Here is a 459,218-nt window from a genome sequence, read left to right on the forward strand (position 1 = left end):
GCTTTTGTGCCCAAAGCCTCTTCAAGCGCAGTAATGTAATCCATCAATTCAACAGGGGAGCTGTTGCCGATGTTGTAAACGCGATACGGCGCAGAGCTGGTGGCGGGTGAACCGGTCTCAACGCTCCAGTTTGCGTCAGCCTGTGGAATCACGTCCTGCAGGCGGATAATGGCTTCGGCGATGTCATCGATGTATGTGAAGTCACGCTTCATCTTGCCGTAGTTATACACGTCGATGCTTTTACCTTCGATCATCGCTTTCGTAAACTTGAACAGCGCCATGTCCGGGCGTCCCCAAGGGCCATACACGGTAAAGAAGCGCAGCCCAGTCGTTGGCAGGTTATACAGATGCGAATAGGTGTGCGACATCAGCTCATTGGCTTTTTTGGTCGCCGCGTACAAAGATACCGGGTGATCCACGGAGTCATCAGTGGAGAAGGGCATCTTGCGGTTCAAGCCGTACACAGAGCTGGAAGACGCATACAGCAGATGCTGAACGTTATTGTGGCGGCAGCCTTCCAGCACGTTAAGATGACCGACCAGGTTCGCCTCCGCATAGGCATGCGGATTGTCCAGCGAATAGCGAACGCCAGCCTGCGCGGCCAGATGGATCACGCGCTCAAACTTCTCGTTGGCGAATAACGCAGCAATGCCTTCGCGATCGGCCAAATCAATCTTATTGAAAGTGAAATTGTCGGATTTGAGCAGGTCCAGCCTTGCCAGCTTAAGGTTGACGTCATAGTAGTCATTCAGATTATCAATACCGATAACCTGATGCCCGGCATCAAGCAGTCGCTTGCTAACATGTGCGCCGATAAAGCCTGCTGCACCCGTAACCAAAAATTTCATATTGTTCCTCTTAACGCTCCGTTCCTGTTGATGCTCCACGGCATCAGAATGTGGCTATGATAGCGCGTCGCATCTAAGTTACATAACCCATCTTTCCGATATAACTCATCGGATTCTTATAGAAAAATCCGTAGCAACAGATACACTATGTGAACATGATTATTTTTGCCCTTTTGATCTGTTAGGGATTGTATGACACAAAACAACAATAACCTGGTCACGCGCAGTAATGACCCGGAGCAAATTGATTTACTTGATTTAGTGCTGCAACTGTGGCGTGGGAAGTGGGTAATTGGAACGTTTGTTGCTGTCTTTATCGTACTTGCTGGCGTTTATATTACTGTTGCAAAAGAAAAGTGGACCTCGTCCGCAATCATTGCCCAGCCTGATGCGGCGCAGATTGCCACATACGCTAACGCATTGAATATCCTCTATGGTGGTTCTGCACCTTCAATGCTAGACATTCAGTCACGTGCCATTGGTCGTTTCAATTCCTCATTTTCAGCATTAGCCGAGGCGCTTGAAAACCAGGATATCCCAGAAAAGCTAACCATTGACTCTACTGTTAAAGGGCAAGCTTTTCCATTAACCGTCAGTTATGTGGCCGAATCCGCAGAAGCCGCACAAAAGCAGCTTGCACAGTACATCCAGCAGGTCGACGAGCAAACCGCAAAAGAGCTGACGCTTGACCTCAGAGACAACATCAAACAACAGATCACAACCCTGAACGACTCCCTGGAAAACCAGGAGAAAGTGTCTCAGGAGCAGAAAGATCTGCGCATCAAGCAGATCACCGAGGCGCTGAAGAACGCCGAAGCGGCAAAAATTACTACGCCGCAGATCCAACAAACGCAGGACGTGACCCAGGAAACGATGTTCCTGCTGGGTAGCGAAGCCCTGAAATCGATGATTGATAATGAAGCCTCGCGTCCGCTGGTCTTCTCAGGGGCTTATTATCAGACCAAGCAGAACTTGCTGGATATCCAGAACCTGGACGTAAATCCAGAGACTATCCACGTATATCGTTACGTGATGAAGCCGAATCTGCCTATCCGTCGCGATAGCCCGAAAAAAGCCATCACACTGATTCTTGCCGTACTGCTGGGCGGGATTATCGGTTCTGGTGTGGTGCTGGGCCGCAATGCGCTGCGCAACTACAAGCCAAAAGCCTGATTGGCAGACAAAAAAAGACCGGGTTTCCCCGGTCTTTTTTTATTTATGCCGCTTACGTAAATTCTCTATCACCGCCGTTAAATCCAGCTCCTGATCCTGCAGCAGCACCAGCAGGTGATACATCAGATCCGACGCCTCGTTAGTTAGCTCGTCCCGGTCATTCACCGTGGCTGCCAGCGCGGTTTCAACGCCTTCTTCACCAACTTTTTGCGCGATACGCTTGGTCCCGCTCGCGTACAGCTTTGCGGTATACGAACTTTCAGGGTCAGCCGTTTTACGCTCGGCCAGAAGTTGCTCAAGCTGGTAAAGGAACAGCCACTGGTGGCTCGCATCACCAAAGCAGCTGCTGGTGCCTTTATGGCAGGTTGGGCCAATCGGGTTGGCCAGCACCAGCAGAGTGTCGTTATCGCAGTCCGGCGTAATGCTCACCACGTTCAGGAAATGACCCGACGTTTCACCTTTGGTCCACAGACGCTGCTTGGTGCGTGAGAAAAAGGTCACCTTACCGCTGTCGAGGGTTTTTGCCAGTGCGTCCTGGTTCATGTAACCCAGCATCAGCACTTCGCCCGAAACGGCATGTTGTACAACCACCGGCAATAATCCGTCCGTTTTTTCCCAGTCCAGCTGCGCCTGTTGTTGCTCTGTTAACATACCCTGATCTCCACGCCCTGGCCTGCCAGGTACGTTTTTAACTCGCCAATATTGATAATCTGTTTATGGAATACGGAGGCCGCCAGCGCGCCGTCGACGTTGGCAACGCGGAAGGCATCGAGGAAGTGTTCCATGGTGCCCGCGCCGCCGGAGGCGATCAGCGGCACGTTGCACACCGCGCGCACTTTCTTCAGCTGCTCCAGGTCGTAACCGTTACGCACGCCGTCCTGGTTCATCATGTTCAGGACGATTTCGCCCGCACCGCGTTTCTGTACTTCCTGCACCCAGTCCAGCGTCTCCCATTGGGTCACGCGGGTACGGTTCTCGTCGCCGGTGTACTGATTGACGTGGTACTTGCCGGTGGCATCGTCAAACCAGGTGTCGATACCGACCACAATACACTGCACGCCAAAGCGATCGGCCAGGCGAGTGATGAGTTCCGGGTCCGCCAGCGCGGGGGAGTTAATCGAAATCTTGTCGGCACCAAAAGAGAGAATTTTTGCTGCGTCTTCGGCCGATTTAATCCCGCCCGCCACGCAGAATGGAATATCAATCACTTCTGCTACGCGCGCCACCCAGCTTTTATCCACGACGCGTCCGTCGCTGGACGCGGTGATATCGTAAAAGACCAGTTCGTCTGCGCCTTCCTCGGCATAGCGTTTGGCCAGCGGGACGATGTCGCCAATGATCTCATGGTTGCGGAACTGCACGCCTTTCACCACCTGGCCGTCGCGTACGTCCAGGCAAGGGATTATCCGTTTTGCCAGCATTGAATCGCCTCCGTCACAGTAAATTTTTCTTCCAGTAAGGCTCGGCCCACAATCACACCCTGCACGCCGGTACCGCGCAGCGCGGCGATATCGGCTAAATCACCTATTCCGCCGGAGGACTGAAAGGCCACCTGCGGATAACGCGCGCAGACTTCTTCATAAAGCGAGACGTTAGAGCCAGCCAGCGTCCCGTCGCGGGAGATATCCGTGCACAGCACGTGCTTCAGGCCAACGGGCAGATACATTTCCACCAGCGCCTCCAGCGTCACGCCGGAGTTTTCCTGCCAGCCGCTAACGGCAACCTGCTTGTTACCCTGTTCATCAATGCGAACGTCCAGCGCCAGCACCAGCGCATCGGCGCCGAAGCGGCGGAACCAGCCCTTTACCGTATCAGGATCTTTCACGGCGGTAGAGCCGACCACCACGCGCGCCACGCCCGCGTCCAGCAGGGCGGCAACATCGTCTTCCGTACGCACGCCGCCGCCAACCTGCACAGGAACATCCACGCCGGCAACCAGCTTTTTGAGCAGAGGGATCTGGCGTTTCGCCGGATCTTTCGCGCCGGTCAGGTCGACCAGGTGCAGCACCTCCGCGCCCTGCGCGGCGTAGTCCTGCAGGCGCGGCAGCGGGTCATTGCCGTAGTCGCGCTGCTGGGCGTAATCGCCCTGGTGGAGACGAACAACCGTGCCGTCGATTAAGTCTAAAGCGGGAATAATCATCACATCTCCAGGTAGTTTTTCAGCAACTGCGCGCCTGCCGCGCCAGAGCGTTCCGGGTGAAACTGCACGCCGTAAAAGTTATCTTTCTGTACCGCGGCGGTGAAGGCCTCGCCGTAATTGCACTGGGCAATGGTGTTTGCGTTCACCGGCATGGCGTAGCTATGCACGAAGTAAAAATACGCGCCGTCTTCGATCCCGCGAAACAGCCTGTCTCCCGCTTTGGCGTAAACGCGGTTCCAGCCCATGTGTGGCAGCGGCAGGCCGTGGTCGGTCATTTTTGGCACGTCTTCGTCAATAATCCCCAGCAGGTCAACGCCGTTGTTCTCTTCGCTGCGACGACCGAGAATCTGCATCCCTAAGCAAATCCCCAGTACCGGTTGCGTACAGGCTTTGATCAGTTCAACCAGTTCACGCTCGTGAATTTGATCCATTGCGGCCTGTGCGGTACCCACGCCCGGCAGGAAGAGTTTGTCCGCACGCAAGACCACGTCCGGATCGCGGCTCACCGTCGGCTCATAGCCGTGGCGGGCAATGGCCGATTTCACGGAGTTCAGGTTGGCGCATCCGGTATCCAGAATCACCACGTTCATTACAACACTCCTTTCGATGAGGGGAGAGCGTCACCTTCCACACGAATTGCCTGACGCAGGGTGCGGCCAAAGGCTTTGAACAGGCTTTCCACGCGGTGGTGGTCGTTCTTACCTTTAGTTTTCAGGTGCAGCGTCAGGCCCATGGTGTAGGAAAGCGAACGGAAGAAGTGCTCCACCATTTCGGTGCTGAGATCGCCCACGCGCTGGTAGGTAAAGTCGGCTTTATATTCCAGATGCGGGCGCCCGGAGATATCCATCGCGCAGCGCGCCAGGCATTCGTCCATCGGCAGGACAAAGCCAAAGCGGTTGATGCCGCGCTTGTCGCCCAGCGCCAGCTTCAGCGCTTCGCCCAGCGCCAGGCCGGTATCTTCGACGGTGTGGTGATCGTCAATGTAAAGATCGCCTTTGACCGCGATTTCCATGCGGAAGCCGCCGTGGGTGGCGATTTGATCCAGCATGTGGTCGAAGAACCCCACGCCGGTGTGGATCTTGCTGCTGCCTTCACGGTCCAGCCAGACCTTAACGTCGATTTGCGTCTCTTTGGTATTACGCTCAACGTGCGAGTAGCGGTCGCGCAGGGTCAGTTGCTCGCCAATCTTCGTCCAGTTGAGGTCGTCACGGTTATAGCGCAGCCCGGCGATGCCCATGTTTTCGGCGAGCGTGATGTCGGTCATCCGGTCTCCGATCACATAGCTGTTGGCTTTATCTAACGCTTCTTCAGCCAGATAGCGCTCAACCAGCTTCACTTTGGGCTTACGGCAATCGCACTCGTCTGCTGGCAGGTGCGGACAGATCAGCACTTCATCAAACGCCACACCCTGTGAGGTGAGCACCTGCATCATCAGGTTGTGCGGGCCATCAAAATCCACCTGCGGGAAGCTGTCAGTGCCCAGTCCGTCCTGGTTGGTGATCATCACCAGCTTAAAGCCCGCCTTCTGCAGCTTGAGCAGTACCGGGATGACGTCGGGTTCAAAAGCCAGTTTGTCGAAACGATCGACCTGAAAATCGGTAGGTGGCTCCGAAATGATAGTGCCGTCGCGATCGATAAAGAGATACTTCTGACTCATACTTTCTCCGCTTTCAGGGCGTCAATAACGCGCTGGCTCTCTGCACGGGTGCCCACGGTAATACGCAGGCAGCCGCTTAAGGATGGTTGTTTATTTTGGTCTCGTAAGATAATGCCCTGATCCCATAAAGATTTAAACACAGCGCTGGAGGCGGTAAAGCGCACCAGGATGTAGTTGGTTTCAGAGTCGAACACGTGCTCTACGCAAGGAATCGCCTTCAGGGCGGTGACCAAATACTGACGTTCCTCGAGGATCTGCGCCACGCGCTCGCGCATCGCGTTGATGCCCTGCGGTGCCAGCGCCTGCGCAGCAATGTCGGCCACCGGCGTTGAAAGCGGATAGGGTGCGATCACCTTCAGCAGCAGGTCGATGACGTCTTTATTGGCCAGGGTAAACCCGCAGCGCAGTCCGGCCAGGGCGAACGCTTTCGACAGCGTACGCAACACCACCAGGTGAGGATACTCTTCGATCCAGCCTGCCAGCGTGGCCTGCGGGCAAAACTCAATATAGGCTTCGTCGGCCACTACCAGCGCCTTGCCGCGCGTCATTTCCAGCAGCGTGCGGATATCCTGCGGATTAACGATCTGCCCGGTCGGGTTGTTCGGGCTGCAGACAAACACAACTTTTACGCCGTCGAGATTATCGGCAATACCCTGCAGATCCAGCTGCCAGTCTTCCAGCGCAAGCACGTTGCGGCAGGCCACGCCAAAGGTTTCAGCACTGACGCTGTACATCCCGTAGGTGGGTTGACAGTACATCACGGCATCTTTACCCGGCTCGCAGAAGGCGCGGATCAGCAGCTCGATGCCTTCATCTGCGCCACGGCTGACCAGCACCTGCTCAGGTTTAACGCCCGCGTACTGCGCATAGTTTTCGATCACCGCTTTGGGCTGACACTCGGGATAGCGGTTCAGCGTTTGCTGCGACAGCTCAAACTGCACCGCCGTGGGGAATTCGTTGGCGTTCAGCCAGACGTCACCGTTACCGCCCAGACGGCGAGCAGACTGATATGGCGTCAGTCGACGGACATTTTCGCGGGCTAATTCTTCAATGCTCATGCTTGCTCCTTCAGGGCGGCAACGCGCAGCGTCACGGCGTTTTTGTGGGCAGTCAGGCGTTCTGCGGCGGCCAGTATCTCTATGGTGGATGCCAGTGCGGCAAATCCTTCGCGGGACAGTTCCTGCACGGTCATGCGTTTTTGAAAATCGGCCAGGCCGAGGCTGGAGCAGGTTGAGGTATATCCGTACGTCGGCAGCACGTGGTTGGTACCGGAGGCGTAATCGCCCGCAGATTCCGGTGACCAGTCACCCAGGAAAACCGACCCCGCGCTGGTGATGCTGTCGACCAGGTCGCGTGCATTACGGGTCTGAATAATCAGGTGCTCGGGGCCATACTGATTAGAAATGGCGATGCACTGGTCAAGATCGCGCGCCACAATCAGGCGGCTGGCGGATAACGCCTGGCGTGCCGTTTCTGCGCGAGGCAGGTCGGCAAGCTGACGCTCCACGGCTTCGCCCACGCGTTTCGCCATATCGGCGTCGGGGGTCAGCAAAATCACCTGTGAATCGGGGCCGTGTTCCGCCTGAGATAACAGGTCGGACGCCACGAAGTCCGGCGTTGCGCCGCTGTCGGCAATCACTAGCACTTCAGACGGGCCGGCAGGCATGTCAATGGCCGCGCCGTCCAGACGCTGGCTGACCTGGCGCTTGGCTTCGGTCACCCAGGCATTGCCCGGGCCAAAAATTTTGTCGACCTTAGGAATGGACTGCGTGCCAAAGGCCAGAGCGGAAATCGCCTGCGCGCCGCCCACGTTAAATACCTCCTGCACGCCGCAGAGTTTTGCCGCATACAGAATTTCATCGGCAATCGGCGGCGGGGAGCAAAGCACCACTTTCTGACAGCCGGCGATGCGCGCCGGGGTCGCCAGCATTAATACGGTGGAGAACAGCGGGGCGGAACCGCCGGGAATATAGAGCCCCACTGACGCGACAGGGCGCGTGACCTGCTGACAGCGCACGCCGGGCAGGGTTTCTACATCCACGGTCTGCAGTTTTTGCGCCGTGTGGAAGGTATCGATGTTCTTCACCGCGACGGCCATCGCCTGTTTAATCTCATCACCGAGACGGCTTTCCGCCTCGGCAATTTCCTGCTCGGTAACCCTTAGCGCGCCGACCTCGGTTTTATCGAACTTCGCGCTGTACTCGCGCAGCGCGTCGTCTCCGCGGGCTTTTACGTTATCGAGGATCTCGGCGACCGTGCGGGTGATGCTCTCAGAGGCTGAGATCGCCGGGCGCGTCAGCAGCGCGCGTTGCTGCTGCTCGTTGTAACTGTTCCAGTCGATGATTGTGTTAAAACTCATGGTCGTTACTCCATCATCTTCTCAATTGGCAGCACCAGGATGGAGCTTGCACCCAACGCCTTCAGTTTTTCCATGGTTTCCCAGAACAGGGTTTCGCTGCTGACCATGTGCATCGCCACACGCTGCTGATCGCCTGCCAGCGGTAGAATAGTCGGGCGCTCGGCGCCTGGCAGCAGAGCGATAACTTCATCCAGACGCTCCGTTGGCGCGTGCATCATGATGTATTTGGATTCACGTGCCTGAATGACGCCCTGAATACGGGTCAGCAATCTGTCAATCAGCTGTTGCTTAGCATCGGCCATCTCGCCATCGCGCTGGATAAGACAGGCTTTGGAGCGGTAAATGACTTCCACTTCGCGCAGGCCGTTGGCTTCCAGCGTCGCGCCGGTTGAGACGAGGTCACAGATGGCATCGGCCAGACCCGCTCGCGGGGCAACTTCAACAGAACCGTTCAGCAGGCAGGATTTGAACTGCACGCCTTTCTGATCCAGGTAACGCTTTAACAGGTGAGGGTAGGAGGTCGCGATACGTTTACCGTTCAGGGCTGCCGGGCCATCCCAGGCTTCATCGGCAGGCGTGGCCAGCGACAGACGGCAGCCGCCGAAATCCAGACGACGCAGCGTAAAGTAGCGCGGGTCTTCACCCTGGGCACGGCGAGTCAGCAGCTCTTCTTCCAGTACGTTTTCGCCAATGATGCCGAGGTCGACAACGCCATCCATTACCAGGCCGGGGATATCGTCATCACGTACGCGCAGAATGTCGATGGGCATATTTTCAGCCAGAGCAATCAGGCGCTGGGTGTGCAGGTTGATTTTGATCCCGCAGCGGGCCAGCAGTTCGCGTGAATCGTCACTCAAACGGCCTGATTTCTGAATAGCTATGCGTAAACGTGAGTTATCTAACATTCTTTATTCCTCGTTAACCTGTTTTAACCTGTCTGAATACGATCCAAAAAAAAGCCCCCGGAAGATGATCTTCCGGGGGCTTTCTCTTGCGTTCTCGCACCACTGGAAGATCCAAACGTCTTCCAGCACACATCGCCTGAAAGACTAGTCAGGATGATGGTGATGATGGTGGTTTTTAAATGGAACGCGTGTCATATGAATTCTCTTTGAATGCTTATGCATTTGATGTCTTTTAACCTAAACCACTTGTACGCCTGAAAGCAAGGGCTTTTTATGATCATTAATTCATTTCATATTGATGCTATGAATTGTGTGTTCCGCAGTGCTGGCGTAGCCTTAGTATAAACGTGTTAATGCATGGAGAATTTGCATGAAAAAGGTCGCGATTGTCGGTTTAGGATGGCTGGGAATGCCGCTGGCGATGTCATTAGCCGCGAAAGGCTGGCAGGTGACCGGGAGCAAAACCACGTCGGATGGGGTAGAGGCCGCACGCATGTGTGGAATCGAAGGCGTTGAACTGCGCCTTGAGCCTGAGCTGGTGTGTGACGCAGATGACCTGGACGCATTAATGGACGTTGATGCGCTGGTGATTACGTTACCTGCGCGCCGCAGTGGACCGGGAGACGCCTTCTACCTGCAGGCGATGCAGGAAATTGTCGATAGCGCGCTGGCGCATCATATCCCACGCATCATTTTCACCAGTTCTACCTCGGTTTATGGCGACGCAGAGGGGACGGTGAAGGAGAGCAGCGAGCGTCGGCCGGTGACCGCCAGCGGTCGCGTGCTGAAAGAATTGGAAGACTGGCTGCATCATCTGCCGGGTACCCAGGTGGACATTTTGCGCCTGGCGGGACTGGTGGGGCCGGGCAGACACCCAGGACGCTTCTTCGCCGGGAAATCTGCCCCGGACGGGCAGCATGGCGTGAATCTGGTTCATCTTGAAGATGTTATTGGCGCGATTGAACTACTCTTACAGGCTCCAAAAGGCGGGCACATCTATAATATATGTGCGCCTTCACATCCTGCGCGCAGTACGTTCTACCCGCTGATGGCTCGTCAACTGGGTCTTGCGCCGCCCGTGTTCGGCGATGCAAAAGGTGAAGGGAAAGGCAAAATTGTTGATGGCAACCGTATTTGTCATGAACTGGGATTTGAGTATCAGTATCCCGACCCGCTGGTGATGCCCATGGAATAACGCCATCAGCGAAGACAATCGCGCACCGCGAGGGGGCGAACATGAAACCGCTGCTGGATGTACTTATTATTCTGGATGCGCTGGAAAAAGAGGGGAGCTTTGCGGCAGCGTCAGCAAAGCTCTATAAAACCCCCTCTGCGCTGAGCTACACCGTTCATAAGCTCGAAAGCGATCTCAATATCCAGATCCTCGACCGCTCCGGCCACCGAGCGCGTTTTACCCGTACGGGGCAAATGCTGCTGGAAAAAGGGCGCGAAGTGCTTCACTCCGTTCGCGAGCTGGAAAAACAGGCCATTAAGCTTCATCAGGGCTGGGAAAACCAGCTGGTGATAGGCGTTGACGATACCTTTCCCTTTTCACTCCTCGCGCCGCTGATTGAGGCGTTTTATCAGCATCACAGCGTGACCCGTCTGGTCTTCATCAATGGTGTGCTGGGGGGATCCTGGGATGCCTTAACGCAGGGGCGAGCGGATATCATCGTCGGTGCGCTGCGTGAGCCGCCCCAGCTGAGTGAATTTGGCTTTGCCCGGCTTGGCGTTCTGGAGCAGGTATTTGCCGTCGCCCCCCATCATCCGCTGGCGAACGAGCCGGAGCCGATTAATCGGCGGACGTTAAGGGGTTATCGTGCGATTGTCGTGGGCGATAGCTCCCTTCCCGAGTGCGCGGTCTCTTCGCAACTGCTTGATGAGCAAGAGGCGATCACCGTTTTCGACTTCAAAACCAAGCTGGAGCTACAAATCAGTGGGTTGGGCTGCGGCTATGTTCCTCGCTATCTGGCGCAACGCTTTCTAGATAGCGGCGCGCTTGTTGAAAAACAGGTTCTTGCGCAAAATGGCAATGAGTCGGTTTGGGTGGGCTGGAATGAACAAACCGCCGGGCTTGCCAGCGCCTGGTGGCGAGACGAAATTTTAGCAAATAGTGCTATCGCCGCCGTCTATACTCAGGAGGATGCCGAGAAATCAACCTGTTAGTAAATTTAATTTATTCTCGGGTTTCTCAATCTATTGCCTTTTGTATCTGGAATAGGGCAAAATGCCGCCGCTGCAAACAAATGAATAATCGACGATATAAAAGGCGTCGGTTATTTTTTTTTGCATGTACGAAACGAAACTAAAAAACCAAGAGGCCGGGCTTCGTACCGGATAGATATTTACTAAAATCCGACAGTTGTTGTCGCTGAGGAATACAGAAATGGGGCAATTTTTCGCTTACGTGGCGGTTTTCACCTTCAAGGAGAAAATTCATGTCGCATAACGCAACTCCAAACACCTCTCGCGTGGAATTACGTAAAACGCTTACGTTGATTCCGGTTGTTATGATGGGCCTTGCCTATATGCAACCGATGACGCTGTTCGATACATTCGGTATCGTATCAGGCCTTACGGACGGTCATGTTGCAACGGCGTACGCCTTTGCGCTGGTCGCTATTCTCTTTACAGCGCTGAGCTACGGTAAACTGGTTCGCCGTTTCCCGTCTGCAGGCTCTGCATACACCTATGCTCAGAAATCCATTAGCCCGGCGGTTGGCTTTATGGTGGGCTGGTCATCTCTGCTGGACTACCTGTTCATGCCGATGATCAACATTCTGCTGGCAAAAATTTACTTCGAAGCGCTGGTGCCTTCCGTACCGTCGTGGATCTTTGTTGTCGCGCTGGTGGCCTTTATGACCATCTCTAACCTGCGCAGCATTAAGACCGTGGCTAACTTCAACACCCTGATTGTTATTCTGCAGATGGGTATTGTTGCGGTTATCGTTGGCCTGATCATTTATGGCGTTTCTCATGGTGAAGGCGCTGGTACGCTCACCAGCACACGTCCGTTCTGGTCTGAAGGTGCGCATGTCGTGCCGATGATTACCGGTGCGACTATCCTGTGCTTCTCGTTCCTGGGCTTTGACGGTATCTCTTCTCTGTCAGAAGAGACCAAAGACGCTGAGCGCGTTATCCCGAAAGCGATTTTCCTGACTGCGCTGATCGGCGGCCTGATCTTTATCGGTGCATCTTATTTCCTGCAGCTGTACTTCCCGGACATCTCGCGCTTTAAAGATCCGGATGCGTCACAGCCTGAAATCATGCTGTACGTAGCAGGGAAAACCTTCCAGTGGGGCGTGCTGATCTTCTCCAGCGTGACCGTTCTGGCATCCGGTATGGCAGCGCACGCAGGTGTTTCTCGCCTGATGTACGTCATGGGCCGTGACGGTGTGTTCCCCACCCGCTTCTTCGGCTACGTGCATCCAAAATGGCGCACCCCGGCGTGGAACGTACTGCTGGTTGGCCTGATTGCGCTGCTGGCGATTAAATTCGACCTGGTGACCGCGACGGCGCTGATTAACTTTGGTGCGCTGGTGGCATTTACCTTCGTTAACCTCTCCGTGATCTCTCAGTTCTGGATCCGTGAGAAGCGCAACAAGACGCTGAAAGACCACTTCAACTACCTGGTGCTCCCGGTGTGTGGTGCGCTGACCGTCGGTGCGCTGTGGATTAACCTGGAAGAGAGCTCAATGGTTCTGGGTCTGATCTGGGGTGCTATCGGTCTGATTTACCTGGCCTGCGTGACCAAGAGCTTCCGCAACCCGGTTCCTCAGTACGAAGACGTCGCGTAAGCGCAACGCCTCAGGGCAAAAAAAACCGGAGATTTTCATCTCCGGTTTTTTTATATCTTCATTTCAGACTATCTCTTGCGCGTACTGGAACAGCGCTTTCAATAGCGTCTGCTTTTCTGCATCACCTTCATACTGGTTGTACAGCGACTCCAGCTCCTGAGCATAGCCGTGCAGGAATTCCGGCGTAAAGACGTTGCGACGATGCTGCAGCCAGCGTTCCTGCTCCGCTTCATCCAGCGTGCCGGGATAGTTGCGCGCGCGGTAATTAAACATCAGTTTTTCAATGCGCTTATCCGCAAAGGTGATATCCAGCGCCGGTAAGTTACGCGGGTCGGTTTGCAAAACGATATTCATGGCCGCGCGGTCGGCATCGCTAAAGAAGCCGTTATAGAGCTGCGCGTCGATGTTGTCAGAGGGCACAAAAGGCTCTGCCTCAGCGAAGATAGCCACCACTTTTTCACGCACCTGTGGATTGTCGCGCAGCACCTTGAGGTTATCCAGGCAGTGCTGACGGTTGATGCCGAGGCGGTCAGCATCTTCCGGACGCAGCGTGTTGGCCTGCGCAAGCACCGGACATTTGTTGATGTGCACCAGTTTGACAGGCACAGCAGGCAGATCGCCCAGTTCATTTTTCGGGGTATACAGCCGTTCACGTAACGTATCGCTGTCGAGTTCCAGCAGCGGTGCAATATCCCCAGCCAAATCGACCATGATGACCGCATTGCGGTTGTCAGGATGCCAGGCAAGCGGGGCGACCCAGCTGGTATTGCCGCGCCACGCCCCGAACATACCGGAAATATGCACCAGCGGTTTCATCTGCGGCACATCAATCAGGGTAGTGAGTTTCTGCTTGCTGCGGTGGCTCAGGAGATACTCAAACAGCCGCGGCTGAGCGGTTTTCACCAGCTTTGCCATTGCGATGGTAGCGTAGACGTCCGCCATCGCGTCGTGGGCATTGCTGTGCTCAATCCCGTTGGCGCGCGTCAGGTGTTCCAGCCTGAAGCTGGTCAGCCCTTCATCATTTTCAGGCCAGTTGATTCCTTCAGGGCGCAGGGCATAGCAGGCTCGCATAATGTCGAGCAAATCCCAGCGCGAGTTGCGGTTCTGCCAGCTCCAGGCGTAGGGATCGTAGAAGTTGCGGTAAAAAATATTGCGCGTGACTTCATCATCAAAACGGATGTTGTTGTAACCCACCACGCAGGTATTCGGGACGGTAAATAGCGCGTGGATACGTTGGGCAAACTCTGCTTCGTTAACCCCTTTTTCCCGCGCTTCCTGCGGCGTGATCCCGGTGACCATCACCGCGCCTGGCTGCGGCAGGTAATCATCGGCAGGTTTACAGTAAAAGACCTCTGGCTCGCCAATAATGTTGAATTCGTCGTCGGTACGGATGGCGGCAAACTGCGCCGGCCTGTCCAGCGCCGGATGAGTGCCAAAGGTTTCATAATCGTGGAACAAAAAAGTCGGGCGCGCGGCAGAGTCAGACACCAGTAATACCATCCTGTTTAACATTGACGCCGCTATGGTAAACCATCGTGATGGTCAGACCGAACAAAAAGCGCTTTTAGACATGAAATTTGCGCACCCCCTTCAGAGAAAAATATGCGGTCTGTCACATTTTTTTGCAATTAAGGCAGGTAACGACATCAGAACTCCCGTAAAAAGGTCAACGATTTTTAATGACCTGAGGATATACCGTTGAAACGCCGTCTGTTTATTGCTGTTTCTTTACTCGCTTCGAGTATCTCATCTGCGCTGGCTGCCAATCCGCTGGATTTTTCTCCGCAGCCGCCGGCTATTCAGGCCGGATCCTGGGTGCTGATGGATTACACTACTGGTCAGATCTTAACGGCGGGCAACGAACATCAACAACGTAATCCGGCAAGCCTTACTAAGCTGATGACGGGCTACGTCGTCGACCGCGCCATCGATAGCCATCGTATTACGCCGGATGACATCGTGACCGTTGGCCGCGATGCCTGGGCAAAGGGGAATCCGGTTTTTGACGGCTCATCGCTGATGTTCCTGAAAGAGGGCGACCGCGTATCGGTACGCGACCTGAGCCGCGGCCTGATTGTTGACTCCGGCAACGACGCCTGCGTGGCGCTGGCGGATCACGTAGCCGGGGGGCAGCCGCAGTTCGTCAATATGATGAACGACTATGTGCAAAAGCTGAATCTGCGCGAAACCCACTTTGAAACCGTACACGGACTGGATGCGCCGGGGCAGCACAGTTCTGCCTACGATCTTGCCGTGCTCTCCCGAGCCATAATTCACGGTGAACCTGAGTTCTATCATATGTATAGCGAAAAAAGCCTCACCTGGAACGGGATCACCCAGCAAAACCGTAACGGCCTGCTGTGGGATAAAACCATGAACGTGGATGGCCTGAAAACGGGACACACCTCTGGCGCAGGTTTTAACCTGATTGCTTCCGCAGTGGATGGTCAGCGCCGTTTAATCGCGGTAGTGATGGGGGCGGACAGTCCGAAAGGGCGCGAGGATCAGGCGCGCAAACTGCTGCACTGGGGGCAACAGAATTTCGATACTGTGCAGATCCTGCATAACGGTAAGAAAGTGGGAACAGAGCGTATCTGGTACGGCGACAAAGAGCAGATCGCGCTCGGCACCGATCAGGATTTCTGGCTGGCCTTACCGAAGGCTGAAGTGCCTAACATAAAGGCGAAGTACGTGCTGGATAAAAAAGAGCTCGAAGCGCCCATTGCGGCCCATCAGCGCGTCGGGGAGATTCAATTGTACGACCGCGACAAGGTGGTAGCGCACTGGCCGCTGGTGACGCTAGAAAGCGTTGATAAGGGGGGCCTTTTCTCCCGTCTGGGTGATTACCTGCATCATCATATTTAATCTTTGCGAGCAGACTGGCGGGGTTGCGAGTCTGCTCACATAATAAACACGTGTCCTTTGTCGATAATAGTCATTCTGCTTTATAGTGTATATATATACAGTAATAAACGGAGGCAGCATGGACTACAGCATCAAGCAGCAACAGAAACGTAAGATCGCTGGCTTTCACCTGGTCGGGCCGTGGGAAAAAACGGTCAAGCAGGGGTTTGAACAGCTGGTTATGTGGGTCGATGGCCGTCACATTGAGCCGCTGGAGTGGGTGGCGGTGTACTACGACAACCCGGATGAAGTGCCGGCAGAAAAATTACGCTGTGATACGGCCGTTACGGTGCCGGACGATTTCATCGTCCCTGACAACAGCGAAGGGGTAATGATGACGGAAATCGCCGCGGGGGATTATGCCGTCGCAACCGCGCGCGTTGAAAATTATGACTTCGCCACCCCGTGGTATCAGTTCTTTAACTCCCTCCTCGAAGACAACAAATATCAGATCGCCCCAAAACCGTGCTTCGAGCGTTATCTCAATGATGGCAACGCGGACGGCTACTGGGACATTGAGATGTATGTTGCGGTTGAGCACAAAGCGGGTTAGTCCTGGAAAAAACAGGGTTTTTCAGCCGGGTGTGATCCTCCCGGCTGAAAACACAGTACAATTGTGATTTGCCGCGTAGCTGGAGAGCGGGTGTGCGTCCCGACAAATCATTAACCCCATTTGAAATTCGGTTATATAAACATTATCGCGTGGTACATGGGTGCCGCATCGCGCTAGCGTTCGTTTTGACGTTCGTGCTGGTTCGTCTATTTGATGTGCCGGAAGGGACGTGGCCACTGATCACGCTGGTGGTCATCATGGGGCCTATCTCATTTTGGGGTAATGTGGTCCCGCGCGCCTTTGAGCGCATTGGCGGCACCGTGTTGGGCTCCGCGCTGGGGCTCATTGCCCTGAAGCTGGAGCTGATTTCGTTCCCTGTCATGCTGCTGTGGTGTGCTGCGGCTATGTATCTGTGTGGGTGGCTGGCGTTAGGCAAACGGCCCTATCAGGCACTGCTGATCGGCATCACCCTCTCCGTGGTGGTCGGCGCACCTGCCGGTGACATGACCACGGCCTTGTGGCGAAGCGGTGACGTCATTCTCGGCTCGCTTCTGGCGATGCTCTTCACGGGCATCTGGCCGCAGCGCGCTTTCCTGCACTGGCGTATTCAGATGGCAAATTACGTCACCGCGTTTAACCGCGTTTACCAGGCCGGATTTTCACCTAATCTGGTTGAGCGTCCACGTCTGGAAAAGCATCTGCAGAAAATCCTCAATGACGTAGTCAAAATGCGCGGGCTGATCGCGCCTGCCAGTAAAGAGACGCATATCCAGAAATCGATTTTTGAAGCCATTCAGACGGTAAGCCGCAATCTGGTCTGCATGCTTGAACTGCAAATCAACGCGCACTGGGCGTCGCGTCCCAGCCACCTGCTAATGCTCAACGCCCACACGCTGAAAGAGACCCAGCAAATGACGCAGCAAACGCTGCTTACCATCGCCCACGCGCTGTATGAAGGGAACCCGCAGCCGATACTGGCCAACAGCGAGCGTCTGACGGAAATCGTTGCTGAGCTCAAACAGCTGATGAATGAGCAGCAGGGGGGGAATGTGGCGGAAACCCCGATTCATGGCTATGTATGGTTGAGCATGGAGCTGGCGCGACAGCTTGAGCTGCTGTCGCATCTTATTTGCCGCGCGCTGCGCAAATAAAAAGCGTATGTGACCCCTGCTGCTTCGATTCAGCAGCAATTAGGGTTATGATAGTTTTAAACGATATACTCATTGTCATTCGCAGCCGCTGTCTGTTAAAACGGTTGCTTTAACGAATCCGAATCTCACATTATCAGGGGTATAAAAATGGAAACTACCAAGCCTTCGTTCCAGGATGTTCTGGAGTTCGTCCGCCTGTTCCGCCGCAAAAACAAGCTGCAGCGCGAAATCCAGGACGTGGAGAAGAAGATCCGTGACAACCAAAAACGTGTTCTGCTGCTGGATAACCTGAGCGACTACATCAAGCCAGGCATGAGCGTTGAAGCTATTCAGGGCATTATCGCCAGCATGAAGACTGACTATGAAGACCGCGTTGATGACTACATCATCAAAAACGCCGAGCTGTCTAAAGAGCGTCGCGATATCTCTAAAAAGCTGAAAGTGATGGGCGAAATCAAAACCGCCGAAGCAAAAAGCGAGTAATCGCAGCTGATTGCGAAAAAAGCTCTCTGGTGACAGAGAGCTTTTTTTATAGGCTGGGTAACCAAGCGCAGAAAAGCAAAAAGCCTGCTATAAAAGCAGGCTTTTTAAATTTGGCTCCTCTGACTGGACTCGAACCAGTGACATACGGATTAACAGTCCGCCGTTCTACCGACTGAACTACAGAGGAATCGGTGTGGAGGCATATGTTAGCGGCGAAAAAACTTTTGTCAAACCTGATCTTAGGCAAACGCGACTGATTGCCGATTCTGTCGACAGTTTGTTGTAAATCCAAACATATTTTTATGGAAAATACTTTGCAGGATATGCATTTCTACCTCATCATTTGAAATGGAGTTTCAACTTTTCTCGCTAAGGTCCATTTTGAACGTCACTGCCCCCCTGCGCCAGGCGATCATGCGCACGCCATGGTACGCAAAACGTAAAAGCTATCGTGTTCTGTTCTGGCGTGAAATCACCCCCCTTGCCGTGCCTATCTTCCTCGAGAATACCTGCGTCCTGCTGATGGGGGTCTTAAGCACCTTTCTGGTGAGCTGGTTGGGTAAAGAAGCCATGGCCGGGGTAGGGCTGGCGGACAGTTTCAACATGGTGGTGATGTCATTCTTTGCGGCCATTGACCTTGGGACGACGGTCGTCGTTGCCTTCAGTCTGGGTAAGCTGGATCCAAAGCGAGCCCGCGAGGCGGCGCGTCAGTCGCTGACGATCATGACCATTTTTTCGATCGTTCTGGCGGCAGTGATCCACTATTACGGCAAAGAGATTATCGACATCGTCGCAGGCGAGGCGACAAACGAGGTCAAAGGCCTGGCGCTGACCTATCTGGAGATGACGGTCCTGAGTTATCCCGCAGCAGCCATTGCCTTAATCGGTAGCGGCGCACTGCGCGGTGCGGGCAACACGAAAATTCCGCTGCTGATTAACGGCGGGATGAATATCCTGAACATTATCATCAGCAGCATCCTGATTTACGGCGTTTTTTCCTGGGATGGAATGGGGTTTGTCGGTGCGGGGCTGGGGCTGACTATCTCTCGCTATATCGGCGCGGCGGCGATCGTTGGCGTGTTGATGACCGGGATCACTCCGTCGCTGCGCCTGACGCTGAAAAGTTATTTCCGGCCCTTGAATTTTGCCATTATCTGGGAAGTGATGGGGATTGGTATTCCGGCCAGCATCGAATCGGTGCTGTTCAACGGCGGCAAGCTGCTCACGCAGATGTTTGTAGCCGGTATGGGCACTGACGTCATCGCGGGTAACTTTATTGCCTTCTCTATCGCGTCGCTGATTAACCTGCCGGGCAACGCGCTCGGTTCAGCGTCGACCATCATTACCGGTAAACGGCTCGGGAAAGGGCAAATAGGGCAGGCGGAACGTCAGCTGCGCCATGTTTTTTGGCTCTCGACCATTGGCCTGACGATGATAGCCTGGGGCACGGCACCTTTTGCCGGGCTGATGGCCTCGTTCTATACCCCTGAGCACGATGTAAAAGAGGTGGTTAAGATCCTGATTTGGCTGAACGCGCTGTTTATGCCGATTTGGGCTGCTTCGTGGGTATTGCCTGCCGGGCTGAAAGGGGCGCGTGATGCGCGCTTTGCGATGTGGGTATCGATGCTCGGCATGTGGGGGTGCCGCGTGGTGGCAGGCTACACGCTCGGGATCGTGCTCGGCATGGGCGTCGTGGGCGTCTGGCTAGGGATGTTCCTTGACTGGGCCGTGCGCGGCGCACTGTTCTACTGGCGTATGGTCAGTGGACGCTGGTTGTGGAAATATCCGCGGAAAAATGCCTGACAAATGCGCGAAATGGAGAATAAATCGGCAAACGGTCGAAATTCTGCATTCTGCCTTTGACATCAACGGGGAGCATCGATAATATGCGCCCCGTTCACACGATTCCTCTGTAGTTCAGTCGGTAGAACGGCGGACTGTTAATCCGTATGTCACTGGTTCGAGTCCAGTCAGAGGAGCCAAATTTAAAAAGCCTGCTTTTATAGCAGGCTTTTTGCTTTTCTACACAAGGTAAAAGCAAAACGGCAACCAAGTTGCCGTTTTAGTGTTTTCACCCTCTTCCATGGAAGAGGGATGGGGTGAGGGCACCAGACCGCGCGATGTTACACACAAATCGGCGCGGTCGCTTCTTCCAGCCACTGACGCGCATCGCTATTCACCCGCGGTGACAAGGCCTCACGTACCTGCTGGTGATACGCATCCAGCCACTGTTTTTCCTGCTCGTTTAACAGATGCAGTTCGACCTGACTCAAATCGATCGGGATTAACGTCAGCGAGGCAAACGTGCAGAACCCAGGGCGACTTTCGACTATTTCAACCTGATTCTCGATACGAATGCCGTGGCTGTCACCAAGATAGTATCCCGGCTCGATGGTCATGATATTGCCTGCCACCAGCGGCCATGGATTCACCTTCTTTGCGATGCGATGCGGGTTCTCGTGGATCAGCAGCTGATGCCCCACGCCGTGTCCGGTACCGTGATCGTAATCCAGCCCCATTTCCCACAGGGGACGGCGCGCGAACGCATCCAGCTGGTGTCCCTGAGTCCCGGACGGGAACTGCAGCGTGATCAGCGACAGAAAGCCTCTGAGCACGGCGGTATAGTGTAAACGCTGTTGCGCGTCGACCTTGCCCCACGCCAGCGTGCGCGTGGCGTCCGTGGTGCCATTATGATACTGGCCGCCGGAATCATTCAGATAAAAATGATCGTGCCCAATAGGCTTATTGCTGGCTTCACTTGAGTGATAGTGACACATCGCCGCATTGCTGGACGAGGCGGAGATCGTCTCAAAGCTCGGCTCAATAAAACCCGGCTGCTGTTCGCGAAAAGCAAGCTGCTTTGCCTGCACCTCAAGTTCCATCAAGGGATTTCCCGCCGCCTCACGCAGAGGCACTTCGCGGCTCAGCCAGGCGAGAAAATTGACCCATGCCGCGCCGTCCTGGTGGTGACACTCGCGATAACCCGCCAGCTCTACCGAATTCTTATTGGCTTTCATCAGGGTGATAGGGTCGGTTTGCCAAACAATCTCCCCCTGCGGCTCAATGGCAAAGCGCAGCGCTACGGGGGCGGAATCAGCATCGACCAGCACGCGCTTGCCCTGAGAAAGCGCTTTGCAGCGGGCGATAAACGCCTCCTGCGGCGCAAGGGTGAATGCGTTGCGCACGGCATCCGGTAATTCAACCAGCTTGCTGTCGTTAACAAACCATTCGACGCTACCGTCGCGTTTCAGAAGGGCAAAAGAGAGCGGGACCGGGCTGGTGGGGATGTCAGAACCCCGCACGTTCAGCAGCCAGGCGATATTATCCGGCAGCGTCACGGCCAGGACATCGGCATTTTTCTCCGCCAGCACGGCAGCGACGCGTCGACGCTTATCGGTGCTGCTCTCACCGCTTATTTCAACCGGCATTTCTCGGATCAATCCGGCGGGCGGTGCAGGGCGATCGCTCCAGATCGTATCAAACGGAGACCGATCAAGCGGCACCAGCTCGCACGGCGTCGCGGACAGCTGCATAAAGTCTGCGTTAGTCATCAGTAGCGCTTCAAAGCCGATGCGCGTGCCCGCCTCGACGTTTTTCGCCAGCCATTCCGCCAGCGGCTCGTTGTGCAGATGGTGGATCGCGATCTCATCCATATTGACCTGCACGCGGGCCTGAACCTGATAGCGCCCGTCGACGAAGAGCAGCGCTTTGTCTTTCAGCACCAGGGCCAGACCTGCAGACCCGTCGAAGCCCGTCAGCCAGGCCAGCTTTTCGTCGTAGGGCGCACAGTACTCGCTCTGCCAGGCATCGGCGCGCGGGACGATCATCCCGTCGAGATGATGGGCGTCCAGCCACTGGCGCAGGGCAGCTAACGGTGATGTGGTGTGCATGGTTCTTCCTTTTTATTATTAGCGGAATGGCGGCTCGTTAAAGGTACGCAGCTTGCGGGAATGCAGCTTGTCGCCCTCTGCCCGCAGTAAATCGATGGCGCGTATACCGATCTGCAGATGTTCGGAAATCGCCCCTTCGTAGAATCGGTTGGCCTGTCCAGGAAGCTTAATTTCCCCATGCAGGGGTTTATCGGATACGCACAGCAGCGTGCCGTACGGGACGCGGAAGCGATAACCCTGCGCCGCAATAGTGGCGCTTTCCATATCGATGGCCACCGCGCGGCTCAGGTTAAAACGCAGCGCCGAGGCGGAGTAGCGCAACTCCCAGTTACGATCGTCAGTGGTGACGACCGTGCCGGTACGCAGGCGCTGCTTAACCTCTTCGCCCGGCATGCCGCTCACCGCTTTGGTGGCGTCGTACAGCGCGCGCTGGACCTCGGCAATGCTTGGGATGGGAATATCCGGAGGAAGCACGGCGTCCAGCACGTGGTCATCACGCAGATACGCATGCGCCAGCACGTAGTCGCCAATGAGCTGGCTTTCACGCAGGCCGCCGCAGTGGCCAATCATCAGCCAGACGTCCGGGCGCAGCACCGCCAGGTGGTCGCAGATAGTTTTGGCGTTTGACGGGCCAACGCCAATGTTAATCAGCGTAATCCCCTGGCCGTCGGCGGTGACAAGGTGCCAGGCCGGCATCTGATGCTTCTTCCACGCCAGGTCGGAGATGGCCTGCTCCGGGGCTTCTGTTTCCGCGGTGATCCAGATCCCGCCCGCGCAGGAGAGGGCAACGTACGGGCTGTCAGGATCGAGAATCTGGCTACAGCCCCAGCTGACAAACTCGTCTACATAGCGGGTGTAGTTAGTGAACAGCACGAACGGCTGGAAATGTTCGGCTGGCGTGCCGGTGTAGTGGCGAAGGCGGGCCAGCGAGAAATCCACGCGGCGCGCGTCAAAGTGTGACAGAGGGGAAAATTCCGCCGGATGGTAGATCCCATCCGCCGTCTCATCGCCTATCTGCGAAAGCTCGGTGGTAGGGAAGTGACGCGTCAGCCCGGCGCTCATGGAACGGTCGAGCGTTAACGCCGACCCGTCAATCACGTACGGATACGGGATTTCATGGAGGGAAGGTTCAACCGAAATATGCGCGCCGTAGTCCTGGTAGAGCAGCGTAAGCTGTTCTTCGAGGTAAGGTCGGAACAGCGACGGGCGGGTCACGGTCGTGCTGTAACAGCCGGAGTGGGTGAAACGTGCATAGGCGCGGGTTTTCGGCGTGTTGCTGGCGCTGCCGTCCCAGGTGACAGAGAGTGACGGATAAACAAAAAGGCCCTGACTTCTGGCCTTCTCATCGGGAAGCTTCCCTGTTTCAATGTATTCGCTAATGGCGCTGCGCAGCGCGTTGACGGACTGTTCATACAGCGCGTCGAGTTTTTCCAGCGCCTGAGCCGGGGTCAGGCTGGAGCCCTTATTATTCATGTCTGTCTCCTTGTTCCACAGGTGTCCGAGTACTCGATAGTATGTCACTCGCCTGTGAAACAAAAGTGAGGAGATCAGCCGTGAGGGGTCTCTTTCATAAAGAGCGCCGTCGCCGCCGACAGCAGGCAGCCAGCGAGCAAATAGATCGCCACGCTGTGCCAGTTTCCGCCAGAGAAGGTCACCAGCGCGGCGGCAATAAACGGCGTAAACCCGCCGCCGACCACGCTGGCCACCTGATACCCCACGCCCGCCCCGCTGTAGCGATAGCTGGCGCCGAACAGTTCGGTAAACATGGGCTGCTGCACGCACACCACCATGTCATGGGCGATGTTGGCGAGCATGATCGCAAAGAACACAATCCAGAAGAGGGACTGCGCTTCGAGGGCCATAAAGAACGGCCAGGCGCTGAGCGTACCAATCAGTGCCCCGGTGATGTAAACGCGACGGCGACCAAAGCGGTCTGCCAGCCACGCAAAGCAAGGGATGGTCAGACAGCTGATCCCGCCCACCAGTAGGCCAATATTCAGGAATAGCTCACGCGGTAAACCGAGATTTTGCGTTGAATAGTTCAGCGCAAAGGCGGTCACGATATACATCGTCAGCAGTTCGCACAGGCGCAGGGCAATGATTTTCAGAAAAGCGCCAGGGTGCTGCGCCAGCGCTTCCATCACCGGCAGCCGTTTTTTGGCGACCGGTTTTTCCTGCTGTTGCCGTTCAAATTCAGCCGACTCTTCCATGCCGTTGCGGATCCACAGCGCGGCGATGACCAGCACAATGCTAAAGATGAACGGAATACGCCATCCCCAGCTCAGGAACTGCGCGTCGGTCGTCAGCTGGCTGATCAGCGATACCAGGCCAGTAGAGAGCAAAAGGCCAACGCCGTAGCCCACCTGTACGCCGCTGCTGTAAAACGCCTTCTTGTTTTTCGGCGCGCTCTCGACCGACAACAGCGCCGCGCCACCCCACTCACCGCCTACGGCAAAGCCCTGAATTGCGCGTAGCGTCACCAGCAATACCGGTGCCCACCAGCCAATGGTGGCAAACGACGGCAAAATGCCGATAAGCGCAGTGGCGATCCCCATCATCCAGACGGTGAGCATCAGCATGCGTTTGCGGCCAAGTCGGTCGCCGAAGTGGCCGAAAATTACCCCGCCGAGCGGGCGAAACAGAAAGCCGACGCCAAACGTGGCAAACGCGGCAAGGGTGCCCATCGCCGGGCTTATCTGCGGGAAGAATTCACGGTTAAAGACCAGCGCGGCGGTAATGCCATAGAGCAGAAAGTCATACCAGTCGACGACGGCACCCGCGAAGCTGCCAAGAGCGGCACGGCGGGCACGATTGAGCGAAGGTGTCTCCTCGTTGGGACGATCGGAGATGAGGGTGGTGTCCATAGTTGTCCTGTCTGTACTGATTTTTAATTATTGGTATAAGAAAAGGTCACTCACATAACTCCCGTCATATAAACGGAACGTATGAGACTACCGCGGCAGGACGCGCGTGAAAACGATTTTATGTTTCCCGAAGGTGCTGAATAAATAATTTTCATCTTCTCCCTACCAACATTAATTTGTTCGTTTGGCTCCGGTTAGTGCTGAATGGTTTACAGTAATAGTGACGCTGCGTGACTTAAGCTGAGGGAATAACTATGCAACGCACCTTTCCGGCACTCTGTTTTATCCTGTTTTTATTTGCTTCGCCGCTTCGGGCTGAACCTACCGTCTATGGCGAACAGCGCATTAGCCGCTGGTGGGATTCCCTGACTGACGATATTTCCCAGACCTGGGAACAGCCAGATCGTTACGATCTCTATCTGCCGTTTTTAAGCTGGCATGCCCGCTTTATGTATGACAAAGAAAAAACGGACAACTATAACGAAATGCCGTGGGGCGGCGGGCTTGGCGTATCGCGCTATAACGAAGAGGGCAACTGGAGCGCGCTTTTCGCCATGATGTTCAAAGACTCGCACAACGAATGGCAGCCCGCGATGGGCTATGGCTGGGAGAAGGGCTGGTATCTGGATAATGCCAAAGATTTCCGTCTGGGCCTGGGCGCGGCGGCCGGCATCACGGCGCGCGACGACTTTGCTAACTATGTGCCGCTGCCGTTTATCTTCCCGCTGTTCTCTGCCGGATATAAGCGCGTCACCGTTCAGTTCACTTATATTCCAGGAACCTACAACAACGGTAACGTGCTCTTTGCCTGGCTGCGCTTAGGCTTTTAAAGGGTAATCACCTTTTTGGCCACCGCATTAGAGAGGACCAGCAGAGAGAACAACACCGAGGTGATGAACGTGAGCACGATCAGCGCCAGCTTCGTGCCGAGGGACGTCACCGGTATCAGCGCCGTCAGCAGATGAAACACCGAGTAATGCATAATATAGACGCCGGTCATCGTTTTGCTGACGGCGGCCAAAATGGCCTCTTTGAATTCGGCGTTGCGGCGAAAGCGCACGCCATTCGCCGCAATCACCAGCACAATAATCAGGATATAGATCTGCGAGCCGGTAAGAATAAAGGCGTTTCTGTCCGCCTTGAATAAGGCGAAAAAGAAGTGACGCTCGTAAAACCAGGTGAAGAGATAGATAAACGGGATGGCGACAACGGCCGTCCTGACCACATTTTTGCGGCTTATCCACTCCGCGACGATCGGGTCGCAGAAGAGCTGCCCAGTCAGATAAAACAATAGCCACGTCCACAACCGGTACTGCGGCGAAAGCGAAAGCACGTGCGTATCTGGGTAAAGCGCAGACAGCAGATCGTAGCCGTACGAAAAGATCAGCAGCACGGCAATCACGCCGCAGAATAGTGCGAGCCGCTGGCTTAGCCATTCCACAACCGGATGGAAGGTATAAATCACGATAAACGAGAACACAAACCAGGGTTGAATGAGATACCCGCGCTGGTATGGTTCCCAAAGGTAATAGAGGGTTATCCAGAACAGAAAGATGGTGATCAGGCTTTTAATTTTCCCCAGCTGCCAGCGAGCGCCGTGGCGGGACTGTCCATCGAGATAGCCAGACACCACAAAGAACAGCGGCGTGGCGATGGTCGAAATAAAGGTTAAAAACCCCAGGATCCAGTGATAGTCATAATCATAATGATCCCAGGTGTTGTAGAGGGTGAAAAAGGTTACCGCCGTCATACAGCCCAGCGTCTTAATAATATTTAGCCCTGTCGCATTCATTGTTGTTCAGCTTTGTCCTTACGATGGAAGCACGCATAAATCACGGGAAGTACCAGCAGCGTCAGGATTGTAGCAAACCCAAGTCCAAACATAATCACAACAGCCATGCTCTGGAAGAAAACGTCCAGCAGAAGGGGGGCCAGCCCCAGGACGGTGGTGAAGGCGGTAAGCAGGATAGGGCGCAGGCGCGAGGTGGCCGCGTAGAGTATTGCCTCATGCTGGTTTTTCTGCGTTTTTTGCTGTTCAATTTCTTCCACCAGCACAATGCCGTTGCGGATCAGCATCCCGCTCAGGCTTAACAGACCAATCAGCGCCATAAAGCCGAAGGGGATGCCGGTGATTAAAAAGCCTGGCGTGACGCCGATCAGCGCCAGCGGCACGGTCAGCCAGATGGCGACGGCATTCTTCACCGAACTGAACATCAAAACGGTAATGACGAACATCACCAGGTAGCCTATCGGCAGCGTGGTGAAGACCCCTTGCTGCGCCTCGCTGGAGTTTTCCGCATCACCTCCCCATTCAATGCTGTAGCCATGGGGCAGCGTGAGGGCGTCAATTTGCGGCTTCACGCGGGTAACAATATCACCGGAGGTCTGCTGGCTCAGCGGGTCAGGATCGGTCTGAACGGTCAGCACGCGCGAGCGGTCGCGGCGCAGAATTAACGGATCTTCCCATTCCAGCGCGAAACTGCTCACCACGTTGCTCAGCGGAATGTATTGCTGCCGGTTCTGGCTCCAGACCAGCACGTTGTTAAGGTGGTTAGCATCCAGACGTTCACTTTCCGGCGGGCGCACAACCACGGGCAGCAGGTCGCTCCCTTCGCGATAAAGCCCCGCGCGGCTGCCGGAGAAATTCATCTCCAGCGCGTTATCAACATCCTGTTTATCCACGCCGAGCTCACGGCCCAGCGCGGCGACATATTGCGGCCTGATCACCTTGCTGCGGTTTTGCCAGTCATTTCTGACGCTGCCCGTTGCCGGATCGCGGGTGAGGATATCGTCCACCTGGCTGGCAATCAGGCGCAGCCGGTCGGGCTCCGGCCCCTTAATGCGGACCTCGATCGCGCTGTCGCCGGAGGGGCCAAACATCACGCGCTTGGTGCTGGCGTTAACCTGCGGGTAGTTCCGCGCGATGTACTCATCAACATGGCGGGTGAGGGCAGAGATATTGCGCTGATCGTCCATCCTCACCATGATTTGCGCATAGTTGCTGTACTGGCGCTGCCCGCTGTAGGTCAAAATAAACCGCATACTCCCCTGGCCAATGGTCGAGACGGTGGTTTCCACCCCCGGCTGGCCGTTAATCGTTTTCTCGATATCGCTGGTCATCTGCTCGGTCCATTTGATATCGGTTCCGTAAGGCAGCCACAGATCGACAAAGAATATTGGCGTGTTGGATGACGGGAAGAAGTTTTGCCGCACGGATCCAAACCCCCAGACGGCGGCGGCGAGCAGGGCCGCCATGACGATGAGCGTCGGGGCTTTGTGCCGCAACAGCGCGTTCAGCAGGCTCTGATAGACCCGATAAATGCGTTTATCGTAGGGATCCGCATCGTCCGTTTTCTCGGGCGCAGAATCGTTTTTAAACAGCCACCACTTAATCAGCACCGGCGTGATGGTGAGCGCTGAAAACCAGCTCAGCATCAGCGAAATCAACAGCACCTGGAACAGCGATTTACAGTATTCACCGGTGGAGTCCTGCGACAGCCCAATCGGCGCAAACGCCAGAATGGCGATAACCGTCGCCCCCAGCAGCGGCAGCGCCGAACGCCGAATGATGTAATTGACGGCGGTCAGCAGCGGCGAGCCCTGCTGTCGGGCCACCAATACCCCTTCGACAATCACGATGGCGTTATCCACCAGCATGCTGAGCGCGATAATCAGCGCCCCGAGCGAGATGCGCTGCAGCTCAATGCCCCAGAGATACATGATAAGCAACGTGCCCAGCACGTTCAGCGCCAGGGAGAAGGCGATGATGATGCCGCTGCGTACGCCCATGAAGATCAGCAGCACGCCGATAACAATCGCCAGCGCCATCAGGAAGTTAATGATAAAGCCGTTAACCGAGTGGCCGACCTCTGCAGCCTGATCGTAGAACAGGTCGATATGGATGCCCGCCGGCTTCTCCGCCGACATCTGCTGCAGCTTCGCCTCCAGCGCATGCCCCACGTCGATGACGTTCACGCCAGGAATAAACGAGACGCCCATGGTAACGGCCTTTCTGCCGTTGGCATGGTAGATGCTGGCCGGTGATTCATTCAGCCCGCGCGACAGGGTGGCGATGTCGCGCAGGCGCGTCGCCGCCCCGGTGCCTGACGGGGTGATAATCAGATCGGCCAACTCATCGATATTCTCAAATTCACCCGTTGGGTGCAGGCGGATGGACTCGGTGCCGGACGTAATTTCCCCCGCGCTGGAGACCACGTTCAGCCTGCTCAGCAGGGCGGAAAGGTGGTTCAGCGTAATGCCGCGGGCGGCCATTTTGGTGAGCGAAATATCGATGTTGATCTGTTGGGTAATGGCGCCACCGATGGCGACCTTTCCGACGCCGGGAACGAGGATCAGCTCGCGACGCAGCTGCTCGGCATAACGGACCAGCTCAGGATTGCTAAATTCATCTCCGGAAATGGCAAAGAAAAAGCCGAACACATCACCAAAATCATCATTCACAAAAGGCGTCACCACGCCCGGCGGAAACTGACGAGACGCATCCCCCACGCGGCGGCGCAGCTCATCCCAAATTTGGGGCAGTTCATTCGAGTGATAGCGCGAGGCGATATTGACGGTGATTTGCGACAGGCCGTTGGAGGAGATAGAGCTTACGTTATCGAGGTAAGGTAGTTGCTGAAGGGCATTTTCCAGCGGCAGCGTCACCTCTTCCTCCACCTGCTGAGCCGATGCGCCGGGATAATGGGTAATCACCACCGCGGTTTTGATGGTGAAGGCCGGATCTTCCAGCCTGCCAATATTCAACAGGGCAAAAATCCCCCCAAGGCCAAGCAGCAGGATGGTCAGCCAGACGCGAATGGGGTTATTGATAAACTGGCGAGAGATATCCATTAGAGTCCCCGTTCACGCGTCCAGATGCGAACCGGCTGGTTAGCATGAAGCTCCCCAACGCCTGCGGCCACCACGCGTTCACCGGCGGTCAGCCCTTGGGTAATCACCACCCCTTCGGTGCTCACTTGACCCACGGTGACCTTGCGGTCCTCCAGGTGCAGCGCGTCGCCTTTACCCGCTACCACCCAGACGTGAGGCTCATTGCGTGGGCGATTATCCGGATTGAAAACGGCTTCTACCGGTACCACCAGCGCCTGGCTGCCCGTACCTGCCGGAAGATTGGTTAAGTTGATGGTGACGGTGCCGCTCACGCCGCCGACAGCAGGGAAATCGTCCGGCCGCGGCATGGTTAAAATGACCTGCCAGGTCAGCGTATTGCTGTCGCTGCTGCCGGAATGTTCTTTATAGACGGCGGTGAATTCGCGGTCCGGGAAGGCGTTAATCCTGACGACGGGGCGATACTGGGCGTTGCGGATATCCAGCGTTTTAAACAGATTTTCAGGGATGCTGAATACCACGTCGAGCAGGTCTGTGCGGGTCAGGGTCGCAATGGGCTGGCCGGGAGACACCACCTGATGGTTACGCACGTGTACGCTTGCCGCGGTGCCGCTAAAGGGGGCGACGAGCGTCATCTGGTTTAACTCCTCACGGGCGATCTGCAGCGCCGCATTCGCCGAGTCGCGATTGGCGCGCTGGACGTCCATCTCGGCTTTAGAAATAGCCTGACGTCCCGCCAGCGTCTGGAAACGATCGAACTGCCGTTGAGCAAGCGTCGCGGCCGTCTGCCTGTCATTCACGCGCTGCTGTGCTTCGCGGGCGTTCAGCCTGGCAAGCTGTTGCCCCTGTTTGATGACCGCGCCCTGGCGTATGTCGAGGGCTTCGATTTGTCCCGCGCGTTTGAAGGAGAGATCGGTGGCGTCGCCCGATTCTATTCGCGCGGGAAAGACGCGCTGCTGGGCATTGCCGGGGGCAACCACCTCCGCCACTTTTACCATGCGCGGCAGCGGGGCGGCTTGCTCGGGTTTAGGGTCGCACGCCGTCAGCGAGAGAATAACGAAAGGCAGAAGAGAGACGTAGCGGTTCACTGTATTCCCCTGATAAAAAACTGTTTTAGTTATTCCCTCACAAACGCCGGGGCAACACTATTATGCTAGCGCGGAGACGACCATATAGGTAAATAGACCAATCGCCGTGCTGGCGATAATGGCAAGCGCAATAAATAAGCCAAGGCGCATCAAGCTTAATCCGTACATGCATTCCTCCATGAGTTGGGTACCTGACTATGAGCATAGTCGGTGAAAAAATAAATGTTAAATAACCATTATTAGTGGTGAGTGAGACGGCAGCCAAAAACGCCCGTACAGAAGGCTTCTGCATGAAATAACATCATGATAATTAAAAAAATTAACGATGATGGGTTAATCCTGATATTCCTGTGCTACGTTTAATATCATTCATCTCTTTTTCCCGTAACTGGCATTGAAGCGAAATCCCCCGCGTTTGATGCGTTCTCTTCTGGTTCACTCACTATTGTATTGGTTATAAAAAGGATGCTCGATATGTATAAAAAAATTTTGGTACCGGTGGATGTCTACGAGACAGGCCTGGCAGACAAAGCGTTGCAGCATGCGCAGTTTCTGGCAAAAAGTGCGTCGGCGGAGATTCACTTGCTGCACGTCATGCCAGCGTTTTCTGCCGAACTGACGCGCGGCTTTATTTCAGATGCGCGAAAGATGGATGAATATATGATTAATAATTCAAAAGAAAAACTCGCCGCGCTGGTCAAAAAACTGAATCTGCCGCAGGAGCATGTTCATATTCATGTTCGCAGCGGTAACATCCGCGATGAAGTCATTAAGCTGGCAGATGAGCTAGGCGCCGGGGCGATTATTGTGGGGTCGCGAAACCCGAATATTCAAACGCATCTATTAGGGTCTGAAGCAGCGAGTATCGTGCGTTACGCCCACGTACCTGTTTTCGTTATTCGTTAATGGCATGAAAGCTAGGTGATTTCTGAGAAAAGAATCTGAGGAAGGCACGATGAAAACAGAAAAGCCTGACCGTCCGTATTATCAACAAACGGTTGACGAAACGCTGGCAAATATTCACTCTACGCCGGACGGACTGAGCAGTACAGAGGCAGCCGCCAGGCTCCAGCAATATGGCGAGAACGCCTTACCCCAAAAACCGGGCAAGCCTGCCTGGCTTCGCTTTTTGGCCCACTTTAATGATGTGCTGATTTACGTTCTGCTGGCGGCCGCGCTGCTGAAGCTGATCATGGGTCACTGGGTGGATATGTTTGTGATCCTTGGGGTCGCTATCGTAAACGCCCTCATTGGTCACGTGCAGGAAAGCAATGCTGAAAAATCGCTGCAAAGCATCCGCAATATGCTCTCCAGCGAAGCTGTGGTCATCAGACAGGGCACGCATGAAACGGTACCAACGACGGCGCTGGTGCCCGGGGATATCGTGGTTATCCGCGCCGGGGACCGTATTCCAGCCGACCTGCGCGTCATCGAGGCGCACAATCTTCGCGTGGAGGAGGCCATCCTGACCGGTGAATCGACCGTCGTCGAGAAAAACACCGACGCGTTGAGCGGGGAGCTGCCGTTAGGCGATCGGTATAACCTGCTCTACTCCGGGACTACGGTCAGCTCCGGCGGCGGGAAAGGGCTGGTGGTCGCAACCGGGGGCGATACGGAGCTTGGCCACATCAATCAGATGATGTCGGACATTGAGAAGCACCGCACGCCGTTAATGGTGCAAATGGATAAGCTCGGCAAGGCCATTTTTATCACCATTCTGGTAATGATGGTGGCGCTGTTTGTCTTCAGCCTGATATTCCGTGATATGCCCGTTTCAGAGCTGGTGCTGTCACTCATCAGCCTTGCGGTGGCGGCGGTGCCGGAAGGGTTACCGGCCATTATCTCCATCATCCTCTCGCTGGGCGTACAGGCCATGGCCCGTCGCAAGGCCATTATCCGTAAGCTGCCCACCGTTGAAACGCTGGGTGCGATGACGGTGATCTGCTCGGATAAAACCGGCACCCTGACGATGAATGAAATGACGGTGAAAGCGGTGATTACCGCCGACACCACCTACCGCGTGGAGGGTGACAGCTACGAGCCGGTGGGCAACATTCATCCGGTAGACGATCTAACGCCCGTCACCGTGACCCAGGGCTCCTTACTGGAGCGCTATCTGCGCACGGTTGACCTCTGTAATGACAGCCAACTGATTAAGGACGATCAGGGACTCTGGAAAATTACCGGTGGGCCGACCGAAGGGGCGCTGAAGGTGCTGGCAGCAAAAGTCACGCTGCCGGCGATCGAAACCGAAATGCGCAGCAAAATACCCTTCGATTCTCAATATAAATACATGTCTACGCTGTATCGCCTGGGTGACGAAGAGGTCATTTTAATTACCGGCGCGCCGGACGTCCTGTTCCGCCTCTGTCAGTTCCAGCAGACGGACGCTGGGCTACAGCCGTTCAATCTTTCCTACTGGGAAGGGAAGATTGAAGAGTATGCCCGCGAGGGGCTGCGCATGGTGGCGGCGGCCTGGAAACCGGCTGCCAGCGGGCAACGCGAGCTGGATCATTCGGACTTGCAGGATGGCGTTATTTTGCTGGGGGTTGCCGGCATGATGGATCCTCCGCGCCCGGAAGCCATCACCGCCATTGCCGACTGTCTGCAGGCCGGTATTCGCGTGAAGATGATCACCGGCGACCACCCGCAAACGGCGATGAGTATTGGCCAGATGCTGGGTATTGGCAATGCGGCCAGCGCCATCACCGGACGCGAGCTGGAGGCAATGGACGACCATCAGCTGAGCGAAGCCGCGCAAAAATACGACATCTTTGCGCGCACCAGCCCGGAGGATAAATTCCGCCTGGTGCAGGCGCTGCAAAGCAAGCAGGAAGTGGTGGGGATGACCGGGGATGGCGTGAACGATGCTCCGGCGCTCAAACGGGCAGACGTCGGGATCGCCATGGGGATTAAAGGCACCGAGGTGACCAAAGAAGCTGCCGATATGGTGTTAACCGACGACAACTTCGCCACCATTGCCAGGGCGGTTCACGAGGGGCGTCGCGTTTATGACAACCTGAAAAAAACCATTCTGTTTATTATTCCCAGCAACATTGCTCAGGCGTTGCTGATCATCATTGCGCTGTTGGCGGGCAACCTTATCCCATTGACGCCGGTGCTGATCCTGTGGATGAACATGGCAACATCGGCGACGCTTTCCTTTGGTCTGGCGTTTGAAGCGGGCGAGAAGGACATCATGAGCCGGCCACCGCGCAAGTCGAATCTGCACGTGATGGACGGTTTTGCCATTTGGCGCGTGGCGTTTGTCGGCCTGATGATTGCCATCAGCGCCTTTGTGCTGGAAGCCTGGCTACAGCCGCGCGGCTACTCGCCGGAATTTATCCGTACCGTTCTGCTGCAAACCCTGGTGACCGCACAGTGGTTCTATATGCTGAACTGCCGCGTGTCGGATGGCTTCTCCCTGAGCAAAGGCCTGCTGGCTAACAAAGGGATCTGGATCGTTACCGGCGTGCTGCTGGCGCTGCAGCTGCTCATTATCTACGCGCCGTTTATGCAGGTACTTTTTGGCACCGAAGCGCTTCCGTTCCGCTACTGGGTCATCACCTTCCTGATTGGTTTCGTGATGTTCCTGATTGTCGAAGTGGAAAAACCGCTAACCCGCAGATGGCGTAAAACCGCAGCGTAATAGCGTAAACTGAAAAAGCCTGCTTAACTGCAGGCTTTCTCTTTTGCCAGAGCACAGGAAATTATGATTCGACTTGCCTCGTTCGTCCTTACGCTGTGTGCCGTTGTTCCCGGTGCGTTAGCCGTGACCTATCCTTTGCCTCCCGAAGGCAGTCGTCTGGTGGGCGCGCCGATCGCCATTACCGTGCCGGAGGGGAACACCTTGCCGCTTGAAGCCTTTGCTGCGCAGCACGGGCAGGGGTTAAGCAATATGCTGGAAGCCAATCCGGGCGTCGATCCGTTTTTGCCGAAAGCCGGTACGCAGCTTGTCGTTCCGCAGCACATTATTCTCCCGCCAACGGTACGCGAGGGCATCGTCGTGAACGTGGCGGAAATGCGTCTCTACTACTATCCGCCAGGCAGCAATACCGTCGAGGTGTTGCCGATTGGGATTGGTCAGGCAGGGCGCGAAACGCCGCGCAACTGGGTCACTGCCGTTGAACGCAAGCAGGAAGGACCAACCTGGTCACCGACGCCAAACACGCGTCGCGAGTACGCCAAAGAGGGAAAAACGCTGCCCGCCTTTGTGCCTGCCGGGCCGGATAACCCCATGGGCCTGTATGCGATTTACATTGGCAGGCTGTATGCCATTCACGGCACCAACTCTAACTTCGGCATCGGGCTGCGCGTAAGCCAGGGCTGCATTCGCCTGCGTAATAACGATATCAAGTATCTGTTCGATAACGTGTCGGTGGGTACGCGCGTCCAGCTCATCGATCAGCCTGTTAAAACGACGACCGAGCCGGACGGCAGCCGTTGGGTAGAAATTCACGAGCCGCTGTCGCGCAACCGCGCGGAGTTTGAATCAACGAAGAAAGTGCCGCTGCCGATTACGCCAGCCTTACGGGCGCAGCTTGTGAGCGAAGGTGCCGAGCACGAGCTGAAGCGACGCTCCGGGATGCCGGTTAAGATAGGGATTTGACGTGAGGTTAGGCCGTGTAAGGTTTGGTAGCCCCGGCGATTAAACAAACGCAGAAAAGCAAAAAGCCTGCTATAAAAGCAGGCTTTTTAAATTTGGCTCCTCTGACTGGACTCGAACCAGTGACATACGGATTAACAGTCCGCCGTTCTACCGACTGAACTACAGAGGAATCGTGTGAACGGGGCGCATATTATCGACCTCAGCCCTGCTTGTCAAAGGGTGGATTCACGCCTTTCGATCGTTTGCTGACAAAATCAGCAAAGTGGCGATTTTGGCAACGTAATGCACCGTTATGGTGCGGTTATACCCCTTATGGGGCAGATCATAAACTGCTGTTTCGGTAATAAAACGGCCGTCCATGATTAGCTTTCCTTATTTTCAGTCGCTTAGCGAACAAATCAGACCTCTACGAAAAACTGGCACTCATATTGCAAAACCTCTTTCAACAACAATGACAGCCAGTTTTGGCACAGCATTTCGAACAGGGGGCAAAATGAACTTAAGACGACTGAAATACTTCGTTAAAATCGTCGATATCGGCAGCCTGACTCAAGCGGCAGAAGTGCTGCATATCGCTCAGCCCGCGCTGAGCCAGCAGGTGGCTACTCTGGAAGGCGAGATGGATCAACAGCTGCTGATCCGCACCAAACGAGGCGTCACGCCAACCGAAGCAGGCAAAATCTTGTATACCCACGCACGAACCATCCTGCGTCAGTGCGAACAGGCGCAGCTGGCGGTAAATAACGTGGGTCAGACGCTAAGCGGACACGTCTCCATTGGCCTTGCGCCGGGAACCGCAGCATCCTCTATCACCATGCCGCTGCTGCAGGCGGTGCGTGCCGAGCTGCCGGAAGTGCTGGTTTATCTGCACGAGAACAGCGGTTCCGTTCTGAATGACAAACTGCTTAGCGGCCAGCTGGATATGGCGGTACTTTATGACCGCTCCCCGGTTGCCGGGATCACCAGCCAGCCTCTGCTGAAAGAAGATCTCTATCTTGTTGGCACCCGCGATTGCCCGGGGCAGAGCGTCGATCTTACTGCCGTCGCTGAGATGAATCTCTTCCTGCCGCGTGACTACAGCGCCGTGCGGGTGCGCGTGGATGAAGCGTTCTCGCTGCGCCGCCTGACGGCAAAAATCATTGGCGAAATTGATTCCATCTCCACGCTGACGGCGGCCATTGCCAGCGGGATGGGCGTCACCGTGCTGCCTGAATCCGCCGCGCGCGCATTGTGCAGCGCCGCAAATGGCTGGATGGCTCGCATCACTACCCCGTCGATGAGCTTACCGCTGTCGCTGAATATGTCGGCACGCGGATCGCTGTCGCCGCAGGCCCAGGCGGTGAAAGAGATTTTAATGTCACTGGTGAGCAAACCGTCGCTGGAAAACCGCGAGCTGCAGCTCGTGAGCTGATATTCCATAAAAGCATAAGATGCTGGTTTTTATTATTTGTTCTGCAGCCCGGCTGACTCTAACAATAGAGCCATGTCAGATGCGCCGGAGTGAATCGTGAATTTCCAGCAACTTAAAATTATCCGTGAGGCGGCCAGGCGGGACTACAACCTGACCGAAGTCGCCAATATGCTTTATACCTCCCAGTCGGGCGTCAGCCGCCATATTCGCGAGCTGGAAGAAGAACTTGGTATTGAGATTTTCATTCGTCGCGGCAAGCGTTTGCTGGGCATGACGGAGCCGGGCAAAGCGTTGCTGACCATCGCGGAGCGGATCCTCAACGAGGCCAGCAACGTTCGTCGCCTGGCGGATCTCTTTACCAACGACGCGTCCGGCGTACTAACCATCGCCACCACCCATACTCAGGCACGCTACAGCCTGCCGCCCGTAATCAAAGCCTTCCGCGAGCTGTTCCCGGATGTGCGTCTGGAGCTCATTCAGGGCACGCCGCAGGAAATTGAAGTGCTGCTGCAAAACGGTGGAGCAGATATTGGTATCGCCAGCGAACGTCTGAGCAACGACCCGCTGCTGGTGGCCTTCCCGTGGTTCCGCTGGTATCACAGCTTATTACTTCCCGTCGATCATCCGCTGAATCAGGTTTCCCCTCTGACGCTGGAAGACATCGTCAAATGGCCGCTGATTACCTACCGCCAGGGCATAACCGGACGCTCGCGCATTGATGAGGCGTTTAACCGCAAAGGGCTGACGCCGGATGTGGTGCTGAGCGCGCAGGACTCCGATGTGATCAAAACCTATGTCGAATTAGGATTGGGCATAGGCCTGGTGGCGGAACAGTCCAGCGGCGAGCGCGAAGTGGGCGATCTGGTGCGTCTCGATACCCGTCACCTCTTTGATGCCAACACCGTGTGGCTGGGTCTCAAGCGGGGTCAACTGCAGCGTAATTACGTGTGGCGGTTTATTGAGCTCTGCAACGCCGGCCTGTCCGTTGATGAGATTAAACGCCAGGTGATGGAGCCGGAAGAAGTGGCGATTGATTATCAGATTTAAGTGCTGGCAGGCCCGGGGCACTGTGTTAACCGGGCCTGCCATTTAATTGAAAGGATATTTTTTAAAGGCCGCCTGCGCTTCGAATAAGTCTGCAATCGCCTGAATCTTTCTGAAATCCGCCGCGTTGACAACCTGTGGGATCATCGACTGAATAAAGGTCCAGACCACCGTACTGGTGACGGCAACCTGATCGGGAAAGTCGGACACCGGCCGCGCCTCCAGTAACGCATTCCATTCCTTGCAGGCCGCCAGTAACTGGATTGTAATGCGTTCGATCCATGAACCGTGCTGCTTTTCCGCCGGGCGCAGGTTGTGTTCATACACATTTTGTACGGTTTTCTCCGCGGCTGCGAGGATAAAGCCCAGCGTCTGGAGATCGTTTGCCAGCGCCCCCGGCGCTGCGGGCAGTAGTCTCCGTTCAGGGGCTGCCTGGGCCTCAAAATAATTCAGTATCAGCGACGAGTCCATCAGGCGGATTTCATTATCCAGTATTAACGTTGGCGCTTTGACCACAGGGTTTATCCGGGAAAATGCCTCAAATGTGCTAAAGACTGACAGCGGCTGGCTTTCAAACTCAACGCCATACAGCTCAAGGCTAATCGCCACGCGCCGTACATAAGGTGAATCCATCATGCCAATAAGCTTAATCATCATTCCCGTTTCCTGTCTCTTTGAAGTGATACGCTATTGAAGATACTGAACAGACATTACGATACATTCGTCAAAGCGAATATCGTTAATATCTTACCGCCAGGGTTAGTATTACTGACATATCGTCAGGCCACCGTTTTTTAAGATTGCGTCCGAGTCAGGGAGTTCTTGATGTCTGATTTTCCACCTATCGCCAGTCTGCGTAGTTTTGAAGCCGTGGCTCGCCTGGGCAGCGTAACGCTAGCGGCGAACGAGCTCCATGTCACCCATTCCGCCATCAGCCAGCAGATTAAGTTGCTGGAGGAGAGGGTGGGGGTGACGTTGTTTATCCGCCAGGGTCGAGGGGTCCAGATCAACGAAGAAGGGCGGCTTTACGCCTTACAGGTACGCGAGGCGCTGAACCATATCGCGAATGCCACCCGTCTGGTTCAGGTGAAACCCAGGGCGCAGGCGCTGACGCTGGCTATGGTGCCCTCTTTTGGATGTCACTGGTTATTGCCGCGTCTGGAACGGTTTCGGGCGATATATCCTCATATCACACTGCGGATCCTGGGCAGCCTGAACATCACCAGTCTGAAGCAGGAAGGAATAGATATCGCGATACGGATGGGGAGGGGAAATTGGGAAGAGTGCGAAAGCCATTACCTTTTTTCCGATGAGCTGATTGTGGTGGCTGCACCCTCCTATAACGGCGGTGAGTTACCCGCTACCCCGGCAGCGATCGCAAAGAGCCATATTATCTTTTCTATGGAGTCGTGGAAAACGTGGTGTGTAAATGCTGGGCTTGAGAGAGAAATCGTGCCTGGAGGGTTATGTATTAACGACTCCAATATCATCCTTGAGGCGGTCCGGCTCGGTAAAGGTATCGCGCTGGAGCGCCGTTCTCTGGTTCAGGATGCCATCACCCGGGGCGAACTGGTCCAGCTTACCCCTATCACTGCGCCGTATCCCTGGCCCTACTGGCTGGTGACATCTCAGTTAACGGAGGCGAAGCCGGAGGTGGCGCTCTTTGTCGAGTGGCTGGATGAGGAAGTGACGCGCTGGGCATCAGGCAGCCAACCGTCGCGGTAAGGGAAACGCCCGGCCGCGATGTAAAGCTCTCCTCGTTCAAACGTTACGTTGAGGTTGTGAAGGCAAATTGCGGCTCGACGTTGAGCTGCCGGATGGTTCGCACTATGAGTTTGTGCTGTAGGACACAAAAGCAAAAAGCCTGCTTAGTTTCCTGAGCAGGCTTCTTAAATATGGCTCCTCTGACTGGACTCGAACCAGTGACATACGGATTAACAGTCCGCCGTTCTACCGACTGAACTACAGAGGAATCGTGTGAACGGGGCGAATATTATCGACCCGCGTACGCCTTGTCAAAGGGGGAAATTAAACTTTTTGATCGTTTGCTGAAATTGTCAGCAAAGCGCTGATTTTCTAACGCGTTTGCTGTGAAATCATACAGATAAATGCGCCGCCCACGGTCGGGCGGCGCGCAGGATCAGAACAGTACCGAGTAGTTCAGACCAAAGGTACGGCCGCGGCCTTTGTAGGTGTAAAGGCCCGGAGCACCATAGGTTGGGCTATAGAGCCCTGGCGCACGCTGCCCCCAGGTAGTGGTGTAGTCTTTGTCGAGCAGGTTTTCCACGCTGAAGCTCACTTTACCCACCGGCAGGGCGTAGCTGCCCAGGAAATCGATCGTGTTATAGCCATCGATCTTCTTACCGTCGGCATCGGAAACGTCAAAGGTTTGTGTACTCTGCATGCGCAGGGTCCAGTCGCCCGGCGCCCAGTTTACCCATGCGCTGGTTTTTGACGGGCTGGCGCTGTCTACCGTCAGCTTCTCCCATTTACCGTTTTCGCGGGTCTCAGACTTAATGACGTTAAAGTTCGCCCCGGTGCTCCAGTCGCTGTCGGTGAAGAAATAGTCCACCTGACCTTCCACCCCATAGATGCGACGTTTATCGTCTTCCAGGTTGATGGTCATATCCGTTTTGTTAATGGTGATGGTTTTATCCGAGAGCGAATAGTACGCCGCAACCTGCGTGCGCAGGTTATCGCCGGTGTAACGCCAGCCCAGCTCGTAAGCGTTAACCTTAATGCCGTCCAGCGTTGAGTCGTTAACGTTCACGCTGTTCAGCAGACGGTAGTGTCCATCAACAAGCTGGTAGCTGCCGGAACCGTAGTATTTCGCCAGATCCGGAATTTCGAAGCCCTGCGAGAAGTTAAACCACAGCTGCTGCTGTTCGGTCAGGTGGCCAAGGATCCCGGCGTTAAACAGGAAGTTGTTGTAATCGGTTTTACCGCCCGGCACCGCGTCTGCCGAAGTCGCTTTGCCCGTGGCGATGGCCTGCTGCTGGGCGTAACCGACAAAGTCATCCACCTTGTTTTCAGTGTACTGATAGCGCACGCCGCCGCTCAGCGTGATGGCGTCAATGTCGTAACTTGCCTGCAGGAACGGGGCGAGGTTGGTGATGCTGTAACCCGGGTATCGGCCCACGTTGTAGGCGTTGTCCAGCTCCATGCCGCCACTCGCGGCCGCTTTGCTCAGGTCGAAGAACTGCTGGTTGGCGTCGAAGGTTTCATGGTCGGCGTCCACACCCCAGGTCAGCGTCAAATCATCCATTGGCTTGCTGTTCAGCGTCAGCTTGCCGCCATAAAAATCGGTTTTCTGCTGGGAAGCGCCAATGCTGGTCACCGCGCCTTTACTCAGCGTCGGGAACGGGTAGTAGGTCAGGCTCTCATCGCGATAGTAAATCTGCGCGACCAGGTCCTGTCCCCAGAAGTCGGTATTGGAGTACTGCAGGTTAATTAAATGACGCTCTGTTCCTGGGATACGGTCAGAGTCCAGGTTGCCTTTGTTGTACGCTTTGGCATCGCCCGTTACCGCCGAGAAGTTCTCGCCGAGGAACAGGCCGTGCTTGCCGTCGGACTCGCTCTTGTAGTACTGCGCGGTCAGCTGCAGCTGCTGATGCTCGTCAATGTTGATGGTGCCGGTTCCCATCACATCCAGACGGTTGGAATATTGCAGGCCGGTCTGGGTGTTATCAATAATCACCTCGTCGCCGTTGCCGTCATACCAGCCGCCGTAGCGTTGATAAGAGACAGACAGGCGTCCGGACGCGTTATCGTTTCCGCCGCTTACCGCCGCTGCAACGTTCTCATCGTGGTCGTTGTGGCTGTTGAATCCGCTTTTTGCCCCCGTCTGGAACTCCACCTCAGTGTCCGGCTGGCCTTTTTTGGTGACGATGTTCACTAGCCCGCCAGTACTGCCGCCGCCGTAAAGCGAGGTCGCGCCGGAGATCACTTCAATACGGTCAATGTTGAACGGATCGATAGAGTCGAGCTGGCGGCTGTCGCTGCGGGAAGAGTTCAGACGCACGCCGTCCACCATCACCATCATCGAACGGCCGCGCAGATTCATACCGTAGTTGGTGCGACCCTGGCTGCTGACGTCCATGCCCGGGATCAGCTGCGCCAGCACGTCTTTGATCTCTTTTCCACCCTGAACCTGCTGCTCAATTTCAGCACGCTCAATAACCCAGGTGGTCTGCGCCATCTCCGCCACGCTGCGGTGTGCGCGGCTGGCCGAGACCACGATATCTTCTTCCTTTTGTTCTTCCGCCCACGCAGAGGTTGACAGCATGGCAAGCAAGCACGGATTTAAAACCCAAAGATGAGAACGTTTCATTGTTATGTTGATCCTGAATGTGTGTGTCAGTACTCAATGGTCTTTGCTAATGATTTAAAAACCTGGCTGCTATCCGGGCTGGTGGAGCTACGCCAGTGGATAACGCCGGGGGTGGTAGCCAGCTCAAACGGCGTATCATTGTGAGCGCGATTAAGAATTCGCGCTGCACGCCAGGCCATCAGGCTGAGCTGGGGTTCAGCGATACCGAGACGGTGCATCCCGGCATTCACGGCAAACAGGTGGTTACTCTGCGGGCCGTCCCATTCGAGGGTGAAATCGTTGTTGATGCAGAAGGCTTCGTCCGCGTCCAGATGCAGGCGGTCAGACAGCGGAGCCAGGAACGCAGGCTGCACGGTGCGGTAGCCGGTGGCGAAAATGACCACGTCGGACTCCAGCTGCTCGCGGCCCCCGTCAAGATGATGCTGTATGGTCAGGCGCTGGCCTTTTTCCTGTCGCGTCAGTGCCGTGACCGAACGGGACGGCAGAAGGTGCGCCCAGGGCGTTTCGCGCAGCACTTCAAAGCGGTGATACATGGCGCGATAAATCGCCAGCAGCGATTCCGTGGTGATGCCATCCGACGTCATTTTCTGCTCGTGAAGCATCTTTTGACGGGCATCCTCATTAAGGGTCGAGAAGCTGTCCACGTACTCAGGCGTGAAGTACTCGTTGGCAAACGCGGCTTCATCCAGCGCATTGTAGTTATTGCGGCGTGACACCCAGTTCAGGCTGAGCGGTTGGCCCCATTCGCCACGGAAGATATTCAAAAAGAGATCGGCCCCGCTCTGGCCGCCGCCAACAACGGTGACGCGTTTGCCGGTCAGGTCTGGGGTGCGCAGCATCATCTCGCTGGCATGGAAGCTGCTGTCATCCTGGGTGGTCACGCACTCGGGCAGATTGATCTGCTTGCCGATCCCTACACAGACGTGGCGCGCCAGGAAGCGCTCGCGCTGCGTCACCACCTCAAACAGGCCTTGATTCTCATCAAAACTGACCTGCTGCACCTGCTGGCTAAATGACAGGTTGGTGAGATTGCTCGCCGCCCAGCACAGGTAATCGGCAAACTCTTCCCGCGAGACGGTGCGCTGCTCGGTGGTCAGAAAGCGATAGAACTTTTTACGCTGCACCAGATAGTTCAGAAAGCTGTGGCGGTTGGTGGGCTCCACGGCGCTGACCAGATCTTTCAGGAAGCTGGTCTGCATGTGGCAGTCCGGCACCATCATTCCCGGATGCCAGGAAAAGTGCGGTTTGCGCTCAAGGAACAGCGAGCTAAAGCCGTCCAGCCCTTCTGCCAGGGCAGCAATGCTGAGGTTAAATGGGCCTATACCAATGCCGATGAAATCATAGGTTTTCATTGCGCTGACTCCTGGGAGACCAGAAAAAGAGGGTTATTAAGATCGGCGACGTAGTTCGGCAGCATGCGGCTGCCGCCGTCGTGCTCGGAGAAGGTCAGTTTGACCGGGTTGAGGATCACGCGAATTATTTGTGGCTTAAACAGGTCAAACATCGCGAAGCGTTCCGCCAGATCGGGGTGCGCGGCCATATAGCGGCGTAACACCTGCGCCAGGATCTGGTAGAAACGCGTTTCGCTGACGCCGCTTTGCAGGGTGAGACGCGAGATAAAACGCAGCACCGTGACAAAGTTGCCGGTTTGCAGGTCGTGAATAATGTAATCCGCGCTCAGGCGCGCCGTGACGGCCTTCACCTGCTCCGGCAGGCTCTGCGCCTGCGGGAAATCCTCATCCACCAGGCGCATGTCGCCCTGGAAATCTTTCAGCAGGATGCGCTGCGGGACGTAATCCTTCATCACCAGCGTGACGTTCTGGCCGTGGGCAATCAGCGCCACGCCGTAGCGGCACAGCAGGTGATAGAAGGGAATTACCGCCGCATCAAAGAGTGTTGCCAGCCAGGCCTCAGGGGTTAACCCCGAGTGGCCGATCCACGCGTCAATCAGCGGACGTCCCGCGTTGTCGGTTTCCATCAGCGCAGCCATTAGCACGGCCTGTTCGCCCTCCTGCAGGTAACAGGACGGGTTTTCCCGCCAGATCACGCCGAGCATTTCCTGGTAGCGGTAGGGCGCTTTTGGCAGCGCGGCGTAACCCGCGTGCGAAAGATACCCGGCCGCCGGTTCGCCAAGCACCTGCGCGCCGTAGCGAATCAGCGTGGCATCGTTCGCGAACTGCTGCTGCAGCCAGCGCGAGGCCAGCGGCCCGGCGGCAATGTACTTGCCTGGAATGCCGCGATAACAGGAGGTGTTGTAAATCGTCAGCGGCAGCTTGATGTCAAACGGCGCGCGGCGGCTGGCATTGGTGAGCGTGCGCAGAGACTGCTGGGCCAGATACTCATCGCCAAATTCGCCCAGCTCCACCATGTCGCCGCGCGCAAGCTGCGCCAGAAAATGAACGGCAATTTTTTGCTGCCATTGCCACGGGTGTAGCGGGACGGGCAGCCAGGCGTCGTTGAGACCCAGCGCCTGCCAGCGGGCGTCAAAGCGGGCGCGCTCGGCGCTGTCCATGGCGCTGCCTAGCAGGGCGTTGATATCGCAATCGACGTCGCTGTTCCATACCAGATGCTCACGCTGCACGGCAACCCAGTGCAGACGAAAACGTCCGCGGTATTCCGGCGCGTACTGGCGCAGCGCGTCCAGCCCCCAGCCGCGGCGGCCCTTGTTAAAAATAAACTTAGGGTGTCCGCTCATCAGGCACTGCAGTTCGTCGGGGTCAAGATGGATCAGCGCGTCGGCATCCAGCGCTTCACGCGCCTGTAAAAGCTGAATATCGCCCCGCAGCGTGGCGTAGAGATCTTCCATATGCTCAGCCGTTTGCGCGTCGCTCATCTCCAGCACCGTCGCCAGCTGCAGCAGCGCGCTTTCGGCTTCCACGGCAGCCCCGCTGACGGTGGTCAGGCTGTCAGGATCGATATGCAGCCAGCCCCAGATCCCGCGCGTGGCGCGAAACGTCCAGGACTCATCACCCATAGTGATACGCCAGCCGTCTGGCGAAAGCGACTCGGCGCTCAGGGTACGTTCGTATTCCAGCTCGGCGAGGATCTTCGCGACCATCTCGCGGTTCACTTTTTGCCAGAGCGCGTTCACAGTCCCACCTCGCTGAAGAAGCGGTGACGTTCGCTCATGATGAGGCGCGAGCGTTTGTGCGGGAAATCGAACTCTTTCAGCGTGTCAAAACCCGCAGCGGAAAGGTGACGGAACAGGCGCTGATTGTCGAAGCGTGGCTCGGCGACAATGCGCGTCGTACGCGGTTCATCCAGCCACAGGTAGTGGCTCAGGCCGCGCAGCCAGCTGCGGATATACTGCGCGCCGCGCCAGTTTTCTTCGCCCACCAGCATGTGCAGCCCGCGGTCGAACGGCTGCCAGCGATAGTGGCGGCCAATGCGATCCTCCGGGGCCCAGTAAATTTCAAAATAGCCGAACGGCTCGTCGTCGAAGCAGCCAATCAGCGGATAGCAATAGGTCGAATCGAGCTGGCGGCGCAGGTAGTTTTCCTGCTCGGCCTGCGGACCCGCCATCTCCCAGAAGGCGTTGACGCGCGGGGTGTTCATCCAGCGGGTAAAACGCTCCCCATCCTGTTCTACGTCTGCCACGCGGAAACTCAGCGTGCGCTTAATTTGCGGGTCGTACCGGCGATAGGCTTCGCCCTGCGGACGGTGAGGGCGCAGCGGGAAATAAAGCTGACGGCTTTCATCAAACTGCATGCCGCCGCTGGCCTGCTGACGCTTGCCCCGCAGCCACAGCGGGAGCTGCCAGAAGGTGTCGCGCGCCAGATAATCCCCGCAGGCCAGAGCAAACAACGCTTGTGCCTGCGGCTCATCCTGCCAGGCCGCCCAAGGGAGCGTCACGCCGGCGAGCGCGGGAGCGGCGACAAACAGCTGATCCAGCGCCTCGACCAGCCACCCGTCCGGGATATCTTTCAGGCGTTCAAGCACCGCGCTGCCGTCGAGACCTAACGTTAGCGGCAGCGCCATCTCCGTTGCGGTGCAGCGAAAGCCGTAGCCAGAATGGACGATATTCGCGATTGCCATCACGCCTTCTCCTTGTAAAACGGGTTGGTAAAGTCGAAATAGATCACGGCCGGATCGGCGATAGTGTTCTCATTGCGATCGTGCAGGTAGCAGAAGAAGTTGCCTTTGCAGTTCCAGGTTGGGCTGTCCAACACGTAGTCGAGACAGCGGGTTTGCGTTGCCGTCTGGCGCAGTCCGGCCAGCGCGTCGCGCACGCGCGACATCAGATGTTCTTCGCTGTCGAAACCTGCGGCAGCGAGCGCGGCGGTCACCGCGAGGGTGGAGTTCAGCAGCAGATAGTAAGGGAAGTAGCGCAGCAGCTGGCTTTCCCCGAAGCGGTTCTCCACCTCGCTTTCGCCCGCTTCCTGCAGCCACGCATCGGCCCCTTCGGTCCACGCGCTGCCCTGGCAGTCACGGTAGATAAGCCCGACGGGGAAATCCTGCTGCATTTCAACGAGGATATTTTGCTGATGCGCCAGCAGAACCAGACCGTAGTCTGCCTCGGCGCTGAAAAGAGGCAGTAAAACGCGCTCGCAATAGGCGTCCAGCCAGCAGCGGGCAGCCTGAGCAAGCGGTAGCTCCAGACGCTGGCTCAGGCGACGAACCGCCGCCGCCAGCAGGCTATCCCCGCCGTCCGGCGCGGCCTGCGTCAGGCTCACCAGCACGTTGGTCTGGGTGTCGGGTGTGTCAAACAGCAGGTTGACGCGAAGGGCCATCAGGCTCTCGTCCTGAATCGCACCGCTGTCATCACGTAGGCCCGCCCAGCCATCTTCCTGCATCACGCGCATGGTGGGATAGCGCGCCTGTAGTTTCTGCCAGCGCGCGGTTTTTGCCAGCCGCGCCAGACGCATGCCGCGTTTGACCTCCTTCACCGACAGCGTGCGCACGGAGTTCGTCAGGCGCACGCTCAGGGAAAACTTCACCATGTCGCTGTTGGTTTCGCTGTACAGCGAGCGGGAGGAGCTGGTGGGAAGCCACTGCGCGCCCGCTTCGCCCAGATCCTGCAGGGCACCGTTTTCCACCAGACGCTGGCACCAGGGCTGGGTCAGCAGGTATTCCGCCTGCCAGGGATGCATCGGCAGCAGCCAGCGGGTGTCGGTGAAGTGGCCGAGCAGCTCGGGCGCGCTCTGGGCCGCGAAACGCAGCAGGCGTTCACGCAGGGAGACGTTCAAACTCTCCCCGGCAATCTGTTCACGCTCAACGGCGAACCAGCGCAGCGGGAAGCGGGAGGCAAAGTCGGGCAAATATCGACGCGCTTCCGCTTCATTAAAGGGTTCATGCGATTTTGGCGCTGGATGAAACGCATGGCCGACCAGCAGCGCCTGTTCCGCGTCGGCAAACGTCAGCCGCTTGTCGCGCAGGTTTGCCCAGCTGTGGCGCAAGTCGATGGCCTGCCAGGTGTGGGCATGGCTTTCGAGTACGCGCTGCGTGAAGCGAGCCAGCGTATCGGCATCCAGCGTGCCTTTCACTGTGGGTTTTTTGAGAATTAACTCGACCAGCTGAGGGAATGTGACAGTGTCACCGCTGTCGTTGTCGGACTGGATCAGCGTCGCCGGAAAACAATACTGATGGTGCTGAGTCGGTGAAAAGTAATGAACGGGAACCCGGATGGCCTGGGTAGATGAGAGAGGGATATGAATCTGCGATAACTCATCAGCAGCAGTAGCGGGATGGTAGCGCCAGTCCTTCGTTTCGCGCAGCAGCGCGTTTAAAAAACACTGGGCCGCAACGTCTGTACCGGCGGAGCGGGGCAGAGTACGCATAGATGAACCTCATTCCATGACTGATAATAATTCTCGTTATGATATTCATTCTGTTTACAGTCGCAACTATTTTTGCAATATTTGTTTTCATAAACTTCATAATTTCCACACATTTAATGACATTACTTTTACATTCTTATGCGCGCCTGTACTGAACCTCTGACGGAAAACGTCGTTCCAAAAGCGAACTGGCCCCTGGCGCTGAGCGCCGGTTTATTGGGGATTGGGCAAAACGGCTTGCTGGTGATGTTGCCTCAGCTGGTCACGTTGACCGGGCTCTCGCTTTCTGTCTGGGCCGGGCTATTAATGTTCGGCTCGATGCTTTTCTTACCTGCTTCCCCCTGGTGGGGACGCCAAAGCGAACGCCATGGCTGTAAGGCCGTGATGCTGGCGTCGTTAAGCGGTTATCTGGTCAGCTTCTGCGTGATGGCGCTGGTCGTCTGGACAATGAGCAACGGTGTGCTGAATGCCGTCTGGGGCATGGCGGGACTGGTCCTTTCACGCACGCTGTACGGCCTGACCGTGTCGGGGCTGGTGCCTGCGGCACAAACGTGGGCGATTCAACGTGCGGGTCTGGATAAGCGAATGGCCGCGCTGGCGACGATAAGCTCGGGCCTCAGCTGCGGCCGCCTGCTGGGGCCGCCTCTGGCAGCGCTGATGCTCAGCGTTAACCCCGTGGCGCCGCTCTGGCTGATGGCAATGGCGCCGTTTATCGCGTTACTGCTGGTGCTGCGTGAGGTCGCCGATCCGCCGCTGCCGCCTGTGGCCCATCAGGCTACCCGTCTCCAGGCATCGATGCTGCCGTATCTGTTACTGGCGCTGCTGCTGGCGGCACTGGTGAGCTTAATGCAGCTCGGCCTGTCGCCGCATCTTTACCCGCTGCTGGAGGGGAATGCCGTGCAAGTTAGCCATCATGTTGCGCTGCTGCTCAGCCTTGCCGCACTGGCCACGCTCGCTGCCCAGTTTTTGGTGGTTCGTCCGCAGCATTTTAGCCCAAGGGTATTACTGTGCATGGCGGCGGTGCTGATGGCGGCGGGGCTTGGGCTGATGTGTATCGCGGATGTGGCGCTGTTCTACGTGGGGATTGTCATTACCTCGCTGGGCGCTGCGATGGCAACGCCGGGGTATCAGCTGTTGCTGAACGATCGGCTGACAACGGGCAAAGGGGCGGGGGTTATCGCCACCAGCCATACGTTAGGATATGGCGTAAGCGCGCTGTTGGTGCCTGTGGTGACCCGCTTTTACGGTGAACAGCTTTTGATGAATACGGCCTGGGGAATGGCCCTGCTGTTTTTAGCGATAAGCCTGTGGGTACGGTCAGCCGACCGTACCCCTTAATGGACCTGTCGGGCTGAATTGCCTGCGGAATCTTCGTTTTGCCGCAGGCGCAGCAGCGGGTCTTGCTGGTAGAACTGGCAAAAACGCTGCCACAGCGCGGGAAAACGCGGGGCAAAAAGCTCAGGAGCGCTGAAGAAATATTCTGACAGCACTGCGAAGCACTCGGCAGGATCGGTTGCCGCATAAGCGTCAATGCTGGCCGCGCTTTCGCCCACCAGGTCGATCTCATCCTGGATGTTATCCATCGCCGCATGCAGGTCGTGCTCCCATCCTGCCACTTCACGAAGCGGGATCAGGGGAACACCGCTGGCGCGATCGCCGTTGCGGGTGTCGAGCTTATGCGCGACCTCATGAATAATCAGGTTGAATCCGGATGCATCAAACGAGTCCTGGATATCGAGCCAGTTAAGAATAATAGGGCCTTGCTGCCAGCTTTGCCCGGACTGAACCATGCGCTGGTTGTGTACCAGGCCGATATCATCTTCCCACTCGTCATCGACGATAAACGGTGCCGGGTAAATCAGCACTTCATGGAAGCCATCCAGCCACTCGATACCGAGTTCCAGAACCGGTAAGCAGAACAGCAGGGCGATGCGCGTATTTTTGAGAGGATCCAGTTCAAAACCCTGAAGCGGAACCAGGCGCTTTTGCTGTAAAAAACGCTCCGCCAGGGGGATCAGTTTTGACTGTTCGTCCGGTGCGAGGTTAGCCAGAACAGGTATCGCCAGTGCCTCATCCCACGGCAATGCCGCGCTTTGACCAGCTTCGTTTGATTTCCAGGGCCACTTAATCATCGCTGTGCTCGCAAACTCGTCACGTGAACAAAATTGAAAGGTCAGGTTCCGTTAACATGCCAAATAACCCGGTATGAAGGCAACAACAAATGTCGAGAAGTCGGAATGGCAGGAGGGGCCGACCTCTCTCAGCCACTATTCAAACACTTATCCTCATTCTTTTCAGTGACAAAAATCCCATTGAGCACAAAAGAGGATCAGGCAGCGGTCTTCATGGCCTTGTTCAACATCAGACTACCCAGGCGCTGCGGCGTCAATCGAGTACGCCACCTCAATTGAGGGTTCACGCTTTGTTTGGCACACCGTCAGGCCCATTGCCGTAATCAACAAAATAACAGTTCTCATGATTACCCTTGTGAGAGTAAGGGGGGCAATATTTTACGCGATGCGTCTCGGTTCCAAATGTGTAATAAACGAATATAACTGAATATCGGTAATGTTTTTATCCAGCTAATGATGTTGTTATTTATTTTCGATAATTACGCTCAATAATAAACGCTTATTGTCCAATGATGCGTATGGTTTGAAATAAGAAATGTTGCTACCGTTTAATTGTCAGTGCGGGCATATCTTGCTGATACTCTTATTTTTAAATGCACACCCCTGAATATCCAGTGTCTCACACATATATGGAGCGTTTATGTTGTTAAAGAAAACTGCGTTTGTTGTTATCCCTATGATGTTCTCCTCCCTCGCCTGGGCCGATGCCGGCTCCCAATGCTGTCCTTTCAGTGATGAAAGTCTGAAAGAAGATATTCGTCCTCTTGAAGGCTCCCTGGATAAAATTCTCCAGCTGGAAGGGGTTTCTTATACCTGGAAAGAGAATAAAAGCCAGGATGTCGGATTAATCGCCCAGAATGTTGAAAAGGTATACCCGGAACTGGTCAAAACGGAGGGGGGGAAAAAGCAGGTCGATTATCAAAAGCTGGTTGCCCCGCTGATTGAGGCCGTACGTGAACAGCAAAATGAAATTAAGGCATTAAAGGCTGATGTTGCACAGTGTGCATTGAAAAATAAGTAATTAACTCGCGAGCCCGTCGTAAACATGACGGGCTCAGGCAGACAGTTAGCGACGTTTAATCTTCCCGAGTGCGTCGATGAGCTGCGCCTTCTCAAGCGATGATATCTGCTTATCATTCAGCAAGCGGGACAGCGTGCGGTCCTGCTCTTCACCAAATCCGCCACCGGTCATGATTTGACGGCTAATCAGGTTCAGGATGGTGTTATCCAGGTCAATAATTTGCGCTCTTACCTCTGCCAGAGGGCGGGGCTGCCACCCTTTTTCAGGCTGCAAACGCCAGCTATCAAGATAGCGATACTGGATGTTTTTACTGACAGCCATCTGTGTCTGCACAAACGCATCAATACTCTGCGGATCCAGCATGACGTCGCGGGCGGCGTCCTGCGCTTTCAGAAGAACATTCTTTTCTCTGGGTAGATCCTCAATCGGAAGGTGGTTTGCAGCCTTATAGCCTGCCACATCCTTCATCACCTCGAATCGCGTGTTTAATGCCTCTGCCAGCTCAGGAAGGGTTGCGGCGTTCACGGAGGCGGCCAGAGATGAACCACACATTAAAATTGATGAAACCACAACAGCGAAATAGCGCACGGTTATTCTCCCGACAATATGAGTTGGAGATCTATTATGGCAGCATGTTTATGACAGGCAATCGTTTATAGCGTTAATAAACGAGCGTATTTGTAAGCATTTCAGAGGTTCGGGCAGTAAATAAAAAATTCTGATAAATAAAGTCACTATATCGCCATATCAACAGAATGAACTTTTGATAGCATGAGAAGGCATAATTTATGTCACACCCAATTACCTTCTACTTCTCAATAAGAAGGTCACGCAATGTGGCCTTCTTTACTGCACCGATTGCGCAGAGGATCCTATGAACACTAAAACACGTGACGGTATAAAGGCCTATACCCCCCTCTCACTGAAACTCTATGACTGGTGGGTTCTTCGCGTTTCCAACCGCTATGCCTGGAAATGCGCTACCGAGCGACATCTTATTCCCCATTTCAGAAATAACATGAAAAATAACCACCTCGATGTGGGTGTCGGAACCGGATATTACCTGACATATACGCCAGATTCCTGCACTATTTCGCTGCTCGATTTGAATATCTCAAGTCTTGAGGCGGCGAATGCACGCGTGGGCAGAAACAGGGTTAAGGCGTCCATATTGCATGACGTATTCGAACCCTATCCATCAAATCTTCAAGAGCAATTTGACTCCGTGTCGATGTTTTATCTTCTCCACTGCCTGCCCGGCGAAATGAGCGATAAAGCTGAGGTGATTGCCCACGCCAGTTCGGCGTTAACGAAAGAAGGGTGTTTATTTGGCGCGACCATTCTGGGTGACGAGGCGGGTCACAATGTGTTCGGGCGAAAACTGATGAAAATTTATAATAAGAAAGGCATCTTTTCTAACCGAACCGACAGCGCAGAGGCGTTAGCCTCTCTTCTCTCCCGTTATTTTCATCATGTGGAGATCGTCGTTGAAGGGCGGGTGGCTCTTTTTAGGGCTGAACGTAAAAAAGAGATGATGTTGGCTGAATAATTTCAGCTGATTGTCTTTTCACCGATGAATAAACAGAGAGGAACACCTCTTTGTTTATTCCTAATGAAAAAGGCAATTGATGAAATCGTTATATCACTACTCTTATCTACGCCGGGCGATCCTTGTTGCACTCCTTGCCACGACCGGCACAACCACTGCTGCCACCCTCATCGATAAAGACACGCTGATTGATGGCAACTCCCCTGACAATGAAGACTATCAGGTTGAAAATGGTGCGACGCTCACAGCAAAGGGGGCGGTTGCCGGTCAAGTGACCATTTCTGACGGACACTTAGCCATGAACGGTGGTCAAATTAATCGCTACCTGATGCTTGATGCTGGCAGTACGGCAACCATAGACAATGCTATCGTGAATTTAGCCGCTCTGATGGGTGATACCCAGCTCCGTAATACGACGATCGAAACACAGCTTATTGTGAATGAGGCCCGGCTTGTCGCGATGCAAATCCGTGCGCAGCAGCTTGTGGCGTATGACGGTGAGGTCGCTGTAGAGAATGGCGTTATTGCCAATGACGACAAAATGTACAGCGGGGCAGTTGATTTTTATGGTACTAACGGCACGTTTATCGGTAGCACCATTAAGGGGTATAAGTCCGGTATACATCTGAACGGAACGAACACCGTTGGTCTTGATGAGTCCAGCGTCTGGGCGGTAAAAGGCCCTGCTTTCATGGTCAGCAGTGGAACTCAACATATTCAGCTGAGAAATGGCAGCACCGCCGGTTCTGAAACGGGCGAGCTTCTGACCGCCAAATATGACAGCGATGTCTCACTGTCACTCAACGCCAGCCAGGCCGCAGGCACCATCCGTGCGGAAGACAACGCCGTGGTTGACGTCGCGCTTGGCAACGGTAGCCACCTTTCCGGGGCGATGATTAACGTCAATTCCCTGTCGCTGGATAACTCCTCCCTCTATGAAATGACGGCGAATTCCGATATCAAGGCGCTCTCTATGGCGGGCGGAACGGTGAAGTTTGCCGCGGGGGAGGAATACGGCACGCTGACGCTCGGCACGCTCTCCGGCAACGGCCATTTTATGATGAATGCCGATGTGCTGACCGGTCAGGGCGATCTGCTGGATATCTCCGACAGTGCCACCGGGAAACACACCCTGCACGTGGCCGCCAGCGGTCGTGAAGCGACAAGCAGCGATACCCTGACGCTGGTGCGTACCGCGGCTGGAGACGCAGAATTTACGCTGAACGGCGGTCGCCTGGATGTCGGCGCCTGGCAGCAAACGCTTGTGCGTAACGGTAATTGCTGGGAGCTGGTTCAGGCGGGCTCAACCTCTGCCTCGACCGATGCGATGCTCTCTATGGCTTCCGCCCCGCAGTTTATCCACGAAAATGAACTTAACGTCCTGCGCTCGCGTCTTGACGACACCCGCGCCCAGCCGCAGTCCGGCATGTGGGGTAGCGTGCTGCACGGCCGCAGTGATGTCGAGGGTGGCTGGGGTTCTGCATACCGCCTGGAACAAAACGGCATGATGCTGGGCGGCGACAAGGTGACCTCCGTTGCCGCAGGCGATCTGACCACGGGCGCCTGGCTGAGCCAGTCAACCGGCCAGGTTAAGCATGCCCGCGGTGGCCAGAGTCGGGTCACCAGCTACGGCGGCGGTCTGTATGCCACGTTAAACTCCGCTAACGGTTGGTACACCCGCGGATCCGCACAGATTAACCATTTTGACAACACGCTGAGTGCCCGCATGAGCGATGGCGGCACAGCGCGTGCAAACTGGAACAGCTGGGGATACGGACTGGGTCTGGAAGCGGGCCGTCATATCGCCCTCAGCGATGCCACGCGTCTGACGCCGTTTGCGGGTCTCGACGGCTGGATGACCCCGTCTGAGTACGTCAAACTGAACAACGGGATGACTGCAGAAACGGGTGACGGACGTTCGCTGCAGGCGCAAGCGGGTCTGCGGGTGACCACCGGTCTCGAGGCTGGTGAGATGCAGGTCATGCCTTATGCGACGGCGGCGCTGAGCCAGGGGCTGGTGAAAAATGGCAGCACGCGAATTAACGAGACCTATGACTTTACCAATGATTTCACCGGCACGGGCGGTAAGTTCACGGGCGGTATCAGCGTGATGATTACGCCATCAACCCAGGTCTGGCTGGATGCGAGCTACGCGAAAAGCGAGCACGTTGAGTCGCCGGTCGTGGGGAATGTGGGGCTGCGCGTCGATTTCTAAGAAGAGCAGCGTGCTTTACCGGCAAACCGGTAAAGCACGCGCTTAACGTGGATTGCGATAACTCACCGTGATCTGATTACTCAGCACCGTCAGCGGCACGTTGAGGCGACCTCCCGCCACGGAATAGTACTCGAAACGAAACGGCCCTGCTGCGGACATCCCCGCAGGCAGAGGCTGCTCTCCGGCAACGCCGGGTAACGTCAGGCAGCGTGTGGCGCTGCACAGGCGAATGCGAAACCCGACGGGGGTCAGACCGTCCATATGAATTTTCCAGTGTACATGCGATGCAACAGCGCTGGCCGACAGGGAAGAGGGGCTGTGTACCGGTTTGCTTTTCACGACCATCTGACCATGGGTCATCACACCGCCAAAGCTCTCACCGCTCCACGATCCGTCCGCCGCCCGCGCCAGCGGCGAAACCAGCACCAGCCCCAGCATTAATCGCCTCATCCTTTGCCCCCAATCAGATACGTCATCCGCACATTGCGCTGGGTGTTAATCTCCTGGCTGGAAAGCACTGCCAGCTGCGGGAAGATGCGGCGCAGGTAGCGCGAGAGCATCTGGCGCAGGGCCGGATTCACCAACAGCACCGGCGGTGCGCCTAATCCTTCCTGGTGCAGCAGCGCTTGTTCGGTCTGCTTCATCAGGTTTTCGGCAATGCCCGGCTCAATGGCGCTTCCGCTCTGGGTCGCCTGGATCAGCAGCTGCTCCAGCGAAAGATCCAGGCCAATCAGCTGAATGTCGTCCTCGCCCGGGAACCACTGCTGGGTAATCGCCCGGGAAAGCCGCGCCCGCACGCGGGTGGTCAGCTCATCGGCATCGCTCTGGGCGGTGGCAAACTCCGCCAGCGTATCGATAATGGTGCGCATATCGCGAATCGGTACGCGCTCGGCAAGCAGGTTCTGCAGCACTTTGTGCAGCGTGGTCAGGCTGATGACCGCCGGGATCAAATCTTCCACCAGTTTCGGCGAGTTTTTGGTGATCTGGTCGAGCAGCTGCTGCGCCTCCTGACGGCCAAACAGCTCCTCGGTATGGGTGGCGATCAGATGGTTGAGGTGCGTTGCCACCACTGAACTCGGGTCAACTACCGTGTAGCCCAGCGTCTGCGCCAGTTCGCGGTGAACCTCGTCAATCCACAGGGCCGGTAGACCAAAGGTGGGTTCGGTGCACGGCGTGCCGGGAACCTCGCCCTCGGCGCAGCCAGGGTTGATCGCCATCCAGCGATCCGGCTGAACTTCACCAGAACCAATGTTGACCCCTTTAAGCAGGATGCGATAGTGCGTTGGCGCCAGATCCAGGTTGTCACGAATATGCACGGCGGGGGGGAGGAAGCCCATCTGTTGGGCGAATTTCTTGCGAATGCCGCGCACGCGGGTCAACAGCTGGCCCTGCTGCTCGTGATCCACCATCGGGATCAGTCGATAACCCACTTCCAGACCCAGCGTATCTTCCATTTGCACGTCAGACCAGGTGGCTTCGTTGACCTGCGCCACGTCAGCGTCCGCCGCATCGGCATCTGACATTGTACCCGGGGATTTTTTCGCTTCACCTTCGCGGCCGCGCAGCCACCAGGCGACACCCAGCAGCGCGGCGGTAAACAGCAGGAACACAAAGTTAGGCATACCGGGGATCAGCCCCAGCAGGCCAATCACGCCCGCCGCCAGCACAATCACGCGCGGAGAGGTGAACAGCTGGCCCACCATCTGCTCGCCCACGTCCTGATCGTTGGCGACGCGGGTCACCACCACACCAGCGGCGGTGGAGATCACCAGCCCCGGGATCTGCGCCACCAGACCATCACCGATGGTCAGCAGGGTATAGGTTTCACCGGCCACGCCCACGGACATGTCATGCTGCATTACGCCGATCACCAGACCACCAATAATATTGATGGCCATAATCAGCAGCCCGGCGATGGCATCGCCGCGCACAAACTTACTTGCACCGTCCATCGAGCCGTAGAAATCCGCTTCCTGCGTCACCTCTTTACGGCGGCGTTTGGCTTCCTCTTCACCGATCAGTCCGGCATTGAGATCGGCGTCAATCGCCATCTGCTTGCCCGGCATCCCGTCGAGAGAAAAGCGCGCACCCACTTCCGCAATACGTCCGGCACCCTTGGTGATCACCATAAAGTTAATGATGATCAGAATGATGAACACGATGATACCGATGGCGAAATTGCCGCCCACCAGGAAGTGACCGAAGGCTTCTACCACCTGGCCTGCCGCATCGGAGCCGGTATGGCCGTGCATCAGGATCACACGCGTTGAGGCGACGTTAAGCGCCAGACGCAGCAGGGTGGAGAACAGCAGCACCGTCGGGAACGCCGAAAACTCCAGCGTGTTCTGGGTAAACATGGCGACCAGCAGGATCATGATCGACAGCACGATATTGAAGGTAAACAGCAGGTCCAGCACGAAGGTCGGCAGCGGCAGGATCATCATCGCCAGGATGGTCATGATCAGTACCGGCCCGGCCAGCACCTGCCACTGGGTTTCCTTCATGTTGGGTAATCGTAATTTGGTGGCGATATTGGCCATCACTTTCTACTCTCTTGTGCAAAATCCATCCCCGTCGGAACGGGAAGATCTTTAGGTGTCAGCGGACGTAAGCCATAGCCTTTACGCCAGCGCTTAAGGCCATAAACCCAGGCCAGCACTTCCGCCACCGCGCTGTACAGCTCGGCGGGAACCGGTGTGCCGGGTTCGCAATGGCGATACAGGGCGCGCGCCAGCGGCGGCGCCTCAAGCATAGGGACCCGGTTCTCTTCGGCCAGTTCGCGGATGCGCAAGGCAATCAGCCCGCTACCGCTGGCAACCACCATCGGCGCGCCCATGGCACCTTCCTGATACTTCAGGGCGACCGAATAGTGGGTCGGGTTATTCACCACCACGTCAGCGGTGGGGACATCGGTCATCATTCGCTGTTGCGCCATCTGACGCTGCAGCTGGCGAATCTTGCTTTTGATCAGCGGGTCGCCTTCCTGATTTTTGAATTCGTCTTTGATTTCCTTCAGGCTCATGCGCAGCTTCTTGAAGTTGCTCCAGAGCTGGTAAACCACGTCGAACACCACCATCGGGATCAGCGATAAAATAATGACCAGCATGCAGCCCATCAGCAGGGCGCTGATATCGCCCAGCGCCATGCGCAGCGGTTCATACATCAGGCTGATAAATTTCCCTTTGTTGAACCACAAAAACAGCCCGCCGCCGATGGCTGCAAGCGTCACCTTCAGAATGCTCTTCACCATCTCCGACACCATCTGCGCGGAAAAAAGACGCTTGATGCCGCTGATCGGGTTGAGCTTTTTGACGTTAAATTTGAGGGCCTTGGCGCTCATATTCAGGCCGCCAATCAGCGACGGCGTGGCGACAGCGGTCAAAAACAGCCCGCCCACGAACGGCAGCAGGGCCAGAAAGGCGATCCCCAGCAGCGATGCGGCGTGATGCAGCATCTGCTGCGGGTCGCTGACTAACAGCCGGTCAAACGTTAAGCCGTTATGCAGCAGGTGCTGCAGCTGTTTTGCCAGCCAGCCGCCCGCCACCAGCAGCAACCCCCAGCCTGCCAGCAGCATGAGTACGCTCGTCAGCTCGCGCGATCGGGGAACCTGTCCCTCTTCGCGCGCTTTTTGCTTTCGGTGGGGTGTGGGGTCTTCTGTTTTTTCGCTGTCGTTTTGTTCTGACATGACATTCGCCCGGCGGGATTAGAAGCCGAGTGACTCCAGCAGATCGTCCACCTGCTCCTGAGACGCCACAATGCCCTCGGCGCGGGTATCGATCTGCGGACCGTTCTTTAGATGCGCATCACCGGCGGCGGCGCTGGCGTCGCGTTCGTTCATGTTTTCCACCAGCACGCTGATAAGCTCTTTCTCAACGGTCTCAATCACGTGCATCAGGCTTTGCAGCACCTGACCGGTGAGATCCTGGAAATCCTGCGCCATCATGATTTCGGTCAGCTGACGGTTGGTCTGCTGGGTCTTCTCCGGCACGTCGTGCAGGAAGGCGCGGGTCGCTTTGACCAGCTCGCGGGCATCATCCAGCGGCTGCGGGTTTTCAAACCAGGCGTCCCAGCGGGCGCTCAGCGCGGTAGCGTTATCGCTCAGCCCTTCCTGCAGGGGACGCGCCACTTCCACGCTGGTCAGCGCGCGATCGGCGGCCTGCGACGTCTTGCCGACCACATAGTTGAGGCGGTCGCGAGTGTTCGGAAAGGCATCTGCGACTTCCATAATCGCCTGTTCCAGACCGAGGTTCGCCATGCTGTCGCGCAGCAGACGGGTCAGCTGTCCGATGCGAACAAAAATCTCTGTGGCGTTATCCGCCTGCATATTTAACGGGGAGTTCATAAGGGTTACCCGAGTTTTTCAAAGATTTTGCCGAGCTTTTCTTCCAGCGTGGCAGCGGTAAACGGCTTAACGATGTAGCCATTGGCGCCCGCCTGTGCGGCCGCGATGATGTTCTCTTTCTTCGCTTCCGCGGTCACCATCAGGACCGGTAGCTTTGACATCGCCGCATCGCTGCGGATGGTTTTCAGCAGCTCCAGCCCGTCGATATTGGGCATGTTCCAGTCGCTGACGACGAAATCGAATTTGTCAGCGCGCAGCTTGTTGAGCGCGTCCTGACCGTCTTCGGCCTCGTCAATGTGCTTGTAGCCCAGATCCTGCAGCAGGTTTCGTACGATGCGTCGCATGGTGGCAAAGTCGTCAACCACCAGAAAACGCAAATTTTTATCCGACATGGGGGGTATCTCCTGAACGTCGTGAGTCGGTCTTGGAAAGGTTATGTTTATGGAAACTGTCCAGTAAGCACTGGCTGATATCGTCGAGGTCGACGACCTTCTTCGCTGCGCCCAGCGCAATCGCCTCACGCGGCATGCCGAATACCACGCAGGTGGCTTCGCTCTGTGCAAGGGTAAAGGCGCCGGTCTGGCGCAAGTGCAGCAGGCCGCGCGCGCCGTCCGCGCCCATGCCGGTCAGCAGGGCGGCGCTGGCGTGTTTGCTGGCCTGACGCGCCACGGAGTCAAACAGCACATCCACCGACGGACGATGACGATTCACCGGCTGGGCATCGCTGAGCCTGACCCGGTAGCCGTTGTCCTGGCAGATGACCTCCATGTGGCGATCGCCCGGCGCAATCAGCGCGGTGCCCGGTAAAACCGGTTCACCATCCTGTGCTTCGCGCACCGCAATCTGGCACAGCGAGTCGAGTCGCTGGGCGAAAGAGTGGGTGAAACCGGCTGGCATATGTTGGGCGATGACAATGCCCGGCGTACTGACAGGAAGCGTCATCAACACCCGGCGCAGCGCCTCTGTGCCACCCGTGGACGAACCGATGGCGATAATGCTCTGTTGACGCACGGGTATACCGGCGAGGATCGGTCTGGCGTCGGCGCTATGCTGTGCCAGCTTCGCGCGAGCCGCGATGCGGATCTTGTCCACCACCAGCTGGCTCCAGCTGTCGATATTCTCCGCGCCGCGGTGCTCCGGCTTGGGCAGAAAATCCACCGCACCGTGCTCCAGCGCGGTCATAGTGGCTTTCGACCCCCGGGTGGTCAGGGAGGAGACCATAATCACCGGCATCGGGCGCAGGCGCATCAGGCGGGAGAGAAACTCCAGCCCGTCCATCCGCGGCATGTCGATATCCAGCGTCAGCACGTCCGGGTTAAGCTGCTTAATCAGCTCCCGTGCGATAAACGCGTCCGGCGCCGTGCCGACCATTTCCATATCAGGCTGCTGATTGACCACCGCGCTGAGCATGTTACGCATCAGGGCGGAATCATCGACCGCCAGCACACGAATTGCCTTCACCGTGTGGCCTCCGTCAGTTCATACACCGACTGCCCCCGCAGGCGCAGCGGAATATGTGGATAGTTAAAGTGTTCCGAATGACCCACAAACAGCAGGCCACCCGGCTTAAGCAGACGCGCAAAGCGCTGCAGCAGACGCTGCTGCGTCGGCGCGTCGAAATAAATCATCACGTTGCGGCAGAAAATGGCGTCGAACGGCCCGGGAACGGACCACTTTTCATCGAGTAAATTAAGCTGCTGGTAGTGAATGGCCGACAGCAGTTCCCGCCGGGCTTTCACCCATTCGCTGTTGTCGCCCGCCCCGCGCAGAAAGTAGTGGCGCTTTTGCGCCAGCGTCAGCGCGTCCAGGTCGCTCAGTCGGTAGACGCCCGCTTCGGCCTTAGCCAGCACCTCAGTGTCGATATCCGACGCCCAGAGGCGCGGCCCGGCCACCGACGCGCCAAGCTGTTCGTTCAGCGTCATGGCGATAGAGCAGGGCTCTTCCCCCGTTGAGGCGGCGGTACACCAGACGCGATAGCCGCTAGCGCGCTGGCGCGCATGTTCCGCGAGGATCGGGAAGTGATACGCCTCGCGGAAAAAGGAGGTCAGGTTGGTGGTCAGCGCGTTGATAAAGTTCTGCCATTCCGGGTGCTCTGAGTGCGACTCAAGAAGGCCGATATACTCGCTGAACGTGGCCAGCCCCAGCGTGCGCACGCGACGAGAGAGACGATTAAAAATCATCTCTCGCTTTTGCGCGTTGACGACAATGCCGGCGCGCTTATAGATTAATTTCCCGACACGCTGTAATTCGCTGTCAGTCAGAGAAAGCGTATTCAGGGATAAGCGTGCAGGCGTGCTGTTAATTTCACTCATAGAAGGGGGCAGACCTTAAACCGGGGTATTCATTATTTCCTGGTACGCGCCAATCATCTTATTTCGCGCCTGCATACCAAAGCTAAATGAAATAGAGGATTTCTGCATCGCCAGCATCACGTCATTCAGGGCAATATCGTGACTTCCAGACATCCATTGCTGTGTTTTGCTCTTTGCCTCAACCTGGGTTTTATTTATTTCGTTAATGCTGTTAAATAAAACGTCAGAAAAGGCGGGGGCGTCACCGCGCGAGGTGTGGCGCTGGTTAGACGGGCCGCTGACCTGCTGCGCCTGGGTTTGTATTTGATCGAGTACGCCACGCATTAATGTCGCTGACATTTTTCAATTCCTGATTAATGGGATAAAAGCCACTGTTTATTGCACATCTTTTAAACGTCGACAGCTTAACACGTCTTTAAAAACCTCAGAAAATCCAATAAGCCGACAGAACTTTGAGCTTATTTATCCTTAAAAAAAACGCCTTTCAGACGATAATGCCCGCCTGAAAAATTCTTATATTTTTGAAATCGTCGACATCACTCTCGCGAATTTCGTGAGCTGACGCGCATCGCTGATGCGTGCTATTTCATACAGGAATACGGCATGAGTGCCACACTAAATGAGTTAACCAACAATCCGGCAGAGCGAATTAAATCGATGCTGTCCTCACTTCGCGGCAGCCCGAAGCTTTTGCTGGTGATTTGCGGCGCTGCGGCGCTATCCGTCATCATCGCGCTAATGTTCTGGGCAAAGGAGCCGGATTACCGGGTGCTGTTCAGTAATATCAGTGATGAAGAAGGCGGCGCCATCGTGGCGCAGCTGTCTCAGCTCAACGTCCCTTACCGTATTGATACGCCGGGCGGCGCGATCATGGTGCCGGGCTCGCAGGTGCATGAGGTGCGCATGAAGCTGGCCCAGCAGGGGCTGCCGAAGGGCGGCTCGGTGGGCTTTGAACTGCTCGATCGGGAGAAGTTTGGCGTCAGCCAGTTCACCGAGCAGGTGAACTACCAGCGCGCACTCGAAGGCGAGCTGGCGCGCACCATTGAAAATCTCGGCCCGATCCAAAGCGCGCGCGTGCATCTGGCCACGCCGAAACCGTCGATGTTTGTTCGCGAACAGAAGAAACCGACCGCGTCCGTCACCGTTAACCTGCTGCAGGGCCGCACCCTGGATGACAGCCAGGTGGTGGCCATCACTCATCTTATCTCCAGCGCGGTGACCGGGCTGGCGGCAGAGAGCGTGACCATTGTCGATCAGCGCGGCAACCTGCTCACCCAGAGCGGGATGCGCGGCCTGCAGACGGCGCACCTGAAATACACCAATGAAATCGAGAGCGACTACCAGCAGCGCATCCAGCGCATTCTCGCCCCGCTGGTGGGGGACGAAAACATCCGCGCTCAGGTCACCGCGCAGATGGATTTCACCGAGCAGGAGCAGACCCTGGAGCAGTACCAGCCGAACAGCGACCCTGAAAAAATGGCGATCCGCAGCCGTCAGTCAAGTCTGGCCGAGCAGGGTAATCGCCGTGGCGCGGGCGGCGTGCCGGGTGCGTTGAGCAACACGCCACCGGCACCGGCCACCGCGCCGCTGACCCAGCCGCTCAATACCCCAGCGGATGACAAAAAAGAGAAAACCACCGGCAGCAGCGCCAGCCGTGAGACGGCGCAGCCGTATAACAACCGCAGTGATGAGACCACCAACTTTGAGGTGGATCGCACCCTGACCCACACCAAATCCAATGCCGGACGCATCCAGCGCCTGTCGGTCGCGGTGGTGATCAACCACCTGCCGCAGGGGGAAGAGGGCAAACCGGGGCCGATTAGCGAGGCCGAGCTGACCCGCATTAACGCGCTGGTCAAAGAGGCGATTGGCTACAACGCCAGCCGTGGTGACAGCGTCAACATCCTCAACTCCGCCTTTAACGGCGTAGTGGAAGAACCGATTCCGCCGTTCTGGGAGCAGGATCGTTTCTACGCGCTGTTAATGGCTATCGCCCGCTATCTGGTCATCGCCATTATCGCCTGGGTGATGTGGCGCAAGCTGGTGCAGCCCGCCTGGATCCGCCATCAGGAGACCACTATCCGTCGTCTGGAGATGGAAAAAGAGGCGCGCGAAGAACAAATTGCTGCGAAAAAACGTGCAGCGGAGAAAAACAACCGCGACCGTGCGCAACAGCGAGTGGATACGGAACTCAATGGTCAACAGCTGCGTGAGCTGGCAGAGCAGGAGCCGCGCGTTATCGCCCTGGTGATCCGCCAGTGGATGAGTAAGGAGCCGAAATAATGAATGCCTCAGATAAAAGCGCCATCGTCATGCTGACGCTGGGAGATGTCCTGGCGGCGGAGGTGTTCAAGCACCTCAACGCCCACGAGGTGAAGCAGATCAGTGCCTCAATGGTCAACATGGCGGGCTTTACTCACGACCAGATGGCAATGGTGCTGGAGGAGTTTAAGAAAGACTCCAGCGAATACGCGGCGCTCAGCCTCAATACCAACGACTACCTGCGCAGCGTGCTGGTCAAGGCGCTGGGTGAAGAGCGTGCTTCCTCGCTGCTGGAAGATCTGCTGGATACCCATCAGGGCACCAACGGCATCGAAACGCTCAACTTTATGGAGCCACAGTCGGTCTTCGATCTTATCCGTGAGGAGCATCCGCAGATCATCGCCACCATCCTGGTCCACCTTAAGCGTAACCAGGCGGCGGATGTGCTGGGCAAATTCGACGATCGCGAACGTAACGACATTATGCTGCGTATCGCCACTTTCGGCGGCGTACAGCCTGCCGCGCTGCAGGAGCTGACGGAAGTGCTGAACAACCTGCTGCACGGTCAGAACCTCAAGCGCAGCAAGATGGGCGGCGTCCGTCCGGCAGCCGAGATCCTCAACCTGATGAAATCGCACCAGGAAGAGGCGGCCATCGAGGCGGTACGCGAGTTCGACGGCGAGCTGGCGCAGAAGATCATCGACGAGATGTTCCTGTTCGAAAACCTGGTGGAAGTGGAAGACAGAAGCATCCAGCGTCTGCTGCAGGAGATCGAGAGCGAGACGCTGATCATCGCGCTGAAAGGGGCCGACGAGCCGCTGCGCATGAAGTTCTTCCGCAACATGTCCCGTCGTCAGGCGGAGCTGATGACCGACGATCTGGCCTCCCGTGGCCCGGTGCGTCTGTCGCAGGTCGAAGCCGAGCAGAAAAACATTCTCAACGTGGTGCGTCGCCTGGCCGAGGCCGGCGAGATCCTGATTGGAGGCAGCGACGATGCCTACGTTTGATGATAACAACGCCCGCGAGTGGCGGAGCTGGCAACCTGAAAATCTGCTGGGTGAACCGCTGGACACCCCGCTGCCCACGCTGGACAACACCCAGTCTGAGACTCAACTGAAAGCTGAACTGGCGCGTCTGCGCAAGCAGGCGGAACAGCAGGGGTTTGCCCAGGGGCAACAGCAGGGCCAGGAAGAGGGCCGCAAACAGGGCTATGAGGCGGGGCTGAAAGAGGGTCGCGACGCCGGTTTTGCCCAGGGCCTCGAGCAGGCGCGCGTTGAACAACAGGCATTGTTGCGCGAGGCCGAGCTGTGGGTCAGCAACTTTAAGCTGGCGCTGGAAAACCTCGAAGGGCTGATCCCGGCCCGTCTGGTGCAGTTGTCCCTGACGGCGGTGCAGCAGCTCTACGGCACCTCCCGCATCGCAGATAACCATGCTCTGGTGACGCAGATCCGCAGCCTGATGCAGCAGGATGCCCTGCTGCACGGCACCATCCAGCTGTATGTCAGCCCGGACGCGTTTGACGTCGTGCAGGCGGCGCTGGGCGAGACGCTTGCCGCGATGGGCTGGGAGCTGCATCGCGACACCAGCCTGGCCGCCGGGGGCTGCCGGGTGGTCTCCCCGGATGTGGAGGTGGACGCCAGCATGGAAACCCGCTGGCAGGCGCTCTGCCAGCTGGCGCGCGAGGAGCTCTCGCAATGAGCCAGCAGCTAAAAACGTGGCTCTCGGCCCTCGACCGGGTGGAAGAGAAACTCACTCAGGTGCCCGATTTTCGCCAGTACGGCAAGCTGACGCGCGCCACCGGTCTGGTGATGGAAGCCGTGGGGCTGAAGCTGCCGATCGGCGCGCTGTGTATCGTTGAGCGCCAGACGGAACAGGGGATTATCCCGGTTGAGAGCGAAGTGGTGGGCTTTAACGGCCAGACGCTGTTCCTGATGCCGCTGGAACACGTCGACGGCATTCTGCCGGGGGCGCGTATTTATGCCCTGCAACGCGACAGCCACGCCGGTAAACAGCTGCCCGTTGGCCCGCACCTGCTGGGCCGGGTGCTGGATGCGCAGGGCCGTCCGCTGGATGGCCGCCCCGCGCCGGGGAAACCGGCGGCAGGGCTGTTTACTCCAACGCTTAATCCGCTGCACCGCGACCCGATCAAAAACGTTCTCGACGTTGGCGTGCGCGCCATCAACGGCCTGCTGACGGTAGGGCGCGGGCAGCGTATGGGCCTGTTCGCCGGTTCCGGCGTCGGCAAAAGCGTGCTGCTCGGCATGATGGCCCGTTTTACCACCGCTGACGTCATCGTGGTGGGGCTGATTGGCGAGCGTGGCCGCGAGGTGAAAGATTTTATCGAGAATATCCTCGGCGAACAGGGGCTGGCGCGGGCGGTGGTGGTTGCCGCCCCGGCTGACGTTTCGCCGATTTTGCGTATGCAGGGGGCCGTTTACGCGACGCGCATCGCGGAAGATTTTCGCGAGCGCGGCCTCAACGTGCTGCTGATCATGGACTCCCTGACGCGTTACGCCATGGCGCAGCGTGAAGTGGCGCTTGCCATTGGCGAACCGCCCGCGACCAAAGGCTATCCGCCGTCGGTCTTTGCCCGCCTGCCCGCGCTGGTCGAACGCACCGGTAACGGCGTAAAAGGGGGCGGTTCAATCACCGCGTTTTATACCGTGCTCACCGAAGGGGACGATCAGCAGGATCCGATTGCCGACTCCGCGCGAGCGATCCTCGACGGCCATATCGTGCTGTCGCGTCGTCTTGCCGAGGCGGGGCACTATCCGGCTATCGATATTGAAGCCTCGATCAGCCGCGCCATGACCGAGCTTATCCCGCATGCCCAGTACCGCAAGGTACAACGTTTTAAACAGCTGCTTTCCGCGTATCAGCGCAACCGCGATCTGGTCAGCGTGGGCGCGTACGTCAAAGGCAGCGACGCGATGCTGGATCAGGCTATCGACACATACCCGTCGCTGGAGGCGTTCCTCCACCAGGCGATCCACGAGCGCAGCGGCTATGACGACGCCGTTCGCGCCCTGTCCGGGCTCTTCCCGGATATCAAGGACTAATCCGGAGGCGCGATGAATGTGAAAAACCCCATGACGCTGCTGCGCGATATGGCGCAAGAGACGCTGACGGAAACCACCCGCGCGCTGGGCGGTGCGCAGCAGCAGCTCCAGCAGGCAATGACTCAGCACGAACAGCTGCAGCACTACGAGCAGGAGTACCAGCAGTCCCTGCGTCAGGGGATGATGGGCGGCGGCATGTCGGTGGCGGATCTGGTCAATCACCAGTCGTTTATTTTGTCGCTGAAGCAGGTCGTGAAGCAGCAGGAAGGCCACGTTAACGCCTGCGAAAAGGCGGTAGACCAGGTGAAGCAGAACTGGGTGCAGAACAAGCAGCGCCTGAACGCGTTTGAAACCCTGATCGAACGCCGGACGACGGCGCAGGCGCTGGTTGAAAGCCGACATGAACAAAAGCTGATGGATGAATTTGCTCAGCGCGCCGGACAAAAGAGAGAAAGGCTATGAACATTGATATTGCCGCCCTGTTACTGGGCAGCGGAGCGCAGGGCAAACCGAAGGCCGGGTTGCTCTCAGACGAAGGCTTCAGCCTGGCGCTGGATGACAAGCTGGCTGAACTGGCGCAGCTTTTCCCGGGGCTTGACCCCCAGGCGCTGGCTGCACTGCCGGAAGCCGCGCTGGCGGGGGCGGGCTTGCCCGCGGATTTATTGCCTGAACAGCTGACCGGAGACGTACCCGCAGCGGAGGCTAACGATATGCTGCTGACGGCAACGCCGGGGCTGGCAGAGGCCCTGAAAGGGGGGGCACTCACCGACGGTGAGGGTGAGGAGAGCCCGCAGTGGCAGCTGCAGCAGCTGGTGACCCGCAGCGTCACGGGGTCAGAGCCGGTTAAGCCTGCGAATGGCGTAGTGGGCGGCAAAACCCCTGTGCAGGAGGGCAAAACCGTTTCTCCCCTGATGGCCGCCGCCGATAACACGCCTGCGGCAAATACCGCCCCGCTGATGGCGCAGCCCGCAGTACCGGTGAGTAGTGAGGCGATAGTCACGGCAGAGATGTCCGCGACCTCATCGGTGAGCGCCGTGGCGCTGTCGGCCGCCGTGCGCGCCAGCGTGGCGCATGCACCGCAGCAGGTTGTCACCGTCAACCATCCGCCGGAAACGCCGGAGTGGAAGCAGTCGGTCAGCCAGCATATCGCCCTCTTTAGCCGTAACGGGCTGCACAGCGCGGAGATCCGCCTGCATCCGGAAGAGCTGGGGTCGCTGCAGATCTCCCTGCGCATGCAGCAGGATCAGGCGCAGATCCATATCGTCAGCGAACATGCCCACATTCGTCACGCCATGGAGCAGGCCATGCCGCAGCTGCGCGCCGCGATGGCGGAATCAGGTATTCAGCTCGGCCAGGCGAACGTAAGCGCGGAAGGGCAGCCGTTCGCCGCCGGTGAGCAGGGCCAGAACGCATCGGGGGATGAGCACGGCGCACAGGAAGGGGAAGAGCCGTTGGTTGAAGAGGAGATCGTGCCGACTTTATTAACCACCACTCCCGGAAATATATACGGAATTAATACCTTTGCCTGAAGGAGTGAATTAGCTTCAGGAATGAAATTTTATCGCCTGATTATCAGGATGATTATATGGACTACAATGTCCGCCATATTGACCCGAGGGTAGTACGCTGCCCTCTCTTATTTATCAGGTGTACGTTCAATGAGTAATAAAAATAAAAAGGTCGCCAGCGGCGGAGGTTCTCGCTCGCTTCTGATGACGTTCATGTTTTTGACTGCCGTTGCGGCGTGCGGCGTTTCCGGCTACCTGTTCTGGGAAATGAAATTCGCAAAACCGGCGCAGGAAGCGGTTGAAGGCGATGCGAGCGCAGCACCTGCGCCCGTGCAAGTCGAGCCGCTATACGCCTCGATGAATACCTTTACCGTGAGCCTGAAGCCGACGGCGAACGAATCGGATCGGGTATTGTACCTGGGGTTGTCTATTCGCCTGGCTGAACAGCAATCGCTGGCCGTACTGGAAAAATATTTGCCGGAATATCGCAGCCGCTTATTTATGTTACTCACCCATCAGACGTATGAAGATTTAGCCACCGATGAGGGCAAACGCCGCCTGATTACCAATATTCAGAATGAGCTGGATAAACCGCTGGCGTTTAACCAGTCCATTCGCGTCACTGACGTCCTTATTAACGAATTTATTCTGCGGTAATTATTATGGCTGACAGCTTTTTATCTCAGGATGAGATCGACCGGTTGCTCAACGCGGATGCGGACAGCAGCAGCGATCTGCATAACACCCGGCCCGATGCAGGGATAAAACCCTACGATCCGCATACCCAGCGCCGGGTCATTCGCGAGCGTCTGCATTCGCTGGAAATTATTAACGAACGCTTTGCCCGTCAGTTCCGTATGGGGCTGTTTAACCTGCTGCGCCGTAGCCCGGACATTACGGCGGGGAACATTAAGATCCAGCCGTATCACGAGTTTGCCCGCAACCTGCCGGTGCCGACAAACCTGAACCTGCTGCACCTTAACCCGCTGCGCGGTACGTCGCTGATGGCGTTCTCGCCGGGGCTGGTGTTTATGGCCGTGGATAACCTGTTCGGCGGCGACGGTCGTTTCCCGACCAAGGCCGACGGTCGCGAGTTTACGCCCACCGAGCAGCGCGTGATCCACCGCATGCTGTCGATGGCGCGTGAGGCGTACGAATTTGCCTGGAGTTCTATCTATAAAATCAAAACGGAGTACATCCGCTCTGAAATCCAGGTGAAGTTTACCAACATCACCTCGTCGCCAAACGATGTGGTGGTCACCACGCCGTTTTCGGTGGAGATCGGTTCGCACCGCGGGGAGTTCAACATCTGTATTCCCTTCAGCACCATCGAACCGCTGCGCGAGCTGCTGAGTAACCCGCCAATGGACAACTCCCGTCAGGAAGATACCCAGTGGCGCGGCCTGCTGGCAAGCCAGATGCGGGAAACGGAGCTGGAGCTTGCGGCACGTTTCGCGGATATCGGCACCCGGCTCTCAAGCGTCATGCAGATGAAAAAAGGCGACATTATCGCGCTGGATAAGCAGGAGTTTATCGAAGCCAGCGTGGGTGGTGTGCCGGTCTTCACGGCCAAATACGGTGCCGTGAACAATCAATATGCCCTGAAGGTCGAGCAGATGATTCAGCCTTCATTACTTTCATTAAACAAGGAGTAATTTCCCCATGAGCGATATGAACACCTCATCGGGTTCTGACGATCAGTCCATCGATAATCTTTGGGGTGATGCCATGACCGAACAGCACGCGGCGGGAATTACCGACACCATGGCTGCACCACAATTTTCTGACGAGATGAACCTGATCCTGGATATCCCGGTAAAAATGACCGTGGAGCTGGGACGCACAAAAATGACCATCAAAGAGCTGCTGCGCTTGAGCCAGGGCTCGGTGGTGTCGCTGGACGGTCTGGCGGGTGAACCGCTGGATATCCTGATCAACGGTTACCTGATTGCGCAGGGCGAAGTCGTGGTGGTATCCGATAAATTCGGCATCCGCATTACGGATATCATCACCCCGTCTGAGCGCATGCATCGCCTGAGCCGCTGATGAACGCCACTAACTCCCTCCCGGCCACCGGCTCGGTGCTGATGACGGTCAGCGGCGCGCTGGCCCTGATTATTCTGCTGATGGTGGTGATGGCCTGGGCCGCCCGCCGCAGCGGGCTGGCGCGTCGGCTCAACGACGCCCAGGGCAACATGTCCGTGGTCGCAACCCAGTCGCTCGGGCCGCGCGAGCGTCTAGTACTGGTTGACGTGGGCGAGCAGCGTCTGGTGCTGGGCGTCACCGCCTCGCAGATTACCTGCCTCGCCACGCAGGCGCGCCCGGAAAATGCCCCGCAGACCTCCGCGCCCGCGGCGACCTTTCCGCTGATGCTGGAAAAGCTGCGTCAGAAATACCGTCCGGGAGGTGAGCAGTGAACCGTCGTCTGCTGTTGGCGCTCGGCCTGATGCTGCCCGCCGCCGGTGCGCTGGCGGCCAACGGTGACATCACCCTCGGCCAGCCTTCCGGAGAAGGCGGCTGGACGCTGCCGGTACAAACCCTGCTGCTGTTGAGCGGCTTTACCTTTATCCCCGCCGTGCTGCTGATGATGACCGGGTTTACCCGCATCATCATTGTGCTGGGGCTGATGCGTAACGCGCTGGGCACGCCTACCGCGCCGCCAAACCAGGTGCTGGTGGGGCTGTCGCTATTTTTGACCTTTTTTGTCATGTCTCCGGTGTTCAGCCAGATCTACGAAAAAGCCTGGCAGCCGCTGCAGGAAAACAAAATCACCATGGAGGTGGCGCTCACCGAAGGGGTGAAACCGCTGCGTGCGTTCATGCTTGACCAGACGCGCGAAAGCGATCTGGCGATGTTCGCCCGTATCGCGAAGACGCCGGATATCGCCTCGCCGGAAGAGGTGCCGCTCAGCATTCTGGTGCCGGCATTCATCACCAGCGAGCTGAAAACCGCGTTCCAGATTGGCTTCACTATCTTTATCCCGTTCCTGATTATCGATCTGGTGGTCGCCAGCATTCTGATGGCGCTGGGGATGATGATGGTTCCGCCGACCACCATTGCGCTGCCGTTCAAGCTGATGCTGTTTGTGCTGGTGGATGGCTGGCAGCTGCTGGTGGGATCGCTGGCGCAGAGCTTTTACAGTTAGGAGAGACCCATGACCCCTGAAAGCGTTATGGTGATTGGCATGCAGGCGATTAAAGTGGGGCTGATGGTATCCGGCCCGCTGCTGGTGGTCGCGCTGGTCACCGGTCTTATCATCAGTATTTTGCAGGCTGCCACCCAGGTCAACGAAATGACCATGACCTTCATCCCGAAAATCCTGATGATTGTCGGCGTCGCGGTGGCGCTTGGCCCGTGGATGATGAAAATCTTTATTGAATACACCCGCGCGGTGTTCGCCAGCATTCCCTACGTGATCGGCTGATGGCCTTTGGAATTCCTCTCGACCAGCTCTACGGGCTGGTCAGCCACTATTTTTTCAATATGGTGCGCATTGCCGCGCTGCTGCACGTTGCCCCTGTATTTGGCGAGAAGGCCGTCAACACCCGGCTGCGTGCCTGCCTGGCGCTGCTGACGGCGATCCTGATCGGCGGCACGCTGCCCGAAACGCAGGTGGGGCTTTACTCCTGGGAAGGGGTCTGGGTGCTGGCCAAACAGGTGATTATCGGTGCGGCGATGGGGCTGACGCTGCAATTGCTGTTTGCCGCCGTGCGCATGGCCGGTGAGATCATCGGTATGCAGATGGGGCTGTCGTTCGCCACCTTCTTTGACCCCGGTGCCGGGAACAGCCCGGTGATCTCGCGTTTTCTCAACCTGCTGGTGACGCTGCTGTTCCTCGCCTTTAACGGCCATCTCTGGCTGCTGGCCGTGCTGGCGGACACCTTCCAGACGCTGCCGGTTGACGCCACGCCGCTGCATACGGGAGGGTTTATGTACCTGGTCACCCATGCGGGGATTATCTTCAGCCAGGGGCTGATGCTGGGGCTGCCGATTATTGCCCTGCTGCTGTGCATCAACTTTATCCTCGGGCTGTTAAACCGCCTGACACCGCAGCTCTCCATCTTCGTGATTGGCTTCCCGCTGACGCTGACCTTCGGCATGCTGGCGCTGTTCCTGATTGCCGAAACGCTGGCCCCGTTCTTTGAGCACCTGATGGCCACCGGGTTTGACCTGCTTGCCGGGCTGATTCAGGCGCTGGTGTAACCGTCAGTTCATGCAGGCAATACGGGCGACGGTTTCCGTGCCGGTGGCCAGTACTTTGTCGTCCAGCAGGTAGACGGTGCTGGTGCCCACTTCCCCCGGTTTGATTTGCGGGAAGATATAGTCGGTCACATCTTGATCCGTGGTCTGGCCGCCGAGCTTGCGGTGCTGGCTGGTGACGGTCAGATGGATCCGCTTGCCCGACACATCCACATCGTAGCGCACTTCACGGTTGACGGGCTTGGGCAGCCCGTCGCGCTTGCCATCTTTGAAGTGGCTGATGCTGCCGATATAGGTGGTATGCCCCTTGAACAAGCCGTCACGGTAAGAGCGATAAATGCCGCGTGCCAGCGTCGCGTTGTTGTCGTCCTCAATCACGTAGTAGGACGTGGGCGCGATGCACTGCGAGGCGTACGCGGAGGTTTTAAACCCGTACAGCGCCATACCGCCCAGCCCGGCAACCATCCCGCCCAGAAACAGCAGGGTGAGCGGGGATTTAATAAAGGCGAAAATAGAACGATTCGCAGTCATTCCCTGAATCCTTAAAGGGTTGTTGGCAGGCAATAAGCCCCTGAAACTGGCTCATTTTTTCCGAGCCGGTGGTGACGTAAAGTACCGCTGCTGGCGTTTCTTTGGGACGCCTGTCCAGCACGTGACGGGTATAGGTTTGCAGCGTGGACTCAATCAGAGCATTTTGTGACTGCTTATCTTGCTGAACCATCACCTGGGTGCCGGGCGGCACGCCGGGGCCGTTCCAGCGCACAAAGTGGACCGGCTGTGGGCTAAAGTCGATCACGCCGCGTGCCAGGAGCGCCAGTACCAGCCCCACCAGCAGACCGCTGGAAAGGGCAACCAGCTTCTGCTTTAGCCCGGCACGCGGTCGGGGTGGGGCGCTCGCCACGGAAGGTGCCGCTACAGGCGGCGAAACAGGGGGCGTATCCTCCGGCGGTCCAACAGCGGGCAAGGGCTCACTGCTTGTCTCCCGCACCAGCAGACGATAGCCGCTGCGCGTCACGGCGATAAGCGTGATGGCTTCCTGCTGGTCCAGTTGAGCAAACGCGCGGCGCAGCTTGGTAATCATGACCCGGACGCTGTTGTCGGTGACTTCCACCCCGGCGCTACGCCAGCCGATCTCCATCAGCTGTTCCTGGGAAAGAACCTCTCCCTGCGCCTCTGCCAGCGCGGTGAGGCACAGGCACGCGCTTTGGGGAAGGGTAACGGTCTCTTGCGTATCCGTCCGGGCAAGTTCTCGGGTCTGCAAATCCAGCGTTAGTGACGTTCCAATCGCGATATGGTTTAGCATAGTTATTTGATTCTTCTGGTGTAATGGGCATCGCTTCTGGCTATTGTAATTAATAGTAATGAATGCATGTTATTGCTAGCCGGAGGCCAGAGCGACATGCTTTTTATGTCTTACGTCATATTTTTGCAACCACTTCGTAATAACAGCCTTAACGCGATTAAGGTTATTAATTGGAGTGTTATTAACCGTATTAAAAGTGGTGCTTAAAGAGGTTTGGCTTTAATCATATTAAAACCAAATACTTGCAATTTTGACGGTGCAAACGGGCCATCTGCAGCATTGATAATGAGACGCTGTTATTATTTTGAATTAACTATTTTTAATCTGTTTATTTTTATTAATTATGCATGGGGTGGGGGTGGGAGCGGTTGATAACGAGGTCAGCGAATTTATACTGAGTAAAGACAGGTTATTGAATTTATTATACCCGTCATACTTCAAGTTGCATGTGCGTTGGCTGCAGTCGTTCACCCCAGTCACTTACTTATGTAAGCTCCTGGGGATTCACTTCTTTGCCGCCTTCCTGCAACTCGAATTATTTAGGGTATACACAGCATTAATTTTCTTTACAAGGATGACTGATGTTTTCTCTGAAGCGTTTTATGCAAACGTCCGATCTGCCCGCCATGTTTCCCGTATTGATCTGCCGTCTGGTGGTGGGGGTATTTTTCTTTACCGCGGGGTTTAATAAATTATTCGTTCCCGAAAACCAGCTGCTGATGGTGGATACCCTGCACGACGCGGGGATCCCGTTCCCGGCCGTGATGGCGGTGGTGGTCGCATTCCTGGAATGCAGCATGGGGCTGCTGTTGACCCTGGGGTTATTCAGTCGCTTTAGCGCGCTGATACTGATGATTATCAGCACCGTGGCGCTGGTCACCATGGGTATTTACACCATTCCGCGCGGACTGAATCTGATTGCATGGATGAGCTGGCTCTTTTATCTGCCCGAGACGCTCTATATGGTGCTGTGCCTGTTTCCTGTCACCTGGGGCGGCACGCTGTGCAGCCTCGACGGCTGGCTGGTTAAGCGCTGGGACAACGTGCGCAAGATTGTTTTTATTGAGCGTTAACAGAAGTGCGCGGTTATCAACGGTTTGAAGAGCATATTTCCTGACGCCTGCATAATAAAATAGCCCTGTAGAGGCAGCGTCGTGCTGCCGTTAAAAGAACAGGCGCTGATGTCATGGTTTTTATTGTCATACTGGTCGTTATTTTTATTACTCTGGTTATTCTTGTGCAGGCTGGCGTCATGCCGTGGTTTATTCGCACCGAGGGGCAGCGTCTGCGCACGCAGGTTGATGCCCTGGCAACCCAATTACGTGAGCAACTCGACAGGGTTGAAGCGCAGCAGCGCTCAATGACCGAAAGTGTGGTCACCCTGAAAAGCTTTGCGCTGGATAAAAGTGCCCCCGGTGATACCGATATCGCCGAAGAGACGGGTACCAGCCGTCAATTCTTCAATTCACTGGTCAAAGAGATCGGCGAGCGCCTTGGCGGGCGCGCCTGGATGGTGGATGACACCGGGCGCATCATCGGCGATGCCGCCGGTGCGCCGACGGTGCAATCTCTCAACGACGCCAGCCTGCCGATGGCGGTACCGCTGCGCGCGCTGCTGGCAGAGTCCGGGGAAGGGATGCGCCATACCCGCTTTCGCAGCGCCAGCGGCGAGCACTCGCTGGTGGTGACGCCGATCGCTGAGACGCCGTGGCTGCTGGCCATTGATGTGCCCACCCGCCGGATGGGCGAACGCCCCGGCATCCTCCTGCATAAGCCGTGGCCGCTGGCCGCCTTGCTGCTGGTCTCCACCCTGACGCTGCTGCGCAGCCTCAACCTGCACCTTTCACGCCTCAATGAAGAGCTGCCGTCGCAGCTGAAAACCGAGCTGGGCGCACCTTTGCCGCCGCTGATGCAGGAGATTGGCGAGCTGGTGAGCGTGATCGCGTGGGCTGCCAGCACCATTGCTGAGGAAAATGAGCGTCTGCTGCGGGTACCTGAAGCGAACGGTAATCTCCTCGCCATGCTGAGCGAAAGCACCGCGGGCGTGGTTCAGGCGATGAACGGCCTGCACGATGCCGCGCTGCAGATTGCCGACAGCAGCGGCACGCTGGTGCAGCTGGCCAGCCGCGCCTACAGCTATTCGCTGCATAACGAAGAGGGGATTTTTGCCGTGGAGTCGCGCAATCTGGCGAGCCGCTGTGCGCGCTCCTCAAAAGAGCTTCGCGCGCTGATTGACGACGCGATGATGCAGGCGCAAAACGGCGCACCGTCGGTGACGCAGAATAACAGCGTGCTGATTGAAGAGGTGTATACGGTGGCGAATACGTTACTTCAGCGGGTGAAGGGGTAACCGGGTGACGATGCCTGGAGGCCTAATGAAAGTCTGATAGCGACGACAGGCATTGTTTGCTTAACTGGATCAGGACGTTACAAAAAGGACTCTGATATGAAATATGGGTTAATGCTTTTAGCTGTATCGACACTCGCCGCCTGCCAGTCACCGTCCACCCCGCAGAAAACGGATCGCGTTACGCTTACGCAGTGCAATGATTACACCGTTACTCTGCTGCCAGCCAGCGCCCCCAACCGGCAGGCCCAAATCTGGGTGAATGACAAACAGTTTGTCAGTGAAGAGCGCCGGGAAATTCCACGCAATGAATATATGCCCTTTCACACCTATCTATACGGCTCGGATACGCCTTCAGTAGAAGCGAAGCCTTACAACATCGCGGCGCTGACGGCCGCACCCGAAGGCGTCACGCTGCTGCGCTATCTCGACAGCACGGAAGTGAGCAGGGAGAAATGCGATATTACGGAAGAGGCGTTAAAAGCGGTGCTGCACGATAAGTCAACGCCTTATTAAGCGTCGGTTACCCTGAACAGGGGACAAAAGCGTCCCCTTTTCGAACCTGTATTAAATTTCATTTTCAACGCAAATCACCGATGAATACTCTGACAACGTTTAATTTCAGAGTGTACCCTTATGTTTAAATCCACGCAAAGTAGAGTGGTATTGCTGGTTTCTGCTTTCTTTTTATTGCTTATTTTAACCACCCTTTGGGTGGTCACGCGTTTCGTTGCACCGCAGCTGCTAAAAGCAGAGTATCAGCGCGTGCATTATCAGATTGGCGAGGAGGCGGCAGCCATTACGCAGCAAATGTCGCGGGTACAGGCGCAGCAGCGCAGCCTGACGGAAACCGTGCCTCTGCTTAACAGCCCTGACATTGACAGCCTGCTTCCGGCGTTCATCAACCAGAACGGTGACCTCAACCTGTTTGGCGGCGGCGTATGGCCATTGCCGGGCATGCGTGAGCCGGGGGTGGATAAACACAGCACCTTTTATGCCCGGGACCGCAAGGGCATGCTGCGCCCGAACACTACCTGGAATGCCCCTGATGCGCCAGCGTACTGGCAGGAATCATGGTTCAAGGCCGGGACGCGCGCGCAAAAAGGGCAATGCGTCTGGGCTGAAGCCTATATCGATGCCGCCAGTGCGCAGCCGAGGACCAACTGTGCCATGCCGATTTACCGCAACGGCCAGCTATGGGGCGTGGCGACGCTTGATGTAACCCTGGGCTTCTTTAATCAGCTGGCGCGCAAAATGGCGAAACCCATTGAGGGCGGGGTACTGATTGTTGAGGCCAACGGTAAAATCATTGGCTACAGCCGTGCCTCAGCAGAGACTCCCCCGCTTAAAAACATCAGTGCGCTACCCGGACATGAAATCGCGCTGTTGCAGGAGATGCTGACCGAGGCAAAGGATACGCCACTTGAGCGGACCTATCGCGCAGAAGACGGTGAACACACCATCTTCCTCTATCCCATTAAAGGCAGCCCGTGGTTTGTGGCAACCGATACCAAAAGCAGCCTGCTGAGTAAACAGACCCGCGACATCCTGACCCGTCTGGGTCTGGTTCAGATCCCGCTGTTGCTGCTTCTGGGGGTGGTGCTTGTTCTGACCATCCGCGCCGTAATGCGCAATCTCGATATCGTCAGCCAACGTCTTGCTATGCTCTCTGCGGGCGGAGCCGATTTGACCCGTCGCCTTCCTGAGAACAGCAGTCAGGAGCTGAACGCCATCGCCCGAAATGTGAACGCCTTTATGAGCTATCTGCAGGGGCTGTTGCAGCAGGTTGGGGCGAGCACCCGCACCATTGCGTCGGCCTCTCATCAGATTGCCGAGGGCAACGTGTCGCTTTCGTCACGCACTGAAGAGCAATCCGCCTCGCTGACCCAGACCGCGGCCTCAATGGAAGAGATTGCGGGCATTGTGGCGAATAACGCGGACAACGCGGAAAACGCCGACAGTCTGGCGACCGAAGCCGCGGCGGTGGCGCAGCGCGGGGCAGGGCTGATGAATTCGGCGGTGGATAAAATGCGCCATATTGAGTCCTCCTCCCTGCGCGTCGCCGAGATCGTCGGGGTGATCGACGGGATTGCCTACCAGACCAACATTCTGGCGCTGAACGCGGCGGTGGAAGCGGCGCGAGCAGGTGAGCAGGGGCGCGGGTTTGCCGTGGTGGCGACGGAAGTGCGCAACCTGGCGCTGCGGACGTCCAGCTCGGCGAAAGAGATCCGTGGGCTGATCAACGACGCGGTGGTCGGCGTGCAGGACGGCAGCCGTCTGGTGCAGGATGCCGGGAAGACCATGAACACGCTGGTGGATTCCGTCAGTAAAGTCTCTGGCCTGATGGAGCAGGTTAAAACCGCCAGCCGGGAACAGAGCGTCGGTATCACGCAGGTGAACGTGGCGGTGTGCCAGCTTGAAGGGGCGACCCAGCAGAATGCGTCGCTGGTGGCGGAAGTGTCGTCGGCAGCCAAAGCGATGGAAGAGCAGGCGCAAGAGCTGGAAAGTGTCGTGAACCGGTTTAAAGTGTGAGCATGTCACCTGGGGTGAGGGCATCAGGCCGCCGTGCAGCCTAATCGCCCGGTGGCGCTTCGCTTACCGGGCCTACGGGCTGGGTGTTCTCCCTCTCCCTTTGGGAGAGGGCTAGGGTGAGGGGGAACAGACGGCCGTGAGCGTGGCAGAGCGGCTCCATCGCCACCATCCCGGCGTAAATCTGGAAGACGCCTCGCAATCACACAAGTAACCCGATGTAATTCAGGGTTTACCCTGTTGTTTGTTTTTATCCCATCGTAAAGTGCCCGCGTTTCGGCAATATCCGCAACCGGGCGTGAGAACCTGAAAATACAAGACAATCCCGGAGCAACCTTTTGGTTTGTTCACTTGTTTTTCGGTTCTCATCTCCCTGGAGGCTTTTCTATGACTATTCTGTCCACTCTCTCTGACGCATCCCACGCGAGCTTTACCGAACAGCTTATCGCCTTACCCTTCCGGCCTCTGCCGATCTTTTTGACGTGGCCGAACTCTGCGCCGCATTTGCCGGCATGCTGGTGGAAACCGATGAGGTGAGCGAGCGCAATGCACTCTGCGGGCGCTTGCTGCATGCCGGACTGCTGGCAGGACACGCTTACGCCGGCTACCTATGCGCAAGCCCTGACACAGGCGATACTGGGAAATACCCTGCCGCAGGGCGTGAACCGCGCGCTGGCGGAGTTTGTGAAGGAGCCTTACCTGCCGTCTTAAAACCCTTGCCGGGTGGCGGCTTCGCCTGACCCGGCCTACGTTTCGCTGCGCTGCCGGGCAATGTTTATTGTGCACAAAACAAAAAAGCCCTCCGACAGGGAGGGCAAACCGCGCGTGAGGCACGCGCGTAATAATATTGAGGTGGTAAAGCAGATTAACGCAGCAGGGACAGTACGTTCTGCGGAACCTGGTTGGCCTGGGCCAGTACGGACACACCTGCCTGCTGCAGGATGTTCGCGCGGCTCATGGCAGACACTTCCACGGAGAAGTCAGCGTCCTGAATACGGGAGCGCGCTTCGGTGGTGTTGATGATGTTGGTGTTAAGGTTCGCAACGATGGAGCTGAAGCGGTTCTGGACGGCACCGAGGTCGGCACGGAAATCTGCCACGGTAGTCAGGGCATCATCCAGTCGCTCCAGCAGATCTTCAGAAGCGAGACGGCTGGATTCTTTAGCAATTTGATCAGCATCAGCATTTCGAGCATCGTCAACACTGCCCGTAGTCACTGACCCATCAGCTTCCAGTTCGAATACTTTGACTTCGCCCGCTTTGTTGATGGCATAGAAAGTATTTGGATCAGCGCCTTCAACAGAGAACATGCGCATGCCGGAGGTTGCAATGTCCTCACCAAACACGTCAGTTGAAATGGCTTCCAGCATGTCCTTATCAAGAGTAATGGCAGCGCCATTTGAATTAATAGTATCACCGGCTTTAACGCGCGTGGCGGTACCCAGCTTCGTCGGACCATTCAGCAGCATGTCGGTATCAGCGGCATTTAGCACGTCACCTGCAGTAATGGCATCTTTTACAATTTCCTTATTCGGGGCAGTGCCAGTAACCTGGAAGGTAATATCGACTTCCTGCGCCTCGCCGGTCACGCTGTTTGCCACAAAGAAACGCGTCAGACCTGTATCTTTGTCTTCGTATGAAAGGACCTGTTTATCCCCAACATCACCGGTCACTCCTGTCGCCTTAGTGATCATCTCAGTACGATCAGCGGCGATCAATTTATAATTCTTAGAAGCAACATCTGGATCATTAACGCCGATTTTATCGGCACTAAATTCAGTATTATCCGGTGCGTCGGTTCCCTTACCTTCAAACTGGCTCGCTGCTGTAATACCTGCGCCATTCACCGTAATACCAATACCTGCGAAGTCGGCCATGAACTCGTCCAGGCCCAGGGTTTCCATGTCCAGCTTGCTCAGTTTGATGTCGATGGTGTCTGCGTCTTTATCACCGATCTGAATGGTGATTTTCTCTTTCGAACCGTCAAAGACTTTCACGCCGTTGAAGTTGGTGGTTTCGGCTACACGACCAATCTCTTCCAGACGGGTGCCGATCTCTTTCTTGATGGAGTCGAGGTCGCTGGCAGAGTTGGTGCCGTTTTTCGCCTGTACGGTCAGCTCACGGATACGCTGCATGTTTTCGGTCACTTCTTCCAGCGCGCCTTCGGTGGTCTGCGCGAGGGAGATACCGTCGTTGGCGTTACGTGCCGCCTGCGTCATACCACGGATAGAGGAGGTGAAGCGGTTGGAAATTGCCAGACCTGCCGCATCGTCCTTCGCGCTGTTAATACGCATACCGGAAGAGAGACGCTGAATAGCGGTGCCCAGCTGAGTCTGAGATTTGTTCAGGTTGTTCTGCGCCATCAGGCTCAGCGCGTTGGTATTAATGACCTGTGCCATTGTTATTTCCTTCTAAGTAATAACGGTAATATGAAATATGCGTTCGTTGTTGCGCATACTTCTTTCATCGGGGGGAATAAAAAAGACTGAATTATTTTTTCAGGTTTTTTATTAATGGTGAGAAATGGCTTCATGTTTGGCGCTAATTATTTAAATGGATAAAGCTAATGGCATAATAAGCGGGCAAAACTGTTTTTATCGGCAGGTCACATTGTTGCGCTGATAATGAAAAATTAAACTTCCTTCTCTATTACCCGATGGAAAGAGTGTGAGCTATTTCATTTCTGGAGGAACATTATTATGGCTGCAACAAACTTTTTAGGCGTTGGCTCCGGGCTGCCGTTTGACCAATGGCTGGCGGACGAACGCAAGGGCATTACCCAAAAGCTGAACCCGTACCTGCAAAAGCAGTCGAGCTATAAAGGGCAAATCTCCGCATGGGGGTCGATCTCCAGTTCGCTGAGCACCCTGAAAGACAATCTTGGCAAGCTGGAAGACGAAGGGTTTAATGGTGTCAGCGTCAGTGAGAACAAAACGTTCAAGGCGACGGCGGGGAAAGGCGCGATCCCGAACAGCTACTCTGTTGCGGTTAAACAGCTGGCGAAAGCGCATCAGCTTGCGGTAGAAAATAGTACGCGCGATAAACCCATCGGTAACAGCGCTGCGAAAGTGACCATCACCCTGAAAGAGGGTGAAAAACCGCTGGAGGTAAATTTAGCGAAAGATGAAACCTCCCTCGATCAAATTGCTAAAAAGATCAACGAGCAGAAAGGCGATGTGGTTGCGGAAGTGATGACCATTGAGGACGGTAAGCATAAGCTGGTGCTGACCTCGAAAAAAACCGGTGATGCCGGGGAAATGACAATCAAAGTCACAGGTAATGCGGCACTGGAAAGTAAGATGACCGCTGCTATGGCTACGCCAGAAACGGAGCCGAAAAATGCCATCATTTTACTTAACGGCAAGGAAGTCACGCGCAGTTCTAACACCATCAGCGATTTAATCACCGGCGTAACGCTGGAGCTGCGTGAAGTCTCAGAAATCGATGACAAAGACCCGGCGAAACCGATATACAAAGAAGAATCCCTCACCATCACCGAAGATACCTCAAAGGTGAAAACGCTGATTGAAGAGTTCGTGAAGAACTACAACAGCTACCTCACCACCGTTGCCGGCGCGACCAAATATACTGCACCCGATCGCAACAGCAACTCTGAAGCCCTGCCTCAGCCCGACCCGTCTAACGGCGCGCTGTTTACCGACGGCTCGCTGCGCCGTCTGACCAGCCAGCTTAAAGCCACCGTCACCGGCAGCTACCCGGAAGTAAACGAGGTGCTGCAGTCGCTCGGCAGCCTCGGTATTACCGTAACGTTTGACGGCAAAACTGGGGACGATCGTACCGGCACGCTGGGAACCCTCACCATCGACAATAAAAAGCTCGATGCCGCCCTGAAGGACAACGTGAAAGAGGTTGAGGCGCTGTTCCTCGGTAAAGGGGGCAAAGAAGGGATTAAAGACCGCATGGAAGGGATCTTTAACACCTATCTTGGCGATAAAGACTCGATCGATAACAAAGAGGGAACCATTGAAAACACGCTGGAATCCCTGCGCGACCAGGAAAAACGCGTCGCGAAGCAGATCACCGCGATGGAAACACGCATTGAAGAGGCCATGCTGCGCAGGGAAAAAGAGTACCAGCGCGTGGATAAGGCGATGAGTGATATGGCCAGCATCAGTAACCGACTGCAGCAATCGCTGCTGGAACTGTCAAAAAGCATGTAGTCCGTATCACTTCATTTCTAAAACTTACATACCCGGGCGGCAGATCGCCCGGCAGGATTTAACGATGTACACCAAAACGGGCAACAGTGCCTACACCGCTGTCTCTCTGGACAGCCAGATAAACGGCGCCACGCCGCACCAGCTGATTGTGCTGCTGTATGACGGGGCGATTAACGCCATGAAGCGCGCGGATATCTACTTTCAGTCCGGCAATATCGCCCGCCGAGGCGAGATGATCTCCCGCGCCATCAATATTATCGACAACGGCCTGCGCGCCGGGCTGGATCACGAGAAGGGCGGGAAAATCGCTGAAGAGCTGGAGAGCCTGTACGAGTATATTTCGCGCGCGCTGCTGGAGGCGAATCTCAACAAATCCGGCGACAAGCTGCCGCATCTGATCGCATTGATGACTGGGATGCTGGAAACCTGGCAGGCCATCGCGCCCCAGCACAAGCAGGTGAAACATGGATAAGAACGTGATGGCGCTGATTGAAGAGTTGTTCATCAGCAACGCGAAGCTGCGACAGCAGGCCGGGGCCGGCGAATGGGATGTGTTTCTTGACGAGTCCGTGGCCTATACCATGGGGATGAGAACGCTGTGCGACATCGATTTAACCCAGCTGGCCCGGCACAATAAAACGCTGGTAAGCGACCAGTTGGCGCAGCTGCTGAAGCACGATGCCATTCTGACCCGCGCCATTCAGGGGCGTTTGACCACCATCAGCACTGAACTCTCCGCCATGCGCAAAACCAGCAGCGTGGCAAAAGCCTATACGGCGGTTTAATTCCCCCCCTCCCTGATTGCCGGGTGGCGCTTCGCTTACCCGGCCTACGAAACGACGAAACCCGTAGGCCCGTGCAAGCGCAGCGCCGCCGGGCAAAAAAAAGCCCGCCGAAGCGAGCAAAGAGGACAACGCAGACAGGAAAAGTCAGATGCTGATGTTGTATTTGCGCCCCGAGGGCAGCTGGCTGGATTCCCCGGCCGGGCCGTACAGCGCGTTGGCGTGGCCAACGTGGTCAATCGCCTTCTGGATGTGCTGATTTTTCTTCATATGGCTTTGCAGCAGCGATTCCACTTTTTGGTTCAGCGCTTTGGTGCTGCGCACTTTCTCATGCACCAGCTGCCAGCTGGCGAACAGCTTGCCGAGCCCCGGGTAGGGGGCTTCGGTGCCGGAGGTCTGCTCCTGCTGGCGGCGCATGTCGTCGTAATACTGAAGGGTCGACAGCAGCTGGTTTTTGTTATCCGCCAGCACCTGCAGCGACACCGGGTTGATTTGCGTGCGGTTGAGCTGGTTGACCTCTTCAATCATGATCGCCTCCAGCTCATCCAGCGACGTTTTCATCTGCGCGAGTATCGGGTAAAGCTTGTCCATAACGGTCCTGCTCTCGGTTAAAACTGAAACATGTCCTGCACCATGGCCTGAGCGATTTTCTCAGGCTCGATGCGCAGGGTACCGGCCGACAGCGCGGCGCGAAGCTCGGCGACGCGCGCGTGGTCTACGTCGCGGCTGTCGTCGGTCTGGATCTTTTTCGTCAGCTCGCTCAGGGTGACGTTGGTTTTGTCGCTCTTTGGTGAACGTTTTGCCGTAGCGTCATGTTCCTGAGGCTGCGTGCGGGCACGCAGATCCTGAGTCGGGGCGATTTTGGCAATCGGCGCGGTATTCTGGCTGCTGTTAATGCTCATGGGTGTCCTCGCAAATCAATTTATGTACTCAATACTTCTTTCATCGGTGATTCACAAAAAACCTAAAATTTATTGTTGGGAAATAATCATCACCTGTCCGTCAGCCCCTACTTTTCCACTCACGGTGCGCCCGCCCGCGGTTTTCACCTTCAGCACGTCGTCCACCGCCGCATTGTTCAGCGCCTTGCCCTGGCTGCGAATACGAAAGCCGGAACCGGCGGTGACGAGGTCAACCGTCTGCCCGGCGCGCAGCCGCCACTGCTGGCGCAGCTGATTTTCCAGAAGCGGTTTCCCGGCGTCGACGGCGCGCGTCAGACGCTGGCCGATAATCTCGTCAGCGTTAAAAATTAAGCCGCCAGGCTGGTGGTCGAGGTTGCCGGTCACTGGCTCGATGTCGCTGCGCTGGACAATCGCGCCGCCGGGCAGGCTCTGGCTGGCAACCCACCAGGTGCCTTCGGCGCTGATGCGTACCGGCAGGAAATGACGACGCGCGCCGCACTGTGCCAGCACGGTACGTTTGCCGGTCAGGCGGCTGTCGCGCCCCACCAGGCTCAGCTCCGGGTTATCGCATACGGCGGCCAGCTGTGCCGGAGTAGCAAGCAGGGTTGCGGTGCGCACAATTTCGCTGCCGCTCTCGGGCTGTTTAATCAGAGCGTCCAGCTTGAGCATCAGGCGCTGCTTCGCCGTCTGGGCAGACGGTACGCTGGCTGCGGCGGTGGCAGAACAGAGCAAGACGGCCACCGCCGTGCTGAATAATCGGAACTTCATCTTATTGCCTTAATATATAAAACGTGGCTAAATTATATACGCAGAGACAGGGGTTTTATTGCCTTAAATAATGACACTTGTGACGCCATTTAAATTCTTCGATGTTTTAACACTCCCCTCATTATTTCTATTTCCCTAAATAGGCTTATTTCTGTCGGGTCTTCGCAGTGTGATATTTCACAAGCGCTGACTACACTATCGCAGTTTAAATAATGCGAGACAGGAGTCCTGTTGTCATGAATAAACTCGATGACGCCTTTCGCTTTCAACAGCAAGCGTTAGGTTTGCTGTCGCGCCGTCAGGATATTCTGGCGTCGAATATTGCGAATGCCGACACACCTGGCTACCAGGCGCGAGATATAGATTTTACTCAGCAGTTAAAAAATGCCATGGAAAATAACAGCATGGCGAAATCGCCCGTATCACTGTCATTAACGTCAAATAAGCATATTGAAGGTAAAGCGATGCCGTTTGACGACAGTCAGTTGCTGTATCGCATACCGGATCAACCGAGTGCTGATGGCAATACCGTGGATATGGATCGTGAGCGCGTCAATTTTGCGGACAACGCCGTGAAATATCAGTCAGGACTGACGTTCCTGGGCGCGGATATTAAGAAAATGATGACAGTGCTCAGTCAGGGGTAATAAGCGATGTCGCTCTTTAGCGTATTTGATATTTCGGGCTCGGCGATGGCCGCCCAGTCGCGACGCCTTAACGTCAGCGCCAGCAATATGGCCAACGCCGACAGCGTGGCGGGGCCGGACGGCCAGCCGTACCGCGCCCGTCAGGTGGTGTTTTCCGTTGATGCGTCTGCCGGTCAGGAGATTGGCGGCGTGCAGGTCAGCGACGTGGTGGAGAGCAGCGCGCCGGATCGCCTGGTCTATGAGCCGGGTAACCCCATGGCCGATGAACAGGGTTACGTGCGCATGCCCAACGTCAACGTGATGAACGAGATGGTGAACACCATTTCAGCCTCGCGCAGCTACCAGGCCAACGTGGAAGTGATGAACTCCGCCAAAAGTCTGATGCTGAAAACATTAACTCTTGGTCAGTAAGGGCGCATATGGCGGTTTCTTCAATTAACAACAACAGCGGCACGGGCGGCACGGGCACCGGCAGCAGCGCGGCGGATCTGTCGAACCAGTTTATGACGCTGCTGGTGGCGCAGATGAAAAATCAGGATCCCACCAACCCAATGGACAACAACCAGCTCACCTCCCAGCTGGCGCAGTTCAACATGGCGGCGGGCGTTGAGAAGCTCAACAGCTCTGTGGCGGGCGTTCAGGCAATGATGATTCAGCTCGGCAGCATGAGCGCCTCCTCCTGGGTGGGACGCAGCGTGCTGATTGAAGGGGAGGCAAAAGTCTCCTTCGGCGAGCCAGAAGGGATTGGTATCCATCAGGTGGGTGCCGATCGTCCGGGCGGTTCGGACGACTTCCACTTCGTCCTGGTGGGTGACGCCGAGACGGTGACCGTCACGCTGCACGATGGCGATCAGGCGTACACCGCAGAGCTGAAGAACGTGAAGTCCGGCATGAACAAATACAACCTCGACGACCTGGAAAACTTCAAGCCAGAGCCGGGGCCGTCTCGCGATCGCGAGTACACGCTCTCCTTTGAGGCCAGCAATCCTGAAGGGGAAAACCCGGAAGTGATAGGCCTGGTTCAGGATCAGGTGCAGGGCGTCACGATGGATCCGAGCGGGCCGATTCTGCATCTGCTCAATAACGATCCGATCGGCATGAACAAAGTGTTTGTCATTCAAAAATAGTCACTACTTACTTCTGGAAATTAATTATGGGTTTTTCACAAGGTCTTAGCGGCCTCAGTGCCGCAGCAAAAGCGCTGGACGTGGTGGGTAACAACATCGCCAACTCCCAGACCGTGGGGTTTAAAGCAGGCTCCGTTTCGTTTGCCGATATCTTTGCCGGTTCAATGGGGATGGGGGTGCAGGTGGCAGGCGTGAGCCAGAATTTTGGCCAGGGTGGCCCAGCGACGGGCGGTTCAGCCCTGGATATGATGATCTCAGGCAATGGCTTTTTCCGTATGGTCGACGAGGCGGGTAGTGTGTTCTATGGCCGTAACGGCCAGTTTGAGCAGAACGAAAACGGCTTTATCGTCAACAAAACAAACGGCATGTTTTTAACCGGTTATCAGGCGACGGATGGGGTGATTAACCCTGGCGCCCAGGTGGGGCCGATTCGTATTCCGAAAGACGATATGCCAGCGGCAGCGTCTGAGAACGGAACGCTGAAAGGCAACCTGAAATCAGATGAAAAACTCATCACCGCTGCTTTCAACAAGGATGATGACAAGACTTATAACTACACCAGCGAAATTCAGGCGACCGACAGCCTGGGAAATAAGCACGCTATCAAAGTCTATTTTGTCCATACGGCAGAAGGAAAATGGAAAGCCTATGCCGAGGATTCCACCTCTCCTGATGGTATGGTCAACATTGACCTGAATTTTGACACCAGCGGCAATATCGTGGGTGCGGCGGAAATGACCGTCAAAGGCAAAGCCTATAACGGCTCGGCAGCACTGGAGCTTAAGCTGGATCTGAAGGGACTCACCCAGAATGCCGGGGATATGCAGGTAATTGTTGACCAGATCGATGGTCAGGCACCGGGTAAATTTAACAACTATCAGGTGAGCGATACCGGCGAAGTGATCGCCATCTACAGCAACGGCAAGCGTCAGACCGTGGCGCAGGTGGTGCTGGCAGACTTTGCCAACGCGGGCGGTCTGGAGCAGCAGGGTAACAACCTGTGGGCAGAGACCGTGCAGTCCGGTCAGCCATTCCTCGGCACTTCCGGCATGGGCAGCTTCGGCAGCATCGAAGGCGGCATGCTGGAATCTTCCAACGTCAACCTGGGTGACGAGATGGTCAATATGATCGTCTATCAGCGCAACTACCAGTCCAACTCACAAACCATCAAAACCCAGTCTGAAGTGCTGCAGACGCTGGTTAACCTGCGTTAAGGCTGAGTGATGGATCGCGCAATCTATACCGCCATGAGTGCCGCTAACGCGGCGCTCAACCGCCAGGCGGTCACCTCAAACAATCTGGCGAACAGCTCCACCGCGGGCTTTCGTGCCCAGCTGGCGGCCTTCCGCTCGGTACCCATTGAAGGGGAAAGCCTGCGCACCCGTGCGCTGGTGGCGGAGACTACTCCGTTTCACGACACCACCATGGGGCCGATTACCCATACCGGCCGCAGCCTGGATGTGGCATTGCCGCAGAACGGCTGGCTGGCGGTAGCGATGGACGACGGCAGCGAAGGCTACACCCGTAACGGCGCCATTGAAGTGGATCAGGACGGGGCGCTCAGCGTCAACGGCCGTCCGCTGATGGGCGACGGCGGACCGCTGGAAGTGCCGCCGCAGTCGCACGTCACCATCGGCAGCGACGGTACCGTCTCGGCGCTCGGCATGGGCGATGACCCGACGGCGCTGGTGCCGGTTGGCCGCCTGAAGATGGTCAACGCAGAGATGAACGGCATGGTTCACGGCGACGACGGTCTGTTTCGCACCGCGGGCGGCGAGATGCTGGCGCAGGACGAAACCCTGCGCCTGACGCCGGAGGCCATCGAGGGCAGCAACGTCAGCCCGGTACAGGCGATGACGCAGATGATCGCCAACTCCCGCGGCTTCGACATGAACATGAAGGTGATCCGCACCGCCGACGAGAATGCCCAGAAGGCCAACCAGCTATTAAGCGTGAGCTAAGGCCGCGCAAGGAGTCATTATGATTCGTTCTTTATGGATCGCAAAAACAGGGCTGGAAGCACAGCAGCTCAATATGGACGTTATCTCCAACAACCTGGCGAACGTCAACACCAACGGCTTTAAGCGCCAGCGCGCCGTGTTTCAGGATCTGCTCTATCAGAACATGCGCCAGCCTGGCGCGCAGTCGACCGAGCAGAATACCCTGCCGAGCGGCCTGCAGCTGGGTACCGGCGTGCGTCCGGTGGCGACGCAGCGCGTTCACACCCAAGGCGGAATGAACCCGACCGGTGATGAATACGACGTGGCTATCGAAGGGGAAGGGTTCTTCCAGGTGCAGATGCCGGACGGCAGCACCGCCTACACCCGTGACGGCCACTTCTCGAAAAGCCCGGACGGGCAGCTGGTGAATGCCGAAGGCTACCCGATCCAGCCGGGGATCGTTATTCCGCAGGATGCTACCAAACTGAACATTGGCAGCGACGGCATTGTCAGCGTGAAGGTACCGGGCCAGGCGGAAGAGCAGCAGATTGGCCAGCTGACGCTGACGACCTTCGTCAACAACGCGGGTCTCGAAAGCATCGGCGGCAACCTCTACAAAGAGACGCATTCCTCCGGCGCGCCGAACGAGCTGAACCCGGGCATGGAGAGCGCGGGCACGCTGAAGCAGAGCTACGTGGAAATATCCAACGTCAACGTGGCGGAAGAGCTGGTGACCATGATTCAGGTGCAGCGCGCCTACGAAATCAACAGTAAGGCGGTTTCGGCATCTGACCAGATGCTGCAGCGTCTTTCCCAGCTGTAATCCTCTCTGGCCGCGCGTGCGGCCAGACATTTTATCGACACTGACATGAAAATACTTTCTATGCACATTCCGGCGGCCGCGCTGCTGGCAAGCACGCTGCTGCTCGGCGGCTGCGCGCACATTATGCAAAAGCCTCTTGTTGAAGGTCCGACAACGGCAACACCATTACCGATGGCACCGGCAGCGACCGGCGGCTCACTGTTTCAGGCAGGGCAGGGGATGAACTACGGCTATCAGCCGATGTTCGAAGACCGCCGCCCGCGTAACGTGGGCGACACGCTGACGATCCTGCTGCAGGAGAACGTGAGCGCCAGCAAAAGTTCCTCCGCCAGTGCCAACCGTAATGGATCGGCCGGTATGGGGCTGATTGCAGTACCGACCAAACTCAACAGCTGGCTGGGCGATGGCAAAGCGGATTTCGAAGCCGAAGGCAAAAACGATTTCGCAGGCAAGGGCGGCGCGGCGGCGCGTAATACCTTTACCGGCACCATCACCGTGACCGTGAAAGAACTGCTGCCCAACGGCAACCTCGGCGTGGTGGGTGAGAAGCAGATCGCCATCAACCAGGGTACCGAATTCATCCGCTTCTCCGGGGTGGTGAACCCGCGCACCATCAGCGGCAGCAATACCGTGCCGTCCACCCAGGTGGCGGATGCGCGCATTGAGTACGTCGGCAACGGCTACATCAACGAAGCGCAGAACATGGGCTGGCTGCAACGCCTGTTCCTGAACCTCTCTCCTTTCTGATATGACCATGAAAAAAGAATCTATCCTGTTTTTTCTCAGCATCCTGCTCTACGGCATGACGCTGGCGGTACCTAAAGTGGTACACGCGGAACGTATCCGCGATCTGGCGATGGTGCAGGGCGTGCGTTCCAACTCCCTGATGGGCTATGGCCTGATTGTCGGTCTTGACGGTACCGGCGACCAGACCATGCAGGCGCCGTTCACCGGTCAGAGCCTGAACAACATGCTCTCGCAGCTGGGGATCACCGTTCCGGCGGGCACCAATATGCAGCTGAAAAACATCGCGGCGGTGATGGTCACCGCCGAGCTGCCGCCGTTTGCCCGTCCGGGCGACAAGCTGGACATCGTGGTCTCCTCGGTGGGCAACGCCAAAAGCCTGCGCGGCGGCACGCTGCTGATGACCCCGTTGAAAGGGGCGGATAACCAGATCTACGCCATCGCCCAGGGCAACATTTTGATCTCCGGCGCAGGCGCGCAGGCGGGCGGTAGCCGCGTGCAGGTCAACCAGCTTAACGGTGGGCGCATCAGCAATGGTGCTACCGTCGAGCGGGAAGTGCCGAACGATTTCGCCACCCAGAACATTGTGCGCCTGCAATTGAACGAAAGTGATTTCTCGCTGGCGCAGCAGGTCAGCGACGCCATTAACCAGCGCTACAGCGGTGGGGCGGCGATACCGGAAGATGCCCGCACCGTGCGCCTTTTCGCGCCGCCGGACGGTCCGTCCCGCGTACGCTTCCTCGCCAACATTCAGGATATCCCGGTGAAGGTTAACGTCCAGGACGCGAAGGTGATTGTGAACTCGCGTACCGGCTCGGTGGTGATTAACCGCCACGTCTCGCTCGATTCCTGTGCCGTGGCGCACGGCTCGCTGACGGTGGAGGTGATGCAGAACAATATCATCAGCCAGCCCGATACGCCGTTTGGCGGCGGGGAGACGGTGGTGGTGCCGCAGACCGATATCTCGGTGCGCGACAGCGGCGGTTCGCTGCAGCACGTGCGCAGCAGTACCGATCTGAACGCGGTGATCCGCGCCCTCAACAGCCTGGGCGCTACGCCAAACGAGCTGATGTCGGTCCTGCAGGCGATGAAAAACGCCGGCTGTCTGCGGGCGAAGCTGGAGGTGAACTGATGAACGCCTTCGACAAGCTCGATCGGCCCGCCTTTGATGTCCGTTCGCTGGATACCTTAAAACGGGAGGCCGGGCGGCAAACGCCCGGCGCACTGAAAGCAGCGGCGAAGCAGATGGAGGGCATCTTCGTGCAGATGATGATGAAGAGCATGCGCGATGCCACCTTTAAAGACGATCTGATGAACAGCCAGTCGTCTGAGATGTACACCGCGATGCACGATCAGCAGGTCGCACAAAATATTGCCGGGAGTGGTCAGCTCGGCTTTGCCGATCTTATCGTCCGCCAGCTGGGTGGTGAGAGTGAGCAGTCTGCCGCAACCGTGAGCGCGCCGGGACGCGACTTTATGCGTCCGGGGCTTTCTTCGGCTCCCGCCACCGGCCCGCTGCGCCTGCCTGCACCGGTGTCGTTCGCTAAACCGGCGGAAGGGGCGCATCCATTCATTTCCCGACTGCTGCGCCCGGCCCAGGCGGCCGCGCAGCAGAGCGGGCTGCATCCGCACCTGATCCTCGCCCAGGCGGCGCTGGAGTCCGGCTGGGGCAAGCGTGAAATCCCGGCGGCGGACGGCAGCCCGAGCCACAACCTGTTTGGCATCAAGGCCACCGGCGACTGGCGCGGCAAAACTACCGAGATCACCACCACGGAATACATCAACGGCGTGAAGCAGAAGGTGAAAGCCGCCTTCCGCGTGTACGACTCGTATGAACACGCGCTGGCGGATTACGCGAAGCTGCTGACCAAAAATCCGCGCTATCGCGGGGTCGTGCAATCAGATTCGCCAGAGCAGGGGGCGAAGGCGCTGCAGGCGGGCGGCTATGCGACCGATCCGGCCTACGCCAAAAAGCTCATTACCATTATTCAGAAGGTGAAAGGCGATATTCAGCAGGGCGTGAACGCCTATAAAAACGATATCGACAAACTTTTCTGACAAAGAAGTTTTAGAGAATTTTTAAATCACCGATGAAATAAACAGAGCCATGAACATTCTGGCCCGGAGGTGAACGCCGGGCCCGCAATCAGGGAATATCCAGAGCGTATGAATAACCTTTTTAATTTAGCCAGAAACGGCATCAGCGTGGCGCAGGCCGCGATCCGGGTGACGGGCGATAACCTGACGAACGGGATGTCCGCCAACTACAGCCGTCGTAGCCTGATTATCGGTGAGCTAGGCGGCATGTCGACCGGGCAGGGCTTTTTTGGTTACGGTGCCCGTGCCAGCGGCGTGGAACGTGCCTACGATGCGTTTGCCAACACCCAGCTACGCGATTCGCTGTCCAGCTACGCCTCGTTTACCGGAAGAATGGAACAGCTGGCGGATATCGACAACATGCTGGCCGATGAGGCGGACAACGTCTCCGTTTCGCTGGGCAAGCTGTTTAAGGACATGGCGACGCTGAGCGGCGATCCGGCCGATGGCCCGGCGCGCGCGGCGGTATTTACCTCCCTCGACGTGCTGGCAAACCGCTATAACGCCAGCGCCAAACGCTTGTCCGGGCTTGAGAAGAGCACCAACAGCCAGATTGAGCGCAGCACCAAAGAGATCAACAGCTTCACCGAACAGCTGGCCCAGGTGAATAAGCAGCTGGAGCGTCTGCAGGGAAATGGCGCGCCGCCTGCCGATCTGCTCGACCAGCGCGACGCCCTGCTGGAAGGGCTGAGCGAGCATCTGGGGATTACCGTGACCGAAGACCATACGTCGGGTCGCGTGAGCGTCACGCTGTCCGATGGACGCCCGCTGGTCTCTGAAGGCACGGCGTACAAGCTGCAAACCTCGCCGTCCGATGCCGATCCCGGCAAGGTGATTGTCTCCTACGTGGATGCGAACGGCAAAGCGTCACCGCTGGATGAAAACGCCATCACCAAGGGACGTCTGGGCGGGCTGTTCAAATTCCGCAACGAAGACCTCACCGTCGCCCGTCAGGATCTGGATCAGATTGCCTTTATGATGGCGCACCGGATGAACGAGCAGAACCGCGCAGGTTTTACGCCGGACGGGACGGCGGGTGACGATCTCTTCTCTTTGCCGGATATCAAAGCCATTGCAAACGCCAAAAACAAGGGCGGCGACGTGCTGGATCAGATCACAGTGACCAGTTTCAAAGATGTGAAGTCAGAAAATTATGACATCAGCTTTGATGGTACAGACTGGATTATCACCGGCGCTGATGGACGTAACGTTACCCCCGACCCTGCTGCACTGCCAGGCGCGCTGAAGTTTGATGGGATTGAAATTACCCTGCCAGCGCCGTCGACGGCCCAGGCCGGAGACAAATTCACCCTTAACCCGATGGCGGGCGCAGCCGAAGGCATCAGCCGCAAGATAACCAGTGCGCAGGACTTCGCGGCGTCTGACAACGACGCGGACGGCCCGGGAAATAACAAAAACCTCGAAGAGATGCTGAAAATTCAGGATGAGGCGCTGATTGGCAACGATACGCTCAGCGCGGCCTATGCCAGCCTGGCGGGGAAAATTGGTGAAAGCGCCCGCGAGGTCAGATCCTACGCCACCAGCGCTGAAAATGATTTGCGAACCAAATATGACACCAAGCAGGCGATCTCCGGGGTGAATATGGACGAGGAATATATCAACCTCGATATGTTCCGACAGTATTACAACGGCAACGCGCAGCTGCTGAAAACCGCAACCGCGATGTTTGATGCCCTGCTGGCCATCCGATAAGGAAAAGATGATGCGATTAAGTACGCTTTACATGTACAAGCAAAGTTCGGAGTCGATGACAAAGCGCATGAGCCAAAGTAACGACGCTTATCTGCGGATGTCAGCGGGCAAAACGTTACTCAAAGCCTCAGACGACCCAACCGCCGCGACCGACGCGGTAAAACACCAGGACGCGCTGGCGAAGCTGGAGCTCTACAGCAACGTGCGATCCCGTGCACGCAGCGGACTGGAGTTTCAGGACCATATTCTGAACGGTGTCGGTAACCTGATGACCACCACCCTGAAGGAAAAAATCGTTGCCGCAGGGTCTGACACTTACTCCGATGAGGACCGTAAGGCACTGGGGAAGGAGATAGAAGGTATTCGCGAGAACATGCTGGATTTAGCCAACAGCCGTGACGCATCCGGTCGCTATATTTTCAGCGGGTTTAATACCGATACGCCCGCGTTTGATGAAGACGGGACGTATCAGGGGGGAGATGAGGCGCGTAAACAAACCGTGGCTGACGGCACTGAGATGCAAACCAGCCATCTCGGTGATGCTGTTTTTGGTGATATTTTTGTGCTTCTCGAAGATGCCGTTACGGAATTAAGCCGTGACCCCATTGATTACGACGATTTGAAAGCCGCGCTGAGTGCAGCCAGCCAGGGTATTGATGCCGGGATCGATCGACTGGGCAAAGTCCAGGCCGAACTGGGGACCAACATGCAGCAGCTTGATGCCCTGGATCTCACCGGTGATGTGATGATTAACGACACCATTGTCAAAGTGCAGGATGCCATTGGCGCAGATACCAGCATGCTGGTCACGCTGGTGTCGGAATCGCAGATGTCAGAGCTGGCGTTTAACGCCTCGATGTACGTCTACAAAAACATGCAGAAAATGACTCTGTTTAATATGTGAAGCATTAAACCGCTTAATTAACCTTTCTTCAGGCGCTACCGCGTACGGTTAAGCCGTGCGCGGCAAGTGAGAAACTATGTTAACGAAACTCAAAATTTACAGTGCAGTCAGCCTTATTATTGGCCTGTTTGCCATTATGGTATTCGGCGTTACGGCGTATTCCGTCTATAACGCCATGGGCAATAACAGTAATTTTAAACGTATTGTTGTCGCCTCTGAAAATAACGATCAGATGCGCGATGCGGCTTATAACATCAGTGCGGTGATGGCCAATACCAACGGTTTGATGCTGCAGTCGGCGCTGGGTAACCCGGTGTCGGAGAATGTGGCCAAACATACGCAGAACGTCGTGCGTATGGCCCGTCGTAATATGGATGCGTTTATGGCGTCGCCGTTTAACACGCCAGAAGAACGTCGTCTGGCTGCTGAAGTGAACGCGGCATTTAACGCGGTCTATAAAGTGGCCGAAGTGAAGCTGGGCTATTTGCGCAACCCTGCAGGCTATTCCGGTTCACTGGAACAGGATATGGAACTGCGCACCACGCTGCGTAATAAAGTGGAGCAGTACAGCGACGCCAGTACCCGTCTCAGTGAAACCTATATCAGCGAGTCCGAACGTGACTACAAGATGATGATGGGCGTCGGCGTATTCGTGGTGTTGCTGGCGATTGTGATGCTGTTAGTTGTTCGCTACTGGCTGCGTAATACCCTGGTGCGCCGAATGGAAACGGCGGTGGAAACCCTGCGTCGCGTGGCCGCGGGCGATCTCAGCCAGGCGATTGAGAGCGGTAGCCAGAATGAAATCGGCAATATGCTGACCGAACTGGAGACCATGCGTACCTCCCTGACCAGCACCATTCTGGGGATCCGCGACAGCGTGCAGCGCATTCACACCAACGCCCAGGAAATTGCCCACGGCAATAACGATCTCTCTTCCCGTACCGAAGAGCAGGCGGCGGCGCTGCAGGAGACGGCGGCCAGCATGGAGCAGATTAAAACCACCGTGCGTCAGAATGCTGACAACGCCCATGCGGCGCGTGAACTGGCGGAAAGCGCCAGCACCAATGCCCATAACGGCGGGGAAGTGATGCAGAGCCTGGAGCAGATCATGGCCCAGATCACCACCAGCTCGCGCCAGATTGCCGACATCAACGGCGTGATCGACAGCATTGCCAATCAGACCAACATCCTGGCCCTGAACGCGGCGGTGGAAGCGGCACGTGCGGGTGAGCAGGGACGTGGCTTTGCGGTCGTTGCCGAAGAAGTGCGGAACCTGGCAAAACGCAGCGCTGATGCAGCCAAAGAGATCAACCAGCTGATCAATACCAGCGTGAGCAATATTGACATCGGTTCGCGTCAGGTCGGACAGGCCAGCACCGTGATGCAGGAGATTGTGACCTCGGTTTCGCAGGTGACGCAGATCATGGGCGAAATCACCTCGGCATCGGACGAGCAGAGCGCGGGCATCAACCAGATTTCGCAGGCAGTAAATGAAATGGATCTGGTGACCCAGCAGAATGCGGCGATGGTTGAAGAGGCGGCCATGGCAGCGGGGGATCTGGAAGCCCAGTCCGATGCGCTGGAAAAACTGGTGGCGCAATTCAGGCTGAGTCACGAGAGCCGCGTGACGAATGTGGCCGTGGAGTCGAATAAGCCGCAGCGTCAAAAAGAGCCAGACCTGGCCCAGTGGGAAACCTTTTAATCATATTAATTGCCGTCATTAATTACGCTGTTTTGCAACATAGCGAATTAATTAAAGCGAAGTAACAGAATGCGCATTTTTATAAAGGCTTATTGCACTATTTGAATGCGCCATTTCACCGGATAATTCTCGAAGAGAATAGCGGGTGGAATGCAATCGTGGATGGTATTTATACGGCCGAAGGGCTGGAAGATAAATCGGTAGTCTGGTCTAAGTATCATTATCTGGTGCGGCAGGAAGCATTGCGTTTACATAAGCGGCTTCCTGCCAGCGTCGAGCTGGATGATTTAATTCAGGCAGGCTCAATAGGTTTTTTAAGCGCAGTCGAAAGTTTTGACCCGAAAAAAGGGGTGACGCTCACCGCGTGGATCACCCAGCGGGTGAAATGGGCATTATTAGATGAGCTGAGAGAAAGTGACTGGGTTCCGCGTCGGGTACGAACCCATACGCGGGAAATTGTCGCACTTATTCAGCAAATTGAGCAGGAAAAAGGCGGAGAAGCCACCGAAGCTGAAGTTGCGGAGCGCATGGGCGTCTCGCTGCAGGAATTTCAGCAGATGCTGACGGATAATAACTCCAGCCAGATGTACTCGGTTGATGAACTGCAGGAAAATTATGCCGACAGCTGGGAAACGAGTGATGACGAGAATGAACAGCTTAATCCGCTGAATGATTCCATCAGGAAGAATTTGATGGAACGGATCGCCGAGCATATTCAGTTCATACCCGAACGAGAGCAGGTGCTGTTACAGCTCTATTACCTTCAGGATTTGAATATGAAAGAGATTGGGCTGATATTGGGGATTACGGAAACGCGCGTGAGTCAGTTACACAGCCTGGCGGTTAAGAGGTTAAGAAGTCGTATGGAGTCGGCATATTAATAATTACAGCTTATTAACATTTAAAGAGTAATACGGGTGGCAGAGCAGGATTAATCATTAAAATCAAGGTTTAATAACGTTTAACAATGCTTTATTAACTTTTTAAATCAACGAGTTAACATCAATTTGATGATTTAGGGAAATTTCTGTCGCTTGTTCGGAAAATGCTTAGTGTTTATGATTTTGCCAGTTTTGTGATGCAGCCTCCTTTGGCATTGATATGATATTTTGGCATTTACTGAGGAAGATTGACTTACCTTAGTGAATATCAATACCAAAAGACTCTCTGCATCAGTTCGGAAACGTTATCTATCTAAACTGACAAGCCAGTTGTTGGCTGAATAACATTGGGAGTTTTCACCTGTGTCCAATTTCGACGAGTACCTGCAAAATATTCACGATATTAACCTGTCCTATCTTCTGCTGGCACAGCAGCTGATCCGTCAGGATAAATTTGCGGCGGGTTTTCGCCTTGGATTGTCTGAAGGAACAATTGACAACCTTAAAGAGCTTTCGTTACCACAATTAATGAAGTTGTCCACCACCAATCAGCTTATTTGTCGCCTGCGTGTTGATGATGAAGTGGTAATTGAAAATCTGACTAAAGATTCGCGCATTGAAGCGCTGCAGCAGATCCACACCGGCATTATTTTGTCGACCAATCTTCTTAACGCCTTAAGCGAAGAAGAAGCCATGACCGCTGAGGAGGCATAATAATGTGTGGTGAAAAAAGTCTGCTGCAGGAAATTGATGAAGTGAATATCGCCATGGGATTAATTTCTCTGGGCGCGAGAATGCAGGTACTGGAATCGGAAACGTCGCTAAGCCGCCGTCGTCTGCTTCGGTTATATAAAGAATTACGCGGCTGTCCGCCGCCAAAAGGCATGCTGCCGTTTTCAGAAGACTGGTTTATGTCGTGGGAGCAGAATATTCACTCGTCCATGTTCTACAACATTTTCCTGTATTTGAAAAAGACCGAGCAGGGGCGTTCCATTGAAATGCTGATGAAGACCTATCGCCTTTATCTGGAGCAGTGCAGTTCTTGTGCGGATGATAAGCCGGTTCTTGGGCTGACGCGTGCCTGGACATTATTACGTTTTATCGACTGCGGCATTATTTCGCGTAAAGCCTGCAGCGTCTGCGGCGGCGGTTTTATCGTCACCACGGAATTCATTAAAAACCCATTTACCTGCAGCTTGTGCAGTCCACCGTCGCGTGCGCTTAAAAAATCCCAGGTGAGCAATACCGGGCTTCTGGGCTCGTTCGCCGCGCCGGAAATCCTGACGGCCTGATCCCTGCGACAGCTGTGCGCAAGATGGCATTTACCTGATGCCGGGTCTCCCGGCATCGGTCGACGTATGTAAAAGGAGAAATTGTGTTAGTTATTGTTGGCTATCTTGTTGTCATACTGACCGTTTTTGGTGGTTTTATTCTGTCCGGCGGTAACCTGATGGCGCTGTTTCAGCCGCTGGAGCTGCTGATTATCGGCGGTGCTGGCGTCGGGGCGTTTATCGTCGGCAACAACGTCAAATCCCTGAAGGCCACGGGGAAGGCGTTGGTCAAAGTTTTTATCGGTAAGCGCTACAACAAAGCGGTGTACATGGATTTGATGGCCCTGATGTTCCTGCTGCTCTCCCAGAGCCGCGTGCACGGGCTGATGTCGCTGGAAAAGGACATTGAAGACCCGCAGAACAGCGATATTTTCAGCGCCTATCCCCGCCTGATGAGCGACCCGATGCTCGCCAACTTTATCCTCGACTACTTCCGCCTGATGATCGGCGGCAGCATGAATTCCCATGAAATCGAAGCCCTGATGGACGAGGAGATCGAAACCTGCGAAGAGGAGCTGGAAGTGCCTGCTCACAGCCTGAACACGGTGGGCGACGCGTTTCCGGCGTTCGGTATTGTGGCCGCGGTGATGGGCGTCGTGAATGCCCTGGGGTCGGCGGATCGCCCGGCGGCGGAGCTTGGGATGCTGATTGGCCACGCGCTGGTGGGTACTTTCCTCGGGATCCTGATCGCGTATGGTTTCGTGTTACCGCTGGCGACGTTGCTGCGCCAGAAGAGTTCTGACCAGGTCAAAATTTTGCAGTGCATCAAAGTGACGCTGCTCTCCAGCCTCAATGGCTATGCGCCGCAGATTGCGGTTGAGTTTGGCCGTAAAACCATCTTTACCAGTGAACGTCCGTCGTTTGAAGAGCTGGAAGAGCACGTGCGCGATGTGAAATCCAACGCCACGCTGAAAACCAAATCGGCGGACAATGCAGCATGAAGAACGTCACGCCCGTCATCATTTCACGCAAGCGCAAAAAGAAGAAACACGCGCATCACGGCGGAACCTGGAAGATTGCCTATGCCGACTTTATGACCGCGATGATGGCGTTCTTTCTGGTGATGTGGCTGCTGGCGCAGTCCACGGACATGGAAAGGGAGCTGATTGCCGACTACTTCCGCATGCCGCTGAAGCCATCGATGGCGAACGGCGATAAAACCAGCCTGAGCGACAGCGTCATTCCCGGCGGTGGGGATGACATTCTCAAGCGGCAGGGCGAAGTGTACAAAGGGCAGCTTAGCCAAATCGATAAGCACAAGCGCATCGAAAGCCTGAAGCAGGCAAAAGAGAAGCTGCAGAAGATGATCGAAACCGATCCGCGGCTGAACAACTTCAAGTCAAACATTCTGCTGAACCTCACCAACGACGGTCTGCTGATCCAGATAACCGACTCGCAGGACAGACCGATGTTCCGCGTCGGCAGCGAGCTGCCAGAATCCTATATGAACGGCATTCTGCAGGCGCTGGTGCCGCTGCTGCAGGAACTGCCAAACGCGCTGAGCCTGACGGGACATACCGATTCGCTGCCGTATGCCGGTGGCGACGGCGGCTACAGCAACTGGGAACTCTCTGCCGGACGCGCGAATGCCGCCCGCCGGGTGCTAGTCCGTGGCGGGCTTAACGATGAGCGCTTCTTGCGCGTGATCGGCACCGCCAGCCGGATGCCGCTGGAGAACACGCCGCCGGAAAGCGCGGTAAACCGCCGCATCAGCATTCTGGTACTCAGTCGTTCGAAAGAGCAGGAGATCCGTCTGGAAGATACGCAGGCTCAACGTGCAGACAGCGTGCTGAGCGATATCAATCTGCAAAACGTGCAGGGTTATACCGATGGACATGAATGATTTTTCGCAGATCTTTTTTACCGAGGCGGAAGAACTGCTGGCCGAAATGGAGCAGGAACTGCTGCAGCTTGACGTGGTGGCGCCGGACCAGGAACAGCTAAACGCCATCTTTCGTGCCGCACACTCGCTGAAAGGCGGCGCGGCCACCTTTGGTTTTACTGCATTACAGGAGACGACCCACCTGCTGGAGAACCTCCTCGACCAGGCGCGGGCAGGGGAGAGAACGCTCAGTCGCTCAATCATCAACCTTTTTCTGGAATGTAAGGACATTATGCAAGCGCAGCTGGAAGCCTATCAGTCTTCGCAGGAGCCTGATGAAGCACGTTTTCGCTATATCTGTGAAGCCCTGAGGGAGATTGCTCTTGAAGGTCAGCAGCCCACGACGTCAGCGGAGACACCGGCCCCCGCGCCAACGCCGGCCAGCACGGCGAAGGCAACGGAAACCACGCTGGTGGTGACTCTGCGGAACGTCGAGGCGCGCGAGCAGACGATGCTGCGCGACGAGCTGACCAACATGGGCGAGATAACAGACGTTGAGGCGACGTCAGACAGCATGACCGTCACGCTGCGCACGACCGTCACGGCGGACGATATCACCGCCGTGCTCTGCTTTGTGCTCGACAGCAAGCAGATCGAGGTCTGCTCTGCACAAGCCACACCGCCGCCCGCGCCGGTACAAACGCCTGCTGCTGCGCCTGAGACCGTTGTCAAAAAAGCGCCGCCCGCGCCGCGTGTGGCAAATCAGGAGTCGGGCAGCATTCGCGTGGCGGTGAGTAAAGTCGACCAGATCATCAACCAGGTCGGTGAGCTTATCATCACCCAGGCGATGCTCTCCCAGCTGTCGCGTACCCTCGATCCTGCCAGTTACGATCTGCTCTCCGGCTGCGTGGCGCAGATGGAACGTAACACCCGCGAGCTGCAGGAGTCGGTGATGTCCATTCGTATGATGCCGATGGATTATGTCTTTAGCCGCTTCCCGCGGCTGGTGCACGACCTGGGCTCTCGCCTGAATAAAGTGGTTGAGCTGACCCTTAAAGGCGGCTCTGCGGAGCTGGATAAGAGCCTGATCGAGCGCATTATTGACCCGCTGACCCACCTGGTGCGTAACAGCCTTGACCACGGCATTGAAGAGAAAGAGGTGCGCGTCGCAAAAGGTAAACCGGTGACCGGGAACCTGACGCTCTCGGCCGAACACCACGGCGGCAATATCGTGATTGAGGTCAGTGACGATGGGGCGGGGCTGAACCGGGAGAAGATCCTCGCCAAAGCACGTTCTCAGGGGATGACCATCAGCGACACCATGAGTGACGACGACGTGTGGATGCTGATCTTCGCCGCCGGTTTCTCCACCGCCGAAAGCGTAACGGACGTCTCCGGACGTGGCGTTGGGATGGACGTGGTGCGACGCAACATTCTGGCGATGGGCGGCCACGTGGACGTGCTCTCGACGCCAGGGGCCGGGACGACCATCCGCATTATTCTGCCACTGACGCTGGCGATCCTCGACGGCATGCTGGTGAAGGTGGGGGAGGAGATTTACGTCCTGCCGCTGGGCGCGGTGATGGAGTCGCTGCGGCCGACCGACGAAATGCTGTGCCGCTTTGTCGGTGAAGAGCGTCTGCTGCAGGTGCGCGGCGAATATCTGCCGCTGGTGCTGCTGCGCCAGCGTCTCTCGGTGGCAGGTGAAGCCCCTGCTGACGACGGCATCGTGGTTATCGTGCAAAGCGCGGGCTGCCGCTATGCGCTGTGGGTCGATCAGCTTATCGGCCAGCAGCAGGTGGTGGTTAAGAACCTTGAACATAACTACCGCAAAGTTCCCGGCGTCTCCGCTGCAACCATCCTCGGCGATGGCAGCGTGGCGCTGATCCTTGACGTGGTTGAGCTCTCGACGCTCAACGCACCACAACCCCAGAGGGAGGGGGTAAACGCATGACTGTAGCAACCGCCAGTAAACCCAGCGCGACCGACGCTATTGCTCAGGAGTACCTGGTATTTCGCCTGGGAAATGAAGAGTACGGTATCGATATTCTCAAAGTTCAGGAGATCCGGGGCTGCGATCGCCTGACGCGCATACCGAACGCGCCGAATTTTATTACCGGCGTGACTAACCTGCGCGGCGTAATTGTGCCAATCGTCGATCTGCGCGTGCGCTTTGAACTGCCCGACCCGTCGCAGGATGACAGCACGGTGGTGATTGTGCTCAATCTGAATGACCGCGTGGTGGGTATCGTGGTTGACGGCGTGGCGGACGTGCTGTCGATGGATGTGGATAAGATCAAACCGACTCCTGACGTGGCTTCCGTGCTCTCTGGTCGCTACCTGCTTGGTCTGGGCGTGCTAGACAGTCGAATGATAATTCTTGTGAATATTGAAACGTTGCTGAGCCGTGAAGAGATGGCGCTGGTGGATTCAGTGACGGAGTCGTATATCGACTCCTTCTAAGGCATAGGCGCTTTCTGAGGACGGTAACGATCGGCAGGAGGTTGCTGCCAATTCATAAGTCGCTATTATGAATGTTCGTGTTTCCAGAAAGCGCTAAGGATTGCCAGAAAATATGCCCGTCAATTTCGACCTCAACGATCTTTACGCCTTCAGAGCCCTGGTGGAGTACGGAAATTTTCGTATCGCCGCGGAGTCTATTTGCCTTTCCCAATCCGCCTTAAGCCGCCGAATCGAGAAGCTTGAGGCAGCGGTCGGGACGAAACTTTTCGACAGGACCACCCGACGGGTGACGCTGACGCTCTTCGGTCAAACCTTTGCCGAACGCTGCGGGCAGCTTCTGGAAAACGTGGAGTCGATGCTTGCGGGTATCGACAAGGTGAGCGAGGAGCGTACCGGGCTAATTACCGTGGCGACGGTGCCTTCGGCAGCCTGCCATTTTATGCCGGAGGTGATCCGCCAGTTTCATAGCCGCTATCCGCGCGTGCGCATCAAGCTTATCGACAGCAGCGCGGGAAACGTCATTGACGCGGTGGCCAGCGGGCAGGCGGATTTTGGTATCTGTTTTGCGAGAAGCCTTCAGCCGGATATCACGTTCATTCCGCTGGTGGAAGATGTGTATGTCGCCGCATGCCGTCGCGATAGTCCGCTGGCGGGGCGTAAGCACCTCACGTGGGAGGCGTTTTATCAGCAGGATTACATCAGCCTGGATATTACGTCCGGCAACCGTAACGTGCTTGACCAAATGCTCGCGCATATTCAGCCAGCGCGGCCGAGTATCTGCGAAACGCGCCACGTCACCACCATGCTGGGAATGGTAGAGGCGGGGGTAGGCATAGCCGCCGTCCCCGCCATGTCGATGCCGAACTCGGCGCATTCGTATTTGACGCATATCCCGCTGACCGAGCCTGAGGTCAAACGTACCGTTGGGCTGATTCGGCGCAGTGGGCGCATTCAGTCGTGGATTGCTGCCGAGCTGGAAACCCTTATCACCGCGCGCTATCGCGCGGCGTAGCCGATACGGGGATCATCCCTGTTGCGGTGATGGTCTCCTGGGCTTTAGCCGACGACAGGAAATCCAGCAGCGCTTTACCCTCAGCCGGATGTTCCGCGCTGGCGGTCACCGCACCGGCAAAACGGGTAATGTATTGCACGTTATCCGGCAGTTTGCCGATGAAGGTCACGCCCTGAATGGGTAACAGCTCGCTAACCTGCTGAAACCCAATGTTGTATTTCCCTTTTGCCACTTCAGACGCGACCGGAATACGCTCCACCTTGTGCGCTTTTCCGTTCATCTGCGCGTCAATCCCCAGCTTTTTAAACAGCTGACTTTGCACATACCGGCCGCTGGCGCTGTCGGAGTAAGCGATGCTGTCGGACGTCAGCAGGGTTTGTCGCAGAGCGCTATCCGTGGTGATATCCGGCACCGGGGAGCCTGCTTTGACCACTGCGCCAATGGGGGAGTCCGCCAGCTCAACGCGCGAACCCTCCTTGACCATCCGGTCCTTTGTGAGAGGATCCAGCGCATCGCCGACCATAATCACCACGTCCGCTTTTTCACCGCGTGCCAGGCGGTTGGGGATCGCCTGCGGCGTTTTCCCCATCGACGGGCCCGATATCACGACAACGTGGTTGCCGCTTTGGGATTCATACAGCGGGGCCAGTTTTTCCAGTGCGGCTTTGAAGCCGCCTGAAATCATCACCGTCACCTCCTGTGCCAGCGCGCCCGTGCTGGTGGCTATCAACACCAGCCCGGTCAGTCCTGAACGTAAAAATGTATGCATATTATCCTCTCAGCTCACGGGTCGTTTGCAGGCTTAACGCGCTACGGCGATAGAGATACAGCGTTGCCAGCAAGGCACATACCGCGGCGAAGCTCATCCAGTATCCCGGGGAGGCTTTATCGCCGGTGTATTCAATCAGGGCTGTCGAAATCACCGGGGTAAACCCGCCGAAGATGGCGGTGGCCAGGCTATAGGCCAGTGAGAAACCGGCAACACGCACCTCTACCGGCATGATCTCGGTCAGCGCCGGGATCATCGCGCCGTTGTAGAGACCATAGAGGAAAGAGAGCCACAGCAGCACGCTCAGCATCATAGAGAAGCTTGGCGCATTCGCCAGAAACGTCAGAGCCGGGTAGCTGGTAGCCAGCGCCAGCAGCGCCATGGTGATCAGTACCGGTTTACGCCCGAAACGATCCGACAGGGCCCCCCCAATCGGCAGCCAGATAAAGTTGGAGATGGCGACCAGTAGCGTGACCAGCAGGCTGTCTGAGGCGCTCAGCATTAACACTTTTTTCCCGAAAGTGGGCGCGTAGACGGTGATCAGGTAAAACGCGGTGGTGGTCATGGCCACCATCAGCATACCCGCGACCACAACCGGCCAGTTCGCCAGCAGGGTGGTAAAGACCTGACGCATCGCCAGCGTGTGACGGCGCGCGCGGAACTCTTCGGTCTCTTCCAGCTTGCGGCGCAGGAAAAAGATAAACGGCACGATTAAACAGCCGAACAGGAACGGCAGCCTCCAGCCCCACTCGCGAATGGCGCTTTCTTCCAGCATGGCGTTGAGCGCAAAGCCCATTGCCGCTGCAACCATGATGGCAACCTGCTGGCTGCCTGACTGCCAGCTGGTGTAAAAACCTTTGCGCCCCGGCGTGGCAATTTCAGCCAGATAAACGGATACGCCGCCAAGCTCAGCGCCTGCGGAAAAACCCTGCAATAAGCGGCCAATCAGCACCAGCAGCGGTGCCCACAGGCCGATGCTCTGATAAGAGGGGATCAGCACAATCAGGAACGTACCGGCGGCCATAATTGACAGCGTGGTGATCAATCCTTTGCGTCGACCCACCTTATCGATGTAAGCCCCGAGGACAATGGCGCCGATGGGGCGCATTAAGAAACCTGCGCCGAAGACGGCGAAGGTCATCATCAGCGATGCGAATTCGCTGCTGGCCGGAAAGAAGGTGTGGGCAATATAGGTGGCATAAAACCCGAACAAAAAGAAATCGAACTGCTCAAGAAAGTTTCCTGACGTAACGCGAAGTATCGCGCCCGCCCTGGAACGGAGGGTTGCAGGTGATGTTGAGGCTAACATGGTTATCTCCAGTTTATTGTTGACGTTTTGCTCGTCTGTTTCTGAAAACTGGATCAGGATGAGAAAATAGATAAGCGCAATTCGCACATTGACTGATGCGTGTAGTGCATCAATGACAATCCGTTGACCAGGAGTTACATAAGCAACAATAACTTAACAAATCATTGATTTTTTATTCACCAGATTTCTGTAAGTCGCTGATATGACGATTATGTGAAGTTGCGCAGGGGAGAGGCCCGAACGTTGGCCTGGTCAGCGTTGCGCCACCCGGCCAGGCAATTTAGCGCAGCGCGTTTGCTATTGCGCTGAACATGAGCGATGCCTCAAGCGGCTGGGCGCTAAATGACGGTTCTGCCTGTGGCCAGGTGGACCACTGAACGATCGTCAGATTTTCTTTCTGATTCACCATGATCATCTGTCCAAAAATCCCCAGCGCCCAGAGCGACCCCTTCAGCGAAGCCTGAACTTTGGGCTCGACGCCTGAGGCATTCGCGGGCACTTCGTTATTCCACCACTGATAGCCATAAAGCCCGTTGGGGTGCGCGTTTGACACAGACCCTTTTGCCTGCGTCCAGTCAGACGACTCTTGTACCCAGCCTTCCGGCAGGATCTGTTTTCCGTTCGGCAGGGTGCCGTTGTGAAGGATAAATTCTCCGAAGCGACCCCAGTCCTCCAGCGTGGCGTTAAATCCGTGTGCCCCGACGTCATGCTGGCCTTTGCTGTAGGCATGCCACACGCCGTCATTCGCCATCCCGTACGGCTGCCAGATGCTTTTCTCCAGATAGGCCGCCAGCGTCATGCCGGTTGCGCGTTCAAGCACATCCCCCAGCAGCCATGCGCCGCCGGAGGAGTAGGACCAGTTCTCGCCTGCCGGGTGCGCACGATGTAACCCTTTCACCAGATTACGCACGCAGTCGTACGTGCCGGAGGTGGCTTCGCACTCGGTGAGCTTCGCGAAATCTGATGTCGGGTTGGTGTAGTCTTCATTCCACGCCACGCCCGAGGTGTGGGTAATAAGCTGTTTTAAGGTCACGCCGTCCCATGCGGTGCCTTTTAAATCAGGTTCATATTGAGTGATGAGATCGTCCACCGAGTGGATCTTTCCCTCTTTGATCGCGACGCCAACCAGCGCGGAAACGACCGATTTGCCGACCGATCGTGACGTCCAGAGCGTGGTATCGGTGTTACCTTCCCCGAGGTATTTCCAGGCGACTTTACCGTCTTTCAATACCAGCATGCCGCTCACGTTCTGGCGCTTCAGGTAATCCCGCAGGTTATACGTCGTGCCATTTACCTGATAGTGGGCGTCTGTCAGCGGCTTTTCTGCGGTGGCTAACGGCGTGGCGTGCCCATGGCGGAAAACATCGCCGGTATAGTTGCGATAGTCATTGCGAAAGCCCACGATACGGTCGGTTTGGCTCCAGGTCAGCATCTTATGCGTATCCGGAAGCTGGGCATCGAACGGGGCAGGGCAGTGATTGAGGTCCATGCCGCCGCAGTCAGCCATAACGGCAGAAGAGAACAGGCTGCTGGCGACAAGCGCAGCGAGCAGGGAGCGGTTTAACGTCTTGTTTTTCATATTTATCTCGATTTGGTAAGCAACGGGTTCAGTTTACGAACCCGCGGCCTATAATAAAAAACGCGTGATGGGGGAAAATCCCCCGTAAAAAGAATGGAGTGTGACGTGGCTACGTTGATGTATTCCTTTGCTCAGCTTGAGTCCTTTACCGCGGTCGCCGAGCACGGCAGTTTGAGCAGAGCGGCGGTAAAGCTTCAGAAAGACAGGACAACGCTGCGCGATCTGATTGATTTTCTTGAGGACGGACTGGGTTACCCGCTCTTTGTACGCGAAGGGCGTGCTTTACGGCTTACGCCAGAAGGCGAGCAGCTACAGCGCCAGGCGCATCTGCTGATGCGACAGGTAAAAGCTTTTGAGGCGTTTGCCCGACAGGTACCCGGTAGCGCTATGCAGGCGATCTCTCTCGTCTACGATCCCTTTACGCCGCGCGCTTTTTTGCAACGCGTGATAGCTGAAATGACGATACAGAACGTTCGTCTCAGCCTGACCTGCGCCTCGCGCGATGACGCGGAAAACATGCTGGCCAGCGGCCAGGCCGATCTGGCTCTCTGCCAGGCGCGCAACCGCAGCGTGGGGGACGAGATGGAGTGGCGGGCGCTGGGCGCCATTGATATGGATTTCTATGCCGCAACCGCTCTGTTCGGGGAGCGTGCGTCACCGCTTTCGCTGTTGGACCTTTCCCTGGTTCCACAGGTCATCATGCACTCTGCGGCAGACGAACCGGTTGCCCGTCGCCTGCAAATTTCGGGGCATACGATTTTTACCAATGAGCTGGAGATGCTGCGCGGCCTGCTGGAAAACGGCTGTGGCTGGGGTTTCTTGCCGACGCATATGCATGCGGCACAGTGGAAAAACGTAAAAAGGCTGCACACCGAAGTGGGCAGCCAGGGAATTAGTCAGACGATGGTGACCATCTGGAAACCAGGTAGCGACAAGCGAGAGAGGATGAATAAAATGCTGTCGCTGTTACCCGATTTGTGGAAGCACTCAGCGCTGTGAACAGCCTTTGCACTGGTTGTTCTGGATCTGCTGGAAGAAGTCGTTGCCTTTGTCATCCACCAGGATAAACGCCGGGAAATTCTCGACTTCGATTTTCCAGATGGCTTCCATGCCCAGCTCAGGATAAGCCACGCATTCCAGACTTTTGATGCTGTTTTGCGCCAGTACCGCCGCCGGGCCACCGATACTGCCGAGGTAGAAACCGCCGTGTTTGTGGCACGCGTCCGTGACCTGCTGGCTGCGATTGCCTTTTGCCAGCATGATCATGCTCGCGCCGTTGGATTGCAGTAAATCCACATAGGAGTCCATACGGCCTGCGGTGGTTGGGCCTAAGGAGCCGGATGCATAGCCTTCTGGAGTCTTGGCCGGACCCGCGTAGTAAATCGGGTGATCTTTCACGTACTGCGGCAGTGCTTCACCGTTGTCGAGCAGCTCTTTGAGCTTCGCGTGGGCGATATCACGCGCCACGATGATGGTGCCGTTCAGCGACAGGCGGGTAGAGACCGGGTGAGCGGAAAGCTGCGCCAGGATCTCATTCATCGGTTTATTGAGATTGATGCTGACCACGTCGCCTTCACCCTGCTGGCGCAGCGATTCAGGAATGTACTGACCTGGGTTATGTTCCAGTTTTTCAATCCAGATACCGTCGCGATTGATTTTCGCCTTGATATTGCGGTCAGCGGAGCAGGAGACGCCCATGCCGATTGGGCAGGATGCGCCGTGGCGCGGCAGACGGATCACGCGGATATCATGAGCGAAGTATTTCCCGCCGAACTGCGCGCCGAGACCCAGATTCTGCGCCTCCTGCAGCAGTTCCTGCTCAAGCTGAATGTCGCGGAACGCCTGGCCGTGTTCGTTGCCTTCGGTCGGCAGCCCGTCGTAATAGCGGGTAGAGGCGAGCTTCACGGTTTTCAGCGTGGCTTCTGCGGAGGTCCCCCCAATCACAAACGCGATATGGTAAGGCGGGCAGGCCGCCGTACCCAGCGTGCGCATCTTCTCCACCAGATAATTTTTCAGCTTCGCTGGCGTGATAAGCGCTTTGGTTTCCTGATACAGGTAGGTTTTATTGGCCGAACCACCGCCTTTCGCCATGCACAGGAATTTGTACTCGTCGCCATCGACGCTGTAGAGGTCGATCTGCGCCGGGAGGTTAGTGCCGGTATTCACCTCTTTGTACATGTCCAGCGCCGCATTCTGGGAATAGCGCAGGTTGTCTTCAATATAGGTGTTGTAGATGCCCTGGCTTAGCGCCGCTTCATCGCCGCCGCCGGTCCAGACGCGCTGGCCTTTTTTACCCATGACGATCGCCGTACCGGTGTCCTGACAGGTCGGCAGCACGCCTTTGGCCGAAATTTCAGAGTTGCGCAGGAATTGCAGGGCAACGTATTTGTCGTTCTCGCTTGCGTCGGGATCGTGAAGGATCGCGGCAACCTGCTTCTGGTGCGAAGGACGCAGCATAAACGCGGCATCATGGAAAGCTTGTTGTGCCAGCAGGGTCAGAGCTTCAGGCTCAACTTTCAGGATTTCCTGGCCGTCGAACTCGGCAACGGAGACGTGCTCTTTGGTCAGCAGATAGTATTCGGTGTCGTCGTGCGCGAGCGGGAAGGGGTTCTGATAGTAAAACGGTTTATTCGACATAGCGTATTGCTCCACAAAAATAAAACCGCCGGAGGGATAGTCCGGCGGTCAGGAATCAGAACATCATGGACATCCATGGATAACCAATCAGCAACAGGGCCGCCAGGAAGATGGCACCGAAGATGGTACCCAGACGCCAGTAGTCTTTGGTTGGCAGGTAGCCGCTCCCGTAGTAAATCGGGCTTGGGCCAGTCCCGTAAGGGGTGATGATTCCCATCACACCCAGAGAGGTCACCATCAGCAGGACAAAGACTTCCATATTCATGCCCGGAATGGTGGAGGCGATGGTCAGCATTGCTGGCAGCAGCGCCGTGGTGTGCGCGGTAGTGCTGGCAAACAGGTAGTGCAGCAGGTAGAACGCCAGCAGCAGTACGATGGTCGCTACGCCCGGCGAGATACCGCTCATCAGCAGGCCGCCTTCTTTACCCAGCCAGCTGATAAAGCCGGTGGAGGAGAGGCCATCAGCCAGCGCGACCAGAGTGGCGAACCACACGAAGGTGTTCCAGGCCGCTTTATTACCGGTGATATCATTCCACTCGAGCACGCCGGTCCACAGCATCAGGCCAACGATAAGCAGGGCCGCCATTGCCGGCTCAATCCACGCGGCGGCGAAAATCCACATCATCAGCGCACAGCAGACGAAGACCAGCAGCAGGATTTCATTGCGGGACAGTTTGCCCAGTTTTTCCAGCTCACGGGTCGCCCACAGCGGCACTTCATCGTTGATTTTAACTTCAGGCGGATAGAACCAGTAGGCCAGCAGCGGCATCGCCAGAATCAACAGCACGCCGACCGGCAGGAAGGCGATAAACCAGGTACCCCAGGAAATATCAATCCCGACGGTGCTTTTTACCAGCGCCAGTGCCAGCAGGTTTGGCGCAAGCGCGGAGAGGAACATCGAGCTGGTGATACAGGCGGCTGTGATCGCTACCCACATTAAATATGAACCAATTTTACGCGCGCTTGGGTCGTTAGGTTTTGAGCCGTACAGAGGCGGCAGGTTCGCGATAATCGGGTAGATGGTCCCGCCGCTGCGTGCGGTGTTGGATGGCGTAAACGGTGCCAGCAGCAGATCCGCGAAGGTGATTGCATAGCCGAGCGTCAGGCTGCGACGACCCAGATATTTCACCAGAATCAGCGCCAGACGGCGGCCAAATCGAGTTTTGTCATAGCCTGCGGCAAACATAAAGGCACCGAAAATCAGCCATACGGTCGAGTTGCCAAAGCCGCTCACCGCCCATTTAAAGGAGGCTCCAGCCAGTTTGAATGACGGATCGGCCAGCTGTTCCGGGCTGAACAACACCCACTGACTGCACAGGGCAATAGCGACCACGCCGGTCAGGCCAATCACTGCACCGGGCAAGGGTTCGAAGATCAGGCCGACGATCACGCCGACAAAGATAGCGAAGTAGTGCCATGCATAAGGCGGCAGCCCTTCCGGAACCGGAACAAACAGTAGCAGCACGGCAACAATGATGGGCAGCGCCATCATCAGCAGTCGTTTTGCCTTTCCGTTTGATGCTTGATTCGCCACAGGAGGCGTTACAGCAGTTTTTGTATTCATAGTTTCACGTCTTAAGTTGTCAAAAATTCTGCATACACTGAAAGGACAAATTCGATTTCTTTAGTTTCTTTGCTTTATTTAGTTATTTAAGGTGCATTTTGTCATTTCAGGAATAATGGATTAACGCGTATTGTGATGCGCTAAATTAAAAAAATATGATGTTTATATATTGCGCCTTTGGATGCCATAACTATTGATCGCGATCAAAAAAACAGAATTGCAGCGTTATTTTTATTCTTTTTTAAATAACCACTCTGGCGTATGTGGGTATTATTGGTTTTTAAGGTTTTATTTATCATTTTGATAACAATTTGAAACTTGGTATTGTTGTAACTCATTGTTTTATATTTATTAATATATTTTGAGTTAAAATGGTAAGACCAATTTTATTTTAACGTAATTTACATTATTGTGAATGGATGAATTATTGCTGCTAACACCAATGTGTTATTTATGTTATTGAAGGGATTAAATAGTTTTTTAACTAACGTAATAGCTTTAGAAACTAAAAAAATCATTATATTACTATCATAACATCGGCATAAAAAATCGAAATAAAAATCAGCCCGATAACGAATTCTTAATTTTTAAAGTTTGGAGTTTCTATTATGAGCACTAACGAACGCATTCTTAGCCCCTTCACATTACCGAATGGCACTGAACTCAAAAACCGTTTGTTAATGGCGCCCATGACCACCTGTACCGGCTATTACGATGGCACCGTCACCAGCGAGCTGGTGGAGTACTATCGTGCCCGTTCTGGCAGCATCGGCACCATCATTGTTGAATGCTGTTTTGTTGACGATCTCGGCCTTGCTTTCCCAGGTGCGATTGGTATCGACAACGATGAAAAGATCGCCGGTCTGGCAAAAATTGCCGACGCCATCAAGTCTAAAGGCTCAAAAGCGCTTCTGCAGATCTACCACGGCGGTCGCATGGTTGACCCGAAACTGATTGGTGGCCGTACGCCTGTTGGCCCAAGCGCCGTTGCCGCGCCGCGTGAAGGTGCAGCAACGCCGGTTGCCCTGACTACTGAAGAAGTCGAAGGCATGATCGGTAAGTTTGGTGAGGCCGTACGCCGCGCGATTCAGGCAGGCTTCGACGGGGTTGAAATCCACGGGGCAAACACCTACCTGATTCAGCAGTTCTACTCGCCGAACTCTAACCAGCGTGACGACGAGTGGGGCGGCAGCCGCGATAACCGCGCCCGTTTCCCGCTGGCGGTGCTGAATATCACCCACAAAATGGTTCGCCAGTATGCGGACGATGCCTTCATCATTGGCTACCGTTTCTCGCCTGAAGAGATGGAAGTCCCCGGCATTCGCTTTGACGACACCATGTATCTGCTGGAAAAACTGGCCGCGCGTGGCGTGGATTATCTGCATTTCTCCGTGGGTGCCACTCTGCGTCCTTCTATTGTCGACACGCAAGACCCAACCCCGTTGATTGAAAAATACTGTGCAATGCGCTCTGAGACGCTGGCACAGATTCCGGTGATGGGCGTGGGCGGCGTGGTCAATGCCGCGGACGTCAATGAAGCGCTGGACCACGGTTACGATCTGATTGCCGTTGGCCGGGCGACTATCGCTTATCCGGACTGGACCGACCGTATTGCAGCCGGTGATAACCTCGAGCTGTTTATGGACAGCACCCAACGCGAAGCATTGAGGATTCCCGAGCCGCTGTGGCGCTTCTCTCTGGTGGAAGCGATGATCCGCGACATGAGCATGGGTGAATCGAAATTCAAGCCGGGCACCTTTGCGGAGAAAGTGCAGGATGATGCTAACGAACTGGTGATTAACGTCTGCCTGGAAACGGATCGTATTGCTGATATTGAGCTTGCGTCTGGTCCGAGTGGAGACGTTGAGTTTGTGACCAGCTTCGAAGAGATCCGTACCCGGATTCTGGATGCCAACACCCCACACGTGGACGCTATCACCGGCGCAACCAGCCAGAGCGAAGCAGTGAAAAAAGCCGTATCGAAAGCGATGCTGAAATCCAGCAAAGCGCTGGCGGCGGAAGAGGGGGCAGATCCGAACGAAACAAAACGTGTCGATGTTGTCGTTATCGGCAGCGGCGGCGCGGGTCTGGCGGCGGCTATCCAGGCACACGATGAAGGCGCAAGCGTGCTGATCGTCGAGAAAATGCCGACCATCGGCGGTAACACCATCAAAGCCTCTGCCGGGATGAACGCGGCTGAAACTCGCTTCCAGCGCGTGAAAGGCATCCAGGACAGCAAAGAGCTGTTCTATCAGGAAAGCCTGAAAGGCGGCGGTAACAAGAATAACCCGGAACTGTTGCGCCGCTTTGTCGAGAACGCGCCGGAAGCCATTGAATGGCTCGCAACGCGCGGCATTATGCTTAACGATATCACCACCACCGGCGGGATGAGCATTGACCGTACTCACCGTCCAAAAGACGGTTCTGCGGTGGGAGGCTATCTGATCAGCGGCCTGGTGCGTAACGTCACCAGACGTAACATCGACGTGATGCTGGATACCTCCGTCAGCGACATTATCGTTGAGAACGGTGAAGTGACCGGCGTGCGTCTGACCACTGAAGAGAATGAAACCCTCACTGTGGAAACCAAAAGCGTGATTGTGGCAACCGGCGGCTTTAGCGCTAACAGCCAGATGGTGGTGAAATACCGTCCGGATCTGGCAGGGTTTGTTACTACCAACCACAAAGGGGCAACCGGCGGCGGTATCGCGCTGCTGGAACGTATTGGCGCGGCCACGGTAGACATGGGTGAGATCCAGATCCACCCAACCGTTGAGCAGAAAACCTCGTACCTGATTTCCGAATCTATTCGCGGCGGCGGAGCGATTCTGGTCAACCAGCAGGGGAACCGCTTCTTTAACGAAATGTCGACCCGCGACAAAGTTTCGGCGCAGATTATTGCTCTGCCGGAGAAATATGCTTACATCGTCTTTGATGAGCATGTTCGTACCAAAAACAAAGCGGCAGACGAGTACATCGCAAAAGGCTTCGTCACTAGCGCCAGTTCGCCAAAAGCGTTGGCCGACGCGCTGGGCATGGATCACCATGCCTTCCTGGCAACGCTGGAGCGCTACAACGGCTTTGTGGAAAAACAGCACGACGACGATTTTGGTCGTACTACCGCGCTGCGTGCGCCAATCAACGAAGGGCCGTTCTACGCCATTCAGATTGCCCCGGGCGTGCACCACACCATGGGCGGCGTAACCATCAATACGGAAACCTGCGTGCTGGATAGCAGCCACAACATACTCCCTGGCGCCTATGCGGCCGGTGAGGTTGTCGGTGGCATCCACGGCGGAAACCGTATCGGTGGTAACGCGGTGGCAGATATCATTATTTTTGGTACGCTTGCCGGACATCAGGCGGCGATGCGCGCAAAAATGGCATAATGGCATTGTCGGATACGCGCCGCGTATCCGACATTTCAACCAGGGAGCCTTCTATGTCTTCTGACAACCGCGTCTACAGCTACTCCGCCGTCCTGATGGGATCTCCCATCCTCCTGAAACTCTTTTCCCACGATGAAGCGCTCGCATCCCGCGTTTTTCGCCTGATCAAACAGTATGAAGACCTGCTTACGGTCAACCGCGCGCAGTCGCAGGTGATGGATATTAACCATGCCGCCGGGCAGCATTCTGTCGTGGTCAGCCGTCCAGTATTTGAGCTGATACGCTGTGCCAAAGCGGCCAGCCTCCTCAAGGACAGCGCGTTTAACCTTGCTATTGGCCCGCTGGTGAAGCGCTGGAAAATCGGCTTTCAGGGCGACAGCGTGCCGCCTGCCGATGAGATTGCCTCGTTACTTGCTGTGACACACCCAGAGGATGTGGTGCTGGATGAGGCCAGCAGCACCGTTTTCCTGACGCATCTCGGCATGGAGATTGATCTGGGTGCCATTGCCAAAGGCTATATCGCCGACAGGGTGCGGGATTATCTGCGTAAAGCAGGGACAGAACGCGGTTTAATTAATCTGGGCGGAAACATCCAGACGCTGGGTTCGCCGGAGGGGGGGTGGAGCGTGGGCCTCAAAAAGCCGTTTGCCGCTGAGGAGCTGATTGGCGCGATGACGGTAGAAAACCGATCCGTTGTGACGTCGGGAACCTACGAGCGCTATTTTGAGCACAACGGTAAACGCTATCACCATATTCTCGACCCGCGCACCGGCTACCCGTTGGACAACGAGCTGGACAGCGTGACGATAATTTCAAAAGATTCCATTGACGGGGATATCTGGACCACGCTGATGTACGGCATGGGCGTGGAGAAGGGATGTGCCGCATTGCGCGCGCGCCCCGATATTGACGCTATCTTTGTGACCAAAACAAAAGAAGTGGTGTTCTCTTCAGCGCACCACTTCCGTTTTACCCTGCTGGATAACCGCTATCGCGTTACTGGCAATACTGCTTGAGCAGGCCAGTCTGTTCCGGCTGCAGGCGGTAACGATACACCGGGCGCCCCGTGGCACCGTAGTGAATGCTGGTGAACAAAATATTGATTTGCGCCAGCCAAATCAGATATTTGCGGCAGGACACGCGCGAAATATTGACCGCGTTGGCCAGGTCGTCGGTGGAAAACTCCCTCTCCGGATGGCTGTCGATCCACTGACAAATCGTGCGCAGCGTTTGCGGCGTTAACCCTTTCGGCAGCTTTTTGCTGTCTGCCAGCTCTGGCGCCCCGCCGTGCAGCAGCCTGTCCACATCCGCCTGCTCATAGTACTGGTGTGACCCCATCAAGCTGTGTTTTGCCTTCCAGCCGATCAACGCCTCTTCAAAACGCGGGAACTGGAACGGTTTGATCAGATAGTCCACTACCCCATAATGCATGGAGGTCTGGATGGTGGCGGCATCCGATGCGGAGGAGATCATAATCACATCGATCGGACGACCGGACGCACGGATGATGGGCAGCAGATCCAGCCCGTTATCCTGCTGCATATAAACATCCAGCAGCACCAAATCGACGGGCTGGCTCGGGTTGTTAATCACGGCCTCGGCCTGGTTAAGCGTAGAGGCGACGCCGCAGCAGCTAAACCCGTCAACACGGTTTACATACAGACGGTTGAGGTCGGCTACCATGGCGTCATCATCGACAATTAATACATTTATCACGCGATATTCCTCTCGCTATCCCAGGGGATATGAACAAAAAATTGGGTAAATACGCCAGGCTCAGACTCGACGGTAATGTCTCCGCCGAGATTCTGGATTTGCTGGCGAGCAAGGAACAGCCCAACGCCCCGGTTTTCACCTTTTGTTGAGAAGCCCTTAGTAAAAATAGCCTCCAGCTGGGCAGGATCAATGCCGGGGCCGTCGTCGCTGACTTCGCAGCTGAGCCAGCCATTCTGATAGTGCAGCAGCAAACCGATCTCACCTTCCGGCTGGCCTTCCATCGCGTCCAGCGCGTTTTCAATTAAATTACCCAGTACGGTTATCAGCACCGCGACCTGCTCTTCATTGACGGTATCAGGGAGTCGACACTCATCTGCAAGCGTCAGGGTAATGCCCGCTTCTTTGGCGCGATTGATTTTACCCAGCAGGAAGCCAGCAATCACCGGGGATTTCACCTTGCTCTGGATGGTTCCAATGTCCGTCTGGTAATTATGCGCGGTCTGCAGAATATACTCTTCCAGCTTGTCATAGCGTTTTATATGCAGCAGGCCCAGGATCACGTGCAGTTTATTCATAAACTCATGCGTGTGGGCGCGCAGGGCATCGACGTAATTGACCATGCCATCAAGGCGCTGCATTAGCTGTCTGACTTCGGTTTTATCGCGGAAGGTGGTGATTGCGCCAATCACCTGTTGCTGGCTTTTCACCGGAACCATGTTACAAAGCAGCAATCGTCCGTTGCAGTCGATCTCCTGATCCTGACGCGCAATGCCGGTCTTCGACACTTCCCGCAGGCTGGCGAGCAGCGGCTCGCTGGCATTTTCGGTTTGCTTGCCGGAAGGCAGGAGTAATATCTCTCTGGCGGTGTGGTTGATCATCGTGACGCGGCCATGAATATCTACCGCCAGTACCCCCTCACGCAGGGACTGCAGCATCGCCTGTCGCTGCTCAAACAGCGCGGAGATTTCATAGGGCTCAAGGCCAAACAGAATACGTTTGAGCACGCGAACCAAACCCCAAATCGCCATAGAGCTCATAAGTATACTGAACAAAATCGTCCAGACGGCGTTAAGCCTGCCGCGGGTAATTTGCTCTTCCACTTTATTCAGGGAGATACCCACGACCACCACGCCGATCTGATCGTGCTGAGCGTCATAAACGGGAGTAAAAACGCGCAGGGCTTCGGCGAGCGCACCGCGGTTAACGGAGACATTCTCCTTCCCTTCCAGCGCAGGCGTGAGATCGTCGCCAATAAAATGCAGGCCTAGCAGCGCTTCGTTGGGATGCGAATAGCGAATACCGCGCATGTCGGTCACCACGGTAAACAGCAGATCGTTGCGTTGCGTCACGGCCTGAGCGACAGGTTGGATAATATCTGCCTGGGGTGACTCCATCAGCCCGCGCTTCACTTCCGGGCTATCGGCCAGAGTGCGGGCGATGCCCAGCGCGGTGTCTTTGACATCATCACGGGTTGCCCGGGTGATTTGCACTGAATAGAGCGCGAAAACGACCAGCAGCACAGAGCCGATGATGGCGCACACCATCAGCGTAACCAGCGTACTTAGCTTCACAGGGCGCTTGCGCGTGGGGGGGAAGGGCGGCAAATCGCTCATCAACACTCCGCGATAAATCACAAAGCGTTGATTATCGCCGATGACGTGTTTTTCATAAAGGGATGCTTTTCGTGACGCCCCTCGCAGGTCACCCATATAAAACACTTTATAGTGTGTGGGAACTCATAATAAGGAGGCTGTTTATGAGCATTATGCTTACCGGTTCAGTCAAGGAAAGACGGCACGCCAGCACGATGAATATCGATAGATTGTCCACGCTGGACATGCTGAATGTCATTCACCAGGATGATGCACATATCTCTGAAGCCATCACCCCCTTCTTAGCAACAATTGCCCGCGTGGTCGATAACGCGGCGGCAACGCTGAGTCACGGCGGGCGTTTGGTTATTGTCGGCGCCGGCCCGTCTGGCTGCGTGGCAAAACAGTCTGCGGACGAGTACGCACCGGGAAAAACGCCGGTCCTTGCCATCACGGCAGATGACGACGCGGGAAGCTATGAGCGGGGAGTTGCTGACCTGCAGGCCATCAAATTTGATGAACATGACATGATGCTTGCGGTCACCGTAAGTGGGAAAACCCCCTGGGTCTGGGGAGCCATGCGTCATGCGTGGTCGCTGGGATCGCCGGTTGCAGTGATCACCTGCGATGCAGGAAGTGAAGCGGCGCAGCTGGCGAGCATGGTGGTCGCGCCGGATCTCGGCGCGGATGTGGTAGCTGGGTACATCAACACCAAAGCGGGGATCGCGCAAAAAATGATCCTCACGATGGTGACGACCGGGCTCGCGGTTCGAACCGGACGCGTGTACAGCAACCTGCGCGTGGATCTGGAGGCGAGCAGCACCAAATGGGCAGAGCGGCAAATCGCCATTGTGATGGAGGCGGGGGGATGCACGCGAGGTGTAGCAAAAACCGCGCTTGAGAGCTGCAACCATAACTGCAAAACGGCGGTATTGATGGTGCTGACGGGGCTGGATGCGTGGAAGGCGCATGAGCTGCTGGCGCAGAATAACGGCTTTATTCGCGTGGCGCTGCAGGAAGCGCCGTAATATACAGCGCAGAAAAAGGCCGCAATTGCGGCCTTTAGTATTTTGGGGAATTAGAACTGGTAGGTCATGCCTACGCCAACGATGTCGTCAGTTGCGATGCCGTTAGCTTCATAGAAATACTTATCTTCGTCCAGCAGGTTGATTTTGTAATCAACATAGGTAGAGAAGTTTTTATTGAAGGTGTAGGTCATGCCGAGGTCGATATAGTTCACGAGATCCATATCGCCGTGTTGACCCTGAGGATTGCTACCGTTACCAGGATACGTCATGTCTTTACCCTTGGAGTAAACCCAGGCAAGGGATGGACGCAGGCCGAAGTCGAACTGGTACTGCGCAACCGCTTCAACGTTCTGAGTTTCGTCCGCGATGCCATCATCACCGTAGGGGGTCATGTTGCGGGTTTGCGCGTACATCATTGCGAGATAGAGGCGATTCGCATCGTATTTTGCGCCAACAGTCCAGACATCTGCTTTTTCGCCGCCTGCGATCAGGGCGCTATTTCGACCTAATCCCTCCTGTTCATTGCTACGGTCAGAAGAGGAGTATGCTGCACCCAGGCTCAGACCGAAGTCAAAGTCATAAGACGTGGACATTGCGAAACCGTCACCGTTCTGGAAACGCGGGTCGGTGTGACCGTTTTTAGTGCCTTCCTGATCTTCGTTGGCATTTGAACCTTCATTCGCGCCTTGGTACTGCAGCGCAAAATTCAGCCCCTCAACCAGACCGAAGAAACCGGAATTACGGTAGGTTGCCAGGCCATTTGCGCGGCCGTTCATAAAGTTATCGGTCCAGGTGTAAGAATCACCGCCAAATACCGGCAGCATATCGGTCCAGGCTTCGACGTCATACACGACGCCGTAATTACGACCGTAATCAAATGAGCCGTATTCGCCATATTTCAGACCCGCAAACGCCAGACGGTTAAATGATTTATCGCCGGCGTTTTCAGTATTGTTTGCGTAGGTTTTATATTCCCACTGGCCGTAACCAACGAGGTCGTTGGTAATCTGTGATTCGCCTTTGAAACCCACCTGCACATAGGTTTCATCGCCGTCGTCGCCAGCGTTGTCAGAGAAGGTATGACGCGCATCAACTTTGCCGTAAAGGTCAACTTTGTTGCCGTCCTTGTTATACATTTCAGCCGCATTTGCTGTGCCAGCCATTAATAACGCGGGTACAAGAATAGCCAGAACTTTTCTTTTCATTATATATTCCCTTGAAAGATAATTTATATGAATATATGTAATTACTCTCCGCAATTACAGGGTCGATACTATTCTAAGGATTGTTATTTTGGTTCAAAAATAAATGTAATTAAAATCTCATAAATATTGCAAAATATTTCAATTAATCTCTTTATTTTTCACGTGAATTAATTTATTGAAAATATAGGTGGTAATTATTGTTAAGTATTTCTAAGTTGTATTATTTAATTGATTTAATTCGAATATGTTATAATTCATGCCTCTTTTCCCGCGACAGGATGTAATGATGGAACTCGCGCAGTGGCAACACCGCTTTGAATCCTGGCTCCATGAAAACCATACGACTGACGATGCCGCGCATGATATCTCTCACTTCCGGCGCGTCTGGATGACGGCGCAGAAAATCATGGCGAGGCAGGCTGTCGATCCGCTGGTGATTCTGACCGCCTGCTATTTTCATGACATTGTCAGCCTGCCAAAAAATCACCCTGAACGCAGCCAGTCATCGTTTCTGGCGGCGCGCGAAACGCGTGAGATTCTGCAGCGTGACTTCCCGGATTTCCCGCCGGAACGCTATGCCGCAGTGGAACATGCCATTGAAGCGCACAGCTTTAGCGCCGGAATGACTCCGCAAAGTCTTGAGGCCCAAATAGTTCAGGATGCTGACCGTCTGGAAGCGTTAGGGGCTATCGGCCTGGCGCGCGTCTTTGCGGTGTCTGGTTCGCTGGGCGTGGCGCTGTTTGATGCCCGCGATCCTTTTGCTGATTCGCGAGAACTCAATGATAAAGCCTTTGCGCTCGATCATTTCCAGACCAAACTGTTACACCTGCCAGTGACCATGCAAACAGACATGGGGCGTGAGCTCGCGCGGCACAACGCCGATTTCCTGATCCTGTTTTTGGCAAAACTGAGCGCGGAATTAAAGGGGGACTGCCTGGGGCTGGATAGCGAGGTCCAGCACCGCTTTCGCCGCAGTTTGAGCGAGTGAACTGTGGTAATCTGTTTCCAGTCTTTATTCTCCGGTTAATAGAATGCAGGAAAATCGATCACTGACTGAGCCCGCGCCAGAGCAGGCTGAGAAATCAACGGCAGCGGTGCAGGCGCTGCTGCAACGGCTTCTGGATATCTATGATGCTAAAACGCTGGTAAACCAGCTCGTGGCACTGGGTGAGAACCACTGGAGTCCGGCAATCCTTAAGCGACTGCTCACCAGCGAGCGGGCGGGGCACCGCCTAAGCGACGGTGAGTTTCGCCACCTGCAAGATCTGCTGCCGCGACCTTCTGCTGCGCATCCGAACTATGCCTTTCGCTTTATCGATCTCTTCGCCGGCATCGGCGGGATCCGATACGGGTTCGACGCTATCGGGGGTCAGTGCGTGTTTACCAGCGAGTGGAACAAACACGCGGTACGGACCTATAAAGCAAACTGGTACTGCGATCCCCATGCGCACCAGTTCAATGCGGATATCCGCGACGTCACGCTGAGCCACAAAAGCGGCGTCAGCGATGAAGAGGCCGCCGAGCACATCCGCCAGAACATTCCGGCGCATGACGTGCTGTTGGCCGGATTCCCATGTCAGCCTTTTTCGCTCGCCGGGGTATCGAAGAAAAATGCCCTCGGTCGCGCCCACGGGTTTGCCTGCGATACCCAGGGAACGCTTTTTTTTGATGTTGTGCGCATTATTGATGCCCGCCGTCCGCCGATTTTTGTGCTGGAAAACGTCAAGAATTTAAAGAGTCACGACGGGGGCAAAACCTTCCGTATCATTATGCAAACGCTAGATGAGCTGGGGTACGACGTCGCCGATTCGCAGGATATGGGGGCCAATGACCCGAAAATTATCGACGGCAAAAATTTCCTGCCTCAGCATCGCGAACGCATTGTGCTGGTCGGTTTCCGTCGCGATCTCAATCTTAAAGGTGATTTTACCCTGCGGGATATCCCGTCGTTCTATCCGGCGCGTCGACCGACGATTGCCGACTTGCTTGAACCTGTAGTGGATGCGAAATTTATCCTCACACCGGTGCTGTGGAAATACCTCTATCGCTACGCCAAAAAACACCAGGCGAAAGGTAACGGCTTCGGCTTTGGCATGGTGAATCCCAATAACCCAGGCAGCGTTACCCGCACCTTATCTGCGCGCTATTACAAAGACGGCGCGGAAATCCTGATCGACCGAGGCTGGAATATGGCGCTGGGTGAAAAAGACTTTGACGATCCTGAGAACCAGCGCCATCGCCCACGCCGTTTAACACCCCGCGAATGCGCGCGGTTAATGGGATTCGAGTCACCGCAGGGTTACAGCTTCCGTATTCCGGTTTCGGATACCCAGGCCTATCGCCAGTTTGGTAACTCCGTGGTGGTGCCCGCGTTTGCGGCAGTGGCGAAGCTGCTGGCCCCGCGCATCAAACAGGCCGTTGCGCTGCGCCAAAGCGAGGCCGTCAATGACGGATGTCCACAATAAGGCCACGCGCAGTAAAAACATGCGTGCCATCGGCACGCGTGACACCGCGATTGAAAAACGGCTCGCCGGTTTACTGACTCAGGCAGGGTTTGATTTTCGGGTGCAGGATGCCGCGCTTGCCGGGCGTCCTGATTTTGTCATCGACGCCTATCAGTGCATCATCTTTACCCACGGCTGCTTTTGGCATCATCACGACTGCTATCTGTTCAAGGTCCCGGCGACGCGTACGGCTTTCTGGCTGGAGAAGATTGGCAAGAACGTAGAACGTGACAACCGCGATATTGCTGCGCTTCTGGCGCAGGGCTGGCGGGTATTGGTCGTGTGGGAGTGCGCCCTGCGCGGCAAATTAAAATTGAACGATAGGGACCTGGCAGAGCGCCTCGAGGAGTGGATCTGCGGCGGCGTTCAGGCCGCGCAGATCGATACGCAGGGCATTAAGGTTTCTCTACCTCACACGGCGTAACTACCGGCCTGGCGGGCAGCAAATATTTACCCAGCGTCACCAGCACCACGGCAAAGACAATCACACCCAGCGCCAGCCATTCAATTGGCGACAGCGTTTCGCCCGCAAAAGTGGTGCCCAACAGCACGGCGACCACCGGGTTGACGTAGGCGTAGCTTGTCGCCACGGCAGGGGAGACGTTGCGGATCAGGAACATGTAGGCGTTAATGGCAATAATAGAGCCAAACAGCGCAAGGTAACCCACGGCCAGGAATCCGGAGAGGTCCGGCATTGCCGTCAGTTTCTCACCGGTCAGCGTTGAGGCAATCAACAGCACAATGCCCGCCGCGAGCATTTCGATGGCGCCCGCCATCATGCCCGACGGCAACTCAATGCGTGAACCGTAGACGGAACCAAACGCCCAGCTCATGGAGCCAATGAGAATCAGCAGTGCACCCCACGGGTTGCCGCTCAGGTTGCCGCCGCTGTTAAGAAGGATAATTCCGGCAAGCCCAATTCCAATCCCCAGCCATTCCAGCTTGCGGGTGCGAATGCCGAAAAGACGGCTGAAGCAGAGCGTAAACAGCGGGACGGTGGCGACGACCACGGCGGCGATCCCTGACGGCACGTTCTGGTGTTCTGCAACCGTGACAAATCCGTTCCCGACAGCCAGCAACAGCAGGCCTACCAGAGCGGCATTAAGCAATGGCCGAAGCGCAGGCAGCTTGTGTCCGCGCAGCAGTAAAAAAGCCATCAGCAGCACGCCCGCCGAAAGGAAGCGAATACCGGCCATCATCAGTGGGGGCCAGCTTTCCACACCAATACGAATGACAAAATAGGTGGATCCCCAGATGATATACAGCGAAAAAAGTGCTCCAATGAGCGGTAATAATTGCCGGAAACGCATAGTCCCTCACGTCGAAATAAAAAGTTCGATCATAGTAAACGCCAAAACTATCGGGCTGGCGAGCGCTTTAATTGTGTTGCTGATGTGAAATTTTTGTTGACGCGTCACGCCTGTTTCCGGGTGTTCAGTTTTGTTCCATACTATTCACTTAATTACCAAAAAAAGAAGGATAGAGATTTTGGCAGGAAGTAGCTTATTAACATTACTGGATGATATTGCCACGTTACTGGACGACATTTCGGTGATGGGTAAATTGGCGGCGAAAAAGACCGCAGGGGTGTTGGGAGATGATTTATCGCTGAACGCGCAGCAGGTGAGTGGCGTTCGCGCGAATCGGGAACTGCCGGTCGTCTGGGGCGTGGCAAAAGGTTCCTTCGTAAACAAGGTAATTCTCGTTCCGCTGGCACTGCTCATTAGCGCGTTTATCCCCTGGGCCATTACGCCATTGCTGATGATCGGCGGCGCGTTCCTCTGTTTTGAAGGGGTTGAGAAAGTCCTTCACACCTTGGCGTCACGTAAAGAGAACGTCACGCCGGAAATGCGTCAGCAGCGTCTTGAGGCGATTGCCGCGCAGGATCCAAAAACCTTCGAGCGAGACAAGGTAAAAGGGGCCATTCGTACTGACTTTATCCTCTCGGCTGAAATCGTGGCAATTACGCTTGGAATTGTCTCTGAAGCCCCGCTGATGAATCAGGTGATCGTGCTTTCCGGTATCGCCATTCTGGTGACGGTGGGCGTATACGGTCTGGTCGGCCTGATCGTCAAGCTGGATGACATTGGCTACTGGCTGGAGGAGAAATCGAGTGCCGTGGCGCGCGGTATCGGGAAAGGGTTGCTGGTTCTCGCCCCCTGGCTGATGAAGAGTTTGTCTGTGATCGGCACGCTGGCTATGTTCCTCGTGGGGGGCGGGATTGTCGTCCACGGTATCGCACCGCTACACCATGCGATTGAGCACTTTGCGTCAGCACACGGCGCGATGGTGGCCGCCATACTGCCAACGCTGCTGAATCTGGTGCTGGGCTTTATCATCGGCGCTATCGTGGTGGCGGGTGTGACACTGGTTAACCGCATGCGCGGAAAATCGCACTAATTAGCGCGCGATCGACAGTGCAAAAAGGCCATTCCTCGTCTAAATTGAAAACGTTTCACCCTGATACAGGAGGCAGGTATGGTCTTTTTGGTCAGTGATGAAGTTAAGCCTAAAAATGGCGGTCCGCGCATGATCGTGACCGGATATTCCAGTGGAATGGTGGAATGTCGGTGGTACGATGGTTACGGCATCAAGCGGGAAGCTTTTCGTGAAGACGAGCTTCAAGCGGGTGACGGGCGGCAAAAGCGCGATAAGGCTTAATCACTAAACGCCCGGTTTTTCCGGGCGTTTTTACTTGCGTAGTGACAATCAGGGAGAGTGTGTGCAGCGCGATACCTTTGTTCAAAGACGATCTTTTCTACAATGGCTGCATAAACGTAGCAATCCTGGCCTGATTGTTAATCTCTGTTTTATCGTGGTGCTGGTGTTTTCAACGCTTCTGACGTGGCGTGAAGTGGTCGTGTTAGAGGATGCCTACATTGCCAGCCAGCGTAACCATCTGGAAACCGTCGCCAATTCGCTGGACAGGCAGTTACAGTTCAGCGTCGACAAGATGCTATTTTTCCGCCAAAGCATGCGCGATGCGCTGCAAACGCCTCTCACATTAGGCGTACTGCACGATGCGGTTAAGCGCTTCGATACCCAGCGCAACGCCCGTGCGTGGCAAATTGCGGTAGACAGCAACCGCACGTTGCCGATCAACGGCGTGTCCGACGCGTTTGTCGACAAGACCACGCTCCTGAACCGTGATAAAGACCGCCTGACAAACGAACTTTCCGCCGCGCTGGAAGTGGGGTATTTACTGCGTCTGGCGGCATCGAATGCGCGTAAAGAAGAGCGCGTCATTTATGTTTCCCGTGCCGGGTTCTTCCTTGCCACCGATACGCCTGAACAGCCGCATGATATTGCTCCCCGCTATTATCAGATGGTCACCCAGCCCTGGTTTACCCAGCAGTCCGAGCGGGAAAACCGCGCAGGCGCGGTTCGCTGGTTTATATCGCCACCCTCATCCTTTGTCGGCGATGCGCCGCTCATCACTGCCAGCGTGCCGATTTATTATGACCACTTCTGGTACGGCGTCGTGGCGATGGATTTTAGCTTTTCCACCATGAAACGCCTGCTGGTGGAGGCGATGGATGACCATGCCCAGGGCGAGTACCAGCTTTACGATACCCGTCTCAATATGATTGCGACCTCTGAAACGTCGGCGAACAGGGTTAATCACTTCGACGCGAATGAAATGGCGTTGATTGCTCGGGACATCGAAACCGATACCCGAGGGGGGTTACGCCTGGGAAGCCGGTTTATCAGCTGGGAGCGGCTCGACCATTTTGATGGCGTAGTGCTGCGCGTGCACACCCTGGACGAAGGCGTACGTGGGGATTTTGGTAACATCAGCATTGTACTGGCGCTGCTGTGGGCACTTTTTACCGCCATGCTGCTGATCTCATGGCTGGTGATACGCCGGATGGTGAGCAACATGTATACGCTCCAGCACTCGCTGCAATGGCAGGCCTGGCACGATCCCTTAACGCGCCTGAATAATCGTGGCGCGCTCTTTGAGCGGGCGAAGCTGCTGGCGAAGCAGTGCGAGCAGCAGTCGCTGCCATTCTCGGTCATTCAGATTGACCTCGACCACTTCAAAGGTATCAATGACCGTTTCGGTCATCAGGCCGGTGATAAGGTTCTGTCTCACGCTGCTGGGATTATCGCCAGCGGGTTACGCGCAAGCGATGTTGCCGGACGCGTGGGGGGAGAAGAATTCTGCGTGGTGTTGCCAGGCATTTCGCGTGAACACGCTGCCGAGATCGCAGAGCGGATCCGCGTGCGCATCGACAACAAAGAGATTCTGGTGAAGAAGAGCACGACGCTACGCGTTAGCGCCTCATTTGGCGTGAGCAGTGCCCAGGAAAGAGGGAATTACGACTTCGAACAGCTGCAGTCGATTGCGGATGCCCGGCTGTATCAGGCAAAACAGAGTGGGCGCAATCGGGTGGTTTGGCAGGATCACGATAAGAAGTGATCCAGCCCCTCACGCCAGCCAGCCGGGCCGGGCTGCTGTGTGTGGTATACCCGGCCAGGATTGTCGTCGCGAAGCACAATCCCGTGGCGGTTAATGCCCTTTATCACTACCGCGAAGTCCACGCTGTCCAGAAGCGGGGCATCGTTGGGCCCGTCGCCCAGGCCAATCGTCGTCGGTATCATCTGTTCCCGTTCTGCATACCGATCAATCAACCAGCTGACCGCCATATCCTTTCCGCAGCGGGCGTCCAGAACGTGCCAAAAGCGCGCGCCCTGCACGCACTTCAGGCCGCATAGCGCCAGCTCTTCTTCAAATCGCGCCATTTTTTCATCGCTGTCGCGCCAGATGAGCGTCACCGATGCCTCGTGCCTGCGCGCCAGCGCCGCACGATAACGATTCAGTCCGGTCCACTCGCCGATGACGTGAACGTCTACGTCATCGAAGGTGGTGAATTTAAACCCGGTCTGTAGCCGAATTTGTTCGATACGCGGGGAAATATCCCTATGGGGCATGCCCTGAATAAGGCGCGGGCCGGTTTCCCAGCGCACGTCGGATTGGATCACCGCGCCGTTCTCGGCGATAAAGGGCAATCCCTCCAGACCGAGCTCCTCCTGAATGTCGCGCATTTCTGCTGCGGTCTTGCTGCTGCAGAGAATGACCGGAATTTGGGCATCCTGAAGTTTGTCGAGCCAGGGCAGTGCCGGGCGCCATTCATAGGTATGGATATCCAGCAATGAACCATCCAGGTCGGAAAAAACCAGCAATGTTTCCTGGAGTGAAGGCATACCGACTCCTGCTGTTGAAAGAGGGTGTCTAAGAATATTCTTAAAAAATTCCCCGGTGGAAAACGGTAAAATTGGAAACGATCCCGCTAAACCCGCACGGGGCGTATGTTGTTACTCATAACAAAAATCCGCCTGTATCAAATATTATATTCATCAGGAGAATATATGCTTGTCAGACAAATTCGTTGGGGATAGTGTTTCTCCTACATCAGATTTCCTGGTGTAACGAATTTTCAAGTGCTTCTTGCATAAGCAAGTTTGATCCCGGTCATCCCCATGACCGGGATTTTTTTCGCCCTAACGGTTCGCCTCAGACACGCTAAAGTCGTGGATATCCAGTTCAAACGCCTCGGCCAGCTCGCGGTAGGTGTGGTAATCCCTCCCGTTGACAATGACTCTGTCGGATTCATCATCCGTGCGGCGAACGTCGGACTCACTGATCTCATTGATGGCGGCAAGCAGGGCATCGACATCCACCTCAACGTCGCGTTTGATTGTGTCGCTGTACTCTTTTTCAGTCTTCATCACAGATACCTCATACAACCGTGTCCAACAGTAAGTATAGACTGCACACAAAAACGGCATTCACACCCGCTGGCGATGCCAGTTAATGCGTTTTGTTCTACACTGGCTCAAAACCACAGGAGGAACGTATGAACGTCAACGATCGGGTCACCGTTAAAACGGACGGTGGGACACGCCGCCCGGGCGTGGTGCTGGCAATAGAAGAGTTTAGTGAAGGCACAATGTACCTGGTATCACTGGAAGACTACCCGCTCGGCATCTGGTTCTTCAACGAGCTGGGGCATTCTGACGGGATCTTTGTGGAGAAGGCAGACTAGCGGGGTGTCGGGTGGCAAACTGCATGCCCGACATCTGCTGTAAAAGCAAAAATCTCTGGCCAGGCCAGAGATCAAGGGTAGGGTACTTAGGTTGAATGAGGACTAGCGCATATTGACGAAAATCCCGTTCGTCACATTATCAGTCAGGCGAACCACGTGATAAATCACTTGCTTATTATGCGTTTTAATTTTCCTTTTAATATTTCCTTTGTGTGACGAAACGGTTTTTGCTTTGATATTCATCTGGTCTGAGATCTGAATTGTCCCTTGTCCAGCCATCCACATTCGCAGCATACTTGATTCAGTTCTGCTTAATGATAGAGTGGGTAAGTTAACCGCTCCTACATTCTTTACTTCTTTATTCAAATAATCACCCAAAATGTCATCCAGCGACTCAGGTTTAATCGATTTAGAACTGATTAATAAATTTTTACGGACCAACAAATACTCATCGAAATGGATATTTGCGATCGCCATAAAAACAATAAACAGAGTTTTAGGATGCTGATTAATGATTTGCTTAATGTACTGACTGTTGGCTGGATCGTGAATGAAACAGTCCTCATTAATAAACACCACGCCTGGCTTGAGTTCATCACAAGCGGCTGCAAGTTCATCAACAGTGTGTGCATCGTTGATGTCCCTCTTTCTTACCCCTCTGCTTGCCAGGTACCCGGTTAACCCTAGCCGGGTGTAGCTGCATAAATCCATAATGATCGTTGACATGGCATACCCTCACTCAATGCGTAACGATAATTCACCATCTGCCTGAGAGCTCAAAACAGCCATACGGGATGGAAAAACGTAATAAAACCTGTGAGCATGACAAAGACTTTCAGGCGGACTCACTATCCCGTAAAGTTACGTATAATTTGCCAGGAATCTTCTTAAAGTAAAGTAAATATTAAGTATTGTGAGGTGGTTAGAAACAATTAAACCGCGTCAGATATATCCTGGAAGATGTTTTTCATGTTTTATTTTAGGAATATCCTCAGAAAGACAATGTAAACATTGCGGGCTATTATTTACGAGGCAGTTCACTAACAATATCTGCTAACAGGTTGAATATCTCGCTGAATAAATGTTCACAGAAGGGGGCGATAAGCGGCATTAACAACGACATTAATAAAATACCGACCGTCAATGTGAGTGGAAAGCCGATGACAAACACCGATAGCTGCGGTGCCATACGATTGAGTAAGCCTAACGCCAGATTCACGGTCAGCAGCAGGGTAATGATCGGCAGGGCCAGCATCAACCCGTTGAGGAAAATGAGCCCGGCAGCACGAACGAGCGCCAGGAAGGCGTTGCTGTTCACCGGGGTCTCGCCAATCGGCAGCGTATGAAAAGTATCCACCAGCATGGAGATCAGCCACAGATGGCCGTTAAAGGTGAGAAACAGCAGCATGGCCAGCAGGTCGATAATTCGGGCCAGCACCGGCATGTTGAGATGGCTTCCGGGGTCGACGAAGGTGGCAAAGGATAACCCCATCTGCAGACCAATCAGCTCACCGGCGGTACGCACGGCGGCAAAGGCAAGCTGCATAGTAAAGCCGACGGCCACGCCGATCATCACCTGCTGCAGCGCCACCCACACCGCGTTGGCCGAAAAGATGGGAATATTCACGGGCGGCAGAGTTGGGGCGACAATGATCGTAATGATGATGCCCAGCCCCACTTTGACCCGCTTGGGGATGCTTTTCTCACTGAGAATCGGGGCGGTGGTAATGAGCGCCAGGATGCGCAGCATCGGCCAGAAATAGACGCCAAGCCACTGAACCCACTGGTCGCTGGTGAAATGCAGCATCGTCGTCTTAGCCGATGATATACGGCAGGTTGGTAAACAGGTTGCGCATATAGTCCAGCAACAGGTTCAGCATCCACGGGCCGGCGACGATAATCGCCACGAACACGGCAATGATTTTTGGAATGAACGACAGCGTCATTTCGTTAATCTGCGTGGCAGCCTGCAAAATACTGATGATAAGACCGGTCACCAGCGCAACAAGTAACAGAGGTGCGGCGACGGCAATGGCGACTCTCATCGCTTCCGTGCCCATCATCATGACCGATTCTGGCGTCATTGCGCGCTCCTCAACTGTAGAAACTCTGCGCCAGCGAACTGACCAGCAGCTGCCAGCCGTCGACCAGTACAAAGAGCATGATCTTAAAGGGCAGGGCAATGGTTGCCGGAGGCACCATCATCATCCCGAGCGCCATCAGCACGCTCGCAATCACCAGATCGATGATCAGGAACGGGATGAAAATGGTAAAGCCAATCTGGAAGGCGGTTTTCAGTTCGCTGGTCACGTAGGCTGGCAGCAGGATGCGCATTGGAACGGCTTCCGGGCCCTGCAGTTCGCCGGTGTTGGAGAGGCGGGCGAACAGCGCCAGATCCGCTTCACGCGTCTGACGCAGCATAAATTCACGCAGCGGTTGCGCCCCTTTTTCCAGCGCCACCTGCATCGAGATTTTATCTTCGCTAAACGGCTGATAGGCGTCGGTATAAATTTTATCTATTACCGGCGACATAATAAAAAAGGTTAAAAACAGGGCTAAGCCCAGCAGGACCTGGTTAGGCGGCGCGGACGGAGTACCCAGCGCGTTTCGGAGCAGGCCAAAGACAATAATGATGCGCGTGAAGCTGGTCATCATCAGCAAAATCGCCGGGATAAACGTCAGCGATGTGATGAATACCAGCGTCTGAACCGGGAGAGACCAGCTTTGTCCGCCGCCGGCAATCGGGGTGGAAATCAGGCCTGGCAGCTGTGCATAGACAGCAGGAGCAAACAGGCCAAGGCCCGCAAGCGTAAGGGATAACAAACGGCGCATCAGGATCTCCCGGAACGCTTAAGCAAACTCTTCATCACGGACTGAAAATCCGCAGGGGCTTCTGCACTCTCGTCACCCGAGAGGGGGGCAGGCGGCAGCTTATGTAAAACGTTGATGTTTGAAGCGGTAATGCCCAGCACCAGGCGCGCATCTTCCACATCGACAATGACCACGCGCTCGCGCGGCCCCAGTGACGTGCTGGCGCTGACCTTCAGACCGCGCGCACCGGCGGTTTTACCCGCCAGGCCAAACCGCTTTGCCAGCCAGGCTGCGATAAGAATGAAGGCAATAATACCGAACAGCGCGCCGCTCACCTGGAGCAGGGGGGAACCGGGAACGGCAGAGGGGGGCGATATCGTTGCCTGGGTTTTCATGCTTAACGGCTCAGACGACGCATACGTTCAGAAGGCGTAATGATGTCGGTAATGCGCACGCCGTATTTATCGGCAACCACCACGACTTCGCCTTGGGCAATTAGATAGCCGTTGATCAGAATATCCAGCGGCTCACCGGCCAGGCCGTCAAGCGCCACGACGGAACCCTGCGCCAGACGCAGCAGCTCTTTAATGGTCATGCGGGTACGACCGAGCTCAACGGTAAGCTTAACCGGGATATCCATAATCAGATCAATATCCTGCAGCGTGCCGCTGACATCGCCACCGCCTAACTGCTGGAATACCGCGTCCGCAGCACTCTTTGCTGCAGGCGCTTTTTGCTCGTTTAATGCGTCAGCCCACAGATCGTCCAGTGCTCCGCTGTTTTCATCGGACGGATTGTTCATGTCACTCATTTGGGCTGTTCCTCATTCAGCGAATTCAATATCGGGTTGATCAAGTGCTCAACGCGTAACGCATACTGGCCGTTAATTGTGCCGTACTGACTGGTCAGCACGGGGACACCATCCACATGGGCAATAATGCGGTCGGGTTTTTCTATCGGCAAAACATCGCCGGGTTGTAATTTCAAAATCTGGGATAACCGCAAGGGGATATCGGCGAAACTTGCCACCAGCTCCAGCTGCGAATGTTGAACCTGACGCACCAGGTTTTCGCGCCAGTTCTGATCTTCGTTGCGGGAGTTTTCCAGCGGCGGGTTGACCAGCAGTTCACGCAGCGGTTCGATCATGCTGAACGGCAGGCAGATGTTAAACTCGCCGGTCAGGTTACCGATCTCCACGTGGAACGGCGTGTTCACGACGATATCGTTTGGAGAGGTGGTGATATTGGTGAATTTCACCTGCATCTCGGAGCGAACGTATTCCACTTCCAGCGGGTTAATGGCTTTCCACGCGTCGCTATAGGATTCCAGCGCCAACTTCAGCATGCGGTTAATCACGCGCTGCTCGGTATGGGTAAATTCACGGCCTTCCACTTTCGTTGGAAAACGTCCATCGCCACCGAACAGGTTATCCACCGCAATGAACACCAGGCTTGGGGAAAACACCACCAGACCTGTGCCGCGCAGCGGCTTCAGATGGATCAGGTTAAGGTTGGTTGGCACCGGCAGGTTGCGGGCAAACTCGTGATAAGGCTGAATGCGGATCGCACCAACGGTGATATCCGGGCTGCGGCGCAGCAGGTTAAACAGCCCCATACGGAACTGACGTGCAAAACGTTCGTTGATGATCTCCAGCGCCTGCAGACGCTCACGTACTACGCGACGCTGGGTATTCGGGTCATAGGGACGAATATTGTCGTCACCGCTCAGACCCGGCTGCGGATCGTCATTCTTATCGCTGTCGCCGTTGAGCAGCGCATCGATTTCTGCCTGAGAAAGAATACTGTCGCCCATGTCGTTACCGCAGTATGAAGGCTGTATACAGAACGTCAGTGACTTCCTGCTTAGGTTGGCCGTTTACCAGCGGAGCCGCCAGCGTTTGCTTAATTGCATCGACCAGTTTTTGCTTACCGTCATCCGTGGCAAGCGTTGAAGCATCCTGACGAGAGAACAGCAGCAGGAGACGGCTACGCACTTCAGGAAGGTAATCGTTCAGACGAGAACGGGTGGCTTCGTCTTTCAGGCGCAGCGTAATGCCCACATAGAGCACACGATCCGCATCACCCAGGTTAACGGTGAAGGTATCCAGCGGGAAGAACACCGGAGCCGGCGGTGGCGGCACTTCGGCTTTGGCCGCAGCGGTGGAAGGTTCCTGCTGCATACGCCAGTAACTATAGCCCGCGGTAGCGCAGGCGGCGAGCGTGATCAACACCAGCAGCGGGATCCAGATGGAACGCTTGCTTTTTTTAGTGATAGCGGAGTCTGTCATCTGATACGAGCTTCCTGTTTCGGTACAGCTTAATAGGGTGATTATCCCGTGTCCGCCTTATCTCAAAGCGTGGAAAAGACGGGGATAATCACGCTACCTCTGGCGTTTAGGCGAATATGTCTACGGCACTGTTCCCGCGCGCGGCGGATTGCAGGGCGGCAGGCGTCGGCAGTAACTCATCGCTCTCTTCCGTAAAATCGCCGCGTTGGCCTGAGCGCGTGGCCTGCTGCTGTTGCTGCGAGGACGACTGTTGTTGCCCGGCAAAGCTCTCGCTGCTGACGCTGCTCTGGGAAAGCTGAATGCCGTTCTCGGCCAGCGAAGTACGCAGCATTGGCAGCGCGGCTTCCAGCGCGGCGCGCACGTGGCTGTGCGGAGAGACCATTTGCAGCTGCGCCTGGTTATCATCCAGCTTAAGCGAAATTTGCACCTGGCCCAGATCTTCCGGGTGCAGACGCAGTTCAGCGGTCTGCTGCCCCTGCTTAGTAAACAGGGTGATGTGCTGGCTCAGGTTTTGTTGCCATTCGTGGGTACCCAGCGGCTGGCTTAATACCGCCGCAGTGGCAACGGTGGCGGCAGGCTGGGCGCTATGAAGGCTTGAGACCACTGGGGCCAAGGTTGCCGTTGGCGTGGTGGTGGAGAATGAACTGGCGAGGTCATGTTTCTCCGCCGCAGCGGCCACGGCGGGCGTGGCTGGCTGAGACGTATCCACATCCTGTGCCTGATAAGGTGTTGCGGACTGCGCTTTTTCATGGCCAGGCAGCGCGTTGTTCAGGGATGACTGATTCGCACCACGTTGCGTCAACGCCGCAGACGTCAGTACGGGCCGGTCTGAAATGCCGTCAGCGCGTGTCGAGGAGGTCGCAGCTGGCGCGGCGGTCTGCGGGGGAGGCAGCATCGCCATCAGCGCGCTCAACCCTGCTAGTTCGTCTTCGCTCAGCTCGCTTTTGCCGTCATCTTTTGCCGTCGCCGACGTTAGCGATTTAAGCGCGTCGCCGTGTGAGGTGGGCATCAGCCCGGAAACGAGCGTTTGCAGCGTCGGGGTTTCGGCGGTGTCGTCGGCAGAAAGCGGTGTCTGACGCGAAAGCAGGTCGGCAATTTTTGCCTGCAGAGGGGTCGTATCCCCTTTGGCGTCCTGCGCGACCTTAGAGAGCTTGCTGCCCGCGGCTTTCAGGTCAGCCAGGGTCAGCGGCGCATCTTTGCCCTGTCCGGTGGCATCGGTCAGCGCGCCCGCCAGCAGAGAAAGAAAGTCTTGCGCGCCCTCGGCGCCTTTCCCCGTCAGCGTGCCGCCTGACGCATCGCTGTCGGTCATCAATAGCTGTTGCAGTGTGATCATTCTGGTTTCCTCATTGATGCGCGCTGGGCAAACTCATCCATTTTCTTCTGATCCTGACGGTTTTCCGCCAGGGTCGCCGCTGCAACCTGCCGATCCTGTAAGGTCTGCCAGGCCTGCAGTCGCTGCTTTTTCTCACGCCAGAAATTCAGCGCGGTATCGACCTTTTGGGTCCACTGGGTAAGCTGCTGGCGGTGTTGTTCAATCGCCTTTTCCAGCGTCTGAATAAACTGCTGATAGTTAATCCAGCGCTGGCTGCCAATGCCCTGCGTCATGTCGGTATTAAGGTTGGTGCGATATTCGTGCTGATAGTCGATTAACATCTTCAACTGTTCTTCAGCCTGCTGGCACCCGCGCCGCATTGCGCCAAGCTGCAGTGCGGCATCATCAACTTCTTTTTCAGCCAGATCTTTTAGCGTTGATAACGCGCTATTTTGCGCCATAACCTTCGCCCTCCACCTGTGTTACACCTGCGGGAAAATCAGCTCCAGAGCCTGGAGTGAATCTTCCCAGTCGGCGCGTTCAAAAATACCTTGTTGTAAAAACGCCTCCAGCTGTGGCCACAGGGTAATCGCTTTGTCGAGCATCGGGTCGCTGCCCTTGGCATAGGCGCCGACGCTGACCAGATCGCGGTTGCGCTGGAAGCTGGAAAGCAGCTGTTTGAAGTTACGCACGCGGGCGTAGTGCTTCTCGGTAATCAGCGCCGTCATGGCGCGGCTGATTGAGGCTTCAATATCGATAGCGGGATAGTGCCCGGCTTCGGCCAGACGCCGTGAAAGCACAATGTGGCCGTCCAGGATCGCACGCGCGGAGTCGGCGATCGGGTCCTGTTGGTCATCGCCTTCGGTCAGTACCGTATAGAATGCCGTGATGGAGCCACCGCCGCTGATCCCGTTCCCCGCACGCTCAACCAGCGCCGGGAGCTTGGCGAAGACCGAAGGTGGATACCCTTTGGTGGCCGGAGGTTCACCGATCGCCAGGGCGATTTCACGCTGCGCCATCGCGTAGCGGGTCAGGGAATCCATGATCAGCAGCACGTGCTGACCACGGTCACGGAAATCTTCTGCGATGCGGGTGGCATAGGCCGCGCCCTGCATTCGCAATAAGGGAGAGACGTCTGCCGGGGCGGCGATCACCACCGAACGAGCCCGACCGTCTGCGCCCAGAATGTTTTCGATGAAGTCTTTCACTTCTCGGCCACGCTCGCCGATCAGACCCACGACGATCACGTCCGCCTGGGTATAGCGCGCCATCATGCCGAGCAGAACGGATTTACCCACGCCGGAGCCGGCGAACAAACCCATACGCTGCCCGCGCCCTACGGTCAGCAGGGCGTTAATGGGCCGCACGCCGGTATCCAACACATGCTCAATGGCGGTACGCTGCAGGGGGTTGAATGGCTGCGTAATCAACGCGCCGGTTTCGGTGGTGTCCGGGGAAGGCAGGCCGTCGAGCGGTTTGCCGCTCCCGTCCAGCACGCGGCCGAGCAGCGCAGGGCCGAGCGGCAGCTGTTTACCGCTGTGCAGCCCGTCGCCCGAATTATTCTTTGCATAGACGCGCGCGCCGGGAAGAATGCCTTCCACCTCTTCAAGCGGCATCAGGAACAGACGCTGGCCGTTAAAACCCACCACCTCGCTCTCGACTTCGCGCATTTCCAGACCCTCCTGGCGCTCGATGACGCAGGTCGCGCCCAGCGGCAGCTGCAGGCCAGTGGCTTCAAGTACCAGACCGGTGGCACGCGTCAGGCGTCCATAACGACGAACGGAGGGCAGTTGGGCCATCTTGGTTTCAAAATTATCGAGCGTGTTAAGCCAGCGCGTGAGGCGTGCGGTCATCAGACGACTCCCGGTGCTGCCAGGCGGCACAGTTCTTGCCAGCGTGTAGCAACGCTGGCGTCCAGATCGCCCTCATCGGCAGAGACTTTACACCCGCCGTGATGTAACGACGGGTCGCCGCGAAGACGCCAGCCGTGCAGGCTTAGCGTAGCGCCCAGGCTTTCCTCGATGCGCTGGAGATCGTCTGGGTGAACGCGCAGCTGCGGTTTTCCGCTGAACAGCGGCTCCTGCTGCAGCAGGCCCTGAATCTGTTTAATTAACGCGGTGTTATCTACCGCTGGCGTTTGGCCAATCACCTGGCGAGCCGCTTCCAGCGCCATCTGCATCAGACGGGAGGCAATCACGCTGTCCAGCGCATCCAGCGTGTGCTGGAACTCGCTGACCAGCTGCTGCATGCGGGCATGAAGCGGGGCCTGCTGCTGGCGCGCCTGCTCGATGCCTTGCTCAAGACCTTTTGCCAGGCCTTCCTGATAGCCCTGTTCCTGGCCTTTCTGCCGGCCTTCGTTCATCCCCGCGTTAAACCCTTGCTCGTGCGCCTGCATTTGCAGCTGAGCCAACATCTGCGTGCGTTGCTCTTCTTCGCTAAGCTCAGGCACCTCGACGGCGCTGTCGTTCTCCGCGGACGACATCACGGCAGGGGTGAATTCGGAGAGGGGAGGCGCCAGGTCGTCAGGGGTCCAGCGCTTCCACGGCAGCTCGTTAGACATACGTGTCGTCTCCGCTGCCAATCACCATCTCGCCGGTTTCCGCCAGACGACGAACAATAAGCAGGATAGCTTTTTGTTCGTTTTCCACCTGAGACAGACGAACCGGGCCACGGTTGGCGAGGTCGTCGCGCAGGATATCTGCCGCACGTTGAGACATGTTGCGCAGGAACTTCTCGCGCAGCGGCTGCTCGGCACCTTTGAGGGCAATAAGCAGCGATTCGGAGTCCACTTCCTGAAGCAGGCGCTGGATGCTGCGATCGTCCACTTCGACCAGATTCTCGAACAGGAACATTTCGTCGATGATTTTTTGTGCCAGCTCGCCGTCGAACTCGCGAACCGCCGTAATAACCGCTTCTTCCTGCTGCGTTTTCATCAGGTTGATGATCTCTGCCGCCGTTCTCACGCCGCCCATTTTGCTGCGCTTGAGGTTCTGGCCGTCGAGCAGGTTGTTCAACACCTCGGTCAGTTCTGCCAGCGCGGCTGGCTGGACGCCGCCAAAGGTGGCGATACGCAGCATCACGTCGTGACGCAGACGCTCGTCGAACAGCGCCAGAATATCGGCCGCCTGACCGCGTTTGAGGTGTACCAGGATGGTCGCAATAATCTGCGGGTGCTCGTCGCGAATAAGGTCGGCGGCACTCTGCGGTTCCATAAAGTTGAGCGTTTCGATGCCGCTGGCGGTATCGCGCGTTTCCAGAATATCTTCCAACAGGCTGGCGGCACGCTCTTCGCCCAGCGCCTTGACCAGCACAGAACGCAGGTAGTCGTTGGCGTTGATGTTGAGCGCGGCAAACTGTTCGGCTTCCTGCTCAAACTCTGCCAGCACTTCCGTCAGCTGCTTGTTGGAGATCTGGCGTACGTTGGCCATGGCCGCACTGAGGATCTGCACCTCGCGCTGGGAGAGGTGCTTAAACACCTCTGCCGCACGGTCTTCGCCAATGGTCATCAGCAGGATGACGCTTTTATCAGTGCCTGTAAGCGTGTTACTCATGTTCGTTACCCATCCACTGGCGGATGACCAGCGCGACGACGCGCGGATCGTTGTCTGACATTTCGCGAATGCGCTGGCTCATAACCTCAGCGCCCATGCGCTGATTGGCACGACGCTGCTGCATCTGTTCATCTTTGCTGAGGCGCACTTCTACCGCGTCTTCTGTATCCTGCTGACGCGCAACCATCATCTCCTGAGCGGCTTTCTCCGCTTCGGCACGGCGGCGGAGTTGAGGACGAATGCCCTTACGCCACAGGATCCACGCAACAATCAGCACCAGCAGCCAGCGGCCCGCAGACATCAGCTGATCGATAAACGCCTGCTGTTGCCAGAACGGCAGTTCGCCACCGGTCTCGTCAACGGCGTTGAACGGTGAGTTGACCACGTTCAGGGTGTCGCCGCGCTTCTCCGAGTACCCCATCGCTTCGCGGGTCAGATCTTCAATCTGCTTCATCTGCTCGGCGGTCAGCGGCAGCGGCTTACCGTCCGGCAGGGTTTTGTAATTCACCACCACGGCAACGGAGAGACGCTGAACGTCGCCCACGTTCAGTTTGGTGTGACGGATCGTACGGTCAACTTCGTAGTTAGTGGTTTCGTTACGGCTGGTGGTGCGAGGACCCGAGCTGTTCGCCGTAGACGTGGTCTGCTGCGCATTCTGCTGATTTGCCGGCGGCGTCGAGATAGGTGCCGCGTTGGCGGGAGCGGGCTGGTTAGATAGCGCGCCCGGCACGCCGCCAGGGTATTGGCCGCCAATCTGCTCGTTCGAGTTGATCTGGCGAGAACGCATCACCGCCTGAGAGGCATCGCCGTTCGGGCTGTATTGCTCTTCTGTTTGTTCTTTATTTGAGAAATCAATTTGCGCAGTAACTTGTGCATGCACGTTACTGTTGCCCACTACCGGGCCGAGAATGGCTTCAATACGACGCTGGAGACGGCCTTCAACGTCGGCGGCATATTTCAGCTGGGCGTCATTCAGGTCGCGACCCGCGCTGTTATTTTGGGTCAGCAGGTGGCCGCTCTGATCGACCAGGGTCACGTTGCCCGGCGGTAAGCCCGCGACGGCGCTGGATACCAAATGCGTGACGGCGCTAATTTGCCCTTCGTCCAGCGCGCGGCCTGGCTCAAGGTTGACGGTCACGGAAGCGGAAGGGGACTTTTGTTCGCGGACAAACAGCGACGGTTTAGGCATCGCAAGGTGCACTCGCGCACTCTTCACCGGGCCTAAGGTTTCAATCGTACGGGCCAGCTCGCCTTCCAGCGCGCGCTGGTAGTTGACCTGCTCGCTGAACTGGCTGATACCAAATTTTTCCTGATCCAGCAGCTCAAAACCGACCGCGCCGCCTTTTGGCAGGCCCTGCTGTGCCAGGCGTAAACGCAGCTCATGCACCTTATCCGCAGGCACTTCAAGCGCGCCGCCGTTATCGGCAAATCGATAAGGGATGTTCATCTGGGTAAGCTGGGTGACGATGGCTCCGCCATCCTGATCGGAAAGATTGCTGTAAAGCGTGCGGTAATCAGGGCTTTTTGCCCATAAAACCATTGCTACAAGGATCGCAATGGCGGCAGCGCCTGCCACGATCAACGGGATTTTAGGGTTCGCGCGAAGGCGGTTCATCCACTCGACTGATTTATTATCTGGCGCTGTTGATGCAGTTGCACTCATTGCGCACCCCTTAAATCAAGGTGGTTTACGTTATTCGTGTAGAGAAACAAAACTGACTCCCGGGTCGGCAAACACGACAAAAGGTCCATACTTATGGCCCTGCCATTATTTGATGATTCGGGATTTTCTATGCGTCAAATAACCTGGTTTTTTAACGCTATTTACCGCCTTTATCTTATTGACAAGCTGTTAGTCTTGACCGCGTAAAAAACCATCCAGGGGAGTGTCATGGCTATACAGGGTATTGAAGGGGTAATCAGTCAGCTGCAGGCAACGGCGATGACGGCGCGGAATCAGAACGTGGCAGAACAACCGCCGGCCATCAGCTTTGCGGGGCAACTGCACGCTGCGCTTGACCGCATCAGTGATACCCAGACCGCGGCACGAACCCAGGCGGAGAAGTTCACCCTCGGAGAGCCGGGCGTGGCGCTGAACGATGTGATGGCCGATCTGCAAAAAGCGTCGGTTTCCCTGCAGATGGGGTTACAGGTGCGTAATAAGCTGGTGTCTGCTTATCAGGACGTCATGGCGATGCAGGTTTAAAAGCCCTCGTTCTCCCTCTGGCGGCGTCAACGCTTTAATGCCACAATGTTTTTTTCTTCGCATGCAGGAAAGATGATGAAAAAAATAGCAATGGCTGGCGTGCTGCTGGCGCTGACCGGGTGCGTTCAGGTGGACAACTATCAGGACGTGATTAAGCATCCTGTTCCGACGCATCTGGCAGGATACTGGCAGTCAAAAGGGCCGCAAAGCAAGATGGTCAGCCCGGAGGCGATTGCCACGCTGGTGGTCACCGAAGAGGGCGATACGCTGGATTGCCGTCAGTGGCAGCGCGTGGTGGCGGTGCCGGGTAAAATCATGCTGCGTTCTGATGATTACTACAACGTGACCCGCAAGCTGGATATCTATCCGCTGGCGCGCGAAGGATCAACGCTTGAGTATGACGGAATGGAACTGCAGAAGGTTGATCGCCCAACGGTGGAGTGTGCAGATTATCTGAGCAAGAACCCGCTGGAGAGTCAGCTGCCTTAAGTTTTGATGCCGGGTAAGCATAAACGCTACCCGGCACCGTTCTACAGTACGTCCTCCATCACCCACACGCTGACGCTTCCGCCCTTGCAGGTGAACGTCCCTTCGCCATCCGCGGCGGTGGTGACGGTTTCCTCACGATTGCCGAGAAAATCTCGCCACGTTCTGTCGCCGTAGTTTTCCCCGAGACAAATCACTTTCTCGCCGTCATCGCCGTTTGAAAGCACGACTACGCAGCCCGGTGCGTCATCGGTTCCGCTGCGGCTAAAGGCGATACAGTTCGGATGGTCGAAGAACAGGGTCTGCACGCCGTGGGCAAAACGCTGACGGGCGAGGATCAGCTCATGAAGCTGCTCGATGACCGGCATATCAATGTGGTACGTTTCGCCGTCTCCGCCCGTATCGTCGTAGCTGGCGCCAAAAAGATCGGGATAAAACACGCTCGGTACGCCGTTTTCACGCAGTAAGATCAGCGCATAGGCCAGCGGCTTAAACCAGGCCTCGACCGGGGCTTCCAGCGCCTGCAGCGGCTGCGTGTCGTGATTGGCGACCAGAGTGACCGCATGGAAAGGATCGGCTTCGACCAGCGTGCCGGTGAAAATCTGGCTCATGTCATAGTCACGGCCCTGGCGCGACGCTTCGTGAAACTTCATCTGCAGGGGGGCATCGAACAGCATCGTCTTGCCGTCGACCTGATCGATATAGTTCTGCAGTTTATCCACCTCATGCGACCAGTATTCCGCGACAATAAACAGCGGCTGAGGCGCCACCTCCTGCACGTGTTCAATCCACTCTTTATAAAACCAGGCCGGAATGTGTTTTACCGCATCGAGGCGAAAACCGTCACACTGGGTTTGTTCCATCACCCAGCGCGCCCAGTATTTGATCTCCTCGGTCACCGCGTGGTTACGAAAATCGATATTTTCGCCCATCAGATAATCGAAGTTGCCCATTTCATCATCGACCTGATCGTTCCAGCCTTCCCCGGTATAGTCGTTGACGATTTTATAGATGCCGTCTTCATTGGGATTCTCAATATGGTCAATCCCGCTGAAGCATCTAAAGTCCCAGACAAACTGTGAATATTTTCCGGCGCGGACGGGGAAGGTATAGCGTGTCCAGGCTTCACACTCGATGATCTCGTCATCGATTTGCGTGCGGTCTTGTTCATTGACGCGCTGAACCTTAACCGACTCTTTTTCATCCGCCCCCATTTTATGGTTCACCACCACGTCCAGCAGTACCGCAATCTGGTTACTTTTTAGGGCATTGATTGCTTCCAGCAGCTGTGTCTTATCACCGTATTTTGTGGCAACGCTGCCTTTCTGGTCGAATTCGCCGAGATCGAAAATGTCGTACGAGTCGTAACCCACCGAGTATCCGCCCGATGCGCCTTTGTAAGCCGGGGGCAGCCAGACCATATTAATGCCAATTTCGTTAAGGTTGGGGGCTAAGGCCGTGACTTCTCGCCACAGTTCACCGCCAGAAGGGTAATACCAATGAAAGCATTGCAGTAAGGTTGGATTGCGCATGCACCGTCTCCATGAGGTCGCGAAACTCAAGTATGGAGCAGGTTTGGCAGAAATGCCTGGCGAACGAAGCGGGTAATGCTCGTTCGCCAGTGAAATGGCTAATTAAGGTCGCTGCTACTTTGCGGGACCAGGACATGGCCCCCCTGGTTGCTGTAGGTAGAAAGAACGGTTTTTTGGATGGAGGATTGACCCGCCAGTTTAGCCAGTTCGTTCATTCTGGCCTGCAGCAATGTTTTCACCTGACTTTCGTTGTCCAGGATCACGCGCAGAGTGGGGCGAAGCTGCTCCTGCAGTTGTGCAGAGGGTTCTTCATCCTGCGTGAGACGAGCCAGCGAGTGCACCGCGTTGACATAATCGGTTTCACAGGTGATGAGGTCATCCCATAAACCCTGGCGAGCCAGTCGCAACATCAACTGGCTCTGCTCCAGGAGTTGCTGATAGAGGGTATAGAGTTGCGGTGCATTACTCATTAGAAGGCGTCCTGCATCAGTTGTGGCGTACCGGCAACCTCCTTCCACCCGTCAGCGATATTACGCAGCAACATTTCCACCTCTTCGATGGCGCTGGCGTCGTTATTCACGTTGGCGTGCAGGAGGCGACGTACCATATAGGCATAAAGTGCAATCAGGTTTTGCGTTAGCTCATCACCGTTATTTTCCACAAGGCCCACTTTCAACCCGTTTTCAATAATGTTGATAGCTTTTGAAAGTGCCAGGCCTTTTGCCGGGATATTGCCGTCTCCCAGGAACAGACGCGCGCGAACCAGCGCGCTGAGGGCTCCATCAAATAGCATGATAACCAGCTGTTGCTGGCTGGCGCTCATCACCGCGCTTTCAACCTCAATCTTTGCGTAGGCTTGCGTGCCTTTTGCGCCGTACATGTTATCCCCCTCGGGTTCGATTAGCGTTTACTACTTGTTGCTGGACGTATTTTCAAACTGCTGCGTCAGGTAGCTGCTGGTGTTGTTCAGCGAGGTCATCAGCACGTCCAGTTGGGTAAACTGGGCTTTATACTGTGCCACCGTTGCGTCAATACGAGCGCTCACGGAGTTATATTGATCCGTCAGCTTGTTCAGCGTTTTGCTGACGCCATCTTTGGCTGCCTGGATGATTCCTTTGCTTGAAAGCCAGTCGGTCAGGTTAGTGGCCATGGTAGTGGTGATACCGGTAGATTTACCGTCGCCCACAACCAGATCTTTCACGGCCGACGGGTTTTCGTTCAGCGCTTTTTTCAGCTTGGTGTTGTCCAGCTCCAGCTTGCCGGTATCGGGATCGGTCGTAACGCCAATCTGCGACATCGTTTTATAGGCCGTTCCGCCAACGGTGTTGCTCAGCATGGTTTTCAGCTGCGTCTGAATGGTACGCAAGGTGCTGTCACCCAGCAGGGCGCCGTTGCTGGAGTCCTGACTATCGGTACCTACGTCAACCGCCGTGTATTTGGTCAGCGAGGCGAAGCTGTCCTGCAGGGTGTTGTAAGCATCCACCCAGGCTTTCATCGCCGTTTCTGCTTTGGAGGTATCTTTCGCGATCGTCAGCGTCTGGTTACCGGCGGTGACGTCGTTCAGATTCAGGGTGATATCTTCCAGCGCATCACTGATGGTGTTGCTGCTGTTTTCAATATCAACGTTGTTCACCTTCAGCTTGGCGTTTTGCCCCGTCACGCTTTCGGTCATGCCGTTGGTGGCATCGGTGCTGGTGCCGTTGTAACCCATAAAGGATTGCAGGGCGCTGTCGCCGCTCACGCTGATGCTGACCGCGTTATCCGCCCCGGTTTCGGTCGAGGTGACGGACAGACGATACTGACCATTACCCACGTTGATAATACTGGCGGTGACACCGGCATCGGCTTTGTTGATAGCGTCGCGCATGCCGGTCAGCGAGGAATTTGCCGCGCTGATATCCACCGTCACCGGTTTTTTACCATTGCCGGCGGTGAAGGTAATTTTGCTGTCTGTCGTGGCGATAGCGGTTTTGGTATCGGCCTGCGAATTTTTGGTCGTCAGGGTCTGCGCCTGCGCCAGCTGAGAGACGCTAATGGTGTATTTACCCGCAATGGCGCTGCCCGTCGTGGTCGCGCTGAATGCCGTGGTGCTGCTCGCCGTGCTGGTGGCCGTAAACAGGTCAGCTTTATTCAGCGCGGTGTTGGCGGTCTGAAACGCTTCCAGTGAACTCTTCAACGTGCCGTAAGCGCTAAGCTTGGCGGTATAAGATGTCTGTTGTTTGGAGATCGGCGTCAGCTGCGCTTTTTCGGCGGCGGTCAGGCTATCCAGAATGTCCGCTAACTTAAGACCTGAACCGATTCCCAATGATGAAATACTTGCCATATTTATTCCTTAATCTATCGACACGTAGAACGAATAGTGGGGTTATCGGCTTTTGGGGAGGAAAGTTTACGGTTAATTTCTTTTTTTTAATGGCGGGAATAACGCTAATAGAGAAGAGTATTTCTGTGGCTAAAAAAATTTACGCGATCCTGAAAAAATATCTAAAGGTTGTTTTGGACCAGACGATAACACCTTTGACGGCGATGAAGCCGAAGGGTGGAAACCCAAATCTAACCAAACAGATTTGATGAACAACAGGAAACGAAATCATGGCACAAGTCATTAATACCAACAGCCTCTCGCTGATCACTCAGAACAACATCAACAAGAATCAGTCTGCTCTGTCTTCTTCTATCGAGCGTCTGTCTTCCGGTCTGCGTATCAACAGCGCTAAAGATGATGCTGCGGGCCAGGCTATCGCTAACCGCTTCACGTCTAACATCAAAGGTCTGACTCAGGCTGCACGTAACGCAAACGACGGTATCTCTCTGGCACAGACCACTGAAGGCGCGCTGTCTGAAATCAACAACAACCTGCAGCGTGTTCGTGAACTGACCGTTCAGGCAACTACCGGTACTAACTCCGATTCTGACCTGTCTTCAATCCAGGACGAAATCAAATCCCGTCTGTCTGAAATCGACCGCGTGTCTGGTCAGACTCAGTTCAACGGCGTGAACGTACTGGCTAAAAACGGCTCAATGGCTATCCAGGTTGGCGCGAACGATGGCCAGACCATCAACATCGACCTGCAGAAAATCGACTCTTCTACTCTGGGTCTGAACGGTTTCTCTGTTGCCAAGGGTGCAGTGACAGTTGGCGCTTCTGTTACGCAGATTACCGACACCGCAACCAACACGCCGAAAGACGTTGATCTTAAAGCTGTTGCAACAGCTCTGAATGTAGATGCAAGCAGCCTGACCCTGCACAACGTAACAGGCACCAGCCAGTATGTTGTTCAGTCTGGTAGTGATTCTTACTCTGTTTCTGTTGGTGATACAGGCCCAGATGCGGGTAAAGTGTCTCTTAACACCACTACTGTAACCTACGGCGATGCAACAAATGGTATTGCTGCAGATGGCGCGTCAATGGCAGGCCAGCCAATTAAAGTAGGAACCGATGCAAATGGCGTTGTTACTGGCTTTGTCACTGTGCAGGGTAAAAATTACTCAGTAGCTGCAGCAGCATTAGTTAACACTAAAGACTCTACAGCTCCAACCACAACTACAACTGCTGGCGTTGAACTGAGCACTGGTAGCGGTCGTACAGCAACTACCGAGTTTGCTGGCGCATCAACTGCTGATCCACTGGCACTGCTGGACAAAGCTATCGCGTCCGTAGACAAATTCCGTTCTTCTCTGGGTGCGGTACAGAACCGTCTGAGCTCTGCGGTTACCAACCTGAACAACACCACCACCAACCTGTCTGAAGCGCAGTCCCGTATTCAGGACGCCGACTATGCGACCGAAGTGTCAAATATGTCTAAAGCGCAGATCGTTCAGCAGGCCGGTAACTCCGTGCTGTCCAAAGCTAACCAGGTTCCTCAGCAGGTTCTGTCTCTGCTGCAGGGCTAATCGCCTGATAATGCGTAAACCCCGCTCCGGCGGGGTTTTTCTTTACCGCTATTCACATAACCCCCCAAATAACCCCTCATTTCACCCACTATTCACCCAATTGAAACCCCTGCAGAATCGGATAATCATGCCGATAACTCAATTAACGCAGGGCTGTTTATCGTGAATTCACTCTATACCGCTGATGGTGTAATGGATAAACACTCGCTGTGGCAGCGTTATGTTCCGCTGGTGCGTCACGAAGCATTGCGCCTCCAGGTGCGTCTGCCGGCGAGCGTGGAACTGGACGATCTGCTACAGGCGGGCGGTATCGGGTTATTGAATGCAGTTGACCGATACGACGCTCTGCAAGGAACGGCATTTACGACTTACGCAGTCCAGCGTATTCGTGGTGCGATGCTGGACGAGCTGCGCAGCCGCGACTGGGTGCCGCGCAGCGTTCGCCGCAACGCGCGCGAAGTGGCGCATGCGATGGGGCAGCTGGAACAGGAACTGGGACGCAACGCGACGGAAACGGAAGTGGCGGAACGTCTTGGCATTGCTGTTGAAGAATATCGTCAGATGTTGCTCGATACCAATAATAGCCAACTCTTTTCTTATGACGAGTGGCGAGAAGAGCATGGCGATAGCATCGAGCTGGTGACGGATGAACACCAGCAGGAAAACCCGTTACACCATTTACTGGAAGGTAATCTACGCCATCGCGTGATGGAAGCTATTGAGGCTTTACCAGAACGTGAACAACTGGTGTTGACCCTCTATTACCAGGAAGAGCTCAATCTCAAAGAGATTGGCGCGGTTCTGGAAGTGGGAGAGTCGCGGGTGAGCCAGCTGCACAGCCAGGCCATAAAACGCTTACGGACCAAACTGGGTAAGTTATAGGTGATTGATTCACCTAGAAATGCCGCACAACGTATTGACAACCAGGAGTTATCATGACGGTGCAGCAATCTAAAAGACGGCCTTTAAGCCGCTACCTGAAAGACTTTAAACACAGTCAGACGCATTGCGCCCACTGTAACAAGCTACTCGACCGTATCACGCTGGTGCGTCGTGGCGAAATCGTGAATAAGATTGCGATTTCGCGTCTCGACACCCTGATGGATGAATCCGCATGGCTCGAAGAGCAAAAAGAGTGGGTGGCGCTTTGCCGTTTCTGTGGCGATCTCCACTGCAAAGAGCAAAGCGACTTCTTCGACATTATCGGCTTCAAGCAATTTCTGTTTGAACAGACCGAGATGAGTCACGGTACCGTGCGCGAATACGTCGTTCGCCTGCGCCGCCTCGGCCAGCATCTTACCGTCCACAACATCTCTCGCGATCTGCTTAAAACGGGCTATCTCGATGAAAATCTGGAACCGTGGCTCCCCGCAACCAGCACCAACAACTACCGTATTGCGCTGCGTAAGTACGCACAATATAAGGTGCAAATGCCCGGTGCCGTTAAGCAGAAAGTCTACGCCGAGACAACTTCTGATATATATTAAAAATGAATAAGATGTAGCGGAGTTGCCTTTGACGTTACAGGCGATTTCTCTACACTACTCAAAAATTCCACTATATCGGGGTATTTATGAAATTAGCACTTCTGGGTCGTCAGGCGCTGATGGGCGTAATGGCCGTTGCGCTGGTCGCGGGGATGAGCGTAAAAACGTTCGCGGCAGAAAATCTGCTGAATAAAGTGAAAGAGCGCGGCACGCTGCTGGTTGGGCTGGAAGGGACGTATCCTCCGTTCAGCTTCCAGGGTGATGACGGTAAGTTGACCGGTTTTGAAGTGGAGTTTGCTGAAGAACTGGCGAAACACCTTGGCGTGAAAGCGTCCCTGAAACCGACCAAATGGGACGGTATGCTGGCCTCGCTGGATTCCAAACGCATTGACGTGGTCATTAACCAAGTGACCATCTCTGACGAACGTAAGAAGAAATATGATTTCTCCACGCCGTACACCGTGTCGGGCATTCAGGCGCTGGTGAAAAAAGGCAACGAAGGCTCCATCAAAACGGCTGCGGACCTGAAAGGTAAGAAAGTCGGTGTGGGTCTGGGAACCAACTACGAAGAGTGGTTGCGCCAGAACGTTCAGGGCGTGGACATCCGCACCTATGATGATGACCCGACGAAATACCAGGATCTGCGGGTAGGGCGTATTGATGCCATTCTGGTTGACCGCTTGGCCGCTCTGGATCTGGTGAAGAAAACCAACAATACCCTGGCAGTCGCCGGTGATGCGTTCTCTCGTCAGGAGTCAGGCGTTGCAGTACGCAAAGGCAACGAAGACCTGGTCAAAGCCATCGACGCCGCGATTGCGGAGATGCAAAAAGACGGTAGCCTGAAGGCGCTCTCCGAGAAGTGGTTCGGGGCAGACGTCACCAAATAAGTCACTGACTGATAAAAAAAGGCGCTTTTAAAAGCGCCTTTTTTATTTCTGGCGCGTCTGCGTGCATAATGAAAATATCAAATAAGAGTGAGTTACCGGAGAACCCATGTCACTACAGAATTTAACGCGCTTTCCCCGCCTGGAGTTTATCGGCGCGCCTACGCCGCTGGAGTATCTCCCGCGATTCTCTGATTATTTAGGGCGCGAAATATTCATCAAGCGTGATGACGTGACGCCGATGGCAATGGGTGGCAACAAGCTGCGTAAGCTGGAGTTTCTGGCGGCCGATGCGCTGCGTGAAGGCGCGGATACGCTGATCACCGCAGGTGCGATCCAGTCTAACCACGTTCGCCAGACGGCCGCGGTAGCGGCGAAGCTCGGGCTTCACTGCGTGGCGTTGCTGGAAAACCCGATTGGCACGCGCGCAGAAAACTACCTGACAAACGGTAACCGTCTGCTGCTGGATCTGTTTAACGTGCAGGTTGAAATGGTTGATGCCTTGATCGACCCGACCGCCCAGCTCGCTGAGCTGGCAACGCGGCTGGAAGCACAAGGTTTTCGTCCGTATGTCATTCCTGTTGGCGGCTCAAATGCGCTTGGCGCGCTGGGCTATGTGGAAAGTGCTCTTGAAATAGCTCAGCAGTGCGAAGGGGCCGTCAGCGTGTCTTCCGTGGTGGTCGCTTCCGGAAGCGCGGGCACTCATGCCGGGTTAGCTGTCGGTCTGGAACAGCTTATGCCCGACGCCGAGCTGATTGGCGTGACGGTTTCCCGAAGCGTTGCGGGTCAAAAGCCGAAGGTCGTGACCCTTCAACAGGCGGTTGCAGAGCAGCTGGAGCTGAAGGCGAAAGCGGATATTCTCCTGTGGGATGACTATTTTGCACCGGGTTACGGCACGCCCAACGACGAGGGAATGGAGGCGGTTAAGCTGCTTGCGCGTCTTGAAGGGATCCTGCTGGACCCGGTCTATACCGGTAAAGCAATGGCCGGCCTTATCGACGGCATTGCCCAGAAACGCTTTAAGGATGAAGGGCCGATTTTGTTTGTGCATACCGGCGGTGCGCCTGCGCTGTTTGCCTATCACCCCCACGTCTAAAATCAGGTAGAAAAATAATAATGCAAGAAAGTATTCAATTGGTTATTGATTCTCTGCCGTTCCTGCTTAAAGGGGCGGTGTTTACGCTACAGCTCAGTATCGGCGGGATGTTCTTCGGCCTTGTCCTGGGCTTTATACTGGCCCTCATGCGCATGTCTCCCGTCTTGCCGGTGCGCTGGCTGGCACGCTTTTATATCTCCGTATTTCGCGGTACGCCGCTTATCGCGCAGCTTTTTATGATCTACTACGGTTTGCCGCAGTTCGGTATTGAGCTCGACCCCATTCCTGCGGCGATGATTGGTCTGTCGTTAAACACCGCGGCGTACACCTCTGAAACCCTGCGTGCGGCGATTTCGTCTATCGATAAAGGGCAGTGGGAAGCGGCGGCCAGTATCGGTATGACGCCGTGGCAAACCCTGCGCCGGGCGATCCTGCCGCAGGCGGCGCGCGTGGCGCTTCCGCCGCTCAGCAACAGCTTCATCAGCCTGGTGAAAGACACCTCGCTGGCGGCGACGATTCAGGTGCCGGAGCTGTTCCGTCAGGCGCAGCTGATCACCTCGCGGACGCTTGAAGTCTTCACCATGTACCTGGCGGCTTCGCTGATTTACTGGGTGATGGCGACGGTGCTTTCCGCATTGCAAAACTACTTTGAAAACCAGCTTAACCGCCAGGAGCGTGATCCGAAATGAGTGCTATCGACGTCAAAAACCTGGTGAAAAAATTCCACGGGCAAACGGTGCTCCACGGAATCGATCTTGAAGTTGAGCAGGGCGAAGTGGTGGCAATCATTGGTCCAAGCGGATCGGGGAAAACCACGCTGCTGCGCAGTATCAACCTGCTTGAACAGCCTGAAGGCGGCACGATTCGGGTGGGGGATATCACGATTGATACCGGTAAATCCATTAATCAACAGAAGGGGTTGATCCGCCGTCTGCGCCAGCATGTTGGCTTTGTTTTCCAGAGCTTCAATCTTTTTCCGCACCGGACAGTGCTGGAGAACATTATTGAAGGGCCGGTGATTGTGAAGGGCGAACCGAAGGCCGAAGCAACGGCGCGCGCGCGCGAGCTGCTTGCCAAGGTTGGGCTGGCGGGCAAAGAAACCAGCTACCCCCGCCGTCTGTCTGGCGGACAACAGCAACGCGTGGCCATTGCCCGTGCGCTGGCCATGCGTCCTGACGTGATTCTGTTTGATGAACCGACTTCAGCGCTCGATCCCGAGCTGGTGGGAGAGGTGTTGAACACGATTCGCCAGCTGGCGCAGGAAAAACGCACCATGGTGATTGTGACGCACGAAATGAGCTTTGCCCGCGACGTAGCGGACCGGGCTATATTTATGGATCAGGGGAGGATAGTGGAGCAGGGGCCTGCAAAAGCGTTATTTGCTCATCCTCAGCAGCCGCGAACCCGTCAGTTCCTTGATAAATTCCTTACCCAGTAGCATTTTTGCATTAATTTGCTCCAGATCCTCAGCCTGGAGCAAATGATTCTCCCCGAAGCGTCACCCTTGTGTTTTTTTATTCCGTACTCTTCAGATTAACCGTATTAAATGTGAAGTTAACGGAGAATTGGACGATATTTTGTATTAATAAATAAGATTTATGTGTTAGGTTATATTCACCATAATAATGATTATCTTTATCAGAGGCTTCATTCAGTAAGTATGAGGGATTCAGACTTTTTCACCTGGCGACGGGAATGCGTCCTCCGGTTTCAGGGATTGACCTGTGCCGACGAGGTATATCAGGAACTGCAGCGGCAAACTCAGACGCTTGAATTTGACTATTTTGCACTTTGCGTGCGTCATCCCGTTCCCTTTACGCGGCCTAAGATTTCTGTTCACACGACTTATCCGCAACAATGGATGGCACAATATCGTTCAGAGAATTATTACGCCATTGATCCGGTATTGAAACCGGAGAATTTCATTCAGGGCCATCTCCCCTGGACGGATGAATTATTCTCGGATGCCCAGGAATTATGGAACGGCGCGCGCGACCACGGTTTACGTATGGGAATAACACAGTGCCTGATGCTGCCTAATCACGCGCTCGGCTTCCTGTCCGTTTCTCGTACTCGCGCGTTAGAGAATGCTTTCTCTGCTGAAGAAATAGAATTGCGCCTGCAAATACTGGTGCAAATGGCGTTAACCTCTCTGCTTCGTTTCGAAGATGAGATGGTCATGCCGCCTGAAATGAAATTCAGCAAACGCGAGCGTGAAATTCTGAAATGGACGGCGGAAGGGAAGACTTCAGCGGAGATAGCGATCATTCTCTCGATATCAGAGAATACGGTTAACTTCCATCAGAAGAATATGCAGAAGAAATTTAATGCACCAAACAAAACGCAGATAGCGTGTTACGCGGCGGCGACAGGATTGATCTGAGTAGACAAGACGTTCTGCGTGACAGACGACATAACGGCTGAATGCACTGCATCCAGCCGTTTTTTTATTACTGACGGTAGGCTTGTTTAATTTGCTTAACCGTATTTGCAAATACCGCTGATTCAGCCTGGTCTTCCATCTGCGCGATTTGTTTTTCCAGCTTAAGGATCACGCGACCTGCGTCAGCCTGGCCCATTGCCTGCAGCATGAGCGTCAGCAGCGATTTCAGGCAGTTTACTTCCTGCGCCAGTTCTTGGTTATTCTCCGCAGTGGCAAATTCAGGTGAGCTCATTTATTTTCCTCATTATAAAACAGCGCTTGAGCGCGACGATGAAAGTTAAGGCGGCGGAGTATACCACAAGCTGGGCCGAAAAAAGCAGTGGTTGTTTTTTGTACTTTTCCTCTCGCTGTTTATTTGCGTAAACAACGCATGACGCTAAACTGCTCAATACCTTATCGACTATTAATTGTTTATCGTCGGTACGCTTGCCGTTAATTATTGTTACAAAAATTTGAAGACTGTTTTTTTGACGAGTTCGCTTACTGTATTTTTGTAACTTTTTGAATACAGATGCTTAAAAATAGCCACTAAAGCCTTGGTTACGTGGGGTGACCTTTCCACCACCTGTACAGGCTAATTTCCAAAAACGAGAGTAAAATCGAATGACCGGTTTTTTAACGTTTTAATCTTGCGAGGAAAACCGTTAATATAAACCAAATTAGCAGTCAGTAGCGTTATCCCTATTCTGGAGACATTTCCTTTGATCAACGTCCTTCTTGTTGATGACCACGAACTGGTGCGCGCAGGGATACGACGCATTCTTGAAGATATAAAGGGTATTAAAGTTGCCGGTGAGGCGTGCTGTGGCGAAGATGCTGTTAAATGGTGTCGCGCTAACTCTGCCGATGTGGTGCTGATGGATATGAACATGCCCGGTATCGGTGGGCTTGAGGCAACACGTAAAATCGCGCGTACCTTTGTTGATACAAAAGTCATCATGCTGACCGTTCATACCGAGAACCCGCTGCCTGCCAAAGTTATGCAGGCGGGGGCTGCGGGGTATCTGAGTAAAGGTGCCGCACCACAGGAAGTTGTTAATGCTATCCGCTCTGTGTTTGCCGGGCAGCGTTATATTGCTTCGGATATCGCTCAGCAGATGGCATTGAGTCAGATTGAACCTGAAAAAACGGAATCGCCGTTTGCCAGTTTGTCTGAGCGCGAATTGCAGATTATGCTGATGATCACCAAGGGTCAGAAAGTGAATGAGATTTCAGAGCAGCTGAACCTCAGTCCGAAAACGGTTAATAGCTATCGTTATCGGATGTTCAGTAAACTGAACATTCACGGTGATGTCGAACTGACCCATTTGGCCATTCGTCATGGCCTGTGCAATGCGGAGTCGTTAGTCAGTCAGTGAGTGAAGCGTTCGATTCAAAAACATTTCTGAAAACCGTTACCAGCCAGCCGGGTGTTTATCGTATGTATGACGCTGGCGGTACGGTTATTTATGTAGGAAAGGCCAAAGATCTCAAAAAGCGGCTTTCCAGCTATTTCCGCAGTAACCTTGCCTCCCGAAAGACCGAAGCACTGGTCGCACTCATTCAAAATATTGATGTCACCGTGACGCACACGGAGACAGAAGCGCTGCTGCTTGAGCATAACTATATAAAGTTGTACCAGCCGCGCTATAACGTTTTGCTGCGCGATGACAAGTCTTACCCGTTTATCTTTCTCAGTGGTGACACCCATCCTCGTCTGGCCATGCACCGGGGGGCTAAGCATGCGAAAGGTGAATATTTCGGGCCGTTTCCCAACGGCTATGCCGTCCGTGAAACGCTGGCGCTGCTGCAAAAGATCTTTCCGGTTCGCCAGTGTGAAAATAGCGTTTACCGGAATCGCTCGCGTCCATGCCTGCAGTACCAGATTGGCCGCTGCCTGGGGCCGTGCGTTGCCGGGCTGGTAAGCGAAGACGAGTACGCGCAGCAGGTTGAGTATGTACGTCTGTTTTTAGCAGGAAAAGACGATCAGGTTCTGACTCAGCTGATTGCCCGTATGGAAAAAGCCAGCACGGCGCTGGAGTTTGAAGAAGCTGCAAGAATTCGCGATCAAATCCAGGCCGTGCGCAGAGTCACCGAGAAACAGTTTGTGTCGAATACCGGCGACGATCTCGACGTGATCGGCGTGGCCTTTGACAACGGGCTGGCCTGTGTCCATGTGCTGTTTATTCGCCAGGGCAAAGTGCTCGGTAGCCGCAGCTATTTCCCGAAAGTGCCGGGCGGCACGGAGCTGGGTGAAGTGGTTGAAACCTTTGTCGGCCAATTCTATCTGCAAGGGAGCCAGATGCGCACGCTGCCCTCGGAGATCCTGCTTGATTTTACTCTCGATGATAAAACGCTGCTGGCTGATTCGCTCTCCGAACTGGCGGGTCGCCGGGTGAATGTACAAACGAAACCGCGCGGCGATCGTGCCCGCTATTTGAAGCTGGCGCGCACCAATGCGGCGACGGCGCTCACCACCAAACTTTCCCAGCAGTCCACCGTCAGCCAGCGTTTAACCGCTCTGGCTACGCTCCTGAAAATGCCGGAAGTCAAGCGCATGGAATGTTTCGACATCAGCCATACGATGGGCGAGCAGACCGTAGCCTCCTGCGTAGTGTTTGATGCTAACGGGCCGCTGCGTGCCGAGTATCGCCGCTACAACATTACCGGGATCACACCGGGTGATGATTATGCGGCAATGAATCAGGTGCTTCGCCGTCGCTATGGTAAAGCTATCGAAGAGAGCAAGATCCCCGACGTTATCCTCATCGACGGTGGGAAAGGTCAGCTTGGCCAGGCGAAAGCCGTATTTGAGTCGCTCGATGTGGGCTGGGATAAACACCATCCGCTGTTGTTGGGCGTGGCGAAAGGGGCGGATCGCAAAGCCGGCCTGGAGACGCTGTTCTTTGAACCGGAAGGTGAGGGCTTTAGCCTGCCGCCGGATTCTCCCGCGCTGCACGTGATCCAGCACATTCGCGATGAGTCACACGATCATGCGATTAGCGGTCACCGTAAAAAACGGGCGAAGGTTAAAAATACCAGCACGCTCGAGACCATCGAAGGCGTGGGGCCTAAACGTCGCCAGATGCTGCTGAAGTATATGGGCGGATTGCAAGGATTACTCAATGCCAGCGTCGAGGAAATTGCAAAAGTGCCGGGTATTTCGCAAGCGCTGGCAGAAAAGATCTACTACTCGTTGAAACATTGAGGGCTCTGTAGCAACATAGAGCTAAATTTTACTGACAACAAATAGTTACCGCCAATATGCGATTTAATATCCCTACGTTGCTCACTCTTTTTCGCGTCGTGCTTATCCCGTTCTTTGTACTGGCTTTTTACCTGCCAGTTGTCTGGGCTCCCTTTGCGTGTGCGCTGATTTTCCTTATTGCCGCAGTAACGGACTGGTTTGATGGCTATCTGGCGCGCCGCTGGAACCAGAGCACGCGTTTTGGCGCATTCCTCGATCCGGTTGCCGATAAAGTGATGGTTGCCATCGCCATGGTACTGGTGGCCGAGCATTATCACACCTGGTGGGTAACGCTGCCTGCGGCAACCATGATTGCGCGTGAGATTATTATCTCAGCGCTGCGCGAGTGGATGGCCGAGTTGGGTAAACGCAGTAGCGTGGCGGTATCCTGGATCGGTAAAGTTAAAACCACCGCGCAAATGGCGTCCCTGGTCTGGATGTTGTGGCGTCCTAACGCCTGGGTTGAGTGGGCGGGGATTGGCCTGCTGTGGGTCGCGGCGGTGCTGACGCTGTGGTCAATGCTGCAATATTTGAACGCGGCGCGCGGGGATTTGCTTGATCAGTGATCGTTTCGCCGTAATTTTCAGCAAACGATCCCGGAAGTAAAAAATATCGTTGACTCAAAACGTCATATCAGTAGAATGCAACGCATCGAACGGCGGCACAGTTAGCCGGACGATAATGAAATCAAGTGGTTAGATGTTAACTTGGTGACATGCGGGAATAGCTCAGTTGGTAGAGCACGACCTTGCCAAGGTCGGGGTCGCGAGTTCGAGTCTCGTTTCCCGCTCCAAATTAAACGCATCTGCAATTGCGGGTGCTGGTCGAAAGACAAAGATTTAAGGCGCGTTAGCAAAGCGGTTATGTAGCGGATTGCAAATCCGTCTAGTCCGGTTCGACTCCGGAACGCGCCTCCACTTTCTTCCCTGGCCGGATGGTGGAATCGGTAGACACAAGGGATTTAAAATCCCTCGGCGTTCGCGCTGTGTGGGTTCAAGTCCCACTCCGGCTACCATGGGAAAAAGCAGAATAATCAAAGCAATAAGCAGTGTCGTGAAACCACCGAAAGGTGGTTTTTTTGTGCCTGCAATTCCTCCTTACAGATAACCCTTTTGATACGCTCTCTTTAGGCTACGCTTAGAAGGGTAACATCTATCAGGAGGGGTCATGTTAACTCACTCTGAAGCGAAGCGCTGGGCTTCGGTAATGCTTAAATCAGCCTTGTGCGACGGCATGAATACAGAAGAGATTGCTCGTCAGGTCCACCTTGTCTGCGATCACCACGGTAAGGAATGCCTCGAAGAACTCATTGAGGAAATCTTGATCGAAGCGGGGCGGATAGGTCCGCATCATAGCGATGGGCATCTTACCCACCACTAAGATAACGTTGCCGCCTTCGGGCGGCTTGCGCTAACGCAATTAAACCCCACCCAGATACGCCTTCCTCACCTCCTGATTCCCCAGCAGCTCCTCGCCGCTGCCGCTCAGGCGAATCTGCCCGTTGGCCATCACATATCCGCGATCGGATAGCTTCAGGGCATGATGCGCATTTTGCTCCACCAGAAAAATGGTCATTCCGTTACGTGCCAGCTCGCGCAGCGTCTGGAAGATCTGTTTCACCACAATGGGCGCCAGACCGAGGCTGGGCTCATCCAGCAACAACAGCTTTGGGCGGCTCATCAACGCGCGGGCGATAGCCAGCATCTGCTGCTCGCCGCCGGACATGGTCATGGCGCGCTGCTTCCGCCGCTCTTTGAGGCGCGGAAACAGGTCAAACATGTTTTGCATGTCATCGGCAGCAAACCGATTGCCGATGGGAATGGTCCCCATCAGCAGGTTCTCTTCAACCGTCATGTCGGGAAAGATCCGCCGTCCCTCTGGCGCCTGGGCAATACCGCCGGAGGCAACGTAGTGAGTCGATTTATGGCTGATATCCTCGCCGCAAAAGAGGATCTCCCCGCTGCGGATGCGGGGCTGACCAAAAATGGACATCAGTAATGTCGATTTTCCTGCGCCGTTAGCGCCAATCAAGGCCACTGTTTCCCCTTTGTTGACCTTAAGGGACACTTGATTTAGCGCCTGAATCACCCCGTAGAACACGTCCACATTGCGAAACTCAAGCATGGATTCGCTCATTGGTTGACCTCGCTTTCATCGGTGCCAAGATAAGCGGCAATGACTTTTTCATTATGCTGGATCTGCTCTGGTTTCCCCTGGGCGATCACGTCCCCGTGGTCGAGCACGATAATGTCGTCCGATATCTCCATCACCATCCCCATATCGTGCTCAATTAATAAGACCGTAATGTCGTGGTGGTCGCGCAGAAAGCGGATAATATTGCTCAGCTTATGGGTCTCAACCGGATTCAGCCCTGCAGCTGGTTCATCAAGGCAAATCATCTCCGGCCCGGTACACATGGCCCGCGCAATCTCCAGACGTCGCTGTTGGCCATATGACATTTCCCCCGCCAGACGGTTGGCGCAATCCACCAGATCCACCACTTCAAGCCAGTAGAAGGCCCTGTCCAGCGCGTCATTTTCTGCCCGCCGGTAGGCAGGGGTGTTCAACACGCCGGCAAGCAGATTGCGGTTAACCTGCATATGCTGGGCGACCAGCAGGTTTTCAACCACTGACATCTCGCGAAACAGGCGGATATTCTGGAAGGTTCGCGCCAGTCCGGCGCGGTTGACCAGATGGGTCCCGCCAAACATTTTATAGAACAGGCGTTGTCCAAACTGCGCCGGATTGATCCAGTCACCCGGCTGGAATTTCTGCCCAAGTACCTGGATGACGTTGGTGGTTTTGCGGCGCGTGTTGAACAGGATGTCGCCACCAGATGCTTTATAAAAACCGGTCAGGCAGTTAAACACGGTCGTTTTTCCCGCCCCGTTTGGGCCGATAAGGGCGGTGATGGAGCCGCGCTGAACCTCGAGATTGACGTCATTTAAGGCTTTAATGCCGCCAAAATGCATCATCAGATGCTCAACGCGTAATATCGTCCCATTCATGGCGCAATACCCTTACGCACGGCAAATCCGCTGCGGTTAATGCGGATTAAACCGCGCGGACGCCAAATCATCATGACCACCATCAGCATGCCAAACAGCAGCACGCGGTATTCTGCGAAGCTGCGCAGGAGTTCCGGTGTGACGGTCAGCACAAAGGCGGCAAGCACCACGCCCAGCGTCGAACCCATCCCGCCCAGTACCACAATGGCCAGAATCAGCGCGGATTCAAAAAAGGTGAAAGACGTCGGGTTGACGAATCCCTGATACGTGGCGAAGAACACGCCGGCAATGCCCGCGGTTGACGCGCCCAGCGTAAAGGCAGAGAGTTTCACCAGAACATGGTTTAATCCCATAGAGCGGCAGGCGATCTCATCTTCGCGCAGCGCTTCCCACGCGCGGCCGATAGGCATCCGCGTGAGCCTGTGCTTGATATAGAGCACCAGCATCACCACCAGAAATAACACCGTGTAGATAAAGATAAACTTCATGTTCGGGTTGTAGGTCAGGCCGAAAAACTCGTGGAACGGCACGCCGCCTTCTTTGGCTCGACGACCAAATTCCAGGCCGAAAAAGGTAGGAGGCGGGGCCGAAACGCCGTTGGGACCGCCGGTGAAGGTCAGCCAGTTATTCAAAACAAGGCGGATGATCTCCCCAAAGCCGAGCGTCACGATGGCCAGATAGTCGCCGTGCATTCGCAATACCGGGAAGCCGAGCAGGGCGCCCGCGGCAGCCGCAAGGATCGCCGCCAACGGCAGCATGCTCCAGAAACCAAGCCCCAAGTACTGATAACCCAGCGCCAGGCCATACGCCCCGATGGCATAAAATGCGACATAACCCAGATCGAGTAAGCCAGCCAGACCCACCACAATATTCAGCCCCAGGCCAAGAAGAACGTAGATGAGCCCTAAAATCGCGACCGTCAGGACATATTTTGTGGCGACAAATGGGAAGCAGATTGCCAGGGCGATGACAAGAGGAATGATCCAGCGCAGGCGGCTTTTATATTCCGGCGGCCGGACGTACACGCCCGCGCTGTCTGCTTCAAACCGGGCCTGAAAACGCGCCCCGAGGGCGGTACCTAAAAACACGCTCAGCAGAAACCGTCCCAGCATGACAATGCCGACAATCCACGCCAGCCGCTGCCCAGCGAAGTTAAAGCTGTATCCGTCCAGCACTACGCCCGCAATCGGGCCGAATATAATCAACGCGATCAGCCCGGAAAAAATGGCGTCCAGAAGACAGCGCTTAAAAGAAAAATTCTGTGAAATCATTGATTTCTTCCTCAAACTTTAGTCACAATCGGGCGACCAAGCAGCCCCTGAGGACGAAAAATCAGGATCATGACCAGCAGTCCAAACGAGAACACATCTTTATAATCCGAGTTGACCATGCCGGAGAACTGCGCTTCGGCCACGCCCAGAATCAATCCGCCAAGCATCGCGCCGGGCAGGGAGCCAATCCCGCCAAGCACCGCCGCGGTGAAGGCTTTAATGCCAATCACAAACCCCACGTAGAAATCAAAAGTGCCGTAGTTCATGGTGATTAATACGCCAGCCAGACCGGCCATCGCCGCACCAATGACAAACACGAGCGATATCACTCTGTCGGTGTTGATCCCCAGGATGGAGGCCATTTTGCGGTCCTGCTGCACGGCCCGGCACATGCGCCCCAGCCGCGTATGGCTGATTATCCAGCTGAGCAACAGCATGCCTGCGAACGAGGCAAGCAGAATAAAGATTTTGGTGTAGGTTATCTGAATGAACCCCTCCCCAATATGCACGCGAAGCACGCCATCCAGCATTGTCGGAACGCCCTGCTGGCGAGGGCCCTGACTGAGCTGCGCATAGTTTTGCAGGATGAGTGACATGCCAATTGCGGAGATAAGCGGCGCCAGCCGCGTCGAGTTTCGAAGGGGCTTGTAGGCGATGCGCTCGATAGTCCAGCCGTACACGCCCGTCACCACGACGGTGAACACCAGCGTGCCGAGGATCAGCAGGGGAAATGATTCCAGGCCAAAGTACGACAGCAGCGCCAGACCGATGGCGCAGAGGTAGGCAGAAATCATATACACTTCGCCATGCGCGAAGTTGATCATGCCAATGATGCCGTACACCATGGTGTAACCGATGGCAATTAACCCGTAGACGGAGCCCAGCGTTAATCCATTGATTAACTGTTGCAGGAAGAATGTACTCATCTTAGCGCGCTCTTATAAAGGCCGCGCGAGCCGCGCAGCCTGATGTGTATTCGCGTCGACAGGTGAACCTGCCGGCGTTGAGCGTGACTCCATCCCGTTACTGAACTTCCTTATATTTCCCTTTGTCGTCCCACTGGTACACCACATAGTCAGAGACTTTCAGGTCGCCTTTACTGTCCCAGGCTTTTTTACCCATTACCGTGTCGACGGCATTGGCTTTCAGCCACTCGCTGGCTTTGGCGGAGTCCGAGCCGCCGGTGGCTTTGAAGGCTGCGGCAATCGCCTGCACAGAGGCATAGGAGTAAAGGGTGTAGCCTTCAGGTTCAAATTTCGCGGCGCGGAATTTCTCAATCACCGCTTTACCGTCCGGGATCAGGCGCGGATCTTTGCCGAAGGTCATGTAAATACCGTTGGTGTATTGCGGACCACCCGCTGCCGTGACCATCTCTTCGTTGACGATACAGTCACCCGAGAAGAACTTCGCCTGCACCCCTTGCTCGCGCATCTGACGAACCAGCGGACCCGCTTCAGGATGGCAACCCCCAAAGAACACCACATCCGGTTTTTGCGCGCCGATTTTGGTCACCAGCGCGTTAAAGTCTTTTTCCCCACGGGATAACCCTTCGTACATCACATCCTTCACGCCACGCTTTGCCAGCGCAGCTTTGGTGGCGTCTGCCAGTCCCTGACCGTAGGTATCTTTATCGTGAATGATCGCCACGCGTTTGGCTTTCAGCTTGTCGATAATAAAATCGCTCGCGACCTGACCCTGCTGGTCATCGCGGCCGCACATGCGGAACATATCGCTCATGCCGCGTTCAGTGATCAGCGGATTGGTAGAGCCTGGCGTGATGGCAATAATTCCCGCATCGCTGTAGACCTCAGAAGCCGGCATGGTGGAAGAGGAGCAGAAGTGGCCCACCACGGCTTTGACTTTGTCCTGGTCGACCAGGCGGTTCGCCACGGCCACGGCCTGTTTGGGTTCACAGGCGTCATCTCCCTGAACCAGCTTAATCTTCTCGCCGTTGATCCCGCCTGCGGCATTAATGTCTTCAGCGGCCTGCGTTGCACCGTGCCAGTATTGATCGCCATAGGTCGCATTCGGGCCGGTGAACGGCCCGGCGACGCCAATGACAATATCGGCCTGGGCTGAAAACGCCGTGACCAGACAGCCGGCCAGCACAAGAGAGAGGGGACTTCTGATAAATTTCAGCGACATTATGATGTTCCTTAGCAAAGAGGTTTTTGCACCACGGCGTAAAACTGAACGCCTGCGGCGCAGCCAATCCAGAACAAGAGCAAGAACAAAATGCACGAAACGAACGGGATCCAGACAACATCCTGCTTAATACGGCGAGGTTTCTATGCACCGCTAAGCGCGCAGAACATTAAGCAAAATTGTTGCCAGAATGGTTAACCCATTGACCGGGTTGCGACATGTTTGAGTATAGAGCGCCGTTTTACGCCGCTTGGCGCGATGAGATGAAATTACAGCGGAGATCACATCTTGTTAACAGATATGCCCATAAGTTGTGCAGCGGTCAAGATTTGCACGTTTATACAGCAATAAAGAGATAAACTTGAGATAGGCATAGACCGCGATATATGCGAGGATCTTTTCCTTTTTATCAGGAGTGTCCACAATGGCTGAAGGCCCATTAAATGAAAGCGAAATGGCGTGGCTGGAAGAGACGTTAATGTCTTACGGCCATGACGATGCGTCGGTGATTGACGTATCTGAACTGGACGGCATGCTTACCGCCGTGCTTTCCGGCCCTGTGGTCGTTGAGCCAGACGCCTGGCTTGTGGCGGTATGGGGCGGTGAAAAGTACATTCCACGCTGGAAAAACGATCGTGAAATGAACCGTTTTATCGATCTTTGCTTCAAGCATATGAATGACATCGCAGAGCGCCTAAGCGAATATCCGGATCAGTTTGAGCCAATGTTTGGTTTTAACGACGTAGACGGCCAGAGCTACACCGTTGTTGAAGAGTGGTGCTATGGCTATATGCGTGGTGTAGCACTGACAGATTGGTCTTCTCTGCCAGAAGCGTTAAAAGCCGATCTGGATGTGATTGCGCTGCACGGCTCGGAAGAAAACAGCGAAAAGCTGGATGAGCTGACCGAAGAGGAATATACCGCCAGCATCGAGAGCATTCAGCCTGCGGCGCTGCGTTTGTACAACTACTGGGTGGAAAACCCGCAGCAGCCTGAAGCGCAAAAGCCGATTATTAACGGGACGAAGGTTGGGCGCAACGATCCCTGTCCATGCGGCAGCGGGAAGAAGTTTAAAAGCTGTTGCTTGCACTGATACTCAAGGGGGCTAATTTTCGCCCCCATTTTCTCATCCCACTTCCGGCAACATCCCCGCGGCAATTAATACCTGCACCAGAATAATCACCACGCCACAGCCAAAAACCACGCACAGCAAGGGTTTACCCCCCGCCACGCGATAGCCGGACGTCGGATGCTGCTCACGGCTCTTCCACGCCAGCAGGGACGGCAGCAGCAGGGCAAGAACGGATAACGCCACGCCTGCATATCCCAGCGCCATTACAAACCCGCGTGGATAAAACAGCGCAAAAGCCAGCGGCGGCAGGAAGGTGATCGCCCCCGTCTGTAAGCGACCCGCGACGGTATTGCGTCGCTGGAACAGATCGGCCAGATAATCAAACAAACCCAGCGCCACGCCCAGGAATGAGGTCGCCAGTGCCAGATCGGCAAACAGGTGGACCGCCAGCTCAACGTGGGTGGAGGTCACGACGTCGCGCAGTGCTAGCAGGAAACCATTCAGCCCAGAGTGCTGGGCCATCAGGCCAATAAAGGTGGAAGAATCAATGCTGCCCAGCGTCACCAGCTGCCAGAAAATATAGGCAATCAGTGGAATGGCGCTACCGATAACGAAGACGCGGCGCAGTTTGCGTATATCCCCGTTCATGTAGCTGACTATGCTCGGCACGCTGCCGTGAAAACCAAAAGAGGTAAAAATCACCGGGATCGCGGAAAGCGCCAGCCCTTTCTCCAGCGGCAGCGTCAGCAGGTTAACCTTGTGAACGTGCGGTGCCAGCAGTATCAGCATCACAATCAAAAAAAGAATTTTGGCGCTAAACAGAAAGCGGTTGAACAGATCGACCAAAGATGTGCCGACGCACACCACGCCGCCGCCAAGGAGCGCAAAGAAGATCGCCCCCGTAGCTGGCGCGATGTCCGAACCGAACCCGTCGTTAACGCTGGAGGCGATGAGCTCCCCGGCTCCGCTGATATAGGCAGCGGTTAGGGCGTACATGAGGAACATCATGCTAAAGCCGGTAACCCACTGGCCGTAGCGGCCTAAATAACGAGCGGCCAGCGACCCCAATCCTGTATCGGCAGGTACGTGCTGATAGACCTCAAGCAACAGCAGGGCGGTGTAGCACATCAACGCCCACAGCGTGACCAGCAGCAACAATGTCACACTAAATCCGACGCCGGCGGCTGCGAGCGGCATCGCCAGCATTCCTGCGCCAATTGTCGTTCCAGCGACGATAAAAATACTTCCCAGGGTTCTGTTTTTCACGCTTTCCTCTACAACCATTCACAATCGCGACAAAATCTGCGGCGCAGAGTAAGGGAAAAGCAGTATCTCGTCAAATCACCGTTACAGGTGGTGTAATGATAGGTTTACGAATCGGCAGGGTATGATGAGCAGAGGCCATCGAACATATCCCTGACCATGAAGGATTAAGCGTTTATTTATGCGGGAGAGAAGGGCGTGGGAATTTTCAGATAGGAGATATTTTAAAACGGTGCTGAAATTTCAGCACCGTTTGAGGATTAATTCTGGGTATCAAGTGTCGCCAGTTCTTTATCAATAAAGTACAGGCCTTCACCGGATTTACCTGCCAGTGATAATTTATCCAGAACGGATTTAAACAGTTTTTCTTCTTCGTGCTGCTCGGCAACATACCACTGCAGGAAATTAAAGGTTGGATAATCCTGACTGGTCATTGCAGCATGGGCCAGTTCGTTAATTTTCTGGGTAATCAGCTGTTCGTGCTCGTATGTCGCGCGGAACAGTTCATCAAGAGAGCCGTACTCAGCAACCGGTGAGGTAACGGTCTCAATGCGCGGCAGGCTGCCGGTATCCGTCAGATAATCAAACAGACGCTGCATGTGGGTCATCTCTTCCTGAGCGTGACGGCGCAGGAACGCAGCAGCGCCTTCAAAGCTGTGATAGCTACACCACGCGCTCATCTGCTGATAAAGCAGGGATGAAAAAAGCTCAAGATTCATTTGAGCATTGAGCTTATCGATCATTTCAGTTTTCAGCATGGTGACGCTCCGGTTTATTATTTCTTGTTCACGATGAGCGACACTATAATTTGTTATTTAATTATTTGCAAAAAGTAAAATAAATAAATGATTATTTAAAAATACGAATGGGAATAAAACGCATTGGCGATCTATATATTTATTCTGAAGAGAAATAAAGTGCCAGCCGGGCTGGCAGCGCTGATTAATACCACGGGTTATTTGCGTTAGGGTTAACTGCATAGCCCATGCATTTGTACTGAATAGTCACGGTCTCGTTCAGGCACAGGGAGCCGCTAATGAGTGTGCAGGTCTTAATCGGTTGCCCATAGGCGGAGGCGGTAGCGAATCCCATGGTTTGGCAGGCTTTAGCTGCCGTACCATTATTGACATATTCATCGGAATACGCATTTTGCAGCATTGCCTGGCCGTAGTCGAGGCGGACTATCCCATTGGGAGCATCCAGCCTGCTTATCTCAGCCTGGCGATTAACGTGACACCCCGCAAGCAGCAGGATCGTACCGGCAACGAAGACTCTTTTCATGGTTCACTCTGAGAGAAGGGGGAGAAATTATCCTACCTGCACACGACAGAGACAATGGCTGGAATAGCCCGATATTCTGGCCTTTCTCTTTCTCACGGCCCGATCTCTTCAGAACTGTGAGCCCATGCTTGTTTTTTAAAACAAGTTTTCAGTTAATTTGAAAGCATGTTTGTTTGATAGTATGGTTAAGGCGAAAAGCTACCCACAGCGGGATTCCCGCCATGCATTCAGGAGAGACATGATGAAAATTGCACTGATGATGGAAAACAGCCAGGCCGCGAAAAATGCCATCATCCTTAATGAGTTAAAAGCCGTTGCCGATGAAAAGGGCTTCCCGGTCTACAACGTCGGGATGAGCGATGAGAACGATCACCATCTTACCTATATCCATCTGGGCATTATGGCGAGCATTCTGCTGAACGCCAAAGCCGTTGATTTTGTGGTGACCGGCTGTGGAACGGGCCAGGGGGCGCTGATGTCTCTGAATATCCATCCGGGCGTAATCTGCGGCTATTGCATTGACCCAGCAGATGCTTTCCTGTTTGCCCAGATCAACAACGGCAACGCGCTCTCTCTGCCATTTGCAAAAGGCTTTGGCTGGGGCGCTGAGCTGAACGTTCGCTTCATCTTTGAAAAAGCCTTCACCGGCCGTAATGGCGAAGGCTATCCACCAGAGCGCAAAGAGCCACAGGTGCGGAATGCGGGCATTCTGAATCAGGTGAAAGCGGCGGTGGTGAAAGAGCACTATCTGGATACCCTGCGAGCTATCGATCCTGAGCTGGTAAAAACTGCCGTTTCCGGGCAGCGCTTCCAGCAGTGCTTCTTTGAAAACTGCCAGGATAAAGAGATCGAAGCCTTTGTCCGCGGAATCGTAGGCTAATGAGCCTTAGCCGGGCGACGCGGTGTTTGCCCGGCTAACGCTACTTTTTAACGGAGACCGCACTGCCTGCATTTTTCGTCAGGTGCAAGGTGTCAAACATCCCCACCAGACACACCAGCGCAATCACGACAAAGGCCAGTCGAAAACTCATCCCCGGGACAGCCCCCAGCCCCAGGCTCTCACTCATCTTTTCGCCGATACGAATCCCAATAGCGCCCAGGGTTATCCCGAGCCCAACGGCGAGTTGCGTTGCGGTGGAAAACAGCGTATTGGCATAGCTCATCTGGGCGGAGGGCACATCGGCAAAGGCCAGCGTACTCACCGCCGTAAACTGAATTGAACGGAATACCCCGCCGAGATAGAGAACCAGCATCATCAGCCATACCGGCGTATCCTGCGTAATGAACGCGCAGGCCAGCAAAGCCAGTACATTCAGGGCGCCGTTGACCAGCAATAGCCGCTTAAAGCCCAGGGCGCGAATAAGCGGCGTGGTGGCCGGTTTAATGGTCAGATTGCCGACGAACACCGCCAGAACCAGCAGGCCAGAGTGAAAAGCGTTCATCCCAAACCCCACCTGAAACATCAGCGGCAGAAGAAAGGGGACCGCGCTAATCGAGGCGCGAAAAAGCGATCCGCCGTACATCGTCACGCGAAACGTCGGCACCTGCAGTGCATCAAGACGGATCATCGGGCATTGCGCCCGCCGGAAATGGCGCAGTGCGAAAATGAGCGCCACCGTACCGATGGCCAGCAGGAATAAGGTCAGCCCAGCGTTGAGATGCTCCCCACCCATCGACTCCATCGCATACACCAGACACATCATTGCAACGGTGGTTGCGATAAATCCCGGAAGGTCGAAGGGGCGACGCGCATCTTCATGCAGATCGGGGATAACCCGCAATGCCAGAGCAATAGCGATAAGTCCCAGCGGTACGTTAATAAAGAAGATCCAGCGCCAGTTGGCATAGCTGGTGATAAAACCGCCCAACGGTGGGCCAATGATTGGCGCCACCAGTGCGGGCCAGGTCAGGGTAGCAATGGCGGTAATCAGCTGATGTTTTGGCGTGGTGCGGAGAACGGCAAGCCGGCCGACGGGAACCATCAGCGCACCCCCCGCTCCCTGCAGCACGCGCATGATAACAAACTGATCAACGGTGGTTGAAAGACCGCAAAAGACAGAGGCGAGGGTGAAAATAGCCAGTGCGAGCGCAAAAACCTTGCGTGCGCCGAAGCGGTCCGCAATCCAGCCGCTGGCGGGAATCAGTACCGCCAGGGTAATCAGATACGCACTGATGCCTATATTTAAGTCAACGGCCTGTACGCCGAAGCTTTTGGCCATATCGGGTAGGGCGGTAGCAATCACCGTACCGTCAAGAAACTCCATAAAGAAAGCCCCGGCGACCAGCAGCGCCGCGGGCGATAAGCCTCGGCTCTCTTTGCCGGTTACGTTCTCACTCATTTTCAGCCCGCCGTATCAAAAAAAATTATAAAAATTTACTGGAATTTATATGAAGCTAACCCACGGATTCAACGTTGTTTTTATAACATTCCAGCAGCACCGATGGATTTGTAATCGTGATATTCATCACAAAAATATTGATTTCTGTGATGGTGGTCATATTATAAGCGCATTAACAATAACACCTGCATAACACGTTACTGGAGCATTACAATGAAGCTGCGCAAAATCCTGAAAAGCATGTGGGCTAACTACTGCAACACATTTAAAGACGTGCCGCCGGGTGCGATGTTCTGATAAAAAACCTGCTTCGGCAGGTTTTTTTATGCCTGCGTGCGGCGAGAGGGAGATGAAGGGGCGTTCGTTTTGTTACTATGGCGGCCTTTAAATACAGGAGTAAGCCCCATGTCTCAAAACCTGAGCGCCGATCAGGAACTGGTGTCTGACGTCGTCGCATGCCAGCTGGTTATCAAACAAATCCTTGATGTGATTGACGTTATCGCGCCAGTCGAGGTGCGCGAGAAAATGTCTACCCAACTGAAAAACATCGATTTTACCAGCCATCCTGCTGCAGCAGACCCGGTTACGATGCGTGCGATCCAGAAAGCTATCGCACTGATCGAGTTGAGATTCACACCGCAGGGTGAGTCTCACTAAACATACCCGTCACGCTTCATGCTGCATGTGCGTTGGCTGCAGCTCGAACGAGGTAGGGTATAAACCGATGTGGTGAAATGAGAAACTCATTTCTGAGAGAACGTCGACGGGCGACAGCAACTGTCGCCCGGTGAAGAGTTAGAAGAACGTTTGCACCAGCAAATAGCTCGCCGCACAGGCGCAGCTCACGCCAATCAGTCCCGGCAGAATAAAGCTGTGGTTGACAATAAATTTGCCGATACGGGTTGTGCCCGAACGGTCAAAGCCGATGCAGGCCAGATCGCTTGGATAGGTCGGCAGGACAAAATAGCCGTAAGACGCCGGGAAGAAGGCAATCAGCATTTTTGGGTCTATGCCCAGCATCAGCCCCATGGGCGCAACGGCCGTCAGCGCTGCCGCCTGGCTGTTCACCAGTTTAGAGACCAGGAAAAGCACGATGGCATAGGTCCAAGGGTGGCTTTTCACTACGCCTTCCAGCGCCATTTTCAGCTCGTCCAGATGTGCCTGAAAAAAGGTATCGCTCATCCACGCGACCCCGAATACCGAGAAAATAGCGACCATTCCCGCTTTAAATACCGCACCGCTTGATATCGCGGACGCATTGACCTTACAGGCGATGAGCATGACCGCCCCGGCGATTAGCATCATCATCTGAATGACCAGGTTCATCGACAGTGCCGTCATTTTGCCTTTTACCTCAAACGCAGGGCGCAGTTCAGGCAGCGCCCCCAGCAGGACCACGACCGCAATCCCGGCGAAGAAGATCCAGGTTGACCAGTAGGCCTGTTTAGGAAAACGCTGGTCCATCAGCGTTTCGGTACCGCCGTAGATAAACTCGCGCTGTTTTGGGTCCTTCAGCTTTTCCTGAAACTCCACGTCATCGGCTAAATCTTTGCCGCGACGCAGGCTCCACAGTGCTGCAATGGCAACGCCAAACAGCGAGGCGGGAACCGACACGGCAAGAATTTCGAGGATACCCCATGCGTGGCCGATCCCGTGTTGCGCCCCCAGTATCGAGACCAGCGACACCACGGCCACGGAAACCGGCGAGGCGGTAATGGCCATTTGTGAGGCGATAGAGGCAACGGCCATTGGGCGCTCCGGGCGGATCCCTTTTTTCAGCGCGATATCCGCAATGATCGGGAACATGGTATAGACCACGTGTCCGGTGCCGCACAGAAAAGTCAGCATCCATGTCGTAAACGGGGCGAGAAGGGTGATGTGCTGCGGATGTTTACGCAGCAGGCGCTCGGCGAACTGCATCATCACATTCAGACCGCCTGCCGTTTGCAGGGTGGCCGCACAGCCGATAACGGCCAGAATGGTGAGCATCACGTCTACCGGCGGTTTACCCGGCTGCAGGCCAAAGACAAAGCTAAGAATAAACAGGCCAATACCGCTTATTAGCCCCAGTCCCATGCCGCCGAAACGTGTTCCTACCAGCAGGCAGGCAATAATGACAATAAACTCAATGGTGATCATGATGCTCCCTCGTCGATGATAATGTAATTCAATAAATCATCACACGATGTAGGGTTATTCGTTGGGAGCGAGATCTGATTTGTTAAATATCAGCAAAAGCAGTGAGTTGATAAGAGAGGGAACCTGCTCCTGTGCGGAGCAGGTAAAAGCGATCAGTGGTGCTGAACCGTTAAGATATCGAGCAGGTGACGATCGGTCTGCTCCGGGCACAGCCCTGCACGTTTTGCGTTGCGGATTTCGTGCGCAAGAGACTTAAGCAGCATGCCGTCCTGCTGCTGTTCTTTATCCATATCACGTAAGAATTTCAGGGTTGTGCTGTCATGCTGAGCTTTGGCCTCATCCGCCAGTTTGTTCAGCGTGGCGCAGCGTTGCTCATACTCTTCAAGCGTTTTTTGGAACAGTTCTTCCAGTGAAGCGTAATCATCATTGATGGTTTCCAGGGCTTTTACGGTGGGGTTCGCCCCCGCGGCTTTCATAAAATTAAAGACGCGCATCATATGGGTAACGTTGCTTTGCGCCTGGGCCCTAAAGATGGTGGCCGTACCATTGAGACTTTTCTCTGAGCACCATGAGCTCAAATGCAGGTGCAAGTTTGAGGCGTAAAATTCAAGATTCAACTGGGCGTTAAGTTTTTGCATCATCGCTTGGGTAGCCATACTCATATCCTTATTGACTGTGGGACGTAATGTCCACTGCTAAACCTGATCCGGCAGGTACGTATCATTGAAGGCAGAGTGGTTATCTCTGCACAAAGGTTGGTGGACCGAATATTCACTTCCTGTGTTCGATATAAATAAGCATACCCTTGTATTTGGCCTAAGAAAACTCTTAATGCGGCTGTGTTTACCATACATTACAAATTTTAATATAGTAGAGATTTTTAAACAGAGAGTGATATTTTTGTTAATTCTTAACGTGCTGATTTATCAGTTTTTATATTTTAATGCGTCATTAATTTACGCTTATAAATAACCAGCGAATTCAGTTCTTCTATAAAATATAATCCAGAAGGGGTAGGGGTGAATATATGATGAAAGCATAAATTTGCGCTAAATCAATTTATGTTCAATAGGCGTTTCTGTGATCGCGGCACAGGTTTGTTATTACGCACTCTGTGAAAATGAAACGGTGTTTTATAACGTTGCATTCACTGAGGTTTACGATGGCAAAAGTTGCGGTGCTGCTGGCACCAGGTTTTGAGGAAGCGGAAGCAATTATCACGATTGATATCCTGCGCCGTTTGCATATTGAGGTGGAAACGCTGGCCTGCGCGGAATCGCGTGCCGTGGTGAGTTACCATGCTATTCCCATGGTGGCGGACAGCACCTTAACAGAGCGTATCGATACGCTCTATGACGCCGTAGTATTACCCGGCGGGCCGCAGGGCAGCGTGAACCTGGCCGCGAGCCGGGACGTGGTGCGCTTTGTTTCTGCCCATGACGAAAGTGGAAAACTCATTTGCCCAATCTGTTCCGCCGCAGCGCGCGTGTTGGGTAGGAATGGGCTACTCAAGGGGCGCCGCTATGTCTGCTCGGGTGACTTATGGCAAACGGTCACTGACGGCGAGTATATTGATGCGCCGGTCGTGGAGGATAAAAACCTGATCAGCGGAAAAGGTCTTGGTCACGCCTTTGACTTTGCGTTAACCCTCTCGGCACGTCTTTTAGGCGACGAAACACCCGTTCGCGATCACGCCGATCATATTTATTATCCGTGGTGATTTTTCCTCCGGGCGCGCCAGCGTCCGGGTATCAGGGACTTCTTAGCTGATCTTATGGATAATTCTGCTTAACTCACTTTCATTTGTCTGACAATTCCTGCCGTTTTTATGTCATTTTTCGCTGAATTTATGTACGCAATTACTGTAATTCTGCGGTGTGATGGCGCTCTCTTATGGATGATTAATTTCCCGCTAAAACTATCACCAGCACTAACGCTTATGACGAGGTAAGCGCTAATGTCTTGTTTTAAGTCCGATTAAATAAGAAGCACGCAAATATTCCCTACCGAAAAGAATGCTTAAGCTGGAGTTTACCATGCACAAATTTACTAAAGCGCTGGCGGCCATTGGTCTGGCTGCTGTTATGTCACAATCCGCTATCGCAGAAAATTTAAAACTCGGTTTTTTGGTCAAGCAGCCCGAAGAACCCTGGTTCCAGACTGAATGGAAATTCGCCGATAAGGCCGGGAAAGATCTCGGTTTTGACGTGATCAAAATCGCCGTGCCTGACGGTGAGAAAACGCTGAACGCCATTGATAGCCTGGCGGCCAGCGGCGCAAAAGGTTTCGTTATTTGTACGCCCGACCCGAAACTGGGCTCAGCGATCGCCGCCAAAGCGCGCGGCTACGGCATGAAGGTAATTGCGGTTGACGATCAGTTCGTCAATGCCAAAGGCAAACCGATGGACAGCGTGCCGCTGGTGATGATGGCCGCGACTAAAATCGGCGAGCGCCAGGGACAGGAACTCTATAAAGAGATGCAAAAACGCGGCTGGGATGTCAAAGAGACCGGCGTAATGGCAATTACCGCCGATGAACTGGACACGGCGCGTCGTCGTACCTCGGGTTCAATGGACGCGTTGAAAGCCGCCGGTTTCCCGGAAAAACAGATCTACAAAGTGCCGACCAAATCTAACGATATCCCCGGCGCCTTCGATGCGGCGAACTCCATGCTGGTTCAGCATCCAGAAGTGAAACACTGGCTGGTGGTCGGCATGAACGACAACACCGTGCTGGGTGGCGTGCGTGCAACGGAAGGCCAGGGCTTTAAAGCGCCTGACGTCATCGGTATCGGCATCAACGGCGTTGACGCCGTGAGTGAACTCTCTAAAGCGCAGGCGACCGGTTTCTACGGCTCCCTGCTGCCAAGCCCGGACGTACACGGTTATAAATCCAGCGAGATGCTCTACAACTGGGTGACCAAAGGGGCTGAACCGCCGAAATTCACTGAAGTGACTGACGTGGTGCTGATCACCCGCGAAAACTTCAAAGAGGAACTGGCGAAAAAAGGGCTGGGCGGTAAGTAATACGCTGTGATTGTGCCCCTCACGCACCGTGAGGGGCCAGACGTACACACTACAGAATTCACGGAGACGTTATGCAACAGTCTGATCCGTATCTCTCTTTCCGCGGCATCGGGAAGACGTTCCCCGGTGTTAACGCGCTGACCGATATTAGCTTTGATTGCTATGCCGGCCAGGTTCATGCCCTGATGGGGGAGAACGGCGCGGGGAAATCCACGCTGTTGAAAATTCTCAGCGGCAACTACACGCCAACCACCGGCACGCTGACCATTCGCGGTGAAGAGGTCGTTTTTGCCGATACCACGGCGGCGTTAAACGCCGGCATTGCCATTATCTATCAGGAGTTACATTTGATTCCTGAGATGACCGTGGCGGAAAACATCTATTTAGGCCAGCTTCCGCACAAAAGCGGCTTTGTTAATCGTTCGCTACTGAATTATGAAGCGGGGCTGCAGTTAAAGCATCTTGGTCTGGATGTCGATCCTCAGACGCCGCTGAAATATCTCTCCATCGGCCAGTGGCAGATGGTCGAAATTGCCAAGGCGCTGGCGCGTAATGCCAAGGTCATCGCTTTTGATGAGCCCACCAGCTCGCTTTCTGCGCGAGAAATCGAAAACCTTTTCCGCGTGATCCGGGAGCTGCGCAAAGAAGGGCGCATCATTTTGTACGTTTCACACCGTATGGAAGAAATTTTTGCCTTGAGCGATGCCATCACCGTGTTTAAAGACGGGCGTTATGTTCGCACCTTTACCGACATGCAACAGGTTAACCATGACCAGCTTGTCCAGGCGATGGTCGGACGCGAGCTGGGGGATATTTATCACTGGCAAACGCGCGAGTACGGACCTGAACGTCTGCGCCTGGATAACGTCAAGGCGCCAGGCGTGCGTACGCCAATATCGCTTTCGGTGCGCAGCGGCGAAATCGTCGGCCTGTTTGGTCTGGTGGGGGCGGGGCGCAGCGAGTTGATGAAAGGCCTGTTCGGCGGGACGCGCATCACCGGCGGGCAGGTCTCAATTGATGGTGAAAAGGTCGATATTCAGAAACCAGCGCACGCGATCAATGCGGGCATGATGCTCTGCCCGGAGGACCGAAAAGCCGAAGGCATTATTCCGGTTCACTCCGTACGTGACAACATCAATATTTCCGCCAGGCGCAAATACATTCGCGCGGGATGTCTGATCAACGACGGCTGGGAGTCGAGCAACGCTGACCATCATATCCGTTCGCTCAACATCAAAACGCCGGGTGCGGAACAGCTGATCATGAACCTTTCCGGCGGCAACCAGCAAAAGGCGATTTTAGGCCGCTGGCTGTCGGAGGACATGAAGGTCATTTTATTAGATGAACCGACGCGCGGTATTGATGTCGGCGCAAAACACGAGATCTATAACGTGATTTATGAACTGGCAAAACGCGGCGTGGCGGTGCTGTTCGCCTCCAGCGACCTGCCTGAGGTACTGGGCGTTGCCGATCGCATTGTTGTCATGCGTGAAGGTGAAATTGCCGGTGAATTGCTGCATGAACAGGCGAATGAACAACAGGCGTTGAGTCTCGCCATGCCTAAAGTTAGCCAGGCTGTCGCCTGAGTAAGGAGTCAAAGATGTCTTCTGTTACTACCTCCGGAGCGCCGAAGTCGGCTTTCAGTTTTGGACGCATCTGGGATCAGTACGGCATGCTGGTGGTCTTCGCCGCACTGTTCCTCGCCTGCGCGATTTTTGTGCCTAATTTTGCCACCTTCATCAACATGAAGGGGCTGGGGCTGGCCATTTCCATGTCCGGCATGGTGGCCTGCGGTATGCTGTTCTGTCTGGCCTCGGGTGACTTCGATCTCTCCGTGGCCTCGGTCATTGCCTGTGCAGGCGTAACCACGGCGGTGGTCATCAATATGACCGAAAGCCTGTGGATTGGCGTCTTTGCCGGGCTGATGCTCGGCGTGCTGAGCGGGCTAGTGAATGGCTTTGTCATTGCCCGTCTGAAGATTAACGCCCTGATCACCACGCTTGCGACCATGCAAATCGTGCGCGGTCTGGCCTATATCATCTCAGACGGCAAGGCAGTAGGGATTGAAGACGAGCGCTTCTTTACCCTGGGCTATGCCAACTGGCTGGGCCTGCCTGCGCCTATCTGGCTAACGGTGGCCTGCCTCATCCTCTTTGGCTTCCTGCTCAACCGCACCACGTTTGGTCGTAATACCCTGGCGATTGGCGGAAACGAAGAAGCGGCACGTCTGGCGGGCGTGCCGGTTGTGCGAACCAAGATCATCATCTTTGTTCTTTCTGGCCTGGTGTCGGCGGCGGCGGGGATTATCCTGGCGTCGCGTATGACCAGTGGCCAGCCAATGACCTCTATCGGCTATGAGCTCATCGTCATTTCTGCCTGCGTTTTAGGGGGGGTCTCCCTGAAAGGTGGCATCGGAAAAATCTCATATGTGGTGGCGGGTATCCTGATTTTGGGGACGGTAGAGAACGCCATGAACCTGCTCAATATTTCGCCGTTCTCGCAGTACGTGGTACGTGGTCTGATCCTGCTGGCAGCCGTGATTTTCGACCGTTACAAGCAAAAAGCGAAGCGAACGGTCTGATGAAATTCTCGCCTTTCACTTGCTCAACTACTAACCATAGTTGACCCCTTAACCGCCCCGCCAGTATTACTGACGGGGCGGTTGTCAAATGGCGAGCACCGTCACACTGTCTATACTTACATGGCTATGAAGGAGGTAAAGGCGTTTACCTTTCGCTAACTGTAAGGAGGATTAGGGTGGCTGACTTGTTAACCGCACCGCCTGTACTGCCCGGAGAATATGCTTTCTTTTTTGACCTCGACGGAACGCTCGCCGGGATAAAGCCGCATCCCGATGAGGTCGTCGTACCGGATGTGGTGTTAGAGAATTTGCAGCAGCTCTCGCGGATGAACGAGGGAGCACTGGCATTGATTTCAGGGCGCTCAATGGCCGAGCTGGATATGCTCGCCAGTCCATACCACTTTCCGCTGGCCGGTGTACACGGAGCGGAGCGCCGCGATATCCATGATCAACAGCACATTGTCTCACTTCCCGATGCACTGATTCAGACGTTGCACACTCACCTCTCTTCTGCTCTGGACGCGCTGCCGGGTACGGAACTGGAAGCCAAGGGCATGGCGTTTGCCTTGCATTACCGTCAGGCTCCGCACCATGAAGCTGCCGTATTTGCCATTGCCCGAAGCGTGGCCGATGCGCACCCGCAGCTCGCGCTACAGCCGGGGAAGTGTGTGATTGAGATAAAACCGGAAGGAATTAACAAAGGCGCTGCCATTGCAGCGTTTATGGCTGAAGCGCCTTTTAAGGGGCGCACGCCGGTATTTTTTGGGGATGACCTGACCGATGAGGCCGGGTTTACGGTGGTAAACAAGGCCGGCGGCATGTCTGTCAAAGTCGGGCCTGGTGATACCTGTGCCGGATGGCGGCTGGAAAGCGTCGCCAGCGTCTGGCAGTGGATAACTGACGTCGCTAACCAGCAACAACAACAAATAGCGCAAAACAACGGGGGAAACCATTATGGGTCGCTTAGTCGTCGTCTCTAACCGAATTGCACCGCCTGATGATAAAAAAACCAGCGCAGGGGGATTAGCGGTAGGGATTTTAGGTGCCTTGAAAGCCGCGGGCGGGCTGTGGTTTGGCTGGGGTGGTGATATCAGTGAAGAAGATAAACCGCTCGATACCGTCACGCACGGCAACATCACGTGGGCCTCTTTTGCTCTCAAGGAGAAAGATTATGATGAGTATTACTCTGAGTTCTCAAACGCCGTACTGTGGCCCGCGTTTCACTATCGTCTGGATCTCGTAAAATTCCAGCGTGAATCGTTTGAAGGCTACTCCCGCGTCAATGCCCTGCTGGCGGATAAACTTCTGCCGTTAATCGAAGAAGACGATATTTTATGGATCCACGATTACCACCTCTTGCCCTTCGCCAGAGAGCTGAGAAAGCGTGGGGTGAACAACCGCATCGGTTTCTTCCTGCATATTCCCTTCCCGACGCCGGAGATTTTTACCGCGCTGCCGCCGCACGAAGAGCTGCTGGAAGCGCTGTGTGATTATGACCTGCTGGGGTTCCAGACGGATAACGACAGGCTAGCATTCCTCGATTCCATATCAGGCAAAACGCGGCTGGTGACGAAAGGCGGAAAGGCCCATACGGCATGGGGCAAAGTCTTTCATACCGAGGTGTACCCTATTGGTATAGAACCGGCGGAGATTGCCGAGCAGGCGTCCGGGCCGCTGCCACCCAAGCTGGCTCAGCTTAAGAACGAGCTGAAAAACGTTAAGAATATCTTTTCTGTTGAACGCCTGGATTATTCTAAAGGGCTGCCAGAGCGTTTTCTGGCGTACGAAACTCTGCTGGATAAATACCCTCAGCATCACGGTAAAATTCGCTACACGCAGATTGCGCCCACATCGCGCGGTGAAGTGCAGGCGTATCAGGACATCCGCCATCAGCTGGAGACAGAGGCAGGGCGGATTAACGGGCGATATGGTCAGCTAGGCTGGACGCCGCTGTTTTATCTGAATCAGCATTTCGATCGTAAGATCCTGATGAAGGTATTTCGCTATGCCGATGTGGGCCTGGTGACGCCGCTGCGCGACGGGATGAATCTGGTGGCGAAGGAGTATGTGGCAGCACAAGACCCTGCAGACCCTGGCGTGCTGGTGTTATCACAATTTGCCGGAGCCGCGAACGAGTTAACCTCCGCGCTTATCGTCAACCCTTATGACCGTGATGATGTGGCTAACGCGCTAAATCGCGCATTGACGATGCCGCTAACGGAGCGCATTTCTCGACATGCGGAGATGATGGAGACGATTTTGAAGAATGATATCGACAGCTGGCAGGCGCGTTTTATTCGCGATCTGCGCAAGATAAGCCCACAAAGTCATGAAGGGGATCTGCAAAAAAAGATCGCGACCTTTCCTAAATTAGCGTGATATTCCTCTGGGGGCTTAATTGCCCCCAAGAGGGACTAACAGCACATCAACCTGGCTTGACGCGACAATCGATTTTGCCGAGCAGGCCGCGCGCGAAAAAAAGCTTTTGTTATGATTTCCGCAAATCACTAAATCAATATTCTGCTTACGACACATACTGAGAATATGTTCATTTAATTCACCTGTCGCAATGACGGTGTCATAAACAGGATAGTGGGCTTTATCAACCAATTCCCGCAGAAATTGCTGCGTTTCTTCCTGCAATACCTCACGAATATCTTCCAGCATAGGGGCTGCCAGCTGATTGTACATCTCTGGTTCGGCTGCAAGGGTAATGAGGCTAATGCGGGCATTGTTCGGCCTGGCGATGGAAACCGCACGGGCGACGAGCTGATGGCTTTCCGGTGAAACAGCAACAGAAACAAGAAGATGGGAGTAACTCATCACGCACTCCTTCAATGTCTGAACACGGTGTCTATGCCAGCTTTACCGCGAAATCACTGCTTCTGCAAGAGGGGAATACGACATTAGTGTGAAGCTTATCATAATTATTCATTAATTATTCTTATAAGAAGAATAACTGAAAAGTACGCCTAAATGAAAAAAATTAACAACTTAACGTAAATCACACATTTTCCTGCGTCTGGTGCTAAATCATTTAGCCCAGGGATAAACACATTTCAAATGATCACGCCCCGAAACAATTTTTATTCCCCTTGGTTCTAACTATATGTTTTTAATGAGTAATGAAATTGTGACCAAAAGACTCATTTGGTGTAAGCGACAGGTGTCGCCCGTTTCGGGCTAAAAAACGTTTGATTCAGCCCGACAGTTCATACTTCTGCATGAGTATTCGTCCATTAAGAATATAAAATAGTTCGATTTGGTTAAAAATTACACAAATTACAAGTCATGCTGATGGGTTTATGGGGAATATTCACTCAAATTATGTGACGTGGATCACATTTTTTTTAAATTTGGGGTAGGCTGCATTGTATGTGTCAAAACTGACGAGTAGAGTTTGCGTCGAATTAGGAAAAATCTTAGTTATTTGTAAGAAATGATAAATCGTGTAAGAAACGCAGCCGCGTTTCGGTCGTTGCGCGTTTTGCTGAATACAAACCTAAATTCAACTATGCATTTGGCCTTATTTTTTATACCGGGTGATTTCCCGGCGACATCACGGGGTGCGGTCTTTCCGCATAAAAATAATAGTTGGTTATTCGGGATGGGAAAAATGCATACATCCGAGTTGCTAAAACATATCTATGACATCAACTTGTCGTATTTACTGCTCGCGCAGCGTTTGATTAGTCAGGACAAGGCGACCGCGATGTTTCGTCTTGGTGTGAACGAAGAAATGGCAAACATGCTTGGCGGCTTAACTCTCCCACAGATGGTTAAACTCGCTGAAACGAATCAACTGGTTTGCCAGTTCCGTTTTGATGATTCACAGACGATCACGCGTCTGACCCAGGAATCTCGCGTTGACGATCTTCAACAGATCCATACCGGAATCCTTCTTTCAACCCGCTTGCTCAACGACATCAGCCAGCCTGATGACGCTGCCCGTAAGAAAAGGGCATAATAATGAGCGAAAAAAGCATTGTTCAGGAAGCCCGTGACATACAACTGGCAATGGAACTGATCACCCTGGGTGCTCGTTTACAAATGCTGGAAAGCGAGACTCAACTGAGCCGTGGTCGTCTCATTAAATTGTACAAAGAGTTACGCGGTAGCCCCCCACCAAAAGGGATGCTGCCGTTTTCAACAGACTGGTTTATGACGTGGGAACAGAACATCCATGCCTCGATGTTCTGTAATGCGTGGAAGTACCTTCTGAAAACCGGTTTATGCAGCGGCGTTGATGCCGTGATCAAAGCCTATAAACTTTACCTCGAACAATGCCCCCAGCAGGAAAATGGACCTCTGCTGGCGTTGACTCGTGCCTGGACGCTGGTGCGGTTTGTCGAGAGTGGAATGCTTGAATTGTCTCGCTGCAACTGCTGCGACGGCAATTTTATTACCCATGCTCATCAGCCCGCTGGCAGCTTCGCCTGCAGTTTATGCCAGCCTCCATCCCGTGCAGTAAAAAGACGTAAACTTTCCCGGGATGCTGCCGATATTATTCCACAACTGCTGGATGAACAGATCGAACAAGCTGTTTAACCCGAACCTGTGGGCTAGATTCCAGCAGCGGTAAGCAATTACTGCTGCTTTTTTTTTACCCTCAGTTTCGGAAATGCTGTCGAAATGAACGTCCTGCCATAGTCACTAGCGGAAGGATGATGTCGTGCTTATCTTATTAGGTTACCTGGTAGTTCTCGGTACAGTTTTCGGCGGTTACATGATGACCGGCGGGCACCTTGGAGCACTCTATCAACCGGCTGAACTTATTATCATCGGCGGCGCAGGGGTAGGGGCTTTTATCGTTGGCAACAACGGTAAATCGATCAAGGGCACGCTGAAAGCAATTCCACTGCTGTTTCGTCGTTCGAAATACACCAAAAGCATGTACATGGATCTGCTGGCGCTGCTCTACCGTCTGATGGCGAAGTCTCGTCAGCAGGGCATGTTTTCGCTGGAGCGGGACATTGAAAACCCGAAAGAAAGCGAAATCTTTGCCAGTTATCCGCGCATTCTTGCCGACGCCATGATGCTGGATTTCATCGTCGATTACCTGCGCCTCATCATCAGCGGCAACATGAACACCTTCGAAATCGAAGCGCTGATGGACGAAGAGATCGAAACTCACGAAAGCGAATCCGAAGTGCCGGCAAACAGCCTCGCGCTGGTGGGGGACTCTCTTCCGGCCTTCGGTATCGTTGCGGCGGTGATGGGTGTCGTGCACGCCCTGGCCTCGGCGGATCGTCCGGCGGCGGAGTTGGGCGCGCTGATTGCGCATGCGATGGTGGGTACCTTCCTCGGTATTTTGCTGGCATACGGTTTTATCTCTCCGTTGGCCAGCGTGCTGCGTCAGAAGAGCGCGGAAACCACCAAAATGATGCAGTGCGTGAAGATCACGCTGCTCTCAAATCTCAACGGTTATGCACCGCCTATCGCCGTGGAGTTCGGCCGTAAAACGCTTTACTCCAGCGAGCGTCCATCGTTTATCGAGCTGGAAGAACACGTGCGTGCGGTGAAAAATCCAAACCAACAGACGACAACTGAGGACGCATGAAAAACCAGTCCCATCCGATCGTCATCGTAAAAAAACGCAAGCACAAGGGGCATGGGCACGGCTCGCATGGCTCGTGGAAAATTGCTTACGCCGATTTTATGACCGCTATGATGGCCTTCTTTCTGGTGATGTGGCTGATCTCTATCTCCAGCCCGAAAGAACTGATTCAGATTGCCGAATATTTTAGAACGCCGTTGGCCACTGCGGTAACCGGTGGGCAGCGCATCTCTAACAGCGACAGCCCGATCCCCGGCGGCGGGGATGATTACACCCAGCAGAAGGGTGAGGTGAAAAAAGAGCCTAACATCGACGAACTGAAAAGACGAATGGAGCAGGCGCGCCTGAAGAAACTGCGTGGCGATCTGGACCAGTTAATTGAAGCCGATCCGAAACTGCGCGCGCTGCGTCCGCACCTGAAGATCGACCTGGTCCAGGAAGGGTTGCGTATCCAGATTATTGATAGCCAGAACCGCCCGATGTTCAAAACCGGTAGCGCCGAGGTTGAACCCTACATGCGCGATATTTTGCGCGCTATCGCGCCAGTACTGAACGGGATCCCTAACCGCGTAAGCCTCTCAGGACACACGGACGACTTCCCGTATGCCTCGGGTGAGAAGGGATACAGTAACTGGGAGCTTTCTGCCGATCGTGCCAACTCCTCGCGTCGCGAGCTGGTGGCAGGTGGGCTTGATGATGGCAAGGTACTGCGCGTGGTCGGCATGGCAGCAACCATGCGCGTTACCGACCGCGGGCCGGATGACGCCATCAACCGTCGTATCAGTCTTTTAGTGCTGAACCAGCAGGCGGAGCAGGCCATCCTGCACGAAAACGCCGAAAGTCAGAATGAGTCACTGGACGATTTAAAACAGCCTGGGGCCGTACCTTCGGCTGCCGTTCCAACATCGCCACCAGCCAATCCGAGGTGATAGCGTGAGCATGGATATTACCGATTTTTACCAGACATTTTTTGATGAAGCCGACGAATTGTTGGCCGATATGGAGCAGCACTTGCTGGATTTGGTGCCTGAAGCACCCGACTCAGAGCAGCTCAATGCGATTTTCCGTGCGGCGCATTCGATTAAAGGCGGTGCAGGAACTTTTGGATTTACCATTTTGCAGGAAACGACCCATTTAATGGAAAACCTGCTTGATGAAGCACGACGCGGTGAGATGCAGCTCAATACCGACATTATTAACCTGTTTTTGGAAACCAAAGATATTATGCAGGAACAGCTCGATGCCTATAAAAGCTCGGCAGAGCCTGATGCCGCCAGCTTTGAATATATCTGCAATGCACTGCGCCAGCTTGCGCTGGAAGCAAAAGGTGACGTCGCCGCAGCCGTTGTGCCGGCGGCGAAACTGAGCGTTGTCGATACGGTGGCCGCAGACGATGCCGCGCCAGCACCGGAACAACCGGGCAAGTTGCGCGTGGTACTGTCACGCCTGAAAGAGAGCGAAGTTAACCTGCTTGAAGAAGAGTTGGGTAACCTGGCGACATTACGCAACGTGGTCAAAGGTAAAGACAGCCTTGCCGCGACGCTGGATGACGGTATCGGTCAGGACGACATTGTGGCGGTGCTGTGCTTTGTTATCGAAGCCGATCAGATTGCCTTTGAAACCGAAGCGGCAGCCGCTGATGCCCTTGCTGAGGTGGAAGAGGTTGCCGCTGTCGCTGAGGCCGCAACCCCTGCCGCTGTTGCGGCGGCGCCTGCGCTGAAAGCAGTGCCAAAAGACGCGTCAGCTCCAGCCCGAGGCGAAAAACCGGCGGCCCGCTCCAGTGAATCAACCAGCATCCGCGTTGCGGTTGAGAAGGTGGACCAGCTGATCAACCTGGTCGGCGAACTGGTGATCACCCAGTCTATGCTGGCACAGCGTTCTAACGAACTGGACCCGGTAACACACGGCGATCTGATCACCAGCATGGGTCAGCTCCAGCGTAACGCCCGCGATCTGCAAGAATCCGTGATGTCTATCCGTATGATGCCGATGGAATACGTCTTCAGCCGCTTCCCGCGTCTGGTGCGAGATCTCGCCGGTAAGCTGAACAAGCAGATTGAGTTGACCCTGATGGGCAGCTCCACCGAGCTGGACAAGAGCCTGATCGAGCGCATTATCGATCCGTTAACGCACCTGGTGCGTAACAGCCTGGACCACGGAATCGAACTGCCTGAAAACCGCGTCGCGGCGGGCAAATCTCCCGTGGGCAACCTGATTCTGTCTGCGGAACACCAGGGCGGCAACATCTGCATCGAAGTAACGGATGACGGTGCGGGCCTGAATCGCGAACGTATCCTGGCGAAGGCGATGTCGCAGGGCATGGCGGTCCACGAAAACATGACCGACGAAGAAGTGGGCATGCTGATCTTTGCGCCGGGCTTCTCGACGGCCGAGCAGGTGACCGACGTTTCCGGACGCGGTGTGGGGATGGACGTGGTGAAGCGTAACATCCAGGAGATGGGCGGCCACGTTGAGATCAAGTCTAAGCAAGGATCGGGGACCACCATTCGAATTCTGCTGCCGCTGACGTTGGCGATCCTTGACGGCATGTCCGTGAAGGTGGCTGACGAAGTCTTCATTCTGCCGCTGAACGCGGTGATGGAATCGCTGCAGCCGCGCGAAGAAGATTTGCATCCGCTGGCGGGTGGGGAACGCGTCCTCGAAGTCCGTGGCGAGTATCTGCCGCTGGTCGAACTGTGGAAAGTCTTCGAAGTGGACGGTGCGAAAACCGAAGCCACACAGGGCATTGTTGTTATCCTGCAAAGCGCGGGGCGTCGCTATGCGCTGATGGTTGACCAACTGATCGGTCAACACCAGGTCGTGGTGAAGAACCTCGAAAGCAACTACCGCAAAGTGCCCGGTATTTCTGCTGCCACCATTCTGGGTGACGGTAGCGTTGCGCTGATCGTCGATGTGTCAGCGCTTCAGGGATTAAATCGTGAACAACGTGTGGCGTACACAGCCGCCTGATTAAGTAGAAGGTAAAAACATGACCGGTATGAGTAATGTAACGAAACTGGCGGGCGAGCCATCAGGACAGGAATTCCTGGTATTCACTTTGGGCGATGAGGAGTACGGCATCGATATCCTGAAAGTGCAGGAAATTCGTGGTTACGATCAGGTTACCCGCATCGCAAACACGCCTGCTTTTATTAAAGGCGTCACCAACCTGCGTGGCGTGATTGTCCCTATCGTTGACCTGCGCGTGAAGTTTAGCCAGGGCGACGTGGAGTACAATGACAACACCGTGGTGATCGTCCTGAATCTGGGCCAGCGCGTAGTGGGTATCGTGGTGGATGGCGTGTCGGACGTGCTGTCCCTGACCTCTGATCAAATCCGCCCTGCGCCAGAGTTTGCGGTTACACTGTCCACTGAATATCTGACGGGGCTGGGTGCGCTCGGCGATCGTATGTTAATACTGGTGAACATTGAGAAGCTGCTGAACAGCGATGAGATGGCGTTGCTGGATATCGCGGCGAATCACGTGGCATAGCTAAATGCAAAACGGCAACCGAGGTTGCCGTTTTTAGTGTTTGCTCCCTCTCCCTGTGGGCTGAGGAATGGGGTGAGGGCATCAGACCTCACCTTTTTTACGTCCTTACGCTTCCTGCTCCACCAGCTCAGCTTCCGCTTCCCGCGCGCCCTCATTCTGCGACAGCATCGCCGTCGCAATGCCGTTCCCCAGCACGTTAATGGCAGACCGCCCCATATCCAGGAAATGGTCAATTCCCATCAGCAGCAGAATGCCCGCCACCGGGATATTAAAGCTCGGGATCGTTGCCGCCAGCACCACCAGAGACGAGCGCGGTACGCCCGCAATCCCTTTCGATGCCAGCATCAGCGTCAGCATCAGAACCGTCACTTCGGTAAAACTCAGGTGAATATTGTATGCCTGGGCGATAAACATCGAGGCAAACGAGCAATACACCATCGAGCCGACCAGATTAAACGAATAACCGATCGGCAGGACGAAAGAGGCGATATTGCGCGAGCAGCCAAAGCGCTCCAGCTGCTCCAGCGTTTTCGGGTAGGCGGCCTCAGAACTGCTGGTGGTAAACGCAACCAGAACGGGATCTTTCAGCATGCCGACCAGACGAAATACCTCTTTTTTCAGCACCATGTAACCCACTGCCAACAGTACCAGGCAGGTCAGGAAAATCGCCACGTAATAGCCGCCAATAAAGGAGGCATAGTTCAGCAGAATGCCAAGACCCTGTGTGGCGATGACCGATGAAATGGCCGCGAAAATTGCCAGCGGGGCGACGTACATTACGTAACCCGTTACCTTCAGCATGATATGAGAAACCACGTCCAGTGCGGCAACCAGAGGGGCGTTGAATTTTTGCCCCAGCGACGCGCCGCCAATGCCGAAGAACATAGAAAACACGACAATCTGGAGGATTTCATTGTTCGACATCGCCTCGGCGATGCTGGTAGGAATAGTATGGGACAGGAACGCTTTCAGCGTCATACCGCCGACGGCCAGGCCGGTATCGACCGCCTGCGTAGGAACCGTCAGGTTAAGACCGCTTCCGGGCTGTTCGAGGGTGACAATAAACAGCCCCACCAGAATTGACAGTACGGATGAGCTAATGAACCAGACCATCGCTTTGCCGCCTACGCGACCAATCGTGGAGGTTTCGCCCATTTTCATAATTCCCACCGTTAGCGTGCTGAAGACCAATGGCGCAATCACCATTTTGATCAGCCGAAGGAAAATATCGGTGAGAAGGGTAATGTTTTCCGACCAGGATTTTATTGCATCCGCTGAAGCATATTCATGAATGGCCGCCCCTGAAAGAATACCCGCCAGCATGAATATCACGATGAAGAGTGTGAGTTTGTTTGCACTTGCCACGAAAAAAGACCCTCTATACGCCTAAGGTTTAACCCGCGCCGATATATATAAATTTTTTATTTCATTGCGGGAATTATTCGGCACATAAATTGAAGTAAAGCGAGATGAGTTACAACTGGTTTTTAATTTTTATTAATTTTGTTGTACGTGCTGCGACGATATATTGTGATTATGATCACGTTTTAGTGGATATATCCTCAAGGCCAAATGAAAAAGCCCTGTTTCGAATTCATTAAGAGTATGTTTTTTAATGAGAAAATGTGTCAATACGTCAAAAGTTGTGCTGAATCAAGCAAGAGTGGTTGAAGCGGTAACCATAAACTAAATTCTCAGTAACCCCCTCTGAGGAGTGTTAAGCGGGGCTAACATGTTGAGCAGTATAAATAAAATGTGATAAGCGAACGGAAACATCTCTGGAGGGCGGTAAATGAAAAGAAAACTCCTTTTGATATGTGTAGGCACCCTGTTATCAGCTGCGACAGCGCAACAGGCGCTGGCCGTCACCAGCAGCGGCACCATAGGTGCAACATTGACCCTGACAAATGGCTGTCTTATCAACGGATCGCCCACTCAAAACGGCATAAACTTCGGGTCATTGGATTTTGGTACTCATCCAGCGACCTTTTCCACGCTCACAACCCAGCTCACCGGTGCCAGCGGCGGGAACAGTTTTACCATTCAATGTACGACCGCCAGCTATACGGTAGCGATTACCGGTAATACTAACGCCACCGCCCCGGGCACGGTTGTCGGAACGCCCGGAACCCCTGCGCGTTATCTGATCAATACCGCCAATGCGGCGCAGGGCGTGGCGTACAGCTTGTACAGCGACAGCGGGTTTAACAACATCATCGCCAATAACGCGGCGTTACCGATAGCCTCGACGGCGGGGGGCGTGAACAGCTATACCCTCTACGGGCGCATTACCGGGGGCGGTAACAGCGTCACGGTTGTACCGGGAACCTACACCGACACTATTAACGTCAGCGTTACCTACTAGCGCCAGCCATGAAGGCATTTTTACGTCTGCGCCTAAGCGCAGAGGGAGTCGTGCAGCCTTTTTTCGTGCTGGCTATGGGGCTGCTGATGGCCCCGCTGGCAGGGGCGGTAACGTCACAGTCTTTTAAGGTCAGCGCGACGATTGTGCCGGGCTGTGCGGTGACGACCGGAACCGGTGGGCTTTTTGGCACGCTGGATTTCGGTACCCATACCGGCGTTGAAAGCGCGCCCGTTAGCACCAGTTTTGTACCCAACGGGGCATTGTCCATCGCCTGTACGCCGGGCGTGGCGCTGAGCATGAGCATCAACGGCGGACAGAATTATGCGTCTGTCAGACGAATGACGCGCGCAGGGGGCGCCGACGTTGTGGGGTATCGGCTCTACAGCAGCAGTTCGCTGGCGGCGAACAGCGAGATTGGGGTTAACCAGGCTATACCGGTGACCTATACCAACAGCAACAATATTGCGCTGCCGCTTTTTGGCGTGGCGCTACTGACGGGGTTTAGCCCGGCAGGTTCGTATTCAGATCAGCTCACCGTGACCTTGTCATGGTGAAAAAGGGAGAACGTCGATGAAGCCATTGTTCAGGCGGTTTTGTCTGGTAACTATGTTGGGAATGGCGGTCGTTACGCCGAACCCGTCGCACGCGGCGGCGACCATTCTCTTGTGGCCCATCGATCCATGGCTGTCGGCAGAGGCCAACGCGACAGAACTGTGGATCCAGAATCAGGGAAACAGCGCCACGACCATGCAGGTGCGCATTGTGCGCTGGAAGCAGGAGGGGGGATATGAACGCTACACCGCGCAGCAGGACGTGGTTGCCAGCCCGCCCATCGTCACCATTGGCGAGGGTAAAAAACAGCTCATCCGCCTGATCAAGCAGGCCACCGTTCCAACGGGTGCAGAACATGCCTACCGTATTATCGTGGATGAAATCCCGCAGCCCGATGCCAAAGCCGATCCCACCATCGGCCTCAAGCTGCAGATGCGGTATTCCATTCCTCTCTTCGTTTATGGGCAGGGCATCCCGACCCAAAAAGAGGGCGCACATCATGCGCTGGTGGAACCCCGTAACCTGAGCTGGCGCGTCACCCAGGAAGGCGGGCAGCCTGCACTGGAAGTTCGTAACCAGGGGGAGGTGCACGTCAGGCTTAGCCAGGTCACGCTGGAGCAGGGAGGACAAAAACGCACGGTTGCCGATGGGTTATTGGGCTATGTACTCCCGGGCAGCACCCGACGTTGGCCACTCCCGGCTGGCGTACGTCAGCCAGGTCAGTTGAGCGCGCAGATTAATGCCAGGGATACGCAATGGCAGTCGACGCCCGTCAACTGAAACCCGCGATGATGATGTTGCTCTGCGTCAGTGCCAGCGCCTGGGCCGAACCCGGCGATGATAGCTTACCGCCACCTCCGCAAGCTCAGGCAATGAACGGTGAGGCGGTGTTTCAGCTTGCCCTCGTGCTGAACCACTACGATACCGGTCTGGTGGTGCCCGTCACGCAACGCGACGGCGCTTACTTTATTTCCAGTGCCGATCTGCTGCGCGCCGGGCTTCCTCCTGAGCATGTGCCGAATGGGGACGTTAATCTCACCACGCTCTCGCAGGTGCGCGTGGAGTATGACAGTGCCGCCCAGCGTCTGCTGCTTACCGTCCCCCGCGACTGGGTATCGTCTCGCGTCACCTCGTTTAGCGGACAAACGGCCCAAAGCAAACCCCACTATGGCCGCGGCGCGTTGCTCAATTACGATCTTTATACCAACCATACTGAACACATTGGCGGCCAGGCGTCGCTCTGGCATGAATTTCGTTACTTCAACGAGAGCGGCTCGTTTTCATCTACCGGTTATGCCCGCGAAAATTTCGCCGGCAACAACGGTCAGCAGGAAGGCTACGTGCGCTATGACACAACCCTGTTGATGACGAATGAAGATGACGCGACCACCTGGACCGCCGGGGATGTGATCAGCGATGCCCTGAGCTGGAGCAGCAGCGTGCGTTTGGGCGGGATCAGCTACGGACGCGATTTCTCCCTGCGCCCGGATCTGGTGACCTGGCCGCTGCCGGCGTTCTCGGGGGAGGCGGCGGTGCCGACCTCGGTTGATCTCTTTATCAATGGCTATCGTTCAGGTTCCACCCAGCTCCAGCCTGGCCCGTTTACCCTGACCAATCTGCCGTATATTAACGGCGCAGGGGACGCGGTATTGGTCACCACCGACGCGCTGGGACGGCAGGTGAGCACCACGCTGCCGTTTTATGTCACCAGCGATTTGCTCAAGCAGGGGCTGAGCGACGGCGCCGTTTCGCTGGGCAGCCTGCGGCGGAACTACGGTATCAAAAATTTTGACTATGGCCCGGCGGCGGGTAGCGGATCGTATCGCTATGGCGTTACGGACTGGCTGACGCTTGAGGGGCATGCAGAAGGCGCAGAAGAACTGGCGCTTGGCGGAGCCGGTACGGTAGTGAAGCTCGCACGCTTTGGCGTCGTGAACACCTCATATACCCATAGCCGCATGCGCGGGGATGAGGGCGGGCAAATTAACTGGGGATACCAGTACAGCACCAGTGAATTCAGTCTGGCGACCCAGCATACCCGTCGCGATCGCGGTTTTGGCAACCTGGCCCTGTACGATCAGCCAACGGTTTATGACGAAAATGAGAAGCCTGTAGCCAGTTTTAGCCGCAACACCGACCAGTATTCCCTGACCTTCAACTTTGGCGAGTACGGCAATATCGGCGCGGCCTGGATCGGTGTTGAGAGTTTTGACAGCCAGAAGACGGAGTTACTTAACCTCTCCTGGAGCCGAAATTTGTGGGGCTCCAGCAGTATTTACATGGCGGCCAGTCGTGACCAGCAGCGCGGCGACTGGACCGTTGCGCTCTCGCTTCAGGTGCCGTTGGGAGAACGTGACAGTGCTGCCGTCACGTTTGAAAACACCCCGGCGGCAGGCAGCACGCAGCGCATTAACTATAACCACTCCATGCCCTCCGACGGCGGGTTGAGCTGGAACATGGCGTGGGCTAACCAGTCCCGATCGCGCAACTACCAGCAGGGAACGCTGGGCTGGCGTAACAACAACATCGAGCTGCAGGGCGGGGGCTATGGCGAGCAGGGCATGATGACCTGGTGGGGCGAGGCGATGGGCTCCCTGGTGCTGATGGATGGCGAGATGTTTGCCGCAAACAAAATCAACGACGCCTTTGTGGTGATCAGTACTGACGGTCATCCGGACGTTCCCGTCAGCTACGAGAATCAACCGGTCGGAAAAACCAACACCAACGGTTATCTGCTGGTGAGCGGCGTGTCGGCGTATTATCCGGCGAGCTACAGCATCAACACCCTGAACCTGCCAGCCGATACCCGGCTGAAGGAGACTGAACGGCGCGTCGCGATTCGGCGTCACAGCGGGTATTTGGTTGATTTCCCGATGGTGCAGGAGCGGGTAGCAAGCGTCATCCTGCATGATGCCCGTGGGCAGGCCATCCCGGTGGGCAGCCAGGTGAAGCGCGCCTCACGCAGTAATGCCGTTGTGGGATATGACGGCATTGCCTGGCTGGAAAATCTTAGCGACGTCAATGCGCTGGATGTCACCACGCCGGAGGGCAAACGCTGCAAGGCGACGCTCACTATTGGCGCGAATCCGGAACATAAGCTGCAAACCTACGGCCCGCTGCTTTGCCGGGAGGCGCCGTGAAGCGCCTGCTGCTGGTGATTCTGCTGCTGTTTTCAGGCGGCAGCTGGGCGGCCTGTACCGTAAGCACGGTGAATGCCTCGTTTGGCAGCGTCACCTCGTTTGCCCTGAGCGGAACCGGGGAGGTGGAAACCACCGGCACGCTGGTGGTGGCGTGCGATGCGATACTAAACCTGCTGACCAGCGATTCCGTTACGCTGAACTTTATCTCGGCGACGGTCTCTGCCAACAGCCGTGCCACCATGAAGCGTACCGACAATGCGGCTATTGCGGATGTGATCCCCACGCGCCTGTGCGGACAGCAGGGCTGCGCTGCCAGCAGTGAAGTGCAAACCAGTAAAACTTACACCTGGGGCGGCAGTACCCTGTTAAACCTGATCGGTGGCAAGCAGTACAACATCCCGCTTTATTTCCGCACGGTGGCGGGGCAAAACGTCACGGCCGGACCCTACCAGGTGACGCTGAACTTTAGCATCACCTACAGCGTCTGTTCCGTCGGGGTTCTCAACGTGTGCCTTTCCGGCCAACAAACCGGCACGGCCAGCACCAGCATCACGGTGAACATGAACGTCACCAACGACTGCAGCGCCATGACCACGCCGGACGTCAACTTTAACAGCGCGCCGCTGGTGCAAAATTTCCCCACCGTTTCTCAAGCTATCTCCGTGACCTGCACCAAGGACAGTACCTACACCATAGGCATTAACAATGGTGCCAATTCGCTCAATAACGTAAGACGTATGGTCAGCGGCAGCAATTACATGAGTTACGACATTTATAAAGAAGCGACCAGCAACCGCTGGGGTGGAAGCGGTACCGAGCGCTGGGCCAGCGCGGCCTCGTCGCAGCTCAGCGCTGACGGGCTGTTACGCACCTACAACTACACCGCCAAAGTCCTCACCAACCAGGCGACCCCGCCTGCCGGCACCTACAGCGACACGCTGATCGTTGACGTCGCGTTTTAACCCCACGCTTTTCCCTTTCGCAAATGTAAAGTTCCTGTGGCCTGTGCCGATAACACCGTTAATAAATCTATGAGAAGGTGTTGTATGTTGAACCGTATCCGCGTTGTCACAATGCTCATGATGGTGCTGGTCATTTTCGCACTTCTTCAGCTTACTTCCGGCGGCCTCTTTTTTTCGTCGTTAAAAGAAAACCAGGACAGCTTTGCGGCCTCGAACGATCTTCGTATGCAGCAGAGTGAACTCACCTCGACCTGGGATCTGATGCTGCAAACGCGTATCAACCTGAGCCGCTCGTCCGCCCGCATGATGATGGATCCGAATAATCAACAGAGCAGCGCGAAAACGGATCTGCTTAAAAATGCGCGTGCAACCCTTGCTGACGCCGCAAAACATTACGACGCCTTTAAAAAGATTGCTCCGCTGCCGGCCATGGCGCAGGTGAGCCAAAACATCGATGAAAAATACAACGCCTACTTTGCGGGCCTGACCGAGCTTATCCAGTTCCTGGAAAGTGGAAACATGGACGGCTATTTCGCGCAGCCCACGCAGGGGATGCAAAACGCCCTCGGTGCGGCACTGGGCGAATATGCCAAAGCCAGCAGCGACCTGTACCACGCGGCCTTTACGCAAAGCCAGAATGACTACCGCTTTGCAAAATGGCAGATGGCCGTTATGGCGCTGGCGCTGGTTATCGTGCTGATCGGCGTCTGGTACGGGATTCGCCATGTGCTGCTTAACCCGCTGGGACGCGTGATTGCTCATATTCGCGATATTGCCCGCGGCGATCTCACCAAAACGCTGGCCATTTCTGGGCGAAATGAAATGACCGAACTGGCGACCAGCGTTGACCATATGCAGCGCTCGCTGATTGATACCGTCGCCAACGTGCGTAACGGTTCTGATGCCATTTATACCGGCACCAGTGAAATTGCCATGGGCAACAACGATCTCTCTTCCCGTACTGAACAACAAGCCTCTGCGTTGGAAGAGACGGCAGCCAGCATGGAAGAACTCACCGCCACCGTGAAGCAGAATGCGGACAACGCCCGTCAGGCTTCTCAGCTGGCTGAAAGCGCCTCTGAAACGGCGCAGCGCGGCGGACGCGTGGTGGATGGCGTGGTGAAAACCATGCATGAAATCGCCGACAGCTCGAAGAAAATTGCCGACATTATCAGCGTTATCGACGGCATTGCCTTCCAGACCAACATCCTGGCGCTGAATGCCGCCGTTGAGGCCGCGCGCGCGGGCGAGCAGGGCCGCGGATTTGCGGTGGTGGCCGGTGAGGTCCGTAATCTCGCCAGCCGCAGCGCCAATGCGGCGAAAGAAATTAAGACCTTGATTCAGGACTCCGTCTCTCGCGTGGATACCGGCTCGGTGCTGGTGGAAAGCGCCGGGGAGACCATGAATGACATCGTGAATGCCGTGACTCGCGTGACGGACATCATGGGTGAAATCGCCTCTGCTTCTGACGAGCAGAGTCGTGGTATTGACCAGGTCGCCCTGGCGGTATCGGAAATGGATCGCGTGACACAGCAAAACGCCGCGCTGGTGCAGGAGTCCGCTGCGGCGGCCGCTGCGCTGGAAGACCAGGCGAGCCGTCTTAAGATGGCCGTCTCGGCGTTTCGTCTCGCTTCACTCGCTGGAAATACGGTCAACACGCACGCGGCACATCGCACCCCGGCCTCAGCGCCAGCGGCGACGGGTACGCGCGCGGTGAAGACCGGACAAGATGAAAACTGGGAAACATTTTGACTGACATTTAAACCGCGGCTGCTTGCCGCTTGATGGGAGCGTGGATGTTAAATCGTATTCGTATCTCGACCACACTGTTTTTGATTCTGATCCTTTGTGGTGTGTTGCAGGTTGGCAGTAACGGGTTGTCTTTTTGGGCGTTTCGCGATGGCTATCAGAATTTGCAGGAAGTTGAGACGAGTAATCAACAGCGCTCCGCACTGGCACAAACGCGTGCCGTGCTGTTGCAGGCAAGCACTGCGCTGAACAAGGCAGGGACCTTAACCGCGTTGAGCTATCCGCCGGATGATATCAAAGCGTTGATGGCAACGGCGCGCGACAGCCTGAAGCAGGCCGATGCGCAGTTTACCGCCTTCGCCTCTCAGAAGGCGGTCAGCGAGAAAGGGAAAGCGCTCATCGTCGCCATGAAGAAGAACTTTGACCAGTGGCACAGCGATCTTGAGCACCAGGCGACCTGGCTTGAGAACAACCAGCTCTCAGACTTTATGACCGCGCCAGTGCAGGCGTCTCAGGCTGCATTCGACGGCAGTTTTAACGCATGGCAGCAGGATATGAACCAGTTCGTTGAACATGCGGGTGCTGACAGCCGTACCAGCTATCACATGTCAGGCGTGATATTTGTGACCGTGGTGATCCTGGCCGCGCTGCTGACCGGCGGTGCACTGCTGTGGTCACGCAGGATGATTGTGCAGCCGCTGGCAATCATCAGCAGCCACTTCGACAGCATTGCGAAGGGCAATCTGGCGCGTCCGGTGGCGGTGTACGGCAAGAACGAAATTTCGGCGATTTTTGCCAGCCTCAAAGCGATGCAGGGATCGCTGCGAGAAACGGTGACCGACGTGCGGCAGGGCAGCTACGCCATGCACACCGGGATTTCAGAGATTGCGGCAGGGAATAACGATCTTTCGTCTCGCACCGAGCAGCAGGCGGCCTCACTGGCGCAGACGGCGGCCAGCATGGAGCAGTTGACCGCGACGGTGAGCCAGAACGCCGACAACGCCCGTCAGGCATCGGATCTGTCAAAGCTGGCGGCGCTGACCGCGAAGAAAGGGGGCGATCAGGCTTCCCACGTGGCTAGCACCATGCAGGAGATTGCCGCCAGCTCGCAAAAGATTGGCGACATTATCAGCGTGATTGACGGTATTGCGTTCCAGACCAACATTCTGGCGCTTAACGCCGCCGTCGAAGCGGCGCGCGCCGGTGAGCAGGGGCGCGGATTTGCCGTGGTCGCCGGTGAAGTGCGCAACCTGGCGAGCCGCAGCGCTAACGCGGCGAAAGAGATTAAAGGGCTGATTGAAGAGTCCGTATCGCGCGTCCAGCAGGGCTCAACGCTTGTCGATACGGCAGCGAAAACCATGACTGAAATCGTCACCTCCGTGACCCGGGTGAACGACATCATGGGCGAGATCGCCTCGGCGTCCGATGAACAGCGTCGCGGGATTGAGCAGGTGGCCCAGGCGGTAAGCCAAATGGATCAGGTGACGCAGCAGAACGCCTCGTTGGTCGAGGAGGCGGCGGCCGCGACCGATCAGCTGGCAAACCAGGCGGATCATCTGACCGGGCTGGTCGCGGTATTTAATATCAAAGAGCACGTTGAAGCAGTAACAGAAGTCGGGCGGTCGCAGGCCGCGCCAGTTGTATCCTGAATGTAATAAAGAAGGCGCTATGACATCACCAATGCCCCCAGGGCAAACGTCATTACTGTTGCAGATGACACAGCGCCTCGCGCTGTCCGACGCGCATTTTCGTCGGATATGTCAGTTAATCTACCAGCGTGCGGGGATCGTGCTTGCGGATCATAAGCGAGACATGGTTTACAACCGGCTGGTGCGGCGCTTGCGCACGCTCGGCCTGGATGATTTTGGCCGCTATCTGAGCATGCTTGAAGCGAACCAAAACAGCGCCGAATGGCAGGCATTTATCAACTCATTGACCACTAACCTGACCGCGTTTTTCCGCGAAGCGCACCACTTCCCGGTGCTGGCCGATCATGCCCGTCGGCGCAGCGGCGAGTACCGCGTCTGGAGTGCAGCAGCCTCGACAGGGGAAGAGCCGTATTCACTGGCGATCACGCTGGCTGACACCCTGGGCATGGCGCCGGGGCGCTGGAAAGTGTACGCCAGCGATATCGACACCGAAGTGCTGGAGAAAGCCCGCAACGGGGTTTATCGCCAGGATGAACTGAAAACGCTGTCGCCCCAACAGCTTCAGCGCTACTTCATGCGCGGCACGGGCCCGCATGAAGGGCTGGTGCGCGTACGCCAGGAGCTGGCGAACTGCGTTGAGTTTGCCCCCGTAAACCTGCTGGACAAGCAGTACAACGTTCCGGGGCCGTTTGACGCTATTTTTTGCCGTAACGTAATGATTTATTTTGATAAAACGACGCAACAGGACATTCTGCGTCGCTTTGCTCCGTTGCTCAAGCCTGACGGTTTACTGTTTGCCGGGCACTCGGAAAACTTTAGCAACCTCGCGCGAGAGTTTAGCCTGCGTGGGCAAACGGTTTATGCGCTGAGTAAGGAAAAAGCATGAGTAAAATCAGGGTATTGTCTGTTGATGATTCGGCACTGATGCGCCAGATCATGACGGAAATCATCAATAGCCACAGCGATATGGAGATGGTGGCGACAGCGCCTGATCCGTTGGTAGCGCGGGATTTAATCAAAAAATATAACCCTGACGTACTGACGCTGGATGTCGAAATGCCGCGCATGGATGGCATCGATTTTCTGGAAAAGTTAATGCGCCTGCGTCCGATGCCGGTGGTGATGGTCTCGTCACTGACTGGGAAGGGGTCTGAAATCACGCTGCGCGCGCTGGAGCTGGGGGCGGTGGATTTTGTCACCAAGCCGCAGTTAGGCATCCGTGAAGGGATGCTGGCGTACAGCGAATTGATCGCCGAGAAGATCCGCACCGCGTCGCGCGCGAAGCTTGCGGCGCACAAACCGATGTCGGTACCGGTCACGTTGAAGGCCGGCCCGTTACTCAGCTCGGAAAAACTGCTGGTAATTGGCGCGTCAACCGGGGGAACAGAGGCAATTCGTCATGTACTCCAGCCATTGCCGCTTTCGAGCCCGGGTATCCTTATTACCCAGCATATGCCGCCAGGTTTTACCCGTTCGTTCGCGGAACGCCTGAACAAGCTGTGTCAGATCAGCGTGAAAGAGGCGGAAGACGGCGAGCGCGTTCTCCCCGGCCATGCGTATATCGCGCCGGGTGACAAGCATATGGAACTCTCGCGCAGTGGCGCGAACTATCAAATCAAAATTCATGACGGGCCGCCGGTTAACCGGCACCGTCCGTCGGTGGATGTGCTGTTTCATTCGGTGGCGAAACATGCGGGGCGCAACGCCGTTGGGGTGATCCTGACGGGGATGGGCAACGACGGGGCCGCCGGAATGCTAGCGATGCACCAGGCCGGTGCCTGGACCATCGCGCAGAATGAAGCAAGTTGTGTGGTGTTCGGCATGCCGCGCGAGGCCATCAACATGGGTGGCGTGAGCGAAGTGGTCGATCTTAGCCAGGTAAGCCAGCAGATGCTGGCAAAAATCAGTGCCGGACAGGCAATACGTATTTAAAGAGGAGTGGTGTTTTATGGCGGACAAAGAGCTCAGATTTTTGGTTGTGGATGACTTTTCCACCATGCGTCGCATCGTGCGTAACCTGCTGAAAGAGCTGGGCTTCAACAATGTTGAAGAAGCAGAAGACGGCGTAGATGCGCTGAACAAACTGCAGGCAGGCAGCTTCGGTTTTGTTATCTCTGACTGGAACATGCCTAACATGGATGGTCTGGAATTGCTGAAAACCATCCGTGCAGATGCCGGTATGGCCTCTCTGCCGGTGCTTATGGTCACCGCAGAAGCGAAGAAAGAGAATATTATTGCGGCAGCACAGGCGGGCGCGAGCGGTTATGTCGTTAAGCCATTCACTGCTGCGACCCTGGAAGAGAAGCTCGGCAAGATCTTCGAGAAACTCGGCATGTGAGGTGATGGAAATGTTGCAACCTGCTATGAAACCCGTTGAAGAACATTCACCTAGCGACATTATCGCCCGCATTGGTAGCCTGACGCGCATGCTGCGTGACAGCCTGCGTGAGCTGGGGTTGGATCAGGCGATTGCCGAAGCGGCTGAAGCCATTCCCGATGCGCGCGATCGTCTGGACTATGTTGTGCAGATGACCGCTCAGGCGGCAGAACGTGCGCTGAACAGCGTTGAGGCCTCGCAGCCGCATCAGGATGCGATGGAAAAAGGCGCGAAAGCGCTGACCCAGCGCTGGGATGAATGGTTTGAAAACCCAATCGAACTGGCAAATGCCCGTGAGCTGGTGACGGATACCCGTCAGTTCCTGGGCGATGTCCCGGGTCACACCAGCTTCACCAACGCGCAGCTGCTGGACATCATGATGGCGCAGGATTTCCAGGACCTGACGGGTCAGGTTATCAAGCGCATGATGGATGTGATTCAGGAGATCGAACGTCAGCTGCTGATGGTGCTTTTGGAGAACATCCCGGAACCGGCGTCTCGTCCTAAACGCGAGAACGAAAGCCTGCTCAATGGCCCCCAGCTCGACTCGACCAAAGCGGGCGTGGTGGCAAGCCAGGATCAGGTGGACGACCTGTTGGACAGCCTCGGCTTCTGATGATGAGTATCCCCTCAGGCGGGTAACGCAACCTGAGGGGATAACGACAAGAATCACCGAAAAGAGCCCGATTAAACGGGCTTTTCCCGCCATTGGATTTTCTCTTCGCTGGCATGATACCCGTGACGTAATGGGCTGCGAGCAGGCACTGTGGCAGAAGAGAACGACGACAAAACGGAAGCCCCCACACCCCACCGACTTGAAAAAGCGCGTGAGGATGGGCAGATCCCCCGATCCCGAGAACTGACATCCCTGCTGATCCTTATCGTGGGCGTGTGCATTATCTGGTGGGGCGGGGAGTCGCTCGCCCGCAAGCTGGCGGGAATGCTCTCTGCTGGATTGCGTTTTGACCACGGTATGGTCAACGATCCTAACCTCATTCTGGGTCAGATCATTATTTTGATTAAAGGCGCGATGATTGCCTTGCTGCCGCTTATTACCGGCGTGGTGCTGGTGGCGTTGGTGTCGCCGGTGATGTTGGGCGGCCTGGTCTTCAGCGGAAAATCCCTGCAACCGAAATTTTCGAAACTGAACCCGCTGCCGGGTATCGCAAAGCTGTTTTCCGCCCAGACCGGTGCCGAGCTGGTTAAAGCCATTCTCAAATCCACGCTGATGGGAAGCGCCGCAGGCTTTTACCTGTTCTATAACTGGCCAGAGATGATGCGCCTCATCAGCGAATCGCCGCTCAGCGCCATGAAAAATGCGATGAATCTTGTCGGGCTGTGCTCGCTGCTGGTGGTGCTCAGCATTATCCCGATGGTGGGTTTTGACGTCATCTTCCAGCTTTACAGCCATTTCAAGAAGCTGCGCATGTCGCGTCAGGACATCCGCGATGAATACAAGCAGATGGAAGGCGATCCGCACGTGAAGGGGCGTATCCGCCAGATGCAGCGTGCGGCTGCCCGTCGACGCATGATGGAAGATGTCCCGAAAGCCGATGTGATTGTGACAAACCCAACCCACTACTCCGTTGCGCTGCAATATGACGAAAACAAAATGAGCGCGCCAAAAGTGGTGGCAAAAGGGGCGGGGCTGATTGCGCTGCGTATTCGTGAAATCGCGACTGAAAATCGCGTTCCCATACTTGAAGCACCGCCTCTGGCGCGTGCGCTGTACCGCCACGCTGAAATTGGACAACAGATCCCCGGACAACTCTATGCCGCCGTGGCAGAAGTGTTGGCCTGGGTATGGCAGCTGAAGCGCTGGCGTTTAGCAGGCGGTCAACGACCTGTGAAACCTGAAAACCTTCCGGTGCCTGAGGCGCTGGATTTTTTGAACGAGAAGGACACTGATGGCTAATCTGGTGGCAATGTTGCGCCTGCCCGGCAACCTGAAATCGACCCAATGGCAGATCCTTGCTGGACCGATTCTGATCCTGCTAATTCTGTCGATGATGGTGCTGCCGTTGCCGGCATTTATCCTCGACCTGCTTTTCACTTTTAATATCGCGTTATCCATCATGGTGCTGCTGGTGGCCATGTTCACCCAGCGAACGCTTGAGTTCGCGGCGTTCCCAACCATCCTGCTGTTTACCACCTTGCTGCGCCTGGCGTTAAACGTGGCCTCCACGCGTATCATCCTGATGGAAGGCCATACCGGCGGAGCAGCGGCGGGTAAAGTGGTTGAGGCCTTCGGCCACTTCCTGGTGGGCGGCAATTTTGCAATCGGTATCGTGGTGTTCGTTATCCTCGTTATCATCAACTTTATGGTTATCACGAAAGGTGCCGGGCGTATTGCGGAAGTGGGTGCACGCTTTGTGCTGGACGGGATGCCGGGCAAGCAGATGGCGATCGATGCCGACTTGAACGCCGGGCTTATCGCAGAAGATGAAGCCAAAAAACGCCGTGCGGAAGTGACGCAGGAGGCGGACTTCTACGGATCAATGGACGGTGCGAGTAAGTTTGTGCGCGGCGATGCCATCGCCGGTATCCTGATCATGGTGATTAACGTGGTCGGCGGCCTGCTGGTGGGCGTGCTGCAGCACGGTATGGACATGGGGCACGCGGCGGAGAGCTATACGCTGTTGACCATCGGTGACGGTCTGGTCGCTCAAATCCCGGCGCTGGTCATCTCCACCGCAGCGGGCGTTATCGTGACGCGCGTGAGCACCGACCAGGACGTCGGCGAGCAGATGGTGGGGCAGCTCTTCAGTAATCCTCGCGTGATGCTGCTGGCTGCCGCGGTGCTGGGGCTGCTGGGCCTGGTCCCGGGTATGCCAAACCTCGTGTTCCTGCTGTTTACCGCCGGTTTGCTGGGCCTTGCCTGGTGGATGCGCGGGCGTGAAATGCAACCGACCGCCGAGCCTGCACCGGTTAAAATGCCGGAGAACACGCAGGCCGTGGAGGCGACGTGGAATGACGTGCAGCTGGAAGATTCGCTGGGTATGGAGGTGGGCTACCGCCTGATCCCAATGGTGGATTTCCAGCAGGACGGCGAGTTGCTTGGCCGTATCCGCAGTATTCGTAAAAAATTCGCCCAGGATATGGGCTTCCTGCCACCGGTGGTACACATCCGTGACAATATGGATCTCCCGCCTGCGCGTTACCGCATTCTGATGAAGGGTGTGGAAATTGGCAGCGGCGATGCTTATCCGGGCCGCTGGCTGGCGATTAACCCGGGCACGGCCGCAGGGACGTTGCCGGGGGAACAAACCGTCGATCCGGCCTTTGGTCTGGCGGCAATATGGATTGAGAGTGCGCTGAAAGAGCAGGCGCAAATTCAGGGCTATACGGTGGTAGAGGCCAGTACCGTCGTTGCGACCCACCTTAACCACCTGATTGGTCAATTCTCCGCCGAGCTGTTTGGCCGCCAGGAGGCGCAGCAGCTGCTCGATCGCGTCACGCAGGAGATGCCGAAGCTCACCGAGGATCTGGTCCCGGGCGTGGTGACGCTGACCACGCTGCACAAGGTATTGCAAAACCTGCTCGACGAAAAAGTGCCGATCCGCGATATGCGCACTATTCTGGAAACGCTGGCCGAGCATGCGCCAATCCAGAGCGATCCGCATGAACTGACGGCGGTAGTCCGCGTGGCGTTAGGGCGGGCAATTACCCAGCAATGGTTCCCGGGAACGGGCGAAGTGCAGGTGATTGGTCTCGATACGCCGCTTGAACGTTTACTGCTGCAGGCGCTGCAGGGCGGTGGGGGGCTAGAGCCTGGCCTCGCTGACCGCTTACTGGCGCAAACGCAGGAGGCGCTGGCGCGACAGGAGATGCTGGGGGCGCCGCCGGTGCTGCTGGTTAACCATGCGCTACGACCGCTGCTGTCGCGTTTCCTGCGCCGCAGCCTGAACCAGCTGGTGGTTCTGTCCAATCTCGAACTGTCCGATAATCGTCATATTCGCATGACCGCGACCATCGGAGGCAAATAATGCGCAGCTGGCTCTGGCTCCTACTTTTCCCTCTGATGGCGCAGGCAGCCGGTGAGGGATCCTGGCAGTCCAGCAGTATGGGCGTGACGCTCAGCCATCGCGGGGTGGCGATGTCCTCCCGCCCGCTATCGCCGCCGGAACCGGCTTCCGGCCTGATGACCCTGGTGGTCTGGAACTATGCGCTAATAGGGCCAACGCCTGCGGGGCTGCGGGTGAGGCTGTGTTCCCAGACCCGCTGTACGGAAATCGACGGTGAAAGCGGCACCACTCAGGCCTTCAACGGGGTAGCCGCCGTTGAGCCTTTGCGCTTTATCTGGGAAGTGCCGGGGGGAGGGCGTCTGATCCCGGCGTTGAAAGTGCAGAGTAATTCCGTGATCGTTAACTATCGCTAATACCCCGTCCCGCACCAGCCATCACACAATTATGACGGCTGGATCGCAAAAATGGCCTCGCCTTTTGATGCAATAGAAACGCTGTTTTATAAATCAGTGACACGCGTAATGACACTCTTTGCATTTTTGCCATTGGCCACCATGTGATGGCAGAAACAGAAAGGTATCAGCAGTTCGATAATTTTACTGTAGCCGTGTAAAAACTCCCGGATGAGGTTTGCTTACAGGGAGTCTCCTAAAACTGATTAGGGCTGACGGCAATGAAAACACGTAAAATCGGACTCGCAAACTATCTTGCTTATGGTTCAGGCGATTTCCTCGGTGCGGGAACCACCGCCCTGACGGCGGCCTGGCTTTTATATTTTTATACGACCTTCTGTGGACTTTCCCCTATTGAAGCAACCTTTATCTTTGCGGCAGCAAGGGTACTGGATGCCGTTGTCAGCCCGCTGATGGGCTTTATGACCGACAACTTTGGTACCACCTGGCTCGGCAAGCGTTTTGGTCGCCGTAAGTTCTTCATCCTCCTCGGGATACCCTGCGTGTTTAGCTATTCCCTGATGTGGGTAGGGGACATGAGCTTCTGGTACTACCTACTGACCTACCTGGTATTTGATGTTGTCTACACCATGATCCTGGTGCCGTATGAAACGCTGGTGCCGGAAATGACCGATGACTTCAAGCAGAAAACCAAGTTCTCTGGCGCGCGTATTTCGATGGCGCAGATGTCGGCCATTCTCGCCTCGTTCCTGCCGGGAGTCCTGCTGACGCACTTCGGTAAAGACAACGCGATCTCCTTCTTCTACGCAAGCCTGGTCTTCTCGGTACTGTGCGCGCTTATGCTGACGTTCGTCTGGTTCTTTACCTGGGAACGCCCGCGTGAGGAGTGGAGCGAAGCCGCGCTGCGAGCTGAGGAAGAGAAGAAAAAACTGACGCTGGGGCAAAGCCTTAACCGCCTGTTTGTGGAGTTGAGCTCCACGCTGCGCATCAAGATCTTCCGTCAGCATCTGGGCATGTACCTGGGCGGATACATTGCGCAGGACGTGTTCAACGCGGTGTTCACCTATTACGTGGTGTTCGTGCTGATGCAGGAAGCCTCCATGGCCTCAAACTTGCTGGGCACCATGGCCATCTTCCAGTTCCTGGCGGTTATCGCCATGATCCCGCTTTGCATCCGCTTTGGGCCTGCGCCGTCCTATCGCATGGTGGTGGTGCTGTTTGGCCTGGCGTCCATTTCTTACGCCGTCCTCTATTACGCGGGCCTGAGTGATATATACGCCCTGCTGCTGTTGGTCTCTGCGGTTGCCGGCCTGGGGCGTGGCGGTATCAACTATGTGCCGTGGAATACCTATACCTATATTGCAGATGTGGATGAAGTGGTGACCGGCCAGCGTCGGGAAGGGATCTTCGCCGGCATCATGACCCTGACCCGCAAAGCGTCTCAGGCCGGGGCGGTTATGCTGGTCGGGATTGTGATGCAGATGTCGGGCTTCGTGAGCGGTCAAAAAATCCAGCCTGCAGAGGTGAGCCATACCATTCTGATGATCCTGAGTGTTGGCACCATCGCGGTTCTGTTCTGCGGCTTCCTGGTTTCCCTGCGTTTCAAACTCAATTTGCAGACCCACAGCACGCTGCGTGAAGAAACGGCAAAAATGCGTGAGTCTGGCCGCGCCATCCCCGAAAGCGCAACGCCGCAAGCCCGCGCCACCGTAGAGATGCTGGCCGGTATGCCGTACGAATCGCTGTGGGGTAACAACAACATTGGCTACCTGAATCGCAATAAACCCGCGGCTTCTTCGCTGAAGGATCGCGCGGTACTGAATTCGACATACAACAGAGGTTAAGATGATGAAAGTTTGGCCTGTCAAACATAGCCCGTTACTGCGTCAGCCAGAGCGTTTTATCGCCAGAGATGAGCTGAAGTCGCTGATTCAAAAGGTGACGCACAGCCTGGTCAATATCCACGACAAAACAGGCGAATTTTTGCTGCGACTGGACGATGGGCGCGTGATCGATACCAAAGGCTGGGACGGCTGGGAGTGGACGCACGGCGTCGGCCTTTACGGCATCTGGCAGTATTATTGCCAGACCGGTGATGAAGGCATGCGTGACGTGATTGACGGCTGGTTTGCCGACCGCTTTGCCGAAGGCGCGACCACCAAAAACGTCAATACCATGTCGCCATTCCTGACGCTGGCGTACCGTTACGAAGAGACAAAAAATCCCGCCTGGCTGCCGTGGCTGGAGAGCTGGGCGGAATGGGCAATGAATGAAATGCCGCGTACCGAGCACGGCGGTATGCAGCACATTACTCTGGCGGAGGAGAACCCTCAGCAGATGTGGGATGACACGCTGATGATGACGGTGCTGCCGCTGGCAAAAATCGGCAAGCTGCTGAACAAGCCGGAATACGTTGAAGAGGCGGTGTATCAGTTCCTGCTGCACGTGCAGAACCTGATGGACCGGGAGACCGGACTGTGGTTCCACGGCTGGAGCTACGACGGGAACCACAACTTCGCCAGCGCGCGCTGGGCGCGTGGCAACAGCTGGCTGACTATTGTGATCCCGGACTTCCTGGAGCTGGTGGACCTGCCGGAAAACAACGCCGTTCGTCGTTATCTGGTGCAGGTGCTGAATGCGCAAATTGCGGCTCTGGCGACGTGCCAGGATGACAGCGGCCTGTGGCATACGCTGCTCGACGATCCGGATTCTTACCTTGAAGCATCGGCAACCGCAGGCTTTGCCTATGGGATCCTGAAAGCGGTGCGCAAGCGCTATGTCGGCGCGGAGTATGCTGAGATCGCCGATAAAGCGATTCGCGGCATTGTGAACAATATCTCGCCGGAAGGGGAGCTGCTGCAAACCTCGTTCGGAACGGGGATGGGGAGTAACCTGGCGTTTTATCGCCAGATCCCGCTGACGTCGATGCCCTACGGCCAGGCGATGGCGATCCTGTGTTTGACGGAATATTTGCGCAAGTACTTCTGATAATAAAAAACCCGGCAATCGCCGGGTTTCTTTTTTACATACGTTCGATGGTTTCGATACCCAGGGTATCCAGGCCCAGCTTCAGGGTCTTCGCCGTCAGCTGCGCCAGCTTCAGGCGGCTGTTACGCACCGATTCGCTTTCGGCAGACAGGATAGGGCAGTGCTCGTAGAAGCCGGAGAACAGGCCGGCCAGGTCGTACAGGTAAGCACACATTACGTGTGGGGTACCGTCACGCGCAACAACCGTCAGGGTCTCTTCGAACTGCAGCAGACGCGCTGCCAGCTGCGCTTCGCGATCTTCAGTGAGTGTCACGGTCGCATTCGCCAGCACGCTTTCGTCCATGTTGGCTTTGCGGAACACGGAGAGCACGCGGGTGTAGGCATACTGCATATACGGCGCCGTGTTACCTTCGAAGGCCAGCATGTTATCCCAGTCAAAGATGTAGTCGGTGGTACGGTTCTTGGAGAGGTCCGCGTATTTCACCGCACCGATACCCACGGCATTAGCCAGTTTTTCCAGCTCGTCGGCGGGCATATCCGGGTTCTTCTCTGCCACCAGGCGACGGGCGCGTTCCAGCGCTTCATCCAGCAGATCGGACAGCTTCACGGTACCGCCTGCACGGGTTTTGAACGGCTTACCGTCTTTACCCAGCATCATGCCGAACATGTGGTGTTCCAGGGGAACAGAATCCGGTACATAGCCCGCTTTGCGCACGATGGTCCATGCCTGCATCAGGTGCTGGTGCTGGCGCGAGTCGATGTAATACAGCACGCGGTCGGCGTGCAGAGTTTCATAACGGTATTTCGCGCAGGCGATATCGGTTGTGGTGTAGAGGTAGCCGCCATCCTTTTTCTGGATGATCACGCCCATTGGTTCACCTTCCTTGTTTTTATACTCATCAAGGAATACAACCGTTGCGCCTTCGCTCTCAACCGCCAGACCTTTGGCTTTCAGATCAGCCACAATGCCAGGCAGCATTGGGTTATACAGGCTTTCACCCATTACGTCGTCGCGGGTCAGGGTCACGTTCAGGCGATTATAGGTGAGCTGGTTCTGGGACATGGTGATATCCACCAGCTTGCGCCACATCTCCAGGAAGTACTTATCGCCACCCTGCAGTTTTACCACGTAGCTCCGCGCGCGTTCGGCAAACGCTTCATCTTCGTCGTAGTGTTTTTTGGCTTCGCGGTAGAAGCCTTCCAGGTCCGCCAGCGCCATTTCGCCCGCATTTTCCTGCTGCTGTTTTTCCAGGTAAGCAATCAGCATACCGAACTGGGTACCCCAGTCGCCCACATGGTTCGCACGGATCACCTTGTGGCCGAGGAATTCCAGGGTGCGTACAGATGCATCACCGATGATGGTGGAGCGCAGGTGGCCTACGTGCATCTCTTTCGCGACGTTTGGCGCAGAGTAGTCGATGACCACGGTCTGCGCTTCTGGCTGGGTCACGCCCAGACGGTCAGATTTCAGCGCGGCGTCAACGTGGCTTGCCAGGAACGCAGGCTCAAGAAAAATGTTGATAAAGCCCGGGCCAGCGATTTCGGTTTTGCTGGCGATGCCGGTGAGATCCAGATGCGTCAGTACCTGCTCAGCGAGCTGTCGCGGCGGCATGCCCAGTTTTTTAGCCACTGCCATCACGCCATTAGCCTGATAGTCGCCAAACTGTACTTTTGCTGACTGACGAACCTGCGGTTCGCAATCCGCAGCTGCCCCTGCGGCAATCAGTGCCTGACTGACTTTTTCTGAGAGAAGAGCCTGAATATTCACCTGGATACCTTACGTTTTTGATGCGGGTTAACAGCAACCCGCGCCAGTTAAAGAATTTAGGGCGGGAGTATACTGCAAATGCCTTCTGGCGTCAGCATTGCTGCGGGTGAAGATGGTTCAGAATCCAGGCTAAGAAGGTGTGCATAATCATGCAGTGATAAAAACCCTGATTCTGCGTTTGGTAGAACGTGACCAACAGAGTAAATTAGCGGCTTTGCGACACGTTAAGAGACTGACTTATGGCGAACTGGCAATCCATTGAAGAACTGCATGATATTTCCGCAGATTTACCGCGCTTCACCCAGGCGTTCACAGAACTTGCCACCCGTCTTGGTCTGGATATCGCGCCGCTTGAGGCCGATCACATTTCGTTGCGCTGCCATCAGAATGCAACAGCCGAACGCTGGCGTCGCGGATTTGAACAGTGTGGAGAACTGCTTTCTGAGAACATCATTAACGGTCGCCCTATCTGCCTGTTCAAGCTGCATGAGCCGGTCTGCGTGGCGCACTGGTCGTTCAGCGTGGTCGAATTGCCCTGGCCCGGTGAAAAACGCTACCCACATGAAGGCTGGGAACATATCGAAATTGTGCTGCCGGGCGAGCCAGAAACCTTGAACGCGCGCGCGCTGGCGCTGTTATCCGACGACGGCTTAAGCAAACCGGGGATTTTTGTGAAGACGAGTTCACCCAAAGGTGAGCGCGAGCGATTGCCTAATCCGACGCTGGCGGTGACCGACGGGCTGGTGACGGTGAAGTTTCATCCATGGACAATTGAACATATTGTTGCCAGCGAGGCGTAAGCGTTGTGACGACGCGCTGACACCGTTTACGGGCGGCGTGTGATAATGGTCTATTCAATGGATTAAGGAGGATGATATGGCGCTGCTGGAGATTTGTTGTTACAGCGTGGAGTGTGCCGTAACTGCGCAACAGCAGGGGGCTGACCGCATTGAACTGTGCGCGGCTCCGAAGGAGGGAGGGCTGACGCCTTCTTATGGCGTGCTGAAAACCGCCCGCCAGGCTGTCGCTATTCCGGTGCACCCGATTATCCGCCCTCGCGGCGGTGATTTTTGTTACACGCCTGGCGAGTTCGGTGCCATGCTTGAAGATATCGCGATCGTGCGTGACTTAGGCTTCCCGGGGCTGGTTATCGGTTTGCTCGATGAGGACGGCAATGTCGATTTGCCGCGCATGCGTCAGGTTATGCAGGCAGCGAAGGGGATGGCCGTAACTTTTCATCGCGCGTTTGATATGTGCAACGATCCTCATCAAACCTTTGATACGCTTGATAAACTTGGCGTCGCGCGTATTTTGACATCGGGCCAGCAATCGTCGGCTAAAAAAGGTCTGCAATTAATTACGGAACTAAACGCACATTCCGGTGTTCTAAAAGTCATGGCAGGCGCAGGAGTCCGCGCCAGTAATCTGGAACTGTTTTTAAACGCAGGGGTGGAAGAGCTTCATAGCTCTGCAGGCAAATGGATGCCGTCGCCCATGCGCTATCGCAATACAGGGTTGTCAATGTCGACGGATGCCGAGGCGGATGAGTATTCACGCTACGGTGTCGATGGAGAGTCGGTTGCGGTAATGAAATCGATTATTGAAGGTCATCACGTGTAGCAACGTACCGATTTTTACCGCGCATCATGTCGCCCAATATGATGCTTGCTTGTACCAGGCCCCTGCAATTTCAACAGGGGCCTTTTTTTATTCGGTGCAGGGCAAACGCTACGGCTTGGTCGCTATCAATACTGCCCGCATCGGCGCCGGATAGCCTTCGACGGTTTTGCTGTTATCGGCAGGGTCGAGGAACTGCTCAAGTGATTCGGTGATCATCCAGTCGGTGCGGCGTTGCTCCTCTGTCGAGGTGACGCAGACATCTGCAATACGTACATCCACGAACCCGCACTTCTCAAGCCAGTTTTTCAGCGCCAGCGCTGACGGGATGAAGAACACGTTGCGCATTTGTGCATAACGGTCGCCCGGAACCAGAACGGTATTCTCGTCGCCTTCAACCACCAGCGTTTCCAGAACCAGCTCGCCGCCGCTAACCAGCTGATCTTTTAACTGCCACAGATGCTCCAGCGGAGAACGGCGGTGGTACAGCACGCCCATGGAGAAGACGGTATCAAAGGCTTTCAGGGCGGGCAGTTGTTCAATTCCCAACGGCAGCAGGTGCGCACGCTGGTCATTGCCAAGCAGTTTACGCACGGCTTCAAACTGACACAGGAACAGCTGCATAGGATCGATACCGACTGCCAGATGTGCCCCTGCGCCAATCATGCGCCACATGTGGTAGCCGCTGCCGCAGCCCACGTCCAGTATCGTGCGCCCGGTCAGGTCGGAAAGATGTGGCAGAACCCGATCCCATTTCCAGTCTGAGCGCCATTCCGTATTGATATTGACGCCGTACAGCGAGAACGGGCCTTTGCGCCACGGCATCAGGTTGCGCATCAGCGTTTCTATGCGGTTTGTTTGTCCGGCAGAAAGCGGCTCTTCACTTTCTGCCGTCACGCTGTGCAGCAGATCAAGACGGTGAGGCGTGAGTTCAGGTAAAAACTCCACCGCGTTTGACCACTGCTTTAACAGACCATGCTGCTGATCGCGCTGCCAGGTGGCGATTTGTGCAGGTAGTGTTTCCAGCCAGTGTGAAAGATGATTTTTCGCAATTAGCTGATAAAAGTTACTGAATTCAATCATGCCGTCTCTCCGCCTTTTAGCGCGATCAGGGAGCCAAAGTTGAAGCACTGGAACCACAGTTCGCTGTGCTCGAACCCTGCTTTGCGCAGGCGTGCTTTATGTGCTTCAACGGAGTCTGTCAGCATGACGTTTTCGAGCATGCTGCGCTTCTGGCTGATCTCAAGCTCGCTGTACCCGTTCGCACGTTTGAAATCGTGGTGCATATTGAACAGGAGTTCGCCAACGTCGGCATCTTCAAAGCTGAATTTCTCCGATAACACCAGCGCGCCGCCAGGGTTCAGGCCTTTATAAATTTTATCCAGCAACAGCTGACGGTCTTCGGGTACCAGGAACTGCAGGGTAAAATTCAGAACAACCATTGAGGCGTTAGTTATGTCGATGTCGCGAATGTCGCCCTCAATAACCTCAACCGGCGTGGGCGCTTTATACGCATCAATGTGACGACGGCAGCGCTCCACCATGGCCGGGGAATTATCGACGGCAACAATCTTGCAGCCTTCGTGGTGCACGTTACGACGTACGGACAGCGTTGCCGCGCCAAGTGAACAGCCCAGGTCATATACCTGCGTGCCGGGTTGAACGAAGCGCTCAGCCAGCATGCCGATCATAGAGATAATATTGGAATAACCGGGAACAGAGCGCTGGATCATATCCGGGAAGACTTCGGCAACCCGTTCATCAAAGGTCCAGTCGCCCAGGCTGGCGATAGGCGCGGAAAAAAGCGTGTCGCGATCTGACATAACGTAAAAATCCGGGAAAAATAAAGGGGCGTATTGTGCGCTAATGGAAGGAGAAAACCAACTCCCACGGCATATACCACAGGTTAGCCAGCACCATCAGCAAAAGCGAACACCATGTCGCGCTCATGCCGGAACGACGCCAGCGTAATATACGATGGTGAAAGCCGTAATAGTGCATTACCCGGCCAGCAATCAGAAGCAGGCCGCAGAGGTGGACCATCCAGGTTTCTGCGCCATCCATCTCCATAAACAGCAGCAAAAGGAGGGCAATAGGGATGTACTCGACCGCATTACCGTGGACGCGTATAGCGCTTTGCAGTTCAGAAAAACCACCGTCACCGTAGGAGACACGGTACTGCAGCCTCAGACGCACAACGTCAAATGAAAACTTAATCAGCAGTAATGCACCTAACACCGCATACAGCGCGCTGACCATACAAACTCCCTGTTTTTTGGCAGATGGCACATCTCTATGATAGGGGGTGATATCAGAAAAGAGAAGATTGTTGTGGGATAGAGGGGGCGTGGCCTACCGACGGCACCGCAGCCTGCAAGGCCTGCCAAAGAGCATCGACCAGTTCAGGCGCCTGGGCGATATCCGGGGTGTGTAAAAAGAGATAAGGGGTGGTGGTTGGTTCCCATTTCGGTAACGTTCGTAGCCAGACGGCGAACATGTCCTGATTTTGCTGCATATTATCGCTGCCGATGAATCTGACTATCGGGTTTTTCGCAGTCACGATGGCATGAACGGGCAGTTTGGGCTTTTTACGCTGCGCATCAATGATGGCCTCGCTGTGTGGAATGGCGCTGTGCACGGGGCGGCTGTCGAGGATAACACGGTTCACGCCCCGTTCATGCAGGCCGCGATTGAGCACGGTTTCAGCCTCACCCTTTGCAAAGAACTCGGGATGTCTGACTTCTACGCCGTAGGTAAAGTCTCGGGGCAGGGCGTCAAGAAACAGCCAGAGCGCGGGCAAGTCTCGCGGGCTAAAGGTGGCTGGAAGCTGCAGCCAGTACTGGCCAATACGGTTAGCCAGCGGCGACATCCGGTCAAAGAATTCTTCGGTTAAATCACCGCAGTGGCGCAACGCGGCGTTATGGGAAATGGTTGCCGGAAATTTAAAGCAGAAGCGAAAGTCATCGGTAGTTTGTTCACGCCAGCGCGCCACAATCTCTGCCCGGGGAAGGGCGTAAAGCGTCGTGTTACCCTCGACGCAGTTAAAGTGTCGGGCATACTCTTCAAGGCTGGTGATGCCAAGACGCACCCATTTCGGGTGCGACCATTGGGGCAAGCCCACATACATCATAAGGCGCTCAGGATTTCATCCGTGCTGCGCACGCGGCCGATACGCGGGAAGATGTTCGTCATGCTGCCCTGGTGCTGATCCGCAGAGGCGGCACTGCACGCATCTTCAGCAATAACCAGGTTAAAGCCCAGCTCCCACGCATTACGTGCGGTGGATTCCACGCCGATATTGGTGGAGATCCCGCACAGGATAATCGTGTCGATTTCGCGACGACGCAGCTGCAGCTCGAGGTCGGTACCGTAGAAGGCGCCCCACTGGCGTTTGGTCACTTCAATATCGCTATCGCGTTTGCCCAGCGATACCGGATAGGTCCACCAGTTCTCGGGCAGAACATGTGCCGCGACCTGAGCATCAACAGGCTGTTTTAACGCTTCGGCGAAATCTGCAGACCAGCCGACGCGCACCATGACGACAGGCGCGCCACCGGCACGGCATTTTTCTGCAAGACGGGCAGCGCGACCGACAACGTCGTCGGCGGTATGCGGGCCGCCAGCAAAGGGGAGGATCCCCTCCTGTAAATCAATCACCACAAGTGCGGTTTTGGCGGTATCGAGTGTAAACATAGTGACTCCAGTCAAATAAACGGCATGAACAACACCTTACGATGATCCAGCCTGTTATCGGGCGGATAATTTTGTTAATTTTTGTGAGAATACGCAATAAGAGTGCAGCAAACGACCGTCAGACCGTGCTTCTCTCTTATCCTCCGGCGGAATTTCCAGTATAATAGCCGCCTTTTTTCATCCAGTTGTGACATACAGAAAGCTGCGACAGAGTAGCCTGTATACCAGGCAACATTTAGCCTGCGGCTAATTAAGGGATATCTCATGCGTACAGAATATTGCGGGCAGCTGCGTCAGTCCCACGTCGGGCAGCAGGTCACCCTGTGTGGTTGGGTCAACCGTCGTCGTGATCTTGGTAGCCTTATCTTCATTGATATGCGTGACCGCGAAGGTATTGTTCAGGTGTTCTTCGATCCTGACCGCGCAGATGCGTTGAAGCTGGCCTCTGAGCTGCGTAATGAGTTCTGCATTCAGGTCACCGGCACCGTGCGTGCGCGTGACGAGAAAAACGTAAACGCCGATATGGCGACCGGTGCAATCGAAGTGCTGGCGTCCGATCTGACGATCATCAACCGTGCTGAAGCGCTGCCGCTGGACTCCAACCACGTCAATACCGAAGAAGCGCGTCTGAAATACCGCTACCTGGACCTGCGTCGTCCAGAAATGGCGCAGCGCCTGAAAACCCGTGCGAAAATCACCAGCCTGGTGCGTCGCTTTATGGATGATCACGGTTTCCTCGATATTGAAACCCCGATGCTGACCAAAGCCACGCCGGAAGGCGCGCGCGATTATCTGGTTCCTTCTCGCGTTCATAAGGGCAAATTCTACGCGCTGCCTCAGTCTCCTCAGCTGTTTAAACAGCTGCTGATGATGTCGGGCTTCGATCGCTACTATCAGATCGTAAAATGTTTCCGCGACGAAGACCTGCGTGCTGACCGCCAGCCAGAATTTACCCAGATCGACGTAGAAACCTCTTTCATGACCGCCGAACAGGTGCGCGAAGTCATGGAAGCGCTGGTGCGTAGCCTGTGGAACGACGTGAAAGGCGTTGAACTGGGCGATTTCCCTATCATGACCTTCGCTGAAGCCGAGCGTCGCTACGGTTCCGACAAACCGGATCTGCGTAACCCGATGGAGCTGGTGGACGTTGCAGACCTGGTGAAATCCGTTGAGTTTGCGGTCTTTGCCGGCCCGGCAAACGATGCTAAAGGCCGCGTAGCTGCGCTGCGTGTACCCGGCGGCGCGGCGCTGAGCCGTAAGCAGATTGACGATTACGGCAACTTTATTAAGATCTACGGCGCGAAAGGCCTGGCCTATATTAAAGTGACCGAGCGTGCGAAAGGCCTGGAAGGTATCACCAGCCCGGTCGCCAAATTCCTGAATGCAGACATCGTTGATGCGCTCCTTGAGCGCACTGGTGCCCAGGACGGCGACATGATCTTCTTCGGCGCGGACAACAAGAAAGTGGTTGCTGATGCAATGGGCGCACTGCGTCTGAAGCTGGGCAAAGACCTGAGCCTCACCGACGAAAACAAATGGGCACCGCTCTGGGTTATCGACTTCCCAATGTTTGAAGATGACGGTGAAGGCGGCCTGACGGCTATGCACCACCCGTTCACCTCACCAAAAGACATGAGCGCGGCAGAGCTGAAGGCGGCACCGGAAGACGCTGTGGCCAACGCCTACGATATGGTGATCAACGGCTACGAAGTGGGCGGTGGTTCTGTGCGTATTCACAGCGGTGAAATGCAGCAGACCGTGTTCGGCATTCTCGGTATTAACGAGCAAGAGCAGCGCGAGAAGTTTGGCTTCCTGCTTGACGCCCTGAAATACGGTACGCCGCCACATGCGGGTCTGGCATTCGGTCTTGATCGTTTGACCATGCTGCTGACCGGCACCGACAACATTCGTGATGTTATCGCCTTCCCGAAAACCACTGCCGCAGCGTGTCTGATGACCGAAGCGCCAAGCTTTGCTAACCCGGCCTCTCTGGCTGAGTTGGGCATTGAAGTAGTGAAAAAGGAAGAGAAAAACTGATATGGCATATAAGCGTCCCGTTTCTGTTCTGGTTGTCATTTTTGCAGAAGACACGAAGCGGGTGCTGATGTTGCAGCGGCGCGACGACCCTGAATTCTGGCAGTCGGTTACCGGCAGTCTGGAAGAGGGGGAAACCGCGCCGCAGGCCGCCGCGCGTGAAGTAAAGGAAGAGGTCGCCATTGACGTTGCTTGTGAGCAACTGACCCTGAAGGACTGTCAGCGCACGGTGGAGTTTGAAATTTTTAGCCATTTACGTCATCGCTATGCGCCGGGTATTGAGCGCAATACGGAATCCTGGTTCTGTCTCGCGCTGCCCCATGAACGGGAGATCGTGTTCACGGAACACCTGACCTACCGCTGGGTGGATGCGACGGATGCTGCCGCACTGACCAAGTCGTGGAGCAACCGGCAGGCGATTGAAGAATTTGTAATTAACGCTGCCTGAGAAGGCGCGCTCTTTGAGGATATTTTTATGGCAGGTCATAGTAAGTGGGCCAACACTAAACACCGCAAAGCGGCACAGGATGCCAAGCGCGGTAAAATCTTTACTAAAATCATTCGTGAGCTGGTCACAGCAGCACGTCTGGGCGGCGGCGATGCGGGCTCCAACCCACGTCTGCGTGCGGCGATTGATAAAGCGCTGTCTAACAACATGACGCGTGACACTCTGAACCGTGCCATCGCACGTGGCGTGGGCGGTGATGACGACGCGAACATGGAAACCATCATTTATGAAGGTTACGGCCCTGGCGGTACTGCGGTAATGGTTGAATGTCTGTCTGACAACCGTAACCGTACCGTGGCAGAAGTGCGCCATGCGTTCACCAAAACCGGTGGTAACCTGGGCACTGACGGCTCCGTGGCTTACCTGTTCAGCAAAAAAGGCGTCATCTCCTTCGAAAAAGGCGACGAGGATGCCATCATGGAAGCGGCGCTTGAAGCAGGTGCAGAAGATGTTGTGACCTTTGATGACGGTGCCATCGACGTTTACACTGCATGGGAAGAGATGGGCGCCGTCCGTGACGCGCTGGAAGCGGCTGGCCTGAAAGCGGACAACGCTGAAGTGTCAATGATCCCGTCTACCAAAGCCGATATGGATGCTGAAACGGCGCCGAAACTGCTGCGTCTGATCGACATGCTCGAAGACTGCGATGACGTGCAGGAAGTTTATCACAACGGTGAAATCTCTGATGAGGTTGCAGCGACTCTCTGATGAGAGCGTATAAACCGTTTACGGGAGACGCGTGATGTCGATTATCCTTGGGATTGACCCTGGCTCACGCGTTACCGGTTATGGCGTTATCCGCCAGGTTGGACGCCAGCTAACCTATCTGGGCAGTGGCTGTATTCGCACCAAAGTTGAGGATCTCCCGTCGCGCCTGAAGCTCATTTATGCTGGCGTGTCGGAGATCATCACCCAGTTTCAGCCTGACTACTTCGCCATCGAGCAGGTCTTTATGGCGAAAAACGCCGATTCGGCATTAAAGCTTGGGCAGGCGCGCGGTGTGGCGATTGTTGCCGCAGTAAACCAGGACCTTCCCGTGTTCGAGTATGCGGCAAGACAGGTCAAGCAGACGGTGGTTGGTATTGGAAGTGCGGAAAAAAGCCAGGTGCAGCATATGGTGCGTACCTTGCTGAAGCTCCCCGCGAACCCGCAGGCCGATGCCGCCGATGCGCTGGCCATTGCGATAACCCACTGTCATGTCAGCCAGAACGCGATGCAAATGAGCGAGTCGCGGCTCAATCTGGCGCGAGGCAGGTTACGATAATAACAAATCAGGCTGGATGTTTATCCAGCCTTTTTTTATTATGTCGGCAATCAAAAATTTTCAGAACGCAGGAGCGTCACGTGATAGGCAGACTCAGAGGCATCATCATTGAAAAACAACCCCCGTTAGTGGTGCTGGAAGTGGGGGGCGTGGGCTATGAAGTCCATATGCCGATGACCTGCTTCTATGAATTGCCAGACGCGGGCAAAGAGGCGATTGTCTTTACCCAGTTTGTGGTGCGTGAAGACGCCCAGCTGCTGTACGGCTTCAATAATAAACAGGAACGCACGCTGTTCCGCGAGCTGATTAAAACGAACGGCGTTGGACCAAAGCTGGCGCTGGCCATTTTGTCCGGCATGTCCGCCCCGCAGTTCGTCAACGCTGTTGAACGCGAAGATCCCGCTGCGCTGATTAAGCTGCCGGGTATTGGTAAGAAAACGGCAGAACGTTTGATTGTCGAAATGAAAGACCGCTTCAAAGGTCTGCATGGCGATCTGTTTACCCCTGCCACCGATCTGGTGCTGACCTCTCCGGGCGCGCCGGCATCGGATGATGCTGAGCAAGAAGCGGTTGCTGCGCTGGTGGCGCTGGGCTATAAACCTCTGGAAGCCAGCCGTATGGTGAGCAAAATTGCCAAACCGGATGCCAGCAGTGAAACCCTGATTCGTGAAGCGCTGCGCGCTGCATTGTGAGGTAAAGGATGATTGAAGCAGACCGCCTGGTATCGGCAGGCACCCTTCAGGCTGAGGACGTGGTGGATCGCGCGATTCGCCCTAAACTGCTTGATGAGTACATCGGCCAGCCGCAGGTGCGTTCCCAGATGGAGATCTTTATCCAGGCGGCAAAACTGCGTGGCGACGCCCTCGATCACCTGCTGATTTTTGGCCCGCCAGGCTTGGGTAAAACCACGCTGGCAAACATCGTTGCCAATGAAATGGGCGTTAACCTGCGTACGACCTCGGGGCCTGTTCTTGAAAAAGCGGGGGACCTTGCGGCGATGCTGACTAACCTTGAGCCCCATGACGTGCTGTTTATTGATGAGATCCACCGCCTGTCACCGGTGGTGGAAGAGGTGCTCTATCCGGCGATGGAAGACTATCAGCTGGATATCATGATTGGCGAAGGCCCGGCAGCACGCTCCATCAAAATAGACCTGCCGCCGTTTACCCTGATCGGTGCCACAACGCGCGCTGGCTCGTTGACCTCGCCGCTGCGAGACCGCTTTGGTATCGTGCAGCGTCTGGAGTTCTATCAGGTGGCGGATCTTCAGCATATCGTTGGGCGCAGTGCGCGCTACATGGGGCTGGAGCTGAGCGATGAAGGGGCATTTGAAGTCGCGAAGCGTTCTCGTGGCACACCGCGTATCGCTAACCGTCTACTGCGTCGCGTCCGCGACTTTGCAGAAGTGAAGCACGATGGCACAATTTCGCTAGATATTGCCTCACAGGCGCTGGATATGCTTAACGTCGATGCTGAAGGCTTTGACTACATGGACCGTAAGCTTCTGCTGGCGGTGTTGGACAAGTTCTTTGGCGGCCCGGTCGGGCTGGATAACCTGGCGGCGGCGATTGGTGAGGAGCGGGAAACGATTGAAGATGTGCTTGAACCCTATCTGATCCAGCAGGGCTTCTTGCAACGTACGCCGCGTGGGCGCATGGCCACGGTGCGAGCGTGGAATCATTTCGGGATTACCCCGCCAGCAATGCCGTAGCGTTCACTTCCCTCTCCCGTAGGAGAGGGAAGTGTCTGTCAACCTGCCGGCTTCTTCATCATGCTGAAGATAAACAGCAGCGCCGCACTGAGCACCACAGACGGACCCGCAGGCGTGTCATAGAACGCCGAGAAGGTTAACCCGCCCGTTACCGCAATCATCCCTATCATCACCGCAATACCCGCCATCTGCTCCGGCGTGCGTGAAAAACGGCGCGCCGTGGCCGCTGGAATGATCAGCAGTGAGGTGATAATTAACGCCCCGACGAATTTCATTGCGACACCGATAGTTAACGCGGTCACCAGCATCAGCAGCAGCTTCACGCGCTGCAGCTTCACGCCATCGACAAATGCCAGGTCCGGGCTGACGGTCATCGCCAGCAGGTTCCTCCATTGCCACAGCAAAATACCGAGCACCACCACCACGCCAATGGCAATGGAGATCAGATCTTCAGGCGTCACGGCCAGCAGATCGCCAAAGAGGTAAGCCATGAGATCGACACGGATGTTGGACATCAAGCTCACCACGACCAGACCCAGCGACAGCGCGCTGTGGGCCATAATACCGAGCAAGGTATCAATCGCGAGGTGAGGACGTTTTTCCAGCCAGACCAGACCGGCAGCCAGCAGCAGCGTAACCACAATGACCGCATAGAAGGGATTTATGTTCAGCAGCAGGCCAAAGGCCACGCCGAGCAGTGACGCATGCGCAAGGGTATCGCCGAAATAGGACATTCTGCGCCACACCACAAACGACCCCAGCGGGCCCGCGGCGCAGGCGAGCATAATCCCGGCCAGCCAGCCGGGCAGTAACAATTCAATCATGAGTGTCCATTACCCCGGCGAAGGACAATTCGTCCCTGTAAATCATGGCGGTGATTGTGATTATGGCGATAGATGCCCAACTGTTCGGCTCCCCGATGGCCGAACATCGAAATAAACTCCGGATGCATCGACACCACTTCAGGCGTACCGGAACAGCAGATGTGATGGTTCAGACACAGCACTTCGTCTGTTTTCGCCATGACTAAATGCAGATCGTGCGACACCATCAGCACGGCGCAGTCAAGCTCACGGCGAAGCTGGTCGATTAAATCGTAAAGCGCCACCTGGCCGTTCACGTCCACGCCTTGCGTCGGCTCATCAAGCACCAGCAGCTGCGGGCTACTCAGCAGCGCACGGGCGAGTAACACGCGTTGCGTTTCCCCTCCCGACAATTTTTGCAGAGGGGCATCGACGAGATGGCCTGCCTGAACGCGCTTCAACGCCGGGAGAATATCGGCTTTATGCGTCCCAGGACGAAGACGCAAAAAGCGGCTCACCGTCAGCGGCAGGGTGGCGTCAAGATGTAATTTCTGCGGCACATAGCCAATACGCAGTTTTTCTTCGCGTTTGATAACACCGCGATCGGGTGCTATCAGTCCAAGCACCACGCGTACAAGGGTGGATTTACCCGCACCGTTAGGGCCGAGTAACGTCAGAATTTTGCCGGGTTTAAGATCCAGCGACACGTCAGAAAGGACGCGGCGCTGGCCAAAAGAAACCGAAATATTTTCGAGAGAAACTAAGTTCGTCATGTCAATTTAAGCTTGCAGATGTCAACGAATGTTATAATATCACATTTCTCACATTCATTACGATGATTAGTCGCATTATGTTACATAAAAATACGCTTCTTTTCGCAGCATTATCCGCTGCGCTTTGGGGGACAGCAGCACAAGATGTTAACGCCGCTGTTGTCGCTTCGCTTAAACCGCTGGGATTCATCGCCTCTGCCATCGCAGATGGGGTAACGGAAACCCAGGTTCTGCTGCCAGATGGGGCTTCTGAGCATGATTATTCGCTGCGCCCATCGGATGTAAAACGCTTACAAAACGCGGACTTAGTTGTCTGGATTGGTCCGGAAATGGAAGCCTTCATGCAGAAGTCGGCTAAACAGATCCCCGCAGAAAAAAAAGTCACGATTGCCGAATTGTCAGGGGTAAAACCGTTGCTCATGAAAGGCTCTGACGACGACGGTGACGAACACGGTCACGAGCACGCTGAAGATGGAAAAGGTGACGAGCATCACCATCACGGCGAATACAACATGCATCTGTGGCTATCCCCAGAGATAGCGCGGCTGTCGGCGGTTGCAATCCATGACAAATTAGTGGAACTTATGCCGCAGAGTCGAGTCCAACTCGACGCTAACCTGAAAGCGTTTGAGGCTCAATTAGCCGCAACGGATAAGCAGGTTGGCAACGAGCTCGCACCGCTTAAAGGAAAAGGGTATTTCGTTTTTCATGACGCCTACGGCTATTACGAAAAACACTACGGCTTGACCCCGCTGGGGCATTTTACCGTCAACCCTGAAATTCAGCCTGGTGCGCAGCGTTTACATGAAATCAGAACACAGTTGGTTGAGCAAAAAGCGACATGCGTTTTTGCTGAGCCACAGTTCAGGCCAGCGGTCGTAGAAGCCGTGGCCAGGGGAACATCCGTGCGCATGGGAACCCTTGACCCGCTAGGTACGAACATCCAGTTGAGCAAAGCGAGCTATTCGCAGTTCCTCAGCCAACTGGCGAGTCAGTATGCGAGCTGCCTGAAAGGAGATTAACGAGGAAGTGAATACGTGCAACAGATAGCCCGCTCTGTCGCCCTGGCATTTAACAATCTGCCTCGACCCCATCGCGTTATGCTGGGGTCGCTTACAGTTCTCACCTTAGCGGTCGCCGTCTGGCGGCCCTATGTTTACCACCCGAGTTCTGCCCCTATCATCAAAACCATCGAGCTTGAGAAAAGCGAGATCCGCTCTTTATTACCTGAAGCCAGCGAACCCATCGATCAGGCGGCACAGGAAGATGAAGCTATCCCGCAGGATGAGCTTGATGACAAAATCGAGAACGAAGCAGGCATTCATGAGTATGTCGTCTCCACTGGCGATACGCTGAGCAGCGTGCTGAACCAGTACGGTATCGACATGGGCAATATTAGCCAGCTTGCCGCATCGGACAAAGATCTTCGTAACCTCAAAATCGGTCAACAGCTCTCCTGGACCTTAACCGCAGACGGTGATTTACAGCGTCTGACCTGGGAAATGTCCCGTCGCGAAACCCGTACCTACGATCGCACTGCAAACGGTTTCAAAATGACCAGCGAAATGCAGCAGGGCGACTGGGTTAATAGCGTCATGAAGGGCACTGTTGGCGGCAGCTTTGTCTCCGCCGCGCGCGATGCCGGCTTGACCAGCGCTGAAATCAGTTCGGTCATCAAGGCCATGCAGTGGCAAATGGACTTCCGCAAGCTGAAAAAAGGCGATCAGTTCTCCGTTCTGATGTCCCGCGAAATGCTGGACGGTAAACGTGAGCAGAGCCAGCTGGTGGGTGTGCGCCTGCGTTCCGACGGCAAAGATTATTACGCCATTCGCGCCGAAGACGGCAAGTTCTACGATCGCAGCGGTACCGGCCTTGCGAAGGGCTTCATGCGCTTCCCAACCACGAAACAGTTCCGCATTTCATCCAACTTTAATCCTCGTCGTTTGAACCCGGTCACCGGGCGCGTCGCGCCACACCGCGGTGTCGATTTCGCCATGCCGCAGGGTACACCTGTGCTGGCGGTAGGGGATGGCGAAGTGGTCATGGCGAAGCGTAGCGGTGCAGCAGGGTATTACGTTGCAATCCGTCACGGCCGCACCTACACCACGCGCTACATGCACCTGCGTAAACTGCTGGTAAAACCTGGCCAGAAAGTGAAGCGTGGCGACCGCATTGCGCTCTCGGGTAACACGGGACGCTCAACGGGTCCGCACCTGCATTATGAAGTGTGGATCAACCAGCAGGCGGTGAACCCTCTGACGGCGAAGCTGCCACGCACTGAAGGGCTGACGGGTAAAGATCGTTCCGATTACCTGGCGCAGGTCAAAGAGGTAATGCCGCAGTTGCGTTTCGACTAGACCCTTGTTCTGCTAAAAAGCCGGCGTCAGTATGCGCCGGCTTTTTCTTTTGTGCGCGGGCGGTTGCCTCGCTACACTATCTGAATAATTTTTTGCGTCACCAGACCCTGGAACCCGCATGGAAACCAAAAAAAACAATATTGAATACATTCCCGAGTTTGAGAAATCATTTCGCCACCCGCGTTACTGGGGCGCCTGGCTTGGGGTATATGCCTTTGCGGGCATAGCGTTGCTGCCTGCTTCAGTTCGCGATCCCGTACTGGGAAAAATTGGCCGCCTGGCGGGCCGTTTAGGTAAGAGCGCGCGTCGTCGCGCGCAGATCAACCTCTATTACTGCTTCCCGGAAAAAAGCGACGCCGAGCGTGAGGCCATTATTGATGCCATGTATACCACTGCGCCGCAGGCAATGGCGATGATGGCTGAGCTGGCGCTGAAAGGGCCGGAAAAGATCGTTGACCGCGTTGACTGGAACGGGCTGGAAATCATTGAGGAAATGCGTCGCAACGATGAGAAAGTGATTTTCCTTGTACCTCACGGGTGGGGCGTTGATATCCCGGCAATGCTAATGGCGTCGCAGGGCCAAAAAATGGCCGCCATGTTCCACAATCAGGGGAATAAAATCTATGATTTCGTCTGGAACACCGTGCGCCGTCGCTTCGGTGGACGTCTGCATGCGCGTAACGACGGCATCAAGCCATTTATCCAGTCTGTGCGTCAGGGGTACTGGGGCTATTATTTACCGGATCAAGACCACGGCCCGGAGCACAGCGAGTTCGTCGATTTCTTCGCCACCTACAAGGCAACCCTTCCCGCGATTGGTCGTTTGATGAAGGTCTGCCGTGCCCGCGTGATCCCGCTCTTCCCGGTTTATGACGGCAACACGCACCGTCTGAGAATTGACGTTCGCCCGCCGATGGACGATCTGCTCACGGCAGACGATCGCACCATTGCGAGGCGTATGAACGAAGAGGTAGAGCTGCTGGTGGGGCCGCATACCGAGCAGTACACGTGGATATTGAAGTTGCTAAAAACGCGCAAGCCCGGCGAAACAGAACCGTACAAGCGTAATGAGCTTTTCCCGAGGAAATAATAACAGCCCTTCATCTGTCCCCCCTCCCCAAAGGGGAGAGGGATCGCACATGTAGCCGTAATTATTCGACCGTTAAGACGCGGGTGGTGTTGGTTGAGCCGATGGTGCTCATCACGTCGCCCTGGGTCACGATGACGATATCACCGGATACCAGATAGCCTTTGTCGCGCAGCAGGTTAACGGCGTCGTGCGCTGCGGCAACACCATCACTGGTGCTGTCGAAGTGAACGGGCGTTACGCCACGATACAGCGCAGTCAGGTTCAGCGTGCGCTCATGGCGAGACATCGCGAAGATTGGCAAACCGGAGCTGATGCGGGACGTCATCAATGCGGTACGGCCTGACTCGGTCATGGTGATGATAGCGGTAACCCCTTTCAGGTGGTTTGCTGCGTACATCGCTGACATCGCAATCGCTTCTTCTACGTTGTCGAACTGAATATCCAGGCGGTGTTTGGAAACATTAATGCTTGGGATTTTTTCTGCACCCAGGCATACGCGCGCCATGGCAGCAACGGTTTCCGCCGGGTATTGACCCGCAGCGGTTTCCGCTGACAGCATCACTGCATCGGTACCGTCCAGGACGGCGTTCGCCACGTCCATGACTTCAGCACGGGTCGGCATTGGGTTGGTGATCATCGACTCCATCATCTGGGTCGCGGTGATCACTGCGCGGTTCAGCTGACGCGCGCGACGGATCAGCGCTTTCTGGATGCCGACCAGTTCCGGGTCACCAATTTCTACACCCAGATCGCCGCGGGCAACCATCACTACGTCAGACGCCAGAATCACGTCGTCCATCGCGTCCTGATCGCAAACCGCTTCGGCACGTTCAACCTTAGCCACGATCTTGGCATCGCAGCCTGCATCGCGGGCCAGGCGGCGGGCATAGTTAAGGTCTTCGCCGCAGCGCGGGAAGGAGACGGCCAGATAGTCGACGCCAATTTGAGCAGCGGTCACGATATCGGCTTTGTCTTTTTCGGTCAGCGCTTCTGCAGAGAGGCCGCCGCCCAGCTTGTTGATCCCTTTGTTGTTGGAGAGCGGGCCGCCGACGGTCACTTCGGTGAACACTTTCATCCCCTGAACTTCCAGCACTTTCAGCTGTACGCGACCGTCGTCGAGCAGCAGGATGTCGCCAGGCACCACGTCAGCCGGCAGGCCTTTATAATCGATACCGACTTTTTCTTTATCGCCTTCACCCTTGCTCAGGTTGGCGTCAAGCAGGAATTTATCGCCAATATTGAGGAACACTTTCCCTTCTTTGAAGGTAGATACGCGAATCTTTGGACCCTGCAGATCGCCGAGGATAGCAACATGGCGGCCCAGTTTAGCCGCGATCTCACGCACTTTATCTGCACGTAATTTATGGTCTTCTGGCGTACCGTGAGAGAAGTTCATGCGTACCACGTTGGCACCCGCGGCAATAATCTTTTCAAGGTTATTATCACGATCGGTGGCTGGGCCTAAGGTGGTGACGATCTTGGTTCTGCGAAGCCTTCTGGACATGTAATACTCCGTTGACTGAAACAACTTTGGTGTTGCGTGAACAATGAATCGGCCTTCATCTATGGCAAGGCGATAGAGAGCGGACCGAATGCCGTAAATCGTACATCTTAGTTATTAGGGAACATCGCTCTTTATAAGCAATTCTTTATCAAAACGCGATTCCTTCAGCGCTTCCTTGACCCGCTTCAAGTTATCTCTGAATTTTGCGCCACGACGTAAGGTAAAACCGGTTGCCAGCACGTCGATCACCGTCAGCTGAGCCAGACGGGACACCATTGGCATATACATGTCGGTATCTTCAGGCACGTCAAGCGTGATGGCAAGCGTGGCTTCGCGCGCCAGCGGCGTGCCTGCCGTGGTGAGGGCGATAACCATGGCATCGTTTTCACGGGCCAGCTGCGCCAGTTCCACCTGGCTCTTGGTGCGTCCGGTGTGCGAAATCAGAACCACGACATCATCTTCGCTACAATTCATACAGCTCATGCGTTGCAGCACGATGTCATCGGAATAAATGACCGGGACGTTAAAGCGAAAGAACTTGTTCATGGCGTCATGCGCCACAGCAGCAGATGAACCGAGGCCAAAGAAGGCAATGCGCTTGGCCTGCGTCAGCAAATCGACCGCACGGTTCACCGAGCTCATATCCAGGGACTGACGAACGTGGTCAAGCGTTGCCATGGCGGATTCAAAAATTTTCGCCGTGTAGGCATCAACGCTGTCGTCTTCATCCACATTGCGATTAACATAGGGCGTGCCGTTTGCCAGACTTTGTGCCAGATGCAGTTTAAAATCAGGGAAGCCGCGCGTTTCTAGACTGCGGCAGAATCGGTTTACCGTCGGTTCGCTGACGCCCGATTCCTGTGCCAGAGCGGCGATGCTTGAATGAATCGCCTGAGCGGGAGAGGCAAGTATGACTTCAGCCACTTTACGCTCGGATTTGCTAAGGTGTTCCAGTTGAAACTGGATTTTTTCCAGCATGTTCATTGTTAACAAGGCGCTCATGGGGGGAAACGATTTCACGAAGAGATGAAATCATGATTCGATTTAGCCGATATTAACGCTGTGACTTCCCTAAAGGGTAACAGTCGACGAGAAATGTTGTTGTTTTTTTTCATAACTTGATCGATGTCGGATTTTGTCGGAACCCTGGCGCTCAAAGAATCTACGCTTTTGCGTTATTCGCCGGAGCCAGCGCGCCGTAGAGTTAAAAAATCGCGGTATCGCACGCGACGTTAAGCGCTAATGGTTTCAGGAATGCCGTAAAAGCAGTACAGTGCAACGTAATAAAATTACAACGATACCTGGCAGAAGCACCAGGCGATCTAACTGAGGAGAATGACATGGCGGTAACGCAAACAGCCCAGGCATGTGACCTGGTCATTTTCGGCGCGAAAGGCGATCTTGCACGCCGTAAATTGCTGCCTTCCCTGTATCAACTGGAGAAAGCGGGCCAACTGCATCCGGAAACCCGTATCTTGGGTGTAGGGCGCGCCGACTGGGACAAGGACGCTTATACCAAAGTCGTGCGCGAGGCGCTCGAAACTTTCATGAAAGAGAAAATCGATGAAAGTTTATGGGATACGCTGAGCGGACGCCTCGATTTCTGCAACCTGGACGTCAATGACGTGACTGCGTTTAACCGTCTGGGTGAAATGCTGGATCAGAAAAACCGCGTCACCATTAACTATTTTGCGATGCCGCCAAGCACCTTCGGTGCCATCTGCAAAGGTCTGGGTGAAGCGAAGCTGAACGCCAAACCCGCACGCGTGGTCATGGAAAAACCGTTGGGCACCTCCCTTTCAACCTCTCGAGAAATCAACGATCAGGTGGGCGAGTACTTTGAAGAGTGTCAGGTCTACCGTATCGACCACTATCTGGGCAAAGAAACGGTACTGAACCTGCTGGCGCTGCGTTTTGCTAACTCGCTGTTCGTGAACAACTGGGATAACCGCACCATCGACCACGTGGAAATTACCGTGGCGGAAGAGGTGGGTATCGAAGGTCGCTGGGGTTACTTTGACCAGGCAGGCCAGATGCGCGACATGATCCAAAACCACCTGCTGCAAATTCTGTGCATGATCGCGATGTCTCCACCGTCAGACCTGACGGCTGACAGTATCCGTGACGCCAAAGTGAAGGTACTGAAATCACTGCGCCGTATCGACCGCTCAAACGTGCGCGAGAAAACCGTTCGCGGACAATACACCGCCGGGTTCGCGCAGGGCAAAAAGGTTCCAGGGTATCTGGAAGAAGAGGGTGCCAACAAGGCCAGCAACACGGAGACCTTTGTGGCGATCCGCGTGGATATCGATGACTGGCGCTGGGCGGGTGTACCGTTCTATCTCCGTACCGGTAAACGTCTGCCAGCGAAATGCTCTGAAGTGGTTGTGTACTTCAAAAACCCAGAACTGAACCTGTTCAAAGAGTCCTGGCAGGAACTGCCGCAAAACAAATTGACCATCCGTCTGCAGCCGGACGAGGGCGTGGATATCCAGATCCTCAACAAAGTGCCGGGTCTGGATCACAAGCATAACCTGCAGACCACCAAGCTGGATCTGAGCTACTCCGAAACCTTCAATCAAACGCATCTTGCCGATGCTTATGAGCGTCTGCTGCTGGAAACCATGCGCGGCATCCAGGCGCTGTTCGTGCGTCGCGATGAGGTAGAAGAGGCCTGGAAATGGGTCGACTCCATTACCGAAGCCTGGGCAGCCGATCAGGATGCACCAAAACCGTATCAGGCGGGTACCTGGGGGCCGGTCGCCTCTGTGGCGATGATCACCCGTGATGGCCGCTCCTGGAACGAGTTTGAGTAAGATTCTCCTCTAGCCCAAAGGTGTTATTTTACCGGTAACATGATCTAACACAGCTAGTGGCACAATTTTTAAACTTTTAAGCTCCGCGTGGATTCACCCGCGGAGCTTTTTTTATTACACTGCCGGTAGCGATTTTGCCCCAGAGCTCCGGAAACCAAGCGTTTCAGCGTTGTTAACAACTGCCAGACACTTTGTAAACTCCCGAGCCCGGACAGATAAATTAGAGGAGCTTTTATGAATCCGACATTGTTACGCGTAACACAGCGCATTGCTGAGCGCTCAAAAGAGACCCGCTCTGCCTACCTCGCCCGTATCGAACAGGCCAAGAGCGAAACCGTTCACCGCTCGCAGCTCGCCTGCGGCAACCTGGCGCATGGCTTCGCCGCCTGCCAGCCCGGTGATAAAGACTCGCTGAAAAGTATGTTGCGTAACAATATTGCGATCATCACCTCGTATAACGACATGCTGTCTGCGCACCAGCCATATGAGGTCTATCCAAATATCATTCGTAAAGCCCTTCACAGCGTGAATGCGGTGGGGCAGGTCGCAGGCGGTGTACCTGCCATGTGCGACGGCGTAACGCAGGGTCAGGACGGCATGGAGCTGTCATTGCTGAGTCGCGAAGTGATTGCGATGTCTGCGGCTGTTGGCCTGTCACATAATATGTTTGACGGTGCACTGTACCTCGGCGTGTGCGACAAAATTGTCCCGGGTCTGGCGATGGCCGCGCTGTCGTTTGGTCATCTGCCGGCTATTTTTGTACCGTCAGGCCCGATGGCGAGCGGTCTGCCGAACAAAGAAAAAGTGCGGATCCGCCAGCTGTATGCTGAAGGTAAAGCCGATCGTCAGGCGCTGCTGGAAGCGGAAGCCGCGTCCTACCATGCGCCGGGGACCTGTACGTTCTATGGTACCGCCAACACTAACCAAATGGTGGTGGAGTTTATGGGGATGCAGCTCCCCGGTTCGTCCTTCATTCAGCCAGATGCGCCACTGCGTCAGGCGTTAACCGAAGCCGCCGCCCGTCAGGTGACGCGTCTGACCGGGAACGGTAACGAGTGGATGCCGCTGGGGAAAATGGTTGACGAGAAAGTTGTCGTCAACGGTATCGTCGCGCTGCTGGCAACCGGCGGTTCAACCAACCACACCATGCACCTGGTGGCGATGGCGCGCGCGGCGGGCATCCTGATCAACTGGGATGATTTCTCTGATATCTCGTCTGTGGTACCGCTGATGGCGCGTCTCTACCCGAATGGCCCTGCGGATATCAACCACTTCCAGGCGGCTGGCGGCGTGCCGGTACTGATGCGAGAGCTGCTAAAAGGCGGACTGCTGCATGAAGATGTCAACACCGTCGCGGGCTTTGGCCTGCAGCGTTATACCCTGGAGCCTTGGCTGAACAACGGCGAGCTGGACTGGCGCGACGGGGCAAGTGCTTCTCTCGACCCTCAGGTGATTGCCACCTTTGAAAACCCTTTCTCACGCCACGGAGGCACAAAAGTGCTGAGCGGCAACCTGGGACGTGCGGTAATGAAAACCTCTGCCGTTCCGGAAGAGAACCAGATCATCGAAGCCCCGGCCGTGGTGTTTGAGAGCCAGCACGACGTTTTACCTGCCTTCGATGCCGGTCTTCTCGATAAAGACTGCGTGGTGGTCGTGCGCCATCAGGGGCCAAAAGCGAACGGGATGCCAGAATTACATAAACTTATGCCGCCACTTGGTGTATTATTGGACCGCCGTTTCAAAATTGCGTTGGTGACCGATGGACGCCTTTCAGGCGCATCAGGTAAAGTGCCTTCAGCCATCCACGTGACGCCGGAAGCCTATGACGGCGGCCTGCTGGCTAAAGTCCGTGATGGTGACATGATCCGCGTCAACGGCCAGACGGGTGAGTTAACCCTGCTGGTGGATGACGCAGATCTGGCGGCCCGTAAGCCACATATTCCTGACCTGAGCGCGTCGCGCGTGGGCACTGGACGCGAAATGTTTGGTGCGCTGCGTGAGAAACTTTCCGGCGCGGAGCAGGGTGCAACCTGTATTACGTTTTAAGACGACTTGATTTTATCGATCTGGCGAGAGAAAACTCTGATGAAAAACTGGAAAACAAGTGCAGAAGCAATCCTGACAACTGGCCCTGTCGTGCCGGTTATCGTGGTCAATAAACTGGAGCACGCCGTCCCTATGGCGAAAGCGCTGGTTGCCGGCGGTGTCCGTGTTCTGGAAGTGACCCTGCGCACCGCGTGTGCGATGGACGCTATCCGCGCGATCGCCAAAGAAGTGCCGGACGCGATTATTGGTGCGGGTACCGTGCTGAACGCGCAGCAGCTGGCTGAAGTCACGGAAGCAGGCGCGCAGTTTGCCATCAGCCCTGGCCTGACCGAGCCTCTGCTGAAAGCGGCAACGGAAGGGACTATTCCACTGATCCCGGGCATCAGCACCGTGTCAGAGCTGATGCTGGGCATGGATTACGGCCTGAAAGAATTCAAATTCTTCCCGGCTGAAGCGAACGGCGGCACCAAAGCGCTGCAGGCCATTGCGGGTCCATTCTCGCAGGTTCGTTTCTGCCCAACCGGCGGTATTTCTCCGGCGAACTACCGTGACTACCTGGCGCTGAAAAGCGTGCTGTGCATCGGTGGTTCATGGCTGGTTCCGGCGGATGCGCTGGAAGCGGGTGACTGGGATCGCATTACGAAACTGGCGCGTGAAGCAGTTGAAGGTGCGAAGCAGTAAGCGCCTGATAGCATGAAAACGGGCCTTTTGGCCCGTTTTTTTATCCTGCGACGTTCACCGCTGCGGCGGCTTTTTTGGCTCGCTCAACCGCGTCATCCGCGTTGTCCCCGGTCGCTAACGCTACCCCAAGACGACGCGAACCGTCGATTTCCGGTTTCCCAAACAGACGCACCTGTACTCCCGCACCCACCGCGCGGTCGACGTTATCAAACGTGACGTTCTGGCTGGTTAACTGCGGCAGGATCACCGCCGAGGCCGCAGGACCATATTGACGAATGCCGCCAACGGGCAGGCCGAGGAAGGCGCGCACGTGCAGGGCAAATTCAGAGAGATCCTGCGATATCAGCGTCACCATGCCGGTGTCGTGTGGACGAGGGGAGACTTCGCTGAAGACAACCTCGTCACCGCAGACAAACAGCTCCACGCCGAACAAACCATATCCGCCCAGCGCCAGCACCGTTTTACGGGCAATGTCCTGCGCACGTTCCAGCGCCAGGTTGCTCATCTGCTGTGGCTGCCATGACTCGCGGTAATCGCCATCTTCCTGACGATGACCGATTGGGTCGCAAAAGTGGACGCCATCTACGGCACTCACGGTGAGCAGGGTAATTTCGAAATCAAACTTCACTACGGCTTCAATAATCACGCGTCCGGCGCCAGCACGCCCGCCCTGCTGGGCATAATCCCAGGCAGCATCCAGCGTGCTGCTGTCACGAATAAAGCTCTGGCCTTTACCGGATGAACTCATCACCGGCTTAACAATGCACGGGTAGCCAATCTCCTCGACAGCCTGCAGGAAGGCCGCCTTATCGCCAGCGAAACGGTAGCGTGACGTGGGCAATGCCAGCTCTTCCGCCGCCAGGCGACGGATCCCTTCGCGGTTCATCGTCAGCTTTGCGGCTTTGGCGCAAGGCACCACGCGCTGACCTTCCTGCTCAAGGGCGAGCAGCGTATCGGTGGCGATAGCTTCAATTTCAGGGACCACAAAGTCCGGCTTTTCACGGGTAATTAACGCGCGTAGGGCATCGCCATCCAGCATGTTAATGACATACGCGCGGTGAGCAACATGCATCGCAGGCGCGTCGGCGTATCTGTCCACGGCAATCACTTCAACGCCTAAGCGCTGGCATTCAATGGCAACTTCTTTGCCCAGTTCGCCTGAACCCAGCAGCATCACGCGCGTCGCTGCCGGCCGCAGCGCAGTTCCTAAAAGAGTCATAATCATCCCCTTGAAAAAGTTGCGCGCAGTATAAACGAAAACGTTTGCGTCTGTCTTGTCAGGGGCCAAAGAGAGAGGCAGAAATTTGCGCATCTTTAGTCCTGCCAGACATTTCCTGACACCCGCTCGCATACGCTGGGAGGCATATTCACCGTTAAGTGAGGGAAACTATGTCAGGCTGGTTGAATCAACTGCAATCCATGTTAGGTCAGAAAGCGTCGTCTTCCGGCGAGCAGGGGCTGAGTAAGCTGTTGGTACCGGGCGCGCTGGGCGGTCTGGCGGGTCTGCTGGTTGCTAACAAATCTTCCCGTAAGCTGCTGGCAAAATATGGCACCGGTGCTCTGCTGGCCGGCGGGGGGGCCATCGCAGGCACCGTGCTGTGGAATAAATACAAGGACAAAATCCGTACCGCGCATCAGGATGAACCCCAGTTTGGGCAGCATGCCTCGCCGATGGATCTCCGAACGGAGCGCCTTATTCTTGCGCTGGTGTTTGCCGCGAAAAGCGACGGGCACATTGACGATAAAGAACGCGCGGCGATAGAACAGCAGCTCAGCGAGGCGGGCGTAGAAGAGCAGGGGAGATCGCTTGTGGCTCAGGCTATTGAACAGCCGCTCGATCCGCAGCGTCTGGCGCAAAGCGTTAAAAATGAGGAAGAGGCGCTGGAGCTCTACTTCCTCAGCTGCGCCGCCATTGATGTCGATCACTTTATGGAGCGCAGCTACCTGAATGCCCTGGGGGATGCCCTGAAAATTCCGCAGGAGGTCCGCGAGGGTATCGAGCAGGATATAAAGCAGCAAAAACAGGCGCTACAGGGCACCTAAGTGCCATTTAAGGTCATGTTTCGCTTGCATCATGCGTGGGTTTTGCCACCCTTATAGGGTGTAAAACTCAAAAGAAACATGCCATGCCACCAAAAGCCAGACGTACGCCTTATGCGATCACCACGCATGGCGATACGCGCATCGACAACTATTATTGGCTGCGGGACGATACGCGCTCGCAGCCTGACGTGCTCGACTATCTGCATCAGGAAAATGACTACGGCCACAAGGTCATGTCCAGCCAGCAGGCGCTGCAGGAACAATTGCTGCATGAAATGGTGCAACGTATTCCCCAGCGCGATATCTCTGCGCCCTGGAGCAGAAACGGCTACCGCTATCGCCACGTCTATGAACCCGGAAATGAATACCCTATCTATCAGCGGCAGTCTGTTTTAAGCGCCGAATGGGATGATTGGGAAATTCTGTTGGATGCTAACCAGCGGGCTGCCCACAGCGAGTTCTATACCCTGGGCGGCATGTCTATTTCCCCAGATAACGCCATTATGGCTCTGGCGGAAGATTACCTCTCTCGTCGGCAGTACGGCCTGCGTTTTCGCAACCTGGTAACGGGCAACTGGTATCCCGAAATGCTGGAAAACGTCTCGCCTGATTTTATCTGGGCGAACGATTCCGAAACGATCTATTACGTCAAAAAGCATGCCTTAACGCTACTGCCTTATCAGGTCTGGCGTCACACCATCGGCACATCGTCCAGCGAAGATGAGCGGGTTTATGAAGAGAAAGACGAAACCTTCTACGTCAGCCTGCATAAAACCTCCTCGCGCCACTATGTCATTATCTCGCTCGCCAGTGCCACGACGTCAGAAGTCCTGCTGCTGGATGCGGAACTGCCCGACGCGCAGCCGCTCTGCTTCCTGCCGCGCCGCAAGGATCATGAGTACAGCCTGGACCATTTTCAACACAGCTTTTACCTACGCTCTAACCGTGAAGGCAAAAACTTTGGCCTGTATAAAACCAAGGTGCGCGATGAGCGTAAGTGGGAAGTATTAATTCCCGCGCGGGAGCAGGTAATGCTCGAAGGCTTTACCCTCTTTACCGACTGGCTGGTGGTAGAGGAGCGTCAGCGCGGGCTCACCAGCCTGCGGCAGATTAACCGCAAAACGCGTGAAGTGGTGGGTATTGCATTCGACGATCCGGCTTACGTCACGTGGATTGGCTTTAACCCTGAACCGGAATCCTCGCGGCTGCGCTACGGCTACTCATCAATGACTATGCCGGACACCCTGTTTGAACTGGATATGGACACCGGGCAGCGGCAGGTTATCAAACAGGCTGAAGTGAACGGTTTTGAGTCCGAAAACTACCGCAGCGAGCATCTTTGGGTCACCGCCCGCGATGGAGTGGAAGTACCTGTTTCACTGGTCTATCACAAGGCGCATTTCCAGAAAGGTAAAAATCCGATTCTGGTCTATGGCTACGGCTCATATGGCTCGAGTATGGATGCGGATTTCAGCGGCAGCAGGCTCAGCCTTCTCGATCGCGGATTCGTTTTTGCTATCGCACATATTCGCGGCGGGGGCGAGCTTGGGCAGCAGTGGTACGAAGACGGTAAATTCCTGAAAAAGAAAAATACCTTCAATGACTACCTCGACGTCTGCGACGCGCTTATCGAACAAGGCTACGGCGATCCTGGGCTCTGCTTTGGCATGGGAGGGAGCGCAGGCGGCATGTTGATGGGGGCTGTTATCAATCAACGCCCTGAACGCTTCAAAGGCATTGTTGCTCAGGTGCCCTTTGTTGACGTTGTAACCACGATGCTGGATGAGTCGATTCCGCTGACGACCGGGGAATTTGAGGAGTGGGGCAACCCCCAGGATGAGCGCTATTACCGCTATATGAAAGAGTACAGCCCGTACGATAACGTAGAAGCCAAAGCCTATCCGCACATGCTGGTCACGACCGGGCTGCACGATTCACAGGTGCAATACTGGGAACCGGCGAAATGGGTGGCTAAACTGCGGGAATTGAAAACGGACGACAATCTGCTGCTGCTATGCACTGATATGGACTCCGGGCACGGCGGAAAATCGGGCCGGTTTAAATCCTATGAAGGGGTGGCTCTGGAATATGCCTTTCTGATTGGCCTGGCGCAGGATACGCTGCCAGGCCGTGCCGAACGTTAAGCTTCGCCCAGGTAGTGCTTCAGGGTTAAGCGAAGTTCCGGGCTCATTTTGTCCAGGTTGTTGTACAGCCAGCGCAAATAGCCCGGATCTTTATCGGCGATATCAGAAACCGCTCTACCGCGGTATTTGCCAAAGGTGAATGTCGTCATCAGCGCGGGACGCCCGGTAATCGTCGCCATATCATCCGGCGTCCAGCCAGAGATAGTCATGATATCAATCAGCAACGCCGCGGTGATGTAGCAATCATACAAGGCGCGGTGATGGTGCAGCCCTTCAGGAGTTCTGACGCTGAGCTTGCGGGATTTATACAGCGCCATATTGCTGTATTTGATCCCCGGCCACAGGCGGCGCGCCAGCTTCATGGTGCAAATCCATTCGCCGGGCATTTCCGGCAATACCCGACGGTCAAAGCTGGCGTTATGCGCCACGTACCAGGCGCTCCCATAATAGTTCGGGATAATCTCTTCTATCCACGGCTTGTCCGCCACCATGGATTCCGTAATCCGATGGATCGCCATTGCCTGTGGGCTAATTGGGCGGTCGGGACGCACCAGGTGACTCATTGGGTTGACTATCTTTCCGTCAATAACGTCGACAGAAGCCACTTCCACAATTCCGCCCTGAAGATCGCAAGTTTCGGTGTCGATGACGCGCAGCATTGATCGCTCCTGACCATAAAACGCTTAGCCTAAAGGAATGATATCGCCTTGCCAACCCTGTCTACCGAGAGATCCTGTTAATAACAGTTCGCCCGTATCCGCGCGAACGATAAGCTGACCTTTGTCATCCCATAGTGCACTGCCGCTGCGGGCGTTAGCCATTAGCACCGCAATGGCGTATTTGTGAGCAAAGCGCTGCAAGGTATTGATGGACTGTCGCCAGCGGTGATCGCCTACCGCCTGACAGCTGGTAAACAGCGTTGCGTCGGGATCGAGGTTGGGAGAATCCGACTGGATATCAATAATGCTGAGCTGCTTATCGCCTGGGATCAGGCTCGCACCGCTGCCCTGGGGATAGCGGCGGATGCTATCAATATTGGGCGTGAAGAGGGCAAGTCCCTTTTGCCTTTGGCCGTCATGGATGAGCGTCGTGCCGGCAATAACGGTAATATTTAATGACTGAGCGGCGTGAAGAAGTGGAGCAAGCTGGAGATCGTCTGGTGGCGGGGGCAAAGCTCCCTTGCCTGGGCCCGTTAACGAAAGTTCAGGGAAGACCAGCAAATCGCACTGCTGGTGCGCCGCTTCCTCAATAAAACGGAGATGATGTAAAACGTGCTCATCGACATTGTTGTGCTGACCGGCATACTGAGCTGCCGCAATATTCCATCGTGACATCGTGACTTCCTTATACACTGAGTCGCTGGGATTTAAGAATACACCTAAATTCATCAGGGTTTTCTTATCCTGCCATAATCCGTGTAAGGAAATGTAACGCGTCGTTAAGCTTATTTAACCTTAGGTTCGTAGGGCAAACGAGACAAATTGACGGATGCGAGGCGATGCGCGATTAAGCGTTCACGGAACCAGTCCCGCAGATGAGCAGGTTGCTCGCGTTCAACCACTTCTGCCACGATGGGCATGTTGTAACGCTCTTTAAATGCGACGCCAGCGGCAGCGAGATCGACATTCACTTTGTCCATCTCGTCCTGAGGAAGGGCGGCCAGATTGATCTTCATTACCTTCTCCTTTTTATGCGGCGGCAACGTTACCGCGATTGCACGACGATGACAAGCGGAGGCAGGATGATCCTCGACTCGCTTATTATACAGAGTTATTCTTTGCCATACAGGCATAACAAAAAGGAATGATTGTGATGGGGTTCTCCACGTCCCGTATCGTTTGCGCACTGACTTTTCTCGTCTCTTCAGCCATGGCACCCGCAGTATTTGCGCATGCTCACCTTCAACAGCAATCACCGGCCGCGAATTCTCAGGTGACGGCTCCGCAGGCGCTTACTCTTACTTTCTCCGAAGGGATCGAACCGGGCTTTAGCGGCGTAGTCGTGAACGATGCGCGCCAGCAGACGATCAAAACGGGCGCTGTGAAGCGTGACGAAAAAGACAAGGCACAGCTTATCGTTTCGCTGGAACAGACGCTGGCGAGCGGTACGTACCAGGTGGACTGGCACGTGGTGTCGGTGGATGGTCACAAAACCAAGGGCAGCTATCACTTTAGCGTGAAATAATATGCTGGCGTTAGTTTACGTGGTGCTGCGCTTTATCCATTTTGGGGCGCTGATGCTTATTTTTGGCAACGCGCTCTACAGCGTCTGGTTTGCGCCATCCTCCCTACAACGATTAATGACGCGGCGCTTCCAGCGACAGCAGAAAATTGCTGCTCTCATAAGCCTGACGTCTGCGCTCCTGATGTTGGGGATCCAGGGCGGGCTGATGGGTAACGGCTGGAGCGATGTCTTCATCCCGGGTATCTGGCGCAGCGTTCTGAATACGCAGTTTGGTAGCGTTTGGCTGTGGCAAATTATCCTGGCGGCTATCACTGCTGGGGCTGCATGGCTTGCGCCACAGAAAGGCTCGCGGCTGTTGCTGCTCGCTATGGGCCAGTTTGTCCTGCTGGCAGGAGTTGGACATGCAGCGATGAATGAAGGCGTTACGGGAGCATTGCAGCGCCTTAATCATGCCGTTCACCTGCTATGCGCCGCGACCTGGGTCGGCGGATTGCTTCCTTTGCTGTTTTGCATGCGTCTAGCGAAAGGGCACTGGCAGATGTCAGCAATCTATACCATGATGCGTTTTTCCCGCGTTGGACATTACGCCGTTGCGGGTGTGATGCTAACCGGCATCATTAATGCGCTTTTTATTACTGGATTTAGGGTGTCCTGGAACACGGATTATGTGCAACTTCTGTTGTTCAAATGTGCGCTGGTGGGATTGATGGTGGTAATTGCGCTGGTGAATCGGTATTTTCTTGTGCCACGGTTTCAAACGGGAGCCGGGCGAGAACAACAGATATTTATCAGGATGACACAGGCAGAGGTGGTGCTGGGTGCGTTGGTGCTGGCTACGGTCAGTCTGTTTGCGACCTGGGAACCCTTTTGACAAGGTTAACTATCATATGAAAAAGACAGTACTTTCTCTTTTATTGCTGGTCTGCACGGGCAGTGCGCTGGCTGCACCGCAGGTCATCACCGTCAGCCGTTTTGAAGTGGGCAAGGACAAATGGGCGTTCAACCGCGAAGAGGTGATGTTGACCTGCCGTCCGGACCATGCGCTGTACGCGATCAACCCAAGCACCCTCGTGCAATATCCGTTAAACGACACCGCTATACAGCAGGTCGCCAGCGGTAAGAGCAGCGGACAGCCGATAAGCGTCATCCAGATTGACGACCCAGCAAATCCGGGGCAGAAAATGAGCCTGGCACCGTTTATCGAGCGCGCCGACAAGCTTTGCTAGCGTTCGAGTTTCCAATAAAAAACCGCAGATGCTTGCAAAAGCACTGCGGTTTTTCGTTTTAAATGATGTTCTAACGCTTTTTTTCAGGCCACTTTAGCTGTGGACTGGAAAACCTGGCGTCGTCATCTATTCTTAAAAGGCAAGGCGATTGAGCCTGCATTAATGCCAACTTTTAGCGCACGGCTCTCTCCCAAGAGCCATTTCCCTGGACCGAATACAGGAATCGTATTCGGTCTCTTTTTATCTGTATGTTTTATAAGAGGTTATTCGGTTTAAACACGAAATTCCCCGAAAATCATTCGGACATTCCATATCCTTTCTAAACCATAACATACTCTGCACTGCGTGCGTCCAGGTATTTTTTTGTCATTGTTAAAATTTTGTGGCTGAGGAAACGTCCGCGCTTGGCGACAGTGAGGGAAAAGGATCGAATCAGCGGAAGGCGTCAAAAACCTACACCTGCAGTGGGCGCAGGCTGGAAGTCTGATCGAGAACGGAGCGGGCAGCGATACGATAGTATGTGGCTTTGTGTGCTCTAAATTTACGGTCAACAAAGACGTTATAATGTTTTGAATACATTAAAAATCATCAGGATTATTCGATGCGCTGACCCCAACTTTGACCAGACTCAAAACCATCAATCCGAAAACCACAGTTGTAGCGATGATAAACGTTGTCATAACGAACCTTTTTTGCTGAGTGTATTTGTTTGACACTATGCCGTCACTAAGGTTCCGAAAGAGATGTGAGAAAGAAGTGCGATTTTGGGTACAGTTGGGCTGAAACCCTGCTGGATGGTATGTATCTCACATTACAGTCGGAAAATTTACACAAACCATTTTTGTGAAACAGACCTGAAAGACATCGATGGGTGTACAATGGGTAAGATAAGAAGTTAACAACAAGGAAATAAGATGCACTTTCAGACAGTCACATCATCAAGAATCAAATCTATTAGCTATTATTCATCAGAAAAAGTGCTGGAGGTGGCTTTTGTCGATTCAGGGACTTATCAGTACATTAAAGTGTCTGGAAAAACGCATAATGACTTCTTAACAGCAAAATCCAAAGGCCGCTTTTTTGAAGGTGTCATTAAAGGTAAATACCTTTGCCGAAAAACAGGATGAGCCTTTAAAAGAAAAGTCTGGCAAAAGCCCCACCGAGTGGCAGGGCTGGTAAGTATAGAAAAGACATAATCCCCAAACTTCTACTCTTCGCTTATAGCTGTGCCGAAACATTTAAAGGCAGCTAATTCAGTAAATCACTACAGCGCGTGCTTACCCCTACCGCGGTACGGCAGGTAACATTAGACCGTTTCTTAAGTCCGGGTGTATCTGGCCTTAGCGGGTGCGAAAGCGTATTTTTATCGACGCCTCAATGTGATCCAGTAACTCGAAGCGACGGCGATACTCCGCCCGTTTTTTACTGGCAATCTCTTCAAGAGTTTTGCGCTCCATCTGTAGCGGCAGTTGCCAGCAGAAGGAGGAGAGCTTTTTACCGTCAAGGCTTTCCCAGAATTCATCATAACTGGCGTGGAAATGACGCCCCTTGCTTAGGCGGTATCGCAGCGCGCGGAAAACGTGGCCCTCATCGCTGACGGCAAAAATAGCCCGGATAGATGACTGCGCGGCCAGCTGGAAGAGAACCTCCATCAACACGCGTTTCGGAAACAGACCATGACACGCGCGGGTGGCCTGTTTAATCGTTTCACGCGTTACGCTGCGCCGAGGCCCCTGTAAACCACCTATCACCATCACCCGCTGGCTGTTGCTGCGGGCAACGCTAAACGTCAGGCTTGCAAGCAGGGTATTCTCACCGTCTCGCAGCCATAATGTGCTTTCACCCTCACGTTCGGCGCTAAAGGCCGAAGAGGCGTTGACGGAATAGGTTTCATCGTTCCTGGCCTGAAACTGCACAACTGCTTGCTCTTTTGGGCTTGTCAGCGCGTGGGCGAGCGCAACGTCTTGCAGACCGTCAATCCACTGATAGTGGCTGACGATGGCGTCGGCACGATCGCCAGCGTTCAGGCCGCGCATCAGATACTGGCGATGGGTTTTGCTCGGCAGGGTGATTTGAGAGGCCAGCAGGCGATCAAAATCGTCACGACCGCAAAGGGCTTCCAACATGCGATGGGTAGAAGACCAAAATAAAAGCGAGCGGAAAAGAAATTTTAACCGATAGTCACGTTTCTGCCAGATCGGACCCGGAACGATTTTTCCTTTCACCAGCTCGGAAATAATATGTGTGCGATGTGGAAATAATACATCATTTTGCAGGTGTATGTTTGACACGGGAAACCTCTCATTTTATTAAGCTCTATTCTAGAGGGCCCTTAATAAGGGTTTAAGAGCGCGGGGATCTTTATTTCCGTTTGGTTGATGGTTTGTTTGGCTTTGTATCAACCGACACCGCTGAACGTCATTTTCGTGGGCAGCTATACTCTAAACAGGAGGCCATATGTATCAGAAATTAGACGGGGATTGCTGGCGTCATGTCTGGGTAGTGAGTGATATACACGGCTGCTATCAATGGCTTATGGACGAACTCAAGCGTCGTCATTTTAACCCTTATGAGGATCTGCTGATTTCCGTTGGGGATCTGATTGACCGTGGTCCGGACAGCATAAAGTGTTTGCAACTGATGAAGGAAAAATGGTTTCGAGCGGTGCGCGGAAATCACGAACAAATGGCGCTTTATGCGCTGAAATATAATGACTTCGCACTCTGGACACTGAATGGAGGTATTTGGTTTTCGAGGCTTGATGACAACCAGAAAAAACAAGCGCTAACGTTAATTGAAGCGTGCCAGGAATTACCGCATATCATTGAAATTGAATGTGCCAACGGTCTGAACGTCGTCGCTCACGCGGATTATCCAGCCTTAGAGTACGTGTGGAATAAACCGGTAAGTGCTCAGCGTGTGCTCTGGGATCGCGATCGGTTAATGGACTTCATGGCAGGAAAAGGGCAGGGTATTGCGGGCGCGGATCACTTTTGGTTCGGGCATACGCCCCTTGATAAACGGTATGATTTTAACAATCTGCACTATATTGATACCGGTGCTGTTTTCGACGGGTACTTTACTCTGGCGCAGCTCCAGTAATAAATAACCCGCCTTCGGGCGGGTTCTCTTTAGGTCATGCAAGGCGCAGGACCCAAGCGTCGTTGTGACGATCGTAGTGCTCACGGTAAAGGACTGAGTGTTCGCCATCAAGGATTGCCGGAACGCTGGTGTCGGCATCCCAGGCATCGAGCTGCATGCACAAATCCGGATCGGATTTGCAGGGAATACTTAACGTTCGATCGCCTTGTGCTTCGCCGCGCAATTCAGCGTCGTCGATTTCAAAAGCGCCAATACGCACGCTGGTTTTCGTCATAGTGCTCTCCGGGTTAGGGGTGAAATCTGGTATGACCAGTGCAGCCATCCATTTTTGATCCTAGACAAGGAGAGCAAAATCGCCAGTAAAAACGTGCGCTTTTTTCAGGCGGTGCGATCGTTACCGGTAAACAGACGCCCATCGCGCACCAGCTCGCGGGGGTAGCTGTTTTTCAGCCGTGATCCCACCTTTTTCGCCAGCCCCAACGGATACCCTTGATAAGTCACAATCACTTCATTACGCGAAGGCGTGCTTTCAGGGTAAACGTCACGCCCTCTGTACCACTCTTCCGCCTCCTGATGCGTCAGTGCGAAGGTGTTTTCACGTCCGGCCAGCGCAATAACCGCTTCGTGCTGCCAGCGATAGCCTTTGTTGTGGGTCTCTGCCAGGCGAATACCGAGGCGGGAGAAACGTACTTTGCCAATCAACGGCTCAATATTGGCTGGGAAGAGCCAAATTTCTTTGTCCCGCATCCAGAGACGCAGGCTGTCATCCCAGGTGAGTCCGACCTTATTCGCAGCTTCTTCAGCGTGTGCAGCCTCGCGACCTTTGAGCGGCGCAAACGGGAACTTACCCACCTTGAATGTTGGTGCTGGCAGGGGATCAATCGCCTGCGTTTTGCGCAGACGTGCCACAAAGAACCCTTCGCAATCATATATCTGCGGAAAAACGTGCAGGAATCCTTCAGGAGTGACGGCCTCATGTGCCGCGGTAAACAAATCAGCAAGCGGCAGAAACTCCACCGCGTGCGGGTACTGTGCTTTCAGCCACAGGCAGACCTTTTCATTTTCATCGCGGTTGAGGGTGCAGGTGGAATACACCAGTGTACCGCCCGGGCGCAGGGCATGAAACGCGCTGTCGATCAGTTCACGCTGCGTGGCGGCGATCTCAAGGTTGCTTTCGACAGACCAGTTCCTTAAGGCATCGGGATCTTTACGCACCACCCCTTCGCCGGAGCAGGGAGCGTCAAGCAGAATGGCATCGAAGGCTTCCGGCAGGGCGGTACCGAACACGCGGCCGTCGAAGTGGGTCAGGGCAACGTTATGAATACCGCAGCGGCTGATGTTGGCGTGCAGCACTTTTACACGACTGGCTGAAAACTCGTTGGCAAGAATGGCGCCCCGATTCCCCATGCGCGCCGCAATCTGCGTTGTTTTCGATCCGGGCGCGGCCGCAACGTCCAGTACACGCTCTGGGGTATGGCCATCCGCGAACAGCGCGGCGACGGGCAGCATCGAGCTGGCTTCCTGAATATAAAACAGGCCGCTCAGATGTTCAGCGGTACTTCCCAGCGGTAAAGATGCATCGTCATCACGTTCGATCCAGAACCCTTCCTCGCACCACGGCACCGGCGTCAGCTGCCAGTGATAAGGAGAAACCAGTTCAAGGAATGCATCAACGCTAATTTTTAGCGTGTTAACGCGAATGCTGCGACGCAACGGGCGCTGACAGGCGGCGATAAAATCATCGAAAGAGAGGTGAGAAGGAAGCGCCTCGCGCATTTGCGCCAGGAACTGTTCAGGAAGAAAAACGGAGTTTTGGGCCACGGGCACACCACAGGGAAAAATTCAGGTGCGCAGTGTAGCATAAAGGCTCCGGCGCGTTCACGCCGGAGCCTGGGAGATTAACGCGGCAGTGCGGTGCCCCATCCACGCCATTCTTTGGGTTCACTTTCGAGCAGCAGGAAATGTTTACCTGGCTGTGCTTTCGGTGCCAGCGGCGTACCCGGAGGCGTCGCGAAGGCGATCCCGCCGCGAATAAACTGATTGAAGGTACCGGTTTTCACCACTCCCCCCGTCAGACCAAAGTCCAGCGAATACCCGGAAGCTAACCAGAATACCGAGTTGTTACGGACCAGATGCTGATAGCGCTCGCTGATGCGCAACGACACCATCACGCGATCGGACAGCGTACCCAGATTCAGGCCCGTCACCGTACCCACTTCAATACCGCGAAACAGTACCGGCGTGCCGATATTGAGGGAACCGGCTTCCGGCACTTCTACCACAATGCTCAGGCCATCAAGATAGCGTGAGTCGGTAATAGTCGCTTCCTGCAGTTCGAAATCACGGCGCGCGTTGCCCCGGCCCGGTTCGACGTTAATGTACGGCTGCAGAATGGTGTCGAGGTGCTCAACGCCTGCGGCAGAGATTTGCGGTGTGACCACCGAGAACCGTGAACCCGTGCGGGCGAAGGTCTGAACGTACTCGGGATAGAGCACGGCAGTGGCCTGCACCTCATTACGGGCGGTAATCAGCGTCAGCTTCTGGATCTGGCCGATATCAATGCCAAGATAGCGAATCGGCATCCCTTCGGCCAGTTTCCCCGCATCAAAGGCGTGAAGGGTAATCTGCCCGCCCACGGCACGCGCTGCGGTTTCCGACGGGAATAAAATGCGCTTGTCGCCCTTGCGCATGTTCCCGCCCGCACCGTTCAGGTTATCAAAGCTTATTGCCCCTCGCAGCGCACGGGAAAGAGGGGAGGCCTGGACGGTCAGCCCGCTGCCGTTAAGCTGAACCTTTGCTCCGCCCTCAGCCCAGAACACGCTGTTTGCGGTGAGTAATTTGCGATACTCCGGCTTGATGTGAAGCTCGATATCAAACGCGTCCGCGTGAGGGCGCACGGTAATCACTTCCCCGACCTCAAACTTGCGATAGAGCACAACGGACCCGGCCTGAACGTCTGGCAGCGTCTCAGCGCTTAACGTCAGCGTGGTGGTCGGCAGATCGCTCAGGCTGTTTTCAATCGCTTTATCTAGGTTGGCATAGAGCGGATAATTTTCACGCATTGGGCCTTTGTCGCCGGGCAAAATACGGATCCCGCCGTTAACCCATTCGCTGGCGCTGGCGCCGAGGAACTCTACGCCATCAAGCCCTACCTTCACGTCGACGCGGCTATTGACCACGAACTTGCTGTCGCCATGCACTAAGTCGCTGTATTTCGGATCGATGGCGACAGCGAAACTGACCCCTTTTTCCGACAGCGTGCGTTCCAGCACTTGACCGACCTGCACGCCATGTAAAATCAGCGGCTGACCGGCCTCGATGCCGTAGCTTTCTGGGGCTGTAAGCGTGACCGTCACTACGCCGGGTTTTTGTAAAAGCGCTTTGTCTGCTGGGGCAATAACAAAACTATTGCTCGGCTGGCCTTCGCCAGGGATCAGCTCAAAGGTGCTGCCAGTTAATAAGCTGCTGATGCTGGCATCGCTGAGCGACAGTTTTGGGCTGCGCATTTCGATACGGGTTTTCTCACGCAGCAGATCCACCACGCTCGGGTCAACGGTCATCTCTCCGGTAACGGACCCCCCCGGATTGAGCGTCATTTTTGTGAGCTGCCCGACCTGTAATCCCTGATACATGAGCGGGGTCGAACCGGCCTTCAGCCCTTTGGCATCGGGCAGGGCGAGCTTGACGATTACGCCACGCTGGCTATGCGCAAGGTCGGCATACAGCCCGAACGTGTCATCTGCCGACGCCGTCTTTGAGTTTTCAGGGGAGTCGAATGCGATAGCGCCATTCACCAGCGCAGCCAGGCTCTCAAGTTTTACCTTTGCACCGCTCAAGCTGACGTCGGCATCCACGCCGGAAACATTCCAGAATCGGCTGCCTTTTTTCACCAGATTGGTAAAGCGTCGTTCAATCAGAACGTCGATGGTCACGCCCTGTTTGTTGGGGTTAATCGCGTAATCGTAGACACGGCCAACCGGAATCTTACGGAAATAGACCAGCGATCCGCTGTTCAATGAACCGAGATCCGGCGACTGCAGGTGGATCATCAAATCCCCGTTATTGAGGCGGTACTTCGGCTGAGTATCCAGCGCGACAAAGTGATCCTGCGGTTCACCTTTGCCCGGCATCATACCGATATAGTTTCCGCCTACGAGTGCATCCAGCCCGGACACGCCAGCCAGGGACGCTTTTGGCGTCACCAGCCAGAACTGCGTTTCGCTGCGCAGCGCGTCTTGCATATCGGACTTGATGCTGGCTCGTACCTGAATTTTGTTCAGTCCTTTTCCGAGCCTGATGTCCTCGACAGTACCGACCTCCACGCCCTGGAAGCGCACGGGGGTTCTTCCGGCGACAATGCCGTCGGCAGACTGGAAATCAATGGTGATGGTATCACCGCGATCCTCATAGCTCGTCCAGATAAGCCAGCCTGCAATCATCAACGCGATGACAGGCAGCAACCAGAATGGCGAAATGCGGCGTTTTGTTTTAATTCTCGCTTCAGTCGGCGAAGCGGGCGTTTCCTGACTCATGTGCATCCCAAAGTAAGCGGCTATCAAGCCATTCCACAGCAAGAATAGTCAATATCACCGCGGAGCCGAAATAAAAAGCTGCGGGTCCCATCGTAAAAGCAAGTAGCTGGTCGCGATTGATCAGCGACATCATCAATGAAATGACAAACAGATCCAACATGGACCAGCGGCCAATCCAGGTGACAAATCTCAGGAGCAGGATACGGGTACGTAGTCCTTGCTCACATTTAAAGTGAATGCTGATAAGCAGCGTAAACATCACCACCACTTTCGTAAATGGCACCAAAATACTGGCGATAAAGACGATGGCTGCCACTCCGATATTACTGTGCGCGAGAGAGACGATCCCGGAGAGGATAGTATCCTCCTGACGCGCACCATTCACGTAAATAATTGATATCGGCAACATGTTGGCCGGGATCAGGAATACCATTGAGGCAATCAGCGCCGCCCAGCATTTTTGCAGGCTATTGTGACGACGCAGCCTCAACGGGATATGACAGCGAGGGCAGCGTCCACGTGATTCCGGTAATCCAGTGTAGTGGCATCCCAGGCAAACCCGCAGGTTTTCATCCGGACGCGTGGCTGGGCGTTGGGGATAAAACCTCTCCCACAGCTGCTCAACATTCAGATGAATCAACGTCAAAATGCTGAGCAATACCAGCGAAATGAAGGCGAAGAGTCCAATGCCGGGCTGCAAAAAGGCGTAATCCTGTACTTTGATCGACGCAACGCCGATGCCGACTAAATAGATATCCAGCATCACCCACTCTTTAAGCTTATCGAGCATCAGTAAGACGGGACGCAGATTCATGCCAAGAATGTTTCCGAGCCACAAATAGGCAATTGCGGCGACCAGCACCAGAGGCGCACCCACCGTACAAAACAGCACCATTGCACCGGTGAGAGGGTCGCCCTGTCGCGTCATTTGCCAGATGCCCTGCAGAAGGTTTGCATCAATACGTACGCCAAGAAGGTAGAGCTTCAAGAGAGGCTCACTCCAGGCAAACGGCATCAGCAGCAGCATGGTGACCGCCATGGCAGCAAGCCGCGTTAATGACCAGTCGCGTCCGTCACGGATTTTGGCGTCACAGCGTGGACAAAAGGCACTTTGATGCGATTTCATCTTCGGCAACATAAAAAGCGTATCGCACTGCGGACAACGCTGATAATGTGCACGCGGCAGTGCTTCGCTTACCGTATGGACGGTGATCTTTTTTGTCGGCGTAATTTTGGTTGTTTTTAAGGCCATCAGATGCGCACAGATAAGTATTGTTGAAGGTTATATTAACTCATGATCGGATTCATCTTGAGCATGAGCGCATTTAATGCTTATTTTAATAGGCTATGCGGTAATTTTGTAAGACAACTAAGTGATTGAAGAATGAACAAAACAGAATTCTACGCGGATCTTAACCGCGATTTTACGGCATTGATGGCAGGTGAAACCAGCTTCTTAGCCACTCTGGCAAATACAAGTGCATTACTGTTTGAACGTCTTTCTGATGTGAACTGGGCCGGTTTCTACCTTCTGGAAGGTGATGAACTGGTGCTTGGGCCATTCCAGGGGAAAATCGCCTGCGTGCGAATTCCGGTAGGACGAGGCGTGTGTGGTACTGCCGTTGCAACCAACCAGGTTCAGCGCGTAGAAGATGTCCACGCCTTTGACGGACATATTGCCTGCGATGCGGCCAGTAATTCGGAAATCGTCCTTCCGCTGGTGGTAAAAAATCAGATTATTGGCGTTCTGGATATCGACAGTACGGTCTTCAGTCGCTTTACAATCGAGGACGATAAAGGGCTGCGCGAGCTGGTGGCGAATCTCGAAAACGTTCTTGCAGCGACCGATTATCAAAAATTCTTTGCGAGCGTCGCAGGATAATCAACGGATAACGTAGCATTTACTGATAGCGTCATTATAATGACGCCTGTTCATGCCTGCGCTAGTTGGCAACGTCCGTTGTAATCAGGAAATTTCATGGAAAATCAACCTAAGTTGAATAGCAGTAAAGAAGTTATCGCATTTCTGGCCGAGCGTTTCCCACAGTGCTTCAGCGCTGAAGGTGAAGCTCGTCCCCTGAAAGTCGGTATTTTTCAGGATTTGGTGGCACGTGTTGAAGGGGAAATGAACCTCAGCAAAACTCAGCTGCGTTCTGCCTTACGTCTTTATACTTCGAGCTGGCGCTACCTGTACGGTATCAAAGCGGGCGCGACGCGTGTGGATCTCGACGGCAACCCTTGTGGTGAGCTTGACGAGCAGCACGTTGAGCATGCGCGTAAGCAGCTGGAAGAAGCCAAAGCGCGCGTTCAGGCACAGCGTGCTGAGCAGCAGGCGAAAAAACGCGAAGCCGCAGCAGCAAACGGCCAGGAAGAAGCGCCTCGTCGCGAGCGTAAACCGCGCCCTGCGCCGCGTCGTAATGATAATAACGATCGCAAACCGCGTGCAGACAAACCAGCAGCTAAAGCAGCCCCACGTGCGCCTCGCGAAGAGCCGCGCCACACCCCAGTTTCTGACATTAACGTATTGAGCGTGGGTCAGTCTCTGAAGGTGAAAGCGGGTAACAATGCTATGGACGCCACCGTACTGGAAATCACCAAAGATGGCGTTCGTGTACAGCTGACTTCTGGTATGTCAATGATTGTACGCGCAGAACACTTGTTGTTCTGAAACGGAGGCCAAGCCTGGCATGAACACTTTTTTTAAGCTCACCGCGCTGGCGGGTCTGTTTGCAATAACAGGCCACGCTTTCGCAGTGGACGATATCACGCGTGTTGATCAGATTCCTGTACTGAAGGAAGAGACACAGCACGCGACGGTGAGTGAGCGTGTGACGTCACGCTTTACTCGTTCGCACTATCGTCAGTTCGATCTCGATCAGGCCTTTTCGGCCAAAATCTTTGATCGCTATCTGAACTTGCTGGATTACAGCCATAACGTTCTGCTCGCCAGCGATGTCGAGCAGTTCGCAAAACGCAAATCCGACGTAGGTGACGAATTGCGTTCCGGCAAACTCGACTTGTTCTACGATCTGTACAACCTGTCGCAAAAACGCCGCTTTGAACGTTACCAGTATGCGTTGAAGGTGCTGGAACGTCCGATGGACTTCACCGGCAACGACACCTTTAATCTGGACCGCAGCAAAGCGCCCTGGCCGAAAGATGAAGCCGAGCTGAACGCGCTGTGGGACGCAAAAGTTAAATACGATCAGCTTAGCCTTAAGCTGACCGGCAAAGACGAGAAAGAGATTCGTGAGACGCTAAACCGTCGTTACAAATTTGCTATTCGTCGTCTGGCGCAGACCAACAGTGAAGATGTTTTCTCATTGGCAATGACTGCGTTTGCCCACGAGATTGATCCTCATACCAACTATCTCTCTCCGCGTAATACCGAACAGTTCAATACCGAAATGAGCCTGTCTCTTGAAGGTATTGGCGCGGTGCTGCAAATGGACGACGATTACACCGTAATCAACTCTATGGTTGCGGGTGGCCCAGCATCCAAAAGCAAAGCGATCAGCGTAGGTGATCGCATTGTGGGTGTCGGCCAAACCGGTCAGAACATGGTTGATGTGATCGGCTGGCGTCTGGATGATGTGGTCGCGCTGATTAAAGGCCCGAAAGGCAGCAAAGTTCGTCTGGAAATTCTGCCTGCCGGGAAAGGCACCAAAACCCGTATTGTTACCCTGACGCGTGAGCGTATCCGACTGGAAGATCGCGCGGTGAAAATGTCGGTGAAAACCGTGGGTAAAGAGAAGGTCGGCGTCCTTGATATCCCCGGTTTCTATGTTGGCCTGACTGACGATGTCAAAGTGCAGCTGCAGAAACTCGAGAAACAGAACGTTAGCAGCGTGATCATCGATCTGCGCAGCAACGGGGGCGGTGCGCTGACGGAAGCGGTTTCCCTGTCTGGCCTGTTTATCCCGTCTGGCCCTGTGGTCCAGGTGCGTGATAACAACGGTAAAGTACGTGAAGATGCCGACACTGACGGCGTGGTCTACTATAAAGGCCCGCTGGTGGTTCTGGTCGATCGCTTTAGTGCATCTGCCTCTGAAATCTTTGCCGCAGCAATGCAGGACTATGGCCGCGCGCTGATCGTCGGTGAACCGACCTTTGGTAAAGGTACCGTTCAGCAATACCGCTCTTTGAATCGTATTTACGATCAAATGCTGCGCCCGGAATGGCCTGCACTGGGTTCTGTTCAGTACACCATTCAGAAGTTTTACCGTGTGAATGGCGGCAGTACGCAGCGTAAAGGCGTAACGCCAGATATTATGATGCCGACGGGCACGGAAGAGACGGAAACGGGCGAGAAGTTTGAAGACAACGCCTTGCCGTGGGACAGCATCAATGCCGCGACATTCGTGAAGTCTGGCGATATGACGCCGTTCGGTCCTGAACTGTTGAAGGCGCATAACGATCGCATTGCCAAAGATCCGGAATTCCAGTACATCCTGAAGGACATTGCGCGCTTCAATGCCCTGAAAGAAAAACGGAATATTGTTTCTCTTAACTACGCTCAGCGTGAAAAAGAGAACAACGAAGATGACGCAACGCGTCTGGCGCGCATCAACGATCGCTTCAAACGCGAAGGTAAGCCTCTGCTCAAGAAACTGGACGATCTGCCAAAAGATTACCAGGAGCCAGATCCGTACCTGGACGAGACGGTACATATCGCACTCGACCTTGCGACGCTGGAAAAAGACAAGCCCGCCGTGCAGCCCGCACCGGCAAAATAAACACCCAACAGGCACAAGAAATTGTGCCTGTTTTTTTTAGTTCTGCATCCTCCCGTCAATCTGATTTCCAATTGTGTAAAGTTGTGTCTTTCTGGTGACTTACACGCGCTGAATCCTTGAAAATAGCCACAATACCCATACGATGTGGGTAATCGCATAGTGCGTTTTGTTAAACTGAGGTTAAAAGAAAATTATGATGCGAATCGCGCTCTTCCTGCTCACCAACCTGGCGGTTATGGTGGTTTTCGGGCTCGTGCTAAGCCTGACGGGAATTCAGTCGAGCAGCGTTCAGGGTCTGTTGATTATGGCGCTGCTGTTTGGTTTCGGCGGCTCTTTCATTTCGCTTCTGATGTCGAAGTGGATGGCGCTGAAATCAGTGGGTGGTGAAGTCATTGAGCAGCCGCGTAACGATATGGAACGGTGGCTGATGAATACCGTCGCCCAACAATCGCAGCAGGCGGGTATCGCAATGCCGCAGGTGGCGATTTACCATGCGCCGGATATCAACGCCTTCGCTACGGGTGCACGTCGTGATGCATCCCTTGTTGCGGTGAGCACCGGGTTGCTTCAGAACATGAGCCGTGATGAAGCCGAAGCCGTTATCGCGCACGAAATCAGCCACATCGCGAACGGTGATATGGTGACCATGACACTGATTCAGGGCGTCGTGAACACCTTTGTGATCTTCATTTCACGTATTCTGGCGCAGATTGCCGCAGGATTTATGGGCGGCAATCGCGACGAAGGTGAAGAGAGCAACGGTAATCCGCTGATCTATTTCGCTGTTTCGATGGTGCTGGAACTGGTGTTCGGTATTCTGGCAAGCATCATTACGATGTGGTTCTCTCGCCACCGTGAGTTCCATGCGGATGCTGGCTCTGCAAAACTGGTCGGGCGTGAGAAGATGATTGCTGCACTGCAGCGTCTGAAAACCAGCTACGAACCGCAGGAAGCGACAAGCATGATGGCATTCTGCATCAACGGTAAATCAAAATCGTTGAGCGAGCTGTTTATGTCGCACCCGCCGCTGGATAAACGTATTGAAGCACTGCGTAACGGCGAATATCTGAAGTAACGTTCAGGACACAATATGAGCCGGGCGGGAGAATACTCCGCCCGGCTTTTTTATGCCTGAATTCTGGGTTGGGTGACGCGAAGCCCACTAATAACTGCGGCAATGGTGGCAAGCGCTCCCGCAGTTAACAGCGCAATATTGTTACCGTTTTGTCCCGCAAGGTTAAACATTAAAGCAACCAGCGCAGCTCCCGTGCTTTGGCCTAGCAATCGCGCCGTGCCCAACATGCCGCTGGCGCCGCCACTGCGGTGACGGGGCGCAGCGGTAATGATGGTGTGATTATTCGGCGACTGGAACAGACCAAAACCCGCACCACACAGGATCATGCGCCAGATAATATCCAGGTCTGTGGGAGTGGACGGGAGCAGTGCAAGCGCAAACAGCCCGGACGCCATGACAATCAGCCCCAATGCGCCCAACAGTCCGGCGTGCACGCGTTCAATCAAATAACCCGCAAGCGGCGCCATCACCATCGTCGCCAGCGGCCACGGCGTTAACAGCAATCCGGTTTCAACTTCTGAACGGCCAATCACGCTCTGCAGAAAAAAGGGCAGGGAGACCAGCGCCAACATCTGCGCACAGAATGAGCAGATAGAGGTGCAAATGGAAAGTGAAAACAGGGGGATACGTAGCAGATCGACCGGCAACAAAGGCACGGGTAAAGCGAGCTGGCGGCGGACAAAGAAAAAGCCAATCACTACCATGGCTGTGAGTTCCGCGCCGGTCAGCATGAGCGACTGTCCCTGAGCAAAGCCGCTCAGGGCCGTAATAAGTAAGCCAAACGTCAGGGCGTTCATCACTGCACTGGGAAGGTCAAAGCGCGGCATTGTACTTTTTGGCCCGTTCGCCGGCAAATAGCGCAGGGCAAAGAAAATGGCCACAATACCAAGCGGCACGTTGATAGCGAATAGCCATTGCCATGAGGCGACAGAGAGGATGGCCGCCGCAATTGTCGGACCGGCAGCGGACGACACGGCCACAATAAATGAGTTAATCCCCATTCCACGGCCCAATTGGCGCTGCGGGTATATCAAGCGAATTAATGCGGTATTCACACTCATCAGGGCCGCACCGCCAAAACCCTGCGCGATACGGGCAAGCGTTAAGGTATGGAGTGAACCGGAAAGGGCGCAGAACAGCGACGTCAGGGTAAAGACCACCAGACCGCATTGATAAACCCGACGGTAGCCAAACATATCGCCCAGGAAAGAGAATGAGAGCAGCGAAACGACGATGGCTATCTGATAAGCATTGACGATCCATATAGAGCTGGCCGGCGAGGCGTGCAGATCGCTTGCAATCGTGGGTAGGGCGACGTTAGCAATGGCGCCGTCGAGAACGGCCATTGAAATACCGATAATTATGGTCGCAATAGCGCCGTACCGCTGGGGTAACGGCAGACCATCGGGAAGATTTTTTTCCATTGAGGATGAAAGGCTCAGTATGAAATTATTCTCAAGGTAACTATTTTAGCATTGTTAATTCGGTTTTATGTCGCAGATTTGTAACGAAGTAAACGTGGAGTGATTGCAGTGAACATGCCGGGAATTTATAATAAAAACCGGTTCTGATTTTTATAAAACACTCTCCATGAGGTGATAAATGGCAATTGCAGATTTGGACAAGCAGCCAGATTCTGTTTCTTCCGTGCTGAAGGTGTTTGGCATCTTGCAGGCGCTCGGAGAAGAGCGTGAAATTGGTATTACAGAGTTGTCACAGCGTGTGATGATGTCGAAAAGCACCGTTTATCGCTTTTTGCAAACGATGAAGTCCTTAGGTTATGTCGCACAGGAAGGCGAGTCAGAAAAATATTCTCTGACGTTGAAACTGTTCGAATTAGGTGCGCGCGCGCTGCAAAACGTTGATCTGATCCGCAGCGCAGATATTCAGATGCGTGAACTTTCACGTCTGACAAAAGAGACAGTTCACCTTGGCGCACTGGATGAAGACAGCATCGTTTACATCCATAAAATCGACTCCATGTACAACCTGCGTATGTACTCCCGCATTGGTCGTCGCAATCCGCTGTACAGTACCGCGATTGGTAAAGTGCTGCTGGCGTGGCGCGATCGTGAGGAAGTAAAACAAATTCTCGAAGGCGTAGAATACAAACGCAGCACCGAGCGCACTATTACCAGCACAGATGAGCTGTTATCGGTACTCGACACCGTGCGCGAGCAGGGCTATGGCGAAGATAACGAAGAGCAGGAAGAAGGGCTGCGTTGTATCGGCGTACCTGTGTTTGATCGCTTTGGCGTTGTGATTGCGGGTCTGAGTATCTCTTTCCCGACCCTGCGCTTCTCTGAAGAACGCCTCCACGAGTATGTTGCTATTTTGCATACCGCCGCACGTAAGATTTCTGAACAGATGGGTTACAACGATTACCCGTTTTAATCGCTGACAGAAATAAAAAACGCCGCACTTGTTGCGGCGTTTTTTATCAGTGTTAACGGTACTATTCGCCGTTATCAATCACAACAGACGTTTTACGTAGCACCGGGCAGTTGCTTAACCCAATGATCCCGCTGTCAGAATGCAGGTACTGTGCGGTACTCATTCCCTGGGCGGTCATATATTTACACTGGATACCTAATCCTGCTGCATTTTCGGTGCTTCCCACAAGCACGCCGTATCCGGTTAGAAGTAGGCCAATCCATAAAACGGCCAGTGCAATAATTGTTCGAATGATTGCGTGCATCATTGCCTCTTTCTCTTTGTTGTCATGCGTTAAGGGTAAACGGTTTACTCTATGAAACAAGTGCATGATTCTGAAAAGGGTCTGATGGGGTTACAGTTAGCCCTTGTTTAAGATTAGCGTGATAACCTGGTTGTATCAGGTATTAAGACGGAGTGTGCAGTGAAAAAAATACGCTGGGTAATTCTGGTTATCGTGCTGATCGCGTGCGTCGTTTTGTGGACGCAGACTATCAATGTGATGTGCGATCAGGATGTACAGTTTTTTAGCGGCGTTTGCTCAATCAATAAGTTTATCCCGTGGTAACAGGCATTTTTTCTCAAGGTCATTTCCTTCCTTCGCGCCAGTGGTAAAATGGACGTTTTTATTGAGGTGGTGAAATGGGTGAGTTACTGAGTTCTGGGCTGCTGAATGTGGCATCCCTGATGATCTCTTTGGTAATACTGGTTGTGGGGCTGGCGATCTGGTTTTTCGTTAACCGCGCCAGTTCTCGTACTAACGAGCAAATCGAACTGTTGGAAGCTCTGCTCGATCAGCAGAAGCGTCAGAATGCGTTGTTACGCCGTTTGTGTGAAGCGAATGAGCCTGAACAGAAAGACGCGCCGAAAGAAGCAGTGGTAGAAGATAAAGAAGACGAAGATGATTTTATCCGCCTGGTGGCGGAACGGTAATCTGGTTTTCTCGGGAGGTGGCTGTGGTCTGGAAAATCCCTGGTATGACCCCTCCCTAAAGCATCACACACCTTCGCTTTGCTGCTGTAACACGCCTTTCCCTCTTTGTCCTTTGCACCATGATCGGTCACGGCATGTTCCGGCCCTTAACCTGGATGTCAGATAATGTAGCAGTGGTTAATAGTACTTTCAGTGTACTGAAAATTGGTGAATATTTATCCCATCTTACGTCTCACCGATATGTTGCATATATTCTGTCGAAAAACCCTCTAAAGATTGTTTTATTTTTATCGAAACGTTTTGCTTGCCTTCTTTTGAAGCAACGTCATAAAAATTTCATTATTTTGGTGCATAACACACTTTATTAATTGCTGATTTTTAATACAGTAATGACGTGTTAATTCACGTGATATATTCAGCATAACCTTGCCGGTGCGTTTCAATGATTTCAGCATAACTTTTCACAAAAAGTTCTAACTCAATCATTGATCAAAGTTTCTTTTCATTCACGCTGGACGCACTGTAATGATTGAGCTAAGTTAAAAAAGTCTTAGATTACAGCACGTGTGCAAACATTGCTGAGTCCGTGTCGAGGGGGCATTCAACCCAGATGTATTGCGCATAATTGTGCAGACAGTTGGTGATGAGTGTGAGAATTTGTGCGGCGGATCGAGACACGTTTAAAAATGGCTTGCCATATTAAACGTTGTATGTGATAACACGTTTTGGGTCAAACGAGGTACAGTTCTGTTTATGTGTGGCATTTTCAGTAAAGAAGTCCTGAGTAAACACGTTGTCGTTGAATACCGCTTCTCTGCCGAACCTTATATTAGTGCCTCAAGCAGTAATGTCTCAGTTTTATCTCAGTTAATGCCTGCGGGCTAAGAAAACACTCTAAGGAATTTTGCAAATGGCAAAGATTAAAGGTCAAGTTAAGTGGTTCAACGAGTCTAAAGGTTTTGGTTTCATTACTCCTGCTGACGGTAGCAAAGACGTGTTCGTACACTTCTCTGCAATCCAGGGTAATGGTTTCAAAACTCTGGCTGAAGGCCAGAACGTTGAGTTCGAAATTCAGGACGGCCAGAAAGGCCCAGCTGCAGTTAACGTAACTGCTATCTGATCGAACCACTGCTGACTGGAGTGCTTAGCGCTTCAATCTCAGATATAAAGCCTCGCATCGCGCGGGGCTTTTTTATACCCTTATCTTTCAAAATATTACCAATTCCCCTCCTGTTATTAACTTGTTGCAAAGCTGCGAGATTATTAGCATTGTTTTCCCTCCGTCAGAGCTTTTTTTCTCGTTAAATCAGGGCGTTGTTTAACAGTCCTGGGGTTCAGGTGAAAAAGAAAAAGATAATGACCGCGGGTAATTTCACCCCAGCGCGTTTTGCACTGCTGTGTTTTGCCATTTTTTGTAGTCTGGCCTTTTTACTGGGGCGCGTTGCCTGGCTGCAAATCATCAAACCTGACAATCTGGTTAAGCAGGAAGACATGCGCTCCCTGCGAGAAGTGGCCATCGATGCGCCGCGAGGGATGATTGTTGATCGGGAGGGACGCCCGCTGGCAGTGAGTGTGCCTGTCCGCGCCGTTTGGGCCGATCCCAAAACGGTTCTGGCCAAAGGTGGCGTCGGGTTTGACGATCGCTGGCAGGCGTTGGCCAATGCTTTGCATCTCTCCCTCAACACGCTATCGGCGCGCATTAATAGCAATCCGCAGGGGCGGTTTATTTACCTTGCCCGTCAGGTTGATCCTGCCCAGGCACAGTGGATCGACAAACTGAATTTGCCGGGGATCAATCTGCGCGATGAGTCGCGCCGTTTTTATCCTGCGGGCCATGTAGCGGCTAACCTCATCGGTTTTACCAATATTGATGGTCAGGGGATAGAAGGGGTCGAGAAAAGCTTTAACGCCCAGCTGATGGGGAAGCCCGGTGTACGTCAGGTGAGGGAAGACCGCTATGGACGCGTGGTGGAGAACCTGACTGAAATTTCCCCCGTGCCTGCACATAACATCCAGTTGAGTATTGATGAACGCCTGCAAACCATCACTGAGGATGCGCTCGATAATGCCGTCGCCTGGAATAAAGCCGAGTCGGGGGCATCTGTTCTCATTAATATTCAGACGGGGGAAATTCTCGCGATGGCGAGTTTCCCAAACTATAACCCTAACAATCGTGAAGGGGCGACAATAAACGATTTTCGCAACCGCGCTATTAGCGATACCTTCGAACCGGGCTCTACCGTTAAGCCGCTCGTACTCATGACGGCTCTCCAGCAAGGGTTGGTAAAGCCGGATAGCGTAATTGACACGCGCCCATATATGCTTGATGGGCACCGTATTCGTGATGTCGGTTACTATCCAGAACTGTCTATGACCGGGATCCTGCAAAAATCGAGCGATACCGGCGTCTCCCGACTTTCACTCGCTATGCCAATTCAACATCTCATCGACACCTACCGTAACTTTGGCTTTGGCACCAATACCGGGCTGGGCTTGACGGGAGAGAGCTCGGGTTTGTTGCCGCAGCGAAAATTTTGGAGTCAGCTCGACAGGGCGACGTTTGCTTTTGGCTACGGCCTGATGGTGACACCGCTCCAGCTGGCGCATGTGTATGCCACCATTGGCAGTTATGGGCTTGAGCGACCACTTTCGATCACTCGCATCGATCCGCCTGTCATCGGTCGACGGGTCATGCCGGAAGAGATTGCCCATGAGGTTGAGCACATGATGGAAAGCGTTGCCCTGCCCGGCGGCGGCGGCATTAAGGCCGCGGTACGCGATTACCGTGTCGCGGTTAAAACCGGGACGGCCAAGAAGATTGATGATAGCGGAAAGTATGTCGATAAATACGTCGCCTATACCGCAGGCGTGGCACCTGCCAGCGATCCGCGTTTTGCGCTGGTGGTGGTGATCAACGATCCCCAAAACGGCGCTTATTATGGCGGCGCCGTTTCCGCGCCCGTTTTCAGCGAGATTATGGGTAACGTTCTGCGTCTGGAAAATGTTAAGCCCGATGGCCTGGCCGCTGATTCTGAGCACCTCATCGTTATGCGGTAACTCAGGCGTTAAAACCCGTCATGCAGCTCGCATTATTTAGGGTATGTAACCAGGGCGAATAGCGGTAAACTTCGCCCTTTGATTTATGCGCCGGAGTTACCATGTCCTTCAGTTGTCCCCTTTGCCACGCGCGGTTAACGCGTTCTGATAATCGTTTTGCCTGCCCTCAGGGGCATCAGTTTGATAGGGCAAAAGAAGGGTATGTGAATCTTCTTCCGGTACAGCATAAGCGCTCTCGCGATCCGGGCGACAGTGCAGAGATGATGCAGGCGCGCCGTGCGTTTCTGGATGCCGGGCATTATCAGCCTCTCAGAGATACCGTGGCCCAGATGTTGGCTGAAAATTTGCCTGATAATGCCTCCGCTTTACTGGATATCGGCTGTGGTGAGGGGTACTACACCGCAACTTTCGCAGGCGTGGCGGGTGAGAAGGGCGCAGAAACATTCGGTCTGGATGTGTCAAAGGCCGCGATTCGCGCGGCGGCAAAGCGCTACTTTGCGGTGACGTTTTGCGTGGCATCCAGCCACAGGCTGCCGTTCGATGACGACAGCATGGATGCCGTGGTGCGTATCTATGCGCCCTGCAAGGCAGAGGAGCTGGCCCGCGTGGTGAAACCCGGTGGATGGGTCATTACCGTCACGCCCGGCCCACGACATCTGATGGAACTGAAAGGGCTTATCTACGACGAAGTGCGTTTACATGCTCCCCATTCTGAAAAGCTTGCCGGCTTTACGCTCAGGCAGGAACAGTCTGTGGGCTATGATATGTCCCTGAAGGGAAATGAGGCGGTCGCTTTGCTGCAAATGACCCCTTTTGCGTGGCGGGCAAAACCAGAAGTATGGGAAACGTTAGAGCAGCAGGCAGAATTTCGCTGCCAGACGGATTTCAGTATCCATGGCTGGCAGCGCGAAGATTAACCGGCGAAATGTGCCCAGAGAATTTGGGCACCAATACCAATTAATACGATACCGCCCAGGATCTCGGCCCGTTTGCCCAGCAGCGGACCGATAAAGCGCCCCACCATCATTCCCAGCGTCGACATAATCAACGTGGCACAGCCAATAGCCAACGCGGTAGCAATAATATTGACCTGAAGGAAAGCCAGACCGACACCGACGGCCATGGCATCAAGGCTGGTTGCAATAGCTGTAGTGACCAGCAGCCAAAAACCGTGACGATGCTGCGGCGCATCATCTTCATCGGAATTACCGCGCAAACCCTCAATCACCATTCGTCCGCCGAGGAATACCAGCAGTACAAACGCAATCCAGTGGTTCCACTCCAGCACAAACTGGCTGGCCAGCATACCAAGACCCCAACCGACAAGCGGCGTCAAGGTTTCGATCGCACCGAAAATGAGGCCCACGCGGAGCGCTTCGGAAAATTTGGGTTTGTGGAGCGTGGCGCCTTTACCGATGGAGGCCGCAAAAGCGTCCATGGACATGCCAAAAGCGAGAAGGATCGTAGCGGAGATATTCATAACAGCGTCCAGACCGGGGATATCCATATGACACATCACTGCCCCCAGTAAACAGCAGTTGATGTATCTATGGTCTCGCCTGATCGCCACGCACGTAAGATGTGCTGATCGCGATCCGTACGTGCCACGTTTTTCAACGAGTATGTTGACACGTACATTTCCTGAGAACAGGAAATCGGCTACTCCCCAACGACGGGCGCAACCTTAACATATTTTGAGAATATAAAACAACAACAGGAAAGTATTATTCTATTAACTTGTTGATAACGATTTTCATTTAGGTTTAAACGTAAATATATCGTTAATAAATAGTGGGGGAAGAAGCGAGGAAATATAGCTTTGGCTATATTGTTTGCGCAGAAAAAAAGCAATCTATAGCCAGTACTATACTCTTAACTTACTGAACTTTAACGAGTAGTTTGTATATTTTTTCCAGATCGTCAATATTCTTAACGCGAATAAGCAAACGTCGTTGTTCTAATTGCATTACTAGCACGCCGTCTTCAGATAAATTCATTTCTTTAATCCGGTTATATTCTATCCATACATTAGCGAAGAAAAATCCATCACGTTTAAAGATGAGCTTGGATGTCCGGATCCAAAACAGATAAATCGCCATTAATGCCAGCGCACATAATAACCATGTGGTTAATATTGCACCATGGCTGGTCACGTTATTGTAAATAAGGATGACGATAAGACCGGCGAAGATAAAGGCATCAACGCTTCCGCGTCGTAGGAGGGGAAGGGAGAGCAGGGTCTCACCGTGGCGGCGGGGCATGATGAATTCGTCATAGATGGCGTAAGCCAAAAGGGCAGCAATAAACAAAACCAGTACGATGTCCGTGACAGTCATTCATCCTCCAGATAAAAAAGCCGGGGGCAAGCCCCCGGCGTATAACGTACGTTCTTACAGGCCCAGCAGGCCGACGGCATAACCCGCAATACCGATGACGAAGAAGCCAACGATGATCCACAGCGGGTTCACTTTCTTACGCAGCAGCCACATGCAGGCGAAGGTCAACAGCAGCGGCACCAGGCCCGGCATTAGCTGGTCCAGGATGGTCTGCACGGTGGTAACGCGAGTTTGTCCATCCTGGCCAGTGATGGTTGACACCACCAGCGGGATGTTCACGTGCGTCCACTTGTTAACCAATGCCCCCATAACAAACAGACCGAGGATTGACGCCCCCTCTGTCAACTTCTGCAGGAAGCCGCCGCCCATGTCCTTAACGATGTCCACACCTTTACGGTAGCCATACGCCACGCCGTAGTAACGGGTCAGCAGACGGACTGCGTTAAACAGGATGAAGAACAGCAGGGGACCGAGCAGGCTGCCGCTCATCGCGATACCGGCACCTAATGCCGCAAATACCGGACGAACTGTACCCCAGAAGATCGGGTCACCTACGCCTGCCAGCGGACCCATCAAACCGACTTTGATACCGTTGATGGCACCATCGTCAATTTCTGCGCCGTTTGCACGCTGTTCTTCCATCGCCAGAGTCACGCCCAGAACCGGCGCGGCGACATAAGGATGGGTGTTGAAGAATTCCAGGTGGCGCTTTATCGCCTGACGGCGTGCTTCGTTGTTTTCCGGGTACAGGCGTTTGATTGCCGGAACCATGGAGAAACAGAAGCCCAGCGCCTGCATACGTTCGAAGTTCCATGAACCCTGAAACAGGTTAGAACGAATGAACACGCCACGAATGTCACCCGGAGTGAGTTTTTTCTCAGTGGTAGTTTTTGTCATATCAACCATGTCGCTCACCTGCTAGTCCAGTTCGTTATCGAGATCGTTAGTACCAGCCGCCTGTGCTGGGGCACCCGCAACGCGGTTATATTTCGGGCTGAGCTGGATGTAGAGAATCGCCATGACCGCACCAATCACACCCAGAGCAACCAGGTTGAAATTGGTGAATGCCGCGGTAACGAAGCCGAGGTAGAAGAACGGCATCAGGTAGCCTGCGCGCATCATGTTGATGACCATCGCATAACCCACGACGACGATCATGCCGCCTGCGATGTTCAGACCGCCGGTCACTACTTCTGGAATGGCATTCAGCATGCTTTGAACTTCGCTGGTACCGACAGAGATCGCAACGATAACCGCCGGGATCGCGATACGCATCGCCTGCAGGAACAGGGACGAGACGTGGATCCAGGATAGCGCCGTCAGGTTACCGTTTTCCGCCGCCTTATCGGCTGCGTGCTGGAAGGCAACGGTAATCGTACGAACGATGATGGTCAGTACCTGGCCTGCCGCTGCCAGCGGGATTGCCAGGGCGATACCTGCACCGATGCTTTGGTGACCAGCAATAACCAGAACGGTTGAAATGATGGATGCCAGCGCGGCATCTGGCGCAACCGCCGCCCCGATGTTCATCCATCCCAGGGCGATCATTTCCAGGGTACCACCGATGATGATACCGGTTTTCATATCACCAAGAACGGCACCAATCAGCGTACAGGCCACCAACGGACGGTGGAACTGAAATTCATCAAGTACGGATTCCATACCCGCAATACATGCGACGACGAACACCAGCACAATCTGAAGAGTGGTAATCTCCATTGCACTTCTCCTATTACATAAACTTTATGTGAAAACCGGCGCGGGCTTATTTCCCAACTTTGCCGATCAAATCCATCATTTTCAGTTTCTGATCGGTGGAAACCTTACGGGCCTCCAGCTCAATACCGCGCGCATTCAGCTTGTTGAATGCCTCGATATCTTTTTCATCAACCGAAATCGCGTTGTTGACCTGCGTTTTACCCTGACGGAAAGCCATACCACCAATGTTAACGGAGGTGATCTTCACGCCGCCTTCAACAATGCGCTCGACGTCTGTCGGATTAGTGAACAGCAGCATTACGCGCTCACCGGCATATTTCGGGTTGTTATACACGCGGATCATTTTGGCGACATCCACCACGTGCGCGGTAACGCCCGGAGGAGCAACCTGGGTCAAAAGGGTTTTACGCACGGTGTCGGCGGCAACTTCGTCGCTGACGACGATGATACGTTTGACGTTCGTCTCTTTGGTCCAGCGAGTTGCCACCTGGCCGTGGATCAGACGGTCATCGATACGCGCGAGGCCGATAACCATGTAATCGTTCGGGCCCATTGCCTTCGCGGGTGCCGCTGCTTTAGGCGCCGCTGCAACAGGAGCAGGCTTCTCAACCGGCTGTGCCTTGAGCGCTTTAACGCCTTCACGACCGGTTTCAACCGCCAGCGCGACCAGCTCATCAAAACTCGGGTTATCGTCGCGCGCCATGAAGGTTTCCACCAACATTGGGATATTTACCCCGGCGACAACTTCATAATGCTCTTTATCGACGACAATGCGGCTGGCAGCATTGAATGGGCTGCCTCCCCATGTATCAACGAGAAACAGCACGCCTTTGCTGGTATCCAGCTTCTCAAGCTGAGCGGTGTATTTCTCAATCAGCGTCTCGGCGTTTTCACCGGGAACGAAATCGATCCAGCCGACGTTTTCCTGCTCGCCCAACAGCATCTCTGCCGTTTTGAGTAGCTGTTCTGCAGCCCAACCATGTGTGCCTATGACAATAGCAATGGTCACTTGCTACCTCCTTTTATTATCATTGATACGTCTGCCAGGCAGCCGTATTGAGAATCGTATTGGCGAACCGAATCGATTCAGATAAGGGTTAGAGTTAAATAAACTAAGACTTCCGGGAATTATTTTAGACAGTGAAAAAATAATTTATGTGATGAAGATCCGTAATTTAGCTTTCGCAATAGAGAAATTACTCAACAAAAATTAAGTCTTATCCAGATTTTGCAAAGGAACGTAAATCTTTGCGTAAAACCCGTTGTCTCTGATATGTTTAGCCTCCGTTTAATTGTTCAGGAGTATAGGGCTACAGCCCACTATATGGACCGTCACCGACGTCAGTCACCTTCAGGGCCATTCTGCGCCTTTATCACCGGCGATCCTCGCCATGCATCGACTCTGTCTTCCTTTGATTTGTCCACGTTGAGTGGGGCACCGTTTCGTCATTCCTTTAGCAGGAGCTTGTCATGGAATTCTTAATGGACCCGTCAATCTGGGTGGGATTACTCACGCTGGTCGTGCTGGAGATTGTTCTCGGCATTGATAACCTGGTGTTTATTGCCATTCTTGCGGATAAATTGCCGCCAAAACAGCGCGACAAAGCCCGTCTTATCGGCCTCTCGCTGGCGTTGATTATGCGACTTGGCCTGCTGTCCGTCATTTCGTGGATGGTCACCCTGACCAAACCGCTGTTTTCGGTTATGGATTACACCTTCTCCGGCCGTGATTTGATCATGCTGGTCGGGGGGATCTTCTTGCTCTTTAAAGCCACGACAGAACTCCATGAACGGCTTGAAAACAGACAGCATGATGACGGTCACGGAAAGGGCTATGCCAGCTTCTGGGTTGTAGTACTGCAAATTGTCGTGCTTGATGCGGTCTTTTCCCTGGATGCGGTGATTACCGCGGTGGGTATGGTGAACCATCTGCCGGTGATGATGGCGGCTGTCGTCATTGCGATGGCGGTGATGTTATTGGCCTCTAAGCCGCTCACGCGCTTTGTAAACCAACATCCGACGGTCGTGGTGCTGTGCCTTAGCTTCCTGTTGATGATTGGACTTAGCCTGGTGGCGGAAGGCTTTGGCTTCCATATACCAAAAGGCTACCTGTACGCTGCGATTGGCTTCTCGATCCTGATCGAACTGTTTAACCAGATTGCGCGCCATAACTTTATTAAACAGCAGTCTACTCAGCCGCTGCGCGCCCGTACGGCAGATGCCATTCTGCGCCTGATGGGCGGTCGCCGTCAGGTGAACGTCCAGTCTGATAACGAGAACCGTAACCCGGTTCCGGTACCGGAAGGGGCGTTCGTAGAAGAAGAACGCTATATGATTAACGGCGTGCTCTCCCTGGCCTCCCGTTCGCTGCGTGGGATCATGACCCCACGCGGTGAAATCAGCTGGGTCGATGCCAACCTGAGCGTAGACGAAATTCGTCAGCAGCTGCTCTCGTCGCCACACAGCCTATTCCCGGTGTGCCGCGGGGAGCTGGATGAAATCATCGGCGTAGTGCGTGCGAAAGAGATGCTGGTGGCGTTGGAAGAGGGCGTTAACGTTGAGGCCATTGCGGCGGCATCGCCGGCTATTGTGGTTCCGGAAACGCTGGATCCCATCAACTTGCTTGGCGTGCTGCGCCGCGCTCGCGGTAGCTTTGTTATCGTTACCAACGAGTTTGGTGTTGTTCAGGGTCTTGTGACGCCGCTGGACGTGCTTGAAGCGATTGCCGGTGAGTTCCCGGATGCGGATGAAACGCCGGAGATCGTTGCCGACGGTGACGGCTGGCTGGTCAAAGGCGCCACTGACCTGCACGCGCTCTCGCACACGCTGGGTTTGGAAAACATCATTAATGATGAAGAAGACATTGCCACCGTTGCGGGGCTGGTTATCGCCGTTAACGGACAAATCCCGCGCGTCGGCGACATTATTGAATTACCCCCGCTGCACATCACGATCGTTGAAGCCAACGACTATCGCGTGGATATGGTGCGTATTGTTAAAGAGCAATCTGCACATGACGAAGACGAATAAGCGTTGCTAACGTAACGGCATCAAGGGCACGATGTGTCCATTATGGTGCGCTGGCGGGGGAGAGCTCCCCGCCAGCCATTTTGGAAATTCCCGCAGCGGCATGGGGTGGGCATAGTAAAAGCCCTGCAATATATGCACGCCGTGGCGGCGTAAATACCGCGACTGCTCTTCTGTTTCGACACCTTCCGCAACCAGTTCAATGTTCAGCCGCTGGCCTAGCGCAATAATAATATCGGTTACCGTTGAATTGACGGCATCTGTCCCGATCGCGGCGGTGAACGATTTATCAATTTTCAGCACATCCGGATGCAGCTTTTCGAGCCAGGAAAGCGAACTGTTGCCGGTACCAAAATCATCAATAGCCAGCTTCACCCCTTTACGATGCAGTTCACGAACGATGCGGTAATCCACATCCAGCAGGTTATCGCGCTCCGTCAGCTCAACCACCAACTGCTGAACCGGACCCGTGCTGAACCAGGCGCGGTTGAGATCCTGCAGCAAAATGGCGCGGCGAAAATGGCTGGCGGCCACGTTAATCCCTATCTGGAACCCCTTAGATGCGGGGAAATAGTCAATCTGACGAACGGTTTCGGCAATGACGTACCGGGTCAGGGGAATGATAAGGTTATGTTCTTCCGCCAGAGGAATAAAAACCTCGGGTGAGATCCAACCCTGACGCGGATTATTCCAGCGCAGCAGAATCTCTACGCCTACGCATTCCTGGGTGCGGGCATTCATCAGCGGCTGGCAGAAAAGCTCAAATTCACGCGCCGCGATCCCCACGTTGATCTCCCAGGTGAAGCTCATACGACGGGCGGTTGCCAGCCAGGCAATATATCCCACCAGCATACTGAGCATCAGCGCCAGGGGCAGTTGGGTCGGCAGGTTTTTCAACGCCATTTCGCCAGGACCAGGCCCTCTGACGGTGATGCTGAAGGGATAGCGCGTCGATCCCAGCACAAGCTGCGTATCGCTATCATCTTGCACGAGCGTCTCCGTAACCAGCTTACCGTAACGCAGAGCACGGTCGCCCACCGTCAGAACGACATCGGTAATCAGCGGTCGCTGCGGTTCCAGGATCATCTTTGTAATGAGGTCGATGTTCACTACCTCCATCACCCCATCTTCACCGTTTTCGTTGGTGGGATACCATTGAATCAGTATCGGACTGCCTTTTAAAAGCGACTGGTCTGTCGATAAAATGAGCTTTGGTTCCCGGGCTGGCAACAGGGGCTGTAACGTGCGCAACGGAACATTGCGGTTGCCGAAGATGCTTGAGCAAAAGAGAATCCCGTCTTTGATCAACGCAATTGAACGGACGGTTTGCAGAATGGCGGCCTGCTTTCGCAAAGCCAGATGAGCTTGCTGGCAAGATTGCCCGACAAGGGCTTGCAGCGTTTCCCGCCGATTTTCCAGGGAGAGCAAGACGTTATCAAGGGAGCGGATGGTATGCGTGGTGAAATCGAGGATCCGTTCCTGATTTACATTACGCTGCGAAATAAAGCGAATACCCAACGTCAGGATGAGCGTAAGGAGCGCAACCGTCACACAGACGATAACGCGTTTTCGGCGATAGTCTTTAATGATCGTTTGTGCATTTTGCATGAACGCTCGCCCGTTAGGCCACCAGCCACAAAAGCTGGACGCAACAGGGAAAGTGTAGTGGGGAATGCATAAGGATACGAGACGTAAGGAGAAATTTCGCCCATCCGTTGCAGATGGGCGAGCGGAAGTATTAGTCGCACTGCACCTTAATGGCCAGGCCACCGCGGGAAGTCTCACGGTACTTCGCATTCATGTCCTTGCCCGTTTCGTACATGGTTTCAATGACCTTATCCAGCGAAACGCGCGGCTCACTGGTACGGCGCATCGCCATACGGGAGGCGTTGATCGCTTTTACCGAGGCGATAGCGTTACGCTCAATGCACGGAACTTGCACCTGGCCGGCAACCGGATCGCAGGTCAGACCGAGGTTGTGCTCCATGCCAATTTCCGCAGCAACACACACCTGCTCAGGACTTGCACCCAGCAGTTCCGCGAGGCCAGCCGCCGCCATGGAACAGGCCACGCCCACTTCACCCTGACAGCCCACTTCTGCGCCAGAGATCGAGGCGTTCATTTTGTACAGCGCACCGATTGCACCTGACGCCAGGAAGTAACGGATATAGATATCCGGCGTGACGGGTTCAATAAAGTGGTCGTAATAGGCCAATACCGCAGGAACAATCCCGCATGCGCCGTTGGTTGGGGCCGTCACAACGCGGCCACCCGCGGCGTTCTCTTCGTTAACCGCCAGCGCAAACATGTTCACCCAGTCGATCACGTTCATTGGGTCGTTGGAAAATTTGTCGGTTGTCACCAGCATACGACGCAGCGCAGAGGCACGACGCGGCACGCGCAGTGGCCCGGGCAATACGCCTTCGGTGTTGATTCCGCGATCGATGCAGGCCTGCATGGTTTGCCATACGTTTGCAAAATAGTCTTCAATCTCTTTTTTGCTGTGCAGCGCCAGTTCGTTCTGCATGACCATGCCGGAAAGCGACAGGCCGGTCTCTTTGCAAAAACCCAGCATTTCGGCAGCCGATTTGAACGGATACGGCACGTTTACGTCGCCTACGCTCTCTTTACCAAAGTGCGCTTCATCAACGATGAAACCACCGCCAATGGAATACCAGGTGTTGCTGTAAATTTCTTTTTCGCCGTTGTACGCATGGATGGTCATGCCATTTTCGTGCAGCGGCAGGTTGTCGCTGCGAAAACGCATGCCGTCATCCTGCGGGAAATCAACTTCATGCTGGCCGTTAGCCAGCAGCAGGCGACCGCGTGTTTCTACGTCGCGGATAAATGCCGGAATGGCATCAATATCAACAGTGTCCGGCATGTTACCTGCCAGACCCATAATAATGGCGATATCGGTGTGGTGGCCTTTACCCGTTAATGACAGCGAACCGTAAACATCCACGGCAACGCGGGTAACGCTTTCCAGTAATCCTTTTTCGACCAGATCATCGACGAACTGTTTACCGGCCTTCATCGGCCCTACAGTGTGGGAAGAAGAAGGACCAATCCCCACTTTGAACATGTCGAATATACTAATCACTTTCACACTCCTGACAGGGTTACCGGGGTTCCAGTAACGATGTTATAACTGCGCATAGTGTAAGAGGGAACACCGACCTCGGCTTAACTATTCACATGAATTAAACTAATAGTTGACGATGGTTTTGCTAATAGCGCGACGCGGATCGCAAACCAGGAAAAAGAGGTCGGAATGTAAAGTATAGTCAAGGTTTCAGGCCGATTTGCAGCGCCAGTTCGCGAATAATCCCCGCCGTCATGCCCCAGACAAAATAATGCTGATACCACGAAAGCCAGACCCGATGATCATGTCCCCGACGCTGAATATCCAGCGGGTGATAACGACTCAGACGAAGGGCTTCTTCCAGCGGCATTTCGAACACCGCAGAGACTTCATCAATGCTGGCGTGATACCGCAGGTTAGGCGGGATAATACCGACCACCGGAGTGACCTGGAAACCGGTCACGCTGTCGACCGGGGGCAGAACGCCAATTATCTCAACGGCCTCGGGCGGAATAGCCACTTCTTCGTGCGCCTCCCGCAGCGCGGCGGCAATCAGGGAGGCATCCGTACTGTCGACCGCACCGCCCGGAAAAGCGACCTGACCGGCATGTTTACGCATATGGGGTGAACGCTGCGTAAGTAGCAAACCCGGCTGTTCACGACGAACCACCGGGATCAACACCGCCGCCTGACGGTGATTCAGCGCCTCGCGATTGACCTGCGGGCGCAAAAGCTGAAAGCGCGACAGAAAATCATCCAGCGTCAGGTTCTCTTTCTCCACCCGTTAGTTCTCCAGTTGTTGCAGAATACGATTAACTTTATCAAAAGTTTCCTGATATTCCGCCTGAACGTCGCTATCGGCCACGATACCGCCGCCCGCCGAGCAATAAATCGTGCCTTCACAGGCGGTCAGCGTGCGAATGGTAATGCTGGTATCCAGCGTGCCGCAAAGGCTGATGTAGCCAATGCTGCCGCACCAGGCGTTGCGGCGGTGAGGTTCCAGTTCATCAATAATTTCCATCGCCCGGACTTTTGGCGCCCCGGTGATGGATCCTCCCGGAAACGCGGCGCGCAGTAGATCGCAGGCGGTACGGGACGCGGGCAATTGCGCGGTAATGGTACTGACCAGATGATGTACCGCCGGGAAAGGCTCAACGACGAAAAGTTCAGGGACGCGAACGCTGCCCGGCACGGCCACCCGACCGATATCGTTACGCATCAAATCCACAATCATCAGGTTTTCAGCGCGATCTTTCGGCGACGCGGCCAGCCTTTCCGCCTGCTGGCGATCGGCGAGAGGATCGGTCAGGCGCGGAAGCGTACCCTTGATGGGGCGCGTCTGAATCGTCCCCTCTGCGAGATGGATAAACCGTTCTGGTGAAAGACTCAGAATGGCGCCGTTGTCCAACCGGACAAATGCGCTGAACGGTGCCCGGTTACTGGCGTTGAGTCGGGTAAATGCCTGCCATTCATCACCCTGATACATCGCCTGAAAACGCTGGGCGAGATTGACCTGATAGCAGTCGCCGCTTTGCAGATACGCCTGAACGCGTGCAAATTTTTCTGCATATTCCTGCGCGGTCATATTTGAACGCCAGTCAGAGGTCAGGCTGAAATCGCGCCGTGCCTGGGGGGCCTGCGCCTCCAGCCAGGCCAGACGCGCATTCACATCCGCATGGCTGAGCAGGGAGACAACCCGTTTGTGGTGATCGACAATCAGCGCCCAGTCGTACACCCCCACCGCCATATCCGGCAGCGAAATGTCCGCTTCTGCCTGCGTAGGCAATGTTTCAAAACGACGACCAAGATCGTAGCCAAACAGGCCCAGCGCGCCGCCCTGGAAAGGCAGATCGGGGTTCGGCTCGGCAGACAAGCCCAGCCCGTCGATGGCTTCCTGAAGCCGCACCAGCGGATCGTCGGTTGTCTTTAAATTACCAGACGTCACCGTCAGCACCGGATCGGCAACCAGAATATCAAAGCGGCTATAAGGGTGATCTGCATAGCCGGAGTGCAGCAGCATCGCAAACGGAAGGTGGCTCAGACGGGCAAACCAGAACTCAGCGGCGTCGGCACGCCAGGGTAAGGTAATAACAGTGGGCAAGCGCATGTTCATGTGTGGCATACTACCGGCAGCGTGAAATAATTAGCGCCAATAATTTAGCAGGAGTTGACGATGTTTGCAGGTTTACCTTCTCTGAGCCACGAGCAACAGCAGAAAGCCGTAGAACGCATTCAGGAACTGATGACCCAGGGCATGAGCAGCGGCGAGGCGATAACCGTTGTCGCGCAGGAAATTCGCGCCAGTCATACCGGCGAGCGGATCGTGGCGCGATTTGAAGACGAAGATGAAGAAGAGTAATCGGGCTTAGACCGCCGCGATAATCTTTATCTCCACCTTATATTCCGGTTTCATCAGCGTGGCCTGTACGGTACAGCGTACAGGCGCGTGACCCGCCACCACCCACGCATCCCAGGCCTTGTTCATCGCCGCGAAATCCTCTTTATTCGCCAGGAAAATGGTCGCATCCAGAATGCGGGACTTATCGCTGCCTTGCTTGACCAGCACGGCATCAATTTGCGCCAGCGTGTTCGCCGTCTGTTCGAAGGCATCTGCATCCAGATTGGCCGGTACGCCAGTGTAGTAAAGCGTCTGATTATGGATCACCACATCAGCCCAGCGGGCTTCGGCATCAATGCGCACAATTGTCATAAACGTTTCCTCGTTATTTTGCGTATTCAGGCGGCAAGACTGCCATAGAGTTCTCCCGTCGTCACTATTTGGGGTGGCACAGGACGAGATGGGCTGACATAATCCCTGTGCAAAAATACAGTGAGAGAGCAACGTGGCAGACGATTTTTCCCCTGAAGGTCAATTAGCACTGGCGATCCCCGGTTTTAAACCGCGCGAGCCTCAGCGACAGATGGCGCATGCCGTTGCGGATGCCATCGATAAGGCTCAACCGCTGGTGGTGGAGGCGGGAACCGGCACGGGTAAAACCTATGCTTACCTTGCTCCGGCGCTGCGTGCGAAGAAAAAAGTCATTATCTCCACCGGGTCGAAAGCGTTGCAGGATCAGCTCTACAGCCGCGATTTGCCGACGGTCGCGAAGGCGCTGAAATACAAAGGCCGCCTGGCATTGCTGAAAGGACGTTCTAACTATCTCTGCCTTGAGCGTCTGGAGCAGCAGGCGCTGGCGGGTGGCGATTTGCCGGTACAGACCCTGAGCGATGTCATCGTTCTGCGGGCGTGGGCTAACCAGACCGAAGAGGGTGATATCAGCACCTGCGCGAGCGTGGCGGAAGACTCTCCCGCCTGGCCGCTGGTGACCAGCACCAACGATAACTGCCTCGGCAGCGACTGCCCGCTGTATAAAGATTGTTTCGTCGTCAAAGCGCGTAAAACCGCGATGGACGCGGATGTCGTGGTGGTTAACCACCATCTTTTCCTTGCCGATATGGTGGTTAAAGACAGCGGTTTTGGCGAACTCATACCCGAAGCAGAAGTGATGATTTTCGATGAAGCCCATCAGCTCCCGGATATTGCCAGCCAGTATTTCGGCCAGTCGCTCTCCAGCCGGCAGCTTCAGGATCTGGCGAAAGACTTCACCATTGCCTATCGCACCGAACTCAAAGACACCCAGCAGCTGCAGAAGTGTGCTGACCGCCTGGCGCAGAGCGCGCAGGATTTCCGCTTACAGCTCGGTGAACCGGGCTATCGCGGTAATCTGCGTGAACTGCTGGCGGATAAAAATATTCAGCGCGCGCTGCTGCTGCTCGACGATGCGCTCGAACTTTGTTACGACGTGGCGAAGCTGTCGCTGGGGCGTTCTGCGCTACTGGATGCCGCCTTTGAGCGCGCCACGCTCTATCGTGGGCGCTTAAAAAGACTAAAAGAGATTAACCAGCCGGGGTTCAGCTACTGGTATGAATGCACTTCGCGGCACTTCACGCTGGCGCTTACGCCGCTGACGGTGGCGGATAAATTCAAAGAGGTGATGGCGCAAAAACCGGGGAGCTGGATTTTTACCTCCGCCACGCTGTCGGTTAATGACGATCTGCACCACTTCACCGAGCGTCTGGGAATTGAGCAGGCAGACTCGCTGCTCCTGCCGAGTCCGTTCGATTATGAAAAACAAGCGTTGCTGTGCGTGCCGCGTAATTTGCCGCTGCCGAATCAACCGGGTGCGGCGCGCCATCTTGCCGCCATGCTCAAACCGATGATTGAGGCGAACAACGGCCGATGCTTTATGCTCTGCACCTCCCACGCCATGATGCGCGATCTGGCAGAACAGTTCCGCGCCACCATGACGTTGCCGGTTCTGCTGCAAGGCGAAACCAGTAAAGGGCAGCTCTTACAGCAGTTTGTCACTGCTGGTAACGCCCTGCTGGTCGCAACCAGCAGCTTCTGGGAAGGGGTGGATGTGCGCGGCGATGCGCTCTCTCTGGTGATTATCGATAAACTGCCGTTTACCTCTCCAGACGATCCGCTGCTGAAAGCGCGGATGGAAGACTGCCGTCTGCGTGGTGGCGATCCCTTCGACGAGGTCCAACTGCCGGAAGCGGTCATTACGCTCAAGCAGGGAGTGGGGCGCTTGATCCGTGACGTCACCGACCGCGGCGTGCTGGTCATCTGTGACAACCGGCTGGTGATGCGGCCCTACGGTGCGACCTTCCTGGCAAGCCTTCCACCCGCGCCGCGTACGCGGGACATTAAACGGGCAGTGCGTTTCCTGGCAAACCCAACGGCGCAGTAATTTGTCCTGGAGTGTGCTAAGATGCGCGCCATTTTGTGACTGACCATTGCGAGAGCGCGAAGACTGATGCGAATTCTGGCTATTGATACTGCTACAGAGGCGTGTTCTGTTGCCCTGTGGAACGACGGTACTATCTCTGCTCATTTCGAAGAGTGCCCGCGGGAACACACCCAACGCATTCTGCCCCTGGTAAAAGACATTTTGACCGAGGGCAACACCTCCCTGACCGATCTCGACGCGCTGGCCTATGGCCGTGGCCCCGGCAGCTTTACGGGCGTACGTATTGGCATCGGCATTGCGCAGGGCCTGGCGCTGGGCGCTGAGTTACCGATGATCGGTGTTTCTACTCTGGCAACCATGGCGCAGGGCGCATGGCGAATGACCGGTGCGACACGCGTGCTGGCTGCCATTGATGCTCGCATGGGCGAAGTTTACTGGGCCGAATATACCCGCGACGAAAACGGCGTATGGCATGGCGAAGAGACCGAAGCCGTGCTCAAGCCTGACGCGGTAACCGAACGCTTGAAACAGCTGTCCGGCGAATGGGCAACGGTCGGCACCGGCTGGCCAGCGTGGCCTGATATGGCGAATGACGCCGGGTTAACGCTGGTGGATGGCAATATGCTTCTGCCTGCCGCAGAAGATATGCTTCCCCTTGCATGCCAGCGGTTTGCGGCAGGTAAAACGGTTGCTGTTGAACAGGCTGAGCCAGTTTATTTGCGAAACACGGTGGCGTGGAAGAAACTTCCGGGCCGCGAGTGAATCTCAGTAACAGGAACTGAGAAAAAGGAGTCGCATCATGGCGGTTCAGACTAAAGTAGTACGCCTATTTATGGCTGGCGTCGTTGCCATAGCACTGAGCGGGTGCGTAACCGTTCCTGATGCGATTAAGGGCAGCAGCCCAACGCCACAGGATGATCTTGTTCGCGTGATGAACGCTCCTGAACTGTATGTGGGTCAGGAAGCACGCTTTGGCGGCAAGGTTATCGACGTGTTTAACCAGCAGGGGAAAACCCGTCTGGAAATTGCGACGGTCCCGTTGGACAGCGGCGCGCGACCCATACTGGGTGAAGCCTCACGAGGGCGGATCTACGCTGACGTCAGTGGCTTCCTGGATCCGGTGGACTTCCGTGGACAGTTGGTGACCGTTGTCGGGCCCATTAGCGGTGCGGTTGAGGGCAAGGTAGGCAACACGCCTTATAAATTTATGACCATGCAGGTTACCGGCTATAAACGCTGGCGCATTACCCAGCAGGTAATGATGCCCCCGCAGCCTATCGATCCGTGGATGTGGGGACCGCATCCGTATCGTTATGGCTATGGCGGATGGGGCTGGTACAACCCGGGTCCTGCACAGGTTCAGACCATCGTAACTGAATAACGTATTGTTATTGTTAAAAAAGAGACAGCGGCTCAGCCGCTGTCTCTGTTTTTTTACGGATAAAACGAAAAAAAAGAGTGACGCGCTTCGCAACCTACAATCTGAACAATTAATAAACTGGTACGCTGAGTTAATATAATGTTAACAAACTGTTTATTATCGGGGCTGTGATGACGACGAACACGCATTTCAGAGGTGATACATTGAAGAAGGTTTGGCTTAACCGATATCCCGCAGATGTGCCTGCGGAGATCAATCCTGACCGTTATCAATCCCTGGTTGAATTATTTGAGCACTCGGTACGGCGCTATGCAGACCAACCTGCATTCGTGAACATGGGTGAAGTCATGACCTTCCGAAAGCTGGAAGAACGTAGCCGGGCATTTGCTGCTTACCTTCAGGAAGGATTGGGGTTGCAAAAGGGAGACCGCGTCGCGCTGATGATGCCAAACCTGCTGCAGTACCCGGTGGCACTGTTTGGGATCCTGCGAGCGGGGATGATCGTCGTCAACGTCAACCCGCTGTATACACCTCGTGAGCTTGAACACCAGCTGAACGACAGCGGCGCGGTGGCCATCGTTATCGTTTCGAACTTTGCCCACACGCTGGAAAAGGTCGTCAATCGGACGCAGGTTAAACACGTTATCCTGACCCGCATGGGCGACCAGCTCTCGACGGCCAAAGGAACGCTGGTCAATTTCGTGGTTAAATACGTCAAGCGGCTGGTACCGAAATATCATCTCCCGGATGCGATTTCGTTTCGACGCGCGCTGCAGTCAGGCTACCGCATGCAATACGTCAAACCGGAAGTGGTGCCGGACGATCTTGCGTTTCTTCAGTACACCGGCGGCACAACGGGTGTGGCAAAAGGCGCTATGCTCACCCATCGCAACATGCTGGCGAACCTCGAGCAGGTCAATGCGACCTACGGGCCGCTGCTTCATCCTGGCAAAGAGCTGGTGGTCACCGCATTACCGCTGTATCACATTTTTGCGCTGACGATGAACTGCCTGCTGTTTATTGAGCTGGGTGGTCAAAACCTGCTGATTACCAACCCGCGTGATATCCCGGGCCTGGTTAAAGAGCTGGCGAAATACCCGTTTACCGCCATGACGGGGGTTAACACGCTGTTCAACGCGCTGCTTAATAATAAAGAGTTCCAGCAGTTAGATTTCTCGTCACTGCATCTTTCTGCAGGCGGCGGGATGCCGGTTCAGCAGGCGGTTGCCGAGCGTTGGGTGAAGCTTACCGGCCAGTATTTACTCGAAGGCTACGGCCTGACGGAGTGCGCGCCGCTGGTCAGCGTCAATCCCCATGATATCGATTATCACAGTGGGAGCATCGGTCTGCCGGTGCCTTCCACCGAAGCCCGGCTGGTGGATGACGAAGACAACGAAGTGGCACCAGGTCAACCGGGCGAGCTTTGTGTGAAAGGCCCTCAGGTGATGCTGGGCTACTGGCAGCGTCCGGACGCCACGGACGAGATTATCAAAGACGGCTGGTTGCATACCGGAGACATCGCCGTCATGGACGATGAAGGCTTCCTGCGCATTGTTGACCGTAAGAAAGACATGATCCTCGTCTCGGGTTTTAACGTCTATCCGAATGAGATCGAGGACGTCGTTATGCAGCACAGCGGCGTACTCGAGGTGGCGGCTGTTGGCGTCCCTTCCGGCAGCAGCGGCGAAGCGGTGAAGATCTTCGTGGTTAAGAAAGATTCTGCGCTGACTGAAGACGAATTGATAACCTTCTGCCGTCGTCAGTTAACCGGCTACAAAGTGCCAAAAATGGTTGAGTTCCGCGAAGAGCTGCCAAAATCCAACGTCGGGAAGATATTACGACGAGAATTACGTGACGAAGCCCGTGCCAAAGTAGACAATAAGGCCTGAGCTTCACGTTAATCGCCCAGACGCCGGTTAAGCCGGCGTTTTTTATGGGCGCAAACAAAAGAGAATCCGATTTGAATTACCAGATGATCACTACCAATGACGCGTTGGCTTCGCTGTGCGAGGTGACGCGCGATGTTCCTGCTATCGCCCTGGATACGGAATTTGTCCGTACCCGCACGTACTATCCGCAGTTAGGTCTGATTCAGATGTACGACGGCAAACACGTTGCATTAATTGACCCGCTCGGTATTACCGACTGGACGCCAATGCGTGACCTGCTGCTCGACACCAGCGTGACGAAATATCTGCATGCGGGCAGTGAAGATCTGGAAGTGTTCCTGAATACCTTTGGCATCATGCCACAACCGTTGATTGACACGCAGATCCTCGCGGCATTCAGCAGTCGTCCGCTGTCGTGGGGCTTTGCCGCCATGGTGGAGGAGTATACTGGCCTGACGCTGGACAAAAGCGAATCCCGCACCGACTGGCTGGCGCGTCCTCTTACTGAACGTCAGCTTGACTATGCGGCGGCAGACGTATTCTACCTGCTGCCGATTGCCGGCCAGCTGATGAAAGAAGCGGAAGCTTCCGGCTGGCTCTCTGCCGCGCTTGACGAATGTCGTATGACGCAGCAGCGCCGCCAGGAAGTGCTGGACCCGAAAGACGCCTGGCGCGACATCAGCAACGCGTGGCAGCTGCGTACCCGTCAACTGGGCTGTCTGCAATTGTTAGCAGACTGGCGTCTGCGTAAGGCGCGTGAGCGCGATTTGGCGGTTAACTTTGTGGTCCGCGAAGAACACCTGTGGGCCGTTGCGCGCTATATGCCGGGCAGCCTCGGCGAGCTGGACAGCATCGGGCTCTCCGGCAGCGAAATTCGCTTCCACGGTAAAACCCTGCTGGCGCTGGTAGAAAAGGCACAGCAGTTGCCTGAGGACGAACTGCCCGAGCCGCTGCTGAATCTAATGGACATGCCGGGCTATCGCAAGGCATTTAAGGATATCAAAGCGCTGGTGCAGGATGTGGCGACAGAAAGTAAACTTAGCGTTGAACTGCTGGCCTCACGTCGTCAGATTAACCAGCTGCTGAACTGGCACTGGAAGCTGAAACCACAGAATGCCTTGCCGGAAATGATGGCGGGGTGGCGCGGGGAATTGATGGCCGATCGCCTGAACGCGTTACTGGAAGGATATCCGCGATAATAAATATGCCGGACATGTTACCGTGTCCGGCATATTTCCCGGTGGCGCTGTGCTTACCGGGGCGACAAAATACCGCTCTACGGACGTGATTCTTCCGCTTCGGGTAGCGTCACGTTCAGCTCCAGAATCGAAATATCCCCGTCTTTTTGCTCCAGCTGTACTGTGACCATTTCCGGGTCAATCTGCACGTACTTACAGATCACTTCCAGAATGTCTTTGCGCAACTGCGGCAGGTAATGCGGTTCGGCGTCGCTACGACGACGTTCCGCAACGATGATTTGCAGACGTTCTTTTGCGATGTTGGCGGTGCTTTTTTTCCGCGAGAGAAAAAAGTCCAGTAATGCCATAACTTATCCTCCGAACAGGCGTTTGAGGAAACCTTTCTTCTCTTCTTCAATGAAGCGGAAAGGACGTTCTTCTCCCAGCAGACGGTCAACGGTATCGGCGTAAGCTTTACCTGCATCTGCCATTGTATCCAGAATCACTGGCTCGCCCTGGTTTGACGCACGTAACACGGATTGGTCTTCCGGGATCACGCCGACCAGCTTGATGCGCAGGATCTCAAGCACGTCTTCCATGCTCAGCATATCACCTTTGTTCACGCGGCCCGGGTTATAACGGGTCAGCAGCAGGTGTTCTTTAATCGGTTCCTGGCCATTTTCCGCACGGCGTGATTTAGACGCCAGGATGCCCAAAATACGGTCAGAGTCACGAACGGATGAAACTTCAGGGTTGGTGGTAATGATCGCTTCATCAGCGAAGTACAGCGCCATCAGGGCGCCGGTTTCGATACCGGCAGGGGAGTCACAGACCACAAAGTCGAACTCCATCTTTTTCAGCTCATCGAGGACTTTTTCTACGCCTTCGCGGGTCAGCGCGTCTTTGTCACGCGTCTGAGAAGCCGGCAGAATGAATAGGTTCTCAGTGCGCTTGTCTTTAATCAGCGCCTGGTTCAGCGTGGCATCGCCCTGAATGACGTTAACGAAGTCATACACGACGCGACGCTCGCAACCCATGATCAGGTCGAGGTTACGCAGACCGATATCGAAATCGATAACGACGGTTTTCTTTCCCTTCTGGGCCAAACCTGTAGCGATGGCCGCGCTGGAGGTGGTCTTGCCAACGCCTCCTTTACCCGAAGTAACAACAATAATGCGTGCCATAGAAATTCCTTGTTAAAAAGGGATCAATTCAACGGTTGAACGGTCAACGCGTCGTCTGCAAGGAGCAAACGAGCCGCTTTGCCATAAAATTCGGCTGGGATCTTGTCGCTCAGCCAATATTCACCTGCGATGGACACCAGTTCCGCCGTCAGGTGAGTACAAAATATTTGTGCATCCCGGTCACCACTTGCTCCTGCGAGCGCACGCCCACGCATCATACCGTAGACGTGAATATTGCCATCCGCAATCAGTTCAGCGCCAGCGCTGACGTGGCTTGTAACAATCAGATCACAGTTTGGTGCATAAATGCGCTGACCGGAACGAACCGGCACATCAATCATTCGCGTTTTTGTGACGGGCGTAACGTTTTGTGCCGGAGTCGGAGGCGTTTGCACGGCAACGGGTGCCGAACGCGGGGCTTTTTCTTTACCCTCGTTGAGAAGCGGCAGGCCTGCACGGTCAATTTCTGCTTTCAGCTCAGCATCTTTACAACCGCTGATGCCAACGATGCGCAGCCCGGTGGATGAAACAGCCTGCTGGAGACGCGTCCAGTTAACCGGGGCATCCAGGCCACTGACATTGATGACGACAGGAGCGTGTTTCAGAAAGGCCGGAGCCTGGGCGATTTTGTCTTCTAACGCCTGACGAATAACCTCGGGTTTTGCATCATGCAAATGAACCACAGATAAGGTGAAGCTACTGCCTTTAAGCTCGATGGGCGTGTTTGACATCCTGGCCTTACTCAATTTGCTATTAACCGCAACCACTCGCTGCGATATTCCGAAGAGTATCAGGCATGTTATAGTCAGGAGTATATTGAGGCAAGCAACCACCCATTAATTCAGAGTAAAAACATGTTTTGTGTGATCTACAGAAGTACAAGCCGCGACCAGACCTATCTTTATGTCGAAAAGAAAGACGATTTTTCGCGCGTGCCTGAAGAATTAATGAAGAGCTTTGGCCGACCTCAGCTGGCGATGCTGCTGCCGCTGGATGGTCGAAAGAAGTTGGTCAACGCCGATCTGGATAAAGTGAAAAAGGCGTTGGCTGAGCAAGGCTATTATTTACAGCTTCCACCACCACCCGAGAATTTATTAAAACAGCATCTTGAGGTGAACGGAAAGAAATAGTCCGGCGCGTATCCGGGCACAACATATCAACCGTTTAGGGGTCGTAAATGTATCAACATCGTAACTGGCAAGGTGCATTACTGGATTATCCCGTCAGCAAAGTAGTCTGCGTTGGCAGCAACTATGCAAAACACATTCAGGAAATGGGCAGTGCTACGCCCGAAGAGCCGGTATTGTTCATTAAGCCGGAAACCGCGCTGTGTGATATTCGCCAACCGCTGGCGCTACCGCAAGGGCTGGGATCCGTTCACCACGAGGTGGAGCTCGCCGTACTGATTGGCGCGACGCTGCGACAGGCCTCTGAAGAACACGTGCAGAAAGCGATTGCCGGTTACGGTGTGGCGCTGGACCTGACCTTGCGTGATGTGCAGGGCAAAATGAAGAAAGCGGGGCAGCCGTGGGAAAAAGCCAAAGGTTTTGATAATTCCTGCCCCATTTCCGGTTTTGTTCCGGTGGGCGAGTTTACCGCCGATCCTCAGGACACGCCGCTTGCGCTCAAGGTTAACGGCGAGATCCGCCAGCAGGGCACGACAGCCGATATGATCCACAAGATCGTGCCGCTGATTGCCTACATGAGCCGTTTCTTCACCCTGAAGCCCGGTGATGTGATCCTGACCGGTACCCCAGAAGGCGTCGGCCCGCTCAGCGCGGGTGATGAACTTGACGTCAGCTTTAACGGTCTGTCCCTGAAAACCCGCGTGCTGTAAAATCATCTTGCCGCCTCATGAGGGCGGCAAAACTTGCATCAACGTGCCAGACTCGTTATAAGGTGCGCTTTCTTTTGACGTGTGGACATCCTGATGAACGACATCCCTTTCTGGCAACGTAAAACGCTTGATGAAATGACCGACGTGGAGTGGGAGTCGTTGTGCGACGGCTGCGGGCAGTGCTGCCTGCATAAGCTGATGGATGAAGACTCCGATGAGATCTATTTCACCAACGTGGCCTGCAAGCAGCTAAACATTAAAACCTGCCAGTGCCGCAACTATGAGCGCCGTTTTGAATACGAGCCTGACTGCATCAAATTGACCCGTGATAATCTGCCGACCTTTGAATGGTTACCGCATACCTGCGCGTATCGCCTGCTGGCGGAAGGGAAGGATTTGCCGATGTGGCACCCGCTGCTAACCGGTTCAAAAGCGGCGATGCACGGCGAGCGTATCTCCGTGCGCCACATTGCGGTGAAGGAGTCCGAGGTGCGGGACTGGGAAGATCACATCCTGAATCACCCCAATCGTTGATAATAAAAAACCCGCCGAAGCGGGTTTTTTTATGGTTGTGTGGCCTGATGCCCTACTGCAACCGACGTTGCCGTTTGCTTTTACCTTCCGAACAAATCGCGTTTCTTCGGTTTAAACGGCTGGGCAATCAGCACCAGAAGCGCCACGACGAAGTAGGCAACAAAAATACCCACCAGCCACTGCGGCATCTCCAGCGTCAGAAATTCCCACTGGCGCACCGCGCAATCACCGGATGCCACGAACACCTGCGGCAGCCATTTATCCAGCGGTAGCCAGCTCGGGAAGCGGGCGGCGAAATCGCAGGTCATAAACGGTGACGGATGCAGCTGCATCATGGTGTGCTGCCATGACAGCTCAATACCTTTCCAGGCGCTGTACAGCCAGATAGCAATGGCGACGTAGCGAAGCGGCGATTTTGGCGCAATTGCGCCCACCAGACCCGCCCCCATAATGCCGAACAGCGCGCAGCGCTCATAGATACACAGCACGCAGGGCTTCAGCCCCATCACGTGCTGGAACCACAGCGCGACCATTTCCAGCGCAAAGGCGGTCAGGGCCATTAACAACCATGCTCCGCGACCGCGCGAGCACTGGTTCAAAAATCTCAACATAATCATTTCCCTGGAACATGCTTAGAAAGCGCAGTGTAAACGAATTCGTTTTTCGCGCCATCTGAACCTGACGAAATAAAACGTAATCGGATGTTTATCATGCGAAAAGGCAAACGGGCAGTGAACTGCCCGTGATGCGTCTTTTACTGCGCCGCAAGTATACCGGCTTGTAGCAACCATTGCGTATAAGGAATAAGGGTAATTTTGACGCACAGCAATCCTGCGATCGTGAGTACCAGCGTGTAGGGCAGGGCCATCCACACCATCCTTCCATAAGAAAGTCGTATGAGTGGCGCAAGGGCAGAGGTCAGCAGAAACAGGAATGCGGCCTGTCCGTTCGGCGTTGCCACCGAGGGCAGGTTGGTTCCGGTGTTGATAGCAACCGCCAGCAGTTCGAACTGTCCGGCGCTAATGGCGCCGTGTTCCATTGCCGCTTTTGCTTCGTTGATATAGACCGTCCCAACGAACACGTTATCGGAAATCGACGACAGCAGACCGTTAAACAGATAGAACAGCGAAAGCTGAGCATCGGGCGATGCCTGCAGAACGTAGGCAATAATCGGCGCAAAAAGCTGCTGGTCGATAATGACCGCCACAACCGCAAAAAACACTGCCAGCAGGGCGGTGAAAGGAAGCGCCTCTGTAAAGGCTTTGCCGATAGCATGTTCGTCCGTCACGCCGGTAAAGGTGGTCGCAAGAATGATCACTGACAGCCCGATCAAACCCACTTCAGCAAGATGGAAGGCCAGCGCGGCGATAAGCCACACGCCAATGATGCCTTGCGCAATCAGGCGCAGCGTCTCTTGTCGCGTGCGCTGGCTGCGGCTCTGCTGGTCGAACTTGTGCAATTCCTGACGCACAGGCTCAGGCAGCTGTGCGCCGTAGCCAAAGACCCTGAATTTTTCTACCAGGACACAGGTGGCTAAACCGCAGATCAGTACCGGCACGCTCACCGGCGCCACGCGCAGGAAAAACTCCCCAAAATGCCACCCGGCGGCTTTCGCAATGATCAGGTTTTGCGGCTCTCCAACCATGGTCATCACGCCGCCCAGGGCCGTACCTACGCCTGCATGCATCATCAGGCTGCGCAGGAACGCGCGGAACTGTTCCAGCACCTCGCGGTGATGTGCATCGACATGATTGTCATTATGGAGCTCATCGTCCGCACGCGAGGAGGCCACCCGGTGATAAATACCATAGAATCCAACCGCAACGCTGATCACCACGGCGACTACCGTCAGGGCATCAAGGAAGGCGGAGAGGAACGCCGCCGCAACACAGAAGGCCAGGGATAAAATCGTTTTTGACGAGATGCTTAACAGCAGACGCGTGAAGATGAACAGCAGAAGCTGTTTCATAAAGTAAATCCCGGCGACCATAAACATCAGCAGCAGGAGAACTTCGAGGTTCGACGCCAGCTCCTCTTTCACATGCTCTGCGCTGGTCATGCCAATAACCACGGCTTCAAACGCGAGCAGCCCGCCGGGCAGGAGCGGATAACACTTCAGCGCCATGGCCAGGGTAAAGATAAATTCCCCAACCAGTAACCATCCGGCAATAAACGGATCGACAATAAAAATAAGGGGATTAACGACCAGAAACACCAGAAGCGTAAGTTTGTACCAGTCCGGTGACTGGCCTAAAAAGTTGCGCCACAGAGCGCGCCCAAATGAAATTTCCACGACAGACATCCTTCCCCGTCTGATAAGACAAAACATAAGTATACGCAAAAAAGCGGCCGGAGAGGGCAGCGAGACGGCAATGTAAATTTCATAAAAATGAAACGGCGATCCCTCTTTTCTCGCTCCGCTGCGCTACCTGCCACTGTACGCCTCTGGTATGATGAGTCCAATTTGCTAAAGCTGTGTAATGGAAATCTTACTATGGTCATTAAGGCGCAGAGCCCAGCGGGTTTCGCGGAAGAGTACATCATTGAAAGCATCTGGAATAATCGCTTCCCTGCGGGATCCATTCTTCCAGCTGAACGCGAACTCTCTGAACTGATTGGCGTCACTCGCACTACGTTGCGTGAAGTGCTCCAGCGACTGGCACGGGACGGCTGGTTGACGATTCAGCACGGTAAGCCGACGAAAGTGAACAATTTCTGGGAAACCTCCGGGCTGAATATCCTTGAAACGCTGGCGCGTCTCGACCATGAAAGCGTGCCGCAGCTTATAGATAATCTGCTCTCCGTGCGTACCAACATTTCGACAATCTTTATTCGTACCGCTTTCCGCCAGCATCCTGAAGATGCGCTTGCGGTATTGGCGACGGCGAACGAGGTTGAAGATCATGCCGATGCCTTTGCGACTCTTGACTACAACATATTCCGTGGTCTGGCGTTTGCGTCTGGTAACCCGATTTATGGCCTGATCCTGAACGGCATGAAAGGTCTGTATACCCGAATTGGCCGCCATTACTTTGCCAACCCAGAAGCCCGCAGCCTGGCGCTGGGTTTCTACCATAAGCTGAGCAAGCTCTGCACCGAAGGGCTGCATGACCAGGTTTATGAAACGGTGCGTCGCTACGGACATGATTCCGGTGAAATCTGGCATCGGATGCAGAAATCGTTGCCCGGCGATTTGGCGATCCAGAGCCGATAAAGAAAAAACCTCTCGGATGAGAGGTTTTTTTTGGACCCAAAACAGCGCTACAGCGTATTCAGTCTTGTCGGGGTACGTTCCAGCAATTCAACGCTGCCATCTTCATTTTGCTGTTCCAACAAGACGTCAAACCCCCACAGACGATGCACGTGCTTGAGCACCTCTTTGCGCCCTTTATCCAGCGGCGCGCGGTTATGCGGCACATAGCGAAGCGTCAGGGAGCGGTCACCGCGTAAATCCACATTCCATACCTGAATATTCGGTTCAAGATTGCTCAGGTTGTACTGAGAGGAGAGGCGGGAACGGATCTCGCGGTAGCCCTCTTCGTTATGGATTGCCGAAATTTCCAGGAAATTATTGCGGTCATCATCCAGCACGGTGAAGAAGCGGAAATCGCGCATGATCTTCGGCGACATAAACTGGCTGATAAAGCTCTCATCCTTAAAGTCACGCATCGCGAAATGCAGCGTCTCCAGCCAGTCCGATCCGGCAATATCCGGGAACCAGTATTTATCTTCTTCCGTTGGCGACTGGCAGATCCGCTTGATGTCCTGGAACATCGCAAAGCCCAGCGCGTAGGGGTTAATCCCGCTGTACCACGGACTGTTGTAGGCCGGCTGGAACACGACGTTAGTGTGGCTGTGCAGAAACTCCATCATAAACCGCTCGGACACTTTTCCTTCGTCATAAAGATGGTTCAGGATGGTGTAGTGCCAGAACGTTGCCCAGCCTTCGTTCATCACCTGGGTCTGTTTTTGCGGATAAAAATACTGGCTTACCTTACGCACGATGCGCAGGATCTCACGCTGCCATGGCTCCAGCAGCGGGGCGTTCTTCTCCATAAAATAGAGCAGGTTCTCCTGCGGCTCTGACGGGTAGCGCCGCGCCTCGGCGACGGTTTTCTCTTCTTCCCGCTTCGGCAGGGTACGCCACAGCATATTCACCTGGCTTTGCAGATACTCCTCGCGGCTTTTCTGCCGGGCTTTCTCCTCCTGGAGGGAGATCTTCTGCGGGCGTTTGTAACGGTCGACGCCGTAGTTCATCAGCGCGTGACAGGAGTCGAGCAGTTTCTCCACTTCGTCCACGCCGTAGCGCTCTTCACAGTCGGTGATGTATTTTCGGGCGAAGATCAGGTAGTCGACAATCGAGCTGGCGTCCGTCCAGCTGCGGAACAGGTAATTATTCTTGAAGAACGAGTTATGCCCGTAGCAGGCATGCGCCATCACCAGAGCCTGCATGGTAATGGTGTTCTCTTCCATCAGGTAGGCAATACAGGGGTTGGAGTTGATGACAATCTCATACGCCAGCCCCTGCTGACCGTGCTTGTACAGCCGTTCGGTCTCAATGAATTTCTTACCAAACGACCAGTGCGGATAGTTAATGGGCATCCCGACGCTGGAGTAGGCATCCATCATTTGCTCAGACGTAATGACTTCGATCTGGTGGGGATACGTATCCAGACGATACAGTTTTGCTACCCGGTCGATCTCGGCGAGGTAGACATCCAGCAACTCAAAGGTCCAGTCGGGTCCATCGCTCAGACGTTTGTTGTCCTTAGACAGGGAATCAATAGTAGCCATTAGCGCACCCTCGTTGTTGGTGCTCTCTCTGTCTGGAGAGCCTCCTTTCAAGCATAGATCAACGTGTTAAAAAGCGTGCTGGCGCAGAAATTTATTCTTTGCGATTTCCCATTTTTGATACGGCATAAAAAGGGATCGCAACAGCATTTTATGCTGGTTAAAAATGCCGCGCAGCAGGAGATCCCAAATAACCCCCAGCCCTGTCTACAGGGGAAGATGTGAGGCAAGTCACCATAAAAAAGTCGTATGTTGAATAATATTTTCAACTAGGTTATCAATCTGTAATTAGAAGATTGTTCTTTTGCACATAATGGAGTGGCTATGCGTGTTGTCATACTGGGAAGTGGTGTTGTTGGCGTAACCAGCGCCTGGTATTTAAGTCAGGCCGGGCATGAGGTTACGGTTATCGATCGTGAATCCGGGCCGGCACTGGAAACCAGCGCGGCGAACGCCGGACAAATCTCGCCGGGCTATGCGGCACCCTGGGCGGCGCCCGGCGTCCCATTAAAGGCGATTAAGTGGATGTTCCAGCGCCATGCGCCGCTGGCCATCAGCCTGGACGGCACGCAGTTCCAGCTAAAGTGGATGTGGCAGATGCTGCGCAACTGCGACACCCGCCATTATATGGAGAACAAAGGGCGCATGGTCAGGCTGGCGGAATACAGCCGCGACTGCCTGAAAGCCCTGCGTGCGTCCACCGGCATTCAGTACGAGGGCCGTCAGGGGGGGACGCTGCAGCTGTTCCGTACCGAACAGCAGTACGAAAACGCCACCCGTGATATCGCCGTGCTGGAAGATGCGGGCGTACCCTATCAGCTGCTGGAAGCGAGCCAGCTGGGGCAGGTTGAGCCTGCTCTGGCCGAAGTGGCGCACAAGCTGACGGGAGGACTGCGTTTACCCAATGATGAAACCGGCGACTGCCAGCTCTTCACTCAGCGTCTGGCGCAGATGTGCGAGCAGGCGGGAGTTAAATTCCGCTTTAACACCTCTGTCGACAAATTGCTGTCGGAAGGGGAAAAAATCTACGGCGTGAAATGCGGCGACGACGTGATCAAAGCCGATGCCTACGTGATGGCGTTTGGCTCTTATTCAACCGCCATGCTGAAGGGCATTCTTGATATTCCGGTTTATCCGCTGAAAGGCTACTCGCTCACCATTCCGGTCAAGGAAGCGAGCGGGGCGCCCGTGTCGACCATTCTGGATGAGACGTACAAAATCGCGATCACCCGCTTCGACAACCGTATCCGCGTGGGCGGTATGGCGGAGATCGTCGGCTTTAACACCGAGCTGCTGCAGCCGCGTCGTGAGACGCTGGAGATGGTGGTGGGCGATCTCTTCCCGCGCGGCGGTTTTGTCGAGCAGGCGACGTTCTGGACCGGCCTGCGTCCTATGACGCCAGACGGTACGCCGATTGTGGGCCGTACGCCGTTTAAAAATCTGTGGACCAATACCGGCCACGGCACGCTCGGCTGGACAATGGCCTGTGGATCGGGCCAACTGTTGAGCGACCTGATATCCGGGCGCACGCCGGCGATTCCGTTTGACGATTTAAGCGCCGCCCGCTATCAATCAGGGTATACGCCATCGCGCCCACAGCACCTGCACGGCGCGCATAATTAAGGAGTTGTCATGTCCCGTCCTGTTCTGGCGCAGCTGGATTTGCAGGCCCTGAAGGATAACCTGCAAATTGTTCGCCGAGCTGCGCCTGATTCACGCGTGTGGTCGGTGGTGAAAGCCAATGCCTACGGCCACGGTATCGATCGTATCTGGAGTGCGCTCAGCGCCACCGACGGTTTTGCGTTACTGAATCTGGAAGAGGCCATCCTGCTGCGCGAGCGCGGCTGGAAAGGGCCAATTTTGTTGCTCGAAGGGTTCTTCCACGCCGACGATCTGCCCCTGCTGGATAAGTATCGACTGACGACCAGCATCCATAGCAACTGGCAGATTAAAGCCCTGCAGGATGCGAAACTGCATGCACCGCTGGATGTTTACCTTAAGGTGAATAGCGGCATGAATAGGCTGGGCTTCCAGCCTGAGCGAGTGCATACGGTCTGGCAGCAGCTGCGCGCGTTAAAGAACGTCGGCGAAATGACGCTGATGGCGCATTTTGCCGATGCCGAAAAGCCGGACGGTATTGCCGATGCGATGGTACGCGTTGAGCAGGCGGCTGAAGGGCTTGACTGTCCGCGTTCACTGTCTAACTCTGCCGCCACGCTGTGGCATCCCGAAGCGCATTTTAACTGGGTGCGTCCTGGGATCGTGCTTTACGGTGCGTCCCCGTCCGGGCAGTGGCAGGATATTGCCAACAGCGGCCTGAAACCGGTCATGACCCTGCGCAGCGAGATAATCGGCGTGCAGACGCTGAAGGTCGGCGACACCGTGGGGTATGGCAGCCGCTACCGCGCGTCGGGCGAGCAGCGTATTGGGATCGTTGCCGGCGGCTACGCTGACGGTTATCCCCGCATCGCGCCGACTGGTACGCCAGTGTGGGTGGACGGTGTTCGCACGGGCACCGTGGGCACTGTCTCGATGGATATGATGGCCATTGATTTAACCCCTTGCCCGCAGGCGGGCATTGGTACGCCGGTGGAGCTGTGGGGAAATGAGGTGAAAATCGATGATGTGGCCGCGGCGGCGGGCACGGTTGGCTATGAATTGATGTGCGCGTTGGCACCGCGCGTGCCGGTTGTGACGGTGTAACATCTCTTCGCCGGGTGGCGCTAGCGCTCACCCGGCAAAACACGCTATTCCGATTCGTCGTCCATCGGCCTCACGCCAACCTTCCTGACCGCATTATCCTCTTTCTCGGCAACCGTCCAGATCATCCCGGCAAATTCGACCTGGTCACCCACGACCGGCGCTGCACCGAGCAGCTGCTGGATAATCTCACCCAGAGTTTGCTGCTTGTCACGGTACTCCAGACCTTCATCCAGACCGTAAATCAGCGCGACGTCAGCAAACTTGGCATTCGCCTCCAGAATAAAATCGCCGAAGAAACGCTGATCCAGCGCGACAGGGGGAGACTGGCTGAACAGCTTGCCGAGTGCGGGGAGATCGCGCTCGCGGCCAATCACGCACAAAATATCCCCTTCGCGCAGGCGGGTGCTGCCAGTGGGGTGCAGCAGAACATTATCGCGGAACATGGCCGCAATCCGCGTTTCAGCAGGCATATGTAAATCGCGCAGCGACGCACCCACACACCATTTGTCGGCGCTGAGCTGGTAAACAAACTGCTCCCACGGGTTCTCAGGGTGAATATCCAGCCCTACGCGCGACACCGGCCAGCCAACCGGCGGAACCACCACTTTGGCTTTTTTGGCCGCCCACCCGAGCGAGGTCCCCTGGAACAGCAGCGAGACCAGCACCACGAAGAATGCGACGTTAAAGAACAGGCGCGCGTTCTCCAGGCCAGCCATCATCGGGAACACAGCCAGGATAATCGGCACCGCGCCGCGCAGGCCAACCCAACTGATAAACACGCGCTCGCGTAAGTTGAAGCCGCGAAACGGCAGCAGGCCCGCGAACACCGACAGCGGTCGGGCGAAGAAGATCATCCAGGCCGACAGTATCAGTGCCGGAACGGCGATCGGCAGCAGGTCCGACGGCGTCACCAGCAGCCCCAGCACCAGGAACATGCCGATTTGCGCCAGCCAGGCCAGGCCATCAAAGTTTTGCAAAATGGCGTGACGGTTGCGAATCGGGCGGTTGCCCAGCAGGAAGCCGCACAGGTAGACCGCCAGAATACCGCTACCGTCGAGTGCCGTGGTTACGGCAAAAATCAGGATCCCGCCGCTCAGGGCCAGTAGCGGATATAGCCCCGCGGGCAGCGAAATCCGGTTGATCGTTTGTTGTAGCAGGTAGCCACCGGCCAGGCCGATGATAATCCCCAGACCAAACTGCTGCAGGATATGCCAGGCAAACATCCAGCTCAGCCCGGTCTCGTGCTGCTGGATCATCTCAATCAGGGTGATGGTGAGAAACACCGCCATCGGATCGTTACTGCCTGATTCAATCTCAAGGGTTGAACCCACGCGTTCGTTCAGCCCTTTACCGCCGAGCAGAGAAAAGACCGCTGCCGCGTCGGTAGAGCCGACAATGGCGCCAATCAGCAAACCTTCCATGATGTCGAGATGGAAAAGCCATGCCGCCATCATTCCGGTCAAACCGGAGGTAATCAGCACGCCGAGGGTGGCAAGAGAGAGCGCTGGCCCAAGGGCAACGCGGAACGAACTCGCCTGAGTGCGCATCCCGCCATCCAGCAAGATCACCGCGAGCGCGAGGTTACTCACCATGTAGGCGAAAGGGTAATTATCGAATGGAATACCGCCGATACCATCGATGCCGGCCAGCATGCCGATGGCAAGGAAAATGACAAGAATGGGTATACCGAGACGCGATGAAAATGAACTCAATAAAATACTGCAGGTTACAAGCACAGAACCCAGAATGAAAAGACTGATTATCGCTGCGGCATCCAATGTTGTCTTACTCCCACCTCAATGTTAACGCTGTTATTAAAACCCTAACATATTAACGTCAGAAACAGCGTTTTATTGAGGCGGTAAAGACGCTTTTTTATGCCTTTAAGACAGGATGACCGCTAAGGATTAAACAACTGCCCGACTCATCGTGTAACAGTCTGGCATAGGCCCCTAGCGCGAGGGTGACGGTTTTTTGTTCATGGCCGAAATCCAGCCCGGTGATGACCGGAATATCCAGCCGTGAACGGATGAAGTCAACCATCGTGTCAAGAGAATACCCGGCGTCATAGTCGTTGGGTGCCGAGCCGCTGAAACTGCCTAATACGATCGCCGACTGCCGCCCAAGAATGCCTGCGTGATACAGCTGCAACAGCATACGTTCGACGCGGAACGGGTGCTCGTTAATGTCCTCCAGCACCAGGATCCCCTCGTCGATTTGCGGTAGCCACGGTGTGCCAATCAAGGAAACCAGCATTGCCAGGTTTCCCCCCCAGAGCTGCCCCTCGCAGGTCCAGTAAGGACCGTTACCCTGCCACTTCACGCTGTAGGTTGGGGTTTGCAGCGCACGCCAGAAATGTTCCTGGGTGAAGGCATCCAATTCCGGTGCGCCGAAATTACCCGCCAGCATTGGGCCGCTGAAGGTGATGACGTTGTGCAAGGCGAGCAGACCAAGCTGGATTGCCGTGAAATCGCTGTGTCCGCAGACCAGCAGCGGATCGCGCTGCTGGCGCGCTGCCAGCCCTTGCCAGTCGATACTCTCCAGCAGGCGGCTTGCGCCGTAGCCCCCGCGCACCGCGAGCACAATCTGGTCTTTGCCCTTCAGGTTCACCAGGCTGTTGATATCATTCAGCCTCTGCGCTTCGGTTCCGGCAAAACGCTGCAGGCGGCGGGGGATAATTGTCTGATTTTCTACCCGATGCCCGGATTCCAGTAAGCGCTGAACGCCCCGTTGCGCCGCGTCCTGGTTGATGCAGTAGCCCGACGGCGCGATGAGATGAAACTGAGACATGGCAATTCCTTGCTGAATGAGAATCTAATTGTCTATATCATGCCGCTTATACGCTACCTGCTTCAAGGGGGCGCACTGCGATGACCGGCTATAAGGATAGATGACGTGAAATTGAGATGGTTTGCTTTTTTGATTGTGTTGCTTGCTGGCTGTAGTTCAAAACATGATTATCAAAATCCCCCCTGGAATCCTGAAGTGCCGGTGAAGCGGGCGATGCAGTGGATGCCGATCAGCGAACAAGCCGGGAAGGCCTGGGGCGTCAGCCCGCGTCTGGTCACGGCGATTATCGCGGTGGAATCCGGCGGCAACCCGACGCTGGTCAGCAAATCAAACGCGGTGGGGCTGATGCAGCTTAAGGCCTCAACGGCGGGCAAAGAGGTCTATCGGTATATGGGTTGGGCCGGACAACCGTCGACCAGCGAGCTGAAAAACCCGGAACGTAATATCTCAATGGGAACCGCGTATTTGAGCATTCTGGAACATGGCGTGCTGAAGGGGATTGAAGACCCGGAAGTGATGCAGTATGCGCTGGTGGTTTCTTACGTTAACGGTGCCGGGGCACTGCTGCGAACCTTCTCATCTGACCGTAAAGAAGCGATTGAAGAGATTAATGGCATGGATAAAGACGAGTTCTTTGAACATGTTGTGAAGAACCATCCTGCACCGCAGGCTCCGCGCTATATCTGGAAAGTGCAGAAGGCGATGGATGCCATGTAATACCGCTGTCGGGCTGCGGCCACGCTGCCCGACGCTCTTCACAGCACTTTATTCGCGCGTTCCCGCGCCTCGCGTTCCAGAGAAAAGATAATGCGTTGAAGCTCGCGTTCTGCACCGGGTCCCACGTTCAGGAAACGGAAGCTCAGACGCGGTGTGGTAATGGTTTCGTTTTTACTGTCGACGACTTTGCGTTCGCTAATGGCAATCAGCTGGGCGTCGAACCAGAATCTGCCCCATCCGCCCATATCCAGTTCGATTTGCGTAAACCGCATGCCTTCTACCAGCCCTTCAGGTTTTGGCGTGTCCATCAGTGCGCCCATGCCGCCAAGCGACAGGTCAAAGAGACGAAAGCGGATCTCTTTTTTGTCCGGCATTTTGGCTCGACAAAAATAGGCTGGCTGAAGGGGAGCGCTGATGCGGAAATATTCGCGCCGCTGGACAAACCAAAGGTTGGTCGGCAGGGGGGTGATGAACGCGGGGAGCCCCTGAAATTCGCGCATTTCGAGCTGCGGCAGCACAAACTCCACCTTTGCGCCCATGGTTTCAGCCATCACAGAGAGCGCTTCCGCCCGCAGCGCGGCACGGTTTTCATACTCCTGGCTGCCCAGGTCGATAACCAGACGCTCCGCAGAGACATCAAGGATTTTGCTGATGAACTGATTGGTCGACCAGCTGATGCGCAGCGGCACCTCCCCCTTTTGCAGGTCGCGTAATACCCCCAATACAGCCAGCGGATTTTGCTTCAGGAACTGCTCACTGTAATTGCTCACGCCATGTGGCTCCTCGATATGTGACAGACTGTCTATGCGTTATCGGCAGCATGAATTGAAACTTAATACAAACCGGTAATTTTTTTGGGGGCAGCGGTAATTTAAGTGGGTGAGATGACAATGGTTTTCCGCTCATCACCTATACTTATGTTACCTGCGCGGAAGGTTTTCTGCGCATGCGTTAAACCTGAAAGAGGACATCGCTATGGGTATTATCGCGTGGATTATCTTTGGTCTTATTGCTGGCGCTATCGCTAAACTTATCATGCCGGGAAATGACGGCGGCGGCTTTATTTTGACCTGCGTGCTCGGGGTCGTGGGTGCCGTTGTGGGGGGCTGGCTGGCGACGATGTTTGGCCTTGGCGGCAGCATCAGTGGTTTCGATCTGCACAGCTTTATGGTTGCTGTGGTGGGGGCGATTGTTGTGCTGGGCATATTCCGGCTACTCCGACGGGCATAAATTTTTTGAAAACGGCTCTCACAGCAGAGCCGTTTTTTTTGTGCGCATCTTGATTTGCTAATCGAAATGATAATAATTGTCGTTCCTAGTTGCATCCAATAACAAGACGACAATATGAACACCTCACGTTTCGCGTTATGTGCGTTGGCAGGAGCCGTGACGCTGGCATTGCAGGCACAGGCTTTCGCCGAAGAATCGACTATTCTGGTGACAGGTTCGGAGCAGGGCAGCACGCTGCCTGGCTGGACCAACAGCGCCACCAAATCGGCCGTGGCTGAAAGTAAAACGCCGCAGGTGATAAACACCGTCTCCGCGCCGCAAATTGAGCAGCGCCATGCGAACTCGATAAACGAAATTCTGCGCTATGCGCCGGGCGTCTCGACAGAGGTCCGGGGTAACACCTCTTACATGAGCGAATATAAAATCCGTGGCTTTACCGTAGACCAGGAATTTTATAACGGGCTGCAGCTACCCTATAACGTCACCGGGAATACCAAGGCGCGCATCGATCCGCTGCTGATTGAAAGCGTCGACATCCTTAAAGGGCCGTCGTCCGTGCTGTACGGCGGGGGGGCTCCGGGGGGGCTGGTGAATATTCAGAGTAAAAAGCCGCAAAAAGAGGCCAAAACCGAACTGGGCTTCACGACCGGAAACCGCAATCTGAAAGAAGGGTATCTGGACGCCACCGGGCAAATTGCCGACAGCGACTGGAACTACCGTTTACTGGGCAAAGCCACGGAGAGTGACGATCAGCCGCACACCACGCGCTATGAAAACTATCTGGTTGCGCCGTCCGTGACCTGGCAGCCAGACGATAAAACGCGCCTGACAATGGATGCGCTGGCGCAAAATACCCCGAGCCTGTCGCCGTCGAATCCGCTGCCGCTCTCCTACCTGCGATCCAAATATGCCGGTCGCCGTGATTATGCCGGGGACGAGTGGAGCGGCTTCAAACAGCGCCAGTGGATGCTGGGCTACAGTTTTGAGCATGAATTTGACAGCGGCTGGGGCTTTAATCAGAAAGCGCGCTACTTCGATGTGGACACCCATCAGCGCAGCGTGTATTCCACCGGGCCGGGCAGCGAGGCGTATCAACTTAATCGTTTTGCCTACACCACGGATGAAGATCTCCAGAGCGTTAACATTGACAGCCAGGTCACTAAGACCGTTGCGCTGGGGGAGTGGAAACACCACCTGCTGGCGGGGTTTGACTACCAGAAGCTGAATTCCCACTTCCACTATCGTTATGCTTCGGCCACGCCGGGGATCGATATGCGCAATCCTGACTATTCGCAGATTGATGAGCACGCGCTGGGCCTGTTTACCGCGCAGAAAAATCGCCTGAGCTATCAGCAGAACGGCTACTACCTGCAGGATCAGGTTGAGTTCGGCGGGCTTAACCTGCTGGCCAGCCTGCGCTATGACGATTACCGTTCTGTCACCACCGATTACCTGAAAAACGGCGACAAGGCGTGGGTGTCGCAGGATCGCGTCACTAAGCGTCTGGGGGCGCTCTACGCCTTCGACAATGGCCTCTCGCCGTTTATCAGCTACTCGGAAGGTTTTGCCCCGGTCTCGCCGCAGGGAACGTTAACCGCCAAAGACGTTAAGCCGACGACCAGCAAGCAGGTCGAGGGCGGGGTGAAATATCTGCTTGAAGAGTACGCCACCACCTTTACCGCATCCGTGTTTAATATTCGCCAGAAAAATGTGGTGACGAGCGATCCGGGCTTTCTGAACTACCGTCAGACCGGGGAGGTCGAGTCCAAAGGGGCCGAGCTGTCCGCCATCAGCCGTCCGACGGACAACGTGACCCTGATCGCTAACTATGCCTACACGCACGCCATCAACACGCAAGACGACAAGTTCCAGGGGAAACGCCCAACGCAGGTGCCGGAAAATGCGTTTAACCTGTGGGGCGACTACACCTTCGACAGCACGCCGCTGGCGGGGCTTACGCTGGGTGCCGGGGCGCGCTACACCGGGCCGATGGAAATCTCACAGCGTAATGATGCGGGTAAGCTGGGAGGAACGACCCAGTACGATCTGGCGGCGTCGTATCGCATGGGGAACATTCTGCCTTCGCTGGCGGGGTTAACGCTGAAGGCGAGCGCTCAGAACATAACCAACAAAGAAACGCTGACCTGCTACGACGCGACAAACTGCTGGATTGGGCGTGACCGGACGTATCAGCTGGGGGCGAGCTACAGCTTCTAACGTTTTTAGAGGGTCAGGACAACCTGTTTGCCGGGTAAGGCGTAGCCGCCGCCCGGCAATACTCACCTACTGCGACGCACGCTTCACGGGTGCCGCAGCATCATTCGCCGCGGGCTGATTTTCCGGCACGCTGTCGCACGGTTTCTCTTTCGGGCAGACCAAATCCAGCATCTTCAGCGTCACGCCGTTGCTCCAGCCAAATCCGTCCTGCAGCGGGTATTCGCCACCGCCGCCACCGGTGCCGGTAGACGAAACATCATACTTCTCGACCAGCTTCTGTTCACGGTCATAGGTATGTTGTACGTTTTTCAGGAAGCGCCAGGTGACGTCCATCGCCACCTTGTCTTGTCCGTAATTCTGAAGTCCTTCTGTTGCAACCCACTGCAGCGGCGCCCAGCCGTTTGGTGCATCCCATTGCTGGCCGCTGTTGATGGTGGTGGTAGAGATACCGCCCGGTTTCAGCAGGCGCGAAGACGCTGCCGAGGCGACCTTGTCCGCTCGCGCCTGCGACGCAGCCTTCACATAGAGCGGGAAGAGGGCGGCAGCGGTGAGCTGATTACGCACCTTTTTACTCTTGAGATCGTAATCCGCGTACCATCCTTCCTTATCATTCCACAGGTGATCTTCAATCGCTTTCTGGCGAGCCGTTGCCAGTGCCTCATACTTGCTTGCGCCAGCGGCATCGCCGCTCTCCTGGCTCGCCCGCGCCAGTAATTTCTCCATCTTGAACATCAGGGCGTTCAGATCCACCGGCACGATGCTGGTAGTTCGGAGGGTGCCGAGCTTCTGCGGATCGTCCATCCAGCGGGAGCTAAAGTCCCAGCCTGAGGCGGCGGCCGAGCGCAGATCGCGGTAGATCTCCGTGGCCGGGCGGTTAGGGTTGCTTTTAGCGGTCGTGACGTCATCAAGCCAGGATTCCGGGCGCGGGGTATCGCGGTCATCCCAGTAGCGGTTCAGAATGGCGCCATCATCCAGCTTCACGACGCGCTGGTTGGCTTGCCCCGGCTGCAGGGCATCAGCGCCTGCCATCCAGTAGGCATACTCTTTCTCCATCTGCGGACGGTATTTCTTCAGCGCGTCGGCGTCATGGGTGGCGAGCAGTTCAACCATCAAAGAGAAAAACGGCGGCTGGGAGCGGCTCAGGTAGTAGCTGCGGTTACCGTTGGGGATATGGCCCCAGGTATCCAGCTCATAGGCAAAGTTGTCCACCATATCGCTGATTTTGTCCCAGTGACCGCTCTCGGCCAGGCCCAGCATGGTGAAGTAGCTGTCCCAGTAATAAACCTCGCGGAAGCGCCCGCCGGGCACCACATAAGGTTTGGGTAACGGCAGGAGGGAATCCCATTTACCGGCCTTATCGGTGGTGCGGGTTAACACCGGCCACAGATCGTCAATATGTTGACGCAGGCTCTGTCCTGCCGGCGGGACATATTTTTCCCCGTCGGTTGGAAGGGTAAAGTTCATATCCACAAAATGGCGCAGATCAAACCCGGATTGATGACGTTGCATACGGTAGTCGGCCAGGATCGTCAGGGGATCGCTTTTGGGTACCGCATCGGCAAAAGTTTTTTGATCGGGGAAGAGTTTGGCACTCTGCACATCGTTAAAGAGGGGGCCGAGCAAAATATCAGGCGGAGTTGACTGGCCGGCGGTTATCTCTGCCGCACTGGCTGGGGCGGTCATCGCCAGCAGCGCACCGCCCAGAATCAGAGGTAAGAGGCGGGGGCGCAGCTTTTGAGGTGTTATCATTGGAGCTTCTCCTTATTTCGCAGAGCAGCGGTCACGCTGTTATCAATCTCCTGAATACCTTAGTCGAATATTTCGCGCTTCGCGTGTCGAACATCGCACTTTGTACAAAACCAGATAATTTACCGCTGCGTGTATTGTTCTCATATTATTCTCAAATATTGATAAGGAAAATATATAAACCTGAGTCGCCTATAAATGCGAGCCGTTGCACATAAACAACCCTCCTCTTCTTATTATTTAAATGTCAGGATCACATAAAGCAAAAAACATAAATCCCTAGCGAAAAAACATAATGGATCAAACGATATCTCCCGGGTGAAATTGTCGCTACGAAAGAAACCGGTTTCATTATTAAGAGGGATATCTATGTCAGTCACGGAACGAATTCCAGTAAAAGAAAAAATAGGCTACAGCCTGGGGGACGCGGCAAGCCACATTGTATTTGACTCATCCGTCGCCATCCTCGCCTATTACTATACGGATATTTATGGGTTACCTCCGGCAGTAATGGGAACAATGTTTCTCCTCGTACGTTTATTAGATGCAATTACGGATCCCATTATGGGCGCCATTGCCGATGCCACCTCGACGCGCTGGGGGCGTTTCCGTCCCTGGCTTCTGGCGATATGCGTTCCCTTTGCGGTGAGCTGCGTACTGGTATATTCCATTCCGAACTTTACCGAAACCGGAAAAATTTATTATGCCGTCGGCGCATATATATTTATGGCGTTGATGTATACGGCCATTAATATTCCTTACTGTTCGCTGGGCGCGGCGCTAACCTCCGACCCGCGTGAAAACCTGTCGTTGCAGTCGTGGCGTTTTGCGATTACGCCCATCGGCGGCGCGTTGGGTACGGCACTGATTCTGCCGCTGGCGGATTACCTCTTCCCCGGCGATCGCGCAACAGGCATTCAGGTTGCGATGGCGATCTTTGGCGTCATTGGCTGCCTAATGTTTGTTATTTGCTTTATCACGACCAAAGAGCGCGTTCAGCCTATCAAAGAAGAGAATCTGAATATCGCCCGCGACGTGAAGATCCTGTTTCGCAACGACCAGTGGCGCATCCTGTCGGTCTATAACTTCATGATGCTGGTGGCGGTTGTTATTCGCGGCGGTGCGGTGGTCTATTACGTGAATACCGTCCTCAACAAGGGTACGGATATCATTTCACTCTTTATGCTGGGCGGCATGGTGGCCTCAATGTGTGGCTCGGTGCTGGCCCAGCCGTTTGGAACACGTTTTTGCAAGGTCAAACTCTCCTTCTGGATCAACCTTCTTAATGCAGCGTTGGGCGTGGCCTGCTTCTGGCTGCCGCTGGAGTTCTGGCTCATTCCTCTGGTCGCTCACGTGCTGATTCAGATTGTCCAGGGCGGCAACGGCGCACTGCAATGGTCCATGATTACGGATGCTAATAATTATGGTGAATGGAAAACCCAGCGCAGAATTACCGGAATGAACGTTGCGGCTAATATATTTATCATCAAATTGGGCGTTGCCGTCGGAGGGGCCATCTTAGGCTGGGTGCTGGCCTGGTTTAATTACGAATCAAACAGCACAGTGCAATCCGAATCGGCCGTGCAGGGCGTCATTCTGCTGTTCACTTTGATCCCGTCATTATTTTATTTACTCACTGCTTTTTCAATCAAGTTTTATAAGCTGACGGAAAATATCATGAATGGCGTCGTGAGTGATTTAAATAAAGGTGAATTCGCCAACTCTTAGTGATTGTTGTAATAAGCCGGTTATTTCGCATGCATGACCGGTGAAGCTCTGCAAATAAATCTGGGAATAATGACTAGCAATGAGGATGGAATCGATGAAAGTGAAATACCTTGCACTTGTTGTGTGTGCCTTTTGTACTACCGGAGCAATGGCAGCAAAAAATATCCCCAGTCTGGAAGATAAGCTGGCGCAGCTGGAAGCGCGTCTTGAAAGTGCGGAAAATCGGGCAACGCGGGCAGAATCGCAAATTGAGATATTACAGCAGCAACAGCAGCATGAGGTCGTTGCTCAAAACCCAGTCGCCGTTGAATCATCAGCACCCTCAGCAGCGATGGCCGCGCCTAAGCTAACGTTATCCGGTTTTGGCGATATTAAATTTTATGGCGATGTCGAATTTAATATGGATGCGGCCAGCAAGACCGGTAGCCTGACCTCCATCAAAACATCAGCCAATAAAGATTGGGCGCCGGGGAGTCATGAGCGCTGGGATATTAACGGCCGCCTGCTGTTGGGTTTTGACGGTTACAAGCGGATGAATAACGGCAATTTCGCCGGCTTCTCAGTCCAGCCCCTGGCTGACCTGACGGGCAAAATGAACCTGGATGATGCCGTATTCTTCTTCGGGACGGAAAACGACTGGAAAGTGAAGGTCGGTCGCTTCGAAGCGTATGACATGTTCCCGCTTAATCAGGATACGTTTGTGGAGTATTCCGGCAACACGGCGAACGATCTCTATAGTGACGGCTACGGTTACATTTACATGATGAAAGAAGGTCGGGGGCGTAGCGACAGCGGTGGTAACTTTTTGCTCAGCAAAACGATTGACGGCTGGTATTTCGAGGTAAACACGCTGCTGGAAAACGGCAGCACGCTGTTCGTTGACCAGCAGTATCACGGCGTTGATCTGGATAATGACAAAAATGTGGCCTACGTGCGCCCGGTGTTGGCCTGGCAGAGCGGCGGCTTCTCCACGGCCATCGCGATGGAGAGCAACCTCGTCAACAACGCCTATGGATATCATGATGTATCGGGGCAATGGATTGATCAGTCCGACCGAACAGGCTATGGCTTCACCCTGACCTGGAATGGGCAAAAAGCCGATCCGGAAAACGGCGTCGTGGCTAACCTCAACGCGGCCTACATGGACGCCACCGACGAGAAAGACTTTAGCGCGGGGGTGAACGGATTATGGCGCAATGTCGAGCTGGGCTATATCTACGCCCACAACCAGATTGACAGTTTCAATACCGCTGATGTTAACGCCGACTGTGAGAACGACTGCTGGATCACCGATCCGGGCGATTATGACATTCACACTGTCCATGCGTCATACCTGATCCCGAACGTGATGAAGATGAAAAACTTCAACATCTATCTCGGGGCCTATGCCTCCTGGATTCTGGCCCATCCGAATAACGGAGACAGCAATAACGACGATCGCTACGGCGGGCGCGTGCGCGTTAAATATTACTTCTGATGCAGCTGGCCGGTCAGACCTCTTCCGGGGTCTGGCTGGCTTCCCGCAACGAGCCCGGCGCATGTCCAACGATGCGTTTAAATGCCCGGCTAAAGGCTGCCAGCGATCCGTAGCCCAGGCGCAACGCCACCGTTTCAATGGGCTGATTTTCATGACGAATGTACTGAATAGCCAGACGCATCCTCAGCTCGCTGAGGTATTTTGCCGGGGTCGTGCTGGTTGCATTCAAAAAACGCTCTGCGAAAACAGAGCGCGACGTGCCAGCTTCCTTCGCCAGATCCGCCACGCTCCAGCTGCGACCCGGCTGTTGATGCATGGCGTAAATGGCCCGGCTGAGTCGCGGGTCGCGAAGCACCTGTACCCAGCCGGTGGCTTTGCCGCATCCGGCCTCCACCCAACCGCGCACGATCAGCGCGGCCACCACGTCGGCCAGACGCGCGAGGATCCCGGCGAATCCCACCTGACGCGTCATTGACTCCCGCTCCATCGCTGCCAGCAGCGGGTGGATCTCCGGCCAGGTAGACATCAACCGGCTGACCATCATCACTTCCGGCATCGCTTTGATCAGCGGCTGCATGCCGCCCAGTTCAAAATCCATGCATCCGCTGAAGATAATGGTGTGCTCGCTCTCCGGGCACGGCTCACAGGTGATTGCACACACCGAGCTACAGATGGGTTCGCTGGGGAACGCGCTGACGGGCGCGATCGTGGCATGTTCGTCAGAGAGCAGGGCATGGGCGTTACCGTTCGGAATAAAGAGCGCATCGCCGCCGCTCAGGGTAAAGGTCGCACCGCTCTCCATGCGCAGTAGCGCGCTGCCGTGGCTGACAAAATGGAACTGCGCCTTCCCGGTCGCCTGGTGGAACGCCACGCCAAACGGCGCGCTGGCTTCAATCCGGCGGTATTTCACGCCGGAGAGCCGCATGCCGCGTAAAAGCTCGCTGATTAAATCGGGTGACTGAACGGTCATCGGTGCAACTCCGGACGGAGAATCAATAAGTGGAGATTATATGTCATAGATCGTCCAGGGTGAACACTCTATGCTTTTGCGACATCAGTCACATTAATTTAACGGGAGTACAACAGATGAGTTCATGTGTCGCGGCAACAGAGGCGGTAAGGCCCGCAAAACCTGCCTGGCGAGCCGTCTATTCACTGGGGCTGGGGGTCTTTGGCTTAATCACGGCTGAGTTTTTGCCTGCCAGTTTGCTGACTCCGATGGCCGCAAGCCTGGGCGTCACGGAAGGGATGGCGGGGCAAGCCGTGACGGCAACGGCCGTTGTCGCACTGGTCACGGGTCTGTTGATCACCTCGGCAACGAAAAGTATCGACCGCCGCTGGGTGTTGATGTTTTTCTCGGTGCTGCAAATTATCTCCAGCCTGCTGGTGGCCTTTGCGCCAACGCTGCATGTGCTGCTGATGGGGCGGCTGCTGTTAGGCATTGCGATTGGTGGGTTCTGGGCCATGTCGACCGCCACGGCGATGCGCCTGGTGCCGGCGGATAAAGTTCCGAAAGCGCTGGCAGTGATCTTCTCCAGCGTCTCCATTGCTACGGTCGTGGCCGCGCCGCTTGGCAGCTATCTTGGTAGCCTGATCGGCTGGCGGAACGTCTTTATCCTCTGCATTGTGCCGAGCATGCTGGCGCTGCTGTGGCAGCTGTGGGTACTCCCTTCGATGAAGCCAGAAAGCAGCGGCAGTCTGGGAACCCTGTTCCGCGTGCTGCGTCGCCCGGGGATGATTGGCGGGATGCTCGCGACGATCCTCATTTTCAGCGGCCATTTTGCCTTCTTTACCTACCTGCGCCCGTTCCTGGAAACGGTTGGGCAAGCGAGCGTGGAAAGCATATCGCTGATCCTGCTGGGTTTCGGACTGGCTAACTTTGTCGGCACCTCTATCGCCGGGCATCTTCTGGCGCGTAACCTGCGCCTGACGTTGGCGCTGGTACCCTTCGCAATGGGGGTGCTGGCGCTCACCATGGTGGCGTTTGGTCATCTGGCGATACTCGATGGATTACTGGTGGCGCTGTGGGGCTTTGCCTTTGGTCTGGTACCGGTTGGCTGGTCAACCTGGCTTGCGACCACCGTACCGGATGAAGCAGAAAGCGCGGGTGGCCTGCTGGTGGCCTCTATCCAGTTCGCTATCGGCGCGGGAGCGGCCGGCGGCGGTGCGGTGTTTGACCTCAACGGGGCCAGCGGTGTCTTCGCCGGAAGCGGCTTCTTACTGGTGACCGCAATGGTGATTGTATTGATGGGCGTGAAGGTGAAGGCGGAATAATCAATGAGCCCGGTCGCGCGAAGGCGTACCGGGCAAATACGTCATGGCTCCGGACTTACAGCCCTTTCTTATCCATCAGCACCGCCAGATCCACCAGCCGATTCGAGAAGCCCCACTCGTTGTCATACCACGCCAGAATCTTAACCATGTTGCCGCCAATCACCAGCGTGGAGAGCCCGTCGATAATCGATGAGCGAGGATCGCCCTGGTAGTCGCTGGAAACCAGCGGCTCATCGCTAAAGCCCAGAATGCCTTTCAATGGCCCGCTGGCGGCGGCGTTGCGGAAGGCGTCATTCACCTCTTCAACCGTCACCTCGCGGCTCAGCGTCACCGTCAGATCCACAATCGACACGACGGGAACCGGCACGCGCAGAGAATACCCCGTCAGTTTTCCATCAAGAGAAGGGATGACTTTACCCAGTGCCTTCGCCGCACCGCTGGAATAAGGCACTATCGACAGCGCCGCCGCGCGCGCGCCGCGCAAATCTTTCTCGGGCTGATCGTGCAGCGCCTGGCTGTTGGTATACGCATGCGTGGTGTTCATCAGGCCGTGCTCGATGCCGAACTGCTGATGCAGAACCTGTGCCGCCGGCGCCAGCCCGTTGGTGGTACAGCTACCGTTACTGACAACGACGTGCTTCGCCGGATCGTACAGCTCATGGTTCACGCCCATCACCACCGTCAGGTCGTCATTCTTACCGGGGGCGGAGATGATCACGCGCCTGGCGCCGCCGTGGGTCACATGAACCGCGGCTTTTTCACGCTCGGTGAAAAAGCCGGTGGCCTCAATGACAATATCCACCCCGACATCACGCCACGGAATATTTGCAGGGTCACGTTCGCTAAAGACGACGATTCGCTGGCCATCCACCTGCAGGGCGCCGTCCGCTGCTTCCACGGGAACCGGGAGGGTGCCGAGCAGGGAATCGTATTTAAGCAAGTGGGCGAGGGTTTTGCTGTCCGTCAGATCGTTAATTGCCGCAATCTGCAGATCCGGGTTACCCAGCGCCGCGCGCAGGACATTACGTCCGATACGGCCGAAACCGTTAATACCGACCTTAACCATGATGGACTCCTTATCTGTGTTGTCTGGAGTCACTCTAGGCTTCAGGCTAAATGGCGTAAACGACAAAAAAGGATCAGATTACGCCATTTTGCGGCAGTGAAAACGCTGGCGGTATTCACCCGGCGTGAGGTGAAGCTGTTTCTCAAAGACGCGCCGCAGATTGAGGCTGGTGCCAAACCCGGTTTGCTGAGCAATACGATCGAGCGCATCGTTGGTCTGCTCAAGACGCTGCCGCGCGGCGGCCAGACGTGCTTCGGTTACGTACCGGGCCGGCGAGACGCCCGCGTCGCGGGTAAACACGCGGGTAAAGTTGCGCGTGCTCATGGCGACTTTTTCCGCCAGGTTTTCAACGCACAGGTCAGCGGTAAGGTTTTGCAGTATCCAGGCCTGCAGCTCGCTGATGGGGCCCGTTGTACCAGACTGCTGCAGATTATAGCGGCTGAACTGCAGCTGCCCGCCTGGGCGACGCAGGTACATCACCATATCCTGCGCCACATCGCGGGCGAGGGAAAAGCCAAAGTCGTCTTCCACCAGCGCCAGGGTTAAGTCAAAGCCGGAGCTGACGCCGCCGGAGGTCCAGATAGGACCATCCTGTATATACAGCGGTCCACCCTCTACCTTGATTGTCGGATACGCCGCCTGCAGGGTTTCCAGCAGCCGCCAGTGCGTGGTGGCGCGCCGCCCATCAAGCAATCCGGTCTGGGCCAGCAGCATTGCACCGCCGCAGATGGAGGCAATCCGACGGGCATGTGGTGCTGCAAGATGCAGCCAGTCCACCACGGCTGTGCTCTCCAGCTCGTTCATACCGCGTCCGGTGATGATGATGGTGTCCAGCGGTTCGCGCGGATCCAGCTCCGGCAGGCGATAGTCCGCCAGCAGATTCAGGCCGGACTGCCCGTGGATCACCTGATGGGGTTGTGTAGTGGCAATGATAATGCGATAGCAGGGGTCTGCAAGACCTTCCGGGTGCAACCGGTTGGCCTGCATGAGAATGTCGGCGATGCCGGCGGCTTCAAACAGCATGCCGCCGTCTGGGACAATAATCAGGATTTTCTTCATGTCCTAAAAAGTATCTTTATCACAAAATATGTCAAGCTATCGGTGAAGAAAGCGCTGCCCACTTTTTTAGCAAAGCAAAGCGATTTAAGTTCGTTGTGATTTCAGGCGTTATCCGGGATTGTCAGGGCATTACAGCACTGGCGGAAACGGCGTCTGAAGGAATGGGTAAACGAAGCTCCCACTATTTGAATGAACATCAACGCGAACATATTCAACGTCTCTCCGCCACGTTCCTGTGGCGAAGCGAGCTGCCCACCTGGCTGTTGATTATGACCATTTACGGCGGCTGGTTCAGCACCCTGGCGTTCTGGCAAACGCTCGGTCTGCTGCCGTCTACGCTGCTGCTGATCGGCTTCACCGCCTGGTATATGTCCCTGCAGCACGAACTGATTCACGGACACCCGACGCGCGTCGCCTGGCTTAACCAGCTTTTCGGCACGCTGCCGCTGGCGGTCTGGTATCCGTATGGCCTGTACCGCGACTCGCATCTGGCCCACCATCGCCACGATAGCCTCACGGTACCGGTAGACGATCCCGAATCCTATTACTTTACGCAGGCGAGTTGGGCGCGGTTACGCCCGTGGCAACAGCGCGTGATTCGGCTGCGAAACACCTTTGCCGGGCGATTATTGCTGGCCCCGCTGCTGGATATCCTCCAGACGCTGAGCGGCGCGGTGGCTGCGTTTCGCGACCTGCAGGTGCGGGCGATAGTGATGTGGTTGATTCATGGCGTGCTTCTGGCCGCGCTTTTCGTCTGGATGGCACAGGTTGATTTTTCACCCGTCTGGTTTGTGCTGGCGGTGAGCTATCCTGCGCTGGCGTTAACCAAAGTGCGCTCCTTCCTTGAGCACCGCGCGGCGGACGACCCGCTGGCGCGCTCGGTTATCAACGAAGCCGGGCTGTTCTGGCGGGTGCTGTTTTTGAATCTCAACTACCATTCCGTTCATCACGATCTGCCTGGGGTTCCCTGGTACGGACTCAAGGCGATTTATCTGCGCAGTCGCGAAACGTACCGGCTGCGCAACCGAGGATTTCTGGTCAGCGGGTATGGCGAATGGCTGCGCCAGTTCTGGGGGACGCCGGTGGATGTCACCGCGCATCCAGGCGTTAAGCGAGGAGCAGGGCATGAGTAACCGGCTGGCATTTCCGATGTATGCCGTGAATCGTAACGACACAGACGCGCTCTGGCGGGCAGTACAGCATCTTCTGGTCGCGCGCGGTGTGCCGGCGGGCGAGCTCATCCCGGGGGGGGCCGAGGCGGCGCTGCTGGCGCACTGGCAACAGCCGGACCTGATCCTAAGCCAGACCTGCGGTTATCCGCTGGTCACGCAGCTGCCAAACGTGCAGGTGGTTGGCTGTTTTCACTATACCTCCCCGGGCTGCGAGGGGATTCACTACCGCAGTTTTCTGGTGGTGCGCGATGAGGATAAGCATAAAACCGTGGCGGATTTTCGCGGGCGGCGGGCGGTCTGCAATTCGCCGGATTCGCAGTCGGGCTTTAACGCATTGCGCAAACGGGTGGCACCCGTTTTGCTAAACGACTATTTCTCAGGCGTGACTTTCAGCGGCAGCCATCGGCAGTCGCTAGTGAATGTCAAGCGCGGAGAGGGCGATATCGCGGCGATCGACTGCGTCACCTTCGCGCTATTGCAGCGCCATGAACCCGCGTTGCTTAAAGGACTGGTGGCTATCGACCGCACGCCCCTGACGCCTGGGCTGCCGTTGATTACCTCGCCGACCACCTCACCTGAAATGCTGCACGCGATCCGGGATGCGCTGAACGCGCTGGTCAGCGACCCTGAATACCGGGGCGTGCGTGATGCGGTGTTAATAAAGGATTTTAGCGAGGCGGGGCGCCAGGCATTTTCTCACCTGCCAGGATAACCCGAGTGAATGTTACCCATAAGGAAGACGCGCGATGAAAAACGGATCGATATTTAACGTGGCTGCAGGTCTGCCGAAAATCTGGCAGTCGCAGATCCTGGGTCAGGTCGGTGATGCCAGCATCAAAGTCATCAGAATGGGAGGCGAGGGTATTGCGCCGGAAGTCCACGAGCACTTTGATGAGCTGCTGCTGGTGATTGAGGGGACGTTGCCGCTGGTGGTGGACGGCGAGCAATTCACGCTCGATGTCGGGGATTACTATTTTGTTCCCCGGGGTGCCTGGCATCAGGTACCGCCGGGGAGTGTAGGCACGCTGCTGCTGGTGGATATCAGCCCGGCATCCGAATCTCTTTCGAGCGTAGGGTGACGCGTATGGGCACCGATTTAAACGACGGCGTGCCGCTGTCCTTATCAAGATAATCCAGCGGAACCAGCACGTTGGCTTCCGGGTAGTAAGCCGCTACAGAACCTGAAGCAATGCTGTACGCCACCACCGTAATATCTTCCAGACGCTGAACGCTGCCCGGCAGCGCGGTGTCGATATCCACCCTGTCACCGTGCTCCAGCCCAAGCTGTCCCATGTCGTCTTCGTTCATAAACAGCACGTCGCGGCGGCCAAACACGCCGCGATAGCGGTCATCAAGGGCATAAATAGTGGTGTTGTACTGGTCGTGACTGCGCAGCGTAATCAGACGCAGGACGTTATCGCCTTCGCCGCTGGCATTCTCATCCACGCCATCAAACACCGAGAACATCGCTTTGCCCGTCGCGGTAGGCCAGACGCGCCGCGTGGGCGGTAGCGGCATGCGGAATCCACCGGGAACCCGAATGCGTTCGTTGTACTTATCGAATCCCGGAAGGGTCTGTTCAATCAGATCGCGGATGCGATCGTAGTCTTCAACCAGCGCCATCCAGTCCACGCGGGTATGCGTAAGGGTGGCTTTTGCTATTCCCGCCACAATGGCAGGCTCCGCGCGCAGCAGGGGAGAGGCCGGTTTTAGCTTGCCGGAGGAGGCATGCACCATCGACATGGAATCTTCCACGGTAATGGACTGACGTCCGGTTGCCTGTATATCCAGTTCGGAGCGGCCAAGGCACGGAAAAATGTACGTCTCTTTTCCGACCAAAAGGTGCGTACGGTTCAGCTTTGTACCGACGTGAACGCTCAGATCGAGCGAATTCATCGCCGGGAATCCTTTTTCATGATCGGGCATCGCCACGGCGAAGTTGCCCCCCAGGCAAATCATCGCTTTGGCGCGACCGTCGATCATCGCCTGGGTTGCCGCCACCGCATCGTGCCCATGCTGCGAAGGGGGTTCAAAGCCGAACACCTCTTTCAGGCGGTTAATAAATGCCGCCGTCGGTTTTTCGGTAATCCCGACGGTACGGTTCCCCTGCACGTTGGAGTGTCCGCGTAAGGGACAAATTCCCGCGCCGGGTTTGCCAATATTGCCGCGTAACAGCAGCACATCCGCAATCAGGCGAACGTTCGCCGTCCCCTTGTTATGCTGGGTAATGCCCATCCCGTAGGTGATGATGGTGGCATTCGATTTGGCGTAGGCGTCGGCAACGCTTTTCAGTGCCGTCCGGCTCAGCCCGGCTTCACGCTCGATATCATCCCAGGCCGTGCGGGCGATATCCGTCGCGAAGTCCTCAAAGCCGAGCGTATGTTCGGCAATAAAAGCACGATCAAGCACGTTGCCGCGATCTGCATCCATCTGCAGCAGGTGCTTGGCGATGCCTTTTAGCGCGGCGGCGTCACCACCGGCCTTCACCTGGAAGTAAGTCGAGGCAATATCCGTCGAGCCGTAGGTCGCCATCTCAATGACGCTCTGCGGATCGGCAAAACGTTCTAAGGCACGCTCGCGAAGCGGGTTTAAGACGATAATCGGCACGTTACGGCGCGCCAGCTCATGCAGCGTGCCCATCATGCGAGGGTGGTTGGTACCGGGGTTATGGCCAATGGAAATCACCAGCTCCGTTTTATCGAAATCATCCAGCGAGACCGTACCTTTACCGATGCCTATCGAGCGCGGCAAGCCGACGCTGGTGGCTTCGTGGCACATATTGGAGCAGTCAGGGAAGTTGTTCGTGCCGTATTCACGGGCAAACAGCTGGAACAGATACGCTGCTTCGTTAGAGGCTCTGCCCGAGGTATAGAATTCGACCTGTTCAGGCTCAAGCCCGCGCAGTATGTCGCCAATGCGTGCAAACGCAGCGTCCCAGTCGACAGGCTGGAAGGTATCGCTGGCGCGATCATAGCGCAGAGGGTGCGTTAAACGACCGTAGCCCTCCAGCTCAAAGTCGGATTTTTGCAGGAGTGACGACACGCTGTTTTTCGCTAAAAATTCCGGGGTGACGCGCTTGCTGGTGGCTTCCCAGGTCACCGCTTTTGCGCCGTTCTCGCAAAACTGGAACGTCGACTTATGTTCTTTATCGGGCCACGCGCAGCCAGGACAGTCAAAGCCGTCAGGCTGGTTGGTGCGTAGCAGGGTTGCCGGGGCTTCAAGCGCGTCCATCTGCGTACGTACCGCTATCGCCGTCGCCTTTAACGCCCCCCAGCCCCCGGCAGGACCGTCGTAATCTCTGATCCCAGGTACCGCCCGTCTTTTCTTCTTCATACCCGCTAACCCTTTTCTTACAGTGACTTATATGCACTGTGGTTAAGAATTTTAAAGAAATTATAACGATTTTTTATCATGTTAATAATAAATATGTTCCCTAGACCGCAGCGAGGGAATGAATTACTCAGCCAGCGTGACTATGTAGCGAGGGTTAAATTTCAGATGAAAGGTAAAGCGGGCGAAGAAGATTGTGCGGCGCCTGGCGGGGAGGAGAGGCACCCGCTGACCAGTAATTATACAATAAAGTTTACGTGGGCTTAATTGTTAATACATTTTCGTCGACGATAACCCTGCCGGGAAGGGCAAAAAATAAAGTTATTTTGTGGTGCGAAATTAATTTCACGCATCCTATGTGAAATATCTTAATTCTGAAGGGGAACGTCTATCGGAATTAAAGATACTCTATCAATGCAACAAATAATTCATGAAAGATATATTCATCATAACCCTGCAAAAAGCCAAACTCTACTAATTATGGTAGTGGTGATAATAGCAGTAGTGCGTTAATGACAATGGTTCTCTCTTGTTTTTTATCGTTTTTAATCATGGTCTTATATTAGTTGAACGCCTAATAATAGGACGTTCGAGGTGCTGTCGGATTTTTTCATAGGATTAATCCTATAATGAATCGGGTGCTTCATTAAGCATCAGTTCTGCAGAAGGAAATATTGAATTGATGGCAAGCTCATGTAAACTTGTTTACCGTTTGTCAAAATATGTCAGGTAGACGCTGGGCCTTATTCTGAAGGGCTCGTGCGGTAGCTATGCCTTAATAATAGTAACGCACCGAAAATATCCTGATTATTTTAACGATAGCACTTAAGTCAAACTTCACTCCCTTTATCTCATCATCGAAATATCGCTATGGAAAAGCATATGAAAATGCGCGTATTGTTTTCACTTCTGTTTGTAATGGCGGTGGCGGGCTGTAAAGCCCCGCAAAAACCTGCAATCACCGACGACACCATCGTGACCAGCCAGGTCAACGGCGTCACGTTAACGCACCGTCACGCTGTCGTTCCGCCAACAGAGTTCACCCAGGTTAATGAGGCCTATCGTGCCATGTACCCAGCGTCACTGATGAGTCGCCCTGACTTCGGTGGAAAGGTCATTAGCACCCTCGTCACCGGTAAAACCTATGTGGTGCTGGGGCAGGTGGAACATTACTGGATGGCGCTGGCCGATGAAGGGCAAGAGCAGCTGATTGGCTACGTCCCAATGCGTGCCGTCATCAAGGCCGACCAATACGAAGCCACCGTGCGTAAGCAAGCCCAACGCCCTAAAGCGCGTAAAAAAGCGACCTGTGTTGATGTGGACGGTAACAGCAAAGCCTGCAAAGACAGCGCTAACGGTACCTGGATCCTGAACTAACGGCTTTTCTGAGCGTATTTTTATGAATAATAAAAATTTTCATAAGCTGTGGTTAGTCTTTTACGCGGTGATTTTCGCCCTGGTCAGTGGATGTTCGTCGTCTTCACACAGCGACCCCTCCCGCTACAATCTGCAGTTTCAGGCTCACCCCCAAATTAATGATTCTGCGCCGCTTAAAGTCAGAGTGCTGCTGTTGAAGTCCGATGCGGATTTCATGTCCAGCGACTTCTATTCCCTGCAGAACAACGCGTCAGCTACGCTTGGCGCGAATCTGCTTAACAGCGATGTGTTCTTCCTGATGCCGGGCCAGCTTTCGAAAACCCTCAGCGGGCAAAGCTCCCCGGACGCGCGTTATATCGGCGTGATGGCGGAATATCAGGCGCTGGATGGAAAGAAATGGCGCGTGTCACTCCCTTTGCCTGTTCCCGGCGAAAATCATATCTATCAGTTCTGGAAATGGTCCGCAGATGAACTCCAGGCCAGCGTTTTTCTTGACGTCAATGGCATCCGGGTCATCAGCCAGTAACGCGCTTCATTACAGGAAAGAGTAAATCATGTCGAAAGCAGAAAAGGTCGTCTGGACCGAAGGTATGTTCCTGCGCCCACACCATTTTCAACGGACAGAAAGTTATCTGCTCAACCACGTCCGTGAATGGGGTGCGCTGCAACGCGCGTATCTTTGGGGCTTTCTTGATGTAGAACTGGATGAGGCGATGCTCCGTCAGGGCTGTATTGCCCTGAGCTACTGCAGCGGCGTGCTGCCTGACGGGACCTTTTTCCAGGTGCGCAACGGGCGTAACGGCCCGGTACCGCTGAAAATTCCTGACAATCTCGCCAATGAGAAGGTCGTACTCGCCCTGCCGGTGCGTCGTGGGGATCGTGAGGAGGTCATTTTTAGCGAGGAGTCGGCGTCTCTGGCGCGTTTTATCGCCTTCGAACAGGAGGTGGAAGACGATAACGCCATGTCGGTGGGCGATGCCACCGTGCAGTTCGGCCGTTTGCGCCTGACCCTGATGCTGGAAAAAGATCTCACGGCAGAGTGGACCGCCATCGGCGTGGCGTTTGTCGCCGAAAAGCGCAACGATAACCACGTGCGGCTGGACAACAGCTATATACCGCCGATGCTGAACGCCATTAACAGCCCGCAGATCTACAGCATGATCAACGATCTGCACGGTTTACTGGTGCAGCGTAGCCAGCAGATTGGCGGGCGCCTGCGCCAGCCTGGCCGCTTTAATACCTCCGAGCTAATTGAATTTACGCTCCTGTCCCTCGTAAACCGTCACCTGGGCGAAGTGTCACATTTGAAAACGCTGCCGCTGCTGCATCCGGAAGCGATCTGGCGCAGCTGGATGCCCTTTGCCACCGAGCTCGCGACCTGGACCTCGCAGCGTACCGCCGAAACGGTGCTGCCAAATTACGACCACGATGACCTCTCAGGCTGCTTTAGCAAGCTGATGCTGATGCTGCGTCAGGGGCTGTCGCTGGTGATGGAAGACCACGCTATCCAGCTGCCGCTGCACGAGCGTTCTCACGGACTCAACATTGCCACCGTGCCGGAAACCAGCATGGTTCGCGAGTTTGGCTTCGTGCTTGCGGTCAAGGCCAACGTGCCGGGCGAACATTTGCAGATCCATTTCCCTGCTCAGATGAAGGTTGCACCGGTCTCGAAAATTCGCGATCTGGTCCAGCTCCAGCTGCCGGGTATTATGCTGCGCGCCATGCCGGTTGCGCCGCCGCAAATCCCCTGGCATGCAGGCTACAGCTACTTTGAGCTGGAGAAAGGGAGCGAGCTGTGGCACGAGATGGATAAGTCCGGTGCATTCGCCCTGCATCTTGCAGGGGAGTTCCCGGGTCTTGATATGGAGTTTTGGGCCATCCGTAGCCCGACTGAATAATAAAGCGAGCGCTTAATATGCAGGAACGACAGGATACCGGCAGTGATGCCGCGTTTACCGGAGCCAGTAGCAACAATCAGCTGGTGGCAGCCGCCAATCCGCTGCTCAATGCGATTCCGCAAATCCGTCATTCGGTGTCTCATGACGATCAGGTGGCCTTGCGCCAGCGCCTGATCGATGAAATTCGCCGTTTCGAAGTGCGCTGTCAGCAGGCAGGCCTGGCCTATGAAGTGATCGTCGGGGCGCGCTATTGCCTGTGTACGGCGCTGGATGAAGCGGCCGCGCTGACGCCGTGGGGCAGCAGCGGGGTCTGGTCAAGCAATGGCCTGCTGGTGACGTTTCATAACGAAACCTGGGGAGGCGAGAAGTTCTTCCAGCTGCTGGCGCGCCTGTCGCAAAATCCGCGGGAGCATATCCTCCTGCTGGAGATGATCAACTACTGCCTGTTGCTCGGATTCGAAGGGCGCTACCGGGTGCTGGATAATGGCCGTACCCAGCTTGATACCATCAAGCAGCGGCTGTGGCAGATGATCCGCGGCGTGCGCGGCAGTTATCCGCTGCCGCTCTCGCCGCATCCTGAAGATCGTCCTGTGTTGCGTAAGCTGTGGCGTCCGATGGTGCCGCTCTGGGCCTGCGTGGCGCTGGCAGGGTTTATCGCCTGCCTGTTCTATATCGTGCTTAACTGGCGTCTTGGCGACAACACCAGCCCGGTGTTGGCGAAGATTTACCAGTCTCAGCTGCCGGAAACCACCATCCAGCAGCCTGCGCGGCAGCTGCCCGCGGTGCTTAACCTGCGTGGTTTCCTGAAACCGGAAATCGATGCCGGCCTGGTTGCGGTGAAAGATGAAGCGGATCGCAGCGTGGTGATCCTCAAAGGCGACGGGCTGTTTGCGTCTGCCTCTACCGTCGTGCGTGACCGCTATGAGCCGGTAATCAACCGTATCGCCCAGGCAATGAATAACGTCAGCGGCAAAATTCTGGTGGTGGGCTACAGCGACAACGTCCCGATTCGCAGCGCGCGCTTTGCCTCCAACTACGAACTCTCTTTGGATCGCGCCCGCTCGGTGCAAAAAATGCTGCAGGGAAGCCTCTCGCAGCCTGAACGTGTAAAAGCGGAAGGGCGGGGCGAGATCAATCCTGTGGCGCCGAACAATACGCCTGAAAATCGCGCCCGTAACCGCCGTGTGGAAATTACTCTGCTGGTGTCGCCTGAAAATACCCAGGCCGAGCTGAACGGATTGCCGCAAGGAAACTAAGGATGCTGACTACACTTCTTTCCATACTGACCAACCGCATTCTGTGGAGCTTCCTGGGCGTTACCGCGCTCGCGGCGGTGATCTGGATGATTGGTCCGCTGTTGTCCATCGTCGACACCCGACCGCTCGAATCAGAACAAAACCGCATCATCAGTATCGCGGTGGTTTATCTGCTATGGGCGCAGGGCCATATTCTGCCACGGCTGTATAACGCCTGGCTGAACCGCAAGCTGATGGACAAGCTCAATGAGAACACTACCAGCCCGGACGCGGCGGATCCGCAGAAGCGGCTGAACAGCGAAGAGCAGATCCTGGCTGGACGTTTCGATGAAGCGGCGCAGATGCTGAAAAAAGCGCATTTCAGCAAAGCGGGACAGGGCGCGCAGTGGACGCAGCGCTTCAGCACGCAATACCTTTACCAACTGCCATGGTACGTCATTATTGGCGCACCGGGTGCCGGTAAAACCACGGCACTGGTGAATTCCGGGCTGCAGTTCCCGCTGGCGGATCGTTTCGGTAAGACCGCGCTGCGGGGCATTGGCGGCACGCGCAACTGCGACTGGTGGTTCACTAATGAAGCGGTGCTGCTGGACACCGCAGGCCGCTACACCACCCAGGAGAGCGAGCAGGTCCAGGATGCCGGGGAATGGCTGGAGTTCATCGGACTGCTGCGTAAGTATCGCCGCCGCCAGCCGATTAATGGCGTCATTATTACGATCAGCATTTCCGACCTGCTGACGCTCTCTCCGGAAGCCTCCCGCCAGCAGGCGGTGAACCTGCGCCAGCGACTCTCCGAGCTGCACGAACAGCTGGGCATTCGTTTCCCGGTTTACGTCATGGTCACCAAGGCGGACCTGCTTAAAGGATTCCGCGCCTGGTATGCCGATTACGACAAAGCGCAGCGCGACCAGATTTGGGGCTTTACGCTGCCGTGGGAACAAACCAAACACGCTGATTTCGACCTGATGGGCAATTTCCAGCAGGAGTTTTCCCTCTTACAGCAGCGTCTGGATGCCGGATTACCCGAGACCATGCTGAAAGAGCATGACGCCAAAGCCCGCGCAGAGGCGTATCTCTTCCCGCAGGAGTTCGCCGCGCTGCGTCCGCTGCTGGCAGACTACCTGAGCACGGTCTTTGCCCGCTCTAACTTTGAAACGGAATTTTCTCCACGTGGCGTCTACTTTGCCAGCGGTACGCAGGAGGGCATGCCGTTTGACCGCGTCATGGGCGAACTGAACCGCGCGCTGTCGCTGCCGGAAGGCGCAGAGGGCGATAGCTGGGATTCCGTCAGTAAAGACGCGCCTATTCCAGGCGCGAAAGGTCAGAGTTTCTTTATCAAGAACCTGATGCAAAACGTTATTTTCCAGGAAGCCGGCATCGCAGGCGAAAACCGCTGGTGGGAACTGCGCAACCGCGCCGTCATTTGGTCCGGCTATGCGGCGCTGCTGGCGCTGTTGGCGATCCTCGGCGGCCTGTGGCTGACCAGCTACGCCAAAAACAAAGCCTATCTGGAAGAGGTCGATGCTAAAGTTCCTCTGCTGGATCAGCAGAGTAAAGCCCTGCAGAATCAGACGCAGCGCGATCTGTTTGCCCTTCTGCCGCTGCTGAATGGCCTGGTCGATCTGCCGAAAAGCGAGGCCTTTGACGTCAACGATCCGCCGGTCTCCCGCAGAATGGGGCTTTACCGTGGGGATGACGTCAGCGATGCCTCGCAGTCTCTGTACCAGAAGGCCTTGGATCAGATGCTGTTGCCTGCCGTCGCGATGCATATCACCACCTGGTTGCGCAACGACAACGGCAGCGATGTGGAATACAGCTACGAGGCGCTGAAAGCCTATCAGATGCTGTATCAGCCGAAGCACTATGACGGTAAATTCCTGCACTCGTGGGTAATGCTCAACCTGCAGCGTAACCTGCCGCAGAACGTTACGCAGGCGCAGCTGCAGCAGCTCGAATGGCACCTGACGCAGCTGCTGGAGCCGAAAATTCAGGCTTCACCTTATGCGCTCGATGAAGGGCTGGTGGCCCGCGAAAGGGCGCTTATCAACCAGCAGCCGCTCTCTACCCGCGTGTACGGGCGCTTAAAGCGCCTGCTTGAGCATGACGAAAACCTAAAGCCTGTCTCTCTCTCCGACCTGGGCGGCCCGCAGAGCGAACTGGTGTTCTCCCGCAAAAGCGGCAAACCGGTGAGTGAGGGCGTGCCGGGGCTCTATACCCCGGACGGTTACTGGAAAAGCTTCAACGGCCAGATTGACAGCGTGACGACAGCGCTGCACGAAGATGACGCCTGGGTGCTGGGCGCCGCATCGGCCGAGGAGGATAAGCAGCAGATCGATAACGCGGTACGTCAGCTCTACATGCGGGACTTCATTGCTAACTGGGACCGTTTTCTCGCCGATATTCAGCTGAACAGCAGTGCCGATCTTTCTCAGCGCATTAACACCGCGCGTCTGCTTTCCAGCGCAAACTCACCCCTGCGCCGTCTGGTGCAGAACCTGAGTCAGGTGCTAACCCTCTCGCGCAATACCCCAGCGCCGGAAGATGCTGAAAAGGCGCAGGCCCAGAGCAATCGCGCGACCCGCACGCTCGAAGCGTTGTTCAGCAACAATGACAATGCCCCAACGCAGGGCGCGGTGGCGACGCAGGCACCTGAACAGCTGGTGACCGACCACTATGCGCCGATGATCGAGCTGGCGCAGCCGCTGGAGAAGGGCGGCAAGACCATCGTCTTTGATGACTTTCTCAAGCAGGTTGATGAGCTGTATCGTTACCTGACCGCCGTCCAGGATGCCGCCAACAGCGGTATGCCCGCGCCGGGCGGCGATGCAATCAGCCGCCTGCAGGCCAGCGCGGGACGACTGCCGGGCGGACTGCAAACTATGTTCAGTAACATGGCGGTGGGCGCCAGCAGCGATACCCAGCGCCGCGATCTGGAAAACGTTCGCAAGCGCATCAACGTTGAGGTCGGCGGCTTCTGCCGTCAGGCGATTGCCGGTCGCTATCCGCTAGTGCGTAGCGCCAGTACCGAAGTCACGCCGGACGACCTCGCGCGCATGTTTGCTCCCGGTACCGGGCTGATGGACACCTTTTTCCGCGACAATCTGACCAACAAAGTGGATACCACTCAGGCGAACTGGCGTTTTATGCCGGGTATCGACGGTAAGACCTTGCCGGGAAGTGAAGGTCTACTCAGACCGTTCCAGCAGGCCCAGTCCATTCGCGATGCCTTCTTTGCCAACGGCGCGACAACGCCGTCTTTCAAGGTGACGGTACGCACCATTCGAATGGATAACACCATTCTCAACCTGACGCTGGACGTTGACGGTCAGCTGTTGCGCTACAGCCACGGTCCACAGGCGGTGCAGATCATGAACTGGCCGGGACCGGGCGGCACCAACCAGGTACGCATGCAGCTGGGTCTTGCCAACGGCAGCACGGCGACGCTGGTCACCAACGGTTCCTGGGCGCTTAACCGCTTCTTTGACAAAGCGCGCACCAGCCCGGGTGCGGGTAGCCTGAGCCGTCAGGCCACCTTCAACGTTGACGGACATCAGGTGACGCTGGAGTTTGCCCCTAACAGCATCCGCAACCCGTTCCAGCTTCCACGTTTCTCATGCCCATAACCGCAAGGACAGCCGTATGACGAATACCCCTGCGATGAACCGCTACAGCTGGTATGGCAAATTACCCAGCGCCGGAGATTTTTTGCAGCGTCGCTTTCCTGACACGCTACAGCGCCAGTGGTCACACTGGTTTCAGGTCGGTCTGCTCGCCTGGCAGCAGGAAGAGCAGCGCACCGGCGAGCGCCAGTTTGATAAAGCCCCGGTCTGGAATTTTGTCGTTCCGCCAATGCTGGGCAGCCAGATGATCCAGATGGGCTGCCTGCTGCCCGGACGTGACAGCGTGGGCCGCCAGTACCCGGTCTGCATCCAGCTCAGCTTTGCGCCGGCTGACTGGTCTTCACGTTTGCTGGGACAGGCTGAAAGCTGGTACCAGCAGCTTGGGAGACTGGGGCTGCACGCGGTGCGCAACAGCTTTTCCGCCTCGCAGCTGGATGACCTGCTGATGACGATCCCCGCGCCGCAGCCCGTTGAGCCGCAAAAGCGCTCGGACATCCTCGACGTCATTGGCTATGACGAGGACGGACAAAACACGCTGGGCTGGCCTCAGGCGGCGGAGTGTTTCGACCCGCTTCGCCAGACCAGCTACTGGTGGACCAACCGCTGCGATGGTTACCCGCTCTACACCCACGTGCACAGCGGAAACTTTACCGGGCAGCTTTTCACGCTGCTGTTCGATCCGGCAGGCGGTGCCCGGCCCGGGCGTCACGGTCTTTATCCGCCTATGTTTGAATAAGCAGGGACACCATGAATATTGATGAATTTCTCGCGCCGATAAGCCCGGAAAAACCCTGTGGCGATAACCTTGAATACGATGCCGATTTTCAGGCTATGGGGCAGGCAAGCCAGGGCAAAGCGGAACAGCAGTTCGGCGACACCATCATTCCCGCTGAACCGGCTGACTGGAATACGGTAGAAAAACTCGCCACCAGCCTGCTGGGGCGCACCAAAGATCTTCGCGTCATGCTGGCGTTAACCCATGCCTGGACACGACGTCGCGGCCTTCCGGGCTACGCCGACGGGCTGTTACTGGTTCAGGAAGCGATTGCGCGTTACTGGGAGCCGCTCTATCCGTTACTGGAGGAGTATGGCGAAACGGATCCTTTCTACCGCATTAACGCCCTTGCGGGATTAAGCGACAAGTCCGAACTCACCGTCGCGCTGCGCAACGCCTCACTGCTGCGTTCAAACGGGGATGAGATCTCCCTGCGGGACGCGCAGGCCCTGCTCGACGGCAGTAAAACGGAATGTCCAGATTATCCCGGCGGCCGTCCACGATTGATCGACGAGCTGGCCCGCGGCGAGCAGCCAGGAACCGAAGCGGTGGTACTCATCAACGAAAGGCTGATGGCTATTCGCGATCTGCTGACCGGGTATCTGGGTGAAAGTGGCGTCCCGGAAATGGACCAGCTGCTAAAAACCGTGGGGCTGGTTGCCAGTGCCTGCCAGGTGACCGACATCAGCAAGCTGTTGCCGAATCGTGATGCGCAGGCTGAACAGCCCGCATCGCAGCAGTCAGCCGTTACGCAGCCCGTGCAACAGGTCACGGACTGGCGCAGCGTGCAGGTGACCAGCCGCGCCGACGCGCAGCTCATGCTGGAAAAAGCGAAACAATATTTTGCGCAGTACGAACCAAGTCACCCCGCACCGCTGATGATTGAACGGGTGCAGCGGCTGTCAGAACTTAACTTTATGGACATTATTCGCGACCTGGCGCCAGACGGCGTTAACCAACTGGAAAATATCTTTGGACGCCGCGAATGACGCGTCCAGGCATTATGACGACAGGCATGGAGTTTGTCGTTTCACCTTCACCGCGCATCTTTGATGGAGAACATCATGGCAATGAGTAACAGTGGGCAGAAATTTATCGCACGTAACCGTGCCCCCCGCGTGCAGATCGAGTACGACGTAGAGATCTACGGCGCAGAACGTAAAATTCAGCTGCCGTTTGTGATGGGCGTCATGGCCGATCTGGTCGGCAAACCGGTGGAAAATCTGCCGGCGGTCGACGAGCGTAAATTCCTCGAAATCGACATTGATAACTTTGACGAACGCATGAAGGCGCTTAAGCCGCGCGTGGCGTTCCAGGTGGATAACACCCTGACCGGCGAAGGTAAACTCAACGTCGATCTGACCTTCGACAGCATGGACGACTTCCTGCCGGATGCAGTGGCCCGCAAGGTCGAACCGCTGAACAAGCTGCTGGAGGCGCGTACTCAGCTTTCCAACCTGCTGACCTACATGGACGGTAAAAACGGGGCAGAAGAGTTAATCGCAAAAATTCTGCAGGATCCGACGCTGCTCAAATCCCTGAGCCAGTTGCCGAAAAATGACGAAAGCGCGAAAGGTAGCGAGGAATAATCGATGAGCAACCAGACTCAACAACACGAGCAGCAGGCGGGTCAGGCGTTCAGCCAGGATGAGTTCAGCGCGCTGCTGAACAAAGAGTTTCGTCCCAAAACCGACCAGGCGCGTTCCGCCGTGGAGAGCGCGGTAAAAACGCTGGCGCAGCAGGCGCTGGAAAATACCGTTACCTTCTCAAACGACACCTACCGCACGATTCAGAACCTGATTGCCGGTATCGACGAGCAACTCTCTCAGCAGGTGAACCAGATCATTCACCACGACGAATTCCAGAAGCTGGAAAGCGCGTGGCGTGGCCTTAGCTACCTGGTGAACAACACCGAAACTGACGAGATGCTGAAAATCCGCTTTATGAGCATCTCCAAGCAGGAGCTGGGCCGTACCCTTAAGCGCTACAAGGGCGTGGGCTGGGACCAGAGCCCGATCTTCAAGAAAATCTACGAGCAGGAGTACGGTCAGTTTGGTGGCGAGCCGTTTGGCTGCCTCGTGGGCGACTATTATTTCGACCACAGCCCGCAGGACGTTGAACTGCTGGGCGAAATGGCGCGCATCGGTTCTGCGGCGCACTGTCCGTTTATCACCGGTACCGCACCGGGCGTGATGCAGATGGAATCCTGGCAGGAGCTGGCCAACCCGCGCGACCTGACCAAAATCTTCCAGAACACCGAATACGCCGCATGGCGTTCACTGCGTGAATCTGAAGATGCCCGCTATCTGGGTCTGGTGATGCCGCGCTTCCTGTCGCGCCTGCCGTACGGCATTCGCACCAACCCGGTCGACAGCTTTGACTTTGAAGAGCAAACCGACGGCGCAAACCACAACAGCTACTCCTGGGCGAACGCCGCGTACGCGATGGCTGCCAACATCAACCGCTCCTTTAAAGAGTACGGCTGGTGCACGTCGATTCGTGGCGTCGAGTCTGGCGGTGCGGTTGAGAACCTGCCGTGCCATACCTTCCCGAGCGACGACGGCGGCGTGGACATGAAATGTCCGACCGAGATTGCCATCAGCGACCGTCGTGAGGCCGAGCTGGCGAAAAACGGATTTATGCCGCTGGTGCACCGTAAAAACTCTGATTTTGCAGCCTTTATCGGCGCGCAGTCTCTGCAAAAACCGGCGGAGTACCACGACCCGGATGCGACCGCTAACGCGCGCCTGGCGTCCCGCCTGCCGTACCTTTTCGCCTGCTGCCGTTTTGCGCACTACCTGAAGTGCATCGTGCGCGACAAAATCGGCTCCTTCCGCGAGCGCGAAGAGATGGAGCGCTGGCTGAACGATTGGGTAATGAACTACGTGGACGGTGACCCGGCTAACTCCTCTCAGGAAACCAAGTCCCGCAAACCGCTGGCGGCTGCGGAAGTACAGGTGCAGGAGATTGAAGACAACCCGGGCTATTACGCCGCGAAGTTCTTCCTGCGTCCGCATTACCAGCTGGAAGGCCTGACCGTTTCCCTGCGTCTGGTTTCTAAACTGCCGTCGCTGAAGACGAAAGACGCATAATGAAGGTGGCCGGCCCATCGGGGCCGGCGCCCTTACTGTGAATACGAGATAGCTAATGAATTTACCTGTGAAAGGGATGACAAGAAAATTCATCAGCTATTTAACGATTTATACGTTGTTAATTATTTCATTCATGCTGTGCGTGACGGTATCCGGCTACTATCTGTTTATCTTTGACTGGCCGAAAGATATCCCCCGGATCGCAATGCATGGGTTCTTATGTGCTGGACTTAATGTATTAGCGATAGGGATATACGTTGTCGCAGAGAAATGGAAAGAGAAAAGTTAGTGCTTCACACTGGCAGATGCACTATTGAGCATATGGCAAAGGATATAAGGTGAAACATTTCTGTTTTTTTCTCGCATTTATGACTTTTTATGTGCGTGCCGGAAATAACTATCCTGATTTTTATCATCAGCAAACATATCGGCAGGTTTTAAAAGATTTCGTTCTCGCGCGTTGCCTTGCGCAGGTGGCAGATAAAGGCAGCCAATTTTCTGCTGATGCGGCCCGCAGTGCGAGTGCATTTATTGAGTGGATACCTTTTGATGCCGAAAATGGCACTGGTAAAGTGGACGCTCTCATTGGAAAATATAAAAATCAAATTAACGGCTTTCATTCAGAGCGAAAACCCGATGTCAAAGGCGTAACCTTAAACTGTTTACGTCTTTATCATAGCGACGAACTGAATAAATTGGTTCCTCAGCTCATCATTGGCGATCCTGACCGTATCTGGATTCAGGATAACCCGCAGTAGTAAAAAACTTCACATTCTTTCCATTTATTAGGGGGAATGTAAGACTGTCAAATGACTCGGGTCATTTGATATGAGGCAGAGGTAAAATATGGACGGTTTTATTCAGCCCCATGCTTTCCTGTTTGCCATATAAGTGCTTTTTCGAAAGCAATAATGTTCATCCACGAAGAGTAGATATTATGGCTATTGATATGTTCCTGAAGGTCGAGGGTGTTACGGGCGAATCTAAAGATTCTAATCACACCGGCTGGACTGATATTACCTCCTTCTCCTGGGGCGCTTCCCAGCCAGGTAATATGAGCGTTGGCGGTGGCGGCGGTGCCGGTAAGGTTAACTTTAACGATCTGCACGTTAATGCTCTGATCGACAAATCTGCAACAGCAATCCTTAAGCATTGCGCGAGCGGTAAACACCTGACCAAAGTTGAACTGTCCGTTTGTAAAGCGGGCGGCCAGCAGGTGGAATATTCCCGTATCACGCTGGAAGATGTGCTGGTGACTTCTGTTCAGTATACCGGTGCCGACAACGGTGATACGGTCGGTGTGACCTACGCATTCCAGGCTGCGAAAGTGAAACAGCAGTACTGGGAGCAGACCACTGCCGGTGGTAAAGGTGCTGAAAGCAGCGCTGGCTGGAATATCAAAGAAAACAAAGAAGCGTAATTGCATATGTGACCGGGGAGTTTTCCCCGGTCATTATCAACCGGGAAGGAAGATAACATGGCAAGTTTACAGGAAGGAGGCGCCCGTCCTCTCACCATTGGCGAAATAGCATTGGCACGCTCAGTTTTTGGTGACGCAATAAAATATTCAGAAGTTAAAGTGCATAATAAAAGCTATTTGCCTTTTGATATGCAATCAAACAATGTCGCGATGACACCCAATGGCGAACTCTATTTTCGTGAGCCGCATTATCGGGACGACTTCTCGACAGAGGTTCCGCGATATAAACACTGGTTTATTCACGAGATGGTGCATGTGCTGCAGCATCAGGTTGGAATGAATGTTCGAACCCGAGGCGTATTCAGTTGGGCAGCCAGTTACAATTACTCGTTACCCCCGGATAAAAAATTGTCGGATTTTGGTATGGAACAGCAGGCTTCTATCATTTCAGATTATTATTATCTGATTAATTACGGCTTGGGTGATTTCCAAAACATTGCCGGGGTTGAGGGGATTATCGGACCGGATCTCAAGGATAAATATCAACAGGTGTTATCTCTGTATTTCAAAAACCCTAAAGATCGGCGGGTATGGTTATGAAACATTTATTCGGTGTGTTGATGGTCACGGTAATGGCGAGTGCCTGTGTGTCTCATACAGCACAATATCAGTCGCTTTCGGTTACGCTTAAAAACAATGAACCTTGCTTTGCTATCCCTGCTAATTCCGGGTTAGAAGCACCGATCACCAGTCATTCACCCACCATTATGAAAAGAGCAGGAAATGAATGGAAAACAATATCGCCACCGTCAACGTATAGCCCTGCGGTCACGTTAAATGCTCAGCATTGCCACCAGTGGCGTGGTATCGCGTGGCAAACCGGGGAATATGATGTAGCACTGAAAGTGTCGGGTAAAAACAATTCTGTTCGTTATGCCGCGCGATTCACACTGGAAGAAAACTCTTCGGGCCAATTTAAGATCACACAGACCGAATAGAATGTGTTACCCCTCAAACGCTGTCGTTCTCGCTCCGAGTGCGGCAGCGTTTGAGGGGTGATCATATCGGCTGCTGTGAAGCAGATGCTAGTTATATTCCCCGGGCACCGCATCTGGTGTTAAAGAAAAATGACTGCACCATCTTGCCTTTGTAGATCACTGTTCGCGATGATGCTCAGGACGAATGCAGCGTCAGCAACCGTGGGATTAATTTAGGGTGAAAATGGACTGTTTATTATTGCTTCTTATTGTTGTTTTGTTTTTGATTATTGTAATAATGGATCTCTTCAGTAATCGTTATTTTAAAAAGCACGAGGTTGATTATAATGAGTTACTCTCAGACTACAGGCGCAAAGGTTACGATCTGGATCTCGTGACAAATTATTCTTCTTTTTTTGGTTCACTGGCTAATTATCAAAAAATAATCTGGTTTGTTCGCCTTTATAAAGGCGTCAGAATGAAGTTTACTCATGAAAGGTTTGTGCAGGAAGACGCTTATAAATACGTACAGTCATTACCGGAAGAAACAATTGGTTGGATACTAAAGTTACATCGTCGTTATAAATTACAGGCGTTAATATTTACTCTATGGCTCATTGTTGGATTATATTTTATAACCTTCATTAAATAGTTTCAATATTCACTTCTCAAACGCCGCCGTTCTCGCCCCGAGAGCGGCAGCGTTTGAGCGCTAATCATACCAGCAGGAATACGCCATGCGATTCACGATTATTTCTACGAAACCCGGTCATCAGCCGCCTCAGAGCAGCTGTGATTTTTATGCCCCCGGGGGCACCATTGGGCGCGGTACGGATAACAATCTGGTACTGCCGGACAACGACCGCACCATCTCGCGTTTGCAGGCCATTGTTCACGTTGACGCTCAGGGCGAATGTCGCGTCACGAACCGTGGTAGCGTCACCCGCGTGGTATTGAACGATATACCGCTGGAGCGAGGGCGTCAGGTTGAGCTGCAGGACGGGGATATTCTTGGCATCGATGATTACCGCATCGAAGTGACCGAACTCATCCACGACACGCAGCCGGTCAGCCGTATGGCGGCCAGCATGCAACAGCAGGCGCGCCCGACAGTGGCACCGACACCGGCGCCTGCCGTAGAACCGAAGCCGACGAGCGCCGCGCCGCGCGGGAAGTCTGAACCGACCGCCGTGCCAACGGAAATCTGGGACAGCCTGATGCAGGAGTTTTCTATTTCCGACAGCATCTCCAGCAACCGGGTGAAACCGCAGCCCGCCGCGTCGCACGATCCATTCTCTCAGCCCTTTGCGCCGGAGCGTAACGCAGAAGATCCGCTGGCGTTGTTCAGCGACAGCGAGCCGACGCTGGAGCGCAAGAACGTCGATCCGGACACCTTATTCACCGATGAAGCGCTGTTCAACAAAGAGAGCATCTTTGATGACGTAACCCCTTCAACGCTGGTGCCGCCGGTAGAGAGTCAGCCCGTGCAGCCAAAAGAAGGGGCGGCGGATGAACTCGATCCGCTGGCGCTGTTTGGCGGTTCCGCCAGCGCGCCTGCCGCACGCAATGATGACCCGCTTGGCCTGATGGGCGGCGCGCCGCTAACCCATCCGGATGACATCCTCGCCGACACGTCAGCGTCAGCCCCAGCCCCTGAACCCACGCCAGAGCCGGAAGAGGGTATCCTTGCCGACTCTCCGCTCTTTGCGCCCGAGCCACAGGGAGAACCCCGCGTTGAGGACGAACAACCTGCGCGGCCGGACTATGCAGGCTTCACCATGCCTACGCCGCAGGCCGTAGCGCGCAGCAATGCGCAAACCCCCAAAGGCCGTTTGCGGATCGACCCGGTAAAGAACGCGACGTCCACCTCCTCAGCGCACAGCGGAGAGAAGGGCGAAGTGCTGCAGGGCGAACTGCTGGAAGCGCTGCTTGAAGGCATGGGCCTGAGCGAAATGCAGCCAGTGCCGCAGTTTGACCGTGAAAACATGCGTCAGCTCGGGCAGATCCTTGGCATGTTCTCGCAGGGCACCGTGGCGCTGCTCTCCTCGCGCTCGATCCTCAAGCGCGGCGTAAAAGCCGACATGACCATGGTGCTCGACGATGCCAACAACCCGTTCAAGCTCCTGCCAACCGGGAAAACGGTACTGATTCAGATGTTCGGCACGCCGATGCCGGGCTTTATGCCACCGACCAAATCGGTGCGTGACGCGCTGATCGATCTGCAGGCGCATCAGCTGGGGATGATCTCTGGTATTCGCGCCATTATCGCCGCGATGCTGCAATCCTTTAATCCGGAACAGCTGGAAGAGCAGGCGAAGCAGAACGGAATGACCTCCCGTTTGGCGCTGCCGGGGAGCCGCAAAGCCGCGCTGTGGGACTATTTTGTCCGCAGCTACGGCGAGACGGCTGGCGAGATTGAGGATGACTTCCACACCCTGTTTGGCGAAGCCTTCCTTCATGCCTATGACATGGAGGTCAATCAGTACAAAGACTCACAGAGCGGATCGGAAGACAAATGAATATCGCAACGGCTTCTCTCTCCCGCCAGGGGACGCGCGCCAGCAACCAGGATCAGACGGGAGAAACCATTGGGGAACGTTCAGCCTGCTTTGTCGTCTGTGACGGCATCGCTGGCCTGCCGGGCGGCGAGGTCGCGGCCGAGCTGGCCCGCAACAGCATCATCTCCCGCTTTGATGGCGACAGTCATCTTAACGCGCAGCATATCCGCGACTATGTTCAGACGGCGAATCGCACCATCCTCAGCGAACAGCAGGCCGTGCAGGACTATCGCCGAATGGGCACCACGCTTGTGAGCCTGTTCATCGACAGAGATTACCGTCTGGCCTACTGGGCGCATGCCGGGGACAGCCGCCTGTATCTGTTTCGTCGCGGCTGGCTGTGGCATGTTACGACCGACCACAGCCTGGTGCAGCAGATGAAAGATGCCGGGCACCAGACCGAGAACCTGAACAGCAACCTGCTTTATCTGGCGCTGGGGATCGAAAACGGCGGCCCGGAAGCAAGCTACAGCGACGTGGTGCAGGTGGAAGATGGCGATGCATTTTTACTCTGCACGGACGGCTTCTGGCACGGCGTCAGTGAAGAGCAAATGAAACAGTCGCTGCACATGGTCAATACGCCACAAGAGTGGCTGACCTTAATGAACCAAATCATTCAAAAGAATGGCGAGCAGGAGGGAAATGCTCAGGATAACTATACTGCCCTGGCGGTATGGATGGGCAACCCTCAGGACACCACTTTGCTGCACACGCTTTCTGACGCAGCGCAATTTCTTCCCTGCGGAACTGATTAGACACACAAGGACTGATATGAAACTTTGGCTATCGGGTTTAGCACTTATGGTGGCGGCGTCCACCGCTCAGGCTGAAAACTTCCGCATCGTGCAGTCGCCTGCGCAGAAGCTGGATATCTGGATTGATAACATCAAAGACAACACCCCGCAGAGCTGGTGTAAGTCAGAGATTGCCCTGCGCATCGTGGCGAACGGCAATAAAGACGTGTCGGTGCTGGAAAACTTCGTTCCGCGTCTCGGCTCGCTGCTGGAGCATCAGTGCAGCAAGGTGAATAAGCTCAGCTGGACGCTAAACGATCCAGAGGGCGTTACGCTGGCTCAGGGCACGGCAGCCAAAGCGCAGGAATGGGCGTTGGTGGTGAAACAGCAGCAGGCAGCGCCAGCCCTCACGCCCGCCAGCGGCGCATTAGTGCCGCCCGATCAGAACGCCGAATCGCACAGCGTCACGGCAGACCGCTCACCGTGGCAGGAGTTCACGCTTCAGGACGGTTGTCACCTGCGCACCTTCTGGGAAGGTGGGTCTTCCGCGCCTGCGCTGTTCATCCCGGATACCGATACGACGCGTTGCGGCAATGGAAGCTGGTTGAGCGGTCACACGGTCATTTCTCAGTCCCGCGCCGGCGGGCAGAAAGAGATACCTGTGACCTATATTCACGGCTTCCCGGTGATGGGACTGAATCAAAGCGCCGATCCGGAAAACGCGCTGATCACCTCCGTCAACAAAGAGCGCATGGTCTTCAGCACCCAGAACAGTGACCAGAGCTGGATGATTCTGCCTTACGACAGCGCGCTCAACGGCTGGAAAAGCAACGGCACGGTAGCCGTGGAGATTTCTCGCGAGATCGCCAGCGACGATGCAAAACTGCAGGCGCGTATTGCTGCGGTGAAAAAAATCTGGAGTGCCTGGGTTGTGCCAGGCACCCCGCTGAATATCGTCCTGATTGATACCCTGCGCCCGCAGCTGCGCGATCCGGCAGTCGGCGTCTGGCGTGCGGCAAACTAAGGAATGGCTATGAATACGCTCTATCAACATCTGGCGGGTGAATCGATCGGCGACGCGCTGGTGCGAATTGAAACCGACATCAAAGCCCGTCCGGCAGATGCCGATCTCCGCGCCGCATTCGTACAATTTCTGATCCTCAGCGGCAACTGGACGCGGGCGCTGACCCAGCTTAAAAGCTGGCTGGCGCTGAAGCCACAGGCGAAACCGACCGTTACCCTGCTGGAGCAGTCCATTCAGGGTGAACTGCAGCGTGCGAAGGTCATGGCCGGAGAGGCTCGTCCTTCCATGCCGGAAACGCAGTGGCCGTGGCTGACCGCGCTGGCTGCTGCCCTCAACGAAAACGGAGCGCGCGCGCAGGCGCTGCGCCTGACGGCGCTGGAGCACGCGGCGGCCAGTGCTGGCCAGCTGGTGGATGAAAATGACCAGACGCAGACTTTTGAATGGCTCATGGACGGCGACGCCCGGCTTGGACCGGTCTGCGAAACCCTCGTCAACGGCCGTTATTTTTGGCTGCCGTTTAACGCCATAGAAGAGATCCGCTTCCAGGCTCCCGCCAGCGTGACCGATTTGGTCTGGCGCCACGCGCTTGTTCGTCTTAGCGACGGCACCGAGCAGGTTTGTCAGATCCCGGCGCGTTATCCTTTTGCGGCCGATGCGTCAGATGCCGTCAAGCTCGGGCGTATGACCGAATGGCTGCCGCTGGACGGCGACGGCACGCTGTACGAAGGGATCGGGCAGAAGGCCTGGCTCAGCGAGCAAAGCGAAAGCCCGCTGCTTTCTCTGAGCCTGGTCACGTTTGTTACGGATGGAGCCGATGAGTAATTCTGCTGGCGAAGGCGATCTGCTGCGCAGCGGCTGGCAGGCCCGCAGCCGGCAGGAGAAAGTCGGCGCGCGCGATAAAATGCAGCCTTCGCTGCTGGATCGCCTCACCGATAACGACCCGGAAAAAAAACGCGAGTCGGTCAACAGCAATCTGATGACCCACGCCGCGCTGCGTCGCAACGTGTTGCGGGATTTGCAGTGGTTATTTAACACCATCAATCATGACGCATCCGGCGATTTAAGCGCGCTGCCGCACGTGAACCGTTCGGTGATCAATTTTGGCGTTGCGCCGCTGGCCGGCAAGCGGATGTCGGATATCGAGTGGCACGACATTCAGCGCAAGCTGACTGAAGCCATCATTAACTTTGAACCACGGATTTTACCGCAGGGGCTGCAGGTTCGCTGCGTGTCTGACACCTCGTCGCTGGATCTGCACAACGTGCTGTCCATCGAGATAAAAGGACGTTTGTGGTGTGTGCCGTACCCGCTGGAGTTTCTGTTTCGCACCGATGTCGATCTGGAAAACGGCCATTTTGAATTAAAAGATGCGGGGTGATCGTGGAAAGTAAACTGCTTGAATATTACAACCGTGAGCTGGCCTATCTGCGTGAAATGGGGGCCGAATTTGCCGAGCGCTACCCAAAGGTCGCCGGACGGTTGGGCATGCGCGGTATCGAAGTGGCGGACCCGTACACCGAACGCCTGATGGAAGGTTTCGCCTTTCTGACCTCCCGCGTGCAGATGAAAATGGATGCGGAATTTCCGCGTTTCTCCCAGCGTTTGCTGGAGATGATTGCGCCTAACTATCTCGCGCCAACGCCGTCCATGGCGATTGCTGAAATTCAGCCCGACAGCAGCCGTGGCGACCTGAGCAACGGGTTTATCGTGCCGCGCGGCACCATGATGGACAGCCTGGCGCTGAAGAAGACCGGTGTGACCTGCAGCTACACCACCGCGCACGAGGTTAACCTGCTGCCGCTGAAAATTGAGAAGGTCGAGCTGGGCGGTGTGCCTGCCGATCTGCCGCTGACGCAGCCTGGGCTGAGCCAGCGCGGCGTCAGAAGCGCCTTACGCATCCGCATTGCCTGCGACGGTCCGCAAAACCTCGGGCACCTTAACTTTGACCGGCTGGCGTTTTTCCTCAGCGGCCCGGACATTGAGGCGCTGAAATTGCTGGAACTGGTGATGGAGCACCACGTCGGGATTGTGTGTCAGACCGTCAGCCAGCAGCCGCAGCGTGAGGTACTGGCGTCTGATGCGTTGCGACAGGAAGGATTCGAACCGGATCAGGCGCTGCTCCCGGACGATCTGCGTAACTTTGACGGCTACCGTCTGCTGCAAGAGTATTTTGCCTTTCCGGCACGTTTTCGCTTTATCAGCCTGAGCGGTCTGAGCAAGCTGATTCAGCGCTGCGAAAGCGAAAAAGCCTTCGATATTTTTATTCTGTTGGATAAAACCGATGAGCAGCTTGAGCGCGTCGTGGATGCCAGCCATATGGCGCTGCACTGCACGCCGGTCATCAACCTCTTTCCCAAAGTGGCCGCGCGCCAGAAGCTGAGCGAAGGCCAGCACGAATACCATCTGGTGGTGGATAACATCCGCCCGCTGGATTATGAAATTTACGCAGTAAACAAGATTTACGGCAGTGCCGATGGCCAGCGTGACGACCAAACGTTTCGTCCGTTCTGGAGCACCTGGAGCGGCGATGCGGGCAACTACGGGGCCTATTTCTCTCTGCGTCGCGAGCAGCGCGTCCTTTCCGAACATGCATTGCGCTACGGCACCCGCACCGGCTATGTCGGCTCGGAAGCTTTTGTTTCGCTGGTGGATGCCCAGCATGCGCCCTGGCAGGAAAACCTGCGCTACATCTCTGCCGAGGTGCTGTGCACCAGCCGTGACCTGCCGCTGATGCTGCAGCAGGAGCTTGGGCAGTTCATTATGGCCGACTCCATGCCGGTGAAATCACTCACCCTGCGCAAAGGTCCGACGCCGCCGCGCCCGGCGCTGGCGGAAGGGTTCAGCACCTGGCGGCTGATCAGCCAGCTGCAGATGAACTACCTCAGCCTGATGGACAGCGAAAATGAAGAGGGCGCCGCCGCGCTGCGCCAGCTGCTAGGGCTGTATGCCAACCTGGCAGAAACGCCGATTGCACGCCAGGTGGAAGGGGTTCGCCACTGCGTGCTGGAGCCGGTTCATCGCCGTGTGCCGGAGCCGGGGCCTGTGGTCTTCGCCCGCGGGATCGGCATTACCCTGACGGTGGATGAGCGAGCGTTTTCCGGTGCCAGCCCCTGGCTTTTTGGCAGCGTGCTGGAACGCCTGTTTGCACGACTGGTGTCGATCAACAGCTTCACCGAGTTCACCCTCAAGAGCCAACAGCGCGGTGAGATCGGCTATTGGGCCCCGCGCATGGGCAAAAGGGCGCTGCTATGAGTGACGTCGCCGCCGCTCCGCTGCGCGTTCATCGCCTGACGCCGCTGCCGGATACGTTCTGGCTCGGCGTTCGCGAGACGCCGTGGCGCTACGATCTGTTTCAGCTGTTGAGGCGTATCGATGCCCAGGGCGGGGAGCGCTACCCGCTGGGGCGCGCGCCGCTGCCAAAATTTGAGCCGTTACGCATCGGCCAGCAGCCGTCGATGAGTTTTGCGCCCTCGACGCTGGCGCAGGTGCGTCAGCGCGAAGAGAGCGGGCTGCATGACGTGTCTATCCTCAGCTTCGGTCTGTTTGGCCCTAACGGCCCGCTGCCGGTGCACATGACGGAATACGCCCGCGAGCGTATTCACCATCATCAGGACACCAGCCTGAGCGCATTTGCCGATCTGTTTCACCACCGCCTGACGCTGCTGTTTTACCGCGCCTGGGCGGATGCGCAGCCTGTGGTTTCCCTCGATCGCGCCGACAACAAGCGGTTCGAGGCCTATCTGGCCTCGCTGATTGGTATGGGGCAGCCGGGGCAGATGGAGAAGGGCAGCCTGAGCGCGCACGCCCGCTTTACCCACGCCGGACACCTGACCCGTCACGGTCGTGACCCTGAAGGGCTGGAAAAGATCCTGCGTAACCATTTTAAAGCCCCGGTGAAGCTGGTCACCAATGTGCCGCAGTGGATGCCGCTCTCGCCGCGCGAACAGGCGCAGCTGGGAGAAGGCCGCCGCCTGCCGCGCATGGGCGAATCCGCCTTTCTTGGCGTGGCGGTCCGCGACGTGCAGCACAAGTTTCGCATCGAGATCGGCCCGCTGAGCGCGGAAGCGTACAACCGCTTTCTGCCGGGAGAGGCCTGGGTTACCGAGCTGCGGGACTGGGTACGCCAGTACGCAGGCGTGGAGTTTGAGTGGGACGCGAAGGTGATTCTGCGTGCCGATGCAGTACAGGGCGCGACGCTTGGAGGCGCCGGACGATTAGGCTACAACACCTGGCTGGGCCTTCAGCCCCAGCCTGTCCCCCGTGGCGATTTGGTGTATCGCGCAGAGCGATAATCCTTACGTATACCGAATCATTGTTAATGGAAACTAACATGTCAGAAATTAGCCGTGCCGTGCTTTTCGGCAAACTGGATACGCTGTTATTTACCTCTCTGGAAAGCGCCACCGCGTTCTGCAAGCTGCGGGGCAACCCCTACGTTGAGTTGGTGCACTGGCTGCATCAGCTCATGCAGCAGCAGGATGGCGATCTGCAGCAGGTGATCCGCCACTTTGCCCTCGATGAACAGCAGCTGACGCGCGATATTGTTGCGGCACTTGATGCCCTGCCGCGCGGGGCAAGTTCCGTTTCCGATCTTTCTGAACATATCGACAGCGCCGTGGAGCGCGCCTGGGTGTTTGGATCGCTGAAGTTTGGCGTCAGCCGTATTCGCGGCGGGCATCTGCTGATCGGCATGCTGAAAACCTGGAATCTGGCTAACGTGCTGAAAAGCATCTCGGCGCAGTTCACCCGTCTTAACGTCGAGGTGCTGATCGAGCAGTTCGATGCCATTTGTGCCAACAGCAAAGAGACGCAGCAGGCCGCTGTCGCGGTTGACGCCCCGGCGGGTGTGGTCCCGGCTGCGCAGGGGACGCTGGCCCAGTACGGCCAGGATCTGACCGCTCGCGCACGTGACGGCAAGATTGACCCGGTTGTCGGGCGTGATGAAGAGATCCGCCAGATGGTCGATATTTTGATGCGCCGCCGCCAGAATAACCCCCTGCTGACCGGTGAAGCCGGGGTAGGGAAAACGGCGGTAGTAGAAGGGCTGGCGCTGCGTATCGCCGAGGGGGATGTGCCGGAGCCGCTGCAAAATATTCAGCTGTGGCTGCTGGATATCGGCATGCTGCAGGCTGGCGCTGGGATGAAGGGCGAATTTGAAGCCCGTCTCCAGTCCCTGATTAACGAAGTGCAGTCCAGCGCCACGCCGATCGTTCTGTTTATCGATGAGATCCATACCCTGATCGGTGCAGGCGGTCAGCAGGGAACCGGCGACGCCGCAAACCTGCTGAAGCCCGCGCTGGCTCGCGGACAGCTGCGTACCATTGGGGCCACCACCTGGGCGGAATACAAAAAATACATCGAAAAGGACCCGGCGCTGACCCGTCGTTTCCAGACGGTGCAGGTGCACGAGCCTGACGAAGCCAAAGCCATTCTGATGCTGCGCAGCACCGTGTCGCCGCTGGAAACGCACCATAAGGTGTTGCTTCTTGACGAAGCGGTCAGCGCGGCGGTGAAGCTGTCGCATCGTTACATTCCTGCGCGTCAGCTGCCAGACAAAGCCGTTGCCCTGCTGGACACCGCCTGTGCTCGCGTGGCCGTTAGCCAGAGCGCTCCTCCGCCACAGCTGGAAGATTGCCTGCGCCATCTGGCCGCGCTAGACGTTGAGATCGAGATTGCCGATCGTGAAGCCCGCGTCGGTGCCGGCGAACCTGCCCGCGTTGCGACGTTAAAGACGGAGCGCGACGCGTATGAGTCGACGCGCGAAGCGCTGGCCCAGCGCTGGGAGGAGGAACGCAGTCTTGTGCAGGCGATTATCTGCCTGCGTGCCGCGCTCTTTGCGGCAGGCGATGAAGATACCGCTGAGCTGCGCAGCCAGCTGGCGGAGCAGCAGCAGGCGCTGAAGACCTTACAGGGCGACGAACCGCTGCTGTTCGCGGCGGTAGATGAAAACGTGGTGGCGGCGGTGGTTTCTGACTGGACCGGCATCCCGCTTGGCCGAATGGTGAAAAACGAAATCGACGCGGTGCTGAATCTCGCCGACACGCTCAACCAGCGGGTCATCGGCCAGCGACATGGTCTGGAGCTGATCGCCCGCCGGGTTAAAACCGCGCGCGCGAAGCTCGACGATCCCAACAAACCGGTAGGCGTGTTTATGCTGTGCGGGCCGTCCGGGGTGGGGAAAACCGAAACCGCGCTGGCGCTGGCGGAGTCGCTGTACGGCGGCGAGCAGAACGTCATCACCATCAACATGAGTGAATTTCAGGAAGCACATACCGTTTCGACCTTAAAAGGTGCGCCGCCGGGATACGTCGGTTATGGTGAAGGCGGCGTGTTAACCGAGGCCGTTCGCCGCCGTCCTTACAGCGTCGTGCTGCTGGACGAAATTGAGAAAGCGCACCCTGACGTGCACGAGATCTTCTTCCAGGTCTTTGACAAAGGCTGGATGGAGGATGGCGAAGGTAGACACATTGATTTTCGGAATACCATTATCATCCTGACGTCTAACGTCGGAACCGACCTGATTAGCGCAATGTGCGCCGATCCCGAGCTGATGCCCGAGCCGGAGGCGCTGAGCGGCGCGCTGCGCCAGCCGTTGCTGCAGGTATTCCCGCCTGCGCTGTTGGGCCGTCTGCTGGTGGTGCCGTATTATCCGCTGAGCGACGAGATGCTGGGGATGATTGTTCGCCTCCAGCTGAAGCGCATTCAGCGTCGTCTGGAAGAGAATCACAATATTATTTCCGAGTTTGACGACAGCGTTGTAGAACAGATTGTACAGCGCTGTACCGAGGTGGAATCAGGCGGACGTATGGTGGATGCAATCCTGACGAACACCTTACTGCCTCAAATGAGCCAGATATTACTTACCGCCAGCCGCAGCGACGAGCAGTACCGACGTCTGCGCGTTACCTGCGAGCAGGGCGAGTTTCACTGTCAGTTTGCCGCGTAATAATCATCAAGAGAACTGTAAAAGATGACGGATAATGATAACAATCGGACTGTCCCAAACGCGCTCCCGGTCGGGTATCGCTTCAACGAGTTTGAAATTAAAGAGGTGATTGGCGGCGGTGGATTTGGCATCGTTTATCGTGCCTGGGATCACCAGCTCGAACGCACTATCGCTATCAAAGAATTTATGCCTTCCTCGCTGGCCGTTCGCGGTGACGACATGACGCTGGTATTGCGCAGCGAACGTTTCGGCAAAGCGTTTTCAGCCGGCCTGAACAGCTTTATTCAGGAAGCCCGCCTGTTGGCTCGCTTTAATCATCCGAACCTGCTGCACGTGCTACGTTTCTGGGTGCAAAACGATACGGCCTATATGGGCACGCTGTTCTACAGCGGCACCACGCTGTCACGCCTGCGCGAACAAAAGCCGGAAACCATTAACGAGACCTGGATCCGCCGTATGCTGCCGATGCTGTTCGGCGCCATTAAAACGATCCATGACGAGGGATATCTGCACCGCGATATTTCGCTGGATAACATTCAAATCCAGGATAACGGTCTGCCGGTGCTGCTTGATTTTGGATCTGCACGTCGTACCATCGGGAATCTCTCGGACGAGACGGAAACGATGCTGCGCCCGGGCTTTGCGCCTATCGAACAGTACACCGACGACAACGAAAGCGAGCAGGGGCCGTGGACGGATATTTACGCCCTGGGCGCCGTGCTGCGCACCCTGATTGTCGGCTCACCGCCGCCGGTCAGCGTGGTGCGTTCGATTCAGGACACCTGCAAACCGCTGGTGGAGCTGATGCCGCAGGGATATTCCATCCCACTGCTGCAGGCCATCGACCGCGCGCTGGCGCTGCGTATGGAAGACCGACCACAGTCCATCGATGAATTCGCTGCGCTGATCGATATGCCCGTAGCGGGTATCGACGATGTTTTAGTGGCGAAAAAACCGGGCACAATGCTGGTTCCGGTGGAAGAAGAAGAATCTGCGTCAGCGCTTGACTGGCGTCGCTACAAGATCCCGGCGATGGTTGCCGCAGGCGTACTGGTAGGGGTTGTTGCGGGCGCTATGCTGTTCAGCGGTAGCGACCATGACGCGCCAGAGCAGGCTGCGCAGGCCCCTGCCGAGAGCCGTCCGGCTGAAACGGTCGTGCAAACTCCGGAAGCAAAACCGGAAGCGGCACCGGCTGAAGCGCCTGCCACGGCTTCGCAGCCGACGCCACCGCCTGTCGATGCCAGCCCGATTGCGCTGGTCTACGTCCGCGTCCTCGACGGCGAGACGCTGAAAGTCAATGGCGAACCCAACGCGCTGCGTCCGGCGAATAATGGCTATGTGTCGCTCAAGCTGCCAGCGGGCGAGGCTCGGATTGAGCTGCAGGGCAACGGCAGAACGCGTAGCCAGACGCTGGATATTTCTAAGCCGGGCACCTGGCTGGTTAACCCATAAGCAAGATAAGCAGGGACGGGGAACAGGACGGAGCGAATGTATAACCTCAAATTTGTCTATCTTTTCAGCGAGAATGTTTCGCCAGCGCTTTTTGCGAAAATTATCCGCCCGTCCGTCGCCGGGCAGTGGATTATGTCGGTTCCTGACAATTCGCTGCGCTCGCTGTTCACGCGCTACGATTTGCTGCATGCCATCACCGGAGCGAATCCTTATCAGTCCGGACGCGATACGCGTAAGCTGATTGTGCAGGATCTCGACATGGGCAGGATCGTTGCGATTGACGAGAGTTTTCGCAGCTGGTCGTCGGTAACGGAAATATTTTACATCAATGAGAAGGGGCGTCTGCAGGCGGCCTCGCTCACGGGGCTGGGCTGGTACCCGGTAAGTACGATTGTCGACCGTTATGAAGCTATGGTGAGAACCTATGGTTCTCGCCCTGCGCCAACGGTTATGCCGAAGCAGGTGGTGAAATCCAAAGCCGCGCAGATACCGGACGAGCCAACCCCGGGCAAAGATAGCAAAACCTATGCAGCGCAGCTTCAGGAGATGACCAAAGCCGAACGCTGGCAGGCGCGTAAAGATCTGATTGCGAAGGGCAGCAATAGCTTATATCCCGATGCACAGATCGCGGCTAACCGTCTGGCGGCGAACAACATTGCGGTGGAGAAAGCGAAGCTTGCGGAGAATGTGTATAAGACCGTGAACCCGCTGGAAGCCACGCCGGGTGTGCCGGAAGGGTGGACAGATATTAGTAATGATGCTCCGATGCTGAATAAGCTCGGTCTCAAAAGCGACATGCTTTATGACAATGCCAATTCACCTGATTTCCTTTCACGCGTTTATCAACCTGATCCCAACGTTTTTGGTAAAGACATGAACCCAACGTTAGTTTTTAGAGGGTCGAGGGAGCCTGAGTTTTTTCCTATGAAAAATATGTCTGACTGGAAGAATAATGCTGCGCAGGGATTAGGGATGGAGTCTGATTATTACAGAAAGGCCGTTCAAATAGGGAAGCAAATTTATAGGGCGGGTCAAAAAATAGACATCGCAGGTCATTCCCTTGGAGGAGGGTTAGCCTCTGCTACCTCTGTAGCAAGCGGTCAGGCGGGGTGGACATTTAATGCGGCAGGTTTGCATTCAAAGACGGTTCAACAATATGGCGCAAAATTAGTAGGTCATGCGGAAAATATTCAAGCTTATCGCGTTGAAGGTGAGCTACTCACTAATGTTCAGGAAGTTAATCTTTGGGAGGATTATAAAATGGTGAAGGGACATTTACCCGCACTGGTTGCCAAAGAGGAGATTTCCGCAATTATGCCTAATGCTGCAGGTATAGTACATACTCTACCTGGTGGGACCGGAAGTGCACTTGATCGTCATGGAATCGGACAGACAATAGATTGCATAGAACAACAAAAGGATGAGGATATTTCTGTTATTAGGAGCCGAGTGTGAAATCACTTTTAACTGGCTGGATAGCGCTTTGTTTAATGTTAATGGTTCAGGGGTGTAAACAAAATATGGATTTAAAACCTGATAATTATTTTAGTGGTCAACAGCTCACGTTAGCACGTGCCATAGAAAATGGTAATATTGATGATGTGCTGAAATTAGCCCCAGAGACAGACTTAAACAAACCCGGCAAAGAAGACATGACGTTGTTATTTTGGGCTGTTATGAATTCCATAAATGATAAAAAAACAACGGAACACTTAAAGATTATTACTGTTTTAGTCAAGGCTGGTGCAGACCCCCTGCAGCCTAGACCAAACGGAGGGAGTAGTCCGGCTCAGTTTGTGTTGAAGGCCGATAGTAATGTCTGGATAAAGGCAATGCTTGATGGAGGGTTATCGCCCAATGCAAAAGATAAAACCTTTGGTGAGCCTATAATATTTCAAACTATTGAAGCCAAAAATATTGAAACGCTGCAAGCGATGCTTGATAAAGGAAGCAACATAGATGTTACTGACTCATTAGGAAAAACGTTGCTGATAGATGCTCTTGATTATAGCGCCTACGATCATGTTCTTTTTTTACTAGAGCGTGGAGCTAACCCAGAAATAAAAGCTGATAGTGGCTGGACGATGGGGAATCAATTACAACTTGAGCTGGATAGTGCTGAAAAGGACAGTAAGGTATACAAAAATCTTAATAAAATAAAAGATGCTCTTATCCAACATGGTGGTAAATGGCCGCCAACGCCAGTAAAATAAGTCGTAAATCGGATATGACGCTAAAGGATAAGATTTTCTATTTCTGAAGTGAAATGGATGTTCTTGCTATCGTGCTCTACTATATGAACTCAATACGACACGGGAGAATACCGATAGTATCGGATGTTATGCCGTAAAGTTGGCGCTGTTTCAAGAAGTTTTCCGGCTGATATGATTTCGTTGCTCTGTTTGTTTCTTCCCACTATTAGTGGCGGTTTTTGGGAACGCGAATGTTTGGGTTAATTTTATTCATACTCTCAGGAACTTTAAAAATATATTTACTGAATAATTATAAGTAAGCGAAAAAAAACCGTTTAAAATACATTTAATATATTATTAAAAATAAAATCAGTTAATGAGCATGGTGGTAAATGACCGCCAGAACCGTTCCAATGAGGCACTCAGTGAAAGCAAACGCAAAAGATAATATTTTCTATTTTTGGGGCGTAATGGATGTCATCGGAGTTGTTTTTTATTCGGTTGGGCCATTTCGTTTGCTTGAGTCATGGTGGGATTCTAGCGGTGGTAATCTTGGCGTCATTATCTTTATGATGATAGCTGGTGGAGTAAATGGTTTATTGACGGGTGTCTTTTACGTCGTTTATATCCTGTGGCCTGTTTCATTATTATTTTCTGCCGGGTTTTATTTTACCCATCATCGCTATGCCGTGCGGTTTGCCCTTGTACAGGAGGTACTGCGCGTCCTCACTATGAGTTGCTCAGTGACTCTGTTCCCTTTGATCGTTGTAGGTCTGGGAATGAGCGTTATACCGCTCAACCTTGCATTGTTTGTGTTTTCTGAAGTACTCAAGGTTGCATCATTAATATTTATCCTTAAACAACCTGCCAAGAATAACAGGGTTGAAACTGAATAATCTTTCACCTGACAGTGTTATTACTGCAATAGTTTACTTCGCATAAGCCATATGGATTAACGATTATGCTCAACCGAATTACCGTTCAGCTCCCGGTCGAGGGGCTGCTCTTCTGGAAACTCTCCGGCCGCGAGGCGATGTCCGAGTCGTTCGCCCTGACGCTGACCCTGCTCGGCACGGACGCGCGCATTGACCGCAGCAAATTGCTCGGGCAGCCGGTCACGGTGACCATCCCGACGCAGAACCTGCTCACTTCCCGCTATATTAACGGCAAAGTCACGCGCGTGGCGGTGAGCGCCGTTGAGCTGACGGGCACCCGCTACGCGGTGTACCAGCTGACGGTGGAGCCGGACCTGTGGCCGATGAAGCGCGACCGTAACCTGCGTATCTTCCAGGGGCAGACGGTGCCGCAGATTGTGAAAACCCTGCTGGGCGAGCATCAGGTCAACGTGGAGGACAAACTCACCGGCAGCTACCGGGTGTGGGACTACTGCGTGCAGTATCAGGAGTCGAGCCTGGACTTCATCAGCCGCCTGATGGAGCTGGAGGGGATTGCGTATCACTTCAGCCACGAGGCCGACAAACACACCCTGGTGCTCACCGACGCCGCCACCCAGCACCAGCCGTTCAGCGGCTACGAGGTGATTCCGTATCACCAGACGCCGTCCGGCGGCAGCACGGACGAAGAGGGCATCAGTCAGTGGGCGCTGGAGGACAGCGTGACGCCGGGGATTTACAGCCTCGACGACTATGACTTCCGCAAGCCGAACGCGTGGCTGTTCCAGGCGCAGCAGAACCCGGCGTCGCCGAAGCCGGGCAGCATTGACGTCTACGACTGGCCGGGACGCTTTGTGGAGACCGGGCATGCGGAGTTCTACGCCCGCATTCGCCAGGAGCGCTGGCAGGTGGAGCACCAGCAGATTCAGGCCACCGCCACGGCGGCAGGCATTGCGCCGGGCCACATCTTCACCCTGACCAACGCACCGTTCTTCAGCGATAACGGCGAGTATCTGGTGACGGCGGCGGGGTATCACTTCGAGGAGAACCGCTACGCCAGCGGCGAAGGTGAAACCATTCACCGCACCGATTTCACGGTTATCCCGGCGTCGGTGTCGTACCGCCCGGCGCAGAGCACGGCGTGGCCGCGCACCTACGGCCCGCAGACGGCGAAAGTCGTGGGGCCGCAGGGGGAGAGCATCTGGACGGACAAATACGGTCGCGTGAAGGTGAAGTTCCACTGGGACCGTCTGGCGAAGGGGGACGACACCAGCTCCTGCTGGGTGCGCGTGTCGAGCGCGTGGGCGGGCCAGGGCTACGGCGGGGTGCAAATTCCGCGCGTGGGCGATGAGGTGGTGGTGGACTTTATCAACGGCGACCCGGACCGTCCGATTATTACCGGGCGCGTGTATAACGACGCGAGCATGCCGCCGTGGGCGCTTCCGGCAGCGGCGACGCAGATGGGTTTTATGAGCCGGACGAAAGACGGCTCGGTCGACAACGCCAACGCCCTGCGCTTTGAAGACAAGGCGGGCGCGGAGCAGGTGTGGCTCCAGGCCGAACGCAACCTGGATATCAACGTCAAAAATGATGAATCCCATTCGACTGAAAAGAATCGAACCCAATATGTAGGAGAAGATGAAACCTTACGGGTTGTCAAAAATCAGAAAGCAGGCGTTAAAGGGGACGTCGTTTGCCTGACGGGTAACAGTCGCAGTGACAAAGTGGTTAACGATTATATTCTTTCGGCGGGTAATACGCTGAGGCTGGAGTGCGGGGAAAGCGCCATTGAATTATCGAAAGATGGCAGCGTTAATATCATTGGCAATAACTTCAACTTTACCGCTAAGCAGAGTGCGCAAATAAACACGCTTGGCGGTGAACTGCATCTGAATCCTGCCGGTGGAAGCAATGCGAACAATCCTCCTGGGGCATCCCACCAAACGGCAATCCAGCAGGAAGTGGATGGCTTTTTTGTTTTCAACGCTAACAAATAAGAGTAATTCGTCTGGTGCGTGAACTGGAAATTACAGTGCCAGACTTTCGTCTCGAATCCTCTCAGATGACTTCTGTTGATGGTCATCCGGCTGTAGAGCTTTTTTATCAGTTTAAAAATGATAATGCGGTCATTTTTCAGAAACAGACGCTGATTTTACTCGGTGACCATCCTGCAGGGCAAAAAATGTTGTGTTATATCGGTACATGTACTTCTTTGTCCGCACTTGATACTTGGTCAGTTAAAGATGCATCCTACCAGACAAAGGGGGCAATACTGATGCTTTCAAGCGAAAGGGATATATTTAAGGTGGCAGATGAATAAAGAGAATTACACCGCGCTGGATTATATCAATGATGCTTTTGATGCAATCAATCATCGATTAGAACAAAATCCTACGTTTTCTATATATATTATGGCAAAGAACCAGTTGGATTATATAAAATCCATTCTAACTGGTGCTGAAAAGGATAAAGGTAAATTACACACATTGAATCTTGGAGTGCTTGCGTCCAAAGAGTTTGATACTACCGATGCCGAACTTGCTCAGCATTTGTCCAGTGCTCATTATATATCTTCACAGATGGGGCAAGGATTGAAGGCTATTCTTCCCCTTGAGCAAGATGTAGAGTACCTGAAAAGGCAAAAAAGATATCGCAAGTGATGAGCAATTTTTGATTAAAGATTTAAATGTAATTATTCTGGTTAAAATTACCAAGGGGAGGTGGGGACATAACTAGCTATCATGTGTGATATTTTAAGGTGATTCGATTCAATGCAATGAATGAAATAACAATCTTTGGTTATGTTGAAAAAGTATTGGCTTTAGCACAAAAGAGATATGCTGAGGTCAGAAATCGTAATCTCCATTCTCCTGTTTTACAAATGTACGACTCTATTGGAAAACAATCAATCTTTCTACGGGATTTAATCGAAGGCAAGGAAAAGGATGAATCTAAATTATGGAAAATGACCTTCGGTATGTATGCAGTGAAGGAGTTGGACAATTCTGATGAGTTGTTTTTTGAAAGGTTGTCGAATGCCTGGTTTATAGTGGGGCAAATCCGATGCGGGCTAAAGGTCAGGCTGCCACATGAGGTTGATGCCAACTACGTAATAAAACAACAAAATCTCAAGATGAAATATCCTGACGAATTTTAGGATTTTACGTTAAATACATTTTTTATTATGGGTGAAAGGTGATTGATTTACATGCTAACATTGACGTCTTGTTAAAATATGTAGAAAAATATAGTAATTACTTACCCATTAGCAGTCCTTCAGTCCAGCGGAGGATGCAGTATACATATAATAATAAGCTATTAAAGTCATCTTTGAATAGCGATGCACAAAATCAATGGGATTTAACACCATCATGTAATATCTCACTAGCGGAATCCCGGGATCGTGCGGTAGGTGCACTTATTGGTCTTGCTGTGGGAGATGCTGTAGGAACCACGCTCGAATTTTTACCTCGTGACAGAGCACACGTCAAAGATATGACTGGAGGTGGACCGTTTCGACTGCGAGCAGGTAAATGGACGGATGATACATCCATGGCATTATGCCTTGCGGAAACACTTCTTGAGAAAGGCGATGCTGATACAATATGCTTTAGGAATAAACTTCTGGCATGGTATCAGCATGGTCATAACAGTTCAAATGGCGTCTGTTTTGATATAGGGAATACAACTCGATTTGCTTTGGAGCAATATTTGGCTATTGGTCCTGGTTGGAACGGCAATACTGCCCCAGAAACTGCAGGTAATGCTTCTATTATCAGACAAGCACCTGTCTCTATTTTTTTCAGGAAGTCATTAAGCAAAGCGTTTTATGAAGCCAAAAAACAAAGCATTGCAACACACGGTGCTGTGGAAGCAATAAATAGCACGCAGTATTTAGGTTGTTTACTTGTACATATCATTAATGGCAGTAATAAAGACTTTGTTTTTTCCCCACACGTCATGCCGCTTCAGCCGCGTGCCATGATCGTCAACGCCGGTGAATATAAGCAAAAAACACGCGACCAGATACGTTCAAGTGGTTATGTTATCGACACACTTGAGGCTGCAATGTGGGCGGTATGGAATACAGATAATTTCCGTGATGCAATTTTACTGGCAGCCAATCTGGCGGATGATGCCGATAGCGTTGCGGCGACGGCAGGTCAACTGGCCGGTGCGTTATATGGCTATTCAGGTATTCCGCAGGAGTGGAAAGATAAACTGTTCCAACACGAACGTCTCGTCAGCATGGCAGGGGAGCTATTTCACAGTGCACCTGAGGATAACTTTCTTTAACGTTTCTGACGCATAAGCGCATATCCAAAACCACTTAGTCAAAATTAGCTTTACGTTCAAACACGTTTTCAGCATAAACCATTACGGAATACAGATTATGCTCAACCGAATTACCGTTCAGCTCCCGGTCGAGGGGCTGCTTTTCTGGAAACTCTCCGGCCGCGAGGCGATGTCTGAGTCGTTCGCCCTGACGCTGACCCTGCTCGGCACGGATGCGCGCATTGACCGCAGCAAATTGCTCGGTCAGCCGGTCACGGTGACCATCCCGACGCAGAACCTGCTGACCTCCCGCTATATCAACGGCAAAGTCACGCGCGTGGCGGTGAGCGCCGTTGAGCTGACGGGCACCCGCTACGCGGTCTACCAGCTGACGGTGGAGCCGGACCTGTGGCCGATGAAGCGCGACCGTAACCTGCGTATCTTCCAGGGGCAGACGGTGCCGCAGATTGTGAAAACCCTGCTGGGCGAGCATCAGGTCAACGTGGAGGACAAACTCACCGGCAGCTACCGGGTGTGGGACTACTGCGTGCAGTATCAGGAGTCGAGCCTGGACTTCATCAGCCGCCTGATGGAGCTGGAGGGGATTGCGTATCACTTCAGCCACGAGGCCGACAAACACACCCTGGTGCTCACCGACGCCGCCACCCAGCACCAGCCGTTCAGCGGCTACGAGGTGATTCCGTATCACCAGACGCCGTCCGGCGGCAGCACGGACGAAGAGGGCATCAGTCAGTGGGCGCTGGAGGACAGCGTGACGCCGGGGATTTACAGCCTCGACGACTATGACTTCCGCAAGCCGAACGCGTGGCTGTTCCAGGCGCAGCAGAACCCGGCGTCGCCGAAGCCGGGCAGCATTGACGTCTACGACTGGCCGGGACGCTTTGTGGAGACCGGGCATGCGGAGTTCTACGCCCGAATCCGTCAGGAGCGCTGGCAGGTTGAGCATCAGCAGATTCAGGCCACCGCCACGGCGGCAGGCATTGCGCCGGGCCACATCTTCACCCTGACTAACGCGCCGTTCTTCAGCGATAACGGCGAGTATCTGGTGACGGCGGCGGGGTATCACTTCGAGGAGAACCGCTACGCGAGCGGCGAAGGTGAAACCATTCACCGCACCGATTTCACGGTTATCCCGGCGTCGGTGTCGTACCGCCCGGCGCAGAGCACGGCGTGGCCGCGCACCTACGGCCCGCAGACGGCGAAAGTCGTGGGGCCGCAGGGGGAGAGCATCTGGACGGACAAATACGGTCGCGTGAAGGTGAAGTTCCACTGGGACCGTCTGGCGAAGGGGGACGACACCAGCTCCTGCTGGGTGCGCGTGTCGAGCGCGTGGGCGGGCCAGGGCTACGGCGGGGTGCAAATTCCGCGCGTGGGCGATGAGGTGGTGGTGGACTTTATCAACGGCGACCCGGACCGTCCGATTATTACCGGGCGCGTGTATAACGACGCGAGCATGCCGCCGTGGGCGCTTCCGGCAGCGGCGACGCAGATGGGTTTTATGAGCCGGACGAAAGACGGCTCGGTCGACAACGCCAACGCCCTGCGCTTTGAAGACAAGGCGGGCGCGGAGCAGGTGTGGATCCAGGCCGAGCGGAATATGGACACCAGCGTTAAGAATGATGAAACGCACAGCGTCGGCGGCGAGCGCAGCCATTACGTGAAGAAAAACGAGCTGCATCGCGTGGAGGCGAATCAGATCCAGGCGGTGAAAGGCGGAACCGAGATCCTGACGGGGAAAGGCAAGCTGGATGCGGCGGTGGAGCAGTATGTCATTGCTTCCGGGACGAAGCTGCGGCTGGTCTCAGGTGAAAGCGCCATTGAGCTTAACGCGAACGGCAAAATTAGCCTGATCGGCAAAGAGTTTAACTTCTTTGTTGAAGGGGATGGCCATATCACGACGGGCGGTAAGCTGCACCTAAATACCTCTGGTACCAAGCCGGGCACCACGGCACCGGGCGCGGGGCATAAAGGAGACATTGATGCGGCGGTGCAGGCGAAATTCACGCCGCCGAAAGAATAACCGCTTACTGTCTGCCGCCATGTTGTCCATAACGGCCCTTAATATTCTTCAGCAATCTTAGACGCGGATTCATCAATGAAATACACCCTCCAGGAAGGTTCGTTTTCCCTTTTTCCTGCGGCCTGGCAGGATAACAGCATGAACATTATTCGCGATGACGAAAGCGGGCTGTCCGTCGTGGTCAGCCGCGGTGTTATCCCGGATGGCAGCGATTATGAGAAAGAGTTCCACCGCCAGTGGGACGTGATGCGCCCGCAGATGGGCGAGGTCGCCCAGAGCGAATTCCAGCGAGTGAAAGCCGGGCCTGACGGCAAAATTACCGGTCTGGAAGTTGAAACCAACTTTGACCATAACGGTCAGCGCCTTTGGCAAAAACAGCTGGCCGTGCAGACGCCGGGCAAACCGGTGTTGATGATTTTTACCCTCTCGGCACTCAGAGCATTCACTGAAGAGGACGAGGTGCGCTGGAGCGCGCTTAAGCAGAGTCTGACGCTGAACGACAACCGGAATGTGTAAGGCATGAGCGACAACAACGCGGCCCGTAAGGGCGACGAGATTATTCACTCCAGCATTTTTGCGGACATCACCAGCATTGTGGCGGAAGGCGCCGCTTATGCGGTGATCGGTGCGGCGGTGGGGGCAGCAGCTACCGTAGCGGCGCCATTGCTGGGGGCAGGGGCGGCAGCCGCAGGCGTGGCGGCGATTGGCTCCAGCTGTCTGTTAAGCGGCATCATTGGCGGCGTGCTGGCAAACGTGGCGGGGATCACAGACGATATCAGCAACGCCGCTGAGGGGTTAGGCAACGCGATTTTCCCGCCGTCGCCTGCGGGTAAAATCACCACCGGTTCGAATAACGTTCTGACCAATGCGATCCCCGCCGCGCGTGCGGCCGGAACGCTGACGCCAGCAGATACCCCTTCACCTGAGCCGCAGTCGCCGGGCAGCTTTGCCGATTACGCGGGCATGCTGCTTTCCGCTGCCGGACAGTTTGGTAGCGAAATGTGGCAGCCGAGTGTGGCGTCTGCCGCTGCGGGGACCTCACCGCTGGAAGAAGACAAGGTGGCGTGTGAAAAGCACTCCGGACCGCAGTATCTGGCGGAAGGCTCGAAAAGCGTCTTCATCAACGGCCAGCCTGCGGTGCGTGCGAAAGATCGCACCACCTGCGAAGGGACCGTTTCCGATGACGTCTCCCCGAACGTGATCATCGGCGGCGACACGCTCACGGTTCGCGATATCAAAAGCGGCAAAACGCCGGGTCTGGCGCTGGGGATGATTGCGCTCTCCCTCCTGCGCGGTCGTCCGGGCAAGATCCTGAAAAACATGCCCTGCGCACTGGCGGCAGCCGGCGGCGGAATGCTGGCCGATATGGCCGTCAATGCCGTGTTTGGCTCCTCGCACCCGGTTCACGCCGCCACCGGCGTGAAGCTGCTGAATGACGATGATGAACTCGATTTCTCGCTGCCGGGCCGCTTCCCGCTTCGCTGGCAGCGCAGCTACAACAGCCTGACCACCCGCGAAGGGCTTTTTGGCCTGGGCTGGGCGACCGCCTTTGACAGCTATCTGACGCTTGAAGAGAACAGCGCGACCTGGTTCGACGAAACCGGACGCGAGCTGAGCTTTGAACTGCCCCCTGTCGAGCGGGCGTTTTACAGCATCAGCGAAGGCATTATTATCCGCCGCAATGAGAGCGGCGACGTGGCGATTGCCGACGATGACGGCGCGGTGTGGCGTCTGTACAAACCGACACGCGCGAACCCCTTAATCCTGCGTCTGGCCTCCCTCAGTGATGAATACGGCAACGCGCTGCTGACGGAGTGGGACGAGCACGGCAGGCTGGTTGGTCTTCACGATGAGCCGCGGACGATAGACGTCACCCTCCGCTATGAGGACGAACGTTTCCCGCAGCGCGTGACTGCTGCCAGCCATTTCGACGGCAACCGTACCTGGCCGCTGATGCAGTGGGGCTACGATGCGCGTGGCCAGCTGGCGAGCGCGACGGATGCCTCCGGCGTCGTCACCCGCGAATACCGCTATAACGACCACGGCCTGATGGTCTGGCACCGCCTGCCGGGCGGGCTGGAGAGCGAGTACCGCTGGAAAAAATTTGACCACTGGCGCGTGGTGGAAAACCGCACCAGCACCGGCGACGGCTGCCGCTTTACCTATGATTTAGCCGCCGGGCTAACGACCGTCGAACACTATGATGGTCAGAAGCGTCAACACTACTGGAATGCGCAGAGCCTGATCGTCCGCTTTGTAGACGAGCGCGGTGAAAACTGGCGTTACGAGTGGGATGACAACGAGCTCCTGACTCGCCGCATCGATCCGCTCGGGAACGCCGTCACCTTCGTTTATGACGAGATGGGTAACCGGGTGCAGGAGATCGACGCCGACGGCAATGCCCGCACCACCACCTGGCTTGAGCACCGCGCGCTGCCGTCTGCGATTATCGAAGCCGACGGCAGCGCTACCCGGTTCTGGTACGACGAACATCACGGCCTGAAGCGCGTGGTGGACCCGATGGGGCAGACCACGCTGCTGCGCCGGGACGAGTTTGGTCAGGTCGTTGAGGAGATAGATGCCGCCGGCAACAGCCGCTACCAGGAGTACAACGAGGCGGGACAGCTGGTGCGAGCGACGGACTGCGCTGGCCGCACGACCCGGTATCACTATCATCCGCTGGGCTGGCTGGTGGCCGAGACTGGGGCCGACGGTGAAGAGACGCGCTATCGCTACGACGCTGCAGGGCGCCCGGTGCAGCTCGATCGCCCGGAAGGCTGGACGGAGTCGCTCAAATGGAACGAACGCGGCCTGCCGGTGAAGCATGCTGGCGCTGATGGTAAAGAAAGTGAGTTTAGATACGATGAGGCCGGGCGCTTAACCGCCACGCGAAATTCTCAGGGTGAAGAGGTCCGTCGCCGCTGGGACAGCCGGGGGCGTCTGATTGCCCTTGAAAACGAAAACGGCGAAGCGTATCAGTTCCGCTGGGGAGCCGATTCGCTGCTGCTGGAAGAGGTAGGGCTCGATGGCGTGGCCTCGCAGTATCGCTACGACGCCTGCGGGCGCACGATAGCGCGTACCTTTGCCGCCGGTCATCCCGAAGCCATTACCCACGCCTTTGCCTGGAGCGCGAGCGGCCAGCTGGTCGCCCGCACCACGCCGGAAGGACAGACCCGCTACCACTACACGCCGTCCGGGCTGTTAAGCCGGATTGGGCTGCATCCTGCGCTTTCAGCAGACGCCTGGAGCACCGAGGCAGAGCAGGAGCTTGCCTTTGAATATGATGCGCTCGGTCGCGTCACGCGCGAAGCGGGCGAGCACGGCGAGCTGGCGTGGCAGTACGACGCCCTGGGCAACCGCACCTCCGTTACGCTTCCGGATGGCCGCGAGCTAAAACAGTTCTACTACGGCAGCGGGCATCTGCTCAGCATTGCTCTCGATAAGCTGTCGGTCTCCGACTTTACCCGCGACGAACTCCACCGGGAGACCAGCCGCACGCAGGGGCTGCTGACCACCCGGAGCGAATACGACCGTCTCGGCCGCCTGCATCGCCGGGATGTCTTCACCGGTAACGCCCAGCGCCCGTCGCCGCGTCGCTGGTCCCGCCGCTGGGATTACGATTACCGCAATAACCTGGTGCGGGAAGAGCGGGACGATAACCCGTTCAGCTGGTACCGCTGGCAGTACGACAGCGCCGGACGCCTGCTCGTTCAGGATGGCACGCTGCCCGGACAGGAGCAGTGGCGCTGGGATGCGGCCGGTAACCCGCTCGACGGATCTGCTGAGAAGATTACGCACAACCGCCTGAGGCAGCTGAACGGCATTCTCTGGCGTTATGACATCCACGGCCGCACCGTGGAGAAGGATAATGGCCAGACGCGCTGGCACTACCGGTACGACGGTGAGCACCGCCTGACGGAGGTGATTAGCCAGCCACGGGATCGCAACAGGCCGCAGACGCAGGTCAGCTTCCGCTACGATCCGCTCGGACGACGCATCAGCAAAACGCGCCGCCAGATGCTGGGCGGTCAGCCAGCCGGCAAACCGGTCACTACCCGGTTTGTCTGGGAAGGGTTCCGCCTGCTGCAGGAGCTGCACGGAGACGTGCCGCTTACCTACGTCTACAGTGACCAGGACAGCTACGACCCGCTGGCGCGTATTGACGGCGTTGATGCCCCGGAGATTTTCTGGTTCCACTGCCAGCCGAACGGCACGCCGGAGCGGATGACGGATATCGAAGGGCAGGTGCGCTGGGAAGGGGTTAACAGCGCCTGGGGCAAGCTGCTGCGGGAAAGCGAAACGCAGCTATCAGGATATTCCCAGAACCTGCGCATGCAGGGGCAATACCTGGACCGTGAGACAGGGCTGCACTACAATCTGTTCCGGTATTACGACCCGGACTGCGGACGGTTTACGCAGCAGGACCCGATAGGGCTGGCGGGGGGGATAAACCTTTACCAGTATGCGCCGAATGCGCTGGGGTGGGTGGATCCGTGGGGGTTGTCGTGCAGAAATAGCTGGAATGATTTCCAGAATAAAACAAAAGGAGTTTTCTCAAGTAGGGCATGGGCAGCAAAGGCGTATAATTCATTAAAAGGTACGACGAAGCCCAATCGGCCAAACCCAACAACCTATTTAAAACCTTCCTATGTTAAGCAACATCTTGCATTATTTAACGATGGTATTTCTAAAATTGCTTGGGGAGTAAATAGAGCTGAGATTGGTCCTCCATCTGGTCATTTTGTGATGCCAAAATCAGTTGCTGATAATATTATTACGAAAGCTGGCGGGGATGTCGGGAAGTTAGAGAAAATGTTGGGATTAGACCCTGGAGATCTTGGCGATTCACCGGTTAGAATAGATATCCTTAAACCTCAAGGGCTTAGGATGCCTTCAGGCAACGAGGGGGGAGCTAATGATTTTTGGGTTCCTGGTGGTAAGACGTCAGGAGGTATCCCTGAGGCCGTAATAGATCAAACACCTGTCGGTGATGCGTTGATTACACCAATTATAAATAAATAGAGGTATGAAAAATGGATGAACTTATTTTTACAGGTTTTGGTATTGACATAATTAAAAGAAGTGGTGAATATTTTATCCGATATGATACCGGAACTATTGCTATGATTGAAAAGGAATCAAAAATTACATTAGAAGAGGCATTGAAAGCACAAAAAAGTGAAAGCGATGCTTATGAAGTTATTATTGCCACTCAGACTAGAGAGGGAAAAAACAAACCGTTCTTTTCGAAAGAATAATAAATTCTTACAGCGGGTGGGTAATTAATTTTGGTTTTCATAGCAAAAATAATCGGATGCAGTATAATTGACGGCACTAGAATGATAATTTACTTCGTTGATGTTCCGCTGGATAAATAATATGTCTTTTTTAGAAAGAAAAGATGCTGAAAAACTTCTCCATAGATTTTTAACGAGTACTTTAAAAAAACAGTCCGATATTAATGAGTTAATGGCTTGGGCAATCAATCATGAATCTGGTATTCCTATGAAAGGAATAATATATGAATATGATAAAATGGAGAAAAATAAACCAACCGCACAAGATTTAGATGATCTTAACACACTGATGCATTTTTATGGTCCATGATTAGGAATATGAAGCCTATGCTACTAAAAAGTTATAATTACAGACCGGGTAAAATCATCTATGACGGAAAGGATGATGATTTTTATGATTATTCAGATAAGATCTTTATCCCTCAATTAAATAGCGATATTATTTTCCAAAATAAAGACGCCAAACCTCTTTGGAATCTCCAGAACGATTTGATAAGTGAAGTTTTATATAATATTTCGGAGATTAAAGTTATAACATATCAAGATGATCTTAAACCTTCTTATAAAAATAATGATCTGGATGTTTATGTCTTTCGTCATTTATTACCAGATGACACTTTGCATATTGTGTTGGCGGAGGGAGAAAGTCAGCCTGCCAGATATAAAATTATATTGTTAGGATATATAGTAACAACATAATGTTTATGCTATATACTAAATTTTCTACATAAGCGTTGAATCATCCTTATGAAAATATTTATTAAGAGCGAAGATGATCGCTGACTTCAGGTTTATTAAAGAAAATAGCGTGCTCGAATGGATTTTCTGTACAAAAAGTGTACGCTTAAATATATCTTGCTTAGACCTCTCAATGGTCGACTTAACACGCCAGTTAGTCTTTGCGTTAAGCGAGCCAAAGCCACTACCAACCGTTTTGACCATCTTCAATGCGCAGGGCGAAAAACTATTTTGGTCTGCACCTCCTGAAGGCGCATTTTTCTATTACTTAACTTTCAACCTGTCAAAGGAAGTGGTTGTGGTCTGTAGCTATGCGGAAAAGCAAAACGGCTGGCATGATTGGTTTTATTCCTGGGATATGAAGCGCAACGCGTTGTCTCGATCGGGCCCTGCGTATTAAGATCACATGCGCCCAAAAAATAATAACAATAACCGGTGGCAAAAGGGGCTGCATAAGCAGTGCCAACAAGCGGTTTAAAAACAGAGCTAAGAGGCAAAGGATGAGCACGGTTTACATTGTATATAAAACCCCTTGAAGAGGTTGACGCAGCGATACCTGCTCATGTTAAGTGGCTAAAAAAGGGGTATGCAGAGGGGATATTTCTGGCTTCCGGGAGACGGATCCCAAGAACCGGTGGAATCATTCTCGCTAAATCTGAGAGTCTTGCCTCACTTGAAGAGCGCTTACGCGAGGATCCTTTTCAGGCGTTAAAGCTTGCGACTGCCGAAATCATTCCCTTTGAACCCAGTATGAAGACAGATCTCTTAGACAATGTGTTTTGACGCCGCAATAAAAAAATCCACGCCAGGGCGTGGATTTTTTTCATTCAAGACGAATCAGACGTTAAACAGGAAGTTCATTACGTCGCCATCTTTAACGATATAATCTTTCCCTTCCGCACGCATCTTGCCTGCTAATTTCGCGCCTCGCTCGCCATGCCCTCGATAAGCTGTCGGTCTCCGACTTTACCCGCGACGAACTCCACCGGGAGACCAGCCGCACGCAAGGGCTGCTGACCACCCGGAGCGAATACGACCGTCTCGGCCGCCTGCATCGCCGGGATGTCTTCACCGGTAACGCCCAGCGCCCGTCGCCGCGTCGCTGGTCCCGCCGCTGGGATTACGATTACCGCAATAACCTGGTGCGGGAAGAGCGGGACGATAACCCGTTCAGCTGGTACCGCTGGCAGTACGACAGCGCCGGACGCCTGCTCGTTCAGGATGGCACGCTGCCCGGACAGGAGCAGTGGCGCTGGGATGCGGCCGGTAACCCGCTCGACGGATCTGCTGAGAAGATTACGCACAACCGCCTGAGGCAGCTGAACGGCATTCTCTGGCGTTATGACATCCACGGCCGCACCGTGGAGAAGGATAATGGCCAGACGCGCTGGCACTACCGGTACGACGGTGAGCACCGCCTGACGGAGGTGATTAGCCAGCCACGGGATCGCAACAGGCCGCAGACGCAGGTCAGCTTCCGCTACGATCCGCTCGGACGACGCATCAGCAAAACGCGCCGCCAGATGCTGGGCGGTCAGCCAATCGGCAAGCCGGTCACCACCCGGTTTGTCTGGGAAGGGTTCCGCCTGCTGCAGGAGCTGCACGGGGACGTGCCGCTGACCTACGTCTACAGTGACCAGGACAGCTACGACCCGCTGGCACGTATTGACGGCGTTGATGCCCCGGAAATCTTCTGGTTCCACTGCCAGCCCAACGGCACGCCGGAGCGGATGACGGATATCGAAGGGCAGGTGCGCTGGGAAGGGGTTAACAGCGCCTGGGGCAAGTTGCTGCGGGAAAGCGAAACGCAGCTATCAGGATATTCCCAGAACCTGCGCATGCAGGGGCAATACCTGGACCGTGAGACAGGGCTGCACTACAATCTGTTCCGGTATTACGACCCGGACTGCGGACGGTTTACGCAGCAGGACCCGATAGGGCTGGCGGGGGGGATAAACCTTTACCAGTATGCGCCGAATGCGCTGGGGTGGGTGGATCCGTGGGGGTTGAAACCAAGATGTGCACCGACGAAAGCAAATGACCATAATCAGGCTGCCTTCGGCAGGCAGTGGCAAGGTCATGGGGAGTACAAAGGACGCGACTTATGGTCTAACGCAATGTTAAAAGAAGGTGATGTCATCTACGGTGGTGCTCCTGGACAATCTGGTTTTTATTTTGATAAGGCAACTCTCGATGCCGCTGGCGGTAGTAGACAAAAACTATGGGAGAGTTTGCAGGTACAGCCACAAAGAATATTTGGATTCCGTAGCAAAATTCAGGCGTACCGTGTAAAACGTGATGCAGTTGCTGGAACGGGACAAGCATTATCACAAGACCCTGTTGTTTTTGGTCAGGGAGGAGGAACACAATTTTCCCTTTCAAATTATAAAACTGTACTTGAGCCTATTGGCAAGCCTTTTGATATTGGATTATGACTATGAATCTTGATATAGATACAGGCGCTTTTTTCTTCAATAAAATGCTGGCGCTGGCACCACTTACAACCAAAAAAGAAATAATGAATAATGATAATTTAAATTGGGAGGCTTGGCCAGATAAGGGATGTGATACAGTCTCTTATAGAACTATTTTTAACATTAAAGGAAACACGCATGGTGATATTTATTTGATAGTTAACTTTATTCAACCTAATGATGAAAATGCTATTATGGGTAGTTGGAGTTTCGCACCTTATAAATTAATCGATGGAGAACAAAAAAAACCAGAGGGGAAAGTTACAAAAAGATTAAGGGATTGGTTCAAAGAAAAAACGAATATTGACCTTCCAATTCATGGTGCATGGGGTCATATTAATTCGGCATATGACCATTGGAATTGTTCAGGTGCAATTTATTGTAATTATCGTTCTGGTTTCAGAGATGAAAAATCCTGGAGGGATTATTGCAAATGGAATAATATAAAATCATGAATTGAGTGCGTATTGGTGTAAAAATGCTAGCAATTATAATGATGGGGCGTTGAAAAATTACATGGGGATAAATAGAATTGAAATTGACCCTGTGGGAGGCCATTTTGTTATGCCAAATACCGCTGCCGATAAAAAATTAATTAAACATTTGTGGTATTCCAAAGGCTTATAATGCCAGATTTAAATTCAATTATTTTTTGGATAACTCCCTAAGATGTTATATTAATAATCGCTCAGGGTTGCGAGTGCCAACCGGAAATTAACTCAGTGAAAAGCTTGTCTGATTGGCTGAAAGAATCTCTAAACCTGGACACACCTGATACCACGGAAACAGACATAATTAGGTGGAGCTTTGAGTGGGAGCGGGTTTCAGTCTCATATGAGACAAAGTCATTTAATCATGGGATATATATAGTTTGGAATATAACGTAGTCACTTCCAGGCAAGGTGGTTGAGATATGTTAGAAATGAAACTTGATGTTCATACTGGCTTTGTAGCAATTAACAACTACCCCTCGAGTTAAAAGATGTTGATACTTTTAAACATTCCGCATTTTACAAATTCTTCTCGCCACTGACTTCGATAGGTCCTTTTTATTTCGCTATCGATAATATTGAATGGAAAGATCAAGTTTTCATTTTGGAACTGAGGCCTTCAGTATTTTCTTTTTCTCCCTCAATATTCCTTACTAGTAAGGATGGAAGTTTTTATAAAACTCTAGATGATTGGGATAAAAGGGCTAGTCTGAGTAATTTATCGGATGAACGGCAGCGTTTGACAGCATGGGTTGAGAATGAAATAACCTCAAAGCCTAAGCTTAAAATTACCAATCCCCCATATGGATTTCAATGGGAGCATGAATGGGGAAGTATTGTTGTACAGTCTAATGAAAAAAGCTTCGATTGTGGTATTTATATCGAATGGAATGTTTGACATAAATAATGTTATTAATTAATAAAATCCCTCATTTTCTTCTCGCCTTACTTTTTCTATTAATAACTTAAAGCTCAATAAAAATGAAATTAACTAATCGACTGAAAAAGAAGATGTTAGTCCTGGATGGCATTGATAATGACTTTATAGATTCTGGCGCAGAAATAGCATGCCCTGAATGCGAGGGTGTAATAGTCTATTCCATCGTAAACTCATATGAGTTTGACTCACTCACTGAAGAGGTAAAATACTTTCTAACTAAGAAAATGAGAGGTGTGAAGCTTGTTAGCGATCATAATGAATTTAGCTATGATGAAAGCCAATTACATGTTTCGAAAAAAGCATGTTCAAATTGTTTAAAAGAATTTTCTACTGTATTAACGTATAAAGAAGTGCAGCCAGCCCGATGCCGGGTATATCTTGTGGGGCTTTTTGAAGGTGATTTGAAACAGTTCAAACTTTAAAAATTGACGTTTACCAATGATTGAAAATCTCAATTGTATTAAAGAAAATAACGTGCTCGAATGGATATGTGGTGAAAGTAAGTTTCTGGTAAATACGCCATTTTTAGACTATGCAATGGTTGATCCTACACGCCAGTTAGTCTTTGCGTTAAGCGAGCCAAAGCCACTACCAACCGTTTTGACCATCTTCAATGCGCAGGGCGAAAAACTATTTTGGTCTGCACCTCCTGAAGGCGCATTTTTCTATTACTTAACTTTCAACCTGTCAAAGGAAGTGGTTGTGGTCTGTAGCTATGCGGAAAAGCAAAACGGCTGGCATGATTGGTTTTATTCCTGGGAGATGAAGCGTAACGCTTTGTCTCGATTGGGCCCTGCGTATTAACATCAAAAGTGCCAAAAAACGATAATAATAACCGGTGGCAAAAGAGGGCTGCATAAGCAGTTCCAACAAGCAGTTTAAAACAGAGCTGAGAGGCAAAGGATGAGCACGGTTTACATTGTCATTTTAACCTATATCAAACCCCTTGAAGAGGTTGACGCAGCGATACCTGCTCATGTTGAGTGGCTAAAAAAGGGGTATGCAGAGGGGAAATTTCTGGCTTCCGGAAGACGGATCCCAAGAAACGGTGGAGTCATTCTCGCTAAATGCGAGAGTCTTGCTTCTCTTGAAGAGCGCTTACGCGAGGATCCTTTTCAGGCGTTAAAGCTTGCGACCGCCGAAATCATTCCCTTTGAACCCAGTATGAAGACAGATCTCTTAGACAATGTGTTTTGACGCCGCAATAAAAAAATCCACGCCAGGGCGTGGATTTTTTTCATTCAAGACGAATCAGACGTTAAACAGGAAGTTCATTACGTCGCCGTCTTTAACGATGTAATCTTTCCCTTCCGCGCGCATCTTGCCTGCTTCTTTCGCGCCTTGCTCACCCTTGTAGGTGATGAAGTCTTCAAACGCGATGGTCTGCGCGCGGATAAAGCCTTTCTCGAAGTCGGTGTGGATTTTACCCGCCGCCTGAGGTGCAGTTGCACCGACAGGGATGGTCCATGCACGCACTTCTTTAACGCCAGCGGTGAAGTAGGTCTGCAGGTTCAGCAGCTCGTAGCCTGCACGAATAACGCGGTTCAGGCCCGGCTCTTCAATACCCAACTCGGCCATGAACTCTTCACGGTCGGCGTCGTCCAGCTCGGCGATATCAGATTCAACTGCAGCGCACACGGCAACAACCACGGAACCTTCAGCCGCAGCGATTTCACGCACTTTGTCCAGGTATGGGTTGTTCTCGAAGCCGTCTTCGTTAACGTTGGCGATATACATGGTTGGTTTGAGGGTCAGGAAGCTCAGATATTTGATGGCAGCCTTATCTTCATCGGTCAGGTTTTTCAGCGCGCGCAGCATGCCCGCGTTTTCCAGCTGTGGCAGACATTTTTCAAGCGCAGCTTGCTCAGCTTTTGCGTCCTTATCGCCACCTTTGGCACGCTTCTGTACGCGGTGCAGAGCACGCTCGCACGTGTCCAGGTCGGACAGCGCCAGCTCGGTGTTGATAACCTCGATGTCGTCAGCCGGATCCACTTTGTTGTTTACGTGGATGATGTTGTCGTTTTCGAAGCAACGCACAACGTGACCGATTGCTTCGGTTTCACGGATGTTGGTCAGGAACTGGTTGCCCAGACCTTCACCTTTAGACGCGCCTTTTACCAGGCCCGCGATGTCCACGAACTCCATGGTGGTTGGCAGAATACGCTGCGGCTTCACGATTTCCGCGAGCTGGTCCAGACGCGGGTCAGGCATAGGCACTACGCCAGTGTTGGGTTCGATGGTACAGAACGGGAAGTTCGCCGCTTCGATACCTGCTTTGGTAAGCGCGTTAAACAGGGTGGATTTGCCTACGTTTGGCAGACCGACGATACCGCATTTGAATCCCATTTCTAAATCACCTTAATCTTTTGATAATCAATCCGTTAACGATAACCGACTGAAGAAAAGTAAATAACTACGCCTATTATACACGTAACCCACATGTCGCGCGGTAAAAAAGCCGTATAGGGCAGATTATTGCGCTTTGAAAGCATGTAAGCGATTTGTCGCTTTGGTCAGGCCGTCCTGCAGCCATATTTCGGTGCAGCGCGCCGCTTCGTCGACCGCTTCATCAATTAATTTCTGCTCAGAAACCGGGGGTTTACCGAGCACGAAACCAACAACTTTGTTTTTATCGCCCGGATGGCCTATTCCCACGCGCAAACGGTGGAAATTAGGGTTATTACCCAATTTGCTGATGATATCTTTCAGGCCATTGTGACCGCCATGCCCGCCGCCCAGCTTAAACTTTGCTACGCCGGGAGGCAGGTCGAGCTCATCGTGGGCAACCAGGATTTCATCAGGATTGATGCGGTAAAACGTCGCCATTGCGGCCACGGCTTTGCCGCTCAGGTTCATGAAGGTCGTTGGCACCAGCAAGCGCACATCCGCTCCAGCAAGGTTGATACGTGAGGTATACCCATAGAATTTCGGTTCTTCACGCAGGGGAGCACGTAACCGCTCTGCCAGCAGATCAACATACCAGGCACCCGCATTATGGCGGGTGGCCGCATACTCTGCGCCTGGGTTGGCAAGGCCGACAATCAGTTTAATCGTCACGATTCAATTCCTAATGGATTCCAGATCTGGCGCGTAGTTTACTGTCTGGCGCGCCGCTTGACAAAATTCTGCGGCATCAATACTGAAATGCGAATAATTACTTATTTGAACCATTAGAAATTCAAGTTGTTCAATGTCTTATTTGTAAACTTTTGTCTTGGCGTTATCCGTAAATGTGATCATTCACGCAACTCATATAAGCGGCGTTGTCTATACTTTACACACAAGGAATAGGGACTTATTCCCTACAACCCAAAGTTCCGGAGGTGACACATGAAACGCAAAAACGCTTCGTTACTCGGTAACGTGCTGATGGGGTTGGGGCTGTTCGTGATGGTAGCCGGTGTGGGTTATTCAATTCTAAACCAATTGCCGCAGCTTGACCTCCCGCAATACTTCGCGCATGGCGCGGTGCTGAGCATCTTCCTCGGTGCAGTGTTGTGGCTCGCCGGTGCGCGCGTGAGTGGTCATGAGGAAGTGTGCGACAAATACTGGTGGGTGCGCCATTACGATAAACGATGCCGCCGTGACCAGCATAAGCACAGCTAGTACAAACGGTAATAACAGCGAAACGACTCCTTAGCGAGTCGTTTTTTTTTGCACGACGGCTTGACCCTCACGTAACGTAAGGTCCCAGAGTGACGCCACTGGCATAGAAAAGGAGCAGTTATGTTGATTCAGGTGGGGGAACTGGCGAAACGCGCCGGGATCACCGTACGCACATTGCATCATTACGAACAAACAGGGTTATTGCTCCCTTCTGCCAGAAGCGCGGCAGGTTACCGGCTTTACACTTTGGCGGATGTACAGCGTCTGCATATGATTCAGGCGCTGGCTAAAGCGGGGCTGGAACTGGCTGAAATTAAGGATTTTCTGGAACAGGGGTCGCTTTCGTTACCCGAGCTTCTCGATGCGCAAATCAGCCTGCTGGATAAACAGCTTCGCAGCATCCACACGCTGCGCGACAGGCTGATGGACTTGCGTACCGGGCTCCTGGCGGATGAGACACCCGATCTGGAATCCTGGCTACAGACTCTGGAGTTAATGACTATGTACGATCGTTGGTTTAGCAAAGAAGAGTTACAGCAATTGCCGTTTATTGTGCAGAAGGATGCGCTGGCGGCCATTTGGTCGGGTCTTGTGGCAGAGGCACGAACGCTGATGGCGCATAACGTCGACGTTTCTGAACCACAGGCGAGGGATCTGGCGACACGCTGGATGGAACGTCTGGAGCAGGATACCGCTGGCAAGCCTGATTTTCTGACGCGTCTGAACGAGATGCACCGCGTAGAACCGCAGATGCGCGAGCAAACCGGGATCACGGCGGAAATGACCGACTACATCACCCGGGCATTTGCCGAATCGAAGCTGGCGATCTGGGAGAAATACCTTACTCCTGAAGAGATGGCCTTTACCCGGGCACATTATTTTGACCGCATGATGGAGTGGCCGCCGCTGGTGACAAAGCTGCATCAGGCTCAGCGCGAACATCTTCTCCCTGACAGTGACGACGCGCAAAAGCTGGCCCAATACTGGCTGACCTTATTCCAGTCCTATGCGGGAACCCACCCCGAGACGCAGCAAAAATTTCGTACGGCTATGCAGCAAGAGCCGCATCTGATGAAGGGGACGTGGATGACGCCTGCCGTGCTCGACTGGCTACAGCAGGCGATAGGGGTGATGATGCAGAGACGCTTCTCTGCATCAGAGAGGTCACAGATCCGCTAACGCGGCGTCGCGATTAGGATAAAAAGCAAGTCGGCCAGGGATGGGCTGTACGCCAGCGCGCGCCATGGTACGCAGCGGCTGAAATTCCAGATTACTCACCCGCAGCTCGCAGCCTTCCGGCAGACGTGCAACAAAGCGCTGGAAGGCATCGAGTCCGCCGGCATCGAGCACCGGTACGGCGTCCCACTTGAGCACCACGACCCGCTTACCCGCAATGCGTGACTCCAGATCGCTAAATAACCCTTCTGCTGCTGCGAAAAAGAGCGGGCCGATCACGCGCAGCACCAGCACATCGTCAGGCACATCAACGTTGACCGGCGAAAGCCGCGTCATCTGGGCAATGCGGCGCATAAAGAGCAGCGAAGCAAGCACGATCCCGACGCTGATGGCGATAACCATATCGAACAGCACGGTCAAGGACATACAGATGAGCATCACGATGATGTCGTCTTTCGGGGCGCGGCGCAGCAGGTTCACGACCTTGTGCGCCTCGCTCATGTTCCAGGCCACCATCAGCAGCAGTGCGGCCATTGCCGATAGCGGAAGCCAGGAGAGCAGCGGAGCGAGGATGAGCAGGGCGAGGATCACCAGCACGGAGTGGATCACCGCCGAGACCGGAGACGTTGCCCCGGCGCGCACGTTTGCGGCAGATCGGGCGATCGCCGCCGTGGCCGTGATGCCTCCGAAGAATGGCGCAATGATATTGCCCAACCCCTGGCCGACCAGCTCGCTGTTCGCTTTGTGCTTGGTGCCGGTCATACCGTCCAGCACTACGGCGCAGAGAAGCGATTCAATCGCCCCCAGCATCGCCATTGAGAAGGCTGCAGGCAGCAGAGCGCGCAGCGAGTCCCAGCTTAGGGTGAAGCTGGAGCCGGGCATGTCCCATGGCAATACCAGTTGGGGTAATAGCTGCGGAATGCCGCTGCCCTGTGAACCGTCGGCGAGCACATAGTGGAATTGGGAGCCTATAGTCGCCACATGGCCGCCGAGTAAGTTAACAATAGCCATCACCGCACAGCCTAGCAGCAGCGCGGGCAAATGGCCTGGCAGGCGAATGCCCAAACGGGGCCAGAGGATAAGCGTCCCCAGCGTGACGAAGCCGATCGCCGCATCACCCAAATTTGCGGTCGGCAATGCCATAATCAGCGCGCCGACTTTTTGCAGGTAGTGTTCGGGAACATGAGCAAGCTGCAGGCCCAGGAAATCCTTGATTTGCATGGTCCCGATGGTGATGCCAATCCCGGAAGTGAACCCCAGCGTCACGGAAAGGGGAATATATTCAATCAACCGACCAAAACGAGCCAGGCCAAACAGAATGAGAAAGACGCCGGACATCAGGGTGGCAACCAGCAGGCCTGCCAGACCAAACTGCTGCGAAACGGGGTAAAGGATCACCACAAAAGCGGCGGTCGGCCCGGAGACGCTGAAGCGCGAGCCGCCCGTCAGGGCAATAACAATCCCGGCCACGGCTGATGTGTACAGACCGTATTGCGGCGCAACGCCGCTGCCAATGGCCAGCGCCATCGCCAGCGGGATGGCAATGATGCCGACCGTGATCCCGGCAATCAGGTCACGAAGGAAGCGTGACGAGGTGTATTTCTCATTCCAGCATGCGTCGATGAGGGCGCGAAAGGGCAGAACATGTGAGGAAGTTACATTTTTCACAATTATCACTCATCCGTGTGCGCATCATCTGTCATATGAATGGCAGGTGAAGGAGGCATTAATCATACAAATAAAACCCAGAGACAAAAAAACCCGCCGCAGCGGGTTTTTCGGCCGTGTTCGATTAGTGTTCGAACATTGCAGAGATGGATTCTTCGTTGCTGATACGACGAATCGCTTCGGCCAGCATCCCGGACAGGGTCAAAGTACGTACGTTAGGCAGTGCTTTGATTTCATCACTCAGTGGGATGGTATCGCACACCACAACTTCGTCAATAACGGAGTTGCGGAGATTATTGACCGCATTACCGGAGAAGATCGGGTGAGTCGCATAAGCGAATACGCGCTTGGCACCACGTTCTTTCAGCGCTTCTGCTGCTTTGCACAGCGTACCGCCGGTATCGATCATGTCATCAACCAGCACGCAGTCACGGCCAGCAACGTCACCGATGATGTGCATCACCTGAGACACGTTGGCGCGTGGACGGCGTTTGTCGATGATAGCCATGTCGGTATCGTTCAGCAGCTTAGCGATAGCACGGGCACGTACCACGCCGCCGATGTCTGGAGAAACCACGATCGGGTTGTCCAGGTTCAGCTGCAGCATGTCTTCCAGCAGGATTGGGCTGCCGAATACGTTATCAACCGGAACGTCGAAGAAGCCCTGGATCTGCTCTGCGTGCAGGTCAACGGTCAGAACGCGGTCAACGCCAACGCTGGACAGGAAGTCAGCGACAACTTTGGCCGTGATTGGCACACGCGCGGAGCGGACGCGACGGTCCTGGCGGGCATAACCAAAGTAAGGGATTACAGCAGTGATACGACCTGCAGAAGCACGGCGCAGGGCGTCGACCATAACAACCAATTCCATCAGGTTGTCGTTCGTTGGAGCACAGGTGGACTGGATGATGAAAATATCACCACCGCGTACATTTTCGTTAATTTGTACGCTGACTTCGCCGTCGCTAAAGCGACCTACAGCGGCGTCGCCGAGGGAAGTGTACAGGCGGTTGGCAATACGTTGTGCTAGTTCCGGGGTGGCGTTACCAGCAAAAAGCTTCATATCAGGCACGAGAAGAACCTCAGGCATGCGTCCAGTGGTGGATAGCGTTCGCCGCAAACTGTGCGGGGCCAGGCGAATGCTATCCAGGCGGTGTATTAAAGAGCGCGATGCAACGTCTGGAACAGGGTGACGTTGTCACCGAAACTCAGTCTGCGCCAGAATGGCTTGCTGTAGGGGGGAGATGTTCATCCCGCGTGCTACAAAACCATGCAGCCAAACCGGCGCTTGCTCAAGCACCTGACGAGCGGCGGATTCGGTGTCAAATTCAGCAAAGACACAAGCCCCTGTGCCAGTCAGGCGCGACGGCGCGTATTCTAACAGCCAGGAAAGCACCGCATCAACCTCGCGAAAACGTTTTCTTGCGATATCCTCGCAATCGTTGCTGAATTCACAATTTAATAACGTTTCTATTGACCGCACCGGGGTATTCCGTCGCAGGTCAGGATCCTTGAAGATAACCGGAGTCGGAATGCTTACGCCGGGGTGGGCGACCAGATACCATTTCTCCGGCGGTTCAGCCGGGGAGAGGATTTCACCGACCCCTTCAGCAAACGCCGCATGACCACGGACAAACACCGGCACGTCAGCGCCCAGGGTTAACCCTAAGGTCGCCAGTTCATCTTGCGAGAGGCCGCAGCCCCACAGATGATTTAGCGCAACCAGGACGGTGGCTGCATTTGACGAGCCGCCGCCGAGGCCGCCGCCCATTGGCAAGCGTTTCTCAATGCGTATATCGGCTCCGCTTCCTGCAGGCAACCGCCCGGCGTCCGCTGCCGCTTTCATCAGCAGACGCGCGGCGCGCACGATGAGATTATCCTCATGCGCCACGCCTTCAACGGGCGTCAGCAGGCGAATCTGACCGTCGTTACGTAGTTCAATGGAGATCGTGTCGCCATAATCGACAAACTGAAACAGCGTTTGCAGGGTGTGATACCCGTCAGGCCGCTGCCCGGTAATGTATAAAAACAGGTTCAGTTTTGCCGGAGAGGGCCAGTGGGTCATCATTTAACGATCCAGTTGTCCATTTTCAGTTTGATGCGCTGGCTACCCTGGGTCAGCTCCATATTTGACGGCAGCGACGGTGTCGTTTTGCTGTCATAGGCGCTATAGACCACTTTCCAGCTTTTTCCGTTCTGCGCGTAGTTCACCTGGTTCAGACGGTATTGATCGTCCAGCGTGTAATCCGTGGCGTCACCCGGCAGGCCGAGGATCCACTGGCGCAGGCTGTTGAGTGGAATCGGCATCCCGGTCAGCTTGCCGATCATCTCTTCAGCATCGGTAGCGGTGTAGTGCTGGCCTTTGTTGTCAGTGATCTGCGCTTCACCAGGTTTCGCGATGAGCTCCAGCTCGGTACTGCCCAGTGGGTTCAGCAACAGAAGACGATAGTTATCTTGCCCCGTTTGCTGCCAGAAGAAGCGGGCATAAACCTTTTGCTCGTCAGAGAGGTAAGCAAAGGCACCTCGGGTCTGGTACTGGCTTAAATTACGCACGTCCTGCTGATGCTGACGCCACTGCGGGGAATCGGGACTTTTGCCCGGGCCTTTTGGTTGGGTGACGGTACACGCGGTCAGAACCAGGGCTGCCAGCGGCAGCAGGCGAATCAGTCGGGTCATAATGAGGACAAATCCTTGAGATACGTTGCAGTTATAATGGTTAATGCTAGCGTCCCACAGTGTCACCGTCTACGTTCAAATTATCTCAAAGCGCTATCTAACCTATTACTCCGAAAGGGGGCGGTCTCTTTTATTGATCTCGCGCATCCTGTATGATGCGTCCTGCTAACCTTATTAACGCTGGTACTACTCCCGCTCAACATGACCCTATTAGCACTCGGTATCAATCACAAAACAGCCCCGGTTTCGCTGCGAGAGCGTGTAACGTTTTCGCCAGAGACGCTCGACCTGGCGCTGGACAGCCTGCTTGCACAGCCGATGGTGCAGGGTGGCGTGGTGCTGTCGACGTGCAACCGTACCGAACTCTATTTAAGCGTTGAAGAGCAGGACAACCTGCACGAAGCGCTGATCCGCTGGCTATGCGATTACCATAATCTCAACGAAGAAGAGCTGCGCAACAGCCTGTACTGGCATCAGGATAACGATGCGGTCAGTCATCTTATGCGCGTGGCGAGCGGTCTGGATTCGCTGGTGCTCGGCGAGCCGCAGATCCTTGGCCAGGTGAAAAAGGCCTTTGCCGATTCGCAAAAAGGGCATCTGAAAGTCAGCGAGCTGGAACGTATGTTCCAGAAGTCATTCTCCGTGGCTAAGCGTGTGCGAACCGAAACCGACATTGGTGCCAGTGCGGTTTCCGTTGCTTTTGCAGCCTGTACCCTTGCGCGTCAAATCTTCGAGTCCCTGTCGACCGTCACGGTATTGTTGGTTGGCGCGGGCGAAACCATCGAGCTGGTGGCGCGCCATCTGCGCGAACACAAAGTGAAAAAGATGGTTATCGCAAACCGTACCCGCGAACGCGCGCAGGTTCTGGCGGACGAAGTGGGTGCCGAGGTGATTGCGTTAAGCGACATCGATGAACGCCTGAAAGAGGCGGATATTATCATCAGCTCAACCGCCAGCCCGTTGCCGATCATCGGTAAAGGAATGGTCGAGCGAGCGTTAAAATCACGCCGTAACCAGCCGATGCTGCTGGTGGATATCGCCGTTCCCCGCGATGTCGAACCGGAAGTGGGCAAGCTGGCTAACGCCTACCTCTACAGCGTGGATGACCTGCAAACCATCATTTCGCATAACCTTGCTCAGCGTAAAGCGGCTGCGGTTCAGGCGGAAACCATTGTTGAGCAGGAAACCAGTGAGTTTATGGCCTGGCTGCGCGCGCAAAGCGTCAGCGAGACTATCCGCGAATACCGCGGGCAGGCAGAGCAGGTGCGTGATGACCTGACTGCCAAAGCGCTGGCTGCCCTCGAACAGGGTGGCGACGCACAAGCAATACTGCAGGATCTGGCGCGGAAACTGACCAATCGCTTGATCCATGCACCAACCAAATCTCTTCAGCAGGCAGCCCGGGACGGGGATGATGAACGCCTGACTATTCTGCGCAACAGCCTCGGGCTGGAATAGCGCCCTATACCCATTTTCTATTACAAGGTGCATTTACGCCTATGAAGCCTTCTATCGTCGCTAAACTGGAAGCTCTGCACGAGCGCCATGAAGAAGTACAGGCGCTCCTCGGTGATGCCGGGACCATTGCGGACCAGGAACGTTTTCGCGCGCTGTCGCGTGAATATGCGCAGTTGAGTGATGTTTCTAAATGCTTTACCGACTGGCGTCAGGTCCAGGAAGATATCGAAACCGCGCAGATGATGCTCGACGACCCTGAAATGCGCGAAATGGCGCAGGAAGAGCTACAGGATGCGAAGGTCCGTGCTGAAGAGATGGAGCAACAGCTCCAGGTGCTTCTGCTGCCGAAAGATCCTGACGATGAACGTAACGCGTTTGTGGAAGTGCGTGCCGGTACCGGCGGAGATGAAGCGGCGCTGTTTGCCGGCGACCTGTTCCGCATGTACAGCCGCTACGCCGAAGCGCGTCGCTGGCGCGTGGAGATCATGAGCGCCAACGAAGGCGAGCATGGCGGCTTTAAAGAAGTGATTGCCAAAATCAGCGGTGACGGCGTTTACGGTCGACTGAAATTTGAATCCGGCGGTCATCGCGTGCAGCGCGTTCCGGCAACCGAATCGCAGGGGCGTATCCACACCTCCGCCTGTACGGTTGCGGTTATGCCAGAGCTGCCGGAAGCAGAACTGCCGGACATCAACCCTGCCGACCTGCGCATCGATACCTTCCGTTCCTCGGGCGCGGGCGGTCAGCACGTTAACACCACCGACTCGGCAATCCGTATTACCCACTTGCCTACCGGCATTGTGGTGGAATGTCAGGACGAACGTTCGCAGCATAAAAACAAAGCCAAAGCACTCTCAGTGCTCGGCGCGCGCATCCGTGCTGCAGAAGTGGCGAAACGTCAGCAGGCAGAAGCCTCAACCCGCCGTAACCTGCTGGGCAGCGGCGACCGCAGCGATCGTAACCGGACCTATAACTTCCCGCAGGGTCGCGTTACCGACCACCGCATCAACCTGACGCTGTACCGTCTGGATGAAGTGATGGAAGGCAAACTCGATATGCTGATTGAGCCAATCGTGCAGGAATACCAGGCCGACCAGCTGGCGGCATTGTCCGAGCAGGAATAATGGATTTCCAACACTGGTTACGCCATGCCACCAGTGCGCTTTCAGAAAGTGAAAGCCCTAAGCGCGACGCCGAAATTTTGCTGGAGCATGTGACGGGGAAAACCCGCACGTATCTGCTGGCTTTCGGCGAAACGGTGCTGACTGCTGAACAGGAAACGCAGCTCGCGGCGCTGCTTGCCCGGCGACAAAACGGCGAGCCAGTGGCGCATCTGGTCGGCGAGCGCGAGTTTTGGTCGTTACCGCTGTACGTCTCAGCGGCCACGCTGATCCCGCGTCCGGACACCGAGTGTCTGGTGGAGCAGGCGCTGGCGCGACTGCCGACGGAACCCTGTCACATTCTCGATCTCGGCACCGGCACCGGCGCGATTGCGTTGGCGCTGGCCAGCGAACGCCGGGACTGCGACGTCACCGCCGTTGACGTGATGCCAGACGCCGTGGCGCTGGCGAAGCGTAACCTGGAGCGTCTGGGTTTACGCAATGTCACTGTGCTGCAAAGCAGCTGGTTCAGCGCACTGCAGGACCGCACCTTCGGAATGATTGTCAGTAATCCGCCGTACATCGACGAACACGACCCGCACCTTGCGCAGGGTGATGTGCGTTTCGAACCGCTGACCGCGCTGGTCGCCGCCGATGAAGGCTTAGCCGATCTTGAACACATTGTGACAACGTCACGAGAACATTTACTGTCCGGCGGCTGGCTGCTGGTAGAGCATGGCTGGACGCAAGGAGAGGCCGTGCGTGCCCTGTTTACTCGCGCCGGGTACACCAGGGTGGAAACCTGCCAAGACTACGGTGGCAATGAGCGCCTGACGTTGGGGCAATGGGCATGAGTCTGTATAGCGTGCTTATTACCATTCATCTGATCGCCGTCGCGCTGACCATCGGTTTTTTTGTCGTCCGTTACGGATGGCGCTACAGCAATAATCCACTGATCGACGCCCGCTGGGTACGTATTGGACCGCACTGTATTGATACGGTGTTGTTCCTCTCCGGCGCCGGATTAATGTGGAAGACGGGCTATCTGCCATTTACTGATAAAGGCGCATGGCTGACTGAAAAGCTGTTTGGCGTTATCATCTATATCGTTTTGGGTTTTATCGCGCTTGGGCGTCGCCGCCCGCGCAGCCAGCAGACCGGTTTTATCGCCTTTCTGCTGGGTCTGGTGGTGCTGTACATCATCATTAAACTCGCCACCACAAGAATACCGTTACTGGGGTAAGTCATGAGGTCCTTAGCCGATTTCGAATTTAATAAAGTGCCGCTTTGCGATGGCATGATCCTGATTTCGGAGATGATTCGCGACGATTTTACGTCGCAGTACGTCATCGACGAGCTGGAAAATCTGGTCAGCCTGGCGCGTGAAGAGATTAATCAAGCGCGTCCGCAGGACTGGCAACTTGAGAAGCTGCTTGAACTTTTCTACGGCGAATGGGGTTTCTGCGACACGCGTGGCGTATACCGCCTGTCAGATGCGTTATGGCTGGACCAGGTCTTAAAAAATCGTCAGGGCAGCGCCGTTGCGCTGGGTTCAATTTTACTGTGGGTTGCGCACCGACTGGATATTCCTCTGGTGCCGGTCATTTTCCCAACGCAGATGATCCTGCGCGCGGAGTGGCTGGACGGTGAGATGTGGTTAATCAATCCATTTAACGGTGACACGCTGGATGAGCATACGCTGGACGTCTGGCTGAAAGGCAACATCAGCCCGGTGGCAGAGCTCTTCAACGAAGATCTTGACGAAGCGGATAACGCAGAAGTGATCCGTAAGCTGCTGGATACGCTGAAGTCCGCGCTGATGGAAGAGCGGCAGATGGAGCTGGCCCTGCGTGCCAGTGAAGTGTTGTTGCAGTTTAATCCGGAAGATCCGTACGAAATTCGCGACCGCGGCCTTATTTATGCGCAGCTCGACTGCGAGCACGTGGCGCTGAACGATCTGAGTTATTTCGTCGAGCAGTGCCCGGAAGATCCGATTAGCGAAATGATTCGCGCGCAGATCACCGCGATCTCGCACAAACAAATTACACTGCATTAATCTTAATTCCGATTCACACCTGAATAAGGCGATCCTATGAAACAAAAAGTGGTTAGCATTGGTGATATCAAGGTAGCAAACGACCTGCCGTTCGTGCTCTTTGGCGGTATGAACGTGCTGGAATCCCGCGATCTCGCTATGCGCATCTGCGAGCACTACGTGACCGTGACCCAGAAGCTGGGCATCCCGTACGTGTTTAAAGCCTCTTTTGACAAAGCCAACCGCTCCTCTATTCACTCTTACCGTGGCCCGGGCCTGGAAGAGGGGATGAAAATTTTCCAGGAGCTGAAGCAGACGTTTGGCGTGAAGGTGATCACCGACGTGCATGAAGCCTCTCAGGCGCAGCCTGTGGCGGACGTGGTAGACGTGATTCAGCTTCCGGCATTCCTGGCACGCCAGACTGACCTAGTAGAAGCGATGGCGAAAACCGGTGCCGTCATTAACGTGAAAAAACCGCAGTTCGTGAGCCCTGGCCAGATGGGTAACATCGTCGATAAGTTTATCGAAGGCGGTAACGATAAGGTGATCCTGTGCGACCGCGGTGCGAACTTCGGTTATGACAACCTGGTTGTGGATATGCTGGGCTTCAGCGTGATGAAGAACGTTTCTAACCAGTCTCCGGTGATCTTCGACGTGACCCATGCCCTGCAGTGCCGTGACCCGTTTGGCGCAGCCTCTGGCGGCCGTCGTGCACAGGTTACCGAGCTGGCGCGTGCCGGTATGGCAACCGGCCTGGCGGGTCTGTTCATTGAAGCGCACCCGGATCCGGCCAACGCAAAATGCGATGGTCCATCCGCGCTGCCGCTGGACAAGCTCGAGCCGTTCCTGAAGCAGATCAAAGCGATTGACGATCTGGTGAAGAACTTTGACGAGCTGGATACCAGCAACTAATAAAAAAACCCGCTTCGGCGGGTTTTTTTATGAAGAATGTCTCCAGATGGGGCTATGCAAATATCGTCATTAAATAGGCAATAAACAGCGCCATATGCGCCGCACCGTTCAGCACGTTCGTGCGTCCGGTGGAGAACGAAATCTGGCACAGCAGCAGTGACGCCACCATCACAATCATCTCTGGCGCACCCAGCGCGAAATGCAGCTCATTACCGGTCATAAAGGCAATCAGCGTCACCACCGGAACGGTCAGTGATATTGTCGCCAATACGGAACCGAAGAACAGGTTCATTGCGCGCTGTACCTGATTGTTCAGTACCGCCTTCAGCGCGCCTAGCCCTTCCGGTGACAGAATAAGCAGTGCGACCAGGAAGCCGGTAAACGCCACCGGCGCGTTCAGCTCGGTGAGCAGCGTCTCCAGCGGGTTAGCGTTCATCTTGGTGACGGCAATAACCGCAATCAGATGTACGATCAGCCAAATGGTATGCCAGGCGCTGCTGTGTGCTGATGGCTTACCGTGGTGCGGGTCGTCATCGTCGCCATCATCTTCATGCTCATAAACAAACAGGCTCTGGTGCGTCTTGGTTTGAATCAGCAGGAATACGCCGTACATGGCCGCAGAAATCAAGGCCACCAGCAATGCCTGGGCAGTGGTGAAGTTTGCGCCCGGCAGTGCCATAGGGAAGACCAGCACAATAATGGCCAGCGGGAACAGGGCGATTAAATACTGTTTAATGCCAAACAAATTCATGTACTGGGTCGCAAATTTGCGACCACCCAATAACAGCGAAAAACCAACCAGGCCGCCCGTCACAATCATAATAATGGAATAGAGCGTATCGCGCATGAGCGTTGGCGCGGCGTCGCCGGTTGCCATCAGGGCAGAAATTAAGCTGACTTCGAGAATAACAACGGAAAGGCTAAGAATGAGTGAACCGTACGGCTCGCCCAGACGGTGGGCTAAAACATCCGCATGGCGAACCACGCTAAAGGCACTGGTTAAAATACCGACCAGCGCAATAATATTGATACCAACCACCACTGGCAGTGACTGACTGCTTCCCCAGAAGAGCAGCACAGCCAGTGCCAGAACCGGGAAAATGAGCGACGACTCCTTGTGGCGGGTCTTTACCGCCTCGTGTGCTGCTGTCATGTGTTTCTCCATCAATGCAGGTGCTTGTAATTATAGATAGAATTTTAAGGACAATAAACTAACAGATCTCGGTTAGCTAGCCTTAAAAGTTTACTTAATTTTACGGTAATTAGAATTTTCTTATTATGAGGTCCATAATATCAACTCTTCTCTGAATAGTTGTTAAATTACATGTAATTAATGATATGAATAATGCATAGCTTTAAACAAGGTGGCGTGATTGAACGGCATCGACCACACTTATCTCTTTAACAAAAAAAGAGGTTTAGTATGCCATACAAAACGAAACGCGAATTACCAGACAGCGTACAGCACGTACTGCCCGCCCACGCTCAGGATATCTATAAAGAAGCCTTTAATAGCGCCTGGGATCAATATAAAGATAAGCACGATCGCCGGGATGATGCCAGCCGCGAAGAGACGGCGCACAAAGTCGCCTGGGCGGCAGTAAAACATGATTATGAGAAAGGAGACGATGATAAATGGCACAAAAAGAAATAGCTGCCAAATAATGCGCTGCCTTCATTTTGACTTTTCAGGCGGTTGAACTTCTGTTGTATTGCAACTGGCCTGTGAATTGCTTATCGTTATTTTACTGCTGGCAAAATGACCAGCACTAAATGCAAGGAAGGCGAATTACAGATGTCGCAAGGAAGCATGCAGTGGCGGAGGTGTAATGTGTTAACGCGTGATTTCTTAATGAAGGCAGATTGTAAGACGGCATTTGGTGCTATTGAGGAATCGCTTCTCTGGTCGGCTGAACAACGTGCGGCATCGCTTGCCGGCACGCTGGCGTGCCGGCCGGATGATGGCCCGGTATGGATTTTCGGCTACGGTTCGCTGATGTGGAACCCGGCTCTGGAATTTGTTGAATCGGCCACGGGTACGCTCCCAGGCTGGCATCGCGCGTTTTGTTTGCGCTTGACCGCCGGACGCGGCAGCGCGTGTCAGCCGGGACGTATGCTTGCACTGAAAGAGGGCGGTCGCACCACGGGTGTGGCATACCGACTGCCGGATGATTCTCTGGAAGATGAGTTAACGCTGCTCTGGAAACGCGAAATGATCACCGGCTGCTACATGCCAAGCTGGTGCAAGCTGGAACTCGACGACGGCCGAACCGTCAATGCGCTGGTGTTTATCATGGACCCGCGTCATCCGCTGTATGAAGCAGATACCCGCACGCAGGTTATCGCGCCGTTGATTGCGGCTGCCAGCGGGCCGTTAGGAACCAATGCGCAGTATCTCTTTTCCCTCGATCAGGAGCTGACGCGACTCGGTATGAAGGATGATTGCCTGAGCGAGCTGGTGGTGAAGGTGAAAGCGCTGCTGGAAGGGCCGGTGCGGAATAACCCGCTGCGCCCGGGCTTTGCCTGATAATACGCCCGGCTGACCGGGCGCTATTATTTATGCGGCAACGTAGCTGACTGAATGCTCCAGCGACTGGCTGTGGCTATCAATCAGAACATCCCATGTGCCGGTATAAGGCACGGTAATCCATGCCTTATCATCCTGCACGGTCAGAATATCTGCCTGCGACTGCTTTTGTGCTTTTGAACTCATCAGATGAATGCGGCAGCGCTCTGAGCAGCGCACCACCACAGTATCCCCGCCAAACAGTTTCAAACTTGTTTTAACCCGTGCCATTTTTTACCCCGTCGATTTTGCCCATCCCGAGCGTGATATTGTTCACAAATTACTCATGGCATAACACCAAAGGGGAGGGTAAGGGATGATGATTTTGATCAAAAAATGGCATAACGTTTAAACAAAAATGACAAAATTCCTGAAACCTTTCAGCTGGCGCGCGTTTTGCCTGCTGTCGCGCGCCAGCATAAGATTAAATGCGGAAATGCCCTGCGGTTTCAGCAAGGTCGCCCGCCTGACTTTGCAGCGCACCCGCTGCGGCGGCGGATTGCACCACCAGCTCGGCGTTCTGCTGCACCATCCTGTCGAGATGGGTCACGGCATGGTTAATCTCGTGGATACCCTTCATCTGCTCGCTGGTGGCAATGGAGATTTCGCGCATGATGCCCGACACGCTACCGATGCTGGAGCGGATCTCATCCATGCTCTCTCCGGCCAGATGAACGTAGCGTGACCCGGTTGCCACGCTGTTGGTTGTGGAATCGATCAGCGTTTTGATCTCTTTGGCTGCCTGAGCGCTGCGGCTGGCCAGATTACGCACTTCACCCGCCACCACCGCAAACCCACGGCCCTGTTCCCCGGCGCGTGCCGCTTCTACCGAGGCGTTGAGCGCCAGGATATTGGTCTGGAAAGCAATACCATCTATCACGCTGGTGATATCGCCAATCTTCGCTGAAGCCACTTCGATAGACTGCATGGTGCTGATGGCTTGCGAGACCACCTCACCGCCGCGTGAGGCTGCGGCAGAGGCTTTGCTTGCCTGATCGTTGGCTTCTGCCGCAGAGGCATTCGACTGCGTGACTGACGCGGTGATCTCTTCCACGGCGCTGGCCGTTTCGCGCAGGCTGGAGGCCGCCTGCTCGGTACGCCCGGAAAGGTCCTGGTTCCCGGCTGCAATTTCCTGCGCGGCATTTTTCACCGAGGCGCTTGCGTCGCGCAGCTGCACCATCACAACCGAAAGCTTATCGCTGAAGGCGTTAAACGCCTGGGCGATTTGCGCGACTTCATCATCTCCGCTGTCCGGCAGACGTTGCGACAGATCGTTGGTGCCGTTGGCTATGTTATGCATCGCGTCACGGATTTCCGACAAGCGTCTCAACAGGCGGGCTATCAGGAAGTGCACAATCGCGCCGCTCAGCAGGGCCAGTACGATCAGCGAAAGCGCCGAGGCCTTCAGGAGGGCGCGCATGCCGGAGGTGGCATCGTTTTTATCGAGCGCGACGATCAACATCCAGTGCGTACCCGGCACCGCGGTGGCAATGAAGGTTTTTTTGACCCCGTTGAAGGTTCCGTCAACGGGGTTTCCGCTTTTCAGCGCCGCAAAGTCTGTCCCCTTGAGCACCTCGGCAAGCGGCTTCAGGGTTAACGCCGGATCGTTTGCCGCAATGACGCTCCCCTCGCTGTCAACCAGCAGGCCGCTGCTTTCAGGTGTCGGATGGATACCTCGTACGTTAGCCACTACGCTGTCCATGGCCACATCGCCTGCAACCACCGCTTTCAGCGTGCCATTCTCTTTTACGGGGACGGCAAAGGTCACCACCAGCTTCGCGGTGCCTGCATCAACGTAGGGCGCGGTCACTACCGGGCCATCGGTATTCATCACCTGCTGATACCAGGGGCGAACAGTGGGATCGTAATCTGCAGGAACGCCTTCCGGATCGGAGAATTTCGCCGTTTTGCTGGCATAGCCAACGTAGACGTTAGTGAATCCACCGGCCAGGGCGAGCTGTTTAAACACGGGAACCGGGTCATCACTCAGCGCAACGGTTTGCGCAGAGGCGATAACACTCATTTTGCTGTTAACCCAGTCGGCAATCGCCATGTTATGACTGGCGCTGGTGCTGGTGAGAATATCGCGCTGCGACTGCTGATTATCCTTGCGGGTGACCTGGAAGTTGATCACGGTGTTAAGAAGAAGGGCGACGACCAGACAGCCTGTCGTCGCGGCAATGATACGTGCGCGAATGGATCTGAACATAAGTGAAAACCCTGCTGTGTTGTTTCCATGCCTATCGGCAAGCTCGCAGGTAAACTTGATGCTGAAACCGCTTCCATAAGAAAATAATATTTTTACGAGTTTATTATTAAAAAGTTAATACTTTATCGGCGGTCAGAGTCCAGTCGGCCAATTCCACGAGCGTACCAATTTCTACGCCGTCAATCAGCGGTAGCCCGGTAATGCCGCGCCCGTCAGTGCAGGTCTTGCACAGTTTGACCGGCACATTCTGCGCCGTCAGGATCTCCAGCATTTGCTGAATGTTATACCCCTCTGCGGGTTTTTGTCCCTTCAACCCGGCGGTGACCGCGTCCGACATTAAAAAGAGGCGTAACACGAGCTCGCTGTCTTTATCCCGCAGGGCAATCGCCAGGCGCAGGCTATTAAAGAGGGACTCGCTGCCGTAAGCCGCACCGTTGGCGACGATCACGATGTTCTGCATGTTGACTCCTGTTATTTAAAAAGCACGAATATTGCTTTGTTATCCCGAGAATGACGATCCGGGAGAGTAAGCATGACGCTGATGGCGGGCAGTTTGCCTGCGGCAGCCGAAGGGGGCCAGCGTGCATGATTGATGCGTCAGGCCTCGCTGAGTATTGCCGCTCAGCTCAACGACAGCATTGACGATCCGCAAATAGCGGGTCGTTTTGTTTAACTTTACCGTTTGATGCAGGGTAAGAGCTGGTGCCCCGGTACTGCTTGCTGACCGACATTCAGTTTATTCCGGAAAATTCCCGTTAGGGCTGCAAAAGGCGATGAATAACGTTAAGGTACCCAGTCTTATCACGTAAGCACCGGGTATTTCTTACGACGTTAATGATTGCCTCATTCCCTCTTCGCTCGCTGTTTTTACTCTCCCTTTTTACGACCGGAGCCGTTTACGCTGCGCCCAATTCTTTTATGCATCAGGCGCAAAATCCGTTTGATAACAACGGTGACGGTCTGCCGGATCTTGGCCTGGCGCAGCCAGCGTCACAAAGCGAAAAACACCTTGCGGAGATGGCAAAAGCCTTTGGCGAAGCCAGTATGACCGATAACGGCCTGACCACCGGCGAGCAGGCGCGCCAGTTCGCCTTTGGTCAGGTGCGTGATGTGGTGAGCGGGGAAGTTAACGACACGATTGAGTCCTGGCTTTCGCCCTGGGGGAATGCCAGCGTGAACTTGCTGGTGGATGACGACGGGAAATTCAACGGCAGCAGCGGAAGCTGGTTTCTCCCCTGGAACGATAACAATCGCTATCTGAGCTGGAGCCAGCTAGGGCTGACGCAACAAGCTGACGGGCTGGTGAGTAATGCTGGCGTTGGGCAGCGCTGGATCGCCGGGAGGTGGCTTCTGGGATACAACACGTTTTACGACAACCTGCTGGATGAAAACCTGCAGCGCGCGGGGCTGGGCGCGGAAGCCTGGGGCGAGAATCTGCGGCTGTCGGCCAACTACTATCAACCCTTCGCGGGATGGCGCGACGGCTCGGACGTTCAGGCGCAGCGCATGGCGCGCGGGTATGATATTACCGCCAAAGCCTGGCTACCCTGGTTTCATCACCTGAACACCAGCGTCAGCTTCGAACAGTATTTTGGCGACAACGTTGACCTGTTTAACAGCGGCACCGGCTATCACAACCCGATGGCGGTCAATCTGGGTCTCAACTATACCCCTGTTCCGCTGGTCACCCTGACGGCCGCCCATAAGCAGGGCGAGAGTGGGGTGAGCCAGAATAACCTTGGGCTGAAGCTGAACTATCGCTTTGGCGTACCGCTGGTCAAACAGCTTTCCTCCAGCGAAGTGGCCGCGGCGCGATCCCTGCGCGGCAGTCGCTATGCTTCGCCAGAGCGGGAGAGCCTGCCGGTCATGGAGTTCCGTCAGCGTAAAACGCTATCGGTCTATCTAGCGACGCCGCCGTGGGATCTGAAAGGGGGCGAAACCGTGATGCTGAAGCTGCAAATACGCAGCACGCACGGTATTCGTCAGCTGCACTGGCAGGGGGATACGCAGGCGCTGAGCCTGACGTCGCCCGCAAACAGCGCCAGTGGGGACGGCTGGAGCGTGATTATGCCGGCCTGGGACGATCGCGAGGGGGCGAGCAACCGCTGGCATCTGTCGGTGGTGGTAGAAGATGAAGACGGGCAGCGCGTCTCTTCCAATGAGATCGCACTCGCTGTGGTGCAACCGCTGGTCGCGCTACCCAACGACGATCCACGCTGGAAGCTGCTGCCGGATGAATAACGTCAGAAAATGCGTTCCTGGTGAACCCATACGGCGGCTTCGACGCGGGATTTTAACTTCATTTTCTTGAGCATATGCTTCACATGGACTTTGACCGTGCTTTCGGTGATGTCCAGGCGGCGGGCAATCATTTTGTTTGGCAGGCCCTGGGCAATCAGCTTCAGGATATCGCGCTCGCGCGGGGTAAGCTGGCTGACGTCACGATCGGAGGTGGCGCGGTTTGCACGCAGGCTGGCGGCCAGTACGGGCGTTAATGCCTCGCTCAGCACCATCTCGCCTGCGGCCGCCTGTTGCAGCGCCTTGAGCAGATCCTCTGGCTCCATGTCTTTCAGCAGATAGCCGTCCGCGCCGCGTTTCAGCGCCGTGACCACATCCTCTTCATGATTCGAGACGCTAAAGACCACCACGCGGCCAGAGAGCGATTTTTCACGCAATTTGTCGAGCGTTTCCAGACCGTTCATGCCGGGCATGTTCAGATCGAGTAAGATCAAATCAGGATCGAGGGCTTCGGCAAGCTCAATACCCTGCTCGCCGTTGCTGGCTTCGCCAACAACGGTAATATCTGGTGCCATACTGACCAGCTGTTTTACGCCCGTGCGCAGCATCGGATGGTCATCGATCAACAGGATTGATGCCGGTTCCTGATTAGTCATGGTTTTCTCCTTGAACAGTTGTTAGCGGTTTTTCGGGTATGAAGGTGACCTCAACTTCCGTGCCACCTGCCTCTCGCCGTCGAACCTGGCAATCCCCGCGCAGGCTTTGCGCGCGGTCTCGCATGATAATTAAACCGTAGTGGTTAGTGCGTTCTGCATTTTCCGGTACGCCGCAGCCGTCGTCCTGAACCTTGAGCTTCACCTGATTCTGGTGCTGGCTGACGGTGACCGTCACCGCCGTCGCGCCAGCGTGCTTGAGCACGTTGCTCAGGGCTTCGCGGGCGATCTGCAGTAAATGAATGGCCTGGTGCGAGGGGACAAAGCGCGGCGGCAGCTGGTAGTCCAGCCTCACCGGAAAGCCCAGCCGGGCGCTAAATTCGTTGCAGCTGGATTCAAGTGCAGGACGCAGACCCGGCTCGGTCAGCTGCAGGCGGAAGGTGGTCAGCAGCTCGCGAAGCTGCACCCAGGAGGTATTCAGCTCGTTGCGGATCTGGCTCAGCAGCTGCTTATTGCTATCCGGCATTGCCGCGTCCTGCATCTGCAGACAGCTCACCTGCATTTTCATACAGGAGAGGGACTGGGCGATAGAGTCATGAAGTTCGCGGGCGATGGTCGCGCGCTCTTCCATAACAATCAGCTGCTGCTGCTTTTCCTGATGCCTGTCGAGTGCCAGCGTCGCGGTCAGCTGTTCCACCAGCGTATCCACCAGCTGCTGCTGGTCGTGGCTGAGATGGCGCCCGGCGGGCAGCGTGGCCAGCAGAATACCGTACTGGGTATGGCTATCCGTCAGCCGCCATTTAAGCGTGGTTCCGCTGGTGGCGAGCGGCGGTAAGCCGCGCGGGCAAAGGTGACAGCCTTTGTCATCGCAGGACATATCCGACTGGCAGGTGAATTCCTGATGATTTTCTTCATCTTCGACGTCATATACCCGCAGCTCGAGATCATGCAGCAACGTCAGATTTTGCAGGCCGTTGAGCACCGGCGAGAGGCGTTCACACAAGGGCACCTGCATATGAAGGCGGCGATTCGCCTGCCACAGGAACGAAAGAATTTCGTTTTTTTGCTCAAGGCCGGCCGTTTTTTCCTGGACCCGTTTTTCCAGTACCGCATAGCTTTCGGACAGCTCTTCGGACATGGTATTGAGCGCCTGACCCAGCATGGCCATTTCGTTACGGCCGCTGATGTGGGCGCGCTGGGTAAAATCTCTGTTCGCAACGGCGCGGGCCATCGCCAGCAGCTGTTTCCACGGGTTCAACAATCTTGCGCGTAGCCAGATGATGGTGAAAATCAGCAGCAGGCCCATAAACAGCGCCATCACCCGGTGAACCATCACCACGCGGTCAATACGTAACTCGGTGGTGTGATCGAACGAGGAGACCAGCGCATCAATGCGGGAAACGAAGCCGGCAACGTCCTGCGCGACCGTTTCGGCCTGCTGTGCCTGCCGTAATCCCGGCTTCAGCTGCGTGTGCCAGTAATTTTGCAACGATTTCAGCTGATACTCTTGTCCGTCGCGGGTCGCGGCTCTTTCCAGCTCGGGGCTGAACGCGGTACGTTCCATATCGTCAATAAGCGGCTGGTCTTCCTGCGTTAACGGAACCGACGCCAGTAGACGATAACTCTGCATACGTAGCGAGCCTGCCTCGTTGATGGCATGAGCATTACCCTGTACGCCCTGTACCAGCCATCCAGAAATAGCCATGCCGGTCACACCGATCGCGGTGGACAGCATAACAATAAGGGCTAGCTGGCTAACCAGCGTTAATGGAGATAAACATCTTTTCAACATAGGGTTGCCGGGCTCCTGACGTGGCCTGCTTGCAGGAATGGCGCTATTCTCGTGCATACCCTGGAGTATACCCATACCAATAAAGGATTACCTCTAAATTGCCAGTGGGGTAAGAGCAAGGGGGAGGGAGGTTCAGGTAAGCTTCAGCACCGTGAAAAACCACACCTTTTTTACCCCTTATGTCTACTCACTAAGAGTGAGGGCTTTTTTCACGCCGCAAAACCACCTACTTTTCCTTTGATTTATATCAACTTACCGCCGCCCTAAAACCCTAATGTTTGCAGCATCTTTCAAGAATCAGAGGTGTCTATGAGTCACTCATCCACTCCCGAAAGGGAACGTGGTTCCGTTATTACAGAATGGCGTCCGGAAGATCCGGCTTTCTGGCAACAACGAGGCCATCGCGTTGCAAGTCGTAACCTGTGGATTTCCGTTCCCTGTTTGCTGTTAGCGTTTTGCGTATGGATGTTGTTCAGTGCCGTGGCGGTTAACCTGCCCAAAGTCGGTTTTAGCTTTACCACGGACCAGCTGTTTATGTTGACAGCGCTGCCGTCTTTATCGGGAGCGCTTTTGCGTGTGCCTTACGCCTTTATGGTGCCGGTGTTTGGTGGTCGTCGCTGGACGGCATTCAGTACCGGTATCATGATCGTACCTTGCGTATGGCTCGGTTTTGCCGTGCAGGATACCTCTACGCCGTTTAGCGTATTCGTGATTATCTCTCTGCTGTGCGGTTTTGCAGGGGCTAACTTTGCCTCCAGCATGGCAAATATCAGCTTCTTCTTCCCGAAAGCGAAGCAGGGTGGCGCGCTGGGCATCAACGGTGGCCTGGGCAACATGGGCGTGAGCGTGATGCAGTTGATTGCTCCGCTGGCGATCTCGGTCTCTATCTTTGCGGCGTTTGGCGGCGGCGGTGTTGAACAGGCGGATGGCTCTTATCTGTTCCTGCAAAACGCGGCGTGGATTTGGGTGCCTTTCCTGGTGATCTTCACCCTGGCATCCTGGTTCTTTATGAACGATCTGTCGGCATCAAAGGCCTCGCTTAGCGAGCAGCTGCCAGTTCTGAAACGCGGACACCTGTGGGTAATGGCGCTGCTGTATCTGGCGACCTTTGGCTCATTCATCGGCTTTTCTGCCGGCTTCGCCATGCTGTCGAAAACCCAGTTCCCGGACATCCAGATCCTGCACTTTGCCTTCTTTGGTCCGTTTATTGGCGCATTGGCACGTTCCGTGGGCGGCATGATTTCGGACCGCCTCGGCGGGACGCGCGTGACGCTGGTGAACTTCGTGGTGATGGCTGTCTTCTGCGCGCTGCTGTTCCTGACGCTGCCAGCCGAGGGGCAGGGCGGTAATTTCATCGCCTTCTTCGGCGTGTTTATGGTGCTGTTCCTGACGGCCGGGCTGGGGAGCGCCTCCACGTTCCAGATGATCTCGGTCATCTTCCGTAAGCTGACCATGGACCGCGTGAAGGCGCAGGGTGGCAGCGAGGAGCAGGCGATGCGCGAAGCGGCAACCGATACGGCTGCGGCGCTGGGCTTTATCTCTGCGATTGGCGCTATCGGCGGCTTCTTTATCCCGAAAGCGTTCGGTATCTCCCTCGACCTGACCGGCTCTCCGGCAGGGGCAATGAAAGTGTTCCTCGTGTTCTATATCGCCTGCGTGGTCATTACGTGGCTGGTATATGGCCGTAATACTAAGAAAAATAAGTAAGTTTGATTATCCGTTTGCGCGGCCTCAGTGCCGCGTTTTTTTTATATCCCTATTAGTTACAACATACTTACTGGTTCTCCCCCATCGCCGCCACGGGTAACACTGCGATCGCCATCGCATTGCAGGAAGCCCTACTCCTTAATACCTTAGATGTTAAAAAACGCCGCCACGTTCGTATGATAAATAAAAATTTACTATATATATCAGTAATATAAAAAATTCACATTTATACCGCTTTGGTGGTAGTGGGGTTAATACCTCCCTCGTGAGACCCCGCCCGCCTTGATCGTTATCAATTCTCACCTTCTTTCATAGCGTTACCTTCGCTGCAAATCAGCAATGTCGATTTAGAGAGCCACAGGCTCCATACAGGAGATACCCGATGAGCAAATTTTTGGACCGGTTTCGCTACTTCAAACAGAAGGGTGAGACTTTTGCCGATGGGCACGGCCAGGTTCTGGAGACCAACCGGGACTGGGAAGACGGTTACCGTCAGCGCTGGCAGCATGACAAAGTTGTCCGTTCTACCCATGGCGTAAACTGCACGGGTTCGTGTAGCTGGAAGATTTTCGTTAAAAACGGTCTGGTGACCTGGGAAGTGCAGCAGACCGATTATCCGCGTACGCGCCCGGATCTGCCAAACCATGAACCGCGCGGCTGCCCGCGTGGCGCGAGCTACTCCTGGTATCTCTACAGCGCAAACCGTCTGAAATACCCTCTGATGCGTAAACGCCTGATGAAAATGTGGCGTGAAGCCAAAGTGCAGCACAGCGATCCCGTTGATGCCTGGGCTTCCATCATCGAAGACGCCGACAAGGCCAAAAGCTTCAAGCAGGCTCGCGGTCGCGGCGGGTTTGTCCGCTCCTCCTGGAAAGAAGTCAACGAGCTGATTGCCGCCTCTAACGTCTACACCGTCAAAACTTACGGTCCCGACCGCGTGGCGGGCTTCTCGCCAATTCCGGCGATGTCGATGGTGTCCTATGCTTCCGGCGCGCGTTACCTTTCCCTGATTGGGGGGACCTGCCTCAGCTTCTACGACTGGTACTGTGACCTGCCGCCTGCGTCTCCGCAGACCTGGGGCGAGCAGACCGACGTGCCGGAATCCGCTGACTGGTATAACTCCAGCTATATTCTTGCGTGGGGGTCAAACGTACCGCAGACCCGTACGCCTGATGCCCACTTCTTTACCGAAGTGCGTTACAAAGGCACCAAAACGGTTGCCATCACGCCTGACTACGCGGAAATCGCTAAGCTGTGCGATCTGTGGTTGGCACCGAAGCAGGGTACCGATGCGGCAATGGCGCTGGCGATGGGTCACGTTATGCTGCGTGAATTCCACCTCGATAAGCCTAGCCAGTACTTCACTGACTACGTACGTCGCTATACCGACTTCCCAATGCTGGTCATGCTTGAAGAGCGTGGCGGCTACTATGCCGCGGGCCGTATGCTGCGCGCCGCCGATCTGGTGGATGCGCTGGGCCAGGAAAATAACCCTGAATGGAAAACCGTTGCCTGTAACAGCAATGGCGAATTGATCGCACCGAATGGCTCTATTGGCTTCCGCTGGGGCGAGAAGGGTAAATGGAACCTTGAACAGCGTGACGGCACCTCCGGGGCGGAAACGGATCTGCGTCTGAGCATGCTTGGCAGCCAGGATGAGATCGCGGACGTCGGCTTCCCGTACTTTGGCGGCGAAGGCACCGAGCACGTCAACAAGGTTGAACTGCAAAACGTTTTAATGCACAAGCTGCCGGTGAAACGCCTGCAGCTGGCGGACGGTTCGACGGCGCTGGTAACCACCGTTTACGATCTGACCATGGCCAACTACGGTCTGGAACGCGGTCTGAATGATGAAAATTGCGCAACCAGCTATGACGAGGTAAAAGCGTATACCCCGGCCTGGGCTGAGCAAATCACGGGCGTGCCTGCCACGCAGATTACCCGTATCGCCCGTGAGTTTGCGGAAAACGCCGATAAAACCCACGGTCGTTCGATGATTATCGTCGGCGCGGGTCTGAACCACTGGTATCACCTCGATATGAACTATCGTGGCCTGATCAACATGCTGATCTTCTGCGGCTGTGTGGGGCAGAGCGGTGGCGGCTGGGCGCACTATGTGGGCCAGGAAAAACTGCGTCCTCAGACCGGCTGGCAGCCGCTGGCGTTTGCCCTTGACTGGCAGCGTCCGGCACGTCACATGAACAGCACCTCCTACTTCTATAACCACTCCAGCCAGTGGCGCTATGAGACGGTGACCGCTCAGGAACTGCTGTCACCGATGGCGGATAAATCCCGCTACAGTGGCCACCTGATCGACTTCAACGTCCGTGCAGAACGCATGGGCTGGCTGCCGTCTGCGCCACAGCTGGGTACCAACCCGCTGCGCATTGCGGAAGAGGCGAAGAAAGCAGGAATGTCGCCGGTGGATTACACCGTTAAATCCCTGAAAGAAGGATCTATCCGTTTCGCGGCCGAACAGCCTGAAAACGGTAAGAACCATCCGCGCAACCTGTTTATCTGGCGTTCTAACCTGCTCGGTTCCTCCGGTAAAGGCCACGAGTTCATGCTGAAATATCTGCTCGGTACTGACCATGGTATTCAGGGCAAAGATCTCGGTAAGCAGGGCGGTGTGAAGCCTGAAGAGGTGGAGTGGAAAGATAACGGCCTTGACGGCAAGCTCGACCTGGTAGTGACCCTGGACTTCCGCCTGTCCAGTACCTGCCTGTACTCCGATATCGTCCTGCCAACCGCGACCTGGTATGAAAAAGACGACATGAATACCTCGGATATGCATCCGTTTATTCATCCGCTGTCTGCTGCCGTGGATCCGGCATGGGAGTCGAAAAGCGATTGGGAGATCTACAAAGGCATCGCCGAAAAATTCTCCGAAGTCTGCGTGGGTCACCTGGGCAAAGAGACGGACATCGTCACGCTGCCTATCCAGCATGACTCCGCCGCCGAGCTGGCGCAGCCGCTGGACGTGAAGGACTGGAAAAAAGGCGAGTGCGACCTGATCCCAGGCGTTACGGCCCCGCACATTATTCCAGTTGAACGTGATTACCCAGCGACCTACGAGCGTTTCACCTCTATCGGCCCGCTGATGGAGAAAATCGGTAACGGCGGAAAAGGGATCGCCTGGAATACACAGAGCGAGATGGATCTGCTGCGTAAGCTCAATTACACCAAAGCGGATGGCCCGGCGAAAGGCCAGCCAATGCTGAACACGGCCATTGATGCGGCAGAGATGATCCTGACTCTGGCGCCGGAAACCAACGGTCAGGTGGCAGTGAAAGCCTGGGAAGCACTGAGCGAATTTACCGGCCGCGACCATAAGCATCTGGCGCTGAACAAAGAAGACGAAAAAATTCGCTTCCGCGACATTCAGGCGCAGCCGCGCAAAATTATCTCCAGCCCGACCTGGTCTGGCCTTGAAGATGAGCATGTCTCCTATAACGCCGGTTACACCAACGTTCACGAGCTGATCCCATGGCGTACGCTGACCGGGCGTCAGTCTCTGTATCAGGATCACCAGTGGATGCGCGATTTCGGTGAAAGCCTGCTTGTGTACCGTCCACCTATCGATACCCGTTCGGTGAAAGAGGTGATGGGCGAGAAATCCAACGGTAACCCTGAGAAAGCGCTGAACTTCCTGACGCCTCACCAGAAGTGGGGGATCCACTCGACCTACAGCGACAACCTGTTGATGCTGACGCTGGGACGAGGCGGCCCGATTGTGTGGATGAGCGAAGCAGATGCCAAAGATCTGGGGATTGTGGATAACGACTGGATCGAAGTGTTCAACAGCAACGGTTCCTTAACAGCCCGTGCGGTGGTGAGCCAGCGCGTGCCTGCGGGGATGACCATGATGTACCACGCCCAGGAACGTATCGTGAACATTCCGGGATCGGAAATCACCGAACAACGCGGCGGTATCCATAACTCGGTGACCCGTATTACGCCGAAGCCAACCCATATGATTGGTGGCTATGCGCAGCTGGCGTACGGCTTTAACTATTACGGCACGGTGGGTTCTAACCGCGATGAGTTCGTGGTGGTACGTAAGATGAAGAATATTAACTGGTTAGATGGCGAAGGTAATGACCAGGTACAGGAGAGCGTAAAATGAAAATTCGTTCACAAGTCGGCATGGTGCTGAATCTGGATAAATGCATCGGCTGTCATACCTGCTCAGTCACCTGTAAAAACGTCTGGACCAGCCGTGAAGGGACAGAGTACGCGTGGTTCAACAACGTTGAAACCAAGCCAGGTACCGGTTTCCCGACCAACTGGGAAGACCAGGAGAAATACAAGGGCGGCTGGATCCGCAAGATCAACGGCAAAATCCAGCCGCGCATGGGTAACCGCGCCATGCTGCTGGGGAAAATCTTTGCTAACCCGCATCTGCCGGGCATTGACGATTACTACGAGCCGTTTGATTTCGATTACCAGAACCTGCACAACGCGCCGGAGGGTAAACACCAGCCTATTGCGCGCCCTCGTTCGCTGATCACCGGTCAGCGTATGGCGAAGATTGAAAAAGGGCCGAACTGGGAAGATGACCTGGGCGGTGAGTTTGAGAAGCTGTCGAAAGACAAAAACTTCGAGAACATGCAGAAGGCAATGTACGGCCAGTTCGAAAACACCTTCATGATGTATCTGCCGCGCCTGTGCGAGCACTGCCTTAACCCGGCATGTGTGGCGACGTGCCCGAGCGGTGCCATCTACAAGCGTGAAGAAGACGGCATCGTACTGATCGACCAGGACAAGTGCCGCGGCTGGCGCATGTGTATCACCGGTTGCCCGTACAAAAAAATCTATTTTAACTGGAAGAGCGGTAAGTCAGAGAAGTGCATTTTCTGCTATCCGCGCATCGAAGCCGGGATGCCAACCGTCTGTTCAGAAAGCTGCGTGGGCCGTATTCGTTACCTCGGCGTGCTGCTGTATGACGCGGATGCAATTGAAACCGCGGCGAGCACTGAGAACGAGAAAGATCTGTATCAGCGTCAACTGGACGTGTTCCTCGATCCGAACGATCCGAAAGTGATTGAGCAGGCGCTGAAAGACGGCGTACCGCAGAGCGTGATCGACGCGGCGCAACAGTCGCCGGTGTACAAAATGGCGATGGACTGGAAGCTGGCTCTGCCGCTGCACCCTGAATACCGCACGCTGCCAATGGTCTGGTATGTGCCGCCTCTGTCACCGATTCAGTCTGCTGCAGACGCGGGTGAACTGGGTAGCAACGGCATCCTGCCTGACGTGGAAAGCCTGCGTATCCCGGTTCAGTATCTTGCCAACCTGCTGACCGCAGGCGATACCCAGCCGGTCCTGCTGGCGCTGAAACGTATGCTGGCAATGCGTCATTTCAAACGTGCCGAAACCGTTGACGGCATTATTGATACCCGTGCACTGGAAGAGGTCGGTCTCACCGACGCGCAGGCGCAGGAAATGTACCGTTATCTGGCGATTGCGAACTACGAAGATCGTTTCGTGGTGCCAAGTAGCCACCGCGAGCAGGCGCGTGAAGCCTTCCCGGAAAAAAGCGGGTGTGGCTTTACCTTTGGTGATGGTTGCCATGGGTCTGACACCAAATTCAACCTGTTCAACAGCCGTCGCATAGATGCCATGGATGTGACCAGCAAAACGGAGCCGCACCAATGATTGAACTCGTCATTGTTTCGCGTCTGCTCGAGTACCCTGATGCTGCGCTTGCGCAGCATCAACAGGAACTCTTTGATGCACTCGCGTCATCTGAAAACCTGGATAAAGAGGATGCCCATAAGCTGGGCGTTTTCCTGCGTGACCTGTTAGCGCGCGATCTTCTGGACGCACAGTCGGACTACAGCCAGCTGTTTGACCGCGGTCGCGCCACCTCGCTGCTGCTGTTCGAACACGTGCACGGTGAATCCCGCGACCGTGGCCAGGCGATGGTTGACCTGATGGCCCAGTACGAACAGCACGGCCTGCAGCTCGACAGCCGCGAACTGCCGGACCATCTGCCGCTGTACCTGGAGTACCTGGCGCAGCTTCCTAAAGATGAAGCGTTGGGTGGTTTGCAGGACATCGCACCTATTCTGGCGTTACTCAGCGCCCGTCTTCAGCAGCGCGAAAGTGTCTATGCGGTTCTCTTCGACCTGCTGGTGAAGCTGGCAAACGCCGCCGTGGATAGCGAAAAAGTGGCGCAGAAAATCGCGGATGAAGCGCGTGATGATACCCCGCAGGCGCTGGATGCGGTTTGGGAAGAAGAGCAGGTTAAATTCTTTGCCGATCAGAACTGCGGTGAGTCAGAAATCTCTGCGCATAAGCGCCGTTTCGCCGGAGCGATTGCCCCGCAATATTTGAATATCTCTAACGGAGGACAGCAATAATGCACTTCCTTAACATGTTCTTCTTTGACATCTACCCGTATATCGCGGGCACCGTGTTCCTGGTGGGAAGCTGGCTTCGTTATGACTATGGGCAGTACACCTGGCGTGCAGCCTCTAGCCAGATGCTGGATCGCAAAGGGATGAATCTGGCCTCCAACCTGTTCCATATCGGGATCCTCGGAATTTTTGCCGGGCACTTCCTCGGTATGCTGACGCCGCACTGGATGTATGAAGCCTGGCTGCCCATCGAGGTGAAGCAGAAGATGGCCATGTTTGCCGGCGGCGCCAGCGGCGTGATGTGTCTGGTGGGTGGACTGTTGCTGCTGAAACGTCGCCTGTTCAGCCCGCGCGTTCGGGCGACGACGACAGGTGCAGACATTCTGATCCTCACGTTGCTGATGGTGCAGTGTGCGCTGGGCCTGCTAACCATTCCATTCTCTGCTCAGCATATGGATGGCAGCGAAATGATGAAACTGGTCGGCTGGGCGCAGTCGGTGGTGACCTTCCACGGCGGTGCCTCTGCGCATCTGGACGGCGTGGCGTTTATCTTCCGCGTGCACCTGGTGTTGGGGATGACCCTGTTTGTGTTGTTCCCATTCTCCCGCCTGGTGCATATCTGGAGCGCGCCGGTGGAATACCTGACGCGCAAATACCAGATTGTGCGCGCTCGCCGCTAATTCGCCGATTTAATACCAACCCCGCACTCGCGGGGTTTTTTTTCGCCCCAGCCCAGGTTATTCCCCGCGGCAGCAAACAGAATCAACGCGCCGCCCGCCAGTTGCGTAAGGTTTAGCGAGTGCCCAAACGCCAGGTGATCGACAAGGATCGCGACAACCGGATAAATAAATGACAGCGAGCCGGTAATGGGAGTAGGGAGCTTCTGGATGGCGCTGTACAGGAGCTGATACATGATCCCGGTGTGAACGATGCCGAGCGTCAGCAAAATCGTCCACGGGAAATCACCCGATAATGCGGGCAAATGCGCCAGCGGTAGCAGCATCACTACCCCCGTCAGCACCTGAATAAAGGCGATATGCTGCGGGGCGATGGATGTGAGTTTACGGGCGATCATTGCCGTCAGCGCGTAGAAGAAGGCTGCCCCCAGCGCCAGACCAACCCCCGTGAGCCACGCGCCGTCATGCTCGCCGGTAAGCTCCCGGGACAGCAGAATAATCACGCCGCCAAACGCCAGGAGTAGCCATCCCCACTTAACAAGGCTAACGCGTTCGCCTAAAAACATCCCCATCATCACCAGCATAAACGGTTGGGTGTTATACACCACGGTAGAAAGCCCAATTGAAATTCGTTCATAGGCGGCAAAGAGCAATAGCCAGTTCACCACTAACGCCACACCGCCAAGAATGGCCAGCATCAGCGTGGCTCGGGTCAGTGGGCTAAAGGGTTTTTTGCTTATCCGAATGAAGATAAACAGCGCGATAGCACCAATCAGGCAGCGCCAGAACACCACGTCCGTCACCGGCAGGCCTGAGAGCAAAACAAAAACACCAATTGAACCTGAAATTAACATCGCCAGGCACATTTGCCAGACGCCTTTCTGTAAATCGCGCATCATCCACCTCCTGATTAGTGATGTTATTGTCGGAAATGGCTATCGTGTTTTACAGGGGTGATATAAGGTTGATTACGCTAATAGCTTTTTAAAATTAGGTGAAACCGATGGAATACCTTATCGATGATATCGACCGACAAATCCTGGCCTGTCTGGTAGAGGATGCGCGCATGTCGCTGAAGGTGCTTAGCGGGCGAATTGGGCTGACGTCGCCCAGCACGGCGGAGCGCCTTAAAAGGCTTGAGGAACGGGGCGTGATTCAGGGTTACGGTGCGCGCGTGAACCTGGCGGCGTTGGGGTACACGTTACAGGCGCTGGTTCGGGTTCGTCCGTTGCCGGGATTATTACACAAGGTGGATAAATACATTCAGGCGATGCCGGAGTGTATTGAGAGTGACAAGGTGACTGGGGAAGATTGCTTTGTGATCAGGCTGGTGGTGCATTCAATAGAACAGCTCGATGCGTTACTGGATGGGCTGGCAGATCATGCGCAGTGTAATACATCGATTGTGAAGAGTTCACCGGTAGCGCGTCGATTGCCGCCGATGTAGTTTGCAATTATAGCTAAGGAGTGATTCACAACGATATGGAAGCGATGGTGGTGGGGGAAGGATTCGAACCTTCGAAGTCGATGACGGCAGATTTACAGTCTGCTCCCTTTGGCCGCTCGGGAACCCCACCACGGGGTAATGCATTTACTGGCCTGCTTCCTGCTGGAAGCGGGGCGCATCATATCAAATGACACGCCCCTGTAAAGCTTTACCACAATAAAAATAAACTGGTTGCCTGATTTTTACACGCAAAGCTGTAAAGCTAACCAATTCATTTCACTGTCGATTAAAGAATGATCGTTCTGTTGCCGTAAACGAACACACGCTGCCCCAGAACCTGATACAGCGCACGGCTTAACACGTTCTTCTCTACGTCACGTCCGGCACGCATCATGTCTTCTGCTGTATAGGTGTGATCCACATGAATCACGTCCTGCATAATGATGGGGCCTTCATCCAGATTGTCATTCACGTAGTGCGCGGTCGCACCGATGATTTTCACGCCGCGCTCATACGCCTGATGATAAGGGCGCGCACCAATAAAGGCCGGCAGGAATGAATGGTGGATGTTGATAATCTTGTTCGGGAAACGCGACACGAAGGAGGGGGTCAGTACGCGCATGTATTTCGCCAGCACAACGTAGTCCGGGTTATGCGCTTCAATCGCCTGCGCCATCAGGTCATCGTGCTCTTCGCGCGTATGGCCTTCATGACTTACCAGCTCAAACGGAATATCAAAACGCTCAACCAGCGTGCGAAGCGTCTCGTGGTTACCGATAACGGCGGCGATTTCGACATCCAGCCCGCCGTAATTCGCTTTCATCAGCAGGTCGCCCAGGCAGTGCGCCTCTTTTGTCACAAGAATGACAATGCGACGACGGCCTGCTGGCGTCAGTTCGCGTACGGAACCTTCCGGCAGAGCGCTATCCAGATCGGCCAGCAGCGTGTTGTCGTTGAAAATGCCTTCCAGCTCGGTACGCATAAAGAAGCGGCCGGTACGGTGATCAACGAACTCGTTGTTCTGCACGATATTCAATTCATGTTTGTAGCAAATGTTGGTAATTCGTGCGATCAGCCCTTTTTGATCGGGACAGATGGTGCGCAGAACTTTACGTTGTAGTGATTGCATCGCCGGGAAATCCTGTTTATGTATTTGCGAAATCTGCGTTGTCGGCGTTACTGCCCGCAACACTTTTTAAATTTTTTACCTGAACCGCATGGGCAGGGATCGTTGCGACCAAACTGAGGACGCGTTCCGTCAATATAATACCATTGCCCGCTTTCCTTTAAGAACCGGGAACGCTCGATAATCGCGCCAGGTTTATTTTGTTCGGTAAACCGGGCAACAAAGCTGACGAAGCCTTCGCTATCGTGGCTGCCTTTTGCTGATTCATACACGGTCAGGCCAAGCCACTCGGTGCTGGCGAACCCGGCGACGATATCTTGTCTGAAATCGGCAGCATGGCAGGACGGATGCCAGGTTTTAATCAGGTAGTCTGCGTCTTTGATCACAAAAGCAGTATACCGCGAACGCATTAGGTGTGACGGGTCTGGTGCAACCTGTTCGCCAGTAAGATATCGCTGGCAACATAGGCTATACTCCAGAGCGCTACCACAGGGGCAGAGTTGAGACACAATTCTCTTCCTGGAATAAAAAATAAGGGCGTAAAACGCTTCGGGTAGCACCATGTTAACTGAGCCGTTGCGTTGACGCTATGTTGGGATCCAGGGGAAGTTAAACAGGGCTAATGAGAAAAGTTAAGATTGGGCTGGCGCTGGGCTCAGGTGCAGCGCGGGGGTGGTCGCATATTGGAGTTATCAATGCCTTAAAAAAGATGGGTATTGATGTCGATATTGTCGCAGGGTGTTCGATTGGATCGCTGGTCGGATCCGCCTATGCGTGTGGAAAGCTCCCGGAACTCGAAGCCTGGGTGCGCTCCTTCAGTTACTGGGACGTACTGCGCCTGATGGATCTCTCCTGGCAGCGCGGTGGATTGCTGCGCGGTGAACGCGTGTTTAATCAGTTCCGCCAGATAATGCCTCTTGATGACTTCAGCCATTGTCAAATGCCTTTCGGTGCCGTCGCGACAAATCTCAGTACCGGTCGTGAGCTTTGGCTTACCGAAGGGGATCTCCAGCTTGCCGTACGCGCCTCATGCAGTATGCCGGGGTTAATGGCACCTGTTCCCCACAATGGGTACTGGCTTGTCGATGGTGGCGTCGTTAACCCGGTTCCTATCTCCCTGACGCGGGCGATGGGGGCTGACATCGTGATTGCCGTGGATTTGCAGCACGATGCGCATCTTATGCAACAAGACCTTATGCCGGTCAATCTGCAAAGTGAAGATACTGAGGGCGATAAACTCGCCTGGCATGAACGCTTACGCGGACGCATTGGTCGTATAGCCGCGCGTCGCTCGGTAACTGCGCCAACGGCGATGGAGATCATGACGACCTCTATTCAGGTGCTTGAGAACCGCCTTAAGCGCAACCGTATGGCCGGTGACCCTCCGGATATTCTGATTCAACCTTATTGTCCACAAATCTCTACCCTTGATTTCCATCGGGCTGAGGCCGCCATCGCAGCGGGCTCGTTAGCCGTCGAAAAGAAAATAGACGAGTTGTTGCCATTTGTGCGAACCGCACGTTGAGCATCCTTTTTTGATTACTTCAGCAAAATCTGACAGGCGATAGTACCAATAGCATGCCACTATTGAGTTACTGTCAGCCAGGGGAGGAACCATGACGCAGCCATTGGCCGGAAAACACATTTTGATTGTTGAAGACGAGCCCGTTTTCCGATCGCTGCTGGATTCGTGGTTATCATCGCTCGGGGCAAGCACCTTGCTCGCTGAGGATGGTGTCGACGCGCTGGAAAAAATGATCAGTATCACGCCCGATCTCATGATCTGTGATATTGAGATGCCGCGGATGAACGGACTGAAGCTGGTTGAGCATCTGCGCAATGAAGGTGACCAGATACCGATTCTGGTGATCTCTGCCACAGAAAATATGGCGGACATCGCTAAGGCTCTCCGTTTAGGTGTCCAGGATATCTTGCTTAAACCTGTAAAGGATCTGAACCGTTTACGTGAAACGGTGCTGGCCTGCCTCTATCCAAATATGTTTAATTCCCGGGTTGAGGAGGAAGAGCGCCTTTTCCAGGACTGGGATGCATTAGTCAGTAATCCCCTTGCGGCATCGAAATTGCTGAAAGAACTTCAGCCACCCGTGCAGCAATCCATCTCGCACTGCCGCGTAAATTATCGACAACTTGTTGCCGCTGACCAACCCGGGCTGGTGCTGGATATTGCGCCGCTGTCAGAATCCGATCTTGCCTTTTATTGTCTGGACGTCACCCGTGCTGGAGATAATGGCGTTTTAGCGGCATTACTCCTCCGGGCGCTATTTAATGGCTTATTGCAAGAACAGTTATCGCACCAGGGGCAACGACTTCCTGAGCTAGGCAGTTTACTTAAACAAGTTAACCAGCTTTTTCGACAGGCTAATTTGCCGGGGCAATTTCCGCTACTGGTCGGTTATTATCACAGCGGTTTGAAAAATCTGATCCTGGTTTCTGCTGGCCTCAATGCCTCGCTGAATACCGGTGAACATCATATTGAGGTGAGTAATGGAGTGCCGCTTGGTACGTTGGGCACTGCCTATCTAAATCAAATTAGCCACCGCTGTTCTTCCTGGCAGTGCCAAATTTGGGGGGCAGGGGGACGGCTTCGCTTAATGTTGTCCACGGAATAAGCAGTTGAATTGTATTCTTACGATTGCTTTTCCAGTGCTTTGCCGGGAGTGCTAGTATCACCGCCAAGCATCATGCGTATTTGTCTTAATTGATCGGCAACGCGTTCTTTTCAGACCCGGACTGTAGGGTAAGGCTGATATACTCAACGCGTTATTTAATGCATAAAAGTTCAAAGTTTGAACAGTTCAGGAGAATTTCAATGGCTGCCCTAAATTCAAAAGTCAGAAAGGCCGTTATCCCGGTTGCGGGATTGGGGACCAGGATGTTACCAGCAACTAAGGCAATTCCTAAAGAAATGCTGCCTTTGGTTGATAAGCCATTAATCCAGTACGTTGTTAATGAATGTATTGCAGCAGGCATAACTGAAATTGTGCTGGTTACGCATTCATCTAAAAACTCTATTGAAAACCATTTTGATACCAGTTTTGAACTTGAAGCCATGCTGGAAAAACGCGTTAAGCGTCAGCTGTTGGCTGAGGTTCAGTCTATTTGCCCTCCGCACGTAACCATTATGCAGGTTCGCCAGGGGCTGGCTAAAGGCCTGGGTCACGCTGTGTTGTGTGCACACCCTGTTGTTGGCGATGAGCCTGTCGCGGTTATCTTGCCAGACGTTATTCTGGATGAGTATGAATCCGATCTCTCGCAGGATAACCTGGCAGAGATGATCAAACGGTTCGATGAAACCGGTAGCAGCCAGATTATGGTTGAGCCTGTTGAAGACGTTACTGCCTATGGCGTTGTTGACTGCAAAGGCGTGAACCTTAATCCGGGTGAAAGCGTGCCAATGGTAGGCGTTGTAGAAAAGCCTAAGGCAGACGTCGCGCCGTCTAACCTGGCGGTTGTCGGCCGTTATGTCCTAAGCGCTGAAATCTGGCCACTGCTGGCGAAAACGCCTCCAGGAGCAGGTGATGAGATTCAGCTGACCGATGGTATTGATATGCTGATCGAGAAAGAAACCGTAGAGGCTTACCATATGAAAGGTAAGAGCCATGATTGCGGTAATAAACTCGGCTATATGCAGGCATTTGTTGAATATGGCATTCGCCACAATACCCTGGGTGAAGAATTTAAAGCCTGGCTCAAAGACAGTATGGGTATTAAAAAATAACCTGAGCGTCGAATGAACAAGACCGGTGTGGTGATGCCCACCGGTTTTTTTATGGCCATTACAGCGTGGCAAACCCACTTTGTAAGGGACATTAAATAGCCGTTGTCGCTATATGACAGAGTGTAAGAGGATGTTTGACGTGAATAGCAGAAACAAAAAATCCCGCATTATGCGGGATTTTTCAGAATGCGTTCGGATTAATCCTTGATCAGGAAGTCATCCAGCTGTTTACCTTGCTCATCCATGGCTTTCTTGATAACAGCAGGAGTACGACCCTGGCCAGTCCAGGTTTTAGTTTCGCCGTTCTCATCAACATAGCTATATTTAGCAGGACGAGCAGCGCGTTTTGCTTTGGTGCCGGTTTTTGCTGCAGCCATGCTGTTCAGCAATTCGTTTGGATCGATACCATCTGCAATCAGCATTTCGCGGTATTGCTGCAGTTTACGAGTACGCTCTTCGATTTCAGCGGCAGCAGCGCTTTCTTCTTCGCGACGTTCATTAACCACAACTTCTAATTTTTCCAGCATTTCTTCCAGCGTTTCGAGGGTGCATTCTCTTGCCTGCGCACGAAGAGTACGGATGTTGTTCAGAATTTTAAGTGCTTCGCTCATTGTAGTAATCTCAAACTTATAATGGGGGGATGGTTTGTTGACCTAATAATAGAGCGATAAATTGAGTTGTGCAATAGGTGGGAATGTAAGGAATTCAAAAAATACTAAATAATGGGCGCTATTATTAATTACGCTAACTTAAATTTCATCGCCTAACTGAGGCATGTGTTATGACGTAAACCGCTACGACCCGTTTGGTTGCATCTTTTTTGTGACATTTACCCCAAGGATTATAGTTGCGGGTGATAAATATCAGCCTTTTGTATTAGTTTACCCGGGCAATCTGAAGGCAGAAATAGTTAATAAATAGTGAATTTTAATGAACGTCGATTCCAGTATAAAAAGAAGTGTTATGTTTAGCTGAATCGCTACATATAAGATGAGCTAAATGCCTTTACCTCCTGTTTTAACGCATTATTTTTGTTAACTCCCCGCTGCTATCGCCCCATTGAACCGCAGAGTCTGTGCGGTGTATCGCTGATAACCAGACAAAATATGGTACAATGATTCATTGGGAATATTACACATTGAACAAGGTTTAAGGGCCAATGGCACAACTTTATTTCTACTATTCGGCAATGAATGCCGGAAAATCCACGGCGCTTCTTCAATCCTCCTACAATTATCAGGAACGAGGTATGCGTACCGTTGTGTACACGGCAGAAATCGACGATCGCTTTGGTGCGGGCAAGGTGAGTTCAAGGATAGGTCTCTCGTCGCCTGCAAGGCTTTATAATCCAGAAACCGACCTGTTGCAGGATATCCGCACTGAACATGCTTTACAGCCGATTCATTGCGTTCTGGTAGACGAAAGCCAGTTCCTGACGCGTGAGCAGGTTCATGCGCTTTCTGATGTCGTTGACGAGCTGGATATTCCCGTCCTGTGTTATGGGCTGCGTACGGATTTTCGTGGCGAATTATTTCCCGGAAGCCAGTATTTGCTTGCCTGGTCCGATAAACTGGTTGAACTGAAAACGATCTGCTTTTGCGGTCGCAAAGCCAGCATGGTGCTTCGCCTCGATCAGGCCGGGAAACCGTATGCTGATGGCGAGCAGGTTGTGATAGGTGGCAATGAACGTTATGTGTCGGTCTGTCGTAAGCATTATAAGGAAGCGCTGATTGTAGGTTCTCTCACAGCGATTCAGGACGAGAATCGGCAGTGATGTCTTCCTGATGTATTACTCGGCTCTATAGACATAAAAAAACCCGCCAAAGGCGGGTTTTTTACGGGCTGTCAATTAAGCGTTTTTCTTGGCTTTCTTGTCAACTTTGATGACAGGTGCTTCTGGTTTCACAGCAACAATGTCATTTTCTTTGAACTCGCGTCCGTAGTAAGTATCCAGCAGAATCTGTTTCAGCTCGGAGATCAGCGGGTAGCGTGGGTTAGCACCGGTGCACTGGTCATCAAACGCATCTTCCGACAGCTTGTCAACGTGTGCGAGGAAGTCCGCTTCCTGAACGCCAGCTTCGCGGATAGATTTAGGAATACCCAGCTCAGCTTTGATGCTGTCCAGCCATGCCAGCAGTTTCTCAATCTTCGCAGCAGTACGGTCGCCCGGTGCGCTCAGACCCAGGTGGTCTGCAATTTCAGCGTAACGACGACGAGCCTGAGGACGGTCGTACTGGCTGAATGCAGTCTGCTTGGTTGGGTTATCGTTAGCGTTATAACGGATAACGTTGCTGATCAACAGGGCGTTCGCCAGACCGTGAGGAATGTGGAACTGAGAACCCAGTTTGTGTGCCATAGAGTGGCAAACACCCAAGAAGGCGTTGGCAAACGCGATACCGGCGATGGTTGCTGCACTGTGAACACGCTCACGCGCTACCGGGTTTTTAGACCCTTCGTTGTAAGACGCTGGCAGGTTTTCTTTCAGCAGTTTCAGCGCCTGCAGTGCCTGGCCATCAGAGAACTCAGAAGCCAGTACGGAAACATAAGCTTCCAGGGCGTGAGTCACTGCATCAAGACCACCGAATGCACACAGTGATTTCGGCATATCCATAACCAAGTTGGCATCAACGATAGCCATGTCTGGCGTCAGCGCATAGTCAGCCAGCGGGTATTTCTGACCTGTTGCGTCATCAGTCACAACCGCAAACGGTGTAACTTCTGAACCCGTACCGGAGGTCGTGGTAACCGCGATCATTTTCGCTTTTACGCCCATTTTCGGGAACTTGTAGATACGTTTACGGATATCCATAAAGCGCAGCGCCAGTTCTTCGAAGTGCGTTTCTGGATGTTCGTACATGACCCACATGATTTTCGCGGCGTCCATTGGGGAACCGCCACCCAGCGCAATGATCACATCTGGTTTGAAGGAGTTCGCCAGTTCAGCACCTTTACGCACGACGCTCAGTGTTGGGTCAGCTTCAACTTCAAAGAAGACTTCCGTTTCGACGCCAGACGCTTTCAGAACTGAGGTAATCTGGTCAGCATAGCCGTTGTTAAACAAGAAACGGTCAGTCACGATGAGCGCACGTTTGTGGCCATCAGTAATCACTTCATCCAGCGCGATTGGCAGGGAGCCACGGCGGAAGTAGATAGATTTCGGAAGTTTGTGCCACAACATGTTTTCAGCTCGCTTAGCAACGGTTTTCTTGTTGATCAGGTGTTTTGGACCAACGTTTTCAGAGATGGAGTTACCACCCCAGGAACCACAACCCAGAGTCAGGGAAGGTGCGAGTTTAAAGTTGTACAGGTCACCGATACCACCCTGAGATGCTGGGGTGTTAATCAGGATACGTGCGGTTTTCATCATCTGACCGAAGTGAGCAACACGTTCTGGCTGGTTGTCCTGGTCGGTGTATAGGCAAGACGTGTGACCAATACCACCCATTGCAACGAGCTTCTCTGCTTTCTGTACTGCGTCGTCAAAATCTTTAGCGCGGTACATAGCCAGAGTAGGGGACAGTTTTTCGTGTGCGAACGGTTCGCTTTCGTCGACAACTTTCACTTCACCGATCAGGATTTTGGTGGTTGCCGGAACGGTAAAGCCTGCGAGCTCAGCAATTTTGTATGCTGGCTGACCCACGATGGCGGCGTTCAGCGCGCCATTTTTCAGGATGATGTCCTGAACGGCTTTCAGCTCTTTACCCTGCAGCATGTAGCCGCCGTGGCTGGCGAAACGTTCGCGAACAGCATCGTATACGGAATCAACAACCACAACAGACTGTTCAGACGCACAGATTACGCCGTTATCGAAGGTCTTAGACATCAGGACAGATGCAACAGCACGTTTGATGTCTGCAGTTTCATCGATAACAACAGGGGTGTTACCTGCGCCAACGCCGATTGCAGGTTTACCTGAGCTGTATGCAGCTTTAACCATACCAGGACCACCGGTCGCCAGAATCAGGTTAATATCCGGGTGGTGCATCAGCGCGTTGGACAGTTCAACAGACGGCTGGTCGATCCAGCCGATAAGGTCTTTAGGTGCACCCGCAGCAATGGCAGCCTGCAGGACGATGTCTGCCGCTTTGTTCGTCGCATCTTTAGCACGTGGGTGCGGGGAGAAGATGATGGCGTTACGGGTCTTCAGGCTGATCAGGGATTTGAAGATAGCGGTAGATGTTGGGTTGGTAGTCGGAACGATACCGCAAATAATGCCGATTGGTTCAGCAATAGTAATAGTACCGAACGTGTCGTCTTCAGACAGCACGCCACAGGTTTTCTCATCTTTATAGGCGTTGTAGATATACTCAGAAGCAAAGTGGTTTTTGATCACTTTATCTTCGACGATACCCATGCCGGATTCGGCAACGGCCATTTTAGCGAGAGGGATTCGAGCATCTGCAGCAGCCAGAGCGGCCGCGCGGAAGATTTTATCAACCTGTTCTTGGGTGAAGTTGGCATATTCACGCTGGGCTTTTTTCACGCGCTCGACGAGGGCGTTCAGTTCAGCGATATTAGTAACAGCCATAATGCTCTCCTGATAATGTTTAAACTCTATTAGTAAACCAGCGCTCGATACGAGAGACAGTATAGTCAGAGCCGTTAGTCCTTGCGTAACACACAATAAAACAAAGGGTTACTTTTGCTCTAACGCACTAATTTACTAAAAGAGCCTTAACTTAGCATCATCCCTTTTTGATAGGTGATCTATCTTGGGGTGTAATCAAGATTACTCACTTCTGAGTACGAAAATCATGATCTGCGTCAATTTTTACCGAAGCTGATACCTTTCAGCAGGGTTATTTTGTAAGATTATTCCACTGTTAAATAATTACGTAACTATTGGAAGCTGCTCTGTCATAGATTCTACAATTGTTTAACATCATGAAATGATACCCTTTTGATGCAGATTTCTGGTGAAGAATGCAGATAAAAAGCGTATCTTCAGCGCGATTTTATCCTGATATTCTGTCAGTTTCCGGCCATGCTCATTAGCGGAGCTAAATGTGATCCAAACGCTCTTTGATTTCCCTACATATTTCAAGTTTTTTATTGGTTTGTTTGCGCTGGTAAACCCGGTAGGGATTATCCCTGTCTTCATTAGTATGACCAGCTATCAAACGGCAGCAGCCAGAAATAAAACAAACCTGACGGCCAACATGTCTGTTGCCATCATTCTGCTGACATCACTATTTTTGGGTGATGGCATTCTGCAGGTATTTGGTATTTCGATCGATTCATTCCGTATCGCGGGTGGGATCCTGGTGGTTACCATAGCGATGTCGATGATCAGCGGTAAGCTGGGTGAAGATAAACAGAATAAGCAGGAAAAGTCAGAAACCGCGGTTCGTGAGAGTATCGGCGTGGTTCCGTTGGCATTACCTTTGATGGCCGGCCCCGGTGCAATCAGTTCGACCATTGTATGGGGAACGCGCTATCACAGTCTGATGCACCTCATCGGTTTTTCCGTGGCCATTGCCCTTTTTGCGCTTTGTTGCTGGGGCGTATTCCGCATGGCTCCCTTGCTGGTGCGTCTGCTGGGGCAGACCGGCATCAACGTCATTACCCGTATCATGGGCCTGTTATTGATGGCGCTGGGTATTGAATTTATCGTTACCGGCATTAAGAGTATTTTCCCCGGATTATTGCACTGACCATTTCATATGAAAGAGCGGAGCCAATGGCTCCGTTTTTTTTACGTGATTATCAGCAAATCATATAAATAAAGTTGAAATGTGAACATGTCATAATAAATTCTACTAATAATAGCCTTCTCTTTATTTTCAAAAGGTTACTCATTCCGCCGTTGCCCGCCTGCACATAAATCCTGCGATCGCTCTGTTATTTTACTCACATGATACTCTGGGGCTTGCTGAGAGATAACCGAAATGATATTAGTAATTTCAACGCTCCCTTAGAGGAATGTGCTAAATAATAACCAATTGTTAAATTTTCGTACAAAAACAGTCGATGATAGCGCAGCGACGCGCTTGTAGAGAAATAATTCTCTATCGTATTGAATGTCATGGTTTTTTACTGGCATTTGATGTCTGGCAGGGCTGCCCCCAAAGTAACGGTCACCACCGTAAAAGAGAATTGCTTAACAAATTTGCAAAATGTATTGGCGCGAGTTAGCACCATTTGGTACTTTCCGGCCTTATATTTTGCAGCATAAAACAAGTAGATGAGAATTATTTTCATATAGTTCTCTTCTCACATATCCAGCACGGATCTCAAACAGGGGAGGTCTGTGAAGAATCGACGCAAGACGGCCATACGAGCGGTCAGTAATAAAAAAAGTCGGTGATAGCAAGCAGTAAAAGAAGAACCTGGCAGCAGCAAAAAAAACTCCTGCGCTGTACAGGCCCCAACAGGGGATTACACAGCTGGCGAAGGCCAGTAATTATAATGAGTGGAGTACCAACACAATGTCCATCATCACAAAAAAAAATCTGGTAGCGGCGGGGATTTTAACTGCGCTAATCGCGGGTAACGCTGCAATGGCTGCGGACGTTCCTGCAGGTGTTCAACTGGCTGAGAAGCAGACGCTGGTCCGTAATAACGGTGCGGAAGTTCAGTCTCTGGATCCGCACAAAATTGAAGGTGTTCCTGAGTCTAACGTTAACCGCGACCTGTTCGAAGGCTTGTTGGTCACTGATGTAGACGGCCACCCGGCACCGGGTGTGGCTGAGAAATGGGAAAATAAAGATTTTAAAGTCTGGACCTTCCATCTGCGTAAAGATGCAAAATGGTCCGACGGTACTCCGGTCACCGCCGAAGATTTCGTTTATAGCTGGCAGCGCCTGGCGAATCCAAATACCGCCTCTCCGTATGCGAGCTACCTGCAATATGGCCACATCGCCAACATTGATGACATCATCGCAGGCAAAAAACCCATTACCGACCTGGGCGTGAAAGCGATCGATGCCAATACTTTTGAAGTGACGTTGAGCGAACCTGTTCCGTACTTCTATAAGCTCCTGGTTCACCCGTCTGTTTCTCCTGTTCCAAAATCCGCCGTGGAAAAATTTGGCGAGAAATGGACTCAGCCTGCCAATATTGTGACCAACGGTGCCTATAAGCTGAAAGACTGGGTGGTCAACGAACGTATGGTTCTGGAGCGTAACCCGCAGTATTGGGATAACGCGAAAACCGTGATTAACCAGGTGACCTACCTGCCAATCTCTTCCGAAGTGACAGACGTTAACCGCTACCGCAGCGGTGAAATCGACATGACCTATAACAACATGCCGATTGAACTGTTCCAGAAGCTGAAAAAAGAGATCCCGAAAGAAGTTCACGTCGATCCGTATCTGTGCACCTATTACTACGAAATCAACAACCAGAAAGCACCGTTCACCGACGTACGAGTCCGTACGGCGCTGAAGCTGGCACTGGATCGCGATATCATTGTGAACAAAGTGAAAAACCAGGGCGATCTGCCAGCATACAGCTATACCCCTCCATACACCGATGGTGCAAAACTGACTGCGCCAGAGTGGTTCAAAGAGACACAGGAGCAGCGTAACGCAGAAGCGAAAAAACTGCTGGCTGAAGCAGGCTACACGGCTGATAAGCCGCTGACGTTCAGCCTGTTATACAACACCTCTGACTTACACAAAAAACTGGCCATCGCCGTCGCCTCGATCTGGAAAAAGAACCTGGGCGCAAACGTGAAGCTGGAGAACCAGGAGTGGAAGACGTTCCTCGACAGCCGTCATCAGGGTACCTTTGATGTCGCGCGTGCTGGCTGGTGTGCGGACTACAACGAACCGACCTCCTTCCTGAACACCATGCTGAGCGACAGCTCAAACAACACCGCTCACTATAAGAGCCCGGCATTTGACAAGCTGATTGGCGACACGCTGAAAGCCACTGACGAAGCACAGCGTACTGAACTGTACTCTAAAGCTGAACAGCAGCTGGATAAAGATTCCGCGATCGTTCCGGTCTACTACTACGTTAACGCCCGTCTGGTGAAACCGTGGGTAGGTGGCTATACCGGTAAAGACCCGATGGATAATATCTACGTTAAAAACTTGTATATTATCAAGCACTAATGGCAATGAGTGGGGCGGGTTAGTTCGCCCCACGGTGTCTAACCAACATCATATTATATAGGCACACGCCAGAAGGTACGGGCAATGTTGAAATTTATCCTACGTCGCTGTCTTGAAGCGATTCCAACGCTATTTATTCTAATTACGATTTCCTTCTTCATGATGCGTCTTGCACCGGGAAGTCCATTTACCGGTGAACGTACGCTACCGCCAGAAGTTATGGCTAACATCGAAGCGAAATACCATTTAAACGATCCAATCTCCACCCAGTACTTCAACTATTTGAAGCAGCTGGCACACGGCGATTTTGGTCCGTCATTCAAATATAAAGACTATTCCGTTAATGACCTGGTGGCGTCCAGCTTCCCGGTATCGGCTAAATTAGGTGCTGCGGCATTCCTCCTGGCCGTCATTCTCGGAGTCACTGCCGGTGTTATCGCCGCCTTAAAACAAAATACCAAATGGGATTATGCCGTAATGGGGGTCGCAATGACCGGGGTGGTTATACCCAGTTTCGTTGTGGCGCCATTGCTGGTGATGATATTTGCCATCACGCTGAAATGGTTGCCAGGGGGCGGCTGGAACGGCGGGGCATTGAAGTTCATGATTCTGCCGATGGTCGCACTCTCTCTGGCGTACATCGCCAGTATCGCGCGTATCACCCGTGGTTCAATGATTGAAGTCCTGCACTCAAACTTCATTCGTACCGCGCGCGCGAAAGGGCTACCGATGCGTCGTATTATCATCCGTCACGCCCTTAAACCGGCGCTCCTCCCCGTGCTGTCGTATCTGGGCCCGGCCTTCGTTGGGATTATTACGGGTTCAATGGTTATTGAAACCATCTACGGCCTGCCGGGTATTGGTCAGCTGTTCGTTAACGGCGCGCTCAACCGCGACTACTCGCTGGTACTGAGTCTGACGATCCTCGTTGGCGCCTTGACGATACTCTTTAACGCCGTGGTCGATGTGCTTTATGCCGTTATTGACCCGAAAATCCGCTACTAACACTGGAGCACGCCATGATGTTGAGTAAGAAAAACAGCGAGGCGCTGGAAAACTTCAGTGAAAAACTGGAAGTAGAAGGTCGTAGCCTCTGGCAGGATGCGCGTCGTCGCTTTATGCATAACCGTGCGGCCGTCGCCAGCCTGATTGTTCTGGTGTTTATCGCGCTGTTTGTGACCCTGGCACCGATGCTGTCGCAATTTACCTATTTCGACACCGACTGGGGCATGATGTCCAGCGCACCGGATATGGTGTCCGGACACTATTTTGGTACCGACTCCTCTGGCCGTGACCTGCTGGTTCGCGTGGCCATTGGTGGGCGTATCTCGCTGATGGTGGGTATTGCTGCGGCGCTGGTAGCGGTAATTCTGGGCACGTTGTACGGTTCACTTTCTGGCTATCTGGGCGGCAAAGTTGACTCCGTAATGATGCGTCTGCTGGAGATCCTCAACTCCTTCCCGTTCATGTTCTTCGTTATCCTGCTGGTCACCTTCTTTGGTCAGAACATCCTGTTGATCTTCGTGGCCATCGGGATGGTGTCCTGGCTGGATATGGCGCGTATTGTGCGCGGTCAAACGCTGAGCCTTAAGCGCAAAGAGTTTATCGAAGCGGCACAGGTTGGTGGTGTGTCTACCCGCAACATCGTCGTCCGCCATATTGTGCCTAACGTGCTGGGCGTAGTGGTGGTGTATGCCTCCCTGCTGGTGCCAAGCATGATCCTGTTTGAATCCTTCCTGAGCTTCCTGGGCCTTGGGACGCAAGAGCCGCTGAGCAGCTGGGGCGCACTTTTGAGTGATGGCGCAAACTCCATGGAAGTCTCCCCGTGGTTGCTGTTGTATCCGGCGGGCTTCCTGGTCGTGACGCTGTTTTGTTTCAACTTTATCGGCGATGGCCTGCGTGATGCCCTCGACCCGAAAGACCGTTAAGGAGCGCCGTCATGACAATTATTGAAACGGCAACTGCGCCGCAGGGGCAACAGCAGGGCAATATTCTGCTGGATGTTAAAGACCTCCGCGTGACCTTTAAAACCCCGGATGGGGATGTGACCGCCGTAAACGATCTTAACTTCAATCTTCGTGCCGGTGAAACACTGGGGATTGTCGGTGAATCCGGTTCCGGGAAATCACAAACAGCATTTGCGCTGATGGGACTGTTGGCATCAAACGGTGTTATAGGCGGCTCCGCGAAATTCAACGGCCGTGAAATCCTCAATCTGCCTGAGCACGAGCTTAACAAGCTGCGTGCAGAGCAGATTTCGATGATTTTCCAGGATCCGATGACCTCGCTTAACCCGTACATGCGCGTCGGCGAACAGCTGATGGAAGTGCTTATGCTGCATAAAGGCTTGGGTAAAGCCGAAGCCTTCGAAGAGTCCATCAAAATGCTGGATGCGGTTAAAATGCCGGAAGCGCGAAAGCGCATGCGCATGTATCCGCACGAGTTCTCTGGCGGTATGCGTCAGCGCGTGATGATTGCAATGGCGCTACTGTGTCGGCCAAAACTGCTGATTGCCGATGAACCCACAACTGCACTGGACGTGACCGTACAGGCGCAGATCATGACGCTCCTGAACGAGCTTAAGCGTGAGTTCAACACGGCGATCATCATGATCACCCATGACCTGGGCGTGGTGGCCGGTATCTGTAACAAAGTGCTGGTGATGTACGCGGGCCGCACCATGGAATACGGCCATTCGCGTGACGTTTTCTACCATCCTGCACACCCGTATTCTATCGGCCTGCTGAATGCTGTACCGCGCCTTGATGCTGAAGGCGAGTCTCTTCTGACGATCCCAGGCAACCCGCCGAACCTGCTGCGTCTGCCGAAGGGCTGTCCGTTCCAGCCTCGTTGCCCGCATGCGATGGAGATCTGCAACAGCGCGCCGCCGCTGGAAGAGTTTGCACCAGGCCGTCTGCGCGCCTGCTTTAAGCCGCAGGAGGAGCTGGTATGAACGCAATAGATGAAAAACGTAACGTGCTGCTCGAAATTGCCGACCTGAAGGTGCATTTCGACATTAAAGACGGTAAACAGTGGTTCTGGCAGCCGCCAAAGACCCTGAAAGCGGTGGATGGCGTTACCCTTCGTCTTTATGAAGGTGAAACCCTGGGCGTAGTGGGTGAGTCTGGCTGCGGTAAATCCACGTTTGCGCGAGCGATTATCGGCCTGGTGAAAGCCACCGACGGCAAAGTGGCCTGGCTGGGTAAAGATCTCCTGGGCATGAAGCCAGACGAGTGGCGTGAGGTGCGCAGCGATATCCAGATGATTTTCCAGGATCCGCTGGCATCATTAAACCCGCGCATGACCATCGGTGAGATCATCGCCGAGCCGCTGCGGACCTACCATCCGAAGATGTCGCGTCAGGAAGTGCGCGATCGCGTAAAGGCGATGATGATGAAAGTGGGGCTCTTGCCTAACCTCATCAACCGCTACCCGCATGAATTCTCCGGGGGGCAGTGTCAGCGTATTGGTATTGCGCGTGCGTTAATCCTTGAGCCGAAGCTGATCATCTGTGATGAACCGGTTTCTGCTTTGGACGTGTCCATTCAGGCGCAGGTGGTCAACCTGCTGCAGAAATTGCAGCGTGAGATGGGTCTGTCGCTGATCTTCATTGCGCACGATCTGGCCGTGGTTAAACACATTTCTGACCGCGTACTGGTGATGTATTTGGGCCATGCGGTGGAGCTGGGCACCTATGATGAGGTATACCACAACCCGCAGCACCCCTACACCAAAGCGCTGATGTCGGCGGTGCCTATTCCCGATCCCGACCTGGAAAAGAATAAAACTATCCAGCTGCTGGAAGGGGAATTACCGTCACCGATTAACCCGCCTTCTGGCTGCGTTTTCCGAACGCGGTGCCCGATGGCCGGGCCGGAATGTGCGAAAACACGACCGGTTCTGGAGGGCAGTTTCCGTCATGCGGTTTCCTGCCTTAAAGTAGACCCGTTATAATCGCAAGGGCTGACATGATGTCAGCCCTTATTTTTGCGAGGTTACTGTGTCGCGTTTATTCACGTCAGCCCGTCAGCGGCTCTATCAATTTTTATTCGATCCTGAAACGGTATCCGGCCGTCGCGTCGAAGGACTGTGCGGGCTTTTTGCGCTGCTTAGCGTCATTGTCATCTTTGTCGAATCCGGTGCCGGGACGCAATATCACCTGACCTTTGATGAATGGCACGTGTTTGTCTGGCTGGAACTGATTGTCACCCTGGTTTTTACACTTGAATATGTGCTGAGGGTCATCTGCTGGCCCAACCCGGCAAAATATGTTTTCAGCTTCTGGGGATTTATTGATTTAGCCACTATCCTGCCGCTATACGTGATGTTGTTGTGGCCGGAAATCAGCCTTAGCTATGTTTTTGCCTGGCGCGCAATGCGTGCTATTCGCGTATTACGTATTCTGAAACTCCTGCGATTTATGCCGTCGCTGAGGGTTTTCTGGGTGGCGATAGTGAGCGCGCGTCACCAGCTTATTCTTTTCTATTCGTTTATCGCTATTGTGATGATTGTCTTTGGCACGCTGATGTATTTAATCGAAGGGCCAAAATATGGTTTCTCGACGCTCAATGCCTCCGTGTATTGGGCCATTGTGACCGTCACGACGGTGGGCTATGGCGATATCACGCCGCATACACCGCTGGGGCGTATTGTTGCTTCGGTACTTATTCTGATTGGTTATTCGGTGATAGCGATCCCGACAGGACTGATCACCACCCATATGAGCAGTGCATTTCAGAATCGTAAACAGCAGCGAAAATGTCCCCACTGTCATCAGGGGGAACATGAACATAGCGCGAGATTCTGTAACCGCTGCGGAAGTGAATTGCCGGACTAAATAAAAAAGGCTGCGAACGCAGCCTTTTTTATTATTCGCGCCAGAGAATGTGGCACAGCTTATGGTCTTTCTCACGACAGAGCAGGACGCGTGCGAAGATATCATTAATTTCGCCGCCATCTTCATCTGCCAGCCCAATCACAACTTCGGCAAAGAAATCAGGATTGAGATCGAAGTCCACATGTTCTGCCCAGTCTTCCGCAGGGTCGAACAGCTCGGCACCGCCGCGCTCTTCGAACTGCAGATTGAAGAGGATCACGTCGGCGGGATCGAGGTTATCAACCGCCAGTTCGAGAAAAATGTCATAGGCCTGTTCGAGCGTTTCGTCTTCGGTCAGGCGATTGTTCAGATCCATTTCCATGATGACTACCTGTTAAACATCGTTGGGCACGTTTTACAGCAACGGACTAAAGAAGTAAAACAGTCGTTCGGTAATTCGCTGCCAGAGGGGACGCTTCCCCCACAGTCTGGCGTCCAGCAGGCGCGAACGGGAAATATAATCGTCCTGCACCGCGGCCAGATCGCCACCAAACCCGGCGTCATCGATCACCAGCGTGATTTCAAAATTAAGCCATAGGCTGCGCATATCCAGATTGACGGTGCCCACCAGGCTTAGCTCACCGTCGACCAGCACGCTCTTGGTGTGCAGCAATCCACCTTCAAACTGATAAATTTTTACACCTGCAGCCAGCAGTTCGCTGAAGAATGCGCGGCTGGCCCAGCCCACCAGAAGCGAATCGTTCTTGCGCGGCATGATGATGCTAACGTCTACGCCACGCTGTGCGGCGGTACAGATCGCATGAAGCAGGTCATCGCTGGGAACGAAGTAGGGCGTGGTCATGATCAAATATTCACGCGCTGAGTAAGCGGCCGTCAGCAGCGCCTGATGGATCAAGTCTTCCGGGAAACCCGGTCCGGACGCGATGGTATGGATGGTATGCCCGCTAGCCTCTTCAAACGGCATAATATTACCGTCCGGCGGCGGCGGGAGGATACGTTTACCGGTCTCTATCTCCCAGTCGCAGGAATAGACGATCCCCATAGAGGTGGCAATGGGGCCCTCCATTCGTGCCATCAGGTCAACCCATTGTCCGACTCCCGAATCCTGCTTGAAGAAGCGCGGGTCAACCATATTCATGCTGCCGGTATAGGCAATATAGTTATCGATCATGATCATTTTACGGTGCTGACGAAGGTCCATGCGGCGTAAAAACACACGCAACAGATTGACCTTCAACGCCTCAACCACTTCGATACCGGCATTACGCATCATGCCAGCCCAGGGGCTACGGAAAAACGCCACGCTTCCTGCTGAGTCCAGCATCAGGCGGCAGTGAATGCCCCTGCGCGCGGCTGCCATCAGCGATTCTGCGACCTGGTCAGCCATCCCGCCGGGTTGCCAGATATAGAACACCATCTCGATATTATGGCGAGCCAGCTGGATATCGCGGATCAGCGCCTGCATCACGTCATCCGTAGAGGTCAGTAGCTGGAGCTGATTACCCTTGACGCCGCCAATGCCCTGACGGCGCTCGCACAGTTTAAACAGCGAGTCGGCTACGCTGCTGTTCTCCTCGGCAAAGATATGTTTGCAGGCCTTAAGATCGTTAAGCCATTTTGCGGTAGAGGGCCACATGGCGCGGGCGCGCTCGGCGCGTCGCTTACCCAGATGCAATTCACCGAAAGAGAGATAGGCGATAATACCCACCAGCGGCAGAATATAGATTATTAAAAGCCAGGCCATGGCAGAGGGTACGGCTCTGCGCTTCATCAGGATGCGTAACGTCACACCCGCGATTAACAGCCAGTATCCCAGAATGACCAGCCAACTCACCACGGTGTAGAAGGTTGTCATAGGTAAAAAATCCTTTTGAAAGCGTATTGTTATGAGTGTACGCATCAGGAATCATCTGGCAAATAAAAACGCCAGATAAAAGCGCTGGTTTGCCGCTGGGTTGGGTTTATAATGGCATTTCTGATAAAGAAAGAGTTGTGAGCATGAAGCGCAGTAGAACAGAAGTAGGGCGCTGGCGTATGTTGCGACAGGTGAGTCGTCGTAAGGCTCGTTGGCTGGAAGCACAATCCCGCCGCAATATGCGTATACACGCCATCAGGAAATGCGGATTGAACAGACACCGTAACGCGTTACTGTTCGCGGTCCAGGATATCTGATAACGCTCAGGGCACCGTTCAGGTGCCCAGTGTTTTTATGACTATCATTTTTCGCAGTCTCTTCAGCATCCATTCCGCGATAGAATGCTCCCTCCTGACGATATGAATTTTAATCAAAATGAATCCTTACCTCTGGGTATTTGTTGTGCTTTTAGCGCTGGATGCGCTCAGGGAAAATGTAGGACTGTCGTCATTATCCGCGTTGGCTGAGTATTTGCTCAACGGGTTAAAACAGTGGTTTTTTTAAAAGGAATTAAAGATGAATGGAAAAGCGTTGGCTGCGATCCTGGCGATCGCGGTTTTAAGTGGTTGCACCAGTAGCAAAACCTCACCAGAAAGACATGCCTATTATTTCGTGTCGCATAAATCCAACTTTATCGGCGGGAACTACACCTCAAGCGTACCCCAAAATTATAGGCTGAATGTTCCACAGTTCCGCGAGCTGTATGCCCAAGGGAAAAGCGATCGTGCAGCAGGCCGCACCCCGGCTGAAGCCAGTGAATATGCACAAAGTATTCGCGATCAGCTGAAGAAAGAGGCCAATACGAACCAGTCCTTCTCCGGTAATGCGAACGACAAATGGTCTTCAAGTATGGATCCGAGCGACGCCATTTTGTTTGGCAACGAACTGGCCGCGACTTATCTTGACGGCTATAACGGCGTACAATAGCGCGACTCATTTTTGGGATACCGTTATTGCGGCGGTATTCCCGATGTTTTATAGCAAAAGGAGGGAGACGTGTTTGCGGAGTTTGGTGTACTGAATTTCTGGACCTATGTCGTCGGGGCATTTTTTATCGTGTTAGTCCCCGGGCCGAATACCTTGTTTGTGCTGAAAACCGGCATTGGCCATGGTGTTAAAAAAGGTTACCTGGCCGCAACCGGTGTGTTTATCGGTGATGCGGTTCTGATGTTTCTGGCCTGGGCGGGTGTCGCCGCATTGATTCAGACCACGCCTGTTTTGTTTAATATTGTTCGCTACCTTGGCGCCTTCTATCTGCTGTGGCTGGGGGGGAAAATGCTCTGGTCGATCGTCACCCGTCAGAGCAAGGGCCATGAAAGTGGAGCCGAGCCTGCCAGCACGATCATGAAGCGCTCGCTGGTGTTGAGCCTGACGAACCCAAAAGCGATTCTGTTCTACGTTTCGTTCTTCGTGCAGTTTATTGACGTGCATGCAGAAAATACGGGCACCTCTTTCCTGATACTCGCCACCACGCTCGAGCTGATTAGCTTTATGTACATGAGCTTCCTCATCTTCTCTGGCGCGTTTGTTACGCGTTACCTGAAAACGAAAAAGAAACTGGCAAAGTTGGGGAATGGGCTGATAGGGCTATTGTTTGTGGGATTTGCAGCAAGGCTAGCAACGCTGCATTGATTGAAGAAAGGCTCCTGAGGGAGCCTTTTTCATCAGAACACTTTCTTATACGGTCGAACGGTTACTTTGGCGTAAACACCCGCAGCCACGTAAGGGTCTGCATCGGCCCAGGCTGTCGCCGCTTCCAGGGATTCAAACTCAGCAATCACCGTCGAACCTGAAAAACCGGCAGCGCCGGGATCGTTGCTGTCCACCGCAGGCATTGGGCCAGCGGTCAGCAATCGTCCTTCATCCTGCAACAGCTGCAAACGAGCCAGATGGGCAGGGCGTACAGAAAGGCGTTTTTCCAGGGAGTCGGCCACATCTTCAGAATAGAGTACATAAAGCACGGTGAAGCTCCTTAACCGTTAAAAGTGCCGTTTACGTTATGTGAAAGCACAAATGACTGCAATGTAAAGATAGCAACATTGTTAATGCCCTGATCTCAATGCGCCTTTTTTGGCCTCTCTGACGCTTTAATTGCGCCAGAACAAAGTGTCTTATTGAATATGATTGCTATTTGCATTTAAAATCAGGGTTCGGTTTTTTAACGTTGATAATTATGACTTCGATGACCCTTGATTCACCTCGCCGCTTTCCCTGGCCGACGCTGCTTTCTGTCGTTATTCACGGTGCTGTCGTGGCGGGTTTGCTCTATACATCGGTTCATCAGGTTATTGAAATGCCAGCGCCCGCGCAGCCGATTTCGGTGACCATGGTCTCGCCGGCAGATCTTGAGCCGCCGCAGGTTGTGCCTCCACCGCCAGAACCCGTCGCTGAGCCCGAGCCAGAACCGGAGCCGATTCCGGAGCCGCCAAAAGAGGCGCCGGTGGTGATCCACAAACCGGAACCAAAACCAAAGCCGAAGCCTAAGCCAAAACCGGTGAAGAAGGTCGAGGAACGTCCGAAGCGTGAAGTGCGTCCGGTTGAACCGAGCGCCACAAAGCCGGTGGAAAACGCAGCGCCTTCGCGTCCGGTAATGAATAACGCGGCGACGGCCGTAAAACCGACGGTGACTGCGCCAGCGGGGCCTCGCGCTATCAGCCGGAACCAGCCTACATATCCCGCGCGTGCACAGGCACTGCGTATTGAAGGGCGTGTAAAGGTGAAATTCGACGTCACGCCTGAGGGACGCGTGGAGAACGTAGAAGTTCTCTCGGCGCAGCCTTCAAATATGTTTGAGCGCGAAGTGAAAACGGCGATGCGCAGATGGCGTTACGAACCCGGTAAGCCAGGCACCGGGCTGATCGTCAATATTGTCTTCCGCCTTAACGGCGGGGCACAGATGGAATGAAAAAAGCCTCCGAAAGGAGGCTTTTTTATCACTGCAGGTCAGGCCTGAGGTAACTGACGCGGCTTTCCTTCGTTATCCACCGCCACATAGATAAACAACGCTTCCGTTGCTTTATAACGCTGCCCGATAGGTTCAGAAGAGACCTTTTTTACCCATACTTCAATGTTGATGGAAATTGACGTATTGCCGCGCTTCACACAGCGCGCGTAGCAGCACACCACGTCACCCACCGCGACCGGACGCAGGAAGGTCATCCCGTCCACCCGAACGGTTACAACACGTCCATGCGCGATCTCTTTTGCCAGAATTGCACCGCCCATATCCATTTGCGACATTAGCCAGCCGCCAAAAATATCGCCATTGGCATTGGTGTCAGCGGGCATTGCCAGTGTGCGTAAAACCAGTTCGCCCTGAGGGGCGTCATTTTTTGTCATTGTTTTAACTCGTAACTGAAGACTTCAGGCGGGATGCTACTATGATTTTGATTCGGAGAGAATAGACCGGAACGCACGCAAGCTGTACGTCCCGGTTAAAACAGCTAGTGCTTATCATCCTGCGGCATGTGCCGATAGATGTAGACGCCGCTCAGCAGGGTGAAAATGAGCGTCAGCGCCGTCAGGCCGAAGACCTTGAAGTTGACCCAGATGTTCTGAGGCAACCAGAAGGCGATGTAGATATTGGCCAGGCCACACAGGATAAAAAACACCGCCCAGGCGATATTCAGGCGAGACCACACGTCTTGCGGAAGGGTCAGCTCTTTTCCCAGCATGCGCTGGATCAGGGGCTTTTTCATTACCCACTGGCTGATCAGCAACGCACCGGCAAACAGGCCGTAAATGACGGTGACCTTCCATTTAATGAATTCATCATTGTGGAAGAACAAGGTAAGCCCGCCGAACACGGCCACCAGCACGAAAGTGATCAGCGCCATCTTTTCGACTTTGCGATAGCGAACCCAGCTATAAATTAGCACGACAGCGGTTGCGACGATCAAAGCCGTCGTTGCAGCATAAATGTCATAGAGCTTATAAAACGCGAAAAAGACCACGAGCGGTAAAAAATCAAGAAACTGCTTCATTCTGTGATTCCATCTTCTGAATAGGGTTGGGACAAACCTGCCCCAACCTCAGGATTACTGACGAATTAACATATACAGGCGGAACAGATAGACCAGCAGTACCGCTGAAATCAGGTTGCTCAGCGTATTCGCCACCACCGCGCCAACGTTAGGCGTTAATACAGCAAAATTCGGTGCAAACAACAACAGAAGTGTTTTAGCAAGCAACCAGCCAATCACGGCCGGTGCCACCAGACGCATATTAGCCCACGCCAGTCTCATGCTGCTACGCATCGCGGTAAAAATGCCCATTTTGTCCTGCACCACCATGATTGGAGCGAAGGAGAGCACAATGGCCAGCAACACACCCGGAACCACAACCAGCATGATCCCCATCTGCACCAGCAGGGTAGTTAAAAAGATGAGGATAAACAGCTTAGGTAATACTGGCGCGCTGGCGCCAATCGCGCGTAAGGCACTGACGCGATGACCGGCGGAGACCAGCTGAATCATCAGGAGCACCCCGCCTGCCATCACTGCATTACCAATCAGGCCGGAAAACGTCGAGGCAGCGGATGCGCGTAACAGGATTTGTTGCTGCTCTGGCGTCATGTTCTGCACAAGGTCAAATAACCCTACGCTACCTGCAAGGTGGTCGCCCTGGCTCAGGCTTGCAATCTGTTCGTCACTTGGAGAGAACGCGTGACCAAGCACCACCGTGATAAAGGCGCATAGCAACGCGATCAGTAAAAAGGTAATGAACTGATTGCGGAAAAAATTTCCCGTGTCACGGTAGACAGACTTCGCCGTGATAGACATGCACTCTCCTTGAGTATTGCAGGTGTTAATTAGCCGGCAATTGTACACCGGATAACGCCCCCGTGGCAGCATCAAGGCTTGTATGGAAAAGCATATCTTTGTAAAGCAGTGATAATCGACGGTGCAATCGCTTGACCTGTCTCATCGATGAAGCGTTAACGCCGTCTTTAACATTCTCAATAATTGATGTAGAACACCTTAACTCACCGGGTTTAGTCAGCAAAAATTAACTTAGATCAATGAATGTTAACTTACTGGTTTTAATGTGATCTGTGTTAGATCACTTATTACTCATTTGTGAGTATATTCTCATCCGCTATGAAAACCACAACGATGGAGCGGATATGAAAAAATTAGCGGTGGCAGCCCTTATCTTAAGCAGTATCTCTGGCGGCGCGTATGCGCATGAAGCAGGCGAATTCTTTATTCGAGCCGGTTCGGCAACGGTTCGCCCAACTGAAGGTTCAGACAGCGTGCTGGGCATGGGCGGTTTTAACGTCAGCAACAATACCCAGTTAGGTTTAACATTCACCTATATGGCAACGGAAAACATTGGCGTCGAGCTTCTTGCCGCAACGCCCTTCCGTCATCGCGTCGGTTTGGGGCCGACCGGAGACATCGCGACGGTGCATCATCTGCCACCTACGCTGATGGCGCAGTGGTACTTCGGTGATGCCAACAGCAAAGTGCGTCCCTATATTGGTGCTGGCGTTAACTACACGACATTCTTTGATGAGAAATTTAACGATACCGGCAAAGCGGCCGGGCTTACGGATCTCAGTCTAAAGGATTCATGGGGTGTGGCGGGGCAGGTTGGTCTGGATTATCTGATTAACCGCGACTGGTTAATTAACGCCTCTGTCTGGTATATGGATATTGATACCGACGTGCGTTTCAAAGCGGGCGGCGAGCAGCAAAGCATCAGTACTCGCCTGGATCCGTGGGTATTTATGTTCTCTGCCGGTTATCGTTTCTGATACGGATAGACAAACTGGCCGCTTGCGGCCAGTTATGTATTCAAAATGAGGGATAAACAGGCCGCTCGCCTAATTTTATACAGTGTCTGAGCGCTGATTCACCGTCATAGAGATAGCTGAAGGAATCCGTCGTAATGGTATGAAGAAGAATATCGCCATTTGCGAACGGAATAATCTCCGTATCACCTGAACGCTTATGGCCTGCACCCGTCTCAAAATGGCCGGACCATTTCTCCTGGGTATGACCGTAGAGGTGCAAAATAATTTCGACAGGGCCTCTTTCAGGGCAATTAAGCCGTAATACTGTCGACGAAAAATTGAGAGACGAAGCCTGAAAAGGAATGAAAAACGTAACAATCAGTAAAGCTCTAAAAAACATCAACCCGGTAAAACCTTGCTCAAATCAGGCCTTGGATTTTACTTAAGTAAAAAATTTTCGTTTTGCTGTGGATCAATTAGACTTATTTTTCATGATGATATGCATCACTCCTGCCATGCAGCTCCGGCAAAGGGAGGATATATCCACAGTTGTTCTCGTTATTGCTGTAAGGTGGTTGTTCAATACATCTGGCTGGAGGGGATATTCCCGACATCAAATTCGAGTGTCTGGTTTGTTCGGGTAGACAGTTTTATTTTACAACGTTTAACCCGACAATTAACCAACCTCATGGTGCAGTTTGTTCCGTCTGCGGCACACGCCTCACCGCGCGTTCCTGTCTCCCGAAACTTAAACGGCGACGGTGGCCCAAGCCTGTAAGCTGATGAAAGGCCTCCGTTGAGGCCTTTTTTACATGTGGTTTTTATTTTTGAATTAAATAGCGGATCGTAGGCCCGTCCTGCTGAATATCCAGCACCGTATAACCGTGGTTTTTAGCATCCAGCGGAATGTTATTGATAGACTGCGGGCAATCGCTCACGACTTCCAGAATTTCACCTTTTTTCAACTGAGGTAAGGCTTCAAGCGTGGCAACCGCCGGGTAAGGGCAGGGTTCACCGACCATATCCAGGCGATAATCAGGCACTATCTCTTTCATGCGGCATTCTCCTGTGATTCAGTTTTGACCGTGGTACGGCGAAAGAATCGTTTCTCCTGTGCGAGGACCAGTAAGAAAGCGATTAACAACAGGGCGTATGTCACGAGCAGTCCACCTAGCGGACCAAAGGTATTGAGCAGGTTGACCTTATCCCAGCTTGTGGCTAGAACGGGTGACACATCATCCCAGTAATACGCCAGTATCGTTGAGCCAATCACGTTCCCAAGTCCGACCCACCAGTAGTGCACCTGGCCTTCAACGGCGCGATACATCCATCCGGTTTCACACCCGCCCGCCAGCACAATCCCAAAACCAAACAGCAGCCCGCCAATCACCGCGTTCGGGCCTGCCCACATGATTTTCGGTTCGACACCAAGCTGCACGTAGCTGAAGATGCCGATGGCGCTGACGGCCATACCGGCGATAATGGCTTTCGCCATCATGGTCCGCCCGGTGATCCACATATCGCGAAACGCAGAGGTAAAGCAAATCTGTGCGCGTTCAATTAACAGGCCAAAGCCCACACCGAACAACATGGCTAGCCCCAGTTTTGGCTGATTCAGTGCGGTACAAAGTGCCCATGCAACCATCGCAAAAAAGACCAGCATACCCAGACGAAAACGACGACGCGCCTGTGAAGGTTGTTGCGTTAGCGGTGAGGCAGCGCTGACCTTAACCATCTTTACGGGAATGCGAAACAGCGGGAGCAGGGTAAATTTTGCGCCAAAGTAGGACCCAATCGCGGTAGCGACGGCAAAGAACCAGGCATGCAATGAAAACTGCGGGATGCCGGTAAAGAAGGCGGCAAGGTTACAGCCCATCGCCAGGCGCGCGCCAAACCCGGCAATAATACCGCCGGCCAACGCCTGCAAAATGCGAATACGGCTTTTGGGCATTCTCAGCTTCACATTATTTGCCCACAGCGCGGCAGCAAAACAGCCGCCGAACATTCCGATGATCATCATCCCGTCGATGCGCGTTAGCGGCGTACCTTCCAGATGAATGAGCTTAAAGTAACCCCACTCTTCAGCATGCACACCCGCAAACTGCAATAGCTGACCACCCCAGCGGGTAAACTCGCCGGTAACGGCCCAGAAGGTGCCGGTAATGCCGAAATAGTAGGTAGACAGGATCCCCGCAGCGATGACCGCAGGAACAGGTGACCAGAACTTAATCAGGTAAGTCTGTTTAAAATGGTGCCATGACATGTGTAAGCCTCTGAACTCAGAAGGTATAAAACGACAAAGAACCGAATCATACCCTGACGTCAGAGATTGAAAAGTCATTCACGCCAAGAATATCGACGGGATCAATTTTGATGTAACCCTTTTGAGGGCAGAGGAGGGAGAACCGCCTGGCTGAGAAGCCAGACGGCGCTTAAGGTCAGGCTTAACGCGTTGCGGCTTTCATTGAACTGACGAAGTCTTTTAGTTCAGCAAGCATCTGTTCAGGCTTATCGACGTTCTTCTCGATAATTTTAACAATAGCGGAACCGGAAATGGCGCCAGCCGCTTTCGCGTCAATCGCTGCAGCGACCTGATCCGGCGACGAGATCCCGAAGCCCTGAAGTGGCGGTGCGGCGTGATACTCCGCCAGTTTTTCCACCAGATGATGCAGGGGCAGCGCCGCTTTGTTTTCAGCACCGGTCACGCCTGCGCGGGAGAGCAGGTAGGTATATCCGCGACCATAGCTAGCAATCTGGCGCAGCAGTTCATCATCGGCATTCGGCGGGCAGATAAAAATCGGCGCAACGTTGTGACGCATAGCGGCCTGGCGAAAAGGTGCTGATTCCTCAACCGGCACGTCGGCCACTAGCACGGAGTCGACACCTACGCGAGCGCACTCGGCGTAAAACTCATCAATACCGCGGTTAAAGACCAGGTTGGCGTACATCAGCAGGCCGATAGGAATCGTTGGGTACTTCTGACGAATTGCCGCCAGCATCTCGAAACACTGGGTAGGAGTAACCCCCGCAGCAAATGCGCGCAGGGTGGCATTCTGAATCGTTGGGCCATCCGCCAGCGGGTCAGAGAACGGAATACCCAACTCCAGCGCATCGGCACCGGCTTCAATGAGGGTATCGATAATTTTCAGCGACAGCTCAGGACCAGGATCGCCCAGCGTGACGAAGGGGACAAACGCGCCTTCCTGGCGGGCGCTGAGTTGTGCAAATGCGTTATCGTAGCGTTCCATCAGATTTCCCCTCGTGCTTTCAGAATATCGTGAACGGTGAAGATATCTTTGTCACCGCGGCCGGAAAGGTTAACGACCAGCAGCTGTTCTTTTTCCGGGTTTTCTTTGACCATTTTTAACGCGTGCGCCAGGGCATGCGAGGACTCCAGTGCCGGTATGATCCCTTCATGGCGGCACAGCGTTTTGAATGCTTCCAGCGCTTCATCATCGGTGATGGAGACATAATCCGCACGACCGATGCTGTTCAGATGAGCGTGCTGTGGTCCCACGGAAGGGAAATCCAGACCGGCAGAGATAGAATACGACTCTTCAATCTGGCCTTCATCGGTCTGCATCATGGGAGATTTCATACCAAAGTAGATGCCCACGCGGCCGTGTTTCAACGGTGCACCGTGTTCACCCGACTCAATGCCGTGACCGGCTGGCTCGACGCCAATCAGGCCCACGCTGGTATCGTCGATGAAATCAGCGAACATGCCGATAGCGTTAGAACCGCCGCCAACGCAGGCGATCACTGCATCCGGAAGACGACCTTCTTTTTCGAGGATCTGCGCTTTGGTCTCTTCACCAATCATGCGCTGGAATTCACGCACAATGGTGGGGAACGGGTGCGGACCTGCTGCGGTCCCGAGCATGTAGTGCGCGGTCTCGTAACTACCAGACCAGTCGCGCAGCGCTTCGTTACAGGCATCTTTCAGCGTCGCGGAGCCGCTGTGTACCGGGATCACTTCTGCACCCATCAGACGCATACGGAATACGTTCGGGGACTGGCGCTCAACGTCTTTAGCCCCCATATAAATACGGCATTTCAGACCGAGCAGGGCGCTGGCCAGCGCTGACGCTACACCGTGCTGTCCGGCACCGGTCTCGGCGATGATTTCGGTTTTGCCCATCCGTTTTGCGAGCAGTGCCTGACCTAACACCTGGTTGGTCTTATGCGCACCACCGTGCAGCAGGTCTTCACGCTTGAGATACAGCGTGGTTTTGGTGCCTTCGGTCAGGTTACGGCATTTGGTCAGCGCCGTTGGACGACCGGCGTAGTTTTTCAGCAGGTCGGTAAATTCAGCCTGAAATGCTGGATCTTTCTGTGCGCTGACAAAGGCTTCTTCCAGCTGGCGCAGAGCGGGCATCAGGATTTGTGGGACGTACATCCCACCGAACTCACCAAAATAAGGGTTTAGTAATGTGGTCATCTTCTCTTCCTTAATATGCACGCAGAGTTTTAAATACCGAGGCCAGCTTGCTGGCATCTTTGATTCCCGGCTGTGACTCTACGCCTGAATTGAAATCGAGGCCTGCGCAGCCGGTTTTGGCGGCTTCTACGCAGTTATCAGGGCTTAATCCGCCTGCCAGCAGGACGTTGTCCAGCGCTTCACCGTTAAGCAGTGACCAGTCGAAACGCTCACCCGTACCGCCCTGGCCGTTGTCGAGCACGTATTTATCAACATGATTCAGATTACGTGCTGGCAGCGCATGGCCCACGCTTTGTGCTTTCCAGATTTTTACCTGCGGCGTAAGAACAGCGCGCAGGGCATCGATATAGGCCTGATCTTCATCACCGTGCAGTTGCACTGCGCTCAGGGATAACGCGTCAGCTTTTGCCGCCACGTCTGCAATATCGGCATTACGGAACACGCCCACATAGCTGAGTGGGGCTGCCGCTATCACCTTACGCGCCAGCTCGTCGGTTACGGCACGCGGTGAGCTGCCTACAAAGATCAGACCGCCGTAAATCGCCCCGGCTTCATACGCGGCCTGAGCATCCTGTTCACGGGTTAACCCGCACACTTTGTTTTCACCCAGCAGTACGCGACGAACTGCGGCGTTGAGATCGTCATGTTCCATCATCGCTGAGCCAATCAGGAACCCGTTGGCAAAGTGGCTCAGCTCGCGCACCTGAGCGTAGCTGTTGATTCCGGATTCGCTGATCACCGTCACGCCATGACCCAGGCGCGGCGCCAGTTGGCGAGTACGGTTCAAATCAATAGACAGATCGCGCAGGTCGCGGTTGTTAATGCCCACCACTTTCGCCTGCAGCGCGATGGCGCGCTCAAGCTCTTCTTCGTTGCTCACTTCGGTCAGTACACCCATATTCAGGCTATGTGCGACGGCGGAAAGCTGACGGTACTGTTCGTCATCGAGCACGGAGAGCATCAACAGGCAGGCATCGGCCTGATAAAAACGTGCCAGCCAGATCTGATACGGGTCGATAATAAAGTCTTTACACAAAATCGGCTGCGGGGCGATGTCGCTGACGATGGGCAGAAAATCAAAACTGCCCTGAAAATATTTCTCATCCGTCAGCACGGAGATCGCAGACGCATGATGTTTGTAGATACCGGCAATACGCACCGGGTCGAAATCGTCACGGATCACGCCTTTAGATGGGGACGCCTTCTTGCACTCAAGAATAAACGCGGTACGTGCGCCCTGCAGGGCATCATAGAAACGGCGTGTACTCGGCACCACATCATTCTGAAAACTGGCGAGCGGTTGCTGTTGCTTGCGTGCTTCAACCCAAATGGCCTTATCGGCAACGATTTTCGCTAATACGGTCTGCATTCTTTACCCTCTTGCTGCAAGTGCGGTCACGCGATCGTAAGCTGCACCAGAGCGCAGTACGTTCAGAACTTTTTGTGCGTTGGCCTTCAGGTCTTCCTCGCCGTGCAAACGCATCAGCATGGCGACGTTGGCAGCAACGGCGGCCTCGTGGGCGACCTCTCCCTTACCTTGTAATAAGCGCGTAAGAATGTCACGGTTTTCTTCTGGCGTGCCGCCCGCCAGTGCTTCCTGGTGATATGGCGTTAAGCCAAAGTCGGACGCTTCAAGCTGGTAACTCAGTATTTCACCGTCTCGCAGTTCGGCTACGAGCGTAGGTGCATGGAGTGATACCTCATCCATTCCCCCGCTGTGTACCACCGCAGCGCGTTGATAGCCCAGCACCCGCAGGGTTTCCGCGATCGGTAACACCAGCTCAGGGCTGTAGACGCCGATCAGCGCCAGCGGCGGATGTGCCGGGTTAATCAGTGGCCCGAGGACGTTAAACAGCGTGCGCGTTTTAAGCTGCTGGCGAACCGGCATCGCGTGGCGAAAACCGGTGTGATATTTCGGTGCAAACAGGAAGCAGACGCCCAGGTCATCCAGCGCTTCACGGGAGCGGTCAGCGTTCATATCCAGATTGATGCCGAATGCTGCCAGTAAATCAGACGATCCGGACCGGCTGGACACGCTGCGGTTGCCATGCTTAGCGACCTTCATGCCACACGCTGCCGCGACAAACGCGCTGGCAGTCGAAATATTGATGCTGTTGCTGCCATCACCACCGGTGCCCACAATATCCGCAAACTGATAGTCCGGACGCGGGAACGGTGCGGCATTTTCCAGAAGAGCGGTCGCGGCACCGGCTATTTCCTGCGGGCTTTCACCACGCACTTTCATGCTTACCAGCGCGGCGGCCAGCTGTTCAGGCTTCAGCTCGCCGCGAACAACCGCGGAGAAAAGCTGGTGGCTCTCCTGCTGGCTCAGCGTCTGCGCCTGGTACAGTTTTTCAAGAATCGGTTGCAGGGTGTTGGTCTGCTCCAGTTTCTGTAACGCCCAGTCGAGGGTCTGCTCCAGAAGGCGCGCGCCGTTAGACGTCAGAATTGATTCCGGGTGGAACTGCAAACCGCAAACGCGATCGACATCGTGACGCACTGCCATCACCATGCCTTCATAAGAGGCATTAATGGTCAAACCGGCCGGGATGTTGCTGCCGACCAGCGAGTGGTAACGCGCAACCGGCAGAGGGTTTGGCAGGCCAGCAAACATCGCCTGGCCATCATGTTCAATGCTTGACGCTTTACCGTGCAGGATCTCTCCAGCCTGGCCCACGTAGCCGCCGTAGGCTTCAACGATCGCCTGATGGCCAAGGCAAATACCCACGATGGGCAGCTTGCCGCGCATGCGAGTCAGCAGCTCGGGCATACAGCCCGCTTCGCTTGGCGCACCGGGGCCAGGGGATAGCATCAGAACCGGGTTTTGCATGGTTGCCAGACGGTCAATCAGCGTCTGTGCCGGAACATGGTTACGGTAGATAACGACGTTGTGGCCATTTGCACGCAGCTGATCTGCCAGGTTGTATGTAAAAGAGTCGATATTATCGAGCAGCAGAATGTCAGCCATCAGAAAATCTCCTGTGCATGGTGTGCAGTCGCAATGGCGCGCAATACCGCGCGGGCCTTACTGCGCGTTTCGTCAGCCTCAGACTGCGGAACAGAATCTAGAACGATTCCCGCGCCAGCCTGGACGGTAGCAATGCCATCTTCCACATAGGCAGAGCGGATAACGATGCAGGTATCAAGATCGCCGTGGGCTGTGAAATATCCCACCGCACCGCCGTAGCTTCCGCGACGACGGCCTTCGGCCGCCGCAATTAATTGCATCGCACGGACTTTTGGCGCGCCGCTCAGGGTGCCCATATTCATGCAGGCGCGATAGGCGTGAAGAACGTCAAGGTCATTTCGCAGTTCACCCACAACGCGTGACACCAGGTGCATCACAAAGGAGTAGCGGTCAACTTTGGTAAGATCGGCCACATAGCGGCTTCCTGGGGTGCAAATACGCGCCAGATCGTTACGTGCCAGATCGACCAGCATCAGGTGCTCTGACAGCTCTTTATGATCGGTACGCATTTCCAGTTCGATACGGCTGTCGAGATCGCGGTCAAGCGAACCATCTGCCCGGCGACCGCGCGGACGCGTTCCGGCAATCGGGTAGATCTCAATCTGGCGGCTGGTGGCGTCGTATTTCAGGGAGCTTTCTGGCGAGGCGCCAAACAGCGTGAACTCATTGTCCTGCATAAAGAACATGTACGGGCTTGGGTTGCTCTTTTTCAGCACATCATAGGCCGCCAGCGGCGACGGGCAGGGCAGCATGAACCGACGGGACGGCACCACCTGGAAAATTTCACCGGCGCGGATCGCTTTTTGCATCTGACGCACGACGGCCCCGTACTGATCGTCAGTCTGATTAACGTCGCAGGTCATCTGTTCAACGCGCTGCACCGGCAGTGCCGGAGGCTCTTCGGTCATCTGCTGCTGTAGCTGAGCAATGCGGTGCTCAAGGCGTTTTTTCTCTGCTGAAGACGGCGTGAACAGACTTGCCTGGATGCGGGTGTATCTTTTCTGATGATCGATGACCATCAGGGTTTCCGCCAGGTAGAAGCAGTAATCCGGGCAGCGGTTGCCCTGTTCTGTTTCCGGTAATGCTTCGAAACCTGCGACCAGGTCGTAAGCAAACAGCCCGCCGAAGAACATGGCTTCACGTTCATCTTCCGGCACGAAGACCAGGGTTTGCAGCAGGCGGAAAGCATCGAAGACGGACAGCGAACAGAGGCGCGCGTCTTCGTCAAGCAGCTGGCTGACCGGCGGGAAATGCAGAATACGCATGTCCGGATGATGTTCGTTTTCAACACCCGCAGGCAGCACCGCGTCCAGGAGCGGCAGCAGAGAGGCACCGTTATCCGACAGCGCCTTAATTGTGACGGTGTCACCGAATGCGGTAATGCGCAGCGCGCTATCGACCAGAAGGAGGCTCTTCAGATCGTCCTTGCTGTCGATATCCGCAGATTCCAGCAGCAGCGTGGCAGGACGGGCACCGCAAACCTGATGAAACAGCGCGGTTGGGTTGTGGCGATAGGCCGCCTCGCAGGTCAGCAATTCGAGGTGTGGTTTGGCTGTTTGCATTGTGTTGTTCTCATTTATTCTGTTCAAAAAAAACCCGCTTGAGAGCGGGCTGGGTATCTGTTTGCATTTCGCAGACGTGTGACACTGCCCGATAGTCAGGAAGTACGCCACCAACCGTGCTGAGTGAAATGTGCTGTCATTTTCAGATACCTTTCTCGTGTGAACTTGCGTACTAGTTAACTAGTTCAATGGCGTCTTGTCAACCCTTGATTTCAGAATTTCGCGGCAAGCCGTTATCATAGGGTTTTAGGATGTCTCCAACCTGTGACGGGAAGTGCTTTGAGCGATACCACGTACGCCATAATTTACGATTTACATAGCCACACTCAGGCTTCTGATGGTCTGCTAACGCCTGAAGCGTTGGTACATCGTGCCGTTGAAATGCGTGTTGGCACGCTGGCGATAACCGATCACGATACGACAGATGCCATTCCGGCCGCGCGTGCCGAGATTGCCCGTAGTGGGCTGGCGCTTGATTTGATCTCAGGCGTCGAGATTTCGACTCTCTGGGAAAACCATGAAATTCACATTGTCGGCCTGAACATTGAGATAGAACATCCGGCAATGCGCGCATTTTTGCAAGAACAAAAAACGCGGCGCAACGAGCGTGCACAGATGATTGGCGAGCGGCTCGAGAAGGCCCATATTCCCGGCGCTCTGGAAGGCGCGCAGAAGATGGCGAACGGCGGGGCGGTGACGCGGGGCCATTTTGCCCGATTCCTTGTTGAGGCGGGCAAAGCGACCACGATGGCTGATGTCTTTAAAAAGTATCTGGCCCGTGGGAAAACCGGATACGTTCCGCCGCAGTGGTGTACAATAAAACAAGCTATTGATGTCATTCATCATTCTGGCGGTAAGGCAGTGCTGGCCCATCCGGGGCGGTATAATCTTTCTGCTAAATGGCTGAAAAGGCTGCTGGCTCACTTTGCCGAATGCGGTGGTGAGGCGATGGAAGTCGCTCAGTGTCAGCAGGCGCCCAATGAGCGAGCGCAGCTCGCAACTTATGCTCGTCAGTTCGGTCTGCTTGGATCGCAGGGATCTGATTTTCATCAGCCCTGCGCGTGGATAGAGCTGGGGCGTAAGCTCTGGCTACCGGCAGGGGTTGAACCCGTCTGGCAGCTCTGGGAACAGCCGCAGCATATTGAAGAGAGGGAAGTATGAGTCAGTTTTTCTATATTCATCCGGATAACCCGCAGCCGCGTTTGATTAATCAGGCCGTGGAGATCGTCCGCAAAGGTGGCGTTATCGTCTATCCGACCGATTCTGGCTACGCGCTGGGCTGTAAAATTGAAGATAAAGGGGCGATGGAGCGCATCTGCCGTATTCGTCAGCTGCCGGACGGGCACAACTTTACCCTGATGTGCCGCGATCTTTCCGAGTTGTCTACCTATGCTTATGTCGACAACGTAGCGTTTCGCCTGATTAAAAATAATACGCCGGGAAACTACACCTTTATTCTGAAAGGAACGAAAGAAGTTCCGCGCCGACTGTTACAGGAAAAACGCAAAACGATTGGGATGCGCGTCCCGTCAAATCCAATAGCCCAGGCGCTACTGGAAACGCTCGGCGAGCCGATGCTATCGACGTCACTGATGCTGCCGGGCAGTGAGTTTACGGAGTCCGACCCCGAAGAGATCAAAGATCGTCTGGAGAAGGTGGTCGAGCTCATTATTCACGGCGGTTACCTGGGGCAGCAGCCGACAACCGTTGTCGATTTAACCGAAGATGCCCCTGAAGTGATTCGTGAAGGTGTGGGCGATGTTAAACCTTTCTTGTAAGGGTGTAAGCAGATATACTACGCGGCCATCAAAGCAGGGCGAGGCCCTGTTTTGAACTGATTCGACGCCTGTGAAGGCGACACCTGAGGAAGCTCAATGAGCGAGAAGTTACAGAAAGTGCTGGCGCGCGCCGGCCACGGTTCGCGCCGTGAAATCGAAGCCATTATTGAAGCAGGTCGCGTGAGTGTAGACGGTAAAGTCTCCACCCTGGGCGACCGCGTAGAAATCGTACCGGGACTCAAGATCCGTATCGACGGTCATCTTATCTCGGTCAAAGAATCTGCCGAACAGATCTGCCGTGTGCTGGCTTACTATAAGCCAGAAGGTGAGCTGTGTACCCGCAATGACCCAGAAGGTCGCCCGACGGTATTTGACCGTCTGCCTAAGCTGCGCGGCGCTCGCTGGATTGCCGTTGGTCGTCTGGACGTGAACACCTGCGGTCTGCTGCTGTTTACCACCGATGGTGAACTGGCAAATCGTCTGATGCACCCAAGTCGTGAAGTTGAACGTGAATACGCCGTTCGCGTGTTTGGCCAGGTTGATGAGAATAAACTGCGCGATCTGTCGCGTGGCGTTCAGCTGGAAGACGGCCCAGCTGCATTCAAAACCATTAAATTTACCGGCGGTGAAGGTATTAACCAGTGGTACAACGTGACCCTGACCGAAGGCCGTAACCGCGAGGTTCGTCGTCTTTGGGAAGCGGTTGGCGTACAGGTGAGCCGTCTAATTCGCGTTCGCTATGGTGATATTCTGCTGCCAAAAGGACTGCCGCGTGGCGGCTATACCGAACTGGATCTCACTCAGACCAACTACCTGCGCGAGCTGGTTGGTCTGACTCCAGAAACCACGTCAAAAGTGGCGGTGGAAAAAGATCGTCGCCGCATGAAGGCGAACCAAATTCGTCGTGCCGTGAAGCGTCACAGCCAGGTGAGCAGCAATCGCCGCTCTGGCAGCCGTAACAACAACGGTTAAAACGTAAAGCCCGGTTCAACTGACCGGGCTTTTTTCTTAATAATCAATGCCGATTTGCGCTTTGATTCCCGCATCGAATGCATGCTTAACCGGACGCAACTCGCTGACGGTATCCGCTAACTCCAGAATATCCCGATGACAGCCACGCCCGGTGACGATCACCGTTTGGTGCGCCGGACGGTTTTTTATTGCCTCAAGTACGGCCACCAGCGGCAGGTAGTCGTAAGCTACCATGTAGGTGATTTCGTCCAGCAGTACCATATTCAGCGCAGGATCGGCCAGCATACGTTTAGCGTGATCCCAAACGGCGAGGCAGGCGGCAGTGTCGGTTTCCCTGTTCTGCGTATCCCACGTAAAACCTGTTGCCATCACCTGGAATTCAACACCGTGAGGTTCAAGTAGATTACGCTCACCGTTTGGCCATTCCCCTTTGATAAACTGAATGACGCCCACTTTTTGTCCGTGTCCGACGGCTCGCGTGGCCGTACCAAATGCGGCGGTCGTTTTGCCTTTGCCGTTGCCGGTAAACACAATAACGATCCCTCGCTCGTCCTGGGCTGCTGCCACACGGGCATCCACCTGTTCTTTAAGACGCTGCTGGCGTTGCTGATGACGTTCTTCACTCATTGCGAAATCCCCGGTTTACGACCTGGCTGTGCATCAAAGGTCATACCTGTTTTACGACGGCTGTCGTCCCCCATTAGCCAGAGGTATAGCGGCATGATATCGGCGGGTGTTTTCAGCTTATCGGGGTCTTCCGTTGGGAAGGCGCTGGCGCGCATTTTAGTGCGCGTTCCGCCCGGGTTAATGCAATTTACGCGCAGATGACGGCTCTGGTACTCCTCCGCCAGCACCTGCATCATGCCTTCAGTGGCAAATTTTGAGACGGCATACGCCCCCCAGTTTGCGCGCCCCTCGCGGCCCACGCTAGAGGAGGTAAAGACCAGGGATCCGGACTCAGAATTCAGTAATAAAGGAAGCAATGCCTGGGTCAGGAAAAACGTTCCATTAATGTTCACCTGCATGACCTGCTGCCAGATTTCAGGATCTTGCTCATCCATCGGACGAACTTCTCCCAACAGCCCTGCATTGTGCAGCACGCCGTCCAGGCGCGGGTAATGGGCGCTGATGCGCTGGGCCAGCTCCTGACACGTTGTCGGAGTGCAGGTCAGTAAATCGAGTGTGTACCAGGGCGCAGGAAGCCCCCCTGTAGCCTCAATCTCCTGTGCGACTCCTTTAAGTTTTTCTTCGTTACGGCCAATCAGGATAACGCTCGCGCCATATTCAGCGTACGTTAGGGCAGCCTCTCGGCCAATTCCGTCGCTGGCACCGGTGACAAGAATGATACGGTTCTGTAGCAGGTTTTTTTTCGGTTGATAATGCACGGTGACTCCTCTGGCGCAATGCGGGCTCGTTACGCCTTTTTTTATGACTTTTCGGGTTTATGCCCGAAATAGCATGAGAATTCAATCAGTCTACAGGACGCAACGCTGCATAATTAACAATTTGCAAATATTTAAACCAGAATCAGGGGATTCCTGAAGACGACTCGCAGAGGTAATGTCACGAGCGAGACGCATGCCGAGGGCTGTTGTACACTGGCGTGGAAGAATCATGGTTAAATCAAGGTGGAACGCGTGGAATTACTTTCTCAATATGGGTTATTTTTGGCCAAAATCGCGACGGTGGTGATTGCCATCGCGGTGATTGCCGTTCTGATTGTTAACCTGACGCAGCGCAAGCGTCAGCGTGGGGAGTTACGCATCACCCGCCTGAGCGAGCAGTATAAAGAGATGCAGGAAGACATGTCTTTGGCACTGCTTGATAGCCATCAACAGAAGTTATGGGTGAAAGCCCAGAAGAAAAAGCACAAACAGGAAGCGAAAGCGGCAAAAGCTAAAGCGAAACTGAATGTTCCGCAGGACGAGACAAAACCGCGCGTCTATGTACTCGATTTTAAAGGTAGCATGGATGCGCATGAGGTTTCTTCCCTGCGCGAAGAGGTGACCGCGGTACTTGCCGTGGCTAAACCCCATGACCAGGTGGTTGTACGTCTTGAAAGCCCCGGTGGCGTGGTTCACGGCTACGGACTGGCTGCCTCGCAGCTGCAGCGGCTGCGTGAAAAACAGATTCCGCTGACCGTTGCGGTGGATAAAGTCGCCGCGAGCGGTGGCTATATGATGGCCTGTGTGGCCGACAAGATTGTTGCTGCACCGTTCTCAATCATTGGTTCAATTGGCGTGGTCGCGCAAATTCCTAACTTCAACCGTTTCCTGAAAAACAAAGAGATCGATATTGAACTGCATACCGCAGGGCAGTACAAACGTACCCTGACGCTGCTGGGCGAAAATACTGAAGAAGGGCGTCAGAAATTCCGCGAAGACCTGAACGAAACGCACCTCCTCTTTAAGGACTTTGTGCACCGTATGCGCCCAACGCTCGACATCGAGCAGGTCGCAACAGGTGAGCATTGGTACGGTACGCAGGCGCAGGAGAAAGGGCTGGTGGACGAGGTGGGGACCAGTGACGATCTGCTGTTGAACCTGATGGAAGGCCGTGAACTGATTGGTGTGCGTTTTACCCAGCGTAAACGTCTGCTTGACCGTTTTACCCACAGCGCCGCAGAGAGTGCGGATCGATTAATGCTGCGCTGGCTCCAGCGCAGTCAGAAACCGCTGCTGTAAAACAAAAACGCGAGGCATTTGCCTCGCGTTTTGCATTAATCGACCAGGTGATATTTCTCAGAAAGCGTGTGCGCCAGGTATTTAAACATATTAAATACGGCGGTGCTCTTAGGGGTAGGCAAACCCTGTTCGTCGAGATAATACTCGCCGCTGAAAACCAGTACCCCGTTACGTTGTTCCACGCCGGTGGCTTCAATGCCCGCCAGGGTGTCTTCATGGTTGCGAATCAGTTTGTTTGCTTCGATAAGCAGAGAGGTTCGGTCAATCGGTTGGGTCGTAGTCTGCATAATCCACTCCTTAAACAGTGACAATAGTCTACGCCGAGGGCGCTTTGGGGGCAAATTTTCCCTGTAATGTACGGGGATAAGTGGAAGGGGCGTGGCTGGCGGGATTTGCTTTTGCATGCTAATAAAGTTGCGTAACGAATTTTATCAGGTACAGTGTGCGCTTTCGTCATTCTGGCAACAGAATTGCTTGACATTCAACCAGAAATTCGTCACGAATTATATTGAGTGAGAGAAAAATACCCGATAACTCAATGACCTGGATGTTGACTTCCAAACCTCCGGTGAGACCAAGGGGTTGATATCCCCTGACGCAGTCGCAATATCCATGGCTCGTCGTCAGCGGAAGGGAAATCAACGTGCGGCGTATTCCTGGAAGAATTAAATTAGGTAAAGGTGAACATGGGTAAAGCTCTCGTCATTGTTGAGTCCCCGGCAAAAGCCAAAACGATCAATAAGTATCTGGGTAACGACTACGTGGTTAAGTCCAGCGTTGGTCATATCCGCGATTTGCCGACCAGTGGCTCAGCCAGCAAAAAGAGCGCAGACTCTACCTCCACCAAAGGGGCTAAAAAGCCTAAAAAGGATGAACGTAGCGCGCTTGTCAACCGCATGGGTGTTAACCCGTGGCATAACTGGGATGCACAATACGAAGTGCTGCCCGGGAAAGAAAAAGTCGTTAACGAGCTGAAGCAGCTTGCTGAAAAAGCAGACCACATCTATCTCGCAACCGACCTTGACCGCGAAGGGGAAGCCATTGCATGGCACCTGCGGGAAGTGATCGGGGGTGATGACAAACGCTACAGCCGTGTAGTGTTTAACGAAATTACAAAGAATGCGATTCGTCAGGCTTTTGAAAAGCCGGGTGAACTGAATATTGACCGTGTAAATGCCCAGCAGGCACGCCGCTTCATGGACCGTGTTGTGGGTTATATGGTTTCTCCACTGCTTTGGAAGAAGGTTGCTCGCGGCCTGTCTGCCGGTCGTGTGCAATCCGTTGCAGTACGCCTCGTTGTTGAGCGTGAGCGCGAGATTAAAGCCTTCGTTCCGGAAGAATTCTGGGAAGTGGATGCAAATGTCACCACGCCGGGCGGCGATGCTCTGCCGCTGCAGGTGAGTCATCACAACGACAAGCCTTTCCGTCCAGAAAACCGCGAACAGACAATGGCTGCGGTAGCGCTGCTGGAAAAAGCGCGCTATCAGGTTCTTGAGCGTGAAGACAAACCAACCAGCAGCAAGCCTGGCGCGCCGTTTATTACCTCTACGCTTCAACAGGCAGCGAGCACGCGTCTTGGCTATGGCGTGAAGAAAACCATGATGATGGCGCAACGCTTGTATGAAGCGGGCTACATTACCTATATGCGTACCGACTCTACCAATCTGAGCCAGGATGCAGTCAACATGGTGCGCGACTATATCGGCGATAATTTCGGTAAGAAATACCTGCCTGAAAGCGCAAATCAATACGCCAGCAAAGAGAATTCTCAGGAAGCTCACGAAGCCATTCGTCCTTCTGACGTCTCTGTCGTCGCTGAATCGTTGAAAGATATGGAAGCCGACGCGCAGAAGCTGTATCAGCTGATCTGGCGTCAGTTCGTGGCGTGTCAGATGACGCCAGCGAAATACGACTCCACGACGCTGACCGTTGGGGCGGGTGATTTCCGTCTCAAGGCCCGTGGCCGTATTTTGCGCTTCGACGGTTGGACCAAAGTCATGCCTGCGCTACGCAAAGGTGATGAAGACAGAACGCTGCCTGCGGTAAACAAAGGCGATGAGCTGTCCCTGGTTGACCTGGTTCCAGCACAGCACTTCACCAAGCCGCCTGCACGCTTTAGCGAGGCATCGCTGGTTAAAGAGCTGGAAAAACGCGGTATCGGCCGTCCGTCTACCTATGCGTCAATCATATCTACCATTCAGGATCGTGGTTACGTTCGCGTTGAAAACCGTCGTTTCTATGCTGAAAAAATGGGTGAGATTGTTACTGACCGTCTGGAAGCTAACTTCCGCGAGCTGATGAACTACGATTTCACCGCGCAGATGGAAAACAGCCTCGATCAGGTTGCCAGCCATCAGGCTGAATGGAAAAAGGTACTTGATAGCTTCTTTAGCGACTTTACTGACCAGCTTGAAAAAGCGGAGAAAGATCCTGAAGAGGGCGGCATGCTCCCTAACCAAATGGTTCTGACCAGTATCGACTGCCCAACCTGTGGCCGTAAGATGGGGATCCGCACTGCGACCACAGGCGTATTCCTGGGCTGCTCTGGTTATGCATTGACGCCGAAAGAGCGCTGCAAAACCACCATCAACCTGGTTCCTGAGAACGAAGTTCTCAACGTGCTGGAAGGTGATGATGCAGAAACCAACGCCCTGCGTGCGAAACGTCGCTGTCAGAAATGCGGTACCGCGATGGACAGCTACCTGATCGATCCTAAACGTAAGTTGCACGTCTGCGGTAACAACCCGACCTGTGATGGCTACGAGATCGAAGAAGGTGAGTTCCGCATCAAAGGCTATGACGGCCCAATCGTTGAGTGTGAGAAGTGTGGTTCCGAAATGCACCTAAAAATGGGGCGCTTTGGTAAGTACATGGCTTGTACCAACGACGAATGTAAGAACACGCGTAAAATTTTGCGTAACGGCGAAGTCGCGCCACCAAAAGAAGATCCTGTTCCGCTGCCCGAGTTGCCGTGCGAGAAATCAGACGCCTATTTTGTGCTGCGTGACGGTGCTGCCGGAGTCTTCCTCGCGGCCAACACTTTCCCGAAATCACGTGAAACCCGTGCGCCGCTGGTTGAAGAACTGTATCGCTTCCGCGATCGTCTGCCTGAGAAGCTGCGTTATCTGGCCGATGCGCCGCAGCAGGATCCGGAAGGCAACAAAACCGTTGTACGCTTTAGCCGTAAAACGAAGCAGCAATACGTTGCCGCGGAAAAAGAGGGTAAAGCGACGGGATGGTCAGCGTTCTTTGTTGACGGAAAATGGGTTGAAGGCAAGAAATAATCTTCCCTCACCGTAACTTACCTGTGAAAGGGCCGGACTTCCGGCCCTTTTTTTACGTCGTTATTATTTTTTGTTCCGTACTATACAGTCAGGCTATAAATGATATAGTGGTTATAGTTAACCCTTTTCTTATTATTAAATCGTCTTAAGCGACTCACCCCCGTGCGCTAAATCGGATGGTCTGGCATGAAATTACAGCAGCTTCGTTATATCGTTGAGGTGGTAAATCACAACCTTAACGTCTCATCTACCGCTGAGGGGCTTTACACCTCCCAGCCCGGCATCAGCAAGCAGGTTCGCATGCTGGAGGACGAGTTAGGCATTCAGATTTTCGCCCGTAGCGGGAAGCATCTGACGCAGGTCACTCCCGCCGGACAGGAAATCATTCGCATCGCGCGGGAAGTCCTTTCGAAAGTGGATGCCATTAAATCGGTGGCGGGGGAACATACCTGGCCGGATAAAGGCTCCTTGTATATTGCTACCACGCATACACAGGCGCGCTACGCGCTACCTGGGGTTATCAAGGGCTTTATTGAACGCTATCCGCGCGTTTCTTTGCATATGCATCAAGGCTCACCGACGCAAATTGCTGAGGCGGTGTCTAAAGGCAATGCGGACTTTGCCATCGCCACTGAAGCGCTGCATCTTTATGATGATTTGGTGATGCTGCCGTGCTACCACTGGAATCGTTCCATCGTTGTCACGCCTGACCATCCGCTTGCGGGCAAAGGCTCGGTTACCATTGAAGAATTGGCGCAATACCCCCTGGTGACATACACCTTTGGCTTTACCGGTCGCTCTGAGCTTGATACGGCATTTAACCGTGCAGGACTTACGCCGCGTATCGTCTTTACCGCAACGGATGCTGACGTTATAAAAACGTATGTACGGCTCGGGCTGGGGGTAGGCGTTATTGCCAGTATGGCGGTTGATCCGGTGTCTGACCCGGATCTGGTGCGTCTTGACGCGCATGACGTGTTCAGTCATAGCACCACCAAGATTGGTTTCCGTCGAAGCACCTTCCTGCGCAGCTACATGTATGATTTTATTCAGCGCTTCGCGCCGCATTTAACCCGTGATGTCGTCGATACCGCGGTCGCATTACGCTCCAATGAAGATATTGAAGAGATGTTCAAAGACATCAAACTCCCTGCCAAATAATCACTCCCGGTATCTTTCCCTTAGGGAAAGATACCGAAATAACCCCTCAAACCTAAATTAGAATTATCATCATCTGCATATAATGTCATATAATGTCATTAACCATATATACTGTGTGGTTTTAATGTCGTGAATTAGCGACAAAAGTAGAACTAATTTACGTCTTCGCAAATATTTCTTTTCAATTATTTATTTCTGGTCAAAAGAATGAATTTTTCCCAGGTGTAGATGCGTAAATTCACTGGCTTTTCCGCTAAAGTTTCTTTAGGATTTATCTCAACAGATGATTACTTGTACCAATTGTTTGGTCTCAAAATGATAAGCGATATCGATTGTATGAGGTTAGCAATGCCTTCAGGAAGTGAAGAACCGCAAAGGGATCCTGCGCTCAAGCGTAAAGCCTGGCTGTCGGTCTTTCTCGTCTCCGCCCTGTTTTGGGTGGTGGTTGCTCTCCTGGCGTGGAAATATTGGGGTTAACTATGACAGTGACGGTACGTACAGAAACGTTAAAAACCATGTGTCAACACCGTGACACTGGACACAGTGCTCGCAAAGCGCCCGCGACGACTGTTCCTGCGTCCTGGAAACTGACTGCACAACAGCAAGCCTTTATCGATGTGTTCGCGGAAGACGAACCCAAAAAACAATAATTTAGTTTTTTGCGTAATGATGCAAATAGTCTGAATAATGACTCTGTGCTTTTGTACTCTTTAATAAATACACATCAGCAATATAGAACTGAGGGCTGACCTCGGAATCTTTAATAATTAAAGCCTGGTGTCCCTATGATGAATAACATGACAACGCTCAAATACTGGTCCTGGATCGGCGTTTTTTCTGTGTCGATACTCTTCTGGTGTCAGCTAATCTGGCTGGCCTGTGTCTAAATCGCAAAACCTCGCTTCGGCGGGGTTTTTGTTTTAAGGCGACTCGGGATCCTTCCTAAATTTATCAATTTGGGTTGTTATCAAAACGTTACGACATCTATGTGTTATCTTTAATTACGGCCCTGATGATTGTCTGGGTATCCCTGTAATTATGGAGGAGCTTATGTCGTTAACCCTACGCGAAGCCAGTAAGGACACGTTGCAGGCAGAAAATAAAACCTGGCACTACTATAGCTTGCCGCTGGCGGCGAAAACGCTTGGTGACATTTCGCGGTTGCCCAAGTCGTTGAAAGTGCTGCTGGAAAATCTTTTGCGCTGGCAGGATGGTGATTCCGTCACCGCCGATGATATTCATGCTCTGGCTGGATGGCTAAAGGATGCCCATGCTGACAGAGAAATTGCCTACCGCCCGGCAAGGGTCTTGATGCAGGACTTCACCGGCGTACCGGCCGTTGTTGATTTAGCCGCGATGCGCGAAGCCGTTAAACGCCTTGGCGGTGATACGGCAAAAGTTAATCCGCTTTCCCCCGTTGACCTTGTCATTGACCATTCTGTCACCGTTGATCACTTCGGTAATGACGACGCGTTTGAAGAAAACGTTCGGCTTGAAATGGAACGAAACCACGAACGCTACGTGTTTCTGAAATGGGGCCAGCAGGCGTTTAGCCGTTTTAGCGTTGTCCCGCCAGGGACGGGCATTTGCCACCAGGTGAACCTTGAATATTTGGGGAAAGCCGTCTGGAGCGAGTTGCAGGATAAGGAATGGATCGCCTACCCGGACACGCTGGTTGGCACCGACTCGCACACCACGATGATTAACGGCTTGGGCGTACTGGGCTGGGGCGTCGGCGGTATCGAAGCAGAAGCCGCCATGCTCGGCCAGCCCGTTTCAATGCTCATTCCCGATGTCGTGGGCTTTAAGCTCACCGGTAAACTTTCAGAAGGCATTACCGCCACGGACCTGGTGCTGACGGTGACCCAGATGCTGCGTAAACACGGCGTGGTCGGCAAGTTCGTCGAATTCTACGGTGACGGGCTGGACTCATTACCGCTGGCGGATCGAGCCACTATCGCTAACATGGCGCCAGAGTACGGCGCTACCTGCGGCTTCTTCCCGATTGATAGCGTGACGCTGGAGTATATGCGCCTGAGTGGCCGAAGCGAGGAGCAGGTTGCGCTGGTCGAGGCGTATACCAAAGCGCAGGGCATGTGGCGCAACTCCGGCGACGAGCCGGTATTCACCAGCACGCTAGAGCTGAATATGCGGACCGTAGAGGCGAGTCTTGCGGGGCCAAAGCGTCCGCAGGATCGCGTTGCGCTTCACAACGTTCCAAACGCATTTGCAGCCAGCAACGAGCTGGAGGTCAATACCGCCCAGAAAGATCACCGCCCGGTCGACTATGTCATCAATGGGCATCAATATCAGCTCCCTGACGGTGCCGTGGTGATCGCTGCTATTACGTCCTGCACCAACACCTCTAACCCGAGCGTGTTAATGGCCGCTGGGCTGTTGGCGAAGAAAGCCGTTGAGCTGGGTCTTAAACCGAAACCTTGGGTAAAAGCCTCGCTGGCACCGGGCTCAAAAGTGGTGTCAGATTATCTGGCACAGGCCAGGCTCACGCCGTACCTGGATGAGCTGGGCTTCAACCTGGTCGGTTACGGCTGTACAACCTGCATCGGTAATTCCGGGCCGCTGCCCGAGCCTATCGAACTGGCGATTAAGCAGGGCGACCTGACCGTAGGCGCGGTTCTTTCCGGTAACCGTAACTTTGAAGGGCGTATTCATCCATTGGTCAAAACAAACTGGTTGGCGTCGCCGCCGCTGGTGGTTGCTTACGCTCTGGCCGGGAACATGAATATCAACCTGGTGACCGATCCCATTGGTCACGACCGCAAGAACGATCCCGTCTATTTGAAAGATATCTGGCCGTCATCACGAGAGATTGCGCGTGCGGTTGAGAAGGTTTCGACGGAGATGTTCCGTAAGGAGTATGCGGAAGTATTCGAGGGCACGCCGGAGTGGAAATCTATCAACGTCGTCGGCTCCGACACGTATGGCTGGCAGGACGACTCAACCTATATCCGCCTGTCGCCATTCTTTGATGACATGCAGGCACAGCCGGCACCGCTTAAAGATATTCACAGTGCGCGAATTCTGGCGATGCTCGGGGATTCGGTTACAACAGACCATATCTCCCCGGCTGGCAGTATCAAAGCCGACAGTCCTGCAGGCCGCTATCTGCAGGGGCGGGGGGTGGAGCGACGGGATTTTAACTCATACGGGTCACGTCGCGGTAACCACGAGGTGATGATGCGCGGCACCTTTGCCAACATTCGCATCCGCAACGAAATGGTGCCAGGTGTCGAAGGGGGCATGACGCGCCACCTACCGGGCACCGACGTTGTGTCGATCTACGATGCTGCCGTCAAGTATCAGCAGGAAGGCACGCCGCTGGCCGTGATCGCGGGTAAAGAGTACGGTTCTGGGTCCAGCCGGGACTGGGCGGCAAAAGGCCCACGTCTGCTCGGGGTGCGAGTGGTGATTGCCGAGTCGTTTGAGCGTATCCACCGTTCTAACCTGATCGGTATGGGGATCCTTCCGCTTGAATTCCCGCAAGGCGTTACCCGTAAAACGCTGGGGCTGACCGGGGAAGAGAAGATCGATATTAGCGGCCTGCAAAACCTGCAGCCGGGTAAAACGGTGCCGGTCACGCTAACGCGAGCAGATGGGAAAACGGAGGTGCTTGAGTGCCGGTGCCGCATCGATACGGCTACGGAGCTCACCTATTACCAGAACGACGGCATTTTGCATTACGTGATTCGTAAGATGCTGGATTAAAGAAACATGCCCGGCGTATGCGCCGGGCATGTTGCGGTCACTCGCTCAGCAGGTGGCCCATCTTGGCAGCTTTGGTATCAAGGTAGTGGGCGTTCTTCGGGTTACGACCGACAATCAACGGAACGCGTTCCACGATATTAATCCCGGCTTCGGTCAGGATTTCCACTTTTTTAGGGTTGTTGGTTAACAGCCGAACTTCATCAACGCCCAGCAGTTTGAACATATCTGCACAGAGCGTGAAGTCGCGCTCGTCAGCGGCAAAGCCGAGCTGATGATTGGCTTCAACCGTATCGTAACCCTGATCCTGAAGCGCATAGGCGCGGATTTTATTCAGCAGGCCGATATTGCGACCTTCCTGGCGGTGATAGAGCAGTACGCCACGGCCCTCTTCGGCGATATGGGAAAGTGCGGCTTCAAGCTGGAAACCGCAGTCACAGCGGAGGCTGAAAAGCGCGTCGCCGGTCAGACATTCCGAATGCACGCGGGACAGCACCGGCGTCTGTCCTGAAATATCACCAAACACCAGGGCGACGTGATCCTGTCCGGTTGCCAGTTCTTCAAAACCCACCATCAGGAAATCGCCCCATGGGGTTGGCAGTTTGGCTTCTGCCACACGTTTAAGCTGCATGTGATTCTCCAGAGTAGGCTGACACGTTTCGTGCCTTTCGCCTGTTTGGCTTTCTGTATCTGTTCATTTTGCCACAAGCTCGGCAGGTTCGCCTAATGGCCGCCATGCTATACGAACGTTAAACGCACGATCCGACATATCCACCTGTCGACTGAAATTCAGTTATGATTGTGAGGCTTAGCGTAAAAGGAGAAAACATGCTTTCAATCGCCAGACGAACGGCAGCGGGTGCGGCCGTATTACTTGTTATGCCTTTAGCCGTGTGGTTGTCTGGCTGGATGTGGCGGCCTGGCCAAAACGCCACCTGGCTGAAAACCTTATACTGGGTAACGGAGACGGTCACCCAACCGTGGGGGATCATCACTCACGTTGTGCTCTGTACTTGGTTCCTGTGGTGCCTTCGTTTTCGTTTACGCGCAGCGGTGATGCTGTTTGCTATCCTCGGCGGCGCTATTCTGGTTGGTCAGGGTGTGAAGTCATGGGTCAAGGATCATGTTCAAGAGCCGCGTCCCTTCGTCGTGTGGTTGGAAAAAACGCATCATGTTCCGGTGGATGAGTTCTACACTTTAAAGCGAAAAGATCGCGGTGCGCTGGTGAAAGAACAGCTGGCTGAGCAGCAGGAAATACCGAAATTTTTACGTCAACACTGGCAAAAAGAGACCGGCTTTGCGTTTCCGTCGGGACATACTATGTTTGCTGCCAGTTGGGCGCTACTGGGCGTTGGGCTTTTATGGCCGCGGCGTCGTACCGTGACCATTGCCATATTGCTGGTTTGGGCAACTGGCGTGATGGGCAGCAGATTACTGTTGGGCATGCACTGGCCACGAGATTTAGTGGTAGCAACGCTGATTTCCTGGGTGCTGGTGACTTTTGCCACCTGGCTTGCGGAACGACTCTGCGGGCCGTTGACTCCGCCACCGGAAGAGAAAGAAGAAATCGCCGAAAGGGAGCAAAGCGACGCCTGAAGGTTGATATTACGCATTTTGCCCATAAATCCATGACTGGCGCGCTACTTTTTCCGTTTCGCGCCCGTCACTAAAATGGTAGTTTATAAGGCTGATTGCGGTAAGTTGAACACACTTTATTCGCTTGAACCACATAACGGGAAGTAATGTGAAATATTTACTCATTTTCTTACTGGTGTTGGCGATTTTTGTCATTTCGGTCACATTGGGTGCGCAAAACGATCAGCAAGTAACGTTTAACTATCTGCTGGCGCAGGGCGAGTATCGCGTTTCAAGCCTGCTGGCAGTGCTGTTCGCCGCGGGTTTTGCCATTGGTTGGCTGGTGTGCGGCCTGTTCTGGTTAAAAGTACGCGTCTCTCTTGCTCGCGCTGAACGTAAAATCAAACGACTCGAACAAAACATTGCGCCTGCGTCCGACATTCCGGAGAGCTCTGGTGTGCCGGTAGTTAAGGAATAATCGAATATGCTCGAGTTGTTGTTTCTGCTTTTGCCTGTAGCCGCAGCCTATGGCTGGTATATGGGCCGCAGAAGTGCGCAACAAACAAAACAGGATGAAGCAAACCGACTCTCCCGTGACTACGTTGCGGGGGTGAACTTCCTGTTGAGCAATCAACAGGATAAAGCGGTGGACCTGTTCCTCGATATGTTGAAAGAGGACACCGGCACCGTAGAGGCGCATCTCACCCTGGGAAACCTGTTCCGCTCGCGCGGCGAGGTTGACCGTGCCATTCGTATCCACCAGACCCTCATGGAAAGCGCATCGTTAACCTACGATCAGCGCTTACTGGCCGTGCAGCAGCTGGGTCGTGATTACATGGCGGCAGGGCTATACGATCGGGCAGAAGATATGTTCTCACAGCTGGTGGACGAAACCGATTTTCGCATCAGTGCGCTACAGCAACTGCTGCAAATTTATCAGGCCACCAGCGACTGGCAAAAAGCGATCGATACCGCCGAGCGCCTGGTGAAGCTGGGTAAAGACAAGCAGCGTGTTGAAATTGCCCATTTTTACTGCGAGCTGGCGCTACAGCAGATGGGCAACGATGACATGGATAAAGCCATGTCTCTGCTGAAGAAAGGTGCCGCTGCGGACCGCAATAGCGCACGCATCTCAATCATGATGGGGCGCGTCTTTATGGCGAGCGGGGAGTTCGCCAAAGCGGTGGAATCCCTGTTACGGGTTATCGATCAGGATAAAGAGCTGGTCAGTGAAACGCTGGAGATGCTGCAAACCTGTTATCAGCAGCTGGATAAACAAGATGAGTGGGTGGCATTCCTGCGCCGCTGCGTGGAAGAAAACACCGGTGCAACGGCTGAGCTGATGCTCTCCGATGTGGTTGAAGAGCATGAGGGCAGTGATACCGCCCAGGTCTACATTACGCGGCAACTACAGCGTCATCCAACGATGCGCGTATTCCACAAGCTCATGGACTACCATCTGCACGATGCAGAGGAAGGGCGCGCCAAAGAGAGCCTGATGGTGCTGCGTGACATGGTGGGTGAGCAGGTGCGAAGCAAACCGCGCTACCGCTGCCAGAAGTGTGGTTTTACCGCCTATACCTTGTACTGGCACTGTCCTTCCTGCCGAGCGTGGTCGACGATTAAGCCAATACGGGGCCTCGACGGCCAGTGATTTTTAAAAAGGCTTTATTTTAGTTACAACATACTAACGGCTTTCCTGAAACAAACCAGCACCGTGCGGTTTTTAGGCTTGGTAGGAAACCAAAACGATCCTGTCAATTTGCGGCATTGACGGGTAGAATGCTGCCCGTTTATCTGTTCCGCGCCGCTGCGCGCCCATAGACGAAAAGGGCTGGTCATGACGTCTGTTACTTCCTCTACTTCCCGCGTAGTTACTGATTCTCCTGTTGTTGTTGCACTCGATTATAATAAGCGTGATGCCGCACTGGCTTTTGTCGACGGTATCGATCCTCGCGACTGCCGTCTGAAGGTTGGCAAAGAAATGTTCACGCTGTTTGGCCCGCAAATCGTACGCGATCTGCAACAGCGCGGTTTTGACGTTTTTCTCGACCTGAAATTCCATGATATTCCCAACACCACGGCGCATGCGGTGGCCGCCGCGGCCGAACTGGGCGTCTGGATGGTGAACGTACACGCGTCGGGTGGGGCGAGAATGATGACGGCAGCGCGTGAAGCGCTTGTGGCCTTCGGTAACGATGCGCCATTATTGATTGCTGTTACCGTATTGACCAGCATGGATGAAAATGATTTGCGCGATCTGGGTGTGACGTTGTCACCCGCTGAACATGCAGAACGGCTGGCACGCCTGACGCTAAACTGCGGGCTTGATGGTGTCGTCTGTTCCGCCCAGGAAGCGGTGCGATTTAAAGCAGAGCTGGGCCAGGACTTCAAACTGGTCACGCCGGGGATTCGTCCGGCGGGCAGTGAAGTTGGCGATCAGCGCCGCATAATGACGCCTGAGCAGGCACTGGCCGCTGGCGTGGACTTCATGGTGATTGGACGTCCCGTGACGCAATCAGCGAACCCGGCAGAGACGCTTAAAGCGATCAATGCATCACTGAGAAAGGGGATGTAATGTCTGATTCAAACAGTCGTCTGGTGTATTCGACCGACTCTGGACGCATTGATGAGCCAAAAGCAAAAGCGGAGCGCCCTAAAGGCGACGGAATCGTGCGTATCCAGCGTCAAACCAGTGGTCGAAAAGGAAAGGGCGTGTGCCTGATTTCGGGTATCGATTTGGACGATGCTGAGCTGGTCAAGCTGGCAGCTGAGCTGAAGAAAAAATGCGGCTGCGGCGGTGCTGTAAAAGACGGCATTATCGAAATCCAGGGCGATAAGCGCGATCTCATTAAGTCGCTCCTTGAGGCCAAAGGAATGAAAGTAAAACTGGCGGGCGGTTAAAATAAATGAGCCACGGTAATTACCGTGGCTCTTTTTTTATACGTGCGTAAGTCAGACCTGAAATACGTTCAAATATCGTAATGCCCGTGAAGGCTTATATAATGATTATTTGCCAACCTGGTGACCGATAATACCACCGACAGCGGCACCACCTAAAGTACCCAGCGTACTACCATCCGTTAAAACTGCACCACCGAGAGCACCTGCACCGGCACCAATGGCGGTGTTACGGTCACGTTTAGACCAGTTAGAGCATGCGCTCAGGGACATTGCTACAGTGATTGCCAGAACAGCGGCGGCTAATTTTTTGCTGGTTAAGGTCATAATACTTTCTCCTGAATTATCGATTCACGGAAAGATGTACGCTTTAAGTATAGACGAATCGAGTACTTAAGTTCTTTTCTCCGTGAAAGCTTGTCGCGCAGGTGTTACGTAATCACGCAGGTGATAGTCACTTCCTGTTATATCGCTAACATTAATTTTACGACTTTAATGCAGGTTAAACAGGTAAAAACTCTTAAAGGAGGGGTAGGAATTATCTCAGAGAATGTGTAACACGCGCCCGGAAGTCGGGCGCGAAAGTATCAAGAAGACTTTTTAATAATATCGACGATCAGGCCATCTGCTTCGAGCTTATTCCGATGGTCGTCACTGAGGCGTTCATCGGTTATTACTCGGCTAAAACGCGATATCGGCCCCATAGTGTAAGGATGAACTGCACCAAATTTCGAACTGTCTGTCAGTACGATTGCTTCACACTCTTTCTCCAGCACGGCGTTTACTACATCAGAACGCATCATATCTCTGCCGGTGAAGCCCGTCTCCGGCTGCCAGCCGTCAATGCCGATAAACGCTTTGCTAAAGTGTACCTGCTGGACGTATTGGCGGGTTAACGGCCCGACCATGCTCTCGCTTTTCTTCTGGTAGATTCCACCCAGGAGAATTACCTCGCAGCGCGTTTCCTTTAGCAGATGCGCAATATAGCTACTGACGGTGATGATGGTTACGTCTTTTTGATCCGCAAGTGTACGCGCCAGCAGGGCGTTGCTGCTGCCGTTCTCAATAAAGACCGTTTCGCCATTGTTCACCAGGGAGGCGGCAAACTCTGCCAGTTCCCGCTTCAGCGCGTAGTTATTCATCATGCGCGTTTCAACGTCTTCACTGTCCAGTGGGACGGCATAACCATGCGCACGCCGCAGATAGCTCTGCTTTTCAAGAAGATTGAGATCCTGACGAATAGTGACTTCAGAAACGCCGGTGGTTTTGGCGAGATCGACCACGCTGACGCGCCCCTGATCGATGACCATCTGCAATATGATTTGTTGTCGGGAGTTCATAGCATCCATTTAATAAAGCGAAACGAGGTCGGAAAGAGTGGGATTAAACTTCCCACGGGGCTTTTGGCTGTCTGCTTTCAGGGGCCATTTCAGCACCATGCTGTGCCAAAAGCTCAGACTTCAGGATCTCGAGATTGCGGATCGCTGAGTGATAATCGCCCGCAACCAGTATATCCAGCACCGTATCAATACGTTGTGCCACGGCCTGTGCATCAATGTTAGACATATCTCTCCCCTGGAGCGAAAAGTGAATATTTTCAATGATGCAGAAAATGGGATCAAAAGAGAAGGGAAAAAATACAATAACTAAATGACATAAATTTCAGTGATAAATTTATCCCCCCTCATGCAGCGTGTTGAATGAGTGGATGAGTCTAAAACTACGCGCAACCATGCGTTAATTAGGGTACTTTATCGACTGTATTCAGAACGGCCGCCGGGAGGCCTTACGCGCCTATGCCCGAGCTTGCGTTGATGGATATTACTGAAGAAGGGGTTAAGCAAAGCCTGTTAACGCATTTTCCGCGCCTGATAACGCTTTAGCCATCGCTCGAAGGCGGCAGCGGGCATTGGCTTAGCAAAGAGAAAACCTTGCCGTTCGTTGACGCCGTTCTTCGTCAGAAAGGCGTCTTCTTTCGCGCTCTCCACACCCTCGGCAATAACCTGCAAGTTTAATGCCTGCGCGACGGCGACAATAGCGCGAACTAACGATTGCGAGATCGATTGCTTGTGAATGTCCCGAACAAAGGATTGATCGAGTTTAACGGCATCAATTGGAAATCGGGCGAGCTGCGATAACGACGAATATCCGGTACCAAAATCATCCAAATGAATTTGTGCCCCTAGCTTGCTGAACTGCTGAATCACAGAGAGCGCCAGCTCTTCATTTTCGATCAAACAGCTTTCGGTCAATTCCACATCAATAGGGCAGTACTCAAAATCCAGATCCTTCAGGGCCTGCTTTAAATCACTGAAGATGGTTTGATCCGCCAGCTGGCGCGCAGACACGTTCACCGCCACGCGCAGGTTAATCCCCTTATCACGCCATTTTGCCACCTGCTGAACCACGTCGAGCATGACCCAGCGGCCAAGGGGCACAATCAGGCCAGACTCTTCTGCATAGGAGATAAATTCCATCGGAGGGATCAGGCCGCGCTCTGGCGACTGCCAGCGCACCAGTGCCTCGAGGCTTCTGATTTCACCTCGCCAGGTCATTTTAGGCTGGTAGTGGATGAGCAACTGGTCGTTATCCAGCGCCTTACGCAGATTGGTATCCAGCCAGAGATATTCAAATACCCGCTGGTTCATTTCCGGTGAGAAGACGCAGAACTTGCCCCTGCCGCTCTCTTTCGCGGTATACATCGCGGTATCGGCATTGCGGATAAGGCTTTCGCGATCGTTACCGTGCTGCGGTGCGAGGGCGATACCCAGCGAACAGCCCGTATAAATCTCGATCAGGCCGATCCTGAACGGCTGCCGCAGGCGGGTCAAAATCCTCGATGCCATTGCTTCCAGGGAGCCCTGCGAGGTCTCTGTCGCCATGACGATGAACTCATCACCACCCAGTCGGGCAAGGGTCTGGCCTTCATCAAGGCAGCTCAGGATGGCGAGAGCAACGGCCTGCAATAATTGATCGCCAAACATGTGTCCATAAGCATCATTGACCTTTTTAAAGTTATCCAGGTCGAGATACACCACGCCAACCTGATTTTCCCCGCGGGCGTCGATGGCATCAGAAATCAGTTCGTGAATGGCATTACGATTGGGTAAACCGGTAATGGTATCGGTATTGGCCATCACGCGCAGGCGCTCCTGGGCGCGGCGCTCCTCGGTAATATCAGTACCGGAACAAATAAGGTAAATTTCATTTTTGCCGCTGCCGCTGTGAACAAATTTATTTCGAAACAGAAATAATCGTTGCCCTTTACGCGTTTTAATCCACCGTTCAACCTCGTAGGAACTGCCATTTCGAAAGAATCCGGCGATGTTACGCTTAGAGGCTGCCGCTTCGCTGCGGCTCATAAACAGCTTAAAGACGTTCTGACCAATAACTTCCTGCTCTTTCAGACCCGTATACTCTTCACTTAGTCGGTTGAACCGCTGAATGTTGCCGTTTTGGTCCAAAATAACGATGACGGAGTTGGCTTCTGAAACAACCTGCTCAGCGAATGAGAGACCCTGTGCAAGGTCGCGGGCAACAGAAGGAGTGTCATTCCAGGCTGAGGCCGTACCGGCCCACTCTTTTTTATTGATTTTACGGCCGACAAGATGGACGGGAACATCAACGCCATACAGCGATAATGTCGTTGAAATGCTGGAAGTAATGACGGTTAACTGGCGGATTAGATCGGCCTGGTCTTCCTGCAGGGCAATAACCTGAATGACATCGGCGCTTTCACTGGCGGCTAGATGCAGGGCATTGCTGTCAGCTGATATCCGCCACCAGGGGCTGTGCGTGCCCATATAGCGAAACAGCAGATTCTGCTCCAGACCGTCCATCATGTTTTCTCCTGCGGCTAGTCGTTAGCGCAAAATTTATTCATCTACGATCGGTTTTTCGCGGGGTGACAGCGGCCAAGCCGATGTGAACGTATTGTTTTCCCCGTTTTATTTTTTTAAAAGCAAGTGGGGGGAATGGCGTACTGAGCGTGTAAAAATTCACGTGGCCGAATATTACAGCACTCTTTTACTGTAGATAATTCTGGCGAATTTGGGCGGCTCGACGTTGAAAATAGTGAGAAAAAAAGAGGATTTTTCGGGACGGATTGAAAGAAAAGAATGTCGGCCATGACTCAACGGAAATGGCCGACATTTTAACGGGTTATCAGGCGACAGGGCGCGCGATAATGCTGCGGGTTTCCATGCGGACTTCAGCGATATTTACGTCGATCACGTCAGTAACCTTGTAAACCGTTTCACCTTTAATCTGTACTGAACCGTTCTCCTGACTGCAAACCAGTTCGTCACGAACGGCATGCAGGAACGGTGCAGGGATAAAGGCAACAGCACCGTTATCCACCAGACGGACGCGCATACCGCCACGACTGACGTCAATGATTTCAGCGGCGAAGCGGATATCGGTACCGGCTTTGTCTTTAAGGAAGCGGGCGTACAGCCAGTCACCGACGTCACGTTCCGCCATGCGGTTGAGGCGGCGGCGTTCAGCCATTTGCAGAGTGACATCATCCTGCGGACGCGCTATGGATTCTCCCTTAACGATCGCTTTCAGCAGACGATGGTTAACCATGTCGCCATACTTACGAATCGGGGAAGTCCAGGTAGCGTAAGCTTCCAGACCCAGGCCGAAGTGCGGGCCTGGCTCGGTGCTGATTTCCGCAAAGGACTGGAACCGACGGATACGACTGTCGAGGAAACCGGATGGTTGAGCATCCAGTTCCCGGCGCAGTTTGCAGAAGCCTGGTAAGGTCAGCACTTCTTCCGGGTCAACATGCACATCATGCGTTTTCAGCAGGGCTGCCAGCGCGTCGGTGTTTGCCGGATCAAAGCCGGTGTGGACGTTGTAAATACCAAAGCCCAGCTTGTCGCGCAGAACGCGTGCGGCGCAGATGTTGGCTGAAATCATGGCCTCTTCAACAATGCGGTTCGCAATACGACGCGGTTCAGCGACGATATCCAGAACTTCACCTTTCTCGCCCAGGACAAAGCGATAATCCGGACGATCTTTGAAGACCAGCGCATGGGTTTTACGCCATTCGCTTCGGTTCAGGCAGATGCGCTGCAGCAGACGGATTTGTGCAGCAATCGCGTCAGATTCGGGTTTCCAACTGCCGGTCTCTTCCAGCCAGTCGGATACGGCGTCATAAGCCAGCTTGGCTTTTGATTCGATTGTCGCGGCAAAGAATTCAATGTCGTCTTCAATCGCGCCGTCAGCGGCAATCGTCATACGACAGGCGAGTACCGAACGTACTTCATTCGGACGCAGCGAGCAGAGATCGTCAGACAGTTCGCGAGGCAGCATCGGGATATTGAAACCCGGCAGGTAGTTGGTGAACGCGCGAATTTTCGCGGCGTCGTCAAGCTTGCTGCCTTCAACAATCCATGCGGTTGGATCGGCAATCGCCACGGTCAGATGCAATTTACCGTCAGTGCTCTCTTCGGCAAACAGGGCATCATCCATATCTTCGGTGCTGGCGCTGTCAATGGTGACAAATTCCAGCGCGGTAAGATCGCGACGCACCAGACCTTCGTCCTGCATTTCCGTCGCAACGCCATTTGGCGCTTCTTTTTCAAGATTGTGGCGCGCCAGCGTCACCCACCATGGCACGAAATGATCGTCGCCAAAGGTGATGAACTGGGTCAGTTCAGCATAGAAACCGCGATCGCCTTTAAGAGGATGGCGGCGCATTTCTGCAACGGCCCAGTCACCCTCTTTAAAATCATGTTCAACACCGCGCTCGGCACGGCAAGGAATAGCCTCTTTCAACAGGGGATGGTCTGGCACGATAGAAAGACGATCGTCTTTTCTGTGCACTTTACCCACGAAGCGTGTCAGGAAGGCTTCGACCAGCTCTTCAGGCTCGGCGGACTCACGATCCTTTTCAGTATGAATGACGGCCATGACGCGATCGCCGTGCATCACCTTCTTCATTTGCGGAGGTGGAATGAAATAGCTTTTTTGGCCATCAACTTCAAGGAAGCCAAAGCCCTTTTCCGTGGCTTTTACGACCCCTTCAGCACGCGGCGTCTGGGAATGCAGTTGCTGTTTAAGCTGCGCTAGCAGCGGGTTGTCCTGAAACATAATGTTCTATTTTCGTAGCCATTGAGCGGCTGACAGTTTTACGCGATTCTCACTGTCACAGCAAGCGCTCTTTGGGTAATTAGTACGGTTATTCCTCTTTACCAAGCGCAATGTTGAGCCGCTCAAGCCAGCCCAAAAATGCACTTCGGGTCAGCAGGCTGATCGCCTGTCTGGCCGGGAATCCTTGGTCGGTAAGGGGGGTAAACTGCGCAGCGCTGAAGCGGTCCGGGGAACGCGTCAGCAAGTCGATGGCCGCTGAAAGTGCCGGAACGTTCAGGGCGTTATCATCACGGCTGTTTATCAGGATCTCGCCCGTCAGATCCAGCAGCATCGGTTCGTGGCAGAGCACGGGCGTCAACGTTTGGAGCAAGGGCTCTGACTGCCAGCGCGAAAGGGATTCCAACTGATGAGCGCTTGCATAACGCAGCTCAACAACGGGCAGAATTGGAACCCACGCGCCTGGTAAAGCCGGCACGGTGTGCGGCTGGATATGATGGCCGGGCAACCAGCGTACGGGATGTCCCAACATCGCCTGGAAGACTGCCACAACGCGCGCCTGGAAACCGATAAAACCAATAATCTGGTTAATAAGCACGAGGTCGTAGGTTGTCAGACCCACTTCATCAAGCTGGTTCTGCGCTTTATCATCAATGACGTCAGGTGAGCTGGCGAGCTGGCGAGCATACTGCGTAATTTGTGCCAGACGGCGATTGCTTTCGCGTGAGGAGTCGGGGCCGGGGAGCGGGGCGAGCAGGGCGGCATAGTGATTACATAATCGCTGTACACCGCAGGCTTGCGCTACCGTCAATGCGGTGCTCATTCTGTCGTAAGCGCTCAGGGTATGCAGGCGGTTTACGGTGACGTCGAGCGGGAACAGCAGATCGCATAAGGCTCTGGCAGGGTCAAGCCAGCCAGAACAGGCGGCGATAATCTCTTCAGGCAAGGCTAAATCGAGTAAAAAACGATCGTCGACGTTAGCGGCTTCGGGTACCAGAGGCAGAACTTCCGTCTGCGAGTGGTTTGACTGGGTTTCATGATACCAGTGGCCTTTGCCGGAAAAACGGCGTTGTTCCATGGGCGTTCCTTGATCTCAAATGGCGATCAATATCCTGGCGCAAGGCGGATGAACGGAAAAATATTGTTAGGTGATAACAAATAGCAGAACGGAATAACGACGGGTTAGCGGGGAGTAAAGAACTCTCTTCCCGGAGGGGAAGAGAGTGACAGCTTATTTAATTTCCAGCTCGTTCATTGCAGCGATGTTGAAGCCGCCGTCAACGTGAACCACTTCACCGGAGATACCCGCGGAAAGGTCAGAGCACAGGAATGCTGCGGAGTTACCGACATCTTCGATGGTCACGGTACGGCGAATCGGCGTAACCGCTTCGCAATGTGCCAGCATTTTACGGAAGTCTTTGATGCCGGAAGCCGCCAGGGTACGGATTGGGCCTGCAGAGATACCGTTGACGCGCACACCTTCTGGACCCATCGCGTTCGCCATGTAGCGTACGTTCGCTTCCAGAGACGCTTTAGCCAGACCCATAACGTTGTAGTTAGGGATGGCACGTTCTGCGCCCAGGTAGGACAGCGTCAGCAGGGCAGAGCCCGGGTTCAGCATGGTACGGCAAGCTTTAGCCATCGCTACGAAGCTGTAAGAGCTGATGTCGTGCGCGATTTTGAAGCCTTCACGGGTAACCGCATTCACGTAATCGCCGTCCAGCTGGTCGCCAGGTGCGAAGCCGATGGAGTGAACGAAACCGTCGAATTTCTCCCACGTTTTAGCCAGTTCAGCAAACATGCCATCGATGCTTTCGTCTTGTGCAACGTCGCATTCCAGAACAATGCTGGAACCCAGCTGCGCGGCAAACTCTTCAACACGGCCTTTCAGCTTGTCGTTCTGGTAGGTGAACGCCAGCTCAGCGCCTTCGCGATGCATAGCCTGTGCGATGCCGTATGCGATGGACAGTTTGCTGGCAACGCCGGTTACCAGAATGCGCTTACCGGAAAGAAAACCCATAGCTTTAATCCTTATATTCATTACTTGTTTTTTGCCTATAAATCATAGCTTTACAGGCATCATTTCAAAATCATTCGAAATTAGCTCGAAATTATAGCCCACTGACTGCCCCTTGTGTCACGCAATTTCTTGCTCAAATCCCGTGACTCGGGTCTCAGAAGGTATTGATCGTACGCGGTATCACGCTATTTCCTGTGCATCCGTGAGGGCAAACTGCGAAGCCCATCGAAAGACATTGGGGTATCCCTGCAGTATATCACCGAGCGGCAGGTTCGCCTCATCCAACCAGAGAGAAGGAAGAACCGCGTGCTATATCTCCCCCATTGGGAAAATGCAGTAATGGAAGAAAAAAGTATGTTTGATAATTAAAAATAATGTCTACAAAAACTGAGTATGTCTGGCAATGTAAACCTTGGCTGTGGCTATTTTATTTTACGTTTTTCTATCGCCATGTACGCATATTTTTACAATGTAGGGTTTTATCGCATGGATAATGATTTTTTATTTCATGGTTAAATTCTATTTTTGTACTTACGCTTATGACTGGCATTTTGTTTTACTTTTTATCTGAATCAAAATGAAAAGGAGTAGTGAAATGTTATCATATAAAAAGCTGAATTCTCTTGAGCGTAAAGAAGCCATATTTTTATTAGAGCAAAGTATGGGTTTTGTATGGCAAGCAGCATTGCGCTCTGTTGCAGTGCTGGGAATTGCAGATTATCTGGCAGATGGGAATAAATCAATTAAGGATTTGGCATCTGAGGCTAAAGTAAGTGAAGATTTTCTATACAGAATTATGAGGATTTTGGCATCAAGAGGCGTGTTTCATGAGATCTCTGAACGTGTTTTTTGTTTGACTCAATCGGCAACGTTTTTGTGTACTCAACATGATTTTTCATTACGTGCCGCAGTGTTGATGTTAACGGATAAAACTTTTTGGCAACCGGCCGCTCAATTAGATGGGGTTTTGAAGGGAAGTCCGGTATTTAACGAGCTGTTTGGCATGCCGTTTTACGAGTATTGGGAGCAAAGCCCTGCCAGTATGGGGGAAAACATTTTTCATGCTGGCATGGCATCGATGTCGTCTGTAGAAAATGAGGTGCTGGTTGATAGCTATGAGTTTCCTCAAAATGCAGTAGTTGCAGATATTGCTGGAGGGCTTGGTAATTTATTGTTGTGTGTGTTACGTAGAAACCCAACGTTAACAGGTATCTTATTTGATCGTAGCGACGTATTGGCTGGCAATCGCTTACACTTACTCAATGATGATGAACGATGGCAAACTGTCCCCGGTAGTTTTTTTGAAGAATGCCCCCCAGCCGATATTTATATGCTCAAATATATTTTGATGGATTGGCCAGATTCAAAATCAATTCAAATACTAAAAAATTGTAGACGTTCAATGAAGCAAGATTCTCGACTGCTAATTTTTGAGCCGATGATAAAATCTGACGATAATGAACAGGGACGATATGAAATTGATATTCTTTTAATGACTAGCTTCGATGGGGGTAAGGCTCGCTCTGAAAAAGAATTATCTGCTATCTTTGAACGCGCTGATTTGAGGATAAATAAAATAATTAACACAGATTCCTATTTGTCAATAATTGAGGCAGTGCCCGTTTAATCAAAAAAGGTGTGCAAAACCCGCTTCGGCGGGTTTTTATTTAAGGATAAAAATGAGCAATGCTGAATGTTAATTATCCGGGGAGGGTATTCTGGCTATGACCTTAATCTCAAAATCAAAACCGGCAAGCCAGTTAACGCCTATCGCCGTCCAGTTTGGGTAAGGGGGACGTGGGAAGGCGAGTTTCTTGACCTGCATAATTGTCGAAAACTGGTTTTCAGGATCGGTATGGAACGTCGTTACGTCTATCACGTCGTCAAACGTACACCCTGCAGCTGCAAGGATTGCCTTCAGATTATCAAAGGCGAGTTGAACCTGAGCGGCAAATTCAGGCTCGGGTGTGCCATCACTACGGCTACCGACCTGACCTGAAACAAATAACAGATCGCCAGATCGAATGGCAGCGGAATACCCATGCTCTTCATACAGGGCATGCCGATTGGCCGGGAATACGGGGTCACGTGGGTGCATGGCGCTTCCTTTTATCTTAGAGGTATTGTTGTCATTACTCTGTAGAAGTAACATACGCGGTGTATGTGAAAAATGTAATCCACATACGTCTCGTATGTCAAATAAAAAACACTGTTACGTAAGGATGCCCAATGCCTGTAAAACGACGTGCTGAAACGGCCCAGGAAAATCGCGAGAAAATGATTAAGGCGGCGCGGAAAGCGTTTGCTGAAAAAGGATATGCCGCCGCGTCGATGGATGAACTGACGGCTAGCGTAGGATTAACACGCGGAGCGTTATATCATAATTTCAATGATAAGAAGGGGTTGCTGGCAGCGGTGGTTGCCCAGATAGATAGCGAAATGGCAGCAAATGCGAAGGCCGTAGCCGCCACCGCAGAGAATGACTGGGATCGACTGCTGGCGGAGGGCGTCGCCTACATCAAAATGGCCCTCGTCCCGGAAGTGCAGCGCATCGTACTGCTTGATGGCCCGGCTGTTTTGGGCGACCCGGCACAATGGCCTAGCCAAAATAGCTGTCTGGAGTCTACCCGTCAGACCCTCGAAAAAATGGTTGAATGCAACGTACTCAAAAATATCGATGCAAATGTCGCCGCGCATCTGCTGAATGGCGCTGCGCTGAATGCTGCACTGTTGATTGCTGCAAGCAACGAACCGCAAAAAACGCTGCCGCATGCCATTGAGGTATTTACCCTTATGGCAAGCGGCTTACGCAACAGCTGACAGGGATTGCAATCTCTTTATCGATCTTTACGCCAGGCATCGGCCGTTAAGGCTTCACCAAAATGTCCGGCAATCAGCCGTTTAGTCAGATCGTGGAGCGGGGAGGCCATCACATCAGCGGTACTCCCGCGCTCAACAACTTCACCCTGATGCATAACCATGACATGGTCACTGATGTGTTTCATCATGCCCAGATGTTGGGTGACATAAATGTAGGAGATGCCCTGTTTTTCCTGCAATTCCAGCATCAGGTTGATTAACTGCGAACGCATCGACATATCCAGAGAGGCGAGCGCCTCGTCGGCAATAATCACCTGTGGGCGCAAAATCAATGCGCGAGCCAGGCCCAGACGCTGCTTTTGTCCCGGGGCCAGCATGTGCGGATAGTAGCTCACATGATCGGGCAATAAGCCCACTAAGCGCAGCGTTTCAACAATACGTTTACGCCGCGCGTCGGGTTCCAGGTCGGTATTCAAGCGAAGCGGGAAATCCAGAATCTGCGAGATACGCTGGCGAGGGTTCAACGACGTTGACGGATCCTGGAAGATCATGCGGATACGCTGGCTGCGGAAAGAGTAGTCACCGAATGACAGGGGATGATCGTCTATCAGCACCTCGCCGGCGGTAGGCTCGACCATGCCCGCCAGCATTTTTGCCAGCGTGGATTTACCCGAACCGTTTTCACCGATGATCGCCAGCGTCTGCTTTTCGCGCAGGGTAAAGCTCAGGGGCTTCACGGCTTCAACGGTCTGACGATGAAACAGCCCCGTACGGTAGCGAAAGGTCTTACTCAGGTTGCGGACTTCAAGCAAGGTTTCGACCATTTCACTCTCTCTCCATGTTCAGCGGAAAATGACAAGCATAAAGATGATTTTTAGCCCCGGTCAGACGCGGCGTTTCAATGCATTTGCGCTGCGCGTAAGGGCAACGCGGCCCAAGACGGCAGCCAATGGGCAGTGATTCCAGCAGCGGAATCGCGCCCGGTAAGGTGTTGAGGCGACTTTTGTGCGGCATGGCGCTGCCGAAATCCGGGATCGCGCGGATGAGCGCCTGCGTATACGGATGGTGTGGCGTAATAACCAGCTCTTCACTGACCGCCGTTTCAACCGTCTGGCCGCAGTACATTACGTCAATTTTATCCGCCCACTTGCTGAGCATCTGCAGGTCATGGCTGATCAGTAAAATGGTGGTGTTGTTGTTCTGATTCAGGCGCGTCAGCAGGCGGAATATCTGCGCCTGCGTCGTGGGTTCCATCGCGTTGGTGGGTTCATCCGCAATCAGCAGACGCGGCTGGTTGGCCAGTGCGATGGCAATCATCACTTTCTGACACTCACCGTCGGTGAGTTCATAAGGGAAACTGCGCATGGCATCTTTATGGTCTTTAATCCCTACGCGGTGCAGCAGTTCAATCGCGCGGCGCTTGCGCCAGCCAAAACGCTGCCACCAGCGGCCTTTATAGGTCCAACCAGGTATGTTTTGCATCAGCTGCTTGCCCACGCGTTCTGACGGATCCAGACAGGACTGCGGTTCCTGAAAGATCATCGAGACGTTATGGCCTACCAGCTTGCGGCGCTCGCGCGGCGAGAGGCGCAGTAGGTCGATATCATCAAAACGCATACGGTCAGCGGTGACGCGCCAGTTATCTTTCGCCACGCCGCAAATGGCTTTCGCAATCAGGCTCTTACCAGAGCCAGATTCGCCGACCAGACCGCGTATTTCGCCTTCGGCAAGGGTGATGCTGATGCGGTCAACGGCCTTTACCCAGCCCTCGCTGGTTTTGAATTCAATGGTGAGGTTACGGATATCAAGAAGCGGCATTATTGCACCCCCGCATTAATTGCGCGGCGAATACCATCGCCCAGCAGGTTGACAATCAGTACGCTCACCATAATGGCTGCACCGGGCAACATCACCGTCCACGGCGCGACGTAGATTAGCTCAAGGGCGTCACCGAGCATGGCGCCCCACTCAGGTGAAGGCAGTTGTGCGCCTAAATCGAGGAAGCCGAGCGCGGCGATATCCAGTATCGCCATCGACAGGGCGCGGGTGATTTCGGTAACTAACCCTGCAGCGATATTCGGTAGTACCGCAAACCACAAAATATTAAGCGTGGTTGCCCCGTCCAGGCGGGCGGCGACGACATACTCTTTTTCCAGCTCGTCATGCACCAGGCTGTAAACCGAGCGCACCATGCGCGGCAGAATGGCCAGCCAGACGGCGAACATAGCATGCGTCAGATGCGGCCCGGCAAAGGCCACAACGATAATGGCCAAAAGCAGCGAGGGAATGGAGAGTAGGGTATCGAGAATATGGTTTAGCACTGCCGAACGGAGCCCATGCGTCGCACCGGCAAAAATACCGAGCGCCAGACCAAAGATCGTCGCGGCAAAGGTCGCCACAAACGCGCCGCCTACCGTCGGTGCAGCTCCGCTGAGCAGGCGGCTTAATACGTCACGTCCCAGATCGTCGGTGCCAAGAAAGAAGGACACTTCACCGTAACGTGACCACGACGGGGGTAACAGCTGATAGCCGAGGAATTGCTGATCGATACCATAGGGCGCAAACCATGATCCAAAGATGCACAACACCGTCAGGCCCGCAAAGCCGTAAAGGCCAATCATTGCCGTGGTGTCACCATAGAATTTACGCCACACGGTACGTAGCGCACCGGGCGTGCGCTTTTCACTGTATACGCTATCGTAGGGCATACCATTCCTTATGCTTCAACGGGTTAATCATTGCACCCAAAATATCGGAAAGAACGTTCACAATAATCACCAGCGAACCGATTACCATCACACCCGCAGAGATGGCAGCATAATCCTGCTGGCGGATCGCGTTAATCATCCAGCGGCCCAGACCCGGCCAGCTAAAGACCATTTCGGTGATCATCGCCAGGGTTAACATGGTGGAGAACTGCAAGCCAAGACGCGGAATAACCGGCGGCAGGGCATTGTGCAGAACGTGGCGACGCAATATGGTCAGACGTGATAACCCGCGCGTGGCCGCTGCCTTGACGTAGTTCTGATCGAACACATCGATGGTGCTGAGCCGCATCAGGCGGATAACTTCAGTGGTTGGCGCCACCGCGAGCGTCAGCACGGGCAAAACCATATGGCGCAGGGCGCTGATAATCATCTCATGGCGCCAGACGGAATCGGACAACCAGGCGTCGACGATCGCAAATCCGCTGACCGTTTTTACCGTATAGAGCAGGTCGAATCGACCTGATACCGGCAGCCAGCCCAACGTGAGCGAGAAGAACAGCGTCAGCAGCAGCGCCAGCCAAAATACCGGGATGGAGAACCCGAGAAGGGCGAGGGCGCTGATAAACTTATCCTGCCACTTGTTGCGGTAAATCCCCGCCAGCATGCCCACCGGGATCCCCACCATCAGGGCAAAACCAAAGGCCAGAATACACAGCTCCATTGTGGCCGGGAAAACCTCTTTCAGCTGTTCCGAAATAAGCTGTCCATTGATGCTGGAGACGCCGAAATCCCAGTGCATCAGGCCGTTAAACCAGAACAGCCAGGCATCCCACAGGGACGAACCCTGCAGCGGCGCATGCGGAGTGAAATAGCTGAGGCTGAATCCCACAAAGGTCAGTAAAAACAGCGTGACCAGCAGCAGCAAGAGTCGACGCAAGGTAAAAATGATCATGGCTTTTTCACCTCTTGTTCTTTTTCGCGAAACACGCCGGCGAAGGAGGCATTACCAAACGGGCTCAGTACCAGTCCTTTAATATCGTACCGATAGGCCTGAAGACGCAGAGAAGAGGCGAGCGGCAGGACCGGGAGCTCGCGGGCGAGAATATTTTGCGCTTCATCGTAGGCATCAATGCGTGACGCAAGCTGCTGTGATGCGAGCGCTTTTTGCAGCACGGCATCAAACTCCCGGTTGCACCAGTGGGCGTAGTTGGTCTGCGAGTTGATTGCCGCGCAGCTCAGCAACGGCCTGAAGAAGCTGTCCGGATCGTTGCTGTCAGTGGCCCAGCCTGTCAGGGTTAAATCATGATTCATATCCATCAGGCGCGCCTCCTGGAAACGGCCCTCAACCGGTACTATGATCACTTTGACACCCACCTGCGCCATATCCGCCTGCAGCAGCTCGGCCGTTTTCAGCGGGCTTGGGTTCCACGCCTGAGAGCTGGTTGGCACCCAGAGTTGTAACGTCAGGTTTTCAGCGCCCAGCGCCTTAAGCTGCTTACGCGCTTTCGCCGGGTCGTATTCCGTAATTTTAGCCTCTCCGTCATACGCCCAGGAAGCGCGCGGTAAAATAGAGGCGGCAGTTTCTGCCGTGCCGTAATAGATAGACTGCATCAGACGCTGATTATTGATCGCGAGAGCCAGCGCGTGACGGACGGCAGGATTATTCAGCGGCGGCTTGTCGGTATTAAAGGCCAGGTACGCGATATTCATTCCCGGGCGAAGCGTCAGACGCAGGCGCGGATCGTCACGCAGAATGCTCAGCTGGCTGGCAGCTGGCCAGGCGAGGACGTCGCATTCGCCGGTCAGCAGTTTGGACAATCTTCCTGTCCCGCCGGAACCGAGATCGACAACCACCTGCGGCATCAGCGGGGTCCCGCGCCAAAAATGTTCATGGCGCTGCAGACGAATATATTGCCCGGAGCGGTATTCTGCCATCTGGAACGGACCGGTGCCAACGGGTTTACGGTCAAGTAATTCCTGATGATCCTGTTTGGTCAACTGTGCGGCATATTCGGCGGACATCACCGACGCATAATGTGTGGCCAGGTGCCAGAGGAAGGAGGCATCCGGGCGCGTCAGGGTAAATTCCACCGTCCGGCTATCCAGTTTGCGCACGCTTTTGACGGTATCGGCAAACTGCAGGCTGTCGAAATACGGGAAGCTACTCCCGTTAACGTTGTGCCACGGATGGTTACGGTTAAAGATGCGCTGGAAGGTGAACACCACGTCATCCGCATTCAGTTTACGTGTCGGCGTGAACCACGGCGTACGCTGAAAAGCGACATCACCGCGAAGGTGGAAGCGGTAGGTCGCACCGTTATCCAGCACCTCCCAGCTTTCGGCCAGCTCGGGCACCAGGCGGTAGGTATAAGGATCAACGTCCAGCAGACGGTCATAAAGCTGGGCGGCGAGCGTATCAACAATCAAGCCGCTGCCGGCTTTTTGCGGGTTAAAGGTGTCAACCTGACCGCTGACGCAATAGACGAATCCGCTGTCGCGAATATCGGGGAGCGCAGCTTGTTCGGGCGCAGCAAAGGCCATGCTACTGAACAGACCGAGGGCAAAAAAGGACGATAAAACCAGACGCATAATTTTTAAGGTATGATATATAAAGTGGCTATCCTACTAATTTTAAACGACATTATCCAGCATCGTTTAAGCCTGA

439 protein-coding genes, 8 tRNA genes, 6 pseudogenes, 1 riboswitch and 2 other annotated features (1 of these 456 only partly in view) are annotated in these 459,218 nt (G+C 54.5%); of the genes and pseudogenes, 271 read left to right on the forward strand and 182 right to left on the reverse strand.

All coding sequences use genetic code 11. The features are described from left to right. On the reverse strand, positions 1–848 hold the 5' portion of the coding sequence (locus V5P19_RS02310) for an NAD-dependent epimerase (protein ID WP_334399752.1). It extends 157 nt beyond the left edge of the window; 848 of the gene's 1,005 nt are visible here — the first part of the coding sequence; its start codon is at positions 846–848; its stop codon lies beyond the left edge, outside the window. Between the two features lie 192 nt (positions 849–1,040). On the opposite strand from V5P19_RS02310, the gene wzzB reads away from it, so the two are divergent. Then, complete coding sequence (gene wzzB, locus V5P19_RS02315) at positions 1,041–2,021, forward strand: LPS O-antigen chain length determinant protein WzzB (RefSeq protein ID WP_334399754.1); 981 nt, start codon at positions 1,041–1,043, stop codon at positions 2,019–2,021. A 39-nt stretch (positions 2,022–2,060) separates the two neighbouring features. Here the strand turns inward: wzzB and hisIE are convergent, their stop codons facing one another. The 9 genes from hisIE to hisL form a co-directional block, all read right to left on the reverse strand. Further along, a complete protein-coding gene (gene hisIE, locus V5P19_RS02320; RefSeq protein ID WP_334399756.1) occupies positions 2,061–2,672 on the reverse strand; it encodes a bifunctional phosphoribosyl-AMP cyclohydrolase/phosphoribosyl-ATP diphosphatase HisIE in 612 nt (203 codons plus the stop codon). After that, positions 2,666–3,442 (reverse strand): imidazole glycerol phosphate synthase subunit HisF, encoded by a 777-nt coding sequence (gene hisF / locus V5P19_RS02325; RefSeq protein ID WP_334399758.1) that lies wholly within the window; start codon positions 3,440–3,442, stop codon positions 2,666–2,668. Before hisF ends, hisIE begins: the two co-directional genes overlap by 7 nt. Next, positions 3,424–4,161: a 1-(5-phosphoribosyl)-5-[(5-phosphoribosylamino)methylideneamino]imidazole-4-carboxamide isomerase gene (gene hisA, locus V5P19_RS02330; protein ID WP_334399760.1), complete on the reverse strand. Its 738-nt coding sequence runs from the start codon at positions 4,159–4,161 to the stop codon at positions 3,424–3,426. The genes hisF and hisA overlap by 19 nt, the downstream gene beginning before the upstream one ends. Further along, positions 4,161–4,751 carry an imidazole glycerol phosphate synthase subunit HisH gene (hisH, locus tag V5P19_RS02335; protein WP_334399762.1) on the reverse strand — a complete coding sequence of 197 codons (591 nt, stop codon included), beginning with the start codon at positions 4,749–4,751 and terminating at the stop codon, positions 4,161–4,163. The genes hisA and hisH overlap by 1 nt, the downstream gene beginning before the upstream one ends. Further along, a complete protein-coding gene (gene hisB / locus V5P19_RS02340) occupies positions 4,751–5,818 on the reverse strand; it encodes a bifunctional histidinol-phosphatase/imidazoleglycerol-phosphate dehydratase HisB (RefSeq protein ID WP_334399764.1) in 1,068 nt (355 codons plus the stop codon). The genes hisH and hisB overlap by 1 nt, the downstream gene beginning before the upstream one ends. Further along, the gene (gene hisC, locus V5P19_RS02345) at positions 5,815–6,876 is read right to left on the reverse strand and encodes a histidinol-phosphate transaminase (protein ID WP_334399766.1); all 1,062 of its coding nucleotides are present in this window, start codon (positions 6,874–6,876) and stop codon (positions 5,815–5,817) included. Before hisC ends, hisB begins: the two co-directional genes overlap by 4 nt. Continuing rightward, a complete protein-coding gene (hisD, locus tag V5P19_RS02350; RefSeq protein WP_334399768.1) occupies positions 6,873–8,177 on the reverse strand; it encodes a histidinol dehydrogenase in 1,305 nt (434 codons plus the stop codon). Before hisD ends, hisC begins: the two co-directional genes overlap by 4 nt. Before the next feature lie 5 nt (positions 8,178–8,182). Then, a complete protein-coding gene (gene hisG / locus V5P19_RS02355) occupies positions 8,183–9,082 on the reverse strand; it encodes an ATP phosphoribosyltransferase (RefSeq protein WP_263610217.1) in 900 nt (299 codons plus the stop codon). Positions 9,083–9,127: 45 nt separating this feature from the next. Then, positions 9,128–9,251 (reverse strand) — a sequence feature (His leader region). Further along, on the reverse strand, positions 9,227–9,277 hold the full coding sequence (gene hisL / locus V5P19_RS02360) for a his operon leader peptide (RefSeq protein WP_099516347.1): 51 nt from the start codon (positions 9,275–9,277) through the stop codon (positions 9,227–9,229). Its footprint overlaps the feature before it by 25 nt. A gap of 175 nt (positions 9,278–9,452) precedes the next feature. Between hisL and V5P19_RS02365 the strand changes: the two genes are divergently transcribed. The 3 genes from V5P19_RS02365 to V5P19_RS02375 all read left to right on the forward strand — a co-directional run bounded on the left by V5P19_RS02365 (position 9,453) and on the right by V5P19_RS02375 (position 12,879). After that, entirely contained in the window at positions 9,453–10,277 is an 825-nt protein-coding gene (locus V5P19_RS02365; RefSeq protein ID WP_334399775.1) for an SDR family oxidoreductase, read from the forward strand. 41 nt (positions 10,278–10,318) lie between these two features. Beyond that, the gene (locus V5P19_RS02370; RefSeq protein WP_334399777.1) at positions 10,319–11,248 is read left to right on the forward strand and encodes a LysR substrate-binding domain-containing protein; all 930 of its coding nucleotides are present in this window, start codon (positions 10,319–10,321) and stop codon (positions 11,246–11,248) included. Between the two features lie 272 nt (positions 11,249–11,520). Then, on the forward strand, positions 11,521–12,879 hold the full coding sequence (locus tag V5P19_RS02375) for an APC family permease (protein WP_334399779.1): 1,359 nt from the start codon (positions 11,521–11,523) through the stop codon (positions 12,877–12,879). A 63-nt stretch (positions 12,880–12,942) separates the two neighbouring features. Here the strand turns inward: V5P19_RS02375 and sbcB are convergent, their stop codons facing one another. Then, the gene (gene sbcB / locus V5P19_RS02380) at positions 12,943–14,370 is read right to left on the reverse strand and encodes an exodeoxyribonuclease I (RefSeq protein WP_334401107.1); all 1,428 of its coding nucleotides are present in this window, start codon (positions 14,368–14,370) and stop codon (positions 12,943–12,945) included. A 201-nt stretch (positions 14,371–14,571) separates the two neighbouring features. Here sbcB and dacD point away from each other — a divergent pair, with 201 nt between their 5' ends. From dacD to V5P19_RS02400, 4 genes are all read left to right on the forward strand, one after another. Beyond that, positions 14,572–15,744: a serine-type D-Ala-D-Ala carboxypeptidase DacD gene (gene dacD / locus V5P19_RS02385; protein ID WP_334401108.1), complete on the forward strand. Its 1,173-nt coding sequence runs from the start codon at positions 14,572–14,574 to the stop codon at positions 15,742–15,744. A 118-nt stretch (positions 15,745–15,862) separates the two neighbouring features. Continuing rightward, entirely contained in the window at positions 15,863–16,336 is a 474-nt protein-coding gene (gene sbmC / locus V5P19_RS02390; RefSeq protein WP_334399781.1) for a DNA gyrase inhibitor SbmC, read from the forward strand. A 92-nt stretch (positions 16,337–16,428) separates the two neighbouring features. After that, positions 16,429–17,487: an FUSC family protein gene (locus V5P19_RS02395; protein WP_334399783.1), complete on the forward strand. Its 1,059-nt coding sequence runs from the start codon at positions 16,429–16,431 to the stop codon at positions 17,485–17,487. Between the two features lie 147 nt (positions 17,488–17,634). Beyond that, positions 17,635–17,970 (forward strand): DUF496 family protein, encoded by a 336-nt coding sequence (locus V5P19_RS02400; protein WP_334399785.1) that lies wholly within the window; start codon positions 17,635–17,637, stop codon positions 17,968–17,970. Between the two features lie 111 nt (positions 17,971–18,081). Here the strand turns inward: V5P19_RS02400 and V5P19_RS02405 are convergent. Continuing rightward, a tRNA-Asn gene (locus V5P19_RS02405) sits at positions 18,082–18,157 on the reverse strand. 6 nt (positions 18,158–18,163) lie between these two features. Here V5P19_RS02405 and V5P19_RS24700 point away from each other — a divergent pair. The 3 genes from V5P19_RS24700 to V5P19_RS02415 all read left to right on the forward strand — a co-directional run bounded on the left by V5P19_RS24700 (position 18,164) and on the right by V5P19_RS02415 (position 19,952). After that, positions 18,164–18,256 carry a DUF5951 family protein gene (locus V5P19_RS24700; RefSeq protein WP_369077398.1) on the forward strand — a complete coding sequence of 31 codons (93 nt, stop codon included), beginning with the start codon at positions 18,164–18,166 and terminating at the stop codon, positions 18,254–18,256. 62 nt (positions 18,257–18,318) lie between these two features. Beyond that, the gene (emmdR, locus tag V5P19_RS02410) at positions 18,319–19,773 is read left to right on the forward strand and encodes a multidrug efflux MATE transporter EmmdR (RefSeq protein ID WP_334399787.1); all 1,455 of its coding nucleotides are present in this window, start codon (positions 18,319–18,321) and stop codon (positions 19,771–19,773) included. Between the two features lie 103 nt (positions 19,774–19,876). After that, positions 19,877–19,952 (forward strand) — tRNA-Asn (locus tag V5P19_RS02415). Between the two features lie 141 nt (positions 19,953–20,093). Here V5P19_RS02415 and V5P19_RS02420 read toward each other — a convergent pair. From V5P19_RS02420 to shiA, 3 genes are all read right to left on the reverse strand, one after another. Next, the gene (locus V5P19_RS02420; protein ID WP_334399789.1) at positions 20,094–21,860 is read right to left on the reverse strand and encodes an aminopeptidase P family protein; all 1,767 of its coding nucleotides are present in this window, start codon (positions 21,858–21,860) and stop codon (positions 20,094–20,096) included. Between the two features lie 18 nt (positions 21,861–21,878). After that, positions 21,879–23,333 carry an AMP nucleosidase gene (locus V5P19_RS02425; protein WP_334399791.1) on the reverse strand — a complete coding sequence of 485 codons (1,455 nt, stop codon included), beginning with the start codon at positions 23,331–23,333 and terminating at the stop codon, positions 21,879–21,881. Between the two features lie 74 nt (positions 23,334–23,407). Continuing rightward, positions 23,408–24,724: a shikimate transporter gene (shiA, locus tag V5P19_RS02430; RefSeq protein ID WP_334399793.1), complete on the reverse strand. Its 1,317-nt coding sequence runs from the start codon at positions 24,722–24,724 to the stop codon at positions 23,408–23,410. A gap of 254 nt (positions 24,725–24,978) precedes the next feature. Here shiA and pagP point away from each other — a divergent pair, with 254 nt between their 5' ends. Beyond that, positions 24,979–25,554, forward strand: coding sequence for a lipid IV(A) palmitoyltransferase PagP (gene pagP, locus V5P19_RS02435; protein ID WP_334399795.1), 576 nt, complete (start codon positions 24,979–24,981; stop codon positions 25,552–25,554). Here pagP and V5P19_RS02440 read toward each other — a convergent pair. From V5P19_RS02440 to V5P19_RS02450, 3 genes are read right to left on the reverse strand one after another with little or no spacing between them, the layout of a single operon-like run. Next, complete coding sequence (locus V5P19_RS02440; RefSeq protein WP_334399797.1) at positions 25,551–26,516, reverse strand: acyltransferase family protein; 966 nt, start codon at positions 26,514–26,516, stop codon at positions 25,551–25,553. The two genes, pagP and V5P19_RS02440, sit on opposite strands and share 4 nt — an antisense overlap. Then, positions 26,513–29,575 (reverse strand): efflux RND transporter permease subunit, encoded by a 3,063-nt coding sequence (locus tag V5P19_RS02445; protein WP_334399800.1) that lies wholly within the window; start codon positions 29,573–29,575, stop codon positions 26,513–26,515. The genes V5P19_RS02440 and V5P19_RS02445 overlap by 4 nt, the downstream gene beginning before the upstream one ends. Then, positions 29,575–30,660: an efflux RND transporter periplasmic adaptor subunit gene (locus tag V5P19_RS02450; protein WP_334399802.1), complete on the reverse strand. Its 1,086-nt coding sequence runs from the start codon at positions 30,658–30,660 to the stop codon at positions 29,575–29,577. Before V5P19_RS02450 ends, V5P19_RS02445 begins: the two co-directional genes overlap by 1 nt. 474 nt (positions 30,661–31,134) lie before the next feature. Between V5P19_RS02450 and V5P19_RS02455 the strand changes: the two genes are divergently transcribed. The 3 genes from V5P19_RS02455 to ldtA all read left to right on the forward strand — a co-directional run bounded on the left by V5P19_RS02455 (position 31,135) and on the right by ldtA (position 35,269). Next, positions 31,135–31,566 carry a universal stress protein gene (locus V5P19_RS02455; RefSeq protein ID WP_334399804.1) on the forward strand — a complete coding sequence of 144 codons (432 nt, stop codon included), beginning with the start codon at positions 31,135–31,137 and terminating at the stop codon, positions 31,564–31,566. Positions 31,567–31,615: 49 nt separating this feature from the next. Next, complete coding sequence (locus tag V5P19_RS02460) at positions 31,616–34,309, forward strand: cation-transporting P-type ATPase (protein ID WP_334399806.1); 2,694 nt, start codon at positions 31,616–31,618, stop codon at positions 34,307–34,309. Positions 34,310–34,372: 63 nt separating this feature from the next. Further along, positions 34,373–35,269, forward strand: a complete 897-nt coding sequence (gene ldtA / locus V5P19_RS02465) for a L,D-transpeptidase (protein WP_334399808.1) — start codon at positions 34,373–34,375, stop codon at positions 35,267–35,269. A 93-nt stretch (positions 35,270–35,362) separates the two neighbouring features. Here ldtA and V5P19_RS02470 read toward each other — a convergent pair. Continuing rightward, positions 35,363–35,438: transfer RNA gene (locus tag V5P19_RS02470), tRNA-Asn, on the reverse strand. 324 nt (positions 35,439–35,762) lie between these two features. Between V5P19_RS02470 and nac the strand changes: the two genes are divergently transcribed. After that, the gene (gene nac, locus V5P19_RS02475; RefSeq protein ID WP_334399810.1) at positions 35,763–36,680 is read left to right on the forward strand and encodes a nitrogen assimilation transcriptional regulator NAC; all 918 of its coding nucleotides are present in this window, start codon (positions 35,763–35,765) and stop codon (positions 36,678–36,680) included. A gap of 96 nt (positions 36,681–36,776) precedes the next feature. After that, on the forward strand, positions 36,777–37,727 hold the full coding sequence (cbl, locus tag V5P19_RS02480; RefSeq protein WP_334399812.1) for an HTH-type transcriptional regulator Cbl: 951 nt from the start codon (positions 36,777–36,779) through the stop codon (positions 37,725–37,727). Positions 37,728–37,769: 42 nt separating this feature from the next. Here the strand turns inward: cbl and V5P19_RS02485 are convergent, their stop codons facing one another. Continuing rightward, positions 37,770–38,378: a glutathione S-transferase family protein gene (locus tag V5P19_RS02485; RefSeq protein ID WP_334401110.1), complete on the reverse strand. Its 609-nt coding sequence runs from the start codon at positions 38,376–38,378 to the stop codon at positions 37,770–37,772. A 171-nt stretch (positions 38,379–38,549) separates the two neighbouring features. Between V5P19_RS02485 and V5P19_RS02490 the strand changes: the two genes are divergently transcribed. Together V5P19_RS02490 and V5P19_RS02495 are read left to right on the forward strand one after the other, a co-directional pair. Continuing rightward, complete coding sequence (locus V5P19_RS02490; protein ID WP_334399815.1) at positions 38,550–39,449, forward strand: LysR substrate-binding domain-containing protein; 900 nt, start codon at positions 38,550–38,552, stop codon at positions 39,447–39,449. Continuing rightward, positions 39,419–39,570: pseudogene (locus tag V5P19_RS02495) on the forward strand (transcriptional regulator); the annotation flags it as partial. The gene V5P19_RS02490 and the pseudogene V5P19_RS02495, both read left to right, overlap by 31 nt. A gap of 50 nt (positions 39,571–39,620) precedes the next feature. On the opposite strand, the gene V5P19_RS02500 reads toward V5P19_RS02495, so the two are convergent. From V5P19_RS02500 to V5P19_RS02525, 6 genes are all read right to left on the reverse strand, one after another. After that, positions 39,621–39,696 (reverse strand) — tRNA-Asn (locus V5P19_RS02500). A gap of 168 nt (positions 39,697–39,864) precedes the next feature. After that, positions 39,865–42,054, reverse strand: coding sequence for a TonB-dependent siderophore receptor (locus V5P19_RS02505; protein ID WP_334399817.1), 2,190 nt, complete (start codon positions 42,052–42,054; stop codon positions 39,865–39,867). A gap of 26 nt (positions 42,055–42,080) precedes the next feature. Then, positions 42,081–43,406 carry a SidA/IucD/PvdA family monooxygenase gene (locus V5P19_RS02510; protein WP_334399819.1) on the reverse strand — a complete coding sequence of 442 codons (1,326 nt, stop codon included), beginning with the start codon at positions 43,404–43,406 and terminating at the stop codon, positions 42,081–42,083. Then, the gene (iucC, locus tag V5P19_RS02515; protein ID WP_334399821.1) at positions 43,403–45,145 is read right to left on the reverse strand and encodes an aerobactin synthase IucC; all 1,743 of its coding nucleotides are present in this window, start codon (positions 45,143–45,145) and stop codon (positions 43,403–43,405) included. Before iucC ends, V5P19_RS02510 begins: the two co-directional genes overlap by 4 nt. Then, positions 45,142–46,089 (reverse strand): GNAT family N-acetyltransferase, encoded by a 948-nt coding sequence (locus V5P19_RS02520; RefSeq protein ID WP_334399823.1) that lies wholly within the window; start codon positions 46,087–46,089, stop codon positions 45,142–45,144. Before V5P19_RS02520 ends, iucC begins: the two co-directional genes overlap by 4 nt. Continuing rightward, positions 46,089–47,831, reverse strand: coding sequence for an IucA/IucC family protein (locus tag V5P19_RS02525; RefSeq protein ID WP_334399825.1), 1,743 nt, complete (start codon positions 47,829–47,831; stop codon positions 46,089–46,091). Before V5P19_RS02525 ends, V5P19_RS02520 begins: the two co-directional genes overlap by 1 nt. Before the next feature lie 138 nt (positions 47,832–47,969). On the opposite strand from V5P19_RS02525, the gene V5P19_RS02530 reads away from it, so the two are divergent. Beyond that, the gene (locus tag V5P19_RS02530; RefSeq protein WP_334399827.1) at positions 47,970–49,169 is read left to right on the forward strand and encodes an MFS transporter; all 1,200 of its coding nucleotides are present in this window, start codon (positions 47,970–47,972) and stop codon (positions 49,167–49,169) included. Here V5P19_RS02530 and mtfA read toward each other — a convergent pair. Further along, positions 49,166–49,963: a DgsA anti-repressor MtfA gene (gene mtfA / locus V5P19_RS02535; RefSeq protein WP_334399829.1), complete on the reverse strand. Its 798-nt coding sequence runs from the start codon at positions 49,961–49,963 to the stop codon at positions 49,166–49,168. The two genes, V5P19_RS02530 and mtfA, sit on opposite strands and share 4 nt — an antisense overlap. 640 nt (positions 49,964–50,603) lie before the next feature. On the opposite strand from mtfA, the gene V5P19_RS02540 reads away from it, so the two are divergent. Then, complete coding sequence (locus V5P19_RS02540; protein WP_334399831.1) at positions 50,604–50,984, forward strand: tail fiber domain-containing protein; 381 nt, start codon at positions 50,604–50,606, stop codon at positions 50,982–50,984. Positions 50,985–51,029: 45 nt separating this feature from the next. On the opposite strand, the gene V5P19_RS02545 is transcribed toward V5P19_RS02540, so the two are convergent. Next, positions 51,030–51,572 (reverse strand): chorismate mutase, encoded by a 543-nt coding sequence (locus tag V5P19_RS02545; RefSeq protein ID WP_334399833.1) that lies wholly within the window; start codon positions 51,570–51,572, stop codon positions 51,030–51,032. 286 nt (positions 51,573–51,858) lie between these two features. Here V5P19_RS02545 and V5P19_RS02550 point away from each other — a divergent pair, with 286 nt between their 5' ends. Together V5P19_RS02550 and V5P19_RS02555 are read left to right on the forward strand one after the other, a co-directional pair. Further along, positions 51,859–52,533 carry a class I SAM-dependent methyltransferase gene (locus V5P19_RS02550; protein WP_334399835.1) on the forward strand — a complete coding sequence of 225 codons (675 nt, stop codon included), beginning with the start codon at positions 51,859–51,861 and terminating at the stop codon, positions 52,531–52,533. Between the two features lie 79 nt (positions 52,534–52,612). Next, entirely contained in the window at positions 52,613–54,748 is a 2,136-nt protein-coding gene (locus V5P19_RS02555; RefSeq protein ID WP_334399837.1) for an autotransporter outer membrane beta-barrel domain-containing protein, read from the forward strand. A gap of 42 nt (positions 54,749–54,790) precedes the next feature. Here V5P19_RS02555 and V5P19_RS02560 read toward each other — a convergent pair whose 3' ends face one another. From V5P19_RS02560 to fliE (V5P19_RS02595), 8 genes are read right to left on the reverse strand one after another with little or no spacing between them, the layout of a single operon-like run. Continuing rightward, the gene (locus V5P19_RS02560; RefSeq protein ID WP_334399838.1) at positions 54,791–55,198 is read right to left on the reverse strand and encodes a flagellar protein FlhE; all 408 of its coding nucleotides are present in this window, start codon (positions 55,196–55,198) and stop codon (positions 54,791–54,793) included. Then, the gene (gene flhA / locus V5P19_RS02565; RefSeq protein WP_334401112.1) at positions 55,195–57,288 is read right to left on the reverse strand and encodes a flagellar biosynthesis protein FlhA; all 2,094 of its coding nucleotides are present in this window, start codon (positions 57,286–57,288) and stop codon (positions 55,195–55,197) included. The genes V5P19_RS02560 and flhA (V5P19_RS02565) overlap by 4 nt, the downstream gene beginning before the upstream one ends. After that, complete coding sequence (gene flhB / locus V5P19_RS02570; protein WP_334399840.1) at positions 57,288–58,433, reverse strand: flagellar biosynthesis protein FlhB; 1,146 nt, start codon at positions 58,431–58,433, stop codon at positions 57,288–57,290. Before flhB (V5P19_RS02570) ends, flhA (V5P19_RS02565) begins: the two co-directional genes overlap by 1 nt. A gap of 18 nt (positions 58,434–58,451) precedes the next feature. Next, on the reverse strand, positions 58,452–59,090 hold the full coding sequence (gene cheZ, locus V5P19_RS02575; protein ID WP_134347996.1) for a protein phosphatase CheZ: 639 nt from the start codon (positions 59,088–59,090) through the stop codon (positions 58,452–58,454). A 5-nt stretch (positions 59,091–59,095) separates the two neighbouring features. Further along, positions 59,096–59,482: a chemotaxis response regulator CheY gene (gene cheY / locus V5P19_RS02580; protein ID WP_334399843.1), complete on the reverse strand. Its 387-nt coding sequence runs from the start codon at positions 59,480–59,482 to the stop codon at positions 59,096–59,098. Next, entirely contained in the window at positions 59,472–60,551 is a 1,080-nt protein-coding gene (locus V5P19_RS02585; protein WP_334399845.1) for a chemotaxis response regulator protein-glutamate methylesterase, read from the reverse strand. The genes cheY (V5P19_RS02580) and V5P19_RS02585 overlap by 11 nt, the downstream gene beginning before the upstream one ends. Then, positions 60,548–61,402, reverse strand: a complete 855-nt coding sequence (locus tag V5P19_RS02590) for a CheR family methyltransferase (protein WP_134347998.1) — start codon at positions 61,400–61,402, stop codon at positions 60,548–60,550. The genes V5P19_RS02585 and V5P19_RS02590 overlap by 4 nt, the downstream gene beginning before the upstream one ends. 15 nt (positions 61,403–61,417) lie before the next feature. Further along, complete coding sequence (gene fliE / locus V5P19_RS02595) at positions 61,418–61,741, reverse strand: flagellar hook-basal body complex protein FliE (RefSeq protein ID WP_334399848.1); 324 nt, start codon at positions 61,739–61,741, stop codon at positions 61,418–61,420. Positions 61,742–62,005: 264 nt separating this feature from the next. Here fliE (V5P19_RS02595) and fliF (V5P19_RS02600) point away from each other — a divergent pair, with 264 nt between their 5' ends. The 13 genes from fliF (V5P19_RS02600) to fliR (V5P19_RS02660) all read left to right on the forward strand — a co-directional run bounded on the left by fliF (V5P19_RS02600) (position 62,006) and on the right by fliR (V5P19_RS02660) (position 72,434). Further along, positions 62,006–63,685 carry a flagellar basal-body MS-ring/collar protein FliF gene (gene fliF / locus V5P19_RS02600; RefSeq protein WP_334399850.1) on the forward strand — a complete coding sequence of 560 codons (1,680 nt, stop codon included), beginning with the start codon at positions 62,006–62,008 and terminating at the stop codon, positions 63,683–63,685. Next, positions 63,685–64,671, forward strand: a complete 987-nt coding sequence (fliG, locus tag V5P19_RS02605; protein ID WP_134348001.1) for a flagellar motor switch protein FliG — start codon at positions 63,685–63,687, stop codon at positions 64,669–64,671. The genes fliF (V5P19_RS02600) and fliG (V5P19_RS02605) overlap by 1 nt, the downstream gene beginning before the upstream one ends. Next, the gene (locus tag V5P19_RS02610) at positions 64,658–65,362 is read left to right on the forward strand and encodes a flagellar assembly protein FliH (protein ID WP_334399853.1); all 705 of its coding nucleotides are present in this window, start codon (positions 64,658–64,660) and stop codon (positions 65,360–65,362) included. Before fliG (V5P19_RS02605) ends, V5P19_RS02610 begins: the two co-directional genes overlap by 14 nt. Further along, complete coding sequence (gene fliI / locus V5P19_RS02615) at positions 65,359–66,723, forward strand: flagellar protein export ATPase FliI (RefSeq protein ID WP_334399855.1); 1,365 nt, start codon at positions 65,359–65,361, stop codon at positions 66,721–66,723. The genes V5P19_RS02610 and fliI (V5P19_RS02615) overlap by 4 nt, the downstream gene beginning before the upstream one ends. Before the next feature lie 12 nt (positions 66,724–66,735). After that, the gene (gene fliJ / locus V5P19_RS02620) at positions 66,736–67,185 is read left to right on the forward strand and encodes a flagellar export protein FliJ (protein WP_134348004.1); all 450 of its coding nucleotides are present in this window, start codon (positions 66,736–66,738) and stop codon (positions 67,183–67,185) included. Beyond that, positions 67,182–68,252: a flagellar hook-length control protein FliK gene (locus V5P19_RS02625; protein ID WP_334399858.1), complete on the forward strand. Its 1,071-nt coding sequence runs from the start codon at positions 67,182–67,184 to the stop codon at positions 68,250–68,252. Before fliJ (V5P19_RS02620) ends, V5P19_RS02625 begins: the two co-directional genes overlap by 4 nt. A 129-nt stretch (positions 68,253–68,381) precedes the next feature. Further along, positions 68,382–68,888, forward strand: coding sequence for a flagellar basal body-associated FliL family protein (locus V5P19_RS02630; RefSeq protein ID WP_334399860.1), 507 nt, complete (start codon positions 68,382–68,384; stop codon positions 68,886–68,888). Positions 68,889–68,893: 5 nt separating this feature from the next. After that, complete coding sequence (fliM, locus tag V5P19_RS02635) at positions 68,894–69,886, forward strand: flagellar motor switch protein FliM (RefSeq protein WP_134348007.1); 993 nt, start codon at positions 68,894–68,896, stop codon at positions 69,884–69,886. Between the two features lie 7 nt (positions 69,887–69,893). Continuing rightward, positions 69,894–70,277, forward strand: a complete 384-nt coding sequence (gene fliN, locus V5P19_RS02640) for a flagellar motor switch protein FliN (RefSeq protein ID WP_046888408.1) — start codon at positions 69,894–69,896, stop codon at positions 70,275–70,277. After that, positions 70,277–70,648: a flagellar biosynthetic protein FliO gene (gene fliO, locus V5P19_RS02645; protein WP_334399864.1), complete on the forward strand. Its 372-nt coding sequence runs from the start codon at positions 70,277–70,279 to the stop codon at positions 70,646–70,648. Before fliN (V5P19_RS02640) ends, fliO (V5P19_RS02645) begins: the two co-directional genes overlap by 1 nt. A 29-nt stretch (positions 70,649–70,677) precedes the next feature. Continuing rightward, positions 70,678–71,376, forward strand: coding sequence for a flagellar type III secretion system pore protein FliP (gene fliP, locus V5P19_RS02650; RefSeq protein WP_047024887.1), 699 nt, complete (start codon positions 70,678–70,680; stop codon positions 71,374–71,376). A 9-nt stretch (positions 71,377–71,385) separates the two neighbouring features. Continuing rightward, positions 71,386–71,655, forward strand: coding sequence for a flagellar biosynthesis protein FliQ (fliQ, locus tag V5P19_RS02655; protein WP_134348009.1), 270 nt, complete (start codon positions 71,386–71,388; stop codon positions 71,653–71,655). Next, positions 71,655–72,434 (forward strand): flagellar biosynthetic protein FliR, encoded by a 780-nt coding sequence (fliR, locus tag V5P19_RS02660; RefSeq protein ID WP_334399866.1) that lies wholly within the window; start codon positions 71,655–71,657, stop codon positions 72,432–72,434. Before fliQ (V5P19_RS02655) ends, fliR (V5P19_RS02660) begins: the two co-directional genes overlap by 1 nt. 3 nt (positions 72,435–72,437) lie before the next feature. Here the strand turns inward: fliR (V5P19_RS02660) and V5P19_RS02665 are convergent, their stop codons facing one another. Beyond that, positions 72,438–72,962, reverse strand: coding sequence for a hypothetical protein (locus V5P19_RS02665; RefSeq protein ID WP_134348011.1), 525 nt, complete (start codon positions 72,960–72,962; stop codon positions 72,438–72,440). Continuing rightward, positions 72,928–73,734 carry a winged helix-turn-helix domain-containing protein gene (locus V5P19_RS02670; RefSeq protein WP_334399868.1) on the reverse strand — a complete coding sequence of 269 codons (807 nt, stop codon included), beginning with the start codon at positions 73,732–73,734 and terminating at the stop codon, positions 72,928–72,930. Before V5P19_RS02670 ends, V5P19_RS02665 begins: the two co-directional genes overlap by 35 nt. A gap of 581 nt (positions 73,735–74,315) precedes the next feature. On the opposite strand from V5P19_RS02670, the gene V5P19_RS02675 reads away from it, so the two are divergent. The 5 genes from V5P19_RS02675 (at position 74,316) to V5P19_RS02695 (ending at position 79,321) form a co-directional block, all read left to right on the forward strand. After that, the gene (locus V5P19_RS02675; protein WP_334399870.1) at positions 74,316–74,807 is read left to right on the forward strand and encodes a DoxX family protein; all 492 of its coding nucleotides are present in this window, start codon (positions 74,316–74,318) and stop codon (positions 74,805–74,807) included. 113 nt (positions 74,808–74,920) lie between these two features. Next, positions 74,921–76,084 (forward strand): methyl-accepting chemotaxis protein, encoded by a 1,164-nt coding sequence (locus tag V5P19_RS02680; RefSeq protein ID WP_334399872.1) that lies wholly within the window; start codon positions 74,921–74,923, stop codon positions 76,082–76,084. Positions 76,085–76,180: 96 nt separating this feature from the next. Next, on the forward strand, positions 76,181–76,597 hold the full coding sequence (locus tag V5P19_RS02685; protein WP_320387191.1) for a hypothetical protein: 417 nt from the start codon (positions 76,181–76,183) through the stop codon (positions 76,595–76,597). Between the two features lie 120 nt (positions 76,598–76,717). After that, positions 76,718–78,613, forward strand: coding sequence for a methyl-accepting chemotaxis protein (locus V5P19_RS02690; protein ID WP_334399877.1), 1,896 nt, complete (start codon positions 76,718–76,720; stop codon positions 78,611–78,613). Positions 78,614–79,180: 567 nt separating this feature from the next. Next, on the forward strand, positions 79,181–79,321 hold the full coding sequence (locus tag V5P19_RS02695) for a hypothetical protein (RefSeq protein ID WP_334399879.1): 141 nt from the start codon (positions 79,181–79,183) through the stop codon (positions 79,319–79,321). Positions 79,322–79,475: 154 nt separating this feature from the next. On the opposite strand, the gene V5P19_RS02700 is transcribed toward V5P19_RS02695, so the two are convergent. After that, positions 79,476–81,008: a flagellin gene (locus V5P19_RS02700; RefSeq protein ID WP_334399881.1), complete on the reverse strand. Its 1,533-nt coding sequence runs from the start codon at positions 81,006–81,008 to the stop codon at positions 79,476–79,478. 300 nt (positions 81,009–81,308) lie between these two features. Here V5P19_RS02700 and fliD (V5P19_RS02705) point away from each other — a divergent pair, with 300 nt between their 5' ends. The 3 genes from fliD (V5P19_RS02705) (at position 81,309) to V5P19_RS02715 (ending at position 83,575) form a co-directional block, all read left to right on the forward strand. Then, positions 81,309–82,790, forward strand: a complete 1,482-nt coding sequence (gene fliD / locus V5P19_RS02705; RefSeq protein WP_334399883.1) for a flagellar filament capping protein FliD — start codon at positions 81,309–81,311, stop codon at positions 82,788–82,790. A 64-nt stretch (positions 82,791–82,854) separates the two neighbouring features. Continuing rightward, positions 82,855–83,262, forward strand: a complete 408-nt coding sequence (gene fliS, locus V5P19_RS02710) for a flagellar export chaperone FliS (RefSeq protein ID WP_334399885.1) — start codon at positions 82,855–82,857, stop codon at positions 83,260–83,262. Further along, positions 83,255–83,575: a flagellar protein FliT gene (locus tag V5P19_RS02715; protein ID WP_334399887.1), complete on the forward strand. Its 321-nt coding sequence runs from the start codon at positions 83,255–83,257 to the stop codon at positions 83,573–83,575. Before fliS (V5P19_RS02710) ends, V5P19_RS02715 begins: the two co-directional genes overlap by 8 nt. Positions 83,576–83,719: 144 nt before the next feature. On the opposite strand, the gene V5P19_RS02720 is transcribed toward V5P19_RS02715, so the two are convergent. The 3 genes from V5P19_RS02720 to flgA form a co-directional block, all read right to left on the reverse strand. Beyond that, entirely contained in the window at positions 83,720–84,163 is a 444-nt protein-coding gene (locus tag V5P19_RS02720) for a flagellar export chaperone FlgN (protein WP_334399889.1), read from the reverse strand. Between the two features lie 17 nt (positions 84,164–84,180). Continuing rightward, positions 84,181–84,474: a flagellar biosynthesis anti-sigma factor FlgM gene (gene flgM, locus V5P19_RS02725; protein ID WP_334399891.1), complete on the reverse strand. Its 294-nt coding sequence runs from the start codon at positions 84,472–84,474 to the stop codon at positions 84,181–84,183. Between the two features lie 69 nt (positions 84,475–84,543). Then, complete coding sequence (gene flgA, locus V5P19_RS02730) at positions 84,544–85,242, reverse strand: flagellar basal body P-ring formation chaperone FlgA (protein WP_334399893.1); 699 nt, start codon at positions 85,240–85,242, stop codon at positions 84,544–84,546. Between the two features lie 236 nt (positions 85,243–85,478). Between flgA and flgB the strand changes: the two genes are divergently transcribed. The 20 genes from flgB to V5P19_RS02830 all read left to right on the forward strand — a co-directional run bounded on the left by flgB (position 85,479) and on the right by V5P19_RS02830 (position 104,448). Beyond that, positions 85,479–85,889, forward strand: coding sequence for a flagellar basal body rod protein FlgB (gene flgB / locus V5P19_RS02735; protein ID WP_134348025.1), 411 nt, complete (start codon positions 85,479–85,481; stop codon positions 85,887–85,889). Positions 85,890–85,895: 6 nt separating this feature from the next. Continuing rightward, on the forward strand, positions 85,896–86,300 hold the full coding sequence (flgC, locus tag V5P19_RS02740) for a flagellar basal body rod protein FlgC (RefSeq protein WP_252002138.1): 405 nt from the start codon (positions 85,896–85,898) through the stop codon (positions 86,298–86,300). A gap of 8 nt (positions 86,301–86,308) precedes the next feature. Continuing rightward, positions 86,309–87,016 carry a flagellar hook capping FlgD N-terminal domain-containing protein gene (locus V5P19_RS02745; protein ID WP_334399899.1) on the forward strand — a complete coding sequence of 236 codons (708 nt, stop codon included), beginning with the start codon at positions 86,309–86,311 and terminating at the stop codon, positions 87,014–87,016. A 26-nt stretch (positions 87,017–87,042) separates the two neighbouring features. Then, positions 87,043–88,230, forward strand: a complete 1,188-nt coding sequence (gene flgE, locus V5P19_RS02750; protein ID WP_334399901.1) for a flagellar hook protein FlgE — start codon at positions 87,043–87,045, stop codon at positions 88,228–88,230. Positions 88,231–88,239: 9 nt separating this feature from the next. Then, positions 88,240–88,977, forward strand: a complete 738-nt coding sequence (locus V5P19_RS02755) for a flagellar basal body rod protein FlgF (RefSeq protein ID WP_334399904.1) — start codon at positions 88,240–88,242, stop codon at positions 88,975–88,977. Between the two features lie 19 nt (positions 88,978–88,996). Further along, the gene (gene flgG / locus V5P19_RS02760; RefSeq protein WP_334399906.1) at positions 88,997–89,779 is read left to right on the forward strand and encodes a flagellar basal-body rod protein FlgG; all 783 of its coding nucleotides are present in this window, start codon (positions 88,997–88,999) and stop codon (positions 89,777–89,779) included. 60 nt (positions 89,780–89,839) lie between these two features. Further along, positions 89,840–90,526 (forward strand): flagellar basal body L-ring protein FlgH, encoded by a 687-nt coding sequence (locus tag V5P19_RS02765; RefSeq protein ID WP_134348079.1) that lies wholly within the window; start codon positions 89,840–89,842, stop codon positions 90,524–90,526. A 1-nt stretch (position 90,527) separates the two neighbouring features. Further along, positions 90,528–91,655, forward strand: coding sequence for a flagellar basal body P-ring protein FlgI (locus tag V5P19_RS02770; RefSeq protein ID WP_334399908.1), 1,128 nt, complete (start codon positions 90,528–90,530; stop codon positions 91,653–91,655). Continuing rightward, positions 91,655–92,581, forward strand: a complete 927-nt coding sequence (gene flgJ / locus V5P19_RS02775; RefSeq protein ID WP_334399910.1) for a flagellar assembly peptidoglycan hydrolase FlgJ — start codon at positions 91,655–91,657, stop codon at positions 92,579–92,581. Before V5P19_RS02770 ends, flgJ begins: the two co-directional genes overlap by 1 nt. A 108-nt stretch (positions 92,582–92,689) precedes the next feature. Then, positions 92,690–94,333 carry a flagellar hook-associated protein FlgK gene (flgK, locus tag V5P19_RS02780; RefSeq protein ID WP_334399912.1) on the forward strand — a complete coding sequence of 548 codons (1,644 nt, stop codon included), beginning with the start codon at positions 92,690–92,692 and terminating at the stop codon, positions 94,331–94,333. Between the two features lie 10 nt (positions 94,334–94,343). Further along, positions 94,344–95,237: a flagellar hook-associated protein FlgL gene (gene flgL, locus V5P19_RS02785; protein ID WP_334401117.1), complete on the forward strand. Its 894-nt coding sequence runs from the start codon at positions 94,344–94,346 to the stop codon at positions 95,235–95,237. A gap of 76 nt (positions 95,238–95,313) precedes the next feature. After that, positions 95,314–96,939, forward strand: a complete 1,626-nt coding sequence (locus V5P19_RS02790) for a methyl-accepting chemotaxis protein (protein ID WP_334399916.1) — start codon at positions 95,314–95,316, stop codon at positions 96,937–96,939. A gap of 158 nt (positions 96,940–97,097) precedes the next feature. Then, complete coding sequence (gene fliA, locus V5P19_RS02795) at positions 97,098–97,820, forward strand: RNA polymerase sigma factor FliA (protein ID WP_334399918.1); 723 nt, start codon at positions 97,098–97,100, stop codon at positions 97,818–97,820. 363 nt (positions 97,821–98,183) lie between these two features. Then, positions 98,184–98,534, forward strand: coding sequence for a flagellar transcriptional regulator FlhD (gene flhD / locus V5P19_RS02800; protein ID WP_134348035.1), 351 nt, complete (start codon positions 98,184–98,186; stop codon positions 98,532–98,534). 2 nt (positions 98,535–98,536) lie between these two features. Then, positions 98,537–99,112 (forward strand): flagellar transcriptional regulator FlhC, encoded by a 576-nt coding sequence (gene flhC / locus V5P19_RS02805; RefSeq protein WP_134348036.1) that lies wholly within the window; start codon positions 98,537–98,539, stop codon positions 99,110–99,112. 83 nt (positions 99,113–99,195) lie between these two features. Next, a complete protein-coding gene (gene motA / locus V5P19_RS02810; protein ID WP_320387175.1) occupies positions 99,196–100,092 on the forward strand; it encodes a flagellar motor stator protein MotA in 897 nt (298 codons plus the stop codon). Next, positions 100,089–100,994 (forward strand): flagellar motor protein MotB, encoded by a 906-nt coding sequence (gene motB, locus V5P19_RS02815; protein ID WP_134348038.1) that lies wholly within the window; start codon positions 100,089–100,091, stop codon positions 100,992–100,994. The genes motA (V5P19_RS02810) and motB (V5P19_RS02815) overlap by 4 nt, the downstream gene beginning before the upstream one ends. Then, a complete protein-coding gene (gene cheA, locus V5P19_RS02820) occupies positions 100,981–102,927 on the forward strand; it encodes a chemotaxis protein CheA (protein ID WP_334399926.1) in 1,947 nt (648 codons plus the stop codon). Before motB (V5P19_RS02815) ends, cheA (V5P19_RS02820) begins: the two co-directional genes overlap by 14 nt. Beyond that, entirely contained in the window at positions 102,924–103,436 is a 513-nt protein-coding gene (locus V5P19_RS02825; RefSeq protein ID WP_334399927.1) for a chemotaxis protein CheW, read from the forward strand. The genes cheA (V5P19_RS02820) and V5P19_RS02825 overlap by 4 nt, the downstream gene beginning before the upstream one ends. Before the next feature lie 112 nt (positions 103,437–103,548). Beyond that, positions 103,549–104,448 (forward strand): LysR family transcriptional regulator, encoded by a 900-nt coding sequence (locus V5P19_RS02830; RefSeq protein ID WP_334399929.1) that lies wholly within the window; start codon positions 103,549–103,551, stop codon positions 104,446–104,448. Here the strand turns inward: V5P19_RS02830 and V5P19_RS02835 are convergent. The 3 genes from V5P19_RS02835 to V5P19_RS02845 all read right to left on the reverse strand — a co-directional run bounded on the left by V5P19_RS02835 (position 104,423) and on the right by V5P19_RS02845 (position 108,105). Then, a complete protein-coding gene (locus V5P19_RS02835; protein ID WP_334399932.1) occupies positions 104,423–105,217 on the reverse strand; it encodes a substrate-binding domain-containing protein in 795 nt (264 codons plus the stop codon). The genes V5P19_RS02830 and V5P19_RS02835 overlap by 26 nt on opposite strands. Before the next feature lies 1 nt (position 105,218). Beyond that, a complete protein-coding gene (locus V5P19_RS02840) occupies positions 105,219–106,526 on the reverse strand; it encodes an MFS transporter (protein ID WP_334399934.1) in 1,308 nt (435 codons plus the stop codon). Between the two features lie 280 nt (positions 106,527–106,806). Next, positions 106,807–108,105 carry a serine hydrolase gene (locus tag V5P19_RS02845; RefSeq protein ID WP_334399936.1) on the reverse strand — a complete coding sequence of 433 codons (1,299 nt, stop codon included), beginning with the start codon at positions 108,103–108,105 and terminating at the stop codon, positions 106,807–106,809. A 93-nt stretch (positions 108,106–108,198) separates the two neighbouring features. Here V5P19_RS02845 and V5P19_RS02850 point away from each other — a divergent pair, with 93 nt between their 5' ends. Further along, positions 108,199–109,104: a LysR family transcriptional regulator gene (locus V5P19_RS02850; RefSeq protein WP_334399938.1), complete on the forward strand. Its 906-nt coding sequence runs from the start codon at positions 108,199–108,201 to the stop codon at positions 109,102–109,104. On the opposite strand, the gene fumA is transcribed toward V5P19_RS02850, so the two are convergent. Both fumA and V5P19_RS02860 read right to left on the reverse strand, forming a co-directional pair. Beyond that, positions 109,093–110,742 (reverse strand): class I fumarate hydratase FumA, encoded by a 1,650-nt coding sequence (fumA, locus tag V5P19_RS02855; RefSeq protein ID WP_334399940.1) that lies wholly within the window; start codon positions 110,740–110,742, stop codon positions 109,093–109,095. The genes V5P19_RS02850 and fumA overlap by 12 nt on opposite strands. A gap of 55 nt (positions 110,743–110,797) precedes the next feature. Continuing rightward, on the reverse strand, positions 110,798–112,306 hold the full coding sequence (locus V5P19_RS02860; RefSeq protein ID WP_334399942.1) for an anion permease: 1,509 nt from the start codon (positions 112,304–112,306) through the stop codon (positions 110,798–110,800). A 608-nt stretch (positions 112,307–112,914) separates the two neighbouring features. On the opposite strand from V5P19_RS02860, the gene V5P19_RS02865 reads away from it, so the two are divergent. Then, positions 112,915–115,695 carry a flavocytochrome c gene (locus tag V5P19_RS02865; protein ID WP_334399944.1) on the forward strand — a complete coding sequence of 927 codons (2,781 nt, stop codon included), beginning with the start codon at positions 112,915–112,917 and terminating at the stop codon, positions 115,693–115,695. A 53-nt stretch (positions 115,696–115,748) separates the two neighbouring features. Then, positions 115,749–116,711: an FAD:protein FMN transferase gene (locus V5P19_RS02870; protein WP_334399946.1), complete on the forward strand. Its 963-nt coding sequence runs from the start codon at positions 115,749–115,751 to the stop codon at positions 116,709–116,711. Here the strand turns inward: V5P19_RS02870 and dcuR are convergent. Both dcuR and V5P19_RS02880 read right to left on the reverse strand, forming a co-directional pair. Further along, positions 116,692–117,411 (reverse strand): two-component system response regulator DcuR, encoded by a 720-nt coding sequence (gene dcuR / locus V5P19_RS02875; protein WP_334399948.1) that lies wholly within the window; start codon positions 117,409–117,411, stop codon positions 116,692–116,694. The genes V5P19_RS02870 and dcuR overlap by 20 nt on opposite strands. After that, on the reverse strand, positions 117,408–119,024 hold the full coding sequence (locus tag V5P19_RS02880) for a sensor histidine kinase (RefSeq protein WP_334399949.1): 1,617 nt from the start codon (positions 119,022–119,024) through the stop codon (positions 117,408–117,410). Before V5P19_RS02880 ends, dcuR begins: the two co-directional genes overlap by 4 nt. Positions 119,025–119,167: 143 nt before the next feature. Between V5P19_RS02880 and V5P19_RS02885 the strand changes: the two genes are divergently transcribed. Continuing rightward, the gene (locus V5P19_RS02885) at positions 119,168–120,031 is read left to right on the forward strand and encodes an N-acetylmuramic acid 6-phosphate etherase (RefSeq protein WP_334399951.1); all 864 of its coding nucleotides are present in this window, start codon (positions 119,168–119,170) and stop codon (positions 120,029–120,031) included. Positions 120,032–120,081: 50 nt separating this feature from the next. Here V5P19_RS02885 and ompC read toward each other — a convergent pair whose 3' ends face one another. Beyond that, the gene (gene ompC / locus V5P19_RS02890; RefSeq protein ID WP_334399953.1) at positions 120,082–121,236 is read right to left on the reverse strand and encodes a porin OmpC; all 1,155 of its coding nucleotides are present in this window, start codon (positions 121,234–121,236) and stop codon (positions 120,082–120,084) included. A gap of 286 nt (positions 121,237–121,522) precedes the next feature. Between ompC and V5P19_RS02895 the strand changes: the two genes are divergently transcribed. The 3 genes from V5P19_RS02895 to V5P19_RS02905 are packed head-to-tail and all read left to right on the forward strand — an operon-like array spanning position 121,523 to position 124,164. After that, on the forward strand, positions 121,523–122,224 hold the full coding sequence (locus V5P19_RS02895) for a phosphohydrolase (RefSeq protein WP_334401119.1): 702 nt from the start codon (positions 121,523–121,525) through the stop codon (positions 122,222–122,224). Positions 122,225–122,267: 43 nt separating this feature from the next. Next, complete coding sequence (locus V5P19_RS02900) at positions 122,268–123,701, forward strand: DNA cytosine methyltransferase (RefSeq protein WP_334399955.1); 1,434 nt, start codon at positions 122,268–122,270, stop codon at positions 123,699–123,701. Continuing rightward, a complete protein-coding gene (locus V5P19_RS02905) occupies positions 123,682–124,164 on the forward strand; it encodes a very short patch repair endonuclease (RefSeq protein ID WP_334399957.1) in 483 nt (160 codons plus the stop codon). Before V5P19_RS02900 ends, V5P19_RS02905 begins: the two co-directional genes overlap by 20 nt. Here V5P19_RS02905 and yedA read toward each other — a convergent pair. Next, positions 124,136–125,050 (reverse strand): drug/metabolite exporter YedA, encoded by a 915-nt coding sequence (gene yedA, locus V5P19_RS02910; protein ID WP_334399959.1) that lies wholly within the window; start codon positions 125,048–125,050, stop codon positions 124,136–124,138. The two genes, V5P19_RS02905 and yedA, sit on opposite strands and share 29 nt — an antisense overlap. Before the next feature lie 178 nt (positions 125,051–125,228). On the opposite strand from yedA, the gene V5P19_RS02915 reads away from it, so the two are divergent. From V5P19_RS02915 to dgcQ, 3 genes are all read left to right on the forward strand, one after another. Beyond that, a complete protein-coding gene (locus V5P19_RS02915; RefSeq protein ID WP_334399961.1) occupies positions 125,229–126,140 on the forward strand; it encodes a DUF808 domain-containing protein in 912 nt (303 codons plus the stop codon). Between the two features lie 78 nt (positions 126,141–126,218). Further along, positions 126,219–126,401 (forward strand): DUF2158 domain-containing protein, encoded by a 183-nt coding sequence (locus V5P19_RS02920; RefSeq protein ID WP_334399963.1) that lies wholly within the window; start codon positions 126,219–126,221, stop codon positions 126,399–126,401. Positions 126,402–126,462: 61 nt separating this feature from the next. After that, positions 126,463–128,163: a cellulose biosynthesis regulator diguanylate cyclase DgcQ gene (gene dgcQ / locus V5P19_RS02925; RefSeq protein ID WP_334399964.1), complete on the forward strand. Its 1,701-nt coding sequence runs from the start codon at positions 126,463–126,465 to the stop codon at positions 128,161–128,163. Here dgcQ and V5P19_RS02930 read toward each other — a convergent pair. Both V5P19_RS02930 and yodD read right to left on the reverse strand, forming a co-directional pair. Next, positions 128,148–128,948, reverse strand: a complete 801-nt coding sequence (locus V5P19_RS02930) for a mannosyl-3-phosphoglycerate phosphatase-related protein (protein ID WP_334399966.1) — start codon at positions 128,946–128,948, stop codon at positions 128,148–128,150. The two genes, dgcQ and V5P19_RS02930, sit on opposite strands and share 16 nt — an antisense overlap. A 297-nt stretch (positions 128,949–129,245) precedes the next feature. After that, positions 129,246–129,473 (reverse strand): YodD family peroxide/acid resistance protein, encoded by a 228-nt coding sequence (gene yodD, locus V5P19_RS02935; RefSeq protein ID WP_334399968.1) that lies wholly within the window; start codon positions 129,471–129,473, stop codon positions 129,246–129,248. Positions 129,474–129,601: 128 nt separating this feature from the next. On the opposite strand from yodD, the gene dsrB reads away from it, so the two are divergent. Beyond that, positions 129,602–129,790 (forward strand): protein DsrB, encoded by a 189-nt coding sequence (gene dsrB, locus V5P19_RS02940; protein WP_334399970.1) that lies wholly within the window; start codon positions 129,602–129,604, stop codon positions 129,788–129,790. A 102-nt stretch (positions 129,791–129,892) separates the two neighbouring features. Here dsrB and rcsA read toward each other — a convergent pair whose 3' ends face one another. The 14 genes from rcsA to fliF (V5P19_RS03010) all read right to left on the reverse strand — a co-directional run bounded on the left by rcsA (position 129,893) and on the right by fliF (V5P19_RS03010) (position 141,414). Continuing rightward, a complete protein-coding gene (rcsA, locus tag V5P19_RS02945; RefSeq protein ID WP_334399972.1) occupies positions 129,893–130,516 on the reverse strand; it encodes a transcriptional regulator RcsA in 624 nt (207 codons plus the stop codon). Positions 130,517–130,811: 295 nt separating this feature from the next. Further along, the gene (fliR, locus tag V5P19_RS02950; RefSeq protein ID WP_334399974.1) at positions 130,812–131,597 is read right to left on the reverse strand and encodes a flagellar biosynthetic protein FliR; all 786 of its coding nucleotides are present in this window, start codon (positions 131,595–131,597) and stop codon (positions 130,812–130,814) included. 7 nt (positions 131,598–131,604) lie between these two features. Then, on the reverse strand, positions 131,605–131,874 hold the full coding sequence (gene fliQ, locus V5P19_RS02955) for a flagellar biosynthesis protein FliQ (protein WP_334399976.1): 270 nt from the start codon (positions 131,872–131,874) through the stop codon (positions 131,605–131,607). Positions 131,875–131,884: 10 nt separating this feature from the next. Beyond that, on the reverse strand, positions 131,885–132,622 hold the full coding sequence (gene fliP, locus V5P19_RS02960) for a flagellar type III secretion system pore protein FliP (protein ID WP_334399978.1): 738 nt from the start codon (positions 132,620–132,622) through the stop codon (positions 131,885–131,887). Beyond that, positions 132,622–132,996 carry a flagellar biosynthetic protein FliO gene (gene fliO / locus V5P19_RS02965; RefSeq protein WP_334399980.1) on the reverse strand — a complete coding sequence of 125 codons (375 nt, stop codon included), beginning with the start codon at positions 132,994–132,996 and terminating at the stop codon, positions 132,622–132,624. The genes fliP (V5P19_RS02960) and fliO (V5P19_RS02965) overlap by 1 nt, the downstream gene beginning before the upstream one ends. Before the next feature lie 2 nt (positions 132,997–132,998). Then, positions 132,999–133,412, reverse strand: a complete 414-nt coding sequence (fliN, locus tag V5P19_RS02970; RefSeq protein WP_334399982.1) for a flagellar motor switch protein FliN — start codon at positions 133,410–133,412, stop codon at positions 132,999–133,001. Then, the gene (fliM, locus tag V5P19_RS02975) at positions 133,409–134,413 is read right to left on the reverse strand and encodes a flagellar motor switch protein FliM (protein WP_334399984.1); all 1,005 of its coding nucleotides are present in this window, start codon (positions 134,411–134,413) and stop codon (positions 133,409–133,411) included. The genes fliN (V5P19_RS02970) and fliM (V5P19_RS02975) overlap by 4 nt, the downstream gene beginning before the upstream one ends. A 4-nt stretch (positions 134,414–134,417) precedes the next feature. Beyond that, on the reverse strand, positions 134,418–134,888 hold the full coding sequence (gene fliL / locus V5P19_RS02980) for a flagellar basal body-associated protein FliL (protein WP_334399986.1): 471 nt from the start codon (positions 134,886–134,888) through the stop codon (positions 134,418–134,420). A gap of 106 nt (positions 134,889–134,994) precedes the next feature. Then, the gene (fliK, locus tag V5P19_RS02985; protein WP_334399988.1) at positions 134,995–136,221 is read right to left on the reverse strand and encodes a flagellar hook length control protein FliK; all 1,227 of its coding nucleotides are present in this window, start codon (positions 136,219–136,221) and stop codon (positions 134,995–134,997) included. Next, positions 136,218–136,661, reverse strand: coding sequence for a flagellar export protein FliJ (gene fliJ, locus V5P19_RS02990; protein WP_334399990.1), 444 nt, complete (start codon positions 136,659–136,661; stop codon positions 136,218–136,220). Before fliJ (V5P19_RS02990) ends, fliK begins: the two co-directional genes overlap by 4 nt. Before the next feature lie 21 nt (positions 136,662–136,682). After that, the gene (fliI, locus tag V5P19_RS02995; protein ID WP_334399992.1) at positions 136,683–138,053 is read right to left on the reverse strand and encodes a flagellar protein export ATPase FliI; all 1,371 of its coding nucleotides are present in this window, start codon (positions 138,051–138,053) and stop codon (positions 136,683–136,685) included. Continuing rightward, positions 138,053–138,760 carry a flagellar assembly protein FliH gene (gene fliH / locus V5P19_RS03000; RefSeq protein ID WP_334399994.1) on the reverse strand — a complete coding sequence of 236 codons (708 nt, stop codon included), beginning with the start codon at positions 138,758–138,760 and terminating at the stop codon, positions 138,053–138,055. Before fliH ends, fliI (V5P19_RS02995) begins: the two co-directional genes overlap by 1 nt. Beyond that, positions 138,753–139,751 carry a flagellar motor switch protein FliG gene (fliG, locus tag V5P19_RS03005; protein WP_006176209.1) on the reverse strand — a complete coding sequence of 333 codons (999 nt, stop codon included), beginning with the start codon at positions 139,749–139,751 and terminating at the stop codon, positions 138,753–138,755. The genes fliH and fliG (V5P19_RS03005) overlap by 8 nt, the downstream gene beginning before the upstream one ends. Further along, positions 139,744–141,414 (reverse strand): flagellar basal-body MS-ring/collar protein FliF, encoded by a 1,671-nt coding sequence (gene fliF / locus V5P19_RS03010; protein WP_334399997.1) that lies wholly within the window; start codon positions 141,412–141,414, stop codon positions 139,744–139,746. Before fliF (V5P19_RS03010) ends, fliG (V5P19_RS03005) begins: the two co-directional genes overlap by 8 nt. A gap of 228 nt (positions 141,415–141,642) precedes the next feature. On the opposite strand from fliF (V5P19_RS03010), the gene fliE (V5P19_RS03015) reads away from it, so the two are divergent. Continuing rightward, positions 141,643–141,957, forward strand: a complete 315-nt coding sequence (gene fliE, locus V5P19_RS03015) for a flagellar hook-basal body complex protein FliE (protein ID WP_334399999.1) — start codon at positions 141,643–141,645, stop codon at positions 141,955–141,957. Positions 141,958–142,032: 75 nt separating this feature from the next. Then, entirely contained in the window at positions 142,033–142,446 is a 414-nt protein-coding gene (gene yedD, locus V5P19_RS03020; protein ID WP_334401121.1) for a lipoprotein YedD, read from the forward strand. Positions 142,447–142,487: 41 nt separating this feature from the next. Here yedD and amyA read toward each other — a convergent pair whose 3' ends face one another. From amyA to fliD (V5P19_RS03040), 4 genes are all read right to left on the reverse strand, one after another. Further along, on the reverse strand, positions 142,488–143,975 hold the full coding sequence (amyA, locus tag V5P19_RS03025; protein WP_334400001.1) for an alpha-amylase: 1,488 nt from the start codon (positions 143,973–143,975) through the stop codon (positions 142,488–142,490). Between the two features lie 98 nt (positions 143,976–144,073). Then, entirely contained in the window at positions 144,074–144,445 is a 372-nt protein-coding gene (gene fliT, locus V5P19_RS03030) for a flagella biosynthesis regulatory protein FliT (protein WP_334400003.1), read from the reverse strand. Further along, positions 144,445–144,855: a flagellar export chaperone FliS gene (fliS, locus tag V5P19_RS03035; RefSeq protein WP_334400005.1), complete on the reverse strand. Its 411-nt coding sequence runs from the start codon at positions 144,853–144,855 to the stop codon at positions 144,445–144,447. The genes fliT and fliS (V5P19_RS03035) overlap by 1 nt, the downstream gene beginning before the upstream one ends. A gap of 30 nt (positions 144,856–144,885) precedes the next feature. Next, positions 144,886–146,298: a flagellar filament capping protein FliD gene (gene fliD / locus V5P19_RS03040; protein WP_334400007.1), complete on the reverse strand. Its 1,413-nt coding sequence runs from the start codon at positions 146,296–146,298 to the stop codon at positions 144,886–144,888. 269 nt (positions 146,299–146,567) lie between these two features. On the opposite strand from fliD (V5P19_RS03040), the gene V5P19_RS03045 reads away from it, so the two are divergent. From V5P19_RS03045 to sdiA, 8 genes are all read left to right on the forward strand, one after another. Beyond that, entirely contained in the window at positions 146,568–147,869 is a 1,302-nt protein-coding gene (locus V5P19_RS03045) for a FliC/FljB family flagellin (RefSeq protein WP_334400009.1), read from the forward strand. Between the two features lie 162 nt (positions 147,870–148,031). After that, on the forward strand, positions 148,032–148,751 hold the full coding sequence (locus V5P19_RS03050; RefSeq protein WP_334400011.1) for an RNA polymerase sigma factor FliA: 720 nt from the start codon (positions 148,032–148,034) through the stop codon (positions 148,749–148,751). 53 nt (positions 148,752–148,804) lie between these two features. Then, the gene (gene fliZ, locus V5P19_RS03055; RefSeq protein ID WP_334400013.1) at positions 148,805–149,356 is read left to right on the forward strand and encodes a flagella biosynthesis regulatory protein FliZ; all 552 of its coding nucleotides are present in this window, start codon (positions 148,805–148,807) and stop codon (positions 149,354–149,356) included. Positions 149,357–149,442: 86 nt separating this feature from the next. Then, a complete protein-coding gene (gene tcyJ / locus V5P19_RS03060) occupies positions 149,443–150,243 on the forward strand; it encodes a cystine ABC transporter substrate-binding protein (RefSeq protein WP_334400015.1) in 801 nt (266 codons plus the stop codon). 106 nt (positions 150,244–150,349) lie between these two features. After that, positions 150,350–151,336 (forward strand): D-cysteine desulfhydrase, encoded by a 987-nt coding sequence (gene dcyD, locus V5P19_RS03065; protein WP_334400017.1) that lies wholly within the window; start codon positions 150,350–150,352, stop codon positions 151,334–151,336. 20 nt (positions 151,337–151,356) lie between these two features. Beyond that, the gene (tcyL, locus tag V5P19_RS03070) at positions 151,357–152,025 is read left to right on the forward strand and encodes a cystine ABC transporter permease (RefSeq protein WP_334400020.1); all 669 of its coding nucleotides are present in this window, start codon (positions 151,357–151,359) and stop codon (positions 152,023–152,025) included. Further along, a complete protein-coding gene (gene tcyN, locus V5P19_RS03075) occupies positions 152,022–152,774 on the forward strand; it encodes an L-cystine ABC transporter ATP-binding protein TcyN (RefSeq protein WP_334400022.1) in 753 nt (250 codons plus the stop codon). The genes tcyL and tcyN overlap by 4 nt, the downstream gene beginning before the upstream one ends. Positions 152,775–152,996: 222 nt before the next feature. Continuing rightward, a complete protein-coding gene (gene sdiA / locus V5P19_RS03080) occupies positions 152,997–153,719 on the forward strand; it encodes a transcriptional regulator SdiA (protein WP_334401123.1) in 723 nt (240 codons plus the stop codon). A gap of 67 nt (positions 153,720–153,786) precedes the next feature. Here the strand turns inward: sdiA and V5P19_RS03085 are convergent, their stop codons facing one another. Together V5P19_RS03085 and V5P19_RS03090 are read right to left on the reverse strand one after the other, a co-directional pair. Continuing rightward, on the reverse strand, positions 153,787–154,011 hold the full coding sequence (locus V5P19_RS03085; RefSeq protein WP_334400024.1) for a DUF2594 family protein: 225 nt from the start codon (positions 154,009–154,011) through the stop codon (positions 153,787–153,789). After that, a pseudogene (locus V5P19_RS03090) lies at positions 154,008–154,112 on the reverse strand (hypothetical protein); the annotation flags it as partial. The pseudogene V5P19_RS03090 and the gene V5P19_RS03085, both read right to left, overlap by 4 nt. A gap of 368 nt (positions 154,113–154,480) precedes the next feature. Here V5P19_RS03090 and uvrY point away from each other — a divergent pair. From uvrY to V5P19_RS03125, 7 genes are all read left to right on the forward strand, one after another. Next, on the forward strand, positions 154,481–155,137 hold the full coding sequence (gene uvrY, locus V5P19_RS03095; protein ID WP_334400026.1) for a UvrY/SirA/GacA family response regulator transcription factor: 657 nt from the start codon (positions 154,481–154,483) through the stop codon (positions 155,135–155,137). Next, positions 155,134–156,966, forward strand: a complete 1,833-nt coding sequence (gene uvrC / locus V5P19_RS03100; protein ID WP_334400028.1) for an excinuclease ABC subunit UvrC — start codon at positions 155,134–155,136, stop codon at positions 156,964–156,966. Before uvrY ends, uvrC begins: the two co-directional genes overlap by 4 nt. 56 nt (positions 156,967–157,022) lie before the next feature. Then, a complete protein-coding gene (gene pgsA, locus V5P19_RS03105; RefSeq protein ID WP_334400029.1) occupies positions 157,023–157,571 on the forward strand; it encodes a CDP-diacylglycerol--glycerol-3-phosphate 3-phosphatidyltransferase in 549 nt (182 codons plus the stop codon). A gap of 151 nt (positions 157,572–157,722) precedes the next feature. Beyond that, positions 157,723–157,798, forward strand: a tRNA-Gly gene (locus V5P19_RS03110). A 50-nt stretch (positions 157,799–157,848) separates the two neighbouring features. Then, a tRNA-Cys gene (locus V5P19_RS03115) sits at positions 157,849–157,922 on the forward strand. Between the two features lie 11 nt (positions 157,923–157,933). Beyond that, positions 157,934–158,020 (forward strand) — tRNA-Leu (locus tag V5P19_RS03120). A 152-nt stretch (positions 158,021–158,172) separates the two neighbouring features. Continuing rightward, positions 158,173–158,385 (forward strand): hypothetical protein, encoded by a 213-nt coding sequence (locus tag V5P19_RS03125; protein ID WP_334400031.1) that lies wholly within the window; start codon positions 158,173–158,175, stop codon positions 158,383–158,385. Positions 158,386–158,424: 39 nt separating this feature from the next. On the opposite strand, the gene V5P19_RS03130 is transcribed toward V5P19_RS03125, so the two are convergent. The 5 genes from V5P19_RS03130 to V5P19_RS03150 all read right to left on the reverse strand — a co-directional run bounded on the left by V5P19_RS03130 (position 158,425) and on the right by V5P19_RS03150 (position 163,429). Continuing rightward, positions 158,425–159,141, reverse strand: coding sequence for an ABC transporter ATP-binding protein (locus V5P19_RS03130; protein ID WP_334400033.1), 717 nt, complete (start codon positions 159,139–159,141; stop codon positions 158,425–158,427). Further along, complete coding sequence (locus V5P19_RS03135; RefSeq protein WP_334400034.1) at positions 159,138–160,013, reverse strand: ATP-binding cassette domain-containing protein; 876 nt, start codon at positions 160,011–160,013, stop codon at positions 159,138–159,140. The genes V5P19_RS03130 and V5P19_RS03135 overlap by 4 nt, the downstream gene beginning before the upstream one ends. Next, entirely contained in the window at positions 160,010–161,284 is a 1,275-nt protein-coding gene (livM, locus tag V5P19_RS03140; protein ID WP_334400036.1) for a high-affinity branched-chain amino acid ABC transporter permease LivM, read from the reverse strand. Before livM ends, V5P19_RS03135 begins: the two co-directional genes overlap by 4 nt. Positions 161,285–161,295: 11 nt before the next feature. Continuing rightward, positions 161,296–162,210 carry a branched-chain amino acid ABC transporter permease LivH gene (locus tag V5P19_RS03145; RefSeq protein WP_334400038.1) on the reverse strand — a complete coding sequence of 305 codons (915 nt, stop codon included), beginning with the start codon at positions 162,208–162,210 and terminating at the stop codon, positions 161,296–161,298. 97 nt (positions 162,211–162,307) lie between these two features. After that, positions 162,308–163,429, reverse strand: a complete 1,122-nt coding sequence (locus V5P19_RS03150) for a branched-chain amino acid ABC transporter substrate-binding protein (protein WP_334400039.1) — start codon at positions 163,427–163,429, stop codon at positions 162,308–162,310. Between the two features lie 424 nt (positions 163,430–163,853). Between V5P19_RS03150 and V5P19_RS03155 the strand changes: the two genes are divergently transcribed. Beyond that, a complete protein-coding gene (locus V5P19_RS03155; protein ID WP_334400041.1) occupies positions 163,854–164,522 on the forward strand; it encodes a YecA family protein in 669 nt (222 codons plus the stop codon). Between the two features lie 33 nt (positions 164,523–164,555). Here the strand turns inward: V5P19_RS03155 and tyrP are convergent, their stop codons facing one another. From tyrP to yecR, 3 genes are all read right to left on the reverse strand, one after another. Continuing rightward, the gene (tyrP, locus tag V5P19_RS03160) at positions 164,556–165,707 is read right to left on the reverse strand and encodes a tyrosine transporter TyrP (RefSeq protein ID WP_369077399.1); all 1,152 of its coding nucleotides are present in this window, start codon (positions 165,705–165,707) and stop codon (positions 164,556–164,558) included. Positions 165,708–166,024: 317 nt separating this feature from the next. Next, complete coding sequence (gene ftnA, locus V5P19_RS03165; RefSeq protein WP_334400045.1) at positions 166,025–166,522, reverse strand: non-heme ferritin; 498 nt, start codon at positions 166,520–166,522, stop codon at positions 166,025–166,027. 184 nt (positions 166,523–166,706) lie between these two features. Continuing rightward, the gene (yecR, locus tag V5P19_RS03170; RefSeq protein WP_334400047.1) at positions 166,707–167,045 is read right to left on the reverse strand and encodes a YecR family lipoprotein; all 339 of its coding nucleotides are present in this window, start codon (positions 167,043–167,045) and stop codon (positions 166,707–166,709) included. 241 nt (positions 167,046–167,286) lie between these two features. Between yecR and V5P19_RS03175 the strand changes: the two genes are divergently transcribed. Next, a complete protein-coding gene (locus tag V5P19_RS03175) occupies positions 167,287–167,925 on the forward strand; it encodes an RpiB/LacA/LacB family sugar-phosphate isomerase (protein WP_334401125.1) in 639 nt (212 codons plus the stop codon). A 40-nt stretch (positions 167,926–167,965) separates the two neighbouring features. Here the strand turns inward: V5P19_RS03175 and V5P19_RS03180 are convergent, their stop codons facing one another. Then, on the reverse strand, positions 167,966–169,384 hold the full coding sequence (locus V5P19_RS03180; RefSeq protein ID WP_334400049.1) for an MFS transporter: 1,419 nt from the start codon (positions 169,382–169,384) through the stop codon (positions 167,966–167,968). Between the two features lie 213 nt (positions 169,385–169,597). On the opposite strand from V5P19_RS03180, the gene azuC reads away from it, so the two are divergent. Then, positions 169,598–169,681, forward strand: coding sequence for a stress response protein AzuC (gene azuC, locus V5P19_RS03185; RefSeq protein ID WP_014832437.1), 84 nt, complete (start codon positions 169,598–169,600; stop codon positions 169,679–169,681). 108 nt (positions 169,682–169,789) lie between these two features. After that, entirely contained in the window at positions 169,790–170,041 is a 252-nt protein-coding gene (locus V5P19_RS03190) for a DUF2766 family protein (protein WP_334400051.1), read from the forward strand. Between the two features lie 138 nt (positions 170,042–170,179). On the opposite strand, the gene V5P19_RS03195 is transcribed toward V5P19_RS03190, so the two are convergent. Continuing rightward, positions 170,180–171,523, reverse strand: a complete 1,344-nt coding sequence (locus tag V5P19_RS03195) for an anaerobic C4-dicarboxylate transporter (protein ID WP_334400053.1) — start codon at positions 171,521–171,523, stop codon at positions 170,180–170,182. 152 nt (positions 171,524–171,675) lie between these two features. After that, positions 171,676–172,179, reverse strand: a complete 504-nt coding sequence (locus V5P19_RS03200; protein WP_334400055.1) for a non-heme ferritin-like protein — start codon at positions 172,177–172,179, stop codon at positions 171,676–171,678. Positions 172,180–172,685: 506 nt separating this feature from the next. On the opposite strand from V5P19_RS03200, the gene V5P19_RS03205 reads away from it, so the two are divergent. From V5P19_RS03205 to otsA, 6 genes are all read left to right on the forward strand, one after another. Beyond that, the gene (locus V5P19_RS03205) at positions 172,686–173,243 is read left to right on the forward strand and encodes a DJ-1 family glyoxalase III (protein ID WP_334400057.1); all 558 of its coding nucleotides are present in this window, start codon (positions 172,686–172,688) and stop codon (positions 173,241–173,243) included. Positions 173,244–173,559: 316 nt separating this feature from the next. After that, positions 173,560–174,549 carry an arabinose ABC transporter substrate-binding protein AraF gene (araF, locus tag V5P19_RS03210; RefSeq protein WP_334400059.1) on the forward strand — a complete coding sequence of 330 codons (990 nt, stop codon included), beginning with the start codon at positions 173,560–173,562 and terminating at the stop codon, positions 174,547–174,549. 71 nt (positions 174,550–174,620) lie between these two features. Next, positions 174,621–176,135, forward strand: a complete 1,515-nt coding sequence (gene araG / locus V5P19_RS03215; protein WP_334400061.1) for an L-arabinose ABC transporter ATP-binding protein AraG — start codon at positions 174,621–174,623, stop codon at positions 176,133–176,135. 14 nt (positions 176,136–176,149) lie between these two features. Beyond that, positions 176,150–177,130: an arabinose ABC transporter permease AraH gene (gene araH / locus V5P19_RS03220; RefSeq protein ID WP_010432481.1), complete on the forward strand. Its 981-nt coding sequence runs from the start codon at positions 176,150–176,152 to the stop codon at positions 177,128–177,130. Between the two features lie 176 nt (positions 177,131–177,306). After that, entirely contained in the window at positions 177,307–178,110 is an 804-nt protein-coding gene (gene otsB / locus V5P19_RS03225) for a trehalose-phosphatase (protein WP_334400065.1), read from the forward strand. Then, the gene (gene otsA / locus V5P19_RS03230) at positions 178,085–179,509 is read left to right on the forward strand and encodes an alpha,alpha-trehalose-phosphate synthase (RefSeq protein ID WP_334400067.1); all 1,425 of its coding nucleotides are present in this window, start codon (positions 178,085–178,087) and stop codon (positions 179,507–179,509) included. The genes otsB and otsA overlap by 26 nt, the downstream gene beginning before the upstream one ends. 15 nt (positions 179,510–179,524) lie before the next feature. Here otsA and uspC read toward each other — a convergent pair whose 3' ends face one another. Beyond that, positions 179,525–179,953, reverse strand: coding sequence for a universal stress protein UspC (uspC, locus tag V5P19_RS03235; RefSeq protein ID WP_334400069.1), 429 nt, complete (start codon positions 179,951–179,953; stop codon positions 179,525–179,527). A 793-nt stretch (positions 179,954–180,746) separates the two neighbouring features. Between uspC and flhD (V5P19_RS03240) the strand changes: the two genes are divergently transcribed. From flhD (V5P19_RS03240) to cheW, 6 genes are all read left to right on the forward strand, one after another. Beyond that, a complete protein-coding gene (gene flhD / locus V5P19_RS03240; RefSeq protein WP_334400071.1) occupies positions 180,747–181,097 on the forward strand; it encodes a flagellar transcriptional regulator FlhD in 351 nt (116 codons plus the stop codon). Continuing rightward, positions 181,094–181,678, forward strand: coding sequence for a flagellar transcriptional regulator FlhC (gene flhC, locus V5P19_RS03245; RefSeq protein ID WP_334401131.1), 585 nt, complete (start codon positions 181,094–181,096; stop codon positions 181,676–181,678). The genes flhD (V5P19_RS03240) and flhC (V5P19_RS03245) overlap by 4 nt, the downstream gene beginning before the upstream one ends. A gap of 124 nt (positions 181,679–181,802) precedes the next feature. Then, positions 181,803–182,690, forward strand: coding sequence for a flagellar motor stator protein MotA (gene motA, locus V5P19_RS03250; protein ID WP_008500417.1), 888 nt, complete (start codon positions 181,803–181,805; stop codon positions 182,688–182,690). Next, positions 182,687–183,616, forward strand: coding sequence for a flagellar motor protein MotB (motB, locus tag V5P19_RS03255; protein WP_334400073.1), 930 nt, complete (start codon positions 182,687–182,689; stop codon positions 183,614–183,616). Before motA (V5P19_RS03250) ends, motB (V5P19_RS03255) begins: the two co-directional genes overlap by 4 nt. 4 nt (positions 183,617–183,620) lie before the next feature. After that, positions 183,621–185,657 carry a chemotaxis protein CheA gene (gene cheA / locus V5P19_RS03260; RefSeq protein WP_334400075.1) on the forward strand — a complete coding sequence of 679 codons (2,037 nt, stop codon included), beginning with the start codon at positions 183,621–183,623 and terminating at the stop codon, positions 185,655–185,657. 19 nt (positions 185,658–185,676) lie between these two features. Then, entirely contained in the window at positions 185,677–186,180 is a 504-nt protein-coding gene (gene cheW, locus V5P19_RS03265; RefSeq protein WP_334400076.1) for a chemotaxis protein CheW, read from the forward strand. A 105-nt stretch (positions 186,181–186,285) separates the two neighbouring features. On the opposite strand, the gene V5P19_RS03270 is transcribed toward cheW, so the two are convergent. Further along, on the reverse strand, positions 186,286–187,545 hold the full coding sequence (locus tag V5P19_RS03270; RefSeq protein ID WP_334400078.1) for a dicarboxylate/amino acid:cation symporter: 1,260 nt from the start codon (positions 187,543–187,545) through the stop codon (positions 186,286–186,288). A 427-nt stretch (positions 187,546–187,972) separates the two neighbouring features. On the opposite strand from V5P19_RS03270, the gene V5P19_RS03275 reads away from it, so the two are divergent. The 16 genes from V5P19_RS03275 (at position 187,973) to V5P19_RS03350 (ending at position 206,340) form a co-directional block, all read left to right on the forward strand. Beyond that, positions 187,973–188,545: a spore coat protein U domain-containing protein gene (locus V5P19_RS03275; protein WP_334400080.1), complete on the forward strand. Its 573-nt coding sequence runs from the start codon at positions 187,973–187,975 to the stop codon at positions 188,543–188,545. A gap of 8 nt (positions 188,546–188,553) precedes the next feature. Next, positions 188,554–189,099: a spore coat U domain-containing protein gene (locus tag V5P19_RS03280; protein ID WP_334400082.1), complete on the forward strand. Its 546-nt coding sequence runs from the start codon at positions 188,554–188,556 to the stop codon at positions 189,097–189,099. A gap of 16 nt (positions 189,100–189,115) precedes the next feature. Beyond that, positions 189,116–189,877 (forward strand): molecular chaperone, encoded by a 762-nt coding sequence (locus V5P19_RS03285; protein WP_334400084.1) that lies wholly within the window; start codon positions 189,116–189,118, stop codon positions 189,875–189,877. Then, entirely contained in the window at positions 189,853–192,237 is a 2,385-nt protein-coding gene (locus V5P19_RS03290; RefSeq protein ID WP_334400086.1) for a fimbria/pilus outer membrane usher protein, read from the forward strand. Before V5P19_RS03285 ends, V5P19_RS03290 begins: the two co-directional genes overlap by 25 nt. Then, positions 192,234–193,199, forward strand: coding sequence for a spore coat U domain-containing protein (locus V5P19_RS03295; RefSeq protein WP_334400088.1), 966 nt, complete (start codon positions 192,234–192,236; stop codon positions 193,197–193,199). Before V5P19_RS03290 ends, V5P19_RS03295 begins: the two co-directional genes overlap by 4 nt. An 84-nt stretch (positions 193,200–193,283) precedes the next feature. Further along, the gene (gene tar, locus V5P19_RS03300; RefSeq protein WP_334400090.1) at positions 193,284–194,951 is read left to right on the forward strand and encodes a methyl-accepting chemotaxis protein II; all 1,668 of its coding nucleotides are present in this window, start codon (positions 193,284–193,286) and stop codon (positions 194,949–194,951) included. A 44-nt stretch (positions 194,952–194,995) separates the two neighbouring features. Then, positions 194,996–196,597 (forward strand): methyl-accepting chemotaxis protein IV, encoded by a 1,602-nt coding sequence (gene tap / locus V5P19_RS03305; protein ID WP_334400091.1) that lies wholly within the window; start codon positions 194,996–194,998, stop codon positions 196,595–196,597. 19 nt (positions 196,598–196,616) lie between these two features. Next, positions 196,617–197,483: a protein-glutamate O-methyltransferase CheR gene (gene cheR / locus V5P19_RS03310; RefSeq protein WP_334400093.1), complete on the forward strand. Its 867-nt coding sequence runs from the start codon at positions 196,617–196,619 to the stop codon at positions 197,481–197,483. Further along, the gene (locus tag V5P19_RS03315) at positions 197,480–198,529 is read left to right on the forward strand and encodes a chemotaxis response regulator protein-glutamate methylesterase (protein ID WP_334400095.1); all 1,050 of its coding nucleotides are present in this window, start codon (positions 197,480–197,482) and stop codon (positions 198,527–198,529) included. Before cheR ends, V5P19_RS03315 begins: the two co-directional genes overlap by 4 nt. A 16-nt stretch (positions 198,530–198,545) precedes the next feature. Continuing rightward, complete coding sequence (gene cheY / locus V5P19_RS03320; protein ID WP_182061520.1) at positions 198,546–198,935, forward strand: chemotaxis response regulator CheY; 390 nt, start codon at positions 198,546–198,548, stop codon at positions 198,933–198,935. Between the two features lie 10 nt (positions 198,936–198,945). Then, complete coding sequence (cheZ, locus tag V5P19_RS03325; protein ID WP_334400098.1) at positions 198,946–199,590, forward strand: protein phosphatase CheZ; 645 nt, start codon at positions 198,946–198,948, stop codon at positions 199,588–199,590. Between the two features lie 150 nt (positions 199,591–199,740). Then, positions 199,741–200,889 carry a flagellar biosynthesis protein FlhB gene (gene flhB, locus V5P19_RS03330; RefSeq protein ID WP_334400100.1) on the forward strand — a complete coding sequence of 383 codons (1,149 nt, stop codon included), beginning with the start codon at positions 199,741–199,743 and terminating at the stop codon, positions 200,887–200,889. After that, positions 200,882–202,960: a flagellar biosynthesis protein FlhA gene (flhA, locus tag V5P19_RS03335; protein ID WP_334400102.1), complete on the forward strand. Its 2,079-nt coding sequence runs from the start codon at positions 200,882–200,884 to the stop codon at positions 202,958–202,960. The genes flhB (V5P19_RS03330) and flhA (V5P19_RS03335) overlap by 8 nt, the downstream gene beginning before the upstream one ends. Beyond that, positions 202,957–203,352 (forward strand): flagellar protein FlhE, encoded by a 396-nt coding sequence (locus V5P19_RS03340; RefSeq protein WP_334401133.1) that lies wholly within the window; start codon positions 202,957–202,959, stop codon positions 203,350–203,352. Before flhA (V5P19_RS03335) ends, V5P19_RS03340 begins: the two co-directional genes overlap by 4 nt. A gap of 260 nt (positions 203,353–203,612) precedes the next feature. Next, positions 203,613–205,196 (forward strand): MFS transporter, encoded by a 1,584-nt coding sequence (locus V5P19_RS03345; RefSeq protein WP_334400104.1) that lies wholly within the window; start codon positions 203,613–203,615, stop codon positions 205,194–205,196. A 4-nt stretch (positions 205,197–205,200) separates the two neighbouring features. Beyond that, complete coding sequence (locus tag V5P19_RS03350) at positions 205,201–206,340, forward strand: glycoside hydrolase family 105 protein (RefSeq protein ID WP_334401134.1); 1,140 nt, start codon at positions 205,201–205,203, stop codon at positions 206,338–206,340. A 34-nt stretch (positions 206,341–206,374) separates the two neighbouring features. Here V5P19_RS03350 and argS read toward each other — a convergent pair whose 3' ends face one another. Then, complete coding sequence (gene argS, locus V5P19_RS03355) at positions 206,375–208,108, reverse strand: arginine--tRNA ligase (protein ID WP_334400106.1); 1,734 nt, start codon at positions 208,106–208,108, stop codon at positions 206,375–206,377. A gap of 239 nt (positions 208,109–208,347) precedes the next feature. Between argS and V5P19_RS03360 the strand changes: the two genes are divergently transcribed. Together V5P19_RS03360 and cutC are read left to right on the forward strand one after the other, a co-directional pair. Next, complete coding sequence (locus tag V5P19_RS03360) at positions 208,348–208,908, forward strand: VOC family protein (RefSeq protein ID WP_334400108.1); 561 nt, start codon at positions 208,348–208,350, stop codon at positions 208,906–208,908. 76 nt (positions 208,909–208,984) lie between these two features. Then, a complete protein-coding gene (gene cutC, locus V5P19_RS03365) occupies positions 208,985–209,728 on the forward strand; it encodes a copper homeostasis protein CutC (RefSeq protein ID WP_334400110.1) in 744 nt (247 codons plus the stop codon). Between the two features lie 108 nt (positions 209,729–209,836). On the opposite strand, the gene cmoB is transcribed toward cutC, so the two are convergent. From cmoB to V5P19_RS03390, 5 genes are read right to left on the reverse strand one after another with little or no spacing between them, the layout of a single operon-like run. Further along, on the reverse strand, positions 209,837–210,808 hold the full coding sequence (cmoB, locus tag V5P19_RS03370) for a tRNA 5-methoxyuridine(34)/uridine 5-oxyacetic acid(34) synthase CmoB (RefSeq protein ID WP_334400112.1): 972 nt from the start codon (positions 210,806–210,808) through the stop codon (positions 209,837–209,839). Beyond that, positions 210,805–211,548 (reverse strand): carboxy-S-adenosyl-L-methionine synthase CmoA, encoded by a 744-nt coding sequence (gene cmoA / locus V5P19_RS03375; RefSeq protein WP_334400114.1) that lies wholly within the window; start codon positions 211,546–211,548, stop codon positions 210,805–210,807. The genes cmoB and cmoA overlap by 4 nt, the downstream gene beginning before the upstream one ends. 40 nt (positions 211,549–211,588) lie before the next feature. Continuing rightward, a complete protein-coding gene (locus tag V5P19_RS03380; RefSeq protein ID WP_334400116.1) occupies positions 211,589–211,984 on the reverse strand; it encodes an MAPEG family protein in 396 nt (131 codons plus the stop codon). A gap of 52 nt (positions 211,985–212,036) precedes the next feature. Continuing rightward, positions 212,037–212,855 (reverse strand): DUF72 domain-containing protein, encoded by an 819-nt coding sequence (locus V5P19_RS03385; protein WP_334400118.1) that lies wholly within the window; start codon positions 212,853–212,855, stop codon positions 212,037–212,039. After that, the gene (locus V5P19_RS03390) at positions 212,852–213,418 is read right to left on the reverse strand and encodes a hydrolase (RefSeq protein WP_334400120.1); all 567 of its coding nucleotides are present in this window, start codon (positions 213,416–213,418) and stop codon (positions 212,852–212,854) included. Before V5P19_RS03390 ends, V5P19_RS03385 begins: the two co-directional genes overlap by 4 nt. A 264-nt stretch (positions 213,419–213,682) precedes the next feature. Between V5P19_RS03390 and aspS the strand changes: the two genes are divergently transcribed. From aspS to ruvB, 6 genes are all read left to right on the forward strand, one after another. Then, a complete protein-coding gene (aspS, locus tag V5P19_RS03395; RefSeq protein WP_334400122.1) occupies positions 213,683–215,455 on the forward strand; it encodes an aspartate--tRNA ligase in 1,773 nt (590 codons plus the stop codon). Position 215,456: 1 nt separating this feature from the next. Further along, positions 215,457–215,900, forward strand: coding sequence for a dihydroneopterin triphosphate diphosphatase (gene nudB, locus V5P19_RS03400; RefSeq protein WP_334400124.1), 444 nt, complete (start codon positions 215,457–215,459; stop codon positions 215,898–215,900). Between the two features lie 27 nt (positions 215,901–215,927). Beyond that, the gene (locus V5P19_RS03405; protein WP_064326513.1) at positions 215,928–216,668 is read left to right on the forward strand and encodes a YebC/PmpR family DNA-binding transcriptional regulator; all 741 of its coding nucleotides are present in this window, start codon (positions 215,928–215,930) and stop codon (positions 216,666–216,668) included. Between the two features lie 34 nt (positions 216,669–216,702). Then, entirely contained in the window at positions 216,703–217,224 is a 522-nt protein-coding gene (gene ruvC, locus V5P19_RS03410) for a crossover junction endodeoxyribonuclease RuvC (protein WP_334400130.1), read from the forward strand. Between the two features lie 80 nt (positions 217,225–217,304). Then, positions 217,305–217,916 (forward strand): Holliday junction branch migration protein RuvA, encoded by a 612-nt coding sequence (gene ruvA / locus V5P19_RS03415; RefSeq protein WP_334400132.1) that lies wholly within the window; start codon positions 217,305–217,307, stop codon positions 217,914–217,916. A gap of 8 nt (positions 217,917–217,924) precedes the next feature. Further along, the gene (gene ruvB / locus V5P19_RS03420; protein ID WP_334400134.1) at positions 217,925–218,935 is read left to right on the forward strand and encodes a Holliday junction branch migration DNA helicase RuvB; all 1,011 of its coding nucleotides are present in this window, start codon (positions 217,925–217,927) and stop codon (positions 218,933–218,935) included. A gap of 38 nt (positions 218,936–218,973) precedes the next feature. Here ruvB and znuB read toward each other — a convergent pair whose 3' ends face one another. Both znuB and znuC read right to left on the reverse strand, forming a co-directional pair. Continuing rightward, the gene (gene znuB, locus V5P19_RS03425) at positions 218,974–219,759 is read right to left on the reverse strand and encodes a zinc ABC transporter permease subunit ZnuB (protein ID WP_334400136.1); all 786 of its coding nucleotides are present in this window, start codon (positions 219,757–219,759) and stop codon (positions 218,974–218,976) included. Continuing rightward, positions 219,756–220,511: a zinc ABC transporter ATP-binding protein ZnuC gene (znuC, locus tag V5P19_RS03430; protein ID WP_334400138.1), complete on the reverse strand. Its 756-nt coding sequence runs from the start codon at positions 220,509–220,511 to the stop codon at positions 219,756–219,758. Before znuC ends, znuB begins: the two co-directional genes overlap by 4 nt. A gap of 77 nt (positions 220,512–220,588) precedes the next feature. On the opposite strand from znuC, the gene znuA reads away from it, so the two are divergent. The 3 genes from znuA to lpxM all read left to right on the forward strand — a co-directional run bounded on the left by znuA (position 220,589) and on the right by lpxM (position 223,958). Further along, positions 220,589–221,533: a zinc ABC transporter substrate-binding protein ZnuA gene (gene znuA, locus V5P19_RS03435; RefSeq protein WP_334400140.1), complete on the forward strand. Its 945-nt coding sequence runs from the start codon at positions 220,589–220,591 to the stop codon at positions 221,531–221,533. A gap of 15 nt (positions 221,534–221,548) precedes the next feature. Beyond that, positions 221,549–222,868, forward strand: a complete 1,320-nt coding sequence (gene mepM / locus V5P19_RS03440) for a murein DD-endopeptidase MepM (protein WP_334400142.1) — start codon at positions 221,549–221,551, stop codon at positions 222,866–222,868. A gap of 118 nt (positions 222,869–222,986) precedes the next feature. Further along, positions 222,987–223,958 carry a lauroyl-Kdo(2)-lipid IV(A) myristoyltransferase gene (gene lpxM, locus V5P19_RS03445; RefSeq protein WP_334400144.1) on the forward strand — a complete coding sequence of 324 codons (972 nt, stop codon included), beginning with the start codon at positions 222,987–222,989 and terminating at the stop codon, positions 223,956–223,958. A gap of 61 nt (positions 223,959–224,019) precedes the next feature. Here the strand turns inward: lpxM and pyk are convergent, their stop codons facing one another. Both pyk and V5P19_RS03455 read right to left on the reverse strand, forming a co-directional pair. After that, positions 224,020–225,462 carry a pyruvate kinase gene (gene pyk / locus V5P19_RS03450; protein ID WP_131632273.1) on the reverse strand — a complete coding sequence of 481 codons (1,443 nt, stop codon included), beginning with the start codon at positions 225,460–225,462 and terminating at the stop codon, positions 224,020–224,022. Between the two features lie 114 nt (positions 225,463–225,576). After that, positions 225,577–226,446 carry a MurR/RpiR family transcriptional regulator gene (locus V5P19_RS03455; protein WP_119937233.1) on the reverse strand — a complete coding sequence of 290 codons (870 nt, stop codon included), beginning with the start codon at positions 226,444–226,446 and terminating at the stop codon, positions 225,577–225,579. A 356-nt stretch (positions 226,447–226,802) separates the two neighbouring features. On the opposite strand from V5P19_RS03455, the gene zwf reads away from it, so the two are divergent. The 3 genes from zwf to kdgA all read left to right on the forward strand — a co-directional run bounded on the left by zwf (position 226,803) and on the right by kdgA (position 231,005). Beyond that, positions 226,803–228,278: a glucose-6-phosphate dehydrogenase gene (gene zwf, locus V5P19_RS03460; protein WP_334400149.1), complete on the forward strand. Its 1,476-nt coding sequence runs from the start codon at positions 226,803–226,805 to the stop codon at positions 228,276–228,278. Positions 228,279–228,512: 234 nt separating this feature from the next. Beyond that, on the forward strand, positions 228,513–230,324 hold the full coding sequence (gene edd / locus V5P19_RS03465) for a phosphogluconate dehydratase (protein WP_334400151.1): 1,812 nt from the start codon (positions 228,513–228,515) through the stop codon (positions 230,322–230,324). A gap of 39 nt (positions 230,325–230,363) precedes the next feature. Further along, positions 230,364–231,005: a bifunctional 4-hydroxy-2-oxoglutarate aldolase/2-dehydro-3-deoxy-phosphogluconate aldolase gene (gene kdgA, locus V5P19_RS03470; protein ID WP_014884307.1), complete on the forward strand. Its 642-nt coding sequence runs from the start codon at positions 230,364–230,366 to the stop codon at positions 231,003–231,005. Between the two features lie 40 nt (positions 231,006–231,045). On the opposite strand, the gene purT is transcribed toward kdgA, so the two are convergent. Next, positions 231,046–232,224 (reverse strand): formate-dependent phosphoribosylglycinamide formyltransferase, encoded by a 1,179-nt coding sequence (purT, locus tag V5P19_RS03475; protein ID WP_334400153.1) that lies wholly within the window; start codon positions 232,222–232,224, stop codon positions 231,046–231,048. Between the two features lie 170 nt (positions 232,225–232,394). On the opposite strand from purT, the gene V5P19_RS03480 reads away from it, so the two are divergent. Further along, a complete protein-coding gene (locus tag V5P19_RS03480) occupies positions 232,395–233,048 on the forward strand; it encodes a tellurite resistance TerB family protein (protein WP_334400155.1) in 654 nt (217 codons plus the stop codon). 83 nt (positions 233,049–233,131) lie between these two features. Further along, positions 233,132–235,192, forward strand: coding sequence for an oligopeptidase B (ptrB, locus tag V5P19_RS03485; protein WP_334400157.1), 2,061 nt, complete (start codon positions 233,132–233,134; stop codon positions 235,190–235,192). Here the strand turns inward: ptrB and exoX are convergent. The 3 genes from exoX to V5P19_RS03500 all read right to left on the reverse strand — a co-directional run bounded on the left by exoX (position 235,189) and on the right by V5P19_RS03500 (position 236,867). Then, positions 235,189–235,851, reverse strand: coding sequence for an exodeoxyribonuclease X (gene exoX, locus V5P19_RS03490; protein WP_334400159.1), 663 nt, complete (start codon positions 235,849–235,851; stop codon positions 235,189–235,191). The two genes, ptrB and exoX, sit on opposite strands and share 4 nt — an antisense overlap. 24 nt (positions 235,852–235,875) lie before the next feature. Beyond that, complete coding sequence (locus V5P19_RS03495; protein WP_334400161.1) at positions 235,876–236,526, reverse strand: nitrilase-related carbon-nitrogen hydrolase; 651 nt, start codon at positions 236,524–236,526, stop codon at positions 235,876–235,878. 110 nt (positions 236,527–236,636) lie between these two features. Then, positions 236,637–236,867 carry a DNA polymerase III subunit theta gene (locus V5P19_RS03500; protein WP_013096102.1) on the reverse strand — a complete coding sequence of 77 codons (231 nt, stop codon included), beginning with the start codon at positions 236,865–236,867 and terminating at the stop codon, positions 236,637–236,639. Between the two features lie 137 nt (positions 236,868–237,004). On the opposite strand from V5P19_RS03500, the gene yobA reads away from it, so the two are divergent. The 3 genes from yobA to V5P19_RS03515 are packed head-to-tail and all read left to right on the forward strand — an operon-like array spanning position 237,005 to position 238,602. After that, entirely contained in the window at positions 237,005–237,376 is a 372-nt protein-coding gene (yobA, locus tag V5P19_RS03505) for a CopC domain-containing protein YobA (protein WP_334400163.1), read from the forward strand. A 1-nt stretch (position 237,377) separates the two neighbouring features. After that, complete coding sequence (gene copD, locus V5P19_RS03510) at positions 237,378–238,247, forward strand: copper homeostasis membrane protein CopD (protein ID WP_334400165.1); 870 nt, start codon at positions 237,378–237,380, stop codon at positions 238,245–238,247. Between the two features lie 16 nt (positions 238,248–238,263). After that, positions 238,264–238,602, forward strand: a complete 339-nt coding sequence (locus V5P19_RS03515) for a YebY family protein (protein ID WP_334400167.1) — start codon at positions 238,264–238,266, stop codon at positions 238,600–238,602. 578 nt (positions 238,603–239,180) lie between these two features. On the opposite strand, the gene V5P19_RS24705 is transcribed toward V5P19_RS03515, so the two are convergent. After that, positions 239,181–239,282, reverse strand: a complete 102-nt coding sequence (locus V5P19_RS24705; protein WP_369077400.1) for a YnaM/YnfT family protein — start codon at positions 239,280–239,282, stop codon at positions 239,181–239,183. A 234-nt stretch (positions 239,283–239,516) separates the two neighbouring features. Between V5P19_RS24705 and V5P19_RS03520 the strand changes: the two genes are divergently transcribed. Further along, entirely contained in the window at positions 239,517–239,729 is a 213-nt protein-coding gene (locus tag V5P19_RS03520; protein WP_334400169.1) for a KTSC domain-containing protein, read from the forward strand. Positions 239,730–239,942: 213 nt separating this feature from the next. Here the strand turns inward: V5P19_RS03520 and V5P19_RS03525 are convergent, their stop codons facing one another. Further along, positions 239,943–240,893, reverse strand: a complete 951-nt coding sequence (locus V5P19_RS03525) for a VirK/YbjX family protein (RefSeq protein WP_334400171.1) — start codon at positions 240,891–240,893, stop codon at positions 239,943–239,945. 166 nt (positions 240,894–241,059) lie between these two features. On the opposite strand from V5P19_RS03525, the gene pphA reads away from it, so the two are divergent. Then, on the forward strand, positions 241,060–241,704 hold the full coding sequence (pphA, locus tag V5P19_RS03530; RefSeq protein ID WP_334400173.1) for a protein-serine/threonine phosphatase: 645 nt from the start codon (positions 241,060–241,062) through the stop codon (positions 241,702–241,704). A gap of 34 nt (positions 241,705–241,738) precedes the next feature. Here the strand turns inward: pphA and V5P19_RS03535 are convergent, their stop codons facing one another. The 4 genes from V5P19_RS03535 to yebS all read right to left on the reverse strand — a co-directional run bounded on the left by V5P19_RS03535 (position 241,739) and on the right by yebS (position 247,488). Beyond that, positions 241,739–241,978 carry a YebV family protein gene (locus V5P19_RS03535; protein WP_334400175.1) on the reverse strand — a complete coding sequence of 80 codons (240 nt, stop codon included), beginning with the start codon at positions 241,976–241,978 and terminating at the stop codon, positions 241,739–241,741. A gap of 104 nt (positions 241,979–242,082) precedes the next feature. Further along, complete coding sequence (rsmF, locus tag V5P19_RS03540; RefSeq protein WP_334400177.1) at positions 242,083–243,531, reverse strand: 16S rRNA (cytosine(1407)-C(5))-methyltransferase RsmF; 1,449 nt, start codon at positions 243,529–243,531, stop codon at positions 242,083–242,085. A gap of 71 nt (positions 243,532–243,602) precedes the next feature. Then, positions 243,603–246,236, reverse strand: a complete 2,634-nt coding sequence (locus tag V5P19_RS03545; RefSeq protein ID WP_334400179.1) for an MlaD family protein — start codon at positions 246,234–246,236, stop codon at positions 243,603–243,605. Continuing rightward, the gene (gene yebS / locus V5P19_RS03550) at positions 246,205–247,488 is read right to left on the reverse strand and encodes a membrane integrity lipid transport subunit YebS (protein ID WP_334400181.1); all 1,284 of its coding nucleotides are present in this window, start codon (positions 247,486–247,488) and stop codon (positions 246,205–246,207) included. The genes V5P19_RS03545 and yebS overlap by 32 nt, the downstream gene beginning before the upstream one ends. A gap of 132 nt (positions 247,489–247,620) precedes the next feature. On the opposite strand from yebS, the gene V5P19_RS03555 reads away from it, so the two are divergent. From V5P19_RS03555 to htpX, 4 genes are all read left to right on the forward strand, one after another. After that, positions 247,621–248,118: a GAF domain-containing protein gene (locus V5P19_RS03555; protein WP_334400183.1), complete on the forward strand. Its 498-nt coding sequence runs from the start codon at positions 247,621–247,623 to the stop codon at positions 248,116–248,118. A gap of 96 nt (positions 248,119–248,214) precedes the next feature. Continuing rightward, positions 248,215–248,904: an RNA chaperone ProQ gene (gene proQ, locus V5P19_RS03560; protein ID WP_334400185.1), complete on the forward strand. Its 690-nt coding sequence runs from the start codon at positions 248,215–248,217 to the stop codon at positions 248,902–248,904. A gap of 19 nt (positions 248,905–248,923) precedes the next feature. Then, entirely contained in the window at positions 248,924–250,972 is a 2,049-nt protein-coding gene (gene prc, locus V5P19_RS03565; protein WP_334400187.1) for a carboxy terminal-processing peptidase, read from the forward strand. A 193-nt stretch (positions 250,973–251,165) separates the two neighbouring features. Then, on the forward strand, positions 251,166–252,047 hold the full coding sequence (gene htpX, locus V5P19_RS03570; RefSeq protein WP_334400189.1) for a protease HtpX: 882 nt from the start codon (positions 251,166–251,168) through the stop codon (positions 252,045–252,047). 50 nt (positions 252,048–252,097) lie between these two features. On the opposite strand, the gene V5P19_RS03575 is transcribed toward htpX, so the two are convergent. Then, entirely contained in the window at positions 252,098–253,471 is a 1,374-nt protein-coding gene (locus tag V5P19_RS03575) for an MFS transporter (protein WP_334400191.1), read from the reverse strand. A 178-nt stretch (positions 253,472–253,649) separates the two neighbouring features. Between V5P19_RS03575 and kdgR the strand changes: the two genes are divergently transcribed. Beyond that, complete coding sequence (gene kdgR, locus V5P19_RS03580; protein ID WP_334400193.1) at positions 253,650–254,441, forward strand: DNA-binding transcriptional regulator KdgR; 792 nt, start codon at positions 253,650–253,652, stop codon at positions 254,439–254,441. Positions 254,442–254,502: 61 nt separating this feature from the next. Here the strand turns inward: kdgR and V5P19_RS03585 are convergent, their stop codons facing one another. Beyond that, positions 254,503–254,745, reverse strand: coding sequence for a YobH family protein (locus V5P19_RS03585; RefSeq protein WP_334401138.1), 243 nt, complete (start codon positions 254,743–254,745; stop codon positions 254,503–254,505). A gap of 159 nt (positions 254,746–254,904) precedes the next feature. Here V5P19_RS03585 and mgrB point away from each other — a divergent pair, with 159 nt between their 5' ends. The 6 genes and pseudogenes from mgrB to rlmA all read left to right on the forward strand — a co-directional run bounded on the left by mgrB (position 254,905) and on the right by rlmA (position 259,387). Then, positions 254,905–255,048 carry a PhoP/PhoQ regulator MgrB gene (gene mgrB / locus V5P19_RS03590; RefSeq protein ID WP_334400195.1) on the forward strand — a complete coding sequence of 48 codons (144 nt, stop codon included), beginning with the start codon at positions 254,905–254,907 and terminating at the stop codon, positions 255,046–255,048. Between the two features lie 74 nt (positions 255,049–255,122). Then, positions 255,123–255,413 carry a YebO family protein gene (locus V5P19_RS03595; RefSeq protein ID WP_334400196.1) on the forward strand — a complete coding sequence of 97 codons (291 nt, stop codon included), beginning with the start codon at positions 255,123–255,125 and terminating at the stop codon, positions 255,411–255,413. A gap of 753 nt (positions 255,414–256,166) precedes the next feature. Then, positions 256,167–256,311, forward strand: a pseudogene (locus tag V5P19_RS03600) (DUF2627 domain-containing protein). 12 nt (positions 256,312–256,323) lie between these two features. Beyond that, a complete protein-coding gene (cspE, locus tag V5P19_RS03605; RefSeq protein ID WP_001062678.1) occupies positions 256,324–256,533 on the forward strand; it encodes a transcription antiterminator/RNA stability regulator CspE in 210 nt (69 codons plus the stop codon). A 218-nt stretch (positions 256,534–256,751) separates the two neighbouring features. Continuing rightward, positions 256,752–258,470 carry a peptidoglycan glycosyltransferase FtsI gene (gene ftsI / locus V5P19_RS03610; RefSeq protein WP_334400198.1) on the forward strand — a complete coding sequence of 573 codons (1,719 nt, stop codon included), beginning with the start codon at positions 256,752–256,754 and terminating at the stop codon, positions 258,468–258,470. A gap of 101 nt (positions 258,471–258,571) precedes the next feature. Beyond that, complete coding sequence (gene rlmA, locus V5P19_RS03615; RefSeq protein ID WP_334400200.1) at positions 258,572–259,387, forward strand: 23S rRNA (guanine(745)-N(1))-methyltransferase; 816 nt, start codon at positions 258,572–258,574, stop codon at positions 259,385–259,387. On the opposite strand, the gene mntP is transcribed toward rlmA, so the two are convergent. From mntP to manX, 5 genes are all read right to left on the reverse strand, one after another. Further along, a complete protein-coding gene (gene mntP, locus V5P19_RS03620) occupies positions 259,384–259,950 on the reverse strand; it encodes a manganese efflux pump MntP (RefSeq protein ID WP_334400202.1) in 567 nt (188 codons plus the stop codon). The genes rlmA and mntP overlap by 4 nt on opposite strands. A gap of 10 nt (positions 259,951–259,960) precedes the next feature. Beyond that, positions 259,961–260,150: riboswitch (yybP-ykoY riboswitch) on the reverse strand. Between the two features lie 197 nt (positions 260,151–260,347). After that, positions 260,348–260,806 (reverse strand): DUF986 family protein, encoded by a 459-nt coding sequence (locus tag V5P19_RS03625; protein ID WP_334400204.1) that lies wholly within the window; start codon positions 260,804–260,806, stop codon positions 260,348–260,350. A gap of 54 nt (positions 260,807–260,860) precedes the next feature. Next, on the reverse strand, positions 260,861–261,712 hold the full coding sequence (locus V5P19_RS03630; RefSeq protein WP_006810994.1) for a PTS mannose transporter subunit IID: 852 nt from the start codon (positions 261,710–261,712) through the stop codon (positions 260,861–260,863). Positions 261,713–261,724: 12 nt separating this feature from the next. Next, positions 261,725–262,525, reverse strand: coding sequence for a PTS mannose/fructose/sorbose transporter subunit IIC (locus tag V5P19_RS03635; protein WP_334400206.1), 801 nt, complete (start codon positions 262,523–262,525; stop codon positions 261,725–261,727). Between the two features lie 46 nt (positions 262,526–262,571). Beyond that, positions 262,572–263,534 carry a PTS mannose transporter subunit IIAB gene (gene manX, locus V5P19_RS03640; protein WP_334400208.1) on the reverse strand — a complete coding sequence of 321 codons (963 nt, stop codon included), beginning with the start codon at positions 263,532–263,534 and terminating at the stop codon, positions 262,572–262,574. 461 nt (positions 263,535–263,995) lie between these two features. Here manX and yoaE point away from each other — a divergent pair, with 461 nt between their 5' ends. Beyond that, on the forward strand, positions 263,996–265,555 hold the full coding sequence (yoaE, locus tag V5P19_RS03645; protein ID WP_334400210.1) for a CNNM family cation transport protein YoaE: 1,560 nt from the start codon (positions 263,996–263,998) through the stop codon (positions 265,553–265,555). A gap of 6 nt (positions 265,556–265,561) precedes the next feature. Here yoaE and V5P19_RS03650 read toward each other — a convergent pair whose 3' ends face one another. The 4 genes from V5P19_RS03650 to pabB form a co-directional block, all read right to left on the reverse strand. Then, complete coding sequence (locus V5P19_RS03650) at positions 265,562–267,160, reverse strand: EAL domain-containing protein (RefSeq protein WP_334400211.1); 1,599 nt, start codon at positions 267,158–267,160, stop codon at positions 265,562–265,564. 130 nt (positions 267,161–267,290) lie between these two features. Then, entirely contained in the window at positions 267,291–268,655 is a 1,365-nt protein-coding gene (sdaA, locus tag V5P19_RS03655) for an L-serine ammonia-lyase (RefSeq protein WP_334400213.1), read from the reverse strand. 184 nt (positions 268,656–268,839) lie between these two features. Continuing rightward, positions 268,840–269,418, reverse strand: a complete 579-nt coding sequence (locus V5P19_RS03660; RefSeq protein WP_334400215.1) for a CoA pyrophosphatase — start codon at positions 269,416–269,418, stop codon at positions 268,840–268,842. A gap of 3 nt (positions 269,419–269,421) precedes the next feature. Next, a complete protein-coding gene (gene pabB, locus V5P19_RS03665) occupies positions 269,422–270,750 on the reverse strand; it encodes an aminodeoxychorismate synthase component 1 (RefSeq protein ID WP_334400217.1) in 1,329 nt (442 codons plus the stop codon). A 60-nt stretch (positions 270,751–270,810) separates the two neighbouring features. On the opposite strand from pabB, the gene V5P19_RS03670 reads away from it, so the two are divergent. Continuing rightward, complete coding sequence (locus V5P19_RS03670; protein ID WP_182061461.1) at positions 270,811–270,996, forward strand: YoaH family protein; 186 nt, start codon at positions 270,811–270,813, stop codon at positions 270,994–270,996. A gap of 6 nt (positions 270,997–271,002) precedes the next feature. Here V5P19_RS03670 and V5P19_RS03675 read toward each other — a convergent pair whose 3' ends face one another. Further along, entirely contained in the window at positions 271,003–271,347 is a 345-nt protein-coding gene (locus tag V5P19_RS03675; RefSeq protein ID WP_334400220.1) for a RidA family protein, read from the reverse strand. Between the two features lie 133 nt (positions 271,348–271,480). Between V5P19_RS03675 and V5P19_RS03680 the strand changes: the two genes are divergently transcribed. The 5 genes from V5P19_RS03680 (at position 271,481) to rnd (ending at position 277,860) form a co-directional block, all read left to right on the forward strand. Next, positions 271,481–273,391, forward strand: a complete 1,911-nt coding sequence (locus V5P19_RS03680) for an ATP-dependent DNA helicase (protein ID WP_334400222.1) — start codon at positions 271,481–271,483, stop codon at positions 273,389–273,391. A gap of 66 nt (positions 273,392–273,457) precedes the next feature. Next, positions 273,458–274,153 carry a tRNA (adenosine(37)-N6)-threonylcarbamoyltransferase complex dimerization subunit type 1 TsaB gene (gene tsaB / locus V5P19_RS03685; RefSeq protein WP_334400224.1) on the forward strand — a complete coding sequence of 232 codons (696 nt, stop codon included), beginning with the start codon at positions 273,458–273,460 and terminating at the stop codon, positions 274,151–274,153. 37 nt (positions 274,154–274,190) lie between these two features. Beyond that, positions 274,191–274,772, forward strand: a complete 582-nt coding sequence (locus tag V5P19_RS03690; RefSeq protein ID WP_334400226.1) for a Slp family lipoprotein — start codon at positions 274,191–274,193, stop codon at positions 274,770–274,772. 203 nt (positions 274,773–274,975) lie between these two features. Further along, a complete protein-coding gene (fadD, locus tag V5P19_RS03695) occupies positions 274,976–276,661 on the forward strand; it encodes a long-chain-fatty-acid--CoA ligase FadD (RefSeq protein WP_334400228.1) in 1,686 nt (561 codons plus the stop codon). A 71-nt stretch (positions 276,662–276,732) separates the two neighbouring features. Then, positions 276,733–277,860: a ribonuclease D gene (rnd, locus tag V5P19_RS03700; RefSeq protein WP_334401140.1), complete on the forward strand. Its 1,128-nt coding sequence runs from the start codon at positions 276,733–276,735 to the stop codon at positions 277,858–277,860. A gap of 77 nt (positions 277,861–277,937) precedes the next feature. On the opposite strand, the gene minE is transcribed toward rnd, so the two are convergent. Genes minE through minC form a run of 3 tightly spaced genes read right to left on the reverse strand, consistent with a single transcriptional unit; the run spans position 277,938 to position 279,754 of the window. Further along, positions 277,938–278,207 carry a cell division topological specificity factor MinE gene (gene minE / locus V5P19_RS03705; RefSeq protein ID WP_010432714.1) on the reverse strand — a complete coding sequence of 90 codons (270 nt, stop codon included), beginning with the start codon at positions 278,205–278,207 and terminating at the stop codon, positions 277,938–277,940. Between the two features lie 3 nt (positions 278,208–278,210). Then, complete coding sequence (gene minD / locus V5P19_RS03710; protein ID WP_334400230.1) at positions 278,211–279,023, reverse strand: septum site-determining protein MinD; 813 nt, start codon at positions 279,021–279,023, stop codon at positions 278,211–278,213. A gap of 23 nt (positions 279,024–279,046) precedes the next feature. Then, a complete protein-coding gene (gene minC, locus V5P19_RS03715) occupies positions 279,047–279,754 on the reverse strand; it encodes a septum site-determining protein MinC (protein ID WP_334400232.1) in 708 nt (235 codons plus the stop codon). A gap of 123 nt (positions 279,755–279,877) precedes the next feature. Here minC and V5P19_RS03720 point away from each other — a divergent pair, with 123 nt between their 5' ends. The 3 genes from V5P19_RS03720 (at position 279,878) to V5P19_RS03730 (ending at position 281,394) form a co-directional block, all read left to right on the forward strand. Then, positions 279,878–280,153, forward strand: a complete 276-nt coding sequence (locus V5P19_RS03720; protein WP_334400234.1) for a YcgL domain-containing protein — start codon at positions 279,878–279,880, stop codon at positions 280,151–280,153. A gap of 47 nt (positions 280,154–280,200) precedes the next feature. Next, a complete protein-coding gene (locus V5P19_RS03725) occupies positions 280,201–280,860 on the forward strand; it encodes a fumarylacetoacetate hydrolase family protein (RefSeq protein ID WP_334400236.1) in 660 nt (219 codons plus the stop codon). A 93-nt stretch (positions 280,861–280,953) separates the two neighbouring features. After that, entirely contained in the window at positions 280,954–281,394 is a 441-nt protein-coding gene (locus V5P19_RS03730; RefSeq protein ID WP_334400238.1) for a YcgN family cysteine cluster protein, read from the forward strand. Between the two features lie 80 nt (positions 281,395–281,474). On the opposite strand, the gene dsbB is transcribed toward V5P19_RS03730, so the two are convergent. Next, complete coding sequence (gene dsbB / locus V5P19_RS03735) at positions 281,475–282,005, reverse strand: disulfide bond formation protein DsbB (RefSeq protein WP_334400239.1); 531 nt, start codon at positions 282,003–282,005, stop codon at positions 281,475–281,477. A gap of 143 nt (positions 282,006–282,148) precedes the next feature. Continuing rightward, positions 282,149–283,687 (reverse strand): sodium/proton antiporter NhaB, encoded by a 1,539-nt coding sequence (nhaB, locus tag V5P19_RS03740; protein ID WP_334400241.1) that lies wholly within the window; start codon positions 283,685–283,687, stop codon positions 282,149–282,151. Positions 283,688–283,888: 201 nt separating this feature from the next. Here nhaB and fadR point away from each other — a divergent pair, with 201 nt between their 5' ends. Next, complete coding sequence (gene fadR, locus V5P19_RS03745; protein ID WP_334400243.1) at positions 283,889–284,608, forward strand: fatty acid metabolism transcriptional regulator FadR; 720 nt, start codon at positions 283,889–283,891, stop codon at positions 284,606–284,608. Positions 284,609–284,655: 47 nt separating this feature from the next. On the opposite strand, the gene V5P19_RS03750 is transcribed toward fadR, so the two are convergent. After that, positions 284,656–286,188: a SpoVR family protein gene (locus V5P19_RS03750; RefSeq protein WP_334400245.1), complete on the reverse strand. Its 1,533-nt coding sequence runs from the start codon at positions 286,186–286,188 to the stop codon at positions 284,656–284,658. A gap of 321 nt (positions 286,189–286,509) precedes the next feature. Here V5P19_RS03750 and V5P19_RS03755 point away from each other — a divergent pair, with 321 nt between their 5' ends. Together V5P19_RS03755 and dadX are read left to right on the forward strand one after the other, a co-directional pair. Continuing rightward, positions 286,510–287,808 (forward strand): D-amino acid dehydrogenase, encoded by a 1,299-nt coding sequence (locus V5P19_RS03755; protein WP_334400247.1) that lies wholly within the window; start codon positions 286,510–286,512, stop codon positions 287,806–287,808. A gap of 9 nt (positions 287,809–287,817) precedes the next feature. Then, entirely contained in the window at positions 287,818–288,888 is a 1,071-nt protein-coding gene (dadX, locus tag V5P19_RS03760) for a catabolic alanine racemase DadX (protein ID WP_334400249.1), read from the forward strand. Between the two features lie 44 nt (positions 288,889–288,932). On the opposite strand, the gene V5P19_RS03765 is transcribed toward dadX, so the two are convergent. Beyond that, a complete protein-coding gene (locus V5P19_RS03765) occupies positions 288,933–290,666 on the reverse strand; it encodes a potassium/proton antiporter (RefSeq protein ID WP_334400251.1) in 1,734 nt (577 codons plus the stop codon). Between the two features lie 97 nt (positions 290,667–290,763). Further along, positions 290,764–291,678, reverse strand: a complete 915-nt coding sequence (gene ldcA / locus V5P19_RS03770; RefSeq protein WP_334400253.1) for a muramoyltetrapeptide carboxypeptidase — start codon at positions 291,676–291,678, stop codon at positions 290,764–290,766. Positions 291,679–291,783: 105 nt separating this feature from the next. Here ldcA and emtA point away from each other — a divergent pair, with 105 nt between their 5' ends. Then, on the forward strand, positions 291,784–292,395 hold the full coding sequence (gene emtA, locus V5P19_RS03775; RefSeq protein WP_334400255.1) for a membrane-bound lytic murein transglycosylase EmtA: 612 nt from the start codon (positions 291,784–291,786) through the stop codon (positions 292,393–292,395). Positions 292,396–292,433: 38 nt separating this feature from the next. Here emtA and V5P19_RS03780 read toward each other — a convergent pair whose 3' ends face one another. Further along, a complete protein-coding gene (locus V5P19_RS03780; protein WP_334400257.1) occupies positions 292,434–293,165 on the reverse strand; it encodes a flagellar brake protein in 732 nt (243 codons plus the stop codon). Positions 293,166–293,370: 205 nt separating this feature from the next. Here V5P19_RS03780 and V5P19_RS03785 point away from each other — a divergent pair, with 205 nt between their 5' ends. Together V5P19_RS03785 and V5P19_RS03790 are read left to right on the forward strand one after the other, a co-directional pair. Further along, on the forward strand, positions 293,371–293,625 hold the full coding sequence (locus V5P19_RS03785; protein WP_334400259.1) for a GlsB/YeaQ/YmgE family stress response membrane protein: 255 nt from the start codon (positions 293,371–293,373) through the stop codon (positions 293,623–293,625). Positions 293,626–293,739: 114 nt separating this feature from the next. After that, positions 293,740–295,842 (forward strand): TonB-dependent siderophore receptor, encoded by a 2,103-nt coding sequence (locus V5P19_RS03790; protein WP_334400261.1) that lies wholly within the window; start codon positions 293,740–293,742, stop codon positions 295,840–295,842. 66 nt (positions 295,843–295,908) lie between these two features. Here V5P19_RS03790 and V5P19_RS03795 read toward each other — a convergent pair whose 3' ends face one another. Beyond that, positions 295,909–297,591, reverse strand: coding sequence for an alpha,alpha-trehalase (locus tag V5P19_RS03795; RefSeq protein ID WP_334400263.1), 1,683 nt, complete (start codon positions 297,589–297,591; stop codon positions 295,909–295,911). Between the two features lie 366 nt (positions 297,592–297,957). Here V5P19_RS03795 and V5P19_RS03800 point away from each other — a divergent pair, with 366 nt between their 5' ends. Both V5P19_RS03800 and V5P19_RS03805 read left to right on the forward strand, forming a co-directional pair. After that, positions 297,958–299,316: a glycoside-pentoside-hexuronide (GPH):cation symporter gene (locus tag V5P19_RS03800; RefSeq protein ID WP_334400265.1), complete on the forward strand. Its 1,359-nt coding sequence runs from the start codon at positions 297,958–297,960 to the stop codon at positions 299,314–299,316. Between the two features lie 94 nt (positions 299,317–299,410). After that, on the forward strand, positions 299,411–300,793 hold the full coding sequence (locus V5P19_RS03805) for a carbohydrate porin (protein WP_334400268.1): 1,383 nt from the start codon (positions 299,411–299,413) through the stop codon (positions 300,791–300,793). Between the two features lie 13 nt (positions 300,794–300,806). Here the strand turns inward: V5P19_RS03805 and V5P19_RS03810 are convergent, their stop codons facing one another. After that, on the reverse strand, positions 300,807–301,763 hold the full coding sequence (locus tag V5P19_RS03810; protein ID WP_334400270.1) for an AraC family transcriptional regulator: 957 nt from the start codon (positions 301,761–301,763) through the stop codon (positions 300,807–300,809). Positions 301,764–301,879: 116 nt separating this feature from the next. Between V5P19_RS03810 and V5P19_RS03815 the strand changes: the two genes are divergently transcribed. Then, complete coding sequence (locus tag V5P19_RS03815; RefSeq protein WP_334400272.1) at positions 301,880–303,067, forward strand: MFS transporter; 1,188 nt, start codon at positions 301,880–301,882, stop codon at positions 303,065–303,067. Positions 303,068–303,122: 55 nt separating this feature from the next. Here the strand turns inward: V5P19_RS03815 and gap are convergent, their stop codons facing one another. Then, complete coding sequence (gene gap / locus V5P19_RS03820) at positions 303,123–304,133, reverse strand: type I glyceraldehyde-3-phosphate dehydrogenase (protein WP_334400274.1); 1,011 nt, start codon at positions 304,131–304,133, stop codon at positions 303,123–303,125. 78 nt (positions 304,134–304,211) lie between these two features. Beyond that, positions 304,212–305,192: a helix-turn-helix domain-containing protein gene (locus tag V5P19_RS03825; RefSeq protein ID WP_334400276.1), complete on the reverse strand. Its 981-nt coding sequence runs from the start codon at positions 305,190–305,192 to the stop codon at positions 304,212–304,214. A gap of 161 nt (positions 305,193–305,353) precedes the next feature. Here V5P19_RS03825 and V5P19_RS03830 point away from each other — a divergent pair, with 161 nt between their 5' ends. From V5P19_RS03830 to V5P19_RS03840, 3 genes are read left to right on the forward strand one after another with little or no spacing between them, the layout of a single operon-like run. Further along, positions 305,354–306,325, forward strand: a complete 972-nt coding sequence (locus V5P19_RS03830; protein ID WP_334400278.1) for a fatty acid desaturase — start codon at positions 305,354–305,356, stop codon at positions 306,323–306,325. After that, positions 306,318–307,076: a PhnD/SsuA/transferrin family substrate-binding protein gene (locus tag V5P19_RS03835; RefSeq protein WP_334400280.1), complete on the forward strand. Its 759-nt coding sequence runs from the start codon at positions 306,318–306,320 to the stop codon at positions 307,074–307,076. Before V5P19_RS03830 ends, V5P19_RS03835 begins: the two co-directional genes overlap by 8 nt. Positions 307,077–307,110: 34 nt before the next feature. Continuing rightward, entirely contained in the window at positions 307,111–307,443 is a 333-nt protein-coding gene (locus V5P19_RS03840; RefSeq protein WP_334400282.1) for a cupin domain-containing protein, read from the forward strand. On the opposite strand, the gene V5P19_RS03845 is transcribed toward V5P19_RS03840, so the two are convergent. Then, positions 307,406–309,697, reverse strand: a complete 2,292-nt coding sequence (locus tag V5P19_RS03845; RefSeq protein WP_334400284.1) for an FdhF/YdeP family oxidoreductase — start codon at positions 309,695–309,697, stop codon at positions 307,406–307,408. The genes V5P19_RS03840 and V5P19_RS03845 overlap by 38 nt on opposite strands. 879 nt (positions 309,698–310,576) lie before the next feature. Here V5P19_RS03845 and V5P19_RS03850 point away from each other — a divergent pair. The 38 genes and pseudogenes from V5P19_RS03850 to V5P19_RS04035 all read left to right on the forward strand — a co-directional run bounded on the left by V5P19_RS03850 (position 310,577) and on the right by V5P19_RS04035 (position 353,042). Continuing rightward, the gene (locus V5P19_RS03850) at positions 310,577–311,071 is read left to right on the forward strand and encodes an SH3 domain-containing protein (protein ID WP_334400285.1); all 495 of its coding nucleotides are present in this window, start codon (positions 310,577–310,579) and stop codon (positions 311,069–311,071) included. Positions 311,072–311,093: 22 nt separating this feature from the next. Further along, positions 311,094–311,597: a type VI secretion system lipoprotein TssJ gene (gene tssJ / locus V5P19_RS03855; RefSeq protein WP_334400286.1), complete on the forward strand. Its 504-nt coding sequence runs from the start codon at positions 311,094–311,096 to the stop codon at positions 311,595–311,597. A 28-nt stretch (positions 311,598–311,625) separates the two neighbouring features. Beyond that, positions 311,626–312,969, forward strand: coding sequence for a type VI secretion system baseplate subunit TssK (gene tssK / locus V5P19_RS03860; RefSeq protein ID WP_334400288.1), 1,344 nt, complete (start codon positions 311,626–311,628; stop codon positions 312,967–312,969). 17 nt (positions 312,970–312,986) lie between these two features. Further along, positions 312,987–314,225 carry a DotU family type VI secretion system protein gene (locus V5P19_RS03865; protein WP_334400290.1) on the forward strand — a complete coding sequence of 413 codons (1,239 nt, stop codon included), beginning with the start codon at positions 312,987–312,989 and terminating at the stop codon, positions 314,223–314,225. A gap of 2 nt (positions 314,226–314,227) precedes the next feature. Further along, a complete protein-coding gene (tssM, locus tag V5P19_RS03870; protein WP_334400292.1) occupies positions 314,228–317,848 on the forward strand; it encodes a type VI secretion system membrane subunit TssM in 3,621 nt (1,206 codons plus the stop codon). A gap of 16 nt (positions 317,849–317,864) precedes the next feature. After that, positions 317,865–318,581, forward strand: coding sequence for a type VI secretion system-associated protein TagF (tagF, locus tag V5P19_RS03875; RefSeq protein WP_334400294.1), 717 nt, complete (start codon positions 317,865–317,867; stop codon positions 318,579–318,581). 11 nt (positions 318,582–318,592) lie between these two features. Next, a complete protein-coding gene (gene tssA, locus V5P19_RS03880; protein ID WP_334400296.1) occupies positions 318,593–319,609 on the forward strand; it encodes a type VI secretion system protein TssA in 1,017 nt (338 codons plus the stop codon). Between the two features lie 75 nt (positions 319,610–319,684). Further along, positions 319,685–320,209 (forward strand): type VI secretion system contractile sheath small subunit, encoded by a 525-nt coding sequence (gene tssB / locus V5P19_RS03885; protein ID WP_008502644.1) that lies wholly within the window; start codon positions 319,685–319,687, stop codon positions 320,207–320,209. 3 nt (positions 320,210–320,212) lie between these two features. Next, positions 320,213–321,712, forward strand: a complete 1,500-nt coding sequence (tssC, locus tag V5P19_RS03890) for a type VI secretion system contractile sheath large subunit (RefSeq protein ID WP_334400298.1) — start codon at positions 320,213–320,215, stop codon at positions 321,710–321,712. Between the two features lie 338 nt (positions 321,713–322,050). Beyond that, a complete protein-coding gene (locus V5P19_RS03895) occupies positions 322,051–322,470 on the forward strand; it encodes a T6SS amidase immunity protein Tai4 family protein (RefSeq protein ID WP_334400300.1) in 420 nt (139 codons plus the stop codon). Positions 322,471–322,649: 179 nt separating this feature from the next. Continuing rightward, a complete protein-coding gene (locus tag V5P19_RS03900) occupies positions 322,650–323,132 on the forward strand; it encodes a type VI secretion system tube protein Hcp (protein WP_334400302.1) in 483 nt (160 codons plus the stop codon). A gap of 57 nt (positions 323,133–323,189) precedes the next feature. Beyond that, entirely contained in the window at positions 323,190–323,732 is a 543-nt protein-coding gene (locus V5P19_RS03905; RefSeq protein ID WP_334400304.1) for a hypothetical protein, read from the forward strand. Next, positions 323,723–324,130 carry a putative T6SS immunity periplasmic lipoprotein gene (locus tag V5P19_RS03910; RefSeq protein ID WP_334400306.1) on the forward strand — a complete coding sequence of 136 codons (408 nt, stop codon included), beginning with the start codon at positions 323,723–323,725 and terminating at the stop codon, positions 324,128–324,130. Before V5P19_RS03905 ends, V5P19_RS03910 begins: the two co-directional genes overlap by 10 nt. A gap of 716 nt (positions 324,131–324,846) precedes the next feature. Further along, positions 324,847–326,628, forward strand: coding sequence for a type VI secretion system-associated FHA domain protein TagH (gene tagH, locus V5P19_RS03915; RefSeq protein ID WP_334400308.1), 1,782 nt, complete (start codon positions 324,847–324,849; stop codon positions 326,626–326,628). Beyond that, entirely contained in the window at positions 326,625–327,422 is a 798-nt protein-coding gene (locus V5P19_RS03920) for a protein phosphatase 2C domain-containing protein (RefSeq protein WP_334400310.1), read from the forward strand. The genes tagH and V5P19_RS03920 overlap by 4 nt, the downstream gene beginning before the upstream one ends. Before the next feature lie 16 nt (positions 327,423–327,438). After that, positions 327,439–328,425, forward strand: a complete 987-nt coding sequence (locus V5P19_RS03925) for a hypothetical protein (protein ID WP_334400312.1) — start codon at positions 327,439–327,441, stop codon at positions 328,423–328,425. A gap of 9 nt (positions 328,426–328,434) precedes the next feature. Further along, positions 328,435–329,247 carry a type VI secretion system accessory protein TagJ gene (locus V5P19_RS03930; RefSeq protein ID WP_334400314.1) on the forward strand — a complete coding sequence of 271 codons (813 nt, stop codon included), beginning with the start codon at positions 328,435–328,437 and terminating at the stop codon, positions 329,245–329,247. Then, a complete protein-coding gene (gene tssE / locus V5P19_RS03935) occupies positions 329,240–329,803 on the forward strand; it encodes a type VI secretion system baseplate subunit TssE (RefSeq protein WP_334400316.1) in 564 nt (187 codons plus the stop codon). The genes V5P19_RS03930 and tssE overlap by 8 nt, the downstream gene beginning before the upstream one ends. Before the next feature lie 2 nt (positions 329,804–329,805). Continuing rightward, on the forward strand, positions 329,806–331,677 hold the full coding sequence (gene tssF, locus V5P19_RS03940; protein ID WP_334400318.1) for a type VI secretion system baseplate subunit TssF: 1,872 nt from the start codon (positions 329,806–329,808) through the stop codon (positions 331,675–331,677). Beyond that, positions 331,674–332,717: a type VI secretion system baseplate subunit TssG gene (tssG, locus tag V5P19_RS03945; RefSeq protein ID WP_334400320.1), complete on the forward strand. Its 1,044-nt coding sequence runs from the start codon at positions 331,674–331,676 to the stop codon at positions 332,715–332,717. Before tssF ends, tssG begins: the two co-directional genes overlap by 4 nt. A 38-nt stretch (positions 332,718–332,755) precedes the next feature. Next, complete coding sequence (tssH, locus tag V5P19_RS03950; RefSeq protein ID WP_334400322.1) at positions 332,756–335,371, forward strand: type VI secretion system ATPase TssH; 2,616 nt, start codon at positions 332,756–332,758, stop codon at positions 335,369–335,371. A gap of 24 nt (positions 335,372–335,395) precedes the next feature. Next, positions 335,396–336,823 carry a serine/threonine-protein kinase gene (locus V5P19_RS03955; protein WP_334400324.1) on the forward strand — a complete coding sequence of 476 codons (1,428 nt, stop codon included), beginning with the start codon at positions 335,396–335,398 and terminating at the stop codon, positions 336,821–336,823. Between the two features lie 36 nt (positions 336,824–336,859). Next, complete coding sequence (locus V5P19_RS03960) at positions 336,860–338,278, forward strand: phospholipase (RefSeq protein WP_334400326.1); 1,419 nt, start codon at positions 336,860–336,862, stop codon at positions 338,276–338,278. After that, complete coding sequence (locus V5P19_RS03965; RefSeq protein WP_334400328.1) at positions 338,275–339,036, forward strand: ankyrin repeat domain-containing protein; 762 nt, start codon at positions 338,275–338,277, stop codon at positions 339,034–339,036. Before V5P19_RS03960 ends, V5P19_RS03965 begins: the two co-directional genes overlap by 4 nt. Before the next feature lie 371 nt (positions 339,037–339,407). Next, positions 339,408–339,911, forward strand: a complete 504-nt coding sequence (locus tag V5P19_RS03970) for a hypothetical protein (protein WP_334400330.1) — start codon at positions 339,408–339,410, stop codon at positions 339,909–339,911. A 65-nt stretch (positions 339,912–339,976) separates the two neighbouring features. Beyond that, a complete protein-coding gene (locus V5P19_RS03975; protein WP_334400333.1) occupies positions 339,977–341,905 on the forward strand; it encodes a type VI secretion system tip protein TssI/VgrG in 1,929 nt (642 codons plus the stop codon). A 14-nt stretch (positions 341,906–341,919) separates the two neighbouring features. After that, positions 341,920–342,228: a hypothetical protein gene (locus tag V5P19_RS03980; protein ID WP_334400334.1), complete on the forward strand. Its 309-nt coding sequence runs from the start codon at positions 341,920–341,922 to the stop codon at positions 342,226–342,228. Next, positions 342,221–342,568, forward strand: a complete 348-nt coding sequence (locus tag V5P19_RS03985; protein ID WP_334400335.1) for an immunity protein Tsi6 family protein — start codon at positions 342,221–342,223, stop codon at positions 342,566–342,568. The genes V5P19_RS03980 and V5P19_RS03985 overlap by 8 nt, the downstream gene beginning before the upstream one ends. A gap of 98 nt (positions 342,569–342,666) precedes the next feature. Beyond that, positions 342,667–343,065: an immunity protein Tsi6 family protein gene (locus V5P19_RS03990; RefSeq protein ID WP_334400337.1), complete on the forward strand. Its 399-nt coding sequence runs from the start codon at positions 342,667–342,669 to the stop codon at positions 343,063–343,065. A gap of 38 nt (positions 343,066–343,103) precedes the next feature. Further along, positions 343,104–344,204 (forward strand): ADP-ribosylarginine hydrolase Tri1, encoded by a 1,101-nt coding sequence (gene tri1, locus V5P19_RS03995; RefSeq protein WP_334400339.1) that lies wholly within the window; start codon positions 343,104–343,106, stop codon positions 344,202–344,204. A 97-nt stretch (positions 344,205–344,301) separates the two neighbouring features. Continuing rightward, on the forward strand, positions 344,302–346,224 hold the full coding sequence (locus V5P19_RS04000) for a type VI secretion system tip protein TssI/VgrG (RefSeq protein WP_334400341.1): 1,923 nt from the start codon (positions 344,302–344,304) through the stop codon (positions 346,222–346,224). A 75-nt stretch (positions 346,225–346,299) separates the two neighbouring features. Then, entirely contained in the window at positions 346,300–346,740 is a 441-nt protein-coding gene (locus V5P19_RS04005) for a DcrB-related protein (protein ID WP_334400343.1), read from the forward strand. A 3-nt stretch (positions 346,741–346,743) separates the two neighbouring features. Continuing rightward, the gene (locus V5P19_RS04010; protein ID WP_334400344.1) at positions 346,744–351,246 is read left to right on the forward strand and encodes an RHS repeat-associated core domain-containing protein; all 4,503 of its coding nucleotides are present in this window, start codon (positions 346,744–346,746) and stop codon (positions 351,244–351,246) included. Positions 351,247–351,257: 11 nt separating this feature from the next. Next, entirely contained in the window at positions 351,258–351,482 is a 225-nt protein-coding gene (locus V5P19_RS04015) for a hypothetical protein (RefSeq protein ID WP_134350594.1), read from the forward strand. A gap of 121 nt (positions 351,483–351,603) precedes the next feature. Further along, a complete protein-coding gene (locus tag V5P19_RS04020; RefSeq protein ID WP_089601380.1) occupies positions 351,604–351,831 on the forward strand; it encodes a hypothetical protein in 228 nt (75 codons plus the stop codon). A gap of 8 nt (positions 351,832–351,839) precedes the next feature. Next, the gene (locus tag V5P19_RS04025; protein WP_334400352.1) at positions 351,840–352,220 is read left to right on the forward strand and encodes a hypothetical protein; all 381 of its coding nucleotides are present in this window, start codon (positions 351,840–351,842) and stop codon (positions 352,218–352,220) included. Positions 352,221–352,293: 73 nt separating this feature from the next. Further along, a complete protein-coding gene (locus V5P19_RS04030; RefSeq protein WP_334400354.1) occupies positions 352,294–352,659 on the forward strand; it encodes a hypothetical protein in 366 nt (121 codons plus the stop codon). 100 nt (positions 352,660–352,759) lie between these two features. After that, positions 352,760–353,042, forward strand: a pseudogene (locus tag V5P19_RS04035) (YciI family protein). Between the two features lie 54 nt (positions 353,043–353,096). On the opposite strand, the gene V5P19_RS24710 reads toward V5P19_RS04035, so the two are convergent. Further along, positions 353,097–353,165, reverse strand: coding sequence for a DUF933 domain-containing protein (locus V5P19_RS24710; protein WP_077879450.1), 69 nt, complete (start codon positions 353,163–353,165; stop codon positions 353,097–353,099). Between the two features lie 32 nt (positions 353,166–353,197). On the opposite strand from V5P19_RS24710, the pseudogene V5P19_RS04040 reads away from it, so the two are divergent. From V5P19_RS04040 to V5P19_RS04060, 5 genes and pseudogenes are all read left to right on the forward strand, one after another. Beyond that, a pseudogene (locus V5P19_RS04040) lies at positions 353,198–354,694 on the forward strand (RHS repeat domain-containing protein); the annotation flags it as partial. A 2-nt stretch (positions 354,695–354,696) separates the two neighbouring features. Beyond that, positions 354,697–355,188, forward strand: coding sequence for a hypothetical protein (locus V5P19_RS04045; RefSeq protein ID WP_334400356.1), 492 nt, complete (start codon positions 354,697–354,699; stop codon positions 355,186–355,188). 1,047 nt (positions 355,189–356,235) lie between these two features. Further along, on the forward strand, positions 356,236–356,586 hold the full coding sequence (locus V5P19_RS04050) for a hypothetical protein (protein ID WP_334400358.1): 351 nt from the start codon (positions 356,236–356,238) through the stop codon (positions 356,584–356,586). Between the two features lie 16 nt (positions 356,587–356,602). Continuing rightward, complete coding sequence (locus tag V5P19_RS04055; RefSeq protein ID WP_334400360.1) at positions 356,603–356,968, forward strand: hypothetical protein; 366 nt, start codon at positions 356,603–356,605, stop codon at positions 356,966–356,968. 99 nt (positions 356,969–357,067) lie between these two features. Beyond that, on the forward strand, positions 357,068–357,361 hold the full coding sequence (locus tag V5P19_RS04060; RefSeq protein WP_334400362.1) for a YciI family protein: 294 nt from the start codon (positions 357,068–357,070) through the stop codon (positions 357,359–357,361). Between the two features lie 54 nt (positions 357,362–357,415). Here V5P19_RS04060 and ychF read toward each other — a convergent pair whose 3' ends face one another. Further along, positions 357,416–358,510: a redox-regulated ATPase YchF gene (ychF, locus tag V5P19_RS04065; RefSeq protein WP_334400364.1), complete on the reverse strand. Its 1,095-nt coding sequence runs from the start codon at positions 358,508–358,510 to the stop codon at positions 357,416–357,418. Between the two features lie 126 nt (positions 358,511–358,636). Beyond that, positions 358,637–359,221, reverse strand: a complete 585-nt coding sequence (gene pth / locus V5P19_RS04070; RefSeq protein WP_006810922.1) for an aminoacyl-tRNA hydrolase — start codon at positions 359,219–359,221, stop codon at positions 358,637–358,639. A gap of 273 nt (positions 359,222–359,494) precedes the next feature. On the opposite strand from pth, the gene ychH reads away from it, so the two are divergent. Both ychH and V5P19_RS04080 read left to right on the forward strand, forming a co-directional pair. After that, positions 359,495–359,770 (forward strand): stress-induced protein YchH, encoded by a 276-nt coding sequence (gene ychH / locus V5P19_RS04075; protein ID WP_013096227.1) that lies wholly within the window; start codon positions 359,495–359,497, stop codon positions 359,768–359,770. A 120-nt stretch (positions 359,771–359,890) separates the two neighbouring features. Continuing rightward, positions 359,891–360,949: a MerR family transcriptional regulator gene (locus tag V5P19_RS04080; protein WP_334400368.1), complete on the forward strand. Its 1,059-nt coding sequence runs from the start codon at positions 359,891–359,893 to the stop codon at positions 360,947–360,949. On the opposite strand, the gene dauA is transcribed toward V5P19_RS04080, so the two are convergent. From dauA to lolB, 4 genes are all read right to left on the reverse strand, one after another. Further along, a complete protein-coding gene (dauA, locus tag V5P19_RS04085) occupies positions 360,935–362,614 on the reverse strand; it encodes a C4-dicarboxylic acid transporter DauA (protein WP_334400369.1) in 1,680 nt (559 codons plus the stop codon). The genes V5P19_RS04080 and dauA overlap by 15 nt on opposite strands. 124 nt (positions 362,615–362,738) lie before the next feature. Continuing rightward, positions 362,739–363,686: a ribose-phosphate diphosphokinase gene (prs, locus tag V5P19_RS04090; RefSeq protein ID WP_003856663.1), complete on the reverse strand. Its 948-nt coding sequence runs from the start codon at positions 363,684–363,686 to the stop codon at positions 362,739–362,741. Between the two features lie 126 nt (positions 363,687–363,812). Next, on the reverse strand, positions 363,813–364,682 hold the full coding sequence (gene ispE, locus V5P19_RS04095) for a 4-(cytidine 5'-diphospho)-2-C-methyl-D-erythritol kinase (RefSeq protein ID WP_334400371.1): 870 nt from the start codon (positions 364,680–364,682) through the stop codon (positions 363,813–363,815). Next, entirely contained in the window at positions 364,679–365,290 is a 612-nt protein-coding gene (gene lolB, locus V5P19_RS04100; RefSeq protein ID WP_334400373.1) for a lipoprotein insertase outer membrane protein LolB, read from the reverse strand. Before lolB ends, ispE begins: the two co-directional genes overlap by 4 nt. Before the next feature lie 201 nt (positions 365,291–365,491). Between lolB and hemA the strand changes: the two genes are divergently transcribed. Genes hemA through kdsA form a run of 6 tightly spaced genes read left to right on the forward strand, consistent with a single transcriptional unit; the run spans position 365,492 to position 370,795 of the window. After that, positions 365,492–366,748 (forward strand): glutamyl-tRNA reductase, encoded by a 1,257-nt coding sequence (gene hemA / locus V5P19_RS04105; RefSeq protein ID WP_334400375.1) that lies wholly within the window; start codon positions 365,492–365,494, stop codon positions 366,746–366,748. A 41-nt stretch (positions 366,749–366,789) separates the two neighbouring features. After that, entirely contained in the window at positions 366,790–367,872 is a 1,083-nt protein-coding gene (prfA, locus tag V5P19_RS04110) for a peptide chain release factor 1 (RefSeq protein ID WP_334400377.1), read from the forward strand. Next, positions 367,872–368,702 carry a peptide chain release factor N(5)-glutamine methyltransferase gene (gene prmC, locus V5P19_RS04115; RefSeq protein ID WP_334400379.1) on the forward strand — a complete coding sequence of 277 codons (831 nt, stop codon included), beginning with the start codon at positions 367,872–367,874 and terminating at the stop codon, positions 368,700–368,702. The genes prfA and prmC overlap by 1 nt, the downstream gene beginning before the upstream one ends. Beyond that, a complete protein-coding gene (gene sirB2, locus V5P19_RS04120; protein WP_334400381.1) occupies positions 368,699–369,091 on the forward strand; it encodes an invasion regulator SirB2 in 393 nt (130 codons plus the stop codon). Before prmC ends, sirB2 begins: the two co-directional genes overlap by 4 nt. A gap of 3 nt (positions 369,092–369,094) precedes the next feature. Then, complete coding sequence (sirB1, locus tag V5P19_RS04125) at positions 369,095–369,904, forward strand: invasion regulator SirB1 (RefSeq protein WP_334400383.1); 810 nt, start codon at positions 369,095–369,097, stop codon at positions 369,902–369,904. A gap of 36 nt (positions 369,905–369,940) precedes the next feature. After that, on the forward strand, positions 369,941–370,795 hold the full coding sequence (gene kdsA, locus V5P19_RS04130) for a 3-deoxy-8-phosphooctulonate synthase (protein WP_253377495.1): 855 nt from the start codon (positions 369,941–369,943) through the stop codon (positions 370,793–370,795). A gap of 52 nt (positions 370,796–370,847) precedes the next feature. Here kdsA and chaA read toward each other — a convergent pair whose 3' ends face one another. Then, entirely contained in the window at positions 370,848–371,948 is a 1,101-nt protein-coding gene (gene chaA / locus V5P19_RS04135) for a sodium-potassium/proton antiporter ChaA (protein ID WP_334400388.1), read from the reverse strand. Positions 371,949–372,218: 270 nt separating this feature from the next. Here chaA and chaB point away from each other — a divergent pair, with 270 nt between their 5' ends. Together chaB and V5P19_RS04145 are read left to right on the forward strand one after the other, a co-directional pair. Then, positions 372,219–372,449, forward strand: coding sequence for a putative cation transport regulator ChaB (chaB, locus tag V5P19_RS04140; RefSeq protein ID WP_334400390.1), 231 nt, complete (start codon positions 372,219–372,221; stop codon positions 372,447–372,449). A gap of 177 nt (positions 372,450–372,626) precedes the next feature. Continuing rightward, entirely contained in the window at positions 372,627–373,322 is a 696-nt protein-coding gene (locus V5P19_RS04145) for a gamma-glutamylcyclotransferase (protein ID WP_334400392.1), read from the forward strand. 30 nt (positions 373,323–373,352) lie between these two features. On the opposite strand, the gene V5P19_RS04150 is transcribed toward V5P19_RS04145, so the two are convergent. From V5P19_RS04150 to V5P19_RS04160, 3 genes are all read right to left on the reverse strand, one after another. Next, positions 373,353–373,592 carry a hypothetical protein gene (locus V5P19_RS04150; RefSeq protein WP_334400394.1) on the reverse strand — a complete coding sequence of 80 codons (240 nt, stop codon included), beginning with the start codon at positions 373,590–373,592 and terminating at the stop codon, positions 373,353–373,355. A gap of 193 nt (positions 373,593–373,785) precedes the next feature. Beyond that, the gene (locus tag V5P19_RS04155; protein ID WP_334400396.1) at positions 373,786–375,570 is read right to left on the reverse strand and encodes a methyl-accepting chemotaxis protein; all 1,785 of its coding nucleotides are present in this window, start codon (positions 375,568–375,570) and stop codon (positions 373,786–373,788) included. A 106-nt stretch (positions 375,571–375,676) separates the two neighbouring features. Further along, a complete protein-coding gene (locus V5P19_RS04160) occupies positions 375,677–376,030 on the reverse strand; it encodes a DsrE/DsrF/TusD sulfur relay family protein (protein ID WP_334400398.1) in 354 nt (117 codons plus the stop codon). Positions 376,031–376,404: 374 nt separating this feature from the next. On the opposite strand from V5P19_RS04160, the gene V5P19_RS04165 reads away from it, so the two are divergent. Further along, positions 376,405–377,811 carry a YchO/YchP family invasin gene (locus V5P19_RS04165; protein ID WP_334400400.1) on the forward strand — a complete coding sequence of 469 codons (1,407 nt, stop codon included), beginning with the start codon at positions 376,405–376,407 and terminating at the stop codon, positions 377,809–377,811. A 2-nt stretch (positions 377,812–377,813) separates the two neighbouring features. On the opposite strand, the gene narL is transcribed toward V5P19_RS04165, so the two are convergent. Next, positions 377,814–378,464 (reverse strand): two-component system response regulator NarL, encoded by a 651-nt coding sequence (gene narL / locus V5P19_RS04170; RefSeq protein WP_028018756.1) that lies wholly within the window; start codon positions 378,462–378,464, stop codon positions 377,814–377,816. After that, on the reverse strand, positions 378,457–380,253 hold the full coding sequence (narX, locus tag V5P19_RS04175) for a nitrate/nitrite two-component system sensor histidine kinase NarX (protein ID WP_334400403.1): 1,797 nt from the start codon (positions 380,251–380,253) through the stop codon (positions 378,457–378,459). Before narX ends, narL begins: the two co-directional genes overlap by 8 nt. A 309-nt stretch (positions 380,254–380,562) precedes the next feature. On the opposite strand from narX, the gene V5P19_RS04180 reads away from it, so the two are divergent. The 5 genes from V5P19_RS04180 (at position 380,563) to narI (ending at position 389,002) form a co-directional block, all read left to right on the forward strand. Beyond that, on the forward strand, positions 380,563–381,960 hold the full coding sequence (locus tag V5P19_RS04180; RefSeq protein WP_334400405.1) for a NarK family nitrate/nitrite MFS transporter: 1,398 nt from the start codon (positions 380,563–380,565) through the stop codon (positions 381,958–381,960). A gap of 382 nt (positions 381,961–382,342) precedes the next feature. Then, on the forward strand, positions 382,343–386,086 hold the full coding sequence (locus V5P19_RS04185) for a nitrate reductase subunit alpha (RefSeq protein ID WP_334400407.1): 3,744 nt from the start codon (positions 382,343–382,345) through the stop codon (positions 386,084–386,086). Beyond that, positions 386,083–387,618, forward strand: coding sequence for a nitrate reductase subunit beta (gene narH, locus V5P19_RS04190; RefSeq protein WP_334400409.1), 1,536 nt, complete (start codon positions 386,083–386,085; stop codon positions 387,616–387,618). The genes V5P19_RS04185 and narH overlap by 4 nt, the downstream gene beginning before the upstream one ends. Next, positions 387,615–388,325 (forward strand): nitrate reductase molybdenum cofactor assembly chaperone, encoded by a 711-nt coding sequence (gene narJ / locus V5P19_RS04195; RefSeq protein ID WP_334400411.1) that lies wholly within the window; start codon positions 387,615–387,617, stop codon positions 388,323–388,325. Before narH ends, narJ begins: the two co-directional genes overlap by 4 nt. After that, positions 388,325–389,002 (forward strand): respiratory nitrate reductase subunit gamma, encoded by a 678-nt coding sequence (gene narI, locus V5P19_RS04200; protein WP_334400413.1) that lies wholly within the window; start codon positions 388,325–388,327, stop codon positions 389,000–389,002. The genes narJ and narI overlap by 1 nt, the downstream gene beginning before the upstream one ends. Here narI and V5P19_RS04205 read toward each other — a convergent pair. Next, positions 388,999–389,895 carry a DMT family transporter gene (locus V5P19_RS04205; RefSeq protein WP_334401142.1) on the reverse strand — a complete coding sequence of 299 codons (897 nt, stop codon included), beginning with the start codon at positions 389,893–389,895 and terminating at the stop codon, positions 388,999–389,001. The genes narI and V5P19_RS04205 overlap by 4 nt on opposite strands. Before the next feature lie 107 nt (positions 389,896–390,002). Between V5P19_RS04205 and V5P19_RS04210 the strand changes: the two genes are divergently transcribed. Continuing rightward, positions 390,003–390,446, forward strand: coding sequence for an Lrp/AsnC family transcriptional regulator (locus V5P19_RS04210; protein ID WP_334400414.1), 444 nt, complete (start codon positions 390,003–390,005; stop codon positions 390,444–390,446). Between the two features lie 45 nt (positions 390,447–390,491). On the opposite strand, the gene V5P19_RS04215 is transcribed toward V5P19_RS04210, so the two are convergent. From V5P19_RS04215 to V5P19_RS04225, 3 genes are all read right to left on the reverse strand, one after another. After that, positions 390,492–390,576 (reverse strand) — tRNA-Tyr (locus V5P19_RS04215). A 156-nt stretch (positions 390,577–390,732) separates the two neighbouring features. Beyond that, positions 390,733–391,575 (reverse strand): formyltetrahydrofolate deformylase, encoded by an 843-nt coding sequence (purU, locus tag V5P19_RS04220; RefSeq protein ID WP_334400416.1) that lies wholly within the window; start codon positions 391,573–391,575, stop codon positions 390,733–390,735. 47 nt (positions 391,576–391,622) lie between these two features. Continuing rightward, the gene (locus tag V5P19_RS04225) at positions 391,623–392,081 is read right to left on the reverse strand and encodes a YchJ family protein (RefSeq protein ID WP_334400418.1); all 459 of its coding nucleotides are present in this window, start codon (positions 392,079–392,081) and stop codon (positions 391,623–391,625) included. Between the two features lie 113 nt (positions 392,082–392,194). Between V5P19_RS04225 and rssA the strand changes: the two genes are divergently transcribed. The 3 genes from rssA (at position 392,195) to galU (ending at position 395,311) form a co-directional block, all read left to right on the forward strand. Then, positions 392,195–393,097: a patatin-like phospholipase RssA gene (gene rssA, locus V5P19_RS04230; RefSeq protein WP_334400420.1), complete on the forward strand. Its 903-nt coding sequence runs from the start codon at positions 392,195–392,197 to the stop codon at positions 393,095–393,097. A gap of 91 nt (positions 393,098–393,188) precedes the next feature. Then, positions 393,189–394,202, forward strand: a complete 1,014-nt coding sequence (gene rssB, locus V5P19_RS04235) for a two-component system response regulator RssB (RefSeq protein ID WP_334400422.1) — start codon at positions 393,189–393,191, stop codon at positions 394,200–394,202. Between the two features lie 200 nt (positions 394,203–394,402). Then, positions 394,403–395,311 carry a UTP--glucose-1-phosphate uridylyltransferase GalU gene (galU, locus tag V5P19_RS04240; RefSeq protein WP_334400424.1) on the forward strand — a complete coding sequence of 303 codons (909 nt, stop codon included), beginning with the start codon at positions 394,403–394,405 and terminating at the stop codon, positions 395,309–395,311. A gap of 197 nt (positions 395,312–395,508) precedes the next feature. Here galU and hns read toward each other — a convergent pair whose 3' ends face one another. Beyond that, positions 395,509–395,922, reverse strand: a complete 414-nt coding sequence (hns, locus tag V5P19_RS04245) for a histone-like nucleoid-structuring protein H-NS (protein ID WP_008502781.1) — start codon at positions 395,920–395,922, stop codon at positions 395,509–395,511. Between the two features lie 548 nt (positions 395,923–396,470). Between hns and tdk the strand changes: the two genes are divergently transcribed. Further along, positions 396,471–397,085 carry a thymidine kinase gene (tdk, locus tag V5P19_RS04250; protein WP_334400426.1) on the forward strand — a complete coding sequence of 205 codons (615 nt, stop codon included), beginning with the start codon at positions 396,471–396,473 and terminating at the stop codon, positions 397,083–397,085. 75 nt (positions 397,086–397,160) lie between these two features. Here the strand turns inward: tdk and adhE are convergent, their stop codons facing one another. After that, the gene (gene adhE, locus V5P19_RS04255) at positions 397,161–399,839 is read right to left on the reverse strand and encodes a bifunctional acetaldehyde-CoA/alcohol dehydrogenase (protein WP_334400428.1); all 2,679 of its coding nucleotides are present in this window, start codon (positions 399,837–399,839) and stop codon (positions 397,161–397,163) included. Between the two features lie 478 nt (positions 399,840–400,317). Between adhE and V5P19_RS04260 the strand changes: the two genes are divergently transcribed. The 7 genes from V5P19_RS04260 (at position 400,318) to V5P19_RS04290 (ending at position 408,208) form a co-directional block, all read left to right on the forward strand. After that, positions 400,318–400,965 carry a YchE family NAAT transporter gene (locus tag V5P19_RS04260; protein WP_334400430.1) on the forward strand — a complete coding sequence of 216 codons (648 nt, stop codon included), beginning with the start codon at positions 400,318–400,320 and terminating at the stop codon, positions 400,963–400,965. A 774-nt stretch (positions 400,966–401,739) separates the two neighbouring features. Then, a complete protein-coding gene (gene oppA / locus V5P19_RS04265; protein ID WP_334400432.1) occupies positions 401,740–403,371 on the forward strand; it encodes an oligopeptide ABC transporter substrate-binding protein OppA in 1,632 nt (543 codons plus the stop codon). Between the two features lie 84 nt (positions 403,372–403,455). Further along, entirely contained in the window at positions 403,456–404,376 is a 921-nt protein-coding gene (gene oppB / locus V5P19_RS04270; RefSeq protein WP_334400434.1) for an oligopeptide ABC transporter permease OppB, read from the forward strand. Positions 404,377–404,390: 14 nt separating this feature from the next. Continuing rightward, entirely contained in the window at positions 404,391–405,299 is a 909-nt protein-coding gene (oppC, locus tag V5P19_RS04275; protein ID WP_334400436.1) for an oligopeptide ABC transporter permease OppC, read from the forward strand. 11 nt (positions 405,300–405,310) lie between these two features. Next, a complete protein-coding gene (locus tag V5P19_RS04280) occupies positions 405,311–406,324 on the forward strand; it encodes an ABC transporter ATP-binding protein (RefSeq protein ID WP_334400438.1) in 1,014 nt (337 codons plus the stop codon). Then, positions 406,321–407,325, forward strand: a complete 1,005-nt coding sequence (gene oppF, locus V5P19_RS04285) for a murein tripeptide/oligopeptide ABC transporter ATP-binding protein OppF (RefSeq protein WP_334400440.1) — start codon at positions 406,321–406,323, stop codon at positions 407,323–407,325. Before V5P19_RS04280 ends, oppF begins: the two co-directional genes overlap by 4 nt. 46 nt (positions 407,326–407,371) lie before the next feature. Beyond that, positions 407,372–408,208 carry an ion transporter gene (locus tag V5P19_RS04290; RefSeq protein ID WP_334400442.1) on the forward strand — a complete coding sequence of 279 codons (837 nt, stop codon included), beginning with the start codon at positions 407,372–407,374 and terminating at the stop codon, positions 408,206–408,208. Between the two features lie 31 nt (positions 408,209–408,239). Here the strand turns inward: V5P19_RS04290 and V5P19_RS04295 are convergent, their stop codons facing one another. Both V5P19_RS04295 and cls read right to left on the reverse strand, forming a co-directional pair. Then, positions 408,240–408,569: an HI1450 family dsDNA-mimic protein gene (locus V5P19_RS04295; protein WP_003856748.1), complete on the reverse strand. Its 330-nt coding sequence runs from the start codon at positions 408,567–408,569 to the stop codon at positions 408,240–408,242. A 33-nt stretch (positions 408,570–408,602) separates the two neighbouring features. After that, on the reverse strand, positions 408,603–410,063 hold the full coding sequence (gene cls / locus V5P19_RS04300; protein ID WP_334400444.1) for a cardiolipin synthase: 1,461 nt from the start codon (positions 410,061–410,063) through the stop codon (positions 408,603–408,605). Between the two features lie 143 nt (positions 410,064–410,206). Here cls and V5P19_RS04305 point away from each other — a divergent pair, with 143 nt between their 5' ends. The 4 genes from V5P19_RS04305 to leuE all read left to right on the forward strand — a co-directional run bounded on the left by V5P19_RS04305 (position 410,207) and on the right by leuE (position 411,755). After that, on the forward strand, positions 410,207–410,380 hold the full coding sequence (locus V5P19_RS04305; RefSeq protein ID WP_017384232.1) for a YciY family protein: 174 nt from the start codon (positions 410,207–410,209) through the stop codon (positions 410,378–410,380). A gap of 118 nt (positions 410,381–410,498) precedes the next feature. After that, entirely contained in the window at positions 410,499–410,627 is a 129-nt protein-coding gene (locus V5P19_RS24715; RefSeq protein WP_369077401.1) for a KPN_01571 family protein, read from the forward strand. Positions 410,628–410,639: 12 nt separating this feature from the next. Further along, positions 410,640–411,050: an Exc2 family lipoprotein gene (locus tag V5P19_RS04310; protein WP_334400446.1), complete on the forward strand. Its 411-nt coding sequence runs from the start codon at positions 410,640–410,642 to the stop codon at positions 411,048–411,050. A 69-nt stretch (positions 411,051–411,119) separates the two neighbouring features. Next, on the forward strand, positions 411,120–411,755 hold the full coding sequence (leuE, locus tag V5P19_RS04315; RefSeq protein WP_334400448.1) for a leucine efflux protein LeuE: 636 nt from the start codon (positions 411,120–411,122) through the stop codon (positions 411,753–411,755). Between the two features lie 32 nt (positions 411,756–411,787). Here leuE and V5P19_RS04320 read toward each other — a convergent pair whose 3' ends face one another. After that, positions 411,788–412,084 (reverse strand): YciI family protein, encoded by a 297-nt coding sequence (locus tag V5P19_RS04320; protein ID WP_334400450.1) that lies wholly within the window; start codon positions 412,082–412,084, stop codon positions 411,788–411,790. Between the two features lie 221 nt (positions 412,085–412,305). On the opposite strand from V5P19_RS04320, the gene tonB reads away from it, so the two are divergent. Then, entirely contained in the window at positions 412,306–413,028 is a 723-nt protein-coding gene (gene tonB / locus V5P19_RS04325) for a TonB system transport protein TonB (protein WP_334401144.1), read from the forward strand. 38 nt (positions 413,029–413,066) lie between these two features. On the opposite strand, the gene yciA is transcribed toward tonB, so the two are convergent. The 4 genes and pseudogenes from yciA to V5P19_RS04345 form a co-directional block, all read right to left on the reverse strand. Next, a complete protein-coding gene (gene yciA, locus V5P19_RS04330) occupies positions 413,067–413,462 on the reverse strand; it encodes an acyl-CoA thioester hydrolase YciA (protein WP_334400452.1) in 396 nt (131 codons plus the stop codon). 104 nt (positions 413,463–413,566) lie between these two features. Then, positions 413,567–414,106 carry a septation protein A gene (locus V5P19_RS04335; protein ID WP_334400454.1) on the reverse strand — a complete coding sequence of 180 codons (540 nt, stop codon included), beginning with the start codon at positions 414,104–414,106 and terminating at the stop codon, positions 413,567–413,569. A 54-nt stretch (positions 414,107–414,160) separates the two neighbouring features. Beyond that, complete coding sequence (locus V5P19_RS04340) at positions 414,161–414,904, reverse strand: YciC family protein (protein ID WP_334400456.1); 744 nt, start codon at positions 414,902–414,904, stop codon at positions 414,161–414,163. Positions 414,905–414,929: 25 nt separating this feature from the next. After that, positions 414,930–415,010, reverse strand: a pseudogene (locus V5P19_RS04345) (YkgJ family cysteine cluster protein); the annotation flags it as partial. 238 nt (positions 415,011–415,248) lie between these two features. Here V5P19_RS04345 and ompW point away from each other — a divergent pair. Then, a complete protein-coding gene (gene ompW / locus V5P19_RS04350) occupies positions 415,249–415,881 on the forward strand; it encodes an outer membrane protein OmpW (protein ID WP_334400458.1) in 633 nt (210 codons plus the stop codon). A gap of 800 nt (positions 415,882–416,681) precedes the next feature. Here ompW and yedF read toward each other — a convergent pair. From yedF to V5P19_RS04385, 7 genes are all read right to left on the reverse strand, one after another. Beyond that, entirely contained in the window at positions 416,682–416,915 is a 234-nt protein-coding gene (yedF, locus tag V5P19_RS04355; protein WP_003856774.1) for a sulfurtransferase-like selenium metabolism protein YedF, read from the reverse strand. Continuing rightward, the gene (yedE, locus tag V5P19_RS04360) at positions 416,912–418,123 is read right to left on the reverse strand and encodes a selenium metabolism membrane protein YedE/FdhT (RefSeq protein WP_334400460.1); all 1,212 of its coding nucleotides are present in this window, start codon (positions 418,121–418,123) and stop codon (positions 416,912–416,914) included. Before yedE ends, yedF begins: the two co-directional genes overlap by 4 nt. Positions 418,124–418,304: 181 nt before the next feature. After that, complete coding sequence (gene trpA / locus V5P19_RS04365) at positions 418,305–419,108, reverse strand: tryptophan synthase subunit alpha (protein ID WP_334400462.1); 804 nt, start codon at positions 419,106–419,108, stop codon at positions 418,305–418,307. Then, positions 419,108–420,301: a tryptophan synthase subunit beta gene (trpB, locus tag V5P19_RS04370; RefSeq protein WP_334400464.1), complete on the reverse strand. Its 1,194-nt coding sequence runs from the start codon at positions 420,299–420,301 to the stop codon at positions 419,108–419,110. The genes trpA and trpB overlap by 1 nt, the downstream gene beginning before the upstream one ends. Before the next feature lie 10 nt (positions 420,302–420,311). Continuing rightward, positions 420,312–421,670 (reverse strand): bifunctional indole-3-glycerol-phosphate synthase TrpC/phosphoribosylanthranilate isomerase TrpF, encoded by a 1,359-nt coding sequence (gene trpCF, locus V5P19_RS04375; RefSeq protein ID WP_334400466.1) that lies wholly within the window; start codon positions 421,668–421,670, stop codon positions 420,312–420,314. Between the two features lie 3 nt (positions 421,671–421,673). Continuing rightward, positions 421,674–423,269, reverse strand: coding sequence for a bifunctional anthranilate synthase glutamate amidotransferase component TrpG/anthranilate phosphoribosyltransferase TrpD (gene trpD / locus V5P19_RS04380; protein WP_334400468.1), 1,596 nt, complete (start codon positions 423,267–423,269; stop codon positions 421,674–421,676). Beyond that, on the reverse strand, positions 423,269–424,831 hold the full coding sequence (locus V5P19_RS04385; RefSeq protein ID WP_334400470.1) for an anthranilate synthase component 1: 1,563 nt from the start codon (positions 424,829–424,831) through the stop codon (positions 423,269–423,271). Before V5P19_RS04385 ends, trpD begins: the two co-directional genes overlap by 1 nt. Before the next feature lie 24 nt (positions 424,832–424,855). Next, positions 424,856–424,950 (reverse strand) — a sequence feature (Trp leader region). A 160-nt stretch (positions 424,951–425,110) separates the two neighbouring features. On the opposite strand from V5P19_RS04385, the gene rnm reads away from it, so the two are divergent. From rnm to rluB, 3 genes are all read left to right on the forward strand, one after another. Next, the gene (rnm, locus tag V5P19_RS04390; RefSeq protein ID WP_334400472.1) at positions 425,111–425,992 is read left to right on the forward strand and encodes an RNase AM; all 882 of its coding nucleotides are present in this window, start codon (positions 425,111–425,113) and stop codon (positions 425,990–425,992) included. Further along, positions 425,989–426,609 (forward strand): L-threonylcarbamoyladenylate synthase, encoded by a 621-nt coding sequence (locus V5P19_RS04395; RefSeq protein WP_003856793.1) that lies wholly within the window; start codon positions 425,989–425,991, stop codon positions 426,607–426,609. The genes rnm and V5P19_RS04395 overlap by 4 nt, the downstream gene beginning before the upstream one ends. Positions 426,610–426,705: 96 nt before the next feature. Beyond that, positions 426,706–427,581 carry a 23S rRNA pseudouridine(2605) synthase RluB gene (gene rluB, locus V5P19_RS04400; RefSeq protein ID WP_334400474.1) on the forward strand — a complete coding sequence of 292 codons (876 nt, stop codon included), beginning with the start codon at positions 426,706–426,708 and terminating at the stop codon, positions 427,579–427,581. A 36-nt stretch (positions 427,582–427,617) separates the two neighbouring features. Here rluB and cobO read toward each other — a convergent pair whose 3' ends face one another. After that, complete coding sequence (gene cobO, locus V5P19_RS04405; RefSeq protein ID WP_334400476.1) at positions 427,618–428,208, reverse strand: cob(I)yrinic acid a,c-diamide adenosyltransferase; 591 nt, start codon at positions 428,206–428,208, stop codon at positions 427,618–427,620. Further along, positions 428,205–428,966: a YciK family oxidoreductase gene (locus tag V5P19_RS04410; protein ID WP_334400478.1), complete on the reverse strand. Its 762-nt coding sequence runs from the start codon at positions 428,964–428,966 to the stop codon at positions 428,205–428,207. The genes cobO and V5P19_RS04410 overlap by 4 nt, the downstream gene beginning before the upstream one ends. Positions 428,967–429,218: 252 nt before the next feature. On the opposite strand from V5P19_RS04410, the gene sohB reads away from it, so the two are divergent. Beyond that, positions 429,219–430,265, forward strand: coding sequence for a protease SohB (sohB, locus tag V5P19_RS04415; protein ID WP_334400480.1), 1,047 nt, complete (start codon positions 429,219–429,221; stop codon positions 430,263–430,265). A 35-nt stretch (positions 430,266–430,300) separates the two neighbouring features. Here the strand turns inward: sohB and V5P19_RS04420 are convergent, their stop codons facing one another. Beyond that, positions 430,301–430,552, reverse strand: coding sequence for a YciN family protein (locus V5P19_RS04420; RefSeq protein ID WP_334400482.1), 252 nt, complete (start codon positions 430,550–430,552; stop codon positions 430,301–430,303). Between the two features lie 399 nt (positions 430,553–430,951). Here V5P19_RS04420 and topA point away from each other — a divergent pair, with 399 nt between their 5' ends. The 5 genes from topA to acnA all read left to right on the forward strand — a co-directional run bounded on the left by topA (position 430,952) and on the right by acnA (position 438,436). Further along, positions 430,952–433,549, forward strand: a complete 2,598-nt coding sequence (gene topA / locus V5P19_RS04425; RefSeq protein WP_334400484.1) for a type I DNA topoisomerase — start codon at positions 430,952–430,954, stop codon at positions 433,547–433,549. Positions 433,550–433,735: 186 nt separating this feature from the next. Then, positions 433,736–434,710, forward strand: a complete 975-nt coding sequence (gene cysB, locus V5P19_RS04430; RefSeq protein WP_010431770.1) for an HTH-type transcriptional regulator CysB — start codon at positions 433,736–433,738, stop codon at positions 434,708–434,710. Positions 434,711–435,046: 336 nt separating this feature from the next. Beyond that, a complete protein-coding gene (locus tag V5P19_RS04435; RefSeq protein ID WP_334401146.1) occupies positions 435,047–435,187 on the forward strand; it encodes a YmiA family putative membrane protein in 141 nt (46 codons plus the stop codon). Positions 435,188–435,498: 311 nt separating this feature from the next. Next, positions 435,499–435,597 (forward strand): small membrane protein YmiC, encoded by a 99-nt coding sequence (ymiC, locus tag V5P19_RS04440; protein ID WP_334401148.1) that lies wholly within the window; start codon positions 435,499–435,501, stop codon positions 435,595–435,597. Between the two features lie 163 nt (positions 435,598–435,760). Beyond that, a complete protein-coding gene (acnA, locus tag V5P19_RS04445; RefSeq protein ID WP_334400488.1) occupies positions 435,761–438,436 on the forward strand; it encodes an aconitate hydratase AcnA in 2,676 nt (891 codons plus the stop codon). 37 nt (positions 438,437–438,473) lie between these two features. Here the strand turns inward: acnA and ribA are convergent, their stop codons facing one another. Further along, the gene (ribA, locus tag V5P19_RS04450) at positions 438,474–439,064 is read right to left on the reverse strand and encodes a GTP cyclohydrolase II (RefSeq protein WP_003856813.1); all 591 of its coding nucleotides are present in this window, start codon (positions 439,062–439,064) and stop codon (positions 438,474–438,476) included. A gap of 197 nt (positions 439,065–439,261) precedes the next feature. Here ribA and pgpB point away from each other — a divergent pair, with 197 nt between their 5' ends. The 5 genes from pgpB (at position 439,262) to yciH (ending at position 442,912) form a co-directional block, all read left to right on the forward strand. Then, on the forward strand, positions 439,262–440,029 hold the full coding sequence (pgpB, locus tag V5P19_RS04455; protein WP_334400490.1) for a phosphatidylglycerophosphatase B: 768 nt from the start codon (positions 439,262–439,264) through the stop codon (positions 440,027–440,029). A gap of 148 nt (positions 440,030–440,177) precedes the next feature. Continuing rightward, positions 440,178–440,486, forward strand: coding sequence for a LapA family protein (locus tag V5P19_RS04460; RefSeq protein WP_061098000.1), 309 nt, complete (start codon positions 440,178–440,180; stop codon positions 440,484–440,486). A gap of 6 nt (positions 440,487–440,492) precedes the next feature. Beyond that, positions 440,493–441,662: a lipopolysaccharide assembly protein LapB gene (lapB, locus tag V5P19_RS04465; protein WP_334400493.1), complete on the forward strand. Its 1,170-nt coding sequence runs from the start codon at positions 440,493–440,495 to the stop codon at positions 441,660–441,662. A gap of 186 nt (positions 441,663–441,848) precedes the next feature. Further along, a complete protein-coding gene (gene pyrF / locus V5P19_RS04470; protein ID WP_334400495.1) occupies positions 441,849–442,586 on the forward strand; it encodes an orotidine-5'-phosphate decarboxylase in 738 nt (245 codons plus the stop codon). Continuing rightward, on the forward strand, positions 442,586–442,912 hold the full coding sequence (gene yciH, locus V5P19_RS04475; RefSeq protein ID WP_334400496.1) for a stress response translation initiation inhibitor YciH: 327 nt from the start codon (positions 442,586–442,588) through the stop codon (positions 442,910–442,912). Before pyrF ends, yciH begins: the two co-directional genes overlap by 1 nt. A 105-nt stretch (positions 442,913–443,017) precedes the next feature. On the opposite strand, the gene osmB is transcribed toward yciH, so the two are convergent. The 7 genes from osmB to fabI all read right to left on the reverse strand — a co-directional run bounded on the left by osmB (position 443,018) and on the right by fabI (position 451,025). Beyond that, positions 443,018–443,236 (reverse strand): osmotically-inducible lipoprotein OsmB, encoded by a 219-nt coding sequence (osmB, locus tag V5P19_RS04480; protein WP_008501216.1) that lies wholly within the window; start codon positions 443,234–443,236, stop codon positions 443,018–443,020. Positions 443,237–443,496: 260 nt separating this feature from the next. Next, positions 443,497–444,249 (reverse strand): DNA-binding transcriptional regulator YciT, encoded by a 753-nt coding sequence (locus tag V5P19_RS04485; protein WP_334400499.1) that lies wholly within the window; start codon positions 444,247–444,249, stop codon positions 443,497–443,499. Between the two features lie 43 nt (positions 444,250–444,292). Next, positions 444,293–444,475, reverse strand: coding sequence for a hypothetical protein (locus V5P19_RS04490; RefSeq protein WP_334400501.1), 183 nt, complete (start codon positions 444,473–444,475; stop codon positions 444,293–444,295). 284 nt (positions 444,476–444,759) lie between these two features. Then, positions 444,760–446,751 (reverse strand): cyclic di-GMP phosphodiesterase, encoded by a 1,992-nt coding sequence (gene pdeR / locus V5P19_RS04495; protein WP_334400503.1) that lies wholly within the window; start codon positions 446,749–446,751, stop codon positions 444,760–444,762. Positions 446,752–447,073: 322 nt separating this feature from the next. Further along, the gene (locus tag V5P19_RS04500) at positions 447,074–449,008 is read right to left on the reverse strand and encodes an exoribonuclease II (protein WP_334400505.1); all 1,935 of its coding nucleotides are present in this window, start codon (positions 449,006–449,008) and stop codon (positions 447,074–447,076) included. A gap of 88 nt (positions 449,009–449,096) precedes the next feature. Then, on the reverse strand, positions 449,097–450,083 hold the full coding sequence (locus V5P19_RS04505; RefSeq protein ID WP_334400507.1) for a CMD domain-containing protein: 987 nt from the start codon (positions 450,081–450,083) through the stop codon (positions 449,097–449,099). A 153-nt stretch (positions 450,084–450,236) separates the two neighbouring features. Beyond that, positions 450,237–451,025 carry an enoyl-ACP reductase FabI gene (gene fabI, locus V5P19_RS04510; RefSeq protein WP_042319917.1) on the reverse strand — a complete coding sequence of 263 codons (789 nt, stop codon included), beginning with the start codon at positions 451,023–451,025 and terminating at the stop codon, positions 450,237–450,239. A gap of 595 nt (positions 451,026–451,620) precedes the next feature. Between fabI and V5P19_RS04515 the strand changes: the two genes are divergently transcribed. Continuing rightward, complete coding sequence (locus V5P19_RS04515; protein WP_334400511.1) at positions 451,621–452,652, forward strand: methyltransferase; 1,032 nt, start codon at positions 451,621–451,623, stop codon at positions 452,650–452,652. Between the two features lie 69 nt (positions 452,653–452,721). On the opposite strand, the gene V5P19_RS04520 is transcribed toward V5P19_RS04515, so the two are convergent. Continuing rightward, positions 452,722–453,123 (reverse strand): RidA family protein, encoded by a 402-nt coding sequence (locus V5P19_RS04520; protein WP_334400513.1) that lies wholly within the window; start codon positions 453,121–453,123, stop codon positions 452,722–452,724. Between the two features lie 131 nt (positions 453,124–453,254). Between V5P19_RS04520 and V5P19_RS04525 the strand changes: the two genes are divergently transcribed. Further along, positions 453,255–453,845 carry a TetR/AcrR family transcriptional regulator gene (locus tag V5P19_RS04525; RefSeq protein ID WP_334400515.1) on the forward strand — a complete coding sequence of 197 codons (591 nt, stop codon included), beginning with the start codon at positions 453,255–453,257 and terminating at the stop codon, positions 453,843–453,845. A 17-nt stretch (positions 453,846–453,862) separates the two neighbouring features. On the opposite strand, the gene sapF is transcribed toward V5P19_RS04525, so the two are convergent. The 5 genes from sapF to sapA are packed head-to-tail and all read right to left on the reverse strand — an operon-like array spanning position 453,863 to position 459,142. Beyond that, on the reverse strand, positions 453,863–454,669 hold the full coding sequence (gene sapF, locus V5P19_RS04530) for a putrescine export ABC transporter ATP-binding protein SapF (protein ID WP_334400517.1): 807 nt from the start codon (positions 454,667–454,669) through the stop codon (positions 453,863–453,865). 1 nt (position 454,670) lies between these two features. After that, positions 454,671–455,663, reverse strand: coding sequence for a putrescine export ABC transporter ATP-binding protein SapD (gene sapD / locus V5P19_RS04535; protein WP_334400519.1), 993 nt, complete (start codon positions 455,661–455,663; stop codon positions 454,671–454,673). Then, a complete protein-coding gene (sapC, locus tag V5P19_RS04540) occupies positions 455,663–456,553 on the reverse strand; it encodes a putrescine export ABC transporter permease SapC (RefSeq protein WP_334400521.1) in 891 nt (296 codons plus the stop codon). The genes sapD and sapC overlap by 1 nt, the downstream gene beginning before the upstream one ends. Continuing rightward, complete coding sequence (gene sapB / locus V5P19_RS04545) at positions 456,540–457,505, reverse strand: putrescine export ABC transporter permease SapB (RefSeq protein WP_334400523.1); 966 nt, start codon at positions 457,503–457,505, stop codon at positions 456,540–456,542. The genes sapC and sapB overlap by 14 nt, the downstream gene beginning before the upstream one ends. Beyond that, positions 457,502–459,142 carry an ABC transporter substrate-binding protein SapA gene (gene sapA / locus V5P19_RS04550; protein ID WP_334400525.1) on the reverse strand — a complete coding sequence of 547 codons (1,641 nt, stop codon included), beginning with the start codon at positions 459,140–459,142 and terminating at the stop codon, positions 457,502–457,504. Before sapA ends, sapB begins: the two co-directional genes overlap by 4 nt. Positions 459,143–459,218 lie beyond the last annotated feature (76 nt).

The organism is Enterobacter sp. UNJFSC 003 (genome assembly GCF_036903355.1).
Lineage (GTDB): Bacteria > Pseudomonadota > Gammaproteobacteria > Enterobacterales > Enterobacteriaceae > Enterobacter.

What these genes read in the sequence shown, in the direction of transcription:
- wzzB (WP_334399754.1), top strand. Translation starts at nt 1,041, where the DNA reads ATGACACAAAACAACAATAACCTGGTCACGCGCAGTAATGACCCGGAG.
- hisIE (WP_334399756.1), bottom strand. Translation starts at nt 2,672, where the DNA reads ATGTTAACAGAGCAACAACAGGCGCAGCTGGACTGGGAAAAAACGGAC.
- hisF (WP_334399758.1), bottom strand. Translation starts at nt 3,442, where the DNA reads ATGCTGGCAAAACGGATAATCCCTTGCCTGGACGTACGCGACGGCCAG.
- hisA (WP_334399760.1), bottom strand. Translation starts at nt 4,161, where the DNA reads ATGATTATTCCCGCTTTAGACTTAATCGACGGCACGGTTGTTCGTCTC.
- hisH (WP_334399762.1), bottom strand. Translation starts at nt 4,751, where the DNA reads ATGAACGTGGTGATTCTGGATACCGGATGCGCCAACCTGAACTCCGTG.
- hisB (WP_334399764.1), bottom strand. Translation starts at nt 5,818, where the DNA reads ATGAGTCAGAAGTATCTCTTTATCGATCGCGACGGCACTATCATTTCG.
- hisC (WP_334399766.1), bottom strand. Translation starts at nt 6,876, where the DNA reads ATGAGCATTGAAGAATTAGCCCGCGAAAATGTCCGTCGACTGACGCCA.
- hisD (WP_334399768.1), bottom strand. Translation starts at nt 8,177, where the DNA reads ATGAGTTTTAACACAATCATCGACTGGAACAGTTACAACGAGCAGCAG.
- hisG (WP_263610217.1), bottom strand. Translation starts at nt 9,082, where the DNA reads ATGTTAGATAACTCACGTTTACGCATAGCTATTCAGAAATCAGGCCGT.
- V5P19_RS02365 (WP_334399775.1), top strand. Translation starts at nt 9,453, where the DNA reads ATGAAAAAGGTCGCGATTGTCGGTTTAGGATGGCTGGGAATGCCGCTG.
- V5P19_RS02370 (WP_334399777.1), top strand. Translation starts at nt 10,319, where the DNA reads ATGAAACCGCTGCTGGATGTACTTATTATTCTGGATGCGCTGGAAAAA.
- V5P19_RS02375 (WP_334399779.1), top strand. Translation starts at nt 11,521, where the DNA reads ATGTCGCATAACGCAACTCCAAACACCTCTCGCGTGGAATTACGTAAA.
- sbmC (WP_334399781.1), top strand. Translation starts at nt 15,863, where the DNA reads ATGGACTACAGCATCAAGCAGCAACAGAAACGTAAGATCGCTGGCTTT.
- V5P19_RS02400 (WP_334399785.1), top strand. Translation starts at nt 17,635, where the DNA reads ATGGAAACTACCAAGCCTTCGTTCCAGGATGTTCTGGAGTTCGTCCGC.
- emmdR (WP_334399787.1), top strand. Translation starts at nt 18,319, where the DNA reads ATGGAGTTTCAACTTTTCTCGCTAAGGTCCATTTTGAACGTCACTGCC.
- V5P19_RS02420 (WP_334399789.1), bottom strand. Translation starts at nt 21,860, where the DNA reads ATGCACACCACATCACCGTTAGCTGCCCTGCGCCAGTGGCTGGACGCC.
- V5P19_RS02425 (WP_334399791.1), bottom strand. Translation starts at nt 23,333, where the DNA reads ATGAATAATAAGGGCTCCAGCCTGACCCCGGCTCAGGCGCTGGAAAAA.
- shiA (WP_334399793.1), bottom strand. Translation starts at nt 24,724, where the DNA reads ATGGACACCACCCTCATCTCCGATCGTCCCAACGAGGAGACACCTTCG.
- pagP (WP_334399795.1), top strand. Translation starts at nt 24,979, where the DNA reads ATGCAACGCACCTTTCCGGCACTCTGTTTTATCCTGTTTTTATTTGCT.
- V5P19_RS02440 (WP_334399797.1), bottom strand. Translation starts at nt 26,516, where the DNA reads ATGAATGCGACAGGGCTAAATATTATTAAGACGCTGGGCTGTATGACG.
- V5P19_RS02445 (WP_334399800.1), bottom strand. Translation starts at nt 29,575, where the DNA reads ATGGATATCTCTCGCCAGTTTATCAATAACCCCATTCGCGTCTGGCTG.
- V5P19_RS02455 (WP_334399804.1), top strand. Translation starts at nt 31,135, where the DNA reads ATGTATAAAAAAATTTTGGTACCGGTGGATGTCTACGAGACAGGCCTG.
- V5P19_RS02460 (WP_334399806.1), top strand. Translation starts at nt 31,616, where the DNA reads ATGAAAACAGAAAAGCCTGACCGTCCGTATTATCAACAAACGGTTGAC.
- ldtA (WP_334399808.1), top strand. Translation starts at nt 34,373, where the DNA reads ATGATTCGACTTGCCTCGTTCGTCCTTACGCTGTGTGCCGTTGTTCCC.
- nac (WP_334399810.1), top strand. Translation starts at nt 35,763, where the DNA reads ATGAACTTAAGACGACTGAAATACTTCGTTAAAATCGTCGATATCGGC.
- V5P19_RS02485 (WP_334401110.1), bottom strand. Translation starts at nt 38,378, where the DNA reads ATGATTAAGCTTATTGGCATGATGGATTCACCTTATGTACGGCGCGTG.
- V5P19_RS02490 (WP_334399815.1), top strand. Translation starts at nt 38,550, where the DNA reads ATGTCTGATTTTCCACCTATCGCCAGTCTGCGTAGTTTTGAAGCCGTG.
- V5P19_RS02505 (WP_334399817.1), bottom strand. Translation starts at nt 42,054, where the DNA reads ATGAAACGTTCTCATCTTTGGGTTTTAAATCCGTGCTTGCTTGCCATG.
- V5P19_RS02510 (WP_334399819.1), bottom strand. Translation starts at nt 43,406, where the DNA reads ATGAAAACCTATGATTTCATCGGCATTGGTATAGGCCCATTTAACCTC.
- V5P19_RS02520 (WP_334399823.1), bottom strand. Translation starts at nt 46,089, where the DNA reads ATGGCAATCGCGAATATCGTCCATTCTGGCTACGGCTTTCGCTGCACC.
- V5P19_RS02525 (WP_334399825.1), bottom strand. Translation starts at nt 47,831, where the DNA reads ATGCGTACTCTGCCCCGCTCCGCCGGTACAGACGTTGCGGCCCAGTGT.
- V5P19_RS02530 (WP_334399827.1), top strand. Translation starts at nt 47,970, where the DNA reads ATGCGCGCCTGTACTGAACCTCTGACGGAAAACGTCGTTCCAAAAGCG.
- mtfA (WP_334399829.1), bottom strand. Translation starts at nt 49,963, where the DNA reads ATGATTAAGTGGCCCTGGAAATCAAACGAAGCTGGTCAAAGCGCGGCA.
- V5P19_RS02540 (WP_334399831.1), top strand. Translation starts at nt 50,604, where the DNA reads ATGTTGTTAAAGAAAACTGCGTTTGTTGTTATCCCTATGATGTTCTCC.
- V5P19_RS02550 (WP_334399835.1), top strand. Translation starts at nt 51,859, where the DNA reads ATGAACACTAAAACACGTGACGGTATAAAGGCCTATACCCCCCTCTCA.
- V5P19_RS02555 (WP_334399837.1), top strand. Translation starts at nt 52,613, where the DNA reads ATGAAATCGTTATATCACTACTCTTATCTACGCCGGGCGATCCTTGTT.
- V5P19_RS02560 (WP_334399838.1), bottom strand. Translation starts at nt 55,198, where the DNA reads ATGAGGCGATTAATGCTGGGGCTGGTGCTGGTTTCGCCGCTGGCGCGG.
- flhA (WP_334401112.1), bottom strand. Translation starts at nt 57,288, where the DNA reads ATGGCCAATATCGCCACCAAATTACGATTACCCAACATGAAGGAAACC.
- flhB (WP_334399840.1), bottom strand. Translation starts at nt 58,433, where the DNA reads ATGTCAGAACAAAACGACAGCGAAAAAACAGAAGACCCCACACCCCAC.
- cheZ (WP_134347996.1), bottom strand. Translation starts at nt 59,090, where the DNA reads ATGAACTCCCCGTTAAATATGCAGGCGGATAACGCCACAGAGATTTTT.
- cheY (WP_334399843.1), bottom strand. Translation starts at nt 59,482, where the DNA reads ATGTCGGATAAAAATTTGCGTTTTCTGGTGGTTGACGACTTTGCCACC.
- V5P19_RS02590 (WP_134347998.1), bottom strand. Translation starts at nt 61,402, where the DNA reads ATGAGTGAAATTAACAGCACGCCTGCACGCTTATCCCTGAATACGCTT.
- fliE (WP_334399848.1), bottom strand. Translation starts at nt 61,741, where the DNA reads ATGTCAGCGACATTAATGCGTGGCGTACTCGATCAAATACAAACCCAG.
- fliF (WP_334399850.1), top strand. Translation starts at nt 62,006, where the DNA reads ATGAGTGCCACACTAAATGAGTTAACCAACAATCCGGCAGAGCGAATT.
- fliG (WP_134348001.1), top strand. Translation starts at nt 63,685, where the DNA reads ATGAATGCCTCAGATAAAAGCGCCATCGTCATGCTGACGCTGGGAGAT.
- V5P19_RS02610 (WP_334399853.1), top strand. Translation starts at nt 64,658, where the DNA reads ATGCCTACGTTTGATGATAACAACGCCCGCGAGTGGCGGAGCTGGCAA.
- fliI (WP_334399855.1), top strand. Translation starts at nt 65,359, where the DNA reads ATGAGCCAGCAGCTAAAAACGTGGCTCTCGGCCCTCGACCGGGTGGAA.
- fliJ (WP_134348004.1), top strand. Translation starts at nt 66,736, where the DNA reads ATGAATGTGAAAAACCCCATGACGCTGCTGCGCGATATGGCGCAAGAG.
- V5P19_RS02625 (WP_334399858.1), top strand. Translation starts at nt 67,182, where the DNA reads ATGAACATTGATATTGCCGCCCTGTTACTGGGCAGCGGAGCGCAGGGC.
- V5P19_RS02630 (WP_334399860.1), top strand. Translation starts at nt 68,382, where the DNA reads ATGAGTAATAAAAATAAAAAGGTCGCCAGCGGCGGAGGTTCTCGCTCG.
- fliM (WP_134348007.1), top strand. Translation starts at nt 68,894, where the DNA reads ATGGCTGACAGCTTTTTATCTCAGGATGAGATCGACCGGTTGCTCAAC.
- fliN (WP_046888408.1), top strand. Translation starts at nt 69,894, where the DNA reads ATGAGCGATATGAACACCTCATCGGGTTCTGACGATCAGTCCATCGAT.
- fliO (WP_334399864.1), top strand. Translation starts at nt 70,277, where the DNA reads ATGAACGCCACTAACTCCCTCCCGGCCACCGGCTCGGTGCTGATGACG.
- fliP (WP_047024887.1), top strand. Translation starts at nt 70,678, where the DNA reads ATGCTGCCCGCCGCCGGTGCGCTGGCGGCCAACGGTGACATCACCCTC.
- fliQ (WP_134348009.1), top strand. Translation starts at nt 71,386, where the DNA reads ATGACCCCTGAAAGCGTTATGGTGATTGGCATGCAGGCGATTAAAGTG.
- fliR (WP_334399866.1), top strand. Translation starts at nt 71,655, where the DNA reads ATGGCCTTTGGAATTCCTCTCGACCAGCTCTACGGGCTGGTCAGCCAC.
- V5P19_RS02665 (WP_134348011.1), bottom strand. Translation starts at nt 72,962, where the DNA reads ATGACTGCGAATCGTTCTATTTTCGCCTTTATTAAATCCCCGCTCACC.
- V5P19_RS02670 (WP_334399868.1), bottom strand. Translation starts at nt 73,734, where the DNA reads ATGCTAAACCATATCGCGATTGGAACGTCACTAACGCTGGATTTGCAG.
- V5P19_RS02675 (WP_334399870.1), top strand. Translation starts at nt 74,316, where the DNA reads ATGTTTTCTCTGAAGCGTTTTATGCAAACGTCCGATCTGCCCGCCATG.
- V5P19_RS02680 (WP_334399872.1), top strand. Translation starts at nt 74,921, where the DNA reads ATGGTTTTTATTGTCATACTGGTCGTTATTTTTATTACTCTGGTTATT.
- V5P19_RS02685 (WP_320387191.1), top strand. Translation starts at nt 76,181, where the DNA reads ATGAAATATGGGTTAATGCTTTTAGCTGTATCGACACTCGCCGCCTGC.
- V5P19_RS02690 (WP_334399877.1), top strand. Translation starts at nt 76,718, where the DNA reads ATGTTTAAATCCACGCAAAGTAGAGTGGTATTGCTGGTTTCTGCTTTC.
- V5P19_RS02695 (WP_334399879.1), top strand. Translation starts at nt 79,181, where the DNA reads ATGCCGGACTGCTGGCAGGACACGCTTACGCCGGCTACCTATGCGCAA.
- V5P19_RS02700 (WP_334399881.1), bottom strand. Translation starts at nt 81,008, where the DNA reads ATGGCACAGGTCATTAATACCAACGCGCTGAGCCTGATGGCGCAGAAC.
- fliD (WP_334399883.1), top strand. Translation starts at nt 81,309, where the DNA reads ATGGCTGCAACAAACTTTTTAGGCGTTGGCTCCGGGCTGCCGTTTGAC.
- fliS (WP_334399885.1), top strand. Translation starts at nt 82,855, where the DNA reads ATGTACACCAAAACGGGCAACAGTGCCTACACCGCTGTCTCTCTGGAC.
- V5P19_RS02715 (WP_334399887.1), top strand. Translation starts at nt 83,255, where the DNA reads ATGGATAAGAACGTGATGGCGCTGATTGAAGAGTTGTTCATCAGCAAC.
- V5P19_RS02720 (WP_334399889.1), bottom strand. Translation starts at nt 84,163, where the DNA reads ATGGACAAGCTTTACCCGATACTCGCGCAGATGAAAACGTCGCTGGAT.
- flgM (WP_334399891.1), bottom strand. Translation starts at nt 84,474, where the DNA reads ATGAGCATTAACAGCAGCCAGAATACCGCGCCGATTGCCAAAATCGCC.
- flgA (WP_334399893.1), bottom strand. Translation starts at nt 85,242, where the DNA reads ATGAAGTTCCGATTATTCAGCACGGCGGTGGCCGTCTTGCTCTGTTCT.
- flgB (WP_134348025.1), top strand. Translation starts at nt 85,479, where the DNA reads ATGAATAAACTCGATGACGCCTTTCGCTTTCAACAGCAAGCGTTAGGT.
- flgC (WP_252002138.1), top strand. Translation starts at nt 85,896, where the DNA reads ATGTCGCTCTTTAGCGTATTTGATATTTCGGGCTCGGCGATGGCCGCC.
- V5P19_RS02745 (WP_334399899.1), top strand. Translation starts at nt 86,309, where the DNA reads ATGGCGGTTTCTTCAATTAACAACAACAGCGGCACGGGCGGCACGGGC.
- flgE (WP_334399901.1), top strand. Translation starts at nt 87,043, where the DNA reads ATGGGTTTTTCACAAGGTCTTAGCGGCCTCAGTGCCGCAGCAAAAGCG.
- V5P19_RS02755 (WP_334399904.1), top strand. Translation starts at nt 88,240, where the DNA reads ATGGATCGCGCAATCTATACCGCCATGAGTGCCGCTAACGCGGCGCTC.
- flgG (WP_334399906.1), top strand. Translation starts at nt 88,997, where the DNA reads ATGATTCGTTCTTTATGGATCGCAAAAACAGGGCTGGAAGCACAGCAG.
- V5P19_RS02765 (WP_134348079.1), top strand. Translation starts at nt 89,840, where the DNA reads ATGCACATTCCGGCGGCCGCGCTGCTGGCAAGCACGCTGCTGCTCGGC.
- V5P19_RS02770 (WP_334399908.1), top strand. Translation starts at nt 90,528, where the DNA reads ATGACCATGAAAAAAGAATCTATCCTGTTTTTTCTCAGCATCCTGCTC.
- flgJ (WP_334399910.1), top strand. Translation starts at nt 91,655, where the DNA reads ATGAACGCCTTCGACAAGCTCGATCGGCCCGCCTTTGATGTCCGTTCG.
- flgK (WP_334399912.1), top strand. Translation starts at nt 92,690, where the DNA reads ATGAATAACCTTTTTAATTTAGCCAGAAACGGCATCAGCGTGGCGCAG.
- flgL (WP_334401117.1), top strand. Translation starts at nt 94,344, where the DNA reads ATGCGATTAAGTACGCTTTACATGTACAAGCAAAGTTCGGAGTCGATG.
- V5P19_RS02790 (WP_334399916.1), top strand. Translation starts at nt 95,314, where the DNA reads ATGTTAACGAAACTCAAAATTTACAGTGCAGTCAGCCTTATTATTGGC.
- flhC (WP_134348036.1), top strand. Translation starts at nt 98,537, where the DNA reads ATGTGTGGTGAAAAAAGTCTGCTGCAGGAAATTGATGAAGTGAATATC.
- motB (WP_134348038.1), top strand. Translation starts at nt 100,089, where the DNA reads ATGAAGAACGTCACGCCCGTCATCATTTCACGCAAGCGCAAAAAGAAG.
- cheA (WP_334399926.1), top strand. Translation starts at nt 100,981, where the DNA reads ATGGACATGAATGATTTTTCGCAGATCTTTTTTACCGAGGCGGAAGAA.
- V5P19_RS02825 (WP_334399927.1), top strand. Translation starts at nt 102,924, where the DNA reads ATGACTGTAGCAACCGCCAGTAAACCCAGCGCGACCGACGCTATTGCT.
- V5P19_RS02830 (WP_334399929.1), top strand. Translation starts at nt 103,549, where the DNA reads ATGCCCGTCAATTTCGACCTCAACGATCTTTACGCCTTCAGAGCCCTG.
- V5P19_RS02835 (WP_334399932.1), bottom strand. Translation starts at nt 105,217, where the DNA reads ATGCATACATTTTTACGTTCAGGACTGACCGGGCTGGTGTTGATAGCC.
- V5P19_RS02840 (WP_334399934.1), bottom strand. Translation starts at nt 106,526, where the DNA reads ATGTTAGCCTCAACATCACCTGCAACCCTCCGTTCCAGGGCGGGCGCG.
- V5P19_RS02845 (WP_334399936.1), bottom strand. Translation starts at nt 108,105, where the DNA reads ATGAAAAACAAGACGTTAAACCGCTCCCTGCTCGCTGCGCTTGTCGCC.
- V5P19_RS02850 (WP_334399938.1), top strand. Translation starts at nt 108,199, where the DNA reads ATGGAGTGTGACGTGGCTACGTTGATGTATTCCTTTGCTCAGCTTGAG.
- fumA (WP_334399940.1), bottom strand. Translation starts at nt 110,742, where the DNA reads ATGTCGAATAAACCGTTTTACTATCAGAACCCCTTCCCGCTCGCGCAC.
- V5P19_RS02860 (WP_334399942.1), bottom strand. Translation starts at nt 112,306, where the DNA reads ATGAATACAAAAACTGCTGTAACGCCTCCTGTGGCGAATCAAGCATCA.
- V5P19_RS02865 (WP_334399944.1), top strand. Translation starts at nt 112,915, where the DNA reads ATGAGCACTAACGAACGCATTCTTAGCCCCTTCACATTACCGAATGGC.
- V5P19_RS02870 (WP_334399946.1), top strand. Translation starts at nt 115,749, where the DNA reads ATGTCTTCTGACAACCGCGTCTACAGCTACTCCGCCGTCCTGATGGGA.
- V5P19_RS02880 (WP_334399949.1), bottom strand. Translation starts at nt 119,024, where the DNA reads ATGAGCGATTTGCCGCCCTTCCCCCCCACGCGCAAGCGCCCTGTGAAG.
- V5P19_RS02885 (WP_334399951.1), top strand. Translation starts at nt 119,168, where the DNA reads ATGAGCATTATGCTTACCGGTTCAGTCAAGGAAAGACGGCACGCCAGC.
- ompC (WP_334399953.1), bottom strand. Translation starts at nt 121,236, where the DNA reads ATGAAAAGAAAAGTTCTGGCTATTCTTGTACCCGCGTTATTAATGGCT.
- V5P19_RS02895 (WP_334401119.1), top strand. Translation starts at nt 121,523, where the DNA reads ATGGAACTCGCGCAGTGGCAACACCGCTTTGAATCCTGGCTCCATGAA.
- V5P19_RS02900 (WP_334399955.1), top strand. Translation starts at nt 122,268, where the DNA reads ATGCAGGAAAATCGATCACTGACTGAGCCCGCGCCAGAGCAGGCTGAG.
- V5P19_RS02905 (WP_334399957.1), top strand. Translation starts at nt 123,682, where the DNA reads ATGACGGATGTCCACAATAAGGCCACGCGCAGTAAAAACATGCGTGCC.
- yedA (WP_334399959.1), bottom strand. Translation starts at nt 125,050, where the DNA reads ATGCGTTTCCGGCAATTATTACCGCTCATTGGAGCACTTTTTTCGCTG.
- V5P19_RS02920 (WP_334399963.1), top strand. Translation starts at nt 126,219, where the DNA reads ATGGTCTTTTTGGTCAGTGATGAAGTTAAGCCTAAAAATGGCGGTCCG.
- V5P19_RS02930 (WP_334399966.1), bottom strand. Translation starts at nt 128,948, where the DNA reads ATGCCTTCACTCCAGGAAACATTGCTGGTTTTTTCCGACCTGGATGGT.
- yodD (WP_334399968.1), bottom strand. Translation starts at nt 129,473, where the DNA reads ATGAAGACTGAAAAAGAGTACAGCGACACAATCAAACGCGACGTTGAG.
- dsrB (WP_334399970.1), top strand. Translation starts at nt 129,602, where the DNA reads ATGAACGTCAACGATCGGGTCACCGTTAAAACGGACGGTGGGACACGC.
- rcsA (WP_334399972.1), bottom strand. Translation starts at nt 130,516, where the DNA reads ATGTCAACGATCATTATGGATTTATGCAGCTACACCCGGCTAGGGTTA.
- fliR (WP_334399974.1), bottom strand. Translation starts at nt 131,597, where the DNA reads ATGCTGCATTTCACCAGCGACCAGTGGGTTCAGTGGCTTGGCGTCTAT.
- fliQ (WP_334399976.1), bottom strand. Translation starts at nt 131,874, where the DNA reads ATGACGCCAGAATCGGTCATGATGATGGGCACGGAAGCGATGAGAGTC.
- fliP (WP_334399978.1), bottom strand. Translation starts at nt 132,622, where the DNA reads ATGCGCCGTTTGTTATCCCTTACGCTTGCGGGCCTTGGCCTGTTTGCT.
- fliO (WP_334399980.1), bottom strand. Translation starts at nt 132,996, where the DNA reads ATGAAAACCCAGGCAACGATATCGCCCCCCTCTGCCGTTCCCGGTTCC.
- fliN (WP_334399982.1), bottom strand. Translation starts at nt 133,412, where the DNA reads ATGAGTGACATGAACAATCCGTCCGATGAAAACAGCGGAGCACTGGAC.
- fliM (WP_334399984.1), bottom strand. Translation starts at nt 134,413, where the DNA reads ATGGGCGACAGTATTCTTTCTCAGGCAGAAATCGATGCGCTGCTCAAC.
- fliL (WP_334399986.1), bottom strand. Translation starts at nt 134,888, where the DNA reads ATGACAGACTCCGCTATCACTAAAAAAAGCAAGCGTTCCATCTGGATC.
- fliK (WP_334399988.1), bottom strand. Translation starts at nt 136,221, where the DNA reads ATGATCACACTGCAACAGCTATTGATGACCGACAGCGATGCGTCAGGC.
- fliJ (WP_334399990.1), bottom strand. Translation starts at nt 136,661, where the DNA reads ATGGCGCAAAATAGCGCGTTATCAACGCTAAAAGATCTGGCTGAAAAA.
- fliI (WP_334399992.1), bottom strand. Translation starts at nt 138,053, where the DNA reads ATGACCGCACGCCTCACGCGCTGGCTTAACACGCTCGATAATTTTGAA.
- fliH (WP_334399994.1), bottom strand. Translation starts at nt 138,760, where the DNA reads ATGTCTAACGAGCTGCCGTGGAAGCGCTGGACCCCTGACGACCTGGCG.
- fliG (WP_006176209.1), bottom strand. Translation starts at nt 139,751, where the DNA reads ATGAGTAACACGCTTACAGGCACTGATAAAAGCGTCATCCTGCTGATG.
- fliF (WP_334399997.1), bottom strand. Translation starts at nt 141,414, where the DNA reads ATGAGTGCAACTGCATCAACAGCGCCAGATAATAAATCAGTCGAGTGG.
- fliE (WP_334399999.1), top strand. Translation starts at nt 141,643, where the DNA reads ATGGCTATACAGGGTATTGAAGGGGTAATCAGTCAGCTGCAGGCAACG.
- yedD (WP_334401121.1), top strand. Translation starts at nt 142,033, where the DNA reads ATGAAAAAAATAGCAATGGCTGGCGTGCTGCTGGCGCTGACCGGGTGC.
- amyA (WP_334400001.1), bottom strand. Translation starts at nt 143,975, where the DNA reads ATGCGCAATCCAACCTTACTGCAATGCTTTCATTGGTATTACCCTTCT.
- fliT (WP_334400003.1), bottom strand. Translation starts at nt 144,445, where the DNA reads ATGAGTAATGCACCGCAACTCTATACCCTCTATCAGCAACTCCTGGAG.
- fliS (WP_334400005.1), bottom strand. Translation starts at nt 144,855, where the DNA reads ATGTACGGCGCAAAAGGCACGCAAGCCTACGCAAAGATTGAGGTTGAA.
- fliD (WP_334400007.1), bottom strand. Translation starts at nt 146,298, where the DNA reads ATGGCAAGTATTTCATCATTGGGAATCGGTTCAGGTCTTAAGTTAGCG.
- V5P19_RS03045 (WP_334400009.1), top strand. Translation starts at nt 146,568, where the DNA reads ATGGCACAAGTCATTAATACCAACAGCCTCTCGCTGATCACTCAGAAC.
- fliZ (WP_334400013.1), top strand. Translation starts at nt 148,805, where the DNA reads ATGACGGTGCAGCAATCTAAAAGACGGCCTTTAAGCCGCTACCTGAAA.
- tcyJ (WP_334400015.1), top strand. Translation starts at nt 149,443, where the DNA reads ATGAAATTAGCACTTCTGGGTCGTCAGGCGCTGATGGGCGTAATGGCC.
- dcyD (WP_334400017.1), top strand. Translation starts at nt 150,350, where the DNA reads ATGTCACTACAGAATTTAACGCGCTTTCCCCGCCTGGAGTTTATCGGC.
- tcyL (WP_334400020.1), top strand. Translation starts at nt 151,357, where the DNA reads ATGCAAGAAAGTATTCAATTGGTTATTGATTCTCTGCCGTTCCTGCTT.
- tcyN (WP_334400022.1), top strand. Translation starts at nt 152,022, where the DNA reads ATGAGTGCTATCGACGTCAAAAACCTGGTGAAAAAATTCCACGGGCAA.
- sdiA (WP_334401123.1), top strand. Translation starts at nt 152,997, where the DNA reads ATGAGGGATTCAGACTTTTTCACCTGGCGACGGGAATGCGTCCTCCGG.
- V5P19_RS03085 (WP_334400024.1), bottom strand. Translation starts at nt 154,011, where the DNA reads ATGAGCTCACCTGAATTTGCCACTGCGGAGAATAACCAAGAACTGGCG.
- pgsA (WP_334400029.1), top strand. Translation starts at nt 157,023, where the DNA reads ATGCGATTTAATATCCCTACGTTGCTCACTCTTTTTCGCGTCGTGCTT.
- V5P19_RS03125 (WP_334400031.1), top strand. Translation starts at nt 158,173, where the DNA reads ATGTTAACTCACTCTGAAGCGAAGCGCTGGGCTTCGGTAATGCTTAAA.
- V5P19_RS03130 (WP_334400033.1), bottom strand. Translation starts at nt 159,141, where the DNA reads ATGAGCGAATCCATGCTTGAGTTTCGCAATGTGGACGTGTTCTACGGG.
- V5P19_RS03135 (WP_334400034.1), bottom strand. Translation starts at nt 160,013, where the DNA reads ATGAATGGGACGATATTACGCGTTGAGCATCTGATGATGCATTTTGGC.
- livM (WP_334400036.1), bottom strand. Translation starts at nt 161,284, where the DNA reads ATGATTTCACAGAATTTTTCTTTTAAGCGCTGTCTTCTGGACGCCATT.
- V5P19_RS03145 (WP_334400038.1), bottom strand. Translation starts at nt 162,210, where the DNA reads ATGAGTACATTCTTCCTGCAACAGTTAATCAATGGATTAACGCTGGGC.
- V5P19_RS03150 (WP_334400039.1), bottom strand. Translation starts at nt 163,429, where the DNA reads ATGTCGCTGAAATTTATCAGAAGTCCCCTCTCTCTTGTGCTGGCCGGC.
- V5P19_RS03155 (WP_334400041.1), top strand. Translation starts at nt 163,854, where the DNA reads ATGGCTGAAGGCCCATTAAATGAAAGCGAAATGGCGTGGCTGGAAGAG.
- tyrP (WP_369077399.1), bottom strand. Translation starts at nt 165,707, where the DNA reads ATGCTGGCGATGCCGCTCGCAGCCGCCGGCGTCGGATTTAGTGTGACA.
- ftnA (WP_334400045.1), bottom strand. Translation starts at nt 166,522, where the DNA reads ATGCTGAAAACTGAAATGATCGATAAGCTCAATGCTCAAATGAATCTT.
- yecR (WP_334400047.1), bottom strand. Translation starts at nt 167,045, where the DNA reads ATGAAAAGAGTCTTCGTTGCCGGTACGATCCTGCTGCTTGCGGGGTGT.
- V5P19_RS03175 (WP_334401125.1), top strand. Translation starts at nt 167,287, where the DNA reads ATGAAAATTGCACTGATGATGGAAAACAGCCAGGCCGCGAAAAATGCC.
- V5P19_RS03180 (WP_334400049.1), bottom strand. Translation starts at nt 169,384, where the DNA reads ATGAGTGAGAACGTAACCGGCAAAGAGAGCCGAGGCTTATCGCCCGCG.
- azuC (WP_014832437.1), top strand. Translation starts at nt 169,598, where the DNA reads ATGAAGCTGCGCAAAATCCTGAAAAGCATGTGGGCTAACTACTGCAAC.
- V5P19_RS03190 (WP_334400051.1), top strand. Translation starts at nt 169,790, where the DNA reads ATGTCTCAAAACCTGAGCGCCGATCAGGAACTGGTGTCTGACGTCGTC.
- V5P19_RS03195 (WP_334400053.1), bottom strand. Translation starts at nt 171,523, where the DNA reads ATGATCACCATTGAGTTTATTGTCATTATTGCCTGCCTGCTGGTAGGA.
- V5P19_RS03200 (WP_334400055.1), bottom strand. Translation starts at nt 172,179, where the DNA reads ATGGCTACCCAAGCGATGATGCAAAAACTTAACGCCCAGTTGAATCTT.
- V5P19_RS03205 (WP_334400057.1), top strand. Translation starts at nt 172,686, where the DNA reads ATGGCAAAAGTTGCGGTGCTGCTGGCACCAGGTTTTGAGGAAGCGGAA.
- araF (WP_334400059.1), top strand. Translation starts at nt 173,560, where the DNA reads ATGCACAAATTTACTAAAGCGCTGGCGGCCATTGGTCTGGCTGCTGTT.
- araG (WP_334400061.1), top strand. Translation starts at nt 174,621, where the DNA reads ATGCAACAGTCTGATCCGTATCTCTCTTTCCGCGGCATCGGGAAGACG.
- araH (WP_010432481.1), top strand. Translation starts at nt 176,150, where the DNA reads ATGTCTTCTGTTACTACCTCCGGAGCGCCGAAGTCGGCTTTCAGTTTT.
- otsA (WP_334400067.1), top strand. Translation starts at nt 178,085, where the DNA reads ATGGGTCGCTTAGTCGTCGTCTCTAACCGAATTGCACCGCCTGATGAT.
- uspC (WP_334400069.1), bottom strand. Translation starts at nt 179,953, where the DNA reads ATGAGTTACTCCCATCTTCTTGTTTCTGTTGCTGTTTCACCGGAAAGC.
- flhD (WP_334400071.1), top strand. Translation starts at nt 180,747, where the DNA reads ATGCATACATCCGAGTTGCTAAAACATATCTATGACATCAACTTGTCG.
- motB (WP_334400073.1), top strand. Translation starts at nt 182,687, where the DNA reads ATGAAAAACCAGTCCCATCCGATCGTCATCGTAAAAAAACGCAAGCAC.
- cheW (WP_334400076.1), top strand. Translation starts at nt 185,677, where the DNA reads ATGACCGGTATGAGTAATGTAACGAAACTGGCGGGCGAGCCATCAGGA.
- V5P19_RS03275 (WP_334400080.1), top strand. Translation starts at nt 187,973, where the DNA reads ATGAAAAGAAAACTCCTTTTGATATGTGTAGGCACCCTGTTATCAGCT.
- V5P19_RS03280 (WP_334400082.1), top strand. Translation starts at nt 188,554, where the DNA reads ATGAAGGCATTTTTACGTCTGCGCCTAAGCGCAGAGGGAGTCGTGCAG.
- V5P19_RS03285 (WP_334400084.1), top strand. Translation starts at nt 189,116, where the DNA reads ATGAAGCCATTGTTCAGGCGGTTTTGTCTGGTAACTATGTTGGGAATG.
- V5P19_RS03290 (WP_334400086.1), top strand. Translation starts at nt 189,853, where the DNA reads ATGGCAGTCGACGCCCGTCAACTGAAACCCGCGATGATGATGTTGCTC.
- tar (WP_334400090.1), top strand. Translation starts at nt 193,284, where the DNA reads ATGTTGAACCGTATCCGCGTTGTCACAATGCTCATGATGGTGCTGGTC.
- tap (WP_334400091.1), top strand. Translation starts at nt 194,996, where the DNA reads ATGTTAAATCGTATTCGTATCTCGACCACACTGTTTTTGATTCTGATC.
- cheR (WP_334400093.1), top strand. Translation starts at nt 196,617, where the DNA reads ATGACATCACCAATGCCCCCAGGGCAAACGTCATTACTGTTGCAGATG.
- V5P19_RS03315 (WP_334400095.1), top strand. Translation starts at nt 197,480, where the DNA reads ATGAGTAAAATCAGGGTATTGTCTGTTGATGATTCGGCACTGATGCGC.
- cheY (WP_182061520.1), top strand. Translation starts at nt 198,546, where the DNA reads ATGGCGGACAAAGAGCTCAGATTTTTGGTTGTGGATGACTTTTCCACC.
- cheZ (WP_334400098.1), top strand. Translation starts at nt 198,946, where the DNA reads ATGTTGCAACCTGCTATGAAACCCGTTGAAGAACATTCACCTAGCGAC.
- flhA (WP_334400102.1), top strand. Translation starts at nt 200,882, where the DNA reads ATGGCTAATCTGGTGGCAATGTTGCGCCTGCCCGGCAACCTGAAATCG.
- V5P19_RS03345 (WP_334400104.1), top strand. Translation starts at nt 203,613, where the DNA reads ATGAAAACACGTAAAATCGGACTCGCAAACTATCTTGCTTATGGTTCA.
- V5P19_RS03350 (WP_334401134.1), top strand. Translation starts at nt 205,201, where the DNA reads ATGAAAGTTTGGCCTGTCAAACATAGCCCGTTACTGCGTCAGCCAGAG.
- V5P19_RS03360 (WP_334400108.1), top strand. Translation starts at nt 208,348, where the DNA reads ATGGCGAACTGGCAATCCATTGAAGAACTGCATGATATTTCCGCAGAT.
- cutC (WP_334400110.1), top strand. Translation starts at nt 208,985, where the DNA reads ATGGCGCTGCTGGAGATTTGTTGTTACAGCGTGGAGTGTGCCGTAACT.
- cmoB (WP_334400112.1), bottom strand. Translation starts at nt 210,808, where the DNA reads ATGATTGAATTCAGTAACTTTTATCAGCTAATTGCGAAAAATCATCTT.
- cmoA (WP_334400114.1), bottom strand. Translation starts at nt 211,548, where the DNA reads ATGTCAGATCGCGACACGCTTTTTTCCGCGCCTATCGCCAGCCTGGGC.
- V5P19_RS03380 (WP_334400116.1), bottom strand. Translation starts at nt 211,984, where the DNA reads ATGGTCAGCGCGCTGTATGCGGTGTTAGGTGCATTACTGCTGATTAAG.
- V5P19_RS03385 (WP_334400118.1), bottom strand. Translation starts at nt 212,855, where the DNA reads ATGATGTATGTGGGCTTGCCCCAATGGTCGCACCCGAAATGGGTGCGT.
- V5P19_RS03390 (WP_334400120.1), bottom strand. Translation starts at nt 213,418, where the DNA reads ATGTTTACACTCGATACCGCCAAAACCGCACTTGTGGTGATTGATTTA.
- aspS (WP_334400122.1), top strand. Translation starts at nt 213,683, where the DNA reads ATGCGTACAGAATATTGCGGGCAGCTGCGTCAGTCCCACGTCGGGCAG.
- nudB (WP_334400124.1), top strand. Translation starts at nt 215,457, where the DNA reads ATGGCATATAAGCGTCCCGTTTCTGTTCTGGTTGTCATTTTTGCAGAA.
- V5P19_RS03405 (WP_064326513.1), top strand. Translation starts at nt 215,928, where the DNA reads ATGGCAGGTCATAGTAAGTGGGCCAACACTAAACACCGCAAAGCGGCA.
- ruvC (WP_334400130.1), top strand. Translation starts at nt 216,703, where the DNA reads ATGTCGATTATCCTTGGGATTGACCCTGGCTCACGCGTTACCGGTTAT.
- ruvB (WP_334400134.1), top strand. Translation starts at nt 217,925, where the DNA reads ATGATTGAAGCAGACCGCCTGGTATCGGCAGGCACCCTTCAGGCTGAG.
- znuB (WP_334400136.1), bottom strand. Translation starts at nt 219,759, where the DNA reads ATGATTGAATTGTTACTGCCCGGCTGGCTGGCCGGGATTATGCTCGCC.
- znuC (WP_334400138.1), bottom strand. Translation starts at nt 220,511, where the DNA reads ATGACGAACTTAGTTTCTCTCGAAAATATTTCGGTTTCTTTTGGCCAG.
- znuA (WP_334400140.1), top strand. Translation starts at nt 220,589, where the DNA reads ATGTTACATAAAAATACGCTTCTTTTCGCAGCATTATCCGCTGCGCTT.
- lpxM (WP_334400144.1), top strand. Translation starts at nt 222,987, where the DNA reads ATGGAAACCAAAAAAAACAATATTGAATACATTCCCGAGTTTGAGAAA.
- pyk (WP_131632273.1), bottom strand. Translation starts at nt 225,462, where the DNA reads ATGTCCAGAAGGCTTCGCAGAACCAAGATCGTCACCACCTTAGGCCCA.
- V5P19_RS03455 (WP_119937233.1), bottom strand. Translation starts at nt 226,446, where the DNA reads ATGAACATGCTGGAAAAAATCCAGTTTCAACTGGAACACCTTAGCAAA.
- zwf (WP_334400149.1), top strand. Translation starts at nt 226,803, where the DNA reads ATGGCGGTAACGCAAACAGCCCAGGCATGTGACCTGGTCATTTTCGGC.
- edd (WP_334400151.1), top strand. Translation starts at nt 228,513, where the DNA reads ATGAATCCGACATTGTTACGCGTAACACAGCGCATTGCTGAGCGCTCA.
- kdgA (WP_014884307.1), top strand. Translation starts at nt 230,364, where the DNA reads ATGAAAAACTGGAAAACAAGTGCAGAAGCAATCCTGACAACTGGCCCT.
- purT (WP_334400153.1), bottom strand. Translation starts at nt 232,224, where the DNA reads ATGACTCTTTTAGGAACTGCGCTGCGGCCGGCAGCGACGCGCGTGATG.
- V5P19_RS03480 (WP_334400155.1), top strand. Translation starts at nt 232,395, where the DNA reads ATGTCAGGCTGGTTGAATCAACTGCAATCCATGTTAGGTCAGAAAGCG.
- ptrB (WP_334400157.1), top strand. Translation starts at nt 233,132, where the DNA reads ATGCCACCAAAAGCCAGACGTACGCCTTATGCGATCACCACGCATGGC.
- exoX (WP_334400159.1), bottom strand. Translation starts at nt 235,851, where the DNA reads ATGCTGCGCGTCATCGACACCGAAACTTGCGATCTTCAGGGCGGAATT.
- V5P19_RS03495 (WP_334400161.1), bottom strand. Translation starts at nt 236,526, where the DNA reads ATGTCACGATGGAATATTGCGGCAGCTCAGTATGCCGGTCAGCACAAC.
- V5P19_RS03500 (WP_013096102.1), bottom strand. Translation starts at nt 236,867, where the DNA reads ATGAAGATCAATCTGGCCGCCCTTCCTCAGGACGAGATGGACAAAGTG.
- yobA (WP_334400163.1), top strand. Translation starts at nt 237,005, where the DNA reads ATGGGGTTCTCCACGTCCCGTATCGTTTGCGCACTGACTTTTCTCGTC.
- copD (WP_334400165.1), top strand. Translation starts at nt 237,378, where the DNA reads ATGCTGGCGTTAGTTTACGTGGTGCTGCGCTTTATCCATTTTGGGGCG.
- V5P19_RS03515 (WP_334400167.1), top strand. Translation starts at nt 238,264, where the DNA reads ATGAAAAAGACAGTACTTTCTCTTTTATTGCTGGTCTGCACGGGCAGT.
- V5P19_RS24705 (WP_369077400.1), bottom strand. Translation starts at nt 239,282, where the DNA reads ATGACAACGTTTATCATCGCTACAACTGTGGTTTTCGGATTGATGGTT.
- V5P19_RS03520 (WP_334400169.1), top strand. Translation starts at nt 239,517, where the DNA reads ATGCACTTTCAGACAGTCACATCATCAAGAATCAAATCTATTAGCTAT.
- pphA (WP_334400173.1), top strand. Translation starts at nt 241,060, where the DNA reads ATGTATCAGAAATTAGACGGGGATTGCTGGCGTCATGTCTGGGTAGTG.
- V5P19_RS03535 (WP_334400175.1), bottom strand. Translation starts at nt 241,978, where the DNA reads ATGACGAAAACCAGCGTGCGTATTGGCGCTTTTGAAATCGACGACGCT.
- V5P19_RS03545 (WP_334400179.1), bottom strand. Translation starts at nt 246,236, where the DNA reads ATGAGTCAGGAAACGCCCGCTTCGCCGACTGAAGCGAGAATTAAAACA.
- yebS (WP_334400181.1), bottom strand. Translation starts at nt 247,488, where the DNA reads ATGGCCTTAAAAACAACCAAAATTACGCCGACAAAAAAGATCACCGTC.
- V5P19_RS03555 (WP_334400183.1), top strand. Translation starts at nt 247,621, where the DNA reads ATGAACAAAACAGAATTCTACGCGGATCTTAACCGCGATTTTACGGCA.
- proQ (WP_334400185.1), top strand. Translation starts at nt 248,215, where the DNA reads ATGGAAAATCAACCTAAGTTGAATAGCAGTAAAGAAGTTATCGCATTT.
- prc (WP_334400187.1), top strand. Translation starts at nt 248,924, where the DNA reads ATGAACACTTTTTTTAAGCTCACCGCGCTGGCGGGTCTGTTTGCAATA.
- htpX (WP_334400189.1), top strand. Translation starts at nt 251,166, where the DNA reads ATGATGCGAATCGCGCTCTTCCTGCTCACCAACCTGGCGGTTATGGTG.
- V5P19_RS03575 (WP_334400191.1), bottom strand. Translation starts at nt 253,471, where the DNA reads ATGGAAAAAAATCTTCCCGATGGTCTGCCGTTACCCCAGCGGTACGGC.
- kdgR (WP_334400193.1), top strand. Translation starts at nt 253,650, where the DNA reads ATGGCAATTGCAGATTTGGACAAGCAGCCAGATTCTGTTTCTTCCGTG.
- V5P19_RS03585 (WP_334401138.1), bottom strand. Translation starts at nt 254,745, where the DNA reads ATGCACGCAATCATTCGAACAATTATTGCACTGGCCGTTTTATGGATT.
- V5P19_RS03595 (WP_334400196.1), top strand. Translation starts at nt 255,123, where the DNA reads ATGGGTGAGTTACTGAGTTCTGGGCTGCTGAATGTGGCATCCCTGATG.
- cspE (WP_001062678.1), top strand. Translation starts at nt 256,324, where the DNA reads ATGGCAAAGATTAAAGGTCAAGTTAAGTGGTTCAACGAGTCTAAAGGT.
- rlmA (WP_334400200.1), top strand. Translation starts at nt 258,572, where the DNA reads ATGTCCTTCAGTTGTCCCCTTTGCCACGCGCGGTTAACGCGTTCTGAT.
- mntP (WP_334400202.1), bottom strand. Translation starts at nt 259,950, where the DNA reads ATGAATATCTCCGCTACGATCCTTCTCGCTTTTGGCATGTCCATGGAC.
- V5P19_RS03625 (WP_334400204.1), bottom strand. Translation starts at nt 260,806, where the DNA reads ATGACTGTCACGGACATCGTACTGGTTTTGTTTATTGCTGCCCTTTTG.
- V5P19_RS03630 (WP_006810994.1), bottom strand. Translation starts at nt 261,712, where the DNA reads ATGGTTGATATGACAAAAACTACCACTGAGAAAAAACTCACTCCGGGT.
- V5P19_RS03635 (WP_334400206.1), bottom strand. Translation starts at nt 262,525, where the DNA reads ATGGAGATTACCACTCTTCAGATTGTGCTGGTGTTCGTCGTCGCATGT.
- yoaE (WP_334400210.1), top strand. Translation starts at nt 263,996, where the DNA reads ATGGAATTCTTAATGGACCCGTCAATCTGGGTGGGATTACTCACGCTG.
- V5P19_RS03650 (WP_334400211.1), bottom strand. Translation starts at nt 267,160, where the DNA reads ATGCAAAATGCACAAACGATCATTAAAGACTATCGCCGAAAACGCGTT.
- pabB (WP_334400217.1), bottom strand. Translation starts at nt 270,750, where the DNA reads ATGAACATGCGCTTGCCCACTGTTATTACCTTACCCTGGCGTGCCGAC.
- V5P19_RS03670 (WP_182061461.1), top strand. Translation starts at nt 270,811, where the DNA reads ATGTTTGCAGGTTTACCTTCTCTGAGCCACGAGCAACAGCAGAAAGCC.
- V5P19_RS03675 (WP_334400220.1), bottom strand. Translation starts at nt 271,347, where the DNA reads ATGACAATTGTGCGCATTGATGCCGAAGCCCGCTGGGCTGATGTGGTG.
- tsaB (WP_334400224.1), top strand. Translation starts at nt 273,458, where the DNA reads ATGCGAATTCTGGCTATTGATACTGCTACAGAGGCGTGTTCTGTTGCC.
- V5P19_RS03690 (WP_334400226.1), top strand. Translation starts at nt 274,191, where the DNA reads ATGGCGGTTCAGACTAAAGTAGTACGCCTATTTATGGCTGGCGTCGTT.
- minE (WP_010432714.1), bottom strand. Translation starts at nt 278,207, where the DNA reads ATGGCATTACTGGACTTTTTTCTCTCGCGGAAAAAAAGCACCGCCAAC.
- minD (WP_334400230.1), bottom strand. Translation starts at nt 279,023, where the DNA reads ATGGCACGCATTATTGTTGTTACTTCGGGTAAAGGAGGCGTTGGCAAG.
- minC (WP_334400232.1), bottom strand. Translation starts at nt 279,754, where the DNA reads ATGTCAAACACGCCCATCGAGCTTAAAGGCAGTAGCTTCACCTTATCT.
- V5P19_RS03720 (WP_334400234.1), top strand. Translation starts at nt 279,878, where the DNA reads ATGTTTTGTGTGATCTACAGAAGTACAAGCCGCGACCAGACCTATCTT.
- V5P19_RS03725 (WP_334400236.1), top strand. Translation starts at nt 280,201, where the DNA reads ATGTATCAACATCGTAACTGGCAAGGTGCATTACTGGATTATCCCGTC.
- V5P19_RS03730 (WP_334400238.1), top strand. Translation starts at nt 280,954, where the DNA reads ATGAACGACATCCCTTTCTGGCAACGTAAAACGCTTGATGAAATGACC.
- dsbB (WP_334400239.1), bottom strand. Translation starts at nt 282,005, where the DNA reads ATGTTGAGATTTTTGAACCAGTGCTCGCGCGGTCGCGGAGCATGGTTG.
- fadR (WP_334400243.1), top strand. Translation starts at nt 283,889, where the DNA reads ATGGTCATTAAGGCGCAGAGCCCAGCGGGTTTCGCGGAAGAGTACATC.
- V5P19_RS03750 (WP_334400245.1), bottom strand. Translation starts at nt 286,188, where the DNA reads ATGGCTACTATTGATTCCCTGTCTAAGGACAACAAACGTCTGAGCGAT.
- V5P19_RS03755 (WP_334400247.1), top strand. Translation starts at nt 286,510, where the DNA reads ATGCGTGTTGTCATACTGGGAAGTGGTGTTGTTGGCGTAACCAGCGCC.
- dadX (WP_334400249.1), top strand. Translation starts at nt 287,818, where the DNA reads ATGTCCCGTCCTGTTCTGGCGCAGCTGGATTTGCAGGCCCTGAAGGAT.
- ldcA (WP_334400253.1), bottom strand. Translation starts at nt 291,678, where the DNA reads ATGTCTCAGTTTCATCTCATCGCGCCGTCGGGCTACTGCATCAACCAG.
- V5P19_RS03785 (WP_334400259.1), top strand. Translation starts at nt 293,371, where the DNA reads ATGGGTATTATCGCGTGGATTATCTTTGGTCTTATTGCTGGCGCTATC.
- V5P19_RS03790 (WP_334400261.1), top strand. Translation starts at nt 293,740, where the DNA reads ATGAACACCTCACGTTTCGCGTTATGTGCGTTGGCAGGAGCCGTGACG.
- V5P19_RS03795 (WP_334400263.1), bottom strand. Translation starts at nt 297,591, where the DNA reads ATGATAACACCTCAAAAGCTGCGCCCCCGCCTCTTACCTCTGATTCTG.
- V5P19_RS03800 (WP_334400265.1), top strand. Translation starts at nt 297,958, where the DNA reads ATGTCAGTCACGGAACGAATTCCAGTAAAAGAAAAAATAGGCTACAGC.
- V5P19_RS03805 (WP_334400268.1), top strand. Translation starts at nt 299,411, where the DNA reads ATGAAAGTGAAATACCTTGCACTTGTTGTGTGTGCCTTTTGTACTACC.
- V5P19_RS03810 (WP_334400270.1), bottom strand. Translation starts at nt 301,763, where the DNA reads ATGACCGTTCAGTCACCCGATTTAATCAGCGAGCTTTTACGCGGCATG.
- V5P19_RS03815 (WP_334400272.1), top strand. Translation starts at nt 301,880, where the DNA reads ATGAGTTCATGTGTCGCGGCAACAGAGGCGGTAAGGCCCGCAAAACCT.
- gap (WP_334400274.1), bottom strand. Translation starts at nt 304,133, where the DNA reads ATGGTTAAGGTCGGTATTAACGGTTTCGGCCGTATCGGACGTAATGTC.
- V5P19_RS03825 (WP_334400276.1), bottom strand. Translation starts at nt 305,192, where the DNA reads ATGAAGAAAATCCTGATTATTGTCCCAGACGGCGGCATGCTGTTTGAA.
- V5P19_RS03830 (WP_334400278.1), top strand. Translation starts at nt 305,354, where the DNA reads ATGGGTAAACGAAGCTCCCACTATTTGAATGAACATCAACGCGAACAT.
- V5P19_RS03835 (WP_334400280.1), top strand. Translation starts at nt 306,318, where the DNA reads ATGAGTAACCGGCTGGCATTTCCGATGTATGCCGTGAATCGTAACGAC.
- V5P19_RS03840 (WP_334400282.1), top strand. Translation starts at nt 307,111, where the DNA reads ATGAAAAACGGATCGATATTTAACGTGGCTGCAGGTCTGCCGAAAATC.
- V5P19_RS03845 (WP_334400284.1), bottom strand. Translation starts at nt 309,697, where the DNA reads ATGAAGAAGAAAAGACGGGCGGTACCTGGGATCAGAGATTACGACGGT.
- V5P19_RS03850 (WP_334400285.1), top strand. Translation starts at nt 310,577, where the DNA reads ATGAAAATGCGCGTATTGTTTTCACTTCTGTTTGTAATGGCGGTGGCG.
- tssJ (WP_334400286.1), top strand. Translation starts at nt 311,094, where the DNA reads ATGAATAATAAAAATTTTCATAAGCTGTGGTTAGTCTTTTACGCGGTG.
- tssK (WP_334400288.1), top strand. Translation starts at nt 311,626, where the DNA reads ATGTCGAAAGCAGAAAAGGTCGTCTGGACCGAAGGTATGTTCCTGCGC.
- V5P19_RS03865 (WP_334400290.1), top strand. Translation starts at nt 312,987, where the DNA reads ATGCAGGAACGACAGGATACCGGCAGTGATGCCGCGTTTACCGGAGCC.
- tssM (WP_334400292.1), top strand. Translation starts at nt 314,228, where the DNA reads ATGCTGACTACACTTCTTTCCATACTGACCAACCGCATTCTGTGGAGC.
- tagF (WP_334400294.1), top strand. Translation starts at nt 317,865, where the DNA reads ATGACGAATACCCCTGCGATGAACCGCTACAGCTGGTATGGCAAATTA.
- tssA (WP_334400296.1), top strand. Translation starts at nt 318,593, where the DNA reads ATGAATATTGATGAATTTCTCGCGCCGATAAGCCCGGAAAAACCCTGT.
- tssB (WP_008502644.1), top strand. Translation starts at nt 319,685, where the DNA reads ATGGCAATGAGTAACAGTGGGCAGAAATTTATCGCACGTAACCGTGCC.
- tssC (WP_334400298.1), top strand. Translation starts at nt 320,213, where the DNA reads ATGAGCAACCAGACTCAACAACACGAGCAGCAGGCGGGTCAGGCGTTC.
- V5P19_RS03900 (WP_334400302.1), top strand. Translation starts at nt 322,650, where the DNA reads ATGGCTATTGATATGTTCCTGAAGGTCGAGGGTGTTACGGGCGAATCT.
- V5P19_RS03905 (WP_334400304.1), top strand. Translation starts at nt 323,190, where the DNA reads ATGGCAAGTTTACAGGAAGGAGGCGCCCGTCCTCTCACCATTGGCGAA.
- V5P19_RS03910 (WP_334400306.1), top strand. Translation starts at nt 323,723, where the DNA reads ATGGTTATGAAACATTTATTCGGTGTGTTGATGGTCACGGTAATGGCG.
- tagH (WP_334400308.1), top strand. Translation starts at nt 324,847, where the DNA reads ATGCGATTCACGATTATTTCTACGAAACCCGGTCATCAGCCGCCTCAG.
- V5P19_RS03920 (WP_334400310.1), top strand. Translation starts at nt 326,625, where the DNA reads ATGAATATCGCAACGGCTTCTCTCTCCCGCCAGGGGACGCGCGCCAGC.
- V5P19_RS03925 (WP_334400312.1), top strand. Translation starts at nt 327,439, where the DNA reads ATGAAACTTTGGCTATCGGGTTTAGCACTTATGGTGGCGGCGTCCACC.
- V5P19_RS03930 (WP_334400314.1), top strand. Translation starts at nt 328,435, where the DNA reads ATGAATACGCTCTATCAACATCTGGCGGGTGAATCGATCGGCGACGCG.
- tssE (WP_334400316.1), top strand. Translation starts at nt 329,240, where the DNA reads ATGAGTAATTCTGCTGGCGAAGGCGATCTGCTGCGCAGCGGCTGGCAG.
- tssG (WP_334400320.1), top strand. Translation starts at nt 331,674, where the DNA reads ATGAGTGACGTCGCCGCCGCTCCGCTGCGCGTTCATCGCCTGACGCCG.
- tssH (WP_334400322.1), top strand. Translation starts at nt 332,756, where the DNA reads ATGTCAGAAATTAGCCGTGCCGTGCTTTTCGGCAAACTGGATACGCTG.
- V5P19_RS03955 (WP_334400324.1), top strand. Translation starts at nt 335,396, where the DNA reads ATGACGGATAATGATAACAATCGGACTGTCCCAAACGCGCTCCCGGTC.
- V5P19_RS03960 (WP_334400326.1), top strand. Translation starts at nt 336,860, where the DNA reads ATGTATAACCTCAAATTTGTCTATCTTTTCAGCGAGAATGTTTCGCCA.
- V5P19_RS03970 (WP_334400330.1), top strand. Translation starts at nt 339,408, where the DNA reads ATGACCGCCAGAACCGTTCCAATGAGGCACTCAGTGAAAGCAAACGCA.
- V5P19_RS03975 (WP_334400333.1), top strand. Translation starts at nt 339,977, where the DNA reads ATGCTCAACCGAATTACCGTTCAGCTCCCGGTCGAGGGGCTGCTCTTC.
- V5P19_RS03985 (WP_334400335.1), top strand. Translation starts at nt 342,221, where the DNA reads ATGAATAAAGAGAATTACACCGCGCTGGATTATATCAATGATGCTTTT.
- V5P19_RS04000 (WP_334400341.1), top strand. Translation starts at nt 344,302, where the DNA reads ATGCTCAACCGAATTACCGTTCAGCTCCCGGTCGAGGGGCTGCTTTTC.
- V5P19_RS04005 (WP_334400343.1), top strand. Translation starts at nt 346,300, where the DNA reads ATGAAATACACCCTCCAGGAAGGTTCGTTTTCCCTTTTTCCTGCGGCC.
- V5P19_RS04010 (WP_334400344.1), top strand. Translation starts at nt 346,744, where the DNA reads ATGAGCGACAACAACGCGGCCCGTAAGGGCGACGAGATTATTCACTCC.
- V5P19_RS04015 (WP_134350594.1), top strand. Translation starts at nt 351,258, where the DNA reads ATGGATGAACTTATTTTTACAGGTTTTGGTATTGACATAATTAAAAGA.
- V5P19_RS04020 (WP_089601380.1), top strand. Translation starts at nt 351,604, where the DNA reads ATGTCTTTTTTAGAAAGAAAAGATGCTGAAAAACTTCTCCATAGATTT.
- V5P19_RS04025 (WP_334400352.1), top strand. Translation starts at nt 351,840, where the DNA reads ATGAAGCCTATGCTACTAAAAAGTTATAATTACAGACCGGGTAAAATC.
- V5P19_RS04030 (WP_334400354.1), top strand. Translation starts at nt 352,294, where the DNA reads ATGATCGCTGACTTCAGGTTTATTAAAGAAAATAGCGTGCTCGAATGG.
- V5P19_RS04045 (WP_334400356.1), top strand. Translation starts at nt 354,697, where the DNA reads ATGAATCTTGATATAGATACAGGCGCTTTTTTCTTCAATAAAATGCTG.
- V5P19_RS04050 (WP_334400358.1), top strand. Translation starts at nt 356,236, where the DNA reads ATGTTAGTCCTGGATGGCATTGATAATGACTTTATAGATTCTGGCGCA.
- V5P19_RS04055 (WP_334400360.1), top strand. Translation starts at nt 356,603, where the DNA reads ATGATTGAAAATCTCAATTGTATTAAAGAAAATAACGTGCTCGAATGG.
- V5P19_RS04060 (WP_334400362.1), top strand. Translation starts at nt 357,068, where the DNA reads ATGAGCACGGTTTACATTGTCATTTTAACCTATATCAAACCCCTTGAA.
- ychF (WP_334400364.1), bottom strand. Translation starts at nt 358,510, where the DNA reads ATGGGATTCAAATGCGGTATCGTCGGTCTGCCAAACGTAGGCAAATCC.
- ychH (WP_013096227.1), top strand. Translation starts at nt 359,495, where the DNA reads ATGAAACGCAAAAACGCTTCGTTACTCGGTAACGTGCTGATGGGGTTG.
- V5P19_RS04080 (WP_334400368.1), top strand. Translation starts at nt 359,891, where the DNA reads ATGTTGATTCAGGTGGGGGAACTGGCGAAACGCGCCGGGATCACCGTA.
- ispE (WP_334400371.1), bottom strand. Translation starts at nt 364,682, where the DNA reads ATGATGACCCACTGGCCCTCTCCGGCAAAACTGAACCTGTTTTTATAC.
- lolB (WP_334400373.1), bottom strand. Translation starts at nt 365,290, where the DNA reads ATGACCCGACTGATTCGCCTGCTGCCGCTGGCAGCCCTGGTTCTGACC.
- hemA (WP_334400375.1), top strand. Translation starts at nt 365,492, where the DNA reads ATGACCCTATTAGCACTCGGTATCAATCACAAAACAGCCCCGGTTTCG.
- prfA (WP_334400377.1), top strand. Translation starts at nt 366,790, where the DNA reads ATGAAGCCTTCTATCGTCGCTAAACTGGAAGCTCTGCACGAGCGCCAT.
- prmC (WP_334400379.1), top strand. Translation starts at nt 367,872, where the DNA reads ATGGATTTCCAACACTGGTTACGCCATGCCACCAGTGCGCTTTCAGAA.
- sirB2 (WP_334400381.1), top strand. Translation starts at nt 368,699, where the DNA reads ATGAGTCTGTATAGCGTGCTTATTACCATTCATCTGATCGCCGTCGCG.
- sirB1 (WP_334400383.1), top strand. Translation starts at nt 369,095, where the DNA reads ATGAGGTCCTTAGCCGATTTCGAATTTAATAAAGTGCCGCTTTGCGAT.
- kdsA (WP_253377495.1), top strand. Translation starts at nt 369,941, where the DNA reads ATGAAACAAAAAGTGGTTAGCATTGGTGATATCAAGGTAGCAAACGAC.
- chaA (WP_334400388.1), bottom strand. Translation starts at nt 371,948, where the DNA reads ATGACAGCAGCACACGAGGCGGTAAAGACCCGCCACAAGGAGTCGTCG.
- chaB (WP_334400390.1), top strand. Translation starts at nt 372,219, where the DNA reads ATGCCATACAAAACGAAACGCGAATTACCAGACAGCGTACAGCACGTA.
- V5P19_RS04150 (WP_334400394.1), bottom strand. Translation starts at nt 373,592, where the DNA reads ATGGCACGGGTTAAAACAAGTTTGAAACTGTTTGGCGGGGATACTGTG.
- V5P19_RS04155 (WP_334400396.1), bottom strand. Translation starts at nt 375,570, where the DNA reads ATGTTCAGATCCATTCGCGCACGTATCATTGCCGCGACGACAGGCTGT.
- V5P19_RS04160 (WP_334400398.1), bottom strand. Translation starts at nt 376,030, where the DNA reads ATGCAGAACATCGTGATCGTCGCCAACGGTGCGGCTTACGGCAGCGAG.
- V5P19_RS04165 (WP_334400400.1), top strand. Translation starts at nt 376,405, where the DNA reads ATGATTGCCTCATTCCCTCTTCGCTCGCTGTTTTTACTCTCCCTTTTT.
- narL (WP_028018756.1), bottom strand. Translation starts at nt 378,464, where the DNA reads ATGACTAATCAGGAACCGGCATCAATCCTGTTGATCGATGACCATCCG.
- narX (WP_334400403.1), bottom strand. Translation starts at nt 380,253, where the DNA reads ATGTTGAAAAGATGTTTATCTCCATTAACGCTGGTTAGCCAGCTAGCC.
- V5P19_RS04180 (WP_334400405.1), top strand. Translation starts at nt 380,563, where the DNA reads ATGAGTCACTCATCCACTCCCGAAAGGGAACGTGGTTCCGTTATTACA.
- V5P19_RS04185 (WP_334400407.1), top strand. Translation starts at nt 382,343, where the DNA reads ATGAGCAAATTTTTGGACCGGTTTCGCTACTTCAAACAGAAGGGTGAG.
- narH (WP_334400409.1), top strand. Translation starts at nt 386,083, where the DNA reads ATGAAAATTCGTTCACAAGTCGGCATGGTGCTGAATCTGGATAAATGC.
- narJ (WP_334400411.1), top strand. Translation starts at nt 387,615, where the DNA reads ATGATTGAACTCGTCATTGTTTCGCGTCTGCTCGAGTACCCTGATGCT.
- narI (WP_334400413.1), top strand. Translation starts at nt 388,325, where the DNA reads ATGCACTTCCTTAACATGTTCTTCTTTGACATCTACCCGTATATCGCG.
- V5P19_RS04205 (WP_334401142.1), bottom strand. Translation starts at nt 389,895, where the DNA reads ATGCGCGATTTACAGAAAGGCGTCTGGCAAATGTGCCTGGCGATGTTA.
- V5P19_RS04210 (WP_334400414.1), top strand. Translation starts at nt 390,003, where the DNA reads ATGGAATACCTTATCGATGATATCGACCGACAAATCCTGGCCTGTCTG.
- purU (WP_334400416.1), bottom strand. Translation starts at nt 391,575, where the DNA reads ATGCAATCACTACAACGTAAAGTTCTGCGCACCATCTGTCCCGATCAA.
- rssA (WP_334400420.1), top strand. Translation starts at nt 392,195, where the DNA reads ATGAGAAAAGTTAAGATTGGGCTGGCGCTGGGCTCAGGTGCAGCGCGG.
- rssB (WP_334400422.1), top strand. Translation starts at nt 393,189, where the DNA reads ATGACGCAGCCATTGGCCGGAAAACACATTTTGATTGTTGAAGACGAG.
- galU (WP_334400424.1), top strand. Translation starts at nt 394,403, where the DNA reads ATGGCTGCCCTAAATTCAAAAGTCAGAAAGGCCGTTATCCCGGTTGCG.
- hns (WP_008502781.1), bottom strand. Translation starts at nt 395,922, where the DNA reads ATGAGCGAAGCACTTAAAATTCTGAACAACATCCGTACTCTTCGTGCG.
- tdk (WP_334400426.1), top strand. Translation starts at nt 396,471, where the DNA reads ATGGCACAACTTTATTTCTACTATTCGGCAATGAATGCCGGAAAATCC.
- adhE (WP_334400428.1), bottom strand. Translation starts at nt 399,839, where the DNA reads ATGGCTGTTACTAATATCGCTGAACTGAACGCCCTCGTCGAGCGCGTG.
- oppA (WP_334400432.1), top strand. Translation starts at nt 401,740, where the DNA reads ATGTCCATCATCACAAAAAAAAATCTGGTAGCGGCGGGGATTTTAACT.
- oppB (WP_334400434.1), top strand. Translation starts at nt 403,456, where the DNA reads ATGTTGAAATTTATCCTACGTCGCTGTCTTGAAGCGATTCCAACGCTA.
- oppC (WP_334400436.1), top strand. Translation starts at nt 404,391, where the DNA reads ATGATGTTGAGTAAGAAAAACAGCGAGGCGCTGGAAAACTTCAGTGAA.
- V5P19_RS04280 (WP_334400438.1), top strand. Translation starts at nt 405,311, where the DNA reads ATGACAATTATTGAAACGGCAACTGCGCCGCAGGGGCAACAGCAGGGC.
- oppF (WP_334400440.1), top strand. Translation starts at nt 406,321, where the DNA reads ATGAACGCAATAGATGAAAAACGTAACGTGCTGCTCGAAATTGCCGAC.
- V5P19_RS04295 (WP_003856748.1), bottom strand. Translation starts at nt 408,569, where the DNA reads ATGGAAATGGATCTGAACAATCGCCTGACCGAAGACGAAACGCTCGAA.
- cls (WP_334400444.1), bottom strand. Translation starts at nt 410,063, where the DNA reads ATGACAACCTTCTACACCGTGGTGAGTTGGCTGGTCATTCTGGGATAC.
- V5P19_RS04305 (WP_017384232.1), top strand. Translation starts at nt 410,207, where the DNA reads ATGAAGCGCAGTAGAACAGAAGTAGGGCGCTGGCGTATGTTGCGACAG.
- V5P19_RS24715 (WP_369077401.1), top strand. Translation starts at nt 410,499, where the DNA reads ATGAATCCTTACCTCTGGGTATTTGTTGTGCTTTTAGCGCTGGATGCG.
- V5P19_RS04310 (WP_334400446.1), top strand. Translation starts at nt 410,640, where the DNA reads ATGAATGGAAAAGCGTTGGCTGCGATCCTGGCGATCGCGGTTTTAAGT.
- tonB (WP_334401144.1), top strand. Translation starts at nt 412,306, where the DNA reads ATGACCCTTGATTCACCTCGCCGCTTTCCCTGGCCGACGCTGCTTTCT.
- yciA (WP_334400452.1), bottom strand. Translation starts at nt 413,462, where the DNA reads ATGACAAAAAATGACGCCCCTCAGGGCGAACTGGTTTTACGCACACTG.
- V5P19_RS04335 (WP_334400454.1), bottom strand. Translation starts at nt 414,106, where the DNA reads ATGAAGCAGTTTCTTGATTTTTTACCGCTCGTGGTCTTTTTCGCGTTT.
- V5P19_RS04340 (WP_334400456.1), bottom strand. Translation starts at nt 414,904, where the DNA reads ATGTCTATCACGGCGAAGTCTGTCTACCGTGACACGGGAAATTTTTTC.
- ompW (WP_334400458.1), top strand. Translation starts at nt 415,249, where the DNA reads ATGAAAAAATTAGCGGTGGCAGCCCTTATCTTAAGCAGTATCTCTGGC.
- yedF (WP_003856774.1), bottom strand. Translation starts at nt 416,915, where the DNA reads ATGAAAGAGATAGTGCCTGATTATCGCCTGGATATGGTCGGTGAACCC.
- yedE (WP_334400460.1), bottom strand. Translation starts at nt 418,123, where the DNA reads ATGTCATGGCACCATTTTAAACAGACTTACCTGATTAAGTTCTGGTCA.
- trpA (WP_334400462.1), bottom strand. Translation starts at nt 419,108, where the DNA reads ATGGAACGCTACGATAACGCATTTGCACAACTCAGCGCCCGCCAGGAA.
- trpB (WP_334400464.1), bottom strand. Translation starts at nt 420,301, where the DNA reads ATGACCACATTACTAAACCCTTATTTTGGTGAGTTCGGTGGGATGTAC.
- trpCF (WP_334400466.1), bottom strand. Translation starts at nt 421,670, where the DNA reads ATGCAGACCGTATTAGCGAAAATCGTTGCCGATAAGGCCATTTGGGTT.
- trpD (WP_334400468.1), bottom strand. Translation starts at nt 423,269, where the DNA reads ATGGCTGACATTCTGCTGCTCGATAATATCGACTCTTTTACATACAAC.
- V5P19_RS04385 (WP_334400470.1), bottom strand. Translation starts at nt 424,831, where the DNA reads ATGCAAACAGCCAAACCACACCTCGAATTGCTGACCTGCGAGGCGGCC.
- V5P19_RS04395 (WP_003856793.1), top strand. Translation starts at nt 425,989, where the DNA reads ATGAGTCAGTTTTTCTATATTCATCCGGATAACCCGCAGCCGCGTTTG.
- rluB (WP_334400474.1), top strand. Translation starts at nt 426,706, where the DNA reads ATGAGCGAGAAGTTACAGAAAGTGCTGGCGCGCGCCGGCCACGGTTCG.
- cobO (WP_334400476.1), bottom strand. Translation starts at nt 428,208, where the DNA reads ATGAGTGAAGAACGTCATCAGCAACGCCAGCAGCGTCTTAAAGAACAG.
- V5P19_RS04420 (WP_334400482.1), bottom strand. Translation starts at nt 430,552, where the DNA reads ATGCAGACTACGACCCAACCGATTGACCGAACCTCTCTGCTTATCGAA.
- topA (WP_334400484.1), top strand. Translation starts at nt 430,952, where the DNA reads ATGGGTAAAGCTCTCGTCATTGTTGAGTCCCCGGCAAAAGCCAAAACG.
- cysB (WP_010431770.1), top strand. Translation starts at nt 433,736, where the DNA reads ATGAAATTACAGCAGCTTCGTTATATCGTTGAGGTGGTAAATCACAAC.
- V5P19_RS04435 (WP_334401146.1), top strand. Translation starts at nt 435,047, where the DNA reads ATGAGGTTAGCAATGCCTTCAGGAAGTGAAGAACCGCAAAGGGATCCT.
- ymiC (WP_334401148.1), top strand. Translation starts at nt 435,499, where the DNA reads ATGAATAACATGACAACGCTCAAATACTGGTCCTGGATCGGCGTTTTT.
- acnA (WP_334400488.1), top strand. Translation starts at nt 435,761, where the DNA reads ATGTCGTTAACCCTACGCGAAGCCAGTAAGGACACGTTGCAGGCAGAA.
- ribA (WP_003856813.1), bottom strand. Translation starts at nt 439,064, where the DNA reads ATGCAGCTTAAACGTGTGGCAGAAGCCAAACTGCCAACCCCATGGGGC.
- pgpB (WP_334400490.1), top strand. Translation starts at nt 439,262, where the DNA reads ATGCTTTCAATCGCCAGACGAACGGCAGCGGGTGCGGCCGTATTACTT.
- lapB (WP_334400493.1), top strand. Translation starts at nt 440,493, where the DNA reads ATGCTCGAGTTGTTGTTTCTGCTTTTGCCTGTAGCCGCAGCCTATGGC.
- pyrF (WP_334400495.1), top strand. Translation starts at nt 441,849, where the DNA reads ATGACGTCTGTTACTTCCTCTACTTCCCGCGTAGTTACTGATTCTCCT.
- yciH (WP_334400496.1), top strand. Translation starts at nt 442,586, where the DNA reads ATGTCTGATTCAAACAGTCGTCTGGTGTATTCGACCGACTCTGGACGC.
- osmB (WP_008501216.1), bottom strand. Translation starts at nt 443,236, where the DNA reads ATGACCTTAACCAGCAAAAAATTAGCCGCCGCTGTTCTGGCAATCACT.
- V5P19_RS04485 (WP_334400499.1), bottom strand. Translation starts at nt 444,249, where the DNA reads ATGAACTCCCGACAACAAATCATATTGCAGATGGTCATCGATCAGGGG.
- V5P19_RS04490 (WP_334400501.1), bottom strand. Translation starts at nt 444,475, where the DNA reads ATGTCTAACATTGATGCACAGGCCGTGGCACAACGTATTGATACGGTG.
- pdeR (WP_334400503.1), bottom strand. Translation starts at nt 446,751, where the DNA reads ATGATGGACGGTCTGGAGCAGAATCTGCTGTTTCGCTATATGGGCACG.
- V5P19_RS04500 (WP_334400505.1), bottom strand. Translation starts at nt 449,008, where the DNA reads ATGTTTCAGGACAACCCGCTGCTAGCGCAGCTTAAACAGCAACTGCAT.
- V5P19_RS04505 (WP_334400507.1), bottom strand. Translation starts at nt 450,083, where the DNA reads ATGGAACAACGCCGTTTTTCCGGCAAAGGCCACTGGTATCATGAAACC.
- fabI (WP_042319917.1), bottom strand. Translation starts at nt 451,025, where the DNA reads ATGGGTTTTCTTTCCGGTAAGCGCATTCTGGTAACCGGCGTTGCCAGC.
- V5P19_RS04515 (WP_334400511.1), top strand. Translation starts at nt 451,621, where the DNA reads ATGTTATCATATAAAAAGCTGAATTCTCTTGAGCGTAAAGAAGCCATA.
- V5P19_RS04520 (WP_334400513.1), bottom strand. Translation starts at nt 453,123, where the DNA reads ATGCACCCACGTGACCCCGTATTCCCGGCCAATCGGCATGCCCTGTAT.
- V5P19_RS04525 (WP_334400515.1), top strand. Translation starts at nt 453,255, where the DNA reads ATGCCTGTAAAACGACGTGCTGAAACGGCCCAGGAAAATCGCGAGAAA.
- sapF (WP_334400517.1), bottom strand. Translation starts at nt 454,669, where the DNA reads ATGGTCGAAACCTTGCTTGAAGTCCGCAACCTGAGTAAGACCTTTCGC.
- sapD (WP_334400519.1), bottom strand. Translation starts at nt 455,663, where the DNA reads ATGCCGCTTCTTGATATCCGTAACCTCACCATTGAATTCAAAACCAGC.
- sapC (WP_334400521.1), bottom strand. Translation starts at nt 456,553, where the DNA reads ATGCCCTACGATAGCGTATACAGTGAAAAGCGCACGCCCGGTGCGCTA.
- sapB (WP_334400523.1), bottom strand. Translation starts at nt 457,505, where the DNA reads ATGATCATTTTTACCTTGCGTCGACTCTTGCTGCTGCTGGTCACGCTG.
- sapA (WP_334400525.1), bottom strand. Translation starts at nt 459,142, where the DNA reads ATGCGTCTGGTTTTATCGTCCTTTTTTGCCCTCGGTCTGTTCAGTAGC.